Raw genomic sequence first — 461,373 nt, forward strand, 5'->3', positions numbered from 1 at the left:
CTCCACAAATTGTTAAAGCATCAACTGCCCAAGCGGTTTGGGAAGGTGTACTATAGCTAAGAGAAATATACTTTTTTTGTTCATCACTTTCACATGATTCTCCCCATCCACCATCTTCCTGCTGAATCTTTTTAAGAAATTCTAAACCCTTACTGATTGCAGGAAAAGACGCACTATACCCCGCTGCCTTCAGTCCAGTTACAGCTGCCCATGTACCGTAAACATAGCAAATCCCCCACCTTCCGCACCATGAACCATCACTCTCCTGGTTGCTAACAAGCCACTTTACTCCTCTTACTACTGATGGATGATTATGTTGTAACCCAGCGAAGTTACATAGAAATTCGACAGTTCTTCCGGTAAGATCGGCTGACGAATCATCAGGAAAAGAAGATTGCGCTCCATCGATCGGTAGATCTTTCAATAGAAGAGCTTTACGGTCTGTTTCAAATGCGGGCCATCCCCCATCCTTATTTTGCATCGCAAGTATCCAGTTCACTCCTCGCTGCCAGCTGTTTGAGGAAGAAGCATGTTTCATTGCTCTCAGGGCAGCTGTCGTATCATCTACATCTGGATGAATACTGTTTCCTTCACTAAATCCCCATCCCCCAGGTATAATATTCTGTTTTGCCATCGCCCAGTCTCCAAACTTTGTTTGTTGATTTCTTCCTAAATATTTACTTGCCTTCATAATGATAGGATCAACACTTGAAAGTCCTGCTTCTTGGAGCGTATGCGTTATTAGAGCAGTATCCCAAATCGTAGAGGGAGAGTTTTGAATATGATTCTCTGACAAACACAACATCCCCTTCAAACCATCTATAGCACGTAGAATAACCGGAGACTGTTTTTCATAACCAAGGGCGAGCATGGCATAAATCATGAAAAATGTGGCAGTAGCATAATTTAATAACGTTCCATCACTTTCAATTCGCTGTAACATATATTGTTCAGCTCTCTTTCTTGCTTTGAACAACTGATTATCTGGAAATTGAACTATGGAATCCCATAATGATTTGATAGCGTCTGAAAAAACGCGTTCTTCATTTAATAAATGAGCGAGATCAGGTGTCCAGCTCGTCTTAATCGAATAGCGTAGATCCTGACATAAGATGATTGGCGCAAAATGGAGGCGGGCATATGAGCTTAAATCAAAGAAAGAAACCGGGAAGGAACCAGGAATAAGCATAAATAACATCGGAAAATGGAAAAGCTGTGGCCATTCCAGATGACCATTTAATGCTAGAAAAACTTTAGTCATTGAATCCGTTCTCTCTATCCCTCCCCACTTTCGGATATACAACTCAGCTTTCTTCATCTGAGGATGCTCCCGCTTTATTTTCCCCGAATAAAGGAGGCTATGATACGCCTGAACTGTAGCCGAAAGATTCCCTTCATCATCTTCAAATAGCTTCCAATACCCGCCCCTTGACTGATTCATCAGCAAACGATGGACAAGCTGATCCACTAATGTTTCTTCTTTCAACCCAAGTGTTCTTATGAGCACAATCATAACTGCATCAGTTAGAAGACTATTCTCAAAACAGTAATGAAATGAGCCATTCTTCTCCTGGTGACTTACTGCTTCTTTTACTAACTCATCTATTCTCTCATTCACCCTCTTCATATCCATAACGGTACCCCCTGAATTTAGCTACCGTATTGTATTCACGAAATCTTTTGGCGATTCAAACTAAAACTTATTGTAAATTTTTTGAAACTTGTGTAAAATTCAAACGTATGTAAGGAATAAGGAGTGATTGAATGAAAAAATTTGGGCTTCCCATACTAACTGGCCTCGTTATTTTGTTATTAATTTTTCTCCATCAGCTGTCAATTCTTCAAGAAAAACCCGACGAAGAATGGAGTAGAACAATTGCTTTAGACGTAGCAGCTGAGGATAGTGAAATGTTTGTGGAACATGAAGAAGAAGTAAGTACGCTATATTTCAGCGGCGATCCTGTGCGAAAAGTCGTCGTAAACGAACAGCTTGAAACATCCTCAGAAAATCTCGAGTATGTTATTCCTGAAGGGTACTCTTTCTATGTTGATGATAAACAAGCCATTTACAAAAAAAAGGATGAAATTATCTATGCTCGAAATGGAGAAGAGCAATCCATCCTGAATAAGATTGAAGGTATAAATGCATCAAATGATGGGGTTATAGCCTGGTCACGCCACACGGTTTACGCCATTTCTCCAGAAGGAACAATTGATTCAGAAACGAAGTTACCTCAATACATAAAAGGTGGAACCTTTGCAGAAAATGGACAGTTATTTCTTTATGTTCAATCAGAAGATACAAATCAATTTCTAACATTTGACCCGGGCAAAGAACCAGTTATTATTCACGAAACCCCTCTCTCGTCAGGAGAATTATACAGCAATCTCCAGATGATCCAGGTAGATGAAACCTTGACGTTTACATATACAGTTAGTGCAACAAGACAGGGAACAAGAGTGATTAACACTTACTTCGGCGAAAGTATTAGTGGAGAAGAGGCTAAAGTTAACCTCTTGAAAATCACTAATGTTGAAACAGGAGATAGCTTCCCAAGGCCTAACTATTTCTCTTTAACTAAAGTAGATGGAAAACCTCATCTGTTGTTTAGTGCAGACGGCGAAATATCTCCGAAACGTTCTGTTATAAGTATTTATGAAGCATCTCGCCAGGATGGAGAATGGGTGGCTTCTAGAAGAAGTACAAGTGAGGAACTTTCGATACGACCTGTTTCGATTACAGATCAATCGCTAGTTTGGATGGACCAAGAAGACAATGGCCTGGTTTTACATGGGGCATCTACTGATTCAACCGTAATTGAGAGCAGTAATGAAACGTCAAAAGATGATCTGAAATTCGCTCTTTATTATACATTCACAGCAATTGTAGGTATGTTCGCAATGCTAGCTTTTTCCTTTGGTTTTCTGATTCTACCGGCAGTTGCTTTAATGTACTTATATTTTGCAAATACAACTGCAGTTGAGCAGGATAAGAGCTGGGTAGAATGGACAATTGTCCTCCTTTGCGTTGGGTCCCAGATGATTTTCTTACCTTCGATTCTTGACGGCCCCTTTCAAAACCTTGCCCCTACCTATCTTACGTTTGAAGGAGCTCCATACGTCTGGCCAGTGATTATCTTCCTTGTCTCTTTCATCATCAGTCGAATAGGACAGGACCAAGAATGGACCATTCTTCAGCGTACTTCTTATCAGCTAGGATTAAATCTTGGAATACTCATTTTCTTGTTAGGACCTTATATTTTATAATAATCAAAAAGAGGATGCCCGCTTTAATGGGCATCCTCTTTTTATTTCGCCTGTTCAGCCGCTTTGTCGTTTACAGCGAGAATCGCCTCATGCAGAAGCTGACTGAAATCTCCTTTCCTCAGAACATCTAGTCCTGCAGCAGTAGCCCCACCTGGTGTTGTCACTTGATCACGCAATTCTCCTGCGTCTCGCCCATCTTTAAGCATTGAAGCAGATCCATAGATCATATGCACAACAAGCTTCCTCGCTACATCAGCAGTTAATCCATAAGACGCAGCCGTTTTTTCAAGTGACTCTGCTAAGTGATAAACAAATGCTGGAGCACTTCCCGTAATTGCAGTAAGATCATGAATTTGCTTCTCAGACAACTCTTCAGACTCTCCGATAGCATCCAGAATGACCTGAAGTGCTTCACGATGATCCTCTGTAACGTGATTTCCACACGTGAATAATGAAATTGACTCACCGATATCAGCCGCTGTATTCGGCATGATCCAGGCTGTTGGACGTCCTGGAAGTGATGCTTCTAAAATAGAAGGACCTATGCCTGCAGCAACTGTAATGATAAATTGATTTGTTACTCGATCAGCTAGCTCTTTAAGAACAGCTGGATGTGCTGCTGGGGGCATTGCTAGTATGACAATATCATGTTCGGTAATGACATCCTGCCATACTCCTGTTTCAACATCATACGTTTTTCTCAAATCATCCAATTTCTTCTGATCAGATTGATTCGTTACCGTAATTGTCCCCATATTTCCAGACTGTTTAAGTCCTGAGAAAATAGCCTCAGCCATGCGCCCAGCACCAATAAACAAGATATTAGACTTTTTCAATTATACCCCTCCTCTTTTCCAACTTAACTATACCAAACTGATGTACAATAGAAAAACGCCGGATTATAACCGGCGCTTTGATTACCAAAATTTAAACCCAGGAGACCCGGGTGGTGCATGTTCAATCATATGAACGACCGGTACTGTATAAGCCACAAGTATGAGTATTGTCGCAATACTAAGCCATAGTCGCCAGTTTTCCAAAATAGCAGGCGTTTTCTCTGCATCTTCTGCCACTTCTCCAATCGGAAAATCTTCTTTTCCTTTTGGTGCAAAAAACGTGAGGTTCACAATAATGTAAACTAACAGCAAAATGGCAAGAAACAGGATTGATCCACCAACGGCCATCGTCACTTCATATGGAATCCACCCTAATGCATCAGGGTTATCCCGATAAGTCGTATAAGCTGTTCTCCTCGGTGCACCAAGTAAACCCACTGTATGCATGGCTCCTGACATAAAAAACATGCCAATCGCCCACAAAATTGTTTGCAAATTCGCAATGCTGTGCATTTTCCCCGTCAATACTCTTCCAGTAAGATGAGGAATTAGCCAGTAAGCAATGCCAAAGAAAGTAAGAGCCACACTTGAGGCAACGGTAAGGTGGAAATGCCCAGTTACCCAAAGCGTGTTATGCACAATCTGGTTCATTTGGTTACTTGCATTAATGATCCCACCAGCACCAGCTGGAATGAAAATCAACATTCCGACCATGGGCGCAAAGAACCGCGCATCTCTCCATGGTAATACTCTGAACCATCCAAAGAGGCCCTTTGCCCCTTTGCGACGACCAGCGATTTCAAAAGAAGCGAATAGTGAGAAGGCCGTCATGAGTGAAGGAACAATAACCATAAACGTTAACACAACCTGTAGAAATTTCCAAAAAGGAGAAATGCCAGATTCGAGTAACTGATGATGAAATCCTACCGGTATCGAAAATAGCAAGAAAAGGACGAAAGACAAACGTGCTAAAGAATCACTGAAAATTTTACCACCTATAATTTCGGGTATAATAACGTACCAACAGACGTAGGCAGGTAATAACCAAAAATAAACGAGTGGATGACCAAAATACCAGAAAAGCGTACGACTTAGAAGAATATTAATTTCATCCACCCAACCGAATGACCAGGGAATAAACTGAAAGATAACTGAAACAGCAACACCAATCGTAGCGACAAACCACAGTACCATCGTCATCACAGCCATGAAGCTAAATAATGGAGATAGCTTCTCATGAGAAACTTTTTTCCAAATGTAGTACTGATGACACATCGCACCGCCCGCTAACCATGTTCCGATAATAAACAACGTTAATCCAATATAAAACCATGGAGACGCTTTTAACGGGGCATAGAAAGTATACAGAACCGTTCCCTCATTTAATAAAACCATAACAGTTGTAAGAACTGTTCCAATCGTCATTATGATATATCCCAGCCACGCCATACGGTATGGTTGGTCATAGAACTTCCCCATTGTTCTGCTCATGCCGGCATAAAAGAACCCAATAATAAAATAAGTTGTAAAAATAAGTGCGAGTAAGATCCCGTGTGCAGTTAAAAGCTGATAATATCCTATTCCTGCTGGTAACTGAATTGTTCCACTTCTTACTAACGTTTGTAGTAATCCTGCAATACCACCTAATAGAACAGCTAGAAAGGCAATTAACAAATGAGCCATACTGAGCTTTGCATCATTTCGATCTACTATAGAATGACTCATTTCGTCACCTCCAGAGGTACACCCATTGCCTGATGTCCTACCCCGCAATATTCATTACATAAAATCAGGAATTGTCCTGCCTCATCAAACGTATGTGTAATGGTATTCACGTGCCCAGGAGTAATCATCATATTGACATTCGTCTTTGGGATTTGAAATCCATGAACAACGTCTTTACTAGTAACTTTAAAATGAACGGTAGCCCCTTCAGGTATTTTCAGCTCATCATTTGATTGGAAGGTGAAGGCTTGAGCAACTAAAACCGCTTCATATTCATTCTCACCTATTTTCTTTAAACCAGGTTGATCAAAGGGCGCAGTTACATCTACTTTTGTTGGATCAAGAATTTCGTTATCACTCGGTGGCGTATGCCCCATTGCGAAAGCGTTCACACCAATGACTAAAAGAAAAAGAATAAGTGTCCCGCTTCCAATCATAAGCCAAAGTCTTTCTAATTTGTGCATGTGCATCTCTTTTCCCCCTTTCTAAAGACGAACCATATATAGCCAGTAAACCCCAAACCAGGATAATAGAATAAAGCCACCAAGTAACATTACTGCGACCATCGTCCCTTTCAGGTTTGGTCCTCCCTTATTTATTACAACTTTTCTCGCTGTTTCTTTCTTCTCCTCAAGAGCCCCCATCACTCATCCCCCTTTATACTTCACTATAGGTTTATTGTATGAGAATACACATTCCTAATCTGTGACTAAACTCACTAAACAAGAGAACATTCACGAGTTAGCCAATATATCTGAATTTAGCCAATATTTATCGATTTTGGCGAGTATCCTCTTCCACAACCTCCGCACGCCATCACGATCAAGACAAAAAAAGAGTTCAGGATTAAAACTCCTGAACTCTCACGCCTTATAACCTGCATATGTTTTTTGGACAGCCTTCGCAATGACATATGGCTTTCAATTTATCGAGATCTTCAATCAGGATTGCTCCCCCATCATAGGCTATAATCTCATCTTTCTTAAGCTGGTTGAGCATTCGATTAACCGTTTCTCGAGTTGCTCCAATCAAGTCTGCAAGCTCCGCATTTGTAAACTTCGTAGTCATGCGAATACTTGGTCCTTCTTCAACCCCATAAGTATTGGCGATTCTAATCAAAGTTGAAGCGAGTGCTCCATGCTTTCCGAAAAACATCAAATCGCGTAATTTTGTTTGGGTAAAACGCTGCATATAGCCCATCCATTTCATAAATTCAATGGCAAGATCCCCATTTTGCCATAAAATTGTTTCAAGATCTTTCTGCTGGATGATACCTAGACTACAATCCGTCATGGCTTCTGCACTAAAGCTATTCTGCACATGACTATCATCATGGAATTCTCCGAACAGATCTCCTGCTTGAAAATGATAGAGTACAAGATCTTTACCCTCATCAGAACTCTTCGTAAGTTTTACTGCTCCGCTTTTCAAATAATATATATGATTCGATTCATTGCCTTCCCAATAAATCGTTTCTCCACGCTTAACCTGTTGTTCATACATTAATTCTGCTAATTTAATAAAATTACCCTTTGAAAATGACTGTGTATTGTATCCGCCTTTATTCATAGTGGAGATGGGACAAGTAACTTTCATGATTTTCGCCTCCTATAATGTTTCTCTTAGCATCATTATAAGAGTTCCACTCCATTCTAAGTGTGATATACATCACACCTCAATCATTTTTCTCTTGAAAATGTGACATTGTTTACAGCCTAGTTTTCCTCAACCATATTACATTTAAGGTAACAAAAAATTGGAAGGTGATGAGCATGCTAACAGGAATCATTTTAGCCGGAGGACGTAATGATTATGTAAACGGTCACCATAGATCCCTTCTACTACATCATAATGAGCCAATCATCTTATGTCAGATCAAAAAAATGAGTCAAATTGCAGATGAGATCATTATCGTTACAAATACTCCTAGAGAGTTACTACCACACGTCCCAACAAATATTCGCATCATTACGGACTTTTATCCAAATAGGGGACCTATAGGAGGATTGCATGCCGGACTATCTCTCGCTAGAACAGAAATAGCATGGGTTATTGAAGTAGACACACTTTCCATTTCAACATCTATAACAAGTAAACTAATTAAAAACGTATTGCGTTATCATGCAGATGGCGCAATTCCATTGGTAGATGGGACACTTAAACCTCTACAGGGCGTCTATAGGACAAGTACAAAAGCAACCTTAACGAAGTTACTTCAACAAGAAAATACCACTCTGTCTACTTTTCTAGAAAACATTCACACCGTTTCAGTGAGCTCTAATTCAGACTATAAAATCCGACCACATCATACGCCCCAATAGACATGGTGAATTCACCATGTCTATCCTTTTGATAGGAACATGCTTTTCTCATCAAAAGGTGATAATATAACGGTGATGCAAACTAATTTCATATTAATAATATACATATGGATATGGGTGAACTTAATGAAAAAAACATCCGTTATTGTTGGAATACTTTTCTTTATTGTAGCTGGTCTCATAGTTGTGCTTTCTACACAAAATGAAACTGAACCTCAGCAGCCGTCTGAGCTGCTCACGACCTATCGGAACATCTCTCAACAAACTGAGGAGAATACAGCTATTCAGAATGCTTCCTTAACGCTTTCGGCGGTGGGAGATATACTCATTCACGACCGAGTTTATGAAAAGGCAGTAGTAGGCAATGGATTTAACTTTAATCCAATGCTTGAAGATGTTCAAAACCAATTAAAGAAAGCTGATATTACGATCGCCAATCAAGAAACCGTCATCGGCGGGACATCAATCGGCCTTTCATCTTATCCTTCTTTTAATAGTCCAACAGAAGTTGGGGACGCACTTAAAAATTCCGGAGTAGATATTGTATCGATGGCGAATAACCATACTTTAGACCGAGGAGAAAAAGCCATCCAAAATGCGATTAAACATTGGAACAAAATCGGCGTACTTTATACAGGAAGTTATGTTTCAAAAAAAGATCGCACTATCATTAGAACGATTGAACATAATGGGATAACGCTGGCTTTTCTCTCCTATACTTACGGAACTAATGGCCTCCGCCCTCCTAGAAATAAACCTTATCTTGTGAACTACATTGATAAGCAACTCATAACTCAAGATATTCAAGAAGCCAAAAAGGTAGCTGATGGGGTAGTTGTAAGCTTACACTTTGGAAATGAATATGAACGCTATCCAAACAATAACCAGCTAGAACTCAGTTCTTATGTAGCTGAAGCGGGAGCAAACCTGATTTTAGGTCATCACCCCCACGTTCTCCAGCCGTTAGAATGGATTGAAACAAACGACAAGCGCAATGTATTGGTTGCCTATTCACTAGGTAATTTTTGGTCAGGTCAAAAAGGGGATTACAAAGATATCGGAGGCATTCTTGAGGTTCAATTCGTCAAAAAGAATTTCCGAGGAAACTCTATGCTCTCAATCACTTCCCCAGCATTTACTCCGACTTATGTAGATAATGAGTATAAAGTCCACCCGCTAAGTGAAGTAAAACCTGATTTATTAAATGAAATGAATCTTCATATGAAGCAGTGGATGCCAGATTTACAGGTTCCAAAACCATAAGAAAAAAGCCCGTTATCAACGATAACGGGCTTTTTTCTACAATAGGATATATCAACCATCAACAACAAGATTATGACCATTAATATAACTTGCGTCCTCACTTGATAGAAAGTAAACCACTTTTGCGATTTCAAGAGGCGTTCCAAATGACCCTCTAGGATGTTGTTTATAGGCTTTCTGAAACCCATCCTCTGTGCCATATAACTTCCGAGCAAGAGGGGTATCAATTGGTACTGGCGAAATAACGTTCACACGTATTTTCCGCTTCGCATAACGACTTGCCAATGATTTCGATAGTGAGACGATACCTGCCTCTGTTGCATTGTAAGCTGGAAGAGCTGCGTTGGAGGTTCTCAATGCGCTACTTAAAAAAGCATATTCCATGTATCTGGACCAACAATCCCATCTACTGATAATCCCTTTCTTTTCTGATAAGCCCTTACAGCCTTTTCAGTTGCGGGTCCAAAGATACCATCGGGGTTCACATTAACCGCTCGTTGAACGGCCTCTACATCTTTGCCACGATCGCCATTCATCACATATCGACCAGGATAAGGTCTTACTGGAGCATTCATAGCGAATCCACCTTTTGGAGCTCGCTTCAAAGCAGCAAGTGTTTTCGGACCAACAATCCCATCTTCCACTAGACCTGTTAATCGCTGAAATTTCTCAACTGCTTCCTGCGTCTCTCTTCCAAAAATGCCGTCCGCCCCAAATTCACGCAGGTCCATTCCTACACGAATGAGAAGGTCTTGAATTCTCTCAACTTCTTTCCCACGATCACCTGCACTAACAATAAGTGTGCTAGTAGTAGATTTCACCTTCCCAGGGCTACTTATTTCTTTAAAGTTTTTCCAAACGCCTGTTACATCTTCAATAAAAGTTGACCATGTAATTCCATAGCGATTTAATGCATTCTCAGGGTCTGTTCTACGTGTTGGATCAAGTGTTGAGTGGGCAACTATATCTGATTCAGGATCGAGTTTATATTTATCACATAAATAAGCATGGTACCAAACATAGCGGTCATATGCCTCTATAAAGGATATACCTCCTCCCCAACAAAGTTCCACACCGATCGCTTTATCGTTCGCATCTCCGTTATAAAGGAGATTGTCCTTTTCCGTTACATAACGTACATGCCATGCTTTTTCAGTTAATGGAATGATTTCAAGAATAATCGAATCATCAATAAACGTATGAGCAGACGCTGAGATAATATTTTTAGCAAAATAGGCTCGATTTACGTATGCCGTTGAACCTGGATTACCTGTATCATGAGCGACAATAAAGCTAATTCCATCATTTTTTTCTTTTGGTCTGGACTTACCTTTATCGATATAATCTCTAGTAATTGTATATTTTGAATTACTTGCCATTATTTCACTCTCCCTTTCTTTGCTTCCCCCCTCCTCTCTAATATCCATCATATGTAAACAATTCTTATCTGGCTCGCTTCTTTGTGTCTTATCAAATAAAATTAGTCAGGTGCTGAGTAGCCCTGACTAATTAATTGATTCTTCGTTATCAACTAGACAATCATTCATAAACCCTTCCCAATCACTAAATTGATAAAGAGTCGGAGTGAGCACCAATTTTTCTAATATCCCTGCATATGTTTCTTTGTTGTTATCATCTATTAACGGTGATAGAGCTGTTCGAATCATTTCTGCTTCTCTACGCGTTATGTTCATATGAAGTCCTCCTTTCGCCTTTTTACATAATTTCTCCGATAGACGTCATAATCATGTGCTTTTTTTGCCAGAATAACGATGAGGTGAACACGAAATGAACCAGGGAATGAATACAGCTTTATCAGCGATCATGCTAGCACAAGGATTAAAAATAGTAACACATAAAGCGAAATCGGGAAATTGGGATTGGCGCCCTTTCTTTCAAACGGGAGGAATGCCAAGTTCTCATTCTGCAGGTGTATCTGCTTTAGCTACTTACACAGCATTAAAAACAGGAAAAAGCTCTGTCGAAACAGCACTGGCTGTCGTATTTGGAGTGATCGTCATGTATGATGCACAGGGCATTCGACGACATACGGGCGAGATCGCTCGATTGGTCAATGACCTAGATGAAGACATCGAACTATTATCGGGGCACTATCCTGATTTATTTCACGCGAGACGAGATGTTGAACTAAATGAACTTCTAGGTCATCAGCCTGCTGAAGTGGCCGGTGGTGCTTTGCTAGGGATTGCCCTTGGCTTAATAGGTTATTTCTCGAGGAAATAATTAACAAATAAAAAGTTGACAATCCTTCTCAAGCGTGTATAATGTGTAGTTGGGGTAACAAAAACCCGATATTAACAACTAGCTCCTTTAAAATAAGGAGAACTAAAATTCATAACTGGAAAGGTATGAACAGCATGATTCTAATTGGCTTGTATCAAGTTAATGGCCATACTACAATTGCTGTTGATCCTCCTCACTCACACTGGCGCGGCTTCGGAGCCGTAAGGATGGAAGAGAGGTAGGGCTTTCGTTGTTTGAGAGATCAACAGATCTCTATGGTATGTTTACCGCGGCAATGAAGGAGTTACTGTTAATAAATAACGATCGTTATATAAAACGTAGAAAGAGCGCATCTAAGCGATGCGCTCTTTATCAATTTATAGAGAGTTGCCTTCATCTTTTCTAACAATGATGTCGGCAATCACGCCTCCAGTATAGAGGATGGATGAAATAATTCCACTAACACCAAATGCACCTAATGCGATAATCCAGCGCATTGGATAAGGTTCTTCAATAGTTGAATAATTTGGTAAGTTTTCTCCAAGGGTAATACCAATGAATATAGCGGCCACAATACCTGCTAGTAATGTGTATACTGACATCTTTCTAAGTAAATATCCGTTCACGTTCATTACCTCCTTCTCTCCTAATCATTCCCTCTAAATAAGCAACAAAACATGAAAGGAACCTGATCAATAGTGAATTAGTGGACTAGTCATTATTTATTTCCTGGTGTTTATTGTGGTAAAACCAAAGAGCTAGGTAAAGAGAGAAAGTATTGAACAACGGCTACTATGTTAAAATAAGATGAAACACTACAAAAGCGCACCAATCATGAAAGTGTTAAAGACATAAAGTACTGATACGACATTTAACAGAAGCCCCCTGTGGCCAACTGTATACGAAAATAAAGGAGCAACGATATGACAATGTTTGATCAACACCCTTTTCTTTCTGAAAACTGGCAAGCTGCCGGCTTTAGTAATTTCTCAATGGTTCAAGAACAAGCCATTCCTCGGATCTTGAACGGAGAAGACTTACTAGTTGAAGCTCCAACCGGCACTGGAAAAACACTTGCTTACCTTTTACCGATTATGCAAATGCTTGATCCAAATAAAAAAAATACACAGGCCATTATTCTTGCTCCTACGCGAGAACTCGCCATGCAGGTTTTTGAAGTTTCTCAACAATTCCTAAAGGGCAGTAACATGACAGCTGCTTCAATGATTGGGGGAGCTGCTATTAAACGACAGTTAGACAAGCTTAAGAAGCACCCCCAGCTTATCGTTGGTACACCCAATAGAATTGCCGAGCTAATTGATATGAAGAAATTGAAAATGAACGAAGTAAGAACCCTTGTAGCTGATGAAGCCGATCAAGTGTTACATCCGTCTACCTTTGAAGATGTCTCCTATATTTGTCAATCTGCGCTTAGAGATTGTCAGCTCCTTTTCTTCTCTGCCACGCTCAGTGATAAAGTGCTTTTGCAGGCAAAGAAACTATCTGATAATCCATCCGTCTTAAGCATCAAAGCTACAGCAGAAGACAAAAAAGCGATTGACCACAGTTACTATGTGACAAATCGACGAGAGAAGCCAGAATTACTGCGGAAGCTAGCTCGTAAAGACGGTGTAAAAGCGCTAGCCTTTGTTAACAACAGTAACTACCTCTCTCGATTGAAAGACATTCTTGCAACTAAGAAAATTTCATTCGATGTATTAGATAGTTCGACAAATAAAACGGAAAGAAAGAATGTATTAAATCGTTTCCGTAATGACCAAATCCAATTGCTTTTAACAACTGACCTTGCTGCAAGAGGACTAGACATCGATAATATTACTCATGTTTTCCACTATGATTTATCTGAAGATGCAAGAACATACCTGCATCGCTCAGGACGGACAGGACGCATGGGGAAAGAGGGTTCAGTTGTCACGCTATTACTCCCTGGTGAAGAAAAGTATCTTGAGAAAATCACCCAAAAGCTAGATCTTGAACTCACTAGAAAGAACGTGCCAAGACCATCTACTACTAAATCTCGTAAGCGTCATTAAGTAAAATACAAAAAGCTGCCTTTCATCGATAATTATTGATGAAAGGCAGCTTTTTGGTTCTATTAATCCCCATTAAACATATCGAAAAGACCTCTTGCCATACTTCCCTCGCCCTTACTTCCACCTGGCGTTTGAGGCATAGCTGCAAATACTCTGCTTGCAAGACGACTAAACGGAAGTGACTGCACCCATACAGTTCCAGGCCCTTTAAGCGTTACAAAAAACAGCCCTTCTCCACCAAATAAAGCTGTCTTTACTCCTTTAACAAACTCGATATTGTAATCCACCTCTCCAGTCATCGCCACTAAACAACCCGTATCTAGACGAAGCGTTTCCCCAATTTGAAGCTCCTTTTTGTGGATCGTTCCTCCAGCATGGACAAAAGCCATACCATCTCCCTCTAGCTTCTGCATGATGAACCCTTCTCCTCCAAAGAAACCAGTGCCTAATTTCTTCTGAAGCTCGATACCTACTGATACGCCTTTTGCTGCAGCTAGAAAAGCATCCTTTTGACAAATAATCTTCTTATCCCATTCACTTAAATCCATGGGGATAATTTTCCCAGGATAAGGTGAAGCAAAAGATACATGCTTTTTCTCTTTTCCTTCATTTGTAAAAGCCGTCATAAACAAACTCTCGCCAGTTAAAACACGCTTACCTGCACTAAATAATTTCCCCATTATCCCGCTTTGTTGACCACTTCCATCGCCAAAAATAGTCTCCATTTCAATATGATCTTCCATCATCATAAGGCTCCCTGCTTCAGCAATAACAGTTTCCCCTGGATCTAGTTCAACTTCTACAAACTGCATATCATCCCCATATAGTTTAAAATCTATTTCGTGGTTGTTCATTCACAGCTCTCCCTTTTATCATTGTGATAGCTATACGTTCTAACATAATGAAAGGTTTCGACTTCCTTACAGTAAAAAACCTGCTCCATAGGGAGACAGGCTTTTCACTCTTTACTTCGTACGGGCCATTTCTTTTTCATCCAGCGGGGATACGCGTTTTACTGTTCGGCAAACTTCTTCTATATCAAATGGTTTAGCAAAATGAGTGATTGCTCCTAGTTTCATAAATTCTTGCACGAGCTGTAATTCACCGTATGCAGTCATAAAAATAACCTGAACTTTTTCATCAAACTTCTTTAACGATTTAAATACTTCTAATCCATCCATACCGGGCATTTTCAAATCGAGGATTACGAGATCAGGACATTCCTGCTTAAAAAGCTCAATTGCCGTCAAACCGTTCGCAGCTTGAAGTGTTTGATACCCTTCTTTCTTAAATAGCTCACCTAATAACACTCGAATGCCATACTGGTCGTCCACAATTAATATCTTCTTCATCGTATGCCCACCTTTTTTGCGATATAGTCTCAGATCATGTGACTTCCTATCATTATTGTGCACCATCTAAAACCGATTGAAAATAACTTCGTCGAAACTAGTCACGAGATTACAAATCTCGCACATTTTCGCCCTATTGAACGTTCATTATTAAGAAATGTAAGCGCATTATAGAAGACGCACGTTCTTTTTTACCATTTTACAACTTTTTACTGAATTTTCGTTTTATTTTATGAGACAGGGGAAGAGTTTACTAGAACAAATTTAGGAGGGTATATTAAACCATGACTGGTCCTACAATCCAGACGATTAAAGAAATTGAGAACAAAGCTATGAAAGATCAGCGAGAGGCTTCAGAAGCAAGAAATGTGGTAAGAGAAGCAACGAAAGTGAATTCAATCCATCCCTCATAGACCATAAGTTAACTATAAAGCAAGAAAAGCAGATAGGCGCATAGGCGCCTATCTGCTTTTCTACATCAATGAAACAACCGCCGTTTGGCGGTTATTCATTATTTATTTTATTTACGCTTGCGATAAGTTCTCTTCAGTTCCATTTCGGCTGCTTCGTCTAACGTTTCAGGGTTGTCTGGATCTCTTTCAAGAGTTCTTTCTACATCACGTTCAATCACATCATCAAACGTTTCAGCACCTTCTGTTTCGACGATTATCTTTTCGACATCGCGATTAACAACTGTAGACATTGGAACTTCCGACTCGTCTAACTCTGCTGCTCGCTTGATTGAATAACCGCTTACTAATGCTTCTTCCTCTGCAGCAGGTGTTTCTTTCTCACCTTTGCGATTCTTCACTTTGTCCACAATGTCATTTGATTTAGTTTTGACGGATTGAGCAAAAGCGCTCGATTTATTTTTCATGTTACCTGATACTTCTACACCTTTATCTTTTGCCTTTGTCACACTATCACTAATATCATTTCTAAGCTCTTTTCCAGCCTTTGGTGCAAGCAGAACACCAGCTGCTGCTCCTACCATACTACCTGCTATGGCCGCTATTGCCGGACCTTTAAACTGACTTTCTGACTTCACTGGATCTGTTCGATCAATACGAATCACTTCTCTAGTTGAGGATGAATATCCTTCTGGTGCTGGCTCACGTTCAACCTTCACCTCATGGTTTGGTTTTGAATCTTTCATCGTTATCCTTCCTCCTTAACAGATTGAATGTTTGATTTCTTAAATCGATACTTTTCCCACATTGTCAGAGCAGTACTTCCCCAATTCGCCGCCTCCGCAGCTTTTCCCTGCTTCGACTCAATACCTTTTTCAACAGAGTGGCTTAGCTTAGAAAAAGAACGTGATAAATTTTGAAGAGAAGCTCCTGTTTCTTTAACTGACTCAAACACTGGTGAGAATTGACCAACCTTTGATTGAACCTCATCAGCAAGTACATTTGTTTTATGCAACATCATTGTGGTTTCTTTCGACAATCCATTGATCTGCCCTTGTAAAGAATCGATCATTTCTGCTGTGTTAGAAAGAGTTTTTTCAGTAGATTTTAACACTTTAATTAAAAATACACTTAATACTGCGAACACGATTGCGATAATAGCTACTGCTACATAAAGAATAATTTCCATTACGATGCCTCCTACTTCTATTTGAATATAATTACCAATACCCTAGAGTAGGAAATATAATCATAAAATTAACGAGCCATAAAATAGCTCAATACTAAAACACTTCTTCAATCGTTATTTTTAGCCTACTAAACAAAGGAAAGTGAGCCTCTTGAGGTGAGAGGCCTTCTAGTAAACTATTGTAAATCGACTCATAATACCACTTTTGCTTTTCTCGACCACGGTTAAACCTCTGCCAAATTTGTTCTCCTACTTGATCATAATCTTGTTTGATTGTCGTTAAGTTGTGAAGTTTATCAGCACAAGTAATTTGTTTTACTGAAAATGGCGCCTGCTTCATCTTTTCAATCGTATGTTCTTTTCTTTTTTCCCATTCTAAATGCTTATCAGGTTCAGAACACGCTGCTACTAAATTCGCCACAACTTGACCAAACTCTTCGTTCAACATCTCATACGTCATTGATGTATCCTCTATCACATCGTGAAGAATTCCTGCTGCAATCGTTTCTTCAGAAGCTCCTGATTCCATTAAATAGAATCCAACTGTTATTGGGTGAGAAAGGTAAGGGAGCGTTGATTCTTTCCTATATTGGCCATCATGAGCCAACGCTGCTATTTCGACTGCTTTCTCAATGATTTTCATATACAATTCCTTCTTTCTGATCACGTTTTAACGGGAATCGCCTTTGATAAGTCACCATTCTCCAAATCCATTCGATTGGTCCATACTTAAATTTAGATAGCCAGACTCTACTGAATCCGATTTGTATAAGGAAAATACAAATTAATAAAAGAACCCCGGTGCTTACTTCTGTTTCTCCATAAAAACCCAATCCATAATTGTAGTAAATAAGCGTACTAACAATAGATTGCATTAAATAATTCGTAAGAGCCATTTTCCCTACCCATTCAAGCGCTTTAAGACTTCTTCCTGAATAATAAATTAACGAGATAGCCGCCATATAAAAGAGTGAAACAAGTGGTCCACCGAGACTATCCTGAAGATGGGAAAAGGCGTAAGATTCAAAAACAAAAGGCGTTAACTTCACCAAGAATCCTAGTGAGCCGATAACTAGTAACTTTTTCACTAATGATAGCTGATTGCGATGCCCATTGAGCCATCCTTCTTTCGCAAAAGCTGCCCCTATTAGAAAATAAGGAAAAATAGAAAATAAAAGAAAAACGCCACTTACTCCTCCATTTACATAATACCAATCGCTTACTCGTTCATTTAAAATCTCAATATAGCTTCCCGAACCATACACCAGAATCGAATTTCTTATCGCTTCTGGGTCATGCGATGTTAAGTCAGCCGTACTAAACGGTAGCAACAAGAGAAAGAATATGACGGCATAAAACAACCATAATCCCAGACCTATTTGCAATAGTCGTTTCCCTTCCATTCGGATAAAGAAAAGTAGCAATAATCCACATAGACTATACGTAAATAGAATATCTCCATGCCAAATGGCAACAAAATGAAAGATTCCAATGATAAATAGGAATAGCAAGCGTCTTAGCATTATAGGAAGAAATCTAGAGCCACGTGATGTTACTCGGTTTTGTAGAATAATAAAACCATACCCAAACAAGAAAGAAAACAACGGGTAGAAACTGGCTTGTGCAAAAAAATCAATGAGGTTCATGAAAAGCTGATTCCATTGATCACCCCAGTAGTTTATTTTATCAACGTACATCCATGGAGAATGAAAATCGACCATGTTAACAAAAAAAATACCAAGCAAAGCAAAACCACGCATGGCATCAATTGATTGAATTCGATCACTTGCACTTGTAGGAATTAGGGCTGCATTCTTCATTTCATTCATCCTTTACTTGAGTCTTTTTCCTCTCAGAAATCGTTCCACATCATCACAGCGTTCTCCTTCTTTTGACTCATCTTATCAGATATTAGAAGGATGACCAGCATGAATTCCTATTCTCAAATAAGACATTTTGAATATAATTCAAGGAAAATCTACCCAGTTTACATCAAACTATTCTATAATAAACACACACACAAATTATGGAAAACTTACTATATAAAACCCTTCGCGCATGCAGATCGTCTTTTGTTTGAAGGGCCGAAGGAGGAAGGCGCAACCTTGGGGAACAAAGAATCAACAGAATATCTTGACCTTACCAATAAGGAAGCGGTCCTTGAAATGATAATGGATGAATACGGTGAAAGTGTTGTTTGGCTTGCTTTCAGTTATTTAAAAGACAAAGAAAAAGCGGAAGATGTTGCACAAGAAGTCTTTATTGCCTGCTATACAAAATTAGATACCTTTAATATGGAAGCCTCACTCAAATCCTGGGTATTAACTATAACTGCGAATAAATGTAAAGACGTACTCAAAAGCTGGTCTTATCGAAATATTGTGTTCGCCCAATCCTTATTAAATACATTTAAACATAGCAACTCTGAACCTGACATGGCCTTAATTGGGTCAGAAGAAAATAAAGAACTTACTACAAATGTCCTTAAACTTCCAGCCAAATATCGAGAAGTCATTTTTCTTCATTACTTTGAGGATTTAAAGGTTCAAGAAATCAGTGATTTGTTATCAATTAAAGAAAATTCGGTTAAAACAAGATTACGTCGTGCCAGGATGCTACTTAAAGAAATGTACTAAGGAGGGTGACAATGGACAAACGATTGAAAGACCTTCGTTCGCGAATGATCGATACAAAAGCTGTCACCTTCGATCATACTCATAAAGATCATATTCGAAGAAGAATTAAGGAAACATCCATTTCTAGATTCAATCTGATAAAATCTCTACAAAACCTTTTTCCTATTGCGCTAACCTACCTTACTCTTCTTTTCCTAGTAGTTAGTACTGGACTATTTGCAGCATCTGAAGTTGGTCTTTTACCTAAGAATAGTTCTGTTAGTGTTAGTGAACATTCTCTTACAAAAGAAATGTTATATGAAAATGTCCTAGCCTCTACAGAAATGATTGATATACAGAAGGATCAGGAAAAAGTTCGCTCTATTGCCCATTCGTACTTAGAAAATCAGCGTAACTGGAAAATCACCAATCATAGCGCTACCTATGGAACTCATTCCACTGTTCTTGTTCAAGGTAAAATCACAGAAGGACATTTTGACAAGATGACTTTTAGTATCTGGATTGAACCAGAAACCGGTCTTCCATTAAACTTTGTGATTCGCAATCAAGAAAGTAGTGTTCTTGAACAATTTAAACTACCTGACGAAACACTCGCCCATGCTGAGCGGCAAAATTAAAGGCTCCCGTTTTAGAACGGGAGCCTTTATTAACTATTTGCATGTGTCATCTAATACTCGGGAAGTATTTAATAGAAATTCCCGATCAAGATCAGGAAGTTCATCGAGATCAATACTTGTTAGTAAGTAGTGATGGAATCGCTGAACATCTGCTTTAATTTCTTTCCGTTGACCATCCGCGGTTAAAATAAGTGCATCAAGTATACCATTTAACATGGATACATCGTCTTTACCGTAGTGTCTAATCTGATAAAAGGCCTTATAAAGATATTGAAAGAAAGGCTTAGGCGTAGTTAATACACGTAAATTTCTCTTATCATCAAAAAACGCTTCCTTAGGTTCATACGTATTGCCAATTTTGGCGAGAATGGTACCAATTCGATTCGTGCAGTTCACAGCCGTGTGAGGATCATTAACAGAGGGAGAAATAGCCCTAAGAGCAATATCAACTAGTTTTTGAATTGAAAATTCTAAGTCTTGGTCATTTATTCTCTCTGTTCCAATTGCAATGATATTTAATATATCACTGGATGAAACCGAAGAAGCATCTTTGGCCCAAATCGTGGCAATCCTAGATCCGTTTTGTACATAGTTTCCTACATCTGCATCTAGTCTTAGTACACTTTCATATTTAGTAGCCAAGTTAACTAGTTTAGCGTAAGGTATTCGCTGAATGTAGCCCATTTTCTCACTGTATATCGGTATTCCAGCCTCTTCTTTTAGCTCTTCTTCTTCCCATCTATCCCACTTTTCAAAAGTTTCACCTTCATGTAATTCACTTTTACTTTCTACAAGGTATAACGATCTGCGGGTGATTTTTTCAATCAGATTGTTGACCTGAACAAAAGTAGCCGAATGATGAATAAACAATACAAAGAACAATAAACACGCAATCGCAAGGATCACTGTTAAGAGAGGCGATAAGATAATCCGACCATCCTTACCAGTTAATAGAAGCATGTTCACAAGGGCAAAGATAAATCCTGCCACAAAAACACCTAGCACGTGCTGTGTAAAGCGGTCAGAAATAAAATCTTGTAACACCCTCGGTGAGAACTGTGAAGAATAAGTTGTCAGCACAACCATAATAGACGAGAATGAAATGGTTGTCATGGTTAATATAGCCGTAATTAACGGAGCATATAGTGCCTGAGCGATTTTCTCCGTAGCTAGAAATAGCTTTGGAATTGTTCCATCCAATTGCGCAATGTACATAATGTCAATCCAAGTACTTAGAGCGACAACTACGATAGATATGGTGCCATATACGACTGGAAGAAACCAGAAGCTGTTGCGTAAATTAATCGATGTCTTAGAATAATTCATGTGTTAAATCCTCTTTCACTATTGTGTCATCTCTTTCTTGTTCCCTCATTCACTTGAGCTAATCCCAATATTTGATGATGGATTAATATCCCAAGCGATAGCCGTGCTTTGTAATATGCCTCAAGCTCTTCTGATGACCCGAATGGTCGCAAAATGAACGCAAACCATGAAGATAACTTTTAATAAATGAACGGTAGAATCCTATATCTATCTTTTCCCCATTCGTGATAAGTTTCTCCAACTGACATATAGAGCATTCTTTCCTCAATCCGGATACGGTATAAGAGAGCCGGGACAATGAGTAGAATGGATAGTAAAATGCCGCCCCACGTGCCTATGTATAATGGAAATCCTATCATGATTAGTAGTAGTCCAGTATATAGAGGATGGCGTAATAAACGATAGGGACCAGAACTAACAAGATCTACTTTGCTTTCTACTACTACATTTCTAGAAAAAAAGCGTCCTAGTTCTTGAATACCCCAATATCTCAATACAATCCCACTTCCATAAAGAAAGAGCCCTAAAACTTGATTAAATATGTTGTTTTGAAATGTGAAAAGATCAACCCCACTAAAATAGAGCGTTCCTATAATCACACCAGAGATCGCTAACAAAATAAAAACAAAGGACCGCTTTTCAGAAGAAGAGGTTTCTGTGTTTTTCTTTCCTCGTTTCATGATAAATTCACTTACCCATAAAACCGAAAGCAGAATGAATAATACATCAATTACACTCATGGCGCTCCCCCTTTATTATACCTTAATCAGCAGTATACCAGACTTCAATCCTTATTGTCTGACATCGATAGTGGCTTTGTATAAAACAGTCACTTTATACAATTCCACAAATGAAAACCCTTACATTAAGCAAAAGTTCTTCACTAGACTTATACAGCTTCGCGAATAAAATGGATATTATTGTAAATAATTCATGTTTTTCACTTCTTATATGGAGTGGTGAGCAAGCCTCTCATCTTCTAAGCGTATGTTAAACGAGTTTAGAGCAAACATCGTCCATATTCTTAGTTATTCTCCACTTATTCGGACTATTTGGGCAAGTCTTGTTGTCAGCACATAAGCGTTTGTTATACTCATAGAGTCAATTGATTAAAGCAATCACACATTTAACGGCAAGTTATATAGGAGTGAAATAATGAATCTAAACGACGAAAAGAAACGAATCGTAATTAAAATCGGAAGCAGCTCTTTAACGAGCAGACTCGGAGACATTAGCCGAAGAAAACTTGAACGACTAGTAGATGACATTGTAATGCTTAAAGATGAAGGACATGAAGTACTTCTAGTATCTTCTGGCGCAGTAGCTGCTGGATATCGCAGACTAGGATGCTTAGAACGTCCAACATCACTTTCAGAAAAACAGGCCGCTGCATCAATCGGTCAGGGACTGTTAATGGAAGCTTACTCAGAACGTTTCATATCTCACGGCTACACTGCTTCACAAATTCTGATTACGCGCAGTGACTTTTCTGATCGCAAAAGATACAACAACGCAAGAAACACTATTAATGTACTTTTAGAACGAGGAATCGTTCCAATTGTTAATGAAAATGATACCGTAACAGTTGAACGTCTAAAATTCGGAGATAATGATACCCTTTCAGCGAAAGTCGCTGCACTTGTGAGTGCCGATCAGCTTATTATTCTTTCTGATATAGATGGACTATATAGTGAAGATCCGAGAAAGAACCCGGATGCTAAACTGTTAGAGCACGTAACTGAAATTACTCCAGAAATCGAAGAATCTGCCGGAGAACCTGGTAGTTCTGTCGGCACTGGTGGCATGAGATCGAAAATTGATGCAGTCAAGATTGCTATGGCATCAGGTACACCTTCTTTCCTTGGAAACGCAACAACTAAAGGAATTATTTATAATGCTGTTCATCAAACAGCAACTGGAACTTACTTTACCCCAGAAGGTCAAACCGAGCTTGATAACAAGAAACAATGGATAGCCTTCAATTCAGGTCCTGAAGGTGAAGTCATCGTGACTGATAAAGCAAGCTCTGAGATTTCTGAACATGAACGGAGTCTTCAACCTGTAGGCGTTCATTATGTACACGGGCACTTTAAGCCAGGGGCAGTTGTGAAACTGACAGACATGGATGGTGAAGAAATAGGTCTGGGTGTTACAAACTATTCTTCCAAGCATTTGAAAATGATTAAAGGACTTCCAACTGAAGAAATTTCTGAGCTTATTGATATTTCAGTGAAAGAAGCCGTTCATATCAATGATTTTGTTTATCACGATCAGCTAGCTATTCCACTCGGTTCATAATAAAAAGAACGATGATTGTGAGGGGTTTTCCCCTTCATCAATCGTTCATTACAGCATTAGGGACAGTTAATTCTAATCTTTTCATTTAGATGAACCTATATTTTAAGATTAGCCTTTTACTGCCCTATACGTCTGAGATAAAATAGAAGAAAAAAATATAGGAGGCGTTTGATGACTACTCTAGATCCGATTAAAGTAAATGTAAAAGAACAAGCAAAGCAAGCACAGGTGGCTTCCAAAGCCCTCTCCTTGCTTACAACTGAGGAAAAAAATCAGGCACTACTGATTATTGCCGATGAGCTCGAAAAAGAAACAGATTATATCCTAAATGAAAACAAGAAAGACCTTGAGCGCGGTAAAGAAAAAGGCTTTACAGAAGCGTTTATGGATCGTTTAAGCTTATCTAAAGAACGCGTAAAAGACTTTGCTAATGGTCTTCGCGAAGTGGCAGAGCTAGAAGATCCGGTTGGAGAAGTCATTTCTGATTGGTCACTTGATAACGGCATGCAAGTCGAACAAGTCCGCGTCCCGCTCGGCGTTATTGGTATGATTTATGAAGCACGTCCAAACGTAACCGTTGATGCGACGGGTCTTGCACTTAAATCAGGAAACGCTATCGTCCTCAAAGGTGGTTCTAACGCTCTTAATTCCAACAAAGGGATTGTTCGCGTAATTCATGAAGCACTTCCAAAAACCAAAATCCCTGTAGACGCGGTTCAACTAATCGCTACAACTGATCGCGAAGCAACGAGTCAACTCTTTACGATGAAAGAACACATTGATGTTCTAATTCCTCGTGGAGGCGGCGCTCTAATTAATACAGTCGTGAACAATGCAACTGTCCCAGTACTAGAGACAGGCGTAGGTAACTGTCATATTTATTTTGATCAGTCAGCTGAAGCTGAGAAGGCAATAAACATCTTGATTAATGCCAAAACAGATCGGCCAGCTGTATGTAATGCAGTTGAAACACTAATCGTTCACAAGAAATGGCTTGAAGAAAATCTGGACGTTCTTGAAAAATCACTAGCTGATCATAACATTAAAGTTCATGGTGATGAGCATATCGTAAACACGTTTAAAGATGCTGTACTTGCTGATGAAGATGACTGGAGTAACGAATACCTTGGTCTTGAAATTGCAATCAAAACAGTCGAAAACACTGAAGAGGCAATTGATCATATTGAAAAGTATGGCACGAAGCATTCTGAAGCGATTATTACAGAAGATGCTAAATCTGCATCCCTATTCCGCAGTCTTGTAGATGCGGCTGCAGTCTATCACAATGCATCCACTCGCTTTACAGACGGCTCTGCTCTAGGCTTTGGGGCGGAAATCGGTATTTCTACCCAAAAACTACATGCTAGAGGACCTATGGGTCTCCCTGCTTTAACAACGATTAAATATTGCATGACAGGTACTGGACAAATCAGATAAACGTACTCTAAACCACCCTTTTCTTTAAAGGGTGGTTTTTCTATGAAGTAGTAGCCATTGAGGATTCTACTATACTGAGCATAACTTTCGTGTAATCTAAGGCTCCCCCTTATAATTACTCCATACACACGATAAAAGAGAGGATGATAATCATGACATATGAAAACTTATATACTTCAGAAGTGCTAGGAAAGATTTCATTAAAAAATCGCTTTATCGTCGCTCCAATGACTAGAATAACGGCAACAGATGACGGTAGCGCAACAACAACAATGCGCAATTATTATGAGCGTTTTGCGAAAGGAGGATTTGGTGCTATCATCACTGAAGGCATCTATACGGATGAAAGATATAGCCAGGGATATTTAAACCAGCCCGGGTTAACAAATAAAAACCACGTTGAGACGTGGAGAAATATCACGTCTTCCGTTCACGAGTTCGGAACTCCAATAATTGCCCAACTGATGCATGCAGGTGGACAAAGTCAAGGGAATGCATATTCAGATGTAACTGTAGCACCTTCTAATATTCCTCCCAAAGGAGAACAGCTTGGCTTTTATGGAGGATCAGGTCACTTTGATAAACCAACACCCCTTTCGATCGACGATATTAAGGAAGTGAGACACTCCTTTATCAGTGCTGCCCGGCATGCAAAAGAAGCTGGATTTGATGGTGTTGAAATTCATGGGGCCAACGGATATCTTCTTGACCAATTCTTAACAGACTATTTAAACCATCGAAACGATGAATATGGTGGATCACTTGAAAACAGGCTGAGACTTCTAGTTGAAGTGATTGAAGATGTTCGAAATGAAGTAGGAGAGGACTTTACAGTTGGCATTCGTATATCTCAAATCAAAGTTGCTGACCCGGCTTATAAATGGCCTGAAGGCGAAAAATCTGCCAAAACCATTTTCTCCATTCTAGAAAAAGAGCTTGATTACATCCACGTCACAGATCCTGATGCAACTCAACCTGCATTTGGAGAGGGAACGAAAACGTTAGCTGCGGCAGCGAAAGCCTTCAGTTCCATTCCAGTGATCGCAAATGGACAGCTAGGTGATCCAGATAAAGCAACTAACCTTATCGGAAGCAAAGAAGGTGATTTTGTTAGCCTTGGTACTAGCGCTCTCGCAAACCCTGACTATCCAAATCGTCTTTCAACCGGAAAAGAGTTAAAACCATTCGATTTCGAAAGTTCTCTTCTTCCGCTTGCTTATATTAAAGAACATGAATTGAAAGAAGAGATCATCAGAAATTAACTCTATAGTCCTCCCTCTCCAAATTGGTGGAAAAGAATAGTATCTACGAGAAAAATGAATAGAAAAAAGCCTACCAAATATTATTGGTAGGCTTTTTTGTTATGATTATTGTTCTTTGATCTTTTTGAATCATTGATCAGCTCAATAAGAGGATTCATTAGATGACACAGGATGTTGATAATGCAATATGGCTGTTAGTAACGCTTTACACTGAGGTAGCGCAAATTGAATGATCTTACCTAGCATAAAAGCAATAATAATACTGCCAATACCAACTGGTCCTCCCAGCATCCACCCGAGGAGTAACACAGTAATCTCGATACCGTTTCTAACCCAATCAATGCGCCAACCTGTTTTTTCAACAACGAGTAACATAATACCATCGCGTGGTCCAGCACCGAGACCAGATGTTACATATAAACCTATACCGTAACCTAGCACAACAACACCGACAATGAATAGGACGGCTTGTGCCAGCAATGTTTCAGGATCTGGTAAAACATATAAGAAGAAATCAATAAATAATCCCAGTAGCAGCATATTTAGAAAGGCCCCCACTTTCGGAAGTGACCTTGTATAAAGTGAAGTGAAGCTTAGTATAATAAACCCAGTTAGAATAGACCAGCTTCCGATCGTTAATCCAAACTGCTTAAATAAGCCATAGTGAAAAACATCCCAGGGACCAATTCCAAATGTTTTTCCTTTAATGGTCATTGCAATCCCTAGACCAAGAACAGCGAGACCTACGAAAAAGAAACTCCACCGAATGATTTTATTTCGCATTGAAAAGCCCCTCTCAAACAATACAATTTCAAACCTTTGAAACTATATCATAAGAAAGAAAACATAAAAACCACCCGGGAAACTAGGTAATGGAGTTGGAAATCACCTTCTATATTATGTAGCTTTCATTAAGGATAAAAAAAACTGCCTGATTTCTTAATCAGGCAGTTATCTTTTATTTAATTAGTCCATTACCGTTACAGTAACTGTTTTACGACCAAAGTCTAGTGCATCTTGTTGGTCGGCCATGAATAGATCAACTCGATTACCTTGGATTGCGCCGCCAGTGTCACCAGCAACTGCTTCTCCGTAACCTTCTACATATACTTTAGAACCTAGTGGGATTACATCAGGGTCAACAGCGATTACTTTTTGATTTGGATTAGCTCTCAAATCAATACCAGTTGCTGTTACACCAGAGCATCCTGTACAGAAAGCAGTGTAAGCTGTTGCTTCCATCTGAATTTCTTGTCCACTTGCCTGTGAAGACTTACTTTCAGTGTTTGATTCTTTTGCAGGCGTGGAATTAGAAGTAGTAGATGTTTGAACTGCTTCCTTATTAGCTGTTTCTTTCGGTGCTGGAGCACTACCACCGTTTAGTACAGACCACGTGTTCTTACCTGCAATACCGTCTACCGATAGACCATTGTCAGCTTGGAACGCACGAACTGCTTGTTCAGTGATAGGACCATAAATTCCGTCTACTGTATAGTTATAATAACCGCCAAGCTCTTCTTGTAGTGCTTGTACCTGGTGACCGTGATCACCTTGAACGAGCGTACGCATAGCTTGTCCATTATTTACGCTTTGCATTGCTGAAAATGTATTTGGACCTGCGATACCATCAACTGAAAGACCGTGCTCTTTTTGGAATTGCTTTACAGCACCTTCAGTAATAGATCCGTAGTATCCTGTAGATTCATCATAGTTGAAATACCCCTTGGCAGACAGTACATCCTGTAACTCGACAACGTCGCCGTGTTTTTCACCATAAGAAAGTGTTTGATCTCCTAGTGCCGCCTCTGAAACTACTGGACTAGCAAACATCATTCCAGCTAGTGCTGTGGATGTAACCACGTTTCTTACAATGTTTTTACGAGCTACCATGTATACATTCCTCCTGAGAGTTTTTAATATTGGTGTTGGTTTGTTTATCTCTCAATCACCCATGTTCCACATGATAACAGGCAAATATAACACAGTGATTTTAGTCCAATAACAAGTCGGTTACATAAATATGACAGATTAATACGGTTTTTATAAACTTTGCACAATATAGTACCTAATACCTATTTACGTCATGTGTTTATTACAATTATGTCAACAAACTAGTAAAAACCCTTATTTTAGGTTCTTCAAAAAGAACAAAATTAAATGAATTCTTTTCAATCATGCTCTTGCATTCCCTTTACAAGGTCTTTTATCCTATCATTTTCATTTCATCATTAACTTTCTTTAATTGAAATGGCGTGTCTAATTCATAAAGCCTTCTGTAGCGGTCACTCGACACGAGCAGCTCATCATGCTTTCCTTCCATTACAATTTCACCTTCATCCATAAACAGAATTTGGTCCATTCTTTTCATTCCAACAAGGTGGTGTGTAACCCAAACAACGGTTTTACCATCAAGAACGTGAAAAATTGTAGAGAGTAATTCCTGTTCCGTTCGAGGATCAAGAGCAACAGTAGGTTCATCCAGAAGGACGATCGGTGCATCTTGCAACAAAATACGAGCTAGTGCAATTCGTTGACGCTCTCCTCCCGAGAATCTCATTCCCGCTTCTTCCATAGAAGTTTGATAGCCTTCAGGTAATGCAACAATAAAGTCATGAAGTTGGACGCTTTTCGCCGCTTCATATACCTCTTCATCTGTAGCAGATGGCTTCCCGAGTCGAAGGTTATTCAATACCGATGTATCAAAAAGATAAGGCTGTTGATTAAGTACACTTAACTGTTGTTTATTCCCATTAGTCAGAGCTGTCTCTAAACCGTTTATAGACACACTACCTTCAGAAGGAGAATAGATTCCTTTCATAAGCTTAAGAAGACTCGTTTTACCAGAACCACTCGGACCAAGAATAGCAAGCTTTGTTCCCTGAGGTATTTCTAGATTGATATTTTTAAGTATCAATTGCCCTTCTTTCGTTTGATAACTAACCTTATTAAAGTTAAGATGACTGTTCTTCCAAACGCTCATATCATCATATTCTTCCTCAGAAGACTTCTCCAATGACAATCCTTTCAATCGATTAATCGAATCTTCATATCCTGGAAGTTCACTCACAGCATCAGAGAGTGGAAGAAAGGCCTCTGTTAATGGAAAGAGAATAAGAACAAATGCGGCAATTAGCGTATGGGAAATCTGTCCATCCATACTCTGATTACCTGTCCAAACAAGCATAGATAAAACAATGATTGCAACAACAAACTGAGCAGCAAAATTTCGATAAGAAACGAAAGCAGACCGACGTCTCTCTTCCCTATAAATCTCCGCATCATCCTTTTCAACATTTTCAATAAACGTTTTCTGATGACCACTAAAGACCCAGTCTCCAATTCCAACCACACCGTCTGTCACCAAGCTGTATTGAGAGCTACGACGACTTTTTAGCTTTGCTACATTTTTACGGGTAACTAATAAGGACACTAAAGGAAAGAGAAAGACGAGAATAAAGCCATAGATGGCCATTAACCCCGTAAATACCCAGGAGAAAGTCCCAAGCATTCCTATTGCGACTGCATATAAAAAGATACCGATCACAGAAGGGAAGATCGTCTTTACGTAAACATCTTGTAAATATTCAATGTCCTCGGCCATCACACCAAGAAGATCTCCTGTTGTTATACTGGCTCCTTCTTTTAAAACTCTCGGTTCAATGGTTTCATATAATCGAGAGCGCATATGTGAAAGAACCTTTAGAATAATATGGTGACCCAGCAACTTCTCACTATATCTTGAAACAGCACGTAATATGCCAAATGTCCTTACCGCAACAATTGGCAAATAGATTAATAGAAGATTTTCCGGTCTAGTGGCAGCTTTAGAAATGAGAAATCCGGATGTAAACATAAGAAAGGCTGCTGAGAAAGCTGTGACTAAACCAAGCAGAATGACAAGCGAGAAGAGCTTTGCATTCTCTTTTAAATAGGGAAGGATCCACCCTTTCTTCTCCATTATGAGACCCCCTCTATTTGCAAACACACCATTTGATAGTAGCTACCTCTTCTAGACATGAGATCTTCATGAGTACCAAACTCAACCACTTTACCCTTTTCAAGCATAAGAATCAGATCCATCTCTCTCATCCAATGCAGACGGTGCGTGGCCATGAAAACAAGTTTATCTTCTAATAAGGGAAGGATCTTTTTCTTTATCTCGTATTCTGTTTCAACATCAAGCTGGGCTGTTGGCTCATCTAGAAGTAGAATGGAGCGATCTTCAAGAAATGCGCGAGCTAACGCAATTCTCTGTGCCTGACCACCACTTAATTCTCTTCCGCCCTCCCCGATCTTTTCGTTTAAACCATTAGGAAGATGATCAAGGACTTTCCTCAAACCAGCTGCCTCTGCTGCGCGTTCGACCGCTTCTAATGAAGCATTTTGATTATAGAAACGGATATTATTTGCTAAAGTATCATGAAAAAGATGAGGGTGCTGCGGGATATAGAATAACTGCTTCTGCCATTCATCATGCTTTAGATGGTTCAATTCCTCCCCATTTATCTCAATAGACCCCTCACATCCTTCAAGAAACCCTCCCAATATGTCAATCAAGGTCGATTTACCAGAACCACTTTCTCCAATGATCCCTATTTTATGCTTTCCTTTTACTGAAAAAGAGACGTTTTGAAGAGCATTTCTTTCATTTCCATAATCTACAGAAAGATTTTGAATCGTTAAAAGATCTTTATCGGACCAATAAGGAATCGCTCCATTTTCTTCTTTAAAACCTGGTGTTTGCATCATATCCAATAACCTTCTTCCTGCTTCTTGTCCATCCAACGTTGCATGATAATCATTTCCTAGTTCACGAACTGGAAGAAAAAATTCAGGAGAAAGAATTAAAATCGTAAGAGCTGGCATTAAAGATATCTCTCCTTCTACAAGGCGCAATCCAAGAAATACAGCTACTGTAGCGATTCCTAACATTGTAAAAAAGTCGAGAGCAAACGAAGAGAGAAAAGCTACTCGAAGCGTACTCATCGTCGATTTCCGATACTTCTCACTCACTTCTTGAATGCTTCTGGCGTGCTTTCCACTTAATCCAAGATACTTCAGCGTTTCAAGTCCACGAAGGGAATCAACAAAATGATTGGATAAAATGCGATGTGTGCTCCACTGCTTATCCGCCTTCTTCTTCGCAGCTAATCCAAGTAAGATCAGAAAGCCAATCAATATTGGTAGAGTGAGACTTAAAGTAATAGCTGATGTCACATCAAGAGTCCAAACATAGATAAGAACAAGCGGAGCGACAATAAGCATGGCCGTTAATTTAGGAATAAATAACTCTAAATAAAGACGGAATTGTTTTGCCCCGTCAATTAATAACGTAACAAGATTGCCAGTTCCCCATTTCGCTGCATAGCGTGGACCTAACGCAAACAATTTTGCAATGGCATCTTTCTTTAAAGAAGCAGCCGTTTGAGCAGCATAACGATCGATTACTTTGGTCATAATCAGCTTAACAAGATGCCTGATGATAAAAGCAGCGAGGAAGAGCGACACAACGAATAAAATTCGTTGCAGTGCTTCTCCATCAAAGAGACTTGTAACTGCTTCTGCAAGCCATTTCGCCTGCAGGATAATCATGGTCCCTTGAATAACGGTTAATAGCGTTAGGATAAACAACACCTTTTTGACGTTTTTTAATTGAAATAGAATTTTCCCCATTAGTAAACCATATCCTTACCGTCTACACGCTTTCTGAAAATATAATAGCTCCAGATTTGATAACCAAGGACAAAAGGAAGAAGCGTGAGCGCCACGATGGTCATCACCTTTAATGAATAGTTTCCAGAAGAAGCATTATAAACGGTTAAATTATAAGCGGCATCGATTGAGCTAATCATTACGCGTGGGAATAACGCTGTAAATATGGTGGAAATCGTTAATGCGATCCCTGCGCCAGTCATTCCAAATGCCCACCCATCACGCTGCTTTTTCAAAAATACGATCGCCAAAGAATAACTGAGTACTATCAGTGCAATAAGCGTTACACTTACAACACCGCGATTGCTGAATAAATCCGTTTCGAAATAAGAAAGTCCAACAAAAGCAACTAATGAAGCCAGAACACCATAAATCACTTTGCTCGCTAATTCTCTCGCACGCTTCTGAAGATCTCCAACAGTTTTCAGAGTGAGAAATACAAGTCCATGTAAGAAACAAAGCATGGTCACTGTTACCCCACCTAATACCGTGTATACATTGACATAATCACTAAAACCCGCATGGATATTCATTTGTTCATCAATTGGCATTCCTCTTAAAATACTTATAAAAAGAACCCCAAATAGAAATGGCGGCATAATACTTCCAACGAATACAACCCAGTCCCACGACTTGATCCACTTAGGGGTATCCACCTTTCCACGAAATTCAAAGGCAACTCCACGAGCGATAAGCGCAAGAAGGACAAACACAAACGGTATATAATAACCGCTGAACATCGTTGCATACCAGTGTGGAAACGCCGCAAATATTGCGCCTCCTCCTGTTAATAACCACACTTCATTCGCATCCCAGAATGGTCCAATCGTGTTAACCATTATTCGCCGCTCTAGCTCATTTCTTCCGAGGAAACGACTGGCCATACCCACACCGAAATCAAACCCTTCGAGAAAGAAAAACCCAACAAACAAAACAGCAACGAGTATAAACCACAGTTCATTAAGTGCGATCATAAATAGGCCCCCTGATCAAACGGATCAACTGCCACTTCTTTGTCCTCATGAGCAGTATGTTCTGATCCCTTTTTAATTTCACGAACGAATAAGTAAACGAGTAAGATAGCGAGAATCGTATAAATCAATGTAAACGATAGAAAAGAGAATAATAATGAGGCCTTTGATACGTTTGGAGAGACAGATGCGGAAGTTGTCATCAATCCAAATACTGTCCACGGCTGCCTTCCGATTTCCGTCATAATCCATCCGGCTGAATTCGCTATAAAAGGAAACGAAATGAGCCACACCATTCCTTTTAAATAAACTTTACTACTCTCAAGCTTTTTGTAGAAATTTAGTAAAAGCCCGAGGAAGGAAGTGAATATCATCAGCATTCCAGCACCAACCATAATGCGAAAGCTCCAGAAAGTAGTTTTAACTGGAGGAATATAATTCCCCTCTCCGTATTTTTCTTCATACTCTTTTTGCAAGGTCTTCATACCCGGTACTTCACCACTGAATTCTTCATAAGCAAGGTAACTAAGTGCATATGGTATGTTAATTTCAAATGAGTTTTCTTGATTTTTGGAGTCAACCAGTGCGAAAGCTGTCCAGGCTGCTGGATCACCACTGTCTTCCCATAACGCTTCACTAGCCGCCATCTTCATTGGCTGTGATTCCATCAAATGCTTCGCCTGGGCATGACCACTAAACGCAACGCCCATACCTGAAATAAATGCCACAATCATGGCAATGTTAAATGACTTTTTAAAAAACGCAACTTCCTGTTTACGGAGAATTTTATAAGCACTCACACCTCCGATAAAGAAAGCACCAGTTGCAAGTGCGCCAAAGATCACGTGGGGAAATTCGACAAATAGCTGAGGGTTCGTAAGAAGCGCGAAGAAATCATTCATCTCTGCTCTTCCGTTTCGCATCACAAACCCTACTGGTTCCTGCATAAATGAATTCGCTGCTAAAATCCACAATGCTGACATCAACGTTCCGAGTGAGACGAGCCAAATACACATTAAATGAAGTTTCTTCGATAACCGCTCCCACCCAAAAATCCATAGACCAATAAACGTTGATTCCATAAAGAAGGCAAGCAACGCTTCAATCGCAAGCGGAGCCCCAAACACATCTCCAACAAATCGAGAATACTCAGACCAGTTCATCCCAAACTGAAATTCCTGGATAATTCCCGTCACAACCCCAACAGCAAAGTTAATGAGAAACAAGTGCCCCCAGAATTTCGCCATTCGTTTATACACTTCTTCTCCTTTCACAACGTATAGCGTCTCCATGACTGCTACTAGAAAGACAAGCCCAATAGACAACGGAACAAACAAAAAGTGAAAAATCGTTGTTGATCCGAATTGTAGTCTTGCTAAAAATAGTTCACTCATACTAAATCCCCCTCAATCCTCTCTAATGACTATTCACACATGCACAAAGTAACAAATACGTAAATAATCACTATTTAGATAAATTCTCCTATGACAAAAGTCTCTTTTAACTTCTTCCTTAGATTACCTCAGACGCTAAAATGAGTGAGCAGATGAATTTGAACGGTTTTTGTCTGTCTTGTGTGCGAATTTCGACAGTTGAATCAGAAAGGAAAAGAAAAGTGAGGGATGTCACAGACTGATGAGAAAAAAGTTTCCATTCGACAAAAAAGAACATTATTCGGGTGGTGACAGGCACTTTTCCTCAATTAACCATTGCTTTAAGCATCGCAAATACGATATATTTGATTTTGTGTTTTTAAAATCAAAAGCGCTTTCAAAGATCACTTAAAGAAGTGAGATCCACGCCACGGTGGATACGATGAAGCTAGAGTTTAACTGGAGGCAAATGTTCAATGAAAATGTACTTATATCCATTGCTTGTTATTATCGGTGCAAGCAGTTACGGAGTTGTTTCAACTATTATTAAATTAGCGATGGGAAGCGGATTTACAGCATCTGAAGCCGTTACGAGCCAATTCTTTATCGGCTTTGTAATTGCAGTACTCATCTTTCTCATCACAAACCGACAAAAGCTAAGTTTCGCTGGAGTTAAAATTCTAATTTTCGCAGGGGTTTTTACAGGCTTAACTAATATTCTCTATGGGCAATCATTAAATTATTTACCAGCCTCTCTGGCTGTCGTACTGCTCTTTCAATTCACATGGATCGGCATGCTGATTTCAAGCATTACGAAACGTCAGCTTCCAACAAGGATGGAAATGCTATCACTTGTTATTTTAATCGGTGGAACGATACCTGCTGCAGGACTTATTGATGCAGATTTATCTAACATCCCTTTTCAAGGCTGGTTATGGGGACTTGGAGCTGCACTTTGTTATTCACTCTTCCTTTATTTTAATGGGAAAGCGAACGCCAAAATGAATACGTCAAATCGATTAGTCATTGTCTCGTTTTTCGCATTCCTGATGTCAGCAGTTTTTCAATCTCCAGAAATCGTTTGGAACGGTACACTGTTCACAGAAGGGCTATGGCTATACGGAATCGCACTAGGCTTATTTGGAATGATCATCCCGGTGTTCCTATTTTCGATTGCCATTCCCAAGGTGGGCTTAGGTAAGTCCTCGATTCTTAGTGCAATTGAACTACCAATCGCTGTCATGGTTTCCGTCATCTTATTAAGTGAAACAGTATCTGTCCTGCAAATAGCGGGTATTGTGATCATTATCATCGGAATGACGCTGCCCACTATATTCAGCGAAAATATAAATCTTACTCGCAGAAAAATAGTCGAACAACATTAGCAAAAACACCTCGTCCAAAAGGATGAGGTGTTTTCGTATAGTAGCTTAGTAATCTATTTAAACTCCATTGGTCCAACATTCATTTCAAACGAACCATCTTGGTACAAAAGCGGTGATCGCTCCGTACCGCTTTTCGAATATTTCTCAACATGACTAACGCTCATATCAAGCGGATCAGTAAAATCAATCTTAGCAATAGCTACCCAATAAGCAAAGTTATTCTTTTCAAATAGAGGAGAGGTCACTTTTTGCCCCATTTGATTATCAACAACTGCCTTTGCCTTCATAGACTTAAAACTTCCAATTCCATTTGATATCGCACTATACGCTGAAAACAGCACGTATTTTAGCTCAGACGGTTTATGTACAACCACCGTTTCCTTCCCTGCTCCCTGTGCATCACCATCTAACGTAATATACGGTTCTTTATGAGCATGTCCTGGTGTTCGATAATATACTTTTCCTTCTGTTCCGTCTTTAAGGACGTAAAAACAATAAAGATCCAGATCTTTTTTACTTTTCCATTCTAGCGTAGCGACTACTTTCTCGGACTTACGAATGGAGATCGCTTCTTTTTTCTTCAAAGTGACTGTTAGAGGGACAACCGCTTCTTGTGAAGACTGAACGGGCTGGCTTTGAATAGGATCTGGCTGCTTACGATTATCTTTGTTACTTTCAACCTCAATGCCAAAATTCTCACACAGCGCTGCGAGTCCGCCGAAGAAACCACTACCTACCGCATTAAACTTCCAATCTCCGTTATGTAAATATAACTCGCCTACAACGATGGCCGTCTCTTTCGTTAATTTTTCACCAAATGTAAATGAAACGAGGTTCTCTCCAGTAGATTTGTCTGCAATACGAAGTGATAATGAGGAAACTTGACCAAAATTCTGGCCTCTTTCTTCCCCCTCGTGGATCGTGAGTGTAAAAGCAACTTTCTGAATACCAGGCGACATCTTCTGTAAAGAAATGTGTGTTTCATTCTGATTATCCCCCTGCTTTAACTGTTTCACACTTTGGTCAATACTTACCGGCTGCCCATAAAATATGAAACTCTCATCGCCACTACATTTGCCTGTTTCATTTAATAGGTATGCAGCGGCGTCTACTTCAATTGTTTGATAATCGTTTTGCCATTCTATTATTATATTAAGATCCGATACGCTTCTCCCTTTTGTAATAGGTACTTTTTGACCTCTACTTATGTTCATTCATTCTCCCCCTGCTCGATTAACTGTTTAGTTACATCAATTTAAAATCTTTTTCATAATAAATGTCTAACTCTAAATACAACTTACCATTTACCGGTTCAATTTAATTCCAATCCGCTAATTTATTCAAAAATGAGTATTTAGTCTGTATAGCAACTTGTGAAAGTCATAGCAATCAGGGGTTACAACACATCCCTACATTTTTAAATTCATAGGATTCACACTCGAAAATTCCATATCTTATATTATTCATCCATATTTTACATTTTAATGTTTATTAAATGGAAATTAAGGGGTATTATGTCATAGTATATAAGTTACATTTTTTGCCGATGTGTGTATTAAACCTATCAAGTTATTACAAATTATGCTAATTATATATAAGAAAGACTGATGCAGTTCTGTAGGAATAATGCACACATTACTAATTTAAGAGGAGTGATTTTGAATGGCAGGTCAAATTCGCGTAACACCGGAAGAACTTATTACGATGTCTCAACGCTATCAAACAGAAGAAAGTAAAGTAGAGGAACAAATTGGTAATTTAGACAAAATGATTGCTGAGTTAGAAGGTATGTGGGAAGGTGCTGCAAGCCAAGCTTTTAGTGATCAATATCAGTCTCTTCGTCCATCTTTCGTAGACATGCAACGTCTCCTCGCTGATATCTCAACACAACTAGCAAGCACTGCGAAATCTCTTGAAGATGCTGACGCACAAATTGCTAATCAAATTCGCGGATAAGCGATAAAGAATTGATCGGGAGCGCTTAGGCGCTCCTTCCTTATGAGGTGAACTATATGTACATTGAAGTAACGGTCGATCTCCATCATTACAAAAAAGGTCGCTTTATTGACCTCAGACTATCAAACTATCATTCAGTCAAGAAACTCATTGAAATAGTGTGCCAAACGGAACAAATCCAAACTCCTCCAGATCAAACGGGGTGGGTTAGGCTAGTGAATAAGCATAAGGTAGTAGCCGCTAATGAGAGATTAATTGATGCTGGGATTATGACAGGAGATCGAATTGAAATACTTTGAAGGAGATCACAACCATGTCGAATCAAGTGAAACCCTATCTTGAAACACAAATAGATGCAAAAATTATTAGCGAAAAAGATGTCATTACCTTTCTGTTTCAGAAAGAGAAAATCAAATTCGATGAATTGTCAGAAGTTCATTTCCTAAGCGAGATCCATACCGGGATCCCGAAAACAATTGAAATGAATGAGGATGAGGTAAGCATCCAGCACAAACTTTCACCTTCCATTATCGCTCTTCCAGCGAAGCTTAAGGAAATGACTGAAAGCGATCGTCTCACAAGTGCCTATCAACTGGTGCAAAAAGTAAAGGACCACCGCTACAAGCGTCTTAACTTAATTATTTGTCCAGATAATCTTGTGCTGGATCAGGGATTGACGCCACATTTTTTACATTTCGGCGTAAAGGAAAGTCTTCCCCCTTATGAGGAAGATCCTGAACGTATTCTTGATGAAACACGAGCAACAGTTGCAGCTATGATGAATCCAGAGCAATCATTTGAACAATACCTACATTATTCTGACACGCTCACACTGTCATCTGAACTAAAACAAGTGCTTCAAGCCAAAACACTTCATGAGCTTCAGCCAATCATTCATTCACAAATTGAACACTTACATACGAAAGAATCTGAATTCATTAAAGTGAATAAAAAGAAGTGGAAAACAAGTCGTTATTTCCTTCTTGGCGTATCTATTTGCTTACTACCAGCTTTACTCTACTCTCTTTACTCTTTGTTTCTTCTCCAACCAAAGCAGGAGAATATCGTCCAGGCACAGGAGAACTTTTTAACGAATGAGTATAGTGAGGTTGTGAACTCGCTTCAATCTTATGACATTGACGACATTCCAAAAGTGACGCAATATCAGCTAGCCCTCTCCTATATCATCAATGAATCTCTAACAGATGAACAAAAAGAAAGTGTGCGTAATACGATCTCCCTTCAATCTGACCCAAGGTATTATAAGTATTGGATTCATATTGGACGCGGAGAAGCGGAACAAGCACTTGAAATCGCACGTTATTTAGAAGATCGCGACTTATTAATGTATGGCATTTTGAAGCGCAAGGAACAGGTTAAAGCTGATTCAGATCTGGAAAGCGAGAAAAAGCAGCAGATGATCAATGAGTTAGAGCAAGAATTTGAAGAATACGAAAGAGAAATAGAAGAGCAGCAGCAAGAAGAGGAAGAAGCCCAGCAGGAAACAACAAATGAAGAGAAGCAACAAGGTGACCAGAAAAAAGAAGAAAAATAGATCGGAGGTGAAATAATGGAGCAATTATGGGTGTTCTTTCGTGGTACGTATCAAATGATTGAACTTGATAAGCAGTCAAACCACCCTATCACAATTGGCACTAGTATCAATCACACTTTTACTATACCCTCGTCCAATTCAGACGAGCATGTCTACTCGGTACAGCTTCATAACGAGAACTTTCATTTGCAAAAAGATGATGAAGAGAGTATTCCATTGTCTCTCAATAAGCGCTCTACTTTTGAATTAGGTTCTGAAGAAGTTGCCATCATGATAACTCCTAAAGCGAAGAAGCACATTTACTACATTGATGATCAGCAGGAAGTAACCATTTCGAGGTCCTCATCAGAGATTCAAATGAGGGCTCTTCCTGAAAAAGTTAGCCTTGTTTTAACCCGTGAGAAGAAACATTGGACAATTACAGCTAATAGTCAAACAACCGTTTATCATAATGGTTCGCTCTTACATAGTAAATCACCACTTCAAATCGGTGACATGATTTTCCTGCCGATGATGACATTGACACTAATAGCTGAGGATATGCTTGAGGTAACAAGTCCAGAGACGTTTGAAACCTCTCTCCCAGAGGCCACGATTCCGTCATCTGAAATGAAGAAAAAATACCCAAACTATCGTCGTACGCCGAGGATGATGTATGAATTACCTGAGAATAAGATTGATCTATCCTTCCCTACTCAAGAATCTGATCGGAATAATCGAAGCCTTTGGATTATTATCCTTCCTCCATTAATGATGCTTATCGTTATGGGGTTAGTAGCGATTCTTATTCCAAGAGGCATTTTCATTCTTATTTCTGTTGTTATGTTTACGACAACACTCGTTACATCGACAGTGCAATATTTTAAAGATAAAAGTCATCAAAAGAAATCAAAAGCACGTAAGAAACGGATATATAAAAGATACCTTGAGGATAAGCGACACGAACTTCATGAATTGGCTCAAAAGCAGAGAAAAGTTCTTACGTTCCACTACCCTAGCTTTGAGCGAATGAAATACTTAACCGAGCAGGTTTCTGACCGTTTATGGGAACGTAGCCTAGAGAGTCCTGACTTCCTTCAATTTCGCTTAGGAACGGGAACGGTACCAGCAAGCTATAAAATATCCGTTAATTCAGCTGACATGTCGACACGAGAAATGGATGAACTATTAGAAGAATCCCAGAACCTGAAGCGAGTATACAATGAACTGCACTCCCTTCCTATTACCGCAGACTTATTCCAGGGAGCAATTGGCCTTATCGGAAAAGAAGCAGTTGTTAAAAATGAACTGCATCAAATCATTGGACAGCTGGCCTTCTTCCATAGCTATCATGACATCCGATTTGTCTTCATCTTTAATGAAGAGGAATACGCCGAATGGGAATGGATGAAATGGTTACCGCACTTGCAAATGCCGGGATCATTTGCAAAAGGGTTTATTTATAATGAGCAAACGCGAGATCAGCTCCTCTCTTCGATCTATGAAATGATTCGAGAACGGGATCTAGAAGAAGATAAAGAAAAGCTACGATTCGCACCACATTATGTGTTTATTATTTCGAATCACAACTTAATCTCGGACCATGTCATTTTGGAGTACTTAGAAAGTGAACATACACATCTTGGTCTTTCAACTATTTTCGTTGCAGAGGCTAAAGAGAGCCTATCAGACAATATCCATACGCTGATTCGCTATATTAACAAGAGCGAAGGCGATATTCTCATTCAAGAGAAAAAAGCAGCCGAAATTTCATTCGAACTTGATCAGCACAAGCAAAGTGGTAATGAACAGTTTTCCCGAATGCTCCGCACGCTGAATCACCAGCGCGGCATAACGAATTCCATTCCTGAGAAAGTATCCTTCCTGCAAATGTTGAATATGGAAGATATTGATGAATTACCGGTTTCACATAATTGGGTGACGAATCAATCATCGAAATCACTTGCAGCACCAGTGGGACTTAAAGGGCGCCAGGATGTTGTGGAATTAAATCTTCATGAGAAAGCTCATGGTCCCCACGGATTACTTGCTGGTACAACTGGATCCGGGAAGAGTGAATTTTTACAAACATATATTCTTTCGCTAGCCGTCCACTACCATCCACATGAAGTGGCATTTCTGTTAATTGACTATAAAGGTGGAGGTATGGCACAGCCATTTAAACAAATCCCTCACTTGTTAGGGACAATTACAAATATAGAAGGTAGCGAAAATTTCAGTACGCGAGCACTCGCTTCCATAAAAAGTGAGTTAAAGAAACGACAAACCATCTTTGATCAGTATGAAGTGAGTCATATTAATGACTATACGGTTCTTTATAAAAATGGCGTAGCGGCTGTACCTATGCCTCATCTCTTTTTAATTTCTGATGAATTTGCTGAGTTAAAAACAGAAGAGCCAGAATTTATTAAAGAGCTTGTCAGTGCTGCACGAATTGGTCGAAGTCTAGGTGTGCATCTCATTCTTGCCACGCAAAAACCTGGTGGCGTAATTGATAATCAGATCTGGAGTAACGCTCGTTTCCGCGTCGCTCTAAAAGTACAAAACGTAGAGGATAGTCGTGAAATTTTAAAGAACGGTGATGCTGCATCACTAACCGTGACAGGTCGGGCATACTTACAGGTTGGGAATAATGAGGTGTACGATTTATTTCAATCGGCCTATAGCCGAGCGACATATATGGAAGACACCTCCGATATGGAAGATGAGGTTGCCTTAGTTACTGATCTTGGTCTCGTTCCTCTGTCAGAGCTATCATCATCAAAAGAAAGTAAGAAAAAGAAGCAAAGTGAAATCGAAGTAATTGTAGATAAAATCGTAGATGTCCAGCAGGAACTTGGACTCAGTAGATTGCCGAGTCCATGGCTTCCACCACTCGAAAAGCGATTGTATCGTCATGATTTTGAATCAGATAAGAAGAAAATCGCCTTTGCCCTGCTGGATGAACCTGAAAAACAAGCACAATCTCCATACGATTATGAATTAATTAAGGATGGCAATGTTGGCATATTTGGCTCATCAGGTTTTGGGAAGACGCAAACCATCTTAACGTTACTTATGAGCATCGCATCAACAAACACGCCGGAAGAAGCGCAATTTTATATACTTGATTTCGGTAACGGTGGTTTATTATCCATTAAGAACTTGCCTCATACGGGAGATTATTTCTTAATAGATGAGGAACGCAAACTAAACAAATTGTTGAAGTTCATTCAGGAAGAATTTACGAAGCGTAAACGACTCTTTCAGCGTGAAGAAGTGAGCTCCATTACGATGTACAATCGTCTAAATGACAAACCTCTTCCTCTTCTCTTTATTACGATCGATAACTATGATCTCGTAAAAGAAGAACTGATGGACCTTGATCCGATCTTCACTCAGTTTGCGCGAGACGGACAGTCGCTCGGTATTTATATGATCTTGAGCGCTACGCGTTTGAACTCGGTTCGTCAGGCACTGATGAATAACCTTAAAACAAAAATTGTCCATTATTTATTAGATAACTCAGAAGCTTACACCGTTCTTGGAAGAATCCCCTTTGCTCCAGAAGCAGTACCGGGTAGAGCCATAATGAAGAAGGAGAAAACACACTTCGGTCAAATAGTGCTACCAACTAGAGGGGAAGATGACTATGAACAGCTAGCTTCATTGAAAGAAGAAGTCCAAATGCTACAAGACAAATACCGTGATGTGAGCAAGCCTGAAGCTATTCCAATGCTACCGACTGATCTTACGTTAAAGACGTTCCATACGTACATTCCAGCTTCGGAATCAAAGAAAACTTATCCGATTGGATTGCATGAAGAAACAGTTAAGCCTGTTTTCCTTTCCTTTGCGCAGACTTCCCATTGTCTTGTACTTGGACAGGCCCAGAAAGGTAAAACCAATATCATGCGTCTTCTTACGCAGCAAGCGTTACAGCAAGAAGGTGATCATATTGCTATATTTGATTCAATCGATCGCGGACTTTTTCATCTAAAAGACGAAGTAAACACGACTTATTTAGAAACAAAAGAACAAATCGAAGAATGGATTGAACAAGTGACAACTGAATTCAAGTCACGTGCAATCACCTATCATGAGAGTATGAATAATGGCCAAACACTTGCTGAATTCTCAAGAGTTTTCCTCTTTATTGATGGATATGGACGATTTTCCCAAACTCTCGGAAACCTCCTTCAGGATCGAATGACCGCATTAATGAAAAACTATAGCCACCTCGGCTTAAGTATTATCGCATCTGGCAGTAGCAATGAACTAACGAAAGGATACGATCCGCTTACGGTCGAATTAAAGCAAATTCGTCAAATTATACTATTAATGAAGAAATCCGATCAAACGCTCATTAATCTACCTTTTGACCGGAAAGAACCCGATATTAAAGCCGGATTTGCTTATTACGTTCAAAGCGAACAAGCGCAAAAAATCCAGGTTCCACTTGTCCAAATAGAAAGGAAGGTACATGCGTGAAAGAGAAGAAAAGCATCCTTAAACTCATTCTCGTAACAGCGATCATTTTAGTTCTTCCACTCATATACTTTACTTCCATTGGAGAAAATCCAATGAAGAAGAAAGAGAGCGCAACGAAAACCATCGCTGTTATTAATGAAGATACGGGAACAGAAGAAGACGAGGAAGTAGTGAAGTTCGGAAATGACGTCCCTCCCATTCTTAAATCTGAATCAAAATACAATTGGGAAGTCGTTGGACGTAGTGCCGGAGAAAATGGACTAAACAATCAAAAGTATGATGCCATAGTGTACATCCCGTCAACATTCTCTGAGAAGATTCTAACTTATGATGAAAACCAACCTGAACAAACAAAACTAGAATACACGGTTCAGAATCAACTAAATGCCATCAATAAAGAGAAAGTTTTGCTTGAACTTGAGCAAGCAACAAATCGCGTTAATACGAAGATGTCTTCTCTTTATTGGAACTATGTATCAAACGATCTCGTCAACATCCAACAAGAGTTTGATCAAATTGTAGAGAAAGAGAAAGCATTCCAGCAAACAATGCTCTCCTTCTATACACCAAGCTCCAAAGACCTTGCTGAGCAAATGGAGCAGCAAGTGTCGATGCTTGCCAATCTTCAATCAACGTCAGAAAATGCTGAGGAACGAGCAGCAGATCAAACAAATACGATGGAAGATTTTCAAGAAAATCTAGCAAACTTTGTTACTTATACGAATGACTATCGTGAGTATCAGCAGAAACAACAAGAAGTTCTTGAACAAATTCAAGCTGATTCAGTCGATTCGATTTCACAGGCAACTGAAATGCCTCAACCGATGTTTATGAACAACAAAGAATTGTTCGAAGGTAAATCTGAGAGCGTTCTTGAAAACATGTCTCAGGTAGAAAATCAGATGATGCAGCAGCAAGAAATGTTTGCTGGTTTAAAAGAACTTCGGTATGACCAGGTTGAGCGCCAGGTTAACGATTTCTATACGCTACAAGAGCGAATTCTTAATTACTATCAGCAGCTAAAAGACTCCATGGTTTTAAATGAACTAGAAGGAGAAATCGCCACGCTTAGTAATAAGCTCGGTGATGGAGATGAGATTGTCATTCCCGATGACCCTGAACTACCTGAGGTCCCTGAAGATCCAGAAGAACCCGTTGATCCGGAAGAGCCAGGTGAAGAAGAAGATCCAATGGAAGACCTTACGAAACTTCTAAAGAGCTTACAGGATGAAGAGCCTCCTGTGATCGATGAAGATGGAGAAACAAATGGTCCAACTCCAGTTGATTTAAGTGCAGAACGCAATGAGTTGTTAGCCATCGCACAGGAAATTGTGACGCTACAGGAAACGTTGATTGCGCTCGAGGAACCAAAAGTAGAAGATCTTCAAACCGCATCGACAACGTTATTAACGCTCAACGATCGGATAAAGCAAACCGAGCAGCAACTTTTAGCCAAAGAAGGCGGCGACAAACCACTTGACGGCGAATTGGAAGAGCTAAAGAAGCTTATCGATACGCTAACTGAAGAGAATAAAAGTTTACTTGTACAAATTGAAGAGTTAACAAAGGAAGTTGAAAAGCTAACAAAAGAAAACGAAACGCTCTCTTCTCAAAAAGAAACGTTAATGGAACAGGTTGATGTATTAAAAGAGTCAAATACCGAGTTAAAAGACTTGCTAGTAATGGTATCTGATAAGATTTATCGTATTTCATCCGGCATTAATGAAAAAGAAAATGCGATTCTAGCATCACCTGCTCTATCACAAGCTAGAAAAGATACGCTATCCGTCTTTTTCCAACGTCCGATCAAAGGTGCGAATTTGACGGATGTTCTTCAGTACTATGCATACCTGGATCGATATGAAGCAACGCTAAATAGTATGCTTTCTAAAAACAACGTGAAAGAAACCGTTCTACAGGACAATGACCTTCGTGAAGAAGTGAATAGCATGTTAGAACTAACCAACAAAGAAGAAGGCCAATGGGACGCGGTTGGAACTCAAGTACCAAAAACGAGCGACGCCCTGACGACGTTACAAGATGATTTCACTGTCTTTTTAGCGGACTACAAAAACGTTCTCGACACACAGCAAGCGAAGTTACTCGAAAGCTTGAATGGAATTGAAGAAGAAGCAGATAACGTTCTAAACCAGATGCAACAAGCTCAGCAACAAACCCCTGATGAAACTACGCAGGGTACGCAAGTTATGAGCAATCATGATCAAGTTAAAAGTCAGATGGGTTCTTTGTATGATTGGGTGGATTCAATTGAAGATAGCCAATCCGAAATTCTTACCTACACTGATGAACTCCAGTCTCGAGTGGCTGAAGTGCAAACAGACGCTAACACACTGAATAATAAGTGGGACACGAATGTTGCTTCAACCCTTATGATTCGTGATGATGTCTTTAACGTCATGGGGAATGCGTTTGTAGATGGTCGATCAAATGATTACGTCTATGATTTCCTAGCTACTCCAATTGACGTCACCGGTAGCGTCTTTACAGATAAGAAAGATACGAATCTTCCACCTGTTGTGATTTTATTCATTATTCTCTTAAGCAGCTTATTGATTGGTTATGCAAGCTACTACTTCCAACATGGTCCGTGGTGGTTGCAAAGTATCTTATTCTTAATGCTGACAAGTATCGTTGGTCTCGTTATAAGTCTCTACAGCTTATCGATTTACCCTTTAGGAAACGATCGTTCAATGGAATGGACAATCTTTACGATCTTACTTTTATTAAGCTGTGCAGCGTTAATTCGCGTTGCCTTTATGGGACATCATTTATTAGGATGGCTAGTCACAGTTGGCCTCGTTGCCCTGTTTGTGACACCTTTACTTGCACTTTCGACACCGAACTTTAGCTTTACTGATCCAATGTCTCGCGTGTATATGTCTATACAGAACAGTACACAAACGCTCTTTACTGAAGGTGCGATGATTTTAACCGCTATTTTAATTGTCCTGATCATTATTCAATATGCTTTAAACAAACGGTCATGGACACAAACTAAAGAGGATGAGGCTCATGAAGCCTAAAATTATCTGTCTTATTACAACGATCTTTCTCTGCTGTCACCTTGTTCCAGTGGCAGTAGAAGCAAATACGGACATAAACGAGTTATTACCGAATGAATATCAAAAAAACAAGTTCAAGAAAAACACTGACTTGATCCATGATTCTTCAAACTCGAAGGAAATGGAAGAGATTTCTGAAGATCAGAAGACGATTTCATTTAACGAGAAAAAAGTTTTTAACCCTGAGAATACCCTAAGTGAATTATTTCTTTCCATGAGTAAAGAAAATAGCACAATTAAAGATAAAGCGGAGAATTTAAACCTTTTCTCTGAGACGGAGACAGCAGCTTTTAAATCGATTAACGAAGAAGATACAGAAACAACGTCATCCTCTTTTCAACTACTGATTGGTATTTTAATTGGTGTGTGCCTCATCGTTCTAATCATGGTGTTAGTGATTTATAATCGATTGTCGTCTTCGAAAAGCTAATCGCTCATCAAAAAAGCTACGGTCCATTTCCTGGACCGTAGCTTTTTAATTTCAAGTATCTAATAGATGGAATCGCCATAGAACCAGAAAAATCATTTTCACTTTTTAGTGGTAAATAACATTTTCTTGAGAAAACAACATCCACTCACATCCTTTCTACTTTTTACCTATTTTTAACCTTCTACTTAAACTTCTCCATTCCCGTTTCACTTTAAAAATTGAGATTAATGAAGTTGCTAAACGTTTATTAATAGTTCTATATAACCATTATTTCTAACTATTCTATATTTTAAGATAATTACAAGGCCTCATGAGAGAAGTTCAATTCCACCTTATAATTGTAAATAGATTACATATTAGGAGGAATTTATTTGAGAAAAAAGTTTATTGCCCCCCTTGTTATGACGACTGCCTTAATAACTGCATCGCTCCCTTATAATAATGTTCTAGCCGTCCAGCCTGATCATCAAGTGGAGAACCAGATAGTTAAGCAATGGAACGAAAAAGCGAACGTTCCGCTATTCGTGAAAGAGAAGCAAGCAGTTAAACGTTCTTCTACTTCTGCTGAAGATGCTCTAAACTACTTGCAACAAAATAAAGAAAAAGTTAATATCAAAAATCCAAAAGCAGACCTAAAAAAGAACAATTCCGCCAAGGATGAACTTGGAATGACTCACGTCAGGTTTAATCAAACAAAGAACGGCGTCCCCGTCGAAGGGGCTGAGATTATTGTTCACTACAATATGGATAATGAAATCACTGTCGTAAACGGAGCTTATAATGAAGATATCGAAGCAAGTAAGCTCGATACTAAACCTACCCTTTCTTCAGAAGAAGCATTGCAAGTCGCAAAATCTTCTACTCATGCTCCTTCTACATTAGATCAAGTTCCAACATCCGAGTTAGTTGTATATCCATTTGAAGGAAAAAATCACCTCACCTACAAAGTGAATGTGAACTTCTTAGGTGATGAGCCTGGTAACTGGTATGTTTTTGTTGATGCTACGTCTGGTAAAGTTGTGGATCAATATAACGCCATCATGGACGCAGGTCATTTTAAAACCCAAACCGGGACTGGTACCGGGGTACTCGGCGATCATCGTCTTCTCCACGTGACAAAAAGCAAAGGTGAAAAAGAAGGCACCGTTTTTCAACTAGCTGATTACAGTCACGAAGGATTAGATGGGATCATCACCTATGATTACTCAAAAAATTATCTTGAATTGTTTTCAAACAAAAGCGCGGCGTTTAAATCTGAATTTGCAGAACCTGCTGTTGATGCTCACTATAATTCGGAACAAGTGTATGACTATTACTTAAGTGAGCATGGACGGAACTCTCTCGATGATAACGGCATGCAGATCCAATCAGTCGTTCATTACGGAGATAATTACAACAATGCTTTCTGGAATGGGACTTACATGGTATATGGAGATGGCGATGGTGAATTCTTCATCCCTCTTGCTGCTAGCCTGGATGTAGCAGCACATGAAATGACTCACGGGGTCACATCTAATTCAGCTAACCTCATCTATCGTTTTCAATCCGGCGCTTTGAATGAATCCTTCTCGGATATTTTCGGCGCATTAATTGATGACTCAGACTGGGAGATCGGGGAAGACATTATGGCACCTGCTGCCGTTGCAGATGGACGCACTTCTCTTAGAAGCTTAAGTAATCCTAGTAAATACCCTGTTGGTGCTGCTTATGTTGCTTATGGAAACGGCGAAGGAATGTATCCATCCCATATGGATGAATTTTACGACCTTCCAGCTAACTTAGATAACGGCGGTGTTCACATCAACTCTTCGATTATTAATCACGCTGCTTACCTAACCGCTCAAGACATTGGCCGTGAGAAGCTTGGACAAATCTATTATCGTGCTTTGACTCAATACCTCACACCTAACTCCGACTTCAGTGATGCTCGACAAGCTATCGTGCAATCTGCTATTGACCTTTACGGTGAAGGTAGCGCTGAAGTGGTGGCTGCTGCAGGTGGATTTGATTCGGTGGGGATTATGGAGTAAAACAGATCAATAGAAATAAGCATGAAGCGAACTGGCTTCATGCTTATTTCTATTTCTTTCATCTTATTTAGAGACTATTAATGAATTATCCAATAAAAAATAGTTTCATAAGCTTCCTTACTATAAGCTGCTTTCTTCATAATGGAGACGAAACTACACTCACCGACAGAAATTATTTCACACTTGTAAGTTAACTAGTATTTATGGAATAATTTTATAGATAAGAAAACAAAAAGGAATAATTAAACCTCGTTAGTTGCTAGCTTATGTCTTGAAAACAATCTTTGGGAGAGTTCTACTTATGACCTTTATCTTTAGGACTTTATCATCCTTTCTTTCAGCCTTTACTGTGTCACTTATCATACACACTTTAATGTATCTATTTGACAATACTATTGAGAGTGCATTCCATCTCTCAGATGCGATGCTTAATGCCTATCTAATGCTTCCATTTTTCATTTTGATTGGTGTACCGATCTCTATCTTTATTGATTGGTATTTAACTAGAAAGGAAAGGAGCCTTTATCGGTATCATTTTCTCGCTTATACACTCGCAGGAATAATACTTTCTTCTATTTTGCCTATTATTTTCGATAGTGGCAGAGTAGTTGAGTGGCTTGCTACCTTTAGTATTCTCATTGGATGTTCGCTGATTTATTTTCATTACCTGTTACTGCTAAAGAAATGGCTTAAGTTCTATAAGAGTATACCGCTCAAATCCTAACTCAATTTCTGAAGTCAGAACTTGAGTTTTTTATTTTAATTTAATTTGGTATTTCAACTTTGTTTTATTGAATCTAACCATATTGCTAGCTTTAAACAAAACACACTAGCCTTTCAACGCATTAAAATGCTATAATGACAATATTTTAAATATTAAAACAAAGGAAGGCGTTTTGGTCATGAGGTACGGATTTGCTAAGAGAGTGCAGCATCTTCAATCATCTGCAGTGCGCGATATTTTAAAAATCACGAATAAAGGAGATGTCATTTCGTTTGCGGGAGGTTTACCAGACGACGAACTTTTTCCTGTAGAGGCAGTACAAGATGCATTTTCGAAAACATTTCAGTCAGGAGGAAAGGCTTTTCAATACGATGCCACAGAGGGATATGCTCCACTTCGAGAGGTACTTGTTGATCGCATGGACAAGAAGGGCATCGCTTCACGCGTGGATGATATTATGCTTACCACTGGTTCACAACAAGCAATCGACTTATTTGCGCGGGTAATGTTTAACCCCGGAGATATTGTTCTAACAGAAAACCCAACTTATCTTGCAGCAGTACAGGTTTTTCAATCGTATGAAGTGAAAATTATCCCTGTTGATTCGGATGAGCATGGAATGGTACCAGAGGATCTTGATTATAAAATGAAAAAGTATATGCCGAAGTGTGTGTACGTTGTCCCAACCTTCTCAAATCCGATGGGAAAAGTTTGGTCACTTGAACGACGACAACACCTACTTGATACAGCAATAAAAAAGAAAGTGATTATTTTTGAAGATGATCCGTATGGAGAAATCAAGTTCGATGGAACAAAAACATATACTCCTATATCTGCGTTAGACGATGGATCGCACACAGTCTATACGAGTACCTTTTCTAAAACCGTTGTTCCTGCGTTACGAACAGGTTGGATCAAAGGACCTCATCAAATCATCCGCATTATGGCACAAGCAAAGCAAGCGGCTGATTTGCATTCAAACTCTCTTGCTCACCAAGCACTCTATCACCTTTGCTCCGACTTTGATTTGAACGGTCACATTCAAAACCTCAGGAGTACATATTTTGAACGAATGAAGGTCATGCAACGATTGCTTGATCAAGCTGATCTACCTGGACTTTCTTATACGGTTCCTAAAGGCGGCATGTTCTTTTGGGTAGAACTACCAGAAGGAATTGATACGACGCTTTTATTAAATACGGCTGTAAAAAAAGGTGCGGCTTATGTACCAGGAGCTCCTTTCTATGTTTCAGATCCGAAGAAAAATACAATGCGTCTCAATTTCACTCATTCCACTCAGGATAAAATAGAGAAAGGAATGGAAATTCTAGTAGACGTCTTTCAAGGGGCAGCTGAACTGGATTTAAAAAAGATCCATCAGTAGGTATTCTATCTTTTTTTAGCTTTGTTTAAACGGAAGTGACCTCCTAATCATAAGAGGTCACTTGTATTTTACACCCATTTCACCTTTTTACCAGCTAGATTTTTTCACGCCAGGAATTTGTCCTTTATGAGCATACTCACGAAAAGCAATTCGGGACATCTTGAACTTTCTTAAATATGCTCTCGGTCTCCCTGTTACTTCACAACGATTTGTAAGACGAGTTGGTGAAGAATCACGAGGCAGCTTACGCAATGCTTCATAATCTCCTTTTTCTTTTAACTCTTTTCGAATCTGAGCGTATTGCTGAACGAGCTTCTGACGTTTCTTTTCTTTAGCTACTTTAGATTTTTTAGCCATCTAACTCTTCCTCTCTTCGTGGTATTTTGGTAAATTGTCAGAGAATGTCGACCAATCTTCCTCCATCTCATGATCAGTCAATAGACAACAATCAAGCGACTGTTCGATTTGCTCCTGGTCCAAATGAAGACCAATCATCACAAGTTCCGTCATGCGATCGCCGTGAAGATCATCCCAGCGTTCTAGTAGTTCAGGAGCTTCATGAATCAACTGTTTTTGCTCTTCAATCGAATAGGTTGCAATCCAGTTTCCAGCCGCTTCAATACTAAGGGACGGACCTGCTTGAGACAATAATCCCGTTACGTTATTTCGAGAAGCAAGCCAGAAGAATCCCTTTGCACGAACAATTTCGTCTGGCCATTGTTCAAGCCAAGATAGCCACCTTCCAGGATGAAATGGGCGCTTCCTCCGATAGACAAAAGAAGATATACCGTATTCTTCCGTTTCGGGAATATGTTCATTATTAAGTTCCTTGATCCATCCAGCACTCTGACTTGCAGCTTCAAAGTTAAATAACTTTGTGTTGAGCACTTGATCAAGAGAAAGATTGGCATGAGTTGTTGGTATAATAATGGCATCAGGATTAAGTGTACTTAAGACGGATACTAATTTTCCTATCGCTGTTTTATTCATTAAATCTGTTTTATTAAGCAATAGAACATTCGCAAATTCAATTTGATCAATTAATAGACCCACCACTTCACGCTGGTCATCCTCTGACGATTCTTCCTCACGATCTATTAAGGTTTCTCCTGATTTATAGTCATGCCAGAATCGATTACCATCAACGACGGTAACCATTGTATCTAACCTGCACAAGCGACTAAGGTCAATGCCTAACGCTTCGTCCATGTATGTAAAGGTTTGAGCTACGGGAACCGGTTCCGAAATGCCTGTTGATTCAATAACCAGATAATCAATCTCTCCTCCTTCCACCAATTCTTTTACTTCAATCATCAAATCTTCCCTTAACGTACAACAGATACATCCATTATGAAGTTCCACCAACTTTTCATCAGTTCTAGCAAAACCACTTTTAATTAGTTCAGCATCAATATTAATTTCACTCATATCGTTGACGATCACAGCAATCCGGCGCTTCTCTCTATTTGCAAGAATATGATTTAACAACGTCGTTTTACCAGATCCCAAATATCCACTTAACACTGTCACTGGGACTTTATTGGTCATACTTTTCATCCTCCAAATCAAAATTATTACGATTTAAAACGTGTGCTTTTCATAATTCGTTCTGTCGCTTTCCTCGCTCCAATAATATTGCGTGAAGCTGGACCGATCTCAAGCTCCGCAAGAGGTCCCATAACAAATAGGTGTGGGCACCATTCCAGGCTTTCTTCCACAATTGGATAACCGCAATTAGCACACGTAAGGTCTTCTTTAGCGATTAATTGAAGAAGCCAACGTTGATTTGTTAACGCTCGTTCAAAGCCTGTAGCAAAGAGCACCGTTGCTGGTCGATAAACTGTTGATTCTTTTGTCATTAATTCATTGGATTCACTAGAAACAGTTTGAATTTCATTTTGAACAATCGATAACTTCCCTTGCTTTTTTAAGTGATGCAATCGACTGTAAAGTTCAGAAGGAATGGAGCCACGATGTCTTGCTTGATGAATCATCTTTCTTCTAACATCATAGTTCTTAACCTGAGAATAAGCGTCCAAATATTTGGGCCCAAGCCACCCAGGATCGCTGTCAAAGTTATGTACACGAAATGGATGACGAGACATTAATGTGACTTCCCTAGGAAACCGACGAGACAGACCAATAGCTGTATGGACTGCCGTAATTCCTCCTCCAACGATCAAAAAAGGTGGCTTTATATTATCCATGTTTAGTTCAGAATCAAATATGTGATACCCATTATTCCATTCAGTTGCCCATGTCGGATAGTGCAGTTCATTATTACCAATCGCAATAACACTATTTTTTGTATAATAAATGTGGTGATCTTCCGTTTCAATTTCCCAAAATGGTCCTTGTTTCTTCATTAGCTTCACCTTCGTTTGACACCAACTATCTTGTAAGCAAGCTTCTTCAAAAACGGAGGTTGCATGTTGATTAAAGAGACCTAATGAGGGGCGATCATAGTAACCGTAAAAAGGGTTGTCATAGTTCATCTTTTTCGCATATTTGTCTAAACTGAAAGGAGATACATCAATGTGGTGAACAGAAGGCGACCGAAGAAACGGCATCTGAATGCGCTCGGTTCTCTCCTTCCACCTTTCAAGCGGTCCGGAATGGGGATCAATAATTAAGATCTCTTCTTTTTTAACTTTTCCGCTTTTCAAAAGGGACGTTGCGATCGTACAACCGTGAATACCTCCACCTATAATAATCCATTCATACATATGACCACCCCCGCAAATCGTAACTGTTACGATTTGTATTGTATACTAGATAAATTTATAATGCAATCTCTCATTCCAAATTGATTATATATATCATAGAAAAAAAAGGGATATGCTCCCTTTCTAAAATGGATAAACATATGGATCTTTAGGGGCCTCAATTTGCTTCATTTCATCTGGTAGTAAAAGCATCATTTCTTGACCGTTATAAGATGTGTTCGAAATTGTTCCCGTTACCTCGACCCATGTATCTTCTTCAATGGAATGAACTTGATCACTTTCAATTAAAGTTCCATAGACACTTGCATCTGCCACGCAACAGTTCATACCAAATCTAGCGACAACGATTTGCTTGTCATTAAAATCGGGTTCACGGTACACAAAACCTTTGATCGTCAATTTTTTCCCAATGAATTGCTCCAAATTCAAATCGATTGTTGTAATCACATCGAGGTAATTTTTATTCGTTATTTGAATGTGGTCCATTCCAGAATATTTTTCTGCAAGCTCATCGTATTTATTATAATCAGCAGAATAGCCTGAAGAGGTGTTTGAAGCAGGAGATTTAGCTGCTTCATTCTTCACTCGCTCATCCATTTCCTCCATGTAAGCTTCTGGATCTTCCAGAAATTTATCCACGTCTTGTGTATTTGTATCTGACGGATCTTCTGACAAAGCTGCCGAGCTATCTGGCGGTTTTGTATACAACCCTCCCCCATATTGAATGCCTCTATTTGCCGCTACTGTACTATCGATTACTTTTTGAGGAAGCCCTAATCCTCCTAGAACAGGAAGGATAAATAACAGATAAATAATCGTTTTACGCACAAATGACCCTTTCATATGATGATCTGCACCACAGTTACATTCAATCTCCTCCGCCAGGTTTGAGGACATACTTTTAAAAAATTGAATAATTCCTATTAAAAAGAAGCAGCCACCTGCAAAATAAACAAACGGAAGCATTTTCGGAGCAACATAAAGAAGGATCGTTTCACTCAGAACTAGCTTGATGATTAATAAGAAAAAACCCATTAAGATAATACTTCTTAAAAACATATGAAACTGCAGTGAAGCTGTCGACTTACTCTCGTCCAAACCCATTCCTCCTCTCTTAATTTAAAAAACCGCTTACCACTAATACAGAACAAAATGTAACTACCGTTATGGTTAACATAAGAACTAAGACAAACTTTGTCTTAAAGTATGCGAAATACAACAGCATATTTTTCAAATCAAGCATCGGTCCATAGACTAGGAAAGCAAGTAAAGACGTACTAGAAAACTGATTCGAAAAGGAAGCTGCTACAAAAGCATCTGCTTCTGAACAGAGAGATAAAATAAACGCTAGCCCCATCATAACGCCCGTTGATTCTGCTTCATTTGTAATAAATGAAGCAAGGAGGTTGCGGTCAAGAAACCCATTGACCACACTGGCTAAAAACGCACCAATGATGAGGTATTTCCCCATATCGAAGAATTCATCGCTAGCATGATAGAACGTTTGCTTCCACTTATTTCTTTTCATCGTAGTTATGGTTCTTGTCTCTCCAATAAGTTCTTCCTTTGTCCATCTTAATTGATTTGTAGTACCGAAAATCCGGAACATCACAAAACCAATAATGATGGATAAGACAAAGCCCAATCCCATTCTGAAATAAAGTACAGTAAGATCCTGTTGAAAGGCATAGTATGTAGATGCGGCTACGATTGGATTTAGAATAGGTGCAGCCATTAATAGGACAACACCGAATTGAAGCGGCATCCCTTTTTTAATTAACCTTCTTACCACTGGAATAATGGCGCATTCACAAACAGGAAAAACAGCACCAAGTAGCGCTGCAGAAATCAAGCCTAGATACGCGTGTTTCGGTAACACTTTCTGAAGAGTTTCTTCAGAAACAAACGATTGAATCAGCGCAGATACAAACACACCTATAAGAACAAACGGGATCGCTTCTAATAAAATACTAATAAAAATAGCATTTACATTTAACCATTCACTAGGGAAATCAAACTGAAAATATTGAAGAACTTGTGTATTAAATAAAAATAAGATAACAAAGATTAAAAACAATAGGATTCCTATAAAATCCTTTATACTATTGCTTACAGTATGAATCATACATCCACCTCCATACCACCTTATATTTGTCTTATAAGACTTTTCCTCTCACTTTGCAAATCATAATTGATTCGATTTAGAATCTATTAGTGCTTCTATTATTCTATGTCCATCCAGATCACTCATGACCATTTAATGAAATGGACTTCATTCAGACATGCTTGAATGAAAATTCCGGTTTAACTTTTCTTCGTTTAAAGAATCTCCTATGAGTATCATAATCGGGTTCATTTCTTCTCCAACAGTTTGTAAGAGTCTTAGCTCTCCAGAGGCAAATTGAAAATGATAGTTCATATGTTCACCTTTAAATCGAACAATACCTTTCCCTCTCAAAACTTCCATTGGTAACTCAGTAATCCATTTTTCGAAAAGTAGTCGATCTACTTCCGCAAACCCATCAATCTGAATACTTCGAAGTGAAGAGTGGTTGTGACGATGTCCAACATCTCTGTGATTCTTATTCGTTATAGGAGTACGAAGACCATATCTTTTTTTAAATAATTCGGTTTCTGTAATGTTTCCAAAAGCTGTTCTAAAAACAGGAATATCTTCTTTCAACATACCACTCACTTTCTTATATATTTTCATTATAGAAGATTCTGTTATTAAATCCTCTTTATTAAGAATCACCAAATTCGCACAGGAAATTTGTTGTTTTAATAACTTACGAATTTCTTTACTACTTGTAAAGAAGTGTTGGTGTTCAAGAAAATGACTTCCATCTACAACCGTTATCATCGAGTTCAACTCATAAATCCGGGTAAATTCTGGAGTCGTTAATGCCGCTTCTATATCGATTGGATTGGCAACCCCCGTTCCTTCTATTAACAATACATCAATATCTTCTTCGCTAAATGACCGTAGTGTTTCGTTTAAATCATCCTGAATCGAGCAACAAATGCATCCATTTAATAATGTCTTTACGTTCTGTTCCTTAAAGTACGTTTCCTCCACATTCTTTGTACCTAACTCATTAAGAATAATGCCTGTTTTCATCCCTTCCTTTCTACATTTTTCTATCATACTTAGAAGTACAGTTGTCTTCCCGCTTCCAAGAAAGCCACTAATCAAATAAACTGGTACTTTCATGTTTCATTTTCCTCCCTATCCATTCGACTCTAAAATATCTTAACACAAAACGTAATGATTTTGATTTACAAATCGAAATCATTACGATAATATTAAAAATAGAATTTTACGAGGGAGGGAATATTTTGAATTTAAAATACGGGAAAATTTTATTATGTTTGATGACTGTCTTGGTCTTAGCTGCGTGTGGTGGAAAAGAAACAAGTACAACTGCTACTAATGAAAGTAGTGAAAAAACAAAACTAAGTATTTATACAACGCTATTTCCTATTGAGGATTTCACAAGGAAAATAGGTGGGGAATATGTTGAAGTTGTCTCGATTTTACCACCTGGATCTGATGCCCATACTTACGAACCAACGACACAAACGATGATTAAGATTGCTGAAGCAGATGCATTTATCTATAACGGGTTAGGAATGGAAAGCTATGCTGAAGCTATTGCTAATTCGGTAGGTGATGTAGAGATTGTTGAAGCTTCATCTGGAATTGAAACCTTAGAACATAGTGATGAACATGACGAGCATTCGGAAGAAGAACACAAAGAGCACTCTGAAGAGGAACATTCGGATGAGCATGACCATGGTGATCAAGATCCTCACGTATGGCTTGACCCTAACAAGGCGATAGGAATGGCGGAAAACATTAAAGAGACATTAATTGAACTTAAGCCAGATGCAAAAGAGGATTTCGAAGCCAACTTTCAAAAAGTTAAAAACGATTTAACTGAACTGGATAAAGAGTTTGCTCGTTTAGTAGATTCCAAAGATCATCCTGAAATGATTGTTTCTCATGCTGCTTATGGGTATTGGGAAAACCGTTATAGCATTCATCAAATTGCGATTTCCGGGCTTTCTCCGTCAAATGAGCCATCTCAAAAAGCGCTTGAAGAAATTATTCATACGGCTAAGGAGAAAAATCTGGATTATGTATTGTTCGAACAAAACGTTACCCCTAAGGTGGCACAAAGCCTCCAGTCCGAAATTGGAGCAAAAGCACTTCGTCTTCACAATTTATCTGTTCTTACTGAGGATGATATTAATAACAAAGAAGATTATTTTAGCTTAATGCGTAGAAATCTTGTAACGCTGGATCAAGCATTAAAGTAAAATCACGAAAGAAACCCTTCTCCTTAAATAAACTTATTGATTTCATTTCATTCCTCTATTTTTCTCTTCTTTTGACTACGTAGGTATTTAACATATGAAAAAAGAACCAAGAGAATAAGTCTCTTGGTTCTTCTTCATTCTAATTAATAAGCACCCTCCGAATAAGTCAGTTCATAGCTATGAGAATAGATCTCGAAAATATTGCCGAACGGATCTTCCACATACACCATTCTAAATGGCTTTTCATTTGGATAGTATTCGCGGATCGGCATACGCTGTTTCCCGCCGTGCTGCTTAATTTTCTCAACGATTCCTTCAATATCAGGGTCCTGGATACAGAAGTGGAAAATACCTGTTTTCCAGTATTCGAAGTTATTTTCTGGCGTTTCATTTTCCGGGAACTCAAACATTTCGACGCCAATTTTATCTCCGGTTGATAAGTGAGCAATTCGGAACGTATCCCAATCGTCTCCAAAGACATCACGGCACATTTGTCCAATCGGGGAATCATCATTGTGCACATCAGATGGCTCCATCAAAATATACCAGCCGAATACTTCCTTATAAAATTTAATAGCTTCTTCGAGGTTTGGAACCGATAGTCCTATATGAGAAAAACTTCTTGGATATGGTAACATAGTTTTAAACTCCTCCTTAGTGATTATGTTCTGTCAACATACGTTTATTATACTGAGAATTAAAAGATCATGTAAGAACGCACTTTTTTGTGCGATACTAACCAAAAGGTAAGAAAGGAGTCGATCCAACATGAATTCTCCAGTGGATCAAAACGGAAAACTAAAATGCTCGATTGAATATACATTAAAGAAAATCGGCGGTAAATGGAAAACGGTGATTTTGTGGCACCTCTGTGTGGATGGGAGTTTTCGCTACAATGAATTACGCCAGTTACTACCAGGCGTCACACATAAAGTGATGAGTCATCAGTTAAAAGAACTAGAAGAAGAAGGTTTCATCGATCGAAAACAACAAAATACCGTCCCACCAAAAGTGGAATATTCGATTACGGAAAAAGGCAAAACGTTGATGCCGATTTTAGAGCAGATGCACTTGTGGGGGACTGAGAATCAAAAATAATAAGTGCCTGTCATGACAGGCACCAGCAATAGATCATCTTATTTTGAAATCTCGTAAATACCTTCTCCACTTGCCACTAATGCTTTTGTAACAACACTCGCAAAAAGGGAGACGTCAATTACACCAGGTATTTCTTTCAGGCGTTTTTCAAGTTGAACACTCTCCTGCCCTTTCTCAAACCAAACATCAATTAAAAAGTTTCCATAATCGGTAACTGTATATCCATCCTTCGCAGAACTTGAACGCACTTCTGCCTTTCCTTCCATCTCTCCTACTTTCTTTAGTACATATGCAAGTGAATCTTGCAAAATCTCCAGTACGACTGGATGCTGATAACTTAATTCCGGAACAACTTTAGAATCATCAACGAGCAAGATATAGTCCTTTGCCATTTGAGCAATGAGCTTTTCTTGCGTGTGAATACCACCGCCGCTCTTTAGTGCATGTAACTTTTCATCAACCTCATCACAACCATCAAATGCAACATCTACTTCCTCAACGGTACTTGTTGGTAGCACTTCCAGGCCCTGATTTACGCATAGATGCTTTGTTTTTAGAGATGGAGTTACGACTTTTACATTTAACTTTTCTTGCTTAATAAAGTCAATTAAATATCCAATTGTACTTCCGCCACCAAGACCGATGATGGTTTCATCTGTTATGTATTCTAGAGCTGCTTTGGCACATTTCTGTTTCATGTCCATTTTGACACCTTACCTTTTTTCAGAGTTTATCTTCTTGTAAGAAAGCTAGAATTGGTTGGTTTTATTGTAACAAAATGAGAAGTGAAAAAGTTTAGAAGGACAAGGATATTCACAAATAATTGACGGAAAAGGTCTTCGCTCTTGGAACAAACAGTTATATTCGGCATAATCCTCCTTCTAGCGATATATACTTAAACGGGCTATCTAACATGTATGGGAGGGGTAATGAGAATGGGGATATGGTTTCTTAAATTGGCAGCTCTTTATTTCCTAATTGGAGTTAGTATGGGGTTATTGATGGAGATGATGGGGGATCACAGTTTGGCAGGCGCTCACGCTCATATTAACCTATTAGGTTGGGCTTCCATGGGCTTATTCGGTTTTATCTATATTCTATTCCCCACCGCTAGTGAAACGCTCTTAGCAAAACTGCATTTCTGGCTTTATAACGTGTCATTCCCTTTATTTATGCTAGGACTATCTTTTTTCCTTGCAGGCAATACTTCCCTAACCGTTCTTCTCATGATCTTTCCTAACCTTCTTGTCTTAAGTGTCATCCTGTTCGTTATTAACATGTTTATAAATTTGAAAGCAGAAGACGTTGCTCACTTGCTTAAGAAAAGCGAAACTACGTCACTTTAATTCAATTAAGTCGTTTAATAGTAAAACATAGTTAAAAGGTCGAGTTTCCAATTGGAAACTCGACCTTTTAACCTTATAAGTAGGTACATGTTTTTCTCCTATTTTCCAAGACAAGTTATGGATTAGTCCACACTGATTTCAATCGATTTATCTCCATCGAATGAATAAAAATTCCATCGCTACTGTATAACTCCAGACCATTACTTTCCTCTTTAGGAAACACCAAATTTGTAACGACCGTTTCCCCACTATTCCCAAAAATCTCAATGGAGGATCGATCAATTAATACGGTCAATTGCAAACGCTCATGAGGAGAGTCCATCTTTACTGTCTGCTTACAGGCAAAAGAGGCATGAAAAGAAGAATCTCCAGATCGAGTGCGATCAAAAATCAGCATTTCTTTTTTTGCATTATATTCGATGACTGTCTCCTCATTATCAGACTTTAAGACCTTTAAGCCTACTACTTCTGATGAACCAGGATTAAGATCAATGGTTATTTCAAGTGTGTTTTCATGAATACCGCTTAGCACATTTTCACCTGATGTTACATTTTGTTCTTTCAGCAGTACAAGAGGCTCTTTAATATTCTTAAGTTCTGTAACTGGCAGTTGGGTAAGTTGGACACCAGCTAATGTGGATTTCAAGACTAGCTCTCTAGGGATTGTCATCGCGCTTCGCCAACCTTCTGTAGGCGTTTCATTCGCGTAGCGCCAGTTACTCATCCATCCAATCAAAATCCTTCTCTCATCATGATCTGGTAAATCTGACCACGTTACGCCTGCGTAGTTATCTCTCCCGTGATCAAGCCAGCACACATGACCTGGGTGATGATCGTTTCGAAACGTTTTACCATCAAATTCACCAATGAAATATTGTGTTTTTGAACCGCTATCGACATCTGGATGGTCACCAAGGCTAACGAGTAATACCCACTTTTGTTTGGATGGATCGTGGTCGATTGGTAGTTTAAATAAATCAGGGCATTCCCATACCCCCTGATGCGATCCTTCTTTCTCTCCAAACGTGCTGGCAAACTCCCAGTCGATTAAATTTAATGACGTATAGATACTAATGGATTGCCCTGAAGCGATGACCATCACCCAACGATTCGTTTCTTTGTGCCAAAAAACTTTAGGATCTCGAAAATCTAGAATTCGAGGTTCTGATAGGACCGGATTCCCTTTATATAATGTCCAGCTCCTCCCATTATCGCTACTGTAAGCTAGGCTCTGCCGTTGGCGTGGTCTGTCGGATCCAGGATATGTATCCGCATGAGTAAAGATTGCTACGAGACCACTTTGCCCATTAAAGAACCCAGTTGTATCATCCCAGTCGACAACTGCACTGCCCGAGAAAATAGCCCCGTTTTGATCGGGTTTTAACGCAATAGGGAGATGCTCCCAGTGAATCAAATCTTTACTCACTGCGTGTCCCCAATGCATCGGTCCCCAAACACTACTATAAGGATGATATTGATAGAATAAATGATATTCTCCGTTAAAATAAACCATCCCATTTGGGTCGTTCATCCAATTTGATTCTGGAGTGAAATGAAACTGAGGTCTATGCTTCTCTGAATAGTTGCTTCGAGGAACGACTTGTTCAACATCCAATATTCAGCACCCTTTCCTTCAACAAAGTTTTTAACTAAACCATTAATTAATTTGTAGTTTACTAATTGCTTTAAGAAACCAATAACTAATAAAGTAAGCTAACGTACTTGTGATAAAAAATAGTCCTGCTGGGTTATCTAACAAGAAATAGACTGTCCCAAGGGTAACAACCCCAATTATGATTGTTGAATATGGACTTGCTACAACAAGAAAAAACGAATTTCGCACCAGTTCGTGCCACTTTGCTTTCACGTGAACCATCATCGGAAATAAGTATATAGTCATAAGGACAAAAATGATGCTTAGAAAGACACTTACGATAAAAATCACAACTTCAAGCACTGATCCAGATAAGGATACGATTTGGAAATTTAGGTATAAAGAAAGTCCAACTAAGCTCCAAATAAGGGATAAACCAAAGCTTTGTTTGAAATTCTCCTTAAACAACTTAAAGAAAGTAATGAAAACACCTGCATCTCCTTTTTTAAGTTGCCATGTTCGTACCACACCGAACAAAGCTGCTGTTGAAGGGAAAATCGTGATAATCGGAACACACATGATCGCCCAGATGAAACTGAGAAAGAGGAAATCTACTGCTTTTTCTAAAAAAGAAAATATCCTATATTTATGATTTCCCAACTCACTCTCCTCCCGTCGTTTACATACTCACTTGCTACTTTTAACATGAATTTCGTATTTCTAGGCTTGATGGCAAGCTCACACAGGAAGATTCTTTCTGTGGATTATCTAAACGAGCGAGCAACAATTCTGCTGCCCTTTCCCCTATTTCATGAATAGGCTGTTTAATAATGGTTAACGGGGGATTCGTTGCTTCTGTCCATTCATAATTATCATAACCAATAACCGCCATCTGTTCAGGCACTTGAATCTTGCTTTTATTTAACGTAACAACGGAACCTAATGTGAGAATATTGTTCCCAATCATGACTGCCGTGCATTTGGATTGCTCCAGTAAAAACGCCATAGCATTTTTCCCAGCTTCCAATGAGGCTTCATCGATCACGATCATTGATTCGTCAACCTGGAGATTGTTTTCTCGTAAAGCATGTTTATATCCTCTAAGTCGTTCATCACTAGTCGTTAGTCCAAGTGGACCGGAAATATATCCGATTCTTTGATGTCCCTTATGAATTAAATGATTCATTGCCTCATAAGTGCCTTTAAAGTTATCGACCAGCACACAGTCACAATCAATTCCTTCTGGCTTTCGGTCAATAAATACAATGGGTAATTGATCTTCAAATTCTTTTAAATAGCTATGATCCCCGTAAGTTGGAGCCATGATTAATCCATCAATCATTTGGTTTTTAAACATATTGATTTGTTGAATCTCATTTTCAATTTCTTCATTTGAATTACTTAAAATTAACTGATAGCCAATTTCCTTCAGCTTTTTCTCAATGCTGTGAGCAATCGACATAAAGAAAAAGCCCGAGGTATCCATTTCTTTAGCAGGAATGATCAAACCGATCGTTTTTGAACTGCTGCTTCGAAGACTTCTCGCTACGAAGTTCGGACTGTAGTTAAGATCCCGCATAGCCTGATAGACCTTTTTCTTCGTATTTTCAGAAACATACCTCGTTCCGTTAATCACGTGAGAAACGGTGGCAGTAGAGACACCTGCTTTTTGAGCAACATCTTTCATTTTTGAACGCATATTATTTCCATCTTTAACGGTGCCCATATCCTTTTCACCTACTTATCAGATTACTCGCCCTTTTAAACTGCGAACCACGTGACGCGTAATCGATTACGTTACTTTTTATAAAAGGAGCTCTTACGAAGAGCCCAAGTAAACGATTACGTATATTATAACTTTAATTATAGTTTTTGAAGTAAGCGCTGTCAATTAACTTTCTACGTTAAATAAAGAGAATATATTTCTTTAAGAACGTGCTTAATTCGCATTAATCATACTGGCTCTATTTAACTGATAGATAGCTAAAGAGTTTAAAGTTACTTCACCATCGATCGCATATAGTTCTAGCTGATCACTCGTTAGTTCAGGAAAGATTTGATCAGATAACACAACCTCACCATCATTCCCAAACACTTCGATAGAAGAACGATCAACAAGTAAGTGAATTGTAACTGACTTATTAGAAGGCACCATGACTACTTCGTGCTTAGCACCAAAAGAACTACTAAAACTCGTATCACCAGACTTAGAACGATCTAAAGATAACGTAGCATTTGCTATGTCGTAACTAACTTTTGTAAATTCGTCATGACCTACACGAACGTTAAAACCAAATTCTTTCGCCGTTGAATGATCTGTTTGAAATTCAGCAACAATTTCTAACGTATCTCCTTTCATATCAGATAATAGATTCTCACCCGGTACCACTACTTCATTCGTCCAATAACTTCCTTCCCCTCTTAAACTCTGAAGCTCACTGACAGGATTTTGAACGAGGCGAACACCTAAATTCGAAATGCTGTTCAAATTTAGTTCCTTTGGTATCGTCATTTTACTTCGCCAAATAGAAGTTGGGATCGCTTGACCGTACTCCCAATTATTCATCCATCCCATCGCAATTCGACGACCATCTGGAATATGATTAAAGGTTAGCGGTGCATAATAGTCAGCGCCATGATCAGAATATAGTACGGTACTTGCTAGATTGTCATTACGAAAGGTCGTTCCATCAAAATCACCAATAAAATATTGTACACCTGACCCACCAGCAGGAGCACCTTTACTAAGACTTACCTGCATCACCCATTTGGTGTTGTTAGAATCACCATCCACAGGTAATTGGAAAAGATCCGGAACTTCCCAAACCCCTTCATGTGATCCTTGATTTTCACCAAAGTCGCTCGCAAATGTCCAATCCTTCATGTCTTCCGAATGATAGATTCGAACAAATTGCTTTTGAAATTGATCTTCCACTGCAAGCAGCATCACCCATTGATTGGATGCTTCATGCCAGAATACTTTCGGATCTCTGAACACTGAAAATTGGTCGATGTTTGTGAGGACTGGATTTCCAGCATACTTCTGCCATGAACGGCCATTATCATTGCTGTAAGCAAGACTTTGACTTTGATTCCCTCCTTTTTCATGCGTAAACATCGCCACCATGGCATCCTTCCCAAACCCGGCCGTATTGTTTTCATCCACGACAACGCTACCTGACCATATAAATCCGTTCTCATCTTCTTCTAGCGCAGTCGGCAGTCGTTCCCAATTTACTAAATCTGTACTAACCGCATGCCCCCAATTCATTGGTCCCCATGTGACGCCAGTTGGATTATACTGATAAAACACATGGTATTCTCCGTTATGATAAACAAGCCCATTAGGGTCATTCATCCAATTTTTTTCGGGAGTATAGTGAAACTGTGAACGGTATTTTTCATACCGCTCACTCGTTAGAATATCTTCTTCTGAATTGAATACATGAAAATCATCAACATTGATATGACCCCATCCGCCGGTAGCCTTATCCACCACTTTGATGAATACGTCTTCCCCTATATAGGAAGAAGCGTCCCAGTAGACCCTCTTATACTTTTCATTCTCTGTACCGGTCGATTTCAAAAGCTCCTTTCCATCAGCTTCCCGTACGAGAGAAACATATAGGTGATCATTATCCTTCCCTCCGCCAATCAAGAAGTCAATCCACCCACTTCCATAGAGAGTAAAGGGCTCAGATTGTATTTCACCTCTGTCGGCGTCTCCCCCATCTTTGAAGTTCCAAAGGTGATAGGCGTCTTGGTGATTGAAACAACAGTCCCACTCCCACTCTTCCTCCTGTGTTACATCCTGGTCACTAAAGGCCTCCCCGGTAACCGTCCACCCGCTCAAGTCTCCCGTTTCAAAACCGGGGTTCGCTATCGTTACTTTATTCGGAGGCTCTACGGGAGCATTCACATCATCAATACTAATGTGCCCCCATGAACCTTTGGAACGATCAACAACCTTTAGATAAACATCCTCTCCAATGTAATGAGAAGCATCCCACTTAACTCGGGTATAGCCTTCCTGGTTCCCCCCACTTACTTTCATTAGCTCTTTCCCATTTGAGCTTCTTACTAGTGCAACGTAAAGGTTATAAATATCGTTCCCACCTGATACGAGGAAATCAATTTGTCCATTTCCTCCAAGCGTGAATTTCTGTGAACGTATCGTTCCAATCTCCGCATCCTCACCATTATGAACACTATATAGATGATAACCTCCGTTTTGATTAAATGGACCTCCCCACCCCCAATCGTCAGCAGACGTAACATCAAGATCGCTAAAGGCATCGCCTTCCATGACAGTCCAACCCGTTAAGTTACCAGCTTCAAAATCATGATTTACTAACTCATCATGAGGGGGCTCTTCAACGACAGTAACCGCACTCGTTGCCATATGACCTCCATCCCTTGTTTCAGCTTTAATCGTAGCAGCACCTTCTGAATGAGCCGTAACTTTTCCATTCACAACAGTCGCAACGCTTGGATTACTTGAAGTCCAGATCACCTCTTTATTCGTTGCTTGAGCCGGCTTCACTTCAGGTGTTAATCGTTCTGTATCTCCAGCAATTAATTCTAGCGAATCTGGATTGAGTGACACCCCAGTAGCGTTCACCTTTTCGTACGCAGAATTCATCTCCCAAACCTGTAATGACTTTACGGTGACGGATTCACTTTGCTCATTTGCCCAGAGCTGAACACCTTTCGCATCGTCTCTTGTCGGATAGGTTCTTGTGGTTAATCCTTTTTGTTCATTTAAATAAGCATTGATCTCAGAACGATCCACGTATACATGGAGATTGATCGTCTCTGAATCAGTATCTACCTCTCCACCCTGGTACCATTTTTCGACATCGGGATCGAGACTTGATTTGGTTCGGTTCACCCAAAACTCCTTGCTACTTTCTTTGTAATACACAATGGTTTCTTCTTCCCCATTCGGTGAACGTCTTAAGCTAATTCCCGCTTCATTAGCAGATCCATTGTCTAGTTCTAACTGGATCTCAAGCATATCTCCTTCTATGTTGGAAAGAAGTTGATTCGCTTCTTCCATAGACGTGTCAGAAGTAATATTAAGAAGCTGTTCGCCACGTAATTCGTTCAACTCTTGGATCGGCTTCATCCCTAACTTTCCGTCATCTCGATAAAAAACCTCTGTTGGCAAACCATAATTGTGGGCATAGCCAGCATCATAATCGTCGTTTGCTGGACGCCTGCCCTGCGTAATACTATGAATAACGGTTCTTCCATCAGGCGTTACCATTCCAGCTGGTCCAGTAAAATGGTCTCCAACATCGAGTAATTGAGGGGTTTCATTATCTGGCGTGAACTTAGCGGTATCCGGATTCCATGTTCCAATCCAATAGTACGTATACCTCGACTGATACTCCTCCCTTTGCATTTTGGCAGGGTTGATCAAGAAAATATGTTTTCCGCTATCTCCTAATGGCAGCAAAATCGGCAGCTCCCAAACGCGTCCTGTTTCTGGATAGGTTCCATAATCTCCAACGAATAAGTCTCCTTCGAAGGTCCAATCTTCAAAACTGGCATCCTTTGTAGAATACACTAGAGCGGTACCTCCAACGGCTTTGCCATCAGATCCTTCTTTACCAGAAGTCACTAGCATGTACCAGGTATCACCATCTTTAAAAACGTAAGGATCTCGAAATTCACCCATGATCCCCTGTCCTTCTTCTTGATCTAGAATCACTTCTGAATTCTTTTCCCAACGGTTAAGATCGTTATCCCCATCTTGCAAAAACGTACTTCTTGCTAAATTAATGCGCTGATTAGGCTGATCACGATCATCACCCGCTGTGTAAAAGATAACAGGCACACCGTTATCATCGACAACAGCACCACCCGCCCACGCCCCCTCGGGATCCACATCATATCGCCCAGGGATAACGGCATCGTCAACATCTCTCCAATGAACCATATCATCACTTACAAGATGCCCCCAGCGAATATGATTCCAGTATGGACCTCTAGGATTACTCTGATAGAACACATGATATTGACCATTAAAGTAAATAGGACCACCTGGTTCATTTCCCCAATGGTTCGGAGGAGACATATGAAACTGTGGCCGATGTTGGTCGTCCGCTAAAAGACTGCGATCGGTTTTTACATCAGCGGTTGGCAGATTACCATTTAAAGCGCTTACATAAGATTCGTAGGAATCTTTCACATTCCCAGCACCCAAGGCCTGATTGTAGATTTTCACTTCATCCATAAGCCCACTAAACATATTTAAATCAAAGCCATACAACCACATGCCATCATTGTTCTTTCCAATTAACAAATCTCTTACACTCGGTTTAATCGCAGCTCCTGCATCAAATTTTCGTGATGTTACCTTTTCACCATTCTGGTAGAGAACTGCTTCTCCAGTTGTGCTATCGTACGTTGCGACGACGTATGACCACTCATTTAAAGGGAGTAGTGTATCTGACATCACTTCATGCCACTCGTCTCCAGTACCAAACTGTAACCCCCACGTACCGTGGCGAAAATTTCCGAGTATGAATCCTTCTTTCTTCTCCCAGTTATGCTGATTCACGATTGCAGATAAGCGGCCTTCGTCTCCATGTTCAAAATTTCTTGGCGCGACCCACGCTTCAACTGTTATAGCTTCTTTAGGCGCAGGTAGTTTCGTAGGGCTCTGTTTAATCCAGGTAGAGTACCCATCAAATAATAAGGAACCGTTTGAAATGCCGTCCTTCCACAGTGGATCCTGTGCTTCCTGAAAGACTCCCTTACTAAGATGGTAATCAATTAAATTGGTTTCACCTGTTACTTGCTCTACAGTATCCTGACCAGTACCTTCATCTAAACTCCAGTGAGCCATTAACCCATCAGTGAAAGGAGAATTGGTTGTTCGAAAGTCATCAACATTGATATGTCCAAACGCCCCTTTAGCATTATCGACGATTTTGATAACCACTTCTTCACCAATGTATGCTGAAACATCCCAATAAACGCGCTGGTACTTTTCCGTATCTCGTCCGGTTTCTTTTCGCAACTCTTTTCCATCAGAAGTTCTTACGAGAGCAACATATAGATTCTCATCGTCATTCCCTCCTCCAATAAGAAAATCGATTCCGCCATTTTGATCGATCGTAAATGGCTCTGATTGCAGCTCACCTACTTGATCGTCTCCACCATCGTTAAAATTCCATAAATGGTAGCGCCCCTCATGCAAAAATTCATCGCCTTCACTCCATTCATCTTCATGAACAAGGCTTTCTGGGCCAAATGCATCTCCGCTTACAATTTCCCATCCCCTTATTTCGTACGGAGTTAGTGCCGTATATTCGAAATCATGATTATAAATAGAAGGCTCCACATGGTCATGTAAAGAAGGGGTCGCAGGAACATTCACATCATCAAGATTGATATGCCCCGTTGTCGTTGAATCAACAACTTTAATCCTAACAACTGTGCCTATATGAGCGGAGGCATCCCAACTCTTCTTGGAATATGTATCTGTCCCAGTCCCTGTTTCCTTCATTAATTCTTCTCCGTCTGATTCTCTAACGAGAGAGATCGATAAGTGATCCGCGTCCGAATCTCCCCCTGTAAGAAAATCAATCTGACCATCTCCACCAAGAGTAAAGGTTTCAGACTGCATGATCCCAACTTTAGTGTCGTCTCCCCGCCCTCCCCATATATGCCAGAAGTTCTTTTGATCAAACGTTTGCTTATCCCAATACTGCGATTCATCTGTCACATCTTTCTCATTGAATGCATTACCGCTTATAATTGTCCACCCGGTTAAATCTCCAGTTTCAAAACTTGGATTTGTAATGGTCGTTTGAGCTTGAACAGGGTTCGAAATACTGATTGGCATAAGGCTACTGATTACTAATAAGACAGTCAGAGAAACCACTTTCAACCTACAGCGATTGAACATGAGTTTGTAAAGCTCCCTTCAAAATAAGTGACTTATCCATTCGGGCAACTAAGGTGACTAGCTTTCATCAATATGACTCAAGGACAAAAAGTCTTAAAATCCAGGCCCCATCTCCCAAACTTCCATCGACTTCACTTTTATGTGATCATTCGCCCACACCGCTATACCTAGTGCTTCAATCTCAGGGTATGCTCTCGTCGTTATACTTTTTAATTCATTGGCATAGCACTCTATGATGGAACAATCGACGTAAATATGAAGCTTTAACTGTTCTCCATTTAGTAGAAGTTCCCCACCTTGAGATTGGACCAGGTTTGAATCATTTGTTTTCTTTTTAACATTCAACGTCTCTTCTTGACGGTTATAGTATAGGAGCGTTTCGACATTCCCACGATCAGACTTTAAAACCTTTACACCATATTCACTCGCAACCGCATCTTGAAATTCAACACAGATTTCAAGCATATTTCCTTTCACATTAGCTAAGATATCATTGCTCTCTTCAACAGATTGATTCTCTAATGAAACAAGTTTTTTCTTGCGAAGCTTTATTAATTCTTCGATCGGTTTAACGCCTAATCTTCCATCGTCTCGTAACCATAGTTGCAGAGGAAGACCTCCATTATGTGCCCATCCTGCTTCATATTCAGCTTTAAGCGAACGCCTTCCCTGGGCGATTGTAAACAAAAGCAAACGACCGGTTTTTGGATCAATCATGGCACTTGGTCCTGTGAAATGAAAATCGCCTACATCAATGAGCTGCGGTTCTTTCTGATCTGGTATAAAGCGATAACCCTGTTTATCCCATGTCCCAATCCAATAAAACACTTCTACATCAGCATTTCTTCCAACAGGACTAATAATAAATAGATGCTTTCCCTCGCCAAGCGGAAGTAAAATCGGCAGTTCCCACACTTCACCTAGGAAAGGAAACTCTTGATCCTTATCATCATATAGAAGGCCTTTACATTCCCAATCTACTAAGTTATCAGAAGTAAATATAATGGCTGCTCCACACACCCCCTCTATACCAGTCCCAACAATTTGGTACCAGAGGTCTTCTTCTTTCCATACAAAAGGATCTCGAAACCCATCATGATGCAAGCCCAATCCTTTAGGCTGAACCGTTACGGGAACGGGATGCTTTCTCCATTTCTTTAAATCGATATCTTGATCTTCCCTAAACGTACTTCTTGCAAGACCTGTCATCTGATTTGGCTTCTTTGATGAATGACCTGCTGTAAAGTACAAAACGGGTAATCCATCTTCATCATAAGCGGCGTTTCCTGACCAAATCCCGTCCGGAGCTAAATCATCCGCTTCCGTTTCAATGGCAATAGGTAAATCGCGCCAATACACGAGATCATCACTCACCCAATGTCCCCACTGGATGTTACCCCAATAAGGGCCCTGTGGATTATGCTGATAAAACAGATGGTATTTCCCTTTGAAATAAAGTGGCGCATGTGGTTCATTCATCCAGTGACCCGGTGGTGTTAAATGAAACTTAGGTCGGAATGGGTCATGATCATAAATGTTTCGATCGATCGCAATTTCTTCATAAGGTAGGTGTGGAATCTCTCCTTTATAAGGTAATAGATAGTTAGTGAAGCTCGTTTTTATTTCCGAGTCATTTAATGCTCGATTATAAATCTTAATATCATCGATTAAACCACTGAACATATTCAATGAAAACACGCTTTCAATCGTAAGCGCATCATTGCTTTTACCTATCAAGAGCGCATCATGACTCACCGTCATAGAAACGTTTTGAGCGATTGTTTTCTCAGCGACTTTTTCACCATTAAGATACAATTGAATACGCCCTTCTTTACCGTTAAAGCTTGCTGCAAGATGAGACCACTTCAACTTTGGTAATGGACAATTATCTGCCCAAACTTCGATCCACTCATCTTCTACACCAAGTTGTAATGACCATTTCCCATGGCGATGAACACCAAGGATAAACCCTCGATTCATCTTTCTGTTATGTTGATTAACAATACCTGTTAACCGTTCATCCTCAATCCCGCCGAATGAACGTGGGGCTAGCCATGCCTCAATGGTAAACGCTTGTTCAATTGTAGGGACCCCTTCTTTACTTTCAACCCATGTTGAATAGCCATCAAATAAAAGTGCGTGGTTGTTGATTCCTTTTCGCCACTGAGGTTCATGAACAGGTGAATCGGAACGATCATTAAACACATAGTGAATAGGATTTTTACGAGAGCCGTCATGGACGTGCTTCCCTTGTCCTTCAGAGAATCCCCAATAAGCTATCAGTGATTTTTCCAACTCAACATTCAACATATTTAACACTCCCAGTTTGTAAAGAAAGTTAGAACATCTCAATCATGTTCTAACTTTCTTCATCATGCCTATTCTATTTTCTACTGATTCTTTTTAAAGCGATCCAATCCATCTTGGTAGATTTCCATTAAGCGACTTAGACCCATGTCTTCAAGCTGTTTATTGTAGCTATCCCACTCCTCGTTTACGCCGCCTTCCATTAGCCACTGAGCTTTCTTCTGATTCGTAAATTCTTTAATATCTACTTCTAGACGGTTAATTTCATCTAGTTCATCAGGACTAAAGAAGATTTGCGGGTAATTCTCGTCTTCAAGATAAGGCGCATAGATCGAATTCAAATCTTCCAAACGCTGTTTTGCACGCGGTTCCATTTCAACAGATTCCTCAAAGTCTTCTTTCAAAATTGCTACTGGTCCATTTGGTGCTACCTTTTGTCTTAATTCACCCATCACCACATCATCGGGTTGTTCTTTCAATACGAGTTTTCCATCCTTTTCTTCAAAAATTGTACCAATTGGCCCCCAGTTAATTTGAGCTGACATTTGTGTTTCATATAACTGATCTACCCAACGCATCGTGATTTCTGGATTTGCATTTGCGGAAGTGATCGCAAACTCTCCACGAGAGTAGTCTGAGTAGTTGGATCGCCCAACAACTTGATCTCCATTCGGACCTTCAAGCGGTGGTAAGAGGACATAATCATCTTTCAATTCTGGACCGACTACTTCTTCCGATTCCCACCAAATATAAGAACCATATTTTTCGTTTTTCCCTTTAGCAAAGTACTGAGAGACATCTTGAGTAAATGATTCTTTATCAATCAAGCCTTCTTCCATCCACTGATGATAATAGTCTATGGCTTCTTTATATTCCGGTTGAACAGCTGTATAGATAACTTCTCCATCTCTTACAATGCGATGATCAACGTTATCTGGCATATTAAATGCTGCAAACATATCGCCGAAGTTTCCAGTCCAGAAGTTGAACATAAAACTTAACGGAACCTCATCCTGCTTACCATTTCCATTTGGATCTTTCTCTTTGAAAGCAACTAGAACATCGTGATACTCGTCAAGAGTCGTTGGCATTTCCAATCCTAACTCGTCTAACCAGGATTTATTAATCGTCATAAAGTTCGGTACAGCTCCAAGACCAGCTTCTTCTGCACGAGGCAGTGTATAAATATGTCCGTCAGGAGCGGTTACCATGCTCTTAAGTTCAGGCCTCTTCTCAAACAATTTTTGAATATTAGGGGCATGCTCTTCAATTAAATCCTCTAGTGGAATGAGCGTGCCATTCTGTCCATACTTCACAATGTCCAGATCCGTAAATTTCGCTGAATAAAAAGCGTCAGGCAAGTCACCGCTTGCAAGCATCAAGTTTTTCTTTTCTTCATAACCATCATCCGGAATATTACTCCATTCAATTTTCACATTCGTCATATCTTCTAACGTATTGAAAATTTCCATCTCGTCGTATTTCGGTGCGAGCGGTGCTTTTGGTGATACAAATTCAAGGGTTACTTGATCATCTACAATCGGAAGCCCTTCTTCATTGAAATCAGCCGATTCGGCCTTACCATCAGAACTACTATCTTTAGAAGAGCAAGCACTTAATACAAGAATGAAACAGAGTAATAAACATATGAACGGAAAAGACCAACTTTTTCGTTTACCCATCACTAAATTCCCCCCGAATGGTTTTAATTTACGGCAATCACAAGCAACTTCAGTAAAGCCATTTGACCCGCGATCCACCTCCTAATAATGAAGTAAAGCAAATGGTTAACCTTTAATACTTCCAATTAAAGCTCCCTTTACGAAATACTTCTGTATGAAAGGATATAGAATTAACAGCGGTATAGCAGCAACAATAATGACACCATATTTGATTAAATCAGCAATTCTTTGCTGAGCAGCAAACGATTCAACATCGCCAACCATACTGGCAGAAGCTTCATTTTGAATAAGGATTGATCTTAAGATTAGCTGTAACGGATATTTGTCTTCATTATTTAAATAAATTAAAGCATCAAAGAACGAGTTCCAATGTGTAACGGCATAAAACAATACCATTACAGCGATAATCGGTTTCGATAGTGGTAACACGATCTTTAAGAAGAATTTCGTATTTGAGCAACCATCCATTTTTGCTGATTCTAACAATTCATCTGGAATCGTCGACTGAAAGAACGTTCTTGCCACAATCAGGTTCCAAACCGCAACCGCCTTTGGAATAATGAGGGCCCACATCGTATCTACCATACCAAGGTTTTTAACGACTAAATAAGTTGGGATTAATCCCCCTGAGAAAAACATGGTGAAAACAAACAGAATCATGAAGAAATTTCTACCTACTAAATCTTTTCTCGAGAGCGCATAAGCCGCCATCAGAGTTAACGTAACATTCACTAATGTTCCAACGACGGTGTACAGCACCGTATTTTTATAACCTGTCCAAATCCGATTATCCTGAAAGATCCGTTCATATCCTTCAAAGGTGATTCCCTGAGGCCAAAACCATACATCGCCATTGTAGACGCTATCAGGGTTACTAATCGAAGCGATGATAATAAAATACAGCGGGTACAAAACGACGAGTGAGAGTGACGTAAGAAAGAGGAAGTTAATGAGATCAAATATCTTATCCTCTTTCGATTTTCTTGACCATAACTTCGAGCGATTCATCACAAATTGAGTCATAACTTACTCCCCCTTACCATAGCCCTGAACCGGATAATTTCTTGGCAGCCCTATTAACTGCCCACAATAAGATAAAGTTAATCACTGCGTTAAACAATCCAACCGCTGCCGCAAAACTGTACTGAGCACTCTGTAAACCTACTTTATACACATAAGTTGGGATAATCTCTCCTGCTGAGACATTCAACGGAGTTTGCATTAAATACGCTTTCTCAAATCCGATGTTCATTAGATTTCCTACCGATAGAACTAATAAAATCATCGCGGTAGGCAAAATCGCTGGAATATCGACATGAAGGATCCTCTGCCATTTATTAGCTCCATCCATAATCGCTGCTTCATGAACTTCTGGACTAACACCAGCTAACGCAGCAAGATAAATGATCGCTGCCCACCCTGTCTCCTGCCACAAGCCTGAAGAAATGTAGAGTGGTTTAAACCAACCTGCCTGTGACATAAAATGAACAGGTTCGGCACCAAAAATCATGAGGAAATTGTTTATTAAACCGTTCGGTGAGAAGAAAACATACACCATACCTACAAGAACAACGACCGAAATAAAGTGAGGAGCATAGATAACAGTTTGAACGAATTTTTTGTAACGCTGATTTCTTAACTGATTTAAAAGAAGAGCAACCATGATCGGTAACGGAAAGCCAAATAATAATTGCAGCACACTGAGCTCGAGGGTGTTCTCTAACAGAGTCCAGAACTGAAAGGAATTGAAGAAACGTTCAAAGTGCTCAAAACCAACCCAGGGACTTCCTGAAACCCCCAATGTGGGCATATAATCTTGAAACGCAATGAGGACACCATACATAGGGACATAGTGGAAGACAATGAAGTAAATTAACGTAGGAAGTAGAAATAAGTACAATTCATAGTTATGTAAAACCTTTTTCCAGGAGCTGTTGACCTTTGGGACACTACGGACATTTCTTCTAGGTAACGCTCTAAGTTTCGTCTCCATAATCTCTCCTCACCTATAATTAATCGTTTACGTAATCGATTACTTTTTGTAATAAAAAAAATGAATGTTCCTTGATTATTCACTTAATTGGTTCATTATCGAAGAAGAACGACTCATTTAATCGTTTACGTAGAAGCTTTGATTAATATTATTGTAAGCGGTTTCTAAAATGGTGTCAACTGATTTTAGAAAATTTAAATAAATGGTTTTTCGGTATTTGGGTTTGAGGTGAGTAGAGTCCCACGCTCTGTTTTACTGTCTGTAATTAATGATCTTTAATATCGAAAAAATGTTTTTAAATACTAATTCGTTTATTTGGTTTCATTAATTTAATAGAGTAGCAAAAAAGGCTGCCCCTTATCAGGGACAGCCTTCTTCATCATTTCTTACCTTTTAAAAAGTCGCGCATATAGTGGTTAACTACTTCCGGTTTCTCGTGATGCGGGGCATGGCTTACGCCTTCCATTCGGTGAATCGTAAGATCACTAACATACTCTTCTAACCCATCCAGATTGCTGTTTTCAAAAGCGGGATCTGCATCACCCCAAATGATTAACGTTGGCGAATCAAACATTTGATACGGAAGTTCCAATGGCTTTTGTACGTGCTCTTCGAACGGATAGAATGAAATAGCCCGGTAATAGTTAAGCATTGACTTCATCGCATCCGGCTGTGTCCACGCCTCTATGTATTTCTCCTCATCCTCTTCGGTTAAATAACCTTTTTTCTTTCCAGGAATCGTCATCATCTTTCTTAATCGCTCTGCATTATTTTCTACAAGCGCTTCATGAGAATCAGGTCGCTGGAAAAATGCCATATAACTACTATCTTCTCTCTGCCCTGGGTTCTCTGCTAGCTCTCGTCTAAATGTATACGGGTGAGGCGCATCGAACATGATTAGTTTGTTCACATATTCAGGAGAGGTGTAAGCTAACGTCCAAGCTACCGCTCCGCCCCAGTCATGGGCGACTAAAACGCAGTCCTTCTCCCCAAACGCTTCAATCAACTGTTTTACATCCTCGACTAAAATGGACATATCATATGAAGAAACCCCTTCAGGTTTGTCAGATACGTTGTACCCTCTCATATCAACAGCAACGACGCGGTAATCCTTCGAAAACTCTTCCATTTGATGATGCCAGTTGTACCAGAAATAAGGGAAACCATGGAGAAACAGCATCAGTTCGCCTTCTCCTTCTGTTACGTAATGAAGGTTGACATCATTCACTTTCACAAAGCCATCTTTCATCATTTCATCCACCCTTTCTTATAAAGACTTCTAACATCGAGACACTTTACTCCTCTTCTATTTGATGCGCAATTAGGATGTCTCGTTTTCTGGATAAATAGGAAATATAACCTAATAAGAGAGGGATAAAAGTGTGATTAAATTCCTACTAAACAGAGGGAGTACAAATTCAAAGGATCATCGGTCTCTTTCGCTATAACTACCTTACTTCCTATATATTCTATTTTTGACCCCTCTCATACTTTTAATTGAGGTATAATAATCAACAAAGAATATGAAGGAGGAGATGATTATGTTTTGTCCAAAGTGCGGGACGAAAAACATAGAGAATGCTCGGTTTTGCAGCCAGTGTGGCCACTCTTATACGAGATATCAGCAGAGAAACCGATGGTGGTTGACCGGTATCATCCTTACCTTTTTATTAATGAGCGGTGTCTTTATTTACGCTTTCGTTCTTGATAAAGAACGAACGAAAGAAACGATTCAAACCCCAGTCGAAAAAATCGCTGAGTCTACGAAACTAGAAGAAGATGAAAAAGAAGCAAGTGCAACCACATCACCAAACGTTACTCAGAAAAAAAGCACGACAGAAAAGAAAGTTCCTTCCCCTCAAACATCCACAGAAAAAGATAAGAAAGAAATCATACGTGAAGCACAAACAAAAGTGTATACCATTTTAACGGAGGATAGTCTCGGGTCTGGCTTCTTGTTTCAGGATAATGGAGCAGTTGTAACCAATGCTCATGTGGTGGCAGGCTATATTGATGTCACCTTGCGTGATCAGGATGGACGAGAAATGAATGGCAAGGTGATTGGCATCTCTAATCAGTATGATGTCGCTCTAATTGAAGTACAGAATTTAAAAGGTACTTCTCCTTTGGAGATGGAAATGAAAGAATCAGAAGTTGGAACAGAAGTAATCGCACTTGGAAGCCCCCAAGGGTTAGAAAACACAGCATCAATCGGATATCTCACCGGGCTTGACCGTTCATTTGAATCCGAATTTCAATACGAAAACGTCTATCAAATCGATGCCCAAGTTTCACCCGGAAGCAGCGGAGGTCCATTGTTAGATGGAAAGACAGGAAAAGTGATCGGCATTAACTCCGCCCTGTTAACGAGCGATGAATCCATCGCCTTCTCAATCCCAATATACACAATGACGGATCTCTTAACGAACTGGTCGCAATCGCCAATGGATGAAAATGAAGTCGCCAGCACCTTTAACTACTACAATGAGGCTTCAGTGTATGATGAATATGCAGAAGAGGAAGAAGACACGTACGATGTTCCATATGATGAAGCAAGCCTCGCTAACTTCATCATCAATTTTAGAGGGAACTATGAAACGGCATTGCGAGATGAAGACTTTGGTTATATTGAAGACCAGCTTTTGTATGACAGTCAGGCATATTATGAAATGGCTAACTACCTTGACGAGATAAGCGGTCAGGGAATGGTCTTTAAATTCACGTTAAATGATGTAACCAATATTGACATGCAGACTGATCAAGCGATCGTTAGCACCTATGAAGTTTTTGATTTTATGAATGCGGCTGGGGAATGGAGCATGTATGAACGAACCAAGGACTATTATGTTGTGACAGATGAATATGGGGATTATAAGATTAAGTATATTGAGATATATCAATGAATTGATGAGGGGTGAGTTGCGCCACACTTCTACTTTTTTCTCGTCTTGCTTACCCCTCCATTAATCGCCCGAGAAATGCATACCTGACAGGGAATAGAGAAACCGATCGGACTAATTTATAGACCGATCGGTTTCATAAGAACATTTTTAATTCGTCGGCTATTTATTATTATTTACTTAGTCATTAAACCAGCAAATGTTAAAGTTTCTTTTCTCTCTAAGCATATAGAGACAAGCAACCTCTTAATTGATTTTGAACCGTTCTCCTAGTAAATAATTTCTAACACCCTTGAATTCCTCTCCAGAAAATTCGCCAGGCGTTTTGAAGACGCTCCTCATGTTCCACTTTCGAATAATAAAAAAGCTGTTCAAACGTGCCATCAAGGAGGCATATATAAGCATCGATTACCTCATCTTGTTCCGCCTGAATGTCTCCTTTTTGCTTCCCTTCTTTTACGATAGCAATCAATACATCCCTTAGTGCTTCCTCTGATTTAATAAATTGTTCATTAAGTGTATCTTTTAATACTAGTGGTGGGAAAAGCATGAACCTCTTAAATAGAAGTCCAAGATCTTCACTTTCAAGATAAGTTGAATGGTCTTTCAACAAGCAATATAACTGCCGATCCGTGGTCATGTTGCGATAATTATGTACTTGCAGTTCTAAAAAATCCCGATAATCTCGATTCACTTTTTGGAGGATAGCAAGAAATAGATCTTCCTTACTATCAAAATGAGCATATAAGGAAGGTTTTTTAATCCCGACACTTTTAGCAATTTTGCTCAATGATGTTCCTTCAAAACCTTTTCTCGCAAACATGGGCAGAGCTGCTCGTTCTATACGTTCACTCATAGGCGACTTGGTAGATGGCATTTACGATCCCTCCTTACATATTTCAGACTTATAAGCTCATTTGTAGCATCATTTACCCCTATTATCTTCTCTTTCATATATAAGATGTAACTTTCATGAATTGCTTCATCACTAGCCCTATTTCCACTACTCACTGTGCTCTCGAGCCAACAGAAAAAAATTCCTTATCAGAATTAAAATTTACTTTGTTAAATATTTTCTTAACACTTCCAACAACCTTAAATGCTATCATTTAAGGTTTTATCTGTCAAAAGGGTTCAAATGCTTCTTCTAAAACTAGGTTTTCAGTATGGAGAATAAGAATGAATAAGATGGTCAGGAAGGTGAATCCGTCGAGGAAATCAAACGCATATATCCACTAAGCTGGTTGACCATTCTATTAGGAAAATGAAGTGAAATTAGCCACCTTCTATATTTGTGTACATTTGACAAGGAAATCTAATCATGTAATATTTATTATTAAATACGTTAAGAAAATATTTAACATAATTAATTTTGAATGGAAGGGGAAACTGGAAAGTGAAGGAAGTAAATGATAAAGCAACGGAACAACTCCCTTAAGTTTGAGAAGTAAAAAATCAATATTAAAGAAGAAAGTAAAAAGAAAGCGGGGAGCGAATACGATTTGAATCGAAGCTTAAAAAAGGTTTTGACTTAAAATTTTCTTGAGGTGAAGGTATTTGAGTGAAAAAAAAGGAAATCTACTAAAAATCGGTACATTTGTAGCAGCCATATTGGTGATGTTTATTTATTTAGGAACGACTAGTTCTAATATTAACTGGGGATCATTTATTGCTATGTTAGTATTTTACGGAGTAATCTATTATATTGGGGCATTCATGGCTAGTGGTAAATCTGAATCTGCATCAGATATGATGGTAGCGAAACGCTCTTTACCACTATGGATTTCAATGTTTACAATGGCCGCAACCTGGGTTGGCGGCGGTTACATATCTGGTACAGCAGAATCAACATATTCACTTGGTTTAGCATGGGCTCAGGCCCCGTGGGGTTATGCGCTAAGTTTAATTATCGGTGGTATCTTCTATGCTAGAAAAATGCGTCGATACGAATTTATGACAATGATTGATCCACTTGAACAGCGATTCGGAAAAAAAGTTGCTGGTGTCTTATATCTCCCCGCTCTATTAGGTGAAGTTTTTTGGAGTGGTGCGATCTTAACAGCTTTAGGAACAACTTTTGGAACGATTCTAGGATTAGACTTTCAAACATCTATTATTCTATCAGCTATTATTGCAGTTGCGTATACTGTCGTAGGAGGCATGTGGTCAGTAGCATTTACAGATGTTTTTCAAATGCTCGCTGTCATGATAGGACTGTTCTTAGTACTTCCATTTGCCCTGTCAGAAGTAGGCGGATTAAGTTCGGTTTGGAACCACTATCAATCAGATATGGGGAGCTATGCAAGTCTCTTCCCTCCATTAGACGGGTGGAAAGATCCTGAGTGGGGGAACTATTATTGGAATTGGTGGGACTTTGCTTTGCTACTTATATTCGGTGGTATACCATGGCAGGTCTATTTCCAACGCGTTCTTTCAGCTAAGTCGGAGAACACTGCCATGTGGCTTTCAATCATAGCAGGGTTTATCTGTATTATTGCAGCGATACCGGCCGTTATTATCGGTGCTATCGGATTGGATACAGATTGGGCAAGTCTCGGTGTAAACGCACCTGATAATCCATCTATGATCCTTCCTTTTGTCTTACAATATTTAACGCCTGATATTATCGGCGCAATTGGATTGGGAGCTCTTGCCGCAGCCGTAATGTCATCAATGGATTCTTCCATTCTTTCAGCATCTTCCATGGCAGCTTGGAATGTGTATCGACCACTTTTCAAACCTAATGCATCAAGCGATCAACTTAAAAAAATGATTAAGCGCTCGATCATCCTGGTTGGAATTGCAGCCACCATCATTGCACTAAATGTTCAAAGTGTTTACGCTTTATGGTATCTTGCTGCAGACCTTGTTTATGTTATTTTATTCCCTCAATTAACAACCGCTTTATTCTTTAAAGATGCGAATAAATATGGTTCGATTGCAGGTTTAATCGTTTCTTTCATACTTCGAATAGGTGGCGGAGAACCAATCATTGGACTCCCAGTCTTCCTGCCATATCCTATGATCGAAGATGGTGTGGTACTGTTCCCATTTCGAACACTTGCAATGGTTGCAGGCTTAGTAACGATTATCGTTGTATCTAAAATGACCAAGAAAATGTGTCCACCTAAACCTCTCTTGATGCCAGAAGAGAGAGAGAACGGTAATGAGAAGATTGCTTCATAGGTCTTAGAGTCAGATGACGGTTATGATTTATATCGACTCAATCGTCATTCATAATCTTGATATAGGATAGTACATTAAGTAGCAAACGGCTTACTTCATTAACTTTAATGAAGTAAGCCGTTTTTTTGTTGTTATTCTTCCATTAGTTATTAAATTAGCGATATAAGAGAAGAGTGAATCATCAATAAGGATTAGCACTGGACTTCTAAACAACACATGGTGGCATACAAGATACTTTGCCACTAATTAGGGATAATTCTTCTACTTACAACATTGTTCCTTGAGAGGACCGCTGAAGTGTTGTTGCACCTTAAGAGTTACAGACATTTGATTAACTAGAATCGCTAAGTATTCTTCAGATGAACACATCTCAATCAATAGGTGTCTGCTACTACCCTCATAACTGGATGACTATCCCTCTCTTTATCGTGTTATTCTACTTGAAGAATACCTCGCACTCCCAACTTAATGCTTCTTAAATTCAGAGGCATTTCTTTCTAGAAGAACGATTTTCAAAAAACCTTTACTCCCCTTTACCTTTAACTTTTCAAATCATCTACATCCGCTTATTAATGACTTAAGATTGCGGACGTGGTTTTAGGAAAACGAAAAAACCTTAAACCATTCTAGCTGAATCGGATTTATAACTGACCTATTTTCTTGAAAACTTGTGTTTATTTAATAAGATAAAAAAGAAGGCACTCTCTCATAAATGTATGCTTCACGAGCAAATACACTTTGAAAGAGGCCTTCTCATAGAAAGCGTTATTTAGTTACTGTTCCAGCATCTGCCGGATGAACGCCATGACGATAGAAATCAGCATCAATTGGATCAAGCGGTTTACGACCAAGGATAAGGTCTGCTGCCTTTTCCGCTAACATCAATACAGGTGCATGGATGTTGCCGTTTGTAACGTAAGGCATGGCAGATGCATCGACCACTCGTAGGTTTTCCACTCCGTGAACCTTCATCGTTTCCGGGTCCACAACAGCCATAGGATCTGACTTAGGCCCCATTTTACAAGTACATGATGGGTGAAGTGCCGTCTCAGCATCTTCTTTCACCCATTCAAGGATTTCCTCGTCTGTTTTAACAGAAGGTCCAGGGGAAATTTCGCCGCCATTATATTTCTTTAAGGCTGGTTGAGACATAATATTACGAGTAACTCTTATCGCTTCCACCCACTCGCGTTTGTCCTGTTCAGTAGAAAGGTAGTTGTAAACCATGCTCGGATGCTCTTTAGGATCTTTCGAGCGAATCTTTAATGATCCGCGTGCATCAGAGTACATAGGTCCGATGTGTACTTGGAAGCCATGTTTTGTAGCTGCTTTTTGACCATCGTAACGTACCGCTACAGGAAGGAAGTGGAACATCAAGTTCGGATAGTCAACATCCTCGTTAGAACGAACGAATCCCCCACCTTCAAAGTGGTTTGTCGCCGCAGGGCCCGTACGGTTTAGCATCCACTGCAAGCCAATCCAAGGCATACGCGCTTTACTTAGGTTAGGCTGTTCAGAAACAGGCTCTGGACATGTGTGTTGCACATAGACTTCGAGGTGATCCTGAAGGTTTTCGCCTACACCAGGAAGGTCTACGATCGGTTCGATGTCAAGAGAGCGAAGATGTTTAGCATCCCCAATACCTGCTAGTTGAAGCATTTGCGGCGTTGCGATCGCACCGCCCGAAAGAATTACTTCACCTGCTTCAACTTGATGGGTTTTTCCGTTTCGACGATACGTCAATCCTTTGGCACGGGTACCATCGAAGTCGATGCTCGAAACAAAAGCACGCGTTCTAACCGTTAAGTTCTCACGATCCATAAATGGATGTAGGTAGGCACGTGAAGCGGACAGACGTTGACCTTTGTACACATGCTTATCAAATGGTCCGAAGCCTTCCTGACGAAAGCCGTTCACATCTGGAGTGCGTGAATAACCAGCTTCTACACCTGCATTGAAGAATGCCTGGAATAATGGATTTTTGGCAGGTCCGCGTTCTAATTTGATCGGACCGTCGTGACCGCGAAGATCATCATCCGGTGATGCCAGAGCATTTTCCAAACGCTTGAAATATGGAAGGCAGTGCGCAAAATTCCACGCTTCCATGCCAGTGTCAGCTCCCCATCGTTCATAGTCCATCGGATTTCCGCGTTGATAGATCATACCGTTAATAGAACTAGAACCGCCGAGCACCTTTCCTCTAGCATGTGGGATATTCCGTCCCTTCATGTATGGCTCAGGGTCCGTCTCGTATTGCCAATCGTAGAGATCTTTTCCAGATGGAAAAGGTAGAGCTGCTGGCATTTGAATCAGGAGATCCCATGAATAATCACTTCGTCCCGCCTCTAATACAAGCACACTTTTCTTTCCATCTTCACTTAGACGGTTGCCGAGTACAGAACCCGCACTACCGCCACCAACGATTACATAATCATATGATTCAGTCATACTCTGTTCCTCCTTGATGTTGATATAGGAAAAAAGGTATTCAGACAATAAACGCAATGCCCGGTATCTTTTCATCCCTATTACATGTATTTTCTAGTTTGCTATTCTTTATGTTTAGCTGATTTATCAGCTTGATTTCATCTTATAGAATGGTAAGAAGAGATCGTTCTCTTAGAACCAGTTCAACGTTTCAGGCTTAAGGTTTTGGAAGATATGCTTTGTTTCTGTATATTCTTCCATACCTAATTTACCTAGTTCGCGCCCAATACCAGATTGCTTATATCCACCCCACGGTGCGTGTGGGAAATAAAGGTTGAATTCATTGATCCACACAGTACCCATGCGCATTTTCGCTGCACAGCGTTCAGCTTTTGCAATATCGTTTGTAAAGACGCCGCCAGCAAGTCCGTAGATCGAGTCATTCGATAGGTTGACCGCTTCTTCTTCTGTACGGAATTTCTCAACCGTAATAATCGGACCAAAGCCTTCATCTTGTACAACACTCATGTCTGTTGTGCAATCTGTGAAGATCGTAGGCAAGTAGAAGAAGCCTTTTTGCAATTCAGGATCTTCTGGGCGTTTGCCGCCGACTGCTACTGTAGCACCTTCTTGAACCCCTGCTTCTACATACTTTTCTACTTTCGCAAGGTGTTCTGCTGAAATAAGAGGACCCATTTGAGTATCTTCATTAAATCCGCTTCCTAGTTTGAATTTCTTCACTCGCTCAACAAGCGCGTTAACGAACTCATCGTGAATGCTTTCTTCTACAATCAGTCTTGTACCAGCGGAACAAATTTGTCCTGCATGGAAGAATACTCCGTTTAACGCTTGATCCACTGCAATATCAAAATCAGCATCAGCGAAAATAACATTCGGGTTTTTCCCGCCAAGCTCAAGTGCAAGTTTCTTCACATTCACGCTTGCAGCTTGCATAATTTTCTTTCCGGTCACAATGCCGCCTGTGAATGAAATAAGGTCTACATCCGTGTTACTGGACAGCTCTGCGCCAAGTGTATCGCCAGCTCCAAGAACCAGGTTTGCAACACCGGCAGGCACTCCCGCCTCTTCCATCAGTTCAAATACTTTTATATGAGTAAGCGGTGTAATTTCACTTGGCTTTATGATCAACGTATTTCCAGTCGCAAGCGCAGGAGCTAGTTTCCAGGACGCTTGAAGGAGAGGATAATTCCAAGGAGTAATTTGGCCACAAACACCAACTGGTTCACGGACCACTTTACTGATCGAGTTAGGTACTGGAGAATCGATTAGCTCTCCGCCATCTTTATCTGCTAGTTCAGCAAAATAACGAAATACTCCAGCGATATCATCCATGTCTCCACGGCTTTCTTCTACTGTTTTACCTGTATCCAACGATTCTAAGTGAGCTAGTTCTTCTTTGTCTCTTTCAATAAATTCAGCAATTTCCCTTACGATAGCCCCTCGCTCAGTTGCTGGTGTAGAAGCCCATTCTCCGTTATCAAACGCTTCTCTTGCTGCAGCGATCGCTGCTTTTGCATCTGATTCATCGCCTTCCGGAACACTAGCAATCACTTCCTGATTAAATGGATTAATAATTGTACGTGTATTCCCCGAGTTCGCTTCTACCCATTTACCATTTATGTATTGTTGTAGTTTTAGATTCATATCTATCAACTCCAATTTTTGAATTAAGTTAAGTTTGTTAAGAATTTATTTAACACACTTAACGTTAACACGTCATTTTAAGGCTGTCAAAATAAATTCACATGTAAAGTTTAGAAAGAATAAGGCTGAAATGGAAAGGCTATAATTAATAATGTAGTAATCATTTATAATAGATAAAGTGAGAATCTTATATTTGACATTTCATCTGAACAAGTTAACATTAAGTTCGTAAAGAAAATTTGATAAATACTTAACACGATTTACTTTATATCGAAGGAGAGACCTAATGAGTGAATCTACTGAAAGACCCAAAATGAAAATAGAAGAAGCCAAAGATAAAGTGATTGGCGCGATTGCGGAAACGATGGATTTATATGGGGTAACACCAGCTGCCGCTAATTTATACGCGACGATGTACTTTAAAGATCAAATGACACTTGATGAAATGCGTACGGAACTCGGTATGAGTAAACCAAGTATGAGTACGAGCGTCCGCAAGCTTCAAGAAATCGAAATGGTTAAAAAAACATTTACGCGTGGTTCTCGAAAACATACTTATGTAGCTGAGAAAAATTTCTTTCGTTCCTTTATGGCGTTTTATTGTCAAATGTGGGAACGCGAAGTGAAAATGAATTTGGAAGCAATTGAGGAAGCACAAGAAGATTTCATAGATGTAATTAAAGATTCCACCAGCACGCCAGAAATCGTGGCATCAGCAAAGAAACACTATGATCAATTAGAAGAATCTAAAAAATACTATCACTGGTTGGATGACTTAGTTGAAAGTATAAAAAGCGGAAAGATATTCGAATTCTTACCAAAAGATCAACAAAGCTAATAATAAGTGATCAGGTAGCCTATAACTGAGCTACTATAGACTACCTGGTAATATCACTTTTCCACAATTACATATAAAAGTAGGCTTTGGTTTGTATTTTAGTTAAATAAATTCTTAACACATTTAACATAAAGGGTGTTGGAGTTAATAGACATAATAAATAGAGGAGTTTTCAACATGATTAAGGGGAAAAAGGGACTTAGTTTTATACTAGCCATTCTAATGGTTGCTGCACTGACTGCATGCGGAAATAGTAGCCAGGGTAAAGAATCTGAGGAAAAAGATAAAGATATAGCAATTGGTCAAATTAGCTGGGCTGAAAACATCGCCGTAACGAATATGTGGAAAGTCATCTTAGAAGATAAAGGGTATAATGTGAAGTTTAACTATCTGAATATGGGTTCTACGATGACGGCTTTAGAAAGCGGAGATCTCGATGCTAGTTTAGAAGTATGGTTACCTGTTCAAGATGCGAATTATTTGGAGGAATATCAAGATACGGTTAACTTCTCAGATGAGACTTGGTTTGACGAAGCAAAAGTAGGACTTGTTGTTCCAACCTATTTAGAAGACATTAATAGCGTGGAAGATTTAAATGAACATAAAGAACTGTTCAATAGCAAAATTGTTGGTTTTGACCCCGGCGCCGGTACAATGGAAGTTACCGAACAATTAATTAAAGATTATAATCTCGATTTTGAACTAGTACCTAGTTCTGAAGCCGCCATGTTAGCCGAAATAAAAAAAGCAGTAAACGATAAAGAACCTATCGTAGCACCACTTTGGAGCCCACACTGGGTATTCTCCAAATATGACTTGAAATTTCTTGAAGATCCACAAAATACATTCGGTGGTGTTGAAAAAATTCATCATGCAACAAGACAAGGTTTTGAAGAAGATTATCCAGAAGTAAGCAAGTGGTTCAAAAATTGGAAGATGAATAATCAACAAATCAGCGAGCTTATTGACTACGTAGAAAGTAGCGAAGAACCTGCTGATGGAGCTGAGAAATGGGTTGAAGAGAATCAAGATTTGATTGATGAATGGGTAAACTAAAATACAGATACAAGAAAAAAGTCACCTTAAAAACAAGGTGACTTTTTTCTTATTTATTCTAACTCTTTGAGTAAGGCATTTCCATTTTCACTGACTTTAATTAGTGCCATTGTTTTATCCTCAACAACTTGCCCCTCTCCTTCTGGAATAAAGAAACTCTCTATACCATATTGGACATCATGATCAGAATAGGTGGTGCCATTCACGATAACATCGTCATCAGAAGGTTCATATGGTTTATTCCAACCACCTTCGATTTTGTAATACCCTCCATACTCATAACTTCCATCCGAAGTAGGAGTAAGGACAACTTTTATTTTCTTGTTAGCTGGCAGAACGGCACCTGGCAACGTTGAAATATCGTAGCGAAGCGTCACATAATCCCCTTGTAACATCGAGCGGGGATCAACAGGCGCAAGAGCAAGACGAATTTCTTTCCCAGATTGAAGCGCTACCTCATTTTTGACGCCATTATAGATGACGAACGAAATCATCAGAATGACAACCAACCAGATTAATTTCCATCTACTTGCGACGAAAGTGGGTTCTTCATCAGTCGTTTGTGTGTACTTTCGTGATACCGTTCGCGTAATGACTAATACAAGAAGACAAGCTACCAATAGCGTGATCGATTTATGAACGAGCGACCATGCGATGTCATAGTACTTGTAGAACAGAAACGCATACCATAACAAGAGCCCTATCCAATAGCGAAATGGTTTCGACTGCCAAGGTTTGTAAAAGACAAGCAGCGTGGATAGAAGAAGAAACACACTATTTAAAAGCCAATATAACCACTGTCCTTCAAAGAAGAACGTTAAGATAAACAGTGGCACGATACTATAAACGAGCGCGTTGCGATTGAACCATCCATCACGTCCGAGAATATGAATCAATCCGTTACCAACGATAAGAACGAGCAACAGTAGCGGTTCGTAGGAATCCAACGAAATAAGTGATTCTTCCATTTTAAAGAGAAATAAAAGAAGTACTCCGTTTGCGAGCAGATAGGCATACGAACCAATTAAGGGGTTCGCAATGAGTTTAAGTACGACTCCAATCATACCGAAAGAGATGAACATAACAATGATCGTTTCAGGTTGAAAACTATTGGAAAAGGCATCTATTAAGTTAGCTAATGCTAAGATTGATAACCCAGACAGCAGGAGGATATTTGATAAAAACGGAATTTTCTCTTTTAATGCGAGACCTGGTAGTAACAATAAAAAAAGAGATGAAAACATAAATGCAAGGCCATTGTCCCAGCTGAAAATAAGAAACATGATTCCTGAAAAAGCGGAAATTAACATTACTGTACTCACGACAGTCACCACAAAGAGTAAGGATGATTTAAACACGCGCTTCCGAGTTTCGGAACCCTGTTCACTTCGTTCTAATCTAGGAAGATACTTAACAGTCAGAAAAACAATTAACCCAACAACAATTAGTAAGAAAAACGGCAGAAGATCCCCCAACGTATCGCCTAACCCTTCTAACATTTTCCCGAATAGAAATAATCCTAGTGCAATCCCCGATAAGATAAACAGTTCCTTTTCTTCACGATGTTTCCAAAGAAATACGCTGATCAATCCGTAGCCGACATAAAGCCATGCCATAATCGTGCTGTATTCCCAGTAGCCAAAACTAGAAGCGATAAAGACATATTGAATGAAACAAAAGCTACCGAACATGATCCAATTAGAACGGAGCCATGAGGAACGCGACAGAAAAAACCAAGCATGAGTGAATAGTAAATAGATGAATACTAGAATCAGGGCTGTCTCTGGCTCCCAATCTGGAAAATAGGACGATGGAAACACATAGAAATAAAAAGCGAGCTGACTTAATAAAAAACCTAAGACATAAAACGCTTTATATCCCGTAAGTGCACCAAATACGAGCGCTGGAACCAGCCAGATCAGATACAGGAGATACGAATCGGCATGTGAATTATACGTTTGACCAATAAGCGCCACGCTAACTCCAAACGCAATCGTTCCAGTCAGCCAGAGCCATCTTTCTAGAAATCGGTGTGAATGCTGAAGACGACTAAGGGTTGTCGCTACGACAAAGAACAACAACATCAGTCCAATCGCGAGCCCGATCTTTTCCACCCGCTCGATTCCTTGCCAATTCGATGCGAAGAAATAGATGACGCTACTGATAAGCAGTGATAATCCAAGCAAATATCCTGTATGAATCCGCTTTATATTCATGAGCTCCTCCCCATTTAACTTACGTTGTGTCAGTAAGACCGTTTTATATGGAGTATATGTTATCTAATTTGTTACTAACTCAAGTATACTAAAAATCTCACAGTCTTTATCCTTATATTACGAAAGAGGCAAAATGGATCATCTGGCTTTCTCTATTAGTAATGGAACCTCTTCCATTATCTGCATAAAAAACCCTCTTGCTTCTGCAAGAGGGTTTCCGCCAATTTCATTTACTTAGTCGTTCACTGAGCCTGGATCTATCTCGTTCAATTTTTAAAGTGGACTGTATCTTTTAAATCATTGCCTTCTTCTAATGACTTACTACTTGTCACCTTTTTTACAAACTCTTTGACCGTCTTAACGTTCACTCCCGACTCCCAATATTCGGCGATTTCAGGGGTCACTTTAACCAGTACAATATCCGGATCATCAGCAGAAGTATTTAGTAGCTTTTCAACAATCTTATTCATGTACTCATTCTTCTTCTCGTTGTCCTGCACCAATTCAGCAGTACCGCTAATCGATACATAAGATGAACCTGCGTATGCTAAGTTTACGGCAGGATTAAGCTTAATATCCTCATATTTGTCTGTATCTTTTTTCGTAATAAACCAGATCTCTTCCCTATCCAATTCCACTTCCTGCGTTTGCATTGGACGGGACATTAGCTTGCCGTCTGGAGATATAGTGGTCAACATAGCCACCTTCTCATCTTTAATTAAGTCTTTTATTTTCTTAATGGTTTCCTGATTTTCTGAATTTTGGTTAGTCATTTGTGATTCCTCCTTCGGGTACTCGTCAGCTACTGATCTCCTTCTCAAAAGAATAAAATAGCCAATTACATATACTCTCTTTTCCCGCTTAGCCATGAAATTACACTTTTCTCAAACAGTGGTACTCTGAATACTGCCTCTGCACTAAAAAAGCCCTTGTTTCCAAGGACTTCGTTACCATTCGTCAGCTATTAATTATTCATGTACTCAGAATTAGCAGTAAATGCTCCAGACCGTTTCATTCACTTACAATTTCATTAAATCATCTTTAATGGAATCGATCTGTGCAGCATACTTTTCTACCTTCTCACCCAGCTCTTCCCAACGCACTTCACGGTCCCGCACCATCCGCTCAACAACTTGTGGGTTCGGTCCACCTGTGATGTTTCTTCTCTCAATAAATTTAGATGGGTCGACTATGTGCTCCCAATCTTTTTCTGAAAGCTGGACACCACTGATCCACTCATTTACTTCAGAAAGGCTTACTTCATATAATTCCTTCTTTGCATCAGTTGCTTTCTTACTAACATAGCTGGAAATCTGGTGAGCACTCCGAAAAGGTACATCATAATCTCTAGCAAGAACGTCAGCTAACTCAGTGATCGTAATCATGTTTGTTTTCGCTTGCTGGAGTGCTCGTGCCTTGTTGAATTTCATTGTCGTAATGACAGCTGTTAATAGCTTGGTAACACGATTCGCTTTATGGAACCCGTTATATAGGTGCGGTTGCAAATCATCTTCTGTATCCACAATATCTCCATATGGCGTGTTGTGAATCATTTGGATGACGCTTAGTCCTTCGCCAACTGCGCTGCTAGCGAGTGCTCTTGAATGTTCCAATGATACCGGATTTCTTTTCTGCGGCATAATGCTACTTACCTGGACATAAGCATCAGAAACTTTAAGTAATCCTACTTCATTAGACGCCATACGGAGAAGCTCCTGAATCCACCTGCCCATGTTTGTCATCAAACTAACTAATGTAAGAGCTGTTTCTAGTAAATAGTCTCCTGTCCCAATCGCATCATAGGAATTTTCCATCACGTCATCAAACCCTAGGAGCTCGACCATTCGTTCTCGACTGATCGGAAAACCAGTCGTTGTAATAGCAGCCGCCCCCATCGGAGAACGATTGACTGTATGATACGCTTGCCATAAGCGGTCCACATCTCTTGATAAGTTATCAGATATGGCGAGTAGGTAGTGACCAAATGTGGTTGGCTGAGCAGGTTGCGTATGCGTGTGGGCAGGCATGATTGTGTGAATATGCTCTTCCGCTTGTAGAACAAGTGATTGCCCTAGCTTTTTAACGTTTCCCAACAAGTCAAGCATATGATCTCGAATCACGATGCGATACATTGCTTCACCCATATCATTTCGACTCTTCGCGATATGCATCTTGCCTGCTAAATCGTCACCAATTACCTTCGCCACTTCGGCTTCTACAAGAAAAAAGAAATCTTCATATTCCGGGACATAGTTTAGCAGCTTCTTCTCCATCTTCGCTACTTCATTGACGCCCTTCAAAATCTTCTTTGCTTCCTCAGCAGTAATAATGTTTTGTTCTTTCAGCATCGTCGTATGCGCGCGATGAATCATAAACATTGCATCAAATAAGTAGTCACGCTGATCTTTGAAAACCGGTTTAAGCAGTTCGTCTACGTAGGTTTTCCCGGGAAAACAAGCGCCATCTTCTAGCTCAAAATCTTCCTTTCTTTTATTCATGGTTTCACCTCATTGTACTAGAGCGTATTTTCTGATTTAACTCCGAAGAATTTATAAGAAATAATCATTACTATCGCAATAAGACCAACCTGAATCATGCCATAGGCTGCAGCCTGACCAAGATTAAACATCCTTAGTTGATTCATAATCTCAATGGAAATTGGGCGATTGTCTAACGTATACAACAAGACAGACGTCGGAAACTCTCCAACAGCCTGAACAAAAGCTAGCAGAGTTCCGCTTAGAACTCCTGGCATAATAATCGGCAAGACAACTCTTCTGAATGTATACAACCATCTCGCTCCTAAATTCTGTGCGGCTTCTTCTATCGAATCATCCATTTGCTCCAGTACAGCGTTCGTCGACCGCACGACGAGTGGTATAAAACGAATAAAATATGCGAGAGGCAAGATCCAGAATGTACCGACAAGTACTTGACCAAACGAGAAAATCGACTTACTGTTAAACGCTAAAATAAGATTCATTCCAACAACAGTAGCTGGTAATGCCCATGGAAGCATAACAAGAATATCTAGTAAATTCTTACCGAAGAATTTTCTTTTCACAAGTGCATAAGAAGTAATTATTCCGAATACAAAACATCCTAAGCATGCAATGAAAGCCATGATTAAACTATTACGAACCGGATCCCAGATATTCGGATCCTCAAACAGTAAACGATAGTTTTCAAGATTGAAAGAAGTAGGATACTTCTGCCACGTCCACGCGCCTTCTGGAACAAAAGATAGTATCGCTAAAACCGCATGTGGCAGTAAAAGCACAATCATCGCTACTATTCCAAGTGACACCATCACCCATTTTAGGATTGGGTTATTGACCTCACTTCTGTGAGCACCAATCCCTTTTGATCCCATTCGATAGTCTTTTCGATTTTGGAACCAACGCATAAATAATAAGAAGGTAATCGAAACGGCTGAGAGAATAACAGATTGCGTTGCCGCCATTTCCAAATCGCCATTAATTTTAGAAAAGTAGATTTGGAGACTTAGCACTCGATACCCTCCAGCAAGTAGAAACGGAGCACTAAAGGAAGCCATCGAAACCATAAAGACAAGCAGGGATGCTGCAACTAAAGCGGGTGTTAATAATGGAAATGTGACCTTCCAAAATACTCCTAAACGTCCTGATCCAAGATTGGCTGCTGACTCTTCCAGCGACGGATCGACATTATTAAGTGCTGAAGAAACCGTCATATAGAAATACGGATACATTGTATAAGCGTGAACGAGAAGAATTCCCGTCACACCGCCTATGCTAAATGGAACTTCCTCTAAATTCAGTAAGTCTTGAAGCGCTACCGGGATAAGTCCCGCTTCTCCGTAAAGCCACATAAATGCCATTACTCCAACAAGTGAAGGTAAAACAATTGGCATGATCGCTATTCCTGAGAAAAAGGAACGACCAGGAAAATTATACCTTGTAAAAATAAACGCAAGTGGTACGCCAATACATGCACTTAGTAAAACAGATAATAAGGATATGTAAACCGAGTTCCATAGTGCTTCTAAATTCGCTTGTGCTTTCGGGCCAAAAAAGTCCACATAGTTTTGTAGAGTAAATAACCCATTTTTCTTAAAGCTTTCTATAAACGTTTCAACTGTTGGATAGAGAACATATCCAACGAGGACCAGGATAATCGGTATAAGAAGAAGGATCGTTTTTCTTTTCTCTGCGTTTAACAACCTCTATCCCTCCTTTGCCACTGGAACGATTCGAACCTGATCAGGTGGTAGTTGAACATAAATATCAGATCCTTCTTGTAGATATGTACTCGGTCCCCGGTTTAAATCGGTTACTTTTAATGTGGTGTGACCTTCATTAACTTTAATGAAGCTATGAACAGACTCACCTGTGAATTGAACAAGATCTACTTTTCCTTTTAAAACATTCAAAGCTTCTAAATTTGTTTTTGATAAAATAATGGCTTCCGGTCGAACGGACATTTTAAAGCTGTCATTCTTACTGAATACTTCTTCACCAGGGGGATCAGTATGAACAAGAAGGTTTAATGCCTCACAAAAAAACCCTTCATCCCTTTGCTTGACTTCAAACAAGTTTGTTTCTCCAATAAATTCAGCAACAAAATCATTTACCGGTTGATTGTAAATTTCAGTTGGCGTTCCAATCTGTTGGCAATTCCCCACATTAAAGACAGCGATTCGATCACTCATCGTAAGGGCTTCAACCTGATCATGCGTGACATAGATTGTGGTAATGCCATACTCACGCTGCAGACGGAGAATTTCATTTCTCATTTCATCTCGTAATCTCGCATCAAGATTACTTAATGGTTCATCAAGCAATAAAATATCCGGCTCAATGACGAGAGCCCTTGCTAAAGCGACGCGCTGTTGCTGTCCACCGCTTAACTGACTCACTTGACGTTCAATAAATTGCTTTAATCGCACTTTCTCTAGCACATCTTCTACTCTTCTTTTCACCTCAGCTTTACTCACTTTTCTTACTTTTAACCCAAAGGCCACATTTTCAAAAACGGTCATATGAGGGAAAAGGGCATAGTTTTGGAAAACCATGCCCGTGTTTCTTTTTTCTGGTGACACTGTCGTCATATCACGATCATCGAATTTCACTTTCCCAGCTGAAGGATAATAAAATCCTGCGATCATCCTAAGAGTTGTTGTTTTTCCGCATCCACTTGGTCCAAGGAAAGTAAAAAACTCCCCTTCTTTAATCGTGATATCCAACTCTTTCACGGCAGTGACATCGCCAAATTGTTTTGTAATATTAGATAAGGTTACTGCTGTCATAACCAACAACTCCTCTTTCTGGAGATCTACTCTTTTTTTTGCTTTTCACTGTTTTTAATATTGTTGTCCCAGTATTCCATCCACTCATCAGACTTCTCCTGGAAAACTTCCCAATCGATCTCCATCGCATTGATTTCTGTTTCTTCAATCCACTCCGGAAGATCACTAATATCATCACGCGTTGGAATTCTATAATATTTCTCAGCTAGTAGCTTGGCTGCTTCCTCTGAATTAACAAACTCATAAAAAGCTTTCGCTGCTTCTGGATGCGGCGCACCTTCAACAATCGCAATTCCTTCTGTTAAGACTGGCGTTCCACTCTCAGGAATCACATAGCTAAACGGATACCCCTTCTCTTCCGCTAGCATAACGGTATCCGGCATATTCCAAACCGATAGATTGCCTACGCCTTTCGCTACCTGATTGTACATAATCTCTGGATTGGCAGCGTACTCTTTCGTATTCTCATCTAATTTCTGTAGCCACTCATACCCAGCATCTGGGCTATCCGTCTCTTTGTAATCCTTATAGATGATAGAAGAATAAATCGTACGCATAGTACCTGAAGCAAGTGGATAACGAATGATTAATTCATCTTTCCATTTCGGATCTACGAGATCATCCCAATCTTTTGGAGCCTCTTCTTCGGAAATTTCTTTATTATTGTAAAGAATAACTTCAGGTGTTTGAGAAGTGCCTGTCCAATACCATTCTTCATCATGGTACATATCATCTAAAGAACCGGCATAGCTTGGCTCATACTTCTGCAAAAGCTCATCCGTCTTGGCTTCATCGAACATCACTTGAGGTGCACCCCACCAGATATCCGCTTGAGTATTATTCTTTTCGGAGCGAACCCTGTCTAGAATTTCCTGTGAACCAAGGTCGAGAAATTCCATGTCTACATCATATTCCGCTTCAAATTGTTTCTCGAATTCACTCAAAATATCTTTACCGTGCGGGGAATAGACGACAACTTTATCTTCCAAATCACCTTCACTTTCAGACCCAGAATCCCCATCGCTACTCGCTTCTTCATTCCCTGCCATACACCCTGTTAGGATGATGCCGAACACTAGCATGGTAATTAACATCATCCATCGAAATTGACGTTTCATACGTTCATTTCCCCCTTCTCATAATTGGATAATTGAATCATGTTCTTCAAGGAATAGCGCCGCTGCCCCAACAATTCCGGCTTCCTTTCCAAACGTTGACGGTACAATTTTGCAGCTCTGTGGTGTGAAATGCTCTACAATTTCAATTAACGAATGCTTATAATCCTCAAATGACTCGCTTACACCACCTCCTATAATAACGAGATCTGGATCAAATAAAGACACATAATTAGCGATCCCAAACCCTAAATGTTCGATTGCTTTTTCAACCACTTCACTCGCAACCTTGTCCCCTTTTTTCCAACTAATAAAAGCTTCTTTTGCCGTTAACGGCGTGTTCTTTATTTCAGAAAGTTTATGACCGATGGATGAACCACTTGCGACACTCTCAAGAAATCCATAGCCCTCATAAGTCGGATGATAGCTTTTTGCACTTTGAAAATCTGTCACTAAATATCCCATCTCACCCGCACTGTAGCGACTGCCTCGAAAAAGCTTTCCGTTAATGATCATCCCACTGCCTATTCCTGTACCTATCGCGATAAAAATAAGATTTTGTAGCGACTTTCCGGCACCAAGCCACTGCTCACCAAGAACGCTCGTATTGACGTCATTTTCAACATAGATTGGAAACGGAAAGTACTCACTCGCTATTTTCCGAACGGGATACCGCTTCCAACGTAAGCTAGGGGCATCCAATACAATGCCATGTTCCACGTTCGTTACACCTGGGACACCAATTCCCATCCCAAGGATTTTCTCATTACTTAACTGTAAATCATGAAGCATACTATTTACGTCTCTTTGTAAGCGCTTAAACAAATCTTTTTCAAGGTATTCACTTGTGGAAAATTCCCGATAAGCATGAACCTCTCCGTTTAAACATGTCACCCCAGAAGCTACTTTTGTGCCGCCGATATCGACGCCAATCACATAAGCTGCTTTAGGATTAAAAACGAGATGAACAGGCTTCCGTCCCCCACTAATCGTCGATTCACCCGGTCCTTTCTCCTCGATCCACCCCTCTTGTAACAATTGTTCAACGATCAGTGAAACAGAGGGTTTACTAATTTGAATCCTTTTGGAAATCTGCGAGCGAGAAATCGGTTCAAAATCGCGAATACACGTCAACACAAGTTGTTTATTTATATTTTTGATAGATGCGGCATCGCCCTTTTGCATAAATGTGTACTCCTTTATAAATGATAAAAAACAAGCAGAAACATCCTTAGTTAGTTAAGGTTACTTACTAACGATTACTTTCATTTATAAAGGCTGATCAGAAAAATGTAAAATACTGTTTATGCCCTTTCTTACAAACTGAGAGTTATTTTGCTCAATAATGCTTCTAATTGCTATCTTTTAATATAAATTTAGAAAATTTTATTTATTTTGTTAAATTGTGACTATATGACTATCCAAACAGTACAAAAGTATGTTCCATTTATTGGATTGATCTGCTTATAATGGTTTTAAGTTAGTTATATTCTGTTACTAACTAAATTCATTCAGGAGACGAAGGAGGATTTATTTGAAGAACCTGGGGAAGATTTTATTATCGTTGGTTTTGATCCTTTCTGCCTTTGGAACAAGCTCCATTAGTTTTGCAGAAGAGTCATCTACACAGGATGCAAACTTAGCATTGTGGGAATCTGTCGTTCCATTAACAACCACAGCAAGTTTCATGAATACGGGTGCCCATCCTGATGACGAGCGGAGTCATTTCCTCGCTTATTTATCAAGAGGGCAAGGTGTGGACACGTCCTTTCTACTCTCCACTCGTGGCCAGGGTGGTCAAAATGAAATCGGCAGCGAGCTTGGCGATGGACTAGGTATCATTCGCACAAACGAACTGCAAGCTTCATCGAAAGTCCTTGGAATCGAAACGTTTTTCTTAAACGAAGATTTTGAAGACAGCATCAAAGACTTTGGCTTCTCTAAAACACCTGAAGAAACGCTGAACAAATGGGGAGAAACGGAAACCTACGAACGACTCATTCACGACATCCGAACATTTAAACCAGACATCATTATGCCCTCTTTTCGCAACGTTGACTCCCAGCATGGTCATCACCGCGCCATGACATTGCTTACCCAAAAAGCATTTGAAGACGCAGCCGACTCTTCTGTTTTTCCTGAACAGCTTGAAGATGGCTTAACCACCTGGCAAGTAAAGAAACTCTACCTCCCTGCTGAAACAGAAGATCAAACCACCACTTCTATCCAAATCGGAATCTATGACGAACACTATGACATGACTTACCCGCAACTTGGTGAAAAAGCGCGTTACTTACACGAATCCCAAGGAATGGGAAGAGATGTTGGAGATGGCCCAGAAATCGTCAATCTTCAGCTAGTTAAATCAACAGTTGGCGATATTCCGGAACAGGAAGAAAGCATCAACGAAAACATTCCCTACGATTTCGCGGATTACGCTAACACCCTTTCAAAGGGCGGCAATAAGTACAAACAAAAGCTGATCCATCTTCAAAAGGATCTTGAAAAGGTGAAAAGTGCCTATCCTCACCACGAGAACGTACTAACTCAAGCTGAAAATGCGTACAAACAGATTCAAAAACTTATCAAGCAGATGGAGAAAGACAACAAGCTATCTGATGATTTAAGAAACACTCTAAATCATAAGCTTCAAGTAAAAGAAGAACAGCTAACAAACACGATGTTTACAGCTGCACAGTTGGAAGTAGATGTTGAGGTTGCCGATCCACAACTAACACCGGATGATACAACAAATGTAAGCGTTTCGATTACGAATAATGGCACATCTAAAATCAAAGATCTATCCGCTACCCTTTCCATCCCTGAAGACTGGATCGTAAACGGACAGCATCATTCTTCATCATTAGCACCTGGAGATTCGGTAACGTTCGATTATAACGTCGCAGCTACATCAAGAAACTACTATGATGCCTACACACCAAATTCGATTAAAGCAAATATCAGTTTTAAAGCGAAAGGACAAACCGTTACAGAAACATTCTCGCCAGAAGAACGCGTGGCCCTACTACCAGAGGTATCCGTGAAACCGTCTCCTGAGAATTTAGTGATTAACACAAAAGACATTGAAGAAAGTGTCACAATGGATGTAGAAGTTGAAAAATTTGCGGAAGGGACTCTAGAAACAGACGTCTCCCTTCAATTACCAGAGGGATGGACAGCCGAACCTGAATCGCAGGAAGTTTCATTTGGATCTGATGAACAAATGAAAACCATCTCGTTTACACTTACGCCTCCACAGAATGTGGAAGAAGGCGAATTCCAGATCGTTCCGCAAGCCCAGATTGGAAACGAAACGATTAGTAAAAACGTCCAAGTGATTCAGTACGATCATATTGGCACAAACTATTATGTATCAGATGCTGCGGTTAACGGCGTAGCCTTCCCGCTCGACTATCCTGAGGATCTTAAAATCGGCTATGTCGATAGCGGATTTGATAAGGTTGCCGATCAGTTATCGAATGTCGGCATGGATATTACACAATTAACCGAGCAGGACTTAGCATCAGGAGATCTCTCTCAATACGATACGATCGTCACTGGAATCAGAGCGTATCTTTCAAGAGAAGATTTGCTGCAGCACAACGAGCGTCTATTGGAATACGTCAACAATGGCGGTCACCTTGTCGTGCAATACAACAAACCATGGGATAACTGGGACACGAACACTACCGCACCATATGAACTAGAAATCGGCCAGCCTTCGATCGAGTGGCGCGTCACAGATGAAGATGCTCCGATTAACGTATTAAAACCAGAAGCGACAATCTTTAATTATCCAAACAAGATCAAGCAATCAGACTGGGATGGCTGGGTCCAAGAAAGAGGCCTCTACTTCCCAATGAACTGGTCAGATGAATTTGAAACTTACGTAAGCGTCGCCGATCCAGGGGAAGACGCATTTGAAGGCGGAATTTTGAAAGCAGACTATGGTGAAGGAACTTACATTTATACGAACTTAGTATGGTACCGTCAGATTCAGAATCAGGTTCCTGGTGGGTATCGGATTTTTACTAACTTGGTTAGTTATCCTTATTATGAGGAGTGAGGTAAATAAGAAAACCGCCTGGAGATTTTCCAGGCGGTTTTTTTTATCGTCATTAGATGTATCGAATTTTTTGCACTCAATACTAGTCTAGCTTTTATTATTGCTCTAATCCTGCTATCCCGAAGCCCCCGGCTCCAGAATGAGTCGAAATCATACCGCCCGCTTGGATCCAACGTATATTCTGGAATCCGTTTTCTTTGGCGACCTCATCCATCCGCTGTTTGATCCGTTCATCGAGTCCGATGGAGTAGATAAAATAGAGCTGCTCTCTATCGATGTTGAATTCATTTAAGTAATCACTCAAAAGTTTTTCACTAGCTCCACTCATTTTCCCGCGATACTTCTTTGTAGACATAAGCTTTCCATCCTTCAACTCGATGCATGGCTTTATTTTCAATAGAGCTCCAATCAGGGAAGCCATATTGCTTACCCGTCCTCCCGCTTTAAGAAAATCAAGGCTGCCTGGGATGAAAGCCAGTCTTGATTTAGGAACGATCGCCTCTATTTTTTCAACTAAACGCTCCGCTTCAATGTCAGGTTCTTTTTCTAAAACTTTAGCGGCATCCAATACAATTGCAGCTAATCCGCCAGTAACGTTCAAAGCATCTATGAGAAAAATGTCTTCAAATACTTCCGCAGCAATAACAGCATTTTGAAAAGAAGAAGATGCTTTTGATGTATAACCAATATGTACAATGATGCAATCTGGGAACTTCTCTCTTATAGTCGCAAAAAACTCTTGATACTCATGAGCATTTGTGGAGGTAGTAGAAGGGATTTTCTTCGTGCGTTCGTAATAGTCATAAATATCCTGGACCGGCAATGAACCGTCTAAATAATCCTTTCCATCCATAATGATGTGCATGGGAACGACTTGAACATCGTACTTTTCAGCTAAATCAACTGGTAAGTCGGCACCGCTTTCAGTCGATAAAATTATCCTTCGCATTCTATCTCCCCCTTGGTTATGTTTAGTTCCGTCTTCACTTTTCCTGCATTATGCTTTAACTATACAGGAGAAACCGTATTAGCATTGTGATAACTTTTATTTTCCGAACTTTTAGTGCACAATTTGGGGATTTGAATACGACTGCAGGTGTGAGGATCTGTGAAAGCCGGCTTCTATTAACTAAACCTCAAAACCACTCAGACCCGATCCCCAAAAATGGAATCAGACCCTTCTAATATTCAGCTATTAAGAATCGTGGGGGAGGTTCTCGTGATGCTTCGCCCATTCATTTTTTGATGATTTACTCAGCATTTCAATATGAAAATAACTCCTAAGCCCCTTTTCCACTGTTTCTGCTCGATAACCTTCCCTTTAATTTGAGAAGCTTTAGTTGATGGTCAAATTGTTTAATCCTTAGCTATTCTATTTTAATGTTCCAAGATTTCCTTTACCATTGTCTACGGTTAAGGAGTAATCATCGTCTCTTACCGAAGCATAAAAATATGCTTTATACTTGAAACACCAGCTGCTTTGATTTCTTTTAATAACCATTCTTTATCTTTATGAATAAGTTCTAAATTTTTATATTGTATTTTCCCCTCAATGACTACTGCAATAGGGAGACTACTATAATCTACATGACAATTTAAGATTTTGGGTGTCACAGGCATGGACTCTTCTTTTGGAAGTACACTTATTTCTCCATTTGGTTCAAGAATAGCGTATTGGATATTGGTAATGTCAGCATAGCCTTTACTTCTTATACTTGATAGTAATTCTGACAAAGAAAAGCGACTTTTTTTAAGATTCATTTTGATTAACTTGCCATGTTTGATCAAAATCGTTGGCTCTCCAATGACAAATCGATTGAGGTGTTTGTATAGACTTAATTTTGATAGTGAGATATGTATGATAATAATAATCGCAATCCCTATTAATGCTTGAGTAACCCCTTCGACTTTGATTGCTTTAATCGCCAGGGTAACAATAAAAAATAAGGCCGTTAAGTCATGAGGGGTAAATTGAGCCAAGGCGGACTTCCCCATAAAGCGTATAACCACAATGGTCACTAAAAACAATATGAGTACTGTTACGATAAACGAGAGCATAGAGACACCTCTTTACTTATCATTTTTTATGTTAGCTTCCATATACCGTATCTCTCATATTGTTACCATCTTTGTCCTTAAACTTTCCATTTCCAAGACTCTAATTTCGAAAATGGGAATGAACGAAAATTTATTGCTGCTCCTAAATCAGACAGTGCTACATTAAAAAAGGCACCTAAGCAACATAGTTTTTTAATTTGTTAAATTTACCAAGGTAGCTTCGAATCCTTTATTTCTTCCGCCCAAATATCCTTTAACTCATTGATCATTTCTATCGATAAGCTACCTTCTGATGCAGCTATATTCTGATTGAATTGATGAATATCTTTTGCTCCAGGGATAATAGTAGACACTTCTTGATAAGAAAGAATAAATTGCAGTGCTGCTTGTGCCATTGAACGATCCTTCCCCAGAATACGACGAACTTTTTCGACTAACCTTCCTCTTCTCTCAATTTCTTCTGCACTCCATCTGCTTCTAATTCCGCTAAATCTACTATTTGCATCATACTTTCCTGTCAGCCAACCTGAATCAAGAGGAACCTTGGTAATCACGCCAACCCCTTGACGTTCAGCTGATTGTATCGCAGCCGCTGGTTCTTGATGAAAGAGATTAAACATAACCTCAATAACCTGACTATCCGTTTTATTTAATAGTTCATCCATCTCTACTCCAGTATCGACCGAAGCTCCATATGCTCTGATTTTCCCTTGCTTCTTTAGATTTTCCAGTACTTCAAACTGTGGGCTGTTTCCATTAAGAGTTGAGAATGGCGGATTATGAAGAAGTAGACTATCAAGATAATCAGTATGTAACCTTCGTAAACTATCATCTACTGAGCTCATCAATTTTTCAGGTTCGAAGTTTTGTTCACCATTCGAATGATGGCCACATTTACTGCTAATGACCACCTGGTCTCTTTTTCCTTTAAAAGCTTTTCCAAGAAGTTCTTCACTTTTCCCATCTCCATAGTTAGGAGCAGTATCAAAGAAAGTACACCCTGAATCCATCGCGTTCTTTACTAAATGAATCGCTTCATCCTCTGTCATCTTTCCCCAGTCTTTTTCATTACCTAGTTGCCATGCTCCAAATCCAATCTCCGACACTTTTATTCCTGTATTTCCTAAGTTGCGGTGTTTCATGAAATAGTTCCACCTTCTCCTCATTCATACTTCCGCTGAATGTTTAATTTAGTTTTTAGTAGGTTTAACAACTAATATATCGTGCAGGAGTGATTTTCCCTAGAACATTCTAAGTTACTACTTTAAAATTAATTACCTAAGATATGGGATGAGGGCTATTATTGATCGTATAAGAAAGAGCCTTCCATATGTTCGATTTGAACGATGAAAGGCTCTTTCTATTATAGTGATGGAGCATAGCGGGCTCGAACCGCTGACCTCTACACTGCCAGTGTAGCGCTCTCCCAGCTGAGCTAATGCCCCGTATTATGACAGGGATTTCCTGTCGACAAAATTCATTTTATCATAGCTTTTATTGTGAGGGCAACTTATTTTTTGAAATATGCGAAAGTACATAAAGTATAATGTACACAAAGTATTTTGAGGGGCTTTTACTCATTCTAAAACTTTTCTTCTTCTTCCCCTGCTTCTTCTTTTAATTCTAACTTCCTTTTTTCCAACTCCAGTTTCTTTTCCTCTACCTCTAACTTCTTCTTTTTTAAGTCAAAATTCATTACAAAATATAAAAAGATAAACGTCATCCCAACGATTACGGATATAAATAAAAATAGGTCCAAACAAATCTCCTCCAATATTTAGCTTCGTTCATTAAGTATACTTATAAATATAAACATCATGTTCATTTTTCTTTATTCAACCTGCAATGTTGGTTGAATAAGCTGTTTTAAACCGCCTTACCTCTACCTGTTTAGTGATGCTATACTAAAAGATATATACAATTTTGATAAGGGAGATGAATTCATGAAAGATATCCTTATCCAATATATGAAACGGTTTTCGGATCTCAGTGAATCCGAATTAAGAAAGCTGACAATCGATATTCCTGTTGCTACGTTTAAGAAAGGAACGGTCCTTTTACATCAAGGTGAAGTTCCTGACAAATGCTATTTTGTTTTAAAGGGATGTGTCCGGCTTTACGGTGTCGATAAAAATGGAAATGAGAATACGTTCAATTTCTATACGGAAGAACAGAGTGTCACGATCTTTAATCAGCATACTCCCGACAAAATTTCTCCATACTCTCTTAGCTGCTTGGAAGACTGTACGCTTATTGTAGGTGATTTATCTACTGAGCAGGAAGCTTACGACATGCATCCGGTATTAGAAGAACTGACTCGCAAAATGATTGAAGAAGATATGGGTGCTATGAGAGATAATTTCTCCTCCTTCATTTCTTCGACGCCAGAAGAGCGCTACCACAATTTGATGGAAAAAAGACCCGATTTAATTGACCGGGTTCCCCAGTACCAACTAGCAAGCTACCTGGGAATCAAGCCAGAATCTTTAAGTCGTATTAAGAAAAGGTCGGTAGCTAATCTCAGGATTGTTGATTAGTCCATCGTTACTTTTCTTCCTTTCACCAATAACCAGATCCCAAAACCTAATTCACCGATGACCATGGGAGCCATCAGAATTAATTCTAGTAGCCCAATAACGTTTTCAATTTGTGGGACAAAATTGTACATGAAATGAATAATCGAGTAGCTGAAGCCTGCTATAACAACAAGGATACTAATCACCTTTGGTATCTTTTTTGTATTCATTGCTACCAGGGCCACCGCGATCAGATGAAGGCCAAAAATGATTAATCCAAATGACCAAATTGCTTCAAAAGCTGTGATGGAATCCATCGCTTGCTGTGCCACGCGCGATGACGTACCTAACTCTGAATTTTGAACAACACGATTGGTTATCAAAAGATGTGAAACGGCAATGGCTAGCATGGCTGTATAAAGGAAACGTAGCCACCCTGCTAATAATGCGTAACCAGGATGGAACGGTTTCAAGAACAGATAAAACCCCCATGATACAATTAAATCCATGATGATAATGATGAGCCATCCAAGTACCTCAAGACGAAACAAACCTTGAGATGCTTGGATGTTTCTTAATGTCGTTGCCGCATCACCGTCAACGACTAGTGAACTGTGAACATACCCCTGAGCAAAAACCGCAGCAACTATCATAACTAGTAAGGCAATACCAGAAAAGACTGCTGCTTTCTGCTGCATGTTTTGATTCGTTGTTCTCCCTAACCCCATATAAGAGCCTCCTCGACTTTGATGTTAAATCTATTGTATTTCGTCTGAGGAAGACTTTCATTGACTTAAATCAAGAATATACTATTTTTTAAAATTTGGGCAGGTGAATAGCTTAGTAGTTCGATTCTATTTTACTTCAAAATAAAACCCTCTTACGGTTGCAAGAGGGTTTCATCGTGTTCAATTACATAATAAACATCTTACAAACAATAAAAGAAACGCTGTCCCCCAGCGTTTCTCCTCTCTTACCTTCTCTCACGACTCGTTAATCCCATTGCCACAAACCGTACAATGAGTGATGCCACGATACTATACACAATCAGTGCAAACACTGCAGAGAATTCAACGACATATTGTCCAGCGAATTCCGTCGTTGGAAAGATGTTTCGAAATGGATATAATAATGGCGCTGAAAAGTCATAGATCCACTGCACGAATGGAGCTGTTGGATTTGCGCTGAATAGTTTCAGCAATATGCGAATTCCGAGAATCGCTTCGATAATGCCAAAAATCAGGCGTACGAGCGATACGAGGAATGATGATAGTGCTCTCATGTTTCTTCACCCTTTTTGTCCTGTCATATCCTTTCTTTACCCTGTTGCGATTGATCACACACGTGTCGTTTTTTTCCAGTGATTGATGGGCATAATGGATGTGGAGAAAGGAGCGTTTACTTTGAGATTACGTGACTTAGTTTATTATATATCCCGCTATCCGCCTGTATTACAACTAGGTGCACTGATTGTGCTGATTCTTATCACGATGGGCTTTATCATGCATCTGGTGGAGCCGGAAATGTTTCCGACCGTTTTCGATGGGGTGTGGTTTGCGATCGTGACGGCTTCCACGATTGGGTACGGTGATACATCACCTGAGACGGTTAGAGGAAAAGCTTTTGCGATGGTATTTATTATGTTTGGCGCTGGCTTTATGACGTTTTATATGGCGAAGCTTGCTTCTTCCTTTGTGATGACACAGGGGGCGCTTGGCCGTGGAGAGCGAAGTTACGAGCGAGCCAATCATGTAGTTGTGGTTGGGTGGAATTCGCGCAGCAGACATACGATCAAGGCGCTTTTATCGAATCAGCCTGAACGATCCATCGTGCTCATTGATCATTCGCTTATGGAAAACCCACTTCAAAAAGAAGGCATTCATTTCATTCGTGGAAACCCTGGTGAGGACAGCACATTACGAAAGGCGAAGATTAGCGATGCGCATACCGTTCTTATCACAGCGGATCAGTATAAAAGTGAAATTGAAGTGGATATGCAGACAATCCTTACCCTTTTAACGGTTAAAGGGATCAATCCCTCGGTGTATACAATCGTGGAAATTCTTTCGCCCGAGCAAATTGTGAATGCTGAGCGAGCTGGTGCGAATGAGGTAATCGAAAGTGCCCACCTACTCAGTACGGTTATGACGAATAGCGTTTTCTCTCACGGGATTTCGACTACTTTGCTTGAGATGCTAACGCATTTAAAGCCTAATCAGCTTGATTTCATGAGTGCTGAGTCGTTTAGTGAAGAGTCCTTTTGTGATGTAGCACAACAACTAAATGAAAAAGATATCCTGATGATTGGTGTAAAAAGAGGGAGTGAGCTCGTCATGAACCCCTCCCCTTCATTTCTTATTGCATCTGATGATCTCTTACTCGTGATTCACACATAAGATGAGAGCGCGGCGTCTAGTTCTTTCACGTATCGCTCTCCGTATTTCAGCCATTCTTCATCAATTTCAGCATCTTTATTTGTGGGCTCTTGGAACTGATTGAACGATGCTGAAATATTCCCGATATTGCCTTCAGGATCAACACCTGCCTGATACATATGAGAGAGCATGAAAGGCTGTCCAATTTCAACAATTGCGCCATCCGCATCGAGCTCTTTTTTTACAGCTTTGATTGGTACTCTTAGAAAAAGATATCCGTCTTCATCATCGATTTTATAGTCGAAATAGCCGTGATCGTATTCCCAGCCACCTCCATAGCTATAGCCTAATTGGCGGAGCTTGTCTTCCATAATACTAAGTTCGATCGTTTTCCCTTCAAGTACGGAATTCATTGGAATCATGTGCGCTTCCTCCCTGTTTACGTAGTCTACGCTTATCGTGTCCAATGAGAGAGATTTCATGAAAAAAAAGCGCAAGCGCTCGGTTAGTCCCGACAAGTGCTCGAGCTAGACTTCACTGAATTTTATACTTACTTTTCTTTAAACAAAAAAAGAGAGCGCCGAGGCACTCTCTCTTGTTCGTTCTATTCGTTTGTCTTAAGGCGATCCTCAAGCTCAGCTTTTTCTTTTTCGAATCCTGGTTTACCAAGAAGCGCAAACATGTTTGTTTTGTATGCTTCTACTCCTGGCTGATCGAATGGATTCACGCCAAGTAGGTAACCGGAAACGGCACATGCTTTTTCAAAGAAATAAGCAAGGTAACCGAAGTGGTAAGGCGTCATTTCAGGGATGTTCACGATCAAGTTCGGAACATCACCATCTGTATGAGCAAGCATTGTACCTTCGAATGCTTTCTGGTTAACAAAGTCCATTGTTTCACCAGCAAGGTAGTTCAGCTTGTCTAGGTTCTTGTCGTCTTCTTCGATTGTGATCTCATGACGCGCTTTCCCAACGTTCAATACTGTTTCAAACAGGCTACGACGGCCGTCTTGAACGTATTGTCCCATAGAGTGAAGATCTGTTGAGAAATCAACGGATGCTGGATAAAGACCTTTGTTGTCTTTACCTTCACTTTCTCCAAAGAGCTGTTTCCACCACTCAGAGAAATAGTGTAGAGATGGCTCATAGTTCACGAGAAGCTCAATGTTCTTGCCTTTGTTGTAAAGGGCATTACGAACTGCTGCATACTGATAAGCCTGGTTAGATTCGATGTCAGATGTGTTCAAGTCATCTTGTGCGTCTTGAGCACCTTTCATCATCTCTTCAATAGATATTCCGCTTGCTGCGATTGGAAGAAGTCCAACAGCTGTAAGAACAGAATAACGTCCACCAACATCATCAGGAATCACGAAGCTTTCGTATCCTTCTTCGTCAGCAAGTGTCTTAAGAGCACCTTTTGACTTGTCAGTAGTCGCATAGATGCGACGACGAGCTTCTTCTACGCCGTATTTTTCTTCAAGGAACTTACGGAAAATACGGAACGCAATCGCAGGCTCTGTCGTTGTACCTGATTTTGAAATGACGTTAACGGACACGTCTTTGCCTTCAAGTACGCTAAAGAGATCCTGCACGTAAGTTGAGCTAATGTTGTTACCTACGAAGAAAACTTGTGGTGTTTTGCGCTCTTCTTTTGTTAGCACGTTATAGAAAGAATGGTTCAGCATTTCGATTGCTGCACGAGCACCTAAATAAGAACCACCGATACCAACAACAAGAAGAACGTCAGAATCTGATTTGATTTTCTCAGCAGATTTCTGAATGCGTGAGAATTCTTCTTTATCATAATCATGCGGAAGCGTTAGCCAGCCAAGAAAATCGTTGCCAGCCCCTGTTCCATTATGTAGCGCATCGTGTGCAGCCTTCACTGCATCCGCCATGTATGTTACTTCATGTTCGCCAACAAACGACAATGCTTTTGAATAATCAAAACTTACTTTTGAAGTCATAATTAGCCTCCAATTATCATTTTTTGTTCTTCACTCACGTTTTACTTTAGCCCAAGACCCATTCGAAATCAAGAACACCGACCCATGTAAGCGATTACCTGGAGAGATTTCTTTCTAAACTCGTTTGACCTTGTGTCCTTATTCACTTCGGAGGACAAATTTCTTCGCTCGATTTTTGACACATTCGATTGAAACCTGAGTTTCAATCGCCTTTAAGCGGAGCTTAAAGGTCGCTGTGTTCGGCAGCCCAGGTGAGCAAATTCATTTGCTCTAACCGGGGCTGCCGAACACAGCGTAAATGGGTCAAAAATCATCCCTAGCTAAAAAGCATAAAAAAAAGAACCGCTCCAAAACGGAACGGTCCTATCATTTCACCTTATAGAGAAGCCTTCAAAATCGCCATCACGTCGTCGCGCTCAAGGGATTTGAAATTACCAAACGCCCCATTAGCCATCGCACGGTCAGCGATAAGATCAAGCTGGCTATCGTCAATGTCGTAATCAGCAAGACGGTTTGGTGCACCAAGGCTGCTCCAGAACGCACTTAGCTTGTCGATACCTTCAAGCGCAACATCGCGATCTGATTTACCTTCTTCGCTTACGCCAAGAACTTTGACAGCAAGACGCTTGAACTTATCAACGTTCACGTCAAGGTTGTGTTTCATTAAGTTCGGGAAGAGAATTGCAAGGCCACCAGCGTGTGGAATATCATAAACAGCTGATACCGCGTGTTCAATGTTGTGAGAAGCCCAGTCGCCGCGAACACCCATCTGTAGAGATTGGTTGAGCGCTACTGTACCACTCAACATGATTGTTGCACGGTGGTCGTAGTTTTGCATATCTTCAAGAAGTTTTGGAGCTGTGTTCATCACTGTTTCAAGAACAGAGAACTGCATATTTTCTTGTAGCTCTGTATTTGATTCAGGGTGAAGGTACTGTTCAAGTACGTGAGACATCATGTCCACCATGCCGTAAACTGTATGGTTTTTTGGCACTGTGTACGTATTCTCAGGATCTAGAATAGAAAATTTCGGGTGTACAAGTGGATGTCCCCAACCGTATTTCTCTTGTGTATCCCAGTTTGTGATAACAGAACCTGGGTTCATTTCTGAACCAGTTGCTGCTAGCGTTAGAACTGTACCGAATGGAAGAGCTGCTTCAGGGAATGCTTTTTTCGTTACGAAGTCCCAAGCGTCTCCATTATATTTAGCACCTGCAGAAATAGCTTTTGTGCAGTCAATAACACTACCGCCACCTACTGCTAGGATGAAATCAATGTTGTTTTCTTTACAAATATCGACACCTTTATGAACAGTTGTTAGGCGTGGGTTTGGTTCAACGCCGCTAAGTTCAAATACTTCAGCACCGATTTCGTTTAATGTGTTCATTACGCTATCGTAAACACCATTTTTCTTGATGCTTCCTCCGCCATAAACAACGAGGACTCTTTTTCCGTATTGTGGCACTTCAGTTTTGAGCGCTTCTAGCTGCCCTTTACCGAAGATCAATTTTGTTGGATTTTGGAAAGTGAAATTATTCAATGTTATGTCCTCCTTTAATTCAAATCACGTTTAACTTCGCTTTTAGGCGCAATAAAAACTCACCCTTTATCTTTAGTAATGCAAGAAATTTAGGTGAGAGTAAATGACCACCAAAACGATTGATTCGTGCAACTAACCATCAGAAATAAATAGCTTTGATGGAAGTTCCATTTTATTATGCCTCAATCAATTATTAAAATAAAGCAATCTGCTTATAGGAATTAAGTGGAGCCGCTATGTATAATTTGGTGAAGTTTTAATCATCTTATAGAAGAATCATTATGTTTCCTAATAAAAGGAGGTATTCTTATGAGCACATTACAACGATTTGCTCTTGCGTTAGTGATCATCGGAGCGGTCAACTGGGGCCTCATTGGATTTTTCCAATTTGACCTTGTCGCGGCAATTTTCGGTGGACAAAATGCTGCACTTGCTCGAATTGTCTATGGCCTAGTTGGGCTAAGTGGGCTATATTGCCTAACATTACTTTTCAAACCTACAGAAGAGCTTTCACATGATCCCGATCGCGCAACAACATAAAAAAAAAGAAGGCAGCCGCGGCTGCCTTCTTTCGTCATTACTTACTTCTTCAGACGCTTGTTCAATTGAGCTTGACGGTCGTTAGATTCTTTCAACCAGTCTTTAAGCTTATCTTCAAGCGTGTTGAAGCCTTGTGGAGAAGAAGTTTGTTGTGGTTTCTTGTTTCCGCCGCTCGGTGCTGCCGGGCGAGGCTTTCTTTCCGGACGCTCAGGTTTAGGCTGAGTAGCACGGATTGAAAGAGAGATTTTACCGGAACCTTCTTCAATGTTAAGGATTTTAACCTTAACTTCGTCTCCTACAGTAAGTTGATCTTCGATATTTTTTACGTACCCGTGAGAGATTTCAGAAATGTGAACTAGTCCTTGCTTTTGGTCGTCAATTGCAACAAAAGCACCAAAAGGCTTAATACCAGTTACCTTCCCTTCAACGATATCACCGACGTTATATTGCTCTGCCATGAAAACACTCCTAACAAATTTTTTCAACTTTACTAGTATAACATAGATTTCTAATCTAGACAAAACATCATACTAGCCTTTTCTAAGAATCATACCTTTCTATTGAAGGAATAGCAAGACAAGAATGTATTATAAAGCATTTACTTTCAAATTAAAATAAACAGAGGGAATGGCTGGTACTTCAGTAATATCAAGGTTTATAGCGTGTGGTAAATAAATACATGAATATTTGATATTGACTGAATTCTTTCCGCTCGCTATAGTGATAAAATGCCATTCAATTGGACTTACTATATTGTATGAGGTGACAAGATGAAATCAAATGATCAATGGTCGTCAAGATTCGGATTTATTTTGGCTTCAGCTGGATCAGCTATCGGGCTTGGTGCACTGTGGAAATTTCCATATATGGCGGGTACAAATGGTGGAGCAGCATTTTTCCTTATTTTTCTTCTTTTCACTGTTTTAGTCGGTGCGCCAATGCTTCTTGCGGAATTTGTTGTTGGGAGACACTCACAGCAAAATGCCGTTTCTTCTTATGAATCCATTTCTGGGAAAGCAAGCTGGAAATGGCTTGGTTATCTAGGCGTTATCGCCTCCTTCATTATTCTTTCCTTCTATAGTGTCATTGGAGGATGGGTGATTACGTACTTAACAAGAAGCTTCTCGGGGTCACTTACAGGACTTCAAAATAGCCGTTACGAAGAGTTGTTTGGGGAAGTCATTGGAAGTCCTTCAACCGCTCTTCTCACACAGGCTCTTTTCTTAGCGATAACAGTAGCCATTGTGCAATTCGGTATTCAAAAAGGGATCGAAACAGCAAGCCGTTATATGATGCCAGCTCTCTTTATTCTTTTTCTTGTGCTTGTTGGGCGTTCGCTTTCTCTTGATGGCGCAATGGAAGGGGTCTCCTTCTTTTTAAAGCCTGATTTCTCTATGTTATCAGCAGAAGGTGTTCTTGATGCCCTTGGCCAATCGTTCTTTGCGCTCAGCGTCGGGATCTCCTTAATGGTTACGTACAGCTCTTACCTTGATAGAAAAGCTGATTTAACTGGATCTGTAGTATCAGTCGTTAGCCTGAACGTGTTAATCTCATTTCTAGCTGGACTTGCCATCTTCCCTGCTGTTTTTGCATTTGGATTTGAACCGACAGAAGGACCTGGACTTATTTTCACTGTTCTTCCTGCTGTTTTTAATCAAATGGCATTTGGCGGTTTGTTTTTCACAGTTTTTCTAGCGCTTTTGCTATTTGCAACGTTAACATCAGCTTTTTCCTTGATGGAAATCATTGTTTCTACAGTAACGCGCGGTAAAGGAAATCGTAAGAAAGTTTCCTGGATCGCAGGATTCTGCGTATTCTTACTCGGGATCCCTTCCGCTTTGTCATTTGGTGTCCTTGGAGACATATCCATATTTGGCAGAACAATTTTTGATACGATGGACTTTCTGGCAAGTAACTTATTAATGCCAATCGGTGCCCTTCTTATCTCTATTTTCGTTTCTCGGAAGATGAAGAAAGAAATATTAGCTGACGAAGTGATGATGTCTTCTAAAATAGGGCGGGTCATTTTCCCACTCTGGTATGGTTTAATTCGTTACTTTGTCCCAGCTGCCATCACAATTGTCCTCGTTACATCTTTACTTTCATATTAATTTCTTTTATATGTATATTCTTTTTCTAAAGTGGGAATAACAGGAGTAGTAAGCTATCTATATTCCCCCTTTTGAAGACGAGGCCAACGCCTCGTCTCTTTTTTTGTCTTCTCATTCGGCCCTTCAACTTTATAAGAGTAGGATAAAGTATGACTAAGTAAGCCAAACTTTAAATAGCGAATGGAGGAGAGGTGATGAAACCATGTCTATCCCAAGTAAGGAACGGATACAAATCGACAACGTGACGTTGGCATATGAGTATTACAAACATACTAACCCTCATGTCCATACACTTGTCTTCATTCATGGCTTCCTTTCTTCTTCCTTTAGTTTTCGTAAGCTTCTTCCCCTTCTTAAAAAGAACTATCACTTATTGTGCTTTGATTTACCAGGCTTCGGCGAGAGCGAAAAGAACTGTGATATCCATTATTCGCTTCATGAGTATGCTGCTCTTACAAACCGACTTCTTGAACGGATGCAAATTTCAAAAGCTATCTTGATTGGACATTCAATGGGAGGACAAATTGCCCTTCGCGCGTGTATTCAACACCCAGAACGGATTGAAAAGCTCATTCTCCTATGTAGCTCAAGCTATATTAAATCTTCTTCATTAGGTATTCGATTATGCTCTTATCTCCCTTTTTTTCCGTTTTGTCTTAGCTTCTCAATGAGTGCCATCAATTTAAGAAAGAATTTCGAACATCTCGTTTATGACCATAAGCTTCTCACGCAGGAAGTCATCGATGGCTACACATCGAGTTTTAATGAAAAAGGTTTCTTTCTTGCACTTTCTCGCCTCATACGAGATCGAGAAGAGGATTTATCTACGAGCACATTAAATAAAATTAATTTCCCTATCCTCTTAATTTGGGGAACCGACGACCGTCTTGTGCCTATACGCGTAGGTGAACGCATGAAAAAAGACCTGCCAGATGCAGATCTTCTTATCCTCTCTCATACCGGACACCTTATCCCAGAAGAAAGGCCTGTGGAAGTGTCACAAGCCATTCACCAATTCCTACAAACATAACAAAAACCGCACCTTGGAGAGCGGTTATTTGTTTGCGACTAATTGTGGTTCTTCTTTTAATAAAATACTTAAAAATCCTGAAGTTACGAGAAAAGCTGCTGGGATAATATAAAAAACCGATAGAAAAATAATTCCTCCTGCTGCTGAAACGAGGAGACTAAACCCTCCTACAATAGGTCTTGTTTTCACAAAATAACAACCTAGTACAGCAAACGCTGGAAAAATAAAAGCAGTTAAAAACGAAATATCTTTGACTTGAATTAGAGGTATCACATTAAACCTTGAGAGCACTGCTGCGATAATGCCTAGAACACATCCAGCAACGGCCAGTTTAAACATGCGCTTTTGTTTCATTTTATTCCCTCTCTCATTTTGAACCATACTCTTCTTACATCTATTCGAGTTCGAAACGCTTCATCCTTCTCTTCTTTCATACTTTCCACTAAACGATTCCATTTTAACATGAAAATTCAGCCTTAAGACTGAGAAAAGTTCAATCGTAAGAAACTCCAATTCCCTCACATATTCCTATACACTCTAGATAGAGACGAATTGATAACAATTATTAATATTTCACTATTGTAACCGCGATCGTATTTGGAAACTAGTATCAAAACAAACCATTACACCACACTATTTCCCTAAAAGGAAATATATTCTTCCAGATTCAAGTTACTTCAAGTGACGATCCAGTGTTATTGCAGGAAACAAGCTATCAACTGTCAAATATGTTCATGTATAGGAGACAGAATGAATTGAGGAGATTAGATGAAACGTATACAAACTGGACGATTCCTCGCCGCGATTTTTTTCGTTGCTCTCGGAATCTTTCTTCTTCTTATAAATATCGGCATTATTTCCATGGAAATGACGGAGGCAATTGTCTTTTTTTATCCCTTCTTGTTGTTTCTGCTCGGTGGAAAGTACCTTTTTGATGCCCTCTTACCTTCAACGAGAAGGAAGAAATGGACAACCGGTGTGCTACTACTCACCTTTGGACTACTTCTGATCCTTGATCGTTTGGAGGTAATTGACTTTAGTTTCTGGAGTATTTGGAAACTATGGCCGCTTATATTCGTAATGATTGGTTTTAAGTTCCTGGGGAAATTTCGAAAAAGCCAGGGATTCAGTCTCGTGAAAGACCATTCCTATAATAAGCCAAATTGGCAGGTGCATACGATGAATGATTGGAGTTTTGTGTGCGATTATAACTTCGATTTTTCAACAACTCTTATCCCAGAGGAAGAAACCGTTATTACGCTATCAGGATTTGTTGGTGATATTAATATTATTTTCCCAGATGATATCCCATTTAAGATTGACGGCACAGCCCATGTACTTTCGGCTACAATTGATCAGCATAATCAGGACAACGTCGGAAAAGGTCACGGCTTAACTTACAAAACAGACGATTTCGATGACGCTCTCCAACGAATCGTATTCTATCTTGACTTCTCCGTACTTGATTTACGAGTTGATCGGATTTAGAGAAAGGTGCCATAGATGTGAATAAATCAACGCTCAGATGGAAATTACTCAAGTCGCTTCTTTATACTGCTTTATTTACCGGGGTTCTTTATTTCCTAGTTATCCAAATTGCACTGTTTTTCCAGCCTAATGCCGTATCTGTGCTATTCAGTTTACTATCACCGCTTTTAGTCATGCTTCTTGTGGTTCTGTTAGGAAGCTATTTCAGCTATAAAGATACACTCTCCATCAGAAATCGACTTGAAGATATCTCCACCCAAATCATCATTCTTTCGAGAGGCAAGTTCACTGAAAAAATGGAAATGACAGCCAAAGATGAAATTGGTCGGATTAGTAATGAATTAAACGAACTGGCTGATAAGCTTCAGAAGCAAGTAACCTCTCTACAGAATTTAGTTAACCAAAAAGCGGATTTAGCTGAGAAAGCAAGAGGAGCAGCCATTATCGAGGAACGTCAACGACTTGCAAGAGACCTTCATGATGCTGTCAGTCAACAGCTTTTCGCGCTAAATATGATGTCTTCTGCTTCCATAAAGATGATGGATCGAGATATTGAAACCGCTAAATCACAAATGTTGGATGTCGCAGATCTCGCAAGTAAAGCACAAGTTGAAATGAGAGCACTTCTACTCCACCTCCGTCCGATTCACCTATCTGAAGATTCATTATGCGAAGGGGTGAGAAAGCTTGTCGATGAGTTAGAAAAAAAATCCGGGGTTACCTTTCACGTCACACTAAATGATCTTCCCGACCTTTCTAACGGAATTGAAGAGAATTTATTCCGAATCGTTCAAGAAAGCCTCGGGAATGCACTCCGGCATGCTGAAGCATCTGTAATTCGAATTACTGTTAAGCTTAAGAAAAACCAGTTTTTATTACATATAAAAGATAATGGAAAAGGGTTTGAAATGAATGAAAACAAAAAAGGAGCATACGGACTAGGTTCTATGCAGGAGCGATGCGATGAAATCGGCGGACAGTTCCGCATCTCTTCTCGCGCTGGTGAAGGAACCCTGGTTGAAGTACGTGTGCCGTTGGAGGGTTGGAACGATGCCAGAGATTAAGATGATGATTGTTGATGACCACGATATGGTCCGAAAAGGATTGAAAGCTTACCTTCTGACAGAACCAGATTTTCAAATCGTAGGCGAAGCTTCTAATGGTAAGGAAGCTGTCACTCTAGTGAATGAAATGGATCCTGATGTGATCTTAATGGATCTTATTATGCCAGAGATGACGGGCATTGAGGCAACAAAAGAAATCATGACCCTGAGGCCAAATGCAAAGATCATTATCATAACAAGTTTCTATGATGATGAGCAGGTGTTTCCTGCGATTGAAGCAGGTGCCTTTAGCTACCTTCTAAAAACAGCTTCTGCTGATGAAATTATCTCGACCATTCGTAAGGCTGTTCAGGATGAAAGCGTAATCGAACAGAAGGTCGCTCAAAAAATGATGAACCAATTACGCTCAAATCAAAAGAAGTCTTTGCATGATGATCTAACAAAACGCGAAAAAGAAGTTCTGCTATTAATAGGCGAAGGAAAAACAAATAATCAAATTGCCGAAGAACTATACATTGGATTAAAAACAGTGAAAACACATGTAAGTAATATTTTGGGGAAACTCGGTGTCAATGATCGAACTCAGGCTGCAGTTTATGCGATAAGAAACGGCATGGTTCGTTAACACGTAACCTTCTAGAATATGCCTTTTAGTTTAGCACCCCTCTTAACTGCCTCGCATTTACTATAGGGAGTAGTGATTGAAGGAGGAACTAGCTATGGCAGAGAATTATAAAAAATGGTCAGAGCTTCCGTATGCAGGTGAAAACGAGCCGCCTCATAATCCAGAAGAACCTTACGCTGGATCATGGCCGGATTATTATATCCGTAATAAACCACCAGGGCGTTTTACCACATTAAGCGGAAGACCCTTTCGACTGGACATCAAGCCACCAGCATCGATCGATTGGGACAGTGAGTTAAAAAAGGTCAAACATGCACAGAAAGACCTTAATCCGAAGCAAGCCACTTTAGCTGAATATTGGGGGACTGGTGTAGCCAGTAAACAATGGACTCCGATTATTGATAAGTTAATTGATACGTACAACGTAACAGCACCTCGAGCAGCAAGAATTCTTGCAGGCGTAGCAACCGGCATGAATGATGCTTTTACAACGGCCTGGTATTTAAAATACCGTTGGAATGTTGCAAGACCAAATCAACTGGATCACGATTTCAAATCCCTGCTCTGTACCCCAAGACATCCCACCTATCCATCAGGACATGCAACGGTAGGAGCAGCTACAGCAGAAATTCTTTCTTATTTCTTTCCTGCAGAGCAAGAACGATTAAGAGAACTCGCGAAAGAGTGCGCTGACTCACGACTCTATGCTGGAGTGCACTTCCCAGTTGATAATGAAGAAGGACTTCGCCTCGGAAAACAAATAGGTTCCATCGTCGCCGCTGAGTTAGAAAGTCAAGATAATGTTCGTGGGCAAACAATTGATGTGCCATACCGAGAAAGTCATCACGCTAAATTAGCACCTCCGCCATACAAGCAGGCAATTGAGTATCCATTCGATTCGAAATGTGATTCTTCAACTAAAAATCCTTTTGTGCGAAGTAATACAAAACAACCTAAACCAAAACTCTTTTTCTAACGATTCTATCCCACATTTGAATTGGATCACTTTGCGATAAATCATAAAGTGATTCAATTTTTCTATGTCTTCTTACCGTACAAATAGAGGAAGTTTCGTTATAATAGATGGAAGATTAGCAGATGAAAGGATCTTACATATGAAGCATTTACTACTTCTTATCCTTATGGTGTTCTCCATTGCAGGATGTCAATCAAGCAATGATGAAACAGCCAATATAACGGTTGCCGCAGCGGCTAGTTTAAGTGATGCGATGAAAGAGTTAAATTCTCTTTATGAACAAGAACATCCTGATACAGAAATCACACTAAATCTTGCATCATCTGGTGTTCTAGCCAATCAGATTAAGCAAGGCGCACCTATAGATGTCTACTTCTCTGCATCAGAGTCTTATTTCGATGAAATTAAAAAGGAAGACCTGCTCGAAATCGAAACAAATATACTGCGAAATAAACTCGTTCTAATTAAAAGCCAATCATCTAAATTGAGTAGCTTTGACCAATTAGATGAAAGTCATAAAGGTCGCTTAGCGATCGGAACGCCTGAAACAGTCCCAGCTGGAGCCTATGCAAAAGAAGCGCTACGATACGCAAACAAGTGGGGTACGATGGAAGATCAGCTAATCTTCAGTAAAGATGTGCGACAGGTTCTGACTTACGTTGAAACAGGTAATGCCGATGCAGGTATTGTTTATGAAACCGACTATCGCTCTTCTAGCAAAGTAACCTTGGTAGAAGATGTACCTACCCAATCGTATTCACCGATCATTTATCCTGCCGGGATCGTCAAAGGAGCTAACGAAGGAGCCAGTGACTATTTCACATTCTTACAAAGCGAAGAAGCATTAGCGATTTTTGAATCCTATGGTTTCCAAAGTGACGTGACTGCAAATGACTGAATTCCTTGATCCCATACTAATTTCACTTAAAATCTCTCTCGTCGCAAGTATCATCGTGACAGTCCTCGGTATTATCATTAGTCACCTAATGGCAGGAAAGAATTTTCGCGGGAAAAGTTTGATCGACACCGTTATAATGCTCCCGCTTGTGCTGCCTCCTTCGGTTGTCGGCTTTATTCTACTCGTCCTCTTTGGCGCTTCAAGTCCAATTGGTCAGTGGATTGAGACGATCTTCGAGCACTCACTCATTTTCACGTGGCAAGCAGGTGTTGTCGCGGCAAGTGTCGTTGCATTCCCGCTCATGTATCAATCAGCTAAAGTCGGTTTTGAGTCAGTTGATCGAGATATTGAGGATGCAGCACGGGTAGATGGAGCAGGAAAATGGATGGTTCTAAGAGTCATCTCAATTCCACTTGCTTCGAACGCTCTTATCTCTGGGATTATCTTAAGCTTTGCTCGTGCACTTGGGGAATTTGGAGCGACTTTAATGTTCGCCGGAAACCTACCTGGAAAAACACAGACCATGCCCACGGCTATTTATGTTGCCATTGACTCTGGTCAAATGACACTTGCTTGGTCCTGGGTAATCGTAACTATTACCATCTCAACGATCATGCTTTTTTTATCTTACCGAGTAGCGGTTAAAATATAAAAAACTCGCTTACGCGAGTTTTTTACTCTTCTGTATTCCTTTCTTCTTCCTCAGGCTCTAACGATGCTGGATAAAATTCTTTCCGCAAATGAATTTTCTCAATGGAAGGGGCTTCACTCTCACCTTCCGTTCCATAAATCGTCACATCAGTAAAACCTTCTATAAGATAGATCGTTACAGGTTTCTCAAATGGATTCGACCCTTTTCTAACCTCTTCCACTTCAAAACCTAAACTCGCGAGGAGAAGGCGATTATCCTCAAGGTAACGTAACCCTTCTGGAAAATAATTCATCTCAACGGCAACATTATCTTTGAAAATAACTTCACCATTTTCAAATGTCATTTTCATTGGATCCTTGCGATCTGGCTCAATGCTCTTAGGGAAGTTCGATAGAAATTCCTCACGTGATAAACCTAGTAACTCCGGAGCATTTACAATCAATTCAATCGATGGAGGTTCAAAATCAATCTCTTCTTCAATCTGAGCTTCTTCTTCCTTCACATCATTCGGGACTTCATCCTCATTTTGCTGACTGTTTCCTGATGATTCATTTCCATTCCCGATCGCTTCATCAGTTGGCGCACCGCCAAAGGTCGGAACGCCCCAGACGACTATGTATAGCAATAGCCAAAAGCCGGCAAACATTGCTGCTCTTTTTCTAGAAGATGTTACAAAGGGTTTAATGATATTAGCCGTCATCAGAAGAAATGCGATAACCACCACTGCTTTTAAGAAATCCATCCTCATTCACCTCACAATTAACTATAGGATTATTTGTTCAGCAAATACAACCATTTTCTTCACTATTATCTCGAAACTGTTTTGGTCCTACTGTTCCAATGGTAAAAAGAAGGAGAAATGGTTTATGTATCTAACTACAAGAGTAAGCTCATTTATAGGAGGTTCATCATGTCAGCAAACCGTTACGTTAACTTAACCGTCAAAAACTACCTATCTGCTCGAAATGACATTCAAACAGGCGACCTTCTCCTTTGTAGTGGCTCGTACCCAGTTAGTAAAATCATTCAGAACGTATCCAAATCCCAATTCAGTCACGTTGCCCTTCTATTTCGGTGGATGGATCGCATTATGATGCTAGAAAGCGTGGAAAGTTACGGTGTACGCATCGTACCACTATCTCATTATTTCCAAGACTATCGCAATTCAGGGCACCCATACAAAGGAAAGCTTTATCTTGCAAGGCATTCTCTCACAAAGAACTTAGACGAAAGTAAGCGTAATGCAATGCTAAGAAGAGGCGCTGATCTAACAGGTAAGCTTTATGACATAGAAGAAATCCTTAAAATCCTGGCAAGCGTCGTGATTGGCGACCTTGAATCGATACCAAATGACAAATACATCTGTTCAGAGTTTATTCAGGAGTGTTTCCAAAAAGCAGGCATCTCTTTCTCAGACGATGGCCGAGGCTTCATTTATCCAGAGCATATTGCAAGTGATCCAGCTGTTCAACCACTATATAAACTCACTCCGTAACATGAACCACTATGATTTTTTATTGAACAGTTACACTATTGACTGTGGTAAAAAGCCTATTTTCAAGAAACTTCTCCTAATTGTACGGTTTGTCCAGACAGATTGAATTGGTATAAATATACTAATAGTATCCGACAATGATGGAGGGAGTCACTTGACGTTAATCATAATTGATCCAGGGCACGGTGGTACAGACCCTGGTGCAACGTATAAAAATTATCAAGAGAAAAATTTCAACCTTGCTATTGCTCGTATGGTAAGAGATCGTTTATTTTCAAAATACGAAGTAGAAGTGGCATTAACACGCGAATCCGATAAAACCATTGACTTAAAACCTAGAACAAATTTTGCAAATGCGATCAAAGCTGATTTCTACCTTAGCATTCACCATAATGCTGCAGGTGGGAGCGGGTTTGAAACATATATCTTTAATGGCACTGTTCCAAATGAAACCGTCCAACTACAATCGACTATCCACAACAAAATTTCAACCGACATATTAAAGAAATACAATATCTTGGATCGCGGAAAAAAACGCGCCAACTTTCATGTCTTACGCGAAACGAAAATGAATGCATTGCTTATTGAAGTGTTATTTGTTGATAGTGAAAAAGACCTTAAACTCCTCACCAACCCTGCATTTATGACAGACATATCGACTGTCATTGCTGATGCAACTGCAAGCGCCATGAAACTTCCGTTAAAACCTAAGCCGGTCGATGGCACTTTATATAAAGTGATTGCGGGAGCTTTTAGCAAGCGAGAAAATGCAGAAACCTATCTGAACATGTTAATTCAAAAAGGCTTTGGGGGTTTTATAGCCACCACTGTCGTCAACAAGGAAACAATCTACCGCATTCAAGTTGGCGCATTTAAGGAAAAAGAAAATGCAGAAGTCTTAGCAGAAAAATTAAACAAAGCAGGTATAGAAACATTTATACTAGTTGAAAAAGGAAACCCTCCCGTGGTGGAACCGGACCCGGTGCCGGTTCCAGACAAAGGTTATAAAATACAGGGCAATGCGGTCTTATCAGCTGAGCAAATGGATGCTTATACAAGAACCATTAATCCTGGAGCACCAGATCTTGCTGCCCTATATTTGGCCCATAGTAAGAAATATTCCATTCGCGGTGATATTGCGTATGCTCAAGCACTTCACGAAACAAATTTCTTTCGTTTTACTGGCGATGTGAAACCAGAGCAAAATAATTTCGCGGGAATTGGAGCGACTGGAGGCGGAGTAGCAGGTGCGACCTTTCCAAATGCTTCGACTGGCGTTCTTGCTCATATCCAACACCTCTATGCATATGCTTCCACATCTCCTCTTCCGGCATGGGACGAAAAAGTTGATCCAAGATTCGATCTTGTGACACGTGGCTCTGCCACAACATGGCAGTCATTGAATGGTAAGTGGGCTGTTCCTGGTTCCAATTACGGTGAGCTCATTCTCTCTTTGTACAAAAAAATGCTCGAATCGGCATTAGTCAAACTTGAAAAAGAACAGGCAACATTGCAAACGACACTCAAAAACCTTGAAATTTAACATTTAGATGAAAGAGCGTTCCCCGCTTTAGGAGAACGCTCTTTTTCTATAACCGGCTATTCTTATACTTTGAAATAGCAGCCTGTACGTGTGGATGATAGGTTGTTTTTATGTAATCCGTTCCTGATGAAATCCACTTTATCGCCGTTTCTGCACGTACCCCAGTAATCATGATATCCACCCCAAGGAGGTTCAATGAGCCGCATAACTTTAACATCATTTCAGAAAACTCTTGATTGAGAGAGGTAACAGACGATAAATCGATAATAAGTGTATTCACTTTCATATCAGCTACTTTTTGAAGTCCTATATCAAGAAGGAATTGAAAACCTACTTCTTCCACAACAGGTTGAAGAGGTAATAATCCCAGTTGATCCATAAGAGGGATTACGTTCACTGCCATGTTCTCCATGCGATCAATCAGTTCTTCTTGTTTTTCATACAAATGAGTCATATCCCGGAATTCTACCATTGCTCCATACATTTTATCAGATTCTCGTAAAACCCTTGTTTGAATGGTTAAATACAGGTTATAAACTCCCCAGCTATACGGCATAGCTTCAATGAAAAACTCTTCTCCCGTTTCAATCGTCCGCTCCACATGGCGCACTTCTTCTGGCGCTAACGGGAAAACTTCGTATACATTTTCCCCTAACACATCTTCACGCTTAACTTTTAGAATCTTTTCCGCTACTTCGTTAATGTGTATGATGCGAAAATCTAAGTCGATCGCTAAAATACCACATGATATATGATTCAATATATGATCCTGTACTATACTCACTATATCACTCCTATTAGATCAGACTCATAAAACAAAAGGAGAAGATCGGCTACTCAATTCGTCCATTACATCTCTGTCAGTCTATTATGGGGCTTCAAGCTTTCCCATTCCTATTTATTATAACTATCTAAATTCTACATCCATCTTTATTTCCCTGTTTTTGTAAACGAATCGTTTTGTCTACTACAAAACTCTCACCATATCTAGTTACTTTCTGCACAAAAAAAACTGCCAAAATGGCAGTTTTCAATCCCAAGCAAATCGCTGTTCTTTCCACGGGTCACCATACATATGATAACCATTCCGTTCCCAAAAGCCCTGCTGATTTTCTGACCGAAATTTAATTGCGCGAATCCATTTCGCACTTTTCCAGAAATACAGATGGGGCACTACCATTCTGATCGGATAGCCGTGTTCTGGGGTTAACATTTTCCCGTTATGTTTGTAAGCAAGAAGGCTCGATTCTGCAAGAAAATCTTCAAGCGGAAGATTCGTAGTCCATCCTTCTTCTGCCTCTAACATAACAAACCTAGCTTCCTTTCGAATGCCCACATGATCTGCTATCGTCCGTGTTGCAATGCCTTCCCATTCATTATCAAACTTTGACCAGCCTGTCACACAGTGAATATCATTTGTTTGTGACGTCTCAGGTAGAGCCATTAGCTGTTCAAAGGTTAGAACCGTAGGGCGCTCAACAAGGCCTCCTATTCTTAAATCCCAATTTGAAAGATGTTTTTCATAATATGGCACGTCACCAACGTGTAGAACTGGCCATCCCTTCGTTACGCGTTGATTAGGAGGAACACGATCGCTGTTTTGCTCCTTTACTTTACCAAAGTACATACGCCACCTCATTTCATAGCTGTTTTATTTAGTGTAACAGAATACACCGAACCTTCTTTTATAGAATGCTCTATAATAAGCAAAAAGAAAAACACGGAGAGCACTCTCCGTGTTTTTCTTAGTTAAAAGATCATAGCTGCAATCCAGCCAAATAAGATAAGCGGAATATTATAGTGTAAGAACGTTGGAACAACCGTATCCCAAATGTGATTATGCTGACCATCTGCATTTAGTCCTGATGTAGGGCCTAATGTACTATCTGATGCAGGGGAACCCGCATCTCCGAGGGCGGCGGCAGTTCCGACAAGCGCAATTGTTGCCATTGGGCTAAATCCTAATTCCATAGCAAGTGGAACATAAATCGCTGCAATAATTGGAATGGTTGAGAATGATGATCCGATTCCCATCGTAATAAACAATCCGACGATTAACATCAAAAGAGCCGCTAGCGCTTTATTATCGCCTATTAATCCGGATGCTTGTGTTACAAGCGATTGAACTTCACCCGTTTGTCTTAGAACTTCAGCGAACCCATTCGCTGCAAGCATCACAAAACCAATGAATGCCATCATTTTCATACCGTCTGTTAAAATCGCTTCAGATTCAGCCAATCGAATGCTCCCCGTAATATAAAGGACGATAATACCTGAAAGTGCGCCTAGAATCATTGATTCAGTTGGAATCTGAACAGCAAGGGTAACGACAACAGATAAAATGGCAAATAGGATGGAGCGATTTGAATAACTATATGTCTCAGATGTATCTTCCTGAGCAATAGATAGCTGTTTATATGTCCTTGGCTTGCGGTATGAAAAGAAGACCGCAATAAGGAGACCAACGACGAGACCTGCTGTTGGCAATAGCATAGCTGTCGGTATAGAGGAAAGTTCAATTTCCATGCCACTATCAGCCATATTCGACTGAAGAATTTCGTGAAATATTTTACCGAAACCAGCCGGTAACAGAATGTATGGTGCGGTTAGTCCAAAAGTAAGAACAGCTGCTACCGCTCTACGATCCATTCCAAGTTCATTTAACACCTGAAGAATAGGTGGGATAAGAATAGGAATGAACGCAATGTGAACAGGCACTAGGTTCTGAGAGAAACATGCGATGAGAAGAATGACAAAGAGAATAAGAACTTTAGCAAGTCCCTTCTTCCGATCTCCTCCACGACGATTAACCATCTTTAGAGCACGCTCAACAATTAATTCAGGAAGTCCAGTGCGAGTAAGACCTACAGCAAAGCTACCAAGCAACGCATAGCTCAATGCAACAGTCGCTCCTCCTCCAAGCCCTGAACTAAACGCTTCGATTGTATCATTAAGAGAAAGTCCTCCTAATAAACCACCGGCGATCGCTCCAATAACAAGTGCAATGACAACATGTATACGAAAAAGGCTTAGCCCTAGCATGATGAGAACTGCAAGAATAACGGCATTCATAACGTAACAACCTTTCAATTAATCCTTTAGTTTGGTAAATCACTAATAAGTTAACACGAAAGAGAAATCGTGTCAATGGAAGACGCTGGTGCTTCCCCATCTTACCATGTGTCAAATCACAACTTCACAGGGATATGGTATAATAGACTGACAATTTCATGTATTATATTCCTTGTTTTAAATGGAAGTTAGGTAAGGATTTCATCCCCTAAGATTAAATTGAACCACCAAATGAGCAAAGACTTGAAAGTTTATCCTCAACCGATCTCCATTACTTCAATCATTCACTCGATTGAAAGTAAATTTCTTCGGGTACACCATTCAGTAGGAACAGTTTAGAAAGGAAGATGTTGTCACTCATGGATATTTTGCTAAATTTCCCCCTTTGGGCAGCGCTATTTGGCGTTGTATTTGCCCAGTTTCTGAAAGTACCGATTTATTTTATTGCAACGAAACAAATTAATTGGTCCCTCTTCAACGCAACAGGCGGCATGCCAAGCTCTCATTCCGCCGCTACGACAGCTTTAGCGACTGGAGTTGCACTTGAGACTGGCCTTGATTCTCCTATATTTGCCGTAGCAGCGATGTTCAGCATTATTGTGATGTTTGATTCAACCGGTGTTCGCAGACAAACAGGAGAGCAAGCCATTGTACTAAACCAGCTTGTTCTTAATTTCAATAGATTCGTTTCTGAAGCGAAAAATTGGCAGCAAAAGCAAGAACGAGAGAAAATTGAAGAATTAAAAGAGCTATTAGGGCATAAGCCAATCGAAGTTCTCGTTGGTAGCTTGCTTGGAATTATTTCAACTTTAATTTTATACTATGCTTTTCAAATTGCTTAAATATAGGAGGACTTAAATGCGAATTGTTTCATTGTGTCCTAGTAATACTGAGCTATGCGCCTACCTTGGTTTAACAGATCAGCTTGTCGGTGTTGATGACTTTTCCGACTGGCCAGAACAAATCAGGAGTCTTCCACGTCTTGGTCCCGATCTTTCAATTGATTTGAAGCAAGTTGAAGCGTTGAAACCAGACCTTATTCTCGCATCACTGAGCGTTCCAGGAATGGAGAAAAATATTGAAGGCATGGACGAACTTGGTCTATCTTATACAGTATTAAATCCCAATTCCCTTGAGGATATTTGTAACGATCTCGTTACTCTTGGAGAGCTTACAAATAAAAAGCAGGAAGCCCTCTCCCTTTCCAATCGTTTCAGAAAATTGATTCAGGAGTACAAGAAAATCAGTGATCAAATCCCAGAGAAGCCGGATATTTATTGGGAATGGTGGCCAAAGCCCATTTTCACACCTGGTAAAACAAACTGGCTGACTGAAATTAGTGAACTGGCAGGAGCGAGAAATTCTTTTCGTGATGTGGAACTCGCTTCTGTTCAAACAGACTGGGCAGATGTCGTAAAGCGAAGACCAGACCATATTTGTCTTGCCTGGGTTGGCGTTCGACAGAATAAAGTAAATCCAAAAATCGTTCAAAAACGTCAGGACTGGGACAAGCTTCAAGAAAGTCCCATTCATGTACTTGAAGAATGGCTTTATTGTCGCCCTTCACCACGTCTAATGACCGGCCTCGTCAAACTTGCAGCCATTCTTCATCCTGATCGCTATCCCTCTTTTGAAGGGGAAGATGCTTTCTTAGAAAATGAGAGGTAAACGCAAAACGTCGGAGAGTATACTCTCCGACGTTTTGTAGCTTCTGTTATTCTTTCTCACTCATAAACTCTTGTCTGAAAACTTGCATCGACTCTTCTTCATTCAAAGTTAACAACATTTCTTCCGTTAAGGTTCCATCACCTTTTTCGATCAGATATACGTCGAGTGTCTTTTTCCCCCACTCATTATAAACATCATTAACTGTGTCGTAATAGAGATCAATTCTCTTCCCAGTTATCGCACTTCCTGTATCTGCTACAACACCAAAGCCATACTCAGGAATAAAGAGTACACTACCAATTGGAAAGACGGACGTATCGGCAGCGATCGTAGAGTAGAGATCCCGCTTTACCTTTACGCCAGAATAGGTGATGCCATATGCAGGATGCTCAGGTGTTTTCCCTGTTGATTCCTCACCTGCCGTATAACCTGTAGCCGTTACGGTATGCGTTGGATACTGTGACCAATCCTGAGAGGTCGCTAGGCTTGTCCTATCCTCTTCACTGAGTACAGTCTGCTGAGGAAAAATCCACTTCGTTACATCTTGCATTGATAAACCCGATAATAATAAATAAGTTGATAGCAACGCTGCTGCAAAAAGACCTGTAAAGATCATCCCTTTTGCGATCAGCATGATAAATCGCACATTTTCCACTCCTCTCATGATCTATTCATTTCCAGAGAAGTGAAAACCTATTCATCAAAATAACGTGCTTTTACACATATAAAAAGCTTCTGCCAACAATTGGCGAAGCTTTTAAAACATCTGATATCCTCTTACACGAAGCATTCTGATCGCAACACCAGCGAACACAGCTCCAACAAGTCCAGCAGTTAAAATAATCGCATCGGCACTTCCTAGTGAAAGAAGATCAGTACCTAACGCTTTAAATGAAGAACCTGGTGAGGAAAAATATTGAAAAAACGTAACGTTATCAATAATCATGATAACGATTACAGGATAGACAACTGCCATAATCCATGTCGAGCGTAGAAGCATGTTAAGCAGGAATCCAATTCCAAAGAAAAGCACAATAAACAGCAGCATCGAAATAATCAGCTGTGGAATCGCCATCGTTTCACCCCCGAGTAATCATTGTTAGTTTACTGGATTGTCCCATTTTAGTCAATGAACAGAGGGTGAACAAAAGAAAAGCGCAAGCGACTGGTAGGTCCGACAAGCGCTGGAAGCATTTCAGTTGAACACGGTTCTTTGTGTTCAACTGAAATGCTGAAGCGACTCGAGGACCTGGGCGCTGGAGCTAGACCTCAATCCATACATTATTATTTTTGAACCAAAAGAAAAACTAAGCGCTCTCAAACGCTTAGTTAGTTGGATTTTGTTTTGCTCCACTTCCTCCACAGTTATCGCATGTTTCCGATCCACCAAGAAGTAGTTGAAAGTACCCCTTTCCCTGGCAATAAGGGCAATCAGTTGCTTTCGCCTTATTTTGTTGTCTTCTCACATCAACCACTCCTTTGTTGTAATTTTCTGATAATATATCAAGAAACGTTGAAAAAGAAAAACACCAAATTTCTCACTGACAGCCCGTGTAAGCGAATACATACTTAGTTATCAGATTATTTCGTCATTTATCAAATCATTTCAACCATTAGTAGGTGATGTGAGCGAATCGGACCTTTCCATCTATAACCGAGGTGTTTCCATTCGTTTTAAAGTTTTCACTTTTTATTGAAGCTCGAATATAACAATTTGTAAGACGTGTACTGAAATTGATTTCCAGGATTCATCTCCGTTATAAACTGATCCATTCCATTCAGAAAAGAAGGAATCATAGACGACGTACGTGGATCAGTAAGCAGTTCCTCCTTTGTTAAAAATCGGGACTCTCCAATTTCATTCGTTTCAGACGTTAGCGTGCCTCCGGTTCTTCTCATATAAAAAACCACTAAGTTATCACTTACATCTTTGTTAATGACACCTGAACGAATTCCTGCTATTCCAGTCGTTTCTGCAACAATACCCGTTTCTTCAAAAATTTCTCGGACAGCGGCTTCATCAACCGTTTCACCCGGATCCACAAATCCAGCAGGAAAAGACCATCTTCCTTTTAATCCACCATACTTCTTCATCACGACGAGATACTTCCCCTCAAATTCCACAATGCCTGCTGCCGCCAACCATACTTTTCCTCTTTCGGTCAAATCGAAATCCTCCCCTGGAATAAATAAAGTAGTACGTTCATAGACTTTACTATAGCCCCTATTCTATTGAATAGATTAGAAAAACTTGGCTGATCGTCATCTCCTTTATGACGATCGCCTTCGTTTTTCTTATTGCGCTGATCACAAATGAATCATTTCATAAGAGCAAAAAAAGGCAAAGACATGACGTCTTTGCCCTCTTTATCGAATGATCTTAAAATAGCTTAAGCTTACCTTTTTTCCAGACAAGCCCTGGCCCACCAAGCATGAAGAGATAGCGATTATCAATCACTTTTTTCATAGCAGACGCTGTGCTACCATAGAGCTTTTTATTCCCAACTTTACCAATCGCTTCGCCTTTACCAAGTGAAGCAACCGTACCTTTGATGTCAGGAGTAAAGCTCTCAAGCTCTTTCCCGCGCACAAGGCTCAATAAGTTCTTAGATACAGCTCCAGCAGCTTGGATCGCAACCTGAGCCGTCGGAGGGAATGGACGATTGATTTCTTCGTTAATAAGAAGAGCACAATCTCCAACAACGAAAACATTATCGTAATCCGGTGTACGCTGATCTTTACGAACAGGAACACGGCCGCGGTTTGTTTCGAAGCCAGAATTTGCAACGATGGAGTTACCTTGCACGCCACCAGTCCAAACAACTGTCGCCGCTTTTACTTCTTCATCCTCACCCAAAATAACGCCATCTTCTGTTACTTCTTTGATCATTGTGCTCGTACGGAATTCCACACCTTTACGTTCAAGTAGATTCATTCCGTATTCTACAAGCTCCTCATCAAAACCAGGAAGAACAGTTGGGGACGCTTCCACATTAATGATTTTAACGCGATCACGAGGGATATCGAACTCTTTGCACAGTTCAGGAACACGTTCAGCAAGTTCACCAACAAATTCAATTCCAGTGAATCCTGCGCCACCGACAATAATAGTTAGAAGATCATCGCGACGCTTAGACTCATTATTGTAGCTTGCGAACTGGTATTCAATGTGTTCACGAATTTTTCGAACGGAGTTTACGCTACGAATACTGAAGGCATTTTCTTTAAGACCCTTAATACCAAACGTAGCTGGTTCAAAACCAAGTGCTAGCACAAGGTAATCGTATTCAAGTTCACCGTTAGAAAGAATGACGCGCTTTTCATCCGGCTTTACTTCTACGACTGTGTCTTTAATAAATTTGATTTTGTTCATATCAATGACATCTTTGATCATAATTCTTGTTTTGTCATGGTGCATTGTTCCTGCAGCTGGTTCATGAAGCCATGTTGTTTGGTAATGATAGTCATGCTTATTCACAAGCGTAACTTCCACTTCATTTGTTCCCATCTCTTTTTGAAGACGAGCTGCTGTCATAATACCGCCGTACCCTGCACCTAAAATTGCGATTTTTGGCCTACTCACTTGAATCACATCCACCTTTTATCGGTATTTTTTTAGGACATATTGTAGATTTTCCTGCATTGTCCCATCGTGAAACGTCAATAAACGCTAAATATAAGGAATCTCTTTCTCAAAAATGAACAATATTGAATAAGATCAAGAGACATTGTTAAGTATTTCACGTTCTAGACCGTAAAAAATGGTGATCTAGCCCGCACTTTGTCATAAAATTTTCAAATCTGACGCTCCATTCTAATCATATTCTTTTTTTTTTCTTTTTCAACCTTTATAATGAAAGTTCTAGAGGTGTTTTCACCTTAGGGGTTTAGTTCCGTTTTTATTATGATTATAATAATGAAAGCACATTGAATAAATTATAGGGGGACTGACTTATGACTGACCAACATGAACTTTATGATATAACGATTATTGGTGGAGGTCCTGTTGGCTTATTTACCGCATTCTACGGTGGTATGCGCCAACTTAAAGTAAAGATTATTGAAAGTATGCCACAGCTTGGAGGGCAGCTCTCTGCACTCTATCCTGAAAAATACATTTATGACGTCGCTGGCTTTCCAAAAGTTCTCGCACAAGATCTTGTCGATAATCTTGTCGAACAGGCGAATCAATTTCAACCAGAGGTTGCTTTGGAGCAGTCTGTTGAAGAAGTAACAAAACAAGAAGACGGCACTCTTTACCTCCGTTCAAACACAGGAGAAGAGCATTATACGCGAGCGGTTATTATTACTGCTGGTGTTGGGGCCTTCCAACCTCGTCGCTTGAAAGTAGAAAGTGCTGATCTTTATGAAGGAAAGAACCTTCACTACTTCGTAAATGATCTCACAGCATTTGCAGGACAAAAAGTTCTTATTGCTGGTGGAGGAGATTCCGCAGTAGATTGGGCTAATATGCTTGAGCCAATTGCTGAGGAAGTAACACTTATTCACCGTCGCGATAAGTTCAGAGCTCACGAACACAGCGTTGAACAGCTTATGAACTCTTCTGTAAACATTCAAACGCCGTATAACATTACTGAATTCATTGGTGACGGAGAACGCATTAACCAGGTTGTTCTCGAGCAAGTTAAAGGTGAAGAGAAAATAACGAAAGACGTGGATGCAGTTATTGTGAACTACGGCTTCATTTCTTCCCTTGGACCAATTAAAGAATGGGGCCTTGATATTGAAAAGAACTCCATTGTTGTTAATACCAAAATGGAAACAAACATTCCTGGTATTTATGCAGCTGGTGATGTTGCTACATATGACGGCAAAGTAAAGCTTATCGCCTCTGGATTTGGTGAAGCACCAACAGCTGTTAATAATGCAAAATCCTATATGGATCCTGATGCAAAGGTACAGCCGCTTCACAGCACTAGTCTTTTCGATAAAAAAAAGTAAGTTCAAGGAAAGTGAGGGGTACACATGGATGAGATTCTCTTTATCATCGTGATGATAGCAGGTCTTGGCTTCTCTCTTTATAAAAGTCTTAAAGATACGCCAAAACCGAACTGGAAAACCGTTAAACAAAACCTTTTCCATTCTTCTCACTAAGACGTTAAAAACCCCGTACACTTGTACGGGGTTTTTAATATGTATGTTTTCACCAACCAAGCCCTACTTTGGTTGCTAGAATTTCTTCACCTGAACCATTCAACGTAATTTCATAACGCCCTGAACGATTAGAGTATGTGAGCGTTTTTTCTTTAAATGCGACATTAGCTTGATAGCGCACTTCAAAATTCTCCACCTCTAAATCTCCAGATCCCTCTTCATGTATCTTTACAGTAAACAACAAAACCCCCTCCTTATACAGTCATTTTATCACCGTCAGAATTCTTGAGATATGACAAATAGTTTACACTAGTACCGTATTTTTCCATGAAAAATATTTTCTTAACAGCACATTCCTTGTGATTATTTTCTTCTTGAAGCGGGTAAACCCAAAATAGACTTAAAATAATCTGTTTACAGGAGGACTTATCAATGAGTAGATTACAAAATAAAACAGCGGTAATTACTGGAGCTGCAACTGGTATTGGACAAGCCACTGTTGAGCTTTTCGCAAAAGAAGGAGCTACGGTTTTATGTGCTGATGTTAATACAGAAGAGATGAGTAAAACAGCTGAGAAGCTAAATAACAACGGAGGTAATGTAAAAACTTTCCACGTTGATGTATCAAGTGAGGATAGCGTAACGAGTTTTGCTAACCAAGTCAAAGAGGAATATAGCACGATTGATGTTCTCTTTAATAACGCAGGGGTTGACCAGGAAGGTGGAAAAGTCCACGAATACCCAGTCGAATTATTCGATCGTATTGTTTCAGTTGACTTGCGCGGTACATTTTTAACAAGCAAATACTTACTTCCACTCATGATGGATAACGGCGGATCGATTATTAATACGTCATCGATGTCAGGTCGAGCAGCTGATCTGGATCGTTCAGGCTACAACGCAGCAAAAGGTGGCATTACAAACTTTACGAAAGCCATGGCGATTGACTATGCAAGACAGGGAATTCGAGTAAACTCTCTCTCTCCAGGTACGATTGAAACGCCACTAATTGATGAGCTTGCAGGTTCAAAAGAAGAAGAAATGGGTCAGAAATTTAGAGATGCGAATAAGTGGATTACACCACTTGGTAGACTTGGCCGCCCGGATGAAATGGCGAAGGTCGCTCTTTTCTTAGCATCTGATGATAGCTCTTATGTGACAGGTGAGGATATTACAGCTGATGGTGGTATTATGGCGTATACTTGGCCTGGTAAGATGTTAATCGATGAGCAATGGAAAAAGGAAACAGAGTAAGACAAGGAAGCAAAACCCCGATGCAACGAGCATCGGGGTTTCTTTATAAATAAACTTAAGCCCACCACATTTCAGTTGGCTGGTCAACAATTAAAACAGATTGAAGGTTCTTAACAGCCGTTTGGAAGCCTTCGTTAATAGACATAAGTGGATCTTCGTGTTCAATGCTTACAACATGGTCATAGCCATATGTACGAAGTGCGCTCATCATGTGAGACCATTCTTGATTACTATGTCCACAACCAACAGAACGGAACGTCCATGCTCGTGTCTTCACTTCTCCATAGGGCTGCATGTCTGTTAATCCATGCATGTTCACATTATCCTGATCGATATACGTGTCCTTCGCATGGAAATGATGAATCGCATTTTCTTTTCCAAGAATTTTAATGGCTGCGACAGGGTCAATTCCTTGCCACCACATGTGACTTGGATCGAGGTTTGCACCGATTGCGTCACAAGTTAGCTCACGAAGCTTAAGCATCGTGTAAGGTGTATGGACAAGAAAACCACCATGAAGTTCAAGACCTATTTTCACATTATGATCCTTAGCAAATTGCCCCCACTCTTTCCAATAAGGAACTAGCTTCTCTTCCCATTGCCACTTCAAAATATTTGAGTACTCCGCTGGCCATGGCGTTACTGGCCAATTTGGGTTTTTCGCGTCTTCGCTATCACCGGGCGTTCCTGAGAATGTATTCACTACTGGAACGTTCATTGCCGATGCTAATTTCACAGTCTTAACGAAAGTGTCGTGGCACTCCTCAGCAAATTTCTTATCAGGAGAAATCGGATTTCCGTGACAACTAAAAGCACTAATTTCGAGTCCTCTTGAATGAACTTTATCAAGATATTCCAAGCGCTTCTCTTCACTTTCGAGCAATTCATCCAGATTGCAATGAGCATTACCTGGATAACCTCCCGTTCCGATTTCCACCGCTTTAAGTCCAGATGCTTTCGCATGATCGAGCATCTCTTCGAATGACTTATCTGAGAATAGTACAGTAAATACACCTAGTTTCATAGGACCACTCCTCTTATGTTTTTAATCAAGTCGAATGCTTCTCCCAGTTGTACAGCTTTCATAAATTGCTTCAATTACTTGTGACACACGTCTCGCCTCTTCCGATTTTACGATCGGTTCCTCTAGTCCAAGACAGCTGTTCACAAAATTCGCAGCTTGAGGCAATCCTGGGTCCTCATCTCCTGGTACCCATTGACTGCTCGTATTTAAAAGCATGCCGTGCTGAGCTTTATTTAATTGAAATGGAAAAACATCGAGACCCCCATCACTACCGGAGATACTAACAGACTCTTTGTCCTCTGCAATGTTGGCTGACCAGGATGTTTCAAAGAGCATAGAAATATTATTATCAAAACGGATATATGCCGTGACATGATCATCCACATTAAACGTCTCGTGATCAAATGCTCCCCACTGGTTCACTTGTTCAGGTGTTTTGCTTAAACGATTGTATGTTGTTCCTGACACTTCAACAGGCTTCGCGTTGCCCATTAGCCACATACTTAAATCAAGAAAGTGGCATCCATAATCTATTAAGCTACCGCCGCCTTGAAGCTGTTTATTCGTAAACACGCCCCAGCCAGGAACCTTTCGGCGACGAAGGGCTTGAACTCTTGCAACCATTGGATCACCGATTTCATTCTCTTGAATAAGTTGACGTGCCGCACGCGGTTCCTTCATGAAGCGATAATGATAAGCGATGGATAAGATTTTGCCAGACTTTTTCTCTGCTGCAATCATCCGATCACATTCTGCAACTGTCATCGCCATTGGCTTTTCACAGAGAACATAAACACCTGCGAGTAGAGCTTGCTCAGCTAGATCCGCATGAAATTTATTCGGTGTGCAAATCGTAACGGCATCTACTTCATTTAGCATATCCTGTACATGCTCGTACACATTAGGAATATGACAAGAAAGCCCTACCTGCTGCGCTTTTTCATAATCGACATCATAAACACCAAACAACTCTACTTGTTCAGAGAGCTGCTGGTATGCTGGGATATGCCGGGACTGGGCGATGCCGCCAGACCCGATAATCCCCATACGTAATTTATTCACTTGATCACCTCAGGTTAACGATTTTCTTCGTTTCATTTGATTCTAGTGCTGCGAGAACCACTTGAAGAGAATTCATCCCTTCCATACCGCTTACAGGAACGTCTTTATCCGACACAATGCTATCTACGAACTTGTCGATAACCTGTGAACTCGATTGGCCGCCGCTATCATTTGTTTGAATACCACCAAGCTCATATTTCACCACTTCACCTGTCTGATACTGAACAACAAGCGAATTCACTGGATCGTCTTCAAGTCTAAGAATCGCTTTTTCGCCATAGATAATCGTTGAATTATCTTCACTCGCTGTATAAGCCCAGCTTGCAGCTAGCGTTCCAATAATACCGCTTTCAGATTTTAAAATACACACTGCATTATCATCAACTGTAGCAAACTCCTTCGCACTTGTTTCAACAAACGAGCCTACCTCTACGATCTCTTCATTTAATAAATAGCGGATAAGATCGGTCTTATGCACACCAAGATCTCCCATTGCTCCAATAAATGCTTTCTCTTTCTCGAAGAACCAGCTATCTTTCCCATCCACACTCCAACCTTCAGGTCCAGGATGTCCAAAAGCTGTTCTAAAGCTATATACTTTGCCAATTTCACCGCTTGCTAGAATGTCTCTCGCCTTTGCGTGGGAAGGAACGAAGCGTTGATTGTGAGCAATCATTAATTTCTTCCCACTTGTGCGAGCCGCTTCAATCATTTCTTCTGCATCTGCACGTGACGTTGCCATTGGCTTTTCGCAAAGAACATGCTTTCCTGCTTTTAATGCAGCAATAGAAATCGGGGCGTGAAGGTAGTTTGGCGTACAAACGCTGACCGCATCAATCTCACTATTTTGCAGTAGCTCCTCATAGCTTTCATAGGACTTTGCTCCGTAAAGAACCGCTGTTTCATCTGCTCTTGTTTTCACAATATCGCACACAGCAGCAATTTTTATTTGTGTGTTTGCCGCGTATTCTGGTAAATGGCGGTGTTTCGCAATACTCCCACATCCGATAACACCAATTTTTAATTCATTCATGGTTTCTCCTCCTCAATCAATCTCTTATTTAGACGCGATGGTTTCTAGCGGTTTTGCATTTCCATAGACTGGCTTTGGTATCGTCGTAGGTTTAGCCCAGGCTACAGCATTTTTCATAACCTGCTGGATCTCTTTATTGTAATAAGTTGGGTATGTCTCATGACCAGGTCTGAAATAGAAAACCTTTCCTTGTCCTCTCTTATATGTACAACCGCTTCTGAAGACTTCTCCGCCTTCAAACCAGCTTACAAACACAAGTTCATCTGGTGCTGGGATATCAAAATGCTCACCATACATTTCTTCTCTCTCAAGCTCAATTTTCTCACCAAGTCCCTCCGCAATCGGATGGGTTGGATCGACAATCCACATTCTCTCTTTCTCATCCGCTTCACGCCATTTCAAATCACAGCCTGTCCCCATTAGCTTCTTGAAAATTTTAGAGAAGTGACCAGAATGAAGGACGATAAGCCCCATTCCATCAAGAACTCGTTGATGAACGCGATTCACAATTTCATCAGATACTTCTTCATGCGCGATATGTCCCCACCAGAGAAGAACGTCCGTGTTGTTCAGCACCTCTTCAGATAAACCATGTTCAGGCTCGTCCAAAGTGGCCGTTTTCACTTCAAAATCCTCTTTTAGAAATTCAGCAATGGCACCGTGAATTCCGTTTGGATACACGCTTCTTACTTCTTCACTACTCTGTTCATGACGATTTTCATTCCATACGGTTACGTTTAGCATTAAAATCCACTCCTATTTTTATCTATTCTTTAACTGAACCTGATGTTAATCCTGACACGATTCTTCTTTGGAAAATCAAAACCATAATGACAAGAGGAACGGTTACAACAACGGTCGCTGCTGAAATTTCTCCCCAAGGGATCGTATACTGACCCTGAAACAGGGCAATTCCGACCGGGACCGTTTTAAACTTATCAGCCGTGTTAATCGTAAGGGCAAACAAGAATTCATTCCAGGCTGCAATAAATACGAGAATGGCTGTTGTAAAAATACCTGGTACAGCAAGTGGCATAATCACTTTCCAATACGTTTGCCATAGTGATGCTCCATCGATTTTCGCTGCTTCTTCAAGATCGAACGGAATTTTACGGAAGAACGTAACGAGAAGCCAGATCGATAATGGCAGCGTGATCGTTGTGTACGGGATGATTAAGCCAAGATAGCTATTTGTAAGACCTAAGTTTTTTAGAAAAATATAGATTGGTGAAATCGTCGCTACTTGTGGGAACATGGATACAGATAAGACAATCCCCAATATAATCGGTTTTCCTTTAAAATTCAGACGCGCGATGGAATAAGCAGCGAATGAAGCGACCAGTACGGTGTACACAGTCGTAATTGTCGCTACAACGGTACTGTTCCAAAGATAGCGAGGGAAAGGATAATCTACGAAAACGGATACATAGTTTTGTAGAGTTGGGTTATTCGTAAAAGGATTGAACGCTTTTTCACCAAAGAGCTCTGTTAGTGGTTTAATCGAACTTGCAAGCATCCATAAGAACGGAAACATGACAACAAAAACAAACACAACTAGGAAAACGTAAAACATCGGTCCCGCTTTCTTATTCATCTGGCTGTCCCTCCTTCTTCATGATAAAATACTTTCTCATTTCTTTCCAGTTCCGTCGTTTATTAGTTCTGCACCGAGTAATTTAATAAAGATTCCAGAAATTATGGCAACACAGATGAATACAACTACTGAAATAGCTGAACCTTCACCAAAGTTTGTCTGAGTAAACATCAATGTATAAGCGAGCATCGAGATCGTTTCGGTTGAATTCGCTGGACCTCCGCCAGTTAATACATAAATTAAGTCAAACACTCGGAATGCATCTAGAGTACGGAATAAGAGAGCAACGAGAAGACTTGTTTTCAAAAGTGGTAATGTAATCGTTACAAACTGCTTCCACTTATTCGCTCCATCAATTGATGCGGCTTCATAGAGGGAAGATGGGATCGTTTGCAGTCCTGCTAGAAGAAGTAAAGCCATATATGGTGTCGTTTTCCACACATCAGCGAAGATAACAGAGAACATTGCACCTGTATCCGTAGTGAGAAGCATCGACATGCGATCGATCAATCCAACATCTTCAAAGAGCTTCGCTACAATACCGTTTTGACCATCATAAAGGAACTTCCACATGAGGGCTGCTACCGCTGTTGGAATCGCCCACGGAATTAGGATACTTGCACGAATTAATCCTCGCCCTAAGAAAGCTTTGTTAATAAGGAGAGCAATCGCTAGACCAAGTATGAGCTCAGCTAGAACAGAAATAAATGTAAATACACTCGTGTTCCAAAGAGACTTCCACATCCGCTGATCAGTTAAATTTTCTTTGTAATGCTCAAGTCCAATGAAGTTCGGTTCAACAACAATTTCAGTTAGTGCGGATGATAAACCAACAATCTTATCGCCTTTTTCCAAACTTCCATTTTCATTGATCGACATTAAATCATTATTGATTGTTTTAACGGAAGACGTAAAATCCTCTGCTACGCTTTCATCAATTTCAACGTACTTCATATCGTCAGGAATATTTTCAAACTTGTCTAGCTTTTCATTAATCACGTCATAATTTTCTGCTGCTTGCGGGTTTTCTTTAATACTGGCATCGAGATTTTCTAATGTTGTTTTCATCTCGGTCAGCTCTTCACTTGAATTTCCATTATCAATTTCAGAATTAATTGCCCCGACTAGGAAGGGATAGTTTTGCAAATAGCGGTCCAGGTCAATTTGATAATCGAGATGGACTTCTGATTTAGTTGGTTCATTGAGACGAAGGTCGAAAAGACTAAAATAAAATGACTGGAAAACTGGCCAAATAGAAATTGCTAGAATTAGGATCAGTGCTGGGGCAAGAAGTAAATAACCGACAACCGCATCGTTTTTTTTCTTCTTTTTGGGCTGTTTCTCCACTTTAATAGGCTCTTTTGGATCGATATCTGTCTGCATACCAACGCTCCTCTCTTTAGGAAAAAGTGTCTTGTTGCTCACTCAGTTAAGATCGCAACTAAACACCGCTTTTTGATACTATGAAATTTCTTTCAAAGAATATGTAGGAAAGACATTAGCCTTCGTATTGAAGGCTAATGACCTTCTCTATTATTTTTCTAGCTTTTCATTCATTTCTTTTTCCATTGCAGCCGCTGCTTCTTCAGGAGTTTCTTCTCCTGCGATCGCTTTAGAAATGTGAATTTGAATGATTTCAGAGATTTCAGGGTAGTTTGGTGCTACCGGACGTGAAACCGCTGCTTCAAGAGCTGTTTGGAATCCTTCTTCTCCAAAGAATGGGTTCGCTTCGATAATTTCTTCATCTTCGAACAGAGCAGGAATTGTTGGAGCGTGTGAACCTTTAATTGCATCAATTTTTTGTCCTTCTTTACCAGTCATAAACTTCAAGAACTCCCATGCTTCTTGAGGATGTTCAGAGAAATTATTGATGGCTGCCATCCAACCGCCAAGGGCTGAAGCAGAACCAGCGTCACCTTCAGGAAGTGGAGCTACTTCTACGTTTCCAACAATCTTAGACTGTTCTTCATCATTCGCAAGTGCGAATTGATATGGCCAGTTACGGATAAATGGAGATTGACCTTCAATAAATGCAGTATGAGATTCTACTTCAGTAAACGTATTGATGTTACCTGGAACGAAATCAGAGTTTGCGATTTCAACCATTTTTGAAATACCTTTGATCGCTTCAGGGCTATTGATAACAACTTCTCCATTCTCATCAATAAACGCACCGCCGTAAGAACCGACAAATTCAACTGCGTTTGTTACAAGACCTTCATATTGCTTCGCTTGCATGAGGTAACCAAACTTCGTACCGTCTTCACCTTTTAACTCAGAAGCTTGAGTCATCAAGTCATCCCACGTTTTTGGAGCTTCAGATACTAAGTCAGAGCGATAGAAAAGCATACCAGTATCAATAAATTTAGGCATCGCCCACTGCTTTCCGTTAAATGTTGCTGCCGTAACTGGTCCCTGGTTGTAATCGTCCATGTTAATACCGTCTTTTTCAATAAAACGGTCTAATGGAAGCACATATCCTGCTTGAGCGAATTCAGCTGGCCATATTACATCGATATCGAATACATCAATTTCTGATGATTCAGCGTTCAACATTGTGACATAAGCATCATGCTGTGCTCCTGTGTCGGTCGGCATCTCGCGGAATTCGATTTCGATATTCGGGTTTTGCTTCATAAATTCCTCAACCATTACATCGGTTGCACCTGTTGCATCTTTACCACGCGCATAAACGAGTGTTACTTTCTCTTCGTCACCTGAACTTGCATTTTCATCACCAGAACTGTTGTTATTACTTGAAGAATTGTTTGAAGAACTACATGCCGATAGAACTAGGATAAGAGCCAAAACGATAAAAAGTAGTTTACTATTCTTCATAATTCGCATAATACTAAATCCCCCTTAGATTTGGTTGAAATCGATTTCAAAATTGTAATCGATTTCAATAAACAAGTTAACGCTTACATTTATCGCAAGTTATGTAGAGTTACGAATAACAAGCGATAGTGGTAATTCTTTAACACTTTGAGTTGTACGCTCACACTGCCCTTTTAAACAATCAATAAAAATAGACATAGCTTGTCCGCCAATTTCTGCACCGGGTTGATAAATGGTTGTTAGCTCTGGTTCAATTAAGCTGGCAATTGGCTGATCGTCAAATCCGAGTATCGCTATATCTTTCGGAACATCTAATCCATTTCGCTTTGCTTCCTTCACCATTGCAGCTGCCACTTCATCTCCTCCGGTAAAGATAGCCGTTGGTCGTTCAGTTAATTCAAGAATTTTGTTAAACGTTCTTACACCGTCTTCCATTGTGTATGTATCTTGGAAGATCCATTCTGGCTTTATTTCTAGGCCAGCTTCTTCAATCGCTTGAAAGACTCCTTTACGGCGATCATTAGACAACCCGCTTGTTGAGCCCATACAATAAGCAATCCGCTTATGTCCTCGCTCAATTAAATGCTTTGTTCCTAAATAACTCCCCTGAACTTGATTCAATCGAACCATTGGTACCGTCGCATCGTGATGATATTCATTACAAAGTATAATCGGTCCATGTGCCGTGTAGGACTGAATTTCTTCCCAATTATTTTCAATCGAAGTGAAAATAACACCATCAACTTGCTTCGTCTGTAACAAATTCAAGTATTCGAGTTCCTTCTTTTTACTAGATTTCGTCTGACAAATGATCAATTGAAATCCATTCGCTTCAGCCACGCTTTCAATTCCATTAAGAACCAGTGTAAAAAACGGATTCGTTAATCTTGGAATTAACACAGCTACTAGATTTGTTCTTCGATTTCGCAAGTTTCTAGCTGATGTATTAGGAAAGTAACCTAGTTCCCTCATTGCCTTATGAACTAATTCACGCTTGTCTTTAGTTACGTGTGGATAATCATTGATGACACGTGACACAGTCGCTCGTGATAGACCTGTATAGTGTGCGACATCAGCAATTGTTGCCATGTTTCATCCTCCTCAGAAAGTACAAAAGAACCTCCCTTCGTTTGTAACCGATTTCATGAAATCGATTACAAACAGCATAACGTAAGTTTACAGAATCTTCAACATTATTTTTTTGAATATTTTAACCATTTTATTTTTTTAGCTGTATTTCTCTTAAATATTTATAACTCTGAGTCACACTTTCAATCGGATCAACATCACATTCATCCTGCTCAACAACCCACCATTTTACGCCGCATGCCTGCCCCTGCTCCACTACTTCCTGAATCGCAATGTTACCAGTGCCAAGAATAGCCGTTGCTTCTCTCTCATCATCCGAGCGGTCCTTTAAATGAATGATTGGTGTTCTACCTGAGAACTTTTGCATCCACTCAACTGGATCATGACCAACCTGGTTAAGCCAATAAATATCAAATTCAGCCTGAATGGAAGAATGCGCCTCTAAAATTCCGAACAGCTCACTACCTTCAATACTTCGACCAAGTTCAAAATCATGATGGTGATATCCTAATTCCATTTGATGCTCAGTACAAATTTCCGCTGCATTCTTCATGATCTTAGCTACCTTTAAAAAGCCCTCATGACTTCTTCTTTCAGGTGGAAGCCACGGGCAAATAATTCGGCTGTTTCCAAGTACTTTTTGTTCCTCTATAACAGTTTCCAAATCGTTTTCAATCCGCTCAATCGGGATATGATGTCCAATGACGCTTAACCCAAGTTCATCTAATTTGTTTTTCACCTCTGATGGTTCATATCCATGCAATCCTGCAAGTTCAACACCTTCGTAGCCTATGGCCTCTACTCTTATTAACGTTTCGAAGAAATCCTTGTCACATTCGTTTCTCAACGTGTAAAGTTGTAACCCAACTCCAATTTCAATCATGTGTGACACTCCTTTTCATAATTAGAATAGACATTCCATTCTTCCTGGCAAAGTCGATCAATTTGTAAATTTACAAATTGATCGTTTGAATGTTAACTCTCATAGAAGATAAATTTTCTTCACCATCACTGTGTTCGATGGAACGACTAAAATCCCTTTTTTTAGACATAAAAAAAGAAATTTTTCATTATTGAATCTGGATTAAGGTTACATTTAAAAAGCTCATAAATTGTTCAGAGAGCTTAAGGCAAAACCTATAATGGAAAGAGAGTATTAAAAAAACTCCCCCACACGTTCAATAAACAATTGAACGTTGGAGAAGCTTTAAGATACGGGTCATGACTCACCCTATCCGATATTTAATTTCTTAACAATTCTCCGGCGTACCAGCGTTGGTCGCTGTTTTAAACGAAGAACCACAGCCGCATGATGCGATCGCGTTCGGATTATCGATGGTGAATCCGCCGCCCATCATGTTTTGTTTATAATCAATATTCACACCGTTTAAAACGGGTGCGCTTTCGTTATCCATAATAATCGTTACGCCATGCTGAGCGTCGAGAGCTTGATCATCTTCCTTCATTTCTGTATCAAAGCCCATGCCGTAGCTTAAACCAGTACAGCCGCCACCTTTAACACCTACGCGTAAATAAAGATTGTCGCCTTCTTCTTGCTTCATCATTTCTTTTACCTGTGCTGCTGCAGCTTCAGATAAATGGATCATTTAAATCCCTCCAATCACCGTAATGCTACTATTAGTATATCGTGCTATAGAACTAAGCTCAACAATTGAACACTATCAAACAGAAATACTCACTTCGCTAGCCTGATGATTGTATTTCAACTGTAATATCAGATTATGCTTCTTATCAAGTTTTTGACCATATGCCAATAGTTCCGGGTAATTCAAGCCAAGTACTATATCGGCTTGAGTCATTTTTGCGCATAGAATTTCACGCCGTATCTTTTCACAGTCGGAGTCTTGAATGATCCTTCTATTCATAACCACTTATTATTCTAAATCAATATCCTATCATTTACAAATATCTAGTTATTTCCCTGTATAATAAACTCCAGTTGATATCGTCACTGCTGGACCTGTCATCCAGATGTGATCATCTTCATCCCACGTAATTTCCAGATCGCCGCCTGCGAGATGAACTGTCACCTCTGTACCCTTTAATGTTTTGTTATTTAATACGCCTGCTACTACTGCTGCACATGCGCCTGTTCCACAAGCTTGAGTAATACCAGAGCCTCTCTCCCATACTCGAAAATGGTATTCACTGCTAGAGACTACTTCAACAAATTCAACATTAATACTTTCTGGGAATAGCTGATGATCTGTAAAATAAGGTCCTGCTGTTGTGAGAGGAGCCTTTTCTATATTATCGACAAACATCACCATGTGAGGATTCCCCATCGATACTCCCGTCATTTGAAGCGGTTCTTCTTCAAAAAACACCGTTTCATCAATAACTTCGTCTTCTGAATTTCCGATCATTGGAAGACTTCCTCTTGTCCACTCCGGTCTCCCCATATCAATCGTAACAGTCTCCACACGATCACCCGCTAAATGAACTTCTGCCTGTACAAGTCCTGCTAGCGTTTCAATGGCAAATTTCGTTGAAGAAACCAGCTGGTTTTCATATGCATACTTAGCTACGCAGCGGAGGCCATTGCCACAGTTTTTCCCTTCAGAACCATCTTTATTAAAAATTCTCATCTTCACTTCTGCTTGATCGGATGGGCAAATCAAGATCATTCCATCCGATCCTATACCAGTGTAAACATCCGATACTTCTCTTGCGTATTGAGGAAGGTTCTTTTCTTCTAACTTTTGCTCAAATAAGTTGATGTAAATGTAATTGTTACCAAGACCATGCATTTTTGTATATGTTATCTCTTGCAATGCTTTCACTCTTTCTATATTTTAATGGCTCTTTCGAACAGCTTCTGTCGTCCAGAAATAATCACTATCAATTTTCTCAATCATGAGCTTGCCGTTACAGCAAGGCATCACGAGTCTTGTTTTGATTTCTTCACAACCTTGTTGGTAATCTCGTTCTGTCATAGGCGTTAAAACATTCTCACTATGACAAAATGGACAATGCGGAACATAGACGTCCCCCATCATACGATCATATGGCAATGTATGTTCAAAGCTACTCACGAGTGATCCCCCCTGTCTATTATTTAGACAAGTATACCGTAAAACAGGCAAAAAACAACACCGCTTCGCCTTCCGTTTTCAATACAACCAATCAAAACGATATAAAAAAAAGCCTCTATAAAAGAGGCTTTCAAAATTAGAAAATTAGCATACCTGCGATTGCAGCATTTAAAAGGTTTGCAAGCGTACCTGCAAGGATTGCGCGCATTCCAAGCTTTGCAATTTCAGGACGACGTTTAGGCGCTAGACCTCCAAGGCCTCCAAGTAGAATAGCAAGAGAAGAGAAGTTCGCAAATCCACAAAGAGCAAAACTGATAATCGCAACTGATTTGTCAGTTAGGTTCCCAGCACTAATTTCTGGACCGAAAGAAGAGAAAGCTACAAATTCATTAAGAATTAACTTCTGTCCAATGTAGTTACCTGCTTGAACAGCATCTTGCCACGGAACACCAATAACAAAGGCAAGTGGTGAGAAGATATACCCAAGAATTTGCTGAATCGTTATGCTTCCTGCGCCAAACCATCCACCTACTGCTCCAAGTAAACCGTTTAGCAGGGCAATCAATGCGATAAACGCAAGAAGCATCGCTCCAACGTTTAAAGCAAGTTTCAGACCGTCTGATGCACCATGTGCAGCAGCGTCAATCACGTTTACGTGATCTTCGTTTCTTTCCATCTTAATTTCTTTCGCTGTTTCTGGTGTTTCAGTCTCTGGCATGATGAGCTTAGCCATTAACAATCCACCTGGTGCTGCCATGAAACTTGCCGCTAGTAAATACTCAAGCGGTACACCTAATAAAGAATAACCAATTAGGACCGAACCAGCTACCGAAGCAAGTCCTCCTGTCATAACTGCAAAAAGTTCTGATTTCGTCATTTTATCTAAATAAGGTTTGATGACAAGTGGCGCTTCTGTTTGACCAACAAAGATATTTGCAGTAGCTGAGAGTGACTCCGCTTTACTTGTTCCAAGCGCCCATGAAATTGCTCCACCAAGAATACGGATAACCCACTGCATAATTCCAAGGTAATAGAGCACAGAAATAAGAGAAGAGAAGAAAATAATGATCGTTAGTACTTGAAATGCAAAGATCATTCCAATGTCTTCATTTCCAATTAAGCCACCGAAAAGGAAGCCAATTCCTTCATTTGCATATCCAATAATATCCTGAACGAATAGTGATAGTTGTTTTAAAGCAGCTTTACCCGCTTCCCATTTTAATACTACAAATGCAAATGCAACCTGAATGGCAAGTGCACCCAGTACCGTACGTAGGTTAATCGCTTTGCGATTTGTAGAAAAGATTAGTGCGATGGCAAATAACACAGCCATACCACCGAATCCCCATAAAATTTGCATATTTTACACCCCTTGTTAATTATTGAACCCGTTTATAAGCATAGCCTACCCCATTACCAGATTTTAAATAGAAATATTATAGCAATTAGCTAAATACAGCGCTTACAAACAGTGTTTTGTTATCTGAATATTCGACATTTTTCGCGTGTACGCGGAAAATAAAAAGTCCGTTCTCTCTCTATTAGACTTCAATGGACCTTTGTCATTATAACACAGAAACTGAGCAATGAAAGCCCTTAATTTTCATCGATTAATTTTCGCATTATTTTCTCTATTAAAGCTTCAGATGTATCCGCATTTACTAAACGTCCATCTACGATAGCAAAAGACTCAGAGTAGCAGTTCCCACAATAACCAAGACAGCCGTAGTCAATTAATTCAATATCGTGGATCTTCTCCAGGGCCTCCCATACGAGCTTATTCTCTCTCAAGTTTCCCGCACAAAATTCGATTGTCTTCACAGTAAAGCCACTCCTCAGTTAAGCATTTAAGAAATGTTATTGTACATAAGTCACAGTTTCGCTATACTTTTAACTGTCATAACATAATGAATCGTATAACTATATTATAGCGCGTGTCGCTTCCTTTTTTCTTCCTAATTCATCATTTCTTCTTCATCTTTTCTACTTATTATAGGGAGACAGCGTTATGCAATTTTATTAAAGGGGACCTCTTATCATGAAAAGGCTAGTGCTATTAGGCGGCGGATACGGTGGTATGCGTATCCTACAGAAATTATTTGCATCTGATCTACCAGAAGACCTCACAATTACGCTTGTTGACCGCAACCCTTATCACAGTATGAAAACCGAATATTATGCCCTTGCCGCTGGAACAGCAAGTGATCATCACATACGTGTTCAATTCCCAGTTCATAAGAAGCTAGAAATCAAATACGGCGAAATCACTAGTATAAATCTAGATTCAAATGTCATTCACCTAAATGACGATGATGACCTTGCATATGACACGCTCGTCATTGGACTAGGATGCGAAGATAAGTATCATAACGTACCAGGTGCAGATGTTCATACTCTAAGCATTCAAACGATTGATTCATCTCGAAGAACGTATGAAGTATTGAACAACCTCGGCGCTAAATCTGTCGTTGGTATTGTTGGTGCAGGACTTAGTGGAGTGGAGCTAGCAAGTGAACTTCATGAAAGTAGGCCAGATCTTCAAATTAAGCTATTTGATCGAGGACACACTATTCTTTCTGCCTTCCCAGAACGACTTGGAAAATACGTTCAATCCTGGTTTGAGGAGCGTAATGTAGAAGTTGTTAGTGAATCAAATATTACAAAGGTCGAACCCAATACGCTCTTTAATCATGGAGAGCCTGTCCACTGTGATTCAATTGTATGGACAGCTGGCATCCAGCCTAACAAAATCGTAAGAGATCTTGACGTTGAAAAAGATGCCCAGAAGCGTATTGTATTAAATGACTATCATTCTGTTCCAAGTCATGAGAATGTTTTTGTTGTAGGAGACTGTGCAAGCTTGCCACATGCACCAAGTGCTCAGCTTGCTGAGGAACAAGCAGAACAAATTGCTCTCGTATTGCAGAAGCAATGGAAAAAAGAAACGCCACCTGCGCTTCCACCAATTAAAATCAAAGGAACGCTTGGCTCACTCGGAAGCAAGCATGGCTTTGGTGTCATGGCGAATCGTCCACTTACTGGCCGAGTTCCTCGTCTACTCAAGTCAGGTATATTATGGATGTATAAGAATCATAACGGTTAATAAGGTTGACCTTTATAAGAAGTAAATATACTTTTTCGTAAGATAAAACCCGTGAACAAATTTGTTCACGGGTTTTATCATTTAAGCCGTTGCAGAACGGTCTTCTAGAACAGCATATAAGTCTTTTAATTTAGGGTTACCTTCTGACACAATTTCATTTCGGACGACAACAACTGGATAGAACAGATCTTCATCAATCACTTTTGAAGCAAAAGCCGCCTCATAACCGGAGAGTTTACTATGAATGTCAATATATCGAACGACTATTTGGCGATCAGGATACTTGCGGTCGAGGGCCGCTTTAAGCCATTCAGCCGTTTCTTCTGAAGAAGGCAAGTTTACACAGCTTGCACAGCGCTCACCTGCTCCATAGACGAGTACTTCTTCCATGGTGAAAACGTCCTTTCTATTCAATCAATTTACCTTCATTGTACCCTATTCCTATCATGTAGAAAAGAAGCATTCGCCTTTTTCATGTTCCAATCTTGTATATGGATTCATACCATGATAAAGTTAGGATGAGAATTATAATCATTCTACATTAGCACATAGATTTTTAACTTAATCATTAGTATAATGGAAGTATGAAGGGAGTCGATGAATGATGCAAGAGCAAGTACAAGATGTATTGAATAAACTACGTCCATTCCTTCTGCGTGACGGTGGAGACGTAGAGCTTGTAGACATCGAAGAAGGCGTAGTTAAAGTACGTTTAATGGGAGCATGCGGCAGTTGCCCTAGTTCCACTATCACACTTAAAGCAGGTATTGAACGCGCACTTCTTGAAGAAGTTCCTGGCGTAACTGAACTCGAGCAAGTATTTTAAACCAAACACATCCACCCCCTCTGTCATGGAGGGGGTTTTTATTTTTAACTTAACCAATCTACTCTTCTCATTTGCTTGCCATATTCACCCATCAATTCCTGAAACAACAAACGGTACATTTCCTCCCTTTCTCCTTCTCTTCTCACAAGTTGCTTTAAATTCACAAAACTTTTTTCTTTCTCCTTTAAATTGCCATCACTATAGTAATGCTCCACTGTCTCTACATATGGAAGAGGGAATAACAAACGAGCATACAGTAGATTCCAGTCCATTTGAGTTAACGTACGCCTCTCATGATAATTCCACATAAATTGCCTGATGCCTTCAAAATTCCCCTCGCCCTCAACTAGCTCATATCTAATCCACTCAGCAAGATCTCTCGCTGGATGGTCAAGGATGAGATCATTCGGAAATAGCCCTTCAGATGTACGGTGATAATTGGCTGTATACCGATTAAACGCAAGAGTTCTAATCTGAAATGGATTCATTCCCATGTCAATACCACAGTCCACAATGTACTGAATCGCATTCTCTGATAAGCCAGAATAATAGGGGAATGTTTCTATAAACCATTCATCAAATTCTCTGAGAGGCTGAGTCTGATTCTTCAATTCCTCACGAAAAGATTCAAGTTGGTCTATCCTGTACTGCCACCGCATCTGCCAAGGTTGAATTTCTGGTAATTCACTATAAGCTGCTAGGAGATTACCTGCTTTCCTATGAAATAGCGCTAGCCGACTCCCATCATTGTGATGAATGCGAATATTTCGATCATACGGTTTTTGATAAAGAACATACGCCTCATTCTGAATTGTCTCTATATACTTCCCTCTTCTTGAAGAAATCGGTAACATTGTAGGTTCATTCTGTTGATTAAGAAAGTTTGCAACCATTACATACCAGGGAAATTCACTTTCTTGTTCACTTAATGCACGTCTTAAAATAAATTCAGATTGATCAGATGTACGAAGCAAATATCCACTATTTTTAACATTATGTTGATCTATAACGATTCCATATTGATGAAAAACCTCTCGTTCAAGCATATTGACCCTCCGGCAATTCGTCTTAATACCGTACTATATGCCCCGCGCGCCCAATCGGTGTAAAGTAGTCACAGAAGTTTAGTGTCATATTTCTTCCTGACTTACCATATACTAATATAATCAATAACATCCAATACCAATTTACTATAAAGTTAGGTGGGACAAGAATGGGCCAAGAACCTATGGACCTTGTAGAACAAGCAGCGAGAAGTAAATTAAAAGAACGTGGTGTCGAGATCAAAGATATCGCAGACCTTGTTTTCTATCTCCAAGAAAAATATCACCCTAACCTTGAAATGGAAACTTGCATACAAAATGTAGAACGTGTACTTTCAAAAAGAGAAGTGCAAAATGCAGTGCTCACGGGAATTCAGCTTGACGAACTTACGGAAAGAAAACTGCTAGATCAGCCTCTACAAGATATATTAATGAAAGATGAAGGACTATATGGCGTAGACGAAATCATCGCTCTTTCAATTGTAAATGTATATGGATCGATTGGCCTTACGAACTATGGTTTTATCGATAAACAAAAGCCTGGTATTCTCGAAAAGTTAAATGATAAATCCAGTGGTGCATGCCATACCTACCTCGACGATATTGTTGGAGCTATTGCGGCAGCTGCATCTAGTCGACTTGCCCATAGAGCTCAAAAAACAGAATAATGGCAAATATAAAAACGCCCCAAGGGGCGTTTTTATATTTGCCATTCATCTAGCGTAAGAGCTGTGTACTCTGGTTGCTTTTCGACTGATAACAAGTGTTCTTTCGTTGTTACACCTGTATGAACAAGCAATGTATCCAAACCGGCATTGATGCCTGCAAGAATATCGGTGCGATAATTGTCCCCAACCATCAACGTCTCTTCTTTCGGTGTTCCAAGTTGAGCAAGAGCTTGTTCCATAATAATAGGTTCAGGCTTCCCAATAAAAATAGGGTCTACTTCCGTTGAAACAGTCACGACTGCCGTCAATGAACCATTACCGGGTAACAATCCTCGTTCAGTTGGAATCGCAATATCTCCGTTTGTCGATATAAAAGTAGCTCCGTTTCGAACGGCAATGCACGCCTTCGCAAATTTTTCGTATGTGATTGAACGGTCAATCCCAACGACAACATAGTCTGGATTGTCGTCTTGAATCATTAAACCTTCATCCGTTAAGGCATCGCGAATGCCTTCTTCTCCAATCACATAAACCGAAGCATCTTGCTTCTTATTAGAGATATAACTTGCTGTTGCCATGCTTGTTGTAAACACGTGATCTGGCGTACATGGTACACCAAACGCCTCAAGCTTACCAGAAACTTGTTCTTTCCGTTTTGATGAATTGTTCGTCACAAATAAATAGGGAATATTTGCTTCCTTTAAACGCTTCACGAACTCGACTGCTTCGTGAATTTTTTCAGTGCCCCGATACATCGTACCATCTAGATCAATTAAATAGCCTTTATAGTTTTTCATGTTCTTTTTATCCTCCTTCTACTTATCCAATCCATAAGAAAACCGCTTTCATTGATGAAAGCGGTTCATATATTCGGGTTTTGAATGAAAGATGTCAGCTGCTCGTTTCTTACTCTTTTCATCAAAAACACCTTACTTTCTTTACAATGTGTGTTTACCTTAACATCAATCTTCATTATCTGGAAGAAAAGCTGAAACAGCCCCTAATTCTTGATTTAAGTATGTTCTTATATCAGTAGGAAACTGCTCTAGTGCACTGAGGTTTTTCCGAAGATTTTGCTCCAACGCTTCATGATCAAGCATAACATATTGCTGCATTAGTGGTTTTCTCATGGCCACGACTTCTTTTAACATAATAGTATTTTCAGTTGAAATTACTTTTTCATCAGCTAGAATTTCAATAATATCTTCATAGCTCCCGGGATCTCGCATAATGAACCCATCAATGATGCTGTTCCCCACATCAATCATGCTCTCAATGACAACGTGATGAATTCGCTCTAATCCGAGAAAATGAAGTTCTGTTTGAAAAGAACTTTCCTTCATGAGAACAATCATTTTATCGAAATAAACCAGCTGTTCTTCTATATTCTTACGATCCACAAAATACATACTCATGCACCTGCCTCTAACACTTATGATTCAATCACCATTTTCTGAAACGGTATTAAATACTTCTCTTCATTTTATCATATCTTAAAATGCAACGGCTTACATTTTCTAATGAAAGCTTGTATGAGAACGCCTCATAAGATGGTATGATAGCGTTAACTAGAAAAGGAGGGTGCTATGATGGAAGATGAACGACTCATCTACGACGAACAGGAGGCCACTGAAGCCAGGTTCGTCTGCTTTATGGGAAGCAATCATCGGTTTGACCTTTGTATTGTAAAATCAGATCGCTTTTATGGAAAATCGTTAGTCCTCGATATTCAAGGAGGCAAATTTGCAATTATCGGCCACGATGATCTAAATGAGCCTGGAAATCTCGAGCATGCCTACTCTCTCAATGAAGAAGATGCTGAAGAACTTCGCAACTTCTTGAGAGAAGTCTTAAGTCACTAATATTTTATCAGACAATGAATACACTACCTCCTAAAGGTGGTGTTTATTCATGTTTGATGAAGAAGATTATCAAGACTTCGCTAACGTAGAGAAAGGGCGAAATTACGTCCTCCCTGAAGATACGCCAGAAGGTCCATACGGTTCACCGGTGAATAAAAAGCTCGGTAAAACCTCACCTTGGCGAGAAGGGCAGCGTTCCTATAGTGCATTTAATTACGAAAATAAAAATCTTCACCAACATTTACCTCGTCAGGACCCTGGCTCACATCCACCACACGATGATCCAGAAAAAGACTCCGAAAAACCATACAAAGCATAAGCCCATAGGGCTTATGCTTCTTGTTGTTGTTTCTTCGGTTTTTCCTTCTTCTGCTTCTTTAATACAAAATAAGGGCAGCCGAAGTTGCAGTATTCATATAAATAATCAAGCACCGTGCTGAATTTTGTATCGAAAGTTGCTTTTTGGTTACGGTCCTCAAAGAATCCTTTTAATCTAAGCTGACCATAGCCCCAATCCCCAACAATGTAATCATATTTATCCAAAATCTCACTATATCGAGCAAGAAAAGCTTCTTCGTTCCAACCTTCTCTTTCATCCTTCATCAACTCAAACGTATGTTGATTTACTTTTATCATTCTTTATCCCTCATTTCAAAATGGGCTCATTAGTCTTATGATACCTTTTTTATTCGGTTTGTCCAAGTAATACCAGTAAAAAAGGAACAGAGTTCGGTCATGATAACAGTATGGAGGTGAATGTTATTGAAAAAACAAATTCTGCTCATACTGCCACTCGTATTAGGACTTGGGGCATGCCAGGGAGAAAATGCGACAGATTCCTTTGACCACGCAGATTTAACACCTGTTAAAACGGATCCCGATGAATACGGTATGAACACCGCTAACTCTCAGGAAAAGTCCAAAAAGGGTGGCTTTGGATATGTGCGTCATACACGAAATACTAACAACATGAATTCTCAAAAACAACCCGAGAACATAGCCTACCTTGATCGTGATCGTATGTCGGATATGATCGGTTCAATGGCAATTGTTTTACCTTATGTCAATGATGTCGCAACACTAGTAACAGATGAAGAAGTTCTCATTGGCTATAAAACAACAACAAAAGATCGTGATGCCACTGCAGATCAAGTAAAGAAAACGGCTCTTTCTGTCATTCCAAGATATTATCATGTCTATGTTTCTGACGAAGAAGGAATGATTGCTGAGGTCGAGCGATATCAAAATGCCTCCACTGCAAATGGAGAACTCGAGAAGAGCATAGAAGAAACAATTGCCAAAATGAAGAAAGCGCCACAAGGGAAAAAGGTAAGTGATGGAGAGAACGAGAACGGTGAGATGAAGGGCGAAATGAATGAAGACTTAAATGATACAGATGGAAAAGAAATGATGTCGAAGTAAAAAAATCGGCCCGATAAAGGCCGATTTTTTATCTATATTATTACTTATCCATTACTTCGAAGCTTGCTTGGCTGCATTGACTTGCTCATCAGCATGATAAGACGAACGAACCATTGGACCAGATTCACAGTGTTTAAAGCCTTTTTCTAATGCAATATCTTTGAGCTCAAGAAACTCTTGAGGCGTCCAGTATTTTTCTACTTTTAAATGCTTTTTCGATGGTTGTAAATATTGCCCAAGTGTAACAATATCAACATCATGTGCACGAAGATCATCAAGTGTTTGAATGATTTCCTCTTTTGTTTCACCTAATCCTAGCATGATGCTGGATTTAGTCGGAATCTCAGGATTCATTTCTTTTGCACGCTGAAGAAACTCTAGTGTACGACGATATTTTGCGCGTGCTCTCACTCTTGGCGTTAGGCGCTCCACTGTTTCGATATTGTGATTCATAATATCCGGTTTCGCATCCATTAGTGTTTCAAGCGCTTCATATTGGCCACCCATGTCTGATGGAAGAACTTCGATCGAACAGAACGGATTTTTACGACGAATAGCACGTACGGTTTCAGCAAAAACAGCCGCGCCACCATCTTTTAAATCATCTCGCGCTACAGCGGTAATGACCACGTGTTTTAGTCCCATCTGTTCAACGGAATCCGCAACGCGTTCAGGCTCTGCCCAATCAAGCTCAGTTGGAAGACCAGTTTTTACTGCACAGAAACGGCATGCACGAGTACAAACATCACCAAGAATCATAAAGGTTGCCGTCTTACGAACAGCCCAACATTCATGAATATTCGGACAACGCGCTTCCTCACAGACCGTATGTAACTTTTTCTCGCGCATCATCTTTTTTAAGCCTTTATAATTTTCGTTTGTATTTAGTTTTATTTTCAACCACTCTGGTTTTCTTAAATATTCTTCTTTCTTACTCACTACACTCACCTCACCTATTACTTTTCTGTAATAAAGAATACCATAGGTAACTCATTCTTTTCTATAAAAAGTGTGAATCTATTGAGGATTAAGACTTTAGACCTTCCATTATTTAGTTCTAATGATTTACGCACGGAAAACCAAACTAAGTGTAATGACAAATTACGAAAGGAGAAGAAACACTTGAGAAAATATAGTTTTCTTATCCTTATTCTTTTCTTCCTCATCCCTATAAACGTTCGAGCTGCTGATATAGACGAAGATAAACTAAGAAGCGAACGGAAGATGTTATTTCATAAGATGGAAGCCGTCACACAGGTCCCCTGGTACATCTATGCTGCTATTGATCAATATGAACGAAGCATTAGGCGCTCACAAAAAGATATTCCTCGTGAAAAAGGTGCAATAGCTATCTATATTACGCCTGAGAAATGGTCTGGGAGTACGAATCCAAATAAAGAAGATCACGATCCTATCTCGATATCGTTCTTTAATGGAATTGGCCTCGATGGCAATGGAGATGGCAAAGCCGAGCGTACTAATGACGAAGATCTACTTTATACAATTGGGTCTTTCATACAACAATATGGAAGTTCTTTAGAAGATATTCAAATTGGTCTTTGGGATTATTATCATCGTGACCAGGCAGTAAGGACGATTACAAGTAATAGTGCTGTTTATCATACATTCAAAACGCTTAAACTCGATAAGCATGCTTTTCCCGTACCACTTCACGCAAACTATAGTTACCGAAGCACTTGGGGCGATCGACGTGGCTGGGGCGGACTTCGAATTCACGAAGGAACGGATATTTTCGCTTCTTATGGTGTTGGAGTGAAAGCGACAAGTTACGGAACTGTCGAAACGAAGGGGTGGAATGAATACGGTGGATGGCGGATCGGGATTCGGGATATCGATGGCAATTACCACTACTATGCTCACCTAAATGGGTTTGAAAAAGGCATTGAGAAAGGTCATGTTGTACAGCCAGGTGAAATCATTGGGTATGTTGGTAGCTCTGGATATGGACCAAAAGGAACGGCTGGAAAGTTCCCGCCACATCTTCACTATGGCATCTATAAAGACAACGGAAGAACAGAATGGTCGTATGATCCCTATCCTTCGTTGAGGCTCTGGGAACGACAGGAACGAATACGCAACAAAAAGTAAGCAAAAAAGAAGAACTAGCTCGCTAGTTCTTCTTTTTATGTTCTATTGTTTTTTCGATACTCTTACAGCATTCAAAATGCTAGCCGCAAGACCACCCCATATAATAACCATTCCAACTACCATCATGAAAATCGCGCTACCACCCATATTAGCTTACCTCCTTATACTTTTGCTGTTCAGCTTTCGCATCCCATTTCTTTAGGCTGAATAGAATTCCAACCAGAAGGGCGAATCCTGCGACAGCCCAGCCACTATAAAGAATAAAGCCGTTTGAGTAGCCTTCATAGTTCCCAGTCGGTGTATCAAACTGACGAAGAAGATTTGTCTTAAAGAGATCGAACATCATATAACCAAGTACGAGAGGAGTAATGACTCCAAGACAAGCTTTCCACCAGTACTTCAGTGAAATGTCTGAAATGCCGTTTGCATGTGACTCAAGCGTATTAAGCTCACGAAGTACCCATGCTACAACAACCACCTCCACTAGTCCTACAAAGGCAATTCCGAACTGGTTAATAAAGTAATCAGCTGCGTCAAGGAAGAACAATCCGCCTTGCGTTGCAAACAGAATCGAGATAATAGAGGAAATCCCTCCACCAATTAGAACAGCTTTCGTACGAGAAATTCCGAACTTCTCAGAAACACCTGCAACATATGTTTCGGAAATAGAAATCAGTGAAGACAAACCTGCAAGTACAAGTGAAGCAAAGAATAAGAATCCGAACAACCCGTTCAAAGCTGGAAACTCATTGATTATTTGCGGGAAGACAACGAAGGCTAGTCCTACGCCACCGCTCACTACTTCGCCAACGCTAAGCCCCTGCTGCTGAGCCATAAATCCAAGCGCTGAGAATACCCCGATACCTGCTAGAAGCTCAAACGCCGAGTTACCAAAACCAGTAATAAACGCGTTATTCGTAATATCTGATTTCTTAGGTAAGTAACTAGAATAAGTAATCATAATAGCAAAAGCAATGGATAAACTGAAGAAAATTTGTCCGTATGCAGCAACCCAAACACTTCCTGAAGTAATGCTGTCAAAATTCGGTGTAAAGAATGCATTTAGACCTTCAGCAGCACCAGGCAGTGTCACTGCTCGAATCACAATGATTAAGAAAAGAACAATTAATGTAGGAATGAAAATTTTATTAGCACGCTCAATTCCCTTTTTAACACCTGCAAGAAGTACGCCAAGTGTAATGATCCATACTGCAATTAATGGGAGAAATACGCCTGGTACGATACTACCTGTTTGTCCAGGATCAACCGTTAATTTCAGATAATCATTGAAGAGGAATGCTTCTGTATCAGAACCCCAACTTTGATTAAATGCAAAATAGCTATAAGAGATGGCCCACGCAATAATTACCGCGTAGTATGTGGAGATGACGAATGCAACGATAACGCCCCACCACCCAAGCCATTCCATCTTCTTATTCATTCGAAAGAACGAAAGTGGTGCGGATCCACGGAATTTATGACCCAATGTAAATTCAAGAATAAGAATTGGGATTCCGGCTGTTAATAATGCAAATAAATAAGGAATAAAAAATGCTCCACCACCGTTGTCATAGGCTACGGCCGGAAATCTCCAAATGTTCCCTAGACCTATTGCTGAACCAACTGCGGCTAATATAAAACCAGCCCTTGTCCCCCATTGCGCACGATTTTCCAAATAAATTACCCCCTTAGACAAATGTTAACCTTTTTCACCATAAGCCCCCTTCCAGAAAAAGGTTAAGACTTTTAAGTAAATTCAGATTATTTTGTTTATAGTATATCTAGTACGTATGTCCTTGTCAAAACAATCTTTTTACATTTTTCGTATGAATCGTTCAATTTTCTATATAAATCTCTCCTTTTTTGTGAAAATACATAAAAAAACAGGAGGAATATCCTCCTGTTTGATTAATGATTTGCCATTTCAACTGGTCTGTTGGCATATTTTCCTTTTAGCATGAAAATTAATAATCCGAATAGAATCGCTGTTGCCACAAGACCAAGAATGGAACTACCAGTAAAGCCAAGAACCAGATATCCTAGTAACGAAATACCTGCAACGAGCAATGCATAAGGCAACTGTGTCATCACATGATCGATATGGTGACTACCCGCGCCTGTTGAAGAAAGAATTGTTGTATCCGAAATTGGTGAGCAGTGATCTCCAAATACAGCTCCTGCAAGAACAGCGGCAAGTACAGGAAGCATGTAGGTAGGATCCGTAGCAGCAGCAATCTCTCCTGCGATCGGAATCATAATGCCAAATGTTCCCCACGAAGTTCCCGTTGCAAACGCCATAACACCTGCAAGTAGGAACAAAATAGCTGGTAAGAAGCCAATCACAATGTGGTCATTAACAAGTCCTGCAAGATACTTACCAGTCCCTAGTGAGCCGATAATTTCAATCAATGTCCATGCAAAGAAAAGAATGTATACGGCTGGAAGCATTGATTTAATGCCTTCCCAAATTCCTTTTCCAAGAACCGCTCCACCCATTCGTTTTGGAAAGAAGAAGAGGAGAGAAGTTATAAGTCCAATGATTCCACCATAAAGGAGAGAAGCAGCAACGTCTGTATTTTCAAAGACAGACAAAGCTGTCACGGCTGTATCCGTTCCGCTAACAGCCTGAATTCCTGTGATGACCATAAACGTCACAGTACCAGCAATTAGCATAATAATAGGCCATGCAAGATCAGCTACTTTCCCCTTCTCACTTTCAGGTAGTCCTGATGTTTGACCAGGTACGGCACCTTGATTCGGATCAAGCACTTCTCCTGTTTTCTGTGCACGGTCTTCATGTACTCTCATTGCCTTAAGATTAATGTCAAAATAACTAACAAAGAACACCATCGCAAGTGCAAAGAGAGCATACAAATTCATTGGAATCATTCTGATAAAAGCTTCTAACGCGCCAACACCTGTAATGCTATGCGTTGCTAATACACCACCAATTAACGCGATGATATAAGCGCCCCAGCTTGAAATAGGTGAAATAATACACATTGGTGCTGCAGTTGAATCAATGATATAGGCAAGCTTTGCCCTTGAAACATTGTGCCTGTCCGTAATCGGTCTACTTACGTTCCCAACTGCGAGCGAATTAAAGTAATCATCAATAAAAATAATAATACCAAATACCGCTGTGACAATCTGTGCGCCTACTCTTGTTTTCACGCGTTTCATGGCCCACTCGCCAAATGCGCGACTTCCACCTGATATCGAAATAAAGGCCGTCATCATCCCTAATAAAAGCAGGAAGAAAATAATGTACATGTTCCAAGTATTTAAACCACCGCTCTCGGAATCAATGAAGATCCCTTTTACGATTGTATAAATTTCTTCTAATGAATTAGGTACACTCCAATTGTTGATCATTAGCGCACCAAGAATAATGCCTACTCCTAAAGAAGGAAGCACTTTTCTAGTCACCACTACCATTAGCAAAGCTACGAGTGGTGGAATAATGGATAGAACTGAATTCTCCATGAATATCCTCCTAATATATGATTGGTCATCATAACCGGAATGGACGCCTATCCCTCAGCCTTCTCGTCGTGTTTGAACGCAAAAAAGCGAGCAATGATAGGATTGGTCCTATCATTGCTCGCTTCACCGAGTCAATGTTAAGTGTCCACCCCGATCAGTAGTTCTCCATTACAAGTTAGACTCATAATGACAGTTCGACACTTCTTCAATGTCGCCCCAACACAAATAATGTGACCGTTATTTATGCTTCGGCAGATCTCCCTTTCGATGCTGATCATTGGTGTCATTCTCCCAACACGTACTCATGAGGATCTGCTCCTCTACCTCATCGTATAAGATAAGGAACAATATTAAGTTCAGTTTTAAAGTATACCTTACTTTCGTTGTTTGTGCAATTGTAGATTATTCCAGAGATATTTCTATTAGAAGGGAACCATTTTTTTAGCTATCGACATTGAACATTGAAGCTGGTTAATGGCCTCCTTGTCTTAATCTGGCTTCGGCAAAACGATCGATGGATTTCCACCATTTCCATTATCACCATTATAATAATAAGGAACGTCTCCCTGAATAAATAAATCTCCAATTTTTACAGAGTTCGAAACTTCAGTATTCTTTGTAGAGAAAGGAATAATTACGTTCATCTCAACTTTAATATTGATATACACTTCAAGATACGTGTTGTTAATTCCCGTTTCTTTCACCTTTGTATCAATATTAGAGACCACATCTCCAATCATTTCAAACCGTACTGGAATCCTCGGCCCAAAATTTGAAAGAAGAACATTATTTGTAGCCATCCCTAAAGGTATGGAGTATACGATTCCTTGTTGATTTTCGGTACCTTCGTAATCGATATCTATATCATTCTTAAAGGTTTCCAGCTTATCTAAATCACCAGCTTCAACATAATCTAAGTAAGTTTGAACTCGTTCTGTGGCCTCTGAGATCAATCGATTATAAACTTGCGAGTTAAAGCTATAACTTGGTACTTTTTCGGAATCATTACCATGAACGATAATTAAATTCTCAACGTCAATACCGTCTGCGATCTTCTTTGAAATGGCATCATTTATTGCTTGCGCAGCAACTTGACGTGTTTTTGTTTCAGCAATACTGATTAAGCTTGGTTCAATTCCTTTATTAACAATCCATAATCCTTGAACAGTAGTAAAGATAAAAATAATAAAGGAGATGACAAAAACATATCGAAAGGGAAGCGGCCCCTTTCTAAAGAATTTTCTACGAGTTCGAAACAACATGAACCCTCCCTTCTCTTCTTCATGTATATGCCATGGAGATGAGAAGTATGGACAATTTCCTAGAAAGAGCCAATATCAAGCTATTAAATGTTTCATAATCGAAAAGAAAGCCGTAGCAAGTGCTACGGCTTTCTTCACATCATCTTAAGCATCGCGTCTCTACCCTTAGTTCCAAGTGTAATGCCTCGCGCTTCTGCTTCAAGCGTAACAGATTCGAGCGGTGCATCAAGCAGTTGTTCAATAGACCGTACACCAACAGCTCTTCCTGCGATAATCTTTCGGTCACTTAACTTTTCATTAAGTAAGGCTACATCGAGTGCGCCGCACATGATATACCCATTGTCATTCATGACCGCTAGAAAATTCGTTTTCGGAAGCTGCATACTGACCGCTGTAAAAGGATGACCGTCAATCATGATTGGTGACATAGTGATCACGTCATTCCCGCCTCCTGACCTGAATGAATATCACTATATCTATATGAGACAAAGAGCATGTTTGACAATCAAACACTGAAAGTTTTAATGTCTATTTTCTAAACGCCATGCAAGGAGATCTCGAAGCATTTCAGGTAAAAAGTATTTCTTTTTAGCATGCTTCATTTGAGGATAGAATTTCCCAAATGTGAACATATCAGCCGTGGCAACGGCATATTCTTCATCAGAAACAAGCTTATTTCCGTTGTGAAAAACATCTGTTACATGATAGAGGCCGTCGTCCATTTTGACAGAGGTAACCTCAAGCCCATCGAATGCCATGATCCCCATTACCTCTCCTCGGAAACCGAGACCTTTAAAACTTAAATTCACTATTTCATCTGACATAGAATAAGAAATGATTTCTCGTAACTCGCTTCCTTTTAGCACCACTTTGCAAGGATTAACAGGATGAGGGCAAATGCGATGAAGGTCTTCTCTTGATACATTTCCTTCTGGTAACCCATCAAGCAACATACCAGCGTTAATCATGCCAATATCCGCTCCACACCACTCTCTAAGAGCGGCAGCTAACTCATCAGCTAGAACCGAGCGTTGAAACCATTCAGATTCAAGAGGCTGTTCAAGACGACAGACGACCTCTTCAAGCATCTTATGTGCATCAATATTTAGTTGTTGAATCATCGCCTTCGCTTCCTCGTCTTCTTTACGATTCCGGACGGTTATCGCATATGCTTCCTTCTCAATCACTTTCTTTGTTTCCATATCAAAACAAATCGAAACTTCTCCAACGTAATTCCCGTTTTTACCAGACTGAGTAATAAGCGTATCCTCTACAAGCATGCCATGCTTCAGCACATGATGCGTATGGGCTCCAATAATAACATCAAGCCCATTCATTTCCCTTGCTAGCTGTTCATCATTACCTAAGCCCATATGTGACATCAATACGACAACATCTGATTGACTGCGTACTTCATCAATGAGGGACTGTAAGAAATGGAATGGAGAATCAATCTGCCATCCAAGTAGTGAGTAGAATTGTTCATAAGGGATGGTAACACCTATAATTCCTACTTTAATGCCATTTAACTCATGGATCTTGTAAGGTACAGCCCAGGAAGGCCTTGTACCATCTTGATGATAAAGGTTGGCGACAATCACCTCGAACTTAGCGTCTGAATAAAGCTCTTCTAGTTCTTTTTTTGAAAACGTAATACCCTCATTGTTACCGATAGTGGCATAATCATATTCCAGCTCATTTAGTAACTGAACGTTACCTTTCCCGACAGTTCCTTCTGTCATTGGATGCACCTTATCAGAGTGATCTCCTAAATCAAGAAGGAGATAAGGTGTCCCTTGAAGCTCATGCATTCGCTTCTTCTCTTTCAAATATGAAGAGACTTTTGACCAATTTGCGAAATGACTGTGAAGATCGTTTGTATAATAAAATTGTAATGTTCTAGAAGTCAAGACACTCTTCCTTTCTTATCCCATCGTTCCCTGCCAGATTAATCGGACACCTACAATAATTAACATCCATCGTAAAATAACAACCACTGATTTGTCCGAAAGTTTCTGATTAATAAATGAACCGCATTTTGCTCCAATCCATGCACCTGGAATGAGACCGATTAGTAAAAACCACTGAATGTTACCAAGTGCTAAATGCGTCAGGGTACCCGTTATACTTGAAAGAAAAATCATAAACATGGAGGTTGCAACAGCAACCGATGTTGGAAAACCAAATAGTAGAATCATGGCAGGAACCATAAGTGAGCCGCCACCAATTCCGAATAGACCTGAAATGACCCCAACGATAAATGAAACAATAACAGCTGCTACGGCAGAAAAGTTATAGTTCATCTCTGTCCCATTCGGATCCGTATACGTTCGTTCAAATTGACCATTTAGTTTCATAGGGCGTAAACGGTTCCTTACCATTAATAATATGGAAACAAGCACCATAAATACCCCAAAATAAATGGAAAAATAATCAACCTGAATAAATTTATTTAGCCACGCCCCTAGAATAGCCCCTGGTCCACTTCCTAGAAAAAAAAGCGCTCCGCTTTTATAATCAACGCTTTTCTTTTTCATGTAAGCAAGTGTAGAGGAAAGACCGATCACGACGAGGACAACGATCGAGCTACCTACAATTTTCTGAGGCGTTAAATCAGAAAGCCAGTTCGTATATTGATCGATAATGAGAAGAACAGGAACGATAATAATGCCTCCCCCAAGACCGACAAGGCTTCCAATCGTACCTGCTAATAGACCAATGATAAATAATAAGAACCACGTCACCATAGGTATACTCCTTATAAATCAAAGAGATCAAGTTGCTTCGGATTTAAATTCGTGTACTCAATATCAAGCATTTGAATCATTTCCTTAGCATTATTAGCAGCATGACCTCCTGAATTATTATTAAATAAAATAAATACATTTTTACATCGTCGTTCTAATTCTAATATTTGTTCCTTCCATTGTAAGAGTTCTTCTTGATTATAATCATATAAATACCGAACTTCCCTCCAGTTATGGCGATTACCTGGATTCGTCCATCCATTTGTATTTCGACCATGTAACCTGACAAGGACCTGATCCTGGTTTAGGGTTTCCATCACTAAAGGAACCGATCCCTCGCCAGCTTGTGGCTCATCGCAAATCGTATGGATAAAACCCTGTTCCTCTAGAAATGAGAGCGTCTTATCACGAAAAGCTTCATGATACCAGGACTGATGTCGAAATTCTACCGCACATGGAATATCTCCCATCCGCTGTTTACAGTCCCTCAAGATGTTAACATTATCTTTATTCACATCAAACCAGGGAGGAAATTGAAAAAGCACCATCGCAAGCTTTCCTGCATTTCGCAGGGGACGAACCGATTCCTTGAAAGCTTGAAACATTTCATCTCTTGTTTCAAAGGGAATATCCCCACGTTGATGGCCAGTCATACCCTGGTAAGCCTTAACGACAAACCGAAACCCTTCTGGTGTCTCATCTACCCATTTCTGAAAATTACGTTCTGGTTGCACAGCATAGAAGGACGAATCAACTTCAACAGTAGGAAAGTGCGAACCATATATCGAAAGTTTTTCATTGCTTTTTACACCTGGTGGGTAAAGATCATCATGGTCTCCCCACCCTGTTACGCCTATGTAAATCATGCAATTCTTCCTCTCATCTCGATTCTCTTTCTCTATTCTCATATCATTACCCGAAAATAGCAAGTGAAAATCCCTCATACTATTTTGAAATAACAATTAGGATTTAGCCCTTTACACTTTCACATATAAAAAACGAACCGGAAGATCCGGTTCGTTTAAAATGGAAGCTTAACCGATTGAACCTTCCATCTCAAATTTAATGAGACGGTTCATTTCAACCGCATATTCCATAGGAAGTTCTTTCGTAAATGGCTCGATGAAGCCCATTACGATCATTTCAGTTGCTTCTTCTTCAGATACGCCACGGCTCATCAGATAGAAGAGCTGCTCTTCAGAAACCTTCGATACTTTCGCTTCGTGTTCAAGTGAAATGTTATCGTTTAGGATTTCATTGTAAGGAATTGTATCAGAAGTAGACTCGTTATCCATGATAAGCGTATCACACTCAACGTTTGAGCGAGCACCTTCCGCTTTACGGCCAAAGTGAACGATACCACGATATGTTACTTTACCGCCTTGTTTTGAAATAGATTTCGAAACAATTGTCGAAGAAGTGTTAGGTGCTAAATGAATCATCTTAGCGCCAGCATCCTGGTGCTGTCCTTTACCAGCAAGAGCGATGGAAAGCGTCATACCACGAGCGCCTTCACCCTTTAAGATAACAGCTGGATACTTCATTGTAAGTTTGGAACCAATGTTACCATCGATCCATTCCATCGTAGCATTTTCTTCCGCAACTGCACGCTTCGTAACAAGGTTAAACACGTTGTTAGCCCAGTTCTGAATCGTCGTATAACGGCAGTATGCATCCTTCTTAACAATGATCTCAACTACAGCACTGTGTAGAGAGTTAGTTGTATAAACCGGTGCAGTACAACCTTCAACGTAATGTACAGAAGAACCTTCATCAGCGATGATAAGCGTACGCTCGAACTGACCCATGTTCTCAGAGTTAATTCGGAAGTATGCTTGTAGAGGCGTATCGACTTTCACACCTTTAGGAACGTAGATGAATGAACCACCTGACCATACAGCAGAGTTAAGAGCTGAGAACTTGTTATCCGTTGGAGGAATTGTTTTCGCAAAATACTCTTTAAAAAGATCTTCGTTCTCTTTAAGTGCAGTATCTGTATCTTTAAACACAATCCCCATGTTCTCAAGGTCTTCTTGCATGTTATGGTAAACTACTTCAGATTCGTACTGTGCAGAAACACCCGCAAGGTATTTTTGCTCAGCTTCAGGGATACCTAATTTATCAAATGTCGCTTTGATTTCTTCTGGTACTTCATCCCATGATCTTTCAGACTTCTCGGAAGGCTTTACGTAGTACGTAATTTCATCAAAATCTAGATCAGCAAGGTTTCCGCCCCATTGAGGCATTGGCATGCTGTAGAAATGTTCAAGCGATTTCAAGCGGAAGTCAAGCATCCACTGTGGTTCATCCTTCATGCGAGAAATTTCTTTTACAATTTCAGGAGTTAATCCACGCTCTGAACGGAAGATCGAAACGTCTTTATCACTAAAACCATATTGGTATTCGCCAACTTCAGGCATTTTTTTAGCCATTTTATTTCCCTCCTTGACATTACACATGTCAGTGTTTGGCTGATGTTCTCTTTCCATCATTCTAGTATGAAAAAGAAGCGGTGACAACACCTGGAAGCGGGTTAAGCTTCATCCTGTTCCTTGAAACCCTTCTCCATTGCCTTCCAGGAGAGTGTTGCACATTTAATACGAGCAGGAAACTTCGAAACGCCTTGAAGTGCTTCAATGTCGCCTAGATCGAAATCTTCTTCTTCATATTCTTTCCCCTGCATCATATCAGAGAAAATACCGGATAGCTTCAAGGCCTGATCAACTTCAAGTCCTTTAACTGACTGTGTCATCATCGACGCTGATGCCAGGCTTATAGAGCAACCTTCTCCAATAAACTTCGCATCCGAAATCTTCCCATCATCTACTTTCAGCTGAAGCTGAATTGTATCTCCACATGTAGGGTTATTCATGTTTATTTTAAGGGCGCCTTCTTCAAGCTCCCCTTTATTTCTTGGATTTTTATAATGATCCATAATGACCTGTCGATACAACTGGTCTAGATTATTAAAAGACATTACCGAAAAACTCCTTTGCTTTTCGTAATCCGGCTACAAACGTATCCACGTCTTCTTCAGTATTGTATAAATAGAAGCTAGCACGCGCAGTAGCCGATACCTCTAGCCACTTCATTAGTGGCTGAGCACAATGGTGTCCAGCGCGGACAGCGATGCCTTCTGTGTCAAGTACGGTTGCCACATCATGTGGGTGAACGTCATCACTATTAAAAGTGACAACCCCAGCACGTTTTTCAGGTCCGTAAATGGATACGCCTTCGATAGTTGATAACTGCTGCATAGCATATTTAGCAAGATGAGTTTCATGCTGTTGGATGTTGTCCATGCCAATTTCATTTAAGAAATCAATCGCAGCTCCAAGACCAACCGCACCTGCAATGATTGGTGTGCCCCCTTCAAATTTCCAAGGGAGCTCTTTCCATGTCGAATCATACAGACCAACAAAATCGATCATTTCTCCACCGAATTCAAATGGCTCCATGTTTTCAAGGAGCTTTTTCTTCCCGTAGAGGACGCCTATCCCAGTAGGTCCGCACATTTTATGTCCAGAAAATGCAAAGAAATCGCAGTCAAGATCCTGAACATCAATCTTCATATGAGGGGTGCTTTGAGCCCCATCAACAACCATAACAGCGCCATTTCGGTGCGCAATCGCGGCAATTTCTTTAATCGGGTTAATTGTCCCAAGCACATTCGAAACTTGCATAACAGAAACAATTTTTGTGTTTGCTGTTACCGTTTTCTCAACGTCTTCCAGCGCAATTGTTCCGTCTGGTTGAAGAGGAATATATTTTAGAGTGGCTCCAGTTGCTTTTACAACCTGTTGCCATGGAATAATGTTGCTGTGATGCTCCATCGGTGTGATGACAACTTCATCACCTTCTTGAAGATTTGCACGTCCATAGCTTGAAGCGACCATATTAAGGGCTGTGGTTGTTCCGCGAGTAAAGATCACTTCTTCTGTTGAAGAAGCATGAATAAATTCACGAACCTTTTCACGTGCGCCTTCATAGGCATCTGTCGCATGTGTTCCAAGCGTATGAACACCACGGTGAACGTTTGAGTTAATTTCCTTGTAGTAACGCTCTACTGCGTCAATTACTTGAGTAGGTTTCTGAGACGTTGCTGCACTATCAAGGTAAACAAGAGGTTTCCCATTTACCTCTTGATGTAAAATGGGAAACTGCTTGCGAATGTCCTGGACATTCATCATTTAATTAACTTTCCCTTCAGTTACCTCAACCGCACGTTTACGAACACCTTCGATCGGAAGTTCGTTAATAACTGGAGCGAGGAAACCGTGGATGATCAAACGTTCAGCCTCTTGACGGGAAATCCCGCGACTTTGCAAATAATAAAGCTGAATTGGATCAACTTTACCAACAGATGCAGCGTGGCCTGCCATAACATCATCTTCGTCAATAAGAAGGATCGGATTTGCATCCCCACGCGCTTTCTCATTCATCATTAGAACGCGCTGTGTTTGCTCACCGTTTGATTTCTTAGCACCGTGTTCAATCTTCGTAACACCGTTAAAGATGGCGCTAGCACTATCTTTTTGGACACCGTGCACAAGAAGAACACCCTCAGAGTTTTGACCGTGATGGAAAATCTGATTAGTGAAGTTCTGACTCTGGCTTCCACGACCGATTGTTACAGTCTTAGAATCAGCATAAGAACCATCACCAATAAGGTGCGTTGTATTTGTAGAAACCGTGTTGCCATCGTTCATTTGAGCAAGAGCCCAATCAACTTTACCGTCTCGTGCCACATTTGCACGGCGATTTACGTAAGTAGTGACACCTTTTGCAAGGTTATCAACAGAACCAAACGTAACGCGAGCATTCTGTCCTACATGAACTTCAGCAATAATGTTCGCAACGGATTCAACATCGTGACCATAAGATAAGAAGTTCTCAACATATGTCACAGAACTATTATCCTCTGCTACGATAATCACGTGGTTGAATATCCCAGCTTCAGGGTCTTCTTGCCAATTTAGTGCTTGGATTGGCACTTCAACTTCTACATTGCGAGGTACATACAAGAAAGTACCGCTATTAAGAAGTGCTGCATGAACGGCAGTTAAACGGTTCTCATCAACCTTCATAACGTCTTTCATGAAATACTTCTCAACTAGATCACCATGATTTTGAAGAGCTGTTTGAATATCTGTGAAAATCACACCTTGTTCTTTCAGCTCATTCGATAGCTGATTGAAAACAGGTGTAGAGTTACGGTGCACAAGAAGATTTCCTGACTGTTGATCTTTAGCAACAAGATCGCGCACATCTTCAGGAAGATCATCAAGTGATGAAATCGCTTCTCCAGCTACATCGTGTTTAAATGAAGTGAAATTCCACTTATCGATTTTTGTTTTATCAGGTCTTGGCATTGGAAGACTTTCTGACTTCTCTAAAGCCTTTAAACGAAGAGAGGCCATCCATTGCGGCTCCTGACGTTTTTCTGAATAAGATTTAATGTATTCTTGATCGAATGCAATTTTCGTATCCACTGACATTGTCATCCTCCTTACTGCTTACGCTTCTTGACCAACTGTTTCGTCTTTAATTCCAAGTTCTTCTTTAATCCACTCATAACCTTCTTCTTCAAGACGCTGTGCTAGTTCCGCACCGCCTGATTTCACAATGCGACCTTGCATCATAACGTGTACTTTATCAGGAGTAATGTAGTTCAATAGACGCTGATAGTGAGTAATGATCAAGCAACCGAAGCTCTCATTGCGCATAGCATTAACACCTTTAGAAACAACTTTAAGCGCATCGATATCTAGACCGGAGTCAATTTCATCCAGAACAGCGATTTTTGGTTCAAGCATCATAAGCTGAAGAATTTCGTTACGTTTCTTTTCACCACCAGAGAAACCTTCGTTAAGGTAACGCTGTGCAAATTCTTCACCCATATCAAGTTCAGCCATTTTACCGTCTAGCTTTTTGATGAATTTCATTAGAGAAATTTCATCGCCTTCTTCACGACGAGCATTAATTGCAGAACGAAGGAAATCAGCGTTTGTTACGCCACTTACTTCACTTGGATATTGCATTGCAAGGAAGAGTCCAGCTTTTGCACGCTCATCAACTTCCATTTCAAGTACATCTTCATTATCAAGGAAGACACTGCCTTCAGTGATTTCGTATTTCGGATGGCCCATAATTGCAGAAGCAAGGGTAGATTTCCCTGTACCGTTCGGCCCCATTACTGCGTGAATTTCTCCACCATTTATTTCAAGGTTCAATCCTTTGATAATCTCTTTTCCCTCAATGGAAACATGAAGATTCTCAATCTTTAGAGTTGATGCTGCCATTTGTGAATACCTCCAATAACGTTTATACTATTCCTTCCTTATTGTAGTACCTATAAGGTGTATGTCAAGGAATGTGTGCTGAGTCATTCTCAATCTATTTTCATTCTTATTTTATAACAAATCCAAACTAATATCAAGGAACGCAAGACTCATACTTTCTAGCGTTAGCCAAGGTATAGCTTGCTATTCAAATTGAGAATGAATCGTTTATATTTTCGTTGCATACCTTTCTAAGCCTACCATTTAATCACCAGAGCTACAACGAAATACACGTGATTATCTTCATACAAAAAAACCAGTCGTAAGACTGGTTTTTCGTATATCATAGTTATTTTGGATGCTGATTCATCTAGATAGTTTACGGTCGAATTCACTAACCATTTTGAGACTCCGACGGTGATCCAGCTCACGCTCTCGCTCGACTTGCATTCGCTTGTTGAAATTACGACTATACTCCGCATAGCCAACTCCGTGAGACTGGTACATCGCCTTTTCCATTTCAGGTGTGTGGTTTAACCGCATGGGGCTAATAATGAATCAATCCTTTCAATATCGTTTTACTTACAAAAATTACTTTACCACGTTACATTAGTAGCTACAAACAGCATTTTAAGGGCTGAGGGGGGTTCCGGAGTGGTGAAAGAAGTTCTGAATAGTTAAAAAACATCCATTCTTACTTTTCCTCCCATATCCACCCTATTTCAGTCCTTCGACACAATACACTATTTAAATAGTAGAAACACGAATTCATTAATGCTTCGGTTGGTTCAAATCTTTCATACATTCCTGTACGAGAGTAACGGCCTGGCTCATCGCTGCGCCACCACCAAATGCAGCTGTCACTCCTACCGTTTCAAGTATTTCTTGTTCAGAACATCCTTGATCAAGACAACCTTTCGTATGGTAGATAATGCAATATTCATCTTGTGAAAAAATAGATATACCGAGCGCAATCATTTGTTTCTCCTTTTGACTCACTTCCCCATCTTTAAAACACGCTTCAGTAAATGCCGAATACTTCTTAGCTAACTGCGGCATCTTCTCTGTAAACATTCCTAATCCTTCTTTATAATCATGTAGCGCCGCTTCTGCAAAGTTGTTAAATTCCTGTTCCTGTTTCAAGACACAGGCCTCCTTTATTCAATATCATCCGTACTAGTATGAGAATTGGGTAACAAAGCTATCCATCATTTTCTTTAAATTGTTTTTGGATGAGTGCGTTTACATGTGATGTATGTCACACTAATAAGTAAACGGATACGTTATGATGCTTATGAAGACAATATCTACTAGCAGAGGTGAAGATGATGTATGAAGGAAAAACAACGCGCGTAGCATTAATTGGCACTGGATTTGTAGGGACAAGCTATGCCTTCTCGTTATTGAATCAAGAACTAGTAAACGAACTTGTACTAATCGACGTAAATAAAGAAAAAGCCGAAGGGGAAGCAAGAGACTTAAATCACGGCCTTCCTTTTGGCGCTCCAATGAAAATTTGGGCTGGCGACTATCCCGATTGCAAAGGCGCAGATATTGTCGTGATCGCAGCGGGCGCAAATCAGGCACCAGGTGAAACACGCTTAGACCTTATTGATAAAAACACTGCGATCTTTAAAACAATCGTTTCAAGCGTTATGGAAAGTGGATTTGATGGTATTTTTATCGTTGCAACGAATCCTGTAGATGTGCTTACTTATGCGACTTGGAAGTTCTCAGGCTTGCCTAAAGAACGGGTTATCGGCTCAGGTACGATTCTCGATACGGCTCGATTCCGTTATTTACTGAGCGACTATTTTAATGTAGATTCTAGAAATGTACATGGCTATATTCTCGGGGAACATGGTGATACTGAACTTCCTGTCTGGAGTCATGCTACAATCGGTAGTCGACCAATCATGTCTCTTATTAAAGATAAACCAGAGGCTAAAGAAGATCTTGATGCGCTTTTCGTCAATGTTCGCGATGCGGCTTATCATATCATTAATCGTAAGGGAGCAACATACTACGGTATCGCAATGGGCCTCGTACGGTTAACAAGAGCAATTATTCGAAATGAAAACTCTATTCTTACCATCTCTACGTTACTTGAAGGCGAATATGGTTTAGATGATTTGTATATTGGCGTACCCGCGATTGTAAATAACAACGGCATTCGTGAAATTATTGAACTTGACCTTGATCAAACCGAGCTAGACCAATTGCACCATTCTGCAAAAACGTTAAAAGAAGCGATGAAGCCAGTTTTCCAACATTAAAATAATTAAAAAAAGGTCCTCCGTCGTTTTGGCGGAGAACCTTTTTTTCTTTCTTATTCGTCTACTGGTACAACAGCGCCATCGTATTCTTCTTCAATAAAACTCTGAATTTCATCAGAATGAAGAACTTCTACTAACGCCTTGATCGCTTCATTGTCTTCGTCACCTTTGTTTACTGTAATCACATTCACATATGGTGAGTCTGAATCTTCAAGTGCGATGGCATCTTCTTGAGGATTAAGTCCTGCATCAATCGCATAGTTTGTATTGATCATCACTGCATCACCTTCACCTTGCTGGTAAATCTGCGGAAGCAGTGAAGCCTCAACATCTGTTTTGAAATCAATATTCTTAGGGTTTTCAGCAATATCTTCAACCGTTGCATCTGAAGCCTTTACGCCTTCTTTTAATGTGATAAGACCCTGTGCTTCAAGTAATGAGAGCATACGTCCATGGTCAGAAACAGAGTTACTCATTATGATCTGAGCACCATCAGGAAGCTCATCTAAGCTCTTGTAATCCTGAGAGTAAACACCGATTGGCTCGATATGAATGCCTCCAGCATTCACGAAGTCATAATTATCGTTTTCTTCCATTTGCAAGTCCATATAAGGAATTGTTTGGAAATAGTTTGCATCTAATTCACCATTTGCAAGCGTCTTATTAGGTAGAATATAATCCTGGAATGTTTTAATTTCAAGCTCTATTCCTTTTTCCTCTAACATCGGCTTAGCTTCTTCAAGAATTTCAGCATGGGGGATGTTTGAGGCACCTACTACGATTTTCTTCGAATCTTCACCGTCACCAGAACCTTCGCTGCTTCCGCCATTATTCCCACACGCAGCAAGCACTGCAAGAGCAAGAACTACGATTAGCGATAAAAACTTTTTCATCATAATCTCTCCTTTTCTCCTCATTATCTTTTGTCTATTACTCGTGTTGCAATGTCTCCACAAACCTGAAGAATCGCAACAATTACTAATATCAATACTGTTGCAACAAGTGTCACATCAGGATTATTCCTTTGGAAACCTTCAAGATAAGCTAGGTTTCCGAGACCCCCTGCGCCTACAACACCAGCCATAGCGGTGTAGCTTACAAGAGCTATCGCCGTCACAGTAATCCCTGAAATAAGGGCTGGCATTGCTTCTGGTAGAAGCACTTTAAAAATAATCGAACCATTGGATGCTCCCATTGACTGAGAAGCTTCAATGACCCCTTTATCTACTTCACGTAAAGCAATTTCAACCATCCTCGCATAAAATGGCGCTGCTCCTGCAATAAGGGCTGGAAGGGCAGCATTAGCACCTAGCATCGTCCCTATAATGTAAACCGAAAGAGGGATCAGCAAGATAATCAAAATGATAAATGGTATGGAGCGAAATAAGTTCACGACTCCGGCAATAATACTATTCACAAATTTGTTTTCCCATATGTTCCCTCTACCTGTTAGAAACAACAATAAACCAAGGAGGATTCCGAGAATAAACGTTGCCAGAACCGAAATTGCCGTCATGTACGCTGTTTGTAGAGTGGCTTCCCACATAGATTCCCACCTGACGTTAGGAAATAACGATTCAGTCATTCGTAATCACCTCCGCTTTAACACCTTGGGCCTGCACATAATTCAAGGCCTTTTCTACCACAGCCGGTTCCCCTTTAAGGAACACAGAAAGTTTTCCATAAGGACCATCCTGTGTATGAGAAATCTTCCCTTGAATAATGTTGACTTCCACATCAAATTCACGAATCAACTCTGTCACAAGTGGTGAACCTGTTTTTCCTTTCACAAAGGTAAACTGAACAAGTTCTCCATCCTGACTCGTTGCCAGATGTGCAATCGATTCCTTCATTTCTTCAGGCTCGCTTAGCTGATTAACAAAGTCTTTCGTAATCTCTTCCTGCGGATGGTGGAAAACTTCAAGGACAGAACCATTCTCCACTACTCGTCCATTCTCCATAACGGCTACACGATGGCAAATTTTGCGTATGACGTGCATTTCATGCGTGATGAGGACAATCGTTAGGCCAAGTTTCTGATTAATTTCAGTCAGAAGTTCTAGAATGCTATCCGTCGTTTTAGGATCTAAAGCAGAAGTAGCTTCATCACAAAGCAAAACCTTTGGATTGTTAGCAAGTGCTCTCGCAATACCCACTCGCTGCTTTTGTCCACCACTTAGCTGTGAAGGATAAGCTCCTTCCCTACCTTCGAGTCCAACAAGGTTAATTAATTCATCAACACGCTTCATTCTCTTTTCTTTCGGAACACCTGATATTTCAAGAGGAAAGGCGATGTTATCACGTACCGTTCTTGACCAGAGAATATTAAAATGCTGGAAAATCATACCGATTTCCTGTCTTGCTGCACGAAGATCTTTCCCATTAAGAGAAGATAGATTATTACCAGCTACTGTGACTGTCCCATCAGTAGGTCTCTCAAGAAGGTTAAGCATTCGAATTAGCGTACTTTTCCCAGCACCACTGTAGCCAATAACACCAAATATTTCGCCTTTTTTGACTTCAAGGTTAACATCCTTAACGGCTTCCACCTTCCCGGATTTCGAAAAGAAGGTCTTATTAATGCCTTTAAGCTCAATCACATGTCTCACATCCTTTATGCATTTGCATGATCAGCTACCTGAAAAAGGACTTCAGTCCCATGCCTTTGTTCTTTATTTCTGTGCACTTAGAAGCCTAATTCGCTTATCACTTTGTATAGTAAAGTAAAAAAATGCCCTTCTGCTTTGAGCAGAAAGGCATTTGATAAATCGATGTCTTCCTCTCATTTCTCAAAGCAATCGCTTTGCAGGAATTGGCACCTTTTCAAACGAGTCGTTTGACGGTTGCCGGGCTTCATAGGGCCAGTCCCTCCACCTCTCTGAATAAGAGATATATAGTTGTTATTACTTTACTGTGGTTAAGTGCTAAATGAATTCTAGCATGGTACTTTATGAGTGTCAATTACTGAGCAAAAAGTCGGAATAATCTAAAATATATACTTTGAATCCCATTAGAAAACCATCAGCTTATTCGCCTGATGGTTTTCGCTCGTTGAGAAAGTTGTTTATAAAGGGAGATTTTCGCAAGATCCGCATTCCCTCCACTAACAACAACACCAATTCTCTTACCTTCTAAACGATTTGACTTGCATAAGACAGCAGCTATCGATGCAGCACCCGCACCTTCTACAAGCGTTTTGTGTCTCTCAAGCATAAAGACAATCGCTGCAGCAATTTCTTCTTCTGACACGGTTAGCATATCATCAACAAGCTCTTCAATAATTGGAAAAGTTAATTTTCCAGCTTCTTTCACAGAAATACCGTCTGCAATCGATTGGACAGATTGAAGGACAAGAGGACCAGTACCTTTAAATCGATTCCATGTCGCAGATGCTTCAGAAGCCTGGACTCCGATGATTTTCACGTGAGGAAAGAACGACTTAATCGCCATCGCCATTCCAGCTAACAATCCTCCACCTCCAACAGGCACGAGAATCGTATCTAAGTCAGGACATTGTTGCATCATTTCGAGTGCAACCGTTCCCTGTCCTGCCATTACTTCAGGATCATCGAAAGCATGAACGAATGTGGCCCCTTTCTCAACACGCTCACGATCCGCTCCACTAAACGCTTCGTTATACGATTCTCCTTCAAGAACAACCTCTGCTCCATAAGATCGCGTCGCATCAATTTTGCTTGTCGGTGTATGGACGGGCATATAAATCTTAGCTTTAATTCCACGCTCTCTAGCAGAAAGCGCCACTCCCTGAGCATGGTTTCCAGCCGATGCAGCAACAATCCCTCGCGCTGCCTCAATATCCGTTAGCGACGCAACTTTGTTATAGGCACCTCGAAGTTTGAAGGAACCCGTTCGTTGAAGGTTTTCCATCTTCATGAAGACATCTTTATTTGTATAATCATTAAGCGTTGTCGACTGCTGAAGCGGGGTCCTGTGGACGGCTTCCAGCAAATTCTCCATTGCTTTTACGACATGAACGTTATATTTCTCCTGGTAATTCCCAACGTCATTCACTCTCCTACAAGTTGTTTTTCTTCATATAATTTAATTTTATCTTCGAGAGATAAAGTTCGAGATACTTCATCCCATCCATTTAACAGCATTTCTTTCCAATAAGGATCGATCTCGAACGACGCATTTAGTCCTTCTCCATCAATTACTTGCTGTTTACTTAGCTCTACGCTAAGTTCGTATCCATCCTTTGCTTTTTGAAAAAGCTCCGAGATCGTTTCTTGATCAAGAGCGATAGGAAGTATACCGTTTTTTACACAGTTGTTATAAAAGATATCAGCAAAGCTTGTCGCAATGACAATTCGAAACCCATAATCTAGAAGGGCCCATGGAGCATGTTCTCTTGATGAACCACACCCAAAGTTTTTACCCGACACTAGAATAGAAGCATGCTGGTATTGTTGTTCGTTCAAATTAAAATCTTCACGCGGTTGACCATCATCATCAAACCGCCAATTGTAAAAAAGAAACTGACCAAAGCCTTGCCGTTCAATTCTCTTTAAAAACTGCTTCGGAATAATTTGATCTGTATCTACGTTAACCTGCTCAAGGGGATAAACGATCCCTTTGTATTTATTAATCGGTTCCAGGACGTCTCACTCCTTTTACACTACAAGAGGTTTTATTTTTCTAGCGTCTGTAAATCGGCCTTCAATGGCAGCAGCTGCAGCCATAGCTGGGCTGACAAGATGTGTTCTAGCGCCATTCCCCTGACGCCCTTCAAAATTACGGTTAGATGTAGACGCGCAGCGCTCGCCTGGTGGAACAATGTCATCATTCATCGCAAGACACATGCTACATCCTGCTTCTCGCCACTCAAACCCAGCTTCTTTAAAGATCGTATCTAACCCTTCTGCTTCAGCTGCATCCTTCACTGATTTAGATCCAGGTACTACGAGAGCTGTCACACCTTCATGAACTTTTCGACCACGAACAATATCAGCAGCTGAGCGCAGATCACTTAATCGTGAATTCGTACAAGATCCGATGAAAACATATTGAATATCTATATTCTGAATAGGCGTTCCCGGTTTAAGATCCATATAGGCAAGTGCTTGCTTAATTGCTTTTTGGTCACCTGGATCTGCATAATCCTCAGGGAAAGGAACGCGAGCATAAACAGAAGACCCCATTGAAGGATTCGTCCCCCATGTTACTTGTGGCTCGATTTCGTCAGCTCCAATTTCGAGCACTTCATCATACGTTGCCCCTGGATCAGATGCGAGCTCTTTCCACTCAGCAACAGCTCGATCAAAATCTTCTGGAACATGTCTTTTTCCTTTTAAATAGGAAAAGGTAGTCTCATCTGGGCTAATAAGCCCTGCTTTTGCGCCAGCTTCAATTGACATGTTACAAACAGTCATACGTTCTTCCATTGTCATATTTCGAATCGCTTCGCCTGTGTACTCCACAACCGCGCCAGTACCTGCATTAACACCAAATTTAGCAATAACAGCAAGAATTAAATCTTTAGCGGTCACCCCAGAACCAAGGCGTCCGTTCACACGTATTTCAATTGTTTTGGGTCTTGATTGCCATAGCGTTTGAGTAGAAAGAACATGCTCCACTTCACTCGTTCCAATCCCAAAGGCAAGGGCACCAAACGCCCCATGTGTTGAGGTATGACTGTCACCACAAACGATCGTTTTTCCTGGCTGCGTTAAGCCCAGCTCAGGACCAATGACGTGAACAATCCCTTGATCTGGATGATTAATATCGGCGATTTCCACTCCAAATTCATGACAGTTCTCTTCAAGCTTCTCCATTTGAACTTTTGATACAGGGTCATTAATAATATGACGTGCAATGGTTGGAACGTTGTGGTCCATAGTAGCAAAGGTTAAATCTGGTCTTCTTACACTTCTATTATTCATCCGCAGACCCTCAAAGGCCTGCGGAGAAGTCACTTCATGAACAAGATGCAAGTCTATATATAGGAGATCCGGGCTACCTTCTTCTTCATGCACAACGTGTTTATCCCAAATCTTTTCAATAATCGTTTTCGGCTCCACACCCATCCTCCTCTTACCTGTTTGTCATTAAGCGTATGCTTCCATGATGCCTGCTGTAGCATCCGCTTCTTCTAATTGATAAATCACTTTCTTGATCATAGCGTCTGTCCCAAGAGCTTTCGGCGAGCCATTTGCAAGATCATTCGTATAATATCCGGCATCAAGTACTTCTTTCACAGCCTTTTCGATTGACTCCGCTTCTTCATTCATATCGAATGAATACTTCAGCATCATTGCACTTGATAAAATCATCGCCAGTGGATTCGCAAGATTTTTCCCTGCGATGTCTGGCGCTGAACCGTGTACTGGTTCATACATTCCAAAACCGTCGCTACGAAGACTTGCGGAAGGCAACATTCCAAGTGATCCTGTGATCATCGAGGCTTCATCGCTCAAAATATCTCCAAATAGATTCTCAGTTACAATAACATCAAAGTGAGCCGGGTTTTGAACCAGTTTCATTGCTGCCGCATCGACAAGCATATGCTCCACTTCTACTTCAGGATAATTCTTCGCTTTTTCTTCAACGATTTCTCTCCACATTCGGCTTGATTCTAGAACGTTCGCTTTATCTACGCTTGTTAATTTCTTGTTTCGCTTACTTGCAGCTTCAAATCCCTGATCCACAATACGTTCGATTTCTTCTCTTGTGTAACGAAGCGTATCAACAACTTCTTTCCCATTTTGACGACGCTCACTCGGAGTACCGAAGTACAAACCACCCGTTAATTCGCGAACAATTAACATATCCACACCTTTAATCCGATCCGGTTTAAGTGGAGATGCATCTAATAGACTTTCAAATGCCGTCACAGGACGAAGGTTCGCAAACAAGCCTAGTTCTTTTCGAATACCAAGAAGACCTCGTTCAGGACGAAGATGGCCAGGAAGAGTTTCCCACTTAGGACCACCGACAGCACCTAGTAGAACAGCATCGCTTTCCCTACAGATGCGCAGTGTTTCATCTGGTAGTGGCGAGCCATCCTCATCAATAGCAGCCCCTCCAATTCTTCCCTGTTGAAATTCAAACGTATGGCCAAATCGATCTGCCACGGCATTTAGAACTTTCATCGTTCCTTCCATTACTTCTTTACCAATTCCATCACCGGGTAATACCGCAACTTTTCTCTTCATCCTTCTAACCTCCCTGTTAGACGTGCGCTTTTTTATTAACTTGATAGCTTTCACGAGCAAGAACGCGATTCACTGCATTCAAGTAAGCAATAGCGGAAGATTCAAGAACATCCTGCGCTGTGCCGCGACCATTCGACTCAACCCCGTTATACATGACTCGCACATGAACTTCAGCAAGAGCATCTCTTCCACCACCGACGGAATTAATTCGATAGTCCTGAAGCTGAAGTGTGCCAGGAATCATTGCTTCAAGCGTGTTATAGATCGCTTCTACACTACCCGATCCTGTTCCAGCTTGTTGAATCATGGTTCCATCAGGCTTCTCAATTGAAATAGTAGCCGTCGGAATGTTTGCAGTTCCATACTGTACTTGAATACTATGAATCTCATATTTATCAACAAATTCATCTGTTTGAATATCAGTTAACAATGCGAAAAGGTCATCTTCCGTAACCTGCTTCTTCTTATCAGCAAGATCTTTAAAGTCTGCAAATGCCTCATTAATCTTCGCTTCGTCAAGTTCAAAGCCTAAATCCTTCACTTTATCTCTAAAGGCGTGACGGCCAGAGTGTTTTCCAAGAACAAGACTATTCGACTGAACACCGATAAGCTGTGGACTAATAATTTCATAGGTTGTTTTTTCTTTTAATACTCCATCCTGGTGAATGCCTGATTCATGAGCAAAAGCATTCGCCCCAACAACTGCTTTATTACCAGGAACCGCCATGCCAGTAAGCTTGCTGACAAGGTTGCTTGTTCGTTTAATTTCATCAAGTTTCAATCCTGTTTCTGCTTGGTAGAAATCATTGCGAATTCGAAGCGCAACGGCAACTTCCTCAATTGCTGCGTTACCAGCGCGTTCTCCAATACCATTAATCGTTCCTTCTATTTGAGTCGCGCCACATTCAATCGCAGCTAGGGAATTCGCTACCGCCATCCCTAGGTCATTATGGCAATGGGCAGAAAGATCAACGCCCTCAATATTCGGAACATTGTTTCGCAAATAAGTGAACAGTTCTCCGTATTCCTGTGGACTTCTGTATCCAACTGTATCTGGAATGTTAATGACAGATGCTCCTGCATCAATCACTTCTTTAATAATCTTTGCAAGAAAGGAGCGGTCGGAGCGGCAAGCATCTTCTGCTGACCACTGCACTTTCGGGAAAAATTTCTTGGCATACTTCACTGCTTCAACTGCTGTTTCAACTACTTCATCAGGAGTCTTCTTTAGCTTGTGAGTCATATGAATGGGAGACGTTGCAAGAAAAACATGAAGTCTTGGATCAGCGCCACCTTTTAAAGCATCCCATGCTGCATCAATGTCTTTCATATTCGCTCTCGCAAGACCAGTAACGGATACATCCCTTACAGTATCAGCAATGTTCTTCACACCCTGGAAGTCACCTTTGGAAGCAGCAGGAAAGCCTGCTTCCATAATGTCGACTCCAAGTCTCTCAAGCTGCTTCGCGATTTCCAGCTTCTCTAATGCATTCAGATTGACTCCGGCTGACTGTTCTCCGTCACGAAGCGTTGTATCGAATACATTAATCTTTCGCACTGGCAACCACTTCCTTCTTTGATTTTGGTTTCACGAATGGCATCATCGCACGAAGCTCTTTTCCTACTTGCTCGATTGGATGATTCTTCTCTTTCTCGTTGATCGCGTGGAATTCTGGACGATTTAGTTTATTTTCTAGGATCCAGCCCTTCGCAAATTTACCTGTTTGGATATCTTCAAGAATATCTTTCATACGCGCTTTTGTATCAGCATCAACAACACGTGGTCCAGATACGAAGTCCCCCCACTGAGCTGTGTCAGAGATCGAATAACGCATACCAGCAATACCATCTTCATACATCAAGTCAACAATAAGCTTTAGCTCGTGCAAACATTCGAAGTAAGCGACTTCTGGTTGATATCCCGCTTCCGTGAGCGTTTCAAATCCAGCTTTTACTAGTGAGGATAATCCGCCACATAGGACCGCCTGTTCACCAAAAAGATCTGTTTCAGTTTCTTCTTTGAAGGATGTTTCAAGTACCCCAGCACGAGCACCGCCGATTCCTTTTGCATAAGCTAGTGCAAGCTCTTTTGCGTTACCAGATACGTCCTGATAAACACCGAATAGTGCTGGAACCCCTGCACCATCTTCAAATGTTCTTCTTACAAGGTGTCCAGGTCCTTTTGGAGCAACAAGGAAAACATCCACATCTGATGGGGGTACAACTTGATTGAAGTGAACGTTAAACCCGTGAGCAAAGACTAGCGCATTTCCAGCACGAAGACCTGGTTCGATTTCCTCTTTGTACACTTCAGGCTGATACTCATCTGGAAGAAGAATCATGATAACATCTGCTTCATCACTTGCTTCCTTTACTGTTTTTACATCAAAACCATCTTCCTCTGCTTGATTCCATGAACGCCCTTTACGTAAGCCGACTGTTACATCAAAACCACTCTCGCGAAGATTTAGTGCATGCGCATGACCTTGAGATCCGTAACCAACTACTGCGATTTTCTTTGCTTTTAGCATTCCCTCGTTGATATCACCGTTATAGTATACTTTTGCCATTTTCATTCATCCCTTCATATTTAGGTTTATTAGTTAATTTAAAATGGAATACTGCTTCAAATCTGTTACTGACTTTTGACTTCCTCTTGGAAAAGCCGTTATACCTGTTCGAACCATTTCCTTAATGCCATATGGCCTGAGAAGATCTAGAATCGCTTCAATTTTGTCGGAGTTACCCGTTACTTGTACGGTAATGCTCTCTCGACTGACATCGATGATAGAAGCCCTAAACGGCTCAATAATTCCTGAAATCTCACTTCTAATTTGGGCGTTACTTATAACCTTAATTAACGCTAATTCTCGGACAACGATAGCTTGATCCGTTATATCAGTTACTTTCAAAACATCAATCTGCTTATTGAGCTGTTTGATCAGCTGCTCAATCTTCGCATCACCGTCGACATTAACGACAAAGGTCATTTTGGATACCCCTTCTGTCTCGGTATGACCAACCGTTATGCTTTCAATGTTAAATTGCCGCTTGGTCATCAACCCCGTAATGCGGTTTAGAACACCACTTTGGTTAATCACTGTTGCAGTTACGATTCGTTTCATGGTTTCACCCCAATCATCTGATGAAGCCCTTTACCAGGCGCAATCATTGGATATACATTTTCCTTTCCAGCTACTCTACAGTCGATCAAAACTGGATCTCGGTGAGAAAAGGCTTCTTCAAAAACAACTTTTGCTTCTTCTTCATTGGTTACTTTAAAAGATTGGATACCGTAAGCTTCACCAAGCTTCACAAAATCTGGCTGTACAGGTATAAGGGATTGAGAATAGCGTTCTTCATAAAAAGCTTCCTGCCACTGCCTCACCATTCCAAGCGTCTGATTGTTCATGATGACTACTTTCACAGGAAGGTTTAACTCTTGCAGAGTCGATAGCTCCTGTAATGTCATCTGAAATCCCCCGTCTCCTGTAAGAGCCACAACCGTTTGTTCAGGGAATGCGAGCTGTGCTCCAATCGCGGAAGGGAAACCAAAGCCCATCGTGCCAAGTCCACCAGATGTTACCCATCGGTTGGCATCTGCAAATGCGTAGTACTGAGCCGCCCACATTTGATGTTGACCAACGTCCGTCGTAACAATAGCGTCTCCCTTCGTGTATTCATGCACGAGTTCAACTACTCGCTGTGGAAGAAATTCCGTTGAAGATGTTTTCTTCCAAAGTGGGAAATCTTCACTATTTTGAGTTAGCACCTTACGCCAATCCTCTGTATCTGGAACTGGTGAATCAATATCTAGAAGCTTCTTCAATGCCTCTCTTGCATCAGATACGATTGGAATCTGAGTAGGAACGTTTTTCCCAATTTCTGCAGGATCAACGTCGATGTGAGCAACCGTTGCATGAATGGCAAAATGGTCAAGGTTACCTGTTAATCGATCATCAAATCGTGCTCCAATGCTAATTAACAAGTCACATTCATAAAGTGCCATATTCGCTGTGTACGTTCCGTGCATTCCTCCCATTCCAAGGAATAGAGGATGATTGCCAGGATAGCTTCCTAAACCAAGTAATGTATTGATGACTGGAATGCGATGCTTCTCAGAAAAAGCGACGAGTTCTTTTCCTGCATTCGCATGGAGAACACCAGCTCCAGCTAAAATCACCGGTTTCTTTGCTGCACCAACCGCATCCGCGAGCTTCTTGATCTGCAAAATGTTTGGCGAGAAAGTTGGCTGATAGCCGGGTAGATGAATAGTAGAATCATAGCCGGGTGAAATGGTTTTGTTCGCCACATCCTTAGGGATATCAACTAGAACTGGACCGGGACGTCCTGTTGTTGCAATATGGAACGCTTCTTTAATAATTCTTGGTAGATCCTGAACGTCACGCACCTGATAATTATGTTTTGTAATTGGTGCTGTAATTCCCATAATATCTGCTTCTTGAAAGGCATCTGTACCAATCACCGTACTTGCAACCTGCCCAGTGAAGATAACCAGTGGTAATGAATCCATCATGGCATCTGTAATCCCCGTTACGAGGTTTGTTGCTCCTGGACCTGATGTTGCAATAACTACACCGGGTTTCCCACTAACCCTCGCATATCCTTCAGCCGCATGAATGGAACCTTGTTCATGCTTTGAGAGAATGTGTTTAATTGGCGATCGATAAAGTGCATCATAGATCGGAAGAACTGCTCCTCCCGGATATCCGAAGAGAACTTCAACATTTTCTTTTTTTAAAGAGTCAATCAATACGTCTGCCCCGGTCATTTCCGCTGTTACCGCTTCGGCTTCTGGTTTAGCCTTCGCCCGCATATTCATACCCTCCAATGCTTTATTGTGTTGCACGCCTCCGTTCGATAACGGGTTTGCGTATTTCACTGTTTATTACTAATAAAAAAAAGCCTTCTCATCCCTACGCCGCTTTTTTTACGGTCCATAGGGGCGAAAAGACTTCACGGTACCACCCTACTTTGCGACAAAAAGATGCCGCCTCATGAGCAAACTGCTCGTTTTGATAACAAGTGTTTTTAGAACACTTGGCTGATCCTATGTTACTTGATTCAGATCAGCACTCGGAGGGGATGTCGATACAGGGGGTAATACCGGCTTCCACCACTACCGGCTCTCTGGTTAATACCAATTCCTGTTTCTTTTGCCTCGTCATCGATTATTGATATTTATTTTGTAAGAATTATCCTGCTTGAACGTCTCGTTTTGAAGGGTAAACACTGACACCATCGACAGTGACGATATCTCGAAATGCTCCAAGCAACTCGTTCGTCGTTTTACCCGGCTTTGCTTCACCAATTTCTCGACCATCTACTTTTACGACCGCAATAACTTCAGCAGCTGTTCCAGTTAGGAACACTTCATCTGCAACATAGACATCATGACGTGTGAAAGTCTCTTCCCTCATGTCATATCCCTTTTGTCTTGCTAATTCCATAATGGCATTTCGCGTAATTCCTTCTAATGCACCAACATATCCAGGCGGTGTTTTGATCACATTTCCTTTTACGATGAATATATTATCAGCTGATCCTTCAGCGACATATCCCTGATCATTTAACATTAGAGCTTCGCTGACACCAGCTAAATTCGCTTCGATTTTTACAAGAATGTTATTTAAATAGTTGAGCGATTTAACCTTCGGACTTAAGACATCCGATCGGTTTCTTCTACTTGCTACCGTTACAATATCAATTCCTGTTTCATATAATCGCTTAGGGAACAAGGCTAGTGATTCTGCAATAACGATCACTTGAGGTTCCTTACATGTGAAAGGATCAAGTCCCAGGTTCCCAACTCCGCGTGATACAACAATGCGGATATAGGCATCCTGAAGGTTGTTTTTCTTCAGCGTTTCCACAATAATGGCGGTCATTTCCTCCATAGTGTGCGTTATTTTAAGCATAATTGAATGAGCTGAATCATACAGCCGTTGTAAATGATGTTCTAATCGAAAAACATTTCCGTCATACATGCGAATTCCTTCGAACACCCCATCGCCATAGAGAAAACCATGATCGTATACAGATACTTTGGCATCTTCTTTCTTCACAAATTCTCCGTTAAGGTAGATCCACTGTTCACTCACCTTGTTCACTCCTTTCTGTTTGTTAAGTAGACGCAGTAAAGCGTTAGTGTTTAATGATAGGACCAACGTAATCCGGGGTCCTAATTGTGTGTTTGAGTTATTTGAATACTTTGTTTAATTGAGGATTATATTACGCCGGTTTGGACTTAAGGTCAACACCTAAAATATAAGTTTTTTGATAATTTCGATATATCAATCTATTTGGAAACGCTTACAACGTTGGTATGCGTGAGATTTAATCACACGAAAAATTTTTAATTATAAATTCAATAAAACGCTTACAGTTTTAGTTGTTTTATGACAAGGAAATTTAAAAGAAAGATCTGGATCCATCTGTACCTTTTCTTGGCCAAGCCCTCTCCTGATCTTTAAACCATTCCCAAAAAATTTTAAATATATCTTATATACTTTACACCTGCCAACGCCATACGCAGTGCTATCTTCTGTGAGAATTCCTATACTGAGCTATAACTCTTTCAAGTATATACCTGGATTTTTCTAATTATTTTAGCCAATTTGATAAAAACTGAATTAAACAACAAACCTATCTCAATGAGTAGCATCATAGCGAAGATCTCGTTTTTATGAAAAAGCATAGTAGAAAAAATCACGACTCGATTTACTTATTGAAAAGAAAAAGATTAAACTAGGAACGACCAAACTGCTTAGTCCTCTTTCGTAATTGACCATTGCATCACCAAAAAGGTAAGCTTTCTTTCTGTATGTTTATTTACAGTTGTCATGTGTATATATGATGAGCTTTGAAGACTAGCCATCTTAGTCTCTCATTCAACATTAGACTTAATGAAGTAAAAAACTGCTAAACTAAAAAAAGCTCTCTTCAAATGGAAGAGAGCTTTAGTGCTGAATTATACGTTAGCTTCAACTTTTGCTTTTGCAATGGCCTGATCCAGGTCAGCAATTAAATCATCAATATGTTCAATTCCAACAGATAAACGAATGAGGTCATCTCGCACACCGGAAGCTGTTAGCTCTTCCGCACTTAGCTGCTGGTGGGTCGTGCTAGCAGGATGAATAATTAAACTTTTCGCGTCTCCCACGTTCGCTACATGAGACCAAAGTTCAACTGAATTAATGATTCCTGCTCCGGTTTCGCGTCCTCCCTTTATTCCGAATACGACGACAGCTCCAGCGCCTTTAGGTAGATACTTTGGCACCAATTGATTCGATACGTGATCCTCATCTTCAGGATAGCTCACCCACTCAACTGCCGGATGATCTTTTAAGTAAGAAACGATTTTTCGAGTATTTGCAATGTGCTCTTTCATACGAACATGGAGTGTTTCTACACCTAGGGCAATTTGAAAAGCGTTAAATGGACTAAGCGCAGCACCTGTATCTCTTAGGAGCTGGACCCTTGCTTTCACGATATACGCGGCTTCGGGTAGCGCTTCTGCGAATACTATGCCATGGTACGTGTGATCGGGTTCGGTGAAGCCCGGGAACTTAGGTGAATTCCAATCAAATTTACCACCATCGACAATAATCCCTCCCATTGTGGACCCGTTTCCGCCAAGCCATTTTGTGGCGGAATGAACGACGATATCTGCTCCATGCTCAATTGGTCTACAAAGATACGGAGTAGCAAATGTATTGTCTATAATAAGTGGGATTCCAGCTTCATGTGCAATATCTGCTACTTTTTCAATATCTAATACATGTAGACCCGGGTTGCCTATCGTTTCTGCAAAAATAGCTTTCGTATTTGGAGTAATGGCTGATTTAAATGATTCCAGATCTTCAGGATCAACAAAATTGGTCTTTATTCCGTATTTCGGAAGTGTAGCAGAAAAGAGGTTATACGTTCCACCGTATAAAGTCGAAGCAGATACAATTTCGTCTCCGCTATTGGCTACATTTAGAATGGCAGTTGTAATGGCAGCCATACCACTTGCAAGAGCTAGTGCTCCAACACCACCTTCTAGTTGAGCAATACGTTCTTCAAGTGTACCGACTGTAGGGTTGCCGATGCGCGAATAGATAAACCCTTCTTCCTTTAAGGCAAATAAATCGGCTGCGTGATCAGTATTATTAAATCGATAAGCATTCGATTGATAAATCGGTAGAGCCCTTGCGCCTGTAGCTGGATCAGCTTGTAAACCTCCATGAATTCCAATTGTCTCCAAATTATATTTTTTCTCTGCCATTTCACTTCACTCCTTCGATATTTTTCGTTAATGTTACTTGTTCCTTTATAAGCGGTCCCCATTTATCAAACTCAACGAGAAATCCATCATGACCAAATTTCGTGTTGATTAAATAAAACGGAGAAGAATGAGCTTGAGCAAACAATTTTTCTAAATCTTCTGGAGGATAGATTAAATCCCCTTTAAATCCAATAGCAAGAATGCTCGCTTTAATGTTCTTGATGATGGATATAAGATTACCTCGCCCTTTACTAATATCATGTGTGTCCATTGCCCTTAATAAATACAAATAGCTATTTGCATCAAATCGGCTTACAAGCTTATTTCCTTGATAGTGTAAATAAGATTCCACTTCGTACTGTGCTTCTTTATGATTTTCTTCTGAAGTTTCGATCGCCGCTCGACCGAATTTTTTTTGAAACATTTCATCTGTCCGATAAGAAATCATACCGATCATTCTTGCAGTTGCAAGCCCCGATGTTGGCTGGTGATGAGGATCGTAGTATCCATCCTTCCAATCAGGATCGTTTGTAATAGCAAATCTAGAAATCGCGTTATAAGCTATTCCATACGTATTTAAGCTTGGAGTTACTGCAAGTGGAATCAGATGCTCCATTCCATCTGGGTAAAGGGCACCCCATTCAAGAACCTGCATTCCTCCAAGTGATCCACCAATCACAGCATGAAGGTGATCGATACCTAACACTTCAAGTGCCTTTTTCTGTGAGTGCACCATATCTCTCACTGAAACAAATGGGAAGTCCGCTTTATACTGTTCTCTGGTGACTGGATTAATCGATAGCGGTCCTGTAGAACCGTTACATCCTCCAAGAACGTTAAACGTTATAACTTGAAATTCGGGAGTATCGATATAGCCATCCTTTCCTATTAATCCTTTCCACCAGCCGGGCTCCGAATCACCAATTGTATATTGATTTCCTGTTAATGCATGACAGACAAGAATAACGGGAGCGTCTTCTGGTCCAACGCGTTCATAAGCGAGTTCTACTTCATGTAGCGTCTCGCCCGACTCAAGTGTGAACGATCCAATCAATACGTTCTGAGCTTCGTATCTCGTCTCACTTTCCAAACCCCTATCACCCCTTTCGAGCAATCCGTCTTTATTCATTAAGGCTATAATAATGAGCCATAAATCTAGAACCAATGCTATAAGAAAACGTCGCTTCAATATAAAAAAACCTCTCCGAAAGACAGAGAGGCTTGATTTATTCATCAGCTCCGCTTATCTTTCAGGATTTCTCCTGCAGGATTTGGCACCTTTTCAAACCACAATTGGTTTGACGGTTGCCGGGCTTCATAGGGCCAGTCCCTCCGCCTCTCTAGATAAGTAAGAATATTTTGTTTTTGTTTAATTGAGTTTATTTTAGCAAGGTGGCGCATTAGTGTCAAACACTTTTTCGGAATTATCATTCTTTTCATTTTTTTAAAGAATGTCTAAGTTAATCCAAATTATCGTGAAACAGAGCCTACAGTGTATTAAGTTTGATTAGAATCGAATTTTTGATAAAGTAGCCTTAGAATAATTTTGAAGAGGTGATTGATAGTGCAAGCGCCGTCCTTTGCGTTAGAAGAAGTACAAAGCGGAGAAATCATCAGCTTAACGGACTTCAGGGGGAAACCAGTTATGATTACATTCTGGGCTTCCTGGTGCCCCGATTGTATGAAAGATTTACCGATGAAAGAACAGTTCTACCAGCATGCAGATACTGATACATTAGCATTCTTAACAATTAACGTGACAGGTCGTGAACGGTCAGAAGAAGCCGGTAAAGATTTCACGATCAAAAACAATCTTCCTTTCCTCGTTTTACAAGACAGTGGACGAGAAACTTACGACAAATTTGGTTGTACAGGTGTCCCAACAACTGTATTGCTTAATCAAGATCATCAAATCGCACATGTGTTCGATGACAAATCATCATTTCTTGATATCGCAAAGGCATTGCCCGACATCATGACATCAAAATAAACACACCACAAAAAAAGCCAGAGGGATCCCTCTGGCTTAAAATAATGAAAATAAAATAAATAATAGCATGTTGCGTTATTTGTCTTTTTTATCTTTCTTGTCTTTCTTGTCTTTCTTGTCTTTCTTGTCTTTCTTGTCTTTATCCTGCTTTTCGTCTTTCTTTTTGTCCTTTTTATCCTCTTTTTCTTGAGCTTTTTCTATTTTTTTATCCGATTTTTCCTGAGATTTCTCTATTTTCTCGTTTACTTTTTCAGCTTTCTTTTTTTCTTTGTCTTGTTCTTTAGCTATTATAGAATTAGATTTGTCTTCGTTTTTCTCTATTTTATCTTTTTGCACTTTGTTGTTATCTTTAGAGTCTTCAGTTTGATCTGACGGGCTGGTTTCTTGTTCTGAAGGCGTGTCCTTTTGTTCTTTCTCCACCTTTTCAACCTTATCAGAAGAGCTTTGCTCAGGCTCCTGAAGAACTAAATCACTATCTTCTCGATTCTGATTAGGTACCGTCTTATCGTTCAACTGGACGACAGAATCTTCTAGCTCCAAAGAGCGATCTTTCGACTTTGATTCCACTGCGGTCATGCTTTCGGTCTCTAATTCATCCATGTTTTTGACAGACAAATTCCGTACATCCTCTATTGATAACGTAGCTCCCCGATCAACAGCAGCAAGATAAGTCATATATTTTCCTGGTGTTATCCCATTTTCTATAGCTTTTGCTCGAGTACTATAGTCAGTATCAAGTATGGTTGTAATAGCAACTGCTTGATTGACTAATGCTTCATTCTGTTCTATTCCTTGAATCGTATTCTCAAGCTGATCCTTAATCGCCTGATAACGCTCTTTCTTCTCTACATTTGAGGCGACAATAAGCAGTTTTCTATCTTCTGTTAGATACCCCTCTTTGTCGAGTTTCGAGACTAGGAGCCCTCCAAATTCGCTTAGAGGCATGTTCGTTACCTCTTGATCTAAGTTTAACCCTTCACCGTCCGAATTCCACGCTTGATATTGAACAACTTCAAGGTCGGAGTTGACTCCAACCTCAATACTTGGATTGATATCAAAGCTTACATAGGCCGCAACTGCGTCATTTTGTCTAACAGGAATCACACCTGTCACGATTACAACTAATAACAAAATTGCTGCCATACCGGCCAGGGTGGGCATAGAGGGGGTAAAATAACCTTTTTTCTTGTTTAATGGTTTTGGTGTAAGTTTAATTTCAGAGCCGATTGTTAACGTATGATTTCGCTTCAAATTGATCGTAGTAAACTCCCCATCGGGTGTTAATACAACCGCTTTACGTCCACGAATGTCCATTATGACCCCATTTTTCATCCCCTGGCCCCCTTAATTCAACTACTGTATATATGATTTCAGCGCATTAAATCCACCCAGATGAATTAACGCCACTGCTATTATATACTTTCGATTACGTTCAATCGTTTTTCGACTGCATGTAACGAGCGCTAGCAAATCTTTTATAGGGAGCTGCTTTTTTTCTAGCAAATAACTTGAAAGAATGTCATCTTGAGCAATCAATTGCGCAATCATCTTTGCATTTTCTCTTGCATCAATATGTTTAGGACAGTTTTTGCTCAGAACTTTAAACGTAATGCTAAATTTCTTCAACAATTGTTCGTATTCCTCAATTTCATACATTCTTACTTCACGCTGTCTGTCCATTTCGTATACATCAAGTGCAGCTTTCTGTTCTGCAAAACTATCTTCTAGTCGGCCTTCCTCATCAAGTTCCTCAGGCTCAAGATAAATATACTTATTTTGTCTTGCTTCTTTACGGATATGGTCGATGACTCTTCTTCTAATCACCATATCAGCAAAGGTTAAAAATCTACTTCCTTGTCCTTTTCGAAACTGATCCATCGCTTCGTTAAAAGCTGAAAGTCCGATACTGAACTCATCCATCGAATGATTGATATAACGATTACAAACTTTGGACGTGATTTTCTTAATAAACGGTTGGTAATCTTCTAATAGCTGGTTTCTTAATAACTGGTTTCCGTTTTGAATACTATCAATTTTATCTTCTAATGTAATATTATCTTTTTTATTTTCTTTATGATTTGCGAAATTTCCCATTGTGCTGATTGAAATGGTTGTCATGTTATACACCTCTCATCTTGCAGTCAATTTCTAATTGATTGCTTCTCGGGTTGGATTCTTAGATGTTTTTAGTTTGAGAATTCTAAATTAGTAATTAAAATAAAAATGCGTCACCATTCGTATCAAACATCGGAAAGGTGACTCTATTCAGTTATACCATTCAATCAGCATGAACGAAAATACAATTTTATGACAATGTTACTGTTTCTTTACTTCCTGTTATATTAATTTATCATTATTAATCTTGCTTAATTTTCAGCGAATTGCGTATTCATTCAAGCCCGTCTTGAAGCGATTTTCTAAAACCAGAAAATAACGATAAATTGGTCAAATTTCATCAAACGAATTTGTGTTCACTAAGAAATGCATCCACAGTTACGACTGATTCGAAGGCAAAAAGGGTGTTATTTCCGCCCTTCTCCCTAATAACTGTTAATGCAGGTACACTTTGTATTTTAAGTGTTTCCGCTACCCAAGGAAAATAATTTAAATTACATGAGTAGATATGTGATTCAACCCCTTTAGAGCTCGAAACAATTTGTAACATTCGCTCTGCAATTTTACACGTCTGACAAAAAGGCGTGTAAAAGAAAAAAACAGTGCCTTCCTTTTGTAAAAGTTCACTAACCATGGATTCATCGGTTATGTCTTGCATGTTAATACCCCATTCTATGTAAGAGCGAAAAGGAAGCTTCGTTAAGCTTCCTTTTCGCTCATTTCTTGATTATTGGACGGTCACTACTTTAAATTTCGCCGCCCTTAAAATCCTATTTAAATAATTTAGAGGTGTTTCTGCTACTTCACGATGAAGCATTGTAATGTAGAGATGTTCGGCATGTGGAATTTCTTGTGTAAGCTGCCGTCTTAATTTCTCACCGGCATCATCAGCATCTACAAGAACATATACATCCTTCTCCTCAAGCTCTTCACTAAGTTCTTCTAACCTGTCAAAACTAATCGTTCCATAAGTGCAGATAATCTCCACTTGCTCATCTAACACTCTCATTAACTGTTCTTTATCTGTCTTTCCTTCTACAATAATTACTTTATCAGTCATGGCACAACGCTCCATTTCAAGCTGTCGTATCAATTCATTTACTATAGCATATGGTAGTTGAAGCATTTCGTTTCAAGGCATATGATTTAATTTATTCATTTTGAAGTGTTAGATACAACAGCTACTCATTGAGCCAGATGAATGACAGCTTTGTTAATCATTGTCTTGATCAGGATCGTCCTCTTCTAAATATGTTTCAGATGTTGAATTACCGTGTTCATTCTGAAGATCATCTACTGTGCGAAGGCGATCATCGACTCTATTGCCTGACGTTTCAAATGTAGCCTCATCATCCGGTCTATTGCTGTCTTTGGCCTCTTCCAATTGATCTTGTGCTTCTTTGGTACGTATTGCATAAGGAATGGCTTCAAGACGTTCTTTATCAATTTCTTCACCAGTATCCACACATATTCCGTAATTACCTTCTCGAATACGATCAAGTGCTGTATTAATTAAGCTTAGTCGTTCTCTAGCTGCATCTTCTAGTGTAATATCTTTCTCGCGTTGATCCAATTCAGAAGCCATATCAGCAAAATGATTGTCGTACGATGTTAATTCTCCTGTTTCCTCAGATAGTGCGGCATTTTCATCTCGGTGACTTGCACCACCATCTAAAAGATCTTTCTTTTGATCTAATAATTGTTTTTTTAAATGCTGTAATTCTTGTTTCGACAAAGCCATAGTAATTCCCTCCATAGGTCATTTTCTTTTCCAGTACCTATTTTCCCTTTACCCTACTCACACTAAACCACACAATTATGTTTTATCATGCTCAACTGGTGGAAATAAATCAATAAGATTAAAGATTGGAGTGGTCATAATGGCAAAGTTAAAACTTGGACAGGAAGTACCATCCTTTTCGTTAATTAATACAGAAGGTGAACTGTTTCAATTTGAACAGCACCAAAAGGAAGACAAGCGTTGGCATATGCTCGTATTTTTCAGAGGAGAATGGTGCCCTGTATGTAATGAGCAATTAGAAGAGCTTCAAGAGCATCTAGGTGCTTTTAGAAAGTTAGACGTCCATCCAATTGCAATTGCAAAAGATAGCTTAGAATCTCTTAGAAAAATGAAAGAAAAGCATAACCTCGAGTTCCCAGTACTAAGTGACAAAGAGAATGCGGCAATTGACTCCTTTGGCGTTATGATGCATCGAGAAGACGACCCTTATGAAGATCACGGTGAGCATGGAGAGCCTGCCATCTTTCTTATCGATGAGAACGGCAAATTAATGGCGCAATATTTACAGTCAAGCCCATTTGGAAGACCGTCAGCTGATGGTCTAATCACAACGATTAAATATATTCGCAAAAACAAAGCATAAAAAAGACCGGCCAAATGGCCGGTTTTTTTGCAGTAATAAAGTCGTTGGCGTTAGAAGAGAAGTGCTTGTCGGGCCTTAACGAGCGTATTCGCTTTTCTTGTCCAGCTACTACGCTCAGTCCCTCGATCACTTCTCCTTATGATTTGAACACAAAGAGCGTGTTCGAATCATAAGGTTCCAGTGCTTGTCGGGCCTTAACGAGCGTATTCGCTTTTCTTATTAACACCAGCCGAGGTCGCAGTCTTCTACATACCTTCCATTTTGCTCGATTACTTGTTCGTAATGATAAATTTTGTTTTGCTCCATCTCAAATCCTTCAAGAAACTCATATTGATTTCCTTGATCTGAGAATAAGATACGGCCAATTCTTTCCTTGTCCATAAACAAGTTCATCGCTTGTTGATCAAATTTACCATATACCTTTCGAGTAACGTCGATTCTTTGCATTGGGCGAGGTGTCTCAATCATTGGTATCATCCCCTCTTTATTGTGTCATTCCGTAAAGCCATCATGTATTCATTCTATGACTGAAATTAGGAAACACATTCATTAATAAGAGTTTACGATGATGAGTGGACTTTTACGCTCATAATTCGACTAGCAATGGAGAGCTATAAAATGAATGACTGATTTATTCGTCTTCGCTTACCATTTTTTCGTATGCTTCAGCTGTCATTAGTTCTTCTACTTGAGAAGGCTCAGAAGGTTCTACAACGACCATCCATGCTTTTTCGTATGGTGAATCATTAACGAATTCAGGGCTGTCTTCTAAATCCTCATTGACAGAAAGAACTTTGCCTGAGATTGGTGCGTATAGCTCAGAAACAGTTTTTACAGATTCCACGCTACCGAACGGCTCGTCAGATTCAATCGTGTCGCCTTCTTCTGGAAGCTCAACAAAAACGATATCTCCAAGTTCTGATTGTGCGAAGTCTGTAATACCGATGCGGATGTTTCCGTCTTCTTGTACTTGCACCCATTCGTGTTCTTCTGAGTAGCGAAAATCTTTTGGTAAGTTCATTAGTAATTCCTCCCTGAAATAATTCCTCTTAATAAAGGTTAGTAGTCAATATTATTTACAATAACTATCGTATAATAGTTATTATTAATTAAGCAACTATTTTATCGTTTCCATGTTTCCTCAAATACATCCTCTTTAAACCCAACAGTAACTTTTTCTCCGTCAGTTACGATTGGACGTTTGATTAACATCCCATCAGAAGCAAGGATTTCAAGCAATTCGTCTTGAGTCGATGTAGCGACCTTATCTTTTAATCCAAGCTCTCGATATTTCTGCCCACTCGTATTAAAGAATTTCTTAATTGGTAAGCCGCTATAATTAAGCAGGACAGCTAACTCATCTTTTGAGGGCGGATTTTCGACGATGTGTACTTCATTTACTTCAATATCGTTTTGCTCGAACCATTTCTTCGCTTTACGGCATGTACCACATTTGGGATATGCATAGAATGTAATGGGCAAATCTGTTCCTCCTTAAAGACACTCAAGTGATTATAACGTTAGTTTACCACATGAGAGGAGTTGGACAAATACAGATGCACCTAAAAGTAAATTTCGTCATCTATTAACAAAATCCTTTCATTATTCCACTCACTATTTTTCCTAATTAAGAGAAAAAAATCCCCCCATTTCTGGAGGGACAATAGAGAACATGGTTTGGAAATTAGTTACGATCCTACCGGTTATGACCAATTCAAATTGTTATTTTACATTAGTATAGCGATGATAGCTTATTAAACCGTAAAACGCTGTTGTTCAAGAATGCTTGCAGCGATTTCACGTTTCTTCGCAATAACATTAATTGGCGTGTAACGTGATAGTTTACGAAGAGCAGATATCATCATGCGAAGTGAATCGCCTGTTTCGACGGCAACCAAAGTCTCTTTAGCATGAGCTTCAATACGGTTGAAAGCTTCCTGACAGAAAACTTGTGTTAGAAGAAGTTTATTTTGTTGCTTTTCTGCACCAGTTTTATTAATCGCTTTCTCTGTGCGAAGTACGGCTGATTCCATAGAGTAAATTTCGCTTACGATATCTGCCATGTTTGATAAAACTTCTTGTTCTTTATCAAGAGCCTTGCCATATTTTTGAACAGCTGTACCTGCAGTCATAAGCATAATCTTCTTTGCCATCTTAACGAGATGCTTTTCCTGTTCAAGAGGTGCATCACCAATTTCTTGTGGCGTTAACATCATGAGCTCTTCTTGAAGTGCAGTAGCCTTTTCAAGGAATGGAAGCTCGCCTTTCATTGTTTTACGGACAAGCGTGCCTGGAACTAGAAGGCGGTTGATTTCATTCGTTCCTTCAAAAATACGATTGATACGAGAATCACGGTACATTTTCTCAACTTCATATTCAGACATAAAGCCGTATCCACCGTGAATTTGTACTGCCTCATCTACAACATAATCTAGCGCCTCTGAAGCAAACACTTTATTTAGTGAACACTCAATTGCATACTCCGCAATTGCTTCTGCGACTTTCGCTCCGTCTTTTTGTTCTTCATCCGAAAGCTTTCCTAACTTCTGCTCAAAAAGACCTCCTGTGCGGTAAGTAGAACTTTCTGTCGCGTATGTTGCTACTGCCATATTCGCCAGTTTCTCTTGTATGAGAGAGAACTTTGCAATTGGCGTGTTAAACTGCTTACGCTCTAAAGCATACTTAGCGGAAAGTTCGATCGAACGCTTCATTCCACCAATAGTACCTACTGCTAGCTTATAGCGACCAACGTTCAAGATGTTAAACGCAATGATGTGCCCTTTACCTGCTTCTCCTAGTAAATTTTCTTTTGGCACGGCTACATCTTCAAGAATCAATGTTCTTGTAGAAGAGCCTTTGATGCCCATTTTCTTTTCTTCGGGACCAGTTGAAAGACCTTTGGAATCCCGCTCAACAATGAAAGCAGAGAAATGTTCGCCATCAATTTTTGCATAGACAATGAATACATCTGCGAAAGCGGAGTTCGTGATCCACTGCTTTTCACCGCTTAGAAGATAGTGTGTTCCTTCAGCATTGAGCTTAGCTGTGGTTTTAGCCCCAAGAGCATCAGAACCTGAACCAGGCTCAGTCAAAGCATAAGCAGCAATTGTAGCTCCTGACGCAAGACCTGGAAGATACTTTTTCTTCTGCTCTTCGTTTCCGAAAAAGACGATAGGTAGAGAACCGATTCCAACATGGGCGCCATAACTTAGGGAAAACGAACGAGCACGAGCGAATTTCTCAGTAATAACAGATGAACTGATTTTATCAAGGCCAAGACCGCCGTATTCTTCTGGGACGTCCGCTCCAAGAAGTCCGAGATCACCAGCTTTTTCGAGAAGCTTCCGTGAAATTTCAAATTCATGATTCTCAATTTTATCAAGCGCTGGAACGACTTCCTTTACTACAAAGTCTTCCGTTGTTTTCCCCATCATGACATGCTCATCTGAAAAATCCTCCGGTGTGAAAATATCTTCTGCCTTTTGATCTTCAATCAAGAAGCTTGCACCTTTAACCGTTTTGTTCATTGTATTAGACATGCTTGTTTTCCTCCCTTGTTTTCGTTGCTCTTAAAGAATTTCAAACACTCCAGCAGCGCCCATTCCTCCGCCAATACACATCGTCACAACGCCAAATTGTTCTCCGCGGCGTTTCATCTCATGAATTAAGCTTAAGGTTAACTTCGTCCCTGTACATCCAAGTGGATGACCAAGTGCAATCGCTCCACCATTTACATTCACTTTGTCTTCATCAAGTCCAAGCTTTCTAATGACGCGAAGAGATTGTGATGCAAAAGCTTCATTTAATTCGAATAACCCAATATCAGATAGCTCAAGTCCAGCGAGTCGAAGAGCTTTAGGAATCGCTTCAACCGGTCCGACTCCCATTATTTCGGGTGCTACACCAGCAACAGCAAATGATCTGAACTTAGCCATAGGCGCTAAGCCTTCACTTTCAGCTTTTTCTCGATCCATGACGAGAACACTTGCTGCTCCGTCACTTGTTTGTGATGAATTTCCGGCGGTCACAGAGCCTCTAACATTAAATACTGGACGTAACTTACCGAGAACATCAAGTGACGTATCTGCCCGAACACCTTCATCCTGTGAGAAAAGAACTTTCTTTTCCTGTAATTTGTTTTTCTCATCAATCCATCTTTTCGTTACTTCGATCGGAACAATTTCATCCTGAAACTTCCCATCTTTGATTGCCTGAGCTGCACGCTGATGACTCCTTAGTGCAAAAGCATCCTGATCTGCTCTGCTAATCTCAAAGCGACGTGCGACTTCTTCCGCTGTGTGTCCCATTCCCATAATATATTCAGGTTTTTCTTCTACAAGAGCAGGATTGGGCTTTATTACATGACCGCCCATCGGCACAAGACTCATCGATTCCACTCCACCAGCCAATATGGCACCGGATTGGCCAAGCATTATGCGTTCTGAAGCATAAGCGATACTCTGTAAACCTGAAGAACAATATCGGTTGATTGTAATGGCTGGAACCGTCTCAGCAAGACCTGCTCTAGCTCCAATCATTCTAGCTACATTCAGCCCTTGTTCAGCTTCAGGAATAGCGCATCCCATAATCACATCATCTATTTCACCATCATAACCGCCGGCACGCTTTAACGTTTCCTTAACGGTAAGTGCTCCAAGATCATCTGGACGCATATTGGCAAGCGTTCCACGGTTTGCTTTTCCAACAGGTGTTCTAGCACCGGATACAATAACTGCTTCTTTCATCAAACTTCCCTCCTCCATACTAGTTGCGCAGCGGTTTTCCTTTAAGTAACATATGCTGCATTCTTGCTTGCGTTTTTGGCTCTCCTAGCAGGCTGAGGAACGCTTCACGCTCAAGATCCAGAAGATACTGCTCATCGACTAATGTTCCTTCTTTTACTTTTCCGCCCGCAATGACGTGAGCAAGTTTGGTCGCAATCGTTAAATCGTGATCGGACAGGTAACCGCTCCATTTCATCGTTTTCGCTCCCATTAGCATTGCAGCATAACCTGCTTCTCCAGCAACTGGGATCTTTTTAGCAACAGGTGGCTGATAGCCTTGTTCAGCAAGGAAAAGTACTTTTTCCTTTGCATCATGAAGAACGTGATCCGCGTTAGCACTAATACCATCCTGAGGTCGAATGAATCCTCGTTCCATTGCTTCATGAGCTGATGTTGAAACTTTCGCCATCGCAATCGTTTCAAAAACGTTGGCTGCAATATCAGTTAAGTTAACATTAACTCCTGGAGGCGTTTGCTCTAGCTGACGCATATAAAGTTCTTTATTTCCGCCTCCACCTGGAATCAAGCCAACACCTACTTCTACGAGGCCCATATATGTTTCTGAAGAAGCTTGAATGGAAGCTGCTGGCATACACACTTCTGCCCCACCGCCAAGCGTCATCTGAAACGGCGCTGCTACGACTGGTTTTTGAGAGTAGCGAATACGTGCCATGGACTGTTGGAACTTCCTTGCAACCATTTCGATTTCAAAGAAATTATCATCTTGAGCTTCCATTAACATATACGCGACGTTGGCACCAACACAGAAATTTTGGCCCTGGTTTCCAATCACAAGTCCTTCGAAGTTTTTCTCCGTTTCATCAACGGCTTCATTAATCATCTGGAGAATATCCATTCCAATTGCATTGTTTGGGGAATGGAATTCAAGGCCTGCAACCCCATCTCCAAGATCAAGAAGCGTTGCTCCAGTATTTTTCTTAATCACGCGATTTTGCGCTTTTAATCCTTTAAGGTGGATAATTTTCTTGCTTTCCTCCACTACTCTTTGCTCACCATTATGGTAGAAAGATTGAGTGGTACCTTCCTGCTTATAGAAAGACGTTTGCCCTGAGGCAAGCATTTGATCAACCCATTCAGGAATCGTTTCACCTTCTTCCTTCATTCGAGCCACTGATTTCTCAACTCCAAGAGCATCCCACGTTTCAAAAGGACCCATTTCCCATCCAAAGCCCCATTTCATGGCACGATCGACGGCGTCGATATCATCAGCAATTTCATAGGTTTTCTCAGCAGAGTAAAGCAAAACAGGCTTCATGATGTTCCAAATTAATTCACCTGCGCGGTCATTCGCGTAAGCAAGCGCTTTCAGTTTATCCGCTTTTGACTTCGCTTGTTTACTTGCCTCAACAGAAGCTGTTTTTAATTTCTGTCGTGGTTCATATTCAAGCGTAGATGGATTTAACTCTAGAATTTCGCTTCCTTTTGCCCCTTTTTGTTTTATGAAAAAGCCCTGACCTGCCTTTGCTCCAATCCAGCCTTTTTCTTTCATCTGTTGCATAAATTCAGGAATCCGGAATACTTCTTTCTCATCACCTTCAACCTGTTCAAAAACGTTGTTCGCTACGTGAATAAACGTATCAAGTCCAACTACATCAAGTGTTCGAAACGTTGCACTTTTTGGACGGCCGATTGCTGGGCCAGTTACAGAATCTACTTCTCCAACTGAAAAGCCGCGATTCATCATTTCTCTAACTGTGACAAGCAGGCCATAAGTTCCAATTCGATTGGCAATGAAGTTTGGCGTGTCTTTCGTTTCTACGACACCTTTGCCGAGAGTATCTTCACCAAATGTTTTCATATAGGAAAGGACGTCTCGATCCGTGTCTTTCGTTGGAATCACTTCAAGAAGCTTTAAATATCTTGGTGGGTTAAAAAAGTGCGTACCAAGGAAGTGCTTCCTAAAATCTTCTGATCTACCTTCAGCCATTGCTTCTACGGAAATACCGGAAGTATTCGAACTAACAATGGTTCCAGGTCGTCTATATTCATCTACTTTTTCATATACTTTTTTCTTGATCTCCAGGTTTTCGACAACAACTTCAATGATCCAGTCAACTTCTTGCAAGCGCTCCATATCGTCTTCCATATTTCCCGCTTCAATTAATTGAATGTGATCTTTCTTAGAAAGCGGTGCCGGTTTTTGTTTCTTAAGTTTCTCAATCGCTTCTGCCGCAAGTCTATTTCTGACAGAACGGTCAGCGAGTGTAAGTCCTTTGACTTTTTCCTTTTCATTCGGTTCCTTTGGTGCAATATCCAATAGCAAACTTGGAATTCCTACATTCGCCAGGTGGGCGGCAATGCCTGATCCCATTACTCCTGCTCCTAATACAGCTACTTTATGAATGCTACGTGTCATAGCGAACCTCCCCTGTTGAATGAATGCTCATTCATTTTTAATTTAAAAAAAAGAGCGAGATCATTTCCTCTGTCTATACTATAAAATATATTCTGAAATTTAGCAATATATCACACGGATTTTTTTGACAAAATTTTATAAATTTAAACAAAGCTTATTTTAAAGCGGACATTCGTCCGCTTTTCACTATTTCATCATTCCTTTAAGGACGAAAGCTACGTTTGCAGGCCTCTCAGCAAGTCTTCTCATAAAATATCCATACCAGTCTTTTCCATAGGGTACGTAGACACGCATTTTGAAACCTTCTTTAAGGAGCTCATCTTGTTTATCTACACAAATACCATATAGCATTTGAAATTCAAATTGAGAACGGGGGATATTGTATTCCTCTACGAGCTTCTTTGTGTATTCAATGATGCGATCATCATGGGTCGCAATGGCTGTGTAATTTCCATTCAATAAGTGCATTTTAATGATTTTTTTGAAATTCTCGTCGACATCCTTTTTATCCGGAAATGCGACTTTTGGTGACTCTTTATAAGCACCTTTAACAAGTCTAAGATTTGGAGATAGATCGTTCAGCTTTTCTACATCTTCAGCTACGCGGTATAAGTAGGCTTGAAGAACTGTACCAATGTTCGTATACTCCCTCTTTAGGTTAGTAAAAATCTCTATTGTTTTTCCGCACCTCTCGAAATCTTCCATATCAATCGTAACAAAGACATTGTGCTGATCAGCAGCTTCAAGAATTCGGCGCATATTTTTCATCGTCATATCGTAATCAATGTCTAACCCCATTGATGTGAGTTTAAGAGAAAGCTGAGAATCAAGATTTTCTGCTGCAATTCGCTCAATTGCTTCAATACAGTGGTTTGTCATTTCATCAGCCTCAGCGGCGTTATCTACAAACTCACCAAGATGATCGATTGTAACAGAAAGTCCCTTTTCATTTAGTTTCTTAATAGCATTTACAGAGCTATTAAGAGACGCACCGGCTACAAACCGGCTAGCTCCAAAGCGCATACCATACCGTTTCGCTACTTTTGTAGCTACTTTATTCTTCCCCATGTATAAAAAGAAATTACGCATTACTTGTTCCATCATAACCCCTCCATGTAAACGCATACAAAACGTCTAAAAAAATATATAGTGGAGAAAATCGGCATATAGTATCAAATACCGCCATATTTCGTCTTTAATGCTATTCTACCATGATATGCTGTCGTTTAGTCTATTTTTGATAGATTTTCTCCGTAATAAATTTTGTTAAATATTTACTTGAATTAGTATTCTATACCCCGCTTTTCACGAAAAAAACTGGAACTTAAAATAGTATATTTAAATGTTTCAAAATCGGATACTTCTCTTCTCATCTATTTTCATAACCTTTTTTCTTAACAACCACCTCATTTCTCAAGGGATGAGCTTCTGAAATGAAACAAAATCCTATATTAGCTTAAATGGTTGATTCTCGAATAAGCTAAAATCAAAAACGTTCGAAAATGTAGCCAAAAAAAAGAAACCAGGGAAGTCCTGGTTTCACTTATCTGATTCTTTCTGGTTATCCTGTTGGTCTTTACGATGCTCTTCGTTCATAGTTTTGATTTCGGTCACTAGCTCTTTCATGGCATCCTTCGCATCAGGATACGTTTGATTCCAATGTTTCGCAAGAGGAGGCATCGTTTTTGAAAGATGCGTGTACATCGCCCATAGCTTCACTTTTTCCTTCAGCTCAGGGCTCGTATCTCCAAGGAGAAGCTCGGTGTATTTATCCATCAATCCATCGACTTGTTCCTGAAGTGTTTCAAGACTCATTTCATTCACTCCAATCACTAGCAGAATATCCTGATTATAGCATAATTAATGGGATACTCGACCGTTCACCTGAACTTCTCTTAACCTTCCATAATCAATGCGTTCTTGATTTTCTTTAATTGCCTTTATCAACTCTTCTATAAGTACCTTTTCATCCGTCACAATAAAGAAACGGCATGATATCATCGCGAAGTCGCCAAAAAATGCTCTGCAACCAGCATATCGTTTTGCATCACGGACTGGCTGATAAGGAAAAATAAAATTTCCACTTTGTTCAAATGCAGGATCAAGAGGATGTTCTTCAAGTTTCTTAATCAGCTCTCGAATCGTCAGCTCTCTTCCATGCTCATTTGTTCCTATTTCGATAATTTCAAGCAAGGTTGATTCCCCCTTCTTTACAAGATTCGAAAGCAAACTGCTCTGATAGAGGGCCGAAAGTGGAATGCACTCATTTCATGCGCTTTGATCCGAATCAATAGGCTATTATACATGCATTATCTAACATAGCCAAAAAAAAGAGTCAGAATAAATTCTGACTCTACAATGGGTCACAAAGAGTGAGTATATACAGAGGGGGGACCTGACCTCACTCTTTAATTTATCTTATGTTTCTTTTAACTTTGTGGCTGGACAAGTACCCCGGTACAAACATGGAAATTTCTCATTCATTAAGCTTCTTCTCGACACACTCATACATGATTTGCAACATCATACCTATTATAATAGAAGGATATCAAGCTCGGACCATCTTGGAGGGATCATTATGGATATTGTTGTTATTGGTGGTGGCATTGGCGGACTGACTGCTGGAGCATTACTGACGAAAGAAGGCTACAACGTAACAATACTTGAAGCATCGAATGAATGGGGTGGATCAGCAGGAAAATTTACACGAGGGCATTTTCTCTTCCCTGTTGGAGCGACGATGGGGATGGGGTTCGAAGAAGGTGGATTACACTATCGCATTTTCCAAGAACTCGGTTTGTCCTTCCCTGTTTTTTCGTTGGATGAAATTATGAGAATATACGATGGCAATCGCGTCATGCCTTATTATACAGATCGAAATCGCCATTTATCAGAATGAGCTACCCAGTTTCCAGAACACTCCAAACAAATTGTTTCTTTCTATCGAGAAATATGGAAAATTGGAGCCGAAGTACGTAAGTTAATTGGACCTCTCCCTGTTGTACCTCCAGTCACCCTATCAGAATGGAAAGGGCTTCTACTATCTCTCAAACCAGGAACTCCCGGACTGGTTCCCTACCTTCGGAAAACAATGGGAGATCTTCTGAAAAAACATAATCTTAATGATGCACTAGACTTTCACCATTTTATTGATGGACAATTAATTGATAGCATGCAAACAACTAGTGAAGAGTGCTCAGCACTTATGGGTGCTCTTGCTCTCGATATTTATCACGAAGGGGCATATTACTCTGAAGGTGGATTGTATCGCATCGCTGAAACACTACAGCAATATATTGAACAGAACGGTGGTCGAACTTACCAGAGAAAGCAAATTCAATCGATTCGGCGTGAAAACAACCGTTGGGTAGCTGTCGATCAAAAAGGGGAGAGTTGGAGAGCTGATCACCTTATTAATAACTTACCTGTACAGGGCTTTGTTCCACTTCTTCCAGAACCACTTCAAGAACAACTCCCCACTAAGTTAAGAAAACGAAGTCAAATGACTCAGTGGGGAGCTTTTACGATGTATCTTGCTTTAGATGAAAAAATCATCCCTGAATATACGTCCCTCTTTAGTCAAGTCTTTTCGGATAATGGAAAAATGACCGAAGGAAATCACCTCTTCTTGTCACTTTCAAAATCCAATGATCTCTTTCGTGCGCCAGAGGGCTTTCGCACATTAACAGTCAGTACACATACAGAGCTTCACCATTGGGATACGAAAGAGAAATACGATCAATATAAAAAGGAGCTAACTGAGAAAATGCTCACAGGTATTGAAAGAGTGATACCTAATGTAAGAAGTGGAATCGAATTACAAATGACAGGTGCACCACGAGCATGGGAAAGATTTACGAAAAGACCTAAAGGCATGGTTGGAGGTTTCCCACAAACGAATGAATTTAGTTTGTTCAACAGTCTTTCTCACCGTACTGGTCTCAAGGGATTGTGGCTTTGTGGCGACAGCGTTTTCCCTGGAGCAGGTACTATTGGGGTTTCTACTAGTGGATATCATGTCTATCGCTCTATCACTAAGGAAATGGTGAAAATAAAAGAAGTCATTTTAGAATAAAATCGCTTCCTTAAGGCACAATGAGACTATCATTTAATGTTGAAGGAGCGAACCAACCGTGGATCAAAAGAATAATTTAGTTACTACTGACAGTGAAAAGTTACTTACTTCAATGCGAGAAGAAATTGCGGAAGAGTTTCTCGTTATGGCAGCTGCCACAGAACAAGTAGAAGAAAAAGATTTTTACACTTACCATCTCTTAAAAGAAGCAGAAAAACTACGTAATCTTAAAAAATAAGGTTCGATCAGAAATGACGTTCGGGAAATCATGTAGTATACTTCTAGTAATTGATCTAAAGGAATGATGCGAATCATGACAACTCATACGTTTACAGTTGGCGAGGAGCGAGCAAATTATATTACTCACGGAATTGGAGCTATCATAAGCGTTGCCGCTCTAGTCATCTTAATTGTGTTTGCGTCTCTCTATGGAACTGCCTGGCATATTGTAAGTTTTACACTTTTCGGTACAACGATGCTGATGCTTTATACGGCCTCTACACTCGTTCACAGCTTTCCACCTGGGAAAGCGAAAGACTTTTTCGAAATACTTGATCACTCTTCTATCTATTTCTTTATCGCTGGTACTTACACCCCCTTCTTGTTTATTGTAATTGAAGGTTGGCTAGGTTGGACACTATTTGGCATCGTGTGGGGACTCGCGATTATTGGAACAGTATTTAAAGCTTATTTTGTAAAAAAGTTTCTATTTGTCTCAACCATTCTCTACGTTTTAATGGGCTGGCTGATCGTTCTTGCCTGGAATCCACTCACGCAGAACTTGGCTCCAAACGGAATGATACTTCTCATTGTTGGGGGTGTTCTCTACACAATTGGAGCGGTATTCTATGTCTGGAGAGCTTTTAAATACCATCATGCAGTTTGGCATCTTTTCGTGGTAGCTGGAACACTTGCTCATTTCTTCTGTGTTCTCTTCTATGTATTACCTCTTTAAAACCAATCCTCTGCACGCATCGTGCAGAGGATTTTTGTTTTCCATAACAAAACCTTTTATCGACTATAATCGTCTTAGCCATAGAATACTAGTAAAAGGATGAACGATTTTGATTGAAGTATCTCATCTAACTAAACAGTTCAAAAAAGAGAAGATTCTACATAACCTCACTTTGTCCATCGAAGGAGGCATGGTAGGGCTTATTGGTCCAAATGGTGCTGGAAAAACAACATTTATGAGAATGCTAGCTGCGGTCTCAAAGCCTTCTTCCGGAGAAATCTATCTTAAAGGTTATTCACTTAACCGAGAAGCTTCAAGTGTTCGGAAAGAAATCGGTTACCTCCCTCAACATTTCAAGCTGTATCCGCAGCTTACTGCATCTCAGTTTTTGGACTATGTTGGGAAGTTGAAACGAGACCACCATTATGATCATGAGCGAGAAAAAAAACGATTGCTTCATGCCCTTAATTTAGAAAAGCAACAGAATCAAAAAATTAAGACGTTCTCAAATGGAATGCAGCAACGTCTCGGCATTGCCCAGGCGCTTTATGGAGAACCCGCTGTGATGATATTCGACGAACCTTCTGCTGGACTTGATCCTGAAGAACGCTTACGCTTTCGCAACTTACTAGCTGATGTTTCTAGCCGAAAAACCGTCATTCTTTCTACGCATATTGTAGAAGACATTGAAGGAAGCTGTGATACGCTGATCGTTCTAAATAAAGGGCGCATTCTTTTTCAAGGCACACCAGATGAGCTTCAACGTAAGGGGAATGGACTTGTTTGGGAGTTCGACCTCTTTGATAATAACTGGGACCAATTAAATGGATTACAAATGACACTTACAAAACGAAAAGCAACAGGATTAAGGTGTCGAGCAATATCTCCAGTAGCACCATTTGAATTTGCCGAAGCCGTGGATCCTACCCTTGAAGAAGGGTACATGGCACTGATTGGGCGTGATGGACTATGAGAAAATGGCTTATCCAGTTTAAGCTTGAATTTTCTTTTTTGTATAAAAACTGGTTTTTCGCACCTCTTCCTTTCTTATATTTGATCTGGTTACTTTTTAGCATGAGTGCAGATCAAGAAGGAGGACATGGCAACCTCTACAGAACAACCTATGAAACAACGCACTCTCTTATATTCATTCTCGTTATTGGCTTAAGTATTCTGATTGGCGTTTATTTAATACGACGAGACGTTGGGAATGAATCATTTGAGTGGCACCAATCATTTCCCGTGTCCAATTTCGTATTCATATCAGCAAAATTGATGTCCGCGCTCATCTATATGACGATATATACGGTCCTAATGAGTGGAACCTACTTTATCTTTGCTATGAGAGATAACATTCCGGTGGAAGAAATGTTCACAATTCTGCGTTTCTATGGGACTCAATACGAAGTAGCGTTCTTTATTAGTTTAACTCTTGGCATGCTTTTATCGGTACTTATTAAAAATCGCTTTGTTTACTTAATCGCCTTCTGCGCCTGGATGTTTGGTACGCTATTCATGGAAATTTTCATTATTGATCAAGGCGGACACTTTTATCTTAAAGCGTTCCATCTAACCTACTTATTTGTCGATTCTGTTCTTGTTAATGGCACCTGGGGAATTGAATTAATGAAAGAAGAACTACAGTTACAGCGCATTTTTGTTTTAACGGTTTCTTCCTTTCTCCTGGTACTCATCATTTTCATTCTCAATAAACGCAGACCTCATCCATATACGTGGCTGTGGAAGGTTGCACTCATGATCAGTATAGGAATTGTCGTGATTTCGTATCTTCCATATGCTTCTTTCTGGAAGGAGCGAACTGATGAATTTAGTAAGATTAAACAAGAATCTCCATTGATAACAGACGAACAAAACGGTCAAGCTAGTTACATGTCTTTCCCTTCCCTTTCTTCTCCTAATACTCTTTTGAAAGAGGAAGAAGAGCTCTATCAACCAGAACGTTTTGAAATAAAACAATTTGACTTATCCATTCAGCATGAAGATCAATCACTTTTCATTGATGCATCTCTCACTCTACCATCAGCAGAATTTCAAACAAAGGAGTTCATGAAATTCACATTGAATCAGACATTTTCAGTTAACCAAGTCACGATTGATCAACATCCAATTCCATTTACTCAAGAGAATGATTTTCTGACCGTTACTTTACCTGAAAATATGAAAGAACCTGTTATTCGTATTCAATATGAAGGACCATACAAACTATGGGCATCTAATAATGGTCAGGAATACTATCCGGGCCATGTTGGAAATGATCAAATGATTATGCCTTCTCAAACAGCCTGGTATCCATTGCCAGGGCATCAATATTTATATGACATGAACGGAGAATCACAAACGAATATTGGGATTTCGAATAGAGCCACTTTTAATGTTGAAGTTTCAAGTATAGCACTACCCTTATATGGCACAATCGATGAACTTAAAACAAATGTTGGAACCTATAAACTTCAAGGGAAAACTTCTAAATTAGACCTTTATGCTGGAGATCTGACTGAAGTTGATTCTACTTATTATCCAATGTCAATCGTAACGGACAGTTACAATCGTGATCGTGCTGTTGAGCTCATGAAGGAATTGGACAAACGCCTTCTATACACCAACCACTATTTAACGAAAAAAATAGAGCCTATGCGTCATTTTTTTATCGTTCCTGTAGAGAATATTCGCTGGGCCAATTACGTGAGACAACAAGGTTTTATTGATCAAAACTATATCCTAAGCGAATCCACTTTCTATCAAATGGATGAAACTTATCTTATGAAATTGCTCTTTCAAGTGAGTCTATTCCATGATGGTACTGAGATTTATGGGTATGAGGACGGCGAGCTAGTAACAAGTGCCATCCAAAGTGCTTATACGTACATTTATGAATTAGAAAATGGAAATAAAAAAAAGGCCAGTCAAATCCGCGACCTTGTTATCAAGATTCAAGATGATATCCCACTGGAAGACTACAGTGAGGAAGAAATCAAAGCTAACCAGATTTTCACAATGATCAACGAAGCCATTGCTGATGGAGATAGTAAGCAAGTGAAAGAAGTCCTAGATCGAATATATAGCGAACGCTGGGTAGACCCGGGATTCGCAGCAGATTTCACCTTGTTTCGAGAACCTTCTACTCTCATTCCTTACGAAGAATGGCAGAAAATATGGGATGAAGTGATGCAAGGTCATCAGACTAGAAAGGAGGATGGTTCATGACAGATGAGGAACTAGTAGTCGCTATGGCACGTGGAAATCAGGCTGCTTTCGAAGCCCTTGTTCATCGTTATCATGCTCCGCTTCTTGGTTATCTAGAACGGATGTTACGTGATAGAAGAAAGGCCGAAGATGTTGTTCAAGAAACCTTCCTGAAATTAATTAAACAACTAAAAACAAAGAAAACCCCAGAAAAGATCAAGCCCTGGCTTTACCAGGTGGCCACAAATCAATGCCGAGATTATTGGAAAAGCGCGGGATTTAGGTCAGAAAAGCAAATTCTCGACTTCATTCCAGATCAAGCTGACCGAGAACCATCAGTAGTGGAACTATTTGAAAGGCAAGAATCACGCGTGGAGTTTCTCAAGCAGCTCGATACGCTTTCTGAGACGCAAAGAGAAATTGTGTATTTACGGTTTTACCAGGAATTAAAGTATCAAGAAATTGCAGAAGCTTTGGAACTTCCACTCGGTACAGTAAAGTCGAACTTATTTCATGCCTTGAAGAAACTAAAAGCTTCAATAGAACGAAAGGAGGAAGTTAGCCATGCAAGACATCGATCTTGAATTAGAAAAGTTAGAAGAAGATCTAGAGCAGCCGATCAAGTCATATCTGGCAACGTCACCCCGTTCAGAGGATACACAGAAGCTGCTTCTTTCGTTACAGGATCCTTTCGATGAACTTAAACCTTCTCAAATCGAATTTGATTTCGATGAAAAACCTGAGCCTGCAAAACCGTCACTAACAAAGCAATGCCTTAATCAATTCCGTTCTTATCACTGGGCTTACTGGCTGATTAGCGTATTGATTTTTGCAATGTTAACGATGATTTCGGCTGGAAGCATGGAATCAGACAGTTTATTTCCTATCGTTGTTCCCATTTATCTATTATTTGGTGTGCTTTATAGTTATAAAACCTGGAACAAAGAAATGCGGATGGTCGAATCGATTACACCTTTTCCTCCAGCACTTCTTCTCTTAAGTAAATTGCTTGTTGTCTTAGTCGTAAACATTGGTTTGGCCCTGTTATCTACCTTATATATTGTGAAAGATAATACGATGGTTAACCCCGCTACGTTTCTTTTGCATTGGTTCGCGCCGCTTCTCTTTCTGACAGGTTTGCTTGCCTTTGTCATGTTCCATAAAGGGGTAATTGCCGGATTTATCGCCTCACTTGCTGGATGGGCGCTTACTTTTCTTGTATTACCTTATACTGTTTTCGAACTATCTGGTGAAGCACTTCAACAAGACTTACTCTTTGTTGTCTCCTACCTTATTATCCTTGGACTTGGAGTTGCCATGCTCTTCTTATCGTATCGGAAGAGTTTGCATCTTCAATATTTGTGAGATTAGGGTATGATTCAACTACAAAACATCAAATATACTCGAAAACAATTCTCACTTGCTATTCCCGAACTAACACTTGGTTCCGGAATCACCATTCTAGTTGGTAAGAACGGCGCTGGTAAATCTACCTTACTACAACTTCTAGCAACAGCAATAAGACCACATAGAGGCATCATTGAATATGGTGGGAGAACAGTTGATACCTCCCTCCCCTTTATTCGTAAGAATATCGGCTTTCTTCCAACAGGTATCGAATTATATGAAGAAATGAGAATGAAGAGGTTCCTTAGGTATATGTGTGAATTAAAAGGGGTCCTTCACCAGGATGCCGTTGAACAAACGATGGAAGCCCTACATATTCAAACATGTAAAAGGAAGAAAATTAAAGCTCTCTCTCAAGGAGTGAAACAGCGTGTTGGTATTGCACAAGCCATTCTTGACTGTCCTCCTATTTTGCTACTTGATGAACCGTTAAACTACCTCGATAGTCGTGAACGAAAGAACGTCGTCTCCCTTCTATCAAGATATGCCGAAAAAAGGCTTGTTCTTATCGCGACACATGAGTTAAATGAATGGGAAGATATTGCTGACGATTTAATATGGCTTCATGAAGGGGAAATTCTTTTTCATGGGTCCATTTCTCTTTGGAAAAGAGAGCTTCCTTTACGTGTGTGGGAAGGGAAAATCCTTCTTAACGAAATCGCTCAACTAGAGCAGGAGCGGATTATTCACATGAAACGATTAAATAAACAGTACTTGATTAAATACATTGATATCACAAAACCCTTCGATCATTTTCGTGAAGCGGAAACAACCATTGAAGATGCCTACTTCATTCGCAAGAAATCATGGGATGGAGACATCATCCCAATCTAAAGTTCTTTTGCTTTTATCAAAAAAGCTTAACTTCAGTCCCCCAATTTATGGAGGACTTCTTTTTTTGCAGGGAGATTCTTCTTGATAGCGAAATAGTGATAAATAGACAAAAGAAGGTGATCCATTGCAAAAGCAGTCTCTAGGATTGATTTATGAATTTGTGCTCGCCCTTCTCCTTATTTTTTCACTCGTCATTGATTTACCCGATCCCGAAGGCGCAGCGCTCGATTTTTTTATTTGGATTTTATTCTTACTTGATTATGCGACGCGGCTTTTTTTAAGTGATCACAAATGGACTTTTATCAAACAACATCCGCTGGATTTGATTGCTATTATTCCGCTCGATCAATTGTTTCGGACCGCAAGACTCGTCCGCTTTATACGGGTGATTCGATTAGTCGCACTTATTAATCACCGCACGTCTGTTTTTGAACTCTTTCTAACCAAATATAAAATTGATCGTGCGTTTGTCTATGTTATCTCACTCCTCTTCATTTCAGCGCTTTCGATGAAATGGATTGAACCAGAATTTGAGACATATGGTGATGCCCTCTGGTGGGCAGTTGTGACTACTACTACGGTGGGGTATGGAGACCTCTATCCTGAAACAACTGCAGGCAAACTGGTTGCTGCGGTATTAATGATGGTCGGAATTGGAACGATCGGTGTTATTACAGGAACCGTTGCGGCTATGTTTTCAAATAACAGTCGAAATAAACTCCCTACTGAGTTAGATGACATTAAAAGAAAAATCAATCATTACCCTAATATTAGCCAGCTAGACTACAAGCATATGATCGAACAACTTGAAAAAATAAAGATACAAGAAGCAAATAGAACGGATGACCCACAAAACACGAAAGAAAGTGATGACTCCTTTTGAAGTTAAACTTCCAATTAGCACAAATATGGTTTCACCTCAGAAGAGCTAATCCTTTTTAAGCTCTTCTGGGGTGAAAAATTTCTGTTAAACAATTCGAACCCTGATCAATCTACGACCGTAGAGCATCTTGTTCATTTTCTTAAGCTATTTTCTACATGTTCTTACTTTGTTGAAGAAGTTTGGACTGTCCAGTTCGCTCCCAATCTTCCACTATTTCATAGGCTTTTTCAGGAGAGTAACCCTTTCCAACCAGCACTCCCATTAGAATAAACTCTTGAAGAATGTGTGTTGCATTTATACCTCTTTCGACATCTTCCAACCCTTCATTTACTAAGAATTCCGTGTATTTCACCCATTCATCTGGCGTTTTGCCAAACACAGCTGAGTTTCGATTACGCTCGCCTTCTTCCGCCGCTATAGCATCTTCTTTTGTCTCATGAACCGTTCCAAAAGGATGATTAGGTGGAGCATAGATCGAGTAAAGCTTAATCGGAACATCTCCAGTATTTGTGAGATTGTGCCATGTGCCAGCGGGTATAAATACAGCATAATCATCATAAACCTCTCGTTCATAATTCAAAGAATCTTTACGTTTCCCCATTTGCACCTTTCCCTGCCCTTGTTCAATTCGCAAAAATTGGTCAAGGTTCGGGTGCATTTCCAAACCAATGTCTTCACCAACATCGATACTCATTAACGTTAATTGTAAATGTTCACCTGTCCATAAAGCTGTGCGAAAGGTATCGTTTTGCTTCGTTGCTTCATTAATATTAGCGACAAATGGTTTCGGTCCATAATCTTTGAATTCCCTACTTCCAGCATTGTTAGAAGATGGAGATGCAAGACCTTGCTTTGTCAATTGAGGCAAAGGTTCGTAACCAGGCTGTCTCTCCTCGTTATAAGTTGGCGGACGTTGATAGTGATGATAAGGATGCACAGAAGGATCATAGTACATAGTTTCTCAATCCCTTCACAATGTATAAATTATCCTATGCATCTATCATGGGTGTGTACCTAATAAGAACTAGGAAAATTTCATCTAACCTTATGAAGATCCTCCTAGCTCACATCAAAAATGAATGCTTTGTTGCATAGTGAATCCTTTTACATACTTTTTCTCAAGTCCACTTCTTTTGAACCTGATTCACCACCTTAGATTGGAAATATCATGCACCAACATATTTATATAACACAAAAATCGTAGTGCGAATCTTAATTCGCACTACGATTTTTGATGTAAATGATAATATTGATTTCACTTTACTTGTGAAGTTATTTCGTTACTTTTTCTGATTTCACTTCAGTTTGATCCCACGCGGTTGTATAAATATTAAAGAGCGATTCGAGCTGATTCATAAAATTTAAAGCGAGAAGGCCATTTCCTTCAGCTTGCTTTGTACAACCGATAGGCACGGTTCTCTTGATAAGCTGTGAATAAATTTCAGCTTCACTAAGCGTGCGCTTAAATTCCTTCTCAGAAACATTCATGAGAAGTGCCAGTGCCCCTGATACGTGCGGAGCAGCCATTGAGGTTCCAGAAAGAACAGCATATTCACTACCAGGATAAGTTGAAAGAATATCTACACCTGGTGCAATTAAGTCAATCTCATTATTCGTATTGGAAAATGGAGCGAGCGTGCGTTGGAAAGAGGCCGCTCCTACTTCAATTACTTCATTATAGGCACCTGGATAAGCAAATTCAGATGTGTCTTCTCTATCGTCTCCTTCATTACCAGCGGCGCACACAACTGAAATATTTTGATTCACGGCATCTTTAATAACATCGTGAAGTTCTGGTACATCAGATGGTCCACCGAGCGACATCGAGATCACATTTACCCGTTCACCTTCTGTCCCCTTCCAATCGATGGCATACCGAATCCCATTAATGATAGATTGATATGAACCACTTCCTGCTTCATTCAGTACTTTAACGATCAAGAGCTTTGAATCTGGGGCAACACCTTGAACCCCTTTTTCTCCGTTCGTTGCTGCAATCGTTCCGGCGACATGCGTACCGTGACCATTATTATCATCATAACGATCTGCATCTCCACCGAAATCTTGCGTAAAGTTCTTACCTCCAATAATACGTGATTGAAGATCAGGATGATCAATTTGACAACCTGTGTCTACTACCGCAATGATTCGTCCTTTTCCTTTTTCAGATTCTTCCCATACCGCTGGTGCTTGAATCATTTCAATCCCATCTGGAAGAATTCCTGCTTCTTGAACGACTGCATTAACCTCGAATGGTATTAATCTAACATCACTCATGTTTAGCGCCCCTCTCTTTTAACTGAATTATCTGATAGAAAAGATCGGTTTGTCTAGTTCCATATGGTCTAATTTCCCATTTTATTTTTTGAGGATATCATCCCTTCGTACTACTTAAAGAAGTCGAGCAGCTATTTCAGCAAGCTTACTTCGCTCTGTACTCGTTAAGTGGACAATTCCTACCTCATCTCCCTGCTTTAGCCGTTCAACAGCATACGTTAAACCATTGTTCACTGAATCGAGGTAAGGATGATCAATCTGTTCGGGGTCCCCAATTAGAACAATCTTCGTTCCCTCGCCTACTCTTGTTAAAATCGTTTTCACTTCATGTGGAGATAAGTTTTGAGCTTCATCAATAATCACAAATTGATGAGGGATGCTCCTCCCTCTTATGTACGTTAACGCTTCGACTTTTAGCGTCCTCAAGCCAGTTAAAATGTTTGTTAACTCTTCTTCATTACTGGTATCAAATAAAAATTCTAGATTATCATAGATTGGTTGAATCCAGGGTCTAAGCTTCTCTTCTTTCTCACCAGGTAAAAAGCCGATATCATTTCCAACTGGTACCACGGGCTTTGAAACAAGTAGCTTTTGATAATGCTGCTCGTCTTCCGTCTGACTAAGTCCTGCAGCAAGTGCAAGAAGCGTTTTCCCCGTTCCCGCCTTTCCAGTTGCACAAACAAGTGAAACACTTTTATCCATCAACAGTTCCATTAACATACGCTGCTGCACGTTTTTTGGGAGGATTCCCCAAATATGTTCACTTTCTCGGTTTAGGCCTTGAATTACTACTTTCTGATTTCGAATTAATACTCTTCCAATCCCAGAATGACTACTTCCAAAAACATCTTTTAAAAGGATAAAATCTTGAGTATAAACTTCAGTGTACATATACTCACGCAGAATATTCATAGAGAGTTCGCCTCTCTTATAAAGAGAGTCAATGATTTCAGGAGGCACTAGAATTTCATGATAGCCTCTATGAAGACGATCGACGTGCTCAATAAGACGATCATTCTCATATAGTTCAGGAAAAAAAGCTGGTAACTCAAGTGATTTTTTTAAGGCATCTGCTTTCGCGATCATTAACATATCATTTGAAACAAGAACGACATCTCCTATATCATCCGTGCTTAAATTAATCGATACTGCAATAATGCGGTTATCATTGGAATCTTCACTAAACTCATTTCGTAGTTTATCAAAAGAGCGATGATTTAACTCAATTCGAAATGTTCCTCCAGATTCAAGTGGAATCGGTTCATCGAGCTTGCCTTTGTTTTTATCTCGCAGTTTTTTGTACATTCTGCTAAATTCTCGTGCATTACGACCTACCTCATTCATCAACCGCTTCTTAGAATCGATTTCTTCAATCACAATCGCTGGAACCACAACGTGATTGTCACCAAATCGAAATAGGGAATGAGCATCATGCAAAAGAATATTGGTGTCTAGAACAAAGGTTTTCAACAACAGAACAGCTCCTTTTTAACGGAAGTTTAAGAAGGCGAAGGATTAATTCTTCACGTTGAGTATTCCAGATTCTCTCTTCGCAATCCTACCTTTTTACAGAAACACAATGAGATTTACAGCATCTTCACAAAAGGTTGGCTACTGTTTGCGCTTCTATTCTCGGATATATTGCTTATACTCCGCATACTCCCTAAACCCCAGCTTTCGTAGAATAGGTTCAGAAGTACCGACTCTCGCTTGCGTCACCGCTATCTCGCATCCTCTTTGACTCGCTTTATATAAACGTGCCTTCAGCATGTTTTTGTAAATCCCTTTCCCTCTATATTCAGGCAGAACCGCTGCTCCATTTAAATAAAGAGCTTTCCCATCCTTACTATAGCGATAATTTGAATAACCGATTGGATACTTTCCGTCTAGTAAGAGCGTATAGCCTCCTCTTCGCTCAGCGAACTGAAGATAAGAAGCTCTTTCATTAATAGCAGCTTGCATCGCCTGATTGTCATAACCCCAAACCTTCCCTGCGGTCTCTACATGCCCAAGAACGTCTTCTTTCGTTGTCACTTCCTTATGGATATATTCTGATGATGACGGAATTTCTTCTGTTAGTTCCTTTGCTAAACCAACGTATGTACCTGCGTGCTTCATCCCCAATTTAATAAGCTTTTTTTCGAGTTCACTAGACTCAGAACTTGTTTGGATCCACCAGGAGAAGGGACTGTTCTGAAAATACGCTATCGCTTCTTCAACCTCGTTAAGAGTTCGACTGAAGCGAACAACCTTATTCGCATAGACGCTTGCTGATTTATCATTTTTGATCATCACTAGGTCATCTTTTTGAATATAGTGAATAGATTCAGGTACAAGAGCTTCTTCGTAATCCCATTGAATGGCTTCAATTGCACAAATAATTTGCTCCTCATTCATTGCTCATCATCTCATTTCTATAAAAAGCTTCAATTATGTATAAGGCGCTCTAAGAATCCTACATGTCCTTTGTCCAATCTGTCACATCTAATTTTGATTAAAATGCATAGCCCCAGGACATACTGGGAATAAAAAATCGTTAAGGAGGATGTGCTCATGGAAACCAATCAGCTCAGAAAAGCACTAGAGCAACGTAGAAATTACTACATTTCGAAGCTTATTGAGGCAGGAGCCTATTCCACCGCTGACCACCATCTGTATCAATGTACACTGACGGACCTTCAAAAAGAGTACAAACAACTATCCAACTATTAATATCCTATAATCACTGGAGATTCGTTAAGAGTCTCTTTTTTATATTCTTTTATTCACGATGTATAAATCACTGATGTACTGGCGAAAATAGTGCCATAGCATTGAAACTAGCAAATTTAGAAAGGATGAAACTTAGTGAATAAAGCGGAACTTCTAACGACAGTTGCGGAAAGATCGGAAATGTCAAAGAAAGATACTGCAAGAGTGGTAGACACGTTAATGGATACGATTGCTGAGGCACTTGCGAAAGGGGAAAAAGTGCAGCTTGTAGGATTTGGTAATTTTGAAGTAAGGGAACGTTCTGCCCGAAAAGGACGCAACCCGCAAACTGGTGAAGAAATTCTCATTCAAGCTTCAAAGACACCTGCTTTTAAACCTGGGAAAGCATTAAAAGAAAAAGTTGTTTAACTTACAGATAAGCTGGATCCACTCGGTTCCAGCTTTTATTTGAGGAGAAATCAATGGAACTGATGCAGATTGTTAAATACACCGTTACTTTCGTTACGATTATTATGCTGATCGTCTTTTATTATAGAATGGCTAAAAAATAATGGCGCGCAACTTAAAGCGCGCTCAACTGTTTACTTAGCTTGTTATACCAGTTTTCATTCAGTTCTTTTGCAAGTAATACCTTTTCGAGCCCAGCGCGATCTTTTCGATCATTGTACGTAACGCGATTGACTAAAGCAACAGTTACATCATGATCTGGACGACTCTCAAGGGTTATTTCATCCCCGGCTTTAACTTCACCTTCTTCTAACACTCGGAGATAATAACCACTGTATCCATTTTCCATCACAAATAAGTGCATGTTATCAACTTCAAACTTCTTCGCGAGTTTAAAGCATGGCTGCCTCGGTAAGCTAACCTGTACTTGAATCTCACCAATTCGATAAATATCACCGATACGAGCTTCTGTCTCATCCATTCCAACTACTGTAAAATTCTCACCAAATGCACCAGCCTTCAGTTCACATCTTAAACGTTCTTCCCAATAGGCATAATGCTCCAAGGGATAAACACAAATGGCTTTCTCTGATCCTCCGTGATGAACAAGATCCGCTTGCCCATCTCCTTCTACTTGTAATTTAGATACATAAACTGATTCACTCACTGGTTGTTTGTATATGCCTGTAGAGATCAACTTCCCTTTGTAGCGCGTTTCAATAGGTTTCCCTACATTCAAACTTACTAATTTCGCCATCCGACCGCCTCCTTTCTATAGTTTAGCACAGGGAGAAGCAACAAATATGATTCTAATTCATGCAAAAAAACAGCCGATTGACGACTGTTTCCTTTGAATTAAACGTGTCTATTATCAATACGTTTTTCTATTTCAGCTAATTCTTTTTCATTTTTAAGAAGTTCTGCTTTATTTTGATCAACGAGCTGTTTAAAGGTTAACTTTTTCAGCTTTTTCAACAAAATTCACCAACTTTCCCTCTGTATGGTTTCATTATACAACAGGTGTGTGTTAGATAAATTAACAAACTATTAAAATTTTGTGAAAATTTACACACATTTCAGTTTATGAATGATTATTCAGATTCATTCCTACTTGAAACTGGACCACCACTTAAACCATAAAAGAATAGTTGAAGAACATCGTCGAGAAAGTCCTTTCGCTCTGACCATGTTTCGGCTGGAATGCGCTGCACCTCTGTCTTTAAGGCATTGAGATATATCATAATCGACTCCATCGAAAGCGAAGCATTAATTTCTCCTCGTTCACGTGCCTTTTCTAAGAGTTGCACAAATAACGGAAGTGTCTGTGTCCGATAAAAATAATCCACGTAATCCTTCAGCTCTTCATCTGTCGTTAACATTTCTGCTAGAAGCGATGGATTAAGGCTTTTGACTGCCTTATGCTTTTCAAAAATAATCAATTCAATCACTTCAGCGAAAGAATGCTCCTGCTGAACTACCTCTTTAAAAGCTTTAAATTGATTGTTCATATAGTCTTTTAGCACCGCTCTTACAAGCTCTTCCTTACTCGTAAAATGATTATAAATCGTGACCTGAGAGACATTAGCAAAACGAGCAATGTCACTAATCTTTACCTTTTTTATACCTTCTTCGTTAAATAACGTAAAAGCTGACGCCACTATATCTTTGCGCTTCTGTTGTTTACGTAATTCAAATCCATTCATTCTCATCACCATTATTAGTATATCACTTATTGAACTTTATATTAAATATGAGTTCAATAAATGTTGCTTATTATTATAGAGTCATTTATGATAAAAATGAAATATATAATATAATATAGTTCAAAAATCAGCCGAGGGGGCACCTCAATGATCGAATTAAACGGGTTAACAAAGCAATTTCCAAACGGAAAAGGAATTTTCGATGTTACGTTCTCTATTCCTAGAGGCGAAGTATTTGGATTTCTCGGCCCAAACGGTGCTGGTAAATCGACAACGATACGTCACTTAATGGGATTCATGAAGCCTTCAAAAGGCACGGCTACGATAGATGGAGTGAATACGTGGAAAGATGCTGCCAAAATCCAGAGGAAGATCGGATACCTCCCTGGTGAAATAGCCTTTCTAGATGGAATGGATGGCATCGGTTTCCTTCAATTAGTTGGCGGAATGAGAGATCTAAAAAACACCACATACCGTGATCAGCTAATTGATAGACTTCAATTCGATGTAAAAACTCCTATTCGTAAAATGTCCAAAGGAATGAAACAAAAAGTGGGGATCGTAGCTGCTTTTATGCATGAACCTGAAGTTATTATATTAGACGAACCAACCTCTGGTCTTGACCCGCTCATGCAGCGAATTTTCATTGAAATTGTAATGGAGCAGAAAGAGAAAGGCACTACATTCCTAATGTCTTCTCATAGCTTCTCCGAAATTGAACGAACGTGTGACAGAGCTGCGATCATTAAAGATGGAAAAATTGTTGTCGTCGAGAATATTCATGATCTGCAGCAAAAGCAGCGTCGTCTTTTTGATGTTACGTTTGCTACTGAAGCAGAAGCAAAGCGTATCAAAGAAAGTAACCTCGAGGTCATATCAGTCATAGATAACCGCGCAGAAATAGCGGTTCAAGGTGACTACAATCAATTTATTACTGCTTTAGGAGATTATCAGATTCGGAACATTGATATTCATGAACAAAACCTTGAAGAAGTCTTTCTTACTTATTACGACAGGGAGGCAGAGAAATCATGAATATGACACTCTATGCTAGGATGCTAAAAGTCCATGCCAAGTCCATCTCTAGCTATGCAATTGGCTCTGCACTTTACCTGCTTCTTATCATCGGCATCTATCCTTCGATTGCAGATGCACCTGGTTTGAATGAATTAATGGAGTCTATGCCCGAAAGCTTTCTAGCTGCATTTGGAATGGAAGGTGGATTTCAGCATGTAAGTGACTTTATTGCAGGGGAATATTATGGATTACTGTATATAGTCATTTTATCGATTTTTTGCTTAATGACAGCTTCACAGCTAATGGCTCGTCACATTGAACGAGGCTCAATGGCTTACATTCTAGCAACACCAAACTCACGAAAGAAAATTGCGTTCACTCAAGCTCTTGTGCTGCTCACCGGACTTCTTATAATCGGATTAACAACTGCTCTTGCAGGAGTCATTGGAACAGAAATATTAATTGATGATAAGCCGTTTGAAGCCATGACGTTTATGAAGGTTAATCTCGTCGGTATTCTTTTGTTCTACGTCATTTCAGCCTACTCGTTTCTATTCTCTTCCTTATTAAATGATGAGCGACAGGCACTTGGACTTTCTGGATTACTCACCATCGTCTTCTATGGAATGGATTTAATCGGGAAAATGAGCGATAAACTCGATTGGATGGTGAATCTCTCTCTCTTTTCAACATTTCGGCCAGTTGAGATTGCCAGAGGTTCTGTTGAAATCTGGCCATCAATGACGTTCCTTTTCTTACTAGGTACCGTCCTTTATGCCCTTGCCATCATGATCTTCGCGAAAAGAGATCTTCCTTTATAATAGGATGAAAAGGAGCGATAGGCATGAATTATGTGAAGGAATTGCGTGACGTTGTTGGTCATCGGCCACTGATCTTAGTCGGGGCCGTCGCAATAATCTTAAACGAAAATGGAGAAATTCTACTCCAACAGCGTAACGAAAAACAAAAACGCTGGGGGTTACCTGGGGGATTGATGGAACCAGGAGAATCAACGGAAGAAACAGCCGTAAGAGAGTCTTTTGAAGAAACGGGTTTAACAATCCAAAAGCTCACTCTTTTTAAACTCTATTCTGGTGAAGAATTTTTCACGAAAGCAGATAACGGTGATGAATTCTACTCTGTCACAACGGCTTATGTTACAAACGAGTATGCTGGAGATCTCACCCACACAGAAGAAAGTATAGCTTTAGGATACTTTTCTTCAGACCATCTTCCAGAGCTGATGGTTGGAAGCCACAGACGAATGATACGAGATTATATTAGAAATAAAACACAATAAATACCCAAAAAGCAGTGGAACTCGTTCCACTGCTTTTTGGCATTTCAACGCATTTTCCAAAACAGCACTGACTTTTCAATCAATTGTTAATAAAGGGTTTACATAAAATGAAGGTTTCCTTATACTAGAACACCTTCTCAGTTTGATGTTCCAACGCTACTTGGCGTCTTTGCAACAGCGCCTTATTTACACGATGGAAGTGCTGAAACCATCGACGACGCTATTGAACGCCATGAATATGAAACTTAACCTCAATTCGAAGAAGGCGAAGTTGCCGCAATCGCTGAGTACGTGCGTTCCATTGACTAAACTGAATGAACCTCTACATGTAAAAATGTTTCACCTGTCAACAGCTTTTCTTTGTAAATGATCGCTTTCGATATGAAATATAGTACTGATTACCTCATTTCACCTTATTACCTGTCTATTCGTTCGGTTTTACTCGGGATGTGTTAGAATGAGAAGGTCGTTTTGACAAAACTATGAATCTCATTAACTTACATAAGGAAGTGAATATCATGAGGAAGCTATTCCTTTTCCTTCTCGTTGCTTTAGTAGCTTTAGTTACCGCATGTTCGAACACCGCCTCAACAAACGAGCAAACTGACGAACAAGCTGATCAGCAAGCAACGAATGAAGATGAAAACAAAGAAAACGAAGAAAAGACGGAAAAAAAAGAAGAGACTCCTCAACCTTTCAAAGCCATGGAGCCTTCTGAGGACGCTAAACCGCTTGATGAAACCATGACCGAAGAAGAATTAGCGAAAATGCCTGTCGTTGAAGCCCACGGTGAAGACCGCACAAGAAAAACACCCGTTGGCGAAACGCTAATGGAAGGCACAACTGATGAAACGGATGGTATTCTAAAAGATTACCGCCTTGTTGCTTACTATGGTCAACCGAACTCCACTCAAATGGGCATTCTCGGTGAGATGGAACCTGAAGCCCTGATGACGAAATTAAAAGAACAAACACAAGCTTATTCCGATGCTGATCCAAACCGGCCAGCGATTCCAACAATTGAGTTAATCACAACGATTGCTCAGCGCGATCCAGGACCGAATGGAAAATATTATCATATGACCTCAGAAGAGGATATTGACGAATACGCAGAGCTTGCTAAGAAACATAATGCCATTTTAATGCTAGATGTTCAGCTTGGTCGTGACACTGCTCTTCATCAAGTGATGCTTCTTGAAAAATGGCTTAAGCTTCCTTACGTTCATGTTGCCATCGATACGGAGTTCCACGTAGAAGAAGGTCAAACACCAGGTATCGATCTAGGTAGTGTGGATGGCTCAGAAGTACAGGAAGTTGTCGACTATGTATCTAAATTTGTTGAAGATAATGATCTACCTGATAAGATTGTTCTCGTCCACCAGTTCACTGATCACGCTGTGACGAACAAACAGGCAATCAAGCCAACAGATAACGTAGAGGTTGCTCTAAACTTTGACGGATACGGCGACTATGGAACGAAAATGTCGCTTTACCGTAAATTTGTTCGAAATGAGCCTGTTCAATACGGCGGATTTAAAATTTTCTATAACAAAGATAAACCGGTTCTAACCCCATCCGAAGTGTTGCAACTTGATCCAAATCCAGCGATCATTAATTATCAATAATGGATGTCGCCCAAAAGCGCCTCACCCTTTTCTATAAGGGCAAGGCGCTTTTTTAATCTTAGTTGTTTTTAAAACAAGTCTCACAAATGAACGTACCTTCGTTTTTCAGAAATAGTGGTTATCCGGCTCATTTAATAGGTATACTTTTTCCATGATTAGCCAACCTATTCAGTGGAGGTGAATATCATGGACAAAAAGACACCAAGCAAAGAGGAAATAAATCAAAACAATAGGAACAAATTTACGAATGAATATGGTTCGGATTTAGATGAACAGGCGATGAATGGTGATTACGGCATGCTCGAAACTGAGGAAGAAGATCGAGCGAACAAAAAAGCGAAGAACTGATTAGATGGGGTCACCTTATCACATAAGAAGGTGACCCCTTTCTCTTTAAAAAGAATTCTGTCTTTATGTCCGTTTCTATTCACCTTTAAATCGGCCCATCACAAGCAATTTTTATAACTCCTCCATCAAAAAACAGGCTAATGTTGCAACCCTATAAACGCATTCAATATAAATCCGGTTGTTTCCCATATTTCAAAGTAATCATATATGGAAAGAGGAAGAACAATAATAGCAAGAAAACGACAACACCTCCAATAAACAAAGACACTGTAAATTTCTCACTATAAAAAAGAAAGAACATCAAATAAATATGAAAAAGAATTAAGAAAGGAATATAGCGAGATCTTCTTAATTGAGAATAATGAGGTGCCTGACAGTTTGGACATGTTATCCCTGAAATAAACTGCTTCATTCCAATTATTTTCTTTGTCATCTCCTTCCACTTAAATTGGTAACCACAATTCTTACATTTCGGCATGCACCATTCCTTCTCTCTTTAACACTCATTTATAGCATCATCTACCCTTTTTCAGCTAAAAATGAACTACTCAAGATAAGATTAAAATCTGCTAATCTACTTCTTTTATTTTGTTTTTAATCTCTCTTAATAACTCGTTTTGTACCTGTAGTTGAGCCGTTATTTTCGTCCCAACTTTTTCTAAGGTTTTCGTTAAGGACCAGAATAAAATGAAAATAAAAACAATCACAATCATGACTCTTTCCGCCCACTCTCTTTAACTTATTCACATCAGTTTTATTGTTCCATAACTTGCTCCCCCTGATCGAACGGTTGCAGGAAAGATTTCCTAACATATATGGTATAAACTAATACAACCACTGAAAAAAGCATATTCCCCAAAAAGGGTTGCTGAGATTGATTCGAAACAAGGATTGAACTAATGAATCCGAAAACAACGGAATAAGTGATCATCATCCAGAATCCCCACTTTTTCAGCCTCATATATCCATAAATCATCCCTAAAGAAAGAAAACCGGTACATACTCTCACTAACCTTTCCGGTGCATTCGGTAATCCAAATCGATCTGCCATTCCGATAGAATTCGCATTCGGATCATAAAAGACTGACGTTACTAGTAAAACAACAGCTCCAAATAAATAGAAATAACTTATGAGTGAAACGCCTATAGGTCTTTTCAACGATCTCCTCCTTGCTCGTTAACTATAAAACGGTTAAAATTCATCATCATCTTCTACTTCCTGTTCTGACTTTTGATTGTAAGTTCTCTTCTTTTCATCTTCTCTTATGAAAATAACTAGGTGCAAAGCTATACCAAATACAATAATGCTAATACCAAGCTCATCAAACCAAGTCACATAAAACCCATCAAAATGGGCAAACGAAAATAATAAAAAACCTAACATGACATAAATCGCTGCTACAATATGTCCCACTATGATTAACCTCCGCACTTTTTGTCCTCACTCCCAATTATTTCAAAACAGTATCTTGCTGGCAATCATTTCTTTTAGCAGCTTGAATTGTTCTTTGTAACCTCCGTCATTGCTACGTAACAGAAATTTCGCCAGATGCATCTTATCCTCAAGATATAACCACTTACCTTCAATCTAATGACATCCATCTTTTCCAGATCTATACTAATCATAAGAAGGACGCAAAAGGAAGGACGTGAACAAGTGAAAATTTCACTCGACGTTGACGGGAAGTATCGAGAAACTAGTGTTACGATTCACTGCAAAGAAATGGATAATTCAATTAAAGAGATTCTCGGTTATCTTAATACACAAAGAGCAGAGTTCATTGTAGGCAAAAAAGGCGAGCAGCAGCACATTATAAAACCAAACCATGTGCACTACTTCCATTCAGAGGGGGATCAGGTCATGGCGACAACTTCTGATGGTGATTTTAAAGTGAAGGAGAAATTATATGAGCTAGAAGAGAGTCTGCCATTTAATACATTTATACGTCTCTCCAAATCCGTTATTGCTAATCTCCATGAAATCAATCATTTTGAGCCATCTTTTAACGGAACACTTGCTGTACACTTCCACTCTGGTAAAAAAGAATATGCTTCAAGACACTATGTTGGAAGATTAAAAGACGTTCTAAAAATGAATAGGAGGGACAAATAAATGAAAACATTTCTATTTAGAAGTATGATAGGGCTATTTTTCGGGGGATTCCTGGCTGTTTTGCTAACGTACGCTGTGATCTTTTTCGGAGAACAAACGACACTTGATTCAAGCCTTTTTGTGACAAACTCTTTAGGTGCCGTTTTCTGTGGATGGTTATTTACCGTTACCCCCCTATACTTTGAAATTCGTTCACTAAAACTTCCACAGCAAACGGCTTTACATTTTTTCACAGTAACGGTCGTTTACTTTATCCTAGCGTATGGAATCGGTTGGATTGAAGGTGGAGCAATAAACATTCTTATATTCCTCATTATATCAACCGTTTTTTATAGCGTGATGTGGATAGCTTTCTATCTATACTTCAAGCATGAATCAAAGAAATTAAATGATGACCTTCAACATATTAAATAATTGAGAACTTTCTTTATATAAAATCTTAATAGTATCAACTAAACTCTCGCCTTAATATGGTGAGAGTTTAATTTTTTATCAATTTATTTGATGATAACAGGAATTTACAGTCCTTTCCTCAAATATCATTTAATCATTTTTTCAATTAGATAAAATACAAATGAAAAGCGAATGCAAGTAGCATCCGCTTTCAAGAAGGCTTTCATATCTTAATTTCTGAATAGAAAAGACTCACCCACCAATATAGACACTGCCACATGTTCCAGGTGCTGGTTCATAATAACAATGATTTTTATATTGACCAGCGAAAGGCTGACCGTACCATGTAGGAGGACATGGACCATATGGATTGAAATACCATAGAGAATATTTCCCTGGGTGTTCTCTCCAATAATCCAAATTCTTTTTCGCTAATCTTTTTTCAGCCGATCTTGCTCTGTTGTAGAAGACATTACCCTTTTGAACTGCTTCAAAAGAATAATTACCTCCTTGGACTTGATAAATAACTTGAGGAATAGTTCTCACATCTTGGAAATCTAAGCAATTCGCTTTTGCACGATTCACAATGACATTCCCTACATATAGCATGCCTTGCTTTCCTTCACCCTCGGCTTCTGCTCTCATCATCCTTGCCATTAAGTCGATGTCTTTACTTGTGTATTTCACTCTTGGCATTTTTCCCACCCCAAAAGTATTGTATGAAAGAAGGCAGGTTTGATGTCATTATATTTATATATTGCTGAATAAAAGAAGAAATGTATCATTGCTTTTAAGACGAACATGCTAACTTGAAAAATCATTAAAATGGCACTTATGCCCATTCGCTCAATATTAAGTAAGGTCGTTTAGATGACCTTCTGGTGCTACGTTATCAAGATAATGACTTTCAATCAAAATTGTTTTTTTCTAATAAAAAGCCCTTCCAAATGGAATGAGCTTCTCAGAAATACTTCGTATAGAAATCGTACCGTAATTTTCCACTAAGCTGGGCGTACAATTTGGTTGTTTCACTTTTCTCGTGCCCCATCAAACTTTGGATTACTTCAAGAGGAGCACCGTTGTTAATCATATGTGTCGCGTAGCTATGTCTTAATTGATGAGGGTGAATCTCTTTTTTTAGCCCTGCATTTCTAGAAATTCGTTTAATGATATAGCGAATAAGGTCAATACTCATCCGTCTTTTTGGCCTTCTCTCAGTTATAAATAAGCAAGGTTCAAGATCATCACGCTCATCAAGATAGCGTTTCAACCAGATTGAGCAGCGAGTGTTAAAATACACTTCTCTCTCCTTATCCCCTTTTCCATGAACAATGACTGAATTAGTATGAAGGTTAATATCTTCACGATTGAGCTTCACAACTTCACCAATACGACAACCAGTTGAGTAAAAGAATTCAAACAAAGCTTTTTCCATCGTGTTCTGACAGCCTTCTCTCAAGAGTTCAATTTCTATTTCAGTAAGAAACTTTGGTATTCTCTTACCAAGCTTAGGTTCTTTCAATTTAGCAGCTGGATTTTTTTGAATAAATCCCTCTTCATAAGTCCATTTAAACAACGAGCGTATACACCGGATACGATGCCCTAAGCTAGAAGGCTTTAAATGACTTCCCATTTTCAGTAAATATGCTTTAAGCTGATCTGTCGTAATCACATTCATATCAACATTACCAAAGTGGCATAAGAGCTGATTGTACTGAAAATAGTAAGTCTTGAGCGTTAATGGAGAATATCCTTCAATTTTCTTATCAAGATTATACTTTTCCCAAACAAGCGATAACAACATCCACTCCACTCCCCCAAGTTACGAATCTAGTAATCTTGATTTTATTATGTCCAGGAAGTGGGAAGTTTATGCTAGAGTTATTCAACAATCGCTCCGATAGATAATGGAGTAAGATTTAAATTGAAACACAACCACCAAGTAATCGGTATCTTTGTCCACAAAACACTGTGCACCACGCCTTAACTGGCTGGTGTACAGTGTTTTTGGATGCTCAATCGAATTTGCTCGCTTACAAGTGAAGTACCTCAAATAAATTAACTGAAGTTATGAATCTGCTTTCTTCTTCAAGGGGTATTTCTTATTAATTATCGAGATAACGACCATAGTTGTCGAACTTAATGCCACTGCCTTAATTATTAAAATATCCGGCAAGATTATATATTCAATGCCCATTACAACCATTACGATTAAACATGTAATAAGAAATCTTTTCCCGAAAGACATTACTAAACCTCCTCGAAAGTTTATTCACTTGATGTGATTTCGAAATCACACCCTTCAGCTCCCGTTTCATACTCAATCTTAATATTAAATCCCCTTCAACTATCGCTCCGAGATTGCTTAAGACTCGTAGTATCTATTGTATGCACTAATAGTAACTCCACTGAAATTGAAAAAGCTGCTCTCAATTCTATTTTTCTTTCTTTCGGAAATATTTCCATTTGTATGCGGTACTTAATGCCAATAAAGCGATAATTAGAAAGGACTTAAGATAAGGGTTTGATACTGTGAAATATACGAAAAAAGTAGATATTACTATAAATAAGTAAACAAGTAATAAAGATAAAGGTAAAGGCTTATCTGACTTCAAAGTATCACCTCTTTAAATTAATTATTTATAGTCTCTTTCTAATACAGTAACAAAGGAGTAAGATGACTTAATTCTCCTACCAACATTCCAGAATCATCTCCTAAACCTACATTGAGAGCTTACTTTTTATTAAGTAAACGCTCCCGATTGCGGAAGAAAAACCTTACTTTCCTACTTGATAGTTTTGGTAAATCCATTCAGTTGCAGATTTTAGATCCTCAGCTATGTAATCAATCTCTATATCTTTCAATTTATCATAGTGCTCATGGAGGGAAGAGCTTCCAGCTCCGGTTTTAACTAAAATCTTCACACATCCTGCCTTTGATGCAGCAACTATGTCGCTCCATCGATCCCCAATAACAACACTATTTTTAAAATCAATCTGATGTTTATGTTGAGCCTCTTGAAGCATTCCTATATTAGGCTTTCGGCAGTTACAACCTTTTTGACTGTCGTGAGGACATATGAAAACATCATCGAAACCAAAGTTCATAAGTTCGCTATTAAAATCTTGCTCTATCGCTTTGCCATTTGATATTCCTGGTTGATTGGTAAACGAGAACACCTTAACACCATCATTATGGAATCTACTAATCACTGAATTCGTATATGAAAACAACTTAAACTCACCAGGAAAATGAATGGAGTCATCTCCTCCAATAGTTCCATCACGATCTAAAAACACTACTTCAATTGTTCTGTTATTCAATACTAACACCCCTTTGTAAACCCATTGAGCTGAATTAATATAATACTTGCGGCGATCAGACAATTCTCTTTACAACTTTTTCTCCTTAAGCCCATGATTCCAATTATTTCAAATGAATCCGTATAACTCAATTTTTTCTTTCAAACGAAAGGAGCCTATCTTATTATAGATAAGCTCCGAGATTATGGAAGAAATAATATCTATCCCACTAGATATATGGAGAATAATTTTATTACTTCTGTTTATAGATAAACCTATAGCCAAAGTAAATAACCAATAATGCTAAAAAAGTAACTATTAAATTATCTATTGATGCACATACTACTCCTCCGACACAGAAAGATGGTTCACTTGGATTTCCGAAGATGAATGATATTAAGCGAATACCTATCCCCTCCTGAAAGAGTGTTTTTATTGGTATATTCGCTTTTCTCAGCTTGTATACTTCATCTTTTCAGCAACGAAGGACTGTAGCCTTGTTCTTCAATAGCTCCCTATTGTTGAGTTATCAATACTATTGTTTTTTATTAATGGTGTATCTAACTAGAGCATTCCCCCAACACTAATTCTATGAATAATATAATCCACAAAATTGGCTGCACCTGTTGTAATGCTGATCCTCCTACACCACCATTTGAAAACTTATATAACCAGACATACTCTCCCCACATAATGATAAGAAGTAACTGGGTAAAAAACACAAATATTAATGATGCCAATAATTTCAATAGCACAAATCCTTTCATTAAAAATTTATAATGCCCTTTGAGCGACAAGCGCTCCCTTTTCTTGAGGAAATAAAAATATAGATGATACGCTGCTTTGTTTAGCTGTTAGCTATTGCTGCCACTATGTTATGAATTCCTTGCCTAATAGATTCTAACTCTCCACTGATTTGATAAATATGAAAACAAAGAAATGCAAATGAAATGGTGATTACTCCAAGACAAAATGCTTTAAATGCTCTATATGTATTCTCATTAATTTAGATCTCCCCCCTTTACTAGATACAAAACCTTAACTCTCGGCTGTTTTGGCATTAATGAATCGCTCCTAGTTTATGGAGTAAGCTATTTACAGCTTAGAATATCATTATTCAGAACCACTGGTCCCAACTTTCCAGTTTTAGAATTGGATGCTCTCACTTGAACTTTAGCATTGTTTAATTTTGCGGTGATCAAGTCAAACCTTCCCGACCAGGTAGGACTATCTTCTTCTGGAGTAGGATAAAGTCTGAACCTCCAGCTTATTTCACCAGGTATAAAAGCAAATCCCTCATAAATATCATATTCGCCGTATGTAGAGGGTTCAGGTAGATGAACACTTAAGATACTGATATTAGTTCTTGCAAAGCTTGGTGGAATTAATTGAACTTTATAAACTAGTGCACTTCCTCTTGCATTAGTAAGACCTTCATCGATTGGGTCTAACACCATACTGCAAGGCATTGAGATAGCATTTGATTCTTTAGGAAAAAGAACTACTGAAGCCAGAAGGGATGTAATCAATAGAGTTTTTTTCATATGTTTACCTCTCACTTTTTTGATTAGCTTTCCCTAATGATTACTCAATATAAGAATTAGCTGCTTAATATTCTTCAACAAGGGGTACCGCCAGCAAAACGCGGAAAACGTACGCTAAGCAAGATTCGACATGAAAATAGCCGATCCTCTTTACTATGAGGACTATCGGCTATTTACCTTATTAGGTAATTAATATATTGTAATTTTATTAACAAAGTCTACTGACCAAGGCTTAACTTGACCATCGCTTGTTTCCATTTTTGAATAAGGGTTTTCTACTACCATCATGGTAAGGTTTCCCTTATCTAATCTACTAGAGTCAATGGGGATGTTCAATATACCATCATTTGTCGGTGAATATATTTCCTTTGAAATTTCTAATTGTTTGGAATCAAGGAATGATAGTATATAGTAACTTTTCTCCTTTTCCCCATAGAAATTCAACCACAATTCAGAAGGTACTTCTTCTTTATTGATTTGAGTAATTATCTTACCTTCTAGCTCACCTCTAGGTTCTGTAGTTAAGATTGGAGGAATAGGCTCTCCTTTACTTGTGTTAAGAGGACTAACTTTAAATTCATGTTTTTCATTAGCACCTACCAAAAGGTTAGTCCGTTTAGATAAGTAAAATACTTCAGGAGGGATAAACGCTTCTTTTGCAAGTGACTTGTTAGGTTCCCTTATACATACTATAAGTAAATCGTGTAGCCCAGGTTTTATACTTGGTATACTGATGTCAAGATTGATTTGTTCATTAGGTTTTGCATTTATATCTAAAAACTCAACAGTTTCACCTTTACTTTGATATTCTATTTGTTTGTAGTCTAATAAAACCAGAATTCTATAGTTATCTTCATAAGAATTTCTATTATGAATCACTATTTTAGGTGTATAGTTATCATTATTATTAATTTCATGTGTAATATTTAATTGAGAGGTTGCTGTTTCGTCAAATAACCCAAGTGTAAAACTAACTTGATTCTCACTTGTACCTTGAATTTTATTTGCATCTTCAGTTTGATTCTCTTTTTCCGTTTGAAAAGAACAACTTGATAGTAATATTAATAAAACTACAGATATCATTTGCCTCTTCATAATGTACCTCCGATATATAAATAGAAAGGTAGGAGCTAAAGCATCCTACCTTTTAAACTTACAAATCACTATCTATTGTAGTATCAGACCACGCTTGTCCCCAATCATCCATCACATAGTGGTGTGAGGAACCATGATAGTAGTTGCCCGAAACATAAATAGTGCTACCTGCATTAGCATATGCAAAGGTACCTAAGCGCTTATCCCTTTTCCAATTAATTAAGGAATCCCCTTTGTAGAGATAATTTGCCACTCTAATATCAGGGACTGTTTGACTTGTTGTAGTGCTACCCCAAGTGTTCACTCTACCACTACTTAAATAAGCACTTGTTGTAGCCGAAATAGCAGTCCCACTAGCTACAGCATTTCCACCATCAATAGATTTACCATTAGCTTTGCTGGGGGTTTCTAGAAATCCTTCAACATTAGGTTTGTGCTCTTTTTTGACTGAGGCATCGACATTCCCACTAACACCAAACAAAGTGACTACCGTAGCAAACACTACTACTTTCTTAAATAGTGGTTTAATTACAAAAACCTCCCAATAAATTTTTAATTTGAGTCATCCCAACATAACCATAATGACTTGAAGGATTTAAAGAATTTTTCACCCCCTGGTTTCTAACGGATTAATTATATATTCTAAAAACGCAAGAAGGTATCCTTCTTATTTTAAAAAAATGGAAATTTTTCTAATTTAAGGGCATGGAATCATTTAACATACATTGCTATTGTTTCGATGTATTGGAGTTAACACAACACAATATTAATTGTGTTGTATTGACTGGGTTTTAGGGGTATATTTAAATTGGTTTACGCAACACAATTGATTAAGAATACGTCTATTTCTAATGCAACACAATTTTATTGACGAGGTCAGTGACTATGAACTTATTAAAAGATTTTAATTTTTATCTTCAACAAGAACGAAAAAGCGAAAATACCATTAAAGGTTACCTATCAAATGTTCAGCAATATCTTACATGGTTCAAAGGATCGTATGGGTTAGAATGTAACTCATTGTATCGACAGAACATTCTAGAATATATTAGTTTTTTAAAAAACGTTAAAATCCAAAATGCTAGAACGATTAATCATAAGATCAGTAGTCTGGCAAAATTTAATTCGTTTCTGATTGATCAGAAGGTACAAGAGGAAAAGGTGATTTATAAAACAGATATGCTTAAAATTCAAAGGGCCTATGCTTCTCCTACAAAAGTTGCCGAGGTAGAAGTGAAACAGTTTTTACAAAATATCTTGGAGAGTAAAAATAAAAGAAACTATGCAATCGTGGTCCTTCTTTCCTATACCGGACTACGAATCTCTGAAGCATTATCCATTAAATTAAATGATATGAACCTGCAGACTGGTGAATGTATTATCAGAAATGGAAAAGGAGAAAAGCAACGCGTTGTCCTTTTAAACAGAAGGATTATTTATGCTATTAGGGAGTATATGAAAGAAAGAGAAGCTTCTGTTGTTTCTCAAGCATCACCCTACTTATTTATTAGTAAAAAAAGAGAGCGACTTGATCGTACCGTCGTTAACCGCCTCTTTAACAAGTATAGTCAGACGATTACCCCCCATCAACTTCGTCACTTCTTTTGTACGAACGCCATTGAAAAAGGGTTTAGTATTCATGAAGTTGCGAATCAAGCTGGACATTCCAATGTAAATACGACGCTTTTATACACCAACCCGGACCAAACAAAATTAAAGAGTAAAATGGAATTATTATAGGAAGGAGAAAATGGATGAGAGGAAAAGAGTTACTAACTCCTGAACAACGGGAAGAATTCATGCGTCCATCGAATATTACAGAATGGGAGCTCGCCACCTTTTACACCTTTTCTAACTATGATTTAGAGATCATTAATCGTCATCGTAGGCAGCACAATCGATTGGGATTTGCTGTTCAATTATGTCTTCTTCGATATCCAGGCTGGTCCTTATCTGATATTAAGGAAGTCCCTCCATTAATTTTGTCATATCTGGCCAAACAGCTAGATATCGATCCTGAATCATTCACGTTATATGCTCAACGAGAAGCTACAAGACGAGAGCATATGGAAGAGATTAGACAAGAATACGGGTACCAAAACTTTTCTTTACGTGAATATCGCTATCTTTCACGTTATCTATTTCATCGAGCTGTTGAAAACGGAAATGCAATACTTCTAATTCGGCAGGCCATTGAGGAGTTACGTAAAAGAAAGGTTATTTTACCTGGAATGACTACCATAGAAAGGATCATATGGGAGGCGCGTAATCGAGCAGAAAAATGGATTTTCAAAACACTCAATGATGCCCTATCGACGAAACAAAAACAACAATTAGATTCTCTTTTAGAACCTGCAATGGAAAACGGTAAAACGACACTAGCATGGTTGAAAGAAAATCCAGGCACTTCCTCACCTGATACATTTTTGAAGGTCATTAAACGATTAGAATGTATTCGCAAACTTGATTTAAAGGTCAATACCCACGACATTCATCCCAATCGTTTTCGCCAATTATCGCGACTAGGTGCCAGGTATGAACCTTATGCTTTTCGGAGATTTAAATCTGATAAAAAATACAGTGTTTTAGTGACTTACATACTGGACTTGAGCCAGGACCTTATTGATCAGGCTATTGATATACATGATAAACAGATTGTGTCTCTTCAAAATAAAGGTCGAAAAGCACAAGAGGAAATGCAGAAGCAAAATGGAAAAACTGTGAATGAAAAGTTAATTCACTTCACTAATCTAGGTACAGCATTAATAAAAGCTAAAAAGGAAAGCCTAGATCCTTTTGAAACGATTGAAGCTGTCATGCCATGGGAAAAAATGATTCAATCCGTGGAGGAAGCTAAAGAGCTCACCCGTCCATCGAATTATGATTACCTAGATTTGTTAGAACAGCGCTTTTTTTATCTACGAAAGTATACGCCATCGTTGCTTAAATCCATAGAATTTCGTTCGACTGCAGCTGCGAAACCAATAATACAGGCTCTTGATACCATACATGAAATGAATGAATCAGGAAAACGGAAATTACCAGAAGGATCACCAGTCGGTTTTGTTCCAAAACGCTGGGAAAAACATGTCTATGATGAAAATGGCATTATTAACCGACATTATTATGAAATGGCCGCACTAACAGAATTAAAAAATCATATCCGTTCTGGTGACATTTCAGTGGTGGGCAGCAGGCAACACAAGGATATTGACGATTATTTTGTGACAAAACAAGAGTGGCAAAACCATCGCTCCAAAGGAAATAATTTAGCAGTACCTATCTCTTCAGAAAACTATTTGGCTGAAAGAGAAACATCATTGAACCAGCGTCTCCAATGGCTTTCGAAAAATAGTAATGATTTAGAAGGGATTAATCTAGATAAGGGGAAACTACATATTCAACGGTTAGAGAAGGATGTTCCGGAGGAAGCAAGGGACTTCAGTTTGTCCCTCTATGCTATGCTTCCTCGAATTAAACTCCCAGACCTATTAATGGAAGTAACCAATTGGACAGATTTTGATGAGCAATTCATTCACGCTTCAACGGGTCGGATTCCCGACAAAGAAGAAAAGAGGATTCTATTAGCTACCATAATGGCTATGGGAACGAACATTGGTTTAACTAAAATGGCTGAGGCAACCCCGAATATCTCTTATCGGCAAATGGCTAACACTTCTCAATGGAGAATGTACGAGGATGCAATGAATCGTGCGCAAGCACACCTTGTAAATTTTCATCACAAACGCGCTCTTTCATCTTATTGGGGGACTGGGACCACTTCCTCTTCTGATGGCATGCGTGTACAAGTCGGAGTTTCATCTTTACATGCTGAAGCCAATCCCCATTATGGAACAGGGAAAGGCGCAACGATCTATCGTTTTACGAGTGACCAATTCTCTTCCTTCTATAATAAAGTGATTAATACTAACGCACGGGACGCAGTACACGTAATAGATGGGTTACTTCATCACGAATCTGACTTAAGTATTGAAGAGCATTATACCGATACAGCAGGATACACCGACCAAATTTTTGGTTTAACCCATTTGCTTGGTTTCCGATTTGCCCCACGACTCCGAGATATATCAGACTCAAAACTTTTTTCAATGAGTCCACCTAGCGATTTTCCTGAACTTCAAACCCTTTTACGAGGTAAAATAGACCAGAAAGTTATTCATGAGAATTATGACGATGTATTACGTTTAGCTCATTCCATTCAAGTTGGAAAAGTATCTGGTGCTCTTATTATGGGGAAATTAGGTTCTTACGCTCGTCAAAATAAGGTTGCCAAAGCATTACGAGAAATGGGCAGAATTGAAAAAACCATATTCATGATGGATTATATTGCAGATGCCTCTATGAGAAGACGGATTCAAAAAGGGTTAAATAAGGGAGAGGCTATGAATGCATTGGCAAGGGCCATTTTCTTTGGCAAACATGGAGAGCTAAGAGAACGAGCTCTTCAAGATCAACTCCAGCGAGCTAGTGCATTAAACATCATCATTAATGCTATCTGTGTATGGAACACTGTCTATTTGGAGAAGGCTGTTGCTGTTTTAAGGGAAAAGGGAGAGTTAAAAGAGGATTTATTGAATCATATCTCCCCATTGGGGTGGGAGCATATTAACTTCCTAGGGGAATATCGTTTTGATTCTAAAGCTAGAACAAGTGTAGATGTATTGCGTCCTTTAAATATGAAATAAATAAATAGCCGAATCTTCTTAACGTATAGAAGATCGGCTATTTTCGTGTCGAATTTTGCTTAGCGTACGTTTTCCGCGTTTTGCTGGCGGTACCCCAACAAATGCTCCGAGATTGTTGAACAATATAAACAAATTAAATAAAATGTTGCAAAATAATACCTTTGTCCTTACTCAATTCTACTTCTGCGTAGCAACCATTTATTAAAGTGATTTGTGGTGGCACGTGACCACAATCAATGTCGTAAATAATTGGAACTCTAATATCCTCGAACAAATCATTATAAACGTCTTCTACATAATAATTTCCAACTGGTGTATTTGCTGCACTTCTCCCAAACATAATTCCTGAACAGTTTTTAAACCACCCGGCTAATTTCATCTGTATTAACGTTCTTCTCAGATCTGTTGTCGATAAATCGCAGTTTTCAAAAAACCACACTATAGGCTCATTATTGATGTACTGCTCATTAAATTTTCTTACATCTCCAAACGGTGTACCAATTAAATGTCTAATTACATCAATACACCCGCCAAGTAAACGCCCTTTGATTTTAACATTGTTCTTCGAAATAGATTTCCATTCAGTTTTTTCCGTTAAATTAAATACATATGGAGTAGGGCTATCGAACTGCCACTCCTTTTGATACATTTTTGAAGATTTTTGGACGATTGATGAACCAGTTTCAATTGATAAAACCGATTCCCACATTGAAGTTGTTTCATCTGAAAATTCACCTCTTAAATCTACTAAGTTAGTACCATGTGCAGTAGCTATTCCTGTCTTTAATGTGATAGCTAACAATAGAACACTCACATCTGAATATCCCAATACCCATTTGGTTTGTATTTGTTCAAAATCAATATTTTCCAGTAATTCAACAAGTAACTCCCCACCCCATGGCGGGATGATAATTTGAATTTGATCGTTTAACATCATCAAATTAAATTCTTTAGCCCGATTTATAGCTGGTGCAGATTTTGCTTTGTGTTGTGTCCAAATAGTATCACCGAAGGTAACCTTAAACCCTCTAGATTCTAAACGATTACAAGCTGTCTCAAGAAGTCCATGTAGTTCAATTGGAACACCAGATGACGGTGCTGTAACTCCTATTGTGGCTCCTTGATTTAAAATAGGATATTTAATCATGTTCGTCTCTCTCCCTATATGGATAACATTGTTCATAACAATAAATTAATTGTAATCAAAGTATATTCCTCAGAGTTGGTGGCTCATGAATAATAGTAAAGTTGTTTTCCATGTTGTCTTTCCTCCATTTTAATAAACTGATTGCATTTGTGAGTATGGAAACCTAAATAATAGTAGATTAAATCTCTTCCGATGTTTCTAATAGCCTTTTTATTGCACCTATAACAACGGATGGTTCATCGTCTTGTATGTAATGAGCGCTATTTTCAGCAATTATTAGTTCACTATTAGAAGAAATTCGAAGGATCTCCTCCTGCATTTCATTCCATAGTTTTTGTGATTCAGCCGAATAGTGATCTTTTTTGCCAGCTGATAGAACAATCAAAGGGACGCTTAGGCGCACCTTGCATTCCTTTAATTGATTTAAACTTTCACCAAATTCATTATAGTTGCCTTCTACAGTGAATTGTTTACGATAGGCTTCTTGGAATTCTTCTGACATAGTGGGCAGGAACCTTTCCCTATAATCTTCCGGAGTCGAGTCCACTAGTATTAAGCCATAAACATCATCATGATATTTACTGGCATACAGCCTTGTGTTAACTCCACCAAAAGAATGTCCAACTAATAGGTATGGAGGGGTAATGGACATTTTATTAAGGAGTTCCTTCAATTCCTTTACCATCTCTAAGCTAGTTCTAGGTTTAGAACTTGCTTCACTTTTTCCTAAACCTGCTCGATCATAAACAAGCACTTCTGTTAACGAAGCAACTTCGGAAATAATCGAATCCCACCCCTTTGAATAATCTCCATATCCTGCTTCCATAACAACAGTCGGTTTACCGTTCTTCTTTCCAATCAGTTTAGTAAACAATTTATAATCACTTACTTGTATAAACGTCTCCTTAGACATAAACAAGAACCTCTTCCTATTTTGCTTTAAATTCCAATGTATTACTAAATGCTCAATATCTTAATACCAATTATTTCAAAACGTCAACGATAATTCCATCTTTTATTTAATAAAAAAGAAGCTTATCTTATTACAGATAAGCTCCGAGATTGTTGAATAAGAATTCCCTTCGAATCGAGACGGATTGGCATATAACGTTTTCGCGTGAATCTGCTTCCCTACTTCTTCGAATTACTTTCACACTGCTTGTCTGTTTCAATTTTTACTTCAGTAATTTATATTTCAGTAAAGGCTCTTTATAATACCTCGCTTACTTATTTGTTACCGAGTTGTTCTGCCAAACCGATTAGAAGTCCTTCGATTCCACGAATGTAGCAGAGCCGATACGAGTCCTCGTATTGAACCATTTCTCCAACGAGCTGAGCACCATACTTAGTGAGTCTGGATACCATTTCGTCAATGTCTTCAACGGTGAACATGACGCGTTGATAACCGAGGGCGTTTACAGGAGCAGTCCGGTGATCTGATATAGTAGGTGGGGTGAGAAATCGCGAAAGTTCAAGTCGGCTGTGACCATCTGGGGTAACCATCATAGCAATCTCTACGCACTGAGAACCCAATCCTGTTACGCGACCAGCCCATTCACCTTCGACAGTGGCTCGCCCTTCGAGGTTCAAGCCAATCTCCTCGAAGAATGAGATTGCGTCATCAAGGGATTCTACAACGATGCCAACATTGTCCATTCTTAGTAATTTGTTTTTTGCCATAGTTAGATCACTCCTTCTTAATTTTGATCAAAGCTATCGACTAGTAGCACCGGACTCAGGTGAATTTATATTAAGTTATAACGTTCTTGGTCTTCCAGATAAGCTCCGAGATTCCGGAAAACTTGATTCCGAGATATTATAATCCTGTGATAATTAGATATTATGGCTTTTCCCTAATCTTACCCCATTAACAACAACACCAATTGACCCTGTAATAATAAATACATAGGTAATGAACAAAGGTGTTGAGGATAGCGTTTCAGTAAATAATCTAAACAAACCAACCGCAAAAATAAGAAAACTACCTATTAGTGCAACAACTATTCTATTCGTCATTTTCACTCCTCCTAAATAAGTTATCTTCCCTTTCAAAAATTTAATGCTTTAAATGGAGATTCAAGATTCTATTTAGCAATCACCAACACATATGTAATACCAATTATTTCAAATTAGTGCAAACAACTCAATCTTTTCTTTCACACTAAAAGAAGCTTATCTTATTACAGATAAGCTCCGAGCTTGTTGAAGACTCGATCTCAAATTAATCTATCTTGTAATGATCGAAGTTTTACGTTCGATCAGATTTCTCTTCTAATAACCTATCTATCTTCGCTTCCACTCGCCCTAGTCTAGACGCTCTCTTATTTAATAAAATGATGAGCATCACAATCCCTACAGGTATAGCTACTAAAAGAAGAAATGTAATAACCTGGAATATAACATCCCCAGTATTAAATCCAGCTGCTAATAACATAAAAAACCTCCAATTAAAATAAAAGTACATTCATAAAAAAATTGCTAACTTATCACTTAATTCCAATTATTTCAAAGCACACCCACATACTCAACCTTATTCTAAAAAAAGACGTAATTCCTCAGTTGGGGATTACGTCTGATAAATGAAGATTGATATTCCACGTTTACAAAGCTATGATATTAAAGAATTGCTCCGAGATTGTTGAAGACTCAAATTTGAGATAAGTTTGTTTTCCATATCTTAATTAACCATTTTGATAAATTTAACTTAGTAAACGACCTCCCCATAAGGAGTGACAAGGAGACTTCTTTTTTGAATAACGACTTTAATAGTTTTATTGATATTTTCCTTATCACTTAGCTTTTGAGGTTTTGGTTTTATCCCCTCGTACCACTCTTTGCCTTTTTCCTCTTCCACCCACCAGTCAAAATATACTTCAATATCATCTTGGTTGTAGTAATTGAATATTTCTTGCTCACTGAGAGAAGATGATAATTTCATGAAAGCGACTACCGTTGGATATCCTCCATTACCCCTAGGCCCTCCTCCATAGTTGTAGGCAAAATCATAACCTTTCTCAATTAGTACTGTGTTTGGAGGAATTGAATACTCATATAGTTCATTCGCGAATTCTTTTGCGTATCTATATTCTTGTCCATATATATAGTATACAAAAACACTAAATACAAGAATTGATATTACAAGTAAATAAACTGATTTTTTTTGCACTGATTTCTCCTCGATTCAAGATTTGAATAGAGATATGTTTTAGTCATTTCCTTTATCTTTCACTTCCATCTGATGTCCTGATTTTTTCATTTCAAAATACTTGTCCATTATCCGTTCGCTAATATCATGATTAATTTCATTAGTGTTATCGATATCTGGCACTACAACTGCAAAAGCGACTTCAGGATCATCAGAAGGAGCATACCCTACAAGAGTTAAATTATAGTTATCTTCTCCAAACTCTGCAGTTCCAGTTTTTGCGGAGGGGTTATAAGATTTATCACTAAAAAAATTGGCCGTGCCTTGATTAGTATGTGTAACCATCCATAGGCCCTTTTTAACTATATCAAAGTACTTTTGATCAATATTCACAGTGTTCATTACTTTGGGTGTATACTGATATAAAATATTGTTTGAAAGCTCATCTCCATTATTAGCTTCATGCACTTCTTTGAGTAAATGTGCCTCCATCCTTTGTCCATCATTTGCTACGGTTGAAATGTATTGAACCATTTGAATAGGGGTATAAGTGTCAAACTGACCAATACTGAGATCAAGCAAATTACCTAATATATTACTATTCCCCTCATAACCAGTTGCTTCAGAAGGGATATCCACTCCGGTGCTTACTCCTAAACCAAATCGAGAAAACACATTCCTCATTTTTGAATAAGCTTCTATATCGAAAGCCCCGCCTTGATTTTTTTCATACTTATGATTAGCTATTTCCATTGCAATATTAAACATATAGACATTGGATGAACGTTGAAGGGCAGTTAATTCATTAATACTCCCCATGTTCACATATGATTTCTTTGGTTCTGTTCCAGGAAAATATAGTGGAGTATCATAAAAATAAGTATTTGGTTGAATGGCCCTATAGTGAAAGCCCGTTAATACAGTAGCTGCTTTAACAGTAGATCCCATTGCATAAGCATCCATAAATGCTCCGTATGAACGATCTTCAAATCCCTTATTTGTTAGTTCTTGTCCTGAAGCTGCTAATATTTCTCCAGTTTTTGGCTCCATCATTACTGCATAAGCGCGTTCCAACGAATAATTTCCTTCTGAGCGTGCTTCTTGTATCTCTTCTTTTAAAATCTCATCTACAGATTGTTGAAGCTCCATATCTAAAGTTAACACTAGATCTCCGCCTCTGGAGCCCGGAATTTCTTCTGGATCTCCAATTGGATTTCCTTCTTTATCAGTTACAAATTTTGTTTTTGACGGTTGTCCCCTTAAATACTCTTCATATTGTCTTTCTAAGAAACTAATTCCCACATTATCATTTAATCCATAACCCTTTTGAAGATAAGCATCTACTTCCTCTTCGGCAATTTGTCCTGTATTTCCTAATAGAGTTTTTATTGTTTCATTATAAGGGTATTCACGAATCGCATCAGCTGCAACTTCTATCCCCGGGAGGTCACTCAGATGTTCGCTCACTTCAGCAATTTCATCTTTCGTCAAATCCTGTTTAATTGTTTGGGAAGATAATGCGTATCCACCATCCATTTCACGTTTAATGGCTGCAATTTCTAATTCTTTTTTTGAGATTTTATTTAGATCTGATTCTTTAATACGATCTAACTGTAACTGATACGCATCTTTGTCACTAAGATCTTTGGTTTCTTTATCGCTTAACTTCGATCTTGCCTCTTTTGGACGAGTAATAATCCAATAATCTTTCAAGTCTCTTTCAGTTATTTTTTCAGTCCCTTTCTCAATGTACTTTGAAAGATGTTCTGCCACTTCCAGTTTTTCTTGTTGAGTAGTCCCCTGTGTCTTAGTATAAGTAATAATAAAGGTAGGTTTATTATCTACTACAACTCTACCGTAACGATCAAACATCATACCTCTAGGGGAAGTTGTTTTAGCCTCCACATTATCTGTTTCTTCTACTTGATTTTCAAAATCATCACCTTGAGCTAATTGGAGATATCCTAAACGAAAAATTAAAACAGAAAACAGTAAGAATACGAACAAAAACAATATATTTAGCCGGTATGGTAAATGACTCCTTTTTTCTTTCTTTATGCTATTCATGATGCCCCCTGTAAACTATCCTACTTCAATCATTCTTTTTGAATGAGGCTAATAATCGTTTCGTTACTTCTGCAGAAATATCCTGGGTTACGATTTCGTATTTGTAATCATCAGATTTTCCAATAAAATGAGATTCCGGAATATTGTTAAGTTTGTAGCTAACCCAATGAATCCCATTTAAATCAAACTCTTCAAGCTTATCTTTCGCTCCTGTATCGAAATCTCCTATCGAACGAACAACAGCATCTTTATGATACTGACGAACGTATAAAAGTTTGGATCCTGAGCCATCTTCATCTTCATCCTTTTTATAGCTATAAGTTAGATAGGCCTGTTTATAGTCTTTATATTTTTCATAACTAGCAGAATAAAGTTCCAACTCCTTATTCTTGAATTCATATAAAAATGGTAGTTCTTTCTCAAGTCTCGTCAAGACGACATCGACTTCCTCTGGATAATAATCCGCGTGATCCACTACCTCTATATCTGCTTCTTTCGAATCTTCATAAGAAGGCTGATCTACTTCCATCTCACTATAATTTTCAAGATTAGGTATAAACTCTTTTGAGGAAATTGGTAGATTTATTTCTAAACGTTCTGGGTGTAGGTAGCTAGTCACCGCTCCATTTTGATCGTATACTTCATACTGCACGAGAATACCTGTGTCTTTATCTACCCAAAAACGAAATTGGTTACCTTTCATTCGATCTGTATCACTTTTTGGTATCTCGCCATATAAAACAATTGTATTATGGCCGAGTAGTTCTTCGTTTTGTTTTTCAATATCCCAAAGATTTTCTTCTCTTAAATAATAAGCTACTTTTTCATATGGAAACAAAGAGATATGGGCACTGCTATCCGGTGGACTTTGCCTGAATACGCCAGGAGAATCATAGAGCTTTCTTAACTCCACCTGGAATACTTCGTTTGGATAAACGGTTTGCTGTTTGCCGTTAACTTCAGGTTCATTCACATAATATTCCTCTCTATTGTTGTCAATTCTCCATACCTTTTGTCCATCATAAAATGTTTTATTTATATTGGACTTAACTCCCATTATCTCTTCATCATAAAAAGAGGTTGAGATCACAGATTCTCCAACATGTTCTTCCAAGCTAACCGTATACTCGATCCTTTCATTGCTTTCTGAGTTATCATCGTATACATTTTGTAATTCAAATTCTCCTGATGCTGTACTAAAATAATCAACAGTATTCAGCATTTTTGTAGACACATCTTCTTTTGACAAATCATCGTATAGTTCATCCTGAGCCGGGGGAGTGAAAAAGTTATCCTCATCGCCCGCCTTTATATCGCTTTTTAATTCACTTGTTTCATTTGTTGGAGATGCTTCATCAAGAGCCATGAACCCCAACTTATCCAGAGTTAAATAACCAATTCCAAACATAACAATTACCGTAAATCCTATACTTAACAAAAACCCTAATCTTTGCTGGATGTTGATTCTTGTCTTCTTTTGATTGTAATAAATGGCATTCTTGACGTTTCGTTTATGTTTATTGTCAAAATCAATATCTTTTAACACTGTTTCATTCATATCCTCTTTAAGATTCTTTAAGAAATCATCCATCTGTTTTACCTCCTTCGAGTCGTTTTTTTAACAAAATACGTCCTCTGTGTAAACGAGACTTCACTGTTTGCATTCGTATTTGCAACAACTCAACGATTTGGTTATAAGATAGTTCTTCATAATAATAGAGAATAATCACTTCTCGATACTTGACTGGTAACGACATAACCTGTTCAGAAAGCATTCTTTTACTTTCTAAATTTATCAATTCAGTTTCCGGAGTATCATATGTATGACGAGACTTTGAAAAGAAATCATTTAAAACGATATTTTTAAAGGACCAACTTCTCAGCTTATCCTTGCATAAATTTACAGTTATTCTATAAATCCAAGTTTTATAAGTTGAATCATTTCGAAAACTATCTAGATTTTTATAGCATTTAATAAAAACTTCTTGTGCGATATCTTCAGCAAGCTGTTGTTGTTTTGTATAGGTAAATGCTAAGCGAGTGATATTTCTTCCGTACTCGTTCATTAACCATTCAACTCGCTCTTCTTTGCTGAGATCATCTTCATATTCATCATCCCGTTTTTTACTAGTAATCATCTTTCACACCCTTTCACCTATTAGACGGAACATAGCTCATTTGGTTGTATTTTTTTCTGAAGGTTATGATGAATTTTCTTTGCTGGATTTTGAAAGGATACTTAAAGTGAGTATTGCGGAACGAAAAAGCCACTTGTGCGAAGTTTTGAGCCATCAATTGCGGAGAATGGAGCCAGTGAATGCATAGAAGAGAGCCACCGGGTAAATTTCACTAGTGACTCTCTGCTTTAATATGGTCAACGAGGAGCGACTAAACTATGCCTTTCACGCATTGATATGTGGCCATCGATTAGTATTTTATAAGAGTCATGGACAATCCGGTCAAGAATCGCATCAGCTACCTGGGCTTGTCCGAGTTTGGAATGCCACCCTTCGGGTGAGAACTGGGAACAAAAGATGGTAGAAGTCCGCTTGAGCCTCGCGTCGATAATTTCTAAAACGTGGAGTACTTGATCTTGAGACAGCTCACTCAGGAGCCATTCATCCAATATCAATAAATCAATCGATCTGTACTTTTTAATCAGTTTGCGAAAACTTCCATCTGCCTCATGTTTGGCAACTGCGAGTTCATCCAATAATTCGGGCAATCGGATATATTTCACCTTGTAGAACTGCCGGCAGGCCTGAATGCCGAAAGCATTTGATATCCATGTCTTTCCATTGCCTGAAGCGCCCATAAGGATAATATTATGATGCTTCTGAAGATAGGTGCCGGACGCCAGCTCTAAAATTAACTGCTTATCCAACTTACGGTCAGCGTGATACTCGATCAGTTCAACGGCTGCGCTCGAGTCATCAAATGTGGCTTGTTTAATCAATCGGTCTAACTTATTCGACCTTCTGCGATCATATTCCGTATCCACCAATAGGTTAAAACGATCATCAAAATCCATGCCTTGGAAGTCTTTATTTTCATTCTGTAGTTGATATAAGTCCGCCATTCCACTCATCTTCATGTCCATTAACTTTCGTAAGGTTTCTTGGTTGATCATTTTTTATCCCTCCCAAAATAGGTAGCGCCTCTGGTAAAACCATAGTCCTCTGTCTGCGGTTCCCCAACTAGCTGTTTGTTCGCTTGCTTTTTCTTCTGCCTCTCCAAGATGCTTTTAAGAACGGCAACGGTGGGATGGGAGGATATCTCCAGTAAGGTCTTGGTCGCTTCCTCAAGCTCTGATTCCGTTCTTTTAGAGGCTGTACTTCTCAATCCGTTCAATATATTCAAAGCTTTCTTTTCAACATTTGTTTTCAAGATATGTTCAACCAGACGTTGCGTATTCGGTCCGACAGTCCTCGCCCATTTACGGTTGTTTTCTGGATTGTGATCGAGATAAAGCCGATGGTGGTCTGGCATGTGATCCGGATTTGTGGCATACGAATCTTCTGATTTTTGTTTACGTGGATGGGATGCAATCCGCACATCTTTAAAGTACAATTCAATTACATCCGCAGTGATTCGGACATCGACATCCTCGCGGACGTATTCATAGGGGACGGAATAGAACTTATAGTCCACTTGAACGTGGTAGTTCGGTTGAACTTTGGCAGTTGCCCATTCCGTCATCTTGAACCGTGTTGGAGGTAGAGGATGAAGGTGGCTCTTCTCCTCTTCTTCAAACACTTTGAACCTAGAACCCTCGCGCTTTTGGAAATTCATCGTATTGATTTCTTCCAGCTTTTCAAAGATTCGTGCATTCAAATCCTCGAGATGAAAACACTGATAGTTTCGTAATGATGCAATGATCTGCCTTGATATGTATCCGACAGTTCCTTCTACACTCGCTTTGTCTTTCGGCTTTCTGACGCGACTGGGCACCACAACCGCCCGGTAGTAATCGGCTAATTCCCGGTAAGCTTCATTGATCATTGGGTCGCCCCGGTGGGGCTTAGTCACGCCCGTCTTCAAATTATCAGGTACCAATGCCTCGGTAACGCCTCCAAAATATTCGAATGCATGAATATGTGCACGCAGCCAGGAAGTTGATTTCATATCAAGAAATGCCTCTACATAACTCAACTGACTGTAGGGAAGAGTGGCAATGAACACATACGCTGGTATAACCTCTCCGGTCGAATTATCCATGATTTTAAGCGTCGTTCCTGCCCAGTCCACCTCTAAAATCTCGCCTGGCTTTCTTCTAATTGGCATGGTCAGCTTATGCTTCTTTGCGAAGTTCCCATATTTTTCAGCGAATGTCCGATAGGCATATGGGACTTTTCCATCTTCTCTAGCTGCACTTGCATATTCGTTGTGCAGAAGCGTCAGGGTGACATTTTTCTTTTGTAGTTCTTTGTGAACCCACTCAAAATCAACGGGGCAGTATCCCTTTTCAATTGCTTGTTTCTCCGGGAACAAGTAAGTCCCAAGCCACTGATTATTCATGGAATCCTCTAACCCCCTTAACCCTCTTTCCTTAGCCCGCTGGACAACTTCAGCGATTGTATTTCGCGAGTGGCCGGTACTGGAACTGATCGTCCTCTGGCTTATGCCATCGAACTCCATCCCCAGAATCTTCCGATAATTAACCATAAAAAAATCCTCCTTCTACACAAGTGTCATGCTTTATAGGCATGTCCCTTAAGTATACCGGAGGTATATTGTGAAAATATGTTTTTGTGGCACTCTACTCCGCAAATGGTGGCTCTATCTTCCGCAATCGGTGGTTTAATTTTGCGCATAAGTGGCTCATTCACCATGCAATATTCACTTAAAGTGAGGACACCACACGAAATCAATAGAAGTTAGATATGTATTGACCCTTAGATAAATGGATCGCTCTTATTCGGTAATGAGAAGAACAGAATTAAAAGTATAACACTATGCATAACCAATTCAATAATCATAGAAAGCAAGGAAAATTTCCATAGAAAAAAGAGCTTATCTTATTGAAGATAAGCTCCGATTATATTGAATAAGAAGTATAACTATTGTAGTGTATAATCGAAATGGTAAATTCCATCCAAAAGGAGGTAGATCTTGAAAAAACCTCATATTTTTAATATCTTGTCAGGCATTCTTATTACTATCATATGGATTTATCAGATTGTAGCAAATGGAGCCTACCCTTTGTTACCACTATTGATGATTGTATTGGTCCTGATATTATACATAATGGAACGAAAGGGCGTAGACACTGTTTATTGGGCTGCACCAACTATTGTATTGCTCCTAATTAGCTTGTGGGCTATGGTTCCAGAATTCTTTTTTGGACCTTAAAAAATTTCTCGTCACAACAAATTCTATTCAGGATTACCGACTATAGATCAAAAGACAACCAGCAGTAAAAATTAAATGTGTTACTCGCTAATATCTCAAAAAAGAGCTTGGTACGGCTTATATGGTTCCAAGCTCTAAAAACGTTTTTTGCTCCGTAAAAAGCTCCGAGATAACGGAACAAAGGACTTAATTAATATTCTTGAATTGCGCTCGATTGCCGTATTGTGCTTTTTATAATGTAGTAATAATTGGTCCTTCATTTGTAAGAATAACCGTATGTTCGTATTGAGCCACAAAGCTTTCATTGGTTAAGAAAGTCCATCCATCTTCAGATTGGAAAACTTCCTCTTCAAATGTAGAGATCATAGGCTCAAAGGCAATTACCGCACCATCTTTTAAGATTTCATCATCCCAACTAGCGAAATAATTAAAAATATGTTTAGGTTCTTCATGAAGCGAACGTCCAATACCGTGTCCTGTAAGATTTTTTATTACTGTTAACCCATGGCGTTTCGCTACATTGTGTGCAGCCTTTCCAAGAGCACTTTTTTTTGAACCTGGCTTTGCCTGCTTAAGTCCAGCATGGAATGCTTCTTTAGAAACGTCACATATTTTTTGTAATGCCGCGTCTCCTTTCCCTACTACAAATGAAATTCCAGTATCTGCATAATATCCGTTTTTTGAACCTGAAACGTCTATATTCACTAAATCTCCTTCATGGATGACCCGTTTTCTCTTCGGTATCCCATGCGCCACTTCATTATTTATACTAATACACGTATACCCAGGAAAATCGTATTCTCCTTTTGGCGCAGATTGAGCTTCTGCCTTTTCAAACATCTCTCTTGCAATTTCATCCAGTTCTTTTGTGGTAATTCCGGGTTTCGTACTAAGGACCAATTCATCACGAATCGCTCCACAAATTTCACCAATTATTTTCAATCCATCTAAATCCTTTTTAGCTTTTGCAACCATTGATATCCCCACTTTTTAATGTATTTTATGATTAGTATTCCATTTAGTTTCTAGCATAAACTGAACAGGTTTTTCTTCAACAATCTCTGGCCCTCTTATGGATTGAATATAACAACCTCTTATTCCGTTAAACTTCCCTGTTATTAACTTAAACAAAAAGGAGCGTAATCCTTTTTAGATTAACGCTCCGAGTTTGTGGAAGATTGTCATATTACTTCCAATACTCGATTACTGTAACCATTAGTGAAAATACCTAGTAGGAGATTACTCATATATCTATACCAAAAAAATTTAATAGTTCTGAAACGATTTCATCACTTCCTGGTGTAAACATAAATATTGAGAACGCAATACTTATGACACCTATCAATACCAAGCCATTTCTTTTATTCCCAAGTAGCCCCTTAACAACTAAAAATATTCCTACAAATAATATTAAGAAATACCAAAACCCCATAACCTCACCCCTTAATAGAATAACGTTTCGTCAAATCTTGCACCAGATTGCTAAGGGATAACCACTGTGTAGCTATCGCTCTGAGATACTTTAATAAAGGGAAATTCAATTATTCATTAGTCCACTTGATCGTTGGGATGGTGTCATAGCCTTACTCAATTTAGCAAATATCATTTTATAAACAAGGAAACCCAAAACAGTCCCTAGTACATTACAAATAACATCGTCAATATCGACTACGCGTCCCAATCCAATTCCTAAAAGAAGTTCAACAAATTGTAGGCATTCTATAGATAAAGAGGCAAGAAGTCCAAGTAAAAGTGTATTCTTTAGCCTCTTGTACATATCTAATAACATCGGAGCAAAGAATCCCAACGGCATCAGCAATAGTATGTTACCACCAACATTTTTCACTATCAGCTTGAGCATAAACAGTGTATCTCCATTATAAGCTGTACCTATTTGTTCAATGTCTCTGAATATAGAGGTAAGAGGAGTGTAATTTAATGACCTAAAAGAATTCATTCCGTACGTGTTATCACCTAATACCAATGGGAATAGCGTTACTGAAATAACCACAAATATGTATATTACAGCTAGCATTCTTAATAATTCTTTCAACCATATAAAAGACTTTTTGTATTTAAGTTTTAATGCGAATATTCCCCTCACCGCTATGTAACATATTATTCCAAAAACAATAACCACTTCTCCATCAACTAACAAACTTATCAACCATCCTTAATACAGTGAGAATAATGTATTCTAAAAGTGAGCTTCCCTTTGTTATTCAAACATCGCTCCGAGTTTGTGGAAGATTACTACTTAAGTGCCTTTAGTTTTTCTCTTCTATTTTCAGGTTGCTTTAGCCAATAACGTAATCCTCTACCAGACAATGGTTCGTCATTATATCTTGGTATCACGTGAAGGTGACTATGGAAAATAAATTGATTTGATACTTCGCCGACATTCCAACCAAGTGTATAACCATCTGGAGAAAACTCTTCATCTAAGAATTTCTTAGCATCCTGTAAAAGGTCATATGTATCGTTCCACTCTTCTTTCGTTAATTCAAATGCATTAGCGTGGTGGTTCTTAGGAACAATGACTCCACATCCTTCTAATACATCTTGTTGTTCGTTATGTTGTAAGAAATAACAAGATTCATTCTCAAATAATATGTTTTGATCCTTGTCCTTATCTGGGTTACAAAAAGGACAGGTTTCTTCATATGCCAATAAAATTTCCCCTTCCTTATTTTAAAACTATTCTGATATTAACATAAATTACAGAACCCTACTCAAGGTTTTTCCTGCCAGGTCGATGGGTTAAACAAAAAGGAGCATTATCCTTGGTCGATCAACGCTCCGATTAACTGGAAGACTTGAAATCAAGATAACAGGAATGGTTTTTTTAACGTTTTTTCGTATTCTCTAATCTATTTTTCGTTGGGACCATTCTCTCTCTAAAATACTCATCTCCCACAAACTCCAGTATTCTTCACCAATTTTTCTCGAATCTCTTAGTAAACCTTCTTTGATAAATCCAGCCTTTTCATAACAAGCAATTGCTGATGAATTAAAGTCAAACACACCAAGACTGACTCTATGTAAATATAGTTCATCAAATGCTACTTTAAGAATTTCGGTCATCATATGTTTGCCGATCCCTTTTCCTCTTACATTCTTATCGCCGACTAACACTTTCCCTACTCTCGCAGACTTATTTCCTCTATCGATTTTACCTAATGAGATATGTCCGATTACTGTGTCAGTCTCTCTATCAAAGACACTATAAATCAATACATCAGAATCATCATTGTTAGCATCCTTCAAATAAACACCAAGCTGATCTTCATCCAATGGAAAAGTGAAATTAGGACCTCCCCATTGTAGTAGGAACTCAGGAGTTTCAATCCAATTTATAAGTTTTTCAAAGTCAGCACGTTCAAAAGGTTTCAATTCAATCATTATAAATGTCTCCTCTTTCATTTTGAATCGCTTTAGTCACATTAAAACGATAACTGTTTTTTATTCCGGTTTTTATCCTCGGGGTGATTGCAACATATAAGGTTTACTTTAAATTTGTTTTGAATACATAACTTACTTTGGCATAATCCATTTTATTTTCATAGAAACTGTGTGCGTCTTTACGCTGTAACCCTGAAGATAATGCAACACTTTCATATTTATTTTCTTTTGCCCAATTATGAACGTAGGTAAGTAGTTTTTCACCATATCCTCTTGACCGCATATTAGTGTCGGTAACTAAATCACAAACCCATACAAATCTACCGTAATATAGAGTGGTCATAGGTTTAAATCCAGTTACTGCAACGATTTCTTTCCCATGAAATAAGGCAAACATTTTATACCTTTCTATTTCTTTTGCCTCTAATACTAGGTCAAGAAATGTATCTTCATCTAAGTGAGCTCGTAATTGTTTCATAACAGGAAATGCTTCAATAATTTGAGCCTTTGAGTGTAGTTCTTTAACACTTAATGAATCCATTACAGATTTCCCCTTTTTTAAAAATTTAGACAGAGTATAACATAACCCTTTATTCCATAAAACTGTTCAAAACATTCATAGAGCGCTTACCTTTTATTCAGCAAGCGCTCCGATAAACCAGAAGACTTGGGATCAGGATAAATTCTAAAATTCACCCTAAATTAGTGTTAATTTAGATCGATGTTACCCACATATTGAACATCTCCCATATCAGAAGACAGATTCACTTCTAAGATATAATTACCTTTTGAATCTGGAAATTGAAAACCATTAGATTTATTTACAGGCAATTCAATCTCTTCATTGTTTTGCCACAGAGATACTTGAAACTCTTCTAATTGAAAATCAGAATGTCCTAATTCTAGGTTTCCTTCTGAACCAGCATTGACCTTAATTTGATTCTGTTCGATTCCTAATGATTGAAAATCAACAACAGTCTTTTTGTATTCCTCATTAGGACCTTCCCAATTCACGGAAGCCTTTTTAAGCTCATATGAATCATAATCGTTTAGATGATGGTACCAAACTGTCATTGTTGGAGGAGTGAAATCGTAATCCTCCCCTATACAGGCGGTCAATAAAAATATACACCCTAAACTTACTATAGAAAATATTGAACGAATCATTATCAATTCCTTTCTCTTTAATGTTCAAATAACAGCAACTTTGGAGCATAAAGCAAAAACTCTTTTAAACTATCGCTCCGAGATTGTTGAATGTCGTAGTTGCTTACCTTAAGTTTTTGGTAATATGATTAGTTTTTAATAGTCTTTGAAAAGTTAATTCTTGATCCAATAGCAATAACAATAATTGCTATTAATCCTAAGATGTTAATAGTTGTTCTAGTGGTTTCACTAACTACAAACAGATTAATAACAAATGAACCTGCTACTATCAATAAAAGAAGAAAATATAAACCTTTTTTCATAATGTCCTCCCATTTCTTTTTTGTGTTCTTTAGTTTTGCTACTTAATCTTTTTTCGCTCAAAGGTAATGAAAGAATGGACATATAAATGGTTGGAACATCAACTCAAAAAAGATTCAGGACAAATGGTATCAGCGAGAGTGCTAAACAACCAAATCCAAAGGTCAATATTACTTTGCACAACTCTTTTTTCTCTTTATTGTCTAAAGTCAAAATAACCACCACCTTTAAAACTTATTGTATATAGGTGCCCTGATCTATTAAACAATTGCTCCGAGATTGTTGAATATAATCGGATATCTACTTTCTCAATTGCACTATGGTTTCTGCAAAGGGAGAATGAAAAGTAACAGATTGTCCATCAACCCAATTAGCATTATTAATTCCTAACACTTCTAAATTTCCAGCACTTGATCCTCTGGTCACTATCCTTACAGTTTCACTATTTAACTTCTTCACTACAAGCGGAACGGCAGTTCTTCTATAAAAATTATAGAAGTGATTTGTTTCTCCTAACGCTGCTTCTCTATGCTCTATAATAATCATTTTTTCTTTTGATGGGGAATCAATAGTTGAATACGAATTGTTTTCTACTATATTGAAAAAACACATTAAACCTAGAACAGGTAACACTAACACCGTAGTTAGTATGATCCAAAATTTTTCTAAGTTAAGTCCATTAGCTAAAACACAAGAAGCTACATATGTGAGGGCTATTGGAATAATTAAACTAGTTGATTTTAGAAATAAGAAGTAATAACCCTGAATCGATAAAATAATGACAAACACATCCAAAAATGCAACGCAAATTACAAATAGCTTCAGAGAAAATTTTAACGTCTTCATCCTATTAAAAAGATTAAATAAAGTTTCTTTATTATTGCTCGGTTTCTTCTTAAATAGCTTGTATATAACCAAACAAAACCATAGCATAAGTATTACGAAAATGCTCGATACCATTAATAACACCCTTCAAAGTATTCAACCATGTCTTTAAAGATAAGTTTCTTCCTAAAACAAAATTTTAGTTACTGGAATGATCGGTTGTTTCTTCTAATATTACAGGATCTGGTTCTCTTCCAAAGGAAAGGGTTGAATTATATATAGACATTTCAATTTGGTTATTTCCTTCAGCTTCAATCGATTTCTTTAATTCTTCAAGTTTGCTTCTTTTTTCCGGAGATGCCACTTCAGCTGCTTTGATATGAACCTTTTCGTCATTATTAGCTATTGAAGAAAGATCTAAAATCATAAAATAAAAAAGAACTCCTCCAACCACAAATAATGTTAACAGTGCTATAACTATACTTTTCGTTTTTACCAATACGATCATCCTTTCGGATAAGTAAGTTATTCCTTTAGATTGATCAAACCTCTAATACCAATTATTTCAAACCAATGCAAATAACTCAATCTTTTCTTACAAATAAAGGAGCCTATCTTATTAAAGATAAGCTCCGATTTAATGGAATTAAGGTTTAACTTCACAATTTTTTAGTCAATGGGAATATCGTGCAATCTTTTATCGTTTCACAATTCGTTAATACCATCAATAATCGTTCGATTCCAAATCCCCAACCTGATATAGGAGGCATACCATACTCCATTGCTGTTAGGTAATCTTCATCCATCTCCATAGCTTCTAAGTCTCCGTTGCCTTTTAACTTCGCTTGAGTTTCCAACCTTTTTCTTTGTTCAATCGGATCAACAAGTTCAGAATACGCGTTAATAATTTCCGCACCATTTACGACTAATTGGAAGCGATCTGTAATAGACTTATTCTCATCACTAGCTCTTGCAAGTGGTGATAAATCAATAGGATGTTGGATTAAAAAAGTTGGTTTTACAAGTTGAGGTCTACACGTCTTTTTGTAGAGTAAATCAATGAAATTTCCTCTTCCTAAAGAGTCAATATCTGAATGTTCTAATTCAATGTTTCTTCGTTGAGTTTCTTCGTAAAGATCTTTTACGTTAGGATAAAGATCTATATCTATTTCAGTTTCTTTGAGAATCAAATCCCTAAATGAGATCACTTCCCAATCTAGTGAAAAATCAATAGACTGACCTTGAATACTAATAGTCGTAGAATCAAATGTTTGATCTAGTATAAATAATACCATTTCACGCATAAACATCATCGTATCTTCATAATTCCAGTAAGCGGCATACCCTTCAACCATTGTGAATTCTTGAAGATGTTGGGGACTTATACCTTCATTTCGAAAACACTTCGCAAATTCGAAGACTTTTGTAAATCCACTAACGATTAACCTCTTCAAATACGTTTCTGGCGCTATTCTCAAGTTAAGTTCAGTTTCCAATGCATTATGATATGTCCTAAATGGTTTTGCAAGTGCCCCAGATGAAGTATGCTGTAACACCGGTGTTTCGACTTCTAGGAATTCTTGGTCTTCAAAAAACCTACGGATGGAACGTATCATTTTGCTCCTATTGAGTAATCGATTTTGCGTGTCTTTTGTCATCATTAAATCTAAATAACGCTGTCGATATCGAAGCTCAACATTACTTATACCGTGCCATTTCTCAGGAAGGCTTCGCAATGCCTTCCCAAGAAAAACATAACTTTCGATCCGCAAAGTTTTTTCGTTCGTTTTTGTGATATACATTCGACCTTCCACACCTATGAAATCTCCTGTATCAAATACCTCTTTAAAATGCTCAAACGCTAGATCGCCAACCTCATCCTTTTTTAAAAGAAGCTGCATACTTCCTTGTATATTCGAGATGGTTATAAAGATTAGCTTCTTAAAGTTTCTAATACTCATTATTCTTCCTGCTATCCTGACTTCAGAAGTTCCATCTTTTAGTTGAGACGCGTCAAAGAGTTCATAATTTGTTGTAAACCTTTCAGGGTAAACTGAAATACCCTGGGACTTTAACGTCTCTAACTTTTCAATTCTAACCTTTGATTCTTCATTAATCATAAATTTCGCTCCATTCGTTTTTTTCTTCAATAAGTTTAAATTTTTATGGATTCAACTTTCTGATCAACAAAAAAACTCCCACCCCCAAGATTATTCATCTTGAGGACGAGAGTTTATAGCTCCGTGTTACCACCTCAGTTTATTGATATGTCACCATATCAACCTCTTCGGGTACGGCAATTTATGATACATTGATTATACCCTATCTCTTTAACGGGAGATCCCGTCGCAGTATCACTATGAAAACTCATAGATCCGTGCGAAGCTCAGAGTTTTTATTCATTATAATCATTACTGCCCCTTTTCACCTGCCGGAGGCTCTCTGGAAATAATAGATCATAATTACTCGTCTCTTCAAAGCCTGTTATTCCGTATTGAATATTGAAAATATTATATATTAGATGATTTCGTAAGTCAATTAGCATTTTAAATCGTCTCTGACTTATTACGTTAATCTTCCCTAAACCTGCATAGAACGCTTACTTTTTATTAAGCAAACGCTCCGAGTTTGTCGAAGACTTGAATTGAAGATATTTACAACTGCAACAAATTACGTTAGGTGTACTATTGTCTTCTTCTATAATGATTAATTAAAAATCCTACTACTATCACTAACAGAACAATTAGTCCTACAAAAAACAATGGTAAGGCATCAGGTGCATTCTCTACTATAATATGTAAAACCCAAGCTGATACGAAGTAAAGAACGAAAAAAATACTTATAACTCTTATGAATCTAATGACCATTTGTCCTCCTTAAATCGAATTATGGGTAACCCTCTCAATATTCAATTCTTGCTCCGATTTAATTCAATAAAGAGAATAACTTGGTTTCACATCACTTTCTGTATAAATGTAAACTAGCATTAAGACACATAAAACATCATTAAATAAAACAGCCATTAAACCAGCGCTGTTGAAACCAAGATAAACAGCACCAACAAGTAACAATAGAACCAAGAGAAGTTTATCCATCATTATCCACTACCTTCTCCTTTTAATTATTTCTATTTACTCCATTTATCTACTCAATCATTTCAATACCAATTATTTCAAATTTCAATGACTAACTCAATCTTTATTTTATTCAAATTAGAGCTTATCCTAATTACAGATAAGCTCCGATTTAACGGAAGATTGAATTATTATCTACTAGCCATCGTAACAAAGTCTATATTCAAGTCACATTTATTCAAGTGCCAAATATCAGAGTGCCAAAGAAGAGATAAATAAAGGGGAACATTATTAAGACGCCGTTTCCTACTATAGCAGCTATTGAAAAAACACTCTTTTTATAACCCAAAGCCTTCGCCGCGAAAAGGAGCCCTATTGTGCAAAATAGTAATGGAAAGAATATAGGCAATCCTTGCAGCTTGTTGAGCGTAATAAAATCCAAGAAAAAATTAGCGATGAATAAAACGGGAATCAAGAATAATAAATAAGAAATTACTAATAGTAGTCTATACAATTTAAAGCCTCCACCCAATATTTTTAAAAAAATTTGATTCCATCAGTTGACTATCCCTCTTCCAGATATGCTCCGATTTAACGAAACAATAAACTCAATTCAAAATTACTTTACTGCTATTTTATATCTTTGTTTTCACCATGTTTGAAAATAACTACACTACACTCTTCACACCTTAACGCTGGAACTTTTTTGACTTTTAACCATGCATCACCTATTAATATTTCACTTCCAAAATCCGCAAAGATGGAATCAGGTGAGTCTGACCAGCAAATTCTTCGAGGAGAGAAAATATATCCTTGCTTCAATTGGTTACCACATTCAGGACACATTACAACATCGTCCATTGTTAATTACACCACCTTCATCGTAGCGTTCTTAATGGAATAACTGGTTAGCCTGCACCTTCAATTTTAAATTAACTTTTATTTTGCCCGATGATTATGTAATAAGGACGAGTACTTTATAAAGTATTAGCTCCGAAATAACGGAACAAAGGACGTGATCCAATATCCTTGAATTGCCTTCAAAAACTACTTAATTAATGGCACAGAATATGGGTTAGGTAGACCTTGAATATCACCTTCTTTCAAAATGCTTATGATCAATTGTCTTTTTCGTATAGGGATCCTATTTTCGCGATCTTTATAGGATAAGCCACAACTTCATCTTACATATATAGTTACATAAAGGATAAACTGAAGGTTAGACCATATTTGATTTGGAGTGAAGACAATGGAGTTCATTCAACGTACCGGTATCAAATTAACATCAGCAGAGATAACAACTTTATGGGCTACATACATGAATGACAGTGGTTCCATCTGCCATTTAAAATACTATCTTAATACAGTGGAAGATACTGAAATTAAATCTGTTATTCAATATGCATTAGACATTTCACAATTGCACGTGAACACAATAACACAGATTTTTACTCAGGAAGGTTATCCTGTTCCTCATGGTTTTGAATTAAATGAAGACGTTGATGTGACTGCCCCGAGGTTGTTTTCTGATACTTATTTATTAAATAATGTTAATTATCTTGGTAAAATTGGTATAAATGTGTATAGCACGGCAACAACTGTAGCAGTCAGAGAAGATGTTTATAGCTTCTTTAGTCAGTGTTTACGGGAATCAGACAATCTTATTAAACAAACGAATGATTTATTATTGGCAAAGGGGTTGTATACTAGGTCACCATACCTCCCAAAACCTGAATCCTATGATTTTGTAAAACAGAAAAGTTTTTTGGCAGGCTTTTTTGGAGAAAAAAGACCCCTTACTGGTACCGAAATCACAAACCTATACACCAATTTTCAAAGAAACGCATTAGGGGCAGCCACACTGATTGGTTATAGCCAAGTTGCACAGGATGAAGAAGTAAAACAATTTCTGTTAAGAGGAAAGGAAATGGCAAATAAGCATTGTGAAATATTTGGTTCATTTTTAAAAGAAAGTGATTTACCCTCCCCTATGACATTGGATACAGAGGTTACTGATTCTATTACGCACACTTTTTCTGACAGAATAATGATGTTTTATACAACAAGTTTAATTGCACTTAGTGTAGGATACTACGGGGGAAGCATATCCATGAGTCCAAGAAGGGATATTGGGGTTATGTATAGCCGATTAATTGCAGAAATATTAAAATACGCTGAAGACGGGGCTAAGATTTTGATTAAACATGGATGGATGGAAGAACCTCCACGGGCTTTAAACCGTGATGAACTATTAAAACAGTGACGCAGCAATGGATAAAAGCAAAGTTCTTGAAGCAATATTTTGGAGTAATACATTACCTGGCTTTGCACGTATCCTAAACGGAAAAATATTATAAGGGTTCTTGTTTATAGTTTTGGAAACCTTATTTAACGTTAAATCAAACATGATTCGCTCCGATTTAATCGATGACTTGAAACTGAGATAAATCGGTTGATATTCTTCATCTACTCAAAATTCATAGGTGGATCTCGAAAAAGATCCCTTTTTTTCATATACTCGCTAGCTTTAGTTTTATTACTTTGATTTGAAACATATAAAGCTTCGTTCCTCTCTCTATAATATGAAATGAATTTTTCCTTCGAAATAATTCCCTCATCAATCGCATTTTTCACAGCACAATTTGTTTCTTTCGTATGAGAGCAATTAGAAAACCTACATCTCTTCGATAATTCAATAATATCCCTATATCCATCCTCTAAAGTAGCTTGAAAATCAACTATTTCATTTAGCTTCTTTTTAAATGTCATGGATTAACCCCTTATTCTTTAGTTATGCTAACCTATTACTTAATTTCAATAAATTAAGATATTAATCCTTCATTCAGTATTATTAAGTTATCTCAAACCCAAACCTGGATAGAGCGCCTACCATTTATTCAGCAAGCGCTCCGAGATAACTGAAGACTCCGTATCAAGATATTATCGTACAACCCATTTCGGAATAAAACTTCCAAAGTATTTACCAATCTTCTCTACCTCAGTCATGACCCGTCTTATACCAACTTCCGTGGTAAACCAATTCTCTTTAGTAATACCGAATCGATCTTCTACTGGAGAAACCATAAAATTAGTGTTCTTTGGAAATGCATCCTGATAACAAAGCAATGCTCTTCGAGAATGTCCTGCTTTACATACAATAATAACCTTTTCATATTTAATACCTTTACTCTGTAAGACTTCTAAAGAAAAACGTGCATTTTCTAAAGTATGCTGTGCTTCGTCTTCTCTAAGAATTACTTCGTTTGGCACCCCGTTTGTAATACCAATGTTTCTTAGATACTCCCACTCAGATGTACCTACATGGGGTTTGTATCCACCTGAGGGAAGGATGTATGGAGCCATTCCATTCTTATATAGACATGAAGCCTTTTCCATTAGCTGCGGATGATTAGCACCGGGTACCAATATGACATCAGCTGCAAATACTTCAGTTTCAACGAAAATAAAGTCAGTTATACAATCATATGGATTAGACAATGTTATAAACCCTTTCGTAAATAAACTTATGTTGGGAAATAATCCTATTCAATAATTGCTCCGAGATTCCGTAAGACTTGAAGTCAAGATATAAACTTAATGTTGTGCGAAAATCTTTCTTTTCTAACTTGACAAACACCCCGATTAGTCAGGATCAGTATTTATGATTTTTCAGTGAGTTGATATGAATTCTTTTATTACTTTTGCATACGTTTCTGGTTCCTCGTACCTCGGAAAATGCCCACTTTCATTAAATATAGATATTTTACGGTTGGTCTCTCCATTCGCAAATGCAGTCAGTTGATCATTACTGGTCACCCAATCATATTTACCTTTCATCAATATCATCGGACAAGTAATCGAATCGAGTTGCGGTAACAATGATTCAAATACTTTCCCTTCTTGATATAACTTTTGTTGATGATTCGCTGCCCGTTCCCAATTTTCCTGTGGAATACCGGAGTTTTCAACAAGACGATCAAAGAATTGTTTGTCTTCCCCATGGACATACAAATTGTCCTTATGTTCCCCCAAGTCAATAAGAGCCTCTATACATTTTTCCCAAACCTTTTCAGTTTCTCTTATCTTTGAAGCAGCAAGGTACTCATTGACCTTTTCATATTTTTCTAATCTTTTATACTCCTCAACTGCTCCCGTAATTAGTGAGCGAGCAGAGCTCTCCAGGTCAAGCGTCGGGCATTCCAACAATAGATATGTTACCTTCTCCGGATAATCCAATTGATATTGAACAGCCCAATACCCGCCAAATGAATGACCAATGAGACCCCACTTTTCTATACCCAGTTGGTTACGAATAGCTTCACAGTCCTCTACCAGATCACGAATTCCGAAAGACTCTTCGTTTTCGATTGGATCCGATCGAAGCACCCCTCTTTGATCTATTGCAATGACCCTCATAAATTTTGAAAGTCGTTTACCTTGATGTTCTATGAAATCATAGGAACCAACTCCAGGTCCGCCATGTAAATACAAAAATACAGGTAGATGGTCATCACCATGAACCTCATAATAGATTTTCTTATTATTAACCGTTAAATAGTCAGACACACACTTTCTCCTTCCTTATTAAACTGATAATTATATAATTAAGTCAGTAATAATTTAAATGAATATCCTTTTGGGTCAGATTCTACAAGTGAACCCTTTAGTTGAAAATTATGTTTCCAATTAATCCAATTAGAAGCATTAAAATAAAGCTTCCAAACAGCAAATACCCAACCAGCTTAATATGCATGGGTAATTCCTATCCCATTTTCAGTATAATATTCCATATATTGTTTAGAGGCTATAGCATTATTGAACGTTTTATTTTGGTTTCCATTACTCACAGACGTATTGCATCTCCAATATAGAAGTTCAACGAATTCCTCATTCTCATCTGCCTGAAACCCTCATATTAAACATACGATTTAGACTGAATTTAGTTTCATAACGCTAATTATCTTGAATTCAAGTCTTCCACAATCCTGCCCTTTAACTGAACAACTACTTCTATTATCCTCATCACCAATATTAACATATTATTCCACAAAATCACTGAACTCCACTATTCACAAAACATATTTTCTAATAAACTTCGGTTAAAAACGTTCAAAAAAGAAAAGACTAGAAGCATTCTATTGTATTGGGAAGGAATTTGGTCATGACATTTCCTGTTATTCATACAAACTTCTGGGACGCTGTTCTTGCGGTGCCTGTAGTGATGATTCTTACACAATTAATCAAGATTCTCACACCTATACCTCGGACCTTTGTTCCAACACTAGCGATTATTCTAGGACTTGTGATATCAGTCTTTTATAGCCATCCTCATCAACTTGTAGCTGGTATCTTTATGGGTTATTTTTACGGATATGCGGCGATTGGAAACTATGCATCCTTAAAGACATCGCTTCTAGCATTAAAGAAGAAAAGAAGAAATAAAGAACATTTTTCATAATCGAATGTCAATCCATATTAAAAGAGCGGACCTCCGAAATCCGGAAGCACGCTCTTTTGTCTTTGTTTTATTCTTCGCCTAGTTCAACGTTATGATATACCTGTTGCACATCTTCTAATTCTTCAAGCGCATCGATCATTTTCAAGAACTGCTCCTGATCTTCTACGGCAAGCTCAACGTCATTTTGGGCAAGCATCGTAAGTTCAGCTACGGTAAACTCAGTAATCCCCGCATTTTTAAATGCTTCCTGCACCGCATGGAACTGGTCAGGCTCAGCATAGACGATAACAACCTCATCTTCTTCCATAATGTCACGCACATCTAGATCTGCTTCCATTAACAGCTCAAGTACTTCATCTGCTGATTTGCCTTCAATCCCGAATACGGCTGTTGAGTCGAACATGTAGGCAACTGAACCGTTCACGCCCATGTTTCCACCATTTTTCCCAAATGTTGAACGAACGTCAGATGCCGTGCGGTTTACGTTGTTTGTTAACGTATCAACGATCACCATGGATCCGCTTGGACCAAATCCTTCATAACGAAGCGTGTCGTAATTTTCATCTGCTCCGCCTTTCGCTTTTTCAATCGCACGGTCAATGATTGCTTTTGGTACGTTGTATGTTTTCGCACGTTCGAGAACTAAGCGAAGAGCCTGGTTAGCTACTGGATCCGGTTCACCCTGCTTTGCTGCTACATAAATTTCACGACCAAACTTTGCATAAATTCGACTTGTATTCGCATCTTTTGATGCTTTCTTTTCCTTAATGTTATTCCATTTACGGCCCATTCTATTTCACTCTTTTCTACTAGTTATCTGTTGCATGACAAATTCAAATTACTCTCTATACGTCTCGTCAATTATACCATATTTTACAGTTAACATTTGCTTTAGGGACTTGGATGAAATAGAAATAATAGTAAACTAATAGAAAAAAGGAGTGATCATTTGAGTCAGAAAAGATTGCGAGATTACGGAGTTACAATCGGGGAAATGGAGCCTGGCGAAAAAAATGCGATTACGGACGTGGAAGGAGTAACCGTCGGACATACCACTCTGAATAATGGGGAGGTTCAAACTGGCGTAACAGCGATCCTACCGCATCAAGGGAATCTGTATCAGCAGAAACTAATCGCATCAAGCTATGTTCTTAACGGGTTTGGTAAAACAATGGGAACCATTCAGCTGAATGAGCTTGGTACGCTTGAGACGCCAATTATCTTAACGAATACGTTAAGTATCGGAACGGCTGCCGATGCGGTCTTTGATTATATGTTGGAACAAAATCCTGAGATTGGTAACACGACCGGGACGGTTAATCCTATTATCGGCGAATGCAATGATATGTTCTTAAATGATATTCGAGGGCGTCACGTTCGAAAGCATCACGTTCATGAAGCAATCGCAAATACTTCTAGTACATTAGAGGAAGGCTCTGTTGGAGCTGGGAGAGGCATGCTATGCTACTCGTTAAAAGGTGGAATTGGCACTGCTTCAAGAAAAATAAAACTCCAAAATGGGAGCTATACCCTTGGTGTCCTTGTTGTCACGAACTTTGGTATTCTTCGTGATCTGCACGTGAATGGAAAGAAAGTAGGCAAGAAGTTAAAAGAAGCTCTTCTTCATTCATGGGAAGAAAGAGATAAAGGGTCCGTCATGGTGATTGTTGCAACAGATCTTCCCGTTTCTGAAAGACAGCTTCATCGTATTATTAAACGGGCTTCTACAGGTCTTGCAAGAACAGGATCCATTATCACAACAGGTAGTGGTGAGGTTATCATTGGGTTTTCCACCGCTAACACAGTCTCTCATCAATATAAACCGCAAACTCAATATCTAGAAACCATTCATGAAGAAGAAATCGACACCGCTTTTCGTGCCGTTGGGGAAGCGACGGAAGAAGCCGTTCTGAATTCGTTAGTAACCGCAACAAATGTGATTGGACGAAAAGGGAATGAGAGACCAACGTTAATGGATTTACTTCAGAAATTTAGTATGAAACTTACATAAAATAAAAATCCTCCCGTCATCACGACAGGAGGATTTTATTAACGGTTGCGTGCTACATAAGGATAGATTGGGTTTTTCAATTGGAATTCATACGTATTGCCATCAACGATTCCAACGACCTTATTGCTATCGTAAAGATCTAGCATAAAGTCTGCCATTTCTTTTGCTGTATGGAACTTTGGCACAGTGCCTTCATATTCGAAATTATCTACATCCATTGAACGGTTTGCAAATTCTGTCTCCGTCGCTGCTGGTGCCAGAACTTTAGCCTGCATTTTTGCCCCCTGTCCTTGAAGCTCCTGTGCAAGTCCTTCTGTAAAGGCACTTACAAAGAATTTCGTTGCACAATACGTCACGGCATCGGCTACGATCGTATAGCCTCCACCAGATGAAACGTTAATCAATTGCGTTCCTTCTACATTCGCATAGTCACGAACATACAAGGACGAAAGAATCGTTAACGCCTCATTGTTCAAACGAAGCATTGTTTCAATTTTAGGAAGCTTCTGCTCACCAACTGGATCGAAATTACCGAATCCTGCATTGTTAATAAATGTTTCAATTTCAATATTTTCTAAGCTTTCATAAAATGCGTAAACATTATCATTCAAAGATAAATCCGCTTCACGAATAATCACATCAAGGTCAGAATTGATTTTGTGTACTTCGCTTTTCAACTCTTCTAATTTGACTGTGCGACGCGCAGCAATGACAAGGTTCTTCCCTCTTGTCGCAAACGCTAGTGCAGCTTCATATCCAATACCTGAACTTGCTCCTGTAATAACGGTGTACTTCATGCCAATCCCTCCACTTATTCATTATGATACAATCTTATTGTAGACGTTTGAGTGCACTCTAAGTCAAACGATAACTAAAAAGTGAGAGGCGATTGAATGTACTCGATAAGTGAAATAGCCGAAAAGGTTGACATAAGTGCTCATACCCTTCGTTATTATGAAAAAGAAGGAATCATTGATCCTGTTCGTAATGATAGTGGTGTTAGACAATTCGACGAAAAGCACTTGCAATGGTTGCAATTTGTTAAGAAATTAAGAGAAACACAAATGCCCGTATCCCAGATCAAAGAATATACGCGGCTATTTCTAGAAGGAGAGCACACGGCGAATGCCCGTCTTAATCTTCTTGAAGAACACCAGCAGTATATTCGTGATCAAATTGAAACACTGCTCGCGACGGATGACATGTTAACAAAGAAGATTTCAACTTATAAAGAACTCATGAAGAAATCTTTAGTTAAATAATGGAGAGAAAAGCCCGATTCCTTTCTTGCGTTAGAAAGGAATCGGGCTTTGATCACTATTCATCGTTTACTTGTCTCTTTCGCTACTCCAAATGCGCATTACTTGTTCAGCTGAAAAAGCAAGTTGTGCTTTCGTGATGTCTGGTTTAAGCGCATTTTGTAATGAATGGCACCCCTGCTGTATCGAAACAACCCCCGTTAATTTCTCATATAAGTTATGCACTGGTTCAACGACCTGTCCTGCTAATGCAATGCAAGGAACACGATGCTTTTTGGCTAGTTCTCCAACACCAGCTGGTACTTTCCCATAAGCCGTTTGACGATCGATTTGCCCTTCACCAGTAAAGGCAATGTCCGCGACAGACAGCTTTTCCTCTACTTTTAAAAGTTGAAGCATCCACTTTATACCGGGTACATAAGTTGCACCAAGAGAATAGAGAGCTCCGCCAATTCCACCGGCGGCACCAGCACCTTTTAATCCTTCGGATATAGAAAGAAGGTCTGCCACTCTATGAAGGGCAGCATCGTAGGAGGGAATCTCTTCTTTCTTCATCCCTTTTTGTGGTCCAAAAACATAAGCCGCTCCACGTTCTCCTGCGTAAGAATTATCTACATCTGTCACCAAATAGAGGTTAGCGCTCAGCTTCGTGTTACTTTTACAGATCGTCATCGTATATTGCAAAGGGTTATGGAGGAGTGGCAGTTCTTTACCGGAGTGATCTAAACACGTATATCCAAGTGCTTGTAACATTCCAAGTCCTCCATCCGTTGTACCAGTCCCCCCGAGAAAAACGTAAATGTCACTTGCGTCTTTGGCCTCTGCATCCTGAATTAATTCACCGACACCGTAGCTTGTTAACCGTGAAGGTTTAAGTTCTTCAGAAGAGATCAAGTGCAATCCAACTGCTTCAGCTGATTCAATATAAGCAGTTTGACCCGCTCGATAATACCGAGCATCCCTTAACTTCCCGTCTAGCTGATGAATCTCCGCCGTCTCGAACTGTCCGGGAATTGCCTGGATTGCCTCCAGTGACCCTTCTCCTCCATCTGCCACAGGAATAACTTCAACGAAACTATTTGGGAAGACTCTCTTAACACCTACCTTAACCGCTTCACCTGCATCCTTCGAGGAAAGAGAACCTTTGAATGAGTCCATTGCAATCAATACATTCATTTCTCCACCTCCCTGGCTATTGAATCAAGAAGCTCTTCACCTGACTAGGTAAAAACAAAATGTTGGATTCTTTGTGTTGATTATCAACCCTAACTTCATTTAAATTCGCTTCCCCCACTTTATGAATAGCGGGATGATCTAACCTAATCGTTTGATTTTGACGAGAAGGATTATAGTATCGAATGATGAAAGCATCTTCAGATTCAGCCTTTTTCAACGTACTCATCACTAGCTCTGTTTCTTCAAAAGAAAACAAACTGAATTCAGAAGGAACTTGAACGTTTTCTTGATTTAACTTCATTGCATTATGCGGGATTTTGTTATACGAAAGAAAAGGGCTGACATATCTTTTCACACGTTGGGCTACTTTAGCTGCATCTCGATTTCCTTCCACATAAGCGAATCCAAAGTCAAAGGTATATTCGCCAAGCATTTGTGAATCAGGTGTTGGTAATTTGATTCCTGATGGACGTCCTGGTCGTCGAACAAGTTCTTCCTTTCCAAGAACCCCAACACTTCTAAATAACGTAAGCGCAATAGTGTCATAGGAGTCTCCGATAATCTCATATTCTCGAACGCTTTTCGTCATGACAAACGCGCTCTTCTCCTGATCCTCAAGACCCACATAACTAAGGAAAGGATAAATCGCATCCGGTCGTTCATCCCAACCTTCTGACTCCCAAACCGCCATTCCATCATCGATAACGTTACGATCAATTGTACCAAATTGTTGATCTGCAAAAGAAAAAGAACTGGATATATTTGTTGGAACTAAGACGCGGATCCGGTGATCTTTCACATTATTTTTAACTTTACATGAAACTTCGATCGCATTCCCTTCAATTGGAATCGATAGCTCAATATGGAGATCTAAGGTTTCCATGCGCCCATCATCTTGCTTTCTCGCTTCAAGATCCGCCGGTACAATCCATTGATAAGCGATCTTAACATGATGAGTATGAGGTGTTGACTGTAAACTGATTTGAGCATCAGTTATTTCCTCAGCACTAAAGCGTGGTATTTCTCCTTCTAAAGGAGAGAAATCATATTCATCACCATCATCCCCAACATTCTCAAGTCCAAGAACGCCTTTATGAGTTTGACCAGTCTGTTTATCAGTTAGTGATAACGTACCGTTTTGCTCAAACTGAATCGAGTAAGCAACCGTTTCAACGGAGCGATGGTTTTCTCTTGGAAGTGCTAGCTGATAATCGTTTGTTTCAACTACATAGTAAGTGTGATATCCGATACCAGGAAGTTGGGTTTTCACTTCAATTGTAAATTCTACAAACGGATCATAGTTCCCGTAATGTACGATTTGACGGTCAATTAAACCGGGATCAATCATTTCTGTAGAAAGAATCTGGTATTCAAGTTCTTCTCCACGATCATCCATGAGTGTAAACGAACTAAATTTTGTTGTTACTGTCGTAGTTATCACATCCGCACGCGCTTCAGGAAGAAGATTAAAGAAAACAAGACGATCCTCTTTCCGATCTGTATTTATGTGGTCTGTAATTTTCCGTTTGTAGAAATCAATCAAGCGATCAGCACGTTCTTCAGCATTCTTGAAGCGCGCCATAATTTCCGAATGAACTTTATCAGAACAGCAACATCCGATACTATCATGTGCATGGTTTTTCATAATTTCTTTCCATATCGGCTCAATTAAACCGTGATGATACTCAAATCCTAATTTGTATGCGAGTGATGCTAAAGGTTCTAGATGATTCGTAAGTTTATTCTCGATACGTGTATTGGCCGCTTTAATATCCGCACGCGTCGAATAAATGCTCCGGTGGACGCGCTGGTATTTACCGTGAAGAAACTCTCCGTAAATCTCATCAAGACCTTCATTTTTTTCGATTTTTTCGAGTAAGTCCTCATACCTGCTTAAGAAAAACTCTCTATCTGGATAAAGTTTTTTCAATACCGAGATTACTTCATATATGTTTTGCTGGATAGGCATCTGGTCATGTCCATTTGGAAGGAGCACATCTTCGCCTGTAGCGCCTCGATCGAGCACAGTAAAGTATTTATCCATTCTTTTTTGTAATGCAGCTTCTTCTTCAGGTAGATACTTCCCAATGGCATAACCGAGCGGCATAAGTTGTACAAGAACACTTGACTCCCCAGGAGCAGTCCAATAAAATTCGGTTTTATCCGTACCGTGATTCTCAGAAGTTCCTCTCCAGAAAATCGAATATTTAATATCAAACCCATTTAGAATTTGCGGCATCTGAGCAGATTGTCCAAAAGAATCAGGGAGATAGCCAATTTTCATTGGCTCACCAAATTCTGCGCTATCTTTCATACCGTAATAAAGATTTCGTACAATGGACTCTCCCCCAACCACCATCTCGTCCGTCTGCGTGTACCATGGGCCAATAATCAACTTACCTGCTTGAACAAGTTTCTTCACGCGTTCTCTTTGCTCCGGACGAATTTCAAAGAAATCCTCTAAGATCGCTGTCTGTCCATCTAGTACATAATAAGGATAATCAGGATCGTTTTCTAATCTTGTTAATATTTCTTCCATATTATTCACGAGTAAGATACGTGATTCTTCTGTAGAAAAATACCATTCTCGATCCCAGTGCATGTGAGGAACGATGTGGACGTTTTTTGTCATAGCTGCTCACCTCATTCAAAAATTATGCTGCTTGTTGCTTTAATGCTTTTTCATATCCATATTTTTTGATCTTTTGTTTTCTCGTTAAAATAAGAAGTACAGTTGAAATGGCTGCACCAATTACGGCGGCACCAAACCAAATGATTGCATTCATAATCCCGCCCGTTCCTCCTTGAAGGAGAGCAAGTGAAAAAATACCTGCACCTGGAACATTCAAACCAATGTTAGCCACTGAAATAATCGCTCCAGTAACAGCTGATCCTGCTACTAGTGAAGGAATAACGCGTAAAGGGTCATTTATCATAAACGGGATTGCTCCCTCAGTAATTCCAGCTAGACCAAGAATCCACGTTTGTTTCCCAACGGCTTTTTCACTTTGACTAAACGATTTACTCGCAATGATAGTAGCTGCAGTAACCGAGAAGGCTGATACCATTTTGACTGAAGCGAAAGTGGCATAAGGAATGAAGTTACCACTAGCCATGGCTCCAATACAGAATGTGTATGCGGCTTTATTTACTGGACCGCCTAAATCAAAGGATACAAAGCCTCCAATTAAAGCTCCTAGAATAATCGCATTCGTTCCTGTCATACCATCAAGCCAGTTAAGTAGCGTTTCATTTAACCACGTAACAGGCTCGCCAACTACAAATAACATAATTAAAATGGTGATAAGAGAACCTAGCACCGGATACACCCAAAAACTTACAAAACCTGCAAAAGTACCACTAGGCTTAATTTTTTGCTTCATGTATTTCAGTAGATAACCAGCAAGGAAACCACCAAGCATCCCACCAAGGAATCCACTACCAATCATATTGGCTGCGACACCAGCTGCAAATCCAGGTCCGAGACCAGGTTTATCCGCGATGGAGTATGCCATGTAGGCAGCAAGAATTGGAACCATTAGTGTGCTAAGTAACAGTCCACCTAACGTTTTAACCTGGAATAACCACGATCCCTCGGTTGCTAGCACATCTTCTAACCCAAATCCCTGCGCAATAAGTGTGGCAAATGCTGAAATCATTCCACCTGCGACAATGATTGGAATAATGTAAGAGATCCCCGTTAAAATCGAATCCTTTATTTCAGTTTTAAAAGGTTTGTTATCTTCATCTTCAGTCATATCATCTAAATGCTCCGTGTTTGAAGTAGAAGATTGTTTCCTTTGAAGGACTTTTTCAATTAAACCTTTGCCATCTTTCATAGGTGAAGCGACATTCGTTTTCACAGTTGCTAAGTGTTTGAAGCGTTCTTGATCCTTTACAGCTACATCATTTGCGAAAATTACGCCTACTGCTTCACTTAAGTCTTTCTTTGAATGACGACCTTCAATACCATTCGCACCTTGCTTCTCTACTTTCATTCTTACATTCATTTCTTTTGCAGCCTTCATTAAAGCCTCTGCTGCCATATAAGTATGAGCAATCCCTGCTGGACAGGCCGTAACACCTAGCACAAGCGGTCGAGTCTCCTTACTTGTGACTTCTTCCTCTTGCGGTTTATCTTCAGCGTCACCAAGAGCCTCATATAACTCATTTGCTGTTTTCATTTTGACTAATTGATCTTTATAAGTTGAATCCGATAGGCGTGTGACTAACTCTGCTAAGAGGGAGACATGCGTTGATCCTGCTTCTGCTTCAGGAATAGCTAGAAGAAAGACCAAATCTACCTCGTTAGTCGGATCAACACTTTCCCAATCTTCTATTGGTTTACTTACCGTCGCTACAGCGAAGGCTGCCTCTTTCACACCTTTTGATTTACCGTGCGGAATCGCAAGTCCACCTTCAAAACCTGTCGGTGAAAGCTTCTCTCGTTCTAACACAGCGTTGAAGTATTGATCTCTATCTGATAGCTTTCCTGCTACTTCCAGTGCTTCAGTTAATGATTCAATCGCTTCACGTTTTGTAGCGTAATTTTGATTTATCTTAATTAAATCGAGAGAAGTGACGTTTTGTAGATTCATTTTTTTACCTCCCCATCAAGTAATCGCTTACAAATTCATCATAATTGTTTTAAAGGTTCGGATCGCCATTTTGTTAGCGCATTCACAAAAACTATTAGAAATAGATAAGCTCTGTGTATTTATACACAGAGCTTACGGTAAGATTCAACTAATAACCGAGCAATCATGGCCATAGGAACGAAATTTGTAGTGTTATAGCCTTTTGTCTCTTCTTTTGGAGCGTAACAATATAGCATTAAATCAGCTAGCTCAGTTAAGCTACTTTCGCCAATATGACTCATTCCAATGATTCTAGCTCCTTGATTTTTCGCATATTTCCCAAGATCAAGAGTTTGCTCTGTTTCTCCTGATTGACTTAGCAGAATGACAACGTCTTTCTTAGTAAAACGTTGTAAGGATGCCATATTCTCATGCCGGTGTTCAGAAAAAGTAACATCTTTATGAAATGGCTTAATGTTCATCACAATTAATTCACTTATATAAGAATGTGCTCCCGCCCCAAACACTAGGAGACGTTGAGAATGATGAATCCACTCACTAGCCAATTGAATCAATCGCTTATCTGTTAATTCCATCGTTCGTTCCATTTCATATTGAAAAGACGGACTTTTTGTTTCTTTCGTGGCCATTTCATCTTTCAATCTAAGTTTCAATTGCGTAAATCCTTCATACTCCAATTTCTTCATAAGTCTCATAACAGAATTCGGTACTGTATGAGTTTGCTGGGCAAGATGTTGCACTGACATGTTGACAACATCCGATCGATTTTGGAGAATGTATTGAATAATTTGATCTTCGAGATCCGTTAATTGGAATTCAAATTTACGATATCGATCTGCTAAAGATAACATGCTATACCAGTCCTTCAGTTAGATTAGTAGCTCTATTCTACCATCCTTTACTATTATGTACTAAAGCCATATGTTTTTTTGTATCGTCGATTTTTACTTCGAAGAAAGAGATGCGCCCTCATTCCATCTTCGGACACATCTCTTCTTTTTTTCTTATGACCTCATCATCTCTGACACCCATTGATCTCTATGAATGACTTCAACTGTGGCGTTCTCATTCTCGTGATCTTGAATCACGTTCTCCAAGAAAGCAGATGAATATCGAACCTGTCCTTTTCCTAGTTTTCCATTCTTTCCGAGTACTTCCACAACATCTCCAACCTCAAAAGAGCCAACTACTTGCTTGATTCCGCCATAAAGCAAGCTCTTGCCATTTAAAACAATCGCTTTTTCTGCACCCTCATCAATATAAAGCTGACCTGATACGTGAGAGTGCATCGCAATCCATTGTTTTTTAATCGGGAAAGATGTTGCTTTCTCTCGACTGATATAAGTTCCATCTCCGACACCAGAGAGAATTCGAAGTAACTTTTCGCTGCCTGTTTCATGACCAATAAAAACTCGAACGCTCAGGTTTAAAGCTGTCTTTGCTGCGATTAGCTTTGATTTCATGCCCCCAGTTCCAGCACTCGAACCAGCTCCCCCTGCTTGCCCAATCATCTTGTCGCTAATTTCAGTGATAGAATGAAACTTGATCGCATCAGGGTTAGTTGTTGGGTTGGAATCATATATACCGTTCACATCCGTCAAAATGATCAACTCATTTGCATGAACAAGTCCACTTACAAGAGCTGAAAGCATATCGTTATCACCAAACTTTAACTCTTCCGTTGAAACCGTATCATTTTCATTAATAATCGGCATGACCCCTCTTGCCAGCAATTCAGAAAGCGTATCAAACGCATTTTTGTATCGTTCTTGATTCGAGAAATCGGGGCGTGTTAAAAGAATTTGAGCGACTGAAATGTTTCGCTGATTGAATTCCTCGATATAAGATTTAATAAGTAAACTTTGTCCAAGAGCGGCTGCAGCCTGCTTTCCTTTTAACGTGACGGGTCTTGCTGGATATCCAAGTTCTTTAAAACCTGCCGCAACTGCTCCTGAAGAAACAAGAAGTACTTCATGTCCTTCCTGACGAAGTAATGTGAGGGCGTTAACATGATCAATGAGCTTAACTAGATCAATTTCTCCCTTACCGTTTGTTAATGAACTGCTCCCAATCTTAACAACAATTCGCTTCTTTCTCATGTTACATCTCCTTATATGAATACGTTCTTTCACGTTAAAGTACAAAATGATTTTAAGTATCTTACCACAAAATTTCTTTTTTGTCGTACATTACTTTCACTCTTAATGTCTAAAAAAAAAGATCAACTCATTATTTGAGTTGACCTTTCTCTCATTTCTTTATAAATCATCAAACCCATTATCATCAGACACTTTTGTATACTGACGTGATTTCTGTTCGAAGAAATCACTTTTCCCAGCGTTCACATCCGCGTAGGCTTTGATCCACCGCATAGGGTTCTCTCGGTGACCTTCAAATGGGCGTTCGATACCAAGCTGATTGACGCGATTGTTTGCCATAAATTTAATGTAGTCATTGAGTTCGTTCATTGTAATACCAGGGAATCGATTACCAATAATGTATTCTCCCCATTTCATCTCAAGCTCAGCAGCTTCACGAAATGTATTCGTGATGAAATCATGATTTTCTTTCGTATTCAGTTCAGGATGCTCATTGAATAATTCTTTCACTATATTAACGAACAACGTCACATGCAGCTGCTCATCGCGGTTAATATAGTTAATCATTGTTGAGGTAGACACCATCTTTTGATTTCGAGCAAGGTTATAAAAGAAAGCGAACCCGGCGTAGAAGAAAAGTCCTTCAAGAATAATGTCATAAACAATCGATTCAAAAAACGTTTGTGGTGTTGGATTTTTAACAAATGCTTCATAACCAGAAGCAATAAATTGGTTTCGTTCTAAGAGCACGTCATCATGCTTCCAATATTCAAAAATGCGGTCTTGCTCATTTTTATTTACAATGGAAGAAAGTACATAGCTATATGACTGATTATGTACAACTTCCTGGAACGAAAGCACCTGCATGAGCGCAGAAAGGCTTGAATCTGTTAAATAATCCGCAACCTTACTTGAATAATCAGTTTGAATCGAATCTAGGAAGGCAAGAAGGCCAATAATTTTCTTAAACGTATCTTGCTCATCTTCGCTTAATGCTTCCCATTGCTTCACGTCGTTCGACATATTAATTTCAAACGGAGTCCAAAAGTTTCCTAACATATTTTTGTACATAGGATATGCCCAGCTAAAACGGACATCATCCCAATTTAAAACGTTTGAGCTTTCCCCATTGATAATTCCAGTCGAGCTATTTGGTGCGGAGACATCGTATAGCTTTCTTTGTTGAATCGTAGTCAATTCCAATTCCTCCTTTAGCTTGCGCAACTTTCACAGTCGTCAATATCTACAGATGTACTTCGTGTATAGTAGGTTGTTTTCAAACCTTTTCTCCAGGCTGTTATATGAATGTTCAGTAAGTCTTTCGCTTTTACAGTACTTTGCACATAGATATTAAACGATATTGATTGGTCCACATGACGCTGTCTGGCTGCATTCTGCTCAATACTCCAAAGCTGATCAATGTGATAAGCCGATTTGTAATACCAGGTCGTTTCAGGTGAAAGATCAGGCGCTGTAACAGGAATTTTATAGTTCTTCTTTTCCTCAGAGTATTCTTTTTGAAAAATCGGATCGATTGATGCTGTTGATCCGGCTATTAAACTTGTTGAACTGTTAGGGGCAACCGCTAAAAGATAGGCGTTTCTGACACCATTCGTTTGGACCCTTTCCTTAAGGGACTGCCATTTTTCACTAACGTAACCTCGTTGATTAAAGTACTCCCCATTTTGCCAATCAGAGCCTTCAAAGAGAGAGTAGCTTCCTTTTTCAACGGCAAGCTCATGACTTGCCTGTATCGTTAAATAATTGATTGTTTCATATAGTTCGTCCGCATAGTCTGCCGCTTCATGACTTTCCCAGACAATCTCTTTTTTCGCAAGGAGGTGATGCCAACCAAACGTTCCAAGACCAATGCTTCTATACTTCTCATTCGTTAACTGGGCTTGAGGCACTTCGATCGTATTAATATCGATCACGTTATCCAGCATTCTTACTTGAATTGGAATTAATCGCTCTAGTGCATTAGCTGTAACCGCACGCCCAAGATTAATACTTGATAGATTACAAACGACATAGTCACCAGGCGTTTTCGTAATGATAATCTTACCGTCTTTCGTGAATTCCTCTTCAACGGTCGTTGCACTCATATTTTGCATAATTTCCGTACAAAGATTGGAAGCATAGATCATACCAGCATGCTTATTCGGATTCGCTCGATTCACCGTATCTCGATAGAACATATAAGGCGTCCCAGTTTCCAATTGTGATTTCATGACTCGCTTCATAATCTCAATAGCCGGCACGGTTTTTCTTGAAAGCTCAGGATGGTTCACACATTGCCTATATTTCATACGAAACTCTCCTGATCCTTTTTCTTTGTCATACACATCTTCTAGTGAAAAGCCCATCACCTGGCGTACTTCATGAGGATCAAATAAATGCCAGTCTCCACGGTCTTCCACTGCTTCCATAAAGATATCTGGAATACAAAGACCCGTGAAAAGATCATGTGTCCTCATTCGTTCGTCTCCGTTATTAAGCTTGGCATCAAGAAATTCGAAAACATCCTTATGCCAGACATCAAGATAAACAGCAACAGCACCTTGACGCTGTCCTAGCTGGTCTACGCTCACAGCTGTATTGTTTAATTGCTTCATCCACGGTAAAACCCCAGATGAATTTCCTTTAAACCCTTTAATATCACTACCACGAGAACGAATTTTCCCGAGATATGCTCCAATTCCTCCACCATTTTTCGAAACGGTCGCTACATCTGTATTGCTGTCATAGATTCCTCTAAGACTGTCATCCACCGTATCGATAAAGCATGAGCTTAGCTGTCCATAGCTTTTTCCTGCATTTGAAAGAGTAGGCGTTGCTACTGTCATATATAAATTAGATAGCGCCCAATACGCTTCTTCAATTAGATTTAATCTCTTATCTTTTGGTTCATTTACCATGAGCGTCATAGCAATGACTAGAAAGCGCTCTTGAGGTAATTCATACACATTCTTATCATGATCTGTAGCTAGATAGCGGTCTGCGAGCGTTCGTAGTCCGATGTATGTAAACAAACGATCTCTTGATGGCTCGATTAACTTAGCAACTTGCCCTACTTCATTCTTGGAATAAGACTGAAGGAGTGCCTTGTTATAAATCCCTTCATCTGTCAGCTGTTGAAGAAGGCGATAGAAGCTTCCCCCACCATATACCTCTTTCTCAGAACGATGTGAAAGAGATTTACGATAGAGCGAATGAAGATGAAAAGCTGCTGCCACATAAGTCCAGTCAGGTTCTGTTGCGCTGATTCGTTCAAGGGCATTTAAAACTAGAATGTTACCAACCTCTTCTTGCGTTGATTCTTCTGAAATACCATCAATTGTTTTTTCAATAAAACTCTCACTAGCAAGTGACGGGTACTCATCTAGGAGCGTTCTTACTTCCTCCATCATTTTTGTTACTGTCATTTCTGCTACAGTACTCATATACCTCTCTCCTTTATCCATCCAAAATAAAAAGCTCACTCTCGGAAGAGTGAGCCTGGAGAAAACGACAACGTATAAATGGACATACTCGTACATTTACCCTGCCATTTCTCACCCTCAACCCCCGAAGAATAGAAACGTTTTTGACTATACGGCAGGTCTACTGGCTTGTGCTTCTTCCTTGGCAAGCCTTCCCGGAATTAACTCCAGTGGTTTCTTGCCTCGTCCACACGACAGTTGCGGGGACAGCTCCGGATTCGACCGGATTCCCTATTAAGTCGTTCTACGACACCGTATACTCAATTATTAAATTACGTACATTTTACCCATATATAGTATTCCAAACATTTATATATCACTAAATATTGATAACTCCATCTTACATGATGCTTTAATTTAGCACAAGCTTTATTGTTACATTGACTTAGATTTATTTCAACTCTAAAGACACTCACCTATCACTTTCAACCTGCTCATGCATATATTGTTGATACCTAAAAAAGTTTCCTGAAGGAAAGAAAGGTGAGTATGATGAAAAGATCATCTTCGGTTAATTTTAAGAAATTGGCTGGCTATACACAACTCTGTCAGAAATTCGGTATTTTGAGTGAACAAGAAAGCAAAGAAATTCTACAAAAGTTAAGTGAGCATAAAACATAAAGTTCTAACTACGATTGAAAAGGAATCGAGATCACGATCCTTCCTCCCTTTTTATTGTCTTCGGCGTAAATGTTACCATTATGCTTTTCTACTATTGTTTTCGTAATCGATAGACCAATGCCAGAACCTGACTTGTCACCTGTATAAAATCGTTCAAAAACGCGCTCTGGATTCTCGCCAAAGCCTTTACCATCATCTTCAACCTCAATATAAACTTGACGATTATCTTGGTGGACATGTACTTCTATAACGGATGAAGCGAATCGAAGGGCATTACCGAAAATATTCATAAAAGCTTGCTTCATTTTATCACTGTCCATCTTAAGGTCTATGGTATGATCAATGTCATACCTTACCTCTATTTGCCGTTGATGTGCAAGTGGTTTTACCACAGTGATGACTTCCATCAACACGTGATGAAGATCGACTACTTCATAAGTAAAAGATTCATCTACTGTTTCTAACCTAGTTAAATAAGAAATGTCCTGCACGATCTTTTTTAAACGCTGCGTTTCTTTCACGATCACTTCAAGACTATACTCGACGTCCTGTCCTACGATTACTTCATCTAGAATCCCTTCCGCATTCCCTTGAATGGCCATTAGAGGTGTTTTTAATTCATGAGACGCATTTTGAAGGAATTCCTTCTGATCAAAATCATTTTTTCGAAGTTGCTCCGTTAGTTCTTGAAATGTCTTAGCAAGTTCATTGATTTCATCCTTTGTTTTAAGCGTCAACGGGGGTTGTTCCTTGCGCATCGTAAATTCCCTCATGTGATTGGCAAGTAATCGAGTTGGCCCCGCTATTCCTTTCTGCATAATAGCAGCAAGGAGCACGGCAACAGCAGCAGATACTAAAAGACTAACAGCCTGTGATTGCTGAATAATCCGATTGAAACCTTCAAGACTTTCTACCTTCGTAAATAGCACAATACTGCCAACTTGCTCTCGTGAAAGACTAATTGGCACTTCCTCTGTAACATATAATTTTCCTTTGTTTTCTTCATAATCAATTCGAACCACTTCATCGACATTCGAATAAATTGCCTTCTCGTTTGCATTATAAATTATAAATTGAGATGAGATTAAATTGCCTGCCATTTCAATTCTTCTGCGATCAAGTAACCCATTAGGTGGATTTTCGCCCTTCCACTGTCGATCTTCGAGCATCTGACTAATTTGCAATCCCTCTTTTTGCAGCTGTTCTCTCGTTTCGCGCACAAGATATTCTTGAAATAAATATTGAAATGAAATAGTAGTAATAAGCAGAATAACAACAATAAGAACGATATAACTAAGAAACAATTTGGTACCGATATTAAACTTCTTCATCGATTTTATAGCCGTACCCCCAAACTGTTGCAATCTTCGCTTGCGCATTTGCATCTGACATCTTTTTACGTAGCCTTTTCACAAGGTCATCAATAATCCTACCATCACCTACATATTGATAACCCCAAATGGCTTCAATTAATCTCTCTCTTGTAAACGGTTGTCCTGGATGTTGGAGGAGATAGGCGAGCACATCGTACTCTTTCGGCGTTAAAGGCATTTCTTCCTCATTCACTAATAACAGTCGTTTTTTCTTATTTAAACGTACGTTCTGAACAGTAATTTCTTGTGAAGAATGGTTTTTCTCTAGGCGATTCATCCGTTTGAATAGATTCTTAATACGCACAACAAGTTCTCTAGGGCTAAAAGGTTTCGTTAAGTAATCATCAGCGCCAAGTTCAAGGCCTAGTATCCGATCAAGCTCTTCATCTCTTGCGGAAACAACGATAACGGGAATGTAAGAATACTTTCTTAACCGTCGAAGGAGTTCAAGTCCATCAACATTTGGCATCATAATATCTAATACTAATAAATCGGGTTCAATTGTCTCTAGAGCACTTAACACTTCTGCCCCATCTGTAAAGGTTGAGACAATAAACCCTTCTTTTTTTAAATACTTCTCTAAAATATCACGTATATTTTGTTCATCATCTATCACAAAAACGTGCTGCATCTCTCTCAACTCCGTTCCCTTTTCACATCTTAGACGAAATGTGCTTTTCATACTCTTTATATTATCCTAGCCTTATCTGACAGTAAATCAGCCGCATGTCTTCAAAACATACGAAAGAGATAGGGGGCCCCTATCTCTCGCTAAGATTAGCTAAGTTTTTCAATCAGCTGATCAAGTATATCATTTTTTTGTTTCACAATTTCTTGAGCCTGCTCTCGCTTGGCTTCCATCTCTTCGCGCATTTCTTCTCTTGCGGCTTTCTCTTCGTCGGTTAACTCTGGACGCTCTCCACTTTCTTCAAGTTCCTGCTTCTTAGACTCTCTCTCTTCATGAGCAGCCTGTGCTTCATCATGCATCGCATCAAGCTGTGAGTTTAGATCAGCAAGCTCTTTCTGAAGCTCATCGACACCTTCAACACTAGAAGCATCCTGATCAAGCAAAAGGTCGATTAATTGATCTTTTTTCTCAGCAGTTGCCATTTTCAGTTCGCGATCTAGAGAGCGGTCTTCGAAGTGACCTCTTTTCCCATGATGTCCTCTAGGACCTGCCATCTCCTGGGTTTGCCCTACTGTTTGCTCTTCTATTTCAGTTGACTCGTCATCTGCCGCATTAACATTTGCTCCAGCTATCCCCCCAGCTAAAACCATAGAGGCAACACCAATCATCCATTTGTTCATCTTCATCAATCTCCCTTCATAGGTATGTTCTTACAATACCTATTATGGACAACAACTTACGAAGAAATTTGTAAGAATGATGTGAAAATGATGTGAGTTTGCTTTATCTCTTTTTTAATTGGTCGATCACTTTAGCATCCAAACTACGTACATGCAAATCACGCTGTGGAAACGGTATCTCAACGTTGTGATCTGCAAGAATTCGGTTAATGCGGAAGTTTAAATTACTCTTCGTTTCTACCGCTGCTTTTGGTGACGAGATCCAAATGAATAGTTGAAAATCAAGTGATGAATCACCAAAACCAAGGAAATTCACAAAAGGAGGAGGAGTCTCAAGCACATACATGGAATTTTCTTTCTCTTCCACAGCTACTTGAAGCAATAGCGATCTCACAAGCTCCACATCTGAACCGTATGCCACCCCTATTGGTAAAACGAGGCGCAATCTTGAGTCTCCATAAGAGTGGTTCACAACCTGCTCTTCGATAAAATACGAATTTGGCATAATAATCCGTTCATTGTCTAGTGTTCGAATAATCGTGGCACGCATGTTAATTTTTTCAATGTCTCCAATAACATCGTTTATGATCACTCGATCACCTACTTTAATTGGTCTTTCAAATAAAATAATTAAACCAGAAATAAAGTTATTTGCGATGTTCTGCATTCCAAAACCGATTCCAACCCCAAGTACTCCTGCAAAGACCGTTAAAGCACTTAGATCAATCCCGACTGTCGTTAAACTAATAACGACCGCTATCACCATCAATGTGTAATGAAAAACACGATTGAACGTAAATTGCAAGCCTGTATCCAGGCTGTATCGATCATAAAGCGGAGGCATAAGAAAGGAAGTTGCAATCTTTGAAAATCGATTTGCAAGAGTAATGATAAATAGTGCAATTAATATAAGAAACAACGAGATTTCAACACTACCAATTGCAAATAATTGACTAAACATCCAACTGTTATCGGAAAAATAAAATAAAACAAATAGCAGGATGGCATACCCTGTTGTCCAATTTATAAATGAGAGGAAAGCTGGTCGAATACCGTTTGGGTAATTCTCCTCTTTGTCTCGTTTTGTCAGCCATAATTTGATCAGAAATCGAATCAGGAATAGACCTAGTATTACAGAAATTGTAATAACTATGTCTATAATGTTCGCATTTTCTAAAATTGAATGCACAAAAGGCAACCCCTTTTTTATTCAGTTATCCTTTATCATATCATGGAAATTGTAACCTCCGCAGGTCTTAAACCGTCTAATTCATTGAGAAACCTCTAATCGAACCAAAAATCGAGATAACAACAATTTAAGCTAACATAGCTAAAAATAAAAACGAAGCGGGGACATACTTATGCGAAGATGGATCCTTCTTATCTGTACATCAATTCTTTTACTAGCAGGATGTAGTTCTAATAATGGAAGCTTTTCAAATGAAAGTAGCGATATAGCTACTTCAACTGATCAATCCACAGATGAAAACCAGGGAGGAAATGAGAGAGATGAAGAAAAAAATTCATCTTCTATAGAAAAATCAGAAACGCCTGCCTTACAGCAAGATCGCAAGGTAATCTTCAATGCAAACCTTTCCTTAACAGTTGAAGATTTACCTAAGGCTACTGCCAAAATCAAAGATCTAACTAGAACTTATAAAGGTTATGTTGTCGAAGAAAGTATTGCTTCAGAAGAAGATTCTCTTTTTGGATCAATGACCGTACGCATACCCCAACCTGAATTTGACTCTTATCTCAATGAAGTTGAAGGGCTTGGGAAAGGAGCTCCTCAAAAATCGATATCCGGAACCGATGTCACCGAAAACTACGTTGATCTTACCTCAAGGCTGAAAGCAAAGGAAGCTGTTCAAAAACGACTGGAATCATTCCTTAACGAAGCAACCAAAACAGAAGATCTGTTAGCTATATCTAATGAGCTTTCCCGTGTACAGGAAGAGGTCGAACAGCTGAAAGGTCAACTAAATTACCTCAATAACCAAAGTGAATATTCGACTGTTACGATTTCACTCGAGCAGCAGAAAATCATTGTTCCTTCTATTGATAAGAATGAATTTCAAACGCTAACAGAGGCAAAAAAAATGCTAATGACAACTGTAAATGGGCTCCTTTCCTTTTTCTCCACAGCGGCTGTACTCTTGATTGGTCTCTCACCTATTTTGGTCCCGCTCATTCTTATAGGATTATTTTTCTTGTATAGAAAGCGAAAAAAGAAGAATCAAAAAGCCGATCAGCATACCTGATCGGCTTTTCCTTATGATGCTACATCACGTTTCGTGAATAGTAGCCATGACAATGACAAGAACAAAACAAAGTAGACGAGAAGCATGGTCAACGAGAAACCGAGCGTCATACTTTCAATTATAGGTGAACCATCGAAATAAACACTTAAGTCCGTATTGGCAAAGAGGATATACTTCACCCAATCGTATTGACTAAGAATAAAAGTAAGTTGGCTCCCTGTAAACATAAGGAATATAGCTAATCCAATCGCAAGAGAGGAACTTCTAAAGATACTCGATAGCATGAAAGCAAATGTTACCATCATAAGCAAATTCACACTGGCAAGTGCATATTCAACAATATAATGAATGGCCATACTCGTTTCGGCCACTTCCCCACCTGAATAAGTTAGGTATGGTTGATCGACTGCACTAAAACCAAGGAATAACCCGCCGATAATAAAAGAAGAAATGTATAAGATGACGAGAGAAAATAGCGCAAATAATAGCGTTGAAATAAATTTAGAAGCAAGAATTTTCGTGCGTGAAGCAGGTCGGATCAACAATAACTTAATGGTTCCCCACGAATATTCACTCGCTATAACACCTGCGCCGATAATAATCGTAAAGATGGAAATTAAACTCACAATGCCAGTTGAACTATCCATAAAACTCCATATTGAATCACTTTCTAAAGGGGGAATATCATTCTCTAACCGATATTCATTTATCGCAATAGAACGTTCCTGACTGTCTTTAAAGGCTTTGGGCATTCCCTCTGAATCTTTTAGCGTTTGTTCTGCCTGTTGGATCGCATTTTCAGAATCAGTGCGCCAGTTCGTAGTCTCATCACTTACATTCATATTAGTAAAAATGCCTGCTACAAGTACGGCTGCCACCACAAGTCCGATCATCACCCACGTTCCAACTCTTCTATAAATCTTCATGTTTTCATTTTGTATTAAATGTAGCATACTAGACAACTTGCTCACCCCCAGTTACTTCCAGAAACACATCTTCTAACGTTTTCACAGAGGATTGAATACCGTATACGCGGACGCCCTTTTCCACGAGAACAGCTGTTACCTCCGGAATAAGCTCATGTTCTATTTTAATCGTCAACTTACGCTCCGATTTTTCCATCTCACAATCAGGGAAATTTGCTTTAACAGCGTGAACCGCGTGTTCTACTGGATCGACTTCAAATGAAACCATAACGGCGTGATTATTTTGAACAAAGTCATTCACTCGCTGCACATCGACCATTTTTCCGGCCTGAATAATGCCAATTCGATCACACATGAGTTCGATTTCGGATAATAAATGACTAGAAACAACTACAGCAACATTTTCTTCTCTTGCAAGCGTTCGTAAATATTGTCTGATTTCTCGAATACCCGCGGGGTCTAGTCCGTTTGTTGGCTCGTCTAGAATGAGTAGCTTAGGTCGGTGTAGCAGTGCCTGGGCAAGTCCAAGACGCTGTCGCATTCCAAGTGAATATCCCTTCACTTTTTCATTGATACGACCTTGGAGTCCAACCAATTGAATGACTTCTTGAATGCGTTCTTTTGAAACACCTTTAACCATTCGAGCATAATGAACAAGGTTTTGGTACCCAGTCAAAAATTTGTACATTTCAGGATTTTCAACAATCGCTCCTACTTTTACAATCGCATTCTCGTAATCTGTTTTAATACTGCTTCCATCAATGAGAACTTCGCCTTCCGTCATTCTCATTAGCCCAACCATCATCCGAATTGTTGTTGTTTTTCCTGCTCCATTCGGCCCCAGAAAACCAAACACTTCACCTGGGTATACATCAAATGAAAGTTGATCAATGATTGTTTTCTTTCCAATTACTTTTGTTAAATCTCGAATCTGAACAACTGGTTTTACAGCCATTTTACCCCTCCTCTTGATACAACTTTTTCAACCACTCCACTATTCTCATACGATCTCGCTCGCGAATGGTTTCAACATCTTCGAGCGCGAGAACCTTACCATTTCGAATCGCAATAACCGTTTCAAGTAATGGTTCGATTTCCGTTACTTCATGTGTCGTGATGATTACCGTTTGTTTTTCTAAGTCGATAAAAGAAAGTAAACTTTTCACAATTGAATCTCGCACCATCGGATCAAGACCTGATAACGGCTCATCCATCAGAATAATAGGTACATCTCTCGCAAGGGTAAGAGCAATCTTCAATCTCCCACGATTTCCTTTAGATAAATGCTTCACCTTTTGATCTTGATCCACTTCCATAAATTTAACAATATCGTGGGCCTTTTCAAGATTAAAATCGCTAAATTGACTTGCAAAAAAGCGGATTGTCTCTTTCACTGTGAAGAATGAATAGTAAGCGTCTAACTCTGATAAATAAGCAACTTTATTTGCCGAACGCCTCGAAACTTGTTCTTCGTTAAGCATTACTTTGCCTTCACTAGGCACTACAAGACCTGCGATTATCTTCATGAAAGTAGATTTCCCACTACCATTGGAGCCAACAAGGCCAATGATTTTCCCTTCAGGAATTCTTACGTTCACATCTGATAGAGCTTGTTTTCTAAGATAACGTTTAGATACGTTCTCGAATGTAATCATGATTGATTCTCCTTTTCGTTCGTAACGTAAGTTCGAATACCTTCAATCATATCTTCTCGAGAAAATCCCATTTGCTTCATTTCATCAATGAAATTCTGGATGTGGTTAATCTTGAGCTGTTCTCGAAGTTCGGTCAGTCTTTCTTTTTGCTCCGTTACAAACGTCCCTTGCCCTCGTTTCGTCTCCACAACCTCCATCCTCTCCAGTTCATTGTAAGTTCTCGACACTGTATTTGGATTTACGCCTGATTGAATGGCCATATCCCTTACAGAAGGAAGCTTTTCACCAGTTTTTCGTTCCCCTTTAATAATCTCCCAGCTAATGCGGTCCACTAGCTGCAGGTAAATCGGCTTTGAGGGATTAAATTCTTCTCCCATCCCTTACACCTCCACTTTTCGATCAAGTACCCAGCATGTCATTATGAAAACAAGGATGATAGTAATGAGATCAAATATTACATTCCCAATTGCAAACGGAAATGTTGAAACGGTTAATTCAAATGCCTGCTGACTAACCTCCATATTTAACGGTGACGGTAGCTCCACATACCCCCACTCGATCATCACTTCATAAAGACGAGTCCCACTCAACCATGAACCAAACCAACTGATAAAACCAACAATTAAGAGAATAAGAAGAAGTGCCCACTTGCCGATATACGTTTTCAGAACTTGATACAAAGTCCAATAGAAGATTAGCCAAACCCCCATATAGACTGATCCTGTAATAATAACGGTGAGAAAATAAAATCCGAACAGCCACACATTATCAATTGGAAGTTGAATGAGGCTAGGTTCAAGGTTATAAGCTAGAAGAGATAAACTACTGACAATACCAATAGATAGCAGTAATGCTAATAACCCATTTAGCAATTTAGCTCCGAGTAAACGAGCTCCTGATTGTGGATTGTGTAGCCAGAGGTGTAAGTTCCTTCCTTCAGTGTTCAGACTAATTAATAAATAGAGTGGCAAAAAGAAGACGTGCATCGCCGTTAGTACGGCTCCAATAATAGCTGTTAAATAAGGGATTTCCCATCTTGCAGAGGCAAGAAAAAATCCAATCATTACTAGTAAATCAAACGCTGTAACGCCTAATAGAAGGGCTCTTGAAACACGAAATTCCTTTCGTAATAACCCACTCCAATTCTTCATGATATAGTTCCCCCTCAATGTGTTGGTGTATTAGTTACATAGTACACCAGTACTTTGGAATGGTCAATATTTTTATTTTCAATTTCACAAAAAAATGATCCATTTGAATATTGATTTCGTTAGCTATATAAGAGTATAGTCAATAAAAAATGCTAAGATATAACTTAAGTAAAAGAGGTGAAGAACGTGAAAAAAGTCTTATTGCTCGTAGTTGGTGCGATTATTTGGCTCGTACTCGCAGGGTACAATAACTACGCTGAACCCGTAACGAATACAGCCGTTGAAAAAGAACAAACGAATGCTGCGTTAGAGTTAGAAGAGATAGAGAAACCAGATGTGCTATCAGACGAATTTCTTCTTCTTGATGATCAGAAGAAGAAAATCGAAGAAGCCAAAGAATCCCAAAACGTTCAAGAGGGAATGGAGCCTGTACAAGTAGAGATTCCTGCAATCGATGTTAAAGCTCCCGTTGAAAATGTCGGTATATTAGAAAATGGACAAATGGGTGTTCCCGAGGACATCAACAAAGTTGGTTGGTTTGAACCTGGCTTTAAACCAGGAACAAAAGGAAATGCTGTCTTAGCTGGGCACGTAGATAGTAAAACAGGACCGGCTATTTTCTTTTATCTTGAGAAGCTTTCAAAAGGTGACGAAATTATTTTGACTGATAAAGAGGGGGAAAAAATGACATTCGTTGTCACTGGTAAAGAACGATATCCTTACAACGACTCTCCTATCGAAAAAATATTCGGAACAACTGATTCACGCACGTTGAATCTTATTACGTGTGTTGGAACATTTAATCGCTCAAAAGGAACACATGAGGAGAGACTTGTTGTTTCTACAGAGTTAAAGGAAGATCCGAGTAAAGAGAAAAAAGAAGTAGATCCTAACGAAGTTCCAGATGCTCCAACAAACCTTAGCGTTAGTGGGAATTTCTTATCATGGCATGCTGTTCGCGACGAAAATGTTGTAGGATACCGCATTTACAAAGCTGACGCATACGGTGTTTATAAGCAAATTGAGAGCATTTCTAACCTTGAACGTAAGAGCTTCTCAGATCCCGACGCTTCAACCTCCTCATACTATGTAACTTCTGTAAATATATTTGGAAACGAATCAGCTCCATCTAAAAAAATGACTCCTGAGAAATAACAAAAGCGCGGCTGGATTTTTTCCAGCTGCGCTTTAGTTTCATTAAATGAAGAAAATGTCTCTATACATCAAATGATTAACTCGCTTTTTTCATTTGAGATTCTACAAGATAACGATTAAAATAATCATCTGTTTCGCTTCGTATGACTTTATAAAGTAATAATAACGCAATTAAGTTTGGAATCATCATCAAAGCATTTGCCATATCCGCAAAAGCCCAAACAGTAGTCAGGTTCGCAACTGTACCAACAAAGCATGCCAATACATATACTGCTCCATAATAAATGGTTACTTTCGTACCAACTAGGTATTCAAAGCATTTATAACCATATACGTACCAACCAATAATGGTTGAGAACCCAAAGAAAATAACGGAGAAAGTTACAATATACTCTCCGATCAGACCGAGACTTGAACCAAATGCAGCCGTAGTCAAAGCACCTGCTTCTAGATTCGGATCATGCACGACTCCCGACAGGTCTCCTCCCGTTGGGTCCCAAAATCCAGAGATAAGGAGCACAAGGGCTGTCATTGTACAAACAATGATCGTTACGATAAACGTACCAGTCATGGCTACGAGAGCCTGTTTCACTGGATGATCGGCTTTCGCATTACCAGCAATAAGGGCAGCCGTACCAAGTCCTGCTTCGTTCGAGAAAATCCCTTTGGAAACTCCTGATTTTACAGCTTCCATTACAATAACACCTGAAAATCCTCCTACCGCCGATATAGGTGAAAAGGCATATGTAAAAATCAGCTTCATAGCTGGGATAACAGCATCTATGTTAATGACGATAATAATGAGTGCACCAACTACGTAGAGAACCGCCATAATCGGAACAAAGAAACCTGCAACAGAACTAATTCGCTTTACGCCACCGAAGATGATGAGCGAAGTAAGTGCAGCAAGGATAATCCCAGTTACCCATCCATCAATTTGGAAGCTTTCATCAACAACACTTGCGATTGTATTTGATTGTACGCTATTTCCGATTCCGAGTGAGGCAATCGCTCCAAATAAAGCGAACGAGATAGCGAGCCACTTCCATTTTGACCCTAGTCCCTTTTCGACATAATACATCGGCCCTCCGGCATACTCTCCGTTATCATTTTTCACACGATATTTCATCGCAAGCAAAGCTTCTCCATACTTCGTTGCCATTCCAACAAGACCTACAATCCACATCCAGAAAATCGCACCTGGACCCCCAATTGTAATCGCTGTAGCAACTCCTGCAATATTACCATTTCCTATCGTGGCAGCTAATGCTGTCATCAGAGCTTTATAGTTACTAACGTCACCTTCAGCACTGCTATCCTCTTCTTTTTCTTTTGAGAATGCTAATTTGAAAGCATATCCCAGCTTTCGAAACTGCAGTCCTTTCAGAATAAATGTGAGAAAGACACCTGTCCCAAATAATAAAATTAGGCTTGGTGCTCCCCAAAGAACTCCATTAATTTTCTCTAGCCAATCTAAGATGTTCATTCTCTCTCTACTCCTTTGTGTTAACGCTTTCATGCACTGACCTTTACCACATTATCATTTGTAAGCTTGAAGCGCAATTCCCACCTTTAAATTTGGGGAAATAGTCACTATTCAATTTTTACTATAGCCCATTAAGAAATTCAATTAGTAACTTTCTCCAACGTAAAAGAGAGACTTAACATAAGTTAAGTCTCTCTAGATAACTGCTCTTACAATTGACCGATGGCATCACTTATCGATTGATCACCATTTAAAACTTCAAATGTTCGGTTAAACGTATGCTTGTTCTCCAAGACTTCAGTAAGAACAGCAGCCACATCTTCACGTGGTATTTCACCAGATTTATCTTCAAGTGTTTCGGCTGCTCTAATTTGTCCTGTTCCAGGCTCATTTGAAAGACTACCTGGACGAAGAATAGTATAAGTTAAGTTTGTTGCTTTCAAGTGCTCATCGGCACGTTTCTTCGCATGTAAATAAGGCTTCATATTATCTGGACCTTTTTCAGGATAATCAGATCCAACAGTACTTAGCATGACAAAGCGTTTAATTCCTTGTTGCTTCGCTTCATCAACTGCTTTAATCGCACCTTCCTGGTCAATCATAATGGTTTTATCTGCGCCAGTGTGCGGTCCTGAACCTGCAGCGAAGATAACCGCTTCACATCCGTACAGCGCTTGTGAGAAATCTTTTTCAAGATCGCCAAGCACGGTTTTACCGCCTGCATCTTCAATCGCCTTAACTTGATCTGTATCGCGAATCATACCAACTGGCTCATGACCGCGTTCTGCTAATTTTGTAATTAAATGTGTTCCTACTTGTCCGTTTGCTCCAATAACGAGTACTTTCATGACAATTCGTCCTCCTTTAAAATCCTTAACACTTGTTATATTCCGCAAATTCATCTTTTTAAACCAACGAATGTGCAAAATGCTAAAAGCATACTTCGTTTCGCCCATTTTTCTTCGCTCTGTAAAGAGACTTGTCTGCTCGTTCAACGGATGCCATTAATGGTTTTTCAAGATCGAGTTCAGCTAATCCAATTGAAACAGAAACATCCTTTATTTCGTCTCCCATCTCGGTCATAAATCGCTGCTTACTTAAATTGTGCTGCAAATCCTTCATGCGATCATATGCCTCATCTTTCGTTGATGCTTCAAGCATGACAATAAACTCTTCTCCTCCGTATCGTGCAACGAGCCAATTATCGCTTTGATCTGAAAGGAACATTGCAAATTCAGCCAAAACGCGATCCCCGTTAAGATGACCATATTTATCATTAATTTGCTTAAAAAAATCAAGATCAAGCATGGCTACCATTTTTATCAAATGAGTCTCCTGAGCTTTCGCTTTCTTTAGAAAACTTCTCAGATTAAGTAATCCGGTCAGAGAGTCGTGTTCAGCATAAAAGCGAAGTTGCTGACTCATCTCAAGATTATTAGTGCTCATTTGAATAAAGAAATACATAATTAGGGCAGATAGCTGAAAGGAGATAAACCGTATTAAATAAGAATAGAGCGTGATGTCTTCTGAAATGATATAGCCAACGATCGCATCTGAAATAAACCAGATGCCAACAAAATAAAAAAACAGCTTCAAATATGTGAGGTTTCGAAAAAGCTTCTGTCGTACTAGCATTGTTACAACTGTTGGGATTAACAAGGTGAAAAAGATCTCTAAGTAAATAAAGTCACCTGGAAAAGCGAATCGAGCTAGTGTAATGATTATGAGCACGGGAATGCCATATTGATACCCATGGTACAGAATTAGTATTACCATAGGAATGGTTCGTAAATCATATAGATACCCGTCTAACGATACCGGCAACATATAAAGGAAAATAATACCGATTGCCACAATGAATATGTGCGCGACAGCGACAACCTGACTCGGCCACCGCTTCTGAAAGGCAAGATAGTATACGCTTTGGATGCATAGGTGCATAAATAATAAGATGGAAAAGTTCGCTAATAAAGATTGCATCTGCCGTGTCACTTCCATAATGGTTATTTTTTAATCATTCTTACTTATAGATTTTACACCTATCTTAGCATTTTTTGGAAAATAATAGAACGTTATTATCCTATGTATTATGAATAAAACCAAGTATCCCTCTTTCTAGAGAAATACTTGGTTTTATTATAAGCAGTCAAATTATGACCACTTCACTTATTTAGTATAATTTTTGGAGAGCTTCTTTATCAAATGGTAATAAATCATCTGCGCGGCCATCACGTACTTTGCTTACCCATTCAGGGTCCATTAATAATGAGCGACCAATTGCTACAAGATCAAACTCTTCACGATCAAGCTTTTCAATCAAACCATCAAGACTTGTCGTATTTGCTCCAGCAAAGCTTGTAAATTCTCCATCTAGTCCGACTGAGCCTACTGAAATAACCGGCTTACCAGTTAGTTTCTTCGTCCAACCAGCTAGATTCAATTCGGAACCTTCAAATTCAGGCTCCCAGAAACGACGTGTTGAGCAGTGGAAGATATCTACTCCAGCTTCAACGAGCGGCGTTAGGAACTGTTCTAATTCCTCAGATGTAGTCGCAAGCTTCGCTTTAAAATCGTTCATTTTCCATTGAGAAAAACGGAAAATAATCGGGAAGTCTGGCCCCACTTTACGACGGCAGGCTTTGATGATTTCTACAGCAAATTGAGTTCTCCCTACAAGATCGCCACCATAACGGTCAGTCCGTTTATTTGTCTGCTCATAGAAAAATTGGTCGATCAAATAACCATGTGCTCCGTGAAGTTCAATCGCATCAAATCCAAGTCGCTTCGCATCTGCTGCTGCATCTGCATACGCTTCAACTAGCTGTTCCACTTCTTCTGTTGTCAAAGGCTCGTTTACCTTCTCACCAGATAGTGCTAGACCTGAAGGACCAACTGGTTGTGCTTCTTCGTTTGGCAGTTCCCCCATTTTTCGGGTCATCCCAACATGCCAAAGCTGAGGTGCAATTTTACCGCCAGCTTCATGGACTTCTTTCACAACATTTTCCCAGCCTGCTAGTGCTTCTTCACCGTGAAAGACAGGAATGCTCGCACCTGAAACCGATGAAGGATGGTTAATCCCAGTTCCTTCTGTCACTATTAGCCCCACGCCATTTTCTGCTCTACGGCGATAATAACCAGCTACATCTTCACCTGGTACGTTTCCTGGTGAAAAGCCTCGAGTCATTGGCGCCATAACTGTGCGATTTTCTAAAGATAATTTTTCACTATTGAACGTTCTAAATAACGCTTCAGTTGTTTTCGTTGTATGTGTCAATTTATTTCCTCCTCTAACCTGTTTGCATTCATTATTATTTCAAAATCATTCTCCAAAAGAAAGAAATCTGTTTATGTAATGTGCTGGTGATCCGATGATTCCTGTAGAAAGCTATTAATCCCGCGATACTTAGGATATTTCCGCGAAAAGTCGATTTTTTCCGCTATAACTGAAATATATCCGCGATTTTGCGATTATTTCCGCGATCTGCCAATTCACGAAAAAAATCATAGGCGAAGCGCCTATGATTTCCTCTCTCTACTACTTATTCTCATATTTAGCTGAAAGAAAGCCTAAAGCTGACCCTAATATGGCTCCACCTAGGACCTCAACAGGTTGATGTCCAAGAAGCTCTTTCAACTCTTTTTCCCTTTCCACAAATTCCATGCTAGGGTAATCTCCAGAGATCGTCGCTAGATTATCCTCTAGATCGTTTACTAGAGCAGCAATTTCTCCTGTATGACGCCTAACCCCCTGGGCATCGTACATAACAATCACACCGAAAATAGTAGCGAGAGCCGTTTCTGTATGACGAGATCCTTTATTTGAAGCAATGTAAGAAGTAAGGGCTGCAACACCAGCTGAATGCGAACTAGGCATTCCACCCGTTGTCGCAACTTGCTTCACATCCCATTCTCCTTTTAACACCTTATGAGTTAGGATCTTCAAACCCTGAGCAATCGCAATTGAGGAAACTGCTGTTAAAATTCCTCTGTTCATTTTTTGCATCTCTCTCATCCTCCACTTTGCCATCTTTTCTGCCTGAGCAGAATGTTCTATTAGATGCATTACCCTTTAGGAAGGAATTTTACGCAGAGAATTTTTTTTAGGAAATCTACCACGCTTACATTCAAATTTCTTTCATGCAATCAAAGAAATCTTTAGTAGCTGATACAATCGATTCTCGATTTCATCTATGCTGATCAACAAGAATGGGATTGCCATCAGGGTCTTCTATTGTAAAACTCGTTGGCCCTTCACTTGATTCATCCGCTTCAGAAAGAATATTCACTCCGTTTTCTTTTAGCTGCTTTTGAAGTGTTCGAATATCTGTAAACACTTCAAGATTTTCAGCGTTCTCATCCCAACCTGGATTAAACGTTAGAATATTTTTGTCAAACATCCCTTGAAACAGGCCAATGACGGTACTGCCATTCTTCATAATGAGCCAATTTTGAGAAATATCTCCTCCAAACGATTGAAAACCTAATTTTTCGTAAAAATGCTTTGAGGCTTGGATATCCTTTACACTTAAACTTAAAGAAAAAGCTCCGAAATTCATATTCATACCTCCTCATTATAGTTGCTATAAACGATTCTTCTCTATTCCCTCCTTTACTACCTTCTTTTAATTGGATTAAGATAACGTTACTTATAGTGTGGTTCCAAACTAGAATTTTTTCTTTGCTTTTCAATACTCTTCATAATCAATTTTCACACCATCAATATGCTTGCGATTCATCAATTTCTTTTTCTTTCTGTTCTCAACAGTTTCAAATAGGATATCAAAATCATAATTCTCCGGATAAAGCTCGCTAGCAGGCAAGAGTAACTTTACACGCTTCGTATGAATCGTTTCTTTTTGGCCATTTATCATTACAATCAAATCCCCAAAATCGTCCATTGGTTTATAAACGATTCCTTTCTCTTTCAACGAAGGGATCGCTACACTATCTCCAATCGAATAATTCTCAAAAATCTTCTCGACCTCCACTTTTTTCTGGCTTCGCGGTTTCTCTACTTTTTTACTTTTTAGCTGCTGCTCATAGTGCCAGTTATCTTTTTGGTTGAACCCTTCTCGATAGGATTGCTTTTCTTGGTACGTGATTTCATGAGCTCGCTCAATAATATTCGGATGCATACCAAGACGTAATGCGATGGCAAATGCCTGACTTTCCCCTGGAACACCCATCCGTAGTTTAAACGTTGGACGCAATGTCTCTGGATCGAACTCCATTGATCCATTCTCAAAATCTGGATGAGCTGAAGCGAAATTTTTCATTTCACTATAGTGTGTTGTGGATAGAATAGTTGACCCCAGACGATTCAATTGTTCTAAAATGGAAACGGCAATACCCATCCCCTCACCGGGATCTGTACCCGAACCAAGTTCATCCAGAATAACAAGAGAATCCGGCGCTGCTGCTTGTAAAATAGAAATAATGTTCGATATTCGAGAAGAGAAAGTACTCAACGATTGTTCAATGCTCTGTCCGTCTCCAATATCAACTAATATTGATCCAAACATCCCAAAAACAGAAGACTCATCAGCAGGTATGTGTAAACCACATTGCACCATCATTGAAAGAAGCCCGACTGTTTTAATTGATACGGTTTTTCCACCAGTATTACGGTTTTTCCACCAGTATTGGGACCGGTTATCACAAGTCCTTTATATGCTTTCCCTAACTCAAGGGAAAGCGGTACAGCCTCATGAGAGAGTAAGGGATGACGACCATTTTGTAACTCAAGTATTGGCTCGCTTGATAGCTTTACTTGATTGCCATCAATCGCTACACTATATTTCGCCTTTGCAAAAATATAATCGTAGTGTGTCATTGTTTCAATGTTGATTGAGATCTCTTGCGCATATCGCTCCACTTCTCCAGTTAATCTGCTTAGAATTCGCTGTTCCTCCAAGTATTCATCTGCCTTTACTTCATTTAATTCCATTTGAACTTTACGAACTTCTTCAGGTTCAATATATACAGTCGAACCGCTTGAAGATTGGTCATGAACGGTTCCTTTTATTTGTTTCCGATATTCTTTCTTCACAGCGACAACATAGTGGCCATTTCGATCGCTGATGATCGTATCCTGAAGTGCCTTCCTTTTCGAAGATGAACGCAGAAGATGATTCAGTTTTTCTTTCACTCGTTCTTCATAAACGGTTATTTTCTTTCTAATTCTCCCAAGCTCCTTACTCGCTGCATCATCAATCTCACCATTTCTGATCGCTCGTTTCAATTCTTCTTCAAGATCTGTAATCTCATAAAGAGAATAGATATAAGTTGAAATTGTAGGCGCCAGCCATTCTTTCCCCGTCATAAACTGTTTCAGTTTCCGGCCGCTTTCGATTAAATCAAGCACAGTTATCAGCTGATCTGGCCGTAAAGGAACACCTTTGTTTAATTGTTTCATCACCTGGATAATGCCATGAAGACCATGAAGAGGGACGCTTGAACTTTTCTTAATAATTTCTTTCGCCTCTGTCGTTTCATTTAATCGATTTTGCACAACCTCTTTATCATGCAACGGTCTCATTTTCTGGATCTCACTTTTTGCTTCTTCTGAAAGGGCATAGTGAGCTACTTCGCTTCGAATTTTATCAAATTCAAGTGTTACCATAGTTTGTTCGTTCAATGTTCTTCCTCCTCGATTCGTATATGTTCGCGCATCTTAAGAAAAACTTCCATTCAATTAACATTCATGTCACTTCCTTTCCAACAAAAAAAGAGCTACGAATGAACACAGGTTCATTCGTAGCTCTTCTATAAAAGGGTAGACGACACCCATCCTCCCCATGCTTAAAAAGCATACAAAAAGCTGCGCACAGAGCGCAGCTGGAATGGTTGTTGTCATTCTTGAGCTTTTCTGTGTTCTTAACTAAATTGACAGAAGGCATATTTAAATAAGCATAGAATACATGCTACTTTAAAAGCCAATCCATCTATAAAATTACGTTAGTTAAGAATCACCGATAACATAAAATTTGCCCCTTTTACTTTTCAGGTTACATTTATTATAAATGGGAATCGTTGTTCTTTCAAGTTGCTTTTTAGAAAGCGTGTGAAGTCGTTCCGCCATCAATAACAATATTTTGTCCGGTCGTATAGCTCGCATACGGTGATGCAAGAGATAAAAAGGCTGGAATCAATTCATCTAACCGACCAACTCGATGCATAGGATTACTTCCTTTGATTTTATTTAAAAGAATAGGATTCTCTAATGCTATTTCGTTAAACGGCGTTTTAATAAAGCCAGGACTTATCGCATTAACAGTAATCCCGAGTGGGGAGAGCTCCTGTGATAACTGTTTTGTTAATTGCACTACAGCCGCTTTACTTGGACCATACGGGGTGGAAAAAGGGAGTCCAACTTCACTTGCCATCGATGCAATGTTAATAACCCTAGATCCTTCGCCTTCTTTTAAATCAGGGAGAACTGCTCTAGTCATCATATAAACTGATTTCACATTCGTTTCCATCACATCGTCCCATTCATCCGGTTCAAGATCTTCAATTGTCTTTCGAACAGTTTTCCCAGCATTATTAACGAGAATGTTAATTGTCCCTATGCTTTCATGAATGTCACTTATGATTTGCTGAATACTTCCCTCATTCGTGACATCTCCTACAAATGCAACGACTGATCTATTTGTTTCCTTACTTATTTCTTTTGCTGCATCTTCAAGAACTTCTTTTGTTCTACCAACAATGGCCACAGTAGCTCCCGCTTCGGATAGAGCACGTGCAATTGTTTTACCAATGCCTCTGCCTCCACCTGTAACGACGGCCACTTTATTTGTGAAATCAAAATACTTCATCTAGCATCCTCCTCTACTTTATCTACCATACAAAATATTCTTATTTCCATCCATTAGAGTGCTTCAAAGATGATGTAAAAACCTTATTTGTATCATTATTCGACAGCATCCTAAAATAATTATTTTGTATTTGAAAGGTAATTGTGGTAATTTGTTAGAATATTTAGTATTAAGATACATAAAGGAGGAGTTCTTATTGGAAGCAGCATTAAATAACATTAGTGGATTTGTATGGGGGTGGCCTCTGCTCGTCCTACTTGTGGGAACGGGTATTTACCTCACTATTCGCCTTGGGTTTCTCCAGTTTACCATGCTTCCATATGCGTTGAAGCAAGCCTTCACGAAGAAACAAGATAAAAACGCAGAAGGGGATATCTCTCACTTCCAGGCTTTGATGACGGCACTTGCCGCTACGATCGGAACAGGAAACATTGCCGGTGTCGCAACGGCTGTTTTTGTTGGTGGACCTGGTGCCGTTCTCTGGATGTGGATCAGTGCTCTCTTTGGAATGGCAACGAAATATGCTGAGGCAATCCTTGCTGTTAAGTACCGTTCGGTGAATTCGAATGGTGAAATGTCCGGTGGGCCGATGTACTACCTTGATAAAGGACTTAATATGAAGTGGCTTGGGATGATTTTTGCCTTTTTTGGTGCTTTCGCAGCTTTTGGAATCGGAAATATGGTACAGTCCAACTCAGTAGCAGATGCTGTCGCTACTTTCGGGATCGCTCCGTGGATTACTGGACTTGTCCTAATGTTCTTTACTGGAATGGTTATTCTCGGTGGAATTAAAAGCATCGGTAAAGTGACGGCTTACTTTGTTCCAGTTATGGCCTTATTTTATGTTATTGGTGGATTAGTCGTGATCTTTATGAATCTTAGTCTTGTTCCTGCTGCTGTTTCCCTTATCTTCTCAGACGCTTTTACAGGTGAAGCTGCTGCTGGTGGTGCCATTGGTGCCGTAATCCGTTATGGTGTAGCACGTGGGGTATTTTCGAATGAAGCTGGACTTGGCTCTGCGCCAATTGCGGCGGCGGCTGCTAAAACCGATTACCCAGGACGTCAGGCACTTGTCTCTATGACACAGGTGTTCATTGATACGATTGTTGTCTGTTCCATCACTGGAATCGCGCTCGTTATGGGTGATCTCTATGGTGGAGATTTGAACGGAGCAGCCTTAACGACAGCGACGTTCGAGAAATTCCTGGGTGTTCCTGGAGCGCTCATCGTTACAATTGGACTTATTTTATTTGCTTATTCAACTGTTCTCGGATGGTCCTACTATGGCGAAAAATGCTTCTCTTATCTTTTTGGAGACGCGTCGATTAAATATTATCGTTTCGTTTTCGTATTGGCCGTTTTTGTCGGAACAACGTTAAAACTAAACGTTGTTTGGCTTCTTGCTGATATTTTCAATGGCTTAATGGCACTACCAAACTTGATTGGACTTCTCGGTCTTTCAGGAGTTGTTGTCGCTGAGACAAAACGCTTCCTTGAAAAAGTGAAGGAAGAAAAAAGAGAAGCGCATTCAACGGGTGTATCTAATTAATACTTAAAAAAGGTGTCGGGAGATCCCGACACCTTTTCTTATAAACTTTCTTCAATTTGAAACTGTTGCTGAGCAAGCTCTTTATAAAGACGGCTTGTCATATATAGCTCTTCATGTGTGCCCTGATCTGATACAATACCGTTTTCCATAACTAAGATTTGATCGGCATGAACAACGGTCGAAAGACGATGAGCAATAACAATCGTCGTACGTCCCTTCATTAAATTGTTCAACGCACGTTGAACCTGAACTTCTGACGTACTATCAAGACTAGATGTAGCTTCATCCAACAAGAGAATGTATGGATTTCGAACAATCGCTCTTGCAATTGCAATCCGCTGTCGCTGCCCACCAGAAAGCTTGATTCCTCTTTCGCCAATTTCTGTATCAAAACCGTTTGGAAGATCTTGAATGAAAGGCAGGGCATAAGCTTGCTTTGCTGCCTCTTCAATTTTCTCATCCGAAACATCTTCTTCTAGCCCATAGACAATATTCTCTTTAATGGTTCCTGCTATGAGCGGACTTTCCTGAGAGACATATCCAATTTGCTTCCGCCATGAGACAAGTGAAAAGTCATGAATATTTTTTCCGCCAAGTGCGATTTCACCTTTTTGAGGTTGATAAAATCGTTCAATTAATGAAAATGTAGTCGTTTTACCGCTACCACTTGGACCAACTATTGCAGTGATTTTACCGGGTGGTACTTCAAAGGAAGCCTTTTTCAACACAAGTTCTTTCCCATAGGAAAATTCAACGTTATGAAATGAAAGCACCTTTGCTGGATCTTCAACTTCATCTCCGCTCAGTCGTTCTTCACTATCATGATCAAGTAAAAATTGCAGACGTTCTGTTGCGCCCATTGCTTTTTGGATTGCTGTTAAGAACCTTGCCATTGAGCTGAATGGAATAATGATTTGAAAAAGGTATAAAAGAAAAGCGACAAGCTCTCCAGCTGATAGTTCTCCTGTTGATACGCGAACGCCACCGTAGCCTACAATGACGACGAGAACCCCCATTAACAATAACGTCATAAGAGGCATAAGAAGGGCATAGATTTTCGCTTCCTTCATGCTGTAAGAGAAGACATTTTTAATGCCATTTTTCCCATTCTCTTCTTCCACATTCTCTGCCATCGAGAATTTCACAAGACGAACTTCTGATAATACTTGTGTGATTGTTGCTGTAAACTTAGCCGTTTCTTCCTGCAATCCCTTTGATACTTTATACATTCGCTTTCCGATAAAACGAATCCCAATCATCATAATAGGGACAACCGCAAGTAAAATGGCTGTTAATTTCCAATCAAGGTATAGTAATATCCCAATAGAACCGACAATCGACAGCGTACTCGTTAACAAACTAATTAAATGATTCGAGACAAGATCTTTTATTACTCCAGTATCATTCACAATACGACTTGTCGTATCCCCAACCCTATTGCTGTCAAAATAAGTTATTTGAAGGGAAAGGACTTTCTTCATTAAACGCTCTCTCAACCGAGCTACCACTGTCTCCCCTATATACAACAGGAGGTACATAGATAAACCAGAGAAGATCGCCTGAACAACAAAGGCAGCAATTAATAATGTAATAACTCCCGAAGAAAGCGAGCTACCTGAGAGCTGATCAACTAGATTTTTCGTAAAAAATGGCACGATTAATCCAGCTACGGTTCCAATCATACTCAATGCAATAGCAAGTGCTACAAGAGACTTTGAAGGATTTGTATCACGAATTAATTTTGATAGTCCGCGCCAATTCATTTTTTCTCCGTATTTGCTTTTTGTTCCATTATATTCCCCCTTACGATCTCTCCTTAGTATACCTTGTCTTATCGTTAAATCAGAAAACGGAATGGAAATCATTCCGACGTTTCATCATTTCTCAAATACACACTCGCTAGAAACACTATGAAAAATAAGTGTAGTGAGACTATTGCGTTTAGCTATCAAGACTATGTTAAGACAGAAAAAAGGAAGGGACAGTGCCCTTCCTTTAACATGATTTAAGATTAGAAGCTTTCTTTCACGACAACACGCTCAAGTGGGAAGCGAGCTGTTCCATGCGCTTCAACAGCTGCTTTACCAACAGAAATAAGCATTGTTGGAACATAACGTGAAGGAATGTTAAACTCTTCTACAAGGGCAACTGGATTAAAACCACCCATTGCCACTGTGTCATAGTCTTTTGCTTTTGCAGCAAGCATCAATTGCATTGCAGCCAACGAGCTATTCTTGATTGCTTCGCTTAAAGCAAAGCCTTCTCTTTCGTAAGCGCCATTGATTTGGCTAACAAGCGTTTCTTTTATAGCATTTTCCATAAATCCTAATTCGACTGCCTGGCCATAAATTTCTTCAGCATGTAGATTAGCTTCAAGGTCTCCTAGAATAACAATAGTAGCAGAGCTATCTACGATTTGCTGCTGATTAAAAGCAATTGGAAGTAGCTTTTCTTTTTGCTCATCACTTTCAATAACAAGGAACTTCCAATGTTGAAGGTTCCAAGAAGACGGAGCTTCAATCGTAGCATTTAAAATCTCATTCATAACTTCCTCAGGAATTTCGATTCCTTTCTCAAATTTTCTTACAGAATGACGATCTTTCATAACATCTAGAACACGATTGTTCTCTTGTACACTAACAGACATCGTTTATTTCTCCCCTTTTTCTATCCATAAAATTTCTCTCAATTGATGGTCTAATAACCTATCTCACCTATACTATAATGTAACATATATCATTACAGTTAGAAAACAAAAAATCATTAGCAATTGTGGCAGTATCTTCCCTTTTTGCTAGTATTTTTATTAATCAAATTCTGAAATCCATTTTTAACCTGCTTCACAAAAGAAGTTGCTGTGCGTTCAGGAAAATCAATGATTAATTTTAATCTTGAAAGCTCCGTTGTTAGTTTAATTGCTAATTCAGGGTAAGCCAGATACAAAGCACGATAGGACGTTTGATCAAGTTGAATGAGCTCAACATTAGTTATTGTTTTTGCATACAAGTTTTGATGTACAAAAATAGAGCGATTGCCCAAAACATCATTCGGCCCAAGAACTGCTAGAGACTCATTCATGTTATCCGCATGATAAATGGCAATATTACCACTTTTAATAATGTATACATCGCGATTTGTATGTTCTGGCTTTATCAAAAATCTTCCGTTGTTTCTCTTAATTAGCTGACCGGATCTTTCTAATCGATTCCAATCTTTCATATTAAGCTTGCTTCCTTCATTTCTTACCACCAGACCTGTACTCATGTCTGCTCACCCCCAATAATTTTATTGAAACTTTTTTTGTTACAGTTAAGATATAAAACAAAAACAATTACTTATAATTGTTTTTGTTTTAGGCTTTGAATAATATCACGAATCGTATATTGTTTCAAGAATGCTGTTAAATGATTCTCAGCATCTGTGAAAATATCGCCCAGTACATTTGATAAATTCGCTCCCACAAGACAATACTGATTCGAATCAGGACACCTTGGTTGGAGAGTACCTATAGAGGTAAGGTTATAGATCTTATCAAGCGTGACATCTTCTACACGACAAGATAAAGTAAACCCACCTCCAGCACCCTCTTTTGAAACGATATAACCGTTTTTCTTGAGTAAACTAAGAATTTTTCTCATACGAACGGGATGGACAGAAGCACTTCCGGCAAGATAATCACTAGTTGCCATCTGCCCTGGCTTAATTGCGAGCAAAGCCAGACTGTGTACGGCGAGAGTAAAATCACTATTCAATTGCAGCGCCTCCCAACACTTTCTTCCACTTCCATCCTATCGTACTTCTTTTGTAGCTGGCAAGAAAATTTTAACAGGGAACTGCTTCCTCCGACTCATGTCGAAGCTGCTTAAGTTGTGCAGAAAGTTCCATGAACCATTGTTTATCTTTCGTAATTAAAGAAACTTCAATAAGGTTTAACAAGAAGGATTCATCCTGTTCAAAATTTGGTTCCTCCAGCTGGGAAATACGATTCTGGAAAGTTTCGATTACTTTTCCTACAGTTTCAGGATTATCACATTCTAGAACAAATACTTTAATCGTTCCAAGATAGTTATTTACAGATTCAACATATCCATGAATTAGTTCATCATGGACTGACTTTCCTTTTACCCAATCACCTTTTTGATATTGAGTTTGTTGATGTAATTGATTCATCATCATTTACCTCCTTATTTGGAAGACTAGTTTGTGTTCCAACTGAGTCAAGGTATAGTGTAATTCTAATTATTACAGTTCATTTTGTCAAGAAGAGGGTTTCTCATCTATTTGAAATGCATCTGCAATGAGTTTATAAGACTTCAGTCGAGTTTGAAAATCGTGTGTAATCGTATTAATGATCACTTCATCTGTTTGATAAGCATTTGCTAATTCTTCAATTTGTTTTTTCACCTGGGTCGGACTACCTACGATCATTCTTTTTCTGTTTTCCCGAATCCGTTCTTTATCAAACACTGTATATGGAAAGCTACGCGCTTCATCAGGGGATGGAAATCCGTCACCTGACTTTCCTTGTTCGATTAATAAGATCGATAAATCCAAACTAGATGCCAAATATTCTGCTTCTTCTTCTGTTTCACCACAAATGACAAATATAGCTACATTTGTTTTCGGTGTCTCGTTAAATTCAGATGGTACAAAACGAGAACGATATTTGTCAACCACATTCGTTCCACCATATCCATTAATGAAATGTGCAAAGGTAAACGCAAGTCCGCGCTGCGCTGCCATCATTCCACTTGCCCCACTTGATCCTAACAACCACATCTCAGGTGCCGTGCTTCCAAGCGGTGTTGCTCGTACGTTCATTCTCTCAGGGTCTTCCCCTTTCAAATAGGCAGCTAGTTCGTTCACCTGCTCTAAATAGTTATCAATCCCCATACTGTTCCCCCCAGCGAGAGCTTTTGTAACATTCGGCATCCCTCCTGGAGCGCGTCCAAGCCCAAGATCAATACGATTGGGATTTAACGTTTCAAGCATACGGAAGTTTTCCGCTACTTTGTATGGACTATAATGTGGTAACAGCACTCCACCAGAGCCAATCCTCATACGCTTTGTGTTCGCTGCCAGATGTGAGATCAGGACTTCAGGACTAGACCCAGCCAGACTCTTCGTACTATGGTGTTCTGAAACCCAGAATCGATGAAAGCCTAGCTTCTCAACTTCTTGTGCAAGTACTGTTGTTTCTCTAAGTGCTTCTGTTGGCGTATTGCCTCTTGATACAGGTGATTGATCAAGTACGCTTAACTTCATATTCTTTCCGCTCCTTTAATGTAAAAATCATCATTACAGTTTATCTTATCAGATGAAAAATTGTTGACCAATAAATATGCTTACTTTTAGATGAACCTCTTCATACTAGTAGTTACCCTTTTAAGACACAAAAAAACGGACCGTCACGCCCAATTGGTTACGCCGGTCCATTCTTTAGAAAATCATAAGCTCTCTTTATATGACGTCATTCTAGAAACTTAAGTCTCTGCAACAACGAGCTTAACCTGATGTCGCCTTAGCATTTCCTGCACTTTCTCTTCAGGAATTTGATCCGTAATAATAAGATCAATATCTTCAAGATGAGCAAAAGTAAAAAACTCAGAACGATAGAACTTTGAATTATCAGCAAGTGCGATAACATACTGAGATTGTTGAATCATCTTTCTTTTCACCATTCCATCTTCTTCATGAGCAATGGTTAATCCCTGCTCTGAGATTCCTATGACTCCTATAAAAGCAATATCTGCATTGTAGGTCGCCACCTTTTCGACTACAGCCGAACCATATAGGAAACGATGATCTTTCTCGAGTTTGCCTCCAAGAAGATGAATATCAATATGACTTCCGCTCGATAGAATATCTGCTTGATGAATGGAATTTGTAATCACTGTTGCTTGTTTATCAATTAGAAATTCAGCGCATGACTGAACGGTTGTGGATGCATCAAGAATAACGACGTCACCAGCGTTAACATATCCTGCGGCCATTTTGCCTATTCGCTGTTTTTCCTTTGACACAACTTTTAAGCGGTCATGATACGACTGGATCTCATGACGAAGCTGAGGAAGTACGGCTCCACCTCTTGTCCTCGTAACGGCTTCTTCTTCTTCAAGCTTCACAAGATCACGTCTCGCCGTGTCTCTTGACACTTGAAATAACTCGCAAATTTGATCTACAGATATTCTTCCGTGTTTTTTTAGATGATCTAAAATCGCTAGCATTCTTTCTTCTTGATACACTTCCTACACCTCATTTCCATGCACTTACATTATAAGTTTTCGTAAGTAATAAATCAATATTTATTAAGTGTTTTCGATTTTATATAAGTTTTTATAAGTAATTCTGCTTATTCTTATTATTTCCTCTTATTGCCCCATGATGATTTTTCGCATCATTACAATGGTAAACAAGATAGAACTTAAACAGTCAGTTCACAGAAAAATCCTAGACCATAAAATCCTTTTGCGCTTTACCTTGAAATAATGTATTATTGAAAATATTTACTAGATAAATGGAGGCTAATGATGAAGGGAAATTTAGATAAAGGCATTTTATTAATATCTTGCCCAGATAGAGAAGGAATTGTTTCAGCTGTCTCAACGTTTTTATTCACAAATGGTGCAAATATTATTCACTCTGATCAGCATTCGACCGATCCTGTTTTGGGACACTTTTTTATGCGCATCGAATTTAGCCACCCTCAATTAAACGAACAATTAGGAGAACTTAAAAGGGCTTTTGAAGAAACGGCATCTCCATTTCAAATGGAATGGTCCATAACGGCTTCTTCTAAAAAAACTCGTCTCGCTATTTTTGCTACGAAAGAAGATCACTGTCTTCAAGAGTTGATATGGAGATGGCAATTGGGGGAGCTACATGCGGAAATTGGAATGGTTATTAGTAATCATCTAGACTTTAAAGAATTAACGGAAAGCGCTGGGATCCCCTTTTATCATGTTCCAGTGACAAAAGATTCGAAAGCACAAGCAACAGCTGAACATCTTCATTTACTTGAAGAGCAACAGATCGATACGGTTATTCTTGCAAGGTACATGCAAATCATACCTGAAGAAATTATTAACCTTTATCACAACGACATCATTAATATTCATCATTCATTCCTACCAGCCTTTATCGGTGGTCACCCTTATCAACAGGCCTTTGATCGAGGCGTCAAGATCATCGGGGCAACAGCCCATTATGTGAATGCAAAGCTTGATGAAGGTCCAATCATCGAACAGGACATCACTCGTATTACTCACCGTTATAATGTGAACGATTTGAAAAGACATGGCAAAGACATTGAACGCATCGTCCTCTATCGCGCAGTGAAATGGCACCTTGAAAAGCGTGTTATTGTTCACGGCAACAAAACAATTGTTTTTCAATAATGTTCCATAAGAAAAAGCACCCGAATCGGGTGCTTTGCTTATTTTAGTAAGCCCATACTGCGCCAACGATAATCAAAAGAATGAACAATACAACGATTAGCGCGAAACCTTGACCATAACCGTAACTCATGCGTATCCCTCCCTTCATGCTAATTTAACAAGAAAGGTTTAGTAGCCATATCCTCCGCCGTAACCGCCGTAGCCACCTTTTCCGTAACCACCACACTGACCGCCGTAGTTAGCTCCACCAACTGCCGCAGCTCCAACGATAATCAAAAGAATAAACAATACTACGATCAACGCAAAGCCTTTACCGTAGCCTCCGCCATGCCCTTGCTCTTTTCCACCACTCATTAGAAAACCCCCTTTCCTGGAAGGTTACTAATACTATATGTCGTAAGAAAAAGAAGGATTAGGCTGGTGTCCATAGTTAGATAGAATTATCATTTCTACTTATTTGTCACGCTTAAATAATGCCTGCTACAGCAAGTAAAATAATGACAAGAAGAATGAAAAGAATCAGAAACAAAATCAGTTCATCCACTGAGATCCCCCCGTATTTGGTCGTTTAATAACATATGTGACTCTGGGCGCGCCGGTGAATTCGCGTTCTCGTTTTCCAATTCATAACCAGATCATCTTATTGAGATCTCGAATGAGCCGTCATTCAATAATCATTACCATAGCCTAAAAAATGCCCCTTCCTATTGGAAGAGGCTTAGCTCATTGCATTATTCCATCGTGTTCCCTTTAGCAGGAATAGGATTTTCATTAAAGATTCGTGCAAAATGAATTAAGTTATACGCCATTGTTTTCGCATGACTGGTAGAAAAGTCATTCTTTTGACCGTTCGCTTCGATATAAGAAGCGCCTGGTCCGGCTTCTCCAACCCAGTAAGCATCTACGTTTGGAGGAACGGTAATGCCAATATGAGAAAACCCGTATAGCACAGAAGCCGCTGCATGCTTAGCACCATCTTCGTTTCCTGTAATCACGACGCCGCCTACTTTATTGTAGTATAACGACTGCCCTTTCTCATTTGTTAATCCGCTTCCTCCGTATAATCGCTCGATTGCAAGCGTAGCGACACTACTCTTTTCACCTAGCCAGAGAGGAGTACCTAGTATGATAATATCCGCTTCTTTTACTTTTTCAAAAATAACTGGCCATTCATCTCCATGACCTTCATCTTCCGAAACACCATAAGCGATCTTATAATCGCTTATGCGAATGCTTTCAGATTCAATTCCCTCTTTCTTAAAAATCGCTTCTGCTTCTTGATAAAGAGCATCCGTGTTAGAAGTCGTTTCACTCGTTTTAAGAGAACAATTTAGAAATAGTGCTTTCATATTAATAAACTCCTCCTTCACCTTTGGTTATTCCTACCAACTATTTACCTCCTAGAAAAAAACTTAAACAAAAGAGCACTTGAAATAAGATTCAAGTGCTCTTTCCTTTGCTATTCTGTTATAAGTAATAATGGAGCCTCATTTAAGAACTTCATCATGTTTTGTCCATCTTCTGATACTTTTGCCCATGCCGGTGACTGCATTGCTTCTTCTAATTGCTCTTTTGAACTAAATTCAATAGTAGCTGTTAAGAAATAGTTCTTGTCTGTATTCATTGCTGCCGTCACATAGTTAACTTCAGCATTCGTAACGTTCGGGACATCCTTTACAAGAGCCATATGATTGTTCTCATAATAGTTCTTAAACTCATCGACATCTTTCGGTTCTTGATAAATCACTATGATTTTTGCCACTTTTCATCGCTCCCATTGATTTAGTTATTCATCTACATCATAAGGTCAGTGAAGCTGATAAGAAAGTAATATGCACCGCTAAAGTTTATACTGATCCGCTTAGCTTTTTTCGATTCGACCTCTTTTTCCCGAATAGAAGCAGAACAATGATGATCGCACTTGCCCATATAAACCGCGTTTGGTATTTTTCTAAGTTTGCTAAATCATGACCTACAATTGTGTATAAAATGGTTCCAGGAATTTGACCTAGCGCAGTAGCTAACACAAACGATCGAAATGAAATGCGACTTAACCCTGCAAGAAAGCTAATAAAATCAAACGATACAATCGGGACTAATCTGGCTACGAGTATTAAGAAAAAACCATTTTTCCCACTGTACCGATTGGCCTTCTCAAGAAGGTCGCTCTTCTTTGTTACTTTTTCAACAAATGCGGCTCCAAACCATCTTGCTAGCCAAAACATCACGAGAGCAGCTGCCATTCCACCTGACCAAGAAACGAGGAAGCCAAGTGGAATTCCAAAAGCGAGACCGTTAGCTGCTGTAATGACAAAGGATGGGAGCGGCGCGAGAATTCCTTGCGCAATCATTAAAGCAATACTAATAACGGGCGCCCATATTCCTAAGGAGCGAAAGTAATCAGCGAGCAGAGGGAGTGAATCAAGCGAAATAAATGAACGCATTTGAGCCAACCATGGTGGATTGATTAAAAAGATGATTATAATAACGATTAGGAGACATACTCCTATCCCTATCAAGGGTTTGGTGGACTTTTTCATAATTAACCCCGATTCTGAAAAAACTATAACATAAACGCTCACGATATCATTATCAGGTTGGTAAGGTATGGTCACAAAAATGATCATAGCATCTTATGAATGATAAAATCTATTTCTTACAACCTTGAGCGTTCAAACATTCTCATTGAGGTAGAATTTTTTGTTTTACGTTACCCCAAAAGAGGAAAACATCGTTATAATAACGTTACAATAACTATTACATAGGAGGTGAACCCTTACAACTCTGTAAGGGCCTTATTGGAACTAATCAAAGTAATTGCTGTTCTATTGTTAATTGTATTAACGGCATTTTTCGTAGCATCTGAATTTGCGATCGTAAAAATTCGAAGAACGAGAATAGATGCACTTGCGAGTGAAGGAAATAAGAAAGCCAAAGCCGTTCAAAAGGTACTTGGTAACTTAGATGGGTATCTTTCAGCATGTCAATTAGGTATTACCATTACAGCGCTAGCTCTTGGTTGGCTTGGTGAAGAAACCGTTGAACAGCTTCTGCATCCTTTATTTGAGCTTATTAACCTTCCTGACTCAATCGCTACACCTGTTACGATTGCGCTCGCCTTTGCGATTATAACCTTCCTACACGTTGTTCTTGGTGAGCTTGCTCCGAAGACATTTGCAATTCAAAAAGCGGAAGCTGTTAGTTTACTTCTAGCTGGTCCACTTATCTGGTTCTATCGTATAATGTATCCGTTTATTTGGGCATTAAATGGTTCAGCTAGAGGCGTGGTAAAGTTATTTGGTCTTAAATCAGCGAATGAGCATGAACAAGCCCATTCTGAAGAAGAACTTCGACTCATTTTATCTGAAAGCTACAAAAGTGGGGAAATCAATAAATCCGAAATGGAATTTGTGAATAATATCTTTGAATTTGATGAAAGAATGGCCCGAGAAATCATGATTCCAAGAACGGAAATGACCTGTCTATTTTTGGACAACACTACTGAAGAAAATCTTGAGATCATGAAGAACGGTAAATATACACGTTATCCTGTCGCTGATGGGGATAAAGATAAAATCGTTGGGGTCGTAAACATTAAAGAAATTTTAACACAGTACAAATGGGGCGAAGAGCTTATACTTAATGAATACATCCACCCCATTAATCACGTTATTGAAACAGCTCATATTAAGACACTGCTAGCGAAAATGCAAAAGAGTCATAATCATATCGCGATCGTAGTCGATGAGTATGGTGGAACGGCCGGACTCGTTACTGTGGAAGATATACTTGAAGAAATTGTTGGCGAAATTCAAGATGAATTTGATTTTGATGAAAAAGCGCCTATAAGAGAAGATTCGAATGGACAAACAATCGTCGATGGAAAAGCTTTAATTAGTGATATCAATGAGCTACTCGGAACATCAATTGATCATACTGAAGTGGATACAATTGGTGGCTGGATCTTAACTCATGATATAGAACCGGAACAAGGAACATCATTTACCGTAGACGGCTATCAATTTACAGTTCGTGAAGTTGATGGACATCAGATTAAAGAATTAGAAATTAAGCAACAAGTATAAAAAAAGCTGTCTCCTCAAATTGCATGTAGCAATGAGAGAGACAGCTTTTTTCGATTATGAGAGAAGGTCAATCCAAATCTTAATAGACGTTCCAAGAATAAGGGCAGCAAGCACCCATTGAAGAATTTTTGTATTTATTTTCTTACCAGCATTCGCACCAAGTGGCGAAGCAATTAAGCTTGCGACAATCATTATCGCAGCAGGAAGTAAAAGAACCTGCCCTGTTGCGAGTTTTCCAACCGTCGAACCTATCGAAGAAATAAACGTGATCGCAAGAGAAGATGCAATCGTCATCCGCGTCGGAATCTTTAGCACGACGAGCATGATCGGAACGAGAAGGAATGCTCCTGCGGCGCCAACGATCCCAGCGCCAATACCTACAATAAAGGCAAGAGCTGATGAAAGTAGTTTATTGAATTTCACCTGATCAAGCGGTATATCATCAATGCCTTTTTTCGGTATAAACATCATGACAGCTGCAATCGCAGCAAGCAGTCCATAGACGACATTGATTCCCTGTTCGGACATAATGGTCGAACCATATCCTCCAATAAAACTACCGATTAGAATACTAACCCCCATGTAGAGGATCAATTGCTTATTAAGATAACCACCTTTACGGTAAGCCCAAACACCACCAATGGTTGCGAAGAATACCTGAACTGCACTAATACCAGAAACTTCGTGGGCACTAAATGCCGCAAAACCGAGTAGTGGTGGGATATAAAGTAGCATCGGGTATTTAATAATCGAGCCACCGATTCCAACCATTCCTGAAATAAAAGATCCAATAAATCCAATTGCAAAAATCGTTATTATAAAACTCAAATCCATCCTGTTCACCCCTTACATTAAAACGGAGGTACTTATCCAGTACCTCCTATCATTTACTAAGCTTTTTTAATCCAGAAATAGAACACGCCGTCTGTTTCTTCAGACTTCATTAGTTCATGACCACCTGATTTCGCCCATGCAGTAAGGTCACTTTGAGCTCCTTTATCAGTCGCTTGAACTTCAAGAACTTCACCTGACTCCATGTCTTTCATTGCTTTTTTTGTTTTTACGATTGGCATCGGGCATGCTAGCCCTTTTGTATCTAATGTTTTTTGTGCATCCATTTGTAATTCCTCCTTATTAGTTAACCGCACAGCGGTTTGGTCCAATTTCCATTTCTCTTTTTGTTTCTTCATCAGGGGTAATTTTCCCCATATTTGTTTCACGAATTTCCTGATAAGCATTAGGCTGTGGAGGAAGATTTTCGGTTACCATTTTTCTGAAATCTTCTTCCTTCTCCACATTTAGACCATCATTCTTTTGGTAAAGATCCTGGAGTTTTGCAGACACGGCTCCATTTTCATCAAGCTCAGCCATTTTTGAGAAGTGAGCTGGCAGAACAACTAATTCCCCTGCCATCTCTTTATACCGGTTATAAAGTGTTGTGCGAAGGTCAAGTACCCAATCTTCAGCTTTGCCAGCTAAATCCGGGCGACCAATTGATTCAACAAATAGAATATCACCAGTTAAAAGGTAAGCATCATTGATCATAAGTGACGTACTTCCGATGGTGTGTCCTGGAGAGTAGATCGGTTCAACTGTTACGCTTCCAATAGACACTGAAGTTCCTTCTTTAAGTGCTGAATATTCGAATGTTACTTCACCAGCATCTTCTTCTGGAAGGTAATACGTTCCATTTACCTGGTCAGCTAACGACTTCCCCCCAGAAATGTGATCTGCGTGAAGATGTGTATCAAATGTTGCTTTAATCGTAAGACCTTTGTTTTCTGCAAAGGTTGTGTAATTCTCAATCATTCGATTCGCATCCACAATAGCAGCCTCTCCATTTGATTCAATCAAATATGAAAGACACCCTTTACCAAGGCGAACAAATTGATAGAGTGCTCCTCCCGGAAGATCGCCTACTTTAACAGGCTCAAGGTATTCACTCCATGCCTTCATTCCGCCAGAAAGATAAGATACATTCTCCATTCCCGCTTCAACGAGTTCTTCACCTACAAAGATCGAAGAACCTTCTTTTGCACATACAACTTGAATTTCTTTATCCTTTGGAAGCTTTGGCAGGATCTCTTCAACGCCGTCAATTAAATCGAAGTAAGGAACATTCATAGACGTAACAGATTCACCTTCGATTTTCCAATCGCCATAAGCTTCTTCATTTCTTACATCGAGAATAAAAAGCTCTTGCTTATTAATCACTTTTTTTGCTACTTCACTTGCATGTTTTTGTTTCAAATCCACCTCATATACCCCCATCCGTATTTATGATTCCAAAAAAAATTAAGTTGTACGCGGGGAAAAAATCCCCGCCCTTTTATCTTTTAAAGATCAGATGTAGTAGGACCATCCCACTCGGACATTCCTGGCACAACATTGATCACATCATAGCCATTTTCAGCTAACTTTTGAGCCGCAAGATCGCTTCTTGTACCTGTACGACAAACTACATAAATCTTCTTCCCTTTATCTAACTCTGCCATACGGTTATCTAAATCGCCAAGTGGCAAAGAAATCGCATTTGGAAGGTGACTGAACGCATATTCTGCTGGCTCTCTTACGTCAACGATCGTCATTTCATCATCTGAGAGTTTAGCTGTAAGATCTGCATTTGAAATCACATGTGGATGACTCTGCTCAAGTGTCGTCTCACCATCTGAAGCCTTACGAAGATAATGTTTCAAAACGTCACCTTCTTCAATTGTTCCAAGATAGTGATGCCCTACTTTGTCAGCCCATGCCTTAAGATCTGCTTTTGATCCTTTATCTGTTGCTAGAATTTCAAGAACGACTCCTGATTCAAGATCCTTCATCATTTTCTTCGTTTTCACAATTGGCATCGGGCACGCTAGACCCTTTGCATCGAGTACGTGATCAGTTTGTATCATTAGTCTACCTCCTGTAGTCGTTATTCTGTTTCTCCAGTCCATTCAAGCATGCCGCCTGTCATATTTAACACGGAATACCCGTTTGATTTTAGAACCATAGAAGCCATGCTGCTTCTGCCACCTGACCGGCAGACGATAATATGCTCTGTATCCTTATCAAGCTCATTCATTCTTCCCTGTAATTCATTAACCGGTAGATTGTAGGCACCAGGAATCTTTCCTTCTGCCACCTCTTCAGGTCCGCGAACATCGACAATACTAATTGATTTATTTTCCTTCAACATGTTATTCACTTCAGTTGGCGTTACATCTTTTACATAACCAGACATTCTAATTCCTCCTATTTCCACATATTCATTCCGCCGCGAACATTCGATACAGACGTGAATCCTTGTCTCTTCAATTCTCCGCAAGCTTTTGAACTTCTCATTCCACTTTGACAAATCACGACGACTTCTTTATTAGGATCCAGTTCTTTTGTGCGTTTGCTAAGTTCGTTGAGCGGCATATTTTTAAATTGCTTCACTTTTTGACCTTTATATTCACCAGGTGTACGAACATCAATAAATTGAACATTGCGATCGCCAAACTTCCTTTTTGCTTCTTCAGAGGTGATCGTTGTTACACCTTTTCCTGGTCCTACCTTTTTATAAATGAACCATCCAGCTATCACAATGACAGCTATTAGCAAAAGTTCCATTCTTTTCGCTCCTTAAATGAAGAGATTGACGTTACCATCTTCAGCGTCGCCTAGATATGCAGCAACACCTGCATACTCGATTTCTTCTAGCAGCTCATCCTTTTGAAGACCTAAAAGATCCATTGTCATCGTACAAGCAACGAGCTTCACTTCCTGTTCTTGCGCAAGCTCAATCAGCTGCGGAAGTTCTGTTACATTGTGCTTCTTAATGACGTTCTTAATCATCTTCTTACCCATTCCACCATAGTTCATTTTTGAAAGACCCATTTTATCAGCACCGCGGGGCATCATTTTGCCAAACATTTTCTCTAGGAACCCTTTATTGACTTCAACTTGCTGATCTTTCCTAAGAGCGTTTAACCCCCAGAATGTATGGAAAATGGTTACCTCATGGTCATATGCGGCGGCACCATTCGCGATAATGTAGGCAGCCATTGCTTTGTCGTAATCTCCACTAAATAGTACAATCGTTGTTTTCTTTTGTTCACTCATTCTATTTCCTCCTCTTATACACCTAGGGGTATATAATGTGTTAAATTTTTTTATTATCGACTTCTTACTAAAAGATTAACAGCTTCCTTCACAACATCATCAGTAGATTCTCCCTGTTCAATCTGTTGGTGAAGACACTGTTCAAGATTTGAACTTACAATTAATCCAATCGAACGATCGATACCAGAACGAGTGGCAGAAAGCTGATTTACAATGTCTTCACAGCTTTTCTCTTGTTCCATCATCTGGATAACACCGCGAATTTGTCCTTCAATTCGCTTCAATCGATTCATAACTGCTTTATCGTATTGCATTTCATTTCCTCCTCACCTTATACCCTAAGGGGTATAAAATCAAGTAAAAAAATTTATCTGTAAATCGAATTCGTTTGTGTTTTTTAATACCTATAGGGGTATTATAACGCACCTGTATGAAATGTCAACACCCTGGTTTTAAGAAAGCCAATTGATTTGAATAATAAAATACGTGGCGATCAGTGCAATCATTAACAACACTACTATAAGAAGAAACACAACAATCCATGAAGAAGAAGGAACCTCAAATTTCATAATGCGTTTTTTCGTTCGGTAGAACTGCACCGCTCCTCCAGCGATCGTTAATAATCCAAAAAATAAAGATGAGAAACTAATGAACACGGCGACCTGATCATCAGCTCTCTCTCCAGCAGCTCTAGTAAAATGTAAGCTTGCTGTTAGAAAACCAATACCAATGATCGCAATAGAAGTTCGAACCCATGCTAGAAACGTGCGCTCATTCGCTAATAACTGTTGCACACGTCCATCTGCCTTTTTATTTTCCACCCTTATTCACCTCACATGATCTGTATTATATACCCCTTAGTGTATGTATTCAATGTAGAAATCTTATTCAACTACTCTTATTCTTCTATCATGAACAAAAAAAGCAGAATCCATTAGGATTCTGCCCCTTCTTCAAATTCATCCAAATATTCTCCGTAACCCTTTTCTTTCATTTCGTCTTTTGGAATAAAATCAAGCGCTGCAGAGTTTAAGCAATAGCGGAGACCTGTTGGTTCAGGGCCATCTTCAAACACGTGACCTAAATGAGAGTCAGCGTTCTTACTTCTTACTTCCGTCCTAACCGTAAACCAGCTTTTATCCTCTTTCTCTACAATGTTCTCAGGTACAAGGGGCTTTGTGAAGCTAGGCCATCCTGTTCCTGATTTATATTTATCCGCTGAACTAAAAAGAGGTTCTCCTGAAACGATATCGACATAGATTCCTTCTTCTTTGTTATCCCAATACTCATTATCAAAAGCTTTCTCTGTGTCGTCCTCTTGCGTCACACTATATTGAATCGGTGTAAGCATCTCTTTTAGCTCTTCATCAGAATACGTGAGATTTGTCTTCGCTTCTGGTGCATCTACCTCAAGATCATCTCCCCATGCTTTCTCAAGAAACTGATCTCGTCCTGAATTATTTCGATAATATTTATAACGCAGTTCATTTTCTTTGTAATAATCTTGATGATACTCTTCCGCTACATAAAATGTTTCTGCTTGTTCGATAGGCGTGACAATAGGTTTATTAAATCTGTTTGACCTTTGAATTTCTTCCTTAGACGCTATAGCAGCTTTCTTTTGCTCTTCATTATGATAGAAAATTCCAGATAAATATTGGTCTCCCCTATCAACAAACTGTCCTTCATCATCAGTAGGATCGATTTGTCTCCAAAATACATCTAACAATGTATCATAGCTCACAACGGAAGGGTCATAATATACTTGGACAGCTTCTACATGCCCGGTTCCACCAGAAGATACCTCTTCATAAGAAGGGTTTTCTGTATTCCCGCCAGTATAGCCTGAGACCGCTTCTCTTACGCCATCTAATTTCTCAAACGGCGGCTCCATACACCAGAAACATCCTCCTGCAAAAGTCGCCACCGCTTCATTATCCTGTACAGCTTGTGCTGGCTCGCTTCCATAAGAACGTTTAAAAATCACATCATAAAGTTTTGGAATAGCAAATACGAGCACTGCCGCAATTCCAATTAACAGAAACCATCTCGTTATCTTCATTCATTATTCCTCCTTCTTCTCAAGTGGAAGCATAAACCAAAATTCGCTGCCATGACCTACGTTACTTTCAACGCCTATCTTCCCTCCATGAAGCTCAATCAATTGTCTCGATATGGCTAGACCCAGTCCGGAACCCCCGTACCTTGTGTTACGCGATTTCTCAACACGGTAAAAACGATCAAAAATCCGTTCTTGTTCTTCTTTCGGAATTCCGTTTCCTTCATCTCTTATAAAGAAGAGAGCAGCTGTCTCAACCTTTTTCAGTGTAATATGGATCGTAGAATGATCATCTGAGAACGCGATTGCATTTTGAATTAAGTTCGTAAGCACGCGTTTGATATGGTCTGGCATCATAGGGATGACACCTAGCTCTTCATCAATTTCAACTGCAAGTTCAATCTCTCTCTCTTGTAGCTTGCGATCGAACTGCTGTAGCGTTTCAACTAAAACGACGTCAGGGTGAACGAATCTAGGTTCATATGGTAAAGTGCCACTTTCTAGTTGAGATAAATTCAACAGCTCTTCAATCAAGTGGCTAAGCCGTTCTGTTTCTCTTTCGATCGTATCTAGATACTGTCTTTTTGTTTTCTCATCTGTAACGACGCCATCTTGAAGTGCTTCAGCAAAGGATCGAATCGAAGAAACAGGTGTCCTTAAATCATGAGAAACGTTCGCAATCAATTCTGTTTTGTATTGCTCCGAACGCTTCACTTCTGAAAACATTAGATTTAGCTTCTCGGACATCACATTGAAATGCTGTGCAAGCTCCTGTATTTCTGTTGGCCCTTGCTCTGCCACCTTGACATCGAACTTTCCTTCAGCGATTCTGCTCGTATCTTCCGTCATCTGATTCACTGACTTCAAAATTTGCGATGTGAATATAAAATGAGCCAACATCGATAGAGAACCAGCTCCAATCGTAATGAACGTAAGGGTGAGGATCAGTTCAGGTGAAAGGACCATTCTTACGTAACTAATAATGAGAAAGACTAGGATAAAAGCAATCGATATCCCATTGGCAAGGATTAGCATCGTTCGCAATTTCATGTTGATTCTCCTTCAAACTTATACCCGATGCCCCATACGGTTTTAATCCATTTAGGCTCTGCTGAATCTTTTTCAATTTTTTCACGTAGACGTCTTATATGAACATTTATCGTATTGCCATCACCGTCGAATTCATATCCCCATATCGCTTCAATCAATTGTGAGCGAGGAAAGACACGTGTAGGATGACTGGCTAACAAATAGAGAAGTTCAAATTCCTTAACAGTCAATTCCACTTCATTCCGATCGACTGTTACCTTTCTTCGAGATTCATCAATTGTAAGCTCACCGTACGTTAAGAAAGAGGCCTTCTCCACATGTTGTCGTTTCGTCCGACGCAATATATTTCGCACTCTAAGAACAAGCTCTCTTGGGCTAAACGGTTTAGTTAAATAATCATCCGCGCCGACCGTTAATCCTAAAAGACGATCTCGTTCCTGACCTAAAGCTGTCAGCATAATAATAGGAACATCATCGACCGCTCGAATCTCCTCCGCCGTTTCCATTCCATCTTTTAACGGCATCATCAAATCAAGTACAATGAGATCTGGCTTCTCTTTTTCCCACCTACTTATAGCCTCTTCTCCATCTGCTGCTGTAATCACGTGATACCCATCTCTCTCCAAATACCTCCTACTAACGTCAAGTATGGATTCTTCATCATCCACTAGTAGGATTTTCTCTGCCAATGCACTTCACCTCTATTCCTTATGAAACAGTTCCGCAAAGCCGAAATCAACTTCAAAAGCTTTGCACCAAACGACAATCCGATCGCCTTCTTCAAGTGAAGACGAATCAGGAATGCGATAGTTCTGACTGCCAACATTTCCTTTCAATTTCCCAAGTATCGTTCCTTCATCTGTTGACTGCCCTTCTTTTACGAGTACAGTATATAAGTCAGGACCATTCGTCACTTCGAAGTTCTCAAACCTAACCCATTGTTTTGAATCGGTGTAAAACGATGTGACGTTACCTGAAGCATGATGGGTATCATCACCATCGACGAATATCCCTGAGTGGGATACAGCTGGTGATTCTTCATCGGATGTCTCTTCAGCATTAGTTGTTGCTTCAATCGTTGTCGGGAGATCTTCATCAACCACTTCATCAAGAAAAAGAGGAGAAACCATCCACCATCCAACTACGATCAAAAGCACAAGAAAGATACTTCCAATCCATCCTTTCTTACTCATCAACATCGTTCCTTCCTCTTATAGGATATCCTCATCATAAGAAATAAAAATTAGTGATTCCTGAAGAAAGTATTACGATTTGATTAACTCTTCTCTAGTGTAACTCATTTTAAACGTTGCGTAGATGTTTGATCGGTTTTGAAAAGGGGTCCGGGTGTATCATCATTTTTCTGGTTAAACAAAGCTATAGGTGATAGGATATGAGTATAGAATTCAACCATATATTTATTGTAAGGAGTATATACGATGAAAAAATATAATATTCCTGTCGAAGCTGCCCTGGAAGTGATCGGAGGAAAGTGGAAAGTCGTCATACTCTGTCATTTAATAGAAGGCACAAAGCGTACAGGTGGACTTAAAAAGTTGATGCCTGGCATTACTCAGAAAATGCTGACCCAACAGCTACGTGAGTTAGAGACAGATGGTGTGATACTAAGAAAGGTCTATAACCAAATCCCCCCTAAGGTTGAATATTCTCTTACGGACTATGGATGGTCTTTAAAAGAAATTCTGGATTCACTTTGCGCTTGGGGAGAACAACATATTGAGAAAACCTATCCGTGTAAAGAAGACGTTCTTCTTCAGCCTGAAGAGCGTGACACAATGAAAGCCTAATTGCCACTCTTTCCACGGAGCTCATATCAGAATCAACCATCCCATATAAAAAACGGTACGCCACTCAATAGTGACGTACCGTTTTTTTGTTATCTTCGTGCAGATGTCAATTTGTCAGGAGATGGTAGCCACCTGTCGAACGCCAATAGTTTCGAAAAGAAAGGCATTGCGAACAAAGTGGAAATAAATAAAGTAAAGACTAAAATAAAAGGTACGCCCCATATCGTGGCGATAACTTCAGACGACTGCTGTTCTAAGAACCATTTAATAACAAATCCATGGAACAAGTAAATCGCAAAAGTTCTTGATCCGAGTGGTGTAAATACAATTGGTCCCTCTGGAATCATTGAAAAGAACAAGAACATCACAATTGCTGTACCAACATAATAAGTTAGTCGAATCAACAAGTCTGTGTTTGATTCATAAACATACGTACCATAAAGTAGATCAGCAAGTCCTTCTATTTTGTATAAATAAAACAGTAGGAACAATCCGCCGAGCACAACAGGGGCTATCCACTTCATATGTGGAAATCTGATCGGTTTTTTTCGACATCCCATGACCATCCCAAGTACGAAGAAAGGCAAGAAAACAAAAAGTCGATCTAATGATAAAAATCTCTCAACATCAAAATAACCCACAGCGAGCCCTGCACCAATACTTAATGGAAGCAAAATGCTTGCTTTCATTTTAAGCAAAAGCGGTGAAATCAGTTTATAAGCGGCTATACATAAAAGGAACCACATTGCCCATCGCGGCGTTAGAAACTCGATTGCAAATGACTTTTGATAAAGGTTTGTATAATAAATCGAATAAACAACTTGAAAAATCACATAAGGTAATAAAAATGTTGTGAATATTTTCCAGAAATACCTAGTTCCAGATGCTTTTCTAGTGAAATAACCAGCTAGGAAAATAAATGCAGGCATGTGAAAAATAAAAATAACGTGGTAGAGACTATACAAAAAACGTGAATCGTCAATAAATGGAGTCAGCATATGTCCGCCCACTACTAACAATATTAATATAGCTTTACTATTATCAAAATACGCAATACGTTCTGACACGAAAAACAACCTCCTCAAAGGATTGAAAGACGATCACACGTATCGTCTTTCTCTATATACCCACTTTTTCGTATTTTCACCCTATATCTTTGTAAGTTATTCGCACCTTACCTATATTAATCTGTCAATATCACCAAAAGAAAGAATATTCAGATGATGTTTTCGTGTAATTCACACCCTTTTTACTAGTTAACACCAGGTCAAACGAACCAATTTTTAGTGAAAACGTTTGAATTAATAGAAAAATGTATTTTTTCTGAATAATTCTATTGTTTTTTCTCCCGGTGGTGAGTAGAATGAATGTTATATTTTCATACATCGAAAAGGAGGCGAGAGACATGATCACATTTGTCGGAGCCATTTGTTTATTGATTGTTGGCTATTACGTTTATTCTAAGGTGGTTGAACGAATTTTCGGCATAGACGATGATCGTGAAACGCCTGCATATACAAAGCAAGACGGCATGGACTTTATGCCAATGAGCTGGTGGAAAGGAAGTTTGATTCAGCTACTTAATATTGCTGGACTAGGTCCTATTTTTGGAGCCGTTCTTGGTGCTCTTTATGGACCAGTTGCGTTTATTTGGATCGTCATTGGTTCCATCTTCGCAGGGGCTGTTCATGATTATTTCTCCGGTATGATGTCGCTTAGACATAACGGTGAACAATATCCATCTCTCGTAGGTCGTTACCTTGGGAAGGGCGCAAAAGGAACAATCAATATTATCTCGATCGTTCTGATGATTCTAGTAGCTGCTGCCTTTACAGCTGGACCTGCCCAGCTGATGGCGCAGGTTACACCGCTTAATTTTACAATGAGCTTAGTCTTAATCTTTGCTTATTTCGTTTTAGCAGCCATTCTTCCAGTTAATAAAATTATTGGGCGTATTTATCCGATTTTCGGCGTCATTCTTATTCTGATGGCCGTGTCAATCGCAATCGGCTTGTTCTTTATGGACAATCCTGTACCAAACTTAACACTAGCCAATCTTCATCCAGATAATTTGCCATTATGGCCACTCTTAATGATCACAGTATCTTGTGGAGCGATTTCAGGATTCCATTCGACTCAAAGCCCCATCATTGCAAGAACAATGAAACGTGAAAGCGATGGAAAAAAGGTTTTCTATGGAGCGATGATTGCAGAGGGAGTAATTGCTCTTATCTGGGCGGCTGCCGGAATGACTTTCTTTGGAAGTACAGGTGGACTTCAAGGTGCCCTTGCAGCAGGAGGACCGTCTGGGGTTGTAAATGAAATCAGTTCATCCTTACTTGGAACGTTTGGAGGCATCTTAGCAATCGTCGGCGTCATCATACTTCCGATCACAACGGGGGATACATCACTTCGATCGTCTCGAATGATGTTAGCTGATTTGTTTACTAAAAAAGGAAAGTCAGAAGCGGCAGATGGAAAAGGCAAAACGCTTTTGTTAACGGCAGCTGTGGCCACACCAACTTTTCTTTTAACCCAAATTGATTACACTTTCCTTTGGAGATACGTAGGATTCACGAATCAGCTTGTTGCCACTGTGATGCTTTGGACAGCGGCCATGTATCTAGTTAAAAAACAAAAATTCCATTGGATTTGTAGCGTTCCAGCACTTTTCATGACTATGACCGTAGCTACCTATCTCTTTCTTGCACCAGAAGGATTTCAGCTACCTTATGCGACATCCATGTTCATGGGTGGAGGCATCACATGTTTAACTGCTGGATGGTTTGGTTATCAACTGTGGAATGCACGCAAAAAAGAAAACGTACCAGTAGAAAAAGTAGCGTAGAAAAAAGAACATTCCTCTTTACATATAAGAGGAATGTTCTTTTTTAGATTGGGGCGCCGTGTCGCAAATTGTGAGGCTGTTCTTAATGGATTTCCGCTCTTTAGGATTCGGAATAACAGCGGGCTTTCCAATATGAAGCATGCCAACAATAACATCATCAGCTTCTAGCCCGATTCCTTCTCGAAACAGCGGATCAAAAATAAATCCATTTGTTTTCCAAACGACTCCAAGTCCTTTTGACCAGGAAAGAAGCTGGACATTTTGTATGAACGCACATGTAGCTGCAAAATCTTCATGTCTTTCTTTAGCTAATTCAGAGGACTTCATATAAACAACTAAATGAATGGGGATTTCATTAATGAATTGATTGATTTTCTCCTTCTTCTTCTCGCTCTTCTCTTCATCCAACTCATTACGGACAATGCTTTCCTGCACTTGATCAATGAGTTGACCTTTCCCATCCCCTTTGTATAGGACAACTTCCCATGGTTCTCTAAATTTATGGTTTGGAGCCCATTTGGCATCTTCAAGTATCTCCACAATTGTATGTAGAGGAATATCGTCTGGATGAAATTTGCGAATCGTTCTTCTCGAAACAATTGTATCCTGAATCATCTCATACATGTCTAAAGCACCCTTTCTATATATACCTGCTTATCGTTGTGGCAATTAGATCTATTCAGATAAACTATTCTAATACTTATTTTATTGATAATGATTATCAATGTCAAATGGAAAATGATCATATTATGAATTTTACCCATTAGATCACTTTTAACGAATTAAAAAAGAAGCCTACTTTATAGGCTTCCGCTTTTCTGATAATAATTTGCCACAAGCTGATCCATTACTTTACTTGTTCGTAAAGCTGTCTTACCAGTACTTGGTGAATGACTTTCTCCATTCAACTCATTTACGATCGTCTGAATTAAAGGTTGTTGAACATGCTCAGGGTAGACGACTTCGATTTCACGTTCGCCCTGTTCATCTTTCAGAATCATTGGACGCTCTTGGAGAGTGGAATAGAGGAGTGACCCTTTATCACCAACAATCTCATTCCAATCTTCATTCTTATAAGAATTAAAGCACCATTGCCCTGTACCGTGAACACCTGATTCAAAGACGTATGAACCAGAGACAATATCTTCAGCCTGATATAGCTCCGCCTGATTCGTTGCAAATCCATTTACACTTTCAATAGGTCCAAGTACATAATCAAGAAAATCTAACGTATGACTTGCAAGATCAAAGAAGTGACCACCGCCTGAAATTTCCGGCTGCACGCGCCATGGCAAGTTTCCGTTCTTTTCTTGTTCAGAAGCTTTCTTATGGTGCACCGTAGTAACAAATCGAATGTTACCAAGAGCTCCACTCTCGATTACTTCCTTCACTTGCAGTAAGGCAGGCATAGCACGGCGATAGAAGGCAACAAACAGTGGCACGTCGTTCTCTTCGCATGCCTTAATCATCTCCACGCATTCCTCTGTATTTAGTGCCATTGGCTTTTCCACATAAACAGGCTTTGATGCTCTAGCTGCAAGAATGGCGTATTCTTTATGTGTTGATGGTGGCGTAGCGATATAAATCGCATCTACTTCTTCATCATGAATGAGTGCTTCTGCATTTGTGTACCACTTTGGAACATTGTGTCTTCTAGCATAGTCTTCAGCAAGTGTTGCGTCTCGACGCATAACAGCAACGAGCTCTGAATTCTCGGCTTTCTGAAAACCCGGGCCGCTCTTCTTCTCTGTCACATTCCCACAACCGATGATTCCCCAGCGAATTTTCTTCACATGAACACCCCTAAATTAAGTTATTGTTTGCTTCTCTTCTTTTTCATGCTCTTTAAATTCATTTACTTCGTCTTTAATTCTCATCATTTTGGCATCAAGGTAATGCACAATCTCGGCTGCCTCTTTTAATTCATCACTAAGATTTCCAGGTATTTCACCTTCAAATTTATAATAAATTTTGTGCTCTAAGCTTGCCCAGAAATCCATTGCAATTGTACGCAGTTGAATTTCAACTCTTACTAACTCAGGACCCTTTGATAAAAAGACTGGAATTTCAACAATCAGATGCAAACTTTTATAGCCATTCGGCTTTGGATTCTTAACATAATCTTTTACATCGATTAAGCGAATGTCATCCTGACTTTCAATCATTTCATAGATTCGATAAATATCATTTGTAAAGGAACACGTCACACGAACTCCAGCAATATCGTTTATATGTTTTTTTACATTTTCAGTTGTTATTTCAAGACCTTTACGTTCAAGCTTCGCCATAATGCTTTCTGGTGACTTAATGCGAGACTTTACATGCTCAATAGGGTTATGTTGATGCACAAATTGAAATTCATCATTTAAGATAGTTAACTTTGTATTAATTTCATCCAGAGCAAATTTATAAATAAATAAAAAATTCTTCCATTCTTCTATTCGTTCTTGGAATTCCTTCTTCATACTGAAATCATCCTCTCACCACATACGGTACCACATTTTTGTGAATGGAGTATGAACGACCTTTGACGAACTCTAAACAATATTCTTTTACATGTCCTTGGATTGATAGAAATTTATTATGCCTGTCGATTTTATTTTGTCGCCTAATTCTTTTGAGAAATTATGTTAAACTGACAGGAAAAGGAGGAGAATAATGAATAAACCGAAATTTCATCCTTTCACCCTGATCAATCTATTCATTAGCGCCGTGGCAATGGGGATGTTTGCCTATGATATGTATAGTGAGAGCAAATTAGCCTACACCCTTACTTTTGTTATACTTTGTCTCTTTTTCACTTCTTCTGCAATCTATGGAATCATACGAAACCAAAAGCTAGATCGCGCGAATTAAATCAATCCACTACCCTATTGCAAAGGGGAGGAAATCCCCTCCCTTAACTTATGAAAACAAGCCCTAACGAAATTGCCACTCCACTTACGATTAGAACAATAAAGCAGTATCCCATAATGTCTTTTGCTTTTAATCCCGCAATCGCAAGAGCAGGCAATGCCCAAAACGGTTGGATCATATTTGTCCAGGCGTCTCCCCATGCGACAGCCATTGCCGTTTTAGGAACGGAAACCTCAAGCGCTTTTGCTGCATCTAGCATAATAGGTGCCTGAACCGCCCATTGCCCCCCACCAGAAGGGACAAAGAAATTCACAATTCCTGCACTTAAAAAAGCAAAGAATGGAAAGGTAAATTCGTTTGAGATGGAAACAAACCCTTCTGAAAGCTGAGCAGCAAGACCAGAAGCCACCATCATCCCCATTATCCCTGCATAAAAAGGAAATTGAATAATAATCCCGCTAGCTCCTTTAACTGCATTACCTACAGATTCAAGAAACAGACGCGGTGTACCATGAAAAAGAATGCCCAGGAAGAGAAAGCCAAAATTCACGATATTTAAATTCAGTTCAAATCCGGCGTTTACGAAATAATAAACAAGATAAGCAAGCCCAACAAATGAAATGATCATCGAGATGACGCGACTATTCTCGAGACGCTCAGCAGGTGTTAAATCTCCCTCCACAGTTGTAGCATGAAGGTTCCCTTCTTCTAGCAAAGTGCGATCAATTTGGACACGCTCTTCTTCCGCTGGAGACATAAAGTAATTAATAAGGGGTAACAGAATAAATAATGACGCGACAATAACGAGATTAAATAGGGAAAAGATTGTTTCCTTCGTTGATATGGTTCCAATGAGATCGGCTGTAAAATGATCAGGTGTTGCAATAGTCAATGGTATCGATCCAGCTAACCCACCATGCCACACAAGAAATCCACTATAGGCACTTGCGATCAGCAATCGGTAATCTATTTTTTCTACTTTTTTAGCAAGCTCTTTCGCATATAATGCTCCGATCACGAGACCAAATCCCCAATTGATCCAGCTTGCTACTAACGATACGAGTGTGACATACACAATGGCTTGTCCAGGCGTTTTCGCTCTCGCCGCAAGAAAACGGAGGCCTTTCTTGAAAAGAGGACTACTCGCAAGAACATATCCTGTTACAAGAACGAGTACCATTTGCATAGAAAAAGCTAGTAAACTCCAAAACCCTTCTCCAAAGTATTGCACCATCTGAACCGGTGAACTTCCAGTAAAAACAAGTCCAAATGCAAATACCACGAAAGTGAGGATGATCACAAATAAAAACGGATCGGGTAAATAGCGTTGCATGATGCGATTCGAAAATGAAATAGATGCTTTTAGCATATCTTCAACTCCTCTATGTATTGTGCCCCCTTCACATCATTCGTTAATAACAATCCCGTCTCCTTCCACACTTAAGAAAACGCTTACAAATCGAATTAAAAGCCGCACAGCGGCGACTTTATTCTCCTACTTTATTTAAGAATGCCTCAACCATATCGACATATGGCTGAGTATAATATCGGTTGTAATGAACAGCTGCAAGACGGACGGGATCCCCAAAGAAGAACCTTTCAAATTGTGTTTGACGAGAACCAAAGGCGCTCATACCAAGGTCCCAGGCCATTCGAAACAACCTGACTCGCTCTATCGCTTCAATATTCGCTCCTTGCAAATATTGTGCTAAATCTTCTTGGATATCGGAATTGAAATCTTTTTCAGTTGGTATGGAAATTAATCCACTTGCGCCGAGCAACTGAATAATTTCAATTAACCTCGGGTAAACAGTTGGAAAGTATTGACTGGCAGCTTTCAACGGCTGACTATCAGGTACAAGCGTTCCATAGTGATTGAGCTGACTATTGACCTCCGATGCCAGTAACAGAGCTTTCATAATCTCAAGAGTTGTGATAATTTCACTCATTTTTTGCTTCACATGCTCATACTCTTGAATTTGAATGGCATCTCCCATTGATTCGCAAAGCCCAAGAATATACTCTAACTTCACAACCTGCCTGCACACTGATTGAAATTGCAGAAACGTGTACATACCAGTCGCATCTTCCATTGCAGCAACGGTCTGGATATTCTTATATATAAAAACACATTCCCATGGTACAAGCACTTGATCAAACACAACAATAGAGTCATTTTCCTCAAATTGTGAGCCTAATGGATGGTCGAACTTCGAATCGCTATAGCAAAATGATTCCCTACATAGAAATTTGAGCCCTTTTGTATTTGATGGAATCATAAAACCAAAGATATACGAATCATCTAACGTATGCCCACCTGCGGGCAAGACAAGCAGTTCATCCGTCAATCCCCCCTGTGTCGCTAACAATCTTGCACCATGAATGACAATGCCTTCCTTCTTTTCTTCTACAACTTTAGCAGCTGTGATCGTAGAGTCATCAAAATATTGACCAATGGACCGATTTACCTGGGGATTAATAAATGTATGCGTTATGGATAGATCTTCTGTTCTTGCTTTTTCATATAATCTTTTGATGTTGTCACCAAAGACTTCCCGGTCCTCAGCAAAATGGTTAGCCGCAACACCAAGTGTCATAAGTAATGTATTCATATAGTCAGGCGAGCGCCCCATTAACCCCGCATTCAACCTTGCCCACTCCTGTGTTGCTTTTCGACGATTGGATAAATCTTTTATTCGCTTTGGTTGATGATAGGAAAACCCATATTCTTTCTTTAAATGAGGTAACGCATAACGAAAAAGCTCTTCATTTTCCTCCTTACACTGATACTCGTATAGAGCAGCTTTGCTTTTCACTATTCCTTTAAATGGTGCTAACTCCGATATTTTGCCTGTGCATTTCTCTCCTGCAATCCATACTTCATTATTGAGCGCATCAATACGCTCAACATACTGCTTCCCATTAATCATGGAGTCTCACCTCTTAGTAATAAACTTCTTATTACTCTATGCGCTAGGCATCCTAGAAGTTAGTGCTTCCACCTGAATCACGAAAGAATGTAATAAGAATGTGGTATTTATCCCATACTTACTGTTAGGGGTTTTCAACTCTATCTTTTTGTGGAACAATAGACACAGCCTTTTGAAAGGAGCATGTGAATTGCGTAAATTAACTTACTTACTCATAACAGGTTTACTAATCGTTGTATTAGCTGCCTGTGGAGGAAATGAAGAAAGCAGTAATGACAAGAAAGAAGAAGATACAAATACAGAAGAACAAGCACAATCCGGAGAGCAGGAACAACCGGAAGTTGATAAAGTTGATGCAGATAAGGTAGTAGCAACCGTTAATGGTGAAGAAATTAAAGGGGAAGATTTCAATGCCCTTTATAGCCAGAGCCAAATGCAGTACGTACAAATGGGCCAGGAAGTGCCTAAAGATCAGCTAGACCAAATGAAAAAACAAGTCGCTGAAAGCATGGTTGGACAGGAATTAATTCTCCAAGCCGCTCAGAAAGAAGGCATTGAAGCTTCCGACGATAAGGTCAAAGAAGAGCTTGCCGGTATTAAAGAGGGCTATGAAGATGAGAAGAAGTTCGAAGCAGCACTTGAACAAAGCGACATGACAATGGAAGATCTTGAAAAAGAAATTGCAAAGAACATCCAATATACAACTTACATCGACCAGGAAATCGAAGTGGATGAAGTGACTGAAGAAGAAATGAAAGAATACTATGATCAAGCAAAAGAACAGGGTACTTCAGAAGAAATGCCAGCTTATGAAGATGTGAAACCTCAGATCAAAAAAGGTCTAGAAGATGAACAAAAATCGAAGAAAACTCAAGAATTAGTTGAGAAATTAAAGAAAGATGCTGACGTTAAAATCAACATTTAACTTTTATGAAAAGCCACTAGCGAAGTTACTCGCTAGTGGCTTTTTGAGTTGTGTAAAGATGTGCTTCAAGCTGATTTCGTATGTCATCTGGTATTGGCATGCTTTTTTGTTGATCAAAATGGTAGTTCACATACGTGGCCGATCCTGTTACACAAACTTTTTCTTTCTGATGAATTTCCTCATAAACCTCAAAACTCGTTCGCCCAATTCTCTTGATCCAAGTGTATACGGTTATCGGCGTTCCGTAATAGAGTTGGGAGAGGTATCTCGCATTCATTTTTAAAAGGACGCAGTGCCAATCATGAAAGGTTAAATCTGGATTAAACAGTCGAAAAATCGGATCTCGACCAGATTCAAACCACACTGGAATGACCGTATTATTAATATGCCCTGCTCCATCTGTTTCTGAGACTCTTGGATCGATTACTTTCTGATACATACAGCACCTCCTATTGTTTTACTAATTCGCTCTGAAAAGCCACTCTTCCTTTCTTTAAAATAGCGTGAGTTTCCTTTCATATGCCCTACGAAAAACCCTCGCTGAATTGTGACATTTCGTGACGAACGAATGTTCTTTAGTATTTCTAGTCATAACGTTATACTAGATGTAGATAGACAAGCGACCTCATTTAAAGGAGAGTGAAGGCTATGAAGCACCATCCGATTCCTTATTTCACATTTGAAGGCACAGCGCGAGAGGCTTTGGCATACTACGAAGAAGTCTTTGAAGGCGAGATAACCGATCTCCAAACGTTCGGAGAAGCAGACTTTGAAACACCACCAGAAATGGACAATTACATCGTGCACGCACGATTCAAAAAAGATGAGCTCTTTTTCATGGTATCGGATACTTTTTTGAACCAAAACGTAACTGTAGGTAATAACATCTCTCTTGCCCTCGAACTGGATAGCGCTGAAGAAATTGAGTCGCTCTATGTGCATTTGAAAGAAAAAGGCACCGTTTATATGGAGCTTCAGGATACCTTCTGGGGAGCGACATTTGCGAAGGTTAAGGATGCCTATGGAGTGATTTGGGATCTTAACTTTGAGAAATCCGGGTCGTCTAAATAGTAATGGGGGTCCTCCACGCGTGTGGGGGGCTTTTTTTGTGGTTGCTTGGTGGAGGAAATCCAGTTAATTCCGCGATTTTCTGGATAATTCCGCGAAATTCGATTTTATTCCGCGAAAACACGTATTATTTCCGCGGAAATTCAATTAATTCCGCGAAACATCAAAAAACCGAAAATCTAACTTATAGCGTCTTCCTTTTGTGGATCCAGTTGACTCCATTTTTAAAGATTTTAATAAACGAGTAGCAGCATCTCCGGAATCCATCTTCAAAAACCGTCTCGCCTCCTGATTCGTAATCTCTCTAGACACAAGCAACGCATAATCTTGAAGCGCTCTAAAGTGGGCATCACGCGAATAGGCACCACACCTCTCGCAATACCACCTACCGTGCAGCCTCCTCATAGCCAGGCGAGCACACTCTGGACAAGCTACACCAACTAGCAAGTCATTCCGAGAAATTGAAAATCGCTTCAGTACATCTCGGTCAAGCGGCTCATGTAGCTTAACAAGAGTACGCCCCAGCTTTCTTACTTCCTTCATCGTTAACCATAATTCCCCATATCGTTGATCCAGTGACTTCACTTTTGTAGGCAGGTACTCACTTCGAATAACTTTTGAAGAAATGAATTGAACCGCCTCGGTCGCTTTTATAACTGCTCTTCGGTTAGCGATGACAATAAGCGTTTCAATAGGTACTTCAGGTATTTTCATTTTTTGAAGTAAAGCGCGAAGTTGGGAACGCTGACGTTCCACCTGAGTGAGGGGATTTGGGAAGGCTTCTGCTTTCGTGTCAGAAATGCGTATTAATTGATTGAATGTAGGATCAAAATGAAGAATGCCTGAAATGTTTTTCACTTCAAGAATCAGAAGATAGTGCTGGCTGATTACAAGCGTATCTATTTGAAAATGATGAACACCGTCAGAAATACGCAAGTCATGATAGATTGAAAACAGCTTATCGTCTAAAAAACTTAGAGGGAAATCCATGGATTTCTCACCTGATATTCCTGCTTGGTACATGGAAAGTTGCTCCTTCACTTCTTCAAAGCGTAGATGATGAGAAGGGAGGCGATCCAATAAGGTACTTAATTTGTGGAGATGTAGCGGGGGATCGTGTTCTTTCATTATCAAATGGGTACTCACTCCTCTAGCTTTTATTTTACCTATACAAATTCATTCTCCGCCGCTCAATCATTTCCTTTGCTGAATAAAATGAAAAAGCCAGCTTCTTCATACAGAAGAAAGCTGGCTTTTGGACGAAAATTTATTCAATATCCAAATCCGTTACGGCACCTTTTGCGGATGAGGAAACGAGTCTTGCGTACTTACCTAGAATTCCTGTTTTGTATCTAAGCTCAGGTCGTACCCATTCTGCACGGCGACGCTGTAGTTCTTCATCTGTCACGTCAAAATTAATTTGTTGCTTATCACTATCGATGGTGATGGTGTCGCCTTCTTTTAAGAGGCCAATCGGTCCACCAACAAATGCCTCCGGAGATACGTGGCCGATAACGAAACCGTGCGATCCACCTGAGAAGCGACCGTCTGTCATAAGCGCTACCTTCCCATTCAATCCTTTCCCAACAATCATGGAAGTAATGGATAGCATTTCCGGCATTCCTGGTCCACCTTTAGGACCTACATTACGAATAACGAGAACGTCACCTTCTTTAATATCATCCGCTTCGATTGCTGCAGTTGCTTCTGCTTCGTTATTATAAACGCGAGCTGGTCCTGCAAAGTGGCTAATCTTTTGACCGGACATTTTTGCAACAGAACCTTCAGGAGCTAGATTACCTCGAAGTACAACAAGTGGTCCGCTTGCTTTAATCGGATCATTAAGAGAACGGATAATTTCTTGTCCTTCTTTTAGCGATGGGGCTTCGGCCAAGTTTTCTGCGACCGTTTTTCCAGTCACTGTGAGGCAATCTCCGTGAAGCAAGCCATGCTCATGAAGAAGCTTCATGACAGCAGGTACGCCACCAATTTCATATAGATCTTGCATCACATATTTACCGCTCGGCTTCATGTCTGCGATGTATGGAACACGTTCGCGAACGCGTTCGAAATCATCCAATGATAAGTCGACACCAGCTGAGTGAGCCATTGCCGTTAGATGCAAGAAGGCATTAGTTGAACCACCAAGGGCCATTACGACTGTGATCGCATTCTCAAATGCTTCTTTTGTCATAATGTCACGAGGGTAGATGTCTTTTTCAAGAAGAGAAACCACTAGTTCTCCAGCCTGACGACATTCAGATTCTTTATAATCATTCACTGCAGGTGTTGAGGATGATCCTGGGATACTCATCCCTAGAGCTTCAACCGCAGAGGCCATTGTGTTTGCGGTATACATTCCACCACACGCTCCTGCTCCAGGACATGCAGAGCATTCAACTTTGTGTAGCTCTTCTTCGTTAATTGTTCCAGCTTGATATTGTCCAACCGCTTCAAATGATGAAACAATGTCGATATCATTTCCATTCAGTTTACCTGGCTGAATCGTACCACCGTACACGTATACGGACGGAATGTTCATACGACCAATTGCGATTAAGCAACCTGGCGTTGTTTTGTCACAGCCGCCAATCGCTACAATGCCATCAAGACGTTCTGCATTTGTGACCGTTTCAATCGAGTCAGCGATAATCTCACGACTTGGGAGAGAATAAAACATTCCTTCATGACCCATCGCAATACCATCAGAAACGGTAATCGTATTAAAAATCATTGGCGCGCCGCCGTTATCCTTAGCGCCCGCTTTCGCCTCACGCGCAAGTGAATCAATATGTACGTTACACGGCGTAACTTCACTCCACGTACTCGCTACACCAATCATTGGTTTTTTGAAATCTTCATCGGTAAAACCGACTGCTCGAAGCATGGAGCGGTTAGGTACTCGATTTACACCTTCACTGATTACTTTACTTCTGATTCGAAGATCTTTTTTGCCTTCCATTCCAATCACCCTTCCACATCACCTATAAAATTAGATAATTGATTCAATTCCAAATTTATATTCTTTGATGATACTAGTTTTCATGCTTTAACGCAAACAAATATCAGAAATTTCTTATAAACATTTGATAGCCAAGTAAATATTCCATTCATTACCTGTCATTCTCACTTGTTGGTTTGGTTAGAATAGCTTACGATTGGGCCACTTATTATGTTACCTTATAGTCACATTTCGGAGTGATGAGATGAACAAAGAAGAAGAACTATCGATCACATTCAGAGCATTAACGCACCCCATTCGAAGAGAGATTTTGGACTTGCTAAATAACGGTCCAAAAACAACGGGTGAAATAAGTGAGGCTTTCGCTAATATAAGTCGCTATGCAGTTATGAAGCATCTCACAATCCTTGAAGAAGCCAACCTTATGCTTGTTCGCCGCAAAGGAAGACAGCGGCTGAATTTTTTAAACACTGTCTCGCTACAAAAAATGGCTGATCGGTGGATGAGTCATGTTCAATCAAACGTTACTTCCTCTTTATTAACATTACAATCAACTATTGAAAGGGGCATTACTGTAATGGATAACAACTTTAAGCTCGATACGTTTCAAATTGAACAGGAAGTGCGCATTGAAGCACCGATCGAGAAAGTCTTTTCTACATTGACAGAAGACATTAACTCCTGGTGGGCTTATCGCTTATGTGGAGATGACTCAACACTTTCATTTGAAAATGAAATAGGTGGTCGATTTATAGAAAAGGGAAAAAACAGTCAGGCTCTTTGGGGTACCATCACTTATCTACATGCACCATATGAAATTCGCTTAAATGGCCTTCTTGGCATGACAGGGGCAGTTACGAGTGGCTACGCATATACACTAAAAGAAGATCGTGAAGCAACGATCCTCTCCCTTTCTCATCAAACATCAGGTCTACTTGATCCTAACTGGCATTCCGCTCATGAGGAAGGGTGGAAAGAGCTGTTTGGGACATTCCTTAAAAATTATGTAGAGCAAGGGAAAAGATACAATGCAAACTAAAAAAATCGAAGTGAGAACAAGTATTTTGATTGAGCGGCCACCTGAAGTTGTTTTTAACTACATCACAAATTTCGTAAACAATTCAGATTGGCAAAGCGGTATGGTTTCGGCTACGTTTACGAATGGGGAATTGAGAGAAGGGGCGACATACGATCAAGTAGCTAAATTTCTCGGGAAAGAAATCAAAACCACTTTTATTGTTCGTCAATACAATCCGTACCACAAAATTCAAATCGAAAGCGTTGATAGTACGTTTCCGATTAAAGTCACTAGAGAAGTACAAGTTGCAGGTGAAGGTTGTGTTGTTAAGGCTGTCGTTGAAGGAACTCCAGGAACACTCTTTTCACTTGCTCGTCCTGTTCTGAGTAAATTGGTTCAGCGCTCCATAGAGAAAGACTATGCTCATTTAAAACAACTATTGGAAGCATAAAGAAGAAGCCGCCCTCGCTTGAGGACGGCTTTTTTAATGGTAACGCCTCAAAGAGTTTAAAGGGTTCCAGGCTCAAATGTTTTACAATCCGTTTCTTCACTATTGCTTGCTTGATTTCCTTTATGACTGACAACGTAGATTTCGTCTGCTCCACACTGCTTACCATTTCGGTTGTGGACACAATTTGATACCTCGCACAATACATCCATAGCCATTCCCTTCACCTCCTTCTTTCTAGCATAAACAAAATAAGCTGAAGGCATACCGGTCGGATTATATTAGGTGGTTTACCATTCGTTAGCATTAAAACTTTCTTCGAATTCCGTAATTTATGTTTACAGCTCATGGTATGATATTAGAAACTAAAGAAGATCGAGGTCAAAATGATGTGGCAGAACAAAAATGTCTGGATTTTACTAACCGGTGAATTTGTAGCTGGACTCGGCTTATGGCTCGGTATTATTGGCAATTTAGAATTTATGCAAGAGAAAGTGCCTTCTGATTTTATGAAAGCTGTCATACTTGCGATCGGACTTCTTGCTGGTGTAGCGATTGGACCCTATGCAGGACGAGTGACCGATCAAGTGAAAAAGAAGACGGTGATGATCGCAGCTGGGCTTGCACGAGCCATTAGCGTGATCTTTATGTTAGTGGCTATTCAAACCGGATCCGTTCTCTGGATGGTTGTTTTTCTCATTCTTATTCAGACCGCTGCGGCTTTTTACTTTCCAGCTCTTCAGGCCGCCATTCCACTTGTCGTGAAAGAAAAAGAGCTTCTGCAAATGAACGGGATTCATATGAATGTCGCTACACTTTCAAGAGTTCTGGGTACAGCTATTGCCGGAATCTTTCTTGTGATTATGTCTTTATCGACTATGTATATTCTTTCTTTAGGAGCCTACCTTATACTTGTGATTTTTACGCTTTTTCTTGCGATCGATGAACCGACCGTCTCTGTTTCGCATCGATCAAAAGCAGAAAGTGGCTTCAAGCATTTGTTCCCTATTATCAAACAGCTGCCAATTGTGACAATGACACTAATTATGACGATGGTTCCTCTTTTGTTTATTGGTGGTTTCAATTTGCTTGTTATTAGTATTAGTGAGCTTCAAGATAATCCTCTCATTAAAAGTTGGATTTACACCGCTGAAGGTCTTTCCTTCATGATCGGTGCTTTCGCGGTCAAAAGGCTTTCTAGGAAACAATCACCATACACAACTTTATTTCTTTTTTCATTTATTATTGGCCTCTCTCAACTGCTGCTCTTTTTTGCAAACAGCCCGATTCTTTCCGTTGTAGCATTTGTGGTATTCGGTTTCTCAGTCGGCTGCTTCTTTCCAACAGCTGCTACCATTTTCCAAACGAGAGTACCTAAAGAATATCACGGTCGTTTCTTCTCATTCCGTAACATGCTTGATCGCATCATTTTTCAAGTTGTACTCCTATTAACGGGATTGATGCTTGATTTGATCGGACTTCAAATGATGTCTGTCATCTTTGGAATAATGTCGATGGCAATCACAGCTATTTTCTTCATTAAATATCGACAGAACGTCTATGTCAAGCCTTTGAATGTTGATGTGAGTTAGCTTCCAATCAAATCCTCTCATTTGATTAACCGATTTTTCTATTTTGTATAGAATGCAATAGGGCGACTTTTGAAGAAGGCGATCACATCATGAACAATGAAGTAAAAGGTGTATTTGGATCATGGGTACAGGCAATTGGAACGATCTTAGCCGCTATTGGAAGTACACCTATAAAAGAAATCCCCTCCTCAATACTTGATAGTTTAAATCTTATTGGAAATGTGATGCAGGGAACAGGAAACGCTCTAATCGCTGATACGATTACTCCCCCTTCATTAGACAAGATTGGCAATCAGCTTCAGGCAATTGGGAATTCGACGGTTGTGACAGGGATTCTGATTGATTTTGATGATCGAGTGAAGCAAATACTGAATATTGACGGAAACTGGCTTCAAGCTCTTGGTGGAGGGGTATCTCTTGCAGATGCATTAGACGGAGAAGTCTCGGCTTCAGCGTTGTATAGCATTTATGGAAACTTCCTTCAGGCGGTCGGCAATTCGCTTCAAGCGATTTCAGGAATTAAAGAGCTTAACAATGAAGAAGCAACAAATATTAATGTCGTAGGAAGCTGGATTCAGGCGGTTGGCTCTGTTATTTCAGCTATTGGCCAAACGAAATATCCTTCCTCTTAAAGAACCCCCTGATCACTCAATCAGGGGGTTACGTGTATCATTATTTTAATAAACGGAGAAATTCTTTCATGAATCCTGGTAAATCTGGCCATGCCTGCCCTGAGACGAGATTATCGCGCGTATGGACCTTTTCATCAATGTATGTAGCGCCACATGCGGTTACATCTGGTTTACAAGCTGGATACGCGGTATACTCGCGATCTTTCATAATATCAGGAACCACATTAAGAACCTGTGCCGCATGACAAATTGCACCTACTGGTTTATTTTCTTCAAAGAAATGTCTTACGATGCCAGGTACGCTCTCATCCATTCTAATGTATTCTGGTGCTCGTCCGCCTGGAATAATTAAACCATCGTACTCTGCCGGATTAATTTCTGCAAACGCTGCGTGTGTTTCAATTCCATAGGCTTGCTTCTCAACAAACGTTTCCATTTCATCTGTAAAGTCGTGGCATACCGTTTGTAGTTTTTTAGCGGTAGGGGATGCGATCGTCACATCAAAACCTTCCTCTAGACAGCGATAGTAAGGGTAGAAAATCTCAAGTGCTTCAACAGCATCACCGGAAATGATTAATACTTTTTTACTCAAAACGAGCACCTCCATAAGATATTTAATTCCCTTCTTCATTACCCCTCTTTTTTACATATGTAACAGCTCTCGTAAAAAATAGGTCTAGAATCCCCGTCTATGGTTGAATTCGCGTATGATTTGCTACTACAATAAACCATAATGCATTTCTCATTCTGATGGGAATAGAGACAGGAGCTTTCATATGGACATTAAGCAGTTAGCCTATTTCGTTGAAGTTGCGAAGCAAAAAAGCTTTACGAAAGCCTCACACTCGCTCTACATCTCACAGCCAACTTTAAGTAAAATGGTGAAAAGTTTAGAAGCCGAGTTAGATGTTGAACTACTCGATCGCTCGGCACGATCGAGCGAACTAACCGATGCAGGAAAAATCGTGTATCTTCAAGGTGAAAAAATACTGAATATGGTGGATGATCTTTCTTCTCACTTATATGACATGATGAATTTAAAGAAAGGGCACATTAAAGTTGGCCTCCCGCCACTCATCGGCGCCCTCTACTTCCCAGGTATTTTGAAAGGATTTCAAGAACTCTACCCCGACATTACGATTGAACTAATGGAGCACGGAGCTAACATTGCTCAACAAAAAATCCTTGATGGAGAACTAGATTTTGCAGTCGGCCTCTTACCTGTTAATGATACAAGATTTGAAACACTTCCGTTTACAAAGGAAGAATTAATGCTTTTTGTGCACAGTTCGCATCCAATCGCCGAAAAAAGTGAGGTCTCAATCAGTGATTTACGAAATGAGCAGATCATTCTATTTAGTGAAGACTTCATGCTCCATGATCAGATGATTGAACAGTGTCGCCAAGCAGGTTTTGAGCCTCAAATATCGTATGTTAGTTCTCAATGGGATTTCATAAGCGATATGGTTAGTCACAATTTAGGAATTACGTTCTTTCCTAAATCCATTCTCAGAAAAATCAATCAAGATAATGTGGTCTCTGTCCCGATTGTAAATCCTTCAATACCATGGGACCTCGGGATTATCCTCCGAAAAGAAAAATATATCTCTTACGCATCCCGTGCTTTTATAAACTACATTAAGTCTTCTATCTAGTTGTATATCTCATTCGAATAGACTCTAATCAAAAGAGGTATTTCACACAAAAGCTTCCGCGCGGTATAGTAGGACACCTGATCCTACTAAAGGATATATTATAGGATGCTTTTACAATGGAAAAAGATCTCCTGCAGCAAGTTCTAGATAAATTAATGGAATACACATTATCGTCAAATGACGACATATCAACTCATTTGAAAATCTCAGATGATCTGGAGGAAATTGCTCCTGATGTTGGTAAATATATTATCGAATTTGCTTACAGAGACATCTACTCTCGTGATGGGTTAACGAATCAGCAAAGAGCGCTCGTTACCCTTTCATCACTTGTGACTCAAGGAACAGAACCTCAGCTTGAACTTCACATCAATACCACACTCACCTCCGGGCTGACGGCATCAGAGGTTGTGGAAGCTATCATACAACTCATTCCCTATACAGGCTTTCCACGAGTTCTTAATGCGCTTACGCTTGCCAAAAAAGTGTTTACTCAACGCAACCTGGAAGTTTCATACAACGAAGAAACTAAATTAGTATCTGAATAGAATTCCAATCAAGTCGTCCAAAAGGGCGGCTTGTTTTTTAGATCGTATTAAAAAAGCGGATAGACATAATGCCGGCTGTAAATAAAAGCCATTCTTCAATTTCCATATTTTAAAAAAACGTGCTATTATATATCTAATTGATACATATCTTTTAGATATAGGATGAGAAATATGGAAAAACAGTCAAATACGAAATTTGCTATTTTAGGCTTACTAACTACCGGTTGTCGCACTGGCTATTCAATGAAACAAATGATGGATGGTAGCTTGAATCATTTTTGGAAAATCAGCTACGGTCAAATTTATCCGACGCTGAAAAGTCTTCTGGATGAAGAACTTATTACGGTCCAAAAACAAAGCGAATCCGGTAAGCCAGACAAAAAGGAATATGAATTAACACAACTGGGCTGGGATGCGCTCAAAAAGTGGATGGAAACGCCTGTTGAGGAAGTAGCTTTAGAGAAAAATGAGTTATTGCTTAAGCTATTTTTTAGTCAGCATCAAAGTGATGAAGCAGTTGAAAAGCAATTGGAAAGCTATCTCGCCAAACTACTCGATCGCTTCAAGACTTATGAAGCCATCGAGGAGATGATTGTACAAACGTATGGTGATCAAGGGGATGCAAAGTTCTGGCTTATGACTCTTGACTATGGGAAACGAACGACAAAAGCTGCTATTGAATGGGCAAAGGTTGCGAAAATAAAGCGCTAGAGGAGGAAATTTAGATGGCAAATCAAGTCTTTAGCGGGCGCTACACGGTGGATAAAGGACAGGACGTAGTAGTATTTCTCATTGGCATGCGAATCAATCAGTGGTGGGCTGTGCATAAATGGCTTCCAGTCTTTCTTGCGATGCCTGGCATGATTCGTGAGCTTAGCACCAATAAACAGTTAGGATGCCTTTCTATGGAAAACTTCTTTAGTTTCCGTACAACGCTACTTCTTCAATACTGGCGCTCATCTGATGACCTACGCCATTATGCGCATGGTCAAGCTCATTTAAAAGCATGGAAAAACTTCAATCAAAAGATCGGAAATAACCGTGCTGTCGGTATTTATCATGAAACATACGTCCTTCCGAGCTCTCACTATGAAACCCTTTATGGAAATATGCCTTCTTTTGGATTAGGAAAAGCACTCGGCCATGTTGCGGTCACCCCTCAAGCTGATTCTTTTACTAAACGTCTCCAGGGGAAACAAATTAGTCACTAAAAAAAGCGGAGAACGTGAAAGTTCACATTCTCCGCTTTTTTAGTGAAGTGATTTTTTGCAAATAAAAAACCACCAAATATGTATTTGGTGGAGACGGTGGGAGTCGAACCCACGTCCAGAGATATCGGCACTTAAGCTTCTACGAGTGTAGTCGTTATATTAGTGTTTCACTACAATTCTGCCCAACGACAGGCGTCCTTGTAGCTAGTCTGGTTAATCTCTTCCAACTTTCCTCAGACGGTGGATTGTTGGCGTATCCCACTTAAGTTGAGTCCCTTACCCTACCACATGGGCGATGGAGGGAGGAACCGCAAAACAGCTTACGCTGCTAGTGCGAAGTTGTTGTTTTCTTTGCCAGTTATAGGCATGGCGTTTTTAACGTAGCTCGCCAACTCGACTCGCGACTTAAGCTCGACCTATCCCTGTCGAATCCGTAACGTCCCCATATAAGAAATGAGAACCGAAAACGGGAAAGCACTTAAGCTTCATATGTTGTTTCGGTAATAGTTAGTATAACACAGACCAGCTTCCAATCAAATGGAAACTATATCCGCTGACGCTCTTTCAACGCTTTATCCACTTCACGCTTCATCGTTTTATCTTTCAGATCTTGGCGCTTATCGTACTTTTTCTTACCTTTGGCAAGACCTAGAAGTACTTTCGCATAACCATTCTTAATATATACTTTAAGCGGAATAATTGTATAGCCCTGTTCTTTCGTTAAGCCAAGGAGCTTATCAATCTCTTTCCTCTTCATCAATAGCTTACGAGTACGGGTGGGATCGTGATTAAAACGATTTCCCTGCTCATATTCATTGACGTGCATATTGATAAGAAAAATTTCGCCTTTACGAATAATGGCGTGAGAGTCTTTCAGGTTTACGCGTCTTGCCCTGATGGATTTAATTTCAGTTCCCTGTAGAACTAGACCTGCTTCATATGTTTCAATAACAGAATAATCGTGTCTTGCTTTCTTATTTTGTGCAATGAGTCCACCATCACCTTTTGGCATGACCGTCCCCCCTCTCAAACGTCGAACTCCATTATATCAATTTGGTCAGAATAAGTCAAGATGACTTACTCCGACCGACATGATCGAAATATCGCTAGTTAGGCATTATTATTTCGACGTTTTTTCTTTTTGTTTTTTGCTTTCTTTTTCGTTCCCTGACCATCTTTAGGTGGAGAGAACTTTCTTTTTTTCTGTCCTGCATCAGTTGTTTTATTCGATGACTTCCCACGTTTTTTACGCTTTCCGCCTTCAATAACTTTAGGACTTTCTCTACGACGACGTTCTTTCGGTGGCTTCATGCCAACAATTTCGAAGTCGATCGCTCGTTCGTCAATGTTAACATTTAAGACGCGAATGGCGATTTCGTCACCGATGCGGTATACGTTACCGGTACGTTCGCCGATCATCGCATAAGCACCTTCGTCATAATGGTAATAGTCATCGGTTAAATAGCTAACGTGGACAAGCCCTTCGATCGTATTTGGCAATTCAACAAATAAGCCAAAGTTTGTTACGCCGCTAATCACGCCTTCGAACTCTTCCCCAATTTTATCTTTCATAAACTCAGCTTTTTTCAGATCATCGGTTTCACGTTCAGCGTCAACTGCACGTCGTTCCATCGCTGAAGCGTGCTGAGCGATTTCACCAAGCGCTTCGCCCCACTTAGAAGTTGTCTGATTGTCGACTTTTTTCTCAAACAGGTACGTACGAATTAAACGATGCACAATTAAGTCAGGATAACGACGAATTGGCGATGTGAAATGCGTATAGAAATCTGTCGATAAACCGAAGTGGCCGAGACTTTCAGGGAAGTATTTCGCCTGTTGCATAGAGCGAAGCATAACCTTACTGATGACCGCTTCTTCTGGCTCACCTTTCACTTCTTCTAAAAGCTTTTGAAGCGCACGCGGGTGCACCGTGTTAGCATTACCTCGTACGACATAACCGAAGTTTGTAATAAACTCAAAGAATGTATTGAGTTTGTCTGAATCCGGATCTTCGTGAATACGGTACATAAACGGAACTTCCATGAAGTGGAAATGTTGTGCAACTGTTTCGTTCGCTACAAGCATAAATTCTTCAATTAAGCGTTCAGCTACCGAGCGTTCTCGTTGAACAATCTCCTGTGGTGCCCCTTCTTCATCTACAAGAACTTTCGCTTCCGCAAAATCAAAATCAATAGCCCCTCGTTCAAAGCGACCTTTTCTTAAGATTTCAGCTAGTTCTCCCATGCCATCGAAGAATGGAACTAGAGATTTATAGCGCTCAAGTACTTCATCGTCTTCACGTTTAAGAATTTTACGTACATCCGTATATGTCATTCGCTCATTTGTACGAATAACGCTTGGGAAAATTTCATGATTCACAACTTCACCCTGCGTTGTAATTTCCATTTCACACGAAATCGTTAAACGATCCACTTGAGGATTTAAACTACAAATACCGTTTGATAATCGGTGGGGAATCATCGGGATTACACGATCGACAAGATAGACACTTGTACCACGATCAAGCGCTTCTTGATCGATTGGAGAGTTCTCAGTGACATAATACGTGACGTCTGCAATATGAACACCTAATTTATAGTTCCCGTTTGGAAGTTTAACAACGTTAACCGCATCATCAAGGTCTTTTGCATCAGCACCATCAATCGTGACAATCGTTTCTTCACGCAAATCACGTCTACCTTCAATTTCCTTCTCATCAATTTGATCAGGCGTGTCATTGGCCTGTTTCATCGTTGCATCCGGAAATTCACCTGGTAATTCATGTTTATAAATAATGGAAAGAATATCTACTCCAGGATCATTCTTGTGTCCTAGTATTTCTGTAATTCGTCCTTCAGCACTCATACGTCCTTCAGGATACTTAGTAATTTCAACAACGACTTTGTGGCCGTCAACCGCACCACCAGTAGACCCTTTTGGAATAAAAATGTCATGTGGGATTCGTTTATCATCCGCAATCACAAAACCAAAATGCTTGCTGTCAGAGTATGTACCAACTGTGCGCTTAACACCACGCTCAATGATACGAATAACGGTCCCCTCTGGACGTGTCCCTGATGATTTTTGATGTAGTCGTGCGATGACACGGTCTCCATTCATCGCTCCCTCAAGGTCACTCTGGTTAATATAAACATCCTTCTCGCCAGTGTCGCTATCTGAAATCAGGAATGCAAAGCCTTTTGCATGAACCTGTAGCTTTCCTCTTACAAGATTCATTTTCTCAGGAATGCCATAGCGGTTACTTCTTGTTCTTACAATTAAACCTTCTTCTTCCATCCCGTTTAGGGTTTTCACAAACTCCTTAAACTCACTGGAATCTTTCACTCCAAAAACTTCTTCAAGTTCTTGTACAGTTAGTGGTTTATATGCTTCCTCTTTCATGAAGCTCAATATTCTCTGTTCATGTTCTTCTGCCATTGTCTTCCACCTTCTTTCTAGTAAAATATATCCGTAGATTATTCAGACCAATCAAGTCCATCAAGAAATGCGTGCACGTCCTTATGAAGTTCCTCTTTCTCTTTTCCAAGCGTAATGGCGTGTGTTGAATTCTCATACCATTTTAAACTCTTCTCATCTGATTCTACATGATCATGAATAACATTCGCACTCTCCGTATTAATCATCTCATCGTGTCTTGCCTGAGCGACAAATGTCGGAGCATAAATCATATCAATGTTATCACGCACATCATAGATCAGGTCTCGAAGTTCTCCGAGCGTGTTCATTGGGGTTTCTTTGAACGCTTCCATTTCTTCTTCAATTTGTTCAGGAGACTTCCGTTCAAATTTCTTATATTCTCTTGCGTAAGAAAGAACACCCTGATACATCGTTTCTTCATCCTTCATATCCATTGGGGCGCACATGGGTACGATTCCCTTTACAGGAACAGTATAACCGAGCTTTAAAGAAAATACGCCTCCAAGCGATAATCCCACAACAGCTATTTCCTCATGCCCCATGCTTTTAAGCAATTCATACCCCTCTTTGACGTTTTTCCACCAGTCTTGAGGACCTGTATGTACTAACTCTTCTGGGGGAACGCCATGTCCTTCATATTGTGGGGCATGACACGTATACCCCTGTTCCTGCAAATAACGTCCCATCATTCGGACATCTGCTGTATTACCAGTAAAGCCATGCAACATTAGTACCGCGCGATTACCTCCTTCAAATGTAAATGGCTTGGGTGCTACTACTTTCATGATGTGATCCTCCTCTAAATAATCCAGTCCTACTCATTAGTTTGACCTTCAAAAAACGATTTATCCTGTCTATTGAAGTCCTTATATGCATTTTAACGGTTTCCGTCCTCAGTAAAAAGGAATGTGTTCTTCTAGCTTATTTCCCTGTTTCATTCGACAAAAAACTTGCTTTTCTTTCTTCTTTAAAAAAGCACAAGCGCCTATTTCACACGCGACATGCTTAATACGAGCCTCAATGTAGCGCTTTTTGCCACAATGGAGCTTGGCGGCGCCAGATTTCGTCTTCACTGAATTTGATACTTTCATTTCCTCCAATGAAAAAAGCAGCAAGTGGTTCAACACCTGCTGCTTCCTTTATCACATTACACGAGATACGCAACGAGAATTGAAAGAACAAAGAACAATACGGCTAGTACTACCGTTACTTTATTTAAAACCGCTTCAAAGCCGCGAGCCTTTTGCTTTCCGAATAATTGCTCAGCTCCACCTGTAATGGCTCCTGATAACCCGGCGCTTTTACCAGACTGAAGCAATACGACAGTAATAAGTAAGATTGAAACGATAACTAATGCAATTGTAGCTGCAAGATGCATGATTCCACCTCCCGGACTATAGCCTTTCCAATACTATCAATTTACCATAAATTTTTCAGTAAAAGCAATCTATTTCGGTAATACTGGACATTCTCATACCTTCTTAACATTGTGTTAACACTTCTTGAACGGTAACGACTGTTTTTGTAGACGTTGTTCCGATAAGAGTGGTGGCTGATTTGCGTGAAATCTCAACTTCACGCAAATCAGCCAGAAATCGACACTGTTCATTAACATAGGTTAAAAAAGAAAAGAACCCATCAAAAACCCCCGCGTTTTCACGCGGGGGTTTGTTCAACTTACTTCTTATCTAAGTTGTAGAAGCTTTTACGGCCACCGTAGATTGCAAGGTGTTCAAGCTCATCTTCGATACGAAGAAGCTGGTTGTATTTAGCTACGCGGTCCGTACGAGACGGTGCGCCTGTCTTAATTTGTCCAGCGTTAGTCGCAACAGCGATGTCAGCAATTGTTGTATCTTCTGTTTCACCAGAACGGTGAGAGATAACAGCTGTGTATCCAGCGCGCTTCGCCATTTCAACAGCATCAAACGTTTCAGTTAGTGTACCAATTTGGTTCACTTTGATTAGGATAGAGTTACCTACACTGCGCTCGATTCCTTCAGAAAGTTTGTTTGTATTTGTAACGAAAAGATCGTCACCAACAAGTTGAACTTTCTCACCAAGAGCTTGAGTAAGTTTCTCCCAGCCTTCCCAATCGTTTTCGTCAAGACCATCTTCAATTGAGATGATCGGATATTTTTCACATAGCTGGCTGTAGAATTCGATCATTTCTTCAGATGTCTTCACTACGCCTTCACCAGCAAGGTTGTATTTACCGTCGCTGTAAATTTCAGAAGATGCTACGTCTAGAGCGAGCATTACTTCTTCACCAGGCTTGTAGCCAGCTTTTTCGATTGCTTCGATAATTGTTTGGATCGCTTCTTCGTTTGAACCAAGGTTAGGAGCGAATCCGCCTTCGTCACCTACAGAAGTGTTAAGGCCTTTTTCTTTCAAAACACCTTTAAGGCTGTGGAAAATTTCAGCGCCAGTGCGAAGTGCTTCTTTGAAAGAAGGTGCTCCAACAGGCATAACCATAAATTCTTGAATGTCTACGTTGTTATCAGCGTGCTCTCCACCATTAAGAATGTTCATCATTGGTGTTGGAAGAGTTTTTGCATTGAAACCACCAAGGTAAACGTAAAGTGGAAGTTCAAGCTCTTCAGCAGCTGCACGTGCAACAGCCATAGATACGCCAAGAATAGCGTTAGCACCTAGCTTGCCTTTATTATCAGTACCATCAAGGTCAATCATCATGTGGTCGATTCCAAGTTGGTCATAAACGCTCATTCCTACTAGCTCTGGAGCGATTGTTTCGTTAATGTTAGCTACTGCTTTTTCTACGCCTTTACCAAGGTAGCGATCTTTGTCACCGTCACGAAGTTCAACTGCTTCGTATTCACCAGTGGATGCGCCAGATGGTACCATTGCGCGTGCTTTAACGCCTGCGTCTGTAAATACTTCTACTTCAACTGTTGGATTACCGCGGGAGTCAAGGACCTCGCGTGCATAAACGTCAGTAATGATTGGCATAACGTGTCATCTCCTTTAAATGTAAGTTATTTAATTAATGATTTTCCTGTCATTTCCTTCGGTTGCTTGCCGCCAAGCAAATCAAGAAGGGTTGGTGAAAGGTCCGCAAGAATTCCGTCTGTACGAAGCTCAGCACCGTCTTTAGTAACAATAACAGGTACAGGATTCGTTGTATGAGCAGTCATCGCATCGCCATCAAGCGTCGTGACTTCATCAGAGTTCCCGTGGTCAGCGGTAATAATCGCATTTCCGCCTTTTTCTAAAATTTTATCAACGATCTTACCAAGACATTCGTCAACAGCTTCAATCGCTTTGACTGTCGGTTCAAGCATTCCGGAATGCCCTACCATGTCAGGGTTAGCAAAGTTCAAGATAATCGCATCGTGCTTATCGGCATCGAGCTCTTTCAGTAACGCGTCCGTTACTTCGTAGGCACTCATCTCCGGCTTCAAGTCATAGGTTGCAACCTTCGGAGAGTCGATAAGAATGCGCTCTTCCCCAGGAAACTCTTCTTCGCGTCCACCGCTAAAGAAGAAAGTAACGTGTGGGTATTTCTCTGTCTCAGCAATACGCAGCTGCTTGTAGTCCTGCTGAGCTAGTACTTCACCAAGAGTGTTATCAAGGTTTGTTGGTTTGAAAGCAACGTCCCCTCCAACTGTTTCACTAAAACGAGTGAGTGAGACAAAGTGAAGATCTTTCGGACGTTCTTCCCCACGATCGAAACCGCGGAAATCATCATTCGTAAAGACTTGTGAAATCTGGATTGCTCGGTCAGGACGGAAGTTAAAGAAGATTACTGCATCCTCATCATCTACCGTCGCAATCGGTGAACCGTCTTCTTCTGTCATAACGGAAGGAAGAACGAATTCATCATAGATTTCATTCTTGTAATTATCATCAATTAACTCATTTGGATCTTTGTAAGAAGGGCCTTCACCGTATGCCAGGGCACGGTAAGACTTCTCTACGCGATCCCAACGCTTGTCGCGGTCCATGGAATAATAACGTCCTGAGAGAGTCGCAAGACGACCTACTCCGACTTCTTCCATTTTTTCCTCTAACTGCTGAATGTAGGTTTTCGCAGATTGTTGGCCAACATCACGACCATCAAGGAAACCGTGAACATAGACATCTTCTAAACCTTGCTTAGCAGCAAGTTCAAGAAGAGCGAAAAGATGTTTAATGTGACTATGAATACCACCGTCAGAAAGAAGTCCGAACAAGTGTAGGCTTGTCCCTTTTTTCTTCGCATGGTCAATAGCCTCTAGAAATGTTTCGTTCTCGAAGAAGTCGCCTTCTTCAATTGCAAGATTTACTCTTGTTAAGCTTTGATAAACAATGCGTCCTGCACCGATATTCAAGTGGCCAACTTCTGAGTTACCCATTTGTCCGTCTGGAAGACCAACTGCTTTACCACTCGCTTGTAGGGTAGCGTGTGGATATTGGTTCCAGTAACGGTCAAAATTCGGTTTTTTCGCGTGAGCTACGGCATTTCCTTTTTCTTCATCTCTAAGGCCGAAACCATCTAAGATGATTAAAGCTTCTGGCTTTTTAGGCATTCTGACCAGCCTCCAAAAGCTGAAGGAAAGATTTCGCATCAAGACTCGCGCCGCCGACTAAAGCTCCATCAATGTCGGATTTACCCATAAGCTCGTCAATGTTACCAGGTTTCACACTGCCGCCATATTGGATACGGACCGCATTAGCTGTTTCGTCAGACGTTTCGTCTTTAAGGACGCCGCGGATAAATGCACATACATCATTTGCTTGATCGCTTGTTGCTGTTTTGCCAGTTCCAATTGCCCAGATCGGCTCATATGCGATGACAGATTGAGCTACCTGTTCATTTGTAAGACCAGCGATTGCCTTTTGAACTTGTCCTTTAACGACATCTTCTGTTACGTTGCTTTCACGCTGTTCAAGCGTTTCACCAACACAGATGATCGGTGTTAGGTTATGTTTAAACGCTGAATGAGTTTTCTGGTTAACGATTTCGTCCGTTTCACCAAATAGCTCACGGCGTTCAGAGTGACCAAGAATAACATAGCCTACTCCAAGATCGTTAAGTGCGACAGGGCTGATTTCACCTGTAAACGCGCCATTTTCTTCAAAGTGCATGTTTTGAGCACCTACTTGAAGTGCTGTTCCTTCTAGCTCATCCGTTAAATAATCAAGGAAAAGAGCAGGAGCACAGACAACGGAATCTACGCGATCGCCATTAGGAATAAGTCCTTTCACTTCGTCAACAAAGCTTTTTGTTTCCGTAAGTGTTTTGTTCATCTTCCAGTTACCTGCGATGATTGGTTTGCGCATGTTCACTCACCATCCCTTTATAAATTTAAGTCATAAGTATTTTATTTGTCGTTAAGTGCGACAACGCCAGGAAGTTCTTTACCTTCCATAAACTCAAGTGAAGCACCGCCACCAGTAGAGATATGGCTCATTTGATCAGCATAGCCGAATTTCTCAACCGCTGCTGCAGAGTCACCGCCACCAATAACAGAATACGTATCATTTGCATTAGCAAGTGCTTCTGCTACTGCTTTTGTTCCATTAGCGTAAACATCTAGTTCGAATACACCCATAGGGCCGTTCCAGATAACTAGCTTGGAATCAGCAACAACTTTGCTGTACGTTTCTCTTGTTTTTGGTCCAATATCAAGCGCTTCCCAGTCAGAAGGAATTTCTTCGATGTTTACAATTTTCGTGTTTGCATCATTTGAGAAATCGTCGCCAATAACAACGTCTTCTGGCATATAGAAATTAACGCCTTTTTCTTTCGCTTTATCCATGAATGTTTTCGCAAGCTCAATTTTGTCTTCTTCAAGAAGAGAAAGACCGATCTCATGGCCAAGCGCTTTTACGAATGTATAAGCAAGTCCACCACCGATGATCAAGTTGTCCACTTTATCTAGTAGATGATCAATCACACCGATTTTGTCTTTTACTTTCGCTCCACCGATAATTGCAGTAAATGGACGAGAAGGCTCCGTTAGCGCGCTTCCGAGAACTTCAAGTTCTTTTTCCATAAGAAAACCAGCTACAGCAGGAATATGATGAGCGATGCCTTCTGTTGAAGCGTGAGCACGGTGTGCAGCTCCAAAAGCATCATTTACGTAAAGATCTGCCATTGCAGCAAATTTCTTCGCAAGTTCTTCATCATTCTTCTCTTCTCCAGCTTCAAAACGAACATTCTCAATAAGAAGAAGGTCGCCATCTTCAAGACCTGCAATCGCACGGTCTACTTCTTCACCATAGACTGCATCAGTTTTTGTTACTGTTTTGCCAATGAGGTCGCTTAAACGGTCTGCAACCGGATCAAGACGTAACTCATCAACAGCTTCACCTTTAGGACGACCAAGATGGCTTGCAAGGATGACTTTTGCTCCTTGATCAGCCAAATGCTGAATCGTTGGAAGTGCTGCTTTAATGCGCGTTTCATCTGTTACCTTTCCATTATCCATAGGTACATTGAAATCAACGCGACAAAATACCTTTTTGCCTTTTAACTCGACATCACGAATTGACTTTTTGTTCATCACGCATGTCCTCCTCTGCATAAAGTTTTAAAAGGTCGTTTATACCACCTTTTAAATATAGCTATATCGTTAGTAATGACAATGGAAAAGGAGGAAGGCTCAAGACTTCCTCCTCCTCTATTAACAATTCTTATTATAGCCCTTTTGCAGCGATGTAGTCGACTAGATCTACTACACGGTTAGAATAGCCCCACTCGTTGTCGTACCAAGAGATAACTTTAACCATGTTTCCATCGATACCCATTGTAGAAAGACCATCTACGATTGAAGAGTTCGGGTTACCGTTGTAGTCTTTTGATACTAGTGGCTCGTCGCTATAACCAAGGTATCCTTTAAGGTCGCCTTCAGCAGCTTCTTTAAGAGCAGCGTTTACTTCGTCAACTGAAACGTCTTGATCAAGTTCAGCTACAAGGTCAACGATTGATACGTTAGGTGTAGGTACGCGCATAGCCATACCATTCAACTTACCATCAAGCTCTGGAAGTACAAGAGATACTGCTTTAGCAGCGCCTGTAGATGTTGGGATGATATTTTCAGCTGCCGCACGAGCACGACGGTAGTCTTTATGTGGAAGATCAAGAATTTGCTGATCGTTTGTATAAGAGTGAGTTGTAGTCATTAGACCACGCTTAATACCGAACTTGTCGTTCAATACTTTAGCAACTGGTGCAAGACAGTTTGTCGTACAAGATGCGTTTGAGATTACGTGGTGGCTAGCTGCATCGTACTTGTCTTCGTTAACACCTAGAACAACTGTAATATCTTCGTCTTTAGCTGGTGCGGAGATGACAACTTTCTTAGCTCCTGCTTCAAGGTGCTTCGCAGCATCGTCACGGTTTGTGAAACGTCCAGTGGATTCGATTACCACTTCAACACCAAGATCTCCCCATCCAAGTTGTGCTGGGTCGCGCTCAGAAAGAACAGTGATTTCAGTTCCGTTAACTACAAGGTTCTCGCCGTTAACTTCTACTTCAACATTAAGTTCTCCATGTACGGAATCGTATTTTAGAAGGTGTGCAAGCATGTTTGCATCTGTAAGATCGTTTACAGCTACAATATCAACACCAGGGTTGTTTAATGCTGCACGGAATACGTTACGTCCAATACGTCCAAAACCGTTAATACCTACTTTTGTTGCCATTGTGTAGTTCCTCCTTGAATTTCCTCGTTTCCCGAGGTGTGGTTTATTTAATAAAGGGAATCTCCCTCTAATAACGCTTTAGCGGCGCCTTCATCAGTCACAAGGATACTTTGAATCCCCGTCTTAAGATAGGCTTCGATGGCTTTTGCTTTCGAACGGCCGCCGGCTACCGCAATGACTAGTTCACTTCGCTCTAAATCTTCGAGCTGCAGTCCGATCGTTTTCACTTTATGAACGACTTCACCAGACTGATTGAAGTAATACCCGAACGCTTCAGCGACAGCATCCTCACGCTCAATCTTATTAATAACATCAAGCGTAGATTTACGCCTTTGCGCCATCGTTCTAGCTTCCCCAATCCCATGAACCACAATACCGGCAGACTTGATAATCTCAAGGATATCTTTCACGCCAGGCTCTTCAATAAGGGATTGGTATGCTTCTTCGCTCAATTGATCTGGAACATGAAGCAAACGGTAGTCAGTATGGGCTTTTCTTGCCATTTTCGCACAAATTGTGTTGGCCTGATTTTCAACCTGTTCTCCTAGGCCCCCTCGAGCCGGAACAAACAGCGTCCCTTCCATATCTGAGGAAGGAATCATCATATCAGCCACACCTGCGAGCGTGGTACCGCCTGTTACAGCAATCACTCTATCTTTTAGCTGAAACTTTTTCAAGCGTCCCACAGCGGCTCTGCCCATTTCTTTCTTTACCCAGGGGGTCACATCACTATCACCAGGGACAATAAATACTTCCGGAATGCCAAGTTTATCTTTCAAGCGTTTCTCGAGATTATCGAGCCCGGAAACTTCATCCATAACCGGTTCAAGCTCAAGAAGTAGCTGTTCGCCTTCCTCCGTCAGTTGCATACCTTGTACAGACATATGTAGGAGCCCCTGATCTTTAAAGAAAGTGACTTCGCTTCTGAGAACTCGTTCGGTTATACCCAGACTGTTCGCAAGACTTCTACGGCCAATTGGCTGCATTAGCCTCAACTGTCTTAATACCCGAAAGCGCTTATTCATAACATCTAACATGTCCGGCAATAATTTTTGTTGAAGTGACAATAATGAGCGCATAATTCGTCTCCCCTGCTGTTCTTCTTTTCCTCGAGACGTATTATGTCCCGCTTAGACATTTTTAGTCCCACCTGGATCAAAAAGAACTTCTTACAATTTTCATTGTAGCAGTTGCCAAAAGTATGGGCAACTATGTTATACTGAAATCTTTAAAGTAAGCGTTTTCTTATCGATTTTTTTGAAATGCGACCATAATCCACTACTTCCTCATCGATTTCAACGACGGGGATCATCAGCATAAACTTTTCTAACAGTGCCTCATCCTTATAAATATCAACTATCTGAAGAGAGAACATTTCCTCTTCCTGAAGCTCAAGAAGTAGTTCATATGCTTCATCACAAAGTGGGCATGTCTCTTTCGAATATAAAATAACCGATTTTTCCACACGTTAAACCTCCCTTCATTACTTTACTAGTTTACTCAGACAGCCTTTCGAACGCAAAAAAAAAAAAAGCGACTAGTGTAGCCGCTACGAAAATCGTTTTCGTTTCGATGAGCTTAAGATCTTTAACTCATCTCGATACTTTGCAATCGTACGCCTCGATACTTCAATCCCTTTCTGGATATGAAGAGCTTCTACAATCTTTTGATCTGATAATGGTTTCATCTTATTCTCGTTCTCCACAAGTTCCTTAATGAATAGCTTTACACTAGAGGAAGAAGCAGCTTCTCCAGACTCACTAGACAGTTTGGAAGTAAATAAGTCCTTTAAGGCGAAAAGACCATGTGGCGTTTGAACGTATTTGCTTTTAATCGCTCGACTTACCGTGGACTCGTGGACATCTGCTTCCATCGCTACTTCCCTCAAGGTTATTGGTGAAAGCTCACTAATCCCATTTCTCAAAAAATTTTGTTGGTGAACAATAAAAACGCCCATTATTGCTCGAAGCGTTTGCTTTCTTTGCTCAATACTTTTTAATAACCAGCTGACTTGCTGATATTTATCCTTTAGATACTCTTCCGCTTCGTTATTTTTAAAAGAACGGTAGGCGTTGCTCACTTTCATTGCTGGTAAATCGTCATCAAGTAATGCAATAGAGAATCTACCATTTTTCTCTTCTATCATGACATCTGGAACAATGTAGGATGGTTTATCAATACCCCACTTTGATCCTGGACGAGGATCGAGATCAGCTACTATATCCGCAGCCCGCTGTATCTGCTCCACAGGAACATGAAATTCTCTCGAGAGTTCACGATATTTCTTTTCTGCTAGCGCTTTCAAATGATAGGAAACAAGATCTCGAGCAAGCTCGAAAATTTCTCCCGACTCATTTAACTGTAAAAAGAGACATTCGGAAAGTGAGCGCGCCCCTATACCTGGTGGGTCAAGTAATTGAATCTCTCTAATGGCTTCAGTGATCTCAAAGTGCTCGACATTAAAGTAATTCATTACCTCCGTCTCATTTATTCTTAAGTAACCACTTTCATCAATATTATCAATTAAATAATGCACAACGGCTTCCCTTTTACGTGGAAAGTGTAGACACCTCGCCTGATCGTGTAACTCATCATGCAAACTTTTTCTTGTTTCAGCGTATTCGAGTGGATCTTTTTTAAGCCCCGTATCATAAGAGCGTTTTGAAGAACGAACGCCACCATCCCATGAAGGGGAGTGTAATTCAATTAATGGATTTTCAAGAGCCTGTTCTTTCACGTACTCCAGTAATTCGACCGTAGAATATTGGAGTATAGAAATCGCTTGATGCAACTGGGTTGTCATGACTAATTTCGTTGTCTGCTTTTGTATCAATCCTAATTCCATCGCAATCCCTCCACCTTCATCATACTATATCGCTTCATTTTATGGTATGAAAAAAATGAAAATGACCAGAATTTTCTGTTTTTTAAAAGGGGATTTTGACACCATTTTTAAAGAAAATGATGAAATAGCCCGTCCCTTAGTCAAATTTCTACATAAACTGTCTTATAGAGAGAGAAAAAGGAGGCAAATGCCATGGATTTAGCTGTATATGGAATTGCTTTGCTTCCAGTCATCATTGGAGTTGTACACCTTTTTAAGGTGTTTGGTTTTCCGGTAAGGTTCTTACCGATTCTTTCCATTGGAATCGGAATTGTAATGAGCCACATTTATGTTGAACCGGAAGACTTCAAAAAAGCCTTCTTTATAGGATTATGGCTTGGACTATGCGCTACTGGAATGCACTCAGGCTTCAAACACACGATGAGTGGAGCAATCAGCAAAGGACATGACGATGACAAAGATAAGCCCTGTTAGAAGGTAAGACTGATCGCAAGAAGAGTGGACGAGTTCTACTCTTCTTTTTTTTCTGTTCAAAATGAAGGATACTATTCATTCCCTGGATCTAAGCGAACAAAGATGACATTTATCATAAAAAAATCCCCTTCACACTAGCGAAAGGGATTGGAATTATGTATTTGGTGCGCCCGGAGGGATTCGAACCCCCGACTGACGCGGTACCGGAAACCACCGCTCTATCCGACTGAGCTACGGGCGCGCTTCATTAGCGCAAGGATTATTATACGATATGCCCCCTTTTTTTGCAAGGTGAATTTCATAGCTTCCAAGTGACGATCAATGAGTAATCAATAGTGTATAAGAGCATTTTATCTATACCATGTTAATGAACGCTGTTGCTTTTTTGCTCTGGTGAACGGTGAGATATTAACAATATTGGCCAAAGCTATTATCCAAACATTTCATTCATATCATAGAAAAGGTATCGCTTCAGTTCTTGACGTCTCACCTGTCTCATAGTAAAGTTATACCAAACATATGTTCTGTTAGGTGGGGATGATCATGTTCCAATTAAGTAAAGAAGAAACGAAGGCATTAAGAAACTACCTCTTACTTCCTTACCTGAAAAGAGTGCTGGAAATTGACACGAAATGGGTGAACCATTCGAAAATGAAACTTCCGCGCCCTTATCTGGAACTAATTCATGCCGCTATAACGTTAGCCTCCTCTGACTTAAAATGGGCAAAAGCAATGCTTCATGATAGAGGAATCCGCGTCTATATAGAAGATACGAAAGAAGATGTTGTGATTTGCAAAGTATATTGTCGAGGTTACAATCAAACATACCGCTATTCTTCCATTCAAATACGTAATCAGGTAGAAAGACGAATTTTAGCCTACTTTTTAGCAGACGATCGATTAAAAAAAAGGAACATTCGCTCTGTTTAAAATAAAGGGATGCGGGGAAAATGGGTGTATGTGGTTAAAGAAAAATCAAACCCTTTTCATCGTTTAAAAAATAGGACAGCACTTTATTTGACCTATACTGACCTTTTAGGTATGATGAACATACAGCAACTACATATTCCACAAATATAAGGGAGGAATTTAAAATGGTTTTAATTCCAACGGTAATTGAACAAACAAACCGCGGTGAGAGAGCGTACGACATTTATTCTCGTCTTCTTAAGGACCGTATTATTATGCTAGGAACAGCAATTGACGACAACGTATCAAACGCAGTCGTTGCACAACTTCTTTTCCTTGCTGCTGAAGACCCAGATAAAGACATCTCACTTTATATCAACAGCCCTGGTGGTTCAATCACTGCAGGTATGGCGATTTACGATACTATGCAATTCATTAAGCCAAAAGTATCAACAATCTGCATCGGTATGGCTGCTTCAATGGGTGCCTTCCTACTTGCTGCTGGTGAACCTGGTAAGCGCTATGCTCTACCAAACAGTGAAGTAATGATTCACCAACCGCTCGGTGGTACTCAAGGTCAGGCTTCTGACATTGAAATTCACGCAAAACGCATCATCCAAATGCGCGAGAAGCTAAACAAAATTCTTTCTGAGCGCACAGGTCAACCACTTGAAACAATCGATCGCGACACAGATCGTGACCGTTTCATGGAAGCGACTGAAGCGAAAGAATACGGCTTGATTGATGAAGTAATGGAAAAGAAAGCATAAGATAGACCCTAAAAAGCCTTTCCCTACATTGTTGGGAAAGGCTTTTTCTTTCTTAGAATAGGCGTTGTTTTTGAACCATCTGCTATTTGAGCAGCCAATGAACCACAATGGATGATCCCACTCTCTATAACTCTATTCTCTTAAGAATGTTTCGCAACGTTAACAATTTAATGCAAAACAAAAAACTGGCACACAGCCAGGTTTTGCTAATCTTTTTGAATAAAATCAATTAATGAAGACATCGCATCTTCTTCATCATTACCATCAACAGTTAAAATAACAGAAGAACCAGTACCAACAGCAAGGCTCATGATGCCCATGATGCTTTTGGCATTAACTTTTTTACCGTCCTTCTCAAGGAAGATATCCGAGTTAAATCGGTTTGCTTCCTGTACAAACAGAGCTGCTGGACGTGCCTGTAATCCTGTATCCAAAGTAACCACAACTTCTTTTTGAATCACTTGTTCATTCCTCCCCTTATTTAAAACAGTCGATCAGAACACCAGAAGCGCTATACCAGTTTCCCTTGCACTCGCCACTTTCAAACTAAAGCTATGATAGCTCATTTTGTGGCCTCTCGATTTTAAATTTACTAAAGTGTTAAATTACCTAAAAAAGTAAGCGCTATCTCGAAAGGTGAAAAATTTAGAAAAACGCTATTTCCAATGCTTTCATTAAGAAAAATAGGGTTTTTCTTTGAAGATTCATGCTATCTATTGTACTGCTAGAAAACAACCTTCCACCATTATAGGTGGAAGCTTTTTTCTAACTTGTCCGAAAGGCTTAGGAGATCGGTTTACCATCACGAAGCTTATCTGCAATCTGGTCAATCTTTCGTAATCTATGATTGATTCCTGATTTACTAATAGCTCCTCCAGTAACCATCTCACCGAGTTCTTTCAGTGTAACATCTTGATGCTTCACGCGAAGTTCAGCGATCTCTCTTAACTTATCAGGAAGAATTTCTAAACCAACTTCCTTTTGGATGAAGCGAATATTCTCAACCTGTCGAAAAGCCGCGCCTACCGTTTTATTCAAATTAGCCGTTTCGCAATTCACGATTCGATTAACAGAATTCCGCATGTCTTTCATAATGCGTACATCCTCAAAATAGAGCAGCGCCTGATGGGCACCGACAACACTTAAGAACTCTGTAATCTTCTCGCCTTCTTTGATATAAACGATATACCCTTTCTTTCGCTCAAGCATTTTCGCATTTAATCCAAATTCATTCATTAAGTTACAAAGCGATTCCGTATGCTCTTCGTACATTGAGAAGATCTCAAGATGATAAGAGGTTTCAGGATGATTGATTGATCCCCCCGCAAGAAATGCTCCTCTTAGATAAGAACGTTTGCAACAAGACTTCTTGGTAAAATCCTTTGAGATTACTCTAGTGAACGTAAAGGCGTTATCCATTATACCGAGATCTTCAAGGAGATCTCTTGCTTTGGCTGAGACACGGACAATGTATACATTGTTTTTCTTCAGCCTCATTTTTTTACGGACAAGTAGTTCAACATCGAAGTTGTATATCCGCTTAATGAGCGTATAAATTCTTCTTGCAATGGCAGCATGTTCAGTCGGAATGTTTAGAATCAGCTGTCTGTTACCAAACGAGATCGATCCATTCATTCGAATAAGTGCTGCTAGTTCTGATCTTGCACAGCAAGGTTTACTTTCTAACTGCGTCAATTCTTTCTTTGTATCAGCAGCAAATGACATTGCCATCCCCCCTTTTTCATGCAGGGGCCCCACTGACCCATCATGATCTTTTATCGTCTAATAAGGATAAAAGAATCGATGATATTTCCTTCGCATCATGGCGTACATATTTCTCATCGTATTGAATAATTTTATCACTGATTACATGAAAACCAAAGCTCTTTAGACGATTTTCGTCATATTGCACAACCTCTGCTCGTTCTTGTGCATAACGTTTTGCATAGAAAGATGGAATCATTTCCTCATTTACAATAATCGTATCCATAAGTTTATAGCCGATGTGATCAATGAGTGCCTGCACGTGGTCACTCGCCGTATAGTTTTCCGTTTCACCTAGCTGAGTCATAACGTTACAAACATACACTTTCCTTGCCTTAGACTGCTGAATTTCCTCAGCAATGCCCGGAACAAGTAAATTCGGTAGAATACTTGTATATAGACTACCTGGCCCAAGAACAATCAAATCAGCTTCACGAATAGCTTGTAGAGATTCGGGGAGCGCTTTGATGCCTGGTGGTGAAAGAAATACCCTCTTAATTGCTTTATTTACCTTTGGAATTTGTGATTCACCTTGAACAAAAGTACCATCACGCATTTCAGCATGTAAAACAATACTTCGATTTGATGCAGGAAGAACTTCACCACGTACGTTAAGAACGCGGCACATTTCTCTAACTCCTGTTACAAAATCACCAGTAATGTCCGTCATGGCGGCTAACATTAGGTTGCCAAGGGAATGACCTGATAGTCCATTCCCATTTTTAAACCGATGTTGCATAAGTCCTTCTAACAGAGGTTCAACCTCCGATAACGCTGTAATAACATTTCGTACATCACCTGGAGGAGGTATATCAAACTCATCACGTAATCGACCTGAACTTCCTCCGTCGTCAGCTACAGTGACAATCGCAGTAATGTCGACAGGAAACTTTTTAAGTCCACGAAGAAGTACCGATAGGCCTGTTCCTCCACCAATGACAACAGCCTTTGGCAGATTAGTGTCATCCATATTATTTATGACCCTTCCCTTTTTCGATATCCCTGTGCGTAATATTCGTGCGATACTCTGTTTCGAAATGGTGACCAATGTGTTCTGCAAATGCAACAGATCGATGCTTTCCACCCGTACATCCAATCCCAATGACGAGCTGGCTCTTCCCTTCTCGTTTATATTGAGGAAGCATATACGCAAGCATATCAATTAATTTAGCTAGAAATGTTTGTGTTTCTTTCCACTTAAATACATAGTTCGCGACTTCTTCTTCCACACCTGTTTTTGGACGCAAATGCTCCACATAGTGTGGGTTTGGTAGAAAACGAATGTCAAAGACTAGATCAGCATCGATTGGAATACCGTATTTAAATCCAAACGACATCACATTGACACCAAAGTTCTCTTTCTCATTGTTCGAGAATCGGTCCATGATTTTTTCTCTTAGCTGAACTGGCTTAATGTCGCTCGTATCAATAATTTGCTGAGAGCGCCCTTTTAGCTCTTCAAGCATTTCTCTTTCTTTCTTAATGCCTTCTAGCGGCAAACCTTCTGGTGCAAGCGGATGAGAACGTCTTGTTTCTTTATAGCGCCTGACAAGTGTTGAGTCCTTTGAATCAAGGAAAAGAATCTCCGCATCAAGACGCTCATGTGAATCGAGGTGATCAACAGCTTCCACGAGATGGTCAAAGAAATCCCCACCACGCAAATCCATCACGAGTGCTACTTTATTTAATTTCCCTTCCGAACCGTCAACCATTTCAACGAACTTCGGTAAGAGCGCGGGTGGCAGATTATCAATACAGAAATAGCCGATATCTTCAAAACACTGCATTGCCACTGTCTTACCAGCACCACTCATTCCTGTAATAATGACCATATGAATGCGTTTATCAATCGAATCGGTCATTTTCCCCACTCCGTTTCTCAATTTCTCTTATTGTGACACTTCTATTTAAGACGGATCTAATCGATATGAAAGAAGTTTAAAGTCAGGTGTATAAGTAAATGTACCGTAAATAATGCCGTGACCCTTCATCATATAATCAAGTATATGATAATCACCTGGGGCCATTGGAAGCTCACTAACATCATTTGTATTTACCCAGGAGACTTTTCCTTCATCTGATTTCTCAACTGGCTCGCCATCGTACTCCGTTGCAAGAAACGTAAACATCATCCATTCTGATTTTGTTACTTCATTTTCTTTAATAATGAATGTGAAAATGCCTTTTAGTTTTGGGTTCTTTAAATAGACACCAGTCTCTTCTCGAAACTCTCGGATCACTGAGTCACGGATTGATTCTTCCGATTCCATTTTTCCACCTGGTGCAACCCACCATCCGCGTCTTGGCTTTTGTAGTAAAAGTACTCGATCATTTGCTTCGTCATTTAAAATACAGTTTGTTACACGTTGCACAATTGTCACCTCAATTCAATTATCCGATTTTTATATGAAAGCCTTATGTGCTCAGACTTCTAGATTTTCTATACATAGTATACTATGATTGCTTATCATGAACAATGAGATCGGTTTGGAGAAGCTGTTACGAACCGTCTCAACTCCACAAAAAAAAGAGCACGGAGCATATGCCCGTGCCAATGAATGAATCTATTTAAAGGGGGTTAAATCTATTTATAGTTTACCCCATTTGTATTTCACCGCTGTTACAGCGAAATTAAAAGCGAATGACGCGGTGACAGGCACCACCCGATACCGCTCGAAAGCTGTCGAAATAAGGTTTATGGGTAAATGTAAAGCCGGGAATCATGAAATTCCCGGCTTCGTTTTGGTATTAAACTAACGCTTCTTTTCCAGCGTCTTCTAGTGATTCAATGTAGTGCTGAACAGATTGTGCAGCAATACTTCCATCACCAGTAGCTGTTACGATTTGACGAAGCATTTTGTCTCGAATGTCACCAGCTGCATAGATGCCTGGAACCTTCGTCGCCATGTTTTCATCTGTTACGATATAACCTTCTTCATTTGTAATCTCAAGTCCGCTAACGGCCTGATTTAATGGAAGCATACCGATGTAGATAAAGACGCCATCTGCACTGAATTCACGCTCTTCGCCCGTTACAGTGTTCACAAGAAGCGTTTTGCTCACTTTCCCATTTTCACCTAGAATTTCTTTGATTGTATGATTCCAGATAAAGTCGATTTTTTCATTATCAAACGCACGTTGCTGAAGAATCTTCTGTGCTCTTAGCTGATCACGTCTGTGTACAATCGTTACTTTAGATGCAAATCGAGTAAGATACACACCTTCCTCAACAGCAGAGTCTCCTCCACCTACAACAACGAGTTCTTTGTTTTTAAAGAAAGCCCCGTCACAAACTGCGCAATAAGATACGCCACGACCACTGTACTCAGCTTCACCAGGTACACCAATTTTCTTGTATTCAGCTCCGCTTGTTACAATAATGGCTTTCGCGTGGAATTCTTGATTTCCGGAGACAACTGTTTTGTAATCACCATTATCTCGAATTTCTTTTACATCACCATATTGATATTGAGCGCCAAATTTCTTCGCGTGCTCAAACATTTTTGTAGATAGATCTGGACCAAGAATACTATCAAATCCTGGATAGTTTTCTACATCTTCTGTATTTGCCATTTGTCCGCCCGGAATCCCGCGTTCAATCATAAGAACATCGAGATTAGCACGAGAAGTGTATACAGCTGCAGTCATACCTGCAGGACCGGCACCGACAATAATGACATCATAAATTTTTTCACTCATCTGTTTCACTTCCTTCACGTTTCTAATAGTAATTTAATTATATTCATTATTAAAAAGTAATGTTTCTTATTTAGAATCATATCCGATTAGTAGAAAAAAGTCTAATAGGATGCTCATCATACCTAGTGTTCTAAAGTAATCGAGTTAACTTTTTACGATAGGCATAAACTGTTGACCCAGATACACCGAACGCATTTGCTACGTCGATTTGAGTCACATCCGTTTGGTTAACTTTATGCCACATGTAGAGCATGGCTGCAGCAGTGGCTTTCTGATTCTGAAATGCTTTGCCACTTTCTGAAAGCTTAACATAACAAGGTAACCAGATCATCGCAATTAGCTCATGCAAATCTGAGTCACTGATGTCTGCCTGCTCGAGCTCAGCAATCACACGCATACCTGAAAGAACATGATCAGGGAAGTCTGTCTGTGTGTAAACCATATATTCATCTTTTTCATTTACAATTTGAACTGGTTCATCAGAAAGCGTAAGCGCAATATAAGCTGACAGTTCTTTTACAATAAGGGGCTCATCTTTACGTCTGCAATACGATTGCAGAATTGATGCGCCTTCAGGATCACGTCTTGTATAGAGCAGCATAAGATGCGTCATTCTCGAATAATAATCGTGTTTCGCTTCATGCTCCTCTGCGACCGACATCTGGGATCGATAGCTTAGCTGATTTTTATCAAGCTTCCCTTGCTCTAGTTCAGCAAGATAGCGGCTCGCCATTTCATTAGATGATTCCACTTGCTGCATTTTTTTCCAATTACGTCTCGCAAGATCAGGACGATCGAGGTGAAAAGCAGAGACAGCCAGCCAATGATAGAATGGTGCATCCCATGTGTGTCGTGTTACTTCTGCTTTACGTAGCCAGTGATATGCTAGCTCATGTTGACCTAGGAATCCAAATGTACTCCCTAGCTTATATGAATGATCAGGATGAATCGGATAAACATTCTTCAACCGTTCAAGCATGACATCACGTTTGACATGTTGCCCAAGGAAATCATAGAAAAGCGTGAGATTACAAACCGCATTCAAGTTTCCTTCATTTTTCGTCAGAACATCATCTAGTACTTGAATAGCTTCCTCATATTGCTCGCTATAAAAATAAGCTAGCGCAAGATTGTTATAGGCAGGCCAGAATTCAGAGTAAACCTCCGTCATCCGCTCCAGTAAATCTATGGCATCAAGAAATTGGCCGGATTCAATGGCTTTACGTGCAGCTTCATGTTCTTGAATCAGCTGCTCTTCTTCACCAATCTCCTGAGGTAAATCTTCCGACTGCTCGAATAAAATAAGATCTACGAGCTCTTCTGCGTCTTCAATAAATTCTCCGTCAGGTTCGTGTTCAAGGTAAGTTCGCGCATTCTCTTCCGTTTGTTTAAACAGACCCATATGTGCGTAATTGTTCGCAAGAAAAAAGTAGCAATCATAGTATTCAGGATCAAGATCGTCAAGTACAAATTTGAGCCATTCATTTGATGCTTCATATTCGCCTAATTCCCACAGGACCGCTGCAAGTTGACATATATAATCGACTTCTTCGGGGACAAGTTTAACCGCACGTTCAAGATGCTGTTTTGCTTTATCCAAATTCCGTTGCTGATAGGCTCTCATAGCCTTTTTATAAAAATAATCTCCGTCCTGAACGAACGGAATCAGTCGGCCTTTCATTTCCGAAGAAGCATGAAGTTCTTTCCTCATGTTTCCCCCCAATAATTTCGCTTCGAATAATTCTATTACCAGTCATATCCGTTCAAAAGTATAACATACATCAGGGTGAAGTCATAAAAGAAAATAAGTAGTAAAACCTGGCTAGCGGCACACTCAAGCTAACTAAATTGTTTCTTTCTGTCCCAATTGCCCAAAATAAAAACGAGCTCCGCGGCTCGCTTTTATTTCCACATATCTTTTTTGCGCTTTGAAATTTCTTGCGCAATAAAACCAATTCCCATTCCAAGCAGTACACCAGGTCCTGGCTGTCCGAGAAAAAGCCCAATAGCAAGTCCCACAAACATAAACCCTACAAACATACGACCTCTCTCCATTTCTCGTAATTGAATTTACTCTTATCTACGATCAAAAGAGAATAAAGTTTCATTACTTCGAAGCGTGTCGTTCCTCAAGTACTTGAAGGACGTCATCAAGCGAACATTCCTGCTCTCTTAACAGAACCATCCAGTGGAAAATGAGATCCGCTGATTCCCACGTAAGTTCTTCGTGGTCGCGGTTTTTCGCTGCAATAATAACTTCAGAAGCCTCTTCTCCTACCTTCTTCAGTATTTTATCGACACCTTCCTTAAAGAGATACGTAGTATACGCCCCTTCAGGACGCTCTGCTTCTCTTTTCGCAATCACTTCTTCAAGCGTATTGAGTATGGCGAAGCGATCAGCGTCCGGCTTTACTTCTTCTGAAAGTAAGGAATCATTGAAGCAAGAATAGGTTCCTTTATGACAGGCAGGTCCCGCAGGGTTCACAAGTACAAGGACGGCGTCTTGATCGCAGTCATAACGTAGATCCAATACCTGTTGCGTATTACCTGAAGTCTCTCCTTTATGCCAGAGTTCTTCACGAGAGCGACTGTAAAACCACGTTTCTTTTGTTTCAATCGTTTTCGTAAGGGACTCTTTGTTCATATAAGCAAGTGTGAGAACTTCTTTACTTGCTGCATCCTGTACAATCGCTGGCACTAGACCTTTTTCATCAAATTGGATCATTTCGGTATTCATCGAATCGCCACCCCGTTTTGTTTTAAGTAATCTTTCACATGTGATAGAGAGGTTTCTTTATAATGGAAGATGGACGCCGCAAGAGCAGCATCTGCTGAAGCATCATGGAAGACTTCAAGAAAATCTTCTGATGACCCTGCTCCTCCTGATGCAATCACTGGAATTGAGACGGCATCACCAACTGCTTTCGTTAAAGGAACATCAAAACCATCTTTACTGCCATCCGCATTCATACTAGTTAGTAATATTTCTCCTGCTCCCATTTCCTGTGCTTTGATTGCCCACTCAACTGCATCCCAATCCGTCGCAGTCCGACCACCGTGCGTATACACACGCCATGATTTCGTCTCATCTTCCCACTTCGCGTCAATCGCCACAACCATGCACTGCGTTCCAAAATAATCGGCGCCTTCACGGATCAATTCCGGACGAAGAACTGCTGCAGTATTCATGGATACTTTATCCGCTCCGGCACGAAGTACACGCTTCATATCCTCAAGCTTATTAATGCCTCCACCAACGGTGAAAGGAATGGCAAGCTCTGCTGCAACTTGTCTTACCACATCAACCATCGTTTCTCTTCCTTCATGAGAAGCTGATATATCTAGAAAAACGAGTTCATCAGCGCCTTCTTCATCATACACTCTTGCTAATTCAACTGGATCACCTGCGTCTCTCAGACCAACAAATTGGATACCTTTCACAACGCGGCCGTCTTTTACATCAAGACATGGAATAATTCGCTTTGTTAGCATGTCTAGACCTCCAACGCCTGTTTTAATGTAAATTGATTTGTATAAAGAGCTTTCCCGATGATCGCACCGCTAATCGAATCACTTCTTTGCTGAAGACTAATTACATCGTCAAGATTACTTATCCCACCTGAAGCGATCACTTCTTTCCCTGTAGCCTCACCAAGTTTAGCAATTGCCTCAACGTTTGGCCCAGACAGCGTGCCGTCCTTTGAAATATCAGTGAAAATGAAAACTTCCGCTCCGTGTTCAGCGAGTTCTTTGCCAAGATCCACCGCTTTGACTTCAGAGGTTTTCAACCATCCTTCGACAGCGACATACCCATCTCTTGCATCGATACCAATCGCGATTTTTTCTTTATAACGCTCAAGCATTCTTTTCACGAAGTCAGGATCTGAAATGGCGCTACTACCGAGAATAATACGATCAACACCGTTCTCAAGATAATAAGCGACATCTTCTTCAGTTCGAATCCCGCCGCCAACCTGGACTCGCGCCGATAACCCATTTGCGACTTCAAGAACGTGACGATCATTCACGCGCTTTCCTTCTCTCGCACCGTCAAGATCAACCATGTGAATCCACTCGGCCCCATCATCTGCAAATTGCTTTGCCATATCAAATGGTGAATCGCCGTAAACCGTTTCTTTGTTATAGTCACCTTGCAAAAGGCGTACACATTTGCCGCCTCTCATATCAATAGCAGGATAGATCGTAATTGGCATCTTATGCGTCATTCCCTTCTATGTATTGAGCATAATTCTTTAAGATCTCAAGGCCAGCATGGCTACTTTTCTCCGGGTGAAACTGGGTGCCAAACACCTTCCCCTTACCAACAACTGCTGGAACTTCCTCAGCGTAATCTGCCGTGGCAATAAGAACATCCCGATCGTTCGTATCAACATAATAGGAGTGAACAAAATACACGTGTTCCTCACCGACATCATTCATTAAAAACGATTCTGGCTGCTCGATCACTAGCTTGTTCCACCCCATATGTGGAACTTTATAAGCGTTACCTAAAGAATCTTGTCCGGGGAACTTCTTTACTTTTCCTGGCAAAAAAGAAAAGCCTTCCGCATACCCATTCTCATCGCTTTCTTCAAATAGAAGCTGCATGCCAAGACAAATCCCAAGAAGTGGCTTTCCTGCCTCCACTTCTTTTTCAATAAAAGCCTTTAATCCTGTTTCAGTCAAAATCGCCATTGCGTCTCGAAAGGAGCCGACTCCAGGAAGAAGGAGCCCCGTTGCTTTTGAAAGCTCCTGTTCATCTTCGGAAACGAAATAATCATAACCGAGACGTTCTAGTGCCTTACTAACGCTGTATAAATTCCCCATTCCATAATCAATAATTCCGATCATTTACAGCATTCCTTTCGTTGATGGCACGCCTTTTACACGAGGATCAATAAGTGTTGCTTCGTCTAACGCACGTCCTAGCGCTTTAAAAATGGCTTCAATGATGTGGTGCGTATTGTGGCCATAGTGAACAATTACGTGTAAGTTCATTCTTGCTTCAATAGCAAGCTTCCATAAAAACTCATGAACCAATTCGGTATCAAATGTCCCTACGCGATTCGATGGCAATTCAACACGGTATTCAAGATGAGGACGGTTGCTTAGATCAACTACTACCTGCGCAAGCGCGTCATCCATCGGCACAAACGCATTTCCATACCGCTTAATGCCTTCTTTCGTACCAAGTGCTTGTTTCAACGCTTCCCCTAGACAAATACCAATGTCTTCCGTTGTGTGGTGATCATCTACTTCGGTATCTCCGTTCGCAGCAATGGCTAAATCAAACTTTCCGTGCTTCGTGAACAGATCCAGCATATGAGTAAGAAAAGGAACGCCGGTTTGTAAATCTGTTTTCCCGCTTCCATCTACCCCAAACGAAAGGTTAATCGATGTTTCAGATGTTTCTCTTGAAATCGAACTTTTTCTCTCTTCACCCATTATAAATCCTCCAATCGAAGTTCAACGGCTCTTGCGTGTGCATCCAGACCTTCAAGCTTTGCGAGCGCTGCGATGCTGCTACCGTTTGTTCTCATTGCTTCTTTACTATAAGAAATAACGCTTGATTTTTTAATGAAATCGTCTACTGATAGCGGACTTGAAAAACGAGCTGTTCCGTTCGTAGGTAGTACGTGGTTCGGGCCGGCAAAATAATCACCAACAGGCTCTGAGCTATATGGACCAAGGAAAATAGCTCCTGCGTGACGAATTTTCCCAAGAAGCGTCATTGGTTCCTCTACCATAATTTCAAGGTGCTCAGGAGCGAGTTCATTGACGGCATCGACCGCTTCGGCAAGAAGATTCACGACATAAATCATTCCGTAATCATCAATTGACTTAGATGCAATTTCAGCTCGTGGAAGCTCGACAAGCTGTTGCTTCACCTCTTCTTGAACACGTTCAGCTAGTGTCTCTGAAGTTGTCACTAGAACAGCGCTAGCTCGCTCATCGTGTTCGGCCTGCGATAATAAGTCTGCTGCCACATAAGCTGGATTAGCCTTTTCATCGGCTAGAACAACGATTTCACTTGGACCAGCGATCATATCAATATCAACAATCCCAAATACTTCTCGTTTCGCAAGGGCCACAAAAATATTTCCTGGACCGACGATTTTATCTACGGGTGCGATCGATTCCGTCCCGTAAGCAAGCGCGCCAACAGCCTGCGCTCCACCTACTTTAAAGATTTCCGATACACCCACTTCATTCGCTGCAACAAGTACACCTGAAGGAACATTTCCGTCTGAGTCAGGTGGCGTTACCATCGCAATTCGCTTCACACCTGCAGCGACAGCAGGAATAACATTCATTAATACGGAAGAAGGATATGCAGCTTTGCCACCCGGAACATAAACACCGACAGAATCAAGCGGTGTTACTTTTTGTCCAAGCATTGTACCGTCTTCAGAAGTTGTAAACCATGATTGACGACGCTGGCGTTCGTGAAATGATTGAATATTGCCAGCCGCCTTTCTAATCGTCGTAATGAGTTCATCAGATAAATCGAGATATGCCCGTTCGATTTCTTCATTTGACACGCGAAGTTCTTTCAAATCTGCTCCATCAAACTTCTTTGTATTTTCCTTAACGGCTTCATCGCCAGTTGCTTTAACTTGCGAAAGAATAGAAAGAACAGCCTGACGCTGCTCTTCTGTTCCCTGCTCAATCGATCGTTTGATAGATACCCCTTCGCTCCTATTAACGATTTTCATCTGCGCTCTCTCCTTCCACAACCGCTGAAAGACGCTCGACCATATCGTCAATGATTGCATCCTTCGTTCGATAGCTAACTGGATTCACAATAAAGCGAGATGTGATTGGCTCAATAAACGCCGTTTCCATTAAACCGTTTTCCGTTAACGTTCTTCCTGTTGAAACAATATCGACGATACGATCAGCAAGGCCGATTAGCGGAGCAAGCTCAATCGATCCGTTTAACTTAATAATCTCAACCTGTTCACCCTGCTGACGAAAATAGTTAGAAGCTACGTTCGGATACTTTGTAGCAATCTTTGGTGCAACGCCTTTAATTGGTCCATCAGAAAGACCTGCAACAGCTAAATAGCAGCCACTAATTTTTAAATCTAGTACTTCGTATACATTGCGCTCTTCTTCTAGCATGACATCTTTCCCAGCAATTCCAACATCCGCTACACCGTGCTCCACGTATGTCGGAACATCCATTGGTTTTGCTAGAATGAAACGAAGATTTTCTTCTTCTATATCGAGAATTAATTTTCTTGAATCATCAAACTCAGGGGGAAGTTGATAACCCGCGTTTCGAAGCAATTCTACCGCCTCTTCAAAAATACGCCCTTTTGGCATTGCCATCGTCAGCATTACAACATCCCCTTTCCGTTCTTACCGATTAAATACGTGACGTCATCAAAACGTTCCGAGTAAGCATCAAGGTTTGTGACACCACTTAACTCCTGCACCACAACTTTTTCACCAGTAGCCCTTCGTTCTGACGCCTGTTGAATCGCTTCTTCTCTTCGTTCAGGACTAAAAATAATCGCATATGGGAGCTTTTCCTCACTCGTTACACCAAGTGCTTCAGCAAGATGATCTAAACGAATACCGAACCCTGTTGCCTGTGCCGGACGATCAAAACGCGACAGCAGTTCATCGTAGCGTCCTCCATTGCTTAACGGTACACCAAGGTTATTGGCATATCCCTCAAACACCACTCCCGTGTAATAACTCATATGACTTACAAGAGTGAAATCAAATTTCACCTGCTTAGCTACCCCATATGCTTCAAGCGTATGTAGAAGTGTACGAAGCTCATCAAGAACTCTTTCACCAGCGTCAGTCGGTAGCAAGTCAATGGCTTCTTCTAGTTTTGAACCATCTCCTCTGAGCGTTAAAAGAGCCATAAGTCTTTTTTGATCAATTGTAGAGAGCGGCATTTCTCTTACATGCTGGCGATACCCTACATAGTTTTTTTCATATAAATAGCGGCGTAGAACGGCAGCTCTGTCTTCGTTACCAACGATCGAAAGAAACAGCTCCTGAATAAATCCAACATGGCCAATCGCGATTTGGAAATCTTCAAGACCGGCTTCTTTTAAAACGGCTGCCATTAATGCGATCACTTCTGCATCGGCGCTCGTCGTGCGATCACCGATTAACTCAACACCTATTTGTTCAAATTCTGCCGGTTTTCCACCTTCGTCTTCCTGCGCTCGAAACACATTAGAATCATAAGCAAGGCGCAGTGGAAAAGGCTCATTCTTTAGACTAGACGCAGCGACACGAGCAATTGGGGCGGTCATATCAGGTCTTAAGACAAGCGTATTGCCACGCTGGTCAAGTAGTTTGAAAAGCTGCTGATCAAGGATAGCAGAAGCTTCTCCGACCGTTTCATAGTACTCTAGCGTAGGGGTGTTCATAAAACGATAGCCCCATCCCTCTGTTACACGCTGAATTTTTTCACGAATACTTGTTTTCAAGTCATATAGTACCGGTAGCGTATCGCGCATACCGAGCGGCTTCTCAAATACGAATGGTCTTGTCATTTTGTGCACCTCACATTTCCTTTAGTTCGCTAACATACTAACAAGATGAAGTTATTTGTAGTTTACACGCCTTTATTTTTTTCGTCAACCGATAAGGGGCATTATTCCCTTTACTTCTTTTCTGTACTTCAATATGAATCCCCTTTATTTTTTAGGTAATCTTAAGGAATGATGTCGATTTATGACTCATCCCGTCTTCATCAGGATCACTTATTGATAAATTAGGGTAATAGCTTTGAAAGAAACTTTCTTTTCCAATTAAGGAAATCTATAATGAGGAAAAGAGTAGATGATGAAAAGAGAGGATGTGTCATGTGGTCAATAAAATCTTCTTCTTCCTAGTTATTATTGGAGTACCATTGTCCGTTGCCGGAAGTCTTCTTCACTGGTCGCAAACACTAATGTTTATTGTCTATTGCTTAACAATCATTTCTCTTGCTGCTTTTATGGGAAGAGCGACGGAAAGCCTTGCTGTTATCTCTGGCCCTAGAATTGGCGGATTGTTAAACGCCACATTTGGCAATGCTGTTGAACTGATCATTTCTATCTTTGCATTAAGAGAAGGTTTAATTGAAATTGTGCTCGCTTCGCTAACAGGATCAGTACTGGGGAATCTACTCCTTGTTGCTGGATTATCCTTTTTCGTTGGGGGCTTAAAATTCAAAAGGCAAAAATTCAATGTATATGATGCAAGGCACAACTCAGGATTACTTATGTTTGGTGTCATCGTAGCGTTTGTTATTCCTGAAGTTTTTTCAATGGGCATGAGTGACGCTGAAGCCATTTCATTGAGTACAGGCATTTCCATTATCCTCATCATTCTTTACCTTGCCGCTCTCTTCTTCAAGCTCGTCACTCACCGCGGCGTATATCAGCACGTCTCAGACCAAGAAGGTGGCGATCATGCACATGAAGAGCCTGAATGGAGCAGAAAAAAAGCAATGCTCGTTCTAGCACTCTCCACAGCCGCCGTTGCATACGTGTCAGAAAGCCTTGTTCATACGTTTGAAACAGTTGGAGAAACGTTTGGATGGAGCGAGTTATTCATCGGGGTGATTATTGTAGCGATTGTAGGAAATGCCGCTGAACATGCTTCAGCTATTATTATGGCCTACAAAAACAAAATGGATGTTGCTGTGGAAATTGCAGTAGGATCAACGCTTCAAGTTGCGATGTTTGTTGCACCGCTACTCGTCCTAATCTCTCTTTTCTTCCCAGTACAAATGCCACTCGTCTTTACATTACCAGAGCTTGTCACTATGGTAACAGCTGTCTTACTTATGATTGTGATTAGTAATGATGGAGAAACAAATTGGTTTGAAGGAGCAACATTACTTGCTGCTTACTTAATCATGGGGATAGGATTTTATTTACTTTAATCAATAGCTATGTTGGCTTATATTGTTAATATCTTTATTTTTGGTTCATTAATATAAGCTAAACAATAAACCTGCAATTTGCGGGTTTTTTTGTTACAGTAACTGAGGGAAGTTCTTCCGCATAACGTGTTAGAAAATAAACGATAATAGCCAATAACAGGTGGAAGAAACACCTAATAGAACAAATGAATACGCAGAAAGTAGGCGAAAATATGATTCACCGTAAAACAAATCGAGAGATTCAATTAATGAAAGAAGCAGGCGAAGTACTTGCCGATTGTCACAAAGAATTACGAAGCATTATCAAGCCTGGTGTAACAACTAAACAAATCGATGACTTCGTTGAACTCTTTCTAGAAGAACGCGGCGCGACACCTGAGCAAAAGGGATACCAGGACTATCCTTACGCAACGTGTGCTTCAGTTAATGATGTCATTTGCCACGGATTCCCAGGTTCAAAAAAATTAAAAGAAGGCGACATCGTTACAATTGATATGGTTGTCAATTTGAATGGCGCACTCGCTGATTCTGCATGGACGTATGCAGTTGGAGAAATTGCAGAGGAAAAACAGCATTTGCTTGAAGCTACGAAAAAGTCCCTCTACCTTGGCATCGAGCAGGCAGTCATTGGCAATCGTATTGGCGATATTGGCCATGCAATTCAAAAATACGCAGAAGCAGAAGGCTTTGGCGTTGTCCGTGACTTCACAGGACACGGCATTGGACCAACGCTTCACGAAGAACCAATGATTCCACACTTTGGTCAACCTGGTACAGGAGCACGATTGAAAGAAGGTATGGTAATTACAATTGAACCGATGCTCAACATCGGTAAACCATATAGCACAATTGACGAAGACGGCTGGACAGCTCGCACAGTAGATGGTTCTACATCAGCTCAGTATGAGCATACGCTTGCGATTACAAAAGACGGTCCAGTAATTTTAACTGATCAAGGTGACGAATAACTAATAAAAATCCCGTAGCATATTGCTACGGGATTTTTATATATCATGCTTTGCTCGTTCTTCTTTCGTATAAATCACCTGCATCGGATTCCCACCAACAAAAGCCCCTGCTGGCACACTTTTATGAACAAGCGTTCCAGCTGAAACAATCGCTCCGTCACCAATCGTAATGCCAGGAAGCAAAGTACTATTCGCTCCGATCATTACGCGATCGCCAATCACAACATCTCCAAGTCGATACTCATCAATTAAATATTCATGAGCAAGAATGGTCGTATTGTAACCAACAATCGAATTCTTACCGACTGAAATTTTCTCCGGAAACATTATGTCGAGCATCACCATTAGGGCAAATGCGGTTTGGTCGCCGATTTTCACTCCAAGAAATGTCTTATATAACCAATTTTTAATCGGAATAAAAGGGGTGTACCGAGCAAGCTGAATAATAATAAAATTCTTAACTACCTTCCAAAAGGGAACTGTTTTATAAATTTGCCAGAGAGCGTTGCTACCAGTAACGGGGTACCGCTCCGTGTTTCTCACTTTTCGACTCCAGCAATCGCAAGAAGTTCTTCCATATGGTCAACAAGGTAATCTGGCTTAAACGACGCCAGGAAGTCGCTCCCTTTAATCGTCCACGAAACACCTACAGTCGTAACACCTGCATTTTGTCCAGCAAGAATATCGTATTGGCTATCTCCAACCATAATCGTTTCTTCTCGAACTGAACGAAGCTTCTTCATTGCTGTTTCAAGCTGTTCTGGATGCGGTTTAGGATTCTCAACTTCATCAACTGTGATGACAACTGGGAAGAACTGATCAAGCTCAGTTAGCTTTAACCCCATTTCAACTGTGTTTCTCATTTTCGACGTCACAATCGCAAGCTTATATCCGTTTTCAGATAGCGTCTTAACCGTTTCAAAAACACCATCGAATTCCGTTACAAGCTTATCGTGATTTGCGATATTATGTTCACGATAAAAAGCGACCATTTCTTCCGCTCGACTTTCATAATGCTTAGCAAATGTCAGATAAAGTGGCTCTCCAATAAACTGCTTCAAATCTTCATCCTCATAACGACCTGGATAAAAGTGTTCAAACGTATGTCTAAATGAAGCCATAATTAAATCATTCGTATTAATTAGTGTTCCGTCTAAATCAAATAAAATTGTGTTAATGCTCATACGATGGTTCCTTTCTTTCTGAAGCGTTCAATTCACGTCGCTTCCATATTACTGAGACGATAATCGTTAAAAGAATGGCTGTTACAAGTCTTACGAGAAGAAGCCAGATAACAGGAATTCCAAGAGGAATGAAAATAAGGGTATCCTCAATGACAGCATGACACGCCACAAGAAAAATAAACGCTAAGTAAAGGTCTTTCTTCTCCACGCCATCTTCTTTTACAGCTTGAATCATTACTCCTGCTCCATAAGCCAGCCCAAAAACAAGACCTGCAGCAAGCGTTGTCGATGTATTTTCTTTCATACCTAACCCCTTCGTCACTGGAGCCATCCAGCGTGAAAACGTCGAAAGCCAGGATAAATCTTTCATAACCTGTATGAAAATCATAAGTGGAATCACGATCAGAGCGAGCTGAAGAACACCTAACGATGCTTTTTCTAATCCTTGAAGAATAATAGAGCCCCAACCGGTAACCATTTCATTCGTTTGAGAAACAAAACCATACGCTGCCTCTTCGCTTCCTCCTTGCCAGACAATATTGATTATAAAAGCAGAGAGGACAGCAAGCCCCAGTCTAACGGCAAGAATAACCCATAACTTTACACCTACTCTTGCAGCTACGCCTGACTCAATTAGCAAATTGTGTGAGAAGGAAAGCATAACAGCCAAAATAAACACCTCTTTGACCGTTAAATCGAGTGTAAGAATGGCTCCGATCCCCGCATAAAGATTCAAGAAATTCCCTATCACAAGAGGAATAGCTGCGTCTCCAGACAAGCCAATCCATTTCATGACAGGAGCGATTAACGTAACGATCCATTCGAGAACAGGTGTATAACGAAGGAGGGTCATTACTAAGGTGATTGGAAAAATAATTTTCCCAAGGTCCCACGTTGTCATGAGCCCTGCTTTTAAGCCCCGTCGCAAAATGCCCACAATGACACTCCTCCTATCCTTTTTCGTTATAAGGCTTTACTTTCATTACTTTGCGTCGATAAATGATTAAGGCAATCGACACAATAATTAATACGACTGAAATCACCTGTGCTACCCTTAAAGATTCCGTTAACATTAGACTATCTGTACGGAGTCCCTCAATATAAAGGCGACCAATAGAATACCATGTTACATAAGCAAGGAAAACTTCTCCTCGCTTAACGGCCGTTCTTTGAAGAATTACAAGCAGCACGACTCCAGCTATGTTCCAAAGTGATTCGTAAAGAAATGTCGGGTGATAATAAGTCCCGTCAATATACATTTGATTAATAATAAAATCCGGAAGCATCAGATTCTCGAGAAATGCTCTTGTGACAGGTCCCCCATGCGCTTCCTGGTTCATAAAGTTACCCCAACGTCCGATCGCTTGCCCTAGTACAATACTCGGAGCAGCGATGTCAGCAATTTTCCAGAAAGATAGTCCACGCTTTCTAGTGAAAATAATAGCTGTAATAACAGAACCAATTAATGCACCGTGAATGGCGATACCACCTTCCCAAATGGCAAAGATGTCACCAGGATTATCCTTGTAGTAGCTCCACTGGAAAATAACATAGTAAATACGCGCTGAAATAATGGCTATGGGGACAGCCCATAAAATTAGATCAACAAAGGTTTCTTTTGGCAGGCCCTGGCGCTTTGTTTCTCTCATAGCTAGAAGCAAGCCAAGGTAAGCTCCAAAAGCAATGATAATGCCGTACCAGTAAATCGAGATCGGTCCCAGCTCTAGCGCGACGCGATCAAGAGGCTGTATTGAGGCTAGCATGTCGTTGTCTCTCCTTTATCCATATCTTGATTAAGATTAGATGCTGTCGTGCTCGTCTCCATCTTCAATCTCTCTTGTCAGTCTTTCTGAAAATTGCTTTGCTGCATTCATCCCCATATTTTTCAGACGGAAATTCATCGCTGCTACTTCTATAATGATCGCAAGGTTTCGTCCTGGACGAACAGGCACAACAAGTCTTGGCACATTCGAATCAATGATTTTCATATACTCCTCTTCAAGACCAAGACGATCATAAACCTTTTTCGAATCCCAAAGTTCTAGATTCATCACTAGGGAGATCTTTTTGTAGTTTCGAATCGCACCTGCACCAAACAATGTCATGACGTTAATGATGCCGAGGCCTCTTATTTCAAGTAAATGTTGAATTAATTCAGGAGCGCTACCGACTAGCGTATTTTCCGCTTCCTGACGGATTTCCACGGAATCATCTGCTACAAGACGATGACCACGCTTCACAAGCTCAAGAGCTGTTTCACTTTTCCCTACGCCACTCGAGCCTGTAATGAGTACACCTACGCCATAAATATCCACAAGAACACCGTGAATTGCAGTGTTCGGCGCAAGCTGACTCTCAAGATAATTCGTTAAGCGGCTGCTTAAGCGAGTCGTTGTCATATTCGATCGTAAAATAGGAACATCTTTTTCTTTAGATGACGCGATCAATTCCTCAGGAACTTCCATATCTCTAGAAAGAACTATCCCAGGTGTTTCGTCTGTACAGAGCTTCTGCATCCGCTCTACTTTCTGCTCATCTGTTAAACCATGAAAGAAGGACATCTCTGTCTTTCCGAGTAGCTGCAAACGTTCTGCTGGATAATATGTGAAAAAACCAGCCATTTCTAGTCCCGGTCGTGAAATATCACTCGTTGTGATCGGACGATGAATCCCTTCCTCCCCACTCACAAGCTCAAGACTGAACTTCTCAATGACATCTTTCATACGAACTTTAACCATTCGTAAACCTCCTATGTAAGAACCAAAAAGACGGTTCCATTTCAACTTCCCCTATTGTACCATTTCCTATTTCAAAGCACATACAGATTTAAAGCCCTTTTTGTGAGTGGGGTCAGGTACGTACCTGACCCCACTCTCACTTGACCCCACTCTCACTCTCCAAAAGATTAACACTCCTTAAAATACAAAAAAACCGAAGCGAATGCTTCGGTTTGAAAAGCTTATTTTACTTTTAATGGCACAACAGCATCATGCATTTGCTTATCTAGCTCTTGAATGTGTGCTTGTTTCATGTCATTTGACCAGTTAAGTCGCTTAGCCATATACTCGATAACTGGCTCTTTCCAGCGACGAACCCAATCAATGTCAAAGTAAAGGGCACTTGTTCTACGATTGAAGTAATCAAGTGGAGTTGCCACCATTTCTTCTTCAATACCATAGATAAGGGTAGCGAATACTTCAAGACTTAAGTTATGGAAATTCGCTTCCGTTCCGACCGTTTCAATGATTTGATAAATTCGTTCAATGTTAGAACCATATCGCTGCACGAGGGTTTCTGCTTCATTAACACTAAGACCAAGTGTTGTACCTCTACGAACTTGTTCTGTTGCATATTCTTTAAAGCCTTTGCTTCCTCCTACATAGCCACCAGAGAGAACCATATTCTTTGTAGTAGAAGCAGGGAATTTCTTATATTTTTCTTCTTTAAATTGATCCGCAATCAGACTAACGACTTTTTCAGCCATTTTGCGATAGCCCGTTAATTTACCACCAGCAATGGTAATCAAACCGGAATCTGATAGAAAGATCTCATCTTTACGAGAAATTTCAGATGGGTCTTTTCCTTCTTCGTGAATCAACGGACGTACACCTGACCAGCTTGATTCCACATCTTCTTTTGTTACATTAATGCTTGGGAACATATAGTTCGCTGCATCAACAATATAATCTCTGTCTTCTACTGTCATCTGAGGATGTACAGGATTTTTCGTATAATGCGTATCCGTTGTACCGATATACGTTTTGCCGGCGCGTGGGATTGCAAACATCATTCGCCCGTCATTAAAAGGCGTGTCGAAATAAACGGCTTGTTGAAGTGGGAATTTAGATTGATCAAATACTAAGTGAACCCCTTTAGTCAGGAACATGTGCTTACCTTTTTTCGATTGATCAAGATCACGAATTTCATCGACCCATGGGCCAGCTGCATTCACAACTTTTTTCGCTCTAATTTCACGTGTTTCACCTGTTACTACGTCTTTAGCTCGTACACCAACAATCTTACCATCTTCATATAAAAGCTGTTCTGCTTTCACATAGTTTACAGCTTTTCCACCGCGATGAACGGCTTCTTTCATAATTTCAAGCGTGAGACGAGCGTCATCTGTGCGATATTCAACATAATATCCGCCGCCCTTTACATCACTTTTACGAAGAAGTGGCTCTTTGTCTAGCGCTTCCTTCTTAGAAAGCATGCTTCTTCTTTCTTTCCGTTTAACACCAGCCAGTCTGTCATAAAGTGCAAGACCAGCTCCAGTAGAAAATTTGCCGAATGTACCGCCTTTAATAATTGGTAGTAGCATCCATTCAGGTGTTGTAACGTGAGGAGCATTTTCATAAACGATCGCTCGCTCTTTCCCAACTTCAGCGACTAATCCAATTTCGAGATTTTTCAAATAACGCAATCCACCGTGAACAAGTTTCGTTGAACGACTTGACGTACCAGCAGCAAAATCCTGCATTTCGATAACAGCCGAGTTCATTCCACGAGATGCAGAATCAAGCAAGATACCTGCCCCTGTAATTCCGCCTCCAACAACGAGTACATCTAACTCCTCTGATACAATTTGATCAAGCACAACGCTTCTTTGTAATCCTGAAAATGGTTTAACCAAGATGAACACACTCCCTTTTGTTATATAAACACTTACATTTTTAAAATGATTAATTAATACCTCTTCAGTACTTTACCCCTAATGTAGGGCTTCTTAAGCATAAGATTGAACATTCCTACTAAGAAAACTGGTTTAAAGGACAAAAAAAGACCACAACACACCAGAGCATAACAAACTATGCTTGGGCGCTGTGGTCTTCTCCTATTCTCCGACCAGAACTATATTAACTTGTCTCCATTGTAGCACAGTTAGAAGACTGTGCCTACAAAAAAGGATTATTTAAAAGCCATTGTAGCATTTACAGCTTTCTTCCATCCTCCATAAAGCTCTTCTCTCTGATCTTCTTTCATTTCAGGATCAAATGTATGGTCAATCATCCACTGCTTTTTGATCTCTTCTTTATTCTTCCAATATCCTGTCGCAAGTCCTGCAAGATAAGCTGCACCAAGTGCAGTCGTCTCACTAACAGTCGGGCGCTCAACAGGTACACCAATGATATCGCTTTGGAATTGCATCAAGAAGCTATTGTTTACTACGCCTCCATCGACGCGAAGTGTTTTCAAGTCGATGCCAGAATCAGCTGTCATCGCATCAAGAACATCTCTTGTTTGATAAGCAAGTGATTCAAGAGTTGCACGAACAAAGTGCTCCTTACTCGTTCCTCTTGTTAATCCAAATACAGCACCTTTTACATCGCTATCCCAATAAGGTGTACCAAGACCAACGAAGGCAGGTACCATATACACACCGTCTGTCGACTCAACGCGTTCTGCATAACGCTCACTTTCTGGCGCTTCGTTAAACATGCGTAATCCGTCTCTTAACCATTGAATCGCTGATCCCGCGACGAAAATACTACCTTCAAGAGCATATTCCACTTTTCCATCAACGCCCCATGCGATTGTCGTGAGAAGTCCATTATCTGACTTAACCGCTTTTTCACCTGTATTCATAAGCATGAAACAACCTGTACCATATGTGTTCTTAGCCATTCCTTTTTCATAACATGCCTGGCCAAATAATGCTGCTTGCTGGTCTCCGGCCACCCCAGCAATTGGGACATTCTGACCGAAGAAGTGGTAATCAACTGTATTAGCATATACTTCAGAAGATGGGCGAACTTCAGGAAGCATTGACTTAGGAACATTCAGCATTTCAAGCAACTCATCGTCCCATTTCAAGTCATATATGTTATACATCATCGTACGAGAAGCATTTGTATAATCCGTCACGTGTGCTTTTCCGCCTGATAGTTTCCAGATCAACCAGGAATCGATTGTACCAAAGAGAAGATCCCCATTCTCAGCCTTCTCGCGTGCACCATCAACATTATCCAGAATCCATTTAACTTTCGTTCCAGAAAAGTAAGCATCGATTAGAAGACCAGTTTTATCTCGAACCATCTCTCCATAACCCTGTTCTTTTAATTCATTGACGATTCCGGCTGTTTGGCGAGACTGCCATACAACTGCATGATAAATTGGCTTACCAGTATTCTTATCCCAAACTACTGTTGTTTCACGTTGATTTGTAATCCCGATGGCTTCAATATCTTTCGCAGACAACTCAGAAGTGGACGAAAGTACTTGAGCCATTACCGAAAGAATTGAGCTCCAGATTTCTTGAGCATCGTGCTCAACCCAACCAGCCTTAGGAAAATACTGCTTAAATTCTTTTTGAGCAACGTTTACAATTTCACCTTTCTTATTAAACAAAATGGCACGTGAACTCGTAGTTCCTTGGTCTAATGATAGAATGAACTTCTCTGACATAATAATTCCTCCCTAAATATAGTTATGAAGATTAATTTTTAGCCTCTGAAGAAGAGTGAACAGAATCTTGAAGTTTATCACTAAGCTGATACAGCACAATAAATAAAATGGCTGTAATCACTGTAGCTATCCAGAAAATCATACCATAACTTGCTTCTGTTACCGCTTTAAAAAGAATGGCTCCATACATTCCCCCACACACTGGCCCTATAACTGGAATCCATGCATATTGCCAATTCGAATCACCTTTACCTGGAATAGGTAAGAAAAAGTGTGCGATTCTTGGACCAAGATCACGAGCAGGGTTAATGGCGTAACCAGTCGTACCGCCTAGTGATAGACCAATCGCTACAATGAGAAAACCAACGATGAATGGATTCAGTCCATCTGTAAATTCATTAGAACCAATCGCTAGTAACCCAATTAACAGCATAGCCGTCCCAATAAACTCACTTAAAAAGTTGCTGAACGTATGCGGTATAGCAGGGTCAGTAGAAAATACAGCTAATTTAAGCGCTTTATCATCTTCTCTACGAAAATGAGGTAGAAAATGAAAATACACAATACATCCACCGAGAAATGCACCAATCATTTGCGCCGCTATGTAGCTCGGTACATCGCTCCATGGAAAATCGCCAACGGAAGCTAGTCCTAATGTTACAGCTGGATTGAGGTGAGCCCCACTAACTTGTCCAACAGCATAAACACCCATCGCAACACCAAGTCCCCAACCGAGGGCTACAACGATCCATCCACCTCCCTGAGCTTTAGAATCTTTTAAGTTAACGTTTGCAACAACGCCACCACCAAAAATAATTAAAATCATAGTTCCTAATATTTCACCAATAAATGGGGTCAATTTAATCACCTTCCTTTGATTTTAGCTAAAACTCTTCTTTGAGTCTATTCCCTCTTTCTGTCGTTCTAAAAGGGAAATTAAAAAAAACCACAACAATCGATCTTATCAATTGATAAGATATGCGTGTGGTTCTCCTCATCTCAGGCACGAGCTATTAACTTATCTACTATTAAACCAAAACAATGTAAGCGATGTCAAGTTGTTTAATCAGGTTGAAAATGTTTCCATAAGTCTTTCTTCGAGGTCGTTACAGCAGCAGCACCACCACTTAACGCCGCTTCCACATCCTCTACTGAACGAATAAATCCTCCTGCGAAAATGGGTACTTTAATTTGTTCATGTAGCTCTTCAAAAACCTGTGGAATGATACCAGGCAATACCTCGACACAGTCTGGCTTCGTATTCCTAACCATACTGTAACTAGTATCAAGAGCCATTGAATCAAGCATAAATAAACGCTGTACAGAAAGAATACCTCTACGTTTAGCTACGGAAAGAACGCTCGATCTTGTAGAAATTAATCCAGCAGGCTTTACTTCCTGACAGAGAAATTCTGCACCGTGTTCATCATTCCTTAACCCTTGAACTAAATCAGCATGAAGAAGAATCTTTTTCCCTGCTCGATTCCCTTCCTTTATCACCGATTTCAACTGACCAATGTGCGTATCTAAAAGCACGATATATGTATACTTACTGTTCAATAATGTTTCAAAATCACGCATCTTCCTAACAGCAGGCAAAATGCTCTGGTTATGAAATGACATGCACACCCCTCCTTTTCTTATTATCTTACCAGAAAAAGCACTTCCGAATGCGACGAAAAACACGCCCTCACAAGAGGGCGTGCTTTTAGGCTTTATTACGAATAGGTTCGATAATCACTTTATCAATTAACAAGTTCAACAAACCTATAATAAGCGCAGCAAGAATGGCCATCATAAAACCATTAATTACGAAAGCTTCTCCCATTAAAAAGGCCGTTATCATAAGCGTAATAGCATTAATGACAATGAGAAACAGACCCAGAGTGACAATCGTAACGGGAAGCGTAAGTAAAATTAATATTGGCTTCACAAAAACATTCACAATTGCAAGGAGCACGCTTGCCAGTATAGCCGACCCGATTCCTTGAAGGTAAAAACCTTCAAAATATCCTGCTACGACCATTAATACTATACTGTTGACGAGTAAGCTTACAATCCAGTGGCGCATCACGATTCCTCCTTACAATTGACCTTAATAGTATAAACTGTTAATTACACCTTATTCGAGCCATTAAAGATACGACACTGAAATCGAACCAGCAGTCGAATTGGCTTCAATTCGATAGTTATGTTCTGATTCTTCTTCTGTTCTAAACTTCTTCAATCGGTGAGAAATTTCTTTCTTCTCGCGAATAATACTCATATGATCAAGGTCAGTCGTAATCGCTCCAATCGTCGATTTTAGATCACCTTTAATATTTATACCCTTTGGCACAACAATTTGAATCGTACCGTTTACTGTTTTAAGGTCTGCACTTCCGCTTACTGGATTGGTAAGAGTATGACGAATAGCTCCGTTCATGGATTGTGCATCCGCTTCAACAAATGTCCCATCAATTGTAATTGGGCCGTTTGCTGTCTCGAGCTCACAAACTTCTCCATTTGTATCTTCTACAGAAATTGCGCCGTTTCCGGTCTCAGCTTCAAGCACTTTCACCGTAGATTTTCGAATGCCAATTTTCCCATTCCCTGTTTTTAACTTCGCTTTCGCAGAGTTCATTCCTTCACCGGTAACGTCACCATTGAAGGTCGTTATCCATACACCTTGATATTCTTTTGCAGGAACATAAATAACTAAATTCACTTTCACATCGGCACGTTCTGATTTAAAAGTTACTTTATCATTATCAACGGAAAAGTACGTTTCACGGAGAAGCTTATCCATGGCATCTTTCTGATTAGACACTCTGTAAACATTAGCGCGACAATCAATTTTTACTTCGTTGCGGTCCCAAGTCTGAAATGTAATTTCCCCATTTCGAACATGAACATCAAGTGTATCCGTCGAAACCTCTGATTGTTCAAAAACATGGGAAACCTCTTCAGAAGAACCAAAGTTGAAATCAAGATCCATATCCTTTACTTTTTGAATGAGCGACTCAACGAATTGACCTACTCTATATGCTGGAGCCGACCGATCTGCGTTAGAATCTGAAGACTTCTCTTGCTTCGTTTCTTCGGATTTTTCGTTTGTGCCAAGAGCTTTTAACAGTTTCGCACCCTCATCAGCTGATATTTTACCGTCTTCAATCATTTTCAAAATCATTCTACGTTCTTCATTCATTCAAAACATCTCCTTTTTTAAATTCGTGTGAACCCCTGTACGATTACCAGCGGAGAACCTGAATACCTTTGACAATGTTCCAAACAAACACAATGACATTTAGTAAACTAAACAATAGAAAACCTAAAATGATCACAACTCCTATATCCATCATAAAAACAGCCACTAACGCAAGAAGGATAGTGAGGAATGGAAGGAGATGAGAAACAATCGAGCGCTTCGCATGGTAAGAAACTTCTTCATCCTTCACCACAAAATAAACGATGATTGGGAAAAGAAACGGTGCGAAAAAAACGCTAAAATAACAAAGGGAGGACATCACTTTCTCAACAGACATAATTGCTTCCCCTTTCAATATTCTCTAACTATCTATACGATTCGTCAAAAAGAAAGTTTCAAAAATGAAAAAGAAAAACGAAAAGACAGCGATCGCTGTCTTTTCCAATTATACTGACTGTGTTTGTTCTAATCTTTTCTTCATCCGATTCTTATCACGCTCTAGAATTGGGGCAAGGTAACTTCCCGTATAGGAACGCTCTTCTTTTACAATTTTTTCTGGTGTGCCGGTTGCAATGATTTCACCACCACCGTCGCCACCTTCAGGTCCAAGATCAATGAGGTAATCAGCGGTTTTGATGACATCTAGATTATGCTCAATAATGAGGACAGAATCACCGTTTTCAACAAGTCTCTGTAAAACTTCCAGTAACCTTGAAATATCGTCTACATGTAATCCCGTAGTCGGTTCATCAAGAATATATAGGGTTTTACCCGTTGAACGTTTGTAAAGTTGTGAAGCTAGCTTCACACGCTGTGCTTCACCACCGGATACGGTTGTTGCAGGCTGACCTAATTTAATATAGCTTAACCCGACATCATAAAGCGTTTGTAGCTTACGATTAATCTTTGGAATGTTTTTAAAGAAATCTAGACCATCTTCTACCGTCATCTCAAGAATATCGGCAATATTCATACCCTTGTATTCAATTTCAAGCGTTTCACGATTATAGCGTTTGCCATGACATACTTCACACGGCACATAAACGTCTGGCAAGAAGTGCATTTCAATTTTAATAATCCCATCACCACGACAGGCTTCACAACGTCCACCTTTGACGTTAAAGCTGAATCGTCCCTTCTTATACCCGCGAACTTTCGCTTCATTTGTTTGTGCAAAAACATCACGAATGTCATCAAAAACTCCTGTATATGTTGCAGGATTTGAACGTGGCGTGCGGCCAATTGGAGACTGATCGATATCAATGACTTTATCCACATTCTCGAGTCCATTTATTTTCTTATGCTCACCTGGTTTATCCTTTGCTTTATGGAGTTTCTGAGCAAGTGCCTTATATAAAATTTCATTAATAAGTGTACTTTTACCAGAGCCAGATACACCCGTTACACAGGTGAATAATCCAATTGGAATCTTCGCCTTAGTGTTTTTTAGATTATTTTCTTTTGCCCCTACTATTTCAATATATCGACCGTCTGGTTTTCGACGCTCACTCGGAACAGGGATAAATTTCTTGCCTGATAAATATTCCCCTGTTAAAGAATCCTGGTCATCCATTATTTCAGCAGGCGAGCCTTCTGACGTAATATATCCACCGTGGGCTCCTGCACCAGGTCCAATATCAATAATATGATCTGCTGCTAACATCGTATCTTCATCATGCTCCACAACGATAAGTGTATTTCCAAGATCCCTCATGTTCTGAAGCGTTGATATTAAACGATCGTTATCACGCTGATGTAGTCCGATAGACGGTTCATCCAATATATACAGTACACCCATTAATCTTGATCCAACCTGTGTTGCAAGTCTAATCCGCTGCGCTTCACCACCGGATAATGTACCAGCTGATCGGTTAAGCGTTAAATAATCCAAACCAACATTGACAAGGAAGCCAAGTCGATCCTGGATTTCTCGTAAAATCATTTTCCCGATTGTAGCTTCTTTTGCAGTTAAATCTAACTGATCAAAAAAGCCAGCAGCATCTTTAATCGCATACTCCGTTGCTTCGCCAATATGCTTCCCATTAATTAAGACAGAGCGAGCTTCTTTCTTTAATCGATAACCTTTACAAGTTGGACAAGGTTTTTGTGCCATATAGGCTTCCATTTGCTCACGGATATAATCAGAACTAGTTTCACGATAGCGTCGTTCAACGTTTGGAATAACTCCTTCAAAAGGAACGTTATTTTCACGAACCTGCCCAAAATCATTTTCATAACGGAAGTAAACTTTTTCCCCATCGCTACCATAAAGCACTTTATCGAGCTGTGCTCTAGGAATTTTGTCTACTGGGGTATCCATATCAATTCCAAAATGATTACAAACACTTTGAAGTAGCTGCGGGTAGTAATTGGAACTTACCGGCTCCCAAGGTGCAATGGCATGTTCTCGAAGGGATTTGTCCCAATCCGGTATGACTAGGTCAAGATCCACTTCAAGTTTCAGTCCTAAGCCGTCACAAGAAGGACAAGCACCAAATGGACTGTTAAAAGAAAATAATCTCGGCTCCAATTCCCCGATTGAAAAACCACAGTACGGACAGGAATGATGCTGATTGAAAAGAAGCTCTTCCTGCCCCATCACATCTACGATCACCTGGCCACCACCAAGATTAAGGGCGGTTTCAAGTGAATCTGCTAATCTTGATTGAACGCCTTCTTTCACTACAATACGATCAATCACAACTTCAATGGAATGTTTCTTGTTTTTTTCTAGCGAGATCTCATCCGCAACTTCCATCATCTCTCCATCTACTCGTACGCGAACATAGCCTTGCTTCTTAATATCTTCTAATACTTTCACATGTTCGCCTTTACGACCTGAAACGACTGGGGATAGAATTTGGAGCTTAGTTCGCTCTTCATAAGTCAGTATCCGATCAACCATTTGCTCGATCGTCTGTGACGTAATTTCTACGCCATGACGTGGACAAACAGGACGTCCGATTCTTGCAAATAGGAGACGGAGGTAGTCATAAATCTCGGTTACCGTTCCAACCGTTGAACGAGGGTTACGACTCGTTGTCTTTTGATCAATGGAAATGGCGGGAGACAGACCTTCAATAGCATCTACATCCGGCTTATCCATCTGTCCAAGGAATTGTCTTGCATATGCTGATAACGATTCAACATACCGTCTCTGTCCTTCTGCATAAATCGTATCAAATGCTAGAGATGATTTCCCTGATCCTGACAAGCCTGTTACAACAACAAGCTTATCTCTTGGGATCGATACATCTATATTTTTTAAATTATGGGCTCTGGCCCCTTTGACGACGATCTCATCGTTTGCCATCTGTTCGTCATCCTTCCGCTTTAAGCTCTAATAGTAGGTCACGAAGTTCTGCAGCACGTTCGAAATTCAGTTCTCGTGCAGCTTCCTTCATTTCAGTTTCCACATTTTCAATCACTTTAGCACGCTCTTGCTTCGTCATCTTACCTTGCTTAGGAATCTTGTATTCTTCTCCATCTTCAGCTGCAACCGTTGCTCTTATACCTTCACGCACTTTCTTTTGAATTGTTGTAGGCGTAATGCCGTATTTTTCGTTGTATTCTTGTTGAATTTCTCTTCTACGACTCGTTTCATTCATTGCCACTTCCATTGAATTGGTGATTTTATCAGCATACAAGATAACATGGCCACCTGAATTTCGAGCAGCACGTCCGATTGTTTGAATTAAAGAACGCTCAGATCGTAAGAACCCTTCCTTATCTGCATCTAAAATTGTAACAAGAGATACTTCTGGGATATCGAGACCTTCCCTTAGAAGGTTAATACCAACAAGAACATCAAATACACCTAATCGGAGATCACGAATAATTTCAATTCTTTCGAGAGTCTTTATTTCAGAGTGAAGGTATCGTACCTTTACCCCCATTTCAAGCAAATAATCCGTTAAATCCTCTGACATCTTTTTCGTGAGCGTCGTCACAAGTACCCGTTCATTACGTGCAGACCGCTGATTGATTTCATCTAATAGGTCATCAATCTGACCTTCGATTGGACGAATTTCAATCGTCGGATCAAGAAGACCGGTTGGGCGAATAATTTGTTCGACGACTTTGGTTGAATGCTCTTCTTCATAGGTCCCTGGCGTTGCAGATACATAAACAAATTGATGAGCCTTCTCTTCAAATTCTTCAAAACGAAGAGGGCGATTGTCTTTTGCTGATAGTAAGCGGAAGCCATGATCCACTAGCACACCTTTTCTTGCCTGATCTCCATTGTACATTCCTCTTACTTGGGGAAGCGTAACGTGAGATTCATCAACCATAATTAAGAAATCATCTGGAAAGTAGTCCATTAATGTATATGGCGTTGCTCCTGCTTCTCTTAGTGTCAAATGTCTAGAATAGTTTTCAATTCCTGAACAAAAGCCCATTTCAGCCATCATTTCAATATCGTATCTCGTTCGCTGTTCAAGACGCTGAGCTTCAAGAAGTTTGCCTTCTTCATTTAAAATCTTCAGTCTCTCTTCAAGCTCAGCTTCAATTCGCTGTATCGCGATTTTTAACTTTTCTTCACGGGTAACGAAGTGGGAAGCCGGGAATATAGCCACGTGCTCTCTTTCTCCAAGAATTTCACCTGTTAGGGAATTCACTTCAGTAATTCGATCAATTTCATCTCCAAAAAATTCGACGCGAATACAGTGTTCATCTCGTGAGACAGGGAAAATTTCCACAACGTCTCCTCTAACGCGGAACGTACCACGTGTGAAATTAATATCATTCCGGGAATATTGAATATCGACCATATCGCGCAACAGTTGATCACGATCTTTTTCCATTCCTTTTCGAATTGAAAGTACTAGACTTCTGTATTCCTCTGGATTACCAAGACCATAAATACAAGAAACACTTGCTACAATAATGACGTCATTACGCTCAAACAAACTTGATGTTGCAGAATGTCGTAGTTTATCTATTTCGTCATTAATACTTGCATCTTTTTCGATGAATGTATCCGATTGAGGTATGTACGCTTCTGGTTGATAATAATCATAATAGCTTACAAAATATTCCACAGCGTTATGCGGAAAGTACTCCTTAAATTCACTATATAATTGACCAGCAAGCGTTTTATTGTGCGCAATAATGAGGGTCGGTTTATTCACCTCTTGTATCACGTTAGACATTGTGAACGTTTTACCAGTTCCTGTTGCGCCGAGCAACGTTTGGTGGCGTTCATTATTATGAACACCTTGTACAAGTTTCTTAATGGCTTCAGGCTGGTCGCCTTGAGGCTCATAATCAGATACCAACTCGAACTTTTTTTCCACCATCTTCGCCTCCGTTCCTATCATCCATGTCACTTATTATATCACAGAATATGGTTTAAACTTCAATTAAAGCGAACTGATATTCGCATTTTATTTTCAAGGTTATCTTTCTCTTCATACAAAACTATTGTATGCTGTTAAAGGTTGATTCACAGTGTAGCGGAATTCACGCAGTACTAAGTTTTACTACAAAGGAGTTTTAACATTGCTGCTTTTATGGGCTTTACCACTTGGCCTCTCAATCGGTGCTGTCTCAGGATTTTTTGGCGTAGGCGGGGGATTTCTCCTCACACCTATTCTTTTGTTACTTGGTTATTCACCTGCAACAGCAATCACCATTAGCCTTCTTTATAGCATGAGCACTTCGATTTCTGGATCTTTGAAGTATATTCAAAGTAAAAGAATTCTATGGAAAGTGACTCTTTTTCTATCGATTAGTGGCATGATCGGAACACAGGTTGCTAAACCACTTGTCTTATATTTGGAAGAGAGCAAAATCGATGGTCCAGTTATCTCAATCTTATATATCGTTCTTCTCGCATACTTTTCCATATCCATGCTTTCCAAAGGACAAACTATAGATGAAGAAAATGTTTCTATTTCTGTTTCCCCTCTTCGAACAATTTTAATCGGCTTACTAGGCGGATTTATTTCTTCTACTCTTGGAGTGGGGGGCGGTTTTGTCATGGTACCACTATTAATTCATGTACTACGTCTTCCGCCACGACTTGCAGTGGGTACATCTTTAACTTCCATCTTCTTCATTGTATTGACCGGTTTCTTCTCATATATTCAAACGGTTACCATTCCGATCACCCTTGCCATTCTCTTAGTGATTGGAGCGATCATTGGAGCTAGAATCGGAGCAGGAATGACAGATTCTTTCACTGAAACCACATTAAAAAATCTTCTTGGCATTCTTTACTTTTTTACGTTAGTTAGTATTCTATTACAGCTATTCCATCAGTCGATTTCAGGCCTACTCATTCTATTTCTCTATATTATTTGCCTAATGTGTCTCTTCATTTACCAGTATTGGACGAAAAAGAAGCGCCTATTCTTTTTAAAATAGGCGCTACTTCATTTTTTTCTTATTTTGTTTTTGTGTTTTCATTGAAAAATAAAATCCAACAAGCGCTGACAAAATCGTTAAGACAATCAAATGTATCGGATGATCGATTCCACCAAACACAGCCCACATAAATAAAATCGTTAACCCGAAACTAACGTAAGTATTATATGTAACTCGCGTAAACACGACCATGATAATTGCCGGAACGAATAAAGCAATTAATATTCCTTGCATACTGGTAAGTTCCCCTCTCTAATCACAACTTCTCCCCCCATCTTACAACAAGTTAGGGAGAGAATGCTATGATCAGAAAAGAAAACTCATCATTGTAAAGTCGTTTCTTATCACATAGGATAAGAAACGACTTTACAATGTAGTAAACTGAGCTGCATCCCAGGGCTTTGGAGTTCCAAATTCACGAGCTAGCTTTCTACTTTCACCTTTGCGACCTTTACGAATCTCTTTTCGTTCAACAGCTGTTTCATTCAAGAATTTCTCCTCTTCTGTTTCAGGGTAAACACCTGGTACCTCAACTGGATTTCCTTCTTCATCAAGGGCTACAAATGTTAACAGCGCAGTCGCACATACGTGACGTTCACCAGTGAACATTTTCTCTGCAATTGCTTTAACAAAAACCTCCATTGATGTTTTGTGTGTCCACGTCACCATGGATTCAAGACAAACAATGTCTCCTTGATTAATCGGATGAAGAAAATCCACTGAATCAGTTGATGCTGTTACACAGGGTCTTCTTGAATGACGAGTTGCTGAAATAAGAGCAACGTCATCAATGAAGGCCATCAGTTGACCCCCAAATAATGTTCCATGAATATTTGTATGAGTCGGATTGACTACGGTTGCTTTAGCCGTTCTTGACTCATTGGTAGACTTCATATTTGTATCTTCGAATACATTGTCCATTCTAATCACCTTTTCTTTCTTAATGGCTCTGCTAATACACTACCCTAATCGAGTAAATCTGTGTTGTTAGTAACAAATGACAAAATTCAACCCTTTATAGTTTATTTACTATATTTAAATCCTTTTTCACTAATCCGAGTAATAGGATAATCTTTTGACTCTGCGAGCATTTCAAGGATATTAAAAAGGGATGACTTTGAAATAGTGATTCTATAATGCTTCTCTAGTAGATCTGTCAGATAAAGCGGCCCCATCGCCACTTGAGAACGTTCAAGGGTTTCTACGATTTCGGAAATTGGAGCTCTTGTAACGACAGACGCGCTACCGTGCATTTGATTCATAATTGTCTCACGCTCTATTTCAAACTTTTGAAGCAACTTCATTTCTCTTTCATTAAGATCCATTAATTGTTGCTGCAACTGCTTTTCTCCAGTCATTGCGACATGCTCCTTTACGTTAAGAATGATCAAAGTGTAGCAAGCGTTTTGCTAACATACAAGACATAGAAAAACACTGTAAACGCAATCATCCAAGGGATGAAACGGTTTTCTAACTTCCATATATTTCTTGAATAGAACCTATAACTAAATGGCATAGAAACAAGTACAACTTTATTGTTGAAATAGGTTTAATTCTATAAGTGACAAAGAGAAACATAACTTTTGCTATTTAACGAAAAATAGCATAACAAAAAAGAAGAAAGCCTCAGCCTTCTTCTAACGATTCGTTTATTATTGTGCTTCCTCTTGCTCCTCAAAACGATTTTCTTTTACAAATAGCAAACCAAGCTCATGATGAGTATTATTATAAAGCGCTTTTTGCTCAAACCTAACTTCTCCATTAACATCAAGCACTTCCATTTTACAAAAAGCGGCATTACGTTGAAGAGCCGTATAAAAATCCACACCTTTTCCTAAAGGTAGCCCATTCACCTTAGAAATGACTTCGCCAACTTGTAAGTTCATTTGATCTGCAGGTGAGCCAGGGAGAATTCCGAGAATAACAAGTCCTTTATTTCGTTCATTGAAATAGGCAGGCTTATTTTTACCTCGATGAAGAAGTAAAATACCAGCTCGTCCAAGAATCACTAGAATGATTGCAACTAATGCAATCCATTTATTACTCAAAAAGTAACTCATTAGACCAATTAAGACCGTCGCTCCCCCGAGAAGAGCAACCTGCCTACCATTACTCTTCATCTCTGGAAGGGGTAATGCATGGTGTATAAGCTTTCGAAAGCCAATTGGATATGGCAATAAGATAAAGGCATAGGTGCCAGCACCAAAATCAAGAAGAGGCCACCATGTAAATGATTCAACCTGACCGACTGGAAGGAAGAGGAATAGTGGTAAAAGCCATAGTCTTTGGACTTCATGGGCCCCCACTAACTTTCCACGTTTACTTTCTACGAGTCTTGGTGACGTCTGTTTCCCGGCATTCATCGTAATGAATAACCCTTCCATGAATACTAGAAAGCCAACTAAAATAGCGAGCGCAATCGGCGATGCATTCCCGATCCCCTCTTGCATCGTATTGAGAGTATCGTTACCGAGATCGATTGGAGTATAAAAAAACGTTGCTAGTGTAGGTAAGATGAACACAAAAGCAGGTGATAAAAAACGAATTTGTCCTGTTACTAAAAGCAAAAATGCTCCGAGACTCATTGCTACGGTGGTACTGAAAGGAATCGTTAAACCAAGCAAAAGATTAAGTATTAGAAAAGCGGCTCCAATCAATAATCCAGGTATGATAGCAAATGGAACATCGTCCAAAACATCATGTACTCTTGTGTGAAAATCTCTTCTATCACGTTTTACTCGTGAAAGGCCGAGCATAAATGCTCCAATAATCGTAATATACGTGAGGGGATGAAGGAAAAAACTAATAATTCCCTTAAGTATTGAAAGGCCAAAAGTGTCCATTTTATATTCCTCCATGCTTGTTAGCAGTTACTAAATGACTGGCTATGTTATATGAATGTTCCACTCTGTCATGAGAGAATTATCGAAAATACCCTAACATTGCCAAATAATCATGAGACAACCAATCTAGTTTACCTCATTTTGAAAATGTCTTCTACTTGTTCAACGTGCTTATCATGGTCGAAAAAAATTCCGCAGGATTTCCTGCGGAATAGCTTCGACATCAACAGTTCATTTCCTTCTTGAAATTATTTAGCAAGGAGCTCCACCGCTGTCTTAAGCTGCACATCGTTATCAGGATTGCGAATGGAATCAATAATTTTTTCCTGAAGTTTCTGCGCAGTTTTTTCATCTATTTTCCCAGTAATATTTATATCATTCGAACGTTGGAAAGCTTTTACTGCTGTAACTGTTTTATCACTAAAATAACCGTCTTTGCGTCCCGGTTCAAAACCAAGGCCTTTGAGCATGATTTGCGCAGACTCTACTTGCTCGCTGTTCTGATCAAATTCTAACGTCTTTTCAGTAGATAATGGATTTACATAGAAGTAATCAGGCTGCTTTGCTTCAACCGTTGGCTCAATTCCTTCTTTATGAATCCAGTTGCCATCTGGTGTTAACCATTTAAACATTGTCAGCTTAATATTACTGCCATCTCCAAGGTCTAGCGTTGATTGAACCGTTCCTTTACCAAATGACGTTTCACCGACTAAATCATAATCGCCTGCTTCTTTAAGCGCTCCGGCAAGAATTTCTGCAGCAGATGCACTCCCACGATCAATAAGTCCTACGACAGGATAATCTTTTTTCTCTTCAAGAGTAGAAACAGAACGCTGTTTCTCTCCTTCACGATCTTCAATTTGAACGTAAGGTTTGTCATTAGGAATCAGTTCTTCCGCCATATCCGAAACAACATTTAACAGGCCTCCTGGATTATTACGAACGTCAAGTACCAAACCATCAATGTCCTGTTTTTCTAATTTAGTCAACTCTTCTGAGAAGCTTTTAGCTGTATCCTCTGAGAATGAAGTGATTTGCAAGACACCGATTGTTTTTCCGTTTTCTTTTACCGTACTTGCACGGACCGTTTCGATAGGAATCTCATCACGCGTCACTTCTACCTTCATAGTCTCTGAAGCGCCTGGGCGTTGAACGCCGAGCGTGACAACCGTGCCTTTCTCCCCACGAATCTTTAATACGGCATCATACAAATCAAGTCCTTCTGTGCTTTCACCGTCGATCGTCATGATTTTATCATTCGGACGGAGGCCTGCTTTCTCAGCAGGTGAATCTTTATAAGGTGACACTATCGTTACTCTTCCCTCAGTCATATTCACTTCCGCCCCGATTCCCTCAAAGGAAGAACCAAGAGATTGGCTAAATTGCTCGGCTGTTTTAGGGTCCATATAGACTGAGTAGGGATCTTCAAGAGTATCTACCATTCCTTTAATAGCTCCATCTAACAACTCTTTTTGATCGACATCATTTACATAGCGATCCTGGATTAATTCATAAGCTTTGTTAATTTTCGTTAGCTCTTCTGTCTCTATTTCATTACCGGAACCAAGAGTTAAAGATTGAGTGCTCCCTTCAGGCTCGTCCTGTAATAAAGTGAAGGCCGCGTATGTACCACCTGAACCGATTACGAGGGCGATCACGACAAGTAAAGCGACAACTTTCCCCTGTATCTTCATTGTACTCACCTCTTCTAATTTGAAGGAAAAGGCACCCCATCATAACGATGCGATGCCTTTTCATCTTATTGTACTATATGATTCAGTTGTTTTCATTATGTTTCCATCTCAAATTGTGAGGGGGAAAGCCCATTGAAGCGAGGCTCATCTAATTATCGAATGTAATTCATTGGGTCAACAGCATTTGACTTACTAGAGTTCCATGAACCTTTGTGAATTTCAAAGTGTAAATGTTGTCCAGTTGAATGACCAGTATTCCCCATTGTACCAAGGTAAGTTCCCTGACTTACTGACTGACCTGTAGAAACTGCGCGATTTTGCAAATGAGCATACACTGTTGTGTACATTTGACCATTGATACTATGCGTCAAGAATACTACATTACCGTATGAATCTGAATGATAAGATTTTAATACTGTTCCATCTGCAGCAGCTGATACTGGGTTTTGACCACCTTGAGCAATATCAATTCCTGCGTGGAACGTTCCCCAGCGGCGGCCTAATCCAGATGTAATTGGACCAGCAGCAGGCTTAATGAATGTTGCGTTACTAGAAGGCGCTGGTGCTGGCTCAGGAGTTGGCGCCGGTGCTGAATTTGAACTGCTTGAACTATTTGAACTGCTAGACTTGCTTGAGCTTGCCGCTGCTTCCTTTTTCGCTTGTGCTTCAGCTTCAGCTTTTTCTTTTGCCGCTTTAGCTGCGGCTTTACGCTCTTCTTCAGCTTTACGAGCTGCTTCTTCAGCACGCTTAATCTCTTGCTTTACTGCTTTTTCTTGAGCTGCTAGAAGTTCAGCAGTTTCATTTAAGTCCATCATATGATTATGAAGATCGCCTTCTTCTTCTTCAAGGGACTTCATTAGCTTATCTTTTTGTGCTTTTTTAGAATCAAGCTCTTTTTTAAGATCTTCAAGCTCTGCTTTATTCTCTTCAAGAGAGGCAAGTTTCTCTTCTACTTGAGCTTTCTTTTCTTCTACTGCCTGCTTGTCCGCTTTATGCTCTTCAAGAATCTTTTTGTCTTGATCAGCGATTGTATTAAGAGCAAGAACGCGTTCTACTAGATCACCAAAATCAGTAGCACCAAGTAAAACTTCCATGTAATCAACTGTTCCGCCACCGTTTTGTTGCATAGAGCGAATGCGATCTTTCAATAACTTATCACGCTCAGCAATACGGTCTTCTAAAGCGCTAATTTCTTCTTTCAACTGATCAATTTCAGCATTTGTATCTTTAATTTCCTTCTCTTTCACTGAAATCTTCTCATCCGTTTCAGCTACTTCTTTGTTTAACTGTTCAATTTCTGCTCGAACATCTTCTTGCTCTGCTTTCACGTCCGCAAGTTCAGATTCCTTTTGCTCAAGCTCTTCCTGGTTTGAAGACTGCTTTTCTTTGACATTATTAAGTTGATCATCAAGATTTGCGGCTTCAGTCGTTTGTGGAAGTGCTGCAGTTGTTAGTCCGCTTAAACCTAGAGTCAATGTTAGAGCCGTTGCTAATATTTTACGCTTCAATCTTTGTTCCTCCCCCAAAATAGATGAATCTATTTATCTCTTAATTTTCATTTTAAACTTTTAAGAATTTACGCATTGATGTAAGACTTCCCCATACTCCGATAATCACACCGAGGATAATTAACAACCCTGATAGCTGGTAAACAAACGGTGTTACCGGTAGTAAATCGATGAATAAAGTTGGGAAACGATTTGCTATTAATTCAATTAAATAGTAATAGCCGTAGATTAGAATTCCAATTGGGATAATCGAGCCGAAAATCCCAATTAGGATACCCTCTACTAGGAATGGCCATCGAATGAACCAGTTCGTTGCTCCCACTAGCTTCATAATTTCAATTTCATGACTTCTGGCAACAATTGTTAGTTTAATAGTATTAGAAATGAGGAACATGGCTGTAAATAGTAATCCAACCACAAGGGCCAGTCCAACATTTCGTGCGATCTCAAGAACTTTAAAAAGTCTGTTCACCGTATCTTCTGCAAACTCAACATCTTGTACATTTTCTAGCTGCTTAATCTCTTCAGCCACTGCCGTTACATTCTTAGGATCTTTGGTTTTGACCAGGAATGCGTCACTTAAAGGATTTTCTTCTCTTAATGACTCGAACACTTCACCTTCATCCCCAAGGTTATCAATTAAATTATCCAATCCTTCTTCTTTAGATTGATAAGTAACAGATTCCACTTCAGAAATGTTCTCGATCCTAGACTTAAGTTCATCTTGCTGTTCTTGCTGAGCCGTTAAATCAATAAATGCGCTGATTTCAACATCACTTTCAAGCTGATCACCAAAAGCATTTAAATTAAGAAGCAATGCGAGACAAACGCCGACTAAAAGTAGTGTAACGGTAACCGCAGAAATCGAAGCGAAGGTCATCCAGCCATTTCGACCAAGATTTTTGAAACCTTCTTTTCCGTGGCGACCAAACGTTTTAATTTTCATACCCGTACTCACCTCTTGCTTCATCACGGGTAACTATACCGCCATCAATTGCAATAACACGTTTTCTGAATGTATTCACAATATCCTTATTATGGGTTGCCATAATAACAGTTGTACCGCGATTGTTGATTTGATCTAGTAAATCCATAATGCCCCATGCAGTTTCTGGATCCAGATTCCCGGTAGGCTCATCTGTTAGCAGAATGTGAGGGTTATTGACGATCGCTCTTGCTATTGAAACCCTCTGCTGTTCCCCACCTGAAAGTTCGTCTGGTAAGAACCTTGCTTTGTTTTTCAAATTAACGAGACTTAGCGTTTCCATGACTCGCTTGCGCGTATTTGCTTTACTTTCCTCGATGACTTCAAGAGCAAAAGCGACGTTCTCATAAACGGTTAATCTTGGCAAAAGTTTAAAGTCCTGAAAAACAACGCCGATTTCGCGACGTAGCTTAGGGATGTACTTACTCTTCAATTTGCCAACATCTTTTCCATTAATTACGATTTTTCCACTTGTAGGCTTTTCTTCCCGATACATCATTCTCATAAATGTTGACTTACCGGCGCCACTTGGTCCTACTATGTAGACAAATTCACCTTTATCAATTGTAATATCGATACCGTTTATGGCTTTGATTCCATTGTCGTATGTTTTCCAAACATCTTTCATTTCGATCAAACTGTACCACTTCCTACTTGCTTAAATTCTCGATGCAAATTCTTAGGAGTTAGTTTTATTATTGGTGTTTTTATTTTTGATTAGTTCCTTTACATCTGAAGATATTATAACAAACAAATTCGCTATTTTAAGACAAATTTTTATTACATTTTTATTTCAAGACTCTCTTGATCTGACATCTTCTGCAATAATACATTAATAACTAATAGATTATTACACAATTATCTATGCTTAACTTTGTCAAGAAGGGAAATACAAGAGATACCCTCTCTCCTTCGTAATATTACATCCTCCTTTTTCCAAGTTTATAATCAAAAATACGACAATAAAAAAAGCACTATTCAGTGCTTCTTCTCTACTTATTTCATATCCGCTAGCCAGCTTGCTACGTTTTCTTCCACTTCCGTATCTCCACGTAAAATATTCCCAGGCATTTGCCCTTTCCCGTTTTGAATGACAGAGAGAATCTCATCTTTCGATAACCGTGAGCCTACATTTGAAAGTTGTGGCCCTACTTTCCCCTCAAGGTTGTCTCCATGACAGCTTAAGCAATTCGTTTGATATGTAGCTTCTGCGGCATTAGCATCATATTCACCAGAAGCTTGGCCTGCATTCCCATTTTCTAAGTTACCTTCTTTTGAAGAGCCCTCATTCTTGCTATTTTCATTATTACTCGCACCACATGCAGCTAAACTAAAAATCAGAACAACTACAAACAGAAACCCCATCCACTTCTTCATTATCTTCACTCCTCATATATACTGCCACCCATTGGACAAAGTAAAAACCTCACCTCTAATGGAGCTCACTTTCATTTACAATAGCCGGCTTACTCTCTTTTAAAACCTTCTCCTAGCACTTCAGTGGCGTTGGATACAATCACAAATGCTGAAGGATCAACCCCCTTCACGAGCTCTTTTAGCTTTGTAACCTCATTTTGCGCAACAACAACCATTAAGATGGGACGCTTATCATTGGTGTATCCACCCTGACCTGAAATTCTTGTCACACCTCGATCTATTACAGTGATGATTCCTTCACGCAGCTCTTCTTCTTTATCTGAAATAATAAGAGCCATTTTCGAGTAGCCCAATCCTAGTTGAACAACATCAATTGTTTTACCTGTTAGATACATAGCAATAAGGGCATAAAGTGCTTCTTCTAGGCTGAACACAAACGCTGAAGCAACGACAATTAAGCCATCAATCATAAATACACACGTTCCGAGCGAAACTCCTGTATACTTGTTTACAATTTGTGCAGCAAGGTCAGTACCTCCAGTAGAGGCCTTTCCCCTGAATACAATTCCAAGGCCAATCCCAACTCCAAGACCACCGAAAAGGGCACCTAATAACGGATCTGTTGTCGCTGGTTCTACGTTCTCTGTCAATTTTACGACAAAAGGTAAGAAGAGAGTTCCGACCAAGGTTTTTGGACCATACTTTTTCCCCAGAAAGATTAAACCACTTATAAACAATGGAATATTAAAAGCCCACTGGACATATGCCGGTTTCCAATCAAAGACTCCTTTTGTAATGGTACTGATCCCGCTTACCCCACCAGAAGCTATGCTATTAGGGAGTAGGAAAAGGTTAAAGGCAATCGCCACAAGGGCGGATCCTACCATAACGCTTAAATATTCAAGTATCTTATGTGCTGGTGAAACCTTTCTTGCTGTAAATTTCGCTAACGTTGCTATCATAACTGCATTCACTCACTTACCTCTATGATTTAAGTCACTGCTCATTTCTAAGCAAAAGCCTTCAGTAGTATATCATCGGGCATATGGGGTGTAAACCGCATTGTAGCAGCGCGTTATCAAGTTGAAGCACTTCTTTCTCCCTTTATACTTTGCCCCATTTATGACAGAAACATGAAGAAGCGATTGGTGATCACAAAGGGTAAACGACCGAAAAGTAAACAACGTACACTAACATAGCCTTTAAATAAAAAAAGCCGACCTGATTCTACAGGTAGGCTTGAAGTTAGTTTCAATCATTTAAACGAGAACGGAGAAAAGCATCAATAAATGGATCGAGATCGCCATCCATGACAGATTGAGTGTTCCCAACTTCCATATTTGTACGATGATCTTTTACCATACTATATGGATGGAAAACATAAGATCGAATTTGACTACCCCAGCCAATTTCTTTCTGCTCGCCTCGGATCTCATCGAGCTCTGCTTCTTGTTCTTCAATTTTCAATTGATATAGCTTTGCTTTCAACATTTTCATGGCCTGTTCTCGGTTTTTAATCTGAGAACGTTCTCCCTGACAACTAACAACTACTTTAGTAGGAAGGTGCGTGATTCGAACGGCAGAGTCAGTCGTATTAATGTGCTGACCACCAGCACCACTCGCACGATACGTATCGATCTTCAAATCTTCTGTGCGAATGTCAATCTCAATTTCATCATTAAATTCAGGCATTACTTCGCAAGAAACAAAAGAAGTATGACGTCTGCCGCTTGAGTCAAATGGTGAGATACGAACAAGGCGGTGGACTCCTTTTTCCGCTTTTAAATACCCATAAGCATTATGACCTTTAAAGTTTAACGTAACACTTTTCACACCAGCTTCATCACCAGGGAGGTAATCAAGCGTTTCAACTTTAAATCCTTTTTTCTCACCATAACGCGTATACATTCTAAGAAGCATCGATGCCCAGTCTTGTGATTCTGTACCACCAGCACCCGGGTGAAGTTCAAGAATCGCATTATTTTTATCATGCTCTTCGCTTAGAAGAAGCGTAAGTTCAAATTGATTGACTGCTTTTTTTAGATCTTTAATTTCTACTTCAAGATCTTCAAATAACTCCTGATCGTTTTCTTCTTTCACAAGTTCATAAGAAACTTCCAAGTTCTCATATTCTTCTTGAAGAGAATCGAACTCATTAACAGCTTCTTTTAGAGAATTTGATTCATTGATCACTTTTTGAGCGGCATTTTGATCATTCCAGAAATCTGGATCAGTCATTTGAATGTCTAATTCATCGATACGGGCTCTTTTATTTTCGAGGTCAAAGAGACCCCCTAAAGTCGTTTAATCGTGTTTCAATTGTGTTTAGTTCGCTTCTAATTTCATGCATTTCCATCGTCTGCACCTCAAGTTTTTCGTTATTTTACATAGAATAAGCAGGTGTTCAGCTTTGAACACCTGCCCGGCATTATTCTGCTTTGCCGTGACAATTCTTATATTTCTTGCCACTACCACAAGGACAAGGATCATTTCGTCCAATATCCTGCTTTTTCTTAACAGGTTTTGGCTTCGAGCTTCCTTCTTCTTTTGGATTAACGGCTTTGCCTTCTGCTACTTTTTCTCGCTTTAGATTACTTTCAATCTGAGCTCTCATAATATAGGTAGAGACTTCTTCTTCTATCTCTGTAACCATGTCCTCGAACATTTCAAATCCTTCAAATTGATACTCGCGTAAAGGATCATTTTGTCCGTAAGCGCGCAAGTGAATTCCCTGACGAAGCTGATCCATTGCATCAATGTGATCCATCCATTTACGATCAACACTGCGCAGAAGAATAACTTTTTCGAATTCACGCATGCGTTCCGGTTCGAATGCAGCTTCTTTTTCATCGTAATTTACTTTCATTTTCTCAACAAGAAGTTCTACGATTTCTTCCTTATCAAGGCCTTTGATATCTTTCACTGTTACCTGGCCTTCTTGAAGGAAGATACCTTTCGCGTGATCAATAATTGCTTGATGATCCCACTCTTCTTGAATATCCTCATCACCTGTATGAGCATCAACGATACGTGTAATAACAGAAGTCAGCATCGTTTCGACAATTTCACGTAAATTATCTGATTCAAGTACTTCTGCACGTTGAGCATAAATGATCTCGCGCTGTTGTCTCATCACATCATCATATTGAAGAAGCTGCTTACGAGCATCATAGTTATTACCTTCGACGCGTTTTTGTGCTGACTCCACTGCTCTTGATACAAGCTTGGATTCAATCGGCTGATCCTCTTCCATCCCGAGACGGTTCATCATGTTCATCATATTATCCGAGCCAAACCTTCTCATTAGCTCATCTTCCATAGAAATATAGAACCTTGATTCACCTGGGTCCCCTTGACGTCCTGAACGTCCGCGAAGCTGGTTATCTATTCTTCGGCTTTCATGACGTTCCGTACCTAAGATAAAGAGGCCTCCAAGATCAAGTACACCTGTTCCTAATTTAATATCTGTACCACGTCCAGCCATGTTTGTCGCGATCGTTACCGCACCTTTTTGACCAGCAGATTCAATAATTTCCGCTTCACGAGCATGGTTTTTGGCGTTTAGTATATTGTGAGGAATTCCGCGTTTCTTTAGGAATTGCGAAATCAACTCAGATGTTTCTACCGCCACTGTACCAACAAGAATGGGTTGTCCATGCTTATGACGCTCTTCAATTTCTCTAGAGAGTGCCTGGAATTTACCGTTAGTGGATTTATAAACGAGATCAGGATAGTCCATACGAGCAATTGGCTTATTCGTAGGAATCGCAATAACGTTCATATTGTAGATATTCCGGAATTCTTCTTCCTCGGTTTTGGCTGTACCTGTCATACCAGAAAGCTTTTCATACATTCTAAAATAGTTTTGGAATGTAATCGTAGCTAGCGTCATACTTTCACGTTGGATTACAAGACCTTCCTTCGCTTCAATCGCTTGATGAAGTCCATCGCTATAGCGACGTCCCGCCATTAAACGTCCAGTAAATGAATCAACGATTACAACTTCCTCATCCTGAACAACATAGTCCATATCGAGTTGCATGATAAAATTAGCTTTCATCGCCTGATTAATATGGTGGTTTAGTTGTACATGTTTGTAATCATATAAATTCTCAATAGCGAAGAATTTTTCTGCTTTCGTAATCCCATCTTCCGTTAATTGAACGTTCTTTGTTTTGATATCAACATTATAGTCGTCTTCTTCTTTTAGTGTTCTAACAAATTGGTTCGCTTGAATGTATAAAGTGGTGGACTTCTCAGCACTCCCAGAAATAATAAGGGGTGTTCTTGCTTCATCAATTAACACTGAGTCAACTTCATCAATGATGGCATAATGAAGAGGGCGTTGAACCATTTCTTCTTTATATAAGACCATGTTGTCACGCAAATAATCGAAACCAAATTCATTGTTTGTTCCATACGTAATATCTGCAGCATAAGCTTCGGCTTTTTCTTCTTTTGACAGTCCGCTAATGTTTAGTCCAACTGTTAAACCAAGATAGTGGTAAAGTTCTCCCATTTCTTCAGCGTCACGCTTCGCAAGATATTCGTTGACCGTAATAACGTGTACACCTTTACCAGTTAAGGCATTAAGATAAACAGGCATTGTGGCACTAAGGGTTTTACCTTCACCTGTTTTCATTTCAGCAATATTTCCTTCATGAAGAGACGCCGCTCCCATAATTTGTACTGGAAATGGACGCATACCAAGAACACGTTCAGATGCTTCGCGAACGGTAGCGTACACTTCTGGTAACATTTTATCTAGATCTTCACCTTTTTGAATCCGTTCTTTGTATTCTTCCGTTTTGTTACGGAGCTGATCATCAGATAACTTCTTCATTTCATCTGAGAAAGTCTCTACTTGATCTGCAATCTTCTGTAAGCGACTAACCTGACGTTCATTGCCATTGGGTATGATTTTTCGTAATAAACCTTTCATCAAAACGCTCCTCTTTTGTTGTCAGTAGAGTGCTATCATATATCTAACTAAACTAAGAATTTTTTATACTATGTAGTTATTTTAACAATTAGTTGCTAGAGGCACAAGAAAGTAAAAAACCATGCCTTCTTACAACTATATTAATGTAGATAAAAAAACAAACTTCAGCACATATTTAAAGGGCAGGGGTGATCACCCCTGCCCTTGTTTATTTATTCGTTAATCTTGCTCAATCAGTCCGTATTTACCATCTTTACGACGATAGACAACGCCTGTGCTTCCTGTAACAGCGTTTGAGAAAACGAAAAAGCTGTGTCCAAGCATGTCCATCTGAAGAATTGCTTCTTCAACGTCCATCGGCTTGAATGTAAAACGCTTTGTTTTCACTACTTGTAGATCGTCATCCTCATCCATATCAGCTTCAGCAACACTTGTTGTTGTAGGGTTTAATTCATCGCGGAACATATATTTAACGCTACCTTCCTGACGGAATTTGCGATTAACTTTTGTTTTATGCTTGCGAATTTGTCGTTCAAGCTTCTCAACAACTAAATCAATTGCTGCATACATATCCTGATGCTCTTCTTCTGCTCGAAGTAGAAGGTTTGGCATAGGGATGGTTACTTCAATCATTTGTTGATCGTTATAGACCTTCATGTTTACATGAACATCGGTATTAGGTGGAGTATCGAAATACCTTTCAAGTTTACTTACCTTCTTCTCAGTATATTCTCTCATTGCAGGTGTAACTTTAATGTTTTCACCACGGATGTTGAAATTCATCATGTGGCACTCCTCCTTCCATGCTATAACTATATTATTCGTTATACCCCCTCTATTACCCTCTATAAACTTTAAAAAATCACAAATATTTTTACGTTTTTTTCACAAAACACTCTAAATTCCGACATTTTTTAACAAATACATACATATAAGGGCTTATCCTCCTATTATATAACCCGATCGATAAGCTTAATCTAAAAAAACATCAGTATAAACTAAAATAGCTTTTAAAAATAAAAAGCCCCTATCAAATGATAGGAGCTTTAAGCGATTAATTTAATTTAAGATACTTTTTCTACGTTAGCAGCCTGTGGTCCACGAGCTCCATCAACAATCTCGAATTCAACTGTTTGGCCTTCTTCAAGGGATTTGAATCCTTCCCCACTGATTGCTGAAAAATGAACGAATACGTCGTCGCCATCTTCTCTTTCAATAAAGCCAAATCCTTTTTCATTGTTAAACCATTTTACTTTTCCCTGCATCTTGTTCAACATTCCCTTCAAAAATCTTCATGGCAGTGCCACATATTTATTATACGTTTATATTTACACACTGGCAAAGGGGTGTTTTTGTTGATATAACTCGAATGAAGGCGTTTTCTTGAATATTTTTCGACATTGCTTTATCCCCTGCTTAATGTAAGGGAATAAACTTCAGATGCACCTGCATTTCTTAGGGTGAGCGCTGCATAGTGAATGGTTGTTCCCGTTGTATAAAGATCGTCTAATAAAAGTATCTTTTTTCCATTTAGTGCAGATCCTTCTGTTACGCGAAACATGTCTTCTGTACGATTCATTCTTTTTTCTCGGGACAATTTACTTTGCTTTTCTTCGTTTTTGATTCGGATCAGTGGTGACTCTTGTTCAAATGATGTCCCTTCAATCCAAACCTCACATTGATTAAAACCTCTCTCATAGAGTCTTTCCTTACTAGTTGGCATTGGAATAACTTGATCGATAAAGGGATAAGATTTCTTTAACTCTTTTTGAATCAACTGTGAGAATACTCTTCCCACTTCAACATCCCCTCTAAATTTATAAAGAGCAAGCGTGTTTTTCAAAAAAGCATTGTATTCATAAAACGACTTATTATGGATAAGAACTTTTCCCCATCCTTTTTCCTCCCACTTTCTACAATCAGAACAGAATTGATTTTCTACAAATTTACTAGGAAGTTTATTTAGAGGCCGCCCACATTTCCGACATAAGTCTCCCTCAATTAGCACAAGTTGCTTACGGCACAGCTCACAACAATCCGGGTCACTTTGTATACCGACCAACCAGCTCCATGATACATTTCGACTTACATCTTCCCCGCACATAGTACAACGATTTAATTGAGCCAACCTTTCTCCCTCGCTTCAACATTCATTTTCTTAATTTGTTTTATAGCCTCTAACATGGCATTTGTTTTACCATAATGAAAAAAGCGAACATCTCCATCTGGGAATCTCTTACTTCTTCCAGCTCTTCCGGCAATTTGCACCAGGGCACTCTCTGTAAATACCTCATCCTCTGCTCCTAGCACGGCTACTGATATATTTTCAATCGTAATGCCTCTTTCGAGAATAGTCGATGAGAGGAGAATAGGGATTTCTTTTTTTCGAAAACGGAGAACTTTTTCGGCTCGATTTTCATCCTCAGAATGAACAGATTCACATCGGAAGTGATTTTTTTCAAATACAGCTTTTGTTTGATTAATGATTTTTATGGATGGAAGAAATAAGAGGACGGGCTTTCGCTCAGATACTTGTTTCTTTATCCATTCAATTAATATATGAGGAAGGTAACCTTTATTTATTTTCTTTCTCCAATTGCCACTCCAATGACAAGATGGAATAGGAAGTGGGAAACCATGGTACCTTGAGGGAATCCGTACGATTTGTAGATTTTCTTTTTTTAAAATCAACGGTGAAGGTGTTGCTGTTAAATAAATGAGGGAACCGCCTTGTTTTCTCGCTTTTTCAACATTGTATTGAAGAGAAGAATCCACACTATATGGAAACGCATCTACTTCGTCAATGATCATGACATCAAAGTAATTCTTAAAACGCATCAATTGATGCGTCGTAGAAACAACAAAATGAGAATGAGCATCGGAATGACCTGCATATAAGGGAGAAATCACAAGACTAGGGAAGACCTTTTGTAGGCGTGGAGCTAATTCTAATACAACATCTGTACGTGGCGTAGCAATACATACGGACTTTTGATTGGTGAGGGCATGAGCTAATCCATTAAATAACACTTCTGTTTTACCACTACCACAAACAGCCCATACAAGGAGAGTAAGATTATGTTGAATAGCCATGACAACAGCATTAGAAGCTTCTTTTTGACCATCCGACAATGTGCCAGACCACTCTAAAACAGCTTTATCTTCATTTTTTGGTATCCACTTGGATATGGAATATAGTGGAGAACAAAATGTTACCTTTCCCATTCTGATACACTTTCTACAATATTTACAGTTCTTACTATGGCAGCGCGAGCACGCGAAAAATGAAAATGAATCAGTACTTCCACACCTCATACAAGTTGCTTTTCCATCAATGCTTTGAATACCGGGTTCAAAATGAAGATAGCCATTTAAATAGTGTTCATGAAGTTCAAGAAATGAGTAAGGGATTTCATCGATTAATAAATGCCTTCCATATAAAAAATTCATAAGTTGAACATTCGGGTGAAAATCGGGATTTTGCGGTTGAGTGGGAATCGAGTTGAACATACCAATTGGAGCGAAATTGAGGGAGTAAGAAGGTTGATTAAGCAATTCAGGTATATATACTTGCTGGTTATTTAACACATAGGAAGCAAACCTCATGGGTTTGCTTCCTTTTCGATTTTAACGATCATACACGATACCAGCCGAGTCCAAGAGAACCTTCACCGAGGTGTGTAGCAATAACTGGTCCGAAATAACTTAAAATAATGCTTACGTTCGCGTATTTTTCTTCTAATTCAGCTTTCAAAAGCTCTGCTTCTTCTTTATTCGTTGCATAGATGACAGTTGCTTTAATGATACCTCCGCCTTTTGCAGCGTCATCAAATAGCGTCATCAGTTTATTTAATGCTTTTTTTCGAGTTCTAATTTTTTCATATGGAACAATTTTTTTATCTTCAAAAGTTAGTACGGGTTTTATTTGAAGAAGGTTTCCGACTACAAGCTGTGCAGCATTCAACCTGCCACCTCGATGTAAATGGCTAAGATCATCCACAAGGAAATAAGCATTCGTCCCTTGACTTTTTATCTTATGAAGACGATTTAATATTTCTTTACTTTTAAAGCCATCTTGCGCCATTTGTGCTGCTTCTAGAACATAAAAACCCTGCATCATGCAACTGATCTCTGAATCAAAAACATGAACGTCCGCGCCTTCAATCATTCCTCCAGCTGAATGAGCTGACTGATAAGTACCACTGATACCGCTGGAAAGAGTAATCGTAATAATTTCATCATGTGAACGAGCTAATGTTTCATATGCTTCGACAAAACTTCCTATAGAAGGCTGAGAAGTTTTAGGAAGCTCATCTTCTTTCTTTACTTTTTCAAAAAAATCCTCTGCCTGTATTTCTCTTTCTTCTAAATAGGATTCATTACCGAATATTACGCTAAGCGGAACCATCGTCACTTCGTATTCATTTAACATTGATTCAGGTATATAAGCCGTACTATCTGTTACAATAGCAACTGTCTTCATATTAACGCCTCTCTTCAATCTATTAAGTACTTCATACGATTTACGTTAAAAACCAGTCAAGTTAATGATAGAGCATTTTTGGCTTTGTGCCAACAAAAGCTTATAATATTTTTCACATAATTTGTCAACCATTACTCACCATATTTTTTAATGTAAATGTCGTAAAATGAAACTTTTAGTAAATTAGGCAGGTATTCTGTTACATAATTGTAATGTTATATTCATCCTCCTGTTATCTCAATCATGTAAACTAGCAATCGTGATAGAGAAAATAAAAGGTTTTAACTTATAAATCAGGGGGAATTATAATATGTTTAAGAAAGTCGTGATCACTACTACACTCGCAGGTACTCTTTTATTAGCACCAAACGTAAGTGAAGCAGCACTAGGCGACCGTACCCTATACAATGGCATGAGCAACTCTGACGTAACTCAACTACAAAATGAACTTGATAATAAAGGCTATTTTGATTACCATAAAGCAACTGGATATTTCGGAAATATTACTGAAGATGGCGTTCGCGACTTCCAACGTAGCGCAGGCATTAGCGTAGACGGTGTTGTAGGGCCACAAACAGTTAGCGCACTAAAAGGTTCAACTTCATCTAAATCAAGCAGCTCTTCTAATACATACAGCAGCACACTTCGTCACGGTGATCGTGGACAAAGTGTAACAAATCTACAAAGTCAGCTTAAATCAAAAGGCTACTACAACTATTCCGTTGACGGCATTTATGGATCCATTACACAACAAGCAGTACGTAACTTCCAAAGTGCAAATGGTCTTAGCGTCGATGGCATTGCAGGATCAAACACATTTGCAGCACTTAATGGTTCTTCTGTAAGCTCATCTTCTTCATCACAGGTAAAAAGTGCATCAACATCTAACTCTTCTGTCGTATCTATTGCTAAGCAATACATCGGTGTACCATATGTTTGGGCTGGAACTACACCATCTGGTTTTGACTGCAGCGGCTACCTACAATACGTATTCAACAAAGCTGGTAAATCCATCCCACGTACTGTAGCTAGCATCTGGAACGCAACAGACAAAGTTTCTTCACCTTCTGTTGGGGATCTTGTATTCTTTGAAACTTATAAATCCGGCCCGTCTCACGCTGGTATTTATATCGGTAACGGTCAGTTCATTCACTCTTCTTCTTCATACGGAGTAACAATCAGTGACATGGATAACTCTTACTGGTCTCCACGTTACCTCGGTGCAAAGCGCGCATAATGGTACAAAAAATAGCCTCCAAAATTGGAGGCTATTTTTTTGTCTTCATTTTGTTTTCTCTTTACCTTTACCTCTCATAACAAGTAGAATACCCCAAAGAAAAAAGGCACGCCTCAGCGCACCTTAACCCATCCTTTTTTAATTGCCTCTACTACCGCTTGAGTACGGTCGTTTACATTCATTTTTTGCAAAATATTGGAAACATGGTTTTTTACCGTTTTTTCACTAATATAAAGGTCTTCACCTATAGAGCGATTGCTTTTTCCGTCTGTTAGCAGTTGAAGAACTTCGCATTCTCGACGTGTTAAAATATGAAGTGGTTTACGATACTCAACTTCTTTGTAACCAATTTGAGTCGATGGTCTTTTACCTTCCGTAGCAAGACGACGATATTCATTCACAAGATTATGCGTTACTTTAGGATGAATATAAGCTCCACCAGATGCAACAACCTTAACAGCCTCAACAAGAGAGTTTGCATCCATTTCTTTCAATAGATACCCTGCTGCCCCTGTTTTCACTGCGTGCGTGACATATGTTTCATCATCATGAATTGATAAAATAATGACTTTTGTCTCCGGTACTTGTTCAATAAGCTGTCTTGTTGCTTCTACCCCATTCACATGCGGCATATTAATATCCATTAAGACCACGTCAGGTTTATTTTCTTCGACAAGACGAAGTGCTTCATCCCCATCATCACCTTCAGCGATCACTTCAAAATCATCTTCCATGTCTAAAATACGTTTAACTCCCTCGCGAAACAAGCGATGGTCATCTATTATTATAATTTTCGTTTTGGTTTTAGCTGCATACATCTCTTACACGCCCTCCTGTTCATGAATCGGGATTCTTATCAATATATATGTACCCTTGTTCGGCGTTGATTGAACCTGAATTGTCCCATTTAATAAACCGACACGCTCTTTCATTCCAATCAATCCAAAAGATTGATCTTTACGAACGTTCACATCAAAGCCAATTCCATTATCTTCAATGGTTACCACAATCTTATCACCATCAAGATTCAGGTCAACACTTATTTCAGTTGCATCAGCATGCTTCAGCGCATTTTGCACCGCTTCTTGTACAAGTCGAAAGATCGCTGCCTCAAGCCGAACGTGAAGTCGTTGGATCCCTTCAAAATAATCGAAATATATCGTTGCCTCTGAGCGATCATCCACTTTATTTAAATATTTTAATAACGTAGGCACTAGACCTAGGTCATCCAAAGCCATTGGACGAAGATCATAAATAAGTCGCCTAACTTCTTTTAAAGCATCCTCAATTAAGGATCTCATATCCTTTATTTCCTTGAACGCTTCATCTTTTCCCTTTTTCTCATAAATTCGTTCAATTAACTGTGACCTTAATAACACATTCGCAAGAACTTGGGCCGGGCCATCATGAATTTCTCTTGAGAGACGCTTTCTCTCTTCTTCCTGTGCTTCAATAATTTTAAGCCCATACTCTTGTTTTCTTCTAGCGTCTTCAATGACCTCACCATAGAGTCTTAGCTCTCCTCCAAGATAACTAAGAACTGTTGAGATTTGGCTCATAAAAGACTCGGCTTTTTCCGACGTATTTTGAAGTGAAGAAATCCGCTGTTCTAGATCTGCAATCTGGTCTTTAAGGCGCGATTCCTTCTCCATACTAACAGATAGCTTAATTTGGGCTTCTGAAGCCTTCTCATAAGCGTTTCTAATCTCCGGCTCTCCATAGTCTTGAAAGTTCTTACTAATCTTTACAAGCTCAGCTCGAGCGATTCTGTCCATATGAAGCCTTTCTTGCCTGAGACCCTGAACGGTCTCTAATTCTTCTTTTAATAATTGAAGTTGATTATTGATCTGCTGACATTCGTCATGAGACAGCTCTCCAATTTCGAACAATTTTGATTTACTTGTGTTAATACTCTCCATTGTCCTGTCAAGAATGACATCTAATGAATTTGGATCAAGCTTCTGAAAATCCAAGCTAACCCCTCCATTCCTTCAAGGGACGGACACTAAGAAAAGATAGTCCAAAAGTACTTCTTTTACAAAATTCGTATCTGACCGTCTTTTTATGACTTGAGGATATATATTTGATGGATTAATTTAAGAAACTTATAATAAGAAAGACACTAACCGAACTTATTACTTTCCCTCTTAAATCACAATCTTTAATTATGTACTATTCGATGGTAAGAAACAAATCCCTTTCATTCTAAAGAATGTTCAATGATTATCTGGAGGTTAACCAAATGCTTACTTCATATTATACAGTCAAAGGTGATGGAAAAAACGAAATCACTATACAAAAATCACGATTTATTGCACATGTAAAAAGGACGCCAACCGAAGAGGAAGCGCAAGAATTCATCCAATCGATCAAAAAAGAGCATGCAAGTGCTACGCACAATTGTTCAGCTTATTTAATTGGAGAGCAAGACCTTATCCAGAAAGCTAACGACGATGGAGAACCATCGGGCACAGCAGGTGTACCAATGCTTGAAGTGTTAAAAAAACGAAACCTAAAAGATACTACGGTAGTCGTTACCCGCTACTTTGGTGGAATTAAACTAGGCGCAGGCGGTTTAATTCGCGCTTACGGTCAATCGGTTTCAGAAGGGCTGAATGCGACTGGAATCGTAGAGCGAAGACTAATGGAAAAAATGACAACAGAAATTGATTATTCTTTATTAGGGAAAGTCGAAAATGAAATTCGTTCATCGAATTACTTATTAGATCAGATTGATTATATGGAGAATGTACAAGTTCAAACTCTTATCCAAAGCGGATTAGAAGAGCAGTTTACTGAATGGATGACGAATATTACAAGTGGACAGGCGAAAATCCTTTCAAATGGACAACTCTATAAAGAATATGATGTCTAAAAAGATTACTTATTAATTCTAAAGGGTATTGGTAATTAAATGTACCTCTATCATTCAACATGAAAGTCCCTTATTCGGGAAAGATAGTAATGCCATGAGTGATTTTGAAAGAATGCACGCTAAGAAACCTCTTGCAATACACACTTATTTTGATATGATATGAAAGGAATGAATTACTATTCCTCAGTTAGAGGGGGATTTTATTGTATTCGTTAACAGAGTATATCATAGCGTTTATCATCTCTATAACCGTCGCTATCATTGCTACACCAATTGTTAAATATGTATCACTTAAATTTAAAATAGCCGATAAACCAAATCAACGGAAAGTTCATAAAGGGCTTATGCCTTCAGCTGGCGGACTTGCTATTTTTGCAGGTACTGTCGCAGGCTTTTTATATCTTAGTCCTTATTCACCGTATATGCCAGAAATTATTATCGCTGGAACACTCATTATTGTTTTGGGCGTTTTTGATGATAAACTGGCTGTTTCACCGAAAGTTAAACTTGTTGGTCAAATTATTGCCGCTATTATTGTTGCCTCATCGGGACTTCAGGTTGAATTCGTTTCACTTCCATTCGTAGGTAGAATTGAGTTCGGATTTATGAGCTTTTTTATTACAGTATTGTGGATTGTTGGGGTAACGAATTCCATTAATTTAATCGACGGTCTTGATGGATTAGCTGCAGGTGTATCCACTATCGCCTTAGGTTCTATTTTAACAATGGCCATTCTTGACCATCAACTTGTAGTCATTGCACTAGCCGTGATTTTAATAGGTAGTACTCTTGGCTTCCTGATCTTCAACTTTCACCCTGCAAGCATTTTCATGGGAGATACCGGAGCTCTTTTTCTTGGGTTTGCCATCTCAGTAATGTCTATGCTAGGATTATTCAAAAGTGTGACGGTGTTTAGTTTGATCATCCCTGTTATCATTCTTGCAGTCCCCATTTTTGACACATTCTTTGCTATCATTAGACGAATATTAAGAAAGCAAAAAATCTCAACGCCTGATAAATTTCACATCCATCATTGTTTACTAGCTATTGGATTTTCTCACCAATCTACCGTGATCATTATTTACCTTCTCAGCTTTTTCTTTGGTATTACTGCCATTCTATTCTCAGCGTCTACGCTGTGGGGATCACTTTTCTTGCTTATCTTATTGCTTGTTGTGATTCAGTTTACGGCAGAACTCATTGGTTTAATTGGGAATCAGCGGAAACCTTTAATCAATACATTAAAAAAACTACTTGTTTTTACAAGTACAATGAAACGTTAAAAAGCATCCATAAGCGGATGCTTTTTTTCATTTATTTAGTTGAATTTAAAGTAGCATTTAGTTGCTGACTAAGTGAAGCTACACTTTCTTCATCTGGTTTAAAATAATACACATTGTTAATCCTTTCATCCGAACCATCAATTGTAAGGCTTTCGATATCAGATGAGCTTACACCAGAATAAGCTTTTTGAAGAGCAAATAATTCAGTTGGCTTCAAGTTCGTTTCGATGTTATTTCCAATGTGCTGAGCAATGTCGTCCAACTTTAGTAAACCTGATGCTGTTGAAACTTCGTCCATCGCAGCTTTTATAACCTGCTTCTGTCGATCACTTCGACCGAAATCACCGCGAGGATCATCCTTACGCATTCGTGCATAAGCTAGTGCCTCTGTTCCATCGAGGTTCATTGGGCCTTCTGTGAACGTTGCTCTACCACCTGGTACATCGGTATGCGCAATGAAATCGAATGGGACGTCCACCGTTATACCGCCGATTTCATCGATCACATCTTTAAATCCTTCAAAGTTCACTTTCACATAATAATCAATTGGAATATTCAAGAAATTCTCTACAGTGTTAATCGTCATTTCTGTTCCACCATAAGCGTGAGCGTGAGTAATTTTATCCTCAATCCCTTTACCAACAATCTCTACTCTCGAATCTCTAGGGATACTTAGTAATTTGACTTTTTTTGAATCTGGATCAACAGTCGCTACCATTAGCGTATCGGTCCGACCATTTTCGCCGCCTGTAGAATAATCCTCTATTCCCATGATTAATATCGAAATTGGATCCTTCGTTACTGCAACCTCCGCATCACGAAGGGCTGATTTTTCTCCTCGAGATAATCCCTGATAGGAGCCAGATGCTGCATCATAGGCATTATAGGCAAGATAAGCACCATAACCAATAAGGACAAGAACGATCAACAGTACAAACGTTAACAGTCTGCGAAATAAGCTTTTCTTCCGCCTTCTTTTTATTCTTGATTGCTTTTTCATTAAAATTCCCCGCTTCTTTCAAGCTTCTCCAATTTCACCGCTACCTTGTTAATAAAGCATGGTAAAATTCAAGCAGTTTTTTTTCCTCGCAAGACCAATTGTACGTGTTTTCAAAGGCTCTTCTGGCATTTTCACCGAGCTCTTTTGTTTTACTCGGGGAACTAAGAAGTTGAGTTAGTTTCATGGCTATATCTTTAGGATCTTCGGGATTAATAACTAAGCCACCCTGACTATTCTCGATTACTTTCGCATAGTGCGAGAAATTTGATGCGATAATAGCATTACTAGCAGCCATATATTCAAATAACTTGTTAGGAAGGGCAACAAGATGGTTGGGGTAAGGTAGATACGGAAGAACCCCAATGGCAGAACGTTCGACATATGCCGATATCTGTTCGTATGGTACCCTGCTGATGAACGTTACATTCAGATCAATACCCAACTTGTTTATAAGTTGATCTACTTCCTCTTTAAATGCAGTCGATTCAAAACTACCAAGAAAGAGCAATTTCGCATAAGGAGCTTTTTTCACAACTTCTCCAAAACCTTCAAGCAGCTGCAATACCCCCCTAATTTTCGTAATTCCCCCCAAATAGATAATTTGGTTTTTATCTTTTTCTTTAGCTGCTTCTGGAAACATTTGTTTGAGAGGGTAATTTTCAATCTTACACCCATTATAGTGGCGATAACGACGACCAATTTCTTCTGTGGTATAAATCACACCGCTCATTTTCATTAACGCCAATTTTTCAATGCCAACATAGGCATATTTCATAGGGACTTTCACTAAAGAAGGAATATATTCCCTCCCCATGATTGTATTCGGGTAATGCTCATGCACATCATAAATAACTGGCTTTTTAAGAAACACCTCGATCATAACCCCTACAATCATAAGCTCAGGGTCGTGAAAATGATAAAGATCCGCCTTTGTTTTTTTCGCAAGTTTATACAAATGAAAAGTTGACTTAAGACGCTCCTTTACACCTGAAGGACGTTTAAAGGTAATGAGAGGAATTTCTTCAGATTCAGCCACCTCAGGCTCTGGAGCAATTAACACAACGTCATAGCCTGCTCTTTTTAAGCTTTTGCATTGCTTATGATAAATACGTCCATCATATGGAGAATGAATAGACGTGATGACACACACTTTTTTCATTGCGACCAACCTTTTACATTGTCCTGAGTAGATTCTAATAAGTGAGCCAGGTTCTTGGATAGCTCCTGACGATTATATTTTAACAACATTTTACTTCGTACATCTTTCTCTAATAACTCCATAATTTTAGGATTAGAAGTCGCTTCTAACACAACGTTCGCAAGCGACTCAGCATTTTCTGGTTCAAAAAATAGTCCAGCATTTAAACTTTTGACAATTTCTTTTGACTCTCCACCAATTCCTAATAGAATCGGTTTATTCATAGCCAAACAATCAAATAGTTTTGAAGGAATCGTAATTTCAAACAGAGGATGATTCTTTAAAATAACAAGACATAAATCAGCAGCCGCATAAAAGCCGTTCAATTCCTGTTTGGCACGGCTGTCGAGGATCAGAACATTCTGAAGAGCTTTATCCTTTTGATACTGTTGCAAACGTTCTTTCTCAGCCCCTTCACCAATAAGAACAAAGGTAATCGAAGAGACATCTTTCAGAAAATTTGCCGCTTCAAGTACAGTTTTCAAGCCTTGAGCAATTCCCATGTTACCCGCATATAAAATAATGAACTGATTCTCCAGACCGTGCTCAGCACGAATCCTCATTCCCTCTTCAGGTACTAAAACTCCTGTCTCAGTTGGATTAACACCGTTAGTAATCACATCGATTTTATTTTCAGGGATCCCCTTTTCAATAAGGTATTGTTTGTACCCATGCGTAACTACAACAATATGATCAGCTTGCTTAAAAAGAAACCATTCTAATTTCCGAGCCAGCGTTAATAATTTTTTATTATTAATTTGATTTAAAACTTCTGCAAAATCCACCCATAAATCTCGAACTTCAATCACGAATTTGGCACGTTTCAGTTTACTTAATACATAACCGGAAAGCCCAACAAAAAGTTGAGGGGTAGTAGCAAAGACGACGTCAGGTTTTTTAGCAAATAATCCGGCTATGATAGAGGTTGTCATAAATGAAAAGTAATTCAGCATTCTTCTGAGCTTGCTCTTTTTTGTATCTTGTACGACAAAAGTACGAATAACATTTAAACCAAGATGCTTGCTCGATTGAAATATTTTTTTGGAAGAAACATGATTAGGAAATGATGTAACTACTGTTACATCGCAGCCTTCTTCTACCAAGTTCATTGACATATCATAGGCGCGCGCCTGAGCTGCACCTATCTCGGGCGGGAAATGTTGAGATATATATAAAATCTTCATAATGAATCCTTTCCCTCTTAACCAGAATACGACATAAAAACACTTCTTTCATTATACTTCGTTATGATTCGAAAGAAAAGTTGATTGAGGAATGGATCAGAAGTGTAAACAAAAATTTACACTCAGTTCATAATTCCTATTGTTAAATTTGTTCCATCCACTATTGTCGCTAACAACAATAGCTATTTACGAGTAGAAGTGGACGACATACAAAAAGCCCGGTATTTTACCAGACTTTTTGAACAGTAGATAATGTTTGAAGTAGCTCAAAGTATTGGGTGACGACTTGATTAATTGAATAGTGTTTTTGTACCTTTTGAATTCCCTTTTGAATTTGCTCATTTCGTTCCTTTTCATTATCAAGGAGACTATCCACAATAGACTCACACGCTACCAAATCGTGTAATTCATATGTTAGGCGCCCTAAATCCCCCAGATATATTTCAGGAATAGCTCCAACCCTCGGTGCTACTGCAGGGCATCCACAAGCCATCGCTTCAATCAAACTCATCCCAAACGATTCTCCTTTGGAAGTGCTCACTGTACAACCACCGCTTTTGGACACCATTGCATACAGCTTTGGCATTTCACTATACTCCATCCGGTCTATCCAGTGAATACTGAGCTCTCGCTTGTTTGCTTCCTGAAAAAGGTGCTTAGTTGCTTTTGACGAAGCAGTCTCTCCACCGACAATCCAAAAAACGCAGTCATCTCTCTTCTGAGAAATTCGTGCTGCGAGGTCCAAAAAACCTTGCCAATTTTTATGATCATTGAGTTTTCCAACCCAACAAATGATCTTTTTATTTGTAATCGGTTCTACTTCTTTGGGGGAAAACAATGTCGTATCTAGACAGTTTGGAATGACATATGTTCGCTCTTCGGGTGCAGAATAATCTTCTATAATTCTGTTTTTACTATAATTCGAAGGCACAATATACCCCTGGAAATGGCGTTGATCCTCTTCTACTAAATAATTTAGCTTATAAGATATACCATGTACTTCTTGAATAATGGGGGTCTTGCAATGAACTTCTATTAAGTAGTCCGTTATTTCCTTCGTGTCAATTGCAATAATTAAATCGAAATCATGTTCTTTTATATACTGATAGATGGTCAATGGTTCTGTCATAACATGGATTTTCTCGTAATCTCCAAAGGCAGTCTGTCCCCCATGATCGGATAGAAAGATAAAGTGGGGATCACTAATCGATTTTAGAAACCCAAGTCTATTCGCAAGTTGTGTCGTCACTCCACCTAGTAATAAATAGCGATAAATATAGAGGATTTTCAACGAGCGTTCCTCCCCTCTAAGTGTAAGACAGCTTCCTCTAACAAGACACTGACTTTCTCTCCACTACCATAAGAAATAACTTCCTGATCTTCTAGTGGAGCACTCCATTCTTTAATACGAAATATAGGAATGCCTAAGCTTTCCATCTTTACAAGCGCGGAGGTTGACGCCGAATATCGAAATGGAAGGATGCCACCTGTCCATCTTCCGACTCTTTTCATTAAATCAACATCGTTTGCATACTCTCTGATCGTAAGTCTTTTCGAGTTGATAGGCTTTGAATCTGGTAGATTGTACCCTATTAACTCTATACCTAGACCTTTGTTTTCCACGAGCAAATCTTTCATTGCTTGATAATCAATGCAGTCTTTTCCAAGATCACCAACAAAACCGATTACAATACGAGAAGATTCATTAGTTAATGTGTTCACTACAGGATTTTCTTCCCTTAATTTAATGGGATGCATGCGTCCCATTGACACTAGAAAGTGACTTGGATCAAGACTATTCATCAGAAATAAGTGAGCTTCACGATCTACTATCTTTTCTGGTAAATAGAAGATACTCCATTTCTTCCACTGCAATCGCCCCATTCTTTTGGCTATTTGGAGATCAGAATGAGTAATATACATTTCTGGCTCTTCAAATAAATGGAGGCTTCTCCAGAATTCAGAAGTTGAAATTTGTAAGAACCTCGATCCATCAAGGTGAATGGGATTTATCAATTCGTTTTCCTCTTCATAGACGTAAACGACATTTTTACCCCTATTCCTCAGTGTTTCCACTAACTGATGTGCAAGCTTAAGACTATTTTTTCTAAATACTTCGGAATCCCAATAGACAATTGTCATTTTTCCTAACGTTGAAAAATGAGCTAATTGCTCTTCAGGTCTCATTTTGTTAAGTTTCACTATCGTTTCTTCCGGCTCTTGAAGAATGCGCTTTTTCTCATCACTCGTTAACTGGATTTGATCAATTCGCGCTTCGTGCTTTTTCTTGATAATAGGGAGCAGCATAAGAAGTTTATTCTTTTCTTCAAGCCTAACTACTTCCTCATTTCTTTTCGTTTCTAGCTCTTTTTGTAACAAGGCAGCACGCTTAGCTTTCTTTTTCACTATGACTTTTCTTATTTCTTCAAGAAAAGCTTTCCCTGCCTCCCCATAATCTGTAGGGGGATTTACAACATTTCGTCCAACCCAACTCACGTAGTGTTCATCAATGCGCATATCAATTTCTTCAAAGTTATGAAATAGTGTTTCCCACTCATCTCTTAATTCTCCTGCATGTTCTAATGCTTCAGTTACAATTATTTTCCCATTCGGTTTAAGTAATCTCTGGACTTCTTTATTCTGCGAAGACATAACTTCGATTAACGTGTCTTCCGTAATAATGGCATCGAAGTAATTCATAGGAAAAGGAATCTCGCTCTTCAAATCCCCCGACCAAAAGGTACTTACACAATCTTTACTTAGTGGATGAGTAAGAACTACCGAGTCTTCACTAGCGAAAATATTTACAACATCTAGCTGAGGATCTTGATTAATGATCGAGAGAATACCTGGTTTTTGACTAATGTGAAGTATATGTTGCCCTGAAGCTCTAGACCCACACCACCTTAGTCTGGAGCGTTGAGATTCAGGAATGGTAAATGACTCATTTTGTAAATGTGTTAATTGATTTTTCAACATACCATTCTCCTGATTCTACTGCCAAAGCAGCTGATTAATTGAATACCATTTATTTGAATTATATATGATTCCACATGATCAAAAAAGGATTAAATGGTAAATTTCGAATGTTTTACATCTTTCCTTAAAGCTACTGTTAAAAAATGAGGTGGCATTCTTTATTATGAAATCAATCGCATGAAGGGTTCTTGCTTCTATTTACAAATAAGCTTCCACTTATTTTATCGCTATTTTCTAAGTCGCTTTCATTTAGCGCATAAACACCAAGAACTATTAGTAAAAAAAGCCGTCGGCACAACCCGACAGCTTTTCATACAAACGTTTATCCCCAGAAATTACGGAGAATTTGATTTTTTTCATTCTCATCTTCAACTAATCCATCGATGTAGCGATTTTCAAATGATGTAGACATATTATTCGAGTGAATAACTTGCACATAGTTTCTTGGCTTTAACAATTCATGTTTCAGGCTGTGCACCGATAAATGCCCTTTTACAGGGTGGCGCTTTCCTTCTAAATATTCAGCAACGTTATAAATAAGTGTATAAAAAGGTGGTGATTTGATTTTGGCAGTTGCTACTTTATCTGAATACTCGTCATAAAAATAGCCATACTGGTTGATAAGTGCCTCAGTACCTTCAACTGGCTGATGATCTTTTAGAAAATCAAAATAACCTTTGTGGTACATATCATCAGAATCAATGCGGGCGAAGTACACTTCATCATAGTCCTGAATTTCACGTTCTAATGTTTTGTTATAGGCATTCTTAGGCACGAATCTAATATTATCTGGAAGTGGATCGTGCTGTTTAAGAGCGTTCATCACATGCTCTTCTGAACGCTGATCATACTGAAGAATTGTAGTGAAATCCTGGTTCGTTTGGGCTTTAAGACTTTTGCATGTGTATTTCATGAAAATCTCCATACGATGGTCAATCCATTCTTTCGTTAAACGACTCTCATTCACATCTGTTAAAGCCCAGTTATTAAATGCGATTGGCACTAGAATTTTTCGTTTCATCATCTTCACTCTCCCAAATCCAATTCTATTTATTAGCTGCTACATTCTGAACAATCATTTCAGCCATTTGCTGTGCTCCATTCTCCTTCATAAGTGAAAGAGCACTTTTCCTCATATTTCGATTGTTCTCTTCATCAAGAGCTTCTTGAATCGCTTTTTCAAAATCAGTAGCGCCTGGATCTCTTAAGACGATTGCAGCCCCAGCGTCTCCAGCGATCATGGCTCTTGCCACCTGATCATCTGTTTTTGTATTCTCATTGGGAATTAAGATCGATGGCACTCCAAAATACATCACTTCGTGGAATGTATTATAGCCAGTAGCTGTAACGATGAGATCAAAAGCATTGAAGTAAATCGAATTCGGATAGTCTCTTAGTGTCAGAACACGATCCATTTTTAAATCCATTCGATTACCAATAATGGATTCCCCAATTACCACGAAAACATCATCTCTCTTTAGCAGTTCATTAAGAAGAATAGAAATCGTTGAATGAATGTCATTGATTTTACCTGCTCCAAGCTGAACATACACCATCTTCATACCTTCTGGGATATTCCATTGTCGACGAACACTCTCACGATCCTTTAGCTCTTCTCGATCAAGATATAACACTGGCTCACAGTACGTTTTCATTCCTTCTTTTCGCATACTGTTTTCCCCACCAGCTTCACCTGGAACATAAACCTCGTCGAATTCTGCTTCTTTCGATTCCACTAACTCTGCTTTACCTTCTTTATGCTGTCCTCGCTTCACCCAGATCTTTCTCAATCCGTCTTTTTTACGCATTGAGGCAACAAGACCCGCATAAGGAAACGCACCATCAAAAACAATCGTTTCTGGCTGGTGAATACTAATAACCGTTTCAAGATGATCACGTAGCATCGCATTCCACTGCTTTGCGCTCATTTCTTTAGGAAAGAGCATTTTGGAAGGTAAGTGGTAACCTAGAAACCCTTCTTGCAATATCAAGTGCATGGCTGAACTCGTCGTATGAAAAATAATTTTCTTAGATGGGTCAATACGCTTTACTCGTCTTGCAATAGCCAGTAATCTCGTGAGATGTCCAAGACCCGCCCCGTTAGTTGGTACAAAGAGAATGGCATTTCCATCATCGATCGGTTCAATCTCAAATGATCCAGAACCATTCTTAATTCGACCTAATTTACCATTTTTAGCGTCCCTGTAAATTTGAACAAGTCGCTTCGGAAGTCGAATGGCTCGACCGAATGATTTTGTTGATCCCATGACAGCATCACCAATTAAATATCTAGCCGACGCATTTGAATCCAAGTGGTTTACGATGTGCTGAGCACGGTTGTATTTCTTTGTGATCTGAGTAATCTGTTTTTCTTTCTTTTTTGAATCATTTTTAAGAACCTTAAGCTGTTCACTAAGCTCTCGAATTTGAAACTGTTGCTGAATCATTTGATCAAGATTCTGATTTGCCACCGCTTTTGCAATCTCATCATTTTCTTGATTGTCACTCTTTTCTTGGACCACAGGATGACTTTGATTCAACTTTTGGAGTGCTTTCTCAAGTTTCAAAATCGCAGCTAGTAGGCCACTTGTAACCTCTTGCTTGATCCGTTCTTCAGGAAGTGCAGTCCGGGGTTCTCCCAGGAAAAAGAAATAACCCTCTTCAAACCCCATAGAAGTTGCTATGAAAAATTGGTTTAAGCAAAGAACAACTTCTGAAATGTCCTCTGTAATTTCTTCATTCATTGGTAATTTGACTGCAATCGTACCATTGATGTCTTCGGAAACTAAACCATGTAACGTTCCAAGAAATGCTTCTTCAAAGAACCTTTTTGTAAAGCTTCCTTCTAAAAGCACCATGTCTGTTTGGTATGAGCTTAGCTCTTCTGAACGATAGAAATTCGCTTTTTGAATTATGATATTTTCCTGAAGCTCTCGTGGCAGTGATTGATATGACTCACTCTTTCGTTGCAGTTCCTCATCAAAACGAACAAGCTCCTTCACACGTTGATCAAGTCTCGCTAGTTCTAATGAAGCTTGTGTTTCCCCATTACCAGAAAGAATAAGAAGGGAATTTGCTTTTCTTCCGCTTGCGATCATTTTGTTGTTTAAGCAACCCTCATTAATAGAAACCTCGATATTTTCTGTATAAAATGGGCTAACATCAAATTTCATGTAGAATTCTCCTTTTACTTCAATTACTTAGGATTCACACTTGAGTTTTCTTCAACATTCGTCGGTAGATCAAAGTTCTGCTGTCCACCTAGTAGCGTCACTTTACCTTTCGAATCTTTGTAGTTCTTTGTTACATTCCGTGTGTCATAAATGAGCTTAGAACGATCAATGACATAATCATAATCTACTGTTGTGTGATCAGTCGCGATGACAACGAGATCAGCGTCATCAAGGTTCTGGTCGTTGAGCTCAACGGAATAAACAACTTCTTCTCCATTCTTAAAGCTTGAAACAAACGGATCATGATAATACACGTGTGCTCCCTTATCTTCAAGAAGGCGATAAATTTCAAGTGCTGGAGATTCACGTAGGTCATCGATGTTTTTCTTATATGCCATACCTAAAATAAAGATTTTAGATCCTTTAATGGACTTCTCATTATCATTTAAAATATCTGCAGCTTGATTAAGCGCATAGCGTGGCATGTTTCCATTCACATCACTTGCAAGTTCAATGAAACGGTTATAGAAATTAAACATCTTTGCTTTCCACGAAAGATAAGCTGGATCAAGCGGAATACAGTGTCCACCAATTCCTGGACCAGGATAGAAAGGCATATAGCCAAATGGCTTCGTAGCTGCTGCATCAATAACTTCCCAAGCATTGATTCCCATTCGATCACACATCATCGTTAGCTCGTTCACAAGACCGATATTAACGCTACGGAAAGTGTTTTCAAGAAGCTTAACCATTTCAGCAACGCTTGTTGAACTAACAGGAACGATGTTTTCAAGGAACGAGCTATAAAGAGAGACTCCGAGTTCAAGACATGGCTTTGTTGCACCACCGAGCACTTTAGGTGTGTTTTTTGTATTAAACTGCTGGTTACCTGGATCGACACGCTCAGGTGAGAAACAAAGGAAGAAATCTTCACCCGCACGGAAAGAAGTCTTTTCTTCAATGACAGCTTTAATCAATTCATCTGTTGTTCCTGGATAAGTTGTACTTTCAAGAACAACTAGCGTTCCTTCTGTCATAAACTCAACCAATTTTTCAACAACGGCATTGATGTAAGAAACGTCTGGCTCTTTTGTTTTAGCAAGAGGTGTTGGGACACAAATACTAACAGCATCCAATTTAGAGATAACTGAAAAATCATCTCCAGGGAAGAAGTTCTTACCAATAATGGCCTCTACTTGGTTATCAGAAATGTCCATTACATAACTCTTCCCGTTATTTAGAATGTCCATTTTTTCTTTAGATACATCGATTCCATATACTTCAAAACCCTTTTGTGCCATTTCAACCGCAAGGGGAAGTCCTACATAGCCAAGTCCAATAACTCCTACACGTGCATTACCTGTTTCAAACTTCGTTAACAATGCTTCCTTCATCTCATTCATCCTTTATAAATGTAATAAATTCGTGTTGATTTGGGATTCCCCTACTTTTTCATAACGGAAGCCAGCACTCTCTGCCTGCTCCTTATTTATTAAATTCTTCGTATCATAAAGCAACGTATGACGCATCAAAGGAGCTAGAGATTTAAGGTCTAACGCCTTATATTCATTATGATCTGTTAAAATAATGAGACAATCTGAATGGCGTACAGTTTCTTCTACTGTATCAAATTGGTTTTTAATCCGCTTATCGACTACGTATGGATCATGAACTGCACACTCAATTTCCATATCTTCGAGTTCCTGCAATATAGTCAGTGATGGACTTTCACGCGCATCACCAATATTTCCTTTATAAGCAAGTCCAAGTAAAGATACTTTTGGGTTCGCAACTCCTTCAGTTCGCTCCTTAATTTGGTTGGCGATCCTTTTCGGGACATCATCATTGATTGCTCGCGCTGTTTGAATCAACTTAGCATCTCCTGGGCTTGCTTCAACTAGAAACCAGGGGTCAACTGCGATGCAGTGCCCTCCAACACCTGGGCCAGGTGAGTGTACGTTAACCCTTGGATGGCAGTTAGCCAACTCGACAGCTTTCCAAATATCGCATCCCACCTGTTCTGCAATACGCGCCAATTCGTTAGCTAACGCAATATTCACATCCCGATACGTATTCTCCATTAATTTTACCATTTCTGCAGTAGTTGCATCAGTCTGGTGAATCATTCCTTTTACAAAGATTTTGTAAATTCTCTCTGTCATTATACTCGAGTCAGCATTCACGCCGCCTACTATTCGATTATTATGAACAAGTTCATCCAGTAATTTACCCGGCAATACCCGCTCTGGAGAATAAGCAACATACAAATCTTTTCCGACTTTTAAGCCCGATGACTCTAGAATAGGTGACAGCACCTTCAGCGTCGTGCCAGGAGGGCTTGTTGATTCAAGAATGACCAGGTTCCCTTCCTTTAGTAAAGGCTGAATCATTTTAGCCGCCGATCGCACATAATTTAAGTTCGCCGTTTTATCAGGATTAACTGGCGTTGGTACAGCAATAATAAAACCATCTGCTGACACCGGTTCTGTTCCAAAAGTTAAATGACCTGAATCAATTGCTTCAACCAGCATCTCACCTAGACCAGGCTCTTCAATGTGAAGCGTCTTATTTTTTAACGTTTCGATCACGTGCTCATTAATATCCACGCCATGCACTTGAACGCCGTGCCTTGCAAACATGACAGCAGTCGGTAACCCGATGTATCCAAGGCCCATTACGACAAGTTTCATAATTACAACTCCTCACTCACAGTAACTTCAGAAATTAAGATCTACGAATTCTCCTTACTTACTTGGAAAATAATTCACCATACATTTGAATTAACTTTCGGGATTCATTCGGCCAATTCAATACTTTACTCGCTTCATTACATTTTTGTACGTAATAATCGCTTCTTTGCTGAATAGCTTCAATACCTTTTACAATGGCTAGTTCATCTTCTGCAACAGGTAAACCAAAGTCATATTCTTCTAATAAATAGGCTTTCCCTGGATGGTTAGAAGATACTACTGGAAGCCCCATTAACATATATTCGAATATTTTATTCGGTGTAGAATAATAGTTATTTTCGCTTACATTTTCGTACATCACGAGTCCAATGTCTGCTTCCTTTGTTAGTGAAAGTATTTCTGAAGGCGGTACTTTAGGATGAAAATGCACTCTTGAGGTGAGCTTCTGTTCGTCCACTAAACGCTCAAGTGCTCCCTTTATATCGCCATCGCCAAGCAAAACAAGGTGATACGGATCAGGCAAATGATTCATGGCTCTGACACAAAGCTCAATTCCGCGATTTTTCGAGAACCCTCCTTGATATAGAAGAATGATCTTATCAGTAGGTATCCCAAAAAGATGATGAAAATAATGATCATTTTTACGCTCTTGTTCCAAACGAAGGAGCGGTATATTCTGCAAATAAATTGAGGGTGGTAGTTCTCCATAGCGTTTATTGAATTTATCGATCAAAAACGGATTTACGGTAATAAAACGATCAACATGTTTCATTAACTTGCCTTCCAAATAATAACCAAAACGTCGATCAAGCGGATTGCGACCGGTCATTTCATTAAAAAGTTCATGGGAGTCGTAAATCAACTTGCTATGAAAATGTTCTGCTAAACGCTTACCGGTATCGAGCGTATTTAAATCGTGACAGTGAATCGCATGAATGGTTTCAGAAGCCATCGTTCCCTTTACTTTTTTGTAAAACTCGTAGCTGGCATATTGATCCTTCGCCAGCTTCACGGCTGGATTTCTAACCATTTTCGCTACAACAGATGGTTTTCGCGACGGTCCAGTAGCCATTCCCTTCTTTGCCTGTTTTGTTGAAATGGCTAGCTTATTAATCTTGATCAATTCATGCAAAAAAGGCGGATCAGTATCAAATTCATTTAAACAGCAAATGGTTACCTGATAGCCACTTTCGGCAAGCGCAATGGCTTCACGTTGAACCCGTGCATCGTAATCAATGTCTTTAAAAAGAACCATTAAGATGTGCTTCATTTTTTCTTAGCCTTCATAAATTCATCATACTGCTCGACAATTTCTTTCGTATCTCCAACCGCTTTTTGCTCACCGCGGTGAATCCAGACAACCCGATCACAGATCTGCTTCACAAGACCTGATGAATGCGTAACGAGAATAACGGTCCGATCCTGTTGGATTTTCTCTAATATGGCATCTTTACATTTTTTCTGGAACGCAGAGTCCCCTACCCCGAGAACTTCATCAATCAATAGAATTTCTGGGTCAAGCATAATAGCAGTAGAGAACGCAAGTCTTGCTCTCATACCGGATGAATACGTTCTTACCGGTTTATAAATAAAGTCGTCTAGCTCGGAAAATTCAATAATCGCTTCAAGGTTATCATCGATTTTCTTTTTGCGATTTCCTAACAGAAGGGCATTTAGGTAAATATTCTCGATTCCAGATAACTCAGGTTGAAACCCTGCACCAAGAGAGAGTAGCATCGGCCGCTTCCCTTCAACATGATAAGCTCCCTGATCTGGTTCAATTAAGCCACTCATGAGCTTTAAAAGGGTACTCTTTCCTGAGCCATTTCGACCGATAATACCAAGAACCTCACCTTTCTTTACAGTGAAATCTAGACCCTTTAATGCCCAAAACTGCTTTTTTTCTTTGCTAAGCAATTGTTTCAATGGATTATCTGAATGCTCAGGATAAGAAACCCAAATATCTTTAAGTTCAATAATGTCCTTTTTCAATTAAATCACCTTGGCATATTGTTTGTCGTATTTGTTCAAAATGCGTAGTCCAATAAACAATAGGACTAGTGAAATCGCTAATATGATGAAGAGATTATCCCACAGTGGCTGGCCTTTATAAAGTAAGATATTTCTATAGGAAACTAGAAAATCTGTAAAAGGATTTAAGTAAAGAAGACCTCTTATATTTTCAGGCACCGATTCCATTCGAAAGAGTACTGGAGATAGATAAAGCAATGTGCGCGAAATGTATTGCATCATGTTCTTAATATCCTTTAAGTACACGCCAATATGAGCCATAATAATCATGATTGGTAGCAATAAAAGAAGGTTCAATACGATTAATATAAAGAAATTCAATGCGTTAACTGTCAACTCCACTCCACTAAAGTAGAGGAACAAAACCATAATGACAGAGCTCACAAGAAACTTAAATGTGTTAACACCAAGTCTCACTAGAATAAAGGTTAGCTTCGGCACATAGACCTGCTGCAAAATTCTCGCTTTTGAAGAAATCGCTGTAGTCGCATCTACCATACAAGCGGTTGCCCATTTAAGCGGGATTAAACCTGTAAAAAGATAAACAGCGTAATCGTCTCCACCTCGATCTAACACAATCCCTACGAGAAAATAATAAATCGCCATATACAGAATCGGATCGACAATCCACCATAATGTTCCAAGATATGTTCTAGCTGTATTCGATTTCAGCTCGGATACGGTTAGGTGATAAAGCAAATCTTTGTTGTTTCGCCAATCATTAAGTAATTTTTTAATCATTCGCTTGTTAACTCCTAATCTAACTGCATTTATATTTCCAAACGTCATATTATATTTTATATAATTCCGCTCCTGTCGTCTACCAATATCAGAAGCGTGGCATCCTAGGTAATAACCCTTGCTATATCGACTTTTCTCTACACTTTTTCGCTCATCTCCCCCTTTATTCAACCGTAATTTACAAAATCTTAACGTTTCTCAAAAAGTAGAAACGATTAACTTATTCTTTCATAATTCAACCTGAATTGCCATCTTTTGTCGAATAACTTTTGGAGTTCTCCCACAATAAAAAAGCAGCCCAGTCGGCTGCTTTTTATTGTCTTATTCGATTTTGGTTAATTCCGCTATTTCTCTTTCAGCGTTTTCTTCTGTTGTTTCATATACTTGCTTAATCATTCCCACACTTTTTGCATAGAAAATCGTCATGATCATTTGATCTTGCCTTTTAGTAACTTGAATTACGTCATGAAAGCTGCCATAAGGAACTTCAACTTTATCCACCGTTGTTATTTCTATTCCATCTTGTTTTTCGGAACGATCGAACAGCGTCTCTACTTCCTCTAATGACTCGTATCCATTTAGTACACTTTCCTTACTACTTGATTGACTTTCTTCTACGATGGAAGCTCGATCTTTCGTCCATTGAACTACCTGAGTCGTTTCCATGTCACCAAGGGTAATAACTCTTTGAATATATTCTTCATTTTGATCAACAATGTATTCTGTAAAGAGCTGTTTCCCTTGTGACTTGAACGTTTTTGTTACACCTGTTTCAGGTCGATACATCATAAAATTCATTTCGCTACTTTCGCTCGTTTCTCCGCTGACCTTACTCGTTTCACTTGAGCCATTTTTCAATGACGCTGTCCCACACCCAGTCGTAAGAAGTATCACTAGAAGTAAACTTATTCCTATTTTTTTCATATCGGCCTCCATACTTAAAATAACTATAAAAGTCCTTAATTAGTACAATCGATTAGCCACCTGGTTTTTAGGCTTATCCTGAACTTTTCCACCTACAGTGAACAGTGATGTTACCCGATTCTTCATTCCAAATTCAAATAGAGCATCTTGAACAGATGAATTCAATTCATCGTGTACAAGTATTAGCGGCGAACCTTTTTGTGAAGCAATCGCGGAAGAAACCAGGGCATCCGGGAAGTCCTGACCTATTGAAAGGAGCACGGTGTCTGATGCCATTTCATCACTGAATTCATTTAAAATAGCAGAAAGCGTTTCATATCTTGTTTCGCCAGCCAAACGCTTCACAGTACTGCCATTCAAGTTTCTCAACTGTTCTTCTAGATTTGAAGAAATTGCAGCTTCGCCACCAAGGATAGCTGTTCTCTTTCCTTTTACATACGAGAGAGCTTCCGCTGTTATTTTTTTCTTATCAGTTAGAATAATCGCCCAATCGGTTGATGAAGCGATTGGTGCGCTTGCCAGCGCATCTGCATAGCTCAAGCCATTCGCTACAAACACACCCTCAACATGATCAAGTTTCTCATTAATCATAGAGTTTGTTTCATACCGATCGATTCCACCAATTCGTTCTACTGATACCCCTAATTGTTTCACTTGCGTTTCAACCTTATCTGAAATCGCATTTTCTCCACCAACCAAAAGGGCTTTATTAGCACCCAATCGATTGATTTCTTTTTCGGAAAAGGGGTCAAGTGAAGAGCCTCTAGTTAACAGGATAGGCGCGTTTCCTAGTTGGGCAGCAAGAGGGCCAACAGAAAGGGCATCTGCATAACCTAATCCATTCGTAAGGACAACTGTCTTTTCTTCTTTACTACTTTTAAATCCATTAGGATAAATTTCTTTTGATATTTTTACAGCTGTTTCAAATCGGTCGCTTCCAAAGAGGGCTTTACTATTAAGAGTCTTTGTAACATTTTCTCCGGAAATGTTCGTCCAAAGAATATCAGAAGACGATCGATTGATCACTTTTACATTTTTCATTACTTTAGCCGCTGCAATGGCCTGACCCTTTTCATAATAATTACCGTGACTTGAGCCATCGTTGCTCTGGATTTGATAAGGGCGCGTTAAATAATTCGACCACTCGACCGTGCCTTGCTTCTTATCAATCACTTTCGTATTTTTTCGCTCTTTTGCATAAATAATGGCATCCGAAAGCTCAGTAAAAGACTCAGCTTCGGCTTTTCCTTTACTAAACACCTCATAGTTTACTTTAGTAGAATCATAGATCGTTTCCTGCTTATCTTTATCAAATACCGTGACATTCTTAAGCGTCTTAGCGAAGGTTATCGCATCATCTCGTGAAGTGAATTGCTTAATTTCATTTCCGCTACTGTCTTTCACTTCAAACACTTTAAAGAATTTAATTGCAGCCTGAGCAAGCGCATCAGCTGCATCATTTTGGAAACGGGTTGTTTTGATCAGATTTTCTTCTGAAGGATTCGACATATAGCCAAGTTCTACGAGCACAGACGGCATCTGTGCATTCCGAATAACAAAGAAAGCCTGATCATTTTGGATACCCTTATCGAGCAACCCGGTTTTACTCAGCACTTGCGGGTGAACGATACTCGCTAACCTGCGACTTTCGGATTCAAAGTTAACTTGAATGGGATCTGGTGGGTATTCCTCATCCCATGCTGCCGCTTTACTATAATAGTAGGTTTCATATCCTTTTACGAGCGTGCTAAAAGGGTAGGCATTGTGATGAATGGAGATAAAAAGTGAATTGTCATTATTCCCCTTTACGTAATTGTTTGCGATTTTCGTTCTTTCAATCAAATCTTCCTTTGAATCTTGCGCAAAATCTCGATCCGTTTGTCTTGTCATAAATACCTTGATATCGGTTCCTTGCAATTTTTCTTTTAGTTTTAAACCGATTTCAAGTGTCCCAACTTTTTCATAAAAGCCTGTTTGGTCCCCAGAATAACCAGACGTACCTGTAAAACGTCCCCCATGTCCAGGATCAATAACTATGTATTTTTCTGCTGCAGCAAATGACGGACTGAACAAAAACACGATCAACAAAAGAAAAAAATGAACAATTAACCTTTTCTTCATATCCCACTCTCCTATCATGGTAATCTATTACATTTTATTATAGTATGACTGGAACTTCTATGCTCCTTGACAAATTATTCTAAAATGTGTGATTTGGACGATATAACATTAGCATCAAAAAAGCCTTTCTGCACTCTAAGCAGAAAGGCTTTTCATCATTTATTCAACAAATGGGGCGGGCTTCGTTTCAGATACTCCATAATAATATAAAATCGCTTCAACGATTCGCTTAGATGCTTCACCGTCTCCATAAGGATTAGATGCTTGAGACATTTTGTAATACTCTTCCTTACTTGTGAGAAGAGTTGATGCCGTGGAATAGATCGTCTCTTCATCCGTTCCAACAAGTTTTAGTGTACCCGCTGATACGCCTTCAGGTCTTTCCGTATTTTCTCTTAATACAAGAACAGGTGAACCAAGAGATGGAGCTTCTTCTTGCACACCACCCGAATCCGTTAAGATCAACGTAGCTCTTGATGCAAAATTATGAAAATCAATCACATCAAGAGGTTCAGTTAAATGAACACGTGACTGTCCACCTAGCACTTCATCCGCTAACTGTCTAATAGCTGGATTTAAATGAACAGGGAATACCACATGCACATCATCATATTCATTTATAATGCGGCGAACTGCTTGAAAAATATTCCTCATTGGTTCTCCATGATTTTCACGTCGGTGTGAAGTAAGCAGGATCATTCTCTTGCCATCAATTTGTTCTAAAAGTGGATGAGAATAATCCTCTTTCACAGTATGCTTCAAAGCGTCAATTGCTGTATTTCCAGTAATATAAATACGTTCTGTTACTTTTCCTTCATTATATAAATTATCAAATGCTCGCATCGTCGGTGCAAAATGCAAGTCAGCAAGTACACCGGTCATCATACGATTCATTTCTTCTGGATATGGCGACATCTTATTAAAAGACCTTAGACCAGCTTCCACGTGACCGACAGCTACTTGATTGTAAAAAGCAGCTAGGCTTGCAGCAAACGTCGTCGTGGTATCACCATGAACAAGTACGAGATCGGGCTTTTCTTCCTTCATGATTGAATCTAGACCATTTAAGGCTCTCGTTGTAATATCAGCAAGCGTCTGTTTGCTTTTCATGATATTGAGATCATAATCTGGCTCTATCTCAAAGATAGATAAAACTTGATCAAGCATTTCTCGATGTTGCGCTGTTACAGCAACAAGTGGCGTAATAAATTGTGGATGCTTTTTTAATTCGTTCACTAGCGGCGCCATTTTTATCGCTTCAGGTCTTGTCCCAAATACACTCATTACTTTAACAGGTGCCATGTTGACTCTCCTTTTGGTCGAATGATGGTGCATGTTCAGTACCATCTTATTAAAACACACATAAAAAAGCAAAAGCCTTCCTATTCATAAGGAAGGCTACCTATTTAGTGACCACTGAAATAATCCACGATAAATTCTCCCCAAACTTCAAAGCCTTTATCATTTGGCCTTGAGTCTACTAAATAGTCTTCTATTTCTGTACTATCAACAGCTGGCCAGACTGACCAGTGATCTAAATAAATGAGGTCATTCGCTTCAGAATAATTTCCTAACGCATTGATTTGAATATTATAATAGCCGGGGTCCGCAATTGGGTTAGAGGGCATTAGCATAATGCTCACACCAGGTAACGACTCGTTTAACTCTGACATAACAGTCGAAAGATTCTGGTGCCCTTCATCAATAATAACCTTCCCATTGTCATTTAACGTAAAGGCTTCTAATACAACAATATCTGGATTTTCGTCGATAACATCATCATATAACTCATCCTGAACAATCGTCTTTGTTGTGGCTTCTTCAAAGGTGAACGCCTTCACAGTAAAAGCCCCTTTCCAAAACGACTCTTCCAAACCTTTTTCAACGCTTTGCTTGAGTCCATTTTTCTTTGTTCCAATCGATTCAGACCCAACAATAGCGACTGAAATCGGATCAATAGAAGACATTATTTTTTCCTGTACCTGCTCTGGAAAATTGGAAACAAGTTTTTCTAAATCCTTATCACTTACCGGCTTTTCATTAAGTTCACTATTTCGAGTATCTACATTCGAGTTTGAATCGACTTCTGCACTAACACTCTCACCTGTTTGAGCAATCTTATCGTCCCAATGAAATTTTCCAGATATCACAAGTGCTAGACACCCAATGATCGCAATCAATAATACTACATTCTTCATACATTCCCCCCTGAAATCTGTCGAATAATGGTATATATTAATATTATTGTAATAAAGGGAAAATGATTGCAAGTATAAATTAAAAAAGCCGCTCTTTTTTAGGAGAGCGGCTTTTTGGGATAATTACTTATTTAACCATTTGTTTAGTTGATTCTTCACATCTTTGTTCACGGCATTTTCTCCACCAAGAACTTTAGCTCCAGATACATCCGTTGTTGTAAAGTACTTAACAAGATAAGATTCAATCTCTTTCGGGATTTCATCACTCTTCACAAGGAACATACTACCTTGATCTTTCACAACAAGTGGTGCAGCTGCAAGTGCATCCGGGAAGTTCATTCCATTAGCAACAAACAGTTGATCTGTATTTGTACCTAGTTCTTTATGAATTTCAACAAGCGTACCAAAACGGTTTGCTCCGGCAAGGCGTTTTGTCGTAAGCGATAGTTCATCAGTCATATCAACTACCTCATCTGAGATTACCGCGTCTCCACCAAGAACATATACTTGCTTACCTTTCATTAGCTTTTTCGCATCTTCAGTAAGCGTTTTTCCATCAGTCAGTACAATTGGCATATCGTTAGCACCAGCAATGGAAGCTGCACTTAGGGCGTCTGCGAAGTTTTTACCAGTAGCAAGGAAGACCGCTTTACTAGTTGAACCTTTTTCAGCAAGCTTATTAATAATTTGAACGTTCGTATCATAACGAGTGTCTCCGCTAAGGCGCTCGATATCAGCTGTACTTACGCCTATGTTTGCAAGCTGCGTGTTTACTTTCTTCGAGATTGCATTTTCGCCACCAAGAATCATCACATTCTTAGCTTTTAGGCGAGAAATTTCGTTTAGAACTTCATCTGAAAGCATACCATCTTTATTAGCAAGTAAAATTGGTGCATCGTAAGCACTTGCTAATGGTCCAGCAGATAGTGCATCCGGGAAATTAAATCCAGTTGCGATGAATACTGTATCAGCAGTAGTTCCTTCTGGGTACATTTGCTTTGATACTTCAATAGCCGTTTCAAAGCGATTGTCCCCTGCTACCACTTCTACCATATCGCCATCTGTTTCAACAGGCACGATTGAAAGAACTTCACCAGTCGCTTTATCTTTCAAGAATACTCCAGCTGTATATTTACCACTATTTTCTGGTGTCGTAATTTTCACATCCGTCGTTGCTTTCTTACCTACCCCTAAATCAAAGCTAGACTTACCAGTAACTTCAATCTTACCGGCACCTTTTTCACCAGCTTCAAGCACCTTCGCTTCTGTAACAGAGAGGTCGAAATCTGTAGTATCTCCAACCGTTGAATAACCTTCTACACGGATTGTATATTCACCATCTGGAAGATTTTTAACAGAGAACGATTCTTCAGAATCTCCGTCTGCATCAATTGCAATATAATCCCCAATCGTTTTACCATCTTTTGAACGATAAAGGTAAAGATCAAGATCATCGCCCGCATCACTCGTATTGCCGATTGCTACATCGAGAGAAATATTATTCTTCAAGGTCATTGTCTTATCATAGACGCCGCCCTCACCTTTGACTGTTTCACGGCTTTTCATTGTTTCAGGCTTACTAAATGCGCCGCCTACTACTTCTACTGAGCGTTTCGTAGATAAGTAGTTTTCAAATGTGACAGATTTAGATACTTCACTTCCCGGCATAGCGCTACCAAGCGCAATTCTTCCTGGGCTAGATACAATATCCTGAACGAATGCTTCTAGTTTAAATTTGTTCATATCAAGGTCGTCTTGTGGAGCTGCAGTACCATAGACCGCTACTTCCCAAACACCAGACTTAGGACTTTTCGCAACATAGTCTTCTACGCCAATACCATCATAACCAGCATACCCCTGGAATGCGTTAACCTGATCGCCATCAGGATTCATAACAAGCATGCGAACACGTCCCTGGAATTCATCGTTTTCTTTAAGAGCTTCCAAGGCAAATCGCACTTCTTGTGCGCCTTCTTCAACGTTAAAGAAATAACTCTTCGTCTTCGAAGACTGCACTTCATCTTCATGTGTTAAACGGAAACGATCTTCAGAAGTAAAGTCTTCTCCAAGTATGATGGTTTGGAAAGAACGTGCTTCTGCATAAGCGGTATCTGGATCATCGATCAAAAGTGTGCCTGCATTAACACCAATATTCATCTTGCTCTTATCATACTTCACAGTCATTTCCTTAAATTCACCTGGTGCAAGTTTGATGCTTTTCACAGAAGGAGTAAACCAATCAGAGTTTGATGAAATATTAAGGTTTTTCGTCTCATCTGTTGGGTTTTCTACCGTTACTTTAACTTCTTCAGGTACTTCTTTGTTTCGAACATAAAGTCCTGGTCCACCAGAAACTTTCTCACCGTGGTAAACCGTTACATTGACTTCTTTTACTTCATTAATAAAATGCTTGCGAATGTATTCATAGGCTGCGGGTACATCAATTAGACCAGCACCTTCTTGAACACGCGTGTAGCCGTCCACATGAACAGCTGTTTGAATAAGTGCTTCACGAGCAAGCTCGTAATCGAACGGAATGCGATCTTTAAGGGCAGCTTGCTTTAGTGTTGCTACCGCTCCAGCTACATATGGAGAAGACATACTTGTTCCTTGAAGAACTTCGTAATTACCTAAATGCTCCGGGAAAGACGCATAAGCAGATCCCGGTGCTACGAAGTCTGGTTTTTGTTGACCATCTTCCGTCGGTCCGTTTGCAGAGAAGTACCATAAACCTTCACCTTGAACTGGAGATCCATCTGCATTTTTCCCATAGGGGTAGTATCCATATTCAGTTGCCCACATCTTACTGTTAATGTATGCTCCAATCGAAAGAGCTTTCACTCCATCACCAGGAGCACCTACAGAGTCCACACCGGGTCCATCATTGCCAGCAGAAGTGACATAAATCGTATCGAATAGCTCGCCCATATCTTCAATGATTTTCGCATAAGCACCGGATCCATCATTAAGGTCTGGTGAGGAGCCAAGACTCATGTTTACGACATCTGTTCCAAATCCACCTAACTCTTCAGGTACAGCAGCAAGATACATTGCATTCGCAATACTCCAACCAAATGTTTTACCACCAGAGTCAAATACTTTTAGACCATATAGATCTGCACCAGGCGCTACACCTTCAGCAGCTACAGCCCCAGTTTCATTTTCTCGGTCTGGCCCATTTGCAGCTGTAATACCGGATACGTGTGTACCATGACCGTCACCATCAAAGAAAACTGTCGCAACTGGGAATGGATACAATGTTGAATTCGGGAATTGATGACCTTGATAAGTAGGACTAGGACTTGCAATTCTAAAGTTAGCACCTGCTACTTCGTCTTCGGGGTTAAGGTCCATGTTATCAACATCGCCCTCGCCATATGCTTTTTCGTCAGTGAAATCTTTGTCCTGATCGATATCGATATAGACTTTGTCATCTACGAGAAGAACATCGAAATTAGCATCTCCTGTTCCATCTCCATTTAAGTCTCTATACAACGGCTTGCCTTTTCCATCTACATCATAAGATGCTGGATTCAACGTACCGAAATAATATGTATCGTCTTCCGCATCAATGCCTTCTGTTTTATATGTGTCTTCTTCTACAGTAATAGAGTCGCCTTCAGCTGCTTCCTGCTGAAACCACACGTCTCCTTCTCCTACTGTATCTACGACGCCTTTAATTTTAGAAGAAATAATTTCGCCTTTTTCATTATATTGAGTAAAGGCTTCGTGGCCTGGATCGACACCAGTGTCAATAATCCCTACTTTCACTCCTGATCCATCGTACTTGTCGTGGAATTCATCAACACCGGTTGCTGAGTGAGTTTCTTCGGTTGCAGGTTTAACAACATCTTCAGGGTTTTTCACTTTCGGTTTAAGATCAGTATCTTCTTTCGGACCTTCATCCAGCACGATTTCATTGTTCGCCCCGAGCATACCAACAGAGTCTAAACGATATACCTGTAGAACTTTATTTGTTGGAACTTCAGCAAGATACAAATAGTTGTTTGTATTCTTCTTTACTTTCACTCCAAGTTTTTCAAGCTCTTTTGTAAGATCAGCCCCACCGTGTTCGTTTGCAACAATAATTAATTCCTGTTTTGATTGTTCACTTGCAGCAAGTGAGGCAATCTCCTGTGTGACAGGAAGCTTAAATTTCTTCGTTTCTGTTAAAGCAGCCTCAGCTTTTTCTGGATTATACGTCATTCCCGCGAATGAAGAAGCAACAAGAGAAGCGCCCGCAACAATAGTCAGGACTTTTTTCTTAAACGTCATTTAATTAAATCCCCCTTAGTAATTTGTGAAGTTCCTGCAATCGACCCTCCTTATGAGTGGAATTATTATAATAATTCACTATTTTCAGTTTAATTATAAAGAGATTAAGAGTCAATCTTTAACTGTTAAAATTGTGAAATTTTTTGATAATTTGTAGATATTTTAGGACTTTTGTCCATAAAAGCTTAATAATGACGTAGTGAATAAATCCTCTCAAACGCTCAGTTAACTAGATAACATAAAAAGAAGCGTCAGTATTTTCACTGACGCTTCTTTTTTATTGAACAAGCATTTGATCAATATCCCAAGCTTTTGTTTGATTTATGGCTGCTGGACCACCTAGAATCCGATATTGATTTATTCCTTGATTATTCAAATAGAGAATGGACTTCTCTAAAGCATTATTCTCTCTAGTAGGGTGAACCAAAATAATAGAATGACCTGATAACGATGCAGCCGCCCCACCAGTTAAAGCATCTGGAAACTTAAGACCAGTAGCAAAGTAGACTCCCTCACTATTTTCTGCTACTCCAAACCTTAGCAATACTTTGAAGTTTGTATCAAAGCGGTCTTCTCCCCCAATTCTCTCCGTATTGGAAGATGGGATTTGAGAGTAGACTCTCTTACCGATGATCGATTCTCCACCAATAACATAAGCTTTGTCTGGATCAAAATCGTTCAAAAAACCCTTCGTTTCAGCTGGTAAAAAATCACTTTTCGTAAAAAGAACAGGGGCTCCGAACCTTGATGCAAAAGATGAAATAGACAAAGCATCTGGGAACTTTTCACCAGAAACGATGAATGCTTCTTTTGTCTTTTCACTACCGACGATATTCGCAATTTTAGTCGCTGTTTCATAGCGGTTATCTCCTGCAATGCGTGTACTCGATATCCCTTCCGCTTTAAGCTGTTCTGTAATTGCTTCAGGAATTGCATTATTCCCACCTATAACTAAAACATGATTAGCAGATAACCTACTAAGTTCCCTCATTACATTGATAGATAGACTATTTTTTTTCGTGAGTAGAATCGGACTACCAAGCATAGAAGCAAGCGGAGAAGCGGCTAAGCTATCAGGAAATTCATCTGAGCGAGCAAGTACTACGAAGCGACCTTTCTTGTTATCGCCTCCAATGGATAGCGTTTGTTCCTCCAACGTAGTCCAATTATTTTTGGAAATTTCGATTGCTGTATCAATTGCAGTGTCACCATAGATACGGTTAAACTCTGTTACTCCGTTAATAGCTCCTTCCATATTTAACACGCCACTTCCAAGGTCGTATGAACTAGTCAGAGCACTAGCCGTTTGCTTTAATAATTTAAACGTTTGCTTATTCGTTAAATATGGAGCATATTCCTTTAGTAAAACACCTGATGAAGCGACAATTGGCGCAGACATACTTGTACCTTTGTCAAAAGCATATTCTCCATTCAATGAAGTACTATAAATGTCCGTGCCAGGAGCAGCAATATCAACTAATGATCCATAATTTGAAAAGGAAGCTTTTTCTTCAGTTCCTGTTTTAACAGAGGCTACGGCTAAAACGTCAGGATAAGCCGCTGGAAAAACCACTCCTGAATCATTATCATTACCGGCTGCACCTACGATAAGAATATTTTTTGAAATCGCTTCTTCAATTACAGTTCTTAGAGCAAACGAGTTATTATAGTTTCCTAAACTTAAATTAATTACATCTGCATCGTGATCAATTGCATAACGAATACCTTGAACAACGGTTGATAAATTGCCAGTACCATTTTCTGTAACTTTAATTGGCATAATCGAAGTTCCACGCGAAGGAGAAACTACCCCTAGTTGATTGTTCGTTACAGCTCCAATAAGTCCAGAAACTTTTGTACCATGACCATCAATATCCTGAACCGATTTAGACGGTTCCACTAGGTTAATCCCATCTACAAGATTTGGTTTTAAATCTGGATGAGTCAGATCAACTCCTGAATCAATTACCGCAACCTTTAATGAACTTGATTCAACATTAGCAAGCTCCCACCCTTTTATGAGATGAATCTGGTCGATCCATGGCTTTTGATATGATAAAAAAGTGTCATTGGGTTGTACTGAATCCATTAAATAAACTGGTTGGTCCATTTCGACATGCTGAACATCTTTATTTGCTTCAAACTGTTCAATCATTTTATCTACTTCATTGACAGGTACATTAATGACTTCTACTTTGGTAGAAAGTTTCGAATCTCTTGATGGACTTTTAGTCTGTTCATATGTAACAAGAATACGCTCTGTCTCATTATCAGATTCCGCTTCTGATAATTCAGGATTTACTGAAAAGAAGAAACTGCATAATAACAATAGAAAAATAGTTTTTGACTTCAGTTGTGACACCTCTCCCATGATTGAATAACTTCATTTCTGCTATCTCTAGTCTATAACGAATTTTTCGACAAATCACTAGAATAGTATCACAATAAGAGTTAGAAAAAAATGGTTTAGGGGGAGTAAAGTCGCATATATTTGGGAGTTTTATCGCTGAAAAAGGGGTTAAACACGTTCATGTAGAAGGTTTTGGTGTTGTTGCTGGATTGCCTGGAGTTTTTCTTCGAGGTTATGTTGTTCTTTCCGCATACTTCCAATAATTTGAATCAAACTCGTGATCATTGTTTCTACGCGTTCTAACCGATCTTCTTGCATTTTCGACACCTCCTTTTCATTTTCATCATTTTACCATATAATGGTCAGTATCGTTCGAAAATTCTTTCGACAAACTCATGTTGGGAAAACTACGTCGAAAATAGGCATTTAAACCCTATAAATTCGTTTATATTTCCCAACCTCAAAACTATTCTCTTTTCTGAGAATTTTTAGTAAACTGTAATCAAATAGTTCTAGGAGAAAGGGAGCAAAGAATGATTGGAGCAAAAATCCGATACTTCAGACAAATGAAAGGCATCACTCAAGAACAACTTGCTTCCGGTATCTGTTCTATTCCTTATCTAAGTAAAATTGAACACGGACTTGCCCAGCCAAGTGAAGAACTTGTCGAACATCTATGTAATGAGCTAGGTGTCTCTTTAGAACAGGTTGATGATGAAGATAAAATGAAAAAACTTCATCTTGATCTTGATGCCTGGTACAAAGAAATGCGTCTTCGTAATTTTGAAGAAGTGATAAATTTTAAAAACCGTATTGATGAAGAGATTGATGGTGTAGAAGATCCAGATATGCTCACAAAATATCTTCTTCTAACATTTAGATATTATATATTGTTCAGAGAAACTGAAAAAGCAAATGATATATTAGAGAAACTCTATCATGTTCAAGAAAGATTATCAGAAAATCTAGAGTACTTTTACTTCTATTTTCTCGGACTCTACTATTATCAAAACCGAAAGTTTAAAGAAGCTTATGAACAATATTCCAAAGCACATAAATTACTTTTATCTATGAAAACAAACAATGCAGAATTAGCTGAGTTTTATTATCAGCAAGCGCTTGTTCACAATTGCCTTAGTCAAATAACTTTATCCAATAATTTAGCGATTAAGTGCTTAGATCTCTTTAATAAAGAATATAATTTCAAAAGAACAGCAGACACTGAAATTTTACTAGGTGTAAATAATAGAGTTATTCTCAATTATGGAGAAGCAGAACACCATTTTCAGAATGCTTTAAAGTACGCTGAGTCGTTTAATGACAAGAGATTAAAAAGCATTATATATCATGATTTAGGATATGTATATTCATTTCAAAACGATACCGAAAAAGCATTAAGATATTATCAATCTGGACTTCAAAATAACGAAGAGCACGAAATCGAAGACCGTGCTAAAACTATTTTTTTAATTGCTTCAGAATATTTGAAAATTGATAATATTAATCTCACTTTATCTTGGATTGAAAAAGGAATGAGATTAGTAACAAAAACAGGATTTCTAGAGTATATTTATCACTTTAAGATATTAAATTCTAAATTAAAAAACTCTGTTAGTGATGAGATGGGAACTGAAGAGCTTTTGAAGGATGCAGTCGGCTATTTTAAAGAAAAAAATTATTGGAACTATGTTTCAGAGTATGGTGAGTTGTTAGCAGACTACTACTTTACTAGTGGACAATATAAAAATTCCAGCTTTTACTTTAAACTAGCTAATGATAGTAGGAAAAAAATTATGAATTAGAAAGGAAGAAGAATGATGAAGAAATTTTTAGTAAACATGTTGCTAATTACAGGTGTCATTGGGATCGTTACATTTGCTAACCACGATAAATTACCTGATTCTCATGATAAATTACCTGACTCAAGCCCAGCAAAAACTGAAGTACACATCTAATAACCAAAACCCGTCTCAGATTGAGTCGGGTTTTTATTTGCCCTTCCATCCTCCACAACGCTATACTAGTCATAATTTAATTCGAATAGGAGAGTGCTAATATGGCTTTTTATATGTTTGATGTTGATGGCGTTCTAACAGATGAGAATGCTAGACCAGATAAAGAAGTTGTTAAGATGATTGAAAAGCTAGCTACAGAGGGACATATTCTTTCTTTCGTCACAGGGCGTTCTAGAGGCTGGCTTTCCGATCACCTCTTCCCTCTATTTGATGATGAAATTGATTGGTCTTCCCTATATTGTGTTTCTGAGCACGGGGCGATAAAAGGGCGCGGAACCGATATTTCTTCCTGGGAGCTAGATGAGGAATATGTGATCGCGGATGAGGTAAAAGATAAACTATATAAAGTTAGTCAAAAAGAACAATATGATGGTCTTATTCAATGGGATCAGACGAAAGAATCGATGGGTACGGTTGAAGCTGTTCATGGTGATTCTGGTAATAAAGAGCACTTAAAGAAAACACGAGAAGCTCTACAGGAATACGCAGATGATGTAGATTCGATTTCTTCTAAATCTGGTAATAAAACAGTCGTTTCCACTTATGGGGTCGATGTGATTCATCCAGATTTGTCTAAAAAAATTGGAGCGACGTGGATTATTGATGAAATCCAATCTGCCGATAAAGTGTTTGTTTTTGGAGATAGCGGCGGCGATATGGTTATGGCTGTAACTGCTAGAGAGCATGAATTAGATAACATTACGTTTCATTGGGTTGGAGAAGGTGAAACACCAGAAGAAAAGAATATCACTTCTATTTCAAGCAAGAAGTCCTATTCAGAAGGAACGAAGGAACTTCTAGAAAAGCACATTGGCTAATCCAATGTGCTTTTTTTATTATACTAGCTCAACTGGTTGATTTTTATCAATAGATTCATAGCAAGCTTCTATCGTTTTCAAATTATTTACTGTCGCTTCGCCGGAATATGATGGTGTATGCTGGTTTTCAACACAACGCGTGAAATGTTCAACCATAAGTGTATACTGCTCACCTTCAGCCATTTCTTCTCTCACGTTGCCTTCGCTATTTTTAATTCGAATTAAACCACCAGCTCCAGGCGCGTCTGGACGGTATGCAAATGGAACATGAATACTTCCTTTTGTACCAAGAATTTCATAGGAATTGCTCATTTGTCGTTCAAAGCTACAATCAAATGAAGCTGTTACTCCATTTGCAAACGTAAAGATTCCTGCAGCCGAAAGATCTACGCCAACTTCCTTAGGAATGGAAGCCTGAGCGTAAACTTTTAATGGCTCGCTTCCAATAATGAACCTAGAGGAGTGAATACAGTAACATCCCACATCCCAGATGCTGCCACCACCTAGTTCACTGTTGAGACGGATGTTATTTGGTTTGTCACCGATATAAAATGAAAAATTAGTACGCATATGCTTGACGTCACCAATTTCACCTGAAGCAATCACTTCTCTTACAATTTCATGTTGGGGATGGAATTGATACATAAATGCTTCCATAAAAATAACACCGTTGTCTTCACAGGCTTGCACCATTTGCATGGCATCACGGGCTTTAATGGCAGCAGGCTTTTCGCATAGTACGTGCTTTCCTTTTTGAGCCGCTGCAATTGTCCATTTTTTGTGTAATGTATTGGGAAGTGGAATGTAAACCGCATCGATTGATTGATCATCTAGCATCGCTTCATAACTGTCATGATAATGCTCAATACCCATTTCTGCTGCAAATTCTCTTGCTCGACCACTACCGCTAGCAACACTTACCACTTCAGCACCTTGAGCATTTTGAATAGCTGGAATAACAGCTTTTCTAGCAATATTGGCTGTTCCCATAATACCAAATCTAATTCCCATATTTAGCACTCCCTTTCTAAGTATACTCGTATAATTTTACCATATTATCCCACGAAGAGAACTGTATCAAATTCTTTCATTCTTCCTACCATTCTACCCCCAGCGTAATAGCGTATAAACCGAAACATTAAGTAATCCCTTTAATCCCCCCTTTTGATTATAAGGAAAACAAGAGCCGTACTCGTTATGACGAGTACGGCTCTTTTAATTAGTGATTCTTACATAGTAAGTTTTCATTTATATTAGCAACTAATCTACGAGCTTCTCTAGCAGTAACAAAGCAATTGACTCAATCTACAAATCGCTTGATCACTTCCATAAGCTCAGGACGAATATGATGCTCTAAATCTTTAATTTGAGATTGGTTACGGTATTTTTTTTCAATAAGATCTCGCTGCTTACTATTTTCTAGCAACCAGTGCAACCAGTGCTTATCATCCGTTTCCGTAAACGCTTCTGTTTTTTCGTACTTGTTATGTAGATCTTTCAACAAATGACCGAGACTTTTCTCTGGATGTTCATTCCAATATGTTCGTAAAGCATCGCACAGTATTTCAATTTCTTTTTCCTGGTGCAAGACATCACATCCTTATCTGAGTTTATTTTGCTATATGTCTCTCGTTATGTCCACGTTCTTATAAAAATGAAATTACCCATTTTAATTATAATAACATAAAACACCTCTCTATTTTTAAGAGAGGTGTCCATAGTTAATTTGATAGTTTATCAACTGTTTCTTCAACAGGTTTACTAATAGCAGCTTCCCCGCCCAGGAAGTAGTATTCTCTACTCATTGATTTCTTAACGTACTGTTCAGCTTCATTCGATAGTTTATTTTGCTTCGTTAAAATGACTGGTGCGCTCATGGCAGCGGCAAAGGGCGATCCAGGAAGTGCATCAATAAATACATCTCCATTTGCAAAGAAAACACTCTTATTTTCAAAATCAAATGTTTCTGCAATCTTCACGCTTGTTTCGTAACGATTATCGCCAGCAACTCGTTTGACCGTTGAAGTTGTAGCAAGTTTGTCCTCAACAACACTTGAAACCGCATTTTGCCCACCGATAATCGTAGCCGCAACAGGTTTCGTTGTATTCATATACGAACCAGTAGCTTCACTTAACTTTTCACTATTAGTCAATAAGATTGGAATTTGCTTTGAAGCTGCATAAGGAGCGATTGATAGAGCATCAGGGGAAGTGTCATCTCCTGTTGTCACGATCACTTGATTACTATTCCCTACTTCATTAGCAACTGCGATTGACGTTTCATATCGATTTTGACCGCTTATTCTTTCTACATCAGAAATATATCCTTTAGTAGAAAGTTGATCAATTACCTTCTCTGAAATGGCTGCTGGTCCACCTAGAATATAAATCTTTTCAGGTTGTAAACGATCTAATTCTTCCTCAACGACAGAAGGCAGTCCCTCACTTTTTGTTAAAAGTAATGGAGCATTGTACTTTTTAGCAAGAACGCTTCCCGTAAGAGCATCTACTGAAAGATCTCCTCTTCCAAGTACAACAACATCGGATGATTGCTTCCACCCATCTTTTGATATAGCTACGCTAGTTTCATATCGATTATTTCCCGCAAGACGTGTAATCAAGTTTGTTTCAAATGATTCTTTGACTAATTCTGTCCCAGGATAATAGAATGATAGAATTTGTTCGTAATTACGTCCATCTTTGGACTGTTGATAAGCTCCGTATTGGCTCATTCCAATACCATGCCCAAACCCACTACCTGAGACGACAAATGAATTACTCGTTTGTTTAATTTCTTTTACATAAGGACTTTTCATAATCGTTGTACCAATCATAAATCGGATATTATAAGAAGTATCCTCGATTTTCATCGTATGCTTTTTCAATTCCCCATTTGTATCCATAACAAATCCATCTTTGTTTTTTAAGAAATACTGAATCTCGACACTACCTCTTAATACTTCATCAGATTTAAATGGTGGAACTGTGAAATTAATATTCGAAATATCGGTGATTTTTATTTCATCTGCAGATTTGATTTTCCCTTTAGATAATAGCCATGACTTCATATTCTTTATTTCTGTTACGTTTGAACTTAGCTCAGTCACGTTAGACCACCAGGACTCAGGCTTTTTCAAATCTAGTTTTTTAGTGTCAATTTGTTGCTTTCCTAATGTATAGTCCCAATAATCAAAGCTTGTTATCATCTTCTCATCATATGGATCTACTTTCGTCTGCAAATATGGAATCCAACTACTTCCCCACGAGTTCGTATTGGACATAACCATTCCACCATTTGTGGAAGAATAAAAGGCACCTATGTACTTCCCGTTATACTTTAGTGCTTTTCCAGCAGTTGCATCTACCGCTTCGTTTGTCGTTTGATACCAGTCATAACCTTTATAAACTTGACTGGATTGACTATCCATTAGAGAATCTTTCTGTGGTAAAGCGAAAGTCCTAGCAGCGATTGCCTGGGCTTTTAATGCTTCCATTCCACCATTATTTCCCCAGTAGGCCGGCATTTCGCTTGGCACTACCCCTTTTAAATATTCCTCAATAGAGAGCGTATTTATCGGACGGATGTACTTTCCATCAATTGCAAATTTCATTTCTCCGAGATATTTTTTGTCACCTATTCCCACATAGCTGTCCATCGCTTTGGATATTGTTGGAACAATCGTCATAGAGTCCCCGAAATCTTCAAGCTTGGTATTGCCTCGATAAAGGACCACTTTACCCGCTTCAGCTTTTACACTGTATTCATCAGCCTGGGAACTGTCTATTTTAATGCTACTATTTTCAATCTGATAACTGCCTGTCACATTAAATTTGATTACGGTCGTATCCTTAATATAGTTTACTAGTTTAACCGTAACTGACTCTCCTGCAGCCTGAACACCATTCATGGATAAAGAAAATGCTAAAATGCCAATCAAAAGTGACGTAAAAAGTTTCAAATCTTTTCCCCCTAAGATTTTTTAAGAAAATATTAGTTCTATTCTCCCTTTTTAACACTTTAGCATAAATTTTACATTAAAATATCATCCAAATGACTAATATTACAAAAATAACATAGAATACCCAGGTACATTGTCGAAACTATAGGTTATTTTTACTATAAAAATAATAGTAGTGATTTTTGAAAGGGTATATGTTAATGAGAAATGTTGCATTTTGCTTCTACGCTCTGTTCCAAAACTCAACAGTATAAGCTGAGCTTTCACATTAAAAAAGCTCCCGCTATGCGAGAGCTTTTAAGATGGAGTAATGCCATATTTTATAAAGGATAACGCTATGTAGGCATCCTGCAAGATCCACAATCACATCAGTGATTAACGCTGTCCTTTCTGGTAAAAAGGCTTGAATAAATTCATCCGTTACAGCAAAAATAGCTACAATTATTATGACAATTAATGTACGAAAAACTGATGGGTCTCCTTTAAATAGCTGTAGTAATACTAATGCTATGAAACTGTAAACAAAGAAGTGACCTAGCTTACGAACGACAAAATATGCCAATCCTAGTTCTCCGTTTTTTTCTAAACTTAACGTCAAAGGTCCGTATTGGAACTCTCTTGACTGGATGATGGAGGATACACCATCCACAATGAAAGGAGCTGGTTCATGCCCTATTAGTGTAAGTACTGCCATACATGAAATTAAAAAACCGATTCCTAACCAGCACTGGATACAAACCGAAACGATAGTCCAGGACACCGACATGATTGTCTCCTCCCTACATAAGCTCTCTTAAGTATCGCCTAATCGGGAAAAGACTATTCCGTTCGTTCAGCCATTTTCTTTAATTCAATGGCTCTTTTTTCTAACAGATTTTTCATATACTTTTTTAAAAACAAAAGGTTTGCGATGCCACCAATTAAACCGAATGGAGCTTCATAACTAAATACATCGATCATTAACGTTACATCATCGATTTCCTCAAAACGATGAGTATGAACAAACGATTTAAATGCTCCCTTTGTCATTTCATCAATAAACCAATCTGGTTCCTGCATCCCAGTGATTTTGGCAGTTAATTTTTGCTTAATGCCAAAGTGAGTCGCTTCCCATGTAACGGCATCACCATTGCCTAGCAATCCTTCCGTAACCCCGCTTACTGCTTTCTCATTTGTTTGCTCTGTGCTTTTCATATGTGCTTCAACACTTCTTGCGTAATTGAAGCAGATTTCAATAGGAGCTTCAATCAATGTTTCCAGGTAAATAACAGGCATCTATCAACACCTCCATAATTCCTTAGACCTTATTATCTTCCATTATATTGAATAAAAACGGGCCATAAAGATTATTTCTTAAAATTCGACATTTAAGGCTAAATTATTTAAACAAATGAACCGATAATAAAAATAAAAGACACATCACTTTCACGCGCATTATACATGAAAGTGACGTTACTGGGCGGATTCATATGAGACGAAACTGGAAAACTCCTGAAGAAATTCAATTTCAAAAAAAACGCAGGGAAAAGATCCTTTTCCTTGCCATACCTATCCTATCCATCCTGTTAGGTGTTGTTATTGCGATAGCCGCTAATAGCGGATTTTAAGTGTTTTTTACTGTTTTCTTTTTTCTGCTTCGTTTTCTCTTTTCAAAGGGTGGAAGGCTCTCTATAGGAGTTCGATTATTTGTTATTTTAGCGTTTGCTTTACGCTTTCTCAATAAAACCTGGCTTTACGAAATCTTCGAAAGAAAGCATTCACGCTTTAAATATGACATTGGGAAACCTGCTCTACAAAATCTTTATTTGATAAAACAAATTAAATGCACTTTCCCAATATACATCGTTTCCAGAATACGCTATACTTGAAACTGTAGTCATTTTTCGACAATTTTTAATTTTTTATGACTTCGTTTTCTTATTTTTATATGCTACTAATCGTACGAGAATGGCAAAATCATTGAAAAATGATGACGCAAAGCTATAGGGACTTCGCGGACTGATTTCCGACAGTCAGCCAGCTGCCGAATACGGCCTCCACTGCGATTGTTGCAAGAATCAAGGGGGATATGAATGATGAGAGAATCATGGCTAACGCCAGAGGAAATCCAGTACAGACGACAACGTAAAGAGAAGATGGTTTATCTTCTTCTACCCGTTTCAGCTATTGTGATTGGAGCAGCTATTGCTTTCCTTACACAAATGACATATTAAAACCGGGGAAGGGGAGCGAATCGTAGCTCTCCTATTTTATTGATCTTTTTTGAACAAAATAAAAAAGACAACCCTCACTTCAGGTCATCTACTTCGCATCGCTCTTATTTGTTACTGATTTACGTAGCTTTTTTATTCCAATTAAAATAAGGCGTATGGCCACATATAGTATAAATAACACAATAAAGCCCTGCAGTCCAACAACAGCGTCTGCAAACTCCATATTTCCTCTTCCGGTGATTTTCTGTTGAATTTCAATGGCAAAAACGACTACAAGCAATACAGTTACCGTATAAATAAACGAAATCGCTGTGATACTCCAATTTGCAAGTATACGGAACAAGAATTGCACAACAATAAATCCTCCCATCCCTAGTAAGCCAATCACCCAGAAGTGTAGTTGTTTATCTGTGACGGAAAAGCCTAGGCTATACATTAACATAATGACAATATCATGAAGCTCATTAACAATGGCAACGATTAACTTGATAAACTCTCCCATATCACACTATCCTTTTAAGTCGAATATTCATTATTCTAGGCGTCTTTCATTCAGGTGACAAGTACCACTAACCATCACCCAGAGCTTTTCACGCAAAGCTCGTCCTAAAGAAAATAAGTAGGTCCATTATAGGTTATTTCTTCTCTACTACTGCCTTATAAAGGTAGTCCTCATTGTTCACTTGAATTTCCGTTAAATCTTTTCCACAATATGGACAAATCCATTCTCCTTGATAATTACTGCTATAAGAAGGTTTTTGACATTTATCACACGTTTTCTCTACCATTTCACCACTCCATTCAATCTTTTTTATTTCATTCAGAAATCCTAGTTGTCTCCATAAAGTGTACTGACAAACATATTTTACCAAAGTGGATGGTTTTTTCAAGTACAAATATTCTGAACTCGAGATATTTTTGATCTGTTATTAAAATTTCAAGCTATGTTATCTTACAAATTTAGATCTCGATTTTTGCTCATTTAAGTAAAATTTTTGTATAAAGAAGCTTCCTGGAGCGAGCCCCCCTCCCCTCAGTAACAATGTTTACGTAAATAGCTCAATATAAAAAGTTCAAAAAAATTCGACGAACAGCTAAGGCTGCTTTGTCGAATTATTAAACCATTGAAGAGACTTGTAATTGATTAATGGTGGGCCGACCTATAGAGATATAGTGTAGTGGATATTTCGCCGTATCTTCTAATGAATAACAATTCCTTCCGTCTATCACAATGGGAGAAGTCATTCGTTTCACATATACATCTAAATCTAGCTCTTTAATTTCTTTCCATTCTGTTATGATGAGTGCCGCATCTGCTCCAGTTAAAACCTCTATTAAGGATTCTTTAAAGATCACTTCTTTAGGCAAGTGGCCTTTAGCATTCGATATCGCAATGGGATCATAAGCAAGAACTTCTGCTCCTTCTTCTACTAAAGAGCGAGCAATTGGGATAGAGGCCGCCTCACGCATATCGTCTGTATTAGGTTTGAAAGCTAAACCGAGTAACGCTACTCTTTTCCCTTGAAGTGGTCCAACTACCTCTTTCGCTTTTTGAATAAGCTTATTTTGCTGAGTATTGTTGACCTCGATAACAGATTTCAACAACTGAAAGTTATGTTGGTTATTACCTGCAATTTGTACTAGAGCGTTTGTATCTTTTGGAAAACACGAGCCCCCATAGCCAATCCCAGCTTGTAGGAATTGATCCCCAATTCTCTTATCCTTTCCCATTCCAAGAGCCACATCATCTACATTTGCCCCAACTTTTTCACAAATAGCTGATATTTCATTTATAAAGCTTATCTTCGTTGCTAGAAATGCGTTAGACGCATATTTAATTAGTTCAGCGCTTTTCCGATCCGTATGATAAATTGGAATGCCAAAAGGCTGATTAATGTCTTCTAATACTGCGGCGGCTGTTTTATTCTCTGATCCAATAACAATTCGATCTCCATGAAACGTGTCATATACAGCTGAACCTTCTCGTAAGAATTCTGGATTTGAAACAACTTCTACTTTAATGTTCGACCTTAACGTTTGCTCAATCCACTTTTGTATCAGTTCATTTGTTCCTACGGGGACCGTACTTTTCGTTACAACGATACTATCCTGCTGAAGTGATGTCCCAATATGTCGGGCAGCTTGCTGGATGTATTGAAGGTCGGACGTTCCATCAGATCGTTGTGGTGTACCGACCGCAATATAGATCACGTCCACCGTTGCCAATGCTTCCTGATGAGCTGTTGTAAAGTGAAGCCGATCATCCAATAAATTTCTTTTCATTAACTTCTCTAAATCAGGTTCGAAAATAGGCGAATAGCCGTCAGTCATCATCGCAATTTTCTTGTGGTCGACGTCAACGCACGTTACTTGATGGCCGATTTCAGCTAGGCATACTCCTGTTACTAGACCGACATAACCGGTACCGATGACAGCAATCTTCATCTTATATCTCCTTTCTCTTTCATCTATTTTCTATTATAAGTGAGCAGAAATAATTTCAGATCCCCTTCACTCGATCAACACAAAATCTTAATATTTCTTTGGAAAACCACTCCCTATTATGCACGAAATTCGGTATGATAGGGACTAAACTGCTTAAGAAAGAAAGTGGAAAATGCATGAAATGGTTCGGTAAGCGAAAATGGTTTAGCCTCGCACTCTTAATGATGATCATACTTTTCATCTCCTCTAATACCCCTTATCAAAAACAGGATATGAAACCGTTCTTTAAAGGAATGATTTCGATCCAAGAAGAGGATTTACCCCCAATTGAATTCACCTATGATGGTGCACTTGTTACACCTTCAGCGCCATATCAATATGTTGAATTTTTTCTTAGGAAAGGAGCCCATGTTGCCTCGTTCGGTTTACTAGCTTTTTTATGTATCATGGCATGGAAAGAAAGCAATCGAAAAGCATCCCTTATCCTAGGCTCATTAACAGCTTTTCTCTATGCATTATTTGATGAATACCATCAAAGTCTCGTTGAGGGTAGAACGGGACATTTAATTGATGTGCTTGTACCAGATTCATTAGGTATAGTGCTTACGTTTATGGCCTTTGTCATCATCTCACAAAGAAAAAGTAAAGCTGCACGCTGAAAAGCCCCGCTCAATTTGCGGGGCTTTTCAGCGAAATTATAGAAAGTTAAAGATCCTGTCTCGCCTCAGAGGACTGTGATTTATCGGTCATTTGCTCTTCGTTCTCAATATCTTTCCCCATCCCTTTCAAAAAAGTGATTAGAATGGTTAAAGATCGATTAATCTCCGGATCTTTTAGTGCGCGAAGAAGACTCAGATAGCTAGTCTTCTCGTTGTCTTCAGAATGCTCAGCAACATTCTCAATACCTGAGTTTACCTTTAAAAGCAATGGCTCAAGATCCTGAACATTAATCTTTCCTGCTGCTCCAAAGAGAAGCATCAGATTTTTTAACGCCGTTGTATTTTCCGGAACATTTAATAGATCGACGATGACCTTCAGAACGCGGTCGCCTTCTCCAAAAAGACCGTTTAAAAGCGTTAAGATGCCTCGATCTTTCATCCCACCTACAACGCTTAATGTTTCAAGAAGGGCATCTTTATTTTCAATCAAAGCATCTTCAATCTCTCTAAGATCACTCGCGCGTTTCTCTTCTTCAGAAACTTCAATACGTTTGATTTGCTTAATGGCTTTTGCCATAGTTAATGCCCTCCTTTTTCACCATATCTCCAGGGAAGAGATAATCTTTTCTAGCCCATTTCCGCTCAACCATGACCCCTTTTTGAGGCTGTGGATTTCCATAGCGATGATTGATCTTTGGAAGTGGTGAAGTCCCTTTGTCTTTCAAAATTTCCATCTTCGCTTTCACTTCTTTATAAACAGGCGTGTCAGTATCTTTATCCGCCTTGCTACTTGTAAGTAAGTTAATCGCCGCATCATCTTGATCATTTAGCGGAATGTATACTTCTTTTCCTTGCACACGGTCTGTTACAAGACATTTAATCTTAACAGCTCCATATGGTGACACAAGTCTAACTAACGTTCCGTCAGATAACCCTCTTTCTTCTGCTAATTCAGGAGAAACTTCAACGAACGTACTTGGTGTTTTCGATTTAATGCCTTCATTTCGATACGTCATATTTCCTTCATGAAAATGCTCTAGCAAACGCCCATTATTAACATGAAGATCGTACTGCTCATCGTACTCGAGTGGTTTTGTCCATTCGACTGGGAATAGTCTTGCTTTTCCATCCGGAAACGGAAATTCTTCTGTAAAGAGTAGTGGTGAATCCGTGCCATCTGCCGCAACTGGCCACTGCTGACTCTTATATCCTTCAAGACGTTCATAAGAAACCCCAGCAAACATGTCAGCAAGCTGAACAGCCTCAGCCATAATGTCACTCGGACTGTCATAATCCCAACCTGCTCCCATTTCGTTTGCGATTTCCATGATGATTTTCCAGTCGGGTTTCGAATCACCAAGTGGTTCTAGTGCCTGATAGAGACGTTGAAAACGGCGTTCCGTGTTTGTAAACGTTCCTTCTTTTTCAAGGCTTGGACTCGCTGGAAGTACGACATCTGCAAACTGCGCTGTCTTCGTAAGGAAAAGATCTTGCACGACGAAGAAGTCTAGCTTCTCAAATGCAGCGTGAACATGGTTAATGTTAGAATCGACAATTCCCATGTCTTCTCCTTTTAAATACATCGCTTTTAATTTTCCTTCATGAATATGTTCGACCATTTCATGATTATTTAAGCCGACTTCTTCAGGAAGTGGCGTTCCCCATGCTTTTTCATACTTATCACGCACTTTTTGATCGGTCACATTTTCGTAACCAGGCATTTTATCAGGCATGCTTCCAAAGTCACTCGCACCCTGGACATTATTATGACCTCGAAGCGGATAGGCACCTGCTCCTGGTTTGCCATAATTTCCAGTAACAAGGAGTAAATTTGAGATGGCAGTACTCGTATCTGACCCGCCACTATGTTGTGTGACGCCCATTGCCCATAGCGCTACAGTTGTCTTTGCTTCATGGATCATTTCAGCGATTTGGATTAATTCCGGCTCTTTAATCCCTGTTACTTCAGATGCATAGCTCATAGTGTACTTCTCAAGACTGGCGATATAGTCATCAAGACCATTCACGCGATCCTTCAAGAAAGCCTCATCAGCCCACCCCTGATCAATAATATACTTCGTTACGGCAGAGAGCCAAACAAGATCAGAACCTGAAGAAGGACGAATAAATAAATCAGAGCGTTCAGCCATTTCATGTTTTCTCAAATCGGATACGATGAGTTTTTGACCGTTCAATTTATTCGAACGCTTTACCCTTGTTGATAAAACAGGATGAGATTCCGAAGTGTTCGATCCAATAACAATGACAAGCTCAGACATTTCGATATCTTTTATCGATCCAGCATCACCACCGTGGCCTACTGTACGGAATAACCCTACTGTTGCTGGAGTTTGGCAATAGCGAGAGCAGTTATCAATGTTATTTGTTCCAATGACACTTCTTCCTAGCTTCTGCATTAAATACGATTCTTCATTTGTACACTTGGAAGAACTAATAAAGGAAAGAGCATTTGCACCATAATCTTTTTTCACCTCAAAAAACTTTCGGCTAATGAGTTTAAGTGCCTCTTCCCATTCTGCTTCTCTAAATGAATCACCTTCTCGAATAAGTGGTTTTGTTAAACGTTCTTCACTATTCACGTAATCCCAGCCAAATTTCCCTTTTACACAAGTAGAAATCCCGTTCGCTGGAGCTTCTACTTGTGGCTCTACTTTTAAGATATCTCTCCCTTTTGTCCAAATGTCAAAACTACATCCTACACCGCAATACGTACATACGGTTTTTGTTTTTTTAATTTCATTTTCACGCATGGACGATTCCATATCAGATATCGCAAGAATAGAATTATACCCAGTTTCCACGTTTTTTGTTAATTCGATCATAGGGCGAAGCGCATCCTGTTGAATACCAGTTAAAAAGCCAGCCTCACCTTCCATGCCTTTCTCCATCATGGCATTACAAGGACACACGGTTGAGCAATGTCCACAAGAAACACAAGAAGATTCATTAATATCAACGTCATTATCCCAGATGACGCGCGGACGTTCTCTCTCCCAATCAATTGTTAACGTCTCTGTTACCTGCACATCCTGGCAAGCTTCGACGCAGCGTCCGCAAAGAATACACTGATCTGGATCGTATCGATAGAAAGGATTTGAATTATCAACAGGGTCTGGTTTTTGTTCAAAAGGAATCGCCTGATGATTCATCTTCATTTGTTTCACCGTATTATGTACTTCACACGTGCCGTTATTGTAATCACAGACAGTACAATAAAGCTCGTGATTATGAAGAATACGATCCATTGCAATATTCTGAGCTTCCTTTACGTGAGAAGCTGTTGTGTTAATGCTATCTCCATTTGAGAGAGTCGTTGAACAACCTCTTACAACTTCTCCGTTTACTTCCACCATACATGTGTCACAAGTTTCGATAGCTCCAAGACTTGGATGATAACATATGCTCGGCAAGTCTAGATTATGATCATTAAGTGCTTGAAGCACACTTTTCTCACTTGAAATCTGTTCACTTTTACCATTAATCGTTACATGGATGGAATCCGACAAATGACATCACCCTTTATCATAATTTTCAGTATTACTAATTATTTCTTTCCCTACTTATTATTGGTTTAGACAATATTTTCTAAAAAATATTTATTAACCTATTAAAATATTTAAATGCTCTTGCTTTTCGTAAGATATTAAGGCTTCTAGTGTTGATTATCACATTTAAGTAAAATCAAAAAAACACAGCTCATATCGAGCTGTGCTTCAGTTGATTTTTTAAATGATGGAGAAAAGAATCTTTCATTGGTAAATCAACTTTTCCAGTTACGCCATCCACCATATAAACTTCTCTTCTATTTCCTTTGATATAGCCTACCCAATAAGGCAAATACAGTTTGGATGGTTCCTCTAAAGAAATGTTGATCTGTTTTTTCTTTTTTTCTTTTCCAAACGCTTCCCAATATAACGCATGTTTTGCTTTATCTGGATCTGGAGAACAATGGGTAAACATTTCCCCAGGAACCTTCCCTTCTTTAAGAGGGTAGTCCACTGGTAGAATAGCTGCTTGTTCAGAGATTGACTCGATTGCAATTCTTCCGGTAATTCCTTCTTTTAATGAGGTTGTTTTTAGATGATACTCATACATCCAAAAAGGGAGATAAACGAGTTCACTCGATTCAATCCTTTTTTTATTTTCAACGATGCGCAGCAGCAGACTAGAGGTATATTGTTTCATCGCTTTCAAAGCTTTCTGCCGATCAATTGTTGGTTCAATATAATAAGTCATCTTCTATAACCTCCTTTAGATCAGGTCTATGAGATAGAGCACAATCATAACGACAACGAAATACCCAACTAAATAAATCGGCCATCTTGACGTACGGCGTTCTTCTTCAATTTCTTCATCACTTAGAGACGACGCTGCTTCAGAACGTGCTTTTAACACTTCTTGTATATCGTCATCTAAATCAAACAGCGTAAGCCCTGCTAGTTTCTCAGCTTTAGGTTTTGCTCCAATAAAGCTAACAACATATCCAACCCCTACTGAAACAATCGCCCCTACGAAATTATTGTATAACCATGATACTTCAGCAAACTGAGTAACGCCCCAAACAGAAAGCATCCCCGCTATAATACCAGTCACTGCACCTACGCCGTTTGTTCGCTTTGTAAAAATGGCGAGGATAAACACACCCAGAAGTGCACCATAGAAATAGGAGCCTATCTTATTTACAGCTTCAATAACCGGACCAAGATTAGCTGCAAAGAAAGCGAAAATTGTTGCGTAAATTCCCCAAAAAATTGTAGCCCATCGCGATGCTTTTAAATAATGCTGATCCGATGCATTCTTTTTAACGAATTGACCATAGAAATCTCGAATCGACACGGCTGACAATGAATTAAGAGCAGAGTCCAGGCTAGACATAGCGGCTGCAAACACCCCTGCAATAATAAGACCCGAAATTCCTGCTGGTAATTGGTTTACAACGAATAGTGGAAATAGTTCATTCAAGTTATCAACATTTGGGTCACCAAATGTTTGATAGAATGCAAACAAAAGTATACCGATAAAAAGGAAAAGCAGCATTTGCGGGATTAATAGAACTCCACTTAGAACGAGTGAAAGTTTACTTTCGCGTATTGACTTACTTGTTAAAACACGTTGAATTTGACTTTGGTCTGTTCCAAAGTAAGCAGCATGAAGGAAGAAGCCGCCAATCACACCAGCCCATACGCTATATTCAATGGAAAGGTCAAAGGAGAAATTGAGCGATTGGAGCATACCTGCGTCTGAAGCGCTGGCAAGAATACTAGTCATTCCGCCCGGAACTTTCACTAAAATAACTACGATACTAATAGCCGCACCTAACCATAATACGAACATTTGGATTACGTCAGTCCAGATAACGGCACTGATCCCACCAAGCACGGTATATGATACCGCTATCACAGCCATTAAAATAATCGTTATCTTAATATCCCATCCAGTTACAACGGATAGTACTAATGCTGGGGCATAAAGAACGACACCTGTCGCAAGTCCTCGAGCCACTAAGAAGAGGGCGGCGGATAATGTTCGTGTTCCCGTTCCGAAGCGTCTCTCTAAATACTCATAAGCCGTATAAACTTCTGCTCGATAGAAAAAAGGGACAATTGTAGCGATAAGAAAAGCCATTGCAAGCGGCACATTAATAAACGTGTTAATGCGCTCTAGTCCACCTTCATATCCCCAACCAGGTGCACCTATAAATGTGATCGCACTCGCTTGTGTTGCCATAACTGAAAGCCCGATTGCCCACCACGGAATGCTTCTTCCGCCAAGAAAGTAATCCTTTGTCGTGTTTTGATTCTTTCCAAAACGCGCTCCAAACCAAGCAATCCCAAGAATATAAACAACAAGAACCACGTAATCTAGCATTGTGAATTGGCTCATTTTCTATTCTCCCTTCCCCTCATTAATCCATTGATAAAGCGTCATAAAGCGCTTGCTTGCACGGTACAATAACTCTGGTCCTCGAGTCATGGCTTCTTTCAATTCCATTGGCTCATCAATAATAGGTAGAACGGTCATAATGCCCATCTCCCTATCTTCTAGAATCGTAGAAGTACCAGCGAAAGCGATCGCAGGAACATTAACAGATTTAGCTAGCCGAGAAATACCCGAAGGCACTTTACCATATAACGTTTGGGCATCTAGCTTTCCTTCTCCCGTAATCACTAAGTGACTCGACTTCATTTGTTCTTTTAAACAGCTATGCTCAGCAAGTAAAGAGAAGCCGCTCATAAAAATTGGATCTAAGTAGGCTAGTAGGCTAAAACCAAACCCGCCAGCTGCTCCGCTTCCATCGCTGTTCTCCAGATTCATGCCAAATTTTTCACTCACTCTATTCGCATAGTTTTTCATTCCAGCTTCAAATCTACTAATATCGTTTACACCCTTTTGTGGACCGAACACAGAAATAGCGCCTTCCTTCCCAAGTAAAGGATTCGTTACATCAGACGCTACTACAACTTCTACGTCATTCAGACGAGAATCTAATGCTGTAAGGTCGATAGAAGAAATACGAGCAAGAGATGCTCCATCTGTCTTTATTCTTTCACCTTTCTGATCGAGAAACCGAACCCCGAGCGCTTCAAAACAACCAGTTCCTGCATCAACAGTTGCGCTACCACCTAAACCGAGTATGATTTTTCGTGCCTTCTTATTCAGAGCATGCTCAATTAACTGTCCTGTCCCATAAGTAGAGGCTTGATGCGGATCGAGTTCACTTTCTTTAAGAAGAGGGAGACCTGAAGCAGATGCTGTTTCAATAATCGCAGTAGATGTTGATTCTAACCAACTATATGTCGCCCTAATTGGCCGGCCAAGAGGATCACTGATGCCTTCAACGGCGATCTCTTGCCCATTAAGAATAGTAGCTAATGCATCTACTGTTCCTTCTCCACCATCTGCCATTGGTATGAGAATCGTTTCTGCATCAGGAATAACTTCCTTTATCCCACGATTAATGGCGTGGGCGGCATTAAGACTACTCATAGATCCTTTAAAAGAATCAGGAGCTATAACGATTCTCATTCACTCACCTCCGATGTTGCACACACCCAAAGAACTTCATAAGGAGATAACGTTATATTCGAAGAAATTTCACACTCGGAAATGAGATCGAAAGCAGTACCATCAAAATAAAGATCAAGTATTTCTCGTTTGAGCGTAACGGTGTCATCCGAAACATTTGTAATCGCTACAACTCTGTCTCCCGTCTGTTCATTCGTACGAACAACAGAGAAAATGCGCTGATCCATTTCCAACACTTCTTGAGAAGCATTGGGATGAAAAGCTTTAGTTGATTTGCGCGTTCTGATAAGCTTCTTAAGATCATTGAAAACTAGATTCCGTAAGCTTCCTTCCTTTTGAAGTTCATCTTCAAGCGTTGATCGTGTTAGCTTCTCTCGATTAATCGAGCGGTATCGTCCTGTTTCATCGACGCCACTTTGATCATTTTGAGAGCCTAGCAAACTATGAACGTAGATACCAGGTACGCCCATCAATGAAAGCAGGACTGATTGAGCTGCAATAAACCGCTTTGCCTTTTTCTCATTCGATTCTCCATTATTTGAAATCGCATCTAAATAATTAATGTTCAATTCATATGGACTCTTTGTTCCATCACCATTATTTTTATAAGATACGTAACCACCATTCTCTTGA

453 protein-coding genes, 2 tRNA genes, 1 other RNA gene, 3 pseudogenes, 5 riboswitches and 1 other annotated feature (2 of these 465 cut by a window edge) are annotated in these 461,373 nt (G+C 39.6%); of the genes and pseudogenes, 118 read left to right on the top strand and 341 right to left on the bottom strand.

Annotated features, from left to right (window positions below):
- A protein-coding gene (locus AC0VYJ_RS16625; RefSeq protein WP_475365656.1) for a terpene cyclase/mutase family protein crosses the window boundary here: on the bottom strand, positions 1-1,633 show its 5' portion. 185 nt of this gene lie to the left of the window's left edge; the window shows 1,633 of its 1,818 coding nt (coding positions 1-1,633); its start codon is at positions 1,631-1,633; its stop codon lies beyond the left edge, outside the window.
- Positions 1,634-1,764: 131 nt separating this feature from the next.
- Here AC0VYJ_RS16625 and AC0VYJ_RS16630 point away from each other — a divergent pair, with 131 nt between their 5' ends.
- Positions 1,765-3,267 carry a hypothetical protein gene (locus AC0VYJ_RS16630; RefSeq protein WP_475365657.1) on the top strand — a complete coding sequence of 501 codons (1,503 nt, stop codon included), beginning with the start codon at positions 1,765-1,767 and terminating at the stop codon, positions 3,265-3,267.
- A 41-nt stretch (positions 3,268-3,308) separates the two neighbouring features.
- On the opposite strand, the gene proC is transcribed toward AC0VYJ_RS16630, so the two are convergent.
- The 5 genes from proC to AC0VYJ_RS16655 form a co-directional block, all read right to left on the bottom strand.
- The gene (proC, locus tag AC0VYJ_RS16635; RefSeq protein WP_475365658.1) at positions 3,309-4,103 is read right to left on the bottom strand and encodes a pyrroline-5-carboxylate reductase; all 795 of its coding nucleotides are present in this window, start codon (positions 4,101-4,103) and stop codon (positions 3,309-3,311) included.
- An 81-nt stretch (positions 4,104-4,184) separates the two neighbouring features.
- A complete protein-coding gene (locus AC0VYJ_RS16640; RefSeq protein ID WP_475365659.1) occupies positions 4,185-5,828 on the bottom strand; it encodes a b(o/a)3-type cytochrome-c oxidase subunit 1 in 1,644 nt (547 codons plus the stop codon).
- Positions 5,825-6,298 carry a cytochrome c oxidase subunit II gene (locus AC0VYJ_RS16645; RefSeq protein WP_430241875.1) on the bottom strand — a complete coding sequence of 158 codons (474 nt, stop codon included), beginning with the start codon at positions 6,296-6,298 and terminating at the stop codon, positions 5,825-5,827. Before AC0VYJ_RS16645 ends, AC0VYJ_RS16640 begins: the two co-directional genes overlap by 4 nt.
- Before the next feature lie 15 nt (positions 6,299-6,313).
- Complete coding sequence (locus AC0VYJ_RS16650) at positions 6,314-6,472, bottom strand: cytochrome c oxidase subunit 2A (protein ID WP_194219170.1); 159 nt, start codon at positions 6,470-6,472, stop codon at positions 6,314-6,316.
- A gap of 226 nt (positions 6,473-6,698) precedes the next feature.
- Positions 6,699-7,424, bottom strand: a complete 726-nt coding sequence (locus AC0VYJ_RS16655) for a Crp/Fnr family transcriptional regulator (RefSeq protein WP_475365660.1) — start codon at positions 7,422-7,424, stop codon at positions 6,699-6,701.
- 176 nt (positions 7,425-7,600) lie between these two features.
- On the opposite strand from AC0VYJ_RS16655, the gene AC0VYJ_RS16660 reads away from it, so the two are divergent.
- Positions 7,601-8,149: a molybdenum cofactor guanylyltransferase gene (locus AC0VYJ_RS16660; protein WP_475365661.1), complete on the top strand. Its 549-nt coding sequence runs from the start codon at positions 7,601-7,603 to the stop codon at positions 8,147-8,149.
- Positions 8,150-8,275: 126 nt separating this feature from the next.
- Complete coding sequence (locus AC0VYJ_RS16665) at positions 8,276-9,412, top strand: CapA family protein (RefSeq protein WP_475365662.1); 1,137 nt, start codon at positions 8,276-8,278, stop codon at positions 9,410-9,412.
- A 51-nt stretch (positions 9,413-9,463) separates the two neighbouring features.
- Here AC0VYJ_RS16665 and AC0VYJ_RS16670 read toward each other — a convergent pair whose 3' ends face one another.
- The 4 genes and pseudogenes from AC0VYJ_RS16670 to AC0VYJ_RS16685 all read right to left on the bottom strand — a co-directional run bounded on the left by AC0VYJ_RS16670 (position 9,464) and on the right by AC0VYJ_RS16685 (position 11,106).
- Entirely contained in the window at positions 9,464-9,796 is a 333-nt protein-coding gene (locus AC0VYJ_RS16670; protein WP_475365663.1) for an SDR family NAD(P)-dependent oxidoreductase, read from the bottom strand.
- Complete coding sequence (locus tag AC0VYJ_RS16675; RefSeq protein WP_430241901.1) at positions 9,778-10,233, bottom strand: peptidoglycan-binding domain-containing protein; 456 nt, start codon at positions 10,231-10,233, stop codon at positions 9,778-9,780. Before AC0VYJ_RS16675 ends, AC0VYJ_RS16670 begins: the two co-directional genes overlap by 19 nt.
- 21 nt (positions 10,234-10,254) lie before the next feature.
- A pseudogene (locus AC0VYJ_RS16680) lies at positions 10,255-10,791 on the bottom strand (peptidoglycan recognition protein family protein); the annotation flags it as partial.
- Positions 10,792-10,917: 126 nt separating this feature from the next.
- Entirely contained in the window at positions 10,918-11,106 is a 189-nt protein-coding gene (locus AC0VYJ_RS16685; RefSeq protein WP_430241866.1) for a hypothetical protein, read from the bottom strand.
- A gap of 94 nt (positions 11,107-11,200) precedes the next feature.
- Here AC0VYJ_RS16685 and AC0VYJ_RS16690 point away from each other — a divergent pair, with 94 nt between their 5' ends.
- Positions 11,201-11,656 carry a divergent PAP2 family protein gene (locus AC0VYJ_RS16690; protein ID WP_430241865.1) on the top strand — a complete coding sequence of 152 codons (456 nt, stop codon included), beginning with the start codon at positions 11,201-11,203 and terminating at the stop codon, positions 11,654-11,656.
- Positions 11,657-12,033: 377 nt separating this feature from the next.
- On the opposite strand, the gene AC0VYJ_RS16695 is transcribed toward AC0VYJ_RS16690, so the two are convergent.
- On the bottom strand, positions 12,034-12,282 hold the full coding sequence (locus AC0VYJ_RS16695) for a hypothetical protein (protein WP_226614886.1): 249 nt from the start codon (positions 12,280-12,282) through the stop codon (positions 12,034-12,036).
- A 297-nt stretch (positions 12,283-12,579) separates the two neighbouring features.
- Between AC0VYJ_RS16695 and AC0VYJ_RS16700 the strand changes: the two genes are divergently transcribed.
- The gene (locus tag AC0VYJ_RS16700; protein ID WP_430241863.1) at positions 12,580-13,710 is read left to right on the top strand and encodes a DEAD/DEAH box helicase; all 1,131 of its coding nucleotides are present in this window, start codon (positions 12,580-12,582) and stop codon (positions 13,708-13,710) included.
- A gap of 62 nt (positions 13,711-13,772) precedes the next feature.
- Here the strand turns inward: AC0VYJ_RS16700 and AC0VYJ_RS16705 are convergent, their stop codons facing one another.
- Together AC0VYJ_RS16705 and AC0VYJ_RS16710 are read right to left on the bottom strand one after the other, a co-directional pair.
- Positions 13,773-14,564: a TIGR00266 family protein gene (locus tag AC0VYJ_RS16705; protein WP_430241861.1), complete on the bottom strand. Its 792-nt coding sequence runs from the start codon at positions 14,562-14,564 to the stop codon at positions 13,773-13,775.
- Between the two features lie 111 nt (positions 14,565-14,675).
- A complete protein-coding gene (locus AC0VYJ_RS16710) occupies positions 14,676-15,062 on the bottom strand; it encodes a response regulator (protein WP_430241859.1) in 387 nt (128 codons plus the stop codon).
- Between the two features lie 284 nt (positions 15,063-15,346).
- On the opposite strand from AC0VYJ_RS16710, the gene AC0VYJ_RS16715 reads away from it, so the two are divergent.
- Positions 15,347-15,475 (top strand): hypothetical protein, encoded by a 129-nt coding sequence (locus tag AC0VYJ_RS16715; RefSeq protein WP_430241858.1) that lies wholly within the window; start codon positions 15,347-15,349, stop codon positions 15,473-15,475.
- A 107-nt stretch (positions 15,476-15,582) separates the two neighbouring features.
- Here AC0VYJ_RS16715 and AC0VYJ_RS16720 read toward each other — a convergent pair whose 3' ends face one another.
- The 4 genes from AC0VYJ_RS16720 to AC0VYJ_RS16735 all read right to left on the bottom strand — a co-directional run bounded on the left by AC0VYJ_RS16720 (position 15,583) and on the right by AC0VYJ_RS16735 (position 18,481).
- Entirely contained in the window at positions 15,583-16,218 is a 636-nt protein-coding gene (locus AC0VYJ_RS16720; RefSeq protein ID WP_475365665.1) for a YtxH domain-containing protein, read from the bottom strand.
- Between the two features lie 2 nt (positions 16,219-16,220).
- On the bottom strand, positions 16,221-16,661 hold the full coding sequence (locus tag AC0VYJ_RS16725; protein WP_475365666.1) for a DUF948 domain-containing protein: 441 nt from the start codon (positions 16,659-16,661) through the stop codon (positions 16,221-16,223).
- Positions 16,662-16,755: 94 nt separating this feature from the next.
- Positions 16,756-17,304 (bottom strand): HD domain-containing protein, encoded by a 549-nt coding sequence (locus AC0VYJ_RS16730; protein WP_430241853.1) that lies wholly within the window; start codon positions 17,302-17,304, stop codon positions 16,756-16,758.
- A complete protein-coding gene (locus AC0VYJ_RS16735) occupies positions 17,291-18,481 on the bottom strand; it encodes a DUF418 domain-containing protein (protein ID WP_430241851.1) in 1,191 nt (396 codons plus the stop codon). Before AC0VYJ_RS16735 ends, AC0VYJ_RS16730 begins: the two co-directional genes overlap by 14 nt.
- A 285-nt stretch (positions 18,482-18,766) precedes the next feature.
- Here AC0VYJ_RS16735 and AC0VYJ_RS16740 point away from each other — a divergent pair, with 285 nt between their 5' ends.
- The gene (locus tag AC0VYJ_RS16740; RefSeq protein WP_475365667.1) at positions 18,767-19,297 is read left to right on the top strand and encodes a sigma-70 family RNA polymerase sigma factor; all 531 of its coding nucleotides are present in this window, start codon (positions 18,767-18,769) and stop codon (positions 19,295-19,297) included.
- A gap of 11 nt (positions 19,298-19,308) precedes the next feature.
- A complete protein-coding gene (locus AC0VYJ_RS16745; RefSeq protein ID WP_475365668.1) occupies positions 19,309-19,914 on the top strand; it encodes a hypothetical protein in 606 nt (201 codons plus the stop codon).
- 33 nt (positions 19,915-19,947) lie between these two features.
- On the opposite strand, the gene AC0VYJ_RS16750 is transcribed toward AC0VYJ_RS16745, so the two are convergent.
- Positions 19,948-21,240, bottom strand: coding sequence for a DUF2254 domain-containing protein (locus tag AC0VYJ_RS16750; RefSeq protein WP_475365669.1), 1,293 nt, complete (start codon positions 21,238-21,240; stop codon positions 19,948-19,950).
- A 179-nt stretch (positions 21,241-21,419) separates the two neighbouring features.
- On the bottom strand, positions 21,420-21,980 hold the full coding sequence (locus AC0VYJ_RS16755) for a methyltransferase family protein (protein ID WP_475365670.1): 561 nt from the start codon (positions 21,978-21,980) through the stop codon (positions 21,420-21,422).
- A 415-nt stretch (positions 21,981-22,395) separates the two neighbouring features.
- Between AC0VYJ_RS16755 and proB (AC0VYJ_RS16760) the strand changes: the two genes are divergently transcribed.
- From proB (AC0VYJ_RS16760) to AC0VYJ_RS16770, 3 genes are all read left to right on the top strand, one after another.
- Positions 22,396-23,538 (top strand): glutamate 5-kinase, encoded by a 1,143-nt coding sequence (proB, locus tag AC0VYJ_RS16760; RefSeq protein ID WP_194219151.1) that lies wholly within the window; start codon positions 22,396-22,398, stop codon positions 23,536-23,538.
- 171 nt (positions 23,539-23,709) lie between these two features.
- Complete coding sequence (locus AC0VYJ_RS16765) at positions 23,710-24,975, top strand: glutamate-5-semialdehyde dehydrogenase (RefSeq protein WP_430241839.1); 1,266 nt, start codon at positions 23,710-23,712, stop codon at positions 24,973-24,975.
- 152 nt (positions 24,976-25,127) lie between these two features.
- On the top strand, positions 25,128-26,237 hold the full coding sequence (locus AC0VYJ_RS16770; protein WP_475365671.1) for an oxidoreductase: 1,110 nt from the start codon (positions 25,128-25,130) through the stop codon (positions 26,235-26,237).
- A gap of 141 nt (positions 26,238-26,378) precedes the next feature.
- On the opposite strand, the gene AC0VYJ_RS16775 is transcribed toward AC0VYJ_RS16770, so the two are convergent.
- From AC0VYJ_RS16775 to AC0VYJ_RS16800, 6 genes are all read right to left on the bottom strand, one after another.
- Entirely contained in the window at positions 26,379-27,020 is a 642-nt protein-coding gene (locus tag AC0VYJ_RS16775; protein WP_475365672.1) for a YczE/YyaS/YitT family protein, read from the bottom strand.
- Between the two features lie 183 nt (positions 27,021-27,203).
- Complete coding sequence (locus tag AC0VYJ_RS16780) at positions 27,204-28,127, bottom strand: peptidoglycan-binding protein (protein ID WP_303535378.1); 924 nt, start codon at positions 28,125-28,127, stop codon at positions 27,204-27,206.
- 313 nt (positions 28,128-28,440) lie between these two features.
- Complete coding sequence (gene cydC / locus AC0VYJ_RS16785) at positions 28,441-30,195, bottom strand: thiol reductant ABC exporter subunit CydC (RefSeq protein WP_475365673.1); 1,755 nt, start codon at positions 30,193-30,195, stop codon at positions 28,441-28,443.
- Positions 30,195-31,910, bottom strand: a complete 1,716-nt coding sequence (gene cydD, locus AC0VYJ_RS16790; RefSeq protein ID WP_475365674.1) for a thiol reductant ABC exporter subunit CydD — start codon at positions 31,908-31,910, stop codon at positions 30,195-30,197. The genes cydC and cydD overlap by 1 nt, the downstream gene beginning before the upstream one ends.
- Positions 31,910-32,923, bottom strand: coding sequence for a cytochrome d ubiquinol oxidase subunit II (cydB, locus tag AC0VYJ_RS16795; RefSeq protein WP_475365675.1), 1,014 nt, complete (start codon positions 32,921-32,923; stop codon positions 31,910-31,912). The genes cydD and cydB overlap by 1 nt, the downstream gene beginning before the upstream one ends.
- The gene (locus AC0VYJ_RS16800) at positions 32,920-34,314 is read right to left on the bottom strand and encodes a cytochrome ubiquinol oxidase subunit I (RefSeq protein ID WP_283153808.1); all 1,395 of its coding nucleotides are present in this window, start codon (positions 34,312-34,314) and stop codon (positions 32,920-32,922) included. The genes cydB and AC0VYJ_RS16800 overlap by 4 nt, the downstream gene beginning before the upstream one ends.
- Before the next feature lie 461 nt (positions 34,315-34,775).
- Here AC0VYJ_RS16800 and AC0VYJ_RS16805 point away from each other — a divergent pair, with 461 nt between their 5' ends.
- Entirely contained in the window at positions 34,776-35,678 is a 903-nt protein-coding gene (locus AC0VYJ_RS16805; RefSeq protein WP_475367508.1) for an EamA family transporter, read from the top strand.
- Between the two features lie 53 nt (positions 35,679-35,731).
- Here AC0VYJ_RS16805 and AC0VYJ_RS16810 read toward each other — a convergent pair whose 3' ends face one another.
- Positions 35,732-36,892, bottom strand: a complete 1,161-nt coding sequence (locus AC0VYJ_RS16810) for a TerD family protein (RefSeq protein ID WP_475365676.1) — start codon at positions 36,890-36,892, stop codon at positions 35,732-35,734.
- Between the two features lie 448 nt (positions 36,893-37,340).
- On the opposite strand from AC0VYJ_RS16810, the gene AC0VYJ_RS16815 reads away from it, so the two are divergent.
- The 9 genes from AC0VYJ_RS16815 to AC0VYJ_RS16855 all read left to right on the top strand — a co-directional run bounded on the left by AC0VYJ_RS16815 (position 37,341) and on the right by AC0VYJ_RS16855 (position 51,310).
- Positions 37,341-37,634, top strand: coding sequence for a WXG100 family type VII secretion target (locus AC0VYJ_RS16815; protein WP_194219140.1), 294 nt, complete (start codon positions 37,341-37,343; stop codon positions 37,632-37,634).
- A gap of 56 nt (positions 37,635-37,690) precedes the next feature.
- The gene (gene yukD / locus AC0VYJ_RS16820) at positions 37,691-37,933 is read left to right on the top strand and encodes an ESX secretion system protein YukD (protein WP_194219139.1); all 243 of its coding nucleotides are present in this window, start codon (positions 37,691-37,693) and stop codon (positions 37,931-37,933) included.
- Positions 37,934-37,947: 14 nt separating this feature from the next.
- Complete coding sequence (gene essB / locus AC0VYJ_RS16825) at positions 37,948-39,189, top strand: type VII secretion protein EssB (protein ID WP_475365677.1); 1,242 nt, start codon at positions 37,948-37,950, stop codon at positions 39,187-39,189.
- 15 nt (positions 39,190-39,204) lie between these two features.
- Entirely contained in the window at positions 39,205-43,659 is a 4,455-nt protein-coding gene (gene essC / locus AC0VYJ_RS16830; RefSeq protein ID WP_475365678.1) for a type VII secretion protein EssC, read from the top strand.
- Positions 43,656-46,703 (top strand): type VII secretion protein EsaA, encoded by a 3,048-nt coding sequence (esaA, locus tag AC0VYJ_RS16835; protein ID WP_475365679.1) that lies wholly within the window; start codon positions 43,656-43,658, stop codon positions 46,701-46,703. The genes essC and esaA overlap by 4 nt, the downstream gene beginning before the upstream one ends.
- Positions 46,693-47,172: a type VII secretion protein EssA gene (gene essA, locus AC0VYJ_RS16840; RefSeq protein ID WP_475365680.1), complete on the top strand. Its 480-nt coding sequence runs from the start codon at positions 46,693-46,695 to the stop codon at positions 47,170-47,172. The genes esaA and essA overlap by 11 nt, the downstream gene beginning before the upstream one ends.
- Before the next feature lie 371 nt (positions 47,173-47,543).
- Entirely contained in the window at positions 47,544-49,202 is a 1,659-nt protein-coding gene (locus tag AC0VYJ_RS16845) for a M4 family metallopeptidase (RefSeq protein WP_475365681.1), read from the top strand.
- 301 nt (positions 49,203-49,503) lie between these two features.
- Complete coding sequence (locus tag AC0VYJ_RS16850; protein WP_430241816.1) at positions 49,504-49,926, top strand: hypothetical protein; 423 nt, start codon at positions 49,504-49,506, stop codon at positions 49,924-49,926.
- A gap of 178 nt (positions 49,927-50,104) precedes the next feature.
- Positions 50,105-51,310 (top strand): aminotransferase-like domain-containing protein, encoded by a 1,206-nt coding sequence (locus tag AC0VYJ_RS16855; RefSeq protein WP_430241814.1) that lies wholly within the window; start codon positions 50,105-50,107, stop codon positions 51,308-51,310.
- Positions 51,311-51,397: 87 nt separating this feature from the next.
- Here AC0VYJ_RS16855 and rpsN read toward each other — a convergent pair whose 3' ends face one another.
- From rpsN to AC0VYJ_RS16885, 6 genes are all read right to left on the bottom strand, one after another.
- Entirely contained in the window at positions 51,398-51,667 is a 270-nt protein-coding gene (rpsN, locus tag AC0VYJ_RS16860) for a 30S ribosomal protein S14 (RefSeq protein WP_165997464.1), read from the bottom strand.
- Positions 51,668-52,858, bottom strand: a complete 1,191-nt coding sequence (locus tag AC0VYJ_RS16865) for a GTP-binding protein (protein ID WP_475365682.1) — start codon at positions 52,856-52,858, stop codon at positions 51,668-51,670.
- Between the two features lie 26 nt (positions 52,859-52,884).
- Entirely contained in the window at positions 52,885-54,036 is a 1,152-nt protein-coding gene (locus AC0VYJ_RS16870; protein WP_475365683.1) for an FAD/NAD(P)-binding protein, read from the bottom strand.
- Positions 54,037-54,159: 123 nt separating this feature from the next.
- The gene (locus AC0VYJ_RS16875; protein WP_475365684.1) at positions 54,160-55,134 is read right to left on the bottom strand and encodes a TIGR03943 family putative permease subunit; all 975 of its coding nucleotides are present in this window, start codon (positions 55,132-55,134) and stop codon (positions 54,160-54,162) included.
- 16 nt (positions 55,135-55,150) lie between these two features.
- Entirely contained in the window at positions 55,151-56,158 is a 1,008-nt protein-coding gene (locus AC0VYJ_RS16880) for a permease (RefSeq protein WP_475367509.1), read from the bottom strand.
- Positions 56,159-56,308: 150 nt separating this feature from the next.
- The gene (locus tag AC0VYJ_RS16885) at positions 56,309-57,250 is read right to left on the bottom strand and encodes a CobW family GTP-binding protein (RefSeq protein WP_475365685.1); all 942 of its coding nucleotides are present in this window, start codon (positions 57,248-57,250) and stop codon (positions 56,309-56,311) included.
- A gap of 125 nt (positions 57,251-57,375) precedes the next feature.
- On the opposite strand from AC0VYJ_RS16885, the gene AC0VYJ_RS16890 reads away from it, so the two are divergent.
- The gene (locus AC0VYJ_RS16890) at positions 57,376-58,359 is read left to right on the top strand and encodes a metal ABC transporter solute-binding protein, Zn/Mn family (protein ID WP_475365686.1); all 984 of its coding nucleotides are present in this window, start codon (positions 57,376-57,378) and stop codon (positions 58,357-58,359) included.
- Positions 58,360-58,502: 143 nt separating this feature from the next.
- On the opposite strand, the gene AC0VYJ_RS16895 is transcribed toward AC0VYJ_RS16890, so the two are convergent.
- Complete coding sequence (locus AC0VYJ_RS16895; RefSeq protein ID WP_194219131.1) at positions 58,503-58,997, bottom strand: lactoylglutathione lyase family protein; 495 nt, start codon at positions 58,995-58,997, stop codon at positions 58,503-58,505.
- A 130-nt stretch (positions 58,998-59,127) separates the two neighbouring features.
- Here AC0VYJ_RS16895 and AC0VYJ_RS16900 point away from each other — a divergent pair, with 130 nt between their 5' ends.
- Positions 59,128-59,457, top strand: a complete 330-nt coding sequence (locus tag AC0VYJ_RS16900; RefSeq protein WP_430241802.1) for a winged helix-turn-helix transcriptional regulator — start codon at positions 59,128-59,130, stop codon at positions 59,455-59,457.
- 38 nt (positions 59,458-59,495) lie between these two features.
- On the opposite strand, the gene rpiA is transcribed toward AC0VYJ_RS16900, so the two are convergent.
- On the bottom strand, positions 59,496-60,155 hold the full coding sequence (rpiA, locus tag AC0VYJ_RS16905) for a ribose 5-phosphate isomerase A (RefSeq protein WP_475365687.1): 660 nt from the start codon (positions 60,153-60,155) through the stop codon (positions 59,496-59,498).
- Between the two features lie 237 nt (positions 60,156-60,392).
- Between rpiA and AC0VYJ_RS16910 the strand changes: the two genes are divergently transcribed.
- Positions 60,393-60,803, top strand: a complete 411-nt coding sequence (locus AC0VYJ_RS16910) for a cytochrome-c oxidase (RefSeq protein ID WP_475365688.1) — start codon at positions 60,393-60,395, stop codon at positions 60,801-60,803.
- A gap of 115 nt (positions 60,804-60,918) precedes the next feature.
- Here the strand turns inward: AC0VYJ_RS16910 and AC0VYJ_RS16915 are convergent, their stop codons facing one another.
- The 9 genes from AC0VYJ_RS16915 to AC0VYJ_RS16955 all read right to left on the bottom strand — a co-directional run bounded on the left by AC0VYJ_RS16915 (position 60,919) and on the right by AC0VYJ_RS16955 (position 77,549).
- Entirely contained in the window at positions 60,919-62,418 is a 1,500-nt protein-coding gene (locus AC0VYJ_RS16915) for a glycoside hydrolase family 32 protein (RefSeq protein WP_475365689.1), read from the bottom strand.
- A gap of 42 nt (positions 62,419-62,460) precedes the next feature.
- Positions 62,461-63,057, bottom strand: a complete 597-nt coding sequence (locus AC0VYJ_RS16920; protein WP_475365690.1) for a YesL family protein — start codon at positions 63,055-63,057, stop codon at positions 62,461-62,463.
- 40 nt (positions 63,058-63,097) lie between these two features.
- Positions 63,098-64,123 carry a LacI family DNA-binding transcriptional regulator gene (locus AC0VYJ_RS16925; protein WP_475365691.1) on the bottom strand — a complete coding sequence of 342 codons (1,026 nt, stop codon included), beginning with the start codon at positions 64,121-64,123 and terminating at the stop codon, positions 63,098-63,100.
- A 213-nt stretch (positions 64,124-64,336) separates the two neighbouring features.
- The gene (locus AC0VYJ_RS16930) at positions 64,337-70,318 is read right to left on the bottom strand and encodes a GH32 C-terminal domain-containing protein (protein ID WP_475365692.1); all 5,982 of its coding nucleotides are present in this window, start codon (positions 70,316-70,318) and stop codon (positions 64,337-64,339) included.
- Positions 70,319-70,411: 93 nt separating this feature from the next.
- A complete protein-coding gene (locus AC0VYJ_RS16935) occupies positions 70,412-72,628 on the bottom strand; it encodes a LamG-like jellyroll fold domain-containing protein (RefSeq protein ID WP_475365693.1) in 2,217 nt (738 codons plus the stop codon).
- A gap of 80 nt (positions 72,629-72,708) precedes the next feature.
- On the bottom strand, positions 72,709-74,307 hold the full coding sequence (locus AC0VYJ_RS16940; RefSeq protein WP_475365694.1) for an ABC transporter substrate-binding protein: 1,599 nt from the start codon (positions 74,305-74,307) through the stop codon (positions 72,709-72,711).
- Positions 74,308-74,412: 105 nt separating this feature from the next.
- Positions 74,413-75,330, bottom strand: a complete 918-nt coding sequence (locus AC0VYJ_RS16945) for a carbohydrate ABC transporter permease (RefSeq protein WP_475365695.1) — start codon at positions 75,328-75,330, stop codon at positions 74,413-74,415.
- A 13-nt stretch (positions 75,331-75,343) separates the two neighbouring features.
- Complete coding sequence (locus tag AC0VYJ_RS16950) at positions 75,344-76,300, bottom strand: ABC transporter permease (protein WP_394176328.1); 957 nt, start codon at positions 76,298-76,300, stop codon at positions 75,344-75,346.
- A gap of 379 nt (positions 76,301-76,679) precedes the next feature.
- Entirely contained in the window at positions 76,680-77,549 is an 870-nt protein-coding gene (locus tag AC0VYJ_RS16955; RefSeq protein ID WP_475365696.1) for an alpha/beta fold hydrolase, read from the bottom strand.
- A 292-nt stretch (positions 77,550-77,841) separates the two neighbouring features.
- Between AC0VYJ_RS16955 and AC0VYJ_RS16960 the strand changes: the two genes are divergently transcribed.
- Positions 77,842-79,203 carry a trypsin-like peptidase domain-containing protein gene (locus tag AC0VYJ_RS16960; protein ID WP_475365697.1) on the top strand — a complete coding sequence of 454 codons (1,362 nt, stop codon included), beginning with the start codon at positions 77,842-77,844 and terminating at the stop codon, positions 79,201-79,203.
- A 280-nt stretch (positions 79,204-79,483) separates the two neighbouring features.
- On the opposite strand, the gene AC0VYJ_RS16965 is transcribed toward AC0VYJ_RS16960, so the two are convergent.
- Positions 79,484-80,077, bottom strand: coding sequence for a TetR/AcrR family transcriptional regulator (locus tag AC0VYJ_RS16965; protein ID WP_475365698.1), 594 nt, complete (start codon positions 80,075-80,077; stop codon positions 79,484-79,486).
- A 740-nt stretch (positions 80,078-80,817) separates the two neighbouring features.
- Here AC0VYJ_RS16965 and AC0VYJ_RS16970 point away from each other — a divergent pair.
- Positions 80,818-82,386 (top strand): high affinity choline transporter 1, encoded by a 1,569-nt coding sequence (locus AC0VYJ_RS16970; protein ID WP_194219616.1) that lies wholly within the window; start codon positions 80,818-80,820, stop codon positions 82,384-82,386.
- Positions 82,387-83,151: 765 nt separating this feature from the next.
- Here AC0VYJ_RS16970 and betA read toward each other — a convergent pair.
- Complete coding sequence (gene betA, locus AC0VYJ_RS16975; protein ID WP_475365699.1) at positions 83,152-84,834, bottom strand: choline dehydrogenase; 1,683 nt, start codon at positions 84,832-84,834, stop codon at positions 83,152-83,154.
- Between the two features lie 171 nt (positions 84,835-85,005).
- Complete coding sequence (betB, locus tag AC0VYJ_RS16980) at positions 85,006-86,478, bottom strand: betaine-aldehyde dehydrogenase (protein WP_475365700.1); 1,473 nt, start codon at positions 86,476-86,478, stop codon at positions 85,006-85,008.
- Between the two features lie 286 nt (positions 86,479-86,764).
- On the opposite strand from betB, the gene cudC reads away from it, so the two are divergent.
- Positions 86,765-87,316 (top strand): choline uptake/conversion transcriptional regulator CudC, encoded by a 552-nt coding sequence (gene cudC, locus AC0VYJ_RS16985; RefSeq protein ID WP_475365701.1) that lies wholly within the window; start codon positions 86,765-86,767, stop codon positions 87,314-87,316.
- A 177-nt stretch (positions 87,317-87,493) separates the two neighbouring features.
- A complete protein-coding gene (locus AC0VYJ_RS16990; protein ID WP_475365702.1) occupies positions 87,494-88,372 on the top strand; it encodes a glycine betaine ABC transporter substrate-binding protein in 879 nt (292 codons plus the stop codon).
- A gap of 53 nt (positions 88,373-88,425) precedes the next feature.
- On the opposite strand, the gene AC0VYJ_RS16995 is transcribed toward AC0VYJ_RS16990, so the two are convergent.
- From AC0VYJ_RS16995 to AC0VYJ_RS17025, 7 genes are all read right to left on the bottom strand, one after another.
- The gene (locus AC0VYJ_RS16995; protein WP_475365703.1) at positions 88,426-90,588 is read right to left on the bottom strand and encodes a GDYXXLXY domain-containing protein; all 2,163 of its coding nucleotides are present in this window, start codon (positions 90,586-90,588) and stop codon (positions 88,426-88,428) included.
- A 266-nt stretch (positions 90,589-90,854) separates the two neighbouring features.
- Positions 90,855-91,361 carry a pyridoxamine 5'-phosphate oxidase family protein gene (locus tag AC0VYJ_RS17000; protein ID WP_475365704.1) on the bottom strand — a complete coding sequence of 169 codons (507 nt, stop codon included), beginning with the start codon at positions 91,359-91,361 and terminating at the stop codon, positions 90,855-90,857.
- Between the two features lie 246 nt (positions 91,362-91,607).
- A complete protein-coding gene (argH, locus tag AC0VYJ_RS17005; RefSeq protein WP_475365705.1) occupies positions 91,608-93,086 on the bottom strand; it encodes an argininosuccinate lyase in 1,479 nt (492 codons plus the stop codon).
- Between the two features lie 17 nt (positions 93,087-93,103).
- On the bottom strand, positions 93,104-94,789 hold the full coding sequence (locus AC0VYJ_RS17010; RefSeq protein ID WP_303535400.1) for an ABC transporter permease: 1,686 nt from the start codon (positions 94,787-94,789) through the stop codon (positions 93,104-93,106).
- A 3-nt stretch (positions 94,790-94,792) separates the two neighbouring features.
- Complete coding sequence (locus tag AC0VYJ_RS17015) at positions 94,793-95,875, bottom strand: ABC transporter ATP-binding protein (RefSeq protein ID WP_475365706.1); 1,083 nt, start codon at positions 95,873-95,875, stop codon at positions 94,793-94,795.
- Positions 95,876-95,901: 26 nt separating this feature from the next.
- Positions 95,902-96,993 carry an extracellular solute-binding protein gene (locus AC0VYJ_RS17020; RefSeq protein ID WP_475365707.1) on the bottom strand — a complete coding sequence of 364 codons (1,092 nt, stop codon included), beginning with the start codon at positions 96,991-96,993 and terminating at the stop codon, positions 95,902-95,904.
- An 18-nt stretch (positions 96,994-97,011) separates the two neighbouring features.
- The gene (locus tag AC0VYJ_RS17025; RefSeq protein WP_303535403.1) at positions 97,012-98,175 is read right to left on the bottom strand and encodes an ROK family transcriptional regulator; all 1,164 of its coding nucleotides are present in this window, start codon (positions 98,173-98,175) and stop codon (positions 97,012-97,014) included.
- A 349-nt stretch (positions 98,176-98,524) separates the two neighbouring features.
- On the opposite strand from AC0VYJ_RS17025, the gene AC0VYJ_RS17030 reads away from it, so the two are divergent.
- Positions 98,525-101,056 carry a PIG-L family deacetylase gene (locus tag AC0VYJ_RS17030; protein WP_475365708.1) on the top strand — a complete coding sequence of 844 codons (2,532 nt, stop codon included), beginning with the start codon at positions 98,525-98,527 and terminating at the stop codon, positions 101,054-101,056.
- A 97-nt stretch (positions 101,057-101,153) separates the two neighbouring features.
- Here AC0VYJ_RS17030 and AC0VYJ_RS17035 read toward each other — a convergent pair whose 3' ends face one another.
- The 5 genes from AC0VYJ_RS17035 to AC0VYJ_RS17055 form a co-directional block, all read right to left on the bottom strand.
- Entirely contained in the window at positions 101,154-102,005 is an 852-nt protein-coding gene (locus AC0VYJ_RS17035; protein ID WP_475365709.1) for a DegV family protein, read from the bottom strand.
- A gap of 485 nt (positions 102,006-102,490) precedes the next feature.
- Positions 102,491-103,114 (bottom strand): DUF421 domain-containing protein, encoded by a 624-nt coding sequence (locus AC0VYJ_RS17040; protein WP_475365710.1) that lies wholly within the window; start codon positions 103,112-103,114, stop codon positions 102,491-102,493.
- A 206-nt stretch (positions 103,115-103,320) separates the two neighbouring features.
- Positions 103,321-104,256 (bottom strand): aldo/keto reductase, encoded by a 936-nt coding sequence (locus tag AC0VYJ_RS17045; protein ID WP_475365711.1) that lies wholly within the window; start codon positions 104,254-104,256, stop codon positions 103,321-103,323.
- 230 nt (positions 104,257-104,486) lie between these two features.
- Positions 104,487-104,559: transfer RNA gene (locus tag AC0VYJ_RS17050), tRNA-Ala, on the bottom strand.
- Positions 104,560-104,696: 137 nt separating this feature from the next.
- Complete coding sequence (locus tag AC0VYJ_RS17055; protein WP_430241709.1) at positions 104,697-104,873, bottom strand: hypothetical protein; 177 nt, start codon at positions 104,871-104,873, stop codon at positions 104,697-104,699.
- A gap of 184 nt (positions 104,874-105,057) precedes the next feature.
- Between AC0VYJ_RS17055 and AC0VYJ_RS17060 the strand changes: the two genes are divergently transcribed.
- Complete coding sequence (locus tag AC0VYJ_RS17060; protein WP_303536253.1) at positions 105,058-105,651, top strand: Crp/Fnr family transcriptional regulator; 594 nt, start codon at positions 105,058-105,060, stop codon at positions 105,649-105,651.
- Here AC0VYJ_RS17060 and AC0VYJ_RS17065 read toward each other — a convergent pair.
- Both AC0VYJ_RS17065 and AC0VYJ_RS17070 read right to left on the bottom strand, forming a co-directional pair.
- The gene (locus tag AC0VYJ_RS17065; protein WP_475365712.1) at positions 105,648-106,358 is read right to left on the bottom strand and encodes a DUF4386 domain-containing protein; all 711 of its coding nucleotides are present in this window, start codon (positions 106,356-106,358) and stop codon (positions 105,648-105,650) included. The two genes, AC0VYJ_RS17060 and AC0VYJ_RS17065, sit on opposite strands and share 4 nt — an antisense overlap.
- 245 nt (positions 106,359-106,603) lie before the next feature.
- The gene (locus tag AC0VYJ_RS17070) at positions 106,604-106,912 is read right to left on the bottom strand and encodes a YggT family protein (protein ID WP_098444795.1); all 309 of its coding nucleotides are present in this window, start codon (positions 106,910-106,912) and stop codon (positions 106,604-106,606) included.
- Positions 106,913-107,033: 121 nt separating this feature from the next.
- On the opposite strand from AC0VYJ_RS17070, the gene AC0VYJ_RS17075 reads away from it, so the two are divergent.
- Positions 107,034-108,026, top strand: a complete 993-nt coding sequence (locus tag AC0VYJ_RS17075) for a potassium channel family protein (protein WP_283153761.1) — start codon at positions 107,034-107,036, stop codon at positions 108,024-108,026.
- Here AC0VYJ_RS17075 and AC0VYJ_RS17080 read toward each other — a convergent pair.
- From AC0VYJ_RS17080 to AC0VYJ_RS17090, 3 genes are all read right to left on the bottom strand, one after another.
- Entirely contained in the window at positions 108,017-108,427 is a 411-nt protein-coding gene (locus AC0VYJ_RS17080) for a YugN-like family protein (protein ID WP_283153760.1), read from the bottom strand. The two genes, AC0VYJ_RS17075 and AC0VYJ_RS17080, sit on opposite strands and share 10 nt — an antisense overlap.
- Positions 108,428-108,609: 182 nt before the next feature.
- Positions 108,610-109,971: a glucose-6-phosphate isomerase gene (locus AC0VYJ_RS17085; protein ID WP_283153759.1), complete on the bottom strand. Its 1,362-nt coding sequence runs from the start codon at positions 109,969-109,971 to the stop codon at positions 108,610-108,612.
- Positions 109,972-110,347: 376 nt separating this feature from the next.
- Positions 110,348-111,511, bottom strand: coding sequence for an iron-containing alcohol dehydrogenase (locus tag AC0VYJ_RS17090; protein WP_475365713.1), 1,164 nt, complete (start codon positions 111,509-111,511; stop codon positions 110,348-110,350).
- A 309-nt stretch (positions 111,512-111,820) separates the two neighbouring features.
- On the opposite strand from AC0VYJ_RS17090, the gene AC0VYJ_RS17095 reads away from it, so the two are divergent.
- Positions 111,821-112,051, top strand: coding sequence for a DUF378 domain-containing protein (locus AC0VYJ_RS17095; RefSeq protein ID WP_194219039.1), 231 nt, complete (start codon positions 111,821-111,823; stop codon positions 112,049-112,051).
- A gap of 41 nt (positions 112,052-112,092) precedes the next feature.
- Here the strand turns inward: AC0VYJ_RS17095 and yugI are convergent, their stop codons facing one another.
- Entirely contained in the window at positions 112,093-112,509 is a 417-nt protein-coding gene (gene yugI / locus AC0VYJ_RS17100) for a S1 domain-containing post-transcriptional regulator GSP13 (RefSeq protein ID WP_098444801.1), read from the bottom strand.
- A 312-nt stretch (positions 112,510-112,821) separates the two neighbouring features.
- On the opposite strand from yugI, the gene AC0VYJ_RS17105 reads away from it, so the two are divergent.
- On the top strand, positions 112,822-114,162 hold the full coding sequence (locus tag AC0VYJ_RS17105; protein ID WP_475365714.1) for a sodium-dependent transporter: 1,341 nt from the start codon (positions 112,822-112,824) through the stop codon (positions 114,160-114,162).
- 202 nt (positions 114,163-114,364) lie between these two features.
- Positions 114,365-115,192 (top strand): alpha/beta fold hydrolase, encoded by an 828-nt coding sequence (locus AC0VYJ_RS17110; RefSeq protein WP_475365715.1) that lies wholly within the window; start codon positions 114,365-114,367, stop codon positions 115,190-115,192.
- 24 nt (positions 115,193-115,216) lie between these two features.
- Here AC0VYJ_RS17110 and AC0VYJ_RS17115 read toward each other — a convergent pair whose 3' ends face one another.
- On the bottom strand, positions 115,217-115,546 hold the full coding sequence (locus AC0VYJ_RS17115) for a hypothetical protein (RefSeq protein ID WP_430241725.1): 330 nt from the start codon (positions 115,544-115,546) through the stop codon (positions 115,217-115,219).
- A 414-nt stretch (positions 115,547-115,960) separates the two neighbouring features.
- Between AC0VYJ_RS17115 and AC0VYJ_RS17120 the strand changes: the two genes are divergently transcribed.
- The 6 genes from AC0VYJ_RS17120 (at position 115,961) to modB (ending at position 120,895) form a co-directional block, all read left to right on the top strand.
- On the top strand, positions 115,961-116,680 hold the full coding sequence (locus AC0VYJ_RS17120; protein WP_475365716.1) for a LiaF domain-containing protein: 720 nt from the start codon (positions 115,961-115,963) through the stop codon (positions 116,678-116,680).
- Positions 116,681-116,697: 17 nt separating this feature from the next.
- Complete coding sequence (locus AC0VYJ_RS17125) at positions 116,698-117,744, top strand: HAMP domain-containing sensor histidine kinase (protein ID WP_475365717.1); 1,047 nt, start codon at positions 116,698-116,700, stop codon at positions 117,742-117,744.
- On the top strand, positions 117,731-118,369 hold the full coding sequence (locus AC0VYJ_RS17130; RefSeq protein ID WP_430241730.1) for a response regulator: 639 nt from the start codon (positions 117,731-117,733) through the stop codon (positions 118,367-118,369). Before AC0VYJ_RS17125 ends, AC0VYJ_RS17130 begins: the two co-directional genes overlap by 14 nt.
- 94 nt (positions 118,370-118,463) lie before the next feature.
- Positions 118,464-119,345: a vanadium-dependent haloperoxidase gene (locus AC0VYJ_RS17135; RefSeq protein ID WP_475365718.1), complete on the top strand. Its 882-nt coding sequence runs from the start codon at positions 118,464-118,466 to the stop codon at positions 119,343-119,345.
- A gap of 139 nt (positions 119,346-119,484) precedes the next feature.
- Positions 119,485-120,243, top strand: coding sequence for a molybdate ABC transporter substrate-binding protein (modA, locus tag AC0VYJ_RS17140; protein ID WP_475365719.1), 759 nt, complete (start codon positions 119,485-119,487; stop codon positions 120,241-120,243).
- On the top strand, positions 120,236-120,895 hold the full coding sequence (modB, locus tag AC0VYJ_RS17145; RefSeq protein WP_475365720.1) for a molybdate ABC transporter permease subunit: 660 nt from the start codon (positions 120,236-120,238) through the stop codon (positions 120,893-120,895). Before modA ends, modB begins: the two co-directional genes overlap by 8 nt.
- Positions 120,896-120,917: 22 nt before the next feature.
- Here modB and AC0VYJ_RS17150 read toward each other — a convergent pair whose 3' ends face one another.
- Positions 120,918-121,637, bottom strand: a complete 720-nt coding sequence (locus tag AC0VYJ_RS17150; RefSeq protein WP_475365721.1) for a hypothetical protein — start codon at positions 121,635-121,637, stop codon at positions 120,918-120,920.
- Between the two features lie 168 nt (positions 121,638-121,805).
- Here AC0VYJ_RS17150 and AC0VYJ_RS17155 point away from each other — a divergent pair, with 168 nt between their 5' ends.
- Together AC0VYJ_RS17155 and AC0VYJ_RS17160 are read left to right on the top strand one after the other, a co-directional pair.
- Complete coding sequence (locus AC0VYJ_RS17155) at positions 121,806-122,390, top strand: YiiX/YebB-like N1pC/P60 family cysteine hydrolase (RefSeq protein ID WP_430241739.1); 585 nt, start codon at positions 121,806-121,808, stop codon at positions 122,388-122,390.
- Between the two features lie 154 nt (positions 122,391-122,544).
- Positions 122,545-123,933, top strand: coding sequence for an N-acetylmuramoyl-L-alanine amidase (locus tag AC0VYJ_RS17160; RefSeq protein ID WP_475365722.1), 1,389 nt, complete (start codon positions 122,545-122,547; stop codon positions 123,931-123,933).
- 46 nt (positions 123,934-123,979) lie between these two features.
- Here the strand turns inward: AC0VYJ_RS17160 and AC0VYJ_RS17165 are convergent, their stop codons facing one another.
- From AC0VYJ_RS17165 to AC0VYJ_RS17175, 3 genes are all read right to left on the bottom strand, one after another.
- On the bottom strand, positions 123,980-124,717 hold the full coding sequence (locus tag AC0VYJ_RS17165; protein WP_430241742.1) for an STAS domain-containing protein: 738 nt from the start codon (positions 124,715-124,717) through the stop codon (positions 123,980-123,982).
- 246 nt (positions 124,718-124,963) lie between these two features.
- On the bottom strand, positions 124,964-125,560 hold the full coding sequence (locus AC0VYJ_RS17170) for a sulfite oxidase-like oxidoreductase (protein ID WP_475365723.1): 597 nt from the start codon (positions 125,558-125,560) through the stop codon (positions 124,964-124,966).
- A gap of 122 nt (positions 125,561-125,682) precedes the next feature.
- Positions 125,683-127,005: a Na+/H+ antiporter family protein gene (locus tag AC0VYJ_RS17175; protein WP_430241745.1), complete on the bottom strand. Its 1,323-nt coding sequence runs from the start codon at positions 127,003-127,005 to the stop codon at positions 125,683-125,685.
- A gap of 359 nt (positions 127,006-127,364) precedes the next feature.
- Between AC0VYJ_RS17175 and AC0VYJ_RS17180 the strand changes: the two genes are divergently transcribed.
- Both AC0VYJ_RS17180 and AC0VYJ_RS17185 read left to right on the top strand, forming a co-directional pair.
- Positions 127,365-127,847: a divergent PAP2 family protein gene (locus AC0VYJ_RS17180; RefSeq protein ID WP_475365724.1), complete on the top strand. Its 483-nt coding sequence runs from the start codon at positions 127,365-127,367 to the stop codon at positions 127,845-127,847.
- Between the two features lie 16 nt (positions 127,848-127,863).
- The gene (locus AC0VYJ_RS17185) at positions 127,864-128,673 is read left to right on the top strand and encodes a cobalamin-binding protein (protein WP_430241749.1); all 810 of its coding nucleotides are present in this window, start codon (positions 127,864-127,866) and stop codon (positions 128,671-128,673) included.
- A 46-nt stretch (positions 128,674-128,719) separates the two neighbouring features.
- Here AC0VYJ_RS17185 and AC0VYJ_RS17190 read toward each other — a convergent pair whose 3' ends face one another.
- From AC0VYJ_RS17190 to AC0VYJ_RS17210, 5 genes are all read right to left on the bottom strand, one after another.
- A complete protein-coding gene (locus AC0VYJ_RS17190; RefSeq protein WP_475367510.1) occupies positions 128,720-129,307 on the bottom strand; it encodes a 3D domain-containing protein in 588 nt (195 codons plus the stop codon).
- Positions 129,308-129,430: 123 nt separating this feature from the next.
- The gene (locus tag AC0VYJ_RS17195) at positions 129,431-129,748 is read right to left on the bottom strand and encodes a YuiB family protein (RefSeq protein ID WP_194219021.1); all 318 of its coding nucleotides are present in this window, start codon (positions 129,746-129,748) and stop codon (positions 129,431-129,433) included.
- Positions 129,749-129,998: 250 nt separating this feature from the next.
- Positions 129,999-130,139, bottom strand: a complete 141-nt coding sequence (locus AC0VYJ_RS17200; RefSeq protein WP_194219020.1) for a YuiA family protein — start codon at positions 130,137-130,139, stop codon at positions 129,999-130,001.
- A gap of 217 nt (positions 130,140-130,356) precedes the next feature.
- Positions 130,357-130,839: an NUDIX hydrolase gene (locus tag AC0VYJ_RS17205; protein ID WP_475365725.1), complete on the bottom strand. Its 483-nt coding sequence runs from the start codon at positions 130,837-130,839 to the stop codon at positions 130,357-130,359.
- A 214-nt stretch (positions 130,840-131,053) separates the two neighbouring features.
- Complete coding sequence (locus AC0VYJ_RS17210; protein ID WP_194219018.1) at positions 131,054-132,256, bottom strand: NAD(P)/FAD-dependent oxidoreductase; 1,203 nt, start codon at positions 132,254-132,256, stop codon at positions 131,054-131,056.
- Positions 132,257-132,627: 371 nt separating this feature from the next.
- Here AC0VYJ_RS17210 and AC0VYJ_RS17215 point away from each other — a divergent pair, with 371 nt between their 5' ends.
- Both AC0VYJ_RS17215 and AC0VYJ_RS17220 read left to right on the top strand, forming a co-directional pair.
- The gene (locus AC0VYJ_RS17215; protein ID WP_430241753.1) at positions 132,628-133,635 is read left to right on the top strand and encodes an NAD(P)/FAD-dependent oxidoreductase; all 1,008 of its coding nucleotides are present in this window, start codon (positions 132,628-132,630) and stop codon (positions 133,633-133,635) included.
- Between the two features lie 24 nt (positions 133,636-133,659).
- Positions 133,660-133,788, top strand: a complete 129-nt coding sequence (locus AC0VYJ_RS17220) for a hypothetical protein (protein WP_276511800.1) — start codon at positions 133,660-133,662, stop codon at positions 133,786-133,788.
- Positions 133,789-133,837: 49 nt separating this feature from the next.
- Here the strand turns inward: AC0VYJ_RS17220 and AC0VYJ_RS17225 are convergent, their stop codons facing one another.
- On the bottom strand, positions 133,838-134,029 hold the full coding sequence (locus AC0VYJ_RS17225) for a hypothetical protein (RefSeq protein WP_430241755.1): 192 nt from the start codon (positions 134,027-134,029) through the stop codon (positions 133,838-133,840).
- A 191-nt stretch (positions 134,030-134,220) separates the two neighbouring features.
- Between AC0VYJ_RS17225 and AC0VYJ_RS17230 the strand changes: the two genes are divergently transcribed.
- Positions 134,221-135,042: an SDR family oxidoreductase gene (locus tag AC0VYJ_RS17230; RefSeq protein WP_430241757.1), complete on the top strand. Its 822-nt coding sequence runs from the start codon at positions 134,221-134,223 to the stop codon at positions 135,040-135,042.
- A 55-nt stretch (positions 135,043-135,097) separates the two neighbouring features.
- Here AC0VYJ_RS17230 and AC0VYJ_RS17235 read toward each other — a convergent pair whose 3' ends face one another.
- From AC0VYJ_RS17235 to AC0VYJ_RS17300, 14 genes are all read right to left on the bottom strand, one after another.
- Entirely contained in the window at positions 135,098-136,066 is a 969-nt protein-coding gene (locus tag AC0VYJ_RS17235; protein WP_475365726.1) for a sugar phosphate isomerase/epimerase family protein, read from the bottom strand.
- 21 nt (positions 136,067-136,087) lie between these two features.
- Positions 136,088-137,128, bottom strand: coding sequence for a Gfo/Idh/MocA family protein (locus tag AC0VYJ_RS17240; RefSeq protein WP_475365727.1), 1,041 nt, complete (start codon positions 137,126-137,128; stop codon positions 136,088-136,090).
- A 4-nt stretch (positions 137,129-137,132) separates the two neighbouring features.
- Entirely contained in the window at positions 137,133-138,161 is a 1,029-nt protein-coding gene (locus tag AC0VYJ_RS17245; RefSeq protein ID WP_283153738.1) for a Gfo/Idh/MocA family protein, read from the bottom strand.
- A 24-nt stretch (positions 138,162-138,185) separates the two neighbouring features.
- The gene (locus AC0VYJ_RS17250) at positions 138,186-138,905 is read right to left on the bottom strand and encodes a ThuA domain-containing protein (protein ID WP_430241764.1); all 720 of its coding nucleotides are present in this window, start codon (positions 138,903-138,905) and stop codon (positions 138,186-138,188) included.
- Between the two features lie 22 nt (positions 138,906-138,927).
- The gene (locus tag AC0VYJ_RS17255) at positions 138,928-139,755 is read right to left on the bottom strand and encodes a carbohydrate ABC transporter permease (protein WP_098444829.1); all 828 of its coding nucleotides are present in this window, start codon (positions 139,753-139,755) and stop codon (positions 138,928-138,930) included.
- 36 nt (positions 139,756-139,791) lie between these two features.
- On the bottom strand, positions 139,792-141,138 hold the full coding sequence (locus AC0VYJ_RS17260; protein WP_430241766.1) for a carbohydrate ABC transporter permease: 1,347 nt from the start codon (positions 141,136-141,138) through the stop codon (positions 139,792-139,794).
- A 150-nt stretch (positions 141,139-141,288) separates the two neighbouring features.
- Positions 141,289-142,602 carry an ABC transporter substrate-binding protein gene (locus tag AC0VYJ_RS17265; RefSeq protein WP_226615069.1) on the bottom strand — a complete coding sequence of 438 codons (1,314 nt, stop codon included), beginning with the start codon at positions 142,600-142,602 and terminating at the stop codon, positions 141,289-141,291.
- Positions 142,603-142,692: 90 nt separating this feature from the next.
- Positions 142,693-143,682, bottom strand: a complete 990-nt coding sequence (locus AC0VYJ_RS17270) for a LacI family DNA-binding transcriptional regulator (RefSeq protein WP_430241768.1) — start codon at positions 143,680-143,682, stop codon at positions 142,693-142,695.
- Between the two features lie 130 nt (positions 143,683-143,812).
- Entirely contained in the window at positions 143,813-144,565 is a 753-nt protein-coding gene (locus AC0VYJ_RS17275; RefSeq protein ID WP_475365728.1) for a sugar phosphate isomerase/epimerase family protein, read from the bottom strand.
- 367 nt (positions 144,566-144,932) lie between these two features.
- Positions 144,933-145,289: a HesB/IscA family protein gene (locus tag AC0VYJ_RS17280; RefSeq protein ID WP_283153732.1), complete on the bottom strand. Its 357-nt coding sequence runs from the start codon at positions 145,287-145,289 to the stop codon at positions 144,933-144,935.
- Positions 145,290-145,616: 327 nt separating this feature from the next.
- A complete protein-coding gene (gene dapF, locus AC0VYJ_RS17285) occupies positions 145,617-146,477 on the bottom strand; it encodes a diaminopimelate epimerase (protein ID WP_430241772.1) in 861 nt (286 codons plus the stop codon).
- Positions 146,478-146,498: 21 nt separating this feature from the next.
- On the bottom strand, positions 146,499-146,738 hold the full coding sequence (locus AC0VYJ_RS17290; protein WP_226615075.1) for a hypothetical protein: 240 nt from the start codon (positions 146,736-146,738) through the stop codon (positions 146,499-146,501).
- A gap of 136 nt (positions 146,739-146,874) precedes the next feature.
- Positions 146,875-148,098 (bottom strand): NupC/NupG family nucleoside CNT transporter, encoded by a 1,224-nt coding sequence (locus AC0VYJ_RS17295; RefSeq protein WP_404683161.1) that lies wholly within the window; start codon positions 148,096-148,098, stop codon positions 146,875-146,877.
- A gap of 236 nt (positions 148,099-148,334) precedes the next feature.
- Positions 148,335-148,559, bottom strand: a complete 225-nt coding sequence (locus AC0VYJ_RS17300; protein WP_475365729.1) for a DUF1450 domain-containing protein — start codon at positions 148,557-148,559, stop codon at positions 148,335-148,337.
- A 217-nt stretch (positions 148,560-148,776) separates the two neighbouring features.
- On the opposite strand from AC0VYJ_RS17300, the gene AC0VYJ_RS17305 reads away from it, so the two are divergent.
- The gene (locus tag AC0VYJ_RS17305) at positions 148,777-149,841 is read left to right on the top strand and encodes an NAD(P)/FAD-dependent oxidoreductase (RefSeq protein ID WP_283153730.1); all 1,065 of its coding nucleotides are present in this window, start codon (positions 148,777-148,779) and stop codon (positions 149,839-149,841) included.
- An 81-nt stretch (positions 149,842-149,922) separates the two neighbouring features.
- On the opposite strand, the gene AC0VYJ_RS17310 is transcribed toward AC0VYJ_RS17305, so the two are convergent.
- Positions 149,923-150,231: a DUF1462 family protein gene (locus tag AC0VYJ_RS17310; protein WP_194218999.1), complete on the bottom strand. Its 309-nt coding sequence runs from the start codon at positions 150,229-150,231 to the stop codon at positions 149,923-149,925.
- 211 nt (positions 150,232-150,442) lie between these two features.
- On the opposite strand from AC0VYJ_RS17310, the gene AC0VYJ_RS17315 reads away from it, so the two are divergent.
- Entirely contained in the window at positions 150,443-150,667 is a 225-nt protein-coding gene (locus tag AC0VYJ_RS17315) for a NifU family protein (protein WP_194218998.1), read from the top strand.
- Positions 150,668-150,711: 44 nt separating this feature from the next.
- Here AC0VYJ_RS17315 and AC0VYJ_RS17320 read toward each other — a convergent pair whose 3' ends face one another.
- Positions 150,712-151,713 (bottom strand): protein kinase family protein, encoded by a 1,002-nt coding sequence (locus AC0VYJ_RS17320; RefSeq protein ID WP_430241778.1) that lies wholly within the window; start codon positions 151,711-151,713, stop codon positions 150,712-150,714.
- Positions 151,714-151,880: 167 nt separating this feature from the next.
- On the opposite strand from AC0VYJ_RS17320, the gene AC0VYJ_RS17325 reads away from it, so the two are divergent.
- Positions 151,881-152,378, top strand: a complete 498-nt coding sequence (locus AC0VYJ_RS17325; protein WP_194218996.1) for a phosphatidylglycerophosphatase A family protein — start codon at positions 151,881-151,883, stop codon at positions 152,376-152,378.
- Positions 152,379-152,410: 32 nt separating this feature from the next.
- Here AC0VYJ_RS17325 and AC0VYJ_RS17330 read toward each other — a convergent pair whose 3' ends face one another.
- Both AC0VYJ_RS17330 and AC0VYJ_RS17335 read right to left on the bottom strand, forming a co-directional pair.
- The gene (locus AC0VYJ_RS17330; protein ID WP_430241781.1) at positions 152,411-153,175 is read right to left on the bottom strand and encodes a TIGR01457 family HAD-type hydrolase; all 765 of its coding nucleotides are present in this window, start codon (positions 153,173-153,175) and stop codon (positions 152,411-152,413) included.
- A gap of 165 nt (positions 153,176-153,340) precedes the next feature.
- A complete protein-coding gene (locus tag AC0VYJ_RS17335) occupies positions 153,341-153,787 on the bottom strand; it encodes a DUF86 domain-containing protein (RefSeq protein ID WP_475367511.1) in 447 nt (148 codons plus the stop codon).
- 180 nt (positions 153,788-153,967) lie between these two features.
- On the opposite strand from AC0VYJ_RS17335, the gene AC0VYJ_RS17340 reads away from it, so the two are divergent.
- Together AC0VYJ_RS17340 and AC0VYJ_RS17345 are read left to right on the top strand one after the other, a co-directional pair.
- Positions 153,968-154,240 carry a DUF3055 domain-containing protein gene (locus AC0VYJ_RS17340; RefSeq protein WP_098444844.1) on the top strand — a complete coding sequence of 91 codons (273 nt, stop codon included), beginning with the start codon at positions 153,968-153,970 and terminating at the stop codon, positions 154,238-154,240.
- A gap of 49 nt (positions 154,241-154,289) precedes the next feature.
- A complete protein-coding gene (locus AC0VYJ_RS17345) occupies positions 154,290-154,559 on the top strand; it encodes a hypothetical protein (protein ID WP_226615082.1) in 270 nt (89 codons plus the stop codon).
- Positions 154,560-154,570: 11 nt separating this feature from the next.
- On the opposite strand, the gene AC0VYJ_RS17350 is transcribed toward AC0VYJ_RS17345, so the two are convergent.
- Complete coding sequence (locus AC0VYJ_RS17350; protein ID WP_194218993.1) at positions 154,571-154,876, bottom strand: YutD family protein; 306 nt, start codon at positions 154,874-154,876, stop codon at positions 154,571-154,573.
- 126 nt (positions 154,877-155,002) lie between these two features.
- Between AC0VYJ_RS17350 and AC0VYJ_RS17355 the strand changes: the two genes are divergently transcribed.
- On the top strand, positions 155,003-155,662 hold the full coding sequence (locus AC0VYJ_RS17355) for a YhcN/YlaJ family sporulation lipoprotein (RefSeq protein WP_303535528.1): 660 nt from the start codon (positions 155,003-155,005) through the stop codon (positions 155,660-155,662).
- Positions 155,663-155,713: 51 nt separating this feature from the next.
- Here the strand turns inward: AC0VYJ_RS17355 and lipA are convergent, their stop codons facing one another.
- Positions 155,714-156,601, bottom strand: coding sequence for a lipoyl synthase (lipA, locus tag AC0VYJ_RS17360; protein ID WP_194218991.1), 888 nt, complete (start codon positions 156,599-156,601; stop codon positions 155,714-155,716).
- A 183-nt stretch (positions 156,602-156,784) separates the two neighbouring features.
- Here lipA and AC0VYJ_RS17365 point away from each other — a divergent pair, with 183 nt between their 5' ends.
- A complete protein-coding gene (locus tag AC0VYJ_RS17365) occupies positions 156,785-157,771 on the top strand; it encodes a M23 family metallopeptidase (protein ID WP_475365730.1) in 987 nt (328 codons plus the stop codon).
- 42 nt (positions 157,772-157,813) lie between these two features.
- Here AC0VYJ_RS17365 and AC0VYJ_RS17370 read toward each other — a convergent pair whose 3' ends face one another.
- From AC0VYJ_RS17370 to AC0VYJ_RS17440, 15 genes are all read right to left on the bottom strand, one after another.
- Entirely contained in the window at positions 157,814-157,918 is a 105-nt protein-coding gene (locus AC0VYJ_RS17370; RefSeq protein ID WP_194218990.1) for a methionine/alanine import family NSS transporter small subunit, read from the bottom strand.
- 1 nt (position 157,919) lies between these two features.
- A complete protein-coding gene (locus AC0VYJ_RS17375) occupies positions 157,920-159,446 on the bottom strand; it encodes a sodium-dependent transporter (RefSeq protein WP_194218989.1) in 1,527 nt (508 codons plus the stop codon).
- 233 nt (positions 159,447-159,679) lie between these two features.
- Positions 159,680-161,257 (bottom strand): Na+/H+ antiporter NhaC family protein, encoded by a 1,578-nt coding sequence (locus AC0VYJ_RS17380; protein ID WP_475365731.1) that lies wholly within the window; start codon positions 161,255-161,257, stop codon positions 159,680-159,682.
- Between the two features lie 150 nt (positions 161,258-161,407).
- Positions 161,408-161,588, bottom strand: a riboswitch (Lysine riboswitch).
- Between the two features lie 157 nt (positions 161,589-161,745).
- Positions 161,746-162,516 (bottom strand): sporulation protein YunB, encoded by a 771-nt coding sequence (gene yunB / locus AC0VYJ_RS17385; protein ID WP_194218987.1) that lies wholly within the window; start codon positions 162,514-162,516, stop codon positions 161,746-161,748.
- Between the two features lie 137 nt (positions 162,517-162,653).
- Complete coding sequence (locus tag AC0VYJ_RS17390) at positions 162,654-162,947, bottom strand: YunC family protein (RefSeq protein ID WP_475367512.1); 294 nt, start codon at positions 162,945-162,947, stop codon at positions 162,654-162,656.
- Between the two features lie 93 nt (positions 162,948-163,040).
- Positions 163,041-164,429, bottom strand: a complete 1,389-nt coding sequence (locus AC0VYJ_RS17395; protein WP_430246988.1) for a bifunctional metallophosphatase/5'-nucleotidase — start codon at positions 164,427-164,429, stop codon at positions 163,041-163,043.
- Positions 164,430-164,444: 15 nt separating this feature from the next.
- Positions 164,445-165,266: a sulfite exporter TauE/SafE family protein gene (locus tag AC0VYJ_RS17400; RefSeq protein WP_430246987.1), complete on the bottom strand. Its 822-nt coding sequence runs from the start codon at positions 165,264-165,266 to the stop codon at positions 164,445-164,447.
- Between the two features lie 11 nt (positions 165,267-165,277).
- Entirely contained in the window at positions 165,278-166,132 is an 855-nt protein-coding gene (locus tag AC0VYJ_RS17405; RefSeq protein ID WP_475365732.1) for a DUF72 domain-containing protein, read from the bottom strand.
- A gap of 168 nt (positions 166,133-166,300) precedes the next feature.
- On the bottom strand, positions 166,301-167,698 hold the full coding sequence (sufB, locus tag AC0VYJ_RS17410; protein WP_194218983.1) for a Fe-S cluster assembly protein SufB: 1,398 nt from the start codon (positions 167,696-167,698) through the stop codon (positions 166,301-166,303).
- A 101-nt stretch (positions 167,699-167,799) separates the two neighbouring features.
- Positions 167,800-168,243 carry a Fe-S cluster assembly sulfur transfer protein SufU gene (gene sufU / locus AC0VYJ_RS17415; RefSeq protein WP_430246986.1) on the bottom strand — a complete coding sequence of 148 codons (444 nt, stop codon included), beginning with the start codon at positions 168,241-168,243 and terminating at the stop codon, positions 167,800-167,802.
- Entirely contained in the window at positions 168,233-169,453 is a 1,221-nt protein-coding gene (locus AC0VYJ_RS17420) for a cysteine desulfurase (protein WP_430246989.1), read from the bottom strand. The genes sufU and AC0VYJ_RS17420 overlap by 11 nt, the downstream gene beginning before the upstream one ends.
- Positions 169,454-169,456: 3 nt before the next feature.
- Complete coding sequence (gene sufD / locus AC0VYJ_RS17425) at positions 169,457-170,764, bottom strand: Fe-S cluster assembly protein SufD (protein WP_430246985.1); 1,308 nt, start codon at positions 170,762-170,764, stop codon at positions 169,457-169,459.
- An 18-nt stretch (positions 170,765-170,782) separates the two neighbouring features.
- Positions 170,783-171,568, bottom strand: a complete 786-nt coding sequence (sufC, locus tag AC0VYJ_RS17430; RefSeq protein WP_430246984.1) for a Fe-S cluster assembly ATPase SufC — start codon at positions 171,566-171,568, stop codon at positions 170,783-170,785.
- A 345-nt stretch (positions 171,569-171,913) separates the two neighbouring features.
- Entirely contained in the window at positions 171,914-172,090 is a 177-nt protein-coding gene (locus AC0VYJ_RS17435) for a YuzK family famiily protein (protein WP_475365733.1), read from the bottom strand.
- A 228-nt stretch (positions 172,091-172,318) separates the two neighbouring features.
- Positions 172,319-172,621 carry a carboxymuconolactone decarboxylase family protein gene (locus tag AC0VYJ_RS17440; protein WP_194219604.1) on the bottom strand — a complete coding sequence of 101 codons (303 nt, stop codon included), beginning with the start codon at positions 172,619-172,621 and terminating at the stop codon, positions 172,319-172,321.
- A gap of 251 nt (positions 172,622-172,872) precedes the next feature.
- On the opposite strand from AC0VYJ_RS17440, the gene AC0VYJ_RS17445 reads away from it, so the two are divergent.
- Entirely contained in the window at positions 172,873-173,823 is a 951-nt protein-coding gene (locus AC0VYJ_RS17445) for an L-lactate dehydrogenase (RefSeq protein WP_430246983.1), read from the top strand.
- A gap of 53 nt (positions 173,824-173,876) precedes the next feature.
- On the opposite strand, the gene AC0VYJ_RS17450 is transcribed toward AC0VYJ_RS17445, so the two are convergent.
- The 14 genes from AC0VYJ_RS17450 to metX all read right to left on the bottom strand — a co-directional run bounded on the left by AC0VYJ_RS17450 (position 173,877) and on the right by metX (position 190,378).
- The gene (locus tag AC0VYJ_RS17450; RefSeq protein ID WP_430246982.1) at positions 173,877-174,716 is read right to left on the bottom strand and encodes a MetQ/NlpA family ABC transporter substrate-binding protein; all 840 of its coding nucleotides are present in this window, start codon (positions 174,714-174,716) and stop codon (positions 173,877-173,879) included.
- 23 nt (positions 174,717-174,739) lie between these two features.
- Positions 174,740-175,408, bottom strand: a complete 669-nt coding sequence (locus AC0VYJ_RS17455; protein WP_430246981.1) for a methionine ABC transporter permease — start codon at positions 175,406-175,408, stop codon at positions 174,740-174,742.
- Positions 175,401-176,423 carry a methionine ABC transporter ATP-binding protein gene (locus AC0VYJ_RS17460; RefSeq protein ID WP_475365734.1) on the bottom strand — a complete coding sequence of 341 codons (1,023 nt, stop codon included), beginning with the start codon at positions 176,421-176,423 and terminating at the stop codon, positions 175,401-175,403. The genes AC0VYJ_RS17455 and AC0VYJ_RS17460 overlap by 8 nt, the downstream gene beginning before the upstream one ends.
- 179 nt (positions 176,424-176,602) lie before the next feature.
- Positions 176,603-176,712, bottom strand: a riboswitch (SAM riboswitch).
- Between the two features lie 132 nt (positions 176,713-176,844).
- Positions 176,845-177,855 (bottom strand): threonine ammonia-lyase, encoded by a 1,011-nt coding sequence (gene ilvA, locus AC0VYJ_RS17465; protein WP_475365735.1) that lies wholly within the window; start codon positions 177,853-177,855, stop codon positions 176,845-176,847.
- The gene (gene leuD, locus AC0VYJ_RS17470) at positions 177,852-178,442 is read right to left on the bottom strand and encodes a 3-isopropylmalate dehydratase small subunit (RefSeq protein ID WP_475367513.1); all 591 of its coding nucleotides are present in this window, start codon (positions 178,440-178,442) and stop codon (positions 177,852-177,854) included. Before leuD ends, ilvA begins: the two co-directional genes overlap by 4 nt.
- Before the next feature lie 15 nt (positions 178,443-178,457).
- A complete protein-coding gene (leuC, locus tag AC0VYJ_RS17475) occupies positions 178,458-179,864 on the bottom strand; it encodes a 3-isopropylmalate dehydratase large subunit (protein ID WP_475365736.1) in 1,407 nt (468 codons plus the stop codon).
- 27 nt (positions 179,865-179,891) lie between these two features.
- Positions 179,892-180,998, bottom strand: a complete 1,107-nt coding sequence (gene leuB / locus AC0VYJ_RS17480; protein ID WP_475365737.1) for a 3-isopropylmalate dehydrogenase — start codon at positions 180,996-180,998, stop codon at positions 179,892-179,894.
- Positions 180,999-181,014: 16 nt separating this feature from the next.
- Entirely contained in the window at positions 181,015-182,556 is a 1,542-nt protein-coding gene (locus tag AC0VYJ_RS17485; RefSeq protein ID WP_430246976.1) for a 2-isopropylmalate synthase, read from the bottom strand.
- Positions 182,543-183,568: a ketol-acid reductoisomerase gene (ilvC, locus tag AC0VYJ_RS17490; RefSeq protein WP_430246975.1), complete on the bottom strand. Its 1,026-nt coding sequence runs from the start codon at positions 183,566-183,568 to the stop codon at positions 182,543-182,545. Before ilvC ends, AC0VYJ_RS17485 begins: the two co-directional genes overlap by 14 nt.
- Before the next feature lie 33 nt (positions 183,569-183,601).
- Complete coding sequence (gene ilvN, locus AC0VYJ_RS17495; RefSeq protein WP_194218971.1) at positions 183,602-184,123, bottom strand: acetolactate synthase small subunit; 522 nt, start codon at positions 184,121-184,123, stop codon at positions 183,602-183,604.
- Positions 184,120-185,841 carry an acetolactate synthase large subunit gene (gene ilvB / locus AC0VYJ_RS17500; RefSeq protein WP_408962576.1) on the bottom strand — a complete coding sequence of 574 codons (1,722 nt, stop codon included), beginning with the start codon at positions 185,839-185,841 and terminating at the stop codon, positions 184,120-184,122. Before ilvB ends, ilvN begins: the two co-directional genes overlap by 4 nt.
- Before the next feature lie 373 nt (positions 185,842-186,214).
- On the bottom strand, positions 186,215-187,120 hold the full coding sequence (ilvE, locus tag AC0VYJ_RS17505; protein ID WP_430246974.1) for a branched-chain-amino-acid transaminase: 906 nt from the start codon (positions 187,118-187,120) through the stop codon (positions 186,215-186,217).
- Between the two features lie 869 nt (positions 187,121-187,989).
- Entirely contained in the window at positions 187,990-189,288 is a 1,299-nt protein-coding gene (locus tag AC0VYJ_RS17510; protein ID WP_430246973.1) for an O-acetylhomoserine aminocarboxypropyltransferase/cysteine synthase family protein, read from the bottom strand.
- A gap of 1 nt (position 189,289) precedes the next feature.
- Positions 189,290-190,378, bottom strand: a complete 1,089-nt coding sequence (gene metX / locus AC0VYJ_RS17515) for a homoserine O-acetyltransferase MetX (protein ID WP_475365738.1) — start codon at positions 190,376-190,378, stop codon at positions 189,290-189,292.
- 150 nt (positions 190,379-190,528) lie between these two features.
- Positions 190,529-190,639, bottom strand: a riboswitch (SAM riboswitch).
- 213 nt (positions 190,640-190,852) lie between these two features.
- Here metX and AC0VYJ_RS17520 point away from each other — a divergent pair.
- Entirely contained in the window at positions 190,853-191,278 is a 426-nt protein-coding gene (locus AC0VYJ_RS17520) for a TlpA disulfide reductase family protein (protein WP_430246971.1), read from the top strand.
- A 75-nt stretch (positions 191,279-191,353) separates the two neighbouring features.
- Here the strand turns inward: AC0VYJ_RS17520 and AC0VYJ_RS17525 are convergent, their stop codons facing one another.
- From AC0VYJ_RS17525 to AC0VYJ_RS17545, 5 genes are all read right to left on the bottom strand, one after another.
- The gene (locus tag AC0VYJ_RS17525) at positions 191,354-192,610 is read right to left on the bottom strand and encodes an anti-sigma factor domain-containing protein (RefSeq protein ID WP_475365739.1); all 1,257 of its coding nucleotides are present in this window, start codon (positions 192,608-192,610) and stop codon (positions 191,354-191,356) included.
- A 21-nt stretch (positions 192,611-192,631) separates the two neighbouring features.
- Positions 192,632-193,396 (bottom strand): RNA polymerase sigma-I factor, encoded by a 765-nt coding sequence (gene sigI, locus AC0VYJ_RS17530; RefSeq protein WP_430241070.1) that lies wholly within the window; start codon positions 193,394-193,396, stop codon positions 192,632-192,634.
- A gap of 337 nt (positions 193,397-193,733) precedes the next feature.
- Entirely contained in the window at positions 193,734-194,051 is a 318-nt protein-coding gene (locus tag AC0VYJ_RS17535) for a thioredoxin family protein (RefSeq protein WP_475365740.1), read from the bottom strand.
- A 69-nt stretch (positions 194,052-194,120) separates the two neighbouring features.
- The gene (locus AC0VYJ_RS17540; RefSeq protein ID WP_303535493.1) at positions 194,121-194,453 is read right to left on the bottom strand and encodes a toprim domain-containing protein; all 333 of its coding nucleotides are present in this window, start codon (positions 194,451-194,453) and stop codon (positions 194,121-194,123) included.
- Positions 194,454-194,606: 153 nt separating this feature from the next.
- Complete coding sequence (locus AC0VYJ_RS17545) at positions 194,607-195,134, bottom strand: TraR/DksA C4-type zinc finger protein (protein ID WP_475365741.1); 528 nt, start codon at positions 195,132-195,134, stop codon at positions 194,607-194,609.
- Positions 195,135-195,273: 139 nt separating this feature from the next.
- On the opposite strand from AC0VYJ_RS17545, the gene AC0VYJ_RS17550 reads away from it, so the two are divergent.
- Entirely contained in the window at positions 195,274-195,777 is a 504-nt protein-coding gene (locus AC0VYJ_RS17550) for a peroxiredoxin family protein (RefSeq protein ID WP_430241076.1), read from the top strand.
- Positions 195,778-195,996: 219 nt separating this feature from the next.
- On the opposite strand, the gene AC0VYJ_RS17555 is transcribed toward AC0VYJ_RS17550, so the two are convergent.
- The 9 genes from AC0VYJ_RS17555 to AC0VYJ_RS17595 all read right to left on the bottom strand — a co-directional run bounded on the left by AC0VYJ_RS17555 (position 195,997) and on the right by AC0VYJ_RS17595 (position 205,131).
- Positions 195,997-196,245: a YusG family protein gene (locus tag AC0VYJ_RS17555; protein ID WP_194218963.1), complete on the bottom strand. Its 249-nt coding sequence runs from the start codon at positions 196,243-196,245 to the stop codon at positions 195,997-195,999.
- A 163-nt stretch (positions 196,246-196,408) separates the two neighbouring features.
- Entirely contained in the window at positions 196,409-196,798 is a 390-nt protein-coding gene (gcvH, locus tag AC0VYJ_RS17560; RefSeq protein WP_194218962.1) for a glycine cleavage system protein GcvH, read from the bottom strand.
- Positions 196,799-196,899: 101 nt separating this feature from the next.
- On the bottom strand, positions 196,900-197,259 hold the full coding sequence (locus AC0VYJ_RS17565) for an arsenate reductase family protein (protein WP_475365742.1): 360 nt from the start codon (positions 197,257-197,259) through the stop codon (positions 196,900-196,902).
- 272 nt (positions 197,260-197,531) lie between these two features.
- Complete coding sequence (locus tag AC0VYJ_RS17570; RefSeq protein WP_194218960.1) at positions 197,532-199,316, bottom strand: acyl-CoA dehydrogenase family protein; 1,785 nt, start codon at positions 199,314-199,316, stop codon at positions 197,532-197,534.
- 30 nt (positions 199,317-199,346) lie between these two features.
- Positions 199,347-200,522 (bottom strand): acetyl-CoA C-acetyltransferase, encoded by a 1,176-nt coding sequence (locus tag AC0VYJ_RS17575; RefSeq protein WP_475365743.1) that lies wholly within the window; start codon positions 200,520-200,522, stop codon positions 199,347-199,349.
- Positions 200,523-200,541: 19 nt separating this feature from the next.
- Entirely contained in the window at positions 200,542-202,938 is a 2,397-nt protein-coding gene (locus tag AC0VYJ_RS17580; protein WP_475365744.1) for a 3-hydroxyacyl-CoA dehydrogenase/enoyl-CoA hydratase family protein, read from the bottom strand.
- A gap of 186 nt (positions 202,939-203,124) precedes the next feature.
- On the bottom strand, positions 203,125-204,039 hold the full coding sequence (locus AC0VYJ_RS17585; protein WP_194218957.1) for a proline dehydrogenase family protein: 915 nt from the start codon (positions 204,037-204,039) through the stop codon (positions 203,125-203,127).
- A gap of 438 nt (positions 204,040-204,477) precedes the next feature.
- Positions 204,478-204,753, bottom strand: coding sequence for a YusU family protein (locus AC0VYJ_RS17590; RefSeq protein ID WP_475365745.1), 276 nt, complete (start codon positions 204,751-204,753; stop codon positions 204,478-204,480).
- 45 nt (positions 204,754-204,798) lie between these two features.
- Entirely contained in the window at positions 204,799-205,131 is a 333-nt protein-coding gene (locus tag AC0VYJ_RS17595; protein ID WP_194218955.1) for a hypothetical protein, read from the bottom strand.
- Positions 205,132-205,516: 385 nt separating this feature from the next.
- On the opposite strand from AC0VYJ_RS17595, the gene AC0VYJ_RS17600 reads away from it, so the two are divergent.
- The 10 genes from AC0VYJ_RS17600 to AC0VYJ_RS17645 all read left to right on the top strand — a co-directional run bounded on the left by AC0VYJ_RS17600 (position 205,517) and on the right by AC0VYJ_RS17645 (position 214,296).
- Positions 205,517-205,837, top strand: coding sequence for an FAD-dependent oxidoreductase (locus AC0VYJ_RS17600; RefSeq protein WP_475365746.1), 321 nt, complete (start codon positions 205,517-205,519; stop codon positions 205,835-205,837).
- Between the two features lie 192 nt (positions 205,838-206,029).
- Positions 206,030-207,013, top strand: a complete 984-nt coding sequence (locus AC0VYJ_RS17605; RefSeq protein ID WP_475365747.1) for a phytoene desaturase family protein — start codon at positions 206,030-206,032, stop codon at positions 207,011-207,013.
- A 58-nt stretch (positions 207,014-207,071) separates the two neighbouring features.
- Positions 207,072-207,251 carry a hypothetical protein gene (locus AC0VYJ_RS17610; protein WP_475365748.1) on the top strand — a complete coding sequence of 60 codons (180 nt, stop codon included), beginning with the start codon at positions 207,072-207,074 and terminating at the stop codon, positions 207,249-207,251.
- Positions 207,252-207,323: 72 nt separating this feature from the next.
- Positions 207,324-207,968: a PAQR family membrane homeostasis protein TrhA gene (trhA, locus tag AC0VYJ_RS17615; protein WP_475367514.1), complete on the top strand. Its 645-nt coding sequence runs from the start codon at positions 207,324-207,326 to the stop codon at positions 207,966-207,968.
- A gap of 109 nt (positions 207,969-208,077) precedes the next feature.
- Complete coding sequence (locus tag AC0VYJ_RS17620) at positions 208,078-208,941, top strand: ATP-binding cassette domain-containing protein (protein WP_475365749.1); 864 nt, start codon at positions 208,078-208,080, stop codon at positions 208,939-208,941.
- Complete coding sequence (locus tag AC0VYJ_RS17625) at positions 208,938-211,193, top strand: ABC transporter permease (RefSeq protein WP_475365750.1); 2,256 nt, start codon at positions 208,938-208,940, stop codon at positions 211,191-211,193. Before AC0VYJ_RS17620 ends, AC0VYJ_RS17625 begins: the two co-directional genes overlap by 4 nt.
- Positions 211,190-211,756, top strand: a complete 567-nt coding sequence (locus AC0VYJ_RS17630) for an RNA polymerase sigma factor (RefSeq protein WP_226615125.1) — start codon at positions 211,190-211,192, stop codon at positions 211,754-211,756. Before AC0VYJ_RS17625 ends, AC0VYJ_RS17630 begins: the two co-directional genes overlap by 4 nt.
- Positions 211,737-212,537, top strand: a complete 801-nt coding sequence (locus tag AC0VYJ_RS17635) for a hypothetical protein (protein ID WP_226615126.1) — start codon at positions 211,737-211,739, stop codon at positions 212,535-212,537. The genes AC0VYJ_RS17630 and AC0VYJ_RS17635 overlap by 20 nt, the downstream gene beginning before the upstream one ends.
- Positions 212,538-212,546: 9 nt before the next feature.
- Complete coding sequence (locus tag AC0VYJ_RS17640; protein ID WP_475365751.1) at positions 212,547-213,413, top strand: ATP-binding cassette domain-containing protein; 867 nt, start codon at positions 212,547-212,549, stop codon at positions 213,411-213,413.
- Positions 213,414-213,537: 124 nt separating this feature from the next.
- Entirely contained in the window at positions 213,538-214,296 is a 759-nt protein-coding gene (locus AC0VYJ_RS17645) for a potassium channel family protein (RefSeq protein WP_430241094.1), read from the top strand.
- A gap of 151 nt (positions 214,297-214,447) precedes the next feature.
- On the opposite strand, the gene AC0VYJ_RS17650 is transcribed toward AC0VYJ_RS17645, so the two are convergent.
- From AC0VYJ_RS17650 to AC0VYJ_RS17665, 4 genes are all read right to left on the bottom strand, one after another.
- Complete coding sequence (locus tag AC0VYJ_RS17650; protein ID WP_475365752.1) at positions 214,448-215,251, bottom strand: cupin domain-containing protein; 804 nt, start codon at positions 215,249-215,251, stop codon at positions 214,448-214,450.
- Between the two features lie 317 nt (positions 215,252-215,568).
- On the bottom strand, positions 215,569-216,573 hold the full coding sequence (locus AC0VYJ_RS17655) for a S8 family peptidase (protein ID WP_283153713.1): 1,005 nt from the start codon (positions 216,571-216,573) through the stop codon (positions 215,569-215,571).
- A gap of 114 nt (positions 216,574-216,687) precedes the next feature.
- Positions 216,688-218,049, bottom strand: a complete 1,362-nt coding sequence (locus AC0VYJ_RS17660) for a PhoH family protein (protein ID WP_475367515.1) — start codon at positions 218,047-218,049, stop codon at positions 216,688-216,690.
- A gap of 150 nt (positions 218,050-218,199) precedes the next feature.
- Entirely contained in the window at positions 218,200-218,970 is a 771-nt protein-coding gene (locus tag AC0VYJ_RS17665) for a GNAT family N-acetyltransferase (RefSeq protein WP_475365753.1), read from the bottom strand.
- Positions 218,971-219,126: 156 nt separating this feature from the next.
- Between AC0VYJ_RS17665 and AC0VYJ_RS17670 the strand changes: the two genes are divergently transcribed.
- A complete protein-coding gene (locus AC0VYJ_RS17670) occupies positions 219,127-219,285 on the top strand; it encodes a Fur-regulated basic protein FbpA (RefSeq protein WP_194218945.1) in 159 nt (52 codons plus the stop codon).
- Between the two features lie 135 nt (positions 219,286-219,420).
- Entirely contained in the window at positions 219,421-219,693 is a 273-nt protein-coding gene (locus tag AC0VYJ_RS17675) for an HU family DNA-binding protein (protein ID WP_226615133.1), read from the top strand.
- Positions 219,694-219,847: 154 nt separating this feature from the next.
- Here the strand turns inward: AC0VYJ_RS17675 and AC0VYJ_RS17680 are convergent, their stop codons facing one another.
- The 3 genes from AC0VYJ_RS17680 to AC0VYJ_RS17690 all read right to left on the bottom strand — a co-directional run bounded on the left by AC0VYJ_RS17680 (position 219,848) and on the right by AC0VYJ_RS17690 (position 221,435).
- Entirely contained in the window at positions 219,848-220,489 is a 642-nt protein-coding gene (locus AC0VYJ_RS17680) for an MOSC domain-containing protein (protein ID WP_475365754.1), read from the bottom strand.
- A gap of 98 nt (positions 220,490-220,587) precedes the next feature.
- Positions 220,588-220,707: an FbpB family small basic protein gene (locus AC0VYJ_RS17685; protein WP_370314259.1), complete on the bottom strand. Its 120-nt coding sequence runs from the start codon at positions 220,705-220,707 to the stop codon at positions 220,588-220,590.
- Positions 220,708-220,823: 116 nt separating this feature from the next.
- Positions 220,824-221,435 carry a TetR/AcrR family transcriptional regulator gene (locus AC0VYJ_RS17690; protein ID WP_475365755.1) on the bottom strand — a complete coding sequence of 204 codons (612 nt, stop codon included), beginning with the start codon at positions 221,433-221,435 and terminating at the stop codon, positions 220,824-220,826.
- 147 nt (positions 221,436-221,582) lie between these two features.
- Here AC0VYJ_RS17690 and AC0VYJ_RS17695 point away from each other — a divergent pair, with 147 nt between their 5' ends.
- From AC0VYJ_RS17695 to AC0VYJ_RS17720, 6 genes and pseudogenes are all read left to right on the top strand, one after another.
- Positions 221,583-222,470, top strand: coding sequence for an ABC transporter ATP-binding protein (locus tag AC0VYJ_RS17695; protein WP_475365756.1), 888 nt, complete (start codon positions 221,583-221,585; stop codon positions 222,468-222,470).
- Complete coding sequence (locus AC0VYJ_RS17700; protein ID WP_303535458.1) at positions 222,467-223,273, top strand: ABC transporter permease subunit; 807 nt, start codon at positions 222,467-222,469, stop codon at positions 223,271-223,273. The genes AC0VYJ_RS17695 and AC0VYJ_RS17700 overlap by 4 nt, the downstream gene beginning before the upstream one ends.
- 23 nt (positions 223,274-223,296) lie before the next feature.
- Entirely contained in the window at positions 223,297-223,752 is a 456-nt protein-coding gene (locus AC0VYJ_RS17705) for an NUDIX hydrolase (protein WP_226615137.1), read from the top strand.
- Positions 223,753-223,908: 156 nt separating this feature from the next.
- A pseudogene (locus AC0VYJ_RS17710) lies at positions 223,909-224,001 on the top strand (c-type cytochrome); the annotation flags it as partial.
- 269 nt (positions 224,002-224,270) lie between these two features.
- Positions 224,271-225,377 carry a hypothetical protein gene (locus AC0VYJ_RS17715; protein ID WP_475365757.1) on the top strand — a complete coding sequence of 369 codons (1,107 nt, stop codon included), beginning with the start codon at positions 224,271-224,273 and terminating at the stop codon, positions 225,375-225,377.
- Between the two features lie 186 nt (positions 225,378-225,563).
- The gene (locus AC0VYJ_RS17720; RefSeq protein WP_475365758.1) at positions 225,564-225,725 is read left to right on the top strand and encodes a DUF4021 domain-containing protein; all 162 of its coding nucleotides are present in this window, start codon (positions 225,564-225,566) and stop codon (positions 225,723-225,725) included.
- A 163-nt stretch (positions 225,726-225,888) separates the two neighbouring features.
- On the opposite strand, the gene AC0VYJ_RS17725 is transcribed toward AC0VYJ_RS17720, so the two are convergent.
- The 4 genes from AC0VYJ_RS17725 to AC0VYJ_RS17740 form a co-directional block, all read right to left on the bottom strand.
- Positions 225,889-226,203: a TIGR04104 family putative zinc finger protein gene (locus AC0VYJ_RS17725; protein WP_475365759.1), complete on the bottom strand. Its 315-nt coding sequence runs from the start codon at positions 226,201-226,203 to the stop codon at positions 225,889-225,891.
- Positions 226,204-226,294: 91 nt separating this feature from the next.
- Positions 226,295-226,438, bottom strand: a complete 144-nt coding sequence (locus AC0VYJ_RS17730) for a hypothetical protein (RefSeq protein WP_194218934.1) — start codon at positions 226,436-226,438, stop codon at positions 226,295-226,297.
- A gap of 41 nt (positions 226,439-226,479) precedes the next feature.
- Positions 226,480-226,884, bottom strand: coding sequence for a hypothetical protein (locus AC0VYJ_RS17735; RefSeq protein ID WP_475365760.1), 405 nt, complete (start codon positions 226,882-226,884; stop codon positions 226,480-226,482).
- Between the two features lie 33 nt (positions 226,885-226,917).
- The gene (locus AC0VYJ_RS17740) at positions 226,918-227,139 is read right to left on the bottom strand and encodes a hypothetical protein (protein WP_475365761.1); all 222 of its coding nucleotides are present in this window, start codon (positions 227,137-227,139) and stop codon (positions 226,918-226,920) included.
- A gap of 243 nt (positions 227,140-227,382) precedes the next feature.
- Here AC0VYJ_RS17740 and AC0VYJ_RS17745 point away from each other — a divergent pair, with 243 nt between their 5' ends.
- Together AC0VYJ_RS17745 and AC0VYJ_RS17750 are read left to right on the top strand one after the other, a co-directional pair.
- Positions 227,383-227,838 (top strand): LytTR family DNA-binding domain-containing protein, encoded by a 456-nt coding sequence (locus AC0VYJ_RS17745; protein ID WP_475365762.1) that lies wholly within the window; start codon positions 227,383-227,385, stop codon positions 227,836-227,838.
- Positions 227,839-228,252, top strand: a complete 414-nt coding sequence (locus tag AC0VYJ_RS17750; protein ID WP_475365763.1) for a DUF3021 domain-containing protein — start codon at positions 227,839-227,841, stop codon at positions 228,250-228,252.
- A 231-nt stretch (positions 228,253-228,483) separates the two neighbouring features.
- Here the strand turns inward: AC0VYJ_RS17750 and AC0VYJ_RS17755 are convergent, their stop codons facing one another.
- The 6 genes from AC0VYJ_RS17755 to AC0VYJ_RS17780 form a co-directional block, all read right to left on the bottom strand.
- Positions 228,484-228,927 (bottom strand): cell wall hydrolase, encoded by a 444-nt coding sequence (locus AC0VYJ_RS17755; protein ID WP_194218924.1) that lies wholly within the window; start codon positions 228,925-228,927, stop codon positions 228,484-228,486.
- 265 nt (positions 228,928-229,192) lie between these two features.
- Positions 229,193-230,035, bottom strand: coding sequence for a tyrosine-type recombinase/integrase (locus tag AC0VYJ_RS17760; RefSeq protein ID WP_475365764.1), 843 nt, complete (start codon positions 230,033-230,035; stop codon positions 229,193-229,195).
- A 974-nt stretch (positions 230,036-231,009) separates the two neighbouring features.
- Positions 231,010-231,555 carry an HAD-IIIA family hydrolase gene (locus tag AC0VYJ_RS17765; RefSeq protein ID WP_475365765.1) on the bottom strand — a complete coding sequence of 182 codons (546 nt, stop codon included), beginning with the start codon at positions 231,553-231,555 and terminating at the stop codon, positions 231,010-231,012.
- Positions 231,556-232,625: 1,070 nt separating this feature from the next.
- Positions 232,626-233,078 (bottom strand): YoqH family protein, encoded by a 453-nt coding sequence (locus AC0VYJ_RS17770; RefSeq protein WP_371019061.1) that lies wholly within the window; start codon positions 233,076-233,078, stop codon positions 232,626-232,628.
- 189 nt (positions 233,079-233,267) lie between these two features.
- On the bottom strand, positions 233,268-234,173 hold the full coding sequence (locus tag AC0VYJ_RS17775; RefSeq protein WP_475365766.1) for a hypothetical protein: 906 nt from the start codon (positions 234,171-234,173) through the stop codon (positions 233,268-233,270).
- A gap of 58 nt (positions 234,174-234,231) precedes the next feature.
- Positions 234,232-234,675, bottom strand: a complete 444-nt coding sequence (locus AC0VYJ_RS17780) for a hypothetical protein (protein ID WP_475365767.1) — start codon at positions 234,673-234,675, stop codon at positions 234,232-234,234.
- A gap of 383 nt (positions 234,676-235,058) precedes the next feature.
- On the opposite strand from AC0VYJ_RS17780, the gene AC0VYJ_RS17785 reads away from it, so the two are divergent.
- Together AC0VYJ_RS17785 and AC0VYJ_RS17790 are read left to right on the top strand one after the other, a co-directional pair.
- On the top strand, positions 235,059-235,913 hold the full coding sequence (locus AC0VYJ_RS17785) for a tyrosine-type recombinase/integrase (protein ID WP_475365768.1): 855 nt from the start codon (positions 235,059-235,061) through the stop codon (positions 235,911-235,913).
- 14 nt (positions 235,914-235,927) lie between these two features.
- On the top strand, positions 235,928-238,879 hold the full coding sequence (locus AC0VYJ_RS17790; RefSeq protein WP_475365769.1) for a Tn3 family transposase: 2,952 nt from the start codon (positions 235,928-235,930) through the stop codon (positions 238,877-238,879).
- 133 nt (positions 238,880-239,012) lie between these two features.
- Here AC0VYJ_RS17790 and AC0VYJ_RS17795 read toward each other — a convergent pair whose 3' ends face one another.
- From AC0VYJ_RS17795 to istA, 11 genes are all read right to left on the bottom strand, one after another.
- Complete coding sequence (locus tag AC0VYJ_RS17795) at positions 239,013-240,026, bottom strand: S66 family peptidase (protein ID WP_475365770.1); 1,014 nt, start codon at positions 240,024-240,026, stop codon at positions 239,013-239,015.
- A gap of 178 nt (positions 240,027-240,204) precedes the next feature.
- Positions 240,205-240,939 carry an alpha/beta fold hydrolase gene (locus tag AC0VYJ_RS17800; protein ID WP_475365771.1) on the bottom strand — a complete coding sequence of 245 codons (735 nt, stop codon included), beginning with the start codon at positions 240,937-240,939 and terminating at the stop codon, positions 240,205-240,207.
- 314 nt (positions 240,940-241,253) lie between these two features.
- Complete coding sequence (locus AC0VYJ_RS17805; RefSeq protein ID WP_394171874.1) at positions 241,254-241,706, bottom strand: VOC family protein; 453 nt, start codon at positions 241,704-241,706, stop codon at positions 241,254-241,256.
- Between the two features lie 153 nt (positions 241,707-241,859).
- Entirely contained in the window at positions 241,860-242,042 is a 183-nt protein-coding gene (locus tag AC0VYJ_RS17810) for a hypothetical protein (protein WP_475365772.1), read from the bottom strand.
- 232 nt (positions 242,043-242,274) lie between these two features.
- Positions 242,275-242,460 (bottom strand): hypothetical protein, encoded by a 186-nt coding sequence (locus tag AC0VYJ_RS17815; protein ID WP_475365773.1) that lies wholly within the window; start codon positions 242,458-242,460, stop codon positions 242,275-242,277.
- A 270-nt stretch (positions 242,461-242,730) separates the two neighbouring features.
- Positions 242,731-243,192, bottom strand: a complete 462-nt coding sequence (locus tag AC0VYJ_RS17820; RefSeq protein WP_098444768.1) for a hypothetical protein — start codon at positions 243,190-243,192, stop codon at positions 242,731-242,733.
- A 39-nt stretch (positions 243,193-243,231) separates the two neighbouring features.
- The gene (locus tag AC0VYJ_RS17825) at positions 243,232-245,238 is read right to left on the bottom strand and encodes a peptidoglycan D,D-transpeptidase FtsI family protein (protein WP_475365774.1); all 2,007 of its coding nucleotides are present in this window, start codon (positions 245,236-245,238) and stop codon (positions 243,232-243,234) included.
- Positions 245,239-245,263: 25 nt separating this feature from the next.
- A complete protein-coding gene (locus tag AC0VYJ_RS17830) occupies positions 245,264-246,829 on the bottom strand; it encodes a hypothetical protein (protein ID WP_475365775.1) in 1,566 nt (521 codons plus the stop codon).
- Positions 246,822-247,376, bottom strand: a complete 555-nt coding sequence (locus AC0VYJ_RS17835; protein WP_257147693.1) for a sigma-70 family RNA polymerase sigma factor — start codon at positions 247,374-247,376, stop codon at positions 246,822-246,824. Before AC0VYJ_RS17835 ends, AC0VYJ_RS17830 begins: the two co-directional genes overlap by 8 nt.
- 236 nt (positions 247,377-247,612) lie before the next feature.
- Positions 247,613-248,368, bottom strand: coding sequence for an IS21-like element helper ATPase IstB (istB, locus tag AC0VYJ_RS17840; protein ID WP_475365776.1), 756 nt, complete (start codon positions 248,366-248,368; stop codon positions 247,613-247,615).
- Positions 248,365-249,903 carry an IS21 family transposase gene (gene istA, locus AC0VYJ_RS17845; RefSeq protein ID WP_475365777.1) on the bottom strand — a complete coding sequence of 513 codons (1,539 nt, stop codon included), beginning with the start codon at positions 249,901-249,903 and terminating at the stop codon, positions 248,365-248,367. The genes istB and istA overlap by 4 nt, the downstream gene beginning before the upstream one ends.
- A 447-nt stretch (positions 249,904-250,350) precedes the next feature.
- Between istA and AC0VYJ_RS17850 the strand changes: the two genes are divergently transcribed.
- On the top strand, positions 250,351-250,590 hold the full coding sequence (locus tag AC0VYJ_RS17850) for a hypothetical protein (RefSeq protein WP_475365778.1): 240 nt from the start codon (positions 250,351-250,353) through the stop codon (positions 250,588-250,590).
- Positions 250,591-250,821: 231 nt separating this feature from the next.
- Here the strand turns inward: AC0VYJ_RS17850 and map (AC0VYJ_RS17855) are convergent, their stop codons facing one another.
- The 13 genes from map (AC0VYJ_RS17855) to AC0VYJ_RS17915 all read right to left on the bottom strand — a co-directional run bounded on the left by map (AC0VYJ_RS17855) (position 250,822) and on the right by AC0VYJ_RS17915 (position 260,219).
- Entirely contained in the window at positions 250,822-251,565 is a 744-nt protein-coding gene (map, locus tag AC0VYJ_RS17855; protein WP_475365779.1) for a type I methionyl aminopeptidase, read from the bottom strand.
- Positions 251,566-251,833: 268 nt separating this feature from the next.
- Positions 251,834-252,022, bottom strand: coding sequence for a hypothetical protein (locus AC0VYJ_RS17860; RefSeq protein WP_475365780.1), 189 nt, complete (start codon positions 252,020-252,022; stop codon positions 251,834-251,836).
- Between the two features lie 105 nt (positions 252,023-252,127).
- Complete coding sequence (locus AC0VYJ_RS17865) at positions 252,128-252,748, bottom strand: VanZ family protein (protein ID WP_475365781.1); 621 nt, start codon at positions 252,746-252,748, stop codon at positions 252,128-252,130.
- A gap of 95 nt (positions 252,749-252,843) precedes the next feature.
- Positions 252,844-253,260 (bottom strand): HIT family protein, encoded by a 417-nt coding sequence (locus tag AC0VYJ_RS17870; protein ID WP_475365782.1) that lies wholly within the window; start codon positions 253,258-253,260, stop codon positions 252,844-252,846.
- 195 nt (positions 253,261-253,455) lie between these two features.
- The gene (locus AC0VYJ_RS17875) at positions 253,456-253,992 is read right to left on the bottom strand and encodes a GNAT family N-acetyltransferase (protein ID WP_475365783.1); all 537 of its coding nucleotides are present in this window, start codon (positions 253,990-253,992) and stop codon (positions 253,456-253,458) included.
- 103 nt (positions 253,993-254,095) lie between these two features.
- The gene (locus tag AC0VYJ_RS17880; protein WP_475365784.1) at positions 254,096-254,533 is read right to left on the bottom strand and encodes a GNAT family N-acetyltransferase; all 438 of its coding nucleotides are present in this window, start codon (positions 254,531-254,533) and stop codon (positions 254,096-254,098) included.
- 167 nt (positions 254,534-254,700) lie between these two features.
- Positions 254,701-255,159: a hypothetical protein gene (locus tag AC0VYJ_RS17885; protein WP_475365785.1), complete on the bottom strand. Its 459-nt coding sequence runs from the start codon at positions 255,157-255,159 to the stop codon at positions 254,701-254,703.
- Positions 255,160-255,287: 128 nt separating this feature from the next.
- Positions 255,288-255,461: a hypothetical protein gene (locus AC0VYJ_RS17890; protein ID WP_475365786.1), complete on the bottom strand. Its 174-nt coding sequence runs from the start codon at positions 255,459-255,461 to the stop codon at positions 255,288-255,290.
- Between the two features lie 298 nt (positions 255,462-255,759).
- Positions 255,760-256,419 (bottom strand): hypothetical protein, encoded by a 660-nt coding sequence (locus tag AC0VYJ_RS17895; protein WP_475365787.1) that lies wholly within the window; start codon positions 256,417-256,419, stop codon positions 255,760-255,762.
- Between the two features lie 64 nt (positions 256,420-256,483).
- Positions 256,484-256,783, bottom strand: a complete 300-nt coding sequence (locus AC0VYJ_RS17900) for a hypothetical protein (RefSeq protein ID WP_303531087.1) — start codon at positions 256,781-256,783, stop codon at positions 256,484-256,486.
- 160 nt (positions 256,784-256,943) lie between these two features.
- On the bottom strand, positions 256,944-258,404 hold the full coding sequence (lysS, locus tag AC0VYJ_RS17905; RefSeq protein ID WP_475365788.1) for a lysine--tRNA ligase: 1,461 nt from the start codon (positions 258,402-258,404) through the stop codon (positions 256,944-256,946).
- 98 nt (positions 258,405-258,502) lie between these two features.
- Positions 258,503-258,771: a binding site (T-box leader), on the bottom strand.
- 443 nt (positions 258,772-259,214) lie between these two features.
- Positions 259,215-259,382 carry a hypothetical protein gene (locus tag AC0VYJ_RS17910; RefSeq protein ID WP_283153700.1) on the bottom strand — a complete coding sequence of 56 codons (168 nt, stop codon included), beginning with the start codon at positions 259,380-259,382 and terminating at the stop codon, positions 259,215-259,217.
- Between the two features lie 606 nt (positions 259,383-259,988).
- Positions 259,989-260,219: a PF20097 family protein gene (locus tag AC0VYJ_RS17915; protein WP_283152820.1), complete on the bottom strand. Its 231-nt coding sequence runs from the start codon at positions 260,217-260,219 to the stop codon at positions 259,989-259,991.
- Positions 260,220-260,607: 388 nt separating this feature from the next.
- On the opposite strand from AC0VYJ_RS17915, the gene AC0VYJ_RS17920 reads away from it, so the two are divergent.
- Positions 260,608-261,621, top strand: coding sequence for a DUF3231 family protein (locus AC0VYJ_RS17920; RefSeq protein WP_475365789.1), 1,014 nt, complete (start codon positions 260,608-260,610; stop codon positions 261,619-261,621).
- Between the two features lie 203 nt (positions 261,622-261,824).
- Here the strand turns inward: AC0VYJ_RS17920 and AC0VYJ_RS17925 are convergent, their stop codons facing one another.
- The 3 genes from AC0VYJ_RS17925 to AC0VYJ_RS17935 all read right to left on the bottom strand — a co-directional run bounded on the left by AC0VYJ_RS17925 (position 261,825) and on the right by AC0VYJ_RS17935 (position 263,924).
- Positions 261,825-262,127, bottom strand: a complete 303-nt coding sequence (locus AC0VYJ_RS17925) for a hypothetical protein (protein WP_475365790.1) — start codon at positions 262,125-262,127, stop codon at positions 261,825-261,827.
- Between the two features lie 171 nt (positions 262,128-262,298).
- Positions 262,299-262,856, bottom strand: coding sequence for a YdcF family protein (locus AC0VYJ_RS17930; protein WP_475365791.1), 558 nt, complete (start codon positions 262,854-262,856; stop codon positions 262,299-262,301).
- Between the two features lie 171 nt (positions 262,857-263,027).
- Positions 263,028-263,924, bottom strand: a complete 897-nt coding sequence (locus tag AC0VYJ_RS17935; protein WP_475365792.1) for an alpha/beta fold hydrolase — start codon at positions 263,922-263,924, stop codon at positions 263,028-263,030.
- Between the two features lie 595 nt (positions 263,925-264,519).
- On the opposite strand from AC0VYJ_RS17935, the gene AC0VYJ_RS17940 reads away from it, so the two are divergent.
- On the top strand, positions 264,520-264,816 hold the full coding sequence (locus tag AC0VYJ_RS17940; protein ID WP_475365793.1) for a hypothetical protein: 297 nt from the start codon (positions 264,520-264,522) through the stop codon (positions 264,814-264,816).
- Between the two features lie 67 nt (positions 264,817-264,883).
- On the opposite strand, the gene AC0VYJ_RS17945 is transcribed toward AC0VYJ_RS17940, so the two are convergent.
- A complete protein-coding gene (locus tag AC0VYJ_RS17945) occupies positions 264,884-265,606 on the bottom strand; it encodes a YebC/PmpR family DNA-binding transcriptional regulator (protein WP_283153676.1) in 723 nt (240 codons plus the stop codon).
- 204 nt (positions 265,607-265,810) lie between these two features.
- Between AC0VYJ_RS17945 and AC0VYJ_RS17950 the strand changes: the two genes are divergently transcribed.
- On the top strand, positions 265,811-266,827 hold the full coding sequence (locus AC0VYJ_RS17950) for a DmpA family aminopeptidase (protein WP_475367516.1): 1,017 nt from the start codon (positions 265,811-265,813) through the stop codon (positions 266,825-266,827).
- 38 nt (positions 266,828-266,865) lie between these two features.
- On the opposite strand, the gene AC0VYJ_RS17955 is transcribed toward AC0VYJ_RS17950, so the two are convergent.
- A complete protein-coding gene (locus AC0VYJ_RS17955; protein ID WP_475365794.1) occupies positions 266,866-267,624 on the bottom strand; it encodes an SDR family NAD(P)-dependent oxidoreductase in 759 nt (252 codons plus the stop codon).
- Between the two features lie 96 nt (positions 267,625-267,720).
- Between AC0VYJ_RS17955 and AC0VYJ_RS17960 the strand changes: the two genes are divergently transcribed.
- On the top strand, positions 267,721-268,089 hold the full coding sequence (locus AC0VYJ_RS17960; protein WP_226615160.1) for a MerR family transcriptional regulator: 369 nt from the start codon (positions 267,721-267,723) through the stop codon (positions 268,087-268,089).
- Positions 268,090-268,155: 66 nt separating this feature from the next.
- On the opposite strand, the gene AC0VYJ_RS17965 is transcribed toward AC0VYJ_RS17960, so the two are convergent.
- The 7 genes from AC0VYJ_RS17965 to AC0VYJ_RS17995 all read right to left on the bottom strand — a co-directional run bounded on the left by AC0VYJ_RS17965 (position 268,156) and on the right by AC0VYJ_RS17995 (position 279,402).
- On the bottom strand, positions 268,156-269,262 hold the full coding sequence (locus AC0VYJ_RS17965) for a glycerate kinase family protein (protein WP_475365795.1): 1,107 nt from the start codon (positions 269,260-269,262) through the stop codon (positions 268,156-268,158).
- 16 nt (positions 269,263-269,278) lie between these two features.
- Complete coding sequence (mngB, locus tag AC0VYJ_RS17970) at positions 269,279-271,894, bottom strand: mannosylglycerate hydrolase (protein ID WP_475365796.1); 2,616 nt, start codon at positions 271,892-271,894, stop codon at positions 269,279-269,281.
- 22 nt (positions 271,895-271,916) lie between these two features.
- A complete protein-coding gene (gene mngA, locus AC0VYJ_RS17975) occupies positions 271,917-273,860 on the bottom strand; it encodes a PTS 2-O-a-mannosyl-D-glycerate transporter subunit IIABC (RefSeq protein ID WP_475365797.1) in 1,944 nt (647 codons plus the stop codon).
- Between the two features lie 119 nt (positions 273,861-273,979).
- Positions 273,980-274,711 carry a MurR/RpiR family transcriptional regulator gene (locus tag AC0VYJ_RS17980; RefSeq protein WP_194218874.1) on the bottom strand — a complete coding sequence of 244 codons (732 nt, stop codon included), beginning with the start codon at positions 274,709-274,711 and terminating at the stop codon, positions 273,980-273,982.
- 153 nt (positions 274,712-274,864) lie between these two features.
- A complete protein-coding gene (proB, locus tag AC0VYJ_RS17985; RefSeq protein WP_475365798.1) occupies positions 274,865-275,959 on the bottom strand; it encodes a glutamate 5-kinase in 1,095 nt (364 codons plus the stop codon).
- A gap of 159 nt (positions 275,960-276,118) precedes the next feature.
- A complete protein-coding gene (locus AC0VYJ_RS17990; RefSeq protein ID WP_194218872.1) occupies positions 276,119-277,156 on the bottom strand; it encodes a ribonucleotide-diphosphate reductase subunit beta in 1,038 nt (345 codons plus the stop codon).
- A gap of 14 nt (positions 277,157-277,170) precedes the next feature.
- Positions 277,171-279,402 (bottom strand): ribonucleoside-diphosphate reductase subunit alpha, encoded by a 2,232-nt coding sequence (locus AC0VYJ_RS17995; RefSeq protein WP_475365799.1) that lies wholly within the window; start codon positions 279,400-279,402, stop codon positions 277,171-277,173.
- Between the two features lie 136 nt (positions 279,403-279,538).
- Positions 279,539-279,713: riboswitch (cobalamin riboswitch) on the bottom strand.
- A gap of 220 nt (positions 279,714-279,933) precedes the next feature.
- Between AC0VYJ_RS17995 and AC0VYJ_RS18000 the strand changes: the two genes are divergently transcribed.
- Complete coding sequence (locus tag AC0VYJ_RS18000) at positions 279,934-280,062, top strand: hypothetical protein (RefSeq protein ID WP_475365800.1); 129 nt, start codon at positions 279,934-279,936, stop codon at positions 280,060-280,062.
- A gap of 8 nt (positions 280,063-280,070) precedes the next feature.
- Here the strand turns inward: AC0VYJ_RS18000 and AC0VYJ_RS18005 are convergent, their stop codons facing one another.
- From AC0VYJ_RS18005 to AC0VYJ_RS18020, 4 genes are all read right to left on the bottom strand, one after another.
- Entirely contained in the window at positions 280,071-281,441 is a 1,371-nt protein-coding gene (locus AC0VYJ_RS18005) for a sensor histidine kinase (protein WP_475365801.1), read from the bottom strand.
- On the bottom strand, positions 281,380-282,066 hold the full coding sequence (locus AC0VYJ_RS18010) for a response regulator transcription factor (RefSeq protein WP_194218869.1): 687 nt from the start codon (positions 282,064-282,066) through the stop codon (positions 281,380-281,382). Before AC0VYJ_RS18010 ends, AC0VYJ_RS18005 begins: the two co-directional genes overlap by 62 nt.
- Before the next feature lie 146 nt (positions 282,067-282,212).
- Positions 282,213-282,743 (bottom strand): hypothetical protein, encoded by a 531-nt coding sequence (locus AC0VYJ_RS18015; protein WP_226615170.1) that lies wholly within the window; start codon positions 282,741-282,743, stop codon positions 282,213-282,215.
- 103 nt (positions 282,744-282,846) lie between these two features.
- Positions 282,847-283,932, bottom strand: a complete 1,086-nt coding sequence (locus AC0VYJ_RS18020; RefSeq protein WP_475365802.1) for a mechanosensitive ion channel family protein — start codon at positions 283,930-283,932, stop codon at positions 282,847-282,849.
- 172 nt (positions 283,933-284,104) lie between these two features.
- Between AC0VYJ_RS18020 and AC0VYJ_RS18025 the strand changes: the two genes are divergently transcribed.
- Positions 284,105-285,004 carry a DUF4349 domain-containing protein gene (locus AC0VYJ_RS18025; RefSeq protein ID WP_475365803.1) on the top strand — a complete coding sequence of 300 codons (900 nt, stop codon included), beginning with the start codon at positions 284,105-284,107 and terminating at the stop codon, positions 285,002-285,004.
- Positions 285,005-285,015: 11 nt separating this feature from the next.
- On the opposite strand, the gene AC0VYJ_RS18030 is transcribed toward AC0VYJ_RS18025, so the two are convergent.
- The 5 genes from AC0VYJ_RS18030 to AC0VYJ_RS18050 are packed head-to-tail and all read right to left on the bottom strand — an operon-like array spanning position 285,016 to position 288,736.
- The gene (locus AC0VYJ_RS18030; RefSeq protein ID WP_475367517.1) at positions 285,016-285,957 is read right to left on the bottom strand and encodes an ABC transporter permease; all 942 of its coding nucleotides are present in this window, start codon (positions 285,955-285,957) and stop codon (positions 285,016-285,018) included.
- A 1-nt stretch (position 285,958) separates the two neighbouring features.
- The gene (locus tag AC0VYJ_RS18035) at positions 285,959-286,885 is read right to left on the bottom strand and encodes an ABC transporter ATP-binding protein (RefSeq protein WP_475365804.1); all 927 of its coding nucleotides are present in this window, start codon (positions 286,883-286,885) and stop codon (positions 285,959-285,961) included.
- A gap of 1 nt (position 286,886) precedes the next feature.
- Positions 286,887-287,585: an ABC transporter ATP-binding protein gene (locus AC0VYJ_RS18040; RefSeq protein ID WP_430244800.1), complete on the bottom strand. Its 699-nt coding sequence runs from the start codon at positions 287,583-287,585 to the stop codon at positions 286,887-286,889.
- Positions 287,582-287,962, bottom strand: coding sequence for a GntR family transcriptional regulator (locus tag AC0VYJ_RS18045; protein WP_475365805.1), 381 nt, complete (start codon positions 287,960-287,962; stop codon positions 287,582-287,584). Before AC0VYJ_RS18045 ends, AC0VYJ_RS18040 begins: the two co-directional genes overlap by 4 nt.
- Positions 287,963-287,965: 3 nt before the next feature.
- Positions 287,966-288,736, bottom strand: coding sequence for a hypothetical protein (locus AC0VYJ_RS18050; protein WP_430244802.1), 771 nt, complete (start codon positions 288,734-288,736; stop codon positions 287,966-287,968).
- 186 nt (positions 288,737-288,922) lie between these two features.
- Between AC0VYJ_RS18050 and AC0VYJ_RS18055 the strand changes: the two genes are divergently transcribed.
- Positions 288,923-289,891, top strand: a complete 969-nt coding sequence (locus tag AC0VYJ_RS18055) for a class F sortase (protein ID WP_430244804.1) — start codon at positions 288,923-288,925, stop codon at positions 289,889-289,891.
- A 76-nt stretch (positions 289,892-289,967) separates the two neighbouring features.
- Here AC0VYJ_RS18055 and AC0VYJ_RS18060 read toward each other — a convergent pair whose 3' ends face one another.
- From AC0VYJ_RS18060 to AC0VYJ_RS18100, 9 genes are all read right to left on the bottom strand, one after another.
- Positions 289,968-291,377, bottom strand: coding sequence for an alanine/glycine:cation symporter family protein (locus AC0VYJ_RS18060; protein WP_226615179.1), 1,410 nt, complete (start codon positions 291,375-291,377; stop codon positions 289,968-289,970).
- Between the two features lie 209 nt (positions 291,378-291,586).
- A complete protein-coding gene (locus AC0VYJ_RS18065) occupies positions 291,587-292,225 on the bottom strand; it encodes an SDR family oxidoreductase (protein WP_226615180.1) in 639 nt (212 codons plus the stop codon).
- 82 nt (positions 292,226-292,307) lie between these two features.
- Positions 292,308-293,357 (bottom strand): GGDEF domain-containing protein, encoded by a 1,050-nt coding sequence (locus AC0VYJ_RS18070; protein WP_475365806.1) that lies wholly within the window; start codon positions 293,355-293,357, stop codon positions 292,308-292,310.
- Between the two features lie 190 nt (positions 293,358-293,547).
- Positions 293,548-294,651 carry an NADH:flavin oxidoreductase gene (locus AC0VYJ_RS18075; protein WP_475365807.1) on the bottom strand — a complete coding sequence of 368 codons (1,104 nt, stop codon included), beginning with the start codon at positions 294,649-294,651 and terminating at the stop codon, positions 293,548-293,550.
- A gap of 261 nt (positions 294,652-294,912) precedes the next feature.
- Complete coding sequence (locus AC0VYJ_RS18080; RefSeq protein WP_475365808.1) at positions 294,913-295,380, bottom strand: divergent PAP2 family protein; 468 nt, start codon at positions 295,378-295,380, stop codon at positions 294,913-294,915.
- 181 nt (positions 295,381-295,561) lie between these two features.
- Complete coding sequence (locus AC0VYJ_RS18085; protein ID WP_475365809.1) at positions 295,562-295,933, bottom strand: VOC family protein; 372 nt, start codon at positions 295,931-295,933, stop codon at positions 295,562-295,564.
- Positions 295,934-296,062: 129 nt separating this feature from the next.
- The gene (locus AC0VYJ_RS18090; RefSeq protein ID WP_475365810.1) at positions 296,063-296,953 is read right to left on the bottom strand and encodes a MutS-related protein; all 891 of its coding nucleotides are present in this window, start codon (positions 296,951-296,953) and stop codon (positions 296,063-296,065) included.
- Positions 296,950-298,014 carry a MutS2 family protein gene (locus AC0VYJ_RS18095; protein ID WP_475365811.1) on the bottom strand — a complete coding sequence of 355 codons (1,065 nt, stop codon included), beginning with the start codon at positions 298,012-298,014 and terminating at the stop codon, positions 296,950-296,952. The genes AC0VYJ_RS18090 and AC0VYJ_RS18095 overlap by 4 nt, the downstream gene beginning before the upstream one ends.
- A 415-nt stretch (positions 298,015-298,429) precedes the next feature.
- Positions 298,430-299,197 (bottom strand): SDR family NAD(P)-dependent oxidoreductase, encoded by a 768-nt coding sequence (locus tag AC0VYJ_RS18100; RefSeq protein WP_475365812.1) that lies wholly within the window; start codon positions 299,195-299,197, stop codon positions 298,430-298,432.
- 196 nt (positions 299,198-299,393) lie between these two features.
- Between AC0VYJ_RS18100 and AC0VYJ_RS18105 the strand changes: the two genes are divergently transcribed.
- A complete protein-coding gene (locus AC0VYJ_RS18105; RefSeq protein ID WP_404683253.1) occupies positions 299,394-300,746 on the top strand; it encodes an alanine/glycine:cation symporter family protein in 1,353 nt (450 codons plus the stop codon).
- A gap of 38 nt (positions 300,747-300,784) precedes the next feature.
- On the opposite strand, the gene AC0VYJ_RS18110 is transcribed toward AC0VYJ_RS18105, so the two are convergent.
- From AC0VYJ_RS18110 to AC0VYJ_RS18140, 7 genes are all read right to left on the bottom strand, one after another.
- Positions 300,785-302,509 carry an ABC transporter ATP-binding protein gene (locus tag AC0VYJ_RS18110; protein ID WP_475365813.1) on the bottom strand — a complete coding sequence of 575 codons (1,725 nt, stop codon included), beginning with the start codon at positions 302,507-302,509 and terminating at the stop codon, positions 300,785-300,787.
- A 248-nt stretch (positions 302,510-302,757) separates the two neighbouring features.
- On the bottom strand, positions 302,758-303,393 hold the full coding sequence (locus AC0VYJ_RS18115) for a nitroreductase family protein (protein ID WP_194218849.1): 636 nt from the start codon (positions 303,391-303,393) through the stop codon (positions 302,758-302,760).
- Between the two features lie 116 nt (positions 303,394-303,509).
- A complete protein-coding gene (locus AC0VYJ_RS18120) occupies positions 303,510-304,010 on the bottom strand; it encodes a Crp/Fnr family transcriptional regulator (protein ID WP_475365814.1) in 501 nt (166 codons plus the stop codon).
- A gap of 71 nt (positions 304,011-304,081) precedes the next feature.
- Positions 304,082-304,498, bottom strand: a complete 417-nt coding sequence (locus AC0VYJ_RS18125; protein ID WP_194218847.1) for an RrF2 family transcriptional regulator — start codon at positions 304,496-304,498, stop codon at positions 304,082-304,084.
- Positions 304,499-304,568: 70 nt separating this feature from the next.
- Positions 304,569-304,919 carry an IDEAL domain-containing protein gene (locus AC0VYJ_RS18130; protein WP_242057233.1) on the bottom strand — a complete coding sequence of 117 codons (351 nt, stop codon included), beginning with the start codon at positions 304,917-304,919 and terminating at the stop codon, positions 304,569-304,571.
- A gap of 84 nt (positions 304,920-305,003) precedes the next feature.
- Entirely contained in the window at positions 305,004-306,011 is a 1,008-nt protein-coding gene (locus AC0VYJ_RS18135) for an LLM class flavin-dependent oxidoreductase (protein ID WP_475365815.1), read from the bottom strand.
- Positions 306,012-306,229: 218 nt separating this feature from the next.
- On the bottom strand, positions 306,230-306,991 hold the full coding sequence (locus AC0VYJ_RS18140) for a DeoR/GlpR family DNA-binding transcription regulator (protein ID WP_475365816.1): 762 nt from the start codon (positions 306,989-306,991) through the stop codon (positions 306,230-306,232).
- Positions 306,992-307,276: 285 nt separating this feature from the next.
- Here AC0VYJ_RS18140 and purU point away from each other — a divergent pair, with 285 nt between their 5' ends.
- Positions 307,277-308,143, top strand: a complete 867-nt coding sequence (gene purU, locus AC0VYJ_RS18145; RefSeq protein WP_408962563.1) for a formyltetrahydrofolate deformylase — start codon at positions 307,277-307,279, stop codon at positions 308,141-308,143.
- A 43-nt stretch (positions 308,144-308,186) separates the two neighbouring features.
- Here the strand turns inward: purU and AC0VYJ_RS18150 are convergent, their stop codons facing one another.
- From AC0VYJ_RS18150 to AC0VYJ_RS18170, 5 genes and pseudogenes are all read right to left on the bottom strand, one after another.
- The gene (locus tag AC0VYJ_RS18150; RefSeq protein WP_136948892.1) at positions 308,187-308,273 is read right to left on the bottom strand and encodes a YjcZ family sporulation protein; all 87 of its coding nucleotides are present in this window, start codon (positions 308,271-308,273) and stop codon (positions 308,187-308,189) included.
- Positions 308,274-308,392: 119 nt separating this feature from the next.
- Positions 308,393-308,497, bottom strand: a pseudogene (locus AC0VYJ_RS18155) (YjcZ family sporulation protein); the annotation flags it as partial.
- A gap of 377 nt (positions 308,498-308,874) precedes the next feature.
- The gene (locus tag AC0VYJ_RS18160) at positions 308,875-309,492 is read right to left on the bottom strand and encodes a flavodoxin family protein (RefSeq protein WP_475365817.1); all 618 of its coding nucleotides are present in this window, start codon (positions 309,490-309,492) and stop codon (positions 308,875-308,877) included.
- Positions 309,493-309,602: 110 nt separating this feature from the next.
- The gene (locus AC0VYJ_RS18165) at positions 309,603-309,905 is read right to left on the bottom strand and encodes an EthD family reductase (RefSeq protein ID WP_194218840.1); all 303 of its coding nucleotides are present in this window, start codon (positions 309,903-309,905) and stop codon (positions 309,603-309,605) included.
- Between the two features lie 85 nt (positions 309,906-309,990).
- Positions 309,991-310,587 (bottom strand): TVP38/TMEM64 family protein, encoded by a 597-nt coding sequence (locus AC0VYJ_RS18170; protein WP_475365818.1) that lies wholly within the window; start codon positions 310,585-310,587, stop codon positions 309,991-309,993.
- A gap of 354 nt (positions 310,588-310,941) precedes the next feature.
- Here AC0VYJ_RS18170 and AC0VYJ_RS18175 point away from each other — a divergent pair, with 354 nt between their 5' ends.
- Positions 310,942-312,228 carry a hemolysin family protein gene (locus AC0VYJ_RS18175; RefSeq protein ID WP_194218838.1) on the top strand — a complete coding sequence of 429 codons (1,287 nt, stop codon included), beginning with the start codon at positions 310,942-310,944 and terminating at the stop codon, positions 312,226-312,228.
- A 54-nt stretch (positions 312,229-312,282) separates the two neighbouring features.
- Here AC0VYJ_RS18175 and AC0VYJ_RS18180 read toward each other — a convergent pair whose 3' ends face one another.
- The 13 genes from AC0VYJ_RS18180 to AC0VYJ_RS18240 form a co-directional block, all read right to left on the bottom strand.
- Positions 312,283-313,062 carry a sulfite exporter TauE/SafE family protein gene (locus tag AC0VYJ_RS18180; protein WP_194218837.1) on the bottom strand — a complete coding sequence of 260 codons (780 nt, stop codon included), beginning with the start codon at positions 313,060-313,062 and terminating at the stop codon, positions 312,283-312,285.
- Positions 313,063-313,118: 56 nt separating this feature from the next.
- Positions 313,119-313,346, bottom strand: coding sequence for a sulfurtransferase TusA family protein (locus AC0VYJ_RS18185; protein ID WP_194218836.1), 228 nt, complete (start codon positions 313,344-313,346; stop codon positions 313,119-313,121).
- 16 nt (positions 313,347-313,362) lie between these two features.
- Positions 313,363-314,484, bottom strand: coding sequence for an MBL fold metallo-hydrolase (locus AC0VYJ_RS18190; protein WP_475365819.1), 1,122 nt, complete (start codon positions 314,482-314,484; stop codon positions 313,363-313,365).
- An 80-nt stretch (positions 314,485-314,564) separates the two neighbouring features.
- Positions 314,565-315,128, bottom strand: coding sequence for a sulfurtransferase TusA family protein (locus AC0VYJ_RS18195; RefSeq protein WP_475365820.1), 564 nt, complete (start codon positions 315,126-315,128; stop codon positions 314,565-314,567).
- Positions 315,129-315,148: 20 nt separating this feature from the next.
- Positions 315,149-315,457 (bottom strand): rhodanese-like domain-containing protein, encoded by a 309-nt coding sequence (locus tag AC0VYJ_RS18200; protein WP_194218833.1) that lies wholly within the window; start codon positions 315,455-315,457, stop codon positions 315,149-315,151.
- Between the two features lie 11 nt (positions 315,458-315,468).
- A complete protein-coding gene (locus tag AC0VYJ_RS18205) occupies positions 315,469-315,828 on the bottom strand; it encodes a rhodanese-like domain-containing protein (protein ID WP_404683267.1) in 360 nt (119 codons plus the stop codon).
- 12 nt (positions 315,829-315,840) lie between these two features.
- On the bottom strand, positions 315,841-316,320 hold the full coding sequence (locus AC0VYJ_RS18210; RefSeq protein ID WP_194218831.1) for a DsrE/DsrF/DrsH-like family protein: 480 nt from the start codon (positions 316,318-316,320) through the stop codon (positions 315,841-315,843).
- A gap of 53 nt (positions 316,321-316,373) precedes the next feature.
- Positions 316,374-316,634 carry a metal-sensitive transcriptional regulator gene (locus AC0VYJ_RS18215; RefSeq protein ID WP_194218830.1) on the bottom strand — a complete coding sequence of 87 codons (261 nt, stop codon included), beginning with the start codon at positions 316,632-316,634 and terminating at the stop codon, positions 316,374-316,376.
- Positions 316,635-316,772: 138 nt separating this feature from the next.
- On the bottom strand, positions 316,773-317,141 hold the full coding sequence (locus AC0VYJ_RS18220) for a YidH family protein (protein WP_226615201.1): 369 nt from the start codon (positions 317,139-317,141) through the stop codon (positions 316,773-316,775).
- 113 nt (positions 317,142-317,254) lie between these two features.
- On the bottom strand, positions 317,255-318,382 hold the full coding sequence (gene msrB, locus AC0VYJ_RS18225; RefSeq protein WP_475365821.1) for a peptide-methionine (R)-S-oxide reductase MsrB: 1,128 nt from the start codon (positions 318,380-318,382) through the stop codon (positions 317,255-317,257).
- A 3-nt stretch (positions 318,383-318,385) separates the two neighbouring features.
- Complete coding sequence (locus AC0VYJ_RS18230) at positions 318,386-319,429, bottom strand: sensor histidine kinase (protein ID WP_475365822.1); 1,044 nt, start codon at positions 319,427-319,429, stop codon at positions 318,386-318,388.
- Entirely contained in the window at positions 319,426-320,118 is a 693-nt protein-coding gene (locus tag AC0VYJ_RS18235; protein ID WP_475365823.1) for a response regulator transcription factor, read from the bottom strand. Before AC0VYJ_RS18235 ends, AC0VYJ_RS18230 begins: the two co-directional genes overlap by 4 nt.
- Positions 320,119-320,130: 12 nt before the next feature.
- Positions 320,131-320,628: a DM13 domain-containing protein gene (locus AC0VYJ_RS18240; protein WP_475365824.1), complete on the bottom strand. Its 498-nt coding sequence runs from the start codon at positions 320,626-320,628 to the stop codon at positions 320,131-320,133.
- Between the two features lie 240 nt (positions 320,629-320,868).
- Here AC0VYJ_RS18240 and AC0VYJ_RS18245 point away from each other — a divergent pair, with 240 nt between their 5' ends.
- A complete protein-coding gene (locus AC0VYJ_RS18245; RefSeq protein WP_194218824.1) occupies positions 320,869-321,237 on the top strand; it encodes a winged helix-turn-helix transcriptional regulator in 369 nt (122 codons plus the stop codon).
- Between the two features lie 89 nt (positions 321,238-321,326).
- On the opposite strand, the gene AC0VYJ_RS18250 is transcribed toward AC0VYJ_RS18245, so the two are convergent.
- Entirely contained in the window at positions 321,327-322,304 is a 978-nt protein-coding gene (locus AC0VYJ_RS18250) for an acyltransferase family protein (RefSeq protein WP_194218823.1), read from the bottom strand.
- Between the two features lie 338 nt (positions 322,305-322,642).
- Between AC0VYJ_RS18250 and AC0VYJ_RS18255 the strand changes: the two genes are divergently transcribed.
- Positions 322,643-324,085, top strand: a complete 1,443-nt coding sequence (locus AC0VYJ_RS18255; protein ID WP_475365825.1) for a carbon starvation CstA family protein — start codon at positions 322,643-322,645, stop codon at positions 324,083-324,085.
- Positions 324,086-324,103: 18 nt separating this feature from the next.
- On the opposite strand, the gene AC0VYJ_RS18260 is transcribed toward AC0VYJ_RS18255, so the two are convergent.
- The 3 genes from AC0VYJ_RS18260 to AC0VYJ_RS18270 form a co-directional block, all read right to left on the bottom strand.
- Positions 324,104-324,709, bottom strand: a complete 606-nt coding sequence (locus AC0VYJ_RS18260) for a nitroreductase family protein (RefSeq protein WP_475365826.1) — start codon at positions 324,707-324,709, stop codon at positions 324,104-324,106.
- A 176-nt stretch (positions 324,710-324,885) separates the two neighbouring features.
- Complete coding sequence (locus tag AC0VYJ_RS18265) at positions 324,886-325,878, bottom strand: Gfo/Idh/MocA family protein (protein ID WP_475365827.1); 993 nt, start codon at positions 325,876-325,878, stop codon at positions 324,886-324,888.
- A gap of 15 nt (positions 325,879-325,893) precedes the next feature.
- Entirely contained in the window at positions 325,894-326,550 is a 657-nt protein-coding gene (locus AC0VYJ_RS18270) for a GTP pyrophosphokinase (protein WP_430244853.1), read from the bottom strand.
- Positions 326,551-326,743: 193 nt separating this feature from the next.
- Here AC0VYJ_RS18270 and AC0VYJ_RS18275 point away from each other — a divergent pair, with 193 nt between their 5' ends.
- A complete protein-coding gene (locus AC0VYJ_RS18275; protein WP_430244854.1) occupies positions 326,744-326,941 on the top strand; it encodes a hypothetical protein in 198 nt (65 codons plus the stop codon).
- Between the two features lie 43 nt (positions 326,942-326,984).
- Here AC0VYJ_RS18275 and AC0VYJ_RS18280 read toward each other — a convergent pair whose 3' ends face one another.
- Both AC0VYJ_RS18280 and hpaB read right to left on the bottom strand, forming a co-directional pair.
- Positions 326,985-328,310 carry a short-chain fatty acid transporter gene (locus tag AC0VYJ_RS18280; protein ID WP_430244856.1) on the bottom strand — a complete coding sequence of 442 codons (1,326 nt, stop codon included), beginning with the start codon at positions 328,308-328,310 and terminating at the stop codon, positions 326,985-326,987.
- A gap of 118 nt (positions 328,311-328,428) precedes the next feature.
- A complete protein-coding gene (hpaB, locus tag AC0VYJ_RS18285; RefSeq protein ID WP_475365828.1) occupies positions 328,429-329,871 on the bottom strand; it encodes a 4-hydroxyphenylacetate 3-monooxygenase, oxygenase component in 1,443 nt (480 codons plus the stop codon).
- A 190-nt stretch (positions 329,872-330,061) separates the two neighbouring features.
- Here hpaB and AC0VYJ_RS18290 point away from each other — a divergent pair, with 190 nt between their 5' ends.
- A complete protein-coding gene (locus tag AC0VYJ_RS18290) occupies positions 330,062-330,796 on the top strand; it encodes a SurA N-terminal domain-containing protein (RefSeq protein WP_475365829.1) in 735 nt (244 codons plus the stop codon).
- 25 nt (positions 330,797-330,821) lie between these two features.
- On the opposite strand, the gene AC0VYJ_RS18295 is transcribed toward AC0VYJ_RS18290, so the two are convergent.
- On the bottom strand, positions 330,822-331,235 hold the full coding sequence (locus AC0VYJ_RS18295) for an acyl-CoA thioesterase (protein ID WP_475365830.1): 414 nt from the start codon (positions 331,233-331,235) through the stop codon (positions 330,822-330,824).
- A 209-nt stretch (positions 331,236-331,444) separates the two neighbouring features.
- On the opposite strand from AC0VYJ_RS18295, the gene AC0VYJ_RS18300 reads away from it, so the two are divergent.
- Positions 331,445-331,867, top strand: coding sequence for a VOC family protein (locus AC0VYJ_RS18300; RefSeq protein WP_475365831.1), 423 nt, complete (start codon positions 331,445-331,447; stop codon positions 331,865-331,867).
- 144 nt (positions 331,868-332,011) lie between these two features.
- On the opposite strand, the gene AC0VYJ_RS18305 is transcribed toward AC0VYJ_RS18300, so the two are convergent.
- Together AC0VYJ_RS18305 and ilvD are read right to left on the bottom strand one after the other, a co-directional pair.
- Positions 332,012-332,992, bottom strand: coding sequence for a nuclease-related domain-containing protein (locus tag AC0VYJ_RS18305; RefSeq protein WP_475367518.1), 981 nt, complete (start codon positions 332,990-332,992; stop codon positions 332,012-332,014).
- 139 nt (positions 332,993-333,131) lie between these two features.
- Positions 333,132-334,826, bottom strand: a complete 1,695-nt coding sequence (ilvD, locus tag AC0VYJ_RS18310) for a dihydroxy-acid dehydratase (protein ID WP_430244867.1) — start codon at positions 334,824-334,826, stop codon at positions 333,132-333,134.
- A gap of 244 nt (positions 334,827-335,070) precedes the next feature.
- Between ilvD and AC0VYJ_RS18315 the strand changes: the two genes are divergently transcribed.
- Both AC0VYJ_RS18315 and AC0VYJ_RS18320 read left to right on the top strand, forming a co-directional pair.
- Entirely contained in the window at positions 335,071-335,865 is a 795-nt protein-coding gene (locus tag AC0VYJ_RS18315) for a helix-turn-helix domain-containing protein (RefSeq protein WP_475365832.1), read from the top strand.
- Complete coding sequence (locus AC0VYJ_RS18320) at positions 335,855-336,295, top strand: SRPBCC family protein (protein ID WP_475365833.1); 441 nt, start codon at positions 335,855-335,857, stop codon at positions 336,293-336,295. Before AC0VYJ_RS18315 ends, AC0VYJ_RS18320 begins: the two co-directional genes overlap by 11 nt.
- Positions 336,296-336,351: 56 nt before the next feature.
- On the opposite strand, the gene AC0VYJ_RS18325 is transcribed toward AC0VYJ_RS18320, so the two are convergent.
- Positions 336,352-336,510 carry a DUF1540 domain-containing protein gene (locus AC0VYJ_RS18325; RefSeq protein ID WP_194218808.1) on the bottom strand — a complete coding sequence of 53 codons (159 nt, stop codon included), beginning with the start codon at positions 336,508-336,510 and terminating at the stop codon, positions 336,352-336,354.
- A 171-nt stretch (positions 336,511-336,681) separates the two neighbouring features.
- Between AC0VYJ_RS18325 and AC0VYJ_RS18330 the strand changes: the two genes are divergently transcribed.
- Both AC0VYJ_RS18330 and AC0VYJ_RS18335 read left to right on the top strand, forming a co-directional pair.
- Positions 336,682-337,884 (top strand): MFS transporter, encoded by a 1,203-nt coding sequence (locus AC0VYJ_RS18330; RefSeq protein ID WP_475365834.1) that lies wholly within the window; start codon positions 336,682-336,684, stop codon positions 337,882-337,884.
- Positions 337,885-337,973: 89 nt separating this feature from the next.
- A complete protein-coding gene (locus AC0VYJ_RS18335) occupies positions 337,974-338,516 on the top strand; it encodes a DUF6944 family repetitive protein (protein WP_226615224.1) in 543 nt (180 codons plus the stop codon).
- A gap of 40 nt (positions 338,517-338,556) precedes the next feature.
- Here the strand turns inward: AC0VYJ_RS18335 and AC0VYJ_RS18340 are convergent, their stop codons facing one another.
- Positions 338,557-339,108: a DJ-1/PfpI family protein gene (locus AC0VYJ_RS18340; protein WP_475365835.1), complete on the bottom strand. Its 552-nt coding sequence runs from the start codon at positions 339,106-339,108 to the stop codon at positions 338,557-338,559.
- A 184-nt stretch (positions 339,109-339,292) separates the two neighbouring features.
- Between AC0VYJ_RS18340 and AC0VYJ_RS18345 the strand changes: the two genes are divergently transcribed.
- The 4 genes from AC0VYJ_RS18345 (at position 339,293) to AC0VYJ_RS18360 (ending at position 341,930) form a co-directional block, all read left to right on the top strand.
- The gene (locus tag AC0VYJ_RS18345) at positions 339,293-340,171 is read left to right on the top strand and encodes a LysR family transcriptional regulator (RefSeq protein ID WP_430244876.1); all 879 of its coding nucleotides are present in this window, start codon (positions 339,293-339,295) and stop codon (positions 340,169-340,171) included.
- Between the two features lie 116 nt (positions 340,172-340,287).
- Positions 340,288-340,719 (top strand): carboxymuconolactone decarboxylase family protein, encoded by a 432-nt coding sequence (locus AC0VYJ_RS18350; RefSeq protein ID WP_475365836.1) that lies wholly within the window; start codon positions 340,288-340,290, stop codon positions 340,717-340,719.
- Between the two features lie 171 nt (positions 340,720-340,890).
- Positions 340,891-341,430 carry a PadR family transcriptional regulator gene (locus AC0VYJ_RS18355; RefSeq protein WP_475365837.1) on the top strand — a complete coding sequence of 180 codons (540 nt, stop codon included), beginning with the start codon at positions 340,891-340,893 and terminating at the stop codon, positions 341,428-341,430.
- Between the two features lie 14 nt (positions 341,431-341,444).
- Entirely contained in the window at positions 341,445-341,930 is a 486-nt protein-coding gene (locus AC0VYJ_RS18360; RefSeq protein WP_475365838.1) for a DUF4188 domain-containing protein, read from the top strand.
- Positions 341,931-342,015: 85 nt separating this feature from the next.
- On the opposite strand, the gene ssrA is transcribed toward AC0VYJ_RS18360, so the two are convergent.
- The 13 genes from ssrA to rpoN all read right to left on the bottom strand — a co-directional run bounded on the left by ssrA (position 342,016) and on the right by rpoN (position 355,860).
- Positions 342,016-342,374, bottom strand: a transfer-messenger RNA (tmRNA) gene (ssrA, locus tag AC0VYJ_RS18365).
- A 100-nt stretch (positions 342,375-342,474) separates the two neighbouring features.
- Positions 342,475-342,942 (bottom strand): SsrA-binding protein SmpB, encoded by a 468-nt coding sequence (gene smpB / locus AC0VYJ_RS18370; RefSeq protein WP_194218797.1) that lies wholly within the window; start codon positions 342,940-342,942, stop codon positions 342,475-342,477.
- A gap of 98 nt (positions 342,943-343,040) precedes the next feature.
- Complete coding sequence (gene rnr / locus AC0VYJ_RS18375; RefSeq protein ID WP_430244884.1) at positions 343,041-345,368, bottom strand: ribonuclease R; 2,328 nt, start codon at positions 345,366-345,368, stop codon at positions 343,041-343,043.
- Between the two features lie 38 nt (positions 345,369-345,406).
- Positions 345,407-346,153 carry an alpha/beta hydrolase gene (locus AC0VYJ_RS18380; protein WP_475365839.1) on the bottom strand — a complete coding sequence of 249 codons (747 nt, stop codon included), beginning with the start codon at positions 346,151-346,153 and terminating at the stop codon, positions 345,407-345,409.
- Positions 346,154-346,515: 362 nt separating this feature from the next.
- Complete coding sequence (gene secG / locus AC0VYJ_RS18385) at positions 346,516-346,746, bottom strand: preprotein translocase subunit SecG (protein ID WP_098445013.1); 231 nt, start codon at positions 346,744-346,746, stop codon at positions 346,516-346,518.
- A 299-nt stretch (positions 346,747-347,045) separates the two neighbouring features.
- Positions 347,046-348,335: a phosphopyruvate hydratase gene (eno, locus tag AC0VYJ_RS18390; protein ID WP_224882172.1), complete on the bottom strand. Its 1,290-nt coding sequence runs from the start codon at positions 348,333-348,335 to the stop codon at positions 347,046-347,048.
- Between the two features lie 26 nt (positions 348,336-348,361).
- Positions 348,362-349,894: a 2,3-bisphosphoglycerate-independent phosphoglycerate mutase gene (gene gpmI, locus AC0VYJ_RS18395; RefSeq protein WP_194218793.1), complete on the bottom strand. Its 1,533-nt coding sequence runs from the start codon at positions 349,892-349,894 to the stop codon at positions 348,362-348,364.
- Positions 349,887-350,648 (bottom strand): triose-phosphate isomerase, encoded by a 762-nt coding sequence (gene tpiA / locus AC0VYJ_RS18400; RefSeq protein ID WP_194218792.1) that lies wholly within the window; start codon positions 350,646-350,648, stop codon positions 349,887-349,889. Before tpiA ends, gpmI begins: the two co-directional genes overlap by 8 nt.
- A gap of 41 nt (positions 350,649-350,689) precedes the next feature.
- Complete coding sequence (locus tag AC0VYJ_RS18405) at positions 350,690-351,874, bottom strand: phosphoglycerate kinase (RefSeq protein WP_475365840.1); 1,185 nt, start codon at positions 351,872-351,874, stop codon at positions 350,690-350,692.
- A gap of 133 nt (positions 351,875-352,007) precedes the next feature.
- A complete protein-coding gene (gap, locus tag AC0VYJ_RS18410; protein WP_404683297.1) occupies positions 352,008-353,015 on the bottom strand; it encodes a type I glyceraldehyde-3-phosphate dehydrogenase in 1,008 nt (335 codons plus the stop codon).
- Positions 353,016-353,062: 47 nt separating this feature from the next.
- Positions 353,063-354,094: a sugar-binding transcriptional regulator gene (locus AC0VYJ_RS18415; protein ID WP_475365841.1), complete on the bottom strand. Its 1,032-nt coding sequence runs from the start codon at positions 354,092-354,094 to the stop codon at positions 353,063-353,065.
- A 149-nt stretch (positions 354,095-354,243) separates the two neighbouring features.
- On the bottom strand, positions 354,244-354,480 hold the full coding sequence (locus AC0VYJ_RS18420; protein ID WP_430244894.1) for a glutaredoxin family protein: 237 nt from the start codon (positions 354,478-354,480) through the stop codon (positions 354,244-354,246).
- An 84-nt stretch (positions 354,481-354,564) separates the two neighbouring features.
- Entirely contained in the window at positions 354,565-355,860 is a 1,296-nt protein-coding gene (gene rpoN / locus AC0VYJ_RS18425; RefSeq protein WP_475365842.1) for an RNA polymerase factor sigma-54, read from the bottom strand.
- 192 nt (positions 355,861-356,052) lie between these two features.
- Here rpoN and AC0VYJ_RS18430 point away from each other — a divergent pair, with 192 nt between their 5' ends.
- The gene (locus AC0VYJ_RS18430; protein WP_283153603.1) at positions 356,053-356,334 is read left to right on the top strand and encodes a hypothetical protein; all 282 of its coding nucleotides are present in this window, start codon (positions 356,053-356,055) and stop codon (positions 356,332-356,334) included.
- Between the two features lie 162 nt (positions 356,335-356,496).
- On the opposite strand, the gene AC0VYJ_RS18435 is transcribed toward AC0VYJ_RS18430, so the two are convergent.
- A tRNA-Arg gene (locus AC0VYJ_RS18435) sits at positions 356,497-356,575 on the bottom strand.
- 302 nt (positions 356,576-356,877) lie between these two features.
- Between AC0VYJ_RS18435 and AC0VYJ_RS18440 the strand changes: the two genes are divergently transcribed.
- Complete coding sequence (locus AC0VYJ_RS18440; RefSeq protein ID WP_475365843.1) at positions 356,878-357,264, top strand: YhjD family protein; 387 nt, start codon at positions 356,878-356,880, stop codon at positions 357,262-357,264.
- A gap of 164 nt (positions 357,265-357,428) precedes the next feature.
- Positions 357,429-358,013: an ATP-dependent Clp endopeptidase proteolytic subunit ClpP gene (clpP, locus tag AC0VYJ_RS18445; RefSeq protein WP_098445023.1), complete on the top strand. Its 585-nt coding sequence runs from the start codon at positions 357,429-357,431 to the stop codon at positions 358,011-358,013.
- Positions 358,014-358,219: 206 nt separating this feature from the next.
- Here clpP and AC0VYJ_RS18450 read toward each other — a convergent pair whose 3' ends face one another.
- The 16 genes from AC0VYJ_RS18450 to AC0VYJ_RS18525 form a co-directional block, all read right to left on the bottom strand.
- Entirely contained in the window at positions 358,220-358,474 is a 255-nt protein-coding gene (locus tag AC0VYJ_RS18450; RefSeq protein ID WP_430244900.1) for an HPr family phosphocarrier protein, read from the bottom strand.
- Between the two features lie 322 nt (positions 358,475-358,796).
- A complete protein-coding gene (gene whiA / locus AC0VYJ_RS18455; protein WP_194218784.1) occupies positions 358,797-359,738 on the bottom strand; it encodes a DNA-binding protein WhiA in 942 nt (313 codons plus the stop codon).
- A gap of 40 nt (positions 359,739-359,778) precedes the next feature.
- A complete protein-coding gene (locus AC0VYJ_RS18460) occupies positions 359,779-360,747 on the bottom strand; it encodes a gluconeogenesis factor YvcK family protein (RefSeq protein WP_226615241.1) in 969 nt (322 codons plus the stop codon).
- 1 nt (position 360,748) lies between these two features.
- Positions 360,749-361,639: an RNase adapter RapZ gene (gene rapZ, locus AC0VYJ_RS18465; RefSeq protein ID WP_194218782.1), complete on the bottom strand. Its 891-nt coding sequence runs from the start codon at positions 361,637-361,639 to the stop codon at positions 360,749-360,751.
- Positions 361,640-361,684: 45 nt separating this feature from the next.
- A complete protein-coding gene (locus tag AC0VYJ_RS18470) occupies positions 361,685-362,158 on the bottom strand; it encodes an 8-oxo-dGTP diphosphatase (RefSeq protein ID WP_408962562.1) in 474 nt (157 codons plus the stop codon).
- Between the two features lie 367 nt (positions 362,159-362,525).
- Positions 362,526-363,485, bottom strand: coding sequence for a thioredoxin-disulfide reductase (trxB, locus tag AC0VYJ_RS18475; RefSeq protein WP_276511794.1), 960 nt, complete (start codon positions 363,483-363,485; stop codon positions 362,526-362,528).
- A 121-nt stretch (positions 363,486-363,606) separates the two neighbouring features.
- Positions 363,607-365,187 (bottom strand): tetratricopeptide repeat protein, encoded by a 1,581-nt coding sequence (locus AC0VYJ_RS18480; RefSeq protein ID WP_475365844.1) that lies wholly within the window; start codon positions 365,185-365,187, stop codon positions 363,607-363,609.
- 191 nt (positions 365,188-365,378) lie between these two features.
- Entirely contained in the window at positions 365,379-365,516 is a 138-nt protein-coding gene (locus AC0VYJ_RS18485; RefSeq protein WP_165994973.1) for a hypothetical protein, read from the bottom strand.
- 67 nt (positions 365,517-365,583) lie between these two features.
- A complete protein-coding gene (gene hisIE, locus AC0VYJ_RS18490; protein ID WP_194218778.1) occupies positions 365,584-366,213 on the bottom strand; it encodes a bifunctional phosphoribosyl-AMP cyclohydrolase/phosphoribosyl-ATP diphosphatase HisIE in 630 nt (209 codons plus the stop codon).
- Positions 366,210-366,968, bottom strand: a complete 759-nt coding sequence (gene hisF, locus AC0VYJ_RS18495; RefSeq protein ID WP_475365845.1) for an imidazole glycerol phosphate synthase subunit HisF — start codon at positions 366,966-366,968, stop codon at positions 366,210-366,212. Before hisF ends, hisIE begins: the two co-directional genes overlap by 4 nt.
- Before the next feature lie 2 nt (positions 366,969-366,970).
- Positions 366,971-367,690 (bottom strand): 1-(5-phosphoribosyl)-5-[(5-phosphoribosylamino)methylideneamino]imidazole-4-carboxamide isomerase, encoded by a 720-nt coding sequence (gene hisA / locus AC0VYJ_RS18500; protein ID WP_475365846.1) that lies wholly within the window; start codon positions 367,688-367,690, stop codon positions 366,971-366,973.
- A gap of 1 nt (position 367,691) precedes the next feature.
- Positions 367,692-368,327, bottom strand: a complete 636-nt coding sequence (gene hisH, locus AC0VYJ_RS18505; RefSeq protein ID WP_404683306.1) for an imidazole glycerol phosphate synthase subunit HisH — start codon at positions 368,325-368,327, stop codon at positions 367,692-367,694.
- A complete protein-coding gene (gene hisB / locus AC0VYJ_RS18510) occupies positions 368,328-368,921 on the bottom strand; it encodes an imidazoleglycerol-phosphate dehydratase HisB (protein ID WP_408962561.1) in 594 nt (197 codons plus the stop codon). It lies immediately after the preceding gene.
- Entirely contained in the window at positions 368,921-370,192 is a 1,272-nt protein-coding gene (gene hisD / locus AC0VYJ_RS18515) for a histidinol dehydrogenase (protein WP_475365847.1), read from the bottom strand. Before hisD ends, hisB begins: the two co-directional genes overlap by 1 nt.
- Positions 370,179-370,820 (bottom strand): ATP phosphoribosyltransferase, encoded by a 642-nt coding sequence (gene hisG / locus AC0VYJ_RS18520; protein WP_427391271.1) that lies wholly within the window; start codon positions 370,818-370,820, stop codon positions 370,179-370,181. Before hisG ends, hisD begins: the two co-directional genes overlap by 14 nt.
- The gene (locus AC0VYJ_RS18525) at positions 370,820-372,001 is read right to left on the bottom strand and encodes an ATP phosphoribosyltransferase regulatory subunit (RefSeq protein WP_475365848.1); all 1,182 of its coding nucleotides are present in this window, start codon (positions 371,999-372,001) and stop codon (positions 370,820-370,822) included. Before AC0VYJ_RS18525 ends, hisG begins: the two co-directional genes overlap by 1 nt.
- A gap of 305 nt (positions 372,002-372,306) precedes the next feature.
- On the opposite strand from AC0VYJ_RS18525, the gene cax reads away from it, so the two are divergent.
- Positions 372,307-373,380, top strand: coding sequence for a calcium/proton exchanger (gene cax / locus AC0VYJ_RS18530; protein ID WP_475365849.1), 1,074 nt, complete (start codon positions 372,307-372,309; stop codon positions 373,378-373,380).
- A gap of 212 nt (positions 373,381-373,592) precedes the next feature.
- Entirely contained in the window at positions 373,593-374,348 is a 756-nt protein-coding gene (map, locus tag AC0VYJ_RS18535; RefSeq protein ID WP_475365850.1) for a type I methionyl aminopeptidase, read from the top strand.
- Positions 374,349-374,384: 36 nt separating this feature from the next.
- Here map (AC0VYJ_RS18535) and AC0VYJ_RS18540 read toward each other — a convergent pair whose 3' ends face one another.
- The 14 genes from AC0VYJ_RS18540 to uvrB form a co-directional block, all read right to left on the bottom strand.
- The gene (locus AC0VYJ_RS18540; protein ID WP_475365851.1) at positions 374,385-374,891 is read right to left on the bottom strand and encodes an acyltransferase; all 507 of its coding nucleotides are present in this window, start codon (positions 374,889-374,891) and stop codon (positions 374,385-374,387) included.
- Complete coding sequence (gene ppaX, locus AC0VYJ_RS18545; RefSeq protein ID WP_475365852.1) at positions 374,888-375,532, bottom strand: pyrophosphatase PpaX; 645 nt, start codon at positions 375,530-375,532, stop codon at positions 374,888-374,890. The genes AC0VYJ_RS18540 and ppaX overlap by 4 nt, the downstream gene beginning before the upstream one ends.
- Entirely contained in the window at positions 375,522-376,472 is a 951-nt protein-coding gene (locus tag AC0VYJ_RS18550) for a nucleoside recognition domain-containing protein (RefSeq protein ID WP_475367519.1), read from the bottom strand. Before AC0VYJ_RS18550 ends, ppaX begins: the two co-directional genes overlap by 11 nt.
- A gap of 10 nt (positions 376,473-376,482) precedes the next feature.
- Complete coding sequence (lgt, locus tag AC0VYJ_RS18555; protein WP_475365853.1) at positions 376,483-377,295, bottom strand: prolipoprotein diacylglyceryl transferase; 813 nt, start codon at positions 377,293-377,295, stop codon at positions 376,483-376,485.
- Between the two features lie 36 nt (positions 377,296-377,331).
- Entirely contained in the window at positions 377,332-378,270 is a 939-nt protein-coding gene (hprK, locus tag AC0VYJ_RS18560; RefSeq protein ID WP_194218766.1) for an HPr(Ser) kinase/phosphatase, read from the bottom strand.
- A 221-nt stretch (positions 378,271-378,491) separates the two neighbouring features.
- Positions 378,492-380,168 (bottom strand): glycerol-3-phosphate dehydrogenase/oxidase, encoded by a 1,677-nt coding sequence (locus AC0VYJ_RS18565; protein ID WP_430244960.1) that lies wholly within the window; start codon positions 380,166-380,168, stop codon positions 378,492-378,494.
- A gap of 272 nt (positions 380,169-380,440) precedes the next feature.
- Positions 380,441-381,937 carry a glycerol kinase GlpK gene (glpK, locus tag AC0VYJ_RS18570; protein WP_430244932.1) on the bottom strand — a complete coding sequence of 499 codons (1,497 nt, stop codon included), beginning with the start codon at positions 381,935-381,937 and terminating at the stop codon, positions 380,441-380,443.
- Between the two features lie 31 nt (positions 381,938-381,968).
- Positions 381,969-382,796: an MIP/aquaporin family protein gene (locus tag AC0VYJ_RS18575; protein WP_475367520.1), complete on the bottom strand. Its 828-nt coding sequence runs from the start codon at positions 382,794-382,796 to the stop codon at positions 381,969-381,971.
- A gap of 203 nt (positions 382,797-382,999) precedes the next feature.
- Positions 383,000-383,560 (bottom strand): glycerol-3-phosphate responsive antiterminator, encoded by a 561-nt coding sequence (locus AC0VYJ_RS18580; RefSeq protein ID WP_430244934.1) that lies wholly within the window; start codon positions 383,558-383,560, stop codon positions 383,000-383,002.
- Between the two features lie 85 nt (positions 383,561-383,645).
- Positions 383,646-384,008 (bottom strand): phage holin family protein, encoded by a 363-nt coding sequence (locus tag AC0VYJ_RS18585; protein ID WP_430244936.1) that lies wholly within the window; start codon positions 384,006-384,008, stop codon positions 383,646-383,648.
- A gap of 63 nt (positions 384,009-384,071) precedes the next feature.
- Positions 384,072-385,124: a DUF4097 family beta strand repeat-containing protein gene (locus AC0VYJ_RS18590; RefSeq protein WP_475365854.1), complete on the bottom strand. Its 1,053-nt coding sequence runs from the start codon at positions 385,122-385,124 to the stop codon at positions 384,072-384,074.
- Between the two features lie 43 nt (positions 385,125-385,167).
- Entirely contained in the window at positions 385,168-385,461 is a 294-nt protein-coding gene (locus AC0VYJ_RS18595) for a magnetosome magnetite crystal formation protein family (RefSeq protein WP_194218760.1), read from the bottom strand.
- A 108-nt stretch (positions 385,462-385,569) separates the two neighbouring features.
- Positions 385,570-388,437, bottom strand: a complete 2,868-nt coding sequence (uvrA, locus tag AC0VYJ_RS18600; protein WP_430244940.1) for an excinuclease ABC subunit UvrA — start codon at positions 388,435-388,437, stop codon at positions 385,570-385,572.
- A 7-nt stretch (positions 388,438-388,444) separates the two neighbouring features.
- The gene (gene uvrB, locus AC0VYJ_RS18605; RefSeq protein WP_475365855.1) at positions 388,445-390,421 is read right to left on the bottom strand and encodes an excinuclease ABC subunit UvrB; all 1,977 of its coding nucleotides are present in this window, start codon (positions 390,419-390,421) and stop codon (positions 388,445-388,447) included.
- A gap of 205 nt (positions 390,422-390,626) precedes the next feature.
- On the opposite strand from uvrB, the gene AC0VYJ_RS18610 reads away from it, so the two are divergent.
- Complete coding sequence (locus tag AC0VYJ_RS18610) at positions 390,627-391,493, top strand: sulfite exporter TauE/SafE family protein (protein WP_194218758.1); 867 nt, start codon at positions 390,627-390,629, stop codon at positions 391,491-391,493.
- A 3-nt stretch (positions 391,494-391,496) separates the two neighbouring features.
- On the opposite strand, the gene AC0VYJ_RS18615 is transcribed toward AC0VYJ_RS18610, so the two are convergent.
- The 17 genes from AC0VYJ_RS18615 to AC0VYJ_RS18695 all read right to left on the bottom strand — a co-directional run bounded on the left by AC0VYJ_RS18615 (position 391,497) and on the right by AC0VYJ_RS18695 (position 409,325).
- Positions 391,497-391,727: a DUF2198 family protein gene (locus AC0VYJ_RS18615; RefSeq protein WP_430244947.1), complete on the bottom strand. Its 231-nt coding sequence runs from the start codon at positions 391,725-391,727 to the stop codon at positions 391,497-391,499.
- A 132-nt stretch (positions 391,728-391,859) separates the two neighbouring features.
- The gene (locus AC0VYJ_RS18620) at positions 391,860-392,387 is read right to left on the bottom strand and encodes an acyl-CoA thioesterase (protein ID WP_194219583.1); all 528 of its coding nucleotides are present in this window, start codon (positions 392,385-392,387) and stop codon (positions 391,860-391,862) included.
- A gap of 128 nt (positions 392,388-392,515) precedes the next feature.
- The gene (locus AC0VYJ_RS18625; protein WP_226615289.1) at positions 392,516-392,851 is read right to left on the bottom strand and encodes a hypothetical protein; all 336 of its coding nucleotides are present in this window, start codon (positions 392,849-392,851) and stop codon (positions 392,516-392,518) included.
- A 294-nt stretch (positions 392,852-393,145) separates the two neighbouring features.
- A complete protein-coding gene (locus AC0VYJ_RS18630; RefSeq protein ID WP_475365856.1) occupies positions 393,146-394,336 on the bottom strand; it encodes a PDZ domain-containing protein in 1,191 nt (396 codons plus the stop codon).
- A gap of 248 nt (positions 394,337-394,584) precedes the next feature.
- Entirely contained in the window at positions 394,585-396,024 is a 1,440-nt protein-coding gene (locus tag AC0VYJ_RS18635) for a S41 family peptidase (RefSeq protein ID WP_475367521.1), read from the bottom strand.
- Positions 396,025-396,182: 158 nt separating this feature from the next.
- Positions 396,183-397,538, bottom strand: a complete 1,356-nt coding sequence (locus AC0VYJ_RS18640; RefSeq protein ID WP_430245875.1) for a murein hydrolase activator EnvC family protein — start codon at positions 397,536-397,538, stop codon at positions 396,183-396,185.
- A gap of 52 nt (positions 397,539-397,590) precedes the next feature.
- The gene (gene ftsX / locus AC0VYJ_RS18645) at positions 397,591-398,484 is read right to left on the bottom strand and encodes a permease-like cell division protein FtsX (protein WP_430245873.1); all 894 of its coding nucleotides are present in this window, start codon (positions 398,482-398,484) and stop codon (positions 397,591-397,593) included.
- A complete protein-coding gene (gene ftsE / locus AC0VYJ_RS18650; protein ID WP_430245871.1) occupies positions 398,474-399,160 on the bottom strand; it encodes a cell division ATP-binding protein FtsE in 687 nt (228 codons plus the stop codon). The genes ftsX and ftsE overlap by 11 nt, the downstream gene beginning before the upstream one ends.
- Before the next feature lie 359 nt (positions 399,161-399,519).
- The gene (locus AC0VYJ_RS18655) at positions 399,520-399,900 is read right to left on the bottom strand and encodes a c-type cytochrome (protein ID WP_430245869.1); all 381 of its coding nucleotides are present in this window, start codon (positions 399,898-399,900) and stop codon (positions 399,520-399,522) included.
- A gap of 89 nt (positions 399,901-399,989) precedes the next feature.
- Positions 399,990-400,862, bottom strand: a complete 873-nt coding sequence (locus AC0VYJ_RS18660; protein ID WP_303534350.1) for a YitT family protein — start codon at positions 400,860-400,862, stop codon at positions 399,990-399,992.
- A gap of 289 nt (positions 400,863-401,151) precedes the next feature.
- Positions 401,152-402,256 (bottom strand): peptide chain release factor 2 gene (gene prfB / locus AC0VYJ_RS18665; RefSeq protein WP_430245867.1). Its coding sequence is split into 2 segments (ribosomal slippage): positions 401,152-402,183 and positions 402,185-402,256, totalling 1,104 coding nucleotides; the frame shifts between segments, so codons are not numbered across the junction.
- A gap of 72 nt (positions 402,257-402,328) precedes the next feature.
- Complete coding sequence (secA, locus tag AC0VYJ_RS18670) at positions 402,329-404,842, bottom strand: preprotein translocase subunit SecA (protein ID WP_430245865.1); 2,514 nt, start codon at positions 404,840-404,842, stop codon at positions 402,329-402,331.
- Positions 404,843-405,061: 219 nt separating this feature from the next.
- Positions 405,062-405,625: a ribosome hibernation-promoting factor, HPF/YfiA family gene (hpf, locus tag AC0VYJ_RS18675; RefSeq protein WP_194218748.1), complete on the bottom strand. Its 564-nt coding sequence runs from the start codon at positions 405,623-405,625 to the stop codon at positions 405,062-405,064.
- 281 nt (positions 405,626-405,906) lie between these two features.
- Entirely contained in the window at positions 405,907-406,107 is a 201-nt protein-coding gene (locus AC0VYJ_RS18680) for a cold shock domain-containing protein (RefSeq protein ID WP_194218747.1), read from the bottom strand.
- Between the two features lie 140 nt (positions 406,108-406,247).
- Complete coding sequence (locus tag AC0VYJ_RS18685; protein WP_475365857.1) at positions 406,248-406,640, bottom strand: ComF family protein; 393 nt, start codon at positions 406,638-406,640, stop codon at positions 406,248-406,250.
- Positions 406,641-406,957: 317 nt separating this feature from the next.
- Positions 406,958-408,067 (bottom strand): ATP-dependent helicase ComFA, encoded by a 1,110-nt coding sequence (locus AC0VYJ_RS18690; protein WP_475365858.1) that lies wholly within the window; start codon positions 408,065-408,067, stop codon positions 406,958-406,960.
- Between the two features lie 409 nt (positions 408,068-408,476).
- A complete protein-coding gene (locus tag AC0VYJ_RS18695; protein WP_430245857.1) occupies positions 408,477-409,325 on the bottom strand; it encodes a DegV family protein in 849 nt (282 codons plus the stop codon).
- Between the two features lie 310 nt (positions 409,326-409,635).
- Here AC0VYJ_RS18695 and AC0VYJ_RS18700 point away from each other — a divergent pair, with 310 nt between their 5' ends.
- Positions 409,636-410,562: a C40 family peptidase gene (locus AC0VYJ_RS18700; protein ID WP_404683329.1), complete on the top strand. Its 927-nt coding sequence runs from the start codon at positions 409,636-409,638 to the stop codon at positions 410,560-410,562.
- Between the two features lie 113 nt (positions 410,563-410,675).
- On the opposite strand, the gene AC0VYJ_RS18705 is transcribed toward AC0VYJ_RS18700, so the two are convergent.
- Together AC0VYJ_RS18705 and AC0VYJ_RS18710 are read right to left on the bottom strand one after the other, a co-directional pair.
- Complete coding sequence (locus AC0VYJ_RS18705; RefSeq protein ID WP_159785070.1) at positions 410,676-411,380, bottom strand: response regulator; 705 nt, start codon at positions 411,378-411,380, stop codon at positions 410,676-410,678.
- Between the two features lie 3 nt (positions 411,381-411,383).
- Positions 411,384-412,535 carry a sensor histidine kinase gene (locus tag AC0VYJ_RS18710; RefSeq protein WP_430245854.1) on the bottom strand — a complete coding sequence of 384 codons (1,152 nt, stop codon included), beginning with the start codon at positions 412,533-412,535 and terminating at the stop codon, positions 411,384-411,386.
- 269 nt (positions 412,536-412,804) lie between these two features.
- Between AC0VYJ_RS18710 and AC0VYJ_RS18715 the strand changes: the two genes are divergently transcribed.
- Together AC0VYJ_RS18715 and AC0VYJ_RS18720 are read left to right on the top strand one after the other, a co-directional pair.
- Positions 412,805-413,437, top strand: a complete 633-nt coding sequence (locus tag AC0VYJ_RS18715; RefSeq protein WP_430245852.1) for a YigZ family protein — start codon at positions 412,805-412,807, stop codon at positions 413,435-413,437.
- Between the two features lie 203 nt (positions 413,438-413,640).
- Positions 413,641-414,720 carry a glycosyltransferase family 4 protein gene (locus AC0VYJ_RS18720; RefSeq protein ID WP_226615308.1) on the top strand — a complete coding sequence of 360 codons (1,080 nt, stop codon included), beginning with the start codon at positions 413,641-413,643 and terminating at the stop codon, positions 414,718-414,720.
- A gap of 31 nt (positions 414,721-414,751) precedes the next feature.
- On the opposite strand, the gene AC0VYJ_RS18725 is transcribed toward AC0VYJ_RS18720, so the two are convergent.
- The 19 genes from AC0VYJ_RS18725 to AC0VYJ_RS18815 form a co-directional block, all read right to left on the bottom strand.
- Positions 414,752-415,720: an LCP family protein gene (locus AC0VYJ_RS18725; RefSeq protein WP_475365859.1), complete on the bottom strand. Its 969-nt coding sequence runs from the start codon at positions 415,718-415,720 to the stop codon at positions 414,752-414,754.
- A gap of 40 nt (positions 415,721-415,760) precedes the next feature.
- Positions 415,761-416,879, bottom strand: coding sequence for a glycosyltransferase family 4 protein (locus tag AC0VYJ_RS18730; protein ID WP_430245848.1), 1,119 nt, complete (start codon positions 416,877-416,879; stop codon positions 415,761-415,763).
- Positions 416,876-418,102 (bottom strand): glycosyltransferase family 4 protein, encoded by a 1,227-nt coding sequence (locus tag AC0VYJ_RS18735; protein ID WP_475365860.1) that lies wholly within the window; start codon positions 418,100-418,102, stop codon positions 416,876-416,878. Before AC0VYJ_RS18735 ends, AC0VYJ_RS18730 begins: the two co-directional genes overlap by 4 nt.
- A gap of 226 nt (positions 418,103-418,328) precedes the next feature.
- Positions 418,329-419,393 (bottom strand): glycosyltransferase family 4 protein, encoded by a 1,065-nt coding sequence (locus tag AC0VYJ_RS18740; protein ID WP_475365861.1) that lies wholly within the window; start codon positions 419,391-419,393, stop codon positions 418,329-418,331.
- A complete protein-coding gene (locus AC0VYJ_RS18745) occupies positions 419,390-421,078 on the bottom strand; it encodes a class I SAM-dependent methyltransferase (RefSeq protein ID WP_475365862.1) in 1,689 nt (562 codons plus the stop codon). Before AC0VYJ_RS18745 ends, AC0VYJ_RS18740 begins: the two co-directional genes overlap by 4 nt.
- Before the next feature lie 325 nt (positions 421,079-421,403).
- On the bottom strand, positions 421,404-422,105 hold the full coding sequence (locus tag AC0VYJ_RS18750; RefSeq protein WP_475365863.1) for a glycosyltransferase: 702 nt from the start codon (positions 422,103-422,105) through the stop codon (positions 421,404-421,406).
- 22 nt (positions 422,106-422,127) lie between these two features.
- On the bottom strand, positions 422,128-424,254 hold the full coding sequence (locus AC0VYJ_RS18755) for a glycosyltransferase (RefSeq protein ID WP_475365864.1): 2,127 nt from the start codon (positions 424,252-424,254) through the stop codon (positions 422,128-422,130).
- A 23-nt stretch (positions 424,255-424,277) separates the two neighbouring features.
- Positions 424,278-425,648, bottom strand: coding sequence for a nucleotide sugar dehydrogenase (locus tag AC0VYJ_RS18760; protein WP_194218733.1), 1,371 nt, complete (start codon positions 425,646-425,648; stop codon positions 424,278-424,280).
- Positions 425,649-425,660: 12 nt separating this feature from the next.
- Positions 425,661-426,944, bottom strand: coding sequence for a nucleotide sugar dehydrogenase (locus tag AC0VYJ_RS18765; protein ID WP_430245836.1), 1,284 nt, complete (start codon positions 426,942-426,944; stop codon positions 425,661-425,663).
- A gap of 58 nt (positions 426,945-427,002) precedes the next feature.
- A complete protein-coding gene (locus AC0VYJ_RS18770) occupies positions 427,003-428,214 on the bottom strand; it encodes a glycosyltransferase (RefSeq protein ID WP_475365865.1) in 1,212 nt (403 codons plus the stop codon).
- Positions 428,211-428,936, bottom strand: coding sequence for an ABC transporter ATP-binding protein (locus AC0VYJ_RS18775; RefSeq protein ID WP_194218730.1), 726 nt, complete (start codon positions 428,934-428,936; stop codon positions 428,211-428,213). The genes AC0VYJ_RS18770 and AC0VYJ_RS18775 overlap by 4 nt, the downstream gene beginning before the upstream one ends.
- Positions 428,937-429,716, bottom strand: coding sequence for an ABC transporter permease (locus tag AC0VYJ_RS18780; protein ID WP_475365866.1), 780 nt, complete (start codon positions 429,714-429,716; stop codon positions 428,937-428,939). It lies immediately after the preceding gene.
- 321 nt (positions 429,717-430,037) lie between these two features.
- A complete protein-coding gene (locus tag AC0VYJ_RS18785; RefSeq protein WP_430245828.1) occupies positions 430,038-430,640 on the bottom strand; it encodes a hypothetical protein in 603 nt (200 codons plus the stop codon).
- A gap of 39 nt (positions 430,641-430,679) precedes the next feature.
- Positions 430,680-432,761 (bottom strand): cell wall-binding repeat-containing protein, encoded by a 2,082-nt coding sequence (locus tag AC0VYJ_RS18790; protein ID WP_475365867.1) that lies wholly within the window; start codon positions 432,759-432,761, stop codon positions 430,680-430,682.
- A gap of 159 nt (positions 432,762-432,920) precedes the next feature.
- Positions 432,921-434,063, bottom strand: coding sequence for a non-hydrolyzing UDP-N-acetylglucosamine 2-epimerase (gene wecB, locus AC0VYJ_RS18795; RefSeq protein ID WP_475365868.1), 1,143 nt, complete (start codon positions 434,061-434,063; stop codon positions 432,921-432,923).
- Positions 434,064-434,167: 104 nt separating this feature from the next.
- The gene (locus tag AC0VYJ_RS18800) at positions 434,168-434,959 is read right to left on the bottom strand and encodes an SGNH/GDSL hydrolase family protein (RefSeq protein WP_475365869.1); all 792 of its coding nucleotides are present in this window, start codon (positions 434,957-434,959) and stop codon (positions 434,168-434,170) included.
- Positions 434,960-435,082: 123 nt separating this feature from the next.
- Positions 435,083-439,234, bottom strand: coding sequence for a cell wall-binding repeat-containing protein (locus tag AC0VYJ_RS18805; protein ID WP_475365870.1), 4,152 nt, complete (start codon positions 439,232-439,234; stop codon positions 435,083-435,085).
- A gap of 277 nt (positions 439,235-439,511) precedes the next feature.
- The gene (locus AC0VYJ_RS18810) at positions 439,512-441,596 is read right to left on the bottom strand and encodes a cell wall-binding repeat-containing protein (protein WP_475365871.1); all 2,085 of its coding nucleotides are present in this window, start codon (positions 441,594-441,596) and stop codon (positions 439,512-439,514) included.
- 156 nt (positions 441,597-441,752) lie between these two features.
- Complete coding sequence (locus AC0VYJ_RS18815; protein WP_226615326.1) at positions 441,753-441,902, bottom strand: hypothetical protein; 150 nt, start codon at positions 441,900-441,902, stop codon at positions 441,753-441,755.
- A gap of 215 nt (positions 441,903-442,117) precedes the next feature.
- Here AC0VYJ_RS18815 and AC0VYJ_RS18820 point away from each other — a divergent pair, with 215 nt between their 5' ends.
- The 3 genes from AC0VYJ_RS18820 (at position 442,118) to AC0VYJ_RS18830 (ending at position 444,417) form a co-directional block, all read left to right on the top strand.
- Entirely contained in the window at positions 442,118-443,386 is a 1,269-nt protein-coding gene (locus AC0VYJ_RS18820; RefSeq protein ID WP_475365872.1) for a helix-turn-helix domain-containing protein, read from the top strand.
- A 15-nt stretch (positions 443,387-443,401) separates the two neighbouring features.
- Complete coding sequence (locus AC0VYJ_RS18825; RefSeq protein WP_475365873.1) at positions 443,402-443,539, top strand: hypothetical protein; 138 nt, start codon at positions 443,402-443,404, stop codon at positions 443,537-443,539.
- Positions 443,540-443,640: 101 nt separating this feature from the next.
- A complete protein-coding gene (locus AC0VYJ_RS18830; protein ID WP_475365874.1) occupies positions 443,641-444,417 on the top strand; it encodes an HAD-IIB family hydrolase in 777 nt (258 codons plus the stop codon).
- A gap of 18 nt (positions 444,418-444,435) precedes the next feature.
- Here the strand turns inward: AC0VYJ_RS18830 and AC0VYJ_RS18835 are convergent, their stop codons facing one another.
- The 5 genes from AC0VYJ_RS18835 to AC0VYJ_RS18855 form a co-directional block, all read right to left on the bottom strand.
- Positions 444,436-445,428, bottom strand: coding sequence for a Gfo/Idh/MocA family protein (locus AC0VYJ_RS18835; protein ID WP_475365875.1), 993 nt, complete (start codon positions 445,426-445,428; stop codon positions 444,436-444,438).
- A gap of 289 nt (positions 445,429-445,717) precedes the next feature.
- Complete coding sequence (locus tag AC0VYJ_RS18840) at positions 445,718-446,005, bottom strand: hypothetical protein (protein ID WP_226615331.1); 288 nt, start codon at positions 446,003-446,005, stop codon at positions 445,718-445,720.
- 133 nt (positions 446,006-446,138) lie between these two features.
- Positions 446,139-448,376 carry a SpoIID/LytB domain-containing protein gene (locus AC0VYJ_RS18845; protein ID WP_475365876.1) on the bottom strand — a complete coding sequence of 746 codons (2,238 nt, stop codon included), beginning with the start codon at positions 448,374-448,376 and terminating at the stop codon, positions 446,139-446,141.
- 283 nt (positions 448,377-448,659) lie between these two features.
- Positions 448,660-449,142, bottom strand: a complete 483-nt coding sequence (locus AC0VYJ_RS18850) for a VanZ family protein (RefSeq protein ID WP_475365877.1) — start codon at positions 449,140-449,142, stop codon at positions 448,660-448,662.
- A gap of 53 nt (positions 449,143-449,195) precedes the next feature.
- Positions 449,196-449,651 carry an SRPBCC family protein gene (locus AC0VYJ_RS18855; protein WP_475365878.1) on the bottom strand — a complete coding sequence of 152 codons (456 nt, stop codon included), beginning with the start codon at positions 449,649-449,651 and terminating at the stop codon, positions 449,196-449,198.
- Positions 449,652-449,845: 194 nt separating this feature from the next.
- Between AC0VYJ_RS18855 and AC0VYJ_RS18860 the strand changes: the two genes are divergently transcribed.
- Together AC0VYJ_RS18860 and AC0VYJ_RS18865 are read left to right on the top strand one after the other, a co-directional pair.
- A complete protein-coding gene (locus AC0VYJ_RS18860) occupies positions 449,846-449,983 on the top strand; it encodes a hypothetical protein (protein WP_194218714.1) in 138 nt (45 codons plus the stop codon).
- A 332-nt stretch (positions 449,984-450,315) separates the two neighbouring features.
- Positions 450,316-450,404: riboswitch (cyclic di-GMP riboswitch) on the top strand.
- Between the two features lie 44 nt (positions 450,405-450,448).
- A complete protein-coding gene (locus tag AC0VYJ_RS18865; protein WP_404683357.1) occupies positions 450,449-450,589 on the top strand; it encodes a hypothetical protein in 141 nt (46 codons plus the stop codon).
- Positions 450,590-450,677: 88 nt separating this feature from the next.
- On the opposite strand, the gene AC0VYJ_RS18870 is transcribed toward AC0VYJ_RS18865, so the two are convergent.
- The 3 genes from AC0VYJ_RS18870 to AC0VYJ_RS18880 all read right to left on the bottom strand — a co-directional run bounded on the left by AC0VYJ_RS18870 (position 450,678) and on the right by AC0VYJ_RS18880 (position 453,034).
- Entirely contained in the window at positions 450,678-451,091 is a 414-nt protein-coding gene (locus tag AC0VYJ_RS18870) for a hypothetical protein (protein WP_430245802.1), read from the bottom strand.
- 133 nt (positions 451,092-451,224) lie between these two features.
- A complete protein-coding gene (locus AC0VYJ_RS18875) occupies positions 451,225-451,377 on the bottom strand; it encodes a hypothetical protein (protein WP_303534131.1) in 153 nt (50 codons plus the stop codon).
- Between the two features lie 328 nt (positions 451,378-451,705).
- Positions 451,706-453,034 (bottom strand): UDP-glucose dehydrogenase family protein, encoded by a 1,329-nt coding sequence (locus AC0VYJ_RS18880; RefSeq protein ID WP_475365879.1) that lies wholly within the window; start codon positions 453,032-453,034, stop codon positions 451,706-451,708.
- Positions 453,035-453,210: 176 nt separating this feature from the next.
- Here AC0VYJ_RS18880 and AC0VYJ_RS18885 point away from each other — a divergent pair, with 176 nt between their 5' ends.
- The gene (locus tag AC0VYJ_RS18885; RefSeq protein ID WP_475365880.1) at positions 453,211-453,693 is read left to right on the top strand and encodes a VanZ family protein; all 483 of its coding nucleotides are present in this window, start codon (positions 453,211-453,213) and stop codon (positions 453,691-453,693) included.
- Between the two features lie 46 nt (positions 453,694-453,739).
- Here the strand turns inward: AC0VYJ_RS18885 and AC0VYJ_RS18890 are convergent, their stop codons facing one another.
- The 6 genes from AC0VYJ_RS18890 to AC0VYJ_RS18915 form a co-directional block, all read right to left on the bottom strand.
- Positions 453,740-454,270, bottom strand: coding sequence for a helical membrane plugin domain-containing protein (locus AC0VYJ_RS18890; protein WP_430245797.1), 531 nt, complete (start codon positions 454,268-454,270; stop codon positions 453,740-453,742).
- Positions 454,254-457,220, bottom strand: coding sequence for a formate dehydrogenase subunit alpha (fdhF, locus tag AC0VYJ_RS18895; RefSeq protein ID WP_475365881.1), 2,967 nt, complete (start codon positions 457,218-457,220; stop codon positions 454,254-454,256). Before fdhF ends, AC0VYJ_RS18890 begins: the two co-directional genes overlap by 17 nt.
- Positions 457,221-457,410: 190 nt before the next feature.
- Entirely contained in the window at positions 457,411-457,950 is a 540-nt protein-coding gene (locus tag AC0VYJ_RS18900; RefSeq protein WP_430245794.1) for a hypothetical protein, read from the bottom strand.
- 15 nt (positions 457,951-457,965) lie between these two features.
- Positions 457,966-459,597: a sodium:solute symporter family protein gene (locus AC0VYJ_RS18905; protein ID WP_475365882.1), complete on the bottom strand. Its 1,632-nt coding sequence runs from the start codon at positions 459,595-459,597 to the stop codon at positions 457,966-457,968.
- 3 nt (positions 459,598-459,600) lie between these two features.
- The gene (locus AC0VYJ_RS18910) at positions 459,601-460,740 is read right to left on the bottom strand and encodes a glycerate kinase family protein (protein WP_475365883.1); all 1,140 of its coding nucleotides are present in this window, start codon (positions 460,738-460,740) and stop codon (positions 459,601-459,603) included.
- A protein-coding gene (locus tag AC0VYJ_RS18915) for a sugar phosphorylase (RefSeq protein ID WP_475365884.1) crosses the window boundary here: on the bottom strand, positions 460,737-461,373 show its end. It continues 1,091 nt past the right edge of the window; the window shows 637 of its 1,728 coding nt (coding positions 1,092-1,728); the start codon falls outside the window, past its right edge — the gene reads right to left on this strand; its stop codon occupies positions 460,737-460,739. The genes AC0VYJ_RS18910 and AC0VYJ_RS18915 overlap by 4 nt, the downstream gene beginning before the upstream one ends.

Source organism: Anaerobacillus sp. 63XJN7_5_ISO-PGPR-S23-430 (assembly GCF_056173695.1).

Excerpts from the sequence above, each read along its gene's own strand:
- hisF (WP_475365845.1), bottom strand. The coding sequence starts at position 366,968 with ATGCTAACAAAGCGAATTATTCCATGTCTTGATGTAAAAGACGGCCGC.
- AC0VYJ_RS17255 (WP_098444829.1), bottom strand. The coding sequence starts at position 139,755 with ATGAATAAGAAAGCGGGACCGATGTTTTACGTTTTCCTAGTTGTGTTT.
- AC0VYJ_RS17580 (WP_475365744.1), bottom strand. The coding sequence starts at position 202,938 with ATGACACGTAGCATTCATAAAGTAGCTGTATTAGGAGCAGGAGTAATG.
- AC0VYJ_RS18705 (WP_159785070.1), bottom strand. The coding sequence starts at position 411,380 with ATGTATGCAGCTAAAACCAAAACGAAAATTATAATAATAGATGACCAT.
- AC0VYJ_RS17250 (WP_430241764.1), bottom strand. The coding sequence starts at position 138,905 with ATGCTAAACGTAACCGTATGGAATGAAAATCGTCATGAACAGAGTAGT.
- AC0VYJ_RS16775 (WP_475365672.1), bottom strand. The coding sequence starts at position 27,020 with ATGCGAAATAAAATCATTCGGTGGAGTTTCTTTTTCGTAGGTCTCGCT.
- AC0VYJ_RS16690 (WP_430241865.1), top strand. The coding sequence starts at position 11,201 with ATGAACCAGGGAATGAATACAGCTTTATCAGCGATCATGCTAGCACAA.
- AC0VYJ_RS18765 (WP_430245836.1), bottom strand. The coding sequence starts at position 426,944 with ATGAAACTTGTCGTAATGGGCCTTGGATACATCGGGTTACCGACTGCT.
- AC0VYJ_RS16850 (WP_430241816.1), top strand. The coding sequence starts at position 49,504 with ATGACCTTTATCTTTAGGACTTTATCATCCTTTCTTTCAGCCTTTACT.
- AC0VYJ_RS16765 (WP_430241839.1), top strand. The coding sequence starts at position 23,710 with ATGACTACTCTAGATCCGATTAAAGTAAATGTAAAAGAACAAGCAAAG.
- AC0VYJ_RS18010 (WP_194218869.1), bottom strand. The coding sequence starts at position 282,066 with ATGCAGCACGTTTTTGTGATAGATGATGAACAAAATATACGTGATATT.
- AC0VYJ_RS16660 (WP_475365661.1), top strand. The coding sequence starts at position 7,601 with ATGCTAACAGGAATCATTTTAGCCGGAGGACGTAATGATTATGTAAAC.
- AC0VYJ_RS18295 (WP_475365830.1), bottom strand. The coding sequence starts at position 331,235 with ATGTATCAGAAAGTAATCGATCCAAGAGTCTCAGAAACAGATGGAGCA.
- AC0VYJ_RS17105 (WP_475365714.1), top strand. The coding sequence starts at position 112,822 with ATGAAATCAAATGATCAATGGTCGTCAAGATTCGGATTTATTTTGGCT.
- cydC (WP_475365673.1), bottom strand. The coding sequence starts at position 30,195 with ATGGAGAAGAAAGGGTGGATCCTTCCCTATTTAAAAGAGAATGCAAAG.
- AC0VYJ_RS16770 (WP_475365671.1), top strand. The coding sequence starts at position 25,128 with ATGACATATGAAAACTTATATACTTCAGAAGTGCTAGGAAAGATTTCA.
- AC0VYJ_RS17910 (WP_283153700.1), bottom strand. The coding sequence starts at position 259,382 with ATGATGGATAAACTTCTCTTGGTTCTATTGTTACTTGTTGGTGCTGTT.
- AC0VYJ_RS18065 (WP_226615180.1), bottom strand. The coding sequence starts at position 292,225 with ATGAAAGTACTCGTTATTGGAGCAAACGGACAAGTAGGAACACATTTA.
- sigI (WP_430241070.1), bottom strand. The coding sequence starts at position 193,396 with ATGACAACCATTTCAATCAGCACAATGGGAAATTTCGCAAATCATAAA.
- AC0VYJ_RS17670 (WP_194218945.1), top strand. The coding sequence starts at position 219,127 with ATGGAAACCAATCAGCTCAGAAAAGCACTAGAGCAACGTAGAAATTAC.
- betA (WP_475365699.1), bottom strand. The coding sequence starts at position 84,834 with ATGACTGAATCATATGATTATGTAATCGTTGGTGGCGGTAGTGCGGGT.
- AC0VYJ_RS17625 (WP_475365750.1), top strand. The coding sequence starts at position 208,938 with ATGAGAAAATGGCTTATCCAGTTTAAGCTTGAATTTTCTTTTTTGTAT.
- hpaB (WP_475365828.1), bottom strand. The coding sequence starts at position 329,871 with ATGATTAATGGGAAGCAGTATGTTGAGCGTATTGATGCGCTCAATAAT.
- AC0VYJ_RS17680 (WP_475365754.1), bottom strand. The coding sequence starts at position 220,489 with ATGGCGAAATTAGTAAGTTTGAATGTAGGGAAACCTATTGAAACGCGC.
- AC0VYJ_RS18215 (WP_194218830.1), bottom strand. The coding sequence starts at position 316,634 with ATGCAATACGATAAAGCAGTTATGAATCGATTGAAGCGAATTGAAGGA.
- AC0VYJ_RS17045 (WP_475365711.1), bottom strand. The coding sequence starts at position 104,256 with ATGAAACACCGCAACTTAGGAAATACAGGAATAAAAGTGTCGGAGATT.
- AC0VYJ_RS17825 (WP_475365774.1), bottom strand. The coding sequence starts at position 245,238 with ATGAATAGCATAAAGAAAGAAAAAAGGAGTCATTTACCATACCGGCTA.
- AC0VYJ_RS17510 (WP_430246973.1), bottom strand. The coding sequence starts at position 189,288 with ATGGCAGAGAAAAAATATAATTTGGAGACAATTGGAATTCATGGAGGT.
- AC0VYJ_RS16935 (WP_475365693.1), bottom strand. The coding sequence starts at position 72,628 with ATGTTGAATGTTGAGTTGGAAAAATCACTGATAGCTTATTGGGGATTC.
- AC0VYJ_RS17235 (WP_475365726.1), bottom strand. The coding sequence starts at position 136,066 with ATGAAACTAGGTGTATTTACTGTACTATTCTCAGATAAGTCATTCGAA.
- AC0VYJ_RS16720 (WP_475365665.1), bottom strand. The coding sequence starts at position 16,218 with ATGAAAGATTCAAAACCAAACCATGAGGTGAAGGTTGAACGTGAGCCA.
- proB (WP_194219151.1), top strand. The coding sequence starts at position 22,396 with ATGAATCTAAACGACGAAAAGAAACGAATCGTAATTAAAATCGGAAGC.
- lgt (WP_475365853.1), bottom strand. The coding sequence starts at position 377,295 with ATGCTAGCCTCAATACAGCCTCTTGATCGCGTCGCGCTAGAGCTGGGA.
- AC0VYJ_RS17965 (WP_475365795.1), bottom strand. The coding sequence starts at position 269,262 with ATGAATGTATTGATTGCAATGGACTCATTCAAAGGTTCTCTTTCCTCG.
- clpP (WP_098445023.1), top strand. The coding sequence starts at position 357,429 with ATGGTTTTAATTCCAACGGTAATTGAACAAACAAACCGCGGTGAGAGA.
- AC0VYJ_RS17315 (WP_194218998.1), top strand. The coding sequence starts at position 150,443 with ATGATGCAAGAGCAAGTACAAGATGTATTGAATAAACTACGTCCATTC.
- essB (WP_475365677.1), top strand. The coding sequence starts at position 37,948 with ATGTCGAATCAAGTGAAACCCTATCTTGAAACACAAATAGATGCAAAA.
- AC0VYJ_RS18305 (WP_475367518.1), bottom strand. The coding sequence starts at position 332,992 with ATGAAAGAACACGATCCCCCGCTACATCTCCACAAATTAAGTACCTTA.
- hisIE (WP_194218778.1), bottom strand. The coding sequence starts at position 366,213 with ATGAATACCGAAATGATCCAATTTGATGAAAAAGGTCTAGTGCCAGCG.
- AC0VYJ_RS18115 (WP_194218849.1), bottom strand. The coding sequence starts at position 303,393 with ATGTCTGTTAGTGTACAAGAGAACAATCGTGTTCTAGATGTTATGAAA.
- AC0VYJ_RS18035 (WP_475365804.1), bottom strand. The coding sequence starts at position 286,885 with ATGGCTGTAAAACCAGTTGTTCAGATTCGAGATTTAACAAAAGTAATT.
- AC0VYJ_RS18485 (WP_165994973.1), bottom strand. The coding sequence starts at position 365,516 with ATGTTTGTAGGGTTTATGTTTGTGGGACTTGCTATTGGGCTTTTTCTC.
- argH (WP_475365705.1), bottom strand. The coding sequence starts at position 93,086 with ATGAATAAAAGAAAGGAAGATTTTGAGCTAGAAGATGGCGCTTGTTTT.
- AC0VYJ_RS18850 (WP_475365877.1), bottom strand. The coding sequence starts at position 449,142 with ATGTCGGTGTCCTGGACTATCGTTTCGGTTTGTATCCAGTGCTGGTTA.
- AC0VYJ_RS17540 (WP_303535493.1), bottom strand. The coding sequence starts at position 194,453 with ATGACTGATAAAGTAATTATTGTAGAAGGAAAGACAGATAAAGAACAG.
- AC0VYJ_RS18700 (WP_404683329.1), top strand. The coding sequence starts at position 409,636 with ATGTTTAAGAAAGTCGTGATCACTACTACACTCGCAGGTACTCTTTTA.
- AC0VYJ_RS17725 (WP_475365759.1), bottom strand. The coding sequence starts at position 226,203 with ATGCCGAAATGTAAGAATTGTGGTTACCAATTTAAGTGGAAGGAGATG.
- AC0VYJ_RS17325 (WP_194218996.1), top strand. The coding sequence starts at position 151,881 with ATGGGCCAAGAACCTATGGACCTTGTAGAACAAGCAGCGAGAAGTAAA.
- AC0VYJ_RS18655 (WP_430245869.1), bottom strand. The coding sequence starts at position 399,900 with ATGAAGAAGTGGATGGGGTTTCTGTTTGTAGTTGTTCTGATTTTTAGT.
- AC0VYJ_RS18770 (WP_475365865.1), bottom strand. The coding sequence starts at position 428,214 with ATGAAGCACATCTTAATGGTTCTTTTTAAAGACATTGATTACGATGCA.
- mngB (WP_475365796.1), bottom strand. The coding sequence starts at position 271,894 with ATGACAAAAAACGTCCACATCGTTCCTCACATGCACTGGGATCGAGAA.
- rpiA (WP_475365687.1), bottom strand. The coding sequence starts at position 60,155 with ATGAAACAGAAATGTGCCAAAGCAGCTCTAGAATACATAACAGATGAA.
- AC0VYJ_RS17585 (WP_194218957.1), bottom strand. The coding sequence starts at position 204,039 with ATGGAACAAGTAATGCGTAATTTCTTTTTATACATGGGGAAGAATAAA.
- AC0VYJ_RS17775 (WP_475365766.1), bottom strand. The coding sequence starts at position 234,173 with ATGAAGAGGCAAATGATATCTGTAGTTTTATTAATATTACTATCAAGT.
- sufB (WP_194218983.1), bottom strand. The coding sequence starts at position 167,698 with ATGGCTAAAAAAATGCCTGAAGTTGGCGAATACCAATATGGTTTTAGT.
- AC0VYJ_RS18090 (WP_475365810.1), bottom strand. The coding sequence starts at position 296,953 with ATGATGGTGCAATGTGGTTTACACATACCTGCTGATGAGTCTTCTGTT.
- istA (WP_475365777.1), bottom strand. The coding sequence starts at position 249,903 with ATGGTTAATTATCGGAAGATTCTGGGGATGGAGTTCGATGGCATAAGC.
- AC0VYJ_RS17095 (WP_194219039.1), top strand. The coding sequence starts at position 111,821 with ATGAGCACATTACAACGATTTGCTCTTGCGTTAGTGATCATCGGAGCG.
- AC0VYJ_RS17400 (WP_430246987.1), bottom strand. The coding sequence starts at position 165,266 with ATGGTGACGTGGTTCTTATTATTTATCATTGGTCTATTAGCAGGTACG.
- AC0VYJ_RS17715 (WP_475365757.1), top strand. The coding sequence starts at position 224,271 with ATGAGGAAGCTATTCCTTTTCCTTCTCGTTGCTTTAGTAGCTTTAGTT.
- AC0VYJ_RS18440 (WP_475365843.1), top strand. The coding sequence starts at position 356,878 with ATGTTCCAATTAAGTAAAGAAGAAACGAAGGCATTAAGAAACTACCTC.
- AC0VYJ_RS16805 (WP_475367508.1), top strand. The coding sequence starts at position 34,776 with ATGTACTTATATCCATTGCTTGTTATTATCGGTGCAAGCAGTTACGGA.
- AC0VYJ_RS18355 (WP_475365837.1), top strand. The coding sequence starts at position 340,891 with ATGGAAAAACAGTCAAATACGAAATTTGCTATTTTAGGCTTACTAACT.
- AC0VYJ_RS16645 (WP_430241875.1), bottom strand. The coding sequence starts at position 6,298 with ATGCACATGCACAAATTAGAAAGACTTTGGCTTATGATTGGAAGCGGG.
- tpiA (WP_194218792.1), bottom strand. The coding sequence starts at position 350,648 with ATGCGCAAACCAATCATCGCAGGTAACTGGAAGATGAACAAAACACTT.
- AC0VYJ_RS17335 (WP_475367511.1), bottom strand. The coding sequence starts at position 153,787 with ATGTATTTTGTGGATCGTAAGAATATAGAAGAACAGCTGGTTTATTTC.
- AC0VYJ_RS17945 (WP_283153676.1), bottom strand. The coding sequence starts at position 265,606 with ATGGGCCGTAAATGGAATAACATTAAGGAAAAGAAAGCATCAAAAGAT.
- AC0VYJ_RS16665 (WP_475365662.1), top strand. The coding sequence starts at position 8,276 with ATGAAAAAAACATCCGTTATTGTTGGAATACTTTTCTTTATTGTAGCT.
- AC0VYJ_RS16895 (WP_194219131.1), bottom strand. The coding sequence starts at position 58,997 with ATGTTACCATATCCAAGAAGTTTTTCTCATATAGGACTATCGGTTCCA.
- AC0VYJ_RS17895 (WP_475365787.1), bottom strand. The coding sequence starts at position 256,419 with ATGGTATCGAGCATTTTCGTAATACTTATGCTATGGTTTTGTTTGGTT.
- AC0VYJ_RS18690 (WP_475365858.1), bottom strand. The coding sequence starts at position 408,067 with ATGGGAAAGGTAACATTTTGTTCTCCACTATATTCCATATCCAAGTGG.
- leuB (WP_475365737.1), bottom strand. The coding sequence starts at position 180,998 with ATGAAGAGAAAAGTTGCGGTATTACCCGGTGATGGAATTGGTAAAGAA.
- AC0VYJ_RS17455 (WP_430246981.1), bottom strand. The coding sequence starts at position 175,408 with ATGACTGAATCGTTATTTCCTAACGTCAGGTGGGAATCTATGTGGGAA.
- AC0VYJ_RS16960 (WP_475365697.1), top strand. The coding sequence starts at position 77,842 with ATGTTTTGTCCAAAGTGCGGGACGAAAAACATAGAGAATGCTCGGTTT.
- AC0VYJ_RS18525 (WP_475365848.1), bottom strand. The coding sequence starts at position 372,001 with ATGACAAGACCATTCGTATTTGAGAAGCCGCTCGGTATGCGCGATACG.
- AC0VYJ_RS16755 (WP_475365670.1), bottom strand. The coding sequence starts at position 21,980 with ATGAGTGTAATTGATGTATTATTCATTCTGCTTTCGGTTTTATGGGTA.
- AC0VYJ_RS17830 (WP_475365775.1), bottom strand. The coding sequence starts at position 246,829 with ATGGATGATTTCTTAAAGAATCTTAAAGAGGATATGAATGAAACAGTG.
- AC0VYJ_RS17185 (WP_430241749.1), top strand. The coding sequence starts at position 127,864 with ATGCGAATTGTTTCATTGTGTCCTAGTAATACTGAGCTATGCGCCTAC.
- sufU (WP_430246986.1), bottom strand. The coding sequence starts at position 168,243 with ATGTCTTTTAATAATCTAGACCAGTTGTATCGACAGGTCATTATGGAT.
- AC0VYJ_RS18005 (WP_475365801.1), bottom strand. The coding sequence starts at position 281,441 with ATGCGCAAGCGAAGATTGCAACAGTTTGGGGGTACGGCTATAAAATCG.
- AC0VYJ_RS17600 (WP_475365746.1), top strand. The coding sequence starts at position 205,517 with ATGGATATTGTTGTTATTGGTGGTGGCATTGGCGGACTGACTGCTGGA.
- AC0VYJ_RS17265 (WP_226615069.1), bottom strand. The coding sequence starts at position 142,602 with ATGCGAATTATGAAGAATAGTAAACTACTTTTTATCGTTTTGGCTCTT.
- AC0VYJ_RS17340 (WP_098444844.1), top strand. The coding sequence starts at position 153,968 with ATGGAAGATGAACGACTCATCTACGACGAACAGGAGGCCACTGAAGCC.
- AC0VYJ_RS18275 (WP_430244854.1), top strand. The coding sequence starts at position 326,744 with ATGAATAAACCGAAATTTCATCCTTTCACCCTGATCAATCTATTCATT.
- AC0VYJ_RS18320 (WP_475365833.1), top strand. The coding sequence starts at position 335,855 with ATGCAAACTAAAAAAATCGAAGTGAGAACAAGTATTTTGATTGAGCGG.
- AC0VYJ_RS18780 (WP_475365866.1), bottom strand. The coding sequence starts at position 429,716 with ATGATTAAAAAATTACTTAATGATTGGCGAAACAACAAAGATTTGCTT.
- AC0VYJ_RS18750 (WP_475365863.1), bottom strand. The coding sequence starts at position 422,105 with ATGATGAAACGAAAAATTCTAGTGCCAATCGCATTTAATAACTGGGCT.
- AC0VYJ_RS17955 (WP_475365794.1), bottom strand. The coding sequence starts at position 267,624 with ATGAAGTACACCGTTATTACAGGAGCAAGTTCAGGTATTGGATATGAA.
- AC0VYJ_RS18615 (WP_430244947.1), bottom strand. The coding sequence starts at position 391,727 with ATGCAAGGAATATTAATTGCTTTATTCGTTCCGGCAATTATCATGGTC.
- wecB (WP_475365868.1), bottom strand. The coding sequence starts at position 434,063 with ATGGCACCTGTTAAAGTAATGAGTGTATTTGGGACAAGACCTGAAGCG.
- AC0VYJ_RS18045 (WP_475365805.1), bottom strand. The coding sequence starts at position 287,962 with ATGGGAGAAGAATTTAATCCCTCAAAGCCGATTTACCTGCAGCTAGTG.
- rapZ (WP_194218782.1), bottom strand. The coding sequence starts at position 361,639 with ATGACCGATTCGATTGATAAACGCATTCATATGGTCATTATTACAGGA.
- ppaX (WP_475365852.1), bottom strand. The coding sequence starts at position 375,532 with ATGAGCATTAACACAATTTTATTTGATTTAGACGGAACACTAATTAAT.
- AC0VYJ_RS16710 (WP_430241859.1), bottom strand. The coding sequence starts at position 15,062 with ATGAAGAAGATATTAATTGTGGACGACCAGTATGGCATTCGAGTGTTA.
- AC0VYJ_RS16955 (WP_475365696.1), bottom strand. The coding sequence starts at position 77,549 with ATGAAAGATGGCTTTGTGAAAGTGAATGATGTCAACCTTCATTACGTA.
- AC0VYJ_RS16630 (WP_475365657.1), top strand. The coding sequence starts at position 1,765 with ATGAAAAAATTTGGGCTTCCCATACTAACTGGCCTCGTTATTTTGTTA.
- AC0VYJ_RS17705 (WP_226615137.1), top strand. The coding sequence starts at position 223,297 with ATGAATTATGTGAAGGAATTGCGTGACGTTGTTGGTCATCGGCCACTG.
- lysS (WP_475365788.1), bottom strand. The coding sequence starts at position 258,404 with ATGATTAATGAAGAATCAAAGGTTAGAATTGAAAAGTTAGAGACGTTA.
- smpB (WP_194218797.1), bottom strand. The coding sequence starts at position 342,942 with ATGCCAAAAGGTGATGGTGGACTCATTGCACAAAATAAGAAAGCAAGA.
- ilvD (WP_430244867.1), bottom strand. The coding sequence starts at position 334,826 with ATGGAAGGCAAAAAAGATCTTCGAATCAGAAGTAAAGTAATCAGTGAA.
- AC0VYJ_RS17380 (WP_475365731.1), bottom strand. The coding sequence starts at position 161,257 with ATGGAGAATTCAGTTCTATCCATTATTCCACCACTCGTAGCTTTGCTA.
- AC0VYJ_RS18030 (WP_475367517.1), bottom strand. The coding sequence starts at position 285,957 with ATGCTACATTTAATACAAAATGAAAACATGAAGATTTATAGAAGAGTT.
- AC0VYJ_RS17815 (WP_475365773.1), bottom strand. The coding sequence starts at position 242,460 with ATGTTATTAGCAGCTGGATTTAATACTGGGGATGTTATATTCCAGGTT.
- AC0VYJ_RS17390 (WP_475367512.1), bottom strand. The coding sequence starts at position 162,947 with ATGTCACCAATCATGATTGACGGTCATCCTTTTACAGCGGTCAGTATG.
- uvrA (WP_430244940.1), bottom strand. The coding sequence starts at position 388,437 with ATGGCAAACGATGAGATCGTCGTCAAAGGGGCCAGAGCCCATAATTTA.
- betB (WP_475365700.1), bottom strand. The coding sequence starts at position 86,478 with ATGAATCTAAAACTACAACAATACATAAATGGTAAATGGGTAGAAGCG.
- AC0VYJ_RS17120 (WP_475365716.1), top strand. The coding sequence starts at position 115,961 with ATGAAACGTATACAAACTGGACGATTCCTCGCCGCGATTTTTTTCGTT.
- AC0VYJ_RS17305 (WP_283153730.1), top strand. The coding sequence starts at position 148,777 with ATGAAAAGGCTAGTGCTATTAGGCGGCGGATACGGTGGTATGCGTATC.
- AC0VYJ_RS17015 (WP_475365706.1), bottom strand. The coding sequence starts at position 95,875 with ATGACAGCAGTAACCTTATCTAATATTACAAAACAATTTGGCGATGTC.
- AC0VYJ_RS17350 (WP_194218993.1), bottom strand. The coding sequence starts at position 154,876 with ATGATAAAAGTAAATCAACATACGTTTGAGTTGATGAAGGATGAAAGA.
- yugI (WP_098444801.1), bottom strand. The coding sequence starts at position 112,509 with ATGGCAGAGCAATATAACGTCGGTGATATCGTTGAAGGGAAGGTAACT.
- AC0VYJ_RS17190 (WP_475367510.1), bottom strand. The coding sequence starts at position 129,307 with ATGCTGATCGCAAAAGGGATGATCTTTACAGGTCTTTTTGCAGCAGCG.
- AC0VYJ_RS18040 (WP_430244800.1), bottom strand. The coding sequence starts at position 287,585 with ATGATTACATTCGAGAACGTATCTAAACGTTATCTTAGAAAACAAGCT.
- AC0VYJ_RS17065 (WP_475365712.1), bottom strand. The coding sequence starts at position 106,358 with ATGGGGTTAGGGAGAACAACGAATCAAAACATGCAGCAGAAAGCAGCA.
- AC0VYJ_RS18405 (WP_475365840.1), bottom strand. The coding sequence starts at position 351,874 with ATGAACAAAAAGTCAATTCGTGATGTCGAGTTAAAAGGCAAAAAGGTA.
- AC0VYJ_RS17805 (WP_394171874.1), bottom strand. The coding sequence starts at position 241,706 with ATGGCAAAAAACAAATTACTAAGAATGGACAATGTTGGCATCGTTGTA.
- AC0VYJ_RS18330 (WP_475365834.1), top strand. The coding sequence starts at position 336,682 with ATGTGGCAGAACAAAAATGTCTGGATTTTACTAACCGGTGAATTTGTA.
- AC0VYJ_RS18725 (WP_475365859.1), bottom strand. The coding sequence starts at position 415,720 with ATGAAAAAGCAATCAAGAATAAAAAGAAGGCGGAAGAAAAGCTTATTT.
- purU (WP_408962563.1), top strand. The coding sequence starts at position 307,277 with ATGAAGGGAAATTTAGATAAAGGCATTTTATTAATATCTTGCCCAGAT.
- AC0VYJ_RS16965 (WP_475365698.1), bottom strand. The coding sequence starts at position 80,077 with ATGCCATCTACCAAGTCGCCTATGAGTGAACGTATAGAACGAGCAGCT.
- modA (WP_475365719.1), top strand. The coding sequence starts at position 119,485 with ATGAAGCATTTACTACTTCTTATCCTTATGGTGTTCTCCATTGCAGGA.
- AC0VYJ_RS18350 (WP_475365836.1), top strand. The coding sequence starts at position 340,288 with ATGGAAAAAGATCTCCTGCAGCAAGTTCTAGATAAATTAATGGAATAC.
- AC0VYJ_RS16995 (WP_475365703.1), bottom strand. The coding sequence starts at position 90,588 with ATGAATATAAAGCGGATTCATACAGGATATTTGCTTGGATTATCACTG.
- AC0VYJ_RS17810 (WP_475365772.1), bottom strand. The coding sequence starts at position 242,042 with ATGACGAATAGAATAGTTGTTGCACTAATAGGTAGTTTTCTTATTTTT.
- sufD (WP_430246985.1), bottom strand. The coding sequence starts at position 170,764 with ATGTCAGTGGATACGAAAATTGCATTCGATCAAGAATACATTAAATCT.
- AC0VYJ_RS18195 (WP_475365820.1), bottom strand. The coding sequence starts at position 315,128 with ATGATACAAACTGATCACGTACTCGATGCAAAGGGTCTAGCGTGCCCG.
- AC0VYJ_RS17270 (WP_430241768.1), bottom strand. The coding sequence starts at position 143,682 with ATGGCAACAATTGCTGATGTCGCACACTATACAGGTCTATCACGAGCG.
- AC0VYJ_RS18315 (WP_475365832.1), top strand. The coding sequence starts at position 335,071 with ATGAACAAAGAAGAAGAACTATCGATCACATTCAGAGCATTAACGCAC.
- rnr (WP_430244884.1), bottom strand. The coding sequence starts at position 345,368 with ATGGCAGAAGAACATGAACAGAGAATATTGAGCTTCATGAAAGAGGAA.
- AC0VYJ_RS18890 (WP_430245797.1), bottom strand. The coding sequence starts at position 454,270 with ATGGCAAAAGCCATTAAGCAAATCAAACGTATTGAAGTTTCTGAAGAA.
- AC0VYJ_RS18835 (WP_475365875.1), bottom strand. The coding sequence starts at position 445,428 with ATGGGAATTAGATTTGGTATTATGGGAACAGCCAATATTGCTAGAAAA.
- gap (WP_404683297.1), bottom strand. The coding sequence starts at position 353,015 with ATGGCAACAAAAGTAGGTATTAACGGTTTTGGACGTATTGGACGTAAC.
- AC0VYJ_RS17405 (WP_475365732.1), bottom strand. The coding sequence starts at position 166,132 with ATGATTTACATAGGCGTAACAGGGTGGGGAGACCATGATGATCTTTAC.
- AC0VYJ_RS18160 (WP_475365817.1), bottom strand. The coding sequence starts at position 309,492 with ATGAAAGCACTATTTCTAAATTGTTCTCTTAAAACGAGTGAAACGACT.
- AC0VYJ_RS17420 (WP_430246989.1), bottom strand. The coding sequence starts at position 169,453 with ATGAATGTCCAGGACATTCGCAAGCAGTTTCCCATTTTACATCAAGAG.
- cydB (WP_475365675.1), bottom strand. The coding sequence starts at position 32,923 with ATGATCGCACTTAATGAACTGTGGTTTATACTCGTTGCTGTTTTGTTT.
- AC0VYJ_RS16780 (WP_303535378.1), bottom strand. The coding sequence starts at position 28,127 with ATGGTAGCTCGTAAAAACATTGTAAGAAACGTGGTTACATCCACAGCA.
- AC0VYJ_RS16865 (WP_475365682.1), bottom strand. The coding sequence starts at position 52,858 with ATGACCAATAAAGTCCCAGTGACAGTGTTAAGTGGATATTTGGGATCT.
- istB (WP_475365776.1), bottom strand. The coding sequence starts at position 248,368 with ATGATCAACCAAGAAACCTTACGAAAGTTAATGGACATGAAGATGAGT.
- gcvH (WP_194218962.1), bottom strand. The coding sequence starts at position 196,798 with ATGAACTTACCAAAAGATTTTCGCTACTCAGAAGAACACGAATGGGTG.
- AC0VYJ_RS17690 (WP_475365755.1), bottom strand. The coding sequence starts at position 221,435 with ATGAATGGATTTGAATTACGTAAACAACAGAAGCGCAAAGATATAGTG.
- AC0VYJ_RS17000 (WP_475365704.1), bottom strand. The coding sequence starts at position 91,361 with ATGACTAACCAAAATTCAGAAAATCAGGAAACCATTAAGAAAATAAAA.
- AC0VYJ_RS16990 (WP_475365702.1), top strand. The coding sequence starts at position 87,494 with ATGATTAAGGGGAAAAAGGGACTTAGTTTTATACTAGCCATTCTAATG.
- AC0VYJ_RS17280 (WP_283153732.1), bottom strand. The coding sequence starts at position 145,289 with ATGATCCATTTATCTGAAGCTGCAGCAGCACAGGTAAAAGAAATGATG.
- AC0VYJ_RS18260 (WP_475365826.1), bottom strand. The coding sequence starts at position 324,709 with ATGTATGAGATGATTCAGGATACAATTGTTTCGAGAAGAACGATTCGC.
- AC0VYJ_RS18905 (WP_475365882.1), bottom strand. The coding sequence starts at position 459,597 with ATGAGCCAATTCACAATGCTAGATTACGTGGTTCTTGTTGTTTATATT.
- AC0VYJ_RS16670 (WP_475365663.1), bottom strand. The coding sequence starts at position 9,796 with ATGGAATATGCTTTTTTAAGTAGCGCATTGAGAACCTCCAACGCAGCT.
- AC0VYJ_RS18590 (WP_475365854.1), bottom strand. The coding sequence starts at position 385,124 with ATGAATGAAGAACGTAGAATGATTTTGAAAATGATTGAAGACGGTAAA.
- cax (WP_475365849.1), top strand. The coding sequence starts at position 372,307 with ATGTGTCATGTGGTCAATAAAATCTTCTTCTTCCTAGTTATTATTGGA.
- AC0VYJ_RS17320 (WP_430241778.1), bottom strand. The coding sequence starts at position 151,713 with ATGCTTGAACGAGAGGTTTTTCATCAATATGGAATCGTTATAGATCAA.
- AC0VYJ_RS17215 (WP_430241753.1), top strand. The coding sequence starts at position 132,628 with ATGACTGACCAACATGAACTTTATGATATAACGATTATTGGTGGAGGT.
- AC0VYJ_RS17630 (WP_226615125.1), top strand. The coding sequence starts at position 211,190 with ATGACAGATGAGGAACTAGTAGTCGCTATGGCACGTGGAAATCAGGCT.
- AC0VYJ_RS18135 (WP_475365815.1), bottom strand. The coding sequence starts at position 306,011 with ATGAAGTTAAGCGTACTTGATCAATCACCTGTATCAAGAGGCAATACG.
- AC0VYJ_RS17650 (WP_475365752.1), bottom strand. The coding sequence starts at position 215,251 with ATGTACTATGATCCTTCTGTGCATCCTTATCATCACTATCAACGTCCG.
- AC0VYJ_RS18200 (WP_194218833.1), bottom strand. The coding sequence starts at position 315,457 with ATGTCTGGTTATGTAAAAGATGTAACGCCAACTGAAGTGAATAACATG.
- AC0VYJ_RS18205 (WP_404683267.1), bottom strand. The coding sequence starts at position 315,828 with ATGGAACTTTTGCTAATAGCTGTCATTGTGATAGCTGGATGGTTCATT.
- AC0VYJ_RS18680 (WP_194218747.1), bottom strand. The coding sequence starts at position 406,107 with ATGCAGGGAAAAGTAAAATGGTTTAACAATGAAAAAGGATTTGGCTTT.
- AC0VYJ_RS18875 (WP_303534131.1), bottom strand. The coding sequence starts at position 451,377 with ATGGTAGAGAAAACGTGTGATAAATGTCAAAAACCTTCTTATAGCAGT.
- AC0VYJ_RS18715 (WP_430245852.1), top strand. The coding sequence starts at position 412,805 with ATGCTTACTTCATATTATACAGTCAAAGGTGATGGAAAAAACGAAATC.
- AC0VYJ_RS17150 (WP_475365721.1), bottom strand. The coding sequence starts at position 121,637 with ATGGATTTCTTAAAAGCAGTGGTGGTTATCGCATTTCTTCTGATGACG.
- hisB (WP_408962561.1), bottom strand. The coding sequence starts at position 368,921 with ATGGGTGAAGAGAGAAAAAGTTCGATTTCAAGAGAAACATCTGAAACA.
- ftsX (WP_430245873.1), bottom strand. The coding sequence starts at position 398,484 with ATGAAAATTAAAACGTTTGGTCGCCACGGAAAAGAAGGTTTCAAAAAT.
- AC0VYJ_RS17800 (WP_475365771.1), bottom strand. The coding sequence starts at position 240,939 with ATGTCTAAGGAGACGTTTATACAAGTAAGTGATTATAAATTGTTTACT.
- AC0VYJ_RS18085 (WP_475365809.1), bottom strand. The coding sequence starts at position 295,933 with ATGAATTTCGGAGCTTTTTCTTTAAGTTTAAGTGTAAAGGATATCCAA.
- AC0VYJ_RS16900 (WP_430241802.1), top strand. The coding sequence starts at position 59,128 with ATGAATTCTCCAGTGGATCAAAACGGAAAACTAAAATGCTCGATTGAA.
- AC0VYJ_RS17795 (WP_475365770.1), bottom strand. The coding sequence starts at position 240,026 with ATGATTAAATATCCTATTTTAAATCAAGGAGCCACAATAGGAGTTACA.
- AC0VYJ_RS16655 (WP_475365660.1), bottom strand. The coding sequence starts at position 7,424 with ATGAAAGTTACTTGTCCCATCTCCACTATGAATAAAGGCGGATACAAT.
- AC0VYJ_RS16650 (WP_194219170.1), bottom strand. The coding sequence starts at position 6,472 with ATGGGGGCTCTTGAGGAGAAGAAAGAAACAGCGAGAAAAGTTGTAATA.
- AC0VYJ_RS17640 (WP_475365751.1), top strand. The coding sequence starts at position 212,547 with ATGATTCAACTACAAAACATCAAATATACTCGAAAACAATTCTCACTT.
- AC0VYJ_RS17920 (WP_475365789.1), top strand. The coding sequence starts at position 260,608 with ATGGAGTTCATTCAACGTACCGGTATCAAATTAACATCAGCAGAGATA.
- AC0VYJ_RS17770 (WP_371019061.1), bottom strand. The coding sequence starts at position 233,078 with ATGAAAAAAACTCTATTGATTACATCCCTTCTGGCTTCAGTAGTTCTT.
- AC0VYJ_RS17885 (WP_475365785.1), bottom strand. The coding sequence starts at position 255,159 with ATGATTCGTTCAATATTTTCTATAGTAAGTTTAGGGTGTATATTTTTA.
- AC0VYJ_RS17135 (WP_475365718.1), top strand. The coding sequence starts at position 118,464 with ATGGCAGAGAATTATAAAAAATGGTCAGAGCTTCCGTATGCAGGTGAA.
- essC (WP_475365678.1), top strand. The coding sequence starts at position 39,205 with ATGGAGCAATTATGGGTGTTCTTTCGTGGTACGTATCAAATGATTGAA.
- AC0VYJ_RS16715 (WP_430241858.1), top strand. The coding sequence starts at position 15,347 with ATGACTGGTCCTACAATCCAGACGATTAAAGAAATTGAGAACAAAGCT.
- AC0VYJ_RS16930 (WP_475365692.1), bottom strand. The coding sequence starts at position 70,318 with ATGTTCAATCGCTGTAGGTTGAAAGTGGTTTCTCTGACTGTCTTATTA.
- AC0VYJ_RS18150 (WP_136948892.1), bottom strand. The coding sequence starts at position 308,273 with ATGAGTTACGGTTATGGTCAAGGTTTCGCGCTAATCGTTGTATTGTTC.
- map (WP_475365779.1), bottom strand. The coding sequence starts at position 251,565 with ATGGTTGCAAAAGCTAAAAAGGATTTAGATGGATTGAAAATAATTGGT.
- AC0VYJ_RS18430 (WP_283153603.1), top strand. The coding sequence starts at position 356,053 with ATGGATTTAGCTGTATATGGAATTGCTTTGCTTCCAGTCATCATTGGA.
- AC0VYJ_RS16885 (WP_475365685.1), bottom strand. The coding sequence starts at position 57,250 with ATGAAAGTACCAGTTTATTTGATTAGTGGCTTTCTTGGAAGCGGGAAG.
- AC0VYJ_RS18300 (WP_475365831.1), top strand. The coding sequence starts at position 331,445 with ATGAAGCACCATCCGATTCCTTATTTCACATTTGAAGGCACAGCGCGA.
- whiA (WP_194218784.1), bottom strand. The coding sequence starts at position 359,738 with ATGTCATTTGCTGCTGATACAAAGAAAGAATTGACGCAGTTAGAAAGT.
- AC0VYJ_RS16705 (WP_430241861.1), bottom strand. The coding sequence starts at position 14,564 with ATGAACAACCACGAAATAGATTTTAAACTATATGGGGATGATATGCAG.
- AC0VYJ_RS18730 (WP_430245848.1), bottom strand. The coding sequence starts at position 416,879 with ATGAAAAAAGTGTGTGTCATCACGTCTATTCATTCTCCATATGATGGA.
- ilvC (WP_430246975.1), bottom strand. The coding sequence starts at position 183,568 with ATGGCAAAAGTATACTATAACGGTGATATCAACGAGGGAATGCTAAAA.
- hisD (WP_475365847.1), bottom strand. The coding sequence starts at position 370,192 with ATGAAAATCGTTAATAGGAGCGAAGGGGTATCTATCAAACGATCGATT.
- AC0VYJ_RS17295 (WP_404683161.1), bottom strand. The coding sequence starts at position 148,098 with ATGCAAATTTTATGGGGATTCGGTGGTATGGCTGTGTTATTTGCCATC.
- AC0VYJ_RS18660 (WP_303534350.1), bottom strand. The coding sequence starts at position 400,862 with ATGATAGCAACGTTAGCGAAATTTACAGCAAGAAAGGTTTCACCAGCA.
- AC0VYJ_RS17020 (WP_475365707.1), bottom strand. The coding sequence starts at position 96,993 with ATGAAACGTCAATTTCGATGGATGATGTTAATTACCATGCTAGTGTTC.
- AC0VYJ_RS17915 (WP_283152820.1), bottom strand. The coding sequence starts at position 260,219 with ATGGACGATGTTGTAATGTGTCCTGAATGTGGTAACCAATTGAAGCAA.
- AC0VYJ_RS16815 (WP_194219140.1), top strand. The coding sequence starts at position 37,341 with ATGGCAGGTCAAATTCGCGTAACACCGGAAGAACTTATTACGATGTCT.
- secG (WP_098445013.1), bottom strand. The coding sequence starts at position 346,746 with ATGCATCTTGCAGCTACAATTGCATTAGTTATCGTTTCAATCTTACTT.
- AC0VYJ_RS18785 (WP_430245828.1), bottom strand. The coding sequence starts at position 430,640 with ATGAAAAAAATAGGAATAAGTTTACTTCTAGTGATACTTCTTACGACT.
- AC0VYJ_RS18825 (WP_475365873.1), top strand. The coding sequence starts at position 443,402 with ATGAAGAAATTTTTAGTAAACATGTTGCTAATTACAGGTGTCATTGGG.
- AC0VYJ_RS17785 (WP_475365768.1), top strand. The coding sequence starts at position 235,059 with ATGAACTTATTAAAAGATTTTAATTTTTATCTTCAACAAGAACGAAAA.
- ilvN (WP_194218971.1), bottom strand. The coding sequence starts at position 184,123 with ATGAAACGAATCGTAACTGCAACAGTGATTAACCAAAGTGGTGTTCTA.
- AC0VYJ_RS18580 (WP_430244934.1), bottom strand. The coding sequence starts at position 383,560 with ATGTCATTTCATAACCAGAGCATTTTGCCTGCTGTTAGGAAGATGCGT.
- AC0VYJ_RS18185 (WP_194218836.1), bottom strand. The coding sequence starts at position 313,346 with ATGGATGCACAAAAAACATTAGATACAAAAGGGCTAGCATGCCCGATG.
- AC0VYJ_RS17860 (WP_475365780.1), bottom strand. The coding sequence starts at position 252,022 with ATGGGGTTTTGGTATTTCTTAATATTATTTGTAGGAATATTTTTAGTT.
- AC0VYJ_RS18100 (WP_475365812.1), bottom strand. The coding sequence starts at position 299,197 with ATGAAGTATTTTGATTTCACAAATAAAGTGGCCGTCGTTACAGGTGGA.
- AC0VYJ_RS18480 (WP_475365844.1), bottom strand. The coding sequence starts at position 365,187 with ATGAGGAAAGAACTTCATGCTTCTTCGGAAATGAAAGGCCGACTGATT.
- AC0VYJ_RS17655 (WP_283153713.1), bottom strand. The coding sequence starts at position 216,573 with ATGAGTGATGTTAGATTAATACCATTCGAGGTTAATGCAGTCGTTCAA.
- AC0VYJ_RS17370 (WP_194218990.1), bottom strand. The coding sequence starts at position 157,918 with ATGGGTGGTAGCGCGATTTTCATGATGGTAGTTGGAATGGTTATTATA.
- AC0VYJ_RS18280 (WP_430244856.1), bottom strand. The coding sequence starts at position 328,310 with ATGCTAAAAGCATCTATTTCATTTTCGAATCGCATCATGCAACGCTAT.
- AC0VYJ_RS16730 (WP_430241853.1), bottom strand. The coding sequence starts at position 17,304 with ATGAAAATCATTGAGAAAGCAGTCGAAATAGCAGCGTTGGCTCATGAT.
- AC0VYJ_RS17925 (WP_475365790.1), bottom strand. The coding sequence starts at position 262,127 with ATGACATTTAAAAAGAAGCTAAATGAAATAGTTGATTTTCAAGCTACT.
- glpK (WP_430244932.1), bottom strand. The coding sequence starts at position 381,937 with ATGTCAGAGAAGTTCATTCTATCATTAGACCAAGGAACTACGAGTTCA.
- AC0VYJ_RS17230 (WP_430241757.1), top strand. The coding sequence starts at position 134,221 with ATGAGTAGATTACAAAATAAAACAGCGGTAATTACTGGAGCTGCAACT.
- AC0VYJ_RS17880 (WP_475365784.1), bottom strand. The coding sequence starts at position 254,533 with ATGGATTCATTAAGTGTTAAAGAACTACACTCAAAGGCTCAAATTATT.
- hisA (WP_475365846.1), bottom strand. The coding sequence starts at position 367,690 with ATGCCAATTACGATCTATCCTGCTATTGATATGAGAGGCGGCAAATGT.
- AC0VYJ_RS18345 (WP_430244876.1), top strand. The coding sequence starts at position 339,293 with ATGGACATTAAGCAGTTAGCCTATTTCGTTGAAGTTGCGAAGCAAAAA.
- msrB (WP_475365821.1), bottom strand. The coding sequence starts at position 318,382 with ATGAAGATAACGAGATGGTTTCTGTTAATTGGAATTGCGGCAGTGCTC.
- AC0VYJ_RS18110 (WP_475365813.1), bottom strand. The coding sequence starts at position 302,509 with ATGAATTGGCGCGGACTATCAAAATTAATTCGTGATACAAATCCTTCA.
- AC0VYJ_RS18050 (WP_430244802.1), bottom strand. The coding sequence starts at position 288,736 with ATGAAGAATTGGAGTGGGTTATTACGAAAGGAATTTCGTGTTTCAAGA.
- AC0VYJ_RS18080 (WP_475365808.1), bottom strand. The coding sequence starts at position 295,380 with ATGCAAAAAATGAACAGAGGAATTTTAACAGCAGTTTCCTCAATTGCG.
- AC0VYJ_RS17695 (WP_475365756.1), top strand. The coding sequence starts at position 221,583 with ATGATCGAATTAAACGGGTTAACAAAGCAATTTCCAAACGGAAAAGGA.
- AC0VYJ_RS17550 (WP_430241076.1), top strand. The coding sequence starts at position 195,274 with ATGGCAAAGTTAAAACTTGGACAGGAAGTACCATCCTTTTCGTTAATT.
- AC0VYJ_RS18025 (WP_475365803.1), top strand. The coding sequence starts at position 284,105 with ATGCGAAGATGGATCCTTCTTATCTGTACATCAATTCTTTTACTAGCA.
- AC0VYJ_RS18860 (WP_194218714.1), top strand. The coding sequence starts at position 449,846 with ATGAGACGAAACTGGAAAACTCCTGAAGAAATTCAATTTCAAAAAAAA.
- eno (WP_224882172.1), bottom strand. The coding sequence starts at position 348,335 with ATGCCAATCATTACTGACGTTTATGCACGCGAGGTCCTTGACTCCCGC.
- AC0VYJ_RS18625 (WP_226615289.1), bottom strand. The coding sequence starts at position 392,851 with ATGACTGGAGAAAAGCAGTTGCAGCAACAATTAATGGATCTTAATGAA.
- AC0VYJ_RS18180 (WP_194218837.1), bottom strand. The coding sequence starts at position 313,062 with ATGGATTTGAGTTTTATAATAACGATTTTTGCAATTGGATTTATTGGA.
- AC0VYJ_RS17755 (WP_194218924.1), bottom strand. The coding sequence starts at position 228,927 with ATGCCAAGAGTGAAATACACAAGTAAAGACATCGACTTAATGGCAAGG.
- AC0VYJ_RS18855 (WP_475365878.1), bottom strand. The coding sequence starts at position 449,651 with ATGCCTGTTATTTACCTGGAAACATTGATTGAAGCTCCTATTGAAATC.
- AC0VYJ_RS18240 (WP_475365824.1), bottom strand. The coding sequence starts at position 320,628 with ATGTTGATGAGTAAGAAAGGATGGATTGGAAGTATCTTTCTTGTGCTT.
- AC0VYJ_RS17435 (WP_475365733.1), bottom strand. The coding sequence starts at position 172,090 with ATGCGGTTAAACCACACACCTGAAATGGAAAAGGCGATGTACCAGTCT.
- AC0VYJ_RS17040 (WP_475365710.1), bottom strand. The coding sequence starts at position 103,114 with ATGCTCTCGTTTATCGTAACAGTACTCATATTGTTTTTAGTGACCATT.
- essA (WP_475365680.1), top strand. The coding sequence starts at position 46,693 with ATGAAGCCTAAAATTATCTGTCTTATTACAACGATCTTTCTCTGCTGT.
- AC0VYJ_RS18380 (WP_475365839.1), bottom strand. The coding sequence starts at position 346,153 with ATGAAAGTAGTAGCACCCAAGCCATTTACATTTGAAGGAGGTAATCGC.
- AC0VYJ_RS16700 (WP_430241863.1), top strand. The coding sequence starts at position 12,580 with ATGACAATGTTTGATCAACACCCTTTTCTTTCTGAAAACTGGCAAGCT.
- AC0VYJ_RS17720 (WP_475365758.1), top strand. The coding sequence starts at position 225,564 with ATGGACAAAAAGACACCAAGCAAAGAGGAAATAAATCAAAACAATAGG.
- rpoN (WP_475365842.1), bottom strand. The coding sequence starts at position 355,860 with ATGGAATTAGGATTGATACAAAAGCAGACAACGAAATTAGTCATGACA.
- AC0VYJ_RS16925 (WP_475365691.1), bottom strand. The coding sequence starts at position 64,123 with ATGGGCACCGTTAAAGATGGAAATAATATGCGTTCAAAAATGAAAGAT.
- AC0VYJ_RS17195 (WP_194219021.1), bottom strand. The coding sequence starts at position 129,748 with ATGGCGATTCCACAGCTGATTATTTCGATGCTGCTGTTTATTGTGCTT.
- AC0VYJ_RS16910 (WP_475365688.1), top strand. The coding sequence starts at position 60,393 with ATGGGGATATGGTTTCTTAAATTGGCAGCTCTTTATTTCCTAATTGGA.
- AC0VYJ_RS17060 (WP_303536253.1), top strand. The coding sequence starts at position 105,058 with ATGAAAGATATCCTTATCCAATATATGAAACGGTTTTCGGATCTCAGT.
- hisG (WP_427391271.1), bottom strand. The coding sequence starts at position 370,820 with ATGCTGACGATGGCAATGCCAAAAGGGCGTATTTTTGAAGAGGCGGTA.
- AC0VYJ_RS17130 (WP_430241730.1), top strand. The coding sequence starts at position 117,731 with ATGCCAGAGATTAAGATGATGATTGTTGATGACCACGATATGGTCCGA.
- AC0VYJ_RS17730 (WP_194218934.1), bottom strand. The coding sequence starts at position 226,438 with ATGATTGTGATTGTTTTTATTTTCATTTTATTCTGGTCCTTAACGAAA.
- AC0VYJ_RS17980 (WP_194218874.1), bottom strand. The coding sequence starts at position 274,711 with ATGTTATCTTTAGCAGATCGATATCGTAAATTTGAATTCCAATTAACG.
- AC0VYJ_RS17345 (WP_226615082.1), top strand. The coding sequence starts at position 154,290 with ATGTTTGATGAAGAAGATTATCAAGACTTCGCTAACGTAGAGAAAGGG.
- AC0VYJ_RS18870 (WP_430245802.1), bottom strand. The coding sequence starts at position 451,091 with ATGGGAGAGTTTATCAAGTTAATCGTTGCCATTGTTAATGAGCTTCAT.
- AC0VYJ_RS18790 (WP_475365867.1), bottom strand. The coding sequence starts at position 432,761 with ATGAAGAAAAGGTTAATTGTTCATTTTTTTCTTTTGTTGATCGTGTTT.
- cydD (WP_475365674.1), bottom strand. The coding sequence starts at position 31,910 with ATGGGGAAAATTCTATTTCAATTAAAAAACGTCAAAAAGGTGTTGTTT.
- modB (WP_475365720.1), top strand. The coding sequence starts at position 120,236 with ATGACTGAATTCCTTGATCCCATACTAATTTCACTTAAAATCTCTCTC.
- AC0VYJ_RS16945 (WP_475365695.1), bottom strand. The coding sequence starts at position 75,330 with ATGACTCAATTTGTGATGAATCGCTCGAAGTTATGGTCAAGAAAATCG.
- AC0VYJ_RS18755 (WP_475365864.1), bottom strand. The coding sequence starts at position 424,254 with ATGAAATTTGATGTTAGCCCATTTTATACAGAAAATATCGAGGTTTCT.
- AC0VYJ_RS17260 (WP_430241766.1), bottom strand. The coding sequence starts at position 141,138 with ATGCAGACAGATATCGATCCAAAAGAGCCTATTAAAGTGGAGAAACAG.
- AC0VYJ_RS17665 (WP_475365753.1), bottom strand. The coding sequence starts at position 218,970 with ATGAATGAGGAGCAAATTATTTGTGCAATTGAAGCCATTCAATGGGAT.
- AC0VYJ_RS17245 (WP_283153738.1), bottom strand. The coding sequence starts at position 138,161 with ATGAATGAATTAAAAATTGGTGTTATCGGATGTGGGAGTATTGCGAAA.
- AC0VYJ_RS18595 (WP_194218760.1), bottom strand. The coding sequence starts at position 385,461 with ATGTCTGTTGAGAAAGTGATGTCCTCCCTTTGTTATTTTAGCGTTTTT.
- AC0VYJ_RS17605 (WP_475365747.1), top strand. The coding sequence starts at position 206,030 with ATGGGAGATCTTCTGAAAAAACATAATCTTAATGATGCACTAGACTTT.
- AC0VYJ_RS18360 (WP_475365838.1), top strand. The coding sequence starts at position 341,445 with ATGGCAAATCAAGTCTTTAGCGGGCGCTACACGGTGGATAAAGGACAG.
- proB (WP_475365798.1), bottom strand. The coding sequence starts at position 275,959 with ATGAGAAAGAAGCGAATTGTTGTTAAGATTGGGAGCAGTTCATTAACA.
- AC0VYJ_RS17835 (WP_257147693.1), bottom strand. The coding sequence starts at position 247,376 with ATGATTACTAGTAAAAAACGGGATGATGAATATGAAGATGATCTCAGC.
- AC0VYJ_RS18460 (WP_226615241.1), bottom strand. The coding sequence starts at position 360,747 with ATGGATGACACTAATCTGCCAAAGGCTGTTGTCATTGGTGGAGGAACA.
- AC0VYJ_RS17155 (WP_430241739.1), top strand. The coding sequence starts at position 121,806 with ATGTCAGCAAACCGTTACGTTAACTTAACCGTCAAAAACTACCTATCT.
- AC0VYJ_RS17310 (WP_194218999.1), bottom strand. The coding sequence starts at position 150,231 with ATGGAAGAAGTACTCGTCTATGGAGCAGGTGAGCGCTGTGCAAGCTGT.
- AC0VYJ_RS18270 (WP_430244853.1), bottom strand. The coding sequence starts at position 326,550 with ATGAAGAAGGAATTCCAAGAACGAATAGAAGAATGGAAGAATTTTTTA.
- AC0VYJ_RS17535 (WP_475365740.1), bottom strand. The coding sequence starts at position 194,051 with ATGCAAGACATAACCGATGAATCCATGGTTAGTGAACTTTTACAAAAG.
- AC0VYJ_RS17035 (WP_475365709.1), bottom strand. The coding sequence starts at position 102,005 with ATGCGAAGGATAATTTTATCGACTGAAAGCGGTGCCGACTTACCAGTT.
- AC0VYJ_RS18245 (WP_194218824.1), top strand. The coding sequence starts at position 320,869 with ATGAAAAAATATAATATTCCTGTCGAAGCTGCCCTGGAAGTGATCGGA.
- AC0VYJ_RS18325 (WP_194218808.1), bottom strand. The coding sequence starts at position 336,510 with ATGGCTATGGATGTATTGTGCGAGGTATCAAATTGTGTCCACAACCGA.
- AC0VYJ_RS16725 (WP_475365666.1), bottom strand. The coding sequence starts at position 16,661 with ATGGAAATTATTCTTTATGTAGCAGTAGCTATTATCGCAATCGTGTTC.
- AC0VYJ_RS17700 (WP_303535458.1), top strand. The coding sequence starts at position 222,467 with ATGAATATGACACTCTATGCTAGGATGCTAAAAGTCCATGCCAAGTCC.
- mngA (WP_475365797.1), bottom strand. The coding sequence starts at position 273,860 with ATGAATCTACAAAACGTCACTTCTCTCGATTTAATTAAGATAAATCAA.
- AC0VYJ_RS18815 (WP_226615326.1), bottom strand. The coding sequence starts at position 441,902 with ATGCAAGAAGATCGGTTAGAACGCGTAGAAACAATGATCACGAGTTTG.
- map (WP_475365850.1), top strand. The coding sequence starts at position 373,593 with ATGATTCACCGTAAAACAAATCGAGAGATTCAATTAATGAAAGAAGCA.
- AC0VYJ_RS18800 (WP_475365869.1), bottom strand. The coding sequence starts at position 434,959 with ATGAAGAATGTAGTATTATTGATTGCGATCATTGGGTGTCTAGCACTT.
- AC0VYJ_RS17590 (WP_475365745.1), bottom strand. The coding sequence starts at position 204,753 with ATGAGTCTTGAAACACTTCAGGAACAAGTCGATGGATTGATGGATAAA.
- AC0VYJ_RS17275 (WP_475365728.1), bottom strand. The coding sequence starts at position 144,565 with ATGATTGAAATTGGAGTTGGGTTACAACTTTACACGTTGAGAAACGAA.
- AC0VYJ_RS18630 (WP_475365856.1), bottom strand. The coding sequence starts at position 394,336 with ATGGACACTTTTGGCCTTTCAATACTTAAGGGAATTATTAGTTTTTTC.
- AC0VYJ_RS17960 (WP_226615160.1), top strand. The coding sequence starts at position 267,721 with ATGTACTCGATAAGTGAAATAGCCGAAAAGGTTGACATAAGTGCTCAT.
- AC0VYJ_RS18255 (WP_475365825.1), top strand. The coding sequence starts at position 322,643 with ATGATCACATTTGTCGGAGCCATTTGTTTATTGATTGTTGGCTATTAC.
- AC0VYJ_RS16870 (WP_475365683.1), bottom strand. The coding sequence starts at position 54,036 with ATGTATGAATGGATTATTATAGGTGGAGGTATTCACGGTTGTACGATC.
- AC0VYJ_RS17450 (WP_430246982.1), bottom strand. The coding sequence starts at position 174,716 with ATGAAAAAGTTTTTATCGCTAATCGTAGTTCTTGCTCTTGCAGTGCTT.
- AC0VYJ_RS18210 (WP_194218831.1), bottom strand. The coding sequence starts at position 316,320 with ATGAGTGAACAAAAGAAAACAACGATTGTACTATTTAGTGGAGATTAC.
- AC0VYJ_RS18885 (WP_475365880.1), top strand. The coding sequence starts at position 453,211 with ATGAAATGGTTCGGTAAGCGAAAATGGTTTAGCCTCGCACTCTTAATG.
- AC0VYJ_RS18620 (WP_194219583.1), bottom strand. The coding sequence starts at position 392,387 with ATGAAGTCTACCAATGAGTCAAGAACGGCTAAAGCAACCGTAGTCAAT.
- AC0VYJ_RS17330 (WP_430241781.1), bottom strand. The coding sequence starts at position 153,175 with ATGAAAAACTATAAAGGCTATTTAATTGATCTAGATGGTACGATGTAT.
- AC0VYJ_RS16735 (WP_430241851.1), bottom strand. The coding sequence starts at position 18,481 with ATGAAGAATGCAGCCCTAATTCCTACAAGTGCAAGTGATCGAATTCAA.
- AC0VYJ_RS16950 (WP_394176328.1), bottom strand. The coding sequence starts at position 76,300 with ATGGAGACGAAACTTAGAGCGTTACCTAGAAGAAATGTCCGTAGTGTC.
- AC0VYJ_RS17175 (WP_430241745.1), bottom strand. The coding sequence starts at position 127,005 with ATGAATGCCGTTATTCTTGCAGTTCTCATCATGCTAGGGCTAAGCCTT.
- AC0VYJ_RS17110 (WP_475365715.1), top strand. The coding sequence starts at position 114,365 with ATGTCTATCCCAAGTAAGGAACGGATACAAATCGACAACGTGACGTTG.
- AC0VYJ_RS16750 (WP_475365669.1), bottom strand. The coding sequence starts at position 21,240 with ATGAATTATTCTAAGACATCGATTAATTTACGCAACAGCTTCTGGTTT.
- hpf (WP_194218748.1), bottom strand. The coding sequence starts at position 405,625 with ATGAATTTCAACATCCGTGGTGAAAACATTAAAGTTACACCTGCAATG.
- AC0VYJ_RS18415 (WP_475365841.1), bottom strand. The coding sequence starts at position 354,094 with ATGCGCTCATTATTGTCACTTCAACAAAAATTATTGCCGGACATGTTA.
- AC0VYJ_RS17115 (WP_430241725.1), bottom strand. The coding sequence starts at position 115,546 with ATGAAACAAAAGCGCATGTTTAAACTGGCCGTTGCTGGATGTGTTCTA.
- AC0VYJ_RS17790 (WP_475365769.1), top strand. The coding sequence starts at position 235,928 with ATGAGAGGAAAAGAGTTACTAACTCCTGAACAACGGGAAGAATTCATG.
- gpmI (WP_194218793.1), bottom strand. The coding sequence starts at position 349,894 with ATGCCTAAAAAGCCAGAAGCTTTAATCATCTTAGATGGTTTCGGCCTT.
- AC0VYJ_RS17575 (WP_475365743.1), bottom strand. The coding sequence starts at position 200,522 with ATGAAAGAAGCAGTTATTGTATCCGGTGCTAGAACACCTGTTGGAAAA.
- AC0VYJ_RS16940 (WP_475365694.1), bottom strand. The coding sequence starts at position 74,307 with ATGGGTAAACGAAAAAGTTGGTCTTTTCCGTTCATATGTTTATTACTC.
- AC0VYJ_RS18060 (WP_226615179.1), bottom strand. The coding sequence starts at position 291,377 with ATGAACATCTTAGATTGGCTAGAGAAAATTAATGGAGTTCTTTGGGGA.
- AC0VYJ_RS18335 (WP_226615224.1), top strand. The coding sequence starts at position 337,974 with ATGAACAATGAAGTAAAAGGTGTATTTGGATCATGGGTACAGGCAATT.
- secA (WP_430245865.1), bottom strand. The coding sequence starts at position 404,842 with ATGAAAGGTTTATTACGAAAAATCATACCCAATGGCAATGAACGTCAG.
- AC0VYJ_RS17085 (WP_283153759.1), bottom strand. The coding sequence starts at position 109,971 with ATGACTTCAAAAGTAAGTTTTGATTATTCAAAAGCATTGTCGTTTGTT.
- AC0VYJ_RS16855 (WP_430241814.1), top strand. The coding sequence starts at position 50,105 with ATGAGGTACGGATTTGCTAAGAGAGTGCAGCATCTTCAATCATCTGCA.
- AC0VYJ_RS18735 (WP_475365860.1), bottom strand. The coding sequence starts at position 418,102 with ATGAAGATTTTATATATATCTCAACATTTCCCGCCCGAGATAGGTGCA.
- ilvB (WP_408962576.1), bottom strand. The coding sequence starts at position 185,841 with ATGAATATGCGGGCGAAGGCTAAACCAGAAGCCGAAGCGGTAACAGCG.
- rpsN (WP_165997464.1), bottom strand. The coding sequence starts at position 51,667 with ATGGCTAAAAAATCTAAAGTAGCTAAAGAAAAGAAACGTCAGAAGCTC.
- AC0VYJ_RS16800 (WP_283153808.1), bottom strand. The coding sequence starts at position 34,314 with ATGAGTGAACTATTTTTAGCAAGACTACAATTCGGATCAACAACGATT.
- AC0VYJ_RS16970 (WP_194219616.1), top strand. The coding sequence starts at position 80,818 with ATGTTTATTTATTTAGGAACGACTAGTTCTAATATTAACTGGGGATCA.
- AC0VYJ_RS17525 (WP_475365739.1), bottom strand. The coding sequence starts at position 192,610 with ATGAAAAATGGGGTCATAATGGACATTCGTGGACGTAAAGCGGTTGTA.
- AC0VYJ_RS18070 (WP_475365806.1), bottom strand. The coding sequence starts at position 293,357 with ATGCAATCTTTATTAGCGAACTTTTCCATCTTATTATTTATGCACCTA.
- AC0VYJ_RS17025 (WP_303535403.1), bottom strand. The coding sequence starts at position 98,175 with ATGCAAAAGGGCGATGCCGCATCTATCAAAAATATAAATAAACAACTT.
- AC0VYJ_RS17555 (WP_194218963.1), bottom strand. The coding sequence starts at position 196,245 with ATGATTGAGACACCTCGCCCAATGCAAAGAATCGACGTTACTCGAAAG.
- AC0VYJ_RS17940 (WP_475365793.1), top strand. The coding sequence starts at position 264,520 with ATGACATTTCCTGTTATTCATACAAACTTCTGGGACGCTGTTCTTGCG.
- AC0VYJ_RS18130 (WP_242057233.1), bottom strand. The coding sequence starts at position 304,919 with ATGATGAATCAATTACATCAACAAACTCAATATCAAAAAGGTGATTGG.
- AC0VYJ_RS16810 (WP_475365676.1), bottom strand. The coding sequence starts at position 36,892 with ATGAACATAAGTAGAGGTCAAAAAGTACCTATTACAAAAGGGAGAAGC.
- AC0VYJ_RS17440 (WP_194219604.1), bottom strand. The coding sequence starts at position 172,621 with ATGTTTACAGAGAAGATGCCGCAGTTAGCTAAGAAGTATTCGGCATTT.
- cudC (WP_475365701.1), top strand. The coding sequence starts at position 86,765 with ATGAGTGAATCTACTGAAAGACCCAAAATGAAAATAGAAGAAGCCAAA.
- AC0VYJ_RS16640 (WP_475365659.1), bottom strand. The coding sequence starts at position 5,828 with ATGAGTCATTCTATAGTAGATCGAAATGATGCAAAGCTCAGTATGGCT.
- AC0VYJ_RS18820 (WP_475365872.1), top strand. The coding sequence starts at position 442,118 with ATGATTGGAGCAAAAATCCGATACTTCAGACAAATGAAAGGCATCACT.
- hisH (WP_404683306.1), bottom strand. The coding sequence starts at position 368,327 with ATGATCGGAATTATTGATTATGGAATGGGGAATTTATACAGCGTTAGT.
- AC0VYJ_RS17070 (WP_098444795.1), bottom strand. The coding sequence starts at position 106,912 with ATGAGAGCACTATCATCATTCCTCGTATCGCTCGTACGCCTGATTTTT.
- AC0VYJ_RS16685 (WP_430241866.1), bottom strand. The coding sequence starts at position 11,106 with ATGAACATAACGCGTAGAGAAGCAGAAATGATTCGAACAGCTCTATCA.
- AC0VYJ_RS18830 (WP_475365874.1), top strand. The coding sequence starts at position 443,641 with ATGGCTTTTTATATGTTTGATGTTGATGGCGTTCTAACAGATGAGAAT.
- AC0VYJ_RS18015 (WP_226615170.1), bottom strand. The coding sequence starts at position 282,743 with ATGAACAAATGGATGATTGGTGTTGCCTCTATGGTTTTAGCTGGGGGG.
- AC0VYJ_RS18120 (WP_475365814.1), bottom strand. The coding sequence starts at position 304,010 with ATGAGTACAGGTCTGGTGGTAAGAAATGAAGGAAGCAAGCTTAATATG.
- AC0VYJ_RS17170 (WP_475365723.1), bottom strand. The coding sequence starts at position 125,560 with ATGTACTTTGGTAAAGTAAAGGAGCAAAACAGCGATCGTGTTCCTCCT.
- AC0VYJ_RS17545 (WP_475365741.1), bottom strand. The coding sequence starts at position 195,134 with ATGGCTTTGTCGAAACAAGAATTACAGCATTTAAAAAAACAATTATTA.
- AC0VYJ_RS17890 (WP_475365786.1), bottom strand. The coding sequence starts at position 255,461 with ATGAAAAAAGGTTTATATTTTCTTCTTTTATTGATAGTAGCAGGTTCA.
- AC0VYJ_RS18900 (WP_430245794.1), bottom strand. The coding sequence starts at position 457,950 with ATGACTTATTATATTGAACCAACAATTGATCGGCAGAAAGCTTTGAAA.
- AC0VYJ_RS16745 (WP_475365668.1), top strand. The coding sequence starts at position 19,309 with ATGGACAAACGATTGAAAGACCTTCGTTCGCGAATGATCGATACAAAA.
- AC0VYJ_RS18865 (WP_404683357.1), top strand. The coding sequence starts at position 450,449 with ATGATGAGAGAATCATGGCTAACGCCAGAGGAAATCCAGTACAGACGA.
- yukD (WP_194219139.1), top strand. The coding sequence starts at position 37,691 with ATGTACATTGAAGTAACGGTCGATCTCCATCATTACAAAAAAGGTCGC.
- AC0VYJ_RS18910 (WP_475365883.1), bottom strand. The coding sequence starts at position 460,740 with ATGAGAATCGTTATAGCTCCTGATTCTTTTAAAGGATCTATGAGTAGT.
- AC0VYJ_RS18585 (WP_430244936.1), bottom strand. The coding sequence starts at position 384,008 with ATGCGCCACTGGATTGTAAGCTTACTCGTCAACAGTATAGTATTAATG.
- AC0VYJ_RS17750 (WP_475365763.1), top strand. The coding sequence starts at position 227,839 with ATGAAAACATTTCTATTTAGAAGTATGATAGGGCTATTTTTCGGGGGA.
- hprK (WP_194218766.1), bottom strand. The coding sequence starts at position 378,270 with ATGGTTAAAGTTCGTATGAAAGATGTCATTGAGAAGTTCAGTCTTGAG.
- AC0VYJ_RS18170 (WP_475365818.1), bottom strand. The coding sequence starts at position 310,587 with ATGCGTTCATTTATTTCGCTTGATTCACTCCCTCTGCTCGCTGATTAC.
- AC0VYJ_RS18880 (WP_475365879.1), bottom strand. The coding sequence starts at position 453,034 with ATGAAGATTGCTGTCATCGGTACCGGTTATGTCGGTCTAGTAACAGGA.
- AC0VYJ_RS17570 (WP_194218960.1), bottom strand. The coding sequence starts at position 199,316 with ATGTCTAATACAATGAACAAAACGGTTAAAGGTGCAAGCTTCTTGATT.
- AC0VYJ_RS17995 (WP_475365799.1), bottom strand. The coding sequence starts at position 279,402 with ATGAGTACTGTAGCAGAAATGACAGTAACAAAAATGATGGAGGAAGTA.
- AC0VYJ_RS18000 (WP_475365800.1), top strand. The coding sequence starts at position 279,934 with ATGAAAAGATCATCTTCGGTTAATTTTAAGAAATTGGCTGGCTATACA.
- AC0VYJ_RS18230 (WP_475365822.1), bottom strand. The coding sequence starts at position 319,429 with ATGAAATTGCGAACGATGCTAATCCTTGCCAATGGGATATCGATTGCT.
- AC0VYJ_RS17220 (WP_276511800.1), top strand. The coding sequence starts at position 133,660 with ATGGATGAGATTCTCTTTATCATCGTGATGATAGCAGGTCTTGGCTTC.
- AC0VYJ_RS17180 (WP_475365724.1), top strand. The coding sequence starts at position 127,365 with ATGGATATTTTGCTAAATTTCCCCCTTTGGGCAGCGCTATTTGGCGTT.
- AC0VYJ_RS17875 (WP_475365783.1), bottom strand. The coding sequence starts at position 253,992 with ATGATTGAATTGAAACCTTTTGAACGTGCTGACTTTGAAAAACTTATA.
- AC0VYJ_RS18760 (WP_194218733.1), bottom strand. The coding sequence starts at position 425,648 with ATGAAGGAAGCATTGTTAACGAAGTTTGAAACAGGTAATGCACGTGTA.
- AC0VYJ_RS17080 (WP_283153760.1), bottom strand. The coding sequence starts at position 108,427 with ATGATTCCAATGAATTCCGTACTTGAAGGGAAAACGATCGAACTTAGT.
- sufC (WP_430246984.1), bottom strand. The coding sequence starts at position 171,568 with ATGGCAGCATCAACTCTAAAGATTGAGAATCTTCATGTTTCCATTGAG.
- AC0VYJ_RS17950 (WP_475367516.1), top strand. The coding sequence starts at position 265,811 with ATGGAGCCTGGCGAAAAAAATGCGATTACGGACGTGGAAGGAGTAACC.
- AC0VYJ_RS17445 (WP_430246983.1), top strand. The coding sequence starts at position 172,873 with ATGATGTATGAAGGAAAAACAACGCGCGTAGCATTAATTGGCACTGGA.
- AC0VYJ_RS18805 (WP_475365870.1), bottom strand. The coding sequence starts at position 439,234 with ATGACGTTTAAGAAAAAAGTCCTGACTATTGTTGCGGGCGCTTCTCTT.
- AC0VYJ_RS17760 (WP_475365764.1), bottom strand. The coding sequence starts at position 230,035 with ATGTTGTTATCGCTTGTTTGGGAAAAGTATAATCTTGATAAGAAAATT.
- AC0VYJ_RS17635 (WP_226615126.1), top strand. The coding sequence starts at position 211,737 with ATGCAAGACATCGATCTTGAATTAGAAAAGTTAGAAGAAGATCTAGAG.
- AC0VYJ_RS18695 (WP_430245857.1), bottom strand. The coding sequence starts at position 409,325 with ATGAAGACAGTTGCTATTGTAACAGATAGTACGGCTTATATACCTGAA.